The organism is Agromyces badenianii (assembly GCF_003070885.1).
GTDB lineage: Bacteria > Actinomycetota > Actinomycetes > Actinomycetales > Microbacteriaceae > Agromyces > Agromyces badenianii.
On the sequence record NZ_CP028913.1, the window covers coordinates 1191041 to 1652413 of the forward strand.

Here is a 461373-nt window from a genome sequence, read left to right on the forward strand (position 1 = left end):
CGGGCGACATCGTGCGCGAGGTGGTGACGGCGGCGCTGGCCGGAGAAGGCTCGTAAGCTGGTGCGATCATGAGCACCATCCACGACGTCTCACGCGACCAAGTCGCCGAAGCGGCAGTGCCGCCGCGTACCTACGAGGTCCGCACCTTCGGGTGCCAGATGAACGTGCACGACTCCGAGCGTCTGTCCGGTTCGCTCGAAGCCGCCGGCTACGTGCCGGCCGACGGCGCCGAGCCCGACATCGTCGTGATCAACACCTGCGCTGTGCGCGAGAACGCCGACAACAAGCTCTACGGCAACCTCGGCCACCTCGCCTCGGTCAAGCGACGCCACGCGGGCATGCAGATCGCGGTCGGCGGGTGCCTCGCCCAGAAAGACAAGAACGTCATCCTCGAGAAGGCGCCATGGGTCGATGTCGTCTTCGGCACGCACAACATGGGTGCGCTGCCGAGCCTGCTCGAGCGCGCCCGGCACAACGACGAGGCGCAACTCGAGATCCTCGACTCGCTCGAGGTCTTCCCGTCGACGCTGCCGACCAAGCGCGACTCCAGCTACAGCGGGTGGGTGTCGATCTCGGTCGGGTGCAACAACACCTGCACGTTCTGCATCGTGCCCGCGCTCCGCGGCAAAGAGAAAGACCGCCGTCCGGGTGAGATCCTCGCCGAGATCCAGACCCTCGTCGACGACGGCGTGGTCGAGATCACACTGCTCGGCCAGAACGTCAACTCCTATGGGGTCGAGTTCGGCGACCGTCAGGCGTTCGGCAAGCTGCTGCGCGCGGCGGGCCAGATCGAGGGCCTCGAGCGAATCCGGTTCACAAGCCCCCACCCTGCCGCATTCACCGATGACGTCATCGATGCGATGGCCGAGACGCCGAGCGTCATGCCTCAGCTGCACATGCCGCTGCAGTCCGGCTCCGACCGCGTGCTCAAGGCGATGCGACGCTCCTACCGCTCAGAGAAGTTCCTCGGCATTCTCGATCGGGTGCGGGCGCGAATCCCGAACGCGGCGATCTCGACCGACATCATCGTGGGTTTCCCCGGAGAGACCGAAGAGGACTTCCAAGAGACGCTCCGGGTCGTCGAGGCGGCCAGATTCGCGTCGGCCTTCACCTTCCAGTACTCCATTCGTCCTGGTACGCCCGCAGCGACGATGCCGGAGCAGGTGCCGAAGGAGGTCGTGCAGGAGCGCTACGAACGCCTCCTCGCCCTGCAGGACCGCATCTCCTGGGAGGAGAACCAGCAGCTCATCGGCCACCCCGTCGAGGTGCTCGTCGCGACCGGCGAAGGCAAGAAGAACAACGAGACCCACCGCTTGAGCGGCCGCGCCGAAGACAGCCGCCTCGTGCACTTCGAGGTGCCGACGGGCTCTGAACTGCCGCGGCCCGGCGACGTGGTCTCCGTCACGATCACGCAGGCCGCGCCGTTCCACCTCATCGCCGACTCGCTCGACGACGCTCCGCTCCGCATCCGCCGCACGCGGGCGGGCGACGCGTGGGATCGGGCCCAGGCCGAGAGCTGCGGCGTTCCGGCAGACCCCGGGGCATCCGTCGCCGGCCGTGTCTCGCTGGGGCTGCCGACGCTGCGTGCGCGCGGCACCGAGCCGCTCGTCTCGCCCGGTGTCGGAACGATGCCGATCTACGACCCCGCCGACGGCCAACGCTGACGTGACCCTCATCGCGATCGTCGGGGCGACCGGCACCGGCAAGTCCGCGTTCGCGCTCGACCTCGCCGACGCCTACGCGAGAGGCGGGCGTGCCGCCGAGGTCGTGAACGCCGATGCGATGCAGCTTTACCGCGGCATGGACATCGGCACGGCCAAGCTGTCGTTCGACGAACGACAGGGGGTGCCGCACCACCTGCTCGACGTGCTCGACGTGGTCGACGAGGCATCCGTCGCGGAGTACCAGTCGGCGGCTCGCGCCGCAGTCGACGAGGTCATCGACCGCGGATCGGTGGCACTGCTCGTGGGCGGATCGGGGTTGTACGTCTCTTCGGTCATCCACGACTTCCGGTTTCCGGGCACCGACGCCGAGGTGCGCGCGCGGCTCGAGGCCGAGCTCGCCGAACAGGGGCCGGGCATGCTCCATACGCGGCTCCGCGAGATCGACCCCGAGACGGCCGCGAGCGTCGACGCGCAGAACGGTCGCAGACTCGTGCGAGCTCTCGAGGTGATCGAGGTGACGGGCGAGTCGAAGGCCGCCCGGCTGCCCGACGAGCCCGTGCCATGGCGCCCGCACGGCATCGTGCACCTGCGCAGTGAACGGTCGACGCTTGTCGAACGACTCGACGCACGGGTCGAGGGCATGTGGCAGGGCGGTCTCGTCGACGAGGTACGCGGCCTGATTCCCAAGGGAATCGAGCGCGGCGTGACCGCGCGCAAGGCGATCGGATACGCGCAGGCGCTCGGCGAGATCGACAGACGCCTCACGCGAGCCGAGGCGATCGCAGAGACGCAGCAGCTCACGAGAACCTACGCACGCCGTCAGGTCAGCTGGTTCAAGCGCTACCGCGACGCGGTCACGATCGACGCCGACGACACCGTCGCCCGCGGCACCGAACTCGCCCGTCTCGCGGCCATAGACTGATTCGATGGCGTTCGATCTGCGGTTCACCAAGGGCCAGGGCACGGGCAATGACTTCGTGCTCTTCAGCGACCCCGAGGGCGAGTCCGAGTTGACTCCCACCCAGATCGCCGCGGTCTGCGACCGCCGCTTCGGCGTCGGAGCCGACGGCGTCATCCGCGCGGTGCGCTCGGCGAACCTCGACGACGGTGCCGCTGCCCTCGCCGAGAATCCGCAGGCAGTGTGGTTCATGGACTACTGGAACGCCGACGGCACGGTCTCCGAGATGTGCGGCAACGGCATCCGCGTCTTCACGAGCTACCTCCTCGACCAGGGTCTCGCCGATCTCGCACGCGACGCATCGATCGCGATCGGCACCCGGGCGGGCGTGCGCACCGTGCGCCGCACGGCGACGGGTTTCGAAGCTGATCTCGGCCCCTGGCGCCTCGCCGGCGGCGAACCGCTCGTTCGCGGAAAGAGCCTGCCCGTCGCGAGGCCCGGACTCGGCATCGACGTCGGCAACCCGCACATCGTCGTCGCACTGGCCGACGACGAGGAGCTCGACGGTCTCGATCTCGCCTATCAGCCCGTCGTCGAGCCCGAGCCCGAGGCCGGCGCGAACATCGAGTTCGTCGTCCCTGCCGAGCCGCTCGTCGAAGACGGCGTGGGGCGCATCCGCATGCGGGTGCACGAGCGCGGTTCGGGCGAGACCCTCTCGTGCGGCACCGGTGCGGTCGCCTCGGCCCTCGCGGTGCGGTACTGGGCAGGCGAGGCCGCACCCGACCGGTGGCGTGTGCAGGTGCCGGGCGGCGTGCTCGGAGTGCGCATGTTCCAGGCCGCCGACGGCGAGCACGTCTCGCTCTCAGGGCCTGCGGAGCTCGTCTTCGACGGCGTGCTCAGCCTCGCGTGACCGCGTAGGCGCGTGAGCGCTCTGCGCAGTGAACCGATCAGTGAGCGGATGCCGCGGTGCGCACCTCGAGCACACGGAAGCCCTTGTCTTGCGCCGCGCGGTCGACCTCGAGGCCGAGATCTTCGTCGAGCCAGCGCTGCAGCGACTCCGCTCCGAGGTGCTTGGCAACGACGAGCCACGCGCTCGCGTCGTCGTGCATGCGGGGGAGCCAACGTGTGAGGAGCGCGTGCAACTCGGCCTTGCCGACGCGAATGGGCGGGTTCGACCAGATGCCGGCGAAGCGCACCTCGGCGGGAACATCCTCGGGCAGCACCGCGTTGACGTTGGTGATGCCGAGTCGTGCCGTGTTGCGGCGCACGAGGTCGAGGGCCCGCTCGTTGACGTCGACGGACCACACCGTGGCATCTGGAGCCCGCAGGGCCAGCGAGATCGCGATCGGTCCCCATCCGCTACCGAGGTCGAGCAGATCGCCGCCGGCCGGCGGCGCCGGGGTGCGGTCGAGCAGGATGCGGGTGCCGGTGTCGAGATGCTCCGGGCTGAAGACCCCGCCGGCGGTCGCGAGCGAGAGTTCGCGCCCGGCGAGGGTGACGGTGATGGTGCGGAGAGTGGCCTCGCCGCCCGGACGAGAGGAGAAATAATGGTCGGAGGCCATACAGGGGAACCTATCGCAGCGATGGGAACTAGGGTTAACGCAATGAATGACGCCGAACGGAACTCCGCAGACGACGCCGTCGAACGGGTGCTCAGGGGCGCAGAGACGAAAGCGGGCCTCACCCGCTTCGGCTCCGACGTCGCCGAGGCGCTGATGGCGCCCGAGACGACACCCGGTGCCGATTCCGACACCGACGGCGAGCAGTACGACCGTGAGGCGCGCGCGAGCCTGCGCCGGGTGGGCGGGCTCTCGACCGAACTCGAAGACGTCACCGAGGTCGAGTACCGGCAGTTGCGCCTCGAGAACGTCGTGCTCATCGGCGTGTACTCGCAGGGTTCGCAAGACGAGGCCGAGAACTCCATGCGCGAGCTCGCCGCGCTCGCAGAGACCGCCGGCGCGCGGGTGCTCGACGGCGTGCTGCAGCGTCGGCCCCACCCCGACCCGAGCACGTACCTCGGGCGCGGCAAGGTCGAGGAGCTGCGCCACATCGTCGCTTCCCTCGGCGCCGACACAGTCGTCGCCGACACCGAACTCGCGCCGAGCCAGCGTCGTGCGCTGGAAGACGCGATCAAGGTGAAGGTCATCGATCGCACCGCGGTCATCCTCGACATCTTCAGCCAGCACGCGAAGAGCCGCGAGGGCAAGGCCCAGGTCGAGCTCGCGCAGCTCGAATACCTCCTGCCGCGACTGCGCGGCTGGGGTGAGTCGATGTCGCGCCAGGCGGGCGGCCAGGTCGGCGGCGCAGGCGCCGGCATGGGTTCGCGCGGCCCTGGTGAGACGAAGATCGAACTCGACCGTCGACGCATCCACTCGCGCATGGCGAAGCTGCGCAAGCAGATCACCGCCATGAAGCCCGCGCGTGAAGCCAAGCGCGCCAATCGCAAGCGCAACGCGGTGCCCTCTGTGGCGATCGCGGGCTACACGAACGCGGGCAAGTCGAGCCTCCTGAACCGCATCACCGGCGCCGGCGTGCTCGTCGAGAACGCCCTGTTCGCGACGCTCGACGCGACCGTGCGCCGCAACACCACCGCCGACGGCCGCGTCTACACGATCGCAGACACCGTCGGCTTCGTGCGCAACCTGCCGCACCAGCTCGTCGAGGCATTCCGTTCGACGCTCGAAGAGGTGGGCGACTCCGACCTGATCGTGCACGTCGTCGACGCCGCCCATCCCGACCCCGCCGGGCAGATCGCCACGGTGCGCGACGTCATCGGCGAGGTCGGTGCCCGCGACATCCCCGAGCTCATCGTCTTCAACAAGGCCGACCTCGTGACGCCCGAGGAACGCCTCGTGCTCCGCGGTCTCGAGCCCGGCGCGATCTTCGCCTCGGCACGCACGGGCGAAGGCATCCCCGAGGTGCTCGAGGCGATCGCACGCATGCTGCCCGACCCGGCCGTCGAGATCGACCTGCTCGTGCCCTACGACCGGGGCGACGTCGTCTCGACGCTGCACGAGACCGGTCGAGTGCTCTCGATCGAGTACGACGAAGACGGCACCCGCGTGCGCGCGCTCGCCTCACCCGAACTCGCGGGCCAGCTCGAGGAGTTCGCGGCGGCAGCGGCCAGCGCCTGACCTGATCGGCGCGGCCGACGGATGCCTCGGCGGCCGCGTCACTGTGCGTCACAGACGCGCGGCGGCCGCCCGTGCGGCGTATCGTCGCTCCTGATCGATCTGTGATCGGCCCGATGCCGATCACGTGGAGCGACCGCCGAGCCCGGCACCCGCCCGCGAGACCCACCCGCCGTTCCGGCCGGGGGACGCGGCCTGCCGCGCTCTTCCGTCGCCGCCGCCACGCAGGAGCACCATGGCACCGACCGCATCCGACGCATCGGGCGCCGACTGTCGTTCCGGGCTGCCGCTGTCGTTCGAGCTCTTCCCGCCGCGCACCGACGCCGCGGCCCTGGCCCTCGGCCGCACCATCGACCGGCTCGCCGAGGTCGATCCGGCATTCATCTCCGTTACCTTCGGTGCCGGCGGCAGTTCGCGAGCGCGCTCCCTGACGGTGCTGCGGTACATGCTCGAGCACACGCACGTCGAAGCGATGGCGCATCTCACGTGCGTCGGCTCGTCGCACGCCGAGGCGAACCGGCTCGTCCGGGAGTTCCTCGACGCCGGCATCACGAGTTTCCTCGCCCTCCGCGGCGACCCGCCCGCAGACGCCGATCCCGACGCCGGCATCGGCGACCTCGGCAGTGCGGCCGAGCTCGTGCAGCTCATCCACCGGGTGCAGGAGGAGCGCGAGCCGTTCGAGCAGGTCGGCGTGCCGGGCAATCCCGGCGCATCGCGCATCAGGGAGCGGCCCCGCCCCGAACGGGTCGCCGTCGCCGCCTTCCCCACCGGGCACCCGCGTTCGCGCGGAGTCGGGCAAGACGTCGACACCCTTCTCGCCAAGGAGATCGCCGGGGCGAACCTCGCGATCACCCAGCTCTTCTGGCGGGCCGACGACTACCTCGGCTTCGTCGATCGTGCCCGCGCCGGCGGGGTCACGATCCCGATCCTGCCGGGCATCATGCCCGTGACGACGCCTGCACGACTGTCTCGGCTCACCGAGCTGACCGGCGTCGAACCGCCCGCCGAGCTCTCGATCGACCTCGAGATCGAGCCGGATGCCTCGGCGCAGGCCGAGCTCGGCATCACCTTCGCCACCCGCCTCTCCACCGAGGTGATCGCGGGCGGCGCTCCGGGATTGCACCTCTACACCTTCAACCGCCATGAGGCCGTGCTCGACGTCGTCGAGCGGCTCGGGCTGCGCGCCGACCGGCTCGCCGACGAAAGGAACACCGCACGATGACCACCCCCGCACCCGCCTTCCCGATCGCGACGATCCTCGGCTACCCGCGCATCGGGCGCCGGCGCGAGTTGAAGCGAGCCGTCGAGTCGTTCTGGGCCGGCTCGATCACGGCCGCCGAACTCGAGCAGGCCGCCGCCGAGCTGCGCGCCGCCACCCGTGAGCGTCTCGCGTCGCTCGGGCTCGGGCGCACGGACTCGGCCATCCCCGAGACCTTCTCGTTCTACGACCAGGTGCTCGATGCCGCGGTCGCCGTCGGTGCCGTGCCCGAGCGCTTCGCCGCACTCGTCGACGAGCAGGGCGAGCTCGATCTCGCCGGGTACTTCACGATCGCCCGCGGCGTCGGCGACGATGCTCCGCTCGAGATGACCAAATGGTTCGACTCGAACTACCACTACCTCGTGCCCGAGATCGGCCCCGAGACCGCCTTCTCGCTGCACGCCGAGCGGATCCTCGCCGAGTTCGCCGAGGCGAAGGCCGCAGGCTTCGTGACCCGGCCCGTCATCGTCGGCCCCGTGACCTTCCTGCTCCTCGCGAAGGCCGCCGACGGTGCCCCGTCGGACTTCCAGCCGATCGACCGGCTCGCCGATCTCGTGCCCGTCTACGCTGCGCTGCTCGAGCGGCTCGCCGAGGCCGGCGCCGAGTGGGTGCAGCTCGACGAGCCCGCGCTCGTGAGCGAGAGCATCGACGTGCCCCGCGATCGCGTGCTCGAATCGGTCGCCGCGGCGTATGACGCGCTCGGTGCGCTCGAGCGCCGCCCGGCGATCTTCGTCGCCGCGCCGTACGGCTCGCTCGACGATGCGCTGCCGGCCCTCGCGGCCACTCCGGTGGAGGCGATCGGGCTCGACCTCGTGCGCGGCGCGCTGCCCGAGGTGCTCGACCCCGCGACCGCCGAGTCGCTCGCCGCGAAGACCCTGGTCGCCGGGGTCGTCGACGGCCACAACATCTGGCGCGGCGATCTCGCCGCAGCCTTCGACCGAGTCGAGGCCGTGCAGCACCTCTCGCCCTCGGTTGCCGTTTCCACCTCCACCTCGCTGCTGCACGTGCCGCACGATGTCGACGACGAGGATGTGCTCGACGCCCGGCTCGTGACGTGGCTCGCGTTCGCCGACCAGAAGGTCGGCCAGGTGGCGGTGCTCGGGTGCGGCCTGACCGAGGGGCGCGCGTCGATCGAGGGCGAGCTCGCTGCGGCATCCGCTGCCCTCGCCGACCGCGACGGTGCACCCGGCGTGCGGGTGCCCGCGGTGCGCGAGCGCCTCGCCGGTCTCACCGCGCGCGACTTCGACCGCGTGAGCTACGACGAGCGCGTGGCCGCGCAGGCCGCACTCGGCCTGCCGGAACTGCCGACCACCACGATCGGCTCGTTCCCGCAGACCGGCGAGATCCGTCGGGCCCGCGCCCGCCTCGTCGGCGGCTCGCTCACGAGCGAGGAGTACACGGCGCTCATGCGCGAGGAGATCGAGCGGGTCGTGCGGCTGCAGGAGGACCTCGGGCTCGACGTGCTCGTGCACGGTGAGCCCGAGCGCAACGACATGGTGCAGTACTTCGCCGAGCTGCTCGACGGGTTCGCCGTCACGAAGCACGGGTGGGTGCAGTCGTACGGCTCGCGCTGCACGCGGCCCTCGATCCTCTGGGGCGACGTGTCGCGGCCGGCGCCGATGACGGTCGAGTGGTCGAGCTACGCCCAGTCGCTCACCGAGCAGCCGATGAAGGGCATGCTCACCGGTCCCGTGACGATCCTCGCCTGGTCGTTCGTGCGCGACGACCAGCCGCTCGGCGACACCGCGCGCCAGGTGGCGCTGGCGCTCCGCGACGAGATCTCCGATCTCGAGGGCGCGGGCATCCGGGTGATCCAGGTCGACGAGCCCGCCCTGCGCGAACTGCTGCCGCTGAAGCTCGCCGACCAGCCCGCGTACCTCGACTGGTCGGTCGGCTCGTTCCGGCTCGCGACGGGCGGGGCGGTGCCCGAGACGCAGGTGCACACGCACCTCTGCTACTCGGAGTTCGGCGTGGTCATCGACGCCATCAAGAACCTCGATGCCGACGTCACATCGATCGAGGCTGCCCGCAGTCGCATGGAGGTCGTCGACGACCTCGAGACGAGCGGGTTCGATCACGGCATCGGCCCGGGGGTCTACGACATCCACTCGCCGCGCGTGCCGAGCGTCGACGAGGTGCAGGCCCTGCTCGAGCGCGCTGCCGGTGCGATCCCGGCGGCTCGGCTCTGGGTGAACCCCGACTGCGGCCTGAAGACGCGCGGCTACGACGAGACCGTGGAGTCGCTCCGCCACATCGTCGAGGCGACCCGCGCGGTGCGCGCAGGCCTCACCTCGCCGGCGCTCGCCGGGTCGTGAGCATCGTGCGGATGCCGCGGCTCGCGGCATCCGCACGGCTTGCGCCGGGGTGATGCTCAGGCGCGCCACGTACCGTCGAGCCATGCAACTCGCGGTCCACGAATCCGGCCGGGGCGCGCGAACCGCGATCCTCATCCACGGCATCATGTCGGATTCGCGCGCGTGGCATCGGGTCACCGCCGAGCTCGAGGGCCAGGGCTTCCGGGTGCTCGCGGTCGACCTCGCCGGCCACGGACGCAGTCCGCGTGCGACCGCGTACTCACCGGCCGCATGGGCGAGCGACGTCGTCGAGACGCTCGCGCCGCTCCTCGACAGCCCGCCCGACGTGGTCATGGGCCACTCGCTCGGCGGGCTCGTCGCGAGCCTCGTGGCCGATCGTCTCGCGCCGCGTGCTGCGATCTACATCGACCCGGCGTTCTCGTTCCCCAAGGGCCTCAGGGGGTGGGCGTTCAAGGCGTTCTTCGCGATGGCGCCGCGCCCGCGTCGTTCGGCGCTCGTGCGCATGAACCCGAAGTGGAGCGCGGTCGACGTCGACATCGAGCTCGCGACGCTCCGCGATTGGGACAAGCGCACGATCCTCGGCTTCTCCGATACCCGGCCGCTCGTGCCGCCGGCGCGGCTCGTCGCCCCGACGCTCGTGGTGCTCGCCGAGAAGAGCCTGCTCATCACGGCGAACGTCGCCCGGCAGCTGCGCGGTCAGGGGATGACGGTCGCGACGGTGCGGGGCACCGGCCACACCGTGTTCCGTGACGATCACGCCGGCTTCATGGACGCAGTGCTCGGCTGGCTTCGCGATCTCGCGCCCGCTGCGAGCGAGCGTGCGCCGGTCGCCGTGCGCTCAGCCTCATACGTGCGCTCAGCCTCATAGGGGAGCGTCGGGCGGCCGCCCGTCCGGCGGTCCCCGTCCGGCGGTCGCAGTCGAGCGGTGGGCGCGAGGGCGGGAGCCGGTCAGACGGTGCGCAGCACGGCGACGACCTTGCCGAGCACCTCGGCGTGGTCGCCGACGATCGGTTCGAACGCGCTGTTGCGAGGCAGCAGCCACGTGTGTCCGTCGCGCTGACGGAAGACCTTGACGGTCGCCTCGCCATCGAGCATCGCCGCGACGATCTCGCCGTTCTCGGCGGTGCGCTGCGATCGCACGACCACCCAGTCGCCGTCGCAGATCGCGGCGTCGATCATGGATTCGCCGACGACCTTCAGGATGAAGAGCTCGCCCTTGCCGACGAGCTGGCGGGGGAGCGGGAAGACCTCGTCTACCTGCTGCTCGGCGGTGATCGGCACGCCGGCCGCGATGCGGCCGACGAGCGGCACCATCGCCGCGTCGCCCACCGGAGTGGGATCGCTCGAGCCGACCGTGCGGTCGGTGACGCCCGGAAGTTCGATGAGCACCTCGAGGGCGCGGGGCCGGTTGGGGTCGCGCCGAAGGTACCCGGCGAGCTCGAGCTGATTGAGCTGGTGGGTGACGCTGGACAGCGAGGAGAGGCCGACCGCGTCGCCGATCTCGCGCATGCTCGGCGGGTAGCCCCGGCTCGAGACCGAACGCTGGATCATCTCGAGGATCGCGATCTGCTTGGCGCTCAGACTCTTGCGGCGGCGTGGCCGCCTGGCCGCCTGCACGTCGTCGATGTCGGTGCTCAACGTCTTCGCCCCTCGTAGCGGCCGTCGCGCGGCCGGATGTCGGTGGTGTCTGGTCGACTGTCTTCCGGACATTCGAAACTGTATCCGGCTCGCGAACATGCGGCAAACATTCGTTCGAGTGTGTCGGGAATTCGCTCCGCGATATCCCGGGCTTCCATCCTTGCAATGTTCGAAATTCGAAGATATATTCGGAACAGAGTTTCGCATCCGGCTCTCCCGGCCGAGAGCCGGATGCGACTCCTACAGGAGGTGTGACATGAGCGCAGTGATCGCAACGACCGGATTCCAGGCCCCAGGGGTACGGCAGGAGCCGGCTTCGGCGGCGACGCGTACCCGGCTTCGGCTGACGCGGCGCGGTCGCATCGTCTTCACCGGGCTGGCCGCGGTTCCGCTCGTGATCTGGGCGTTCGTGGTGGTCCTCGGTGCCGGCACCGCTGCTGCCGACATCGAGTCCAGTGGCGTCTCCTTCGAGTACACCACCGTGGGTGAGGGCGACTCGCTCTGGGCGATCGCCGAGTCGATCGATCCCAATGCAGACGCGCGCGACGTCATCGACGAGATCATGCGGCTCAACGGTCTCGACGACGCCGTGGTCGAGCCCGGGCAGCGCCTCGCGCTTCCGGTCGTACCGTGACGGTCGCCTGAGCCGCCCGCGCAAGCCTCGTTAGCATGGAACGGTGACGAGTCTCGAAGACCTCCCCATCCGCGACGACCTTCGTGGGCGAACCCCGTACGGGGCTCCGCAGCAGGCAGTTCCGGTCGCCCTCAACGTCAACGAGAACACGCATCCGATTCCCGAGGACGTCGCGCACGACGTGGTCGCGCGGGTCGCCGCGGCCATCCTGACGCTCAATCGCTATCCCGACCGGGAGTTCACCGAACTGCGCCGCGCACTCGCCGACTACCTCGGGCACGGTCTCGACCCGGCGCAGATCTGGGCCGCGAACGGTTCCAATGAAGTGCTGCAGCACATCCTGCAGGCCTACGGCGGCCCCGGCCGCACGGCACTCGGGTTCGCCCCGACGTACTCGATGTACGGTCTGCTCGCCTCGGGCACGGGCACCGAGTGGATCACCGCGGGCCGTGACGAGGAGTTCGAGTTGAGCGCCGCCACCGCCGTCGCCGCGGTGCGCGCGCACGACCCCGACATCGTGCTGCTCTGCGCGCCGAACAACCCGACCGGCACCCCGCTCTCACTCGAGACGATCGAGGCGGTCGCCGACGCGGCACGCGGCATCGTCGTCGTCGACGAGGCCTATTTCGAGTTCGCCGACCCGGGCAGCCAGAGTGCGCTGACCCTCTTGGCCGGGCGCCCGCGCCTGCTCGTGTCTCGCACGATGAGCAAGGCCTTCGCGTTCGCAGGAGCACGCGTCGGCTACCTCGCCGGCGATCCTGCCGCGATCGACGCGCTCCGACTCGTTCGGCTTCCCTATCACCTCTCGGCGCTCACACAGGCCGCCGCCCTCGGCGCCCTCGCGCACTCCGTCGAGATGCTCTCGATGGTCGACGAGATCCGCGCCCAGCGCGAGCGCATCTCGACGGAGCTCGGGCGGCTCGGGTTCCACCCCTACCGCAGCGGATCCAACTTCGTGCTGTTCGGCGGGGTCGACGACCCCGGCGCGGTGTTCGGGCAACTGCTCGCGCGAGGCATCCTGATCAGGGAGATCGGCATCCCCGGGCACCTGCGGGTGACGGCCGGCACCGAGGCGGAAACCACCGCCTTCCTCGAGGCGATCGCCGTTTCGGCCCCGAATAGGATGGCCTCATGACCGAATCGAGGCCGCCGCGCACCGCCAGGGTCCAGCGCGAGACGAGCGAATCCAGCATCGACCTCTCGATCGACCTCGACGGCGCAGGCACGAGCGACATCGAGACCAGGGTGCCGTTCTACGACCACCTGCTCACGGCGTTCGCGAAGCACTCGCTCACCGACCTCACCGTGCGGGCACGGGGCGACATCGAGATCGACGTGCACCACACGGTCGAAGACGTCGGCATCGTGCTCGGCCAGGCGATCAGGCAGGCGCTCGGCGACAAGCGCGGCATCTCGCGGTACGGTGACGCGCTCGTGCCCCTCGACGAGGCACTCGCGCAGGCCGTCGTCGACATCTCGGGGCGCCCGTTCCTCGTGCACGGCGGTGAACCGGCCGGCTTCGAGTACCACCTCATCGGCGGTCACTTCACCGGCTCCATGGTGCGACACGTGTTCGAGGCGATCTCGTTCAACGCCGCGCTCACGGTGCACGTCACCGTGCTCGGCGGCCGCGACCCGCACCACATCGCCGAGGCAGAGTTCAAGGCGTTCGCCCGTGCGTTCCGTCAGGCGAAGGCGTACGACCCGCTCGTCTCCGGCGTGCCGTCGACCAAGGGTGCGTTGTGAGCCGCAGCCGACGCATCGTCGTGCTCGACTACGGCTCGGGCAACGTGCACTCGGCCGCGAAGGCGCTCGAACGCGCCGGCGCCGAGGTCGCCGTCACCTCCGACCGAAGCACGGCGCTCGAGGCAGACGGCCTCGTGGTTCCGGGAGTCGGGGCGTTCAAGGCGGTCATGGACCAGCTGCACGCCGTACGGGGCGAAGAGATCATCGACCGCCGACTCGCCGGCGGGCGCCCGGTGCTGGGCATCTGCGTCGGCATGCAGGTGCTGTTCGAGCGGGGCGTCGAGCGCGGCGTCGACACCGAGGGCCTCGGCGAATGGCCGGGAACGGTCACCGAACTTCCGGCCGAGGTGCTCCCGCACATGGGCTGGAACACGGTCGAGCCGGGCGAGGGCTCGGCCCTCTTCGCGGGCATCGAAGACGAGCGGTTCTACTTCGTGCATTCCTTCGCCGCGCAGGAGTGGCTGCTCGACGTGCAGCCGCCCTTCCCGCAGCCCGCACTGACGTGGGCCGAGCACGGCGGCCGGTTCCTGGCGGCGGTCGAGAACGGGCCGCTGTCGGCGACGCAGTTCCATCCCGAGAAGTCGTCGGATGCCGGCATCCGCTTGCTCGCCAACTGGCTCGGCACGCTGCACTGAGCCGTACGGCGTCATGTGCACGCCGCTCCGACCGGGCCGGACTATGATGCTGTGACTGTGCCGACTCGCAGGCGCGACCGCGATAACGAGGACAGTGAATGAGCGAATTCAACAAGACCGCACGCCTTGTGCTGCTTCCGGCCGTCGATGTGGCCGGCGGCAAGGCGGTGCGCCTGACCAAGGGCGAGGCCGGCACCGAGACCAACTACGGCGACCCCGTGGATGCCGCGGTCGATTGGGCCGATCAGGGTGCCGAGTGGATCCACCTCGTCGACCTCGACGCCGCGTTCGGTCGCGGCTCGAACGCGGCCATCCTGAAGAAGGCGATCCGCCAGGTGCGCGGGGTCAACGTCGAACTCTCGGGCGGCATCCGTGATGACGAGTCGCTCGAGCACGCCCTCGCCATCGGCGCCAAGCGCATCAACCTCGGCACCGCGGCGCTGGAGAATCCCGAATGGGCCGCTTCGGTGATCGCGCAGTACGGCGAGGCGATCGCGGTCGGCCTCGACGTGCGCGGCACGACGCTCGCCGCGCGCGGCTGGACTCAGGACGGCGGCGACCTCTGGCAGGTCATGGACCGGCTCGAAGAGGCCGGCGCCGCCCGTTACGTCGTGACCGACGTCACGAAGGACGGCACGCTGCAGGGGCCGAACCTCGACCTGCTCCGCCAGGTGATGGACCGTACCCATCGGCCGGTCGTCGCATCGGGCGGCATCTCGAGCCTCGACGACATCGTGGCCCTTCGCGAGCTCGTTCCGCTCGGGCTCGAGGGCGCGATCGTCGGCAAGGCGCTCTACGCCGGTGCCTTCACACTGGCCGAGGCGCTGGATGTCGCCTCGCAGTGAGCCCGGTGCGCAGCCGGGGACCGAGGCGACGGATGCCGCGGCATCCGCCGACTCGGCCGGCGTACCGTGGGCCGGGCGTTCGTTCCAGCCCAACACGCACGCGGCCGACGACGGTCGCGCGCCCGAGGGGCTCGTCGCTGCGCTGACGGCCTTCCGTGCCGGGCTAGGCGGGCAAGCGCCCGTCGTGGCCGAGTTCGCCCGATCGCGGCTGCTGATCCCGCTGCTCGCCGAACTCGGTGACGGGGGTTCCGAGACCGGCGCTCACGGGCCCGCGGTCGACAAGAGCCAGGACCTCTCGATCGTCACGGTGCAGGGTCCCGACGGACGCAAGGTGCTGCCCGTGTTCGCCTCGGTCGAGGCGATGTCGCACTGGAACCCGCTCGCGCGGCCAGTGCCGGCCGACGGCGTGCGGGTCGCGCTCGCGGCCGCCGACGACGGCACCGACCTCGTCGTGCTCGACCCCGGTTCGCCGACCGAGTTCGTGCTCCGCCGCCCAGCGGTGTGGGCCGTCGCCCAGTCGCAGCCGTGGCATCCGTCATTCGACTCGAGCGAGGTGCGCGACGCGTTCGAGCGCACGATCGCGACGGAACTCGCCGTCCTCGGTGTCGAGCTGACCGCCGGTGACCCCGATGCCCGACTCGCCGGCCCCGAACTCGTCGTACGGCTCTCCCTGGTGGCGGGTCTCACGCGCGCCGAGCTCGACGCGGTCCTGCAGCGTCTCGCCGCACGATGGGCTGCCGACGACGCGATCGCGATGCTCGTCGACTCGCTGACGGTGCGGTTGATCTCGGCCTGATCCGGCGCCTCCGCATACCCCCCGAGGCGTGGGCCCGCAATGGGGGTTCGGCGCGTCGTCGCCTGTCGTATATTGCTCGGTATGGCGGATGCTGAATCGACGTCCCCGGGCGACGGCGCCGCGCGGGCCGCGTCGCGAGGGGTGGAGCCATCGGCGCCGCCCCGCCGCGCGGATGACGAGGTGCCGCCGCCGGCACGGCCTCCGATGTCCTACGCCGCAGACAGGCCACCGGTGCTGCGCAAGATTCCCATGCCCGGCGCGGTGAGGAGTGCGCGGGCGCTGTGGGTGCTCAGCTTCGTGCTCAGCGGAGGGGCGGTGCTCATCGCGTTCCTGGCGCGTGACACTCTCATCGCGGACCTCACGGAGACGCTCGGCCGACTCGCCCCGGGCTACGAGCAGACCGAGGTCGACTCGATGGTCCGACTCATCTACTGGGCGAGCATCGTCGGGCTCGCGCTGGTGGTCGCGATCGAAGCGGTGCTGCTCGGGTCGCTCCTCGGCCGCCGCGGTGGAGCGCGGTGGTGGCAGCTGCCCGTTCTGGCCCTGCACACGGGCGTCGTGCTCGTGGCATCGGCCTTCCTCGCCATCGGGGACTGGGCAGTCGCCATCCAGCTACTGATCCTGGCCGGCCTCGCGCTCGCCGTCGTCGCCTGGGTGCTGTGCGTCGTCCCGTCGGCCAACCGCTGGTTCCGGATGAAGGACGAGGCGCAGGTGGCGGCGCTCGACTGAGGACGGTGCGACGCCCATCACGAGGGCCTCGCAGGAGCGGATCACCACCTGACTCGCCTCGAGGGCCGCCCGGTCGAGCAGCGGGCTTCCGACCATCCCGCGCCACCGGCGCAGTGCGTCGGTCGCAGCCGTGCGCAGTTCGTCGGGCGAGGCGCCGTCGGGCAGTCCCAATCGGCGTGCCGAGGATGTTCCGGATCCGCCGATCAGGCGCTCCGCTTCCGCCGCGTCCGCGCGCGGAAGGGAGAGACCGACGGTGCGGGCATTCGAGAGCGCGGCCAGCTCGCGGAGCTCGTGCGCGTTCGCTTCGAGGCGTTCGACCGCGCTCGCGAGCTCGGGGCCGTGTCGTGTGGGCCGACGGTCGAGCAGCGTCCTGATGGCGGCGAGGGCGGCGCGAGCCTTCAACGCATCCGATCGCGACCGGAACTGGTCGGACACGAGCCGCAGCAGTTCCTCCATGCCGCTCCGGCGGTAGAGCTCGTCGGCCAACTCGGTCGAGTCGTCGAACCCGGAGCGAATGGCGACGGCCGACATCCGGATGCCGAACAAACCGAAGCGTTCGAGGAGCAGTTCGCGGTCCTCGGCGGAGACCTCGATGCCGGCGTCCGCCCGGACGAACCGGTCGACGGAGACGAGCAACCGCTCGCGGGCCTCGCGGCCGAGGCGCGCCACCTGCCGAAGTGCGTCGAATTCGCGTTGGCGCAGCGTCCGCGCCGATTGCCCCAGGAGGCCGGCGATCGGCACGACGTCGAGCGCGAGCGAGCGCAGGGCTCCGTCCGTGCGGTAACGCTCGGCGATCGTGCGCGCCGAGAGCAGTGCATCGATGCGTCCGGCTCCGATCTCGTCGGCCCGGGAGAGCACCGCCATGGCGTTGACGGTGCTGGACGTGCCGACCGACGTGTCGTGGAAGGCCGAGAGGAATCCGAGGTCGGCCGTGTGGAGGTGGCGCATCAGATAGATGATGGCGTCCGCCTCCGAAGGCGAATCCGCCGGGGTGAGGAACGCCGCCGACCGTGCAGAGACGGCTGCGGAGAGCGACGCGATGCCCGGGGTGTCGATGAGCGTCACGTCTTCGAGCCGCTTCGACGGCCACTCGACGTCGATCCGCTGCACCTCGTCGGCGGGCGTCGGCCCCAGGTCGATGGCCAGCTGCCCGGCGTCTCGCCGCACCGGCAGGAGCCTCGTGTCTCCTGATCGAAGGTGCATCGTGATCCGCGGCGTCGCCCCATGCCGGTACCAGGTGATGACCTTCGTGCATTCGCCCGCGTCGGTCGGGGCGATCTCCTCGCCGATGATCGCGTTGAGCAGTGTCGACTTCCCGGCCTTGACCATGCCCGCGATGGCGACCCGAAGCGGCTCGGCGAGCCGGTCGGCGTGCGCACGGAGGTGCCGCTGTGCGTCTTCATCGTCGCGATACTCCGCGGCGGCGGCATCGAGCAGTGCCCGCGTCTCGTCGAGCACGCTGAGCGTCACTTCGGCGCCGTCCCGACCGAGGGGCGCGGCGCCGCGACGGCCGACGCGGGTGGCCGGTCGGCCGGAGAAGCCGTCTGGTCGGTTCCTCCGGCCGCGCCTCCCGAGGCTCCCGTCGTGACGAGGCGTGCGCGCTTCGTGAGCGCATCGACGCGTTCGAGCTCCTTCCGCAGCGCGGTGACTCGCTGGTCGCGTTGGGTCGCGTACATCGTGGCCGCCTTCTGCGCCGCGAGCACCGAGTCCGCGAGCGAGCGGTGGTGCTCGTCGGCGATCGCGGTGAAGTGGTCGCGCGTGGTGCGCTGCACGATCCTCAGGCGATCGCGCAACTGCTTCCCGACCTGGAAGATGATCTCGTCGACCTGGCGCCGGATGAGCGTCTTCGCCTCGTTCTGCCGTCGCTGCAACCGGGCCTCGGCATCGTCCTTGTACGCCTTCCGGCCGATCACGGCGCCCGCCGCCAGTGAGAGCGGGTTGATGAGCGACATCCCGACGATGCTGGTGATGATGCCCACCATGAGGACGCCCCCGTAGGACCCCTTGAGGCCGATGTAGAACTTCTGGGCCGCACCGAGCCGGCCCGCGTCGAGCTCGGCGACCGTTCCGACGGTGTCGAGGACGTCGCGCGTGTCATCCACGTCGATGACTGGGAGGGCGACCTCGTCTTCGGTGAAGTACCGCGCCACTCGTTCCGAGAGCCAGGTGGCGCGCTCCTGCGTCCAGACGAACGTGTCGGTCACGGCCGCTGAGACGCGCTTCTCGAACCACTCGACGAACTGGTCCCAGACGGGCCCGGGGTCGCCCTCGTCGATCGAATCCTCGGCATCGCGCTGGATCGAGCGCATCCGATCGCGCAGATCGTGCTCCATGTCGGCGATGAGATCGGTCACCCCGTCGTTCAGCGAGACCTGCCAGCGTGACGAGATCCTTCGAAGCTCATCGGCGCGCCCCTTCGTGGCCTCCAGCTGCGCCACGATCTCCGGCGTGCGCTCGGGATTCTGGAGCGCGCTCAACTCGGAATCGATGGCGAGGCGCACGTGGTCGGTCGTCGACAGGAGGTCGCTCGCGGTGGATCGGCGCTGGAGGAGCTCCGCGTTGCCCACGATGTCGCGTCGGAGGTACGAGAGCAGCTCGGGGAAGCCGGACTCCTCGTTGAGCTCGGAGTCCGTGGAACCGATTGCGGTCAGCCGGAGCTGGGATGAGACGGGGAACAGCCGGATCGCCGGGTCGAGGGCGGCGAGATGGGCGCGGTTCAGCTCCTCGACCCGCCGCCACTGCGGGTACAGGTCGGTCTTGGTCAGCACGCAGGCCACGTTGGGGGAGATGCGCATCGCGTGACGGAGGAACTGGACCTCGGGCTCGGTGTACTCCTGCGACGCATCCGACACGAACAGCATGGCGTGAGCTGAGGGGAGCGCAGCGAGCGTCGTGAGTGCGTGGGCAGAGGTGAGGCCGCCGACGCCGGGTGAGTCGATCAGCGTGAGCCCGCTGCGGAGGAGCTTGCGGGGGAGCAGGACCTCCGCGCCCGTGACCTCGCGATCGGGGAGGGGAACGGCACGCTCCGAGACGAACTGCGCCAGCTCGCGGACCGCCACCTCGGTGCGCTCGACTCGCCCGCCGGACTCGATCGTCCCCGAGCTCGATCGTTGCGAGAGCACGAACGCCGCAGCGTGCTCGCCGTAGCGGACGCTCGTGGTGACCGCCGTCGCGATGTCGTCGTCGACCGGACACACCGGCGCGTTGACCAGGGCATTCACCAGTTGGCTCTTGCCCTGCTTGAACTCGCCGACGACGATGACCCGGATGCTCGGATCGAGCAGGCGGTCCTTCGTCTGCTCGAGTCGCCTCCGCAGGTCGGCCCGATCGCCGCTGCCGGCCAGAGCGATGCCCTGGTCGACGAGGCCGACGAGCTGATCCATCGATGCGTTGCCCATTCGCGTCCGCTCAGGTGCCGCAACCGGCGTGGGCTCGGCCCGGCACGGTCGGGATCCGTGCCGGGCCGAACGAGGGCCGTGGAATGTGCATCAAGGGGCGATGTCGTTGTCGGCGGCCTGGTCGCCAGGGCCGGTCTCCACGGCGTTGTCGCTGAAGTTGTCGTTCGCCTGGAACGAGTCCTCCACTTCCACGTCGACGTCGGTCTCGGTCTGGAACGAGTCGTTCACGACGACGTTGTCCTCGACCACCGTGTTGTCGTTCGCCTGGAACGAGTCCTCCACCTCGATGTCGGTGTTCGTCGAGTTGTCCTCGTTGAACGAGTCCTCGACCTCGACCTCGACCTCGGTGTTCGTCGAGTTGTCGACCGAGTTGTCCTCGTTGAACGAGTCCTCGACGTCGACGTCGAGTTCGACGTCGGTGTTCGTCGAGTTGTCGACCGAGTTGTCCTCGTTGAACGAATCCTCGATGTCCACGTCCACCTCGGTGTCGGTCTCGTTGAACGATTCCTCGATGTCGACTTCGGTCGAGTTGTCTTCGTTGAACGAGTCTTCAACGACCACGTTCGTGGAGTTGTCGGTCGAGTTGTCGGAGTTGTCGTTGAACGAGTCCTCGATCTCGACGTCGTTCTCCTCGTTGAACGAGTCCTCGATATCGACCTCGAGGTCGTACTCCGTGTTGCCGGCGATGATCGTTCCGCCTGTCGTGGCGACCATGCTGGCGTCGCCGACGTTGGTCGCGGTGTTCTCGCCTTCGTTGTGGACGCCGACGATGCTGTCCTCCGCCCAGATGGCGGTGTTGGTCGACTGGTCGTTGATCACGTCACGGTCGTCGATGTACGAGAAGTTGTTCACGACGCTGAGCAGCTTGGCCTTCGCCGCGGCGAAGTCGCTGCCGTCGTGGTGACTGCCGTCGTGGTGACCGCCGTCGTGGTGACCGCCACCGTCGTGGTGTCCGTCACCGCCGCCGCCCCAGCTGCCGCCGCCGCCACCGTGACCGCCGCCACCGTGACCGCCGCCACCGTGGCCGCCGCCACTCCAGACGGTGTTGTCGATGGAGTTGCCGCCGGTGTCGTACTCGCGGTTGCCGACCGGCGAGAAGTCGAGCGCAACAGGAAGGACCGCGTCGACGTCTGCTTCGCAGATGTCGTCGAGGCCCGCGTGGTGCAGCGCCGCGTCAGGGTCCGCTGCGAACTCCTCGCCCGCCTGCGGGCTCTGCAGCAAGCCCATCAGGAAGTCGAGCAGTGCTGTCGTGATGTTTGCCATGATCTGTGTCCCCTCATCAAGTCCGAGTTCGACGGCCGACGTCAGTGCCGGCCGTCACTATGAAGGCTCCCGCGTCTCGAACGAGTCGGCATCGGGGCGCTGCCCCCGCCTTCCGCCGTCCCATCGGGGGTTGAGCGGTCCGGGCGATAGGGGGTGCGGCATGGGAGTAGGGGTCTGCACCAGGGGGTGAGCTGCGGGGTCGGGGGTGAGGCGGGCATGACGCGACCTATCGAGCGTCGTCCTCGTCGTCGAGGACGACGCGCAGACGTGCGAGCAGATCCGATCGCGTGGTCACGCCCAGGCGCCGGCGGATGCGCGCAATGTGATGCTCGGCCGTGCGCGGCGAGATGTAGATGCTCGCGCCGATCTCCGCGTAGGTTCTGCCCTCCAGCACCAGTCGCGCCACTTCGCGCTCACGTGGGCTCAGCGTCCCGTCGTCATGGCGCGCATCCACTCCTTCGACCTGCTCGCGCTGCGCGTCGAGCATCGAGCCTTCGGGATGCAGGTGGCGCGCGACGGCGAGCAGTCGGAGCGTGTCCTGGTGGTCGGCGGCTCGGGCGGCGGCGTGGCCGGCGAGACGGCTCGCATCCCACGGATACCCGGCCAGTGCGAGGTCTCGCACCGCGTGCTCGACCGTCGGCAGGTCGACGTCGCCCGCGAGTGCGGAGGCCCACACGTCACCCGCCTCCGCGAGACGGCTCGCGACGCGATCGGCCTCGCCATGATCGCGGAGTGCCGTCGAGTGGGCGGCCAGATCGGAACCGTCGTTGCGCAGGATCGCGGCCTGCACCGCTGCCCAGTGGAGGTTCGTCGACCACGAGGCGGCCCGGCCGAGACCGTCGAGCAACGCCCATGCGCGCTCGAGAGGTTCCGCGACGAAGTGCGACTCGTGCAGCCGGGCTGCCGCGATCGCGAGCTCCGCGAGGGCGGGAAGGGCGGTGAGGTCGATCGGCATGCGCACCACCGTCTGGCGTGCGCCGTTCCACGCGCGGACGAGAGTCGCGAGGTCGTCGGTACGGCGAGCCAGCCCGATGCGCACCGAATGGGCGAGGACCTCGTCGCGGAGCCCGAGCGGACGATGCGAGGAGGTGGCTGTCTCGAGGAGTGCGCGGGCGCGCGCGGGATCGTCGGCCCGCAGTGCCACCAGTGCGTGCGTCAGGCGGAGTCGGTTCCGGAACGCAGGGCCGCCCTGTGCGGCATCCGTCGCGGAACGCAGGGCCTCGACGGCGATGCCGAGCTCGCCGGCGTTCAGCGCCACGTGCGCCGCGAGCACGGCGGGCACTTCGGGCAGGGCGACGGATTCGTCGGACTCGTTCATGAGGCTGGAAGCCTGGAGGAGTGCCGACAGGCCGCGATCGGGCGCGCCCTCGAGCGCATCGAGGATCCCCTCCGCAGTGAGGGAGACGGCAAGCTGCGATGACGTCGGGTACTCCATCTCGGGCGCCATCGCCAGGATCGACCGTGACCGCTCCGGTTCGCCGAGCATCGCCAGGGTCATCGCTGCGAGTGGCGCGGCCGTCGGGTCCGCGGTCTCGGCGAGGCCGGCGTAGGCGTCGGCGGCTCGGCGCAGCATCCCCTTCCTCGCCCAGACCGCCCCGGCGACCTTCATGACCCGAGGCAGGTCGGGGTGCTCACCGGGAGTGAGGACGCCGTCCAGCAGACGCTCGGCCGCTCGCACATCTCCGGCGGACCACGCGGCCTGAGCCCGACGTCCGGCGAGGGCGCCGACGTCCGACCCCGCCTCGATGCATGCGGCGTAGAGGTGCCACGCCTCGACGGGCTCTGTGGGCAGCGCGTCGTCGGCGTGGGAGCGGAGCGCCTCGGCGACGCGCGGGTCCCGGAATCCGTGGCGGGCGAGCTCCACCGCGGTGTCGCCGAGCGGAACGCCGGCCGCCTCGACGGCATCGACCAGTTCGCGCTGGATCGGCCACAGCTCGTGCGCCGGGGTGCTCTGCAGGACGGTGATCCGCGCGATGGGCAGCAGGGCCCCGTCCGGTGAGACGACCCCCGACGCCCGTGCGGCCGTCATCAACTCGCGGAGGTCGGATCCGGCGAATCTGGCCGACATCGCGAGGGCTGGTCCGGACGCCGAGAATCCGACTGCGAGGGCGACGATGAAGTCGCGAAGCTCCGGGTCGAGACGGTCGACTCGATGGCGGAGGCGTTCCAGCGCAGTGGCGGGAAGCGGAGTCGTCGCGCGCAGGTCCCAGCCGTCGTCGCGCAGGGCGAGGAGCACATGGTCCACGAAACGAGGACTGCCGCCCGTGAGATCGAGGACGCGCTGCACCTCCTCGTCGGGGAGCTCGTCGCCGAGCAGAACCCTGGCCCACCGACGGATGCCGCGGACGGAGAGGTACTGCAGCACGAGGTGGGGCCGCTCCCTGCCGAATCGATCCACGAGCCTGGCCACCGCATCCGAGCGAGGCCACGGCCGGAACGCGAGGACGATGTGCGGTCCGTCGGCGCGGACGAGGCTCGTGAGCGCCGACGCCTCGTCGTCGCTGAGGTGCTCCGCGTCGTCGACGAGGAGCGTCGTGCCCTGGGTGCAGTTCTCGGCGTTCGTGCGATCGTCGACGCCGGTGACCACCTCGACGCCCGCAGCGCGCAGTGCCACCGCCAGCTCATGCAGGAGCGTCGACTTGCCCGCACCTCCCGGTCCGGTGATGCCGGCGCGGATGGGCGCGCGACCGTCGATCAACTCGCGCAGAAGCGCTGCGGCGTCCTCCCCTCCGACGGTGTCCTCGATCCGACCTTCCGTCCACGAGAGCGCGGGCGTCATGGCGCGGGGGGCGGCGGCTCCGTCGGGTCCGGCGCAGGATCGGGAGCCGGATCGGTCACAGGGTCCGGTTCTGGCGGAGGATCGGACACCGGTTCGGGCTCGGGCGTTGGGTCGGGCACGGGTTGCGGCGCCGGGTCGGGCGCCGGGTCGGGGGCCGGGGCCGGGGCTGGGTCGGGGTTCGGCGCCGGGTCGGGCGCCGGGTCTGCTGGCGGATCCGCGGCTTGCTGCGGCGGAGAATCCGGCGCGGGTCCGGGGGCTCCCGGATCGGTCGCCGAGGACGGTGGGGTGGCCGCACCGGTGCCGTCGTTCGCCGGTGACAACGGCCGGTAGCTCGGGGGAGACGCATCCGCCTCCGGCGTGCCCTGACCTGGCTCCGCCGCGTCCTTCTGGAACACCGGGTCGGTCACGGCTTGGACGAGCGGCGCGGCGCCGGCCACGTATCCGCCGGCAGCTGCCGCGTTCGGGCGAGCGCTCGAACTGCCGGTCGGCTCGCCCTCCGGCTGCTCCAGGGTCCCGACGGTGAGCGGGGTGATGGGGATCACGACCGCGATGATCGCGGCGGCGACGCCCGCGAGGATGGTCGCACGGAGGCCGACCGACATCCGGGGTGCGCGCAGCTCGGCTGCAGCGGCGATCGGCGCCCCGGGAGCGGGCAGTGCTCCCGAAGCCGTCGAATCCGCGGAACCCGACGCGTCGTCGGGGACGGCCGCCGGTGCGGGCAGGGGGGCGAGTCGGCGTGAGGCGGCGACGGCCGCACCCAGGCTGATCGAGGCTTTGGGGTCGGCGTCGACGGCAACGGGCAAGCCGAGCTCGCACGAGATCAGCTCGGCCACCGCGGGGATCCGCGACGAGCCGCCGATGAGCAGAACCGTCGAGAGGTCGTCGGGTTCGAGTCCGGCATCGGCGACCGCCGACCGCAGCGATTCGAACGTGCGCCGCAGGTCGGCGTCGATCATCTGCTCGAACTCCGAACGCACGATGCGCACCCGCGCGTGAGCGGCGGGCATGAGTACCGGTACGACGGTCTCGGCGTCGAACGACAGCGCCTCCTTCGCCTCGGTGCAGTCGCGGCGGATGCGCGCGAGGGCGAGTGCATCATCGGGCCGGGCTTCGTCGATGCCGAGGATCGCCTCACCCGCGAGCGACTTCACATGCTCGAAGATGCGCTGGTCGAAGTCGGCGCCGCCGAGGTGCTCGATGCCGGTGGGAACTCCGATGAGTCGGAAGTCGTCGCCGTGCATGCGAAGGAGCGCGACGTCGAACGTGCCGCCGCCGAGGTCGTAGACGGCGACCGCCTGTCCGTCGGCGAGCTTCTCACGGTCGAGGTAGTGGAGCCCGGCCGCCTCGGGCTCGCTCACGAGCTCGATGTCGCCGAGTCCCACGCCGGCGAGCGCCGTTCGGATCAGCTGGAGTCGGTGGTCGCCCCACGCCGCGGGATGCGAGACGGCGATGGCCGCCGGTTCCGCGCCCTCATGCTGCCGGGCGCGCTCGACGACCCATTCCGCCAGCACGGCGAAGATGTCCTCTGGGGCGACCCGGAGGTCGCCGACGATGATGGGCGTCTGGTCGCCGACGCGGCGCTTGAACTCGCGCACGACCCGATCGGGTTGCTCGATGGCTCGACGCTCGGCCGCCTCGCCGACGAGGACCCCGCCATCCTCGCCGAGGAAGACGACGGTCGGCACTGCGGTGCGGCGCGAACCCAGTTCGAGCGGTTCGACCTCGACCGAGCCGTCGGGCCGACGCCGGCCGATCGCGGCAGCGGTGAAGGTCGTGCCCACGTCGATTCCGAGCACGAAAGAGGTTCCCATGGCTCGTCCCCTCAGAGTGCGGTTCGCCGGGCGCTCGGGCAGGTCCGGGGAGCACGCACTAAGTTGAGTATCCCTCGCGTCGGCGGGAATCTCAACGGGGTTGACTTCCGTCGTGGGTCGCCCGAGGATGCACCTGGGCCGAGCTGGTGCTCGCGCGCGGAGAGACTTGGGCTCTATGGAACACGCACCGAGGGTGATGCTCGCGATCGCGGCGGCGATCGCGCTCACGGCCGGGTCGGGCGGCTGCGGGATGTCGCTGTTCTTCCCTGTCGTGGACGAGTCCACGCCGGTACCGGAAGACGTCGACTCCGCGCTCGAGCCGTTCTACTCGCAGGTGCTGCGCTGGGATCCCTGCGGCGAGTTCCTCTGCTCCACGGCACGGGCGCCGCTCGACTGGGACCAGCCGTCCGCCGGCGACATCGAGCTCGCCCTCATCCGCCAGCCTGCCGAGGAGGAGAAGGCCGGGTCGCTGCTGCTCAATCCGGGCGGACCCGGAGTATCGGGGTACGACTTCGTCGCGTCATCCATCGACGTCGCCGTCACCGAGGCCGTGCAGGACCGGTACGACATCGTCGGCTTCGACCCGCGCGGCGTCGGGCGGTCCACCGCAGTGTCGTGCCTCGAGCCCGAGGAGCTCGACGACGTGCTGTACGGCGTCACGCCGGGTGCGCGGGGAAGCAACGATTGGCTGACCCGCCAGAACGAGCTCACGCACTCGCTGGGGCAGGCGTGCCTGACCGACACCGGACCGTTGCTGGCCGAAGTCGACACCGTGAGCGCCGCCCATGACCTCGACCTGTTGCGCGCCGTGCTCGGCGAGGAGCAGCTCGACTACCTGGGATACTCCTACGGCGCGTACCTGGGCACGATCTACGCGGGGATGCACGCCGACAAGGTGGGTCGACTCGTGCTCGACGGGGCGATCGACCCGAGCCTCGGCGACGCGCAGATCGCCCTCGCCCAGGCACAGGGCCTCGAGACGGCCCTCCGCGCGTACCTCGCCGCCTGCATGCCCGCGGCGACCTGCCCGTTCCAGGGCACGGTCGACGACGGGATGGCGACGGTGCGCAGCATCCTCGATGCCGTCTCGAAACAACCCATCCCGTCGACCGACGGGCGATCGGTCGGCGCGGACACCCTGCTCGTCGCCATCGCGGCCCCGCTGTACACCCCGGAGGCGTGGCCGGCGCTCGACACGCTGTTCACCGCGGTCCTCGCCGGGCAACCCGAGTTCGCACTCACCCTGGTCGACGGCTACTACGGCCGCACGCCAGACGGGGCGTACACGGGCAACCTGTTCGAGGCGTACCGTGCGGTCAGGTGCCTCGACTACCCGGCGCAGAACAGCGTGTCCGTGATGAAGGAGCAGGGCAAGGCGCTGACGGTCGCGGCGCCGTACCTCGGCCCCTACCTCGCCTATGGCGACCTCTCGTGCCTGTCGTGGCCGTTCCACTCGGCGAACGTGCCCGCTCCCGTCACCGCCACCGGCGCCGCGCCCATCCTCGTGCTCGGCACGACCAACGACCCCGCGACCCCATACCAGTGGGCCGTCGCCGTCGCCTCGCAGCTCGAGAGCGGCATCCTCGTCACCCGCCAGGGCGACGGGCACACCGCGTTCAACAAGGGCAACGCGTGTGTGGATGCGACGGTGGAGCAGTACCTGATCGACGGCGTCGTGCCGCCGGCCGACGTGCTGTGCTGAACCGCGTCCGCGTCCGCGTCGTCGTCGACGTCGTTGACCCCGTGCCGCTGCCGGAGCAGAATCGAGGAGGCGCGTCCGGACGCGCGGGAATCAGGTGTCCCATGGTGTTCTCGCACGACCGGCACCCCGATGGCGACCCGGGCTACGACGCGCCCCTCGACGTCGCCGCGCGGCAGGCCAGGGCCTGGCTGTCGGGCATCCGGGAGCGCCCCATCCCGCCGCGGATCGGATCCGACGAGGTCAAGGACCGCCTGGGGCGCTCCCTGCCGGAGTCGGGTGAGCCCGCCGCCGATGTGATCGAGCGGCTCGCCGAGGGGGTCGAGCCCGGACTGATCGCCACCGGCTCGCCGCGCTTCTACGGCTGGGTGATCGGCGGTACGCAGCCGGTCGCGCTCGCGGCCGATTGGCTCGTCTCGGCGTGGGACCAGAACACCGGGCTGCGCACGATCACGCCCGGAGCGGTCGCGGTCGAGGAGCTCGCGGGCGAGTGGCTGGTCGACCTGCTGGGGCTGCCCGCCGACAGCGAGGTCGGATTCACGACCGGCGCCACGACGGCGCAGTTCAGCTGCATGGCGGCCGCGCGCGACGAGGTGCTCCGGCGGGCCGGGTGGGACGTGGAGACCGCGGGCCTGGCCGGAGGGCCGGCCATCCGTTTCATCGTCGGCGCGGAACGCCACGGCACCGTCGATCTCGCCGGCCGCTACCTCGGACTCGGCTCGCCCACGGTGGTCGCCTCCGATGAGCAGGGATGCATCCGTGTCGACGCGTTGCGGCAGGAGCTCGCGAGCGGATCGGGCCCGGCGATCGTGCTGCTGCAGGCCGGCAACATCCACTCGGGCGCGTTCGATGATTTCGCGGCGGCCGTCGCCGTGGCGCACGAGGCCGGCGCGTGGGTGCACGTCGACGGTGCCTTCGGCCTCTGGGCGGCCGCGTCGCCCAGCCTTCGCCACCTCGTCACGGGCATGGCCGGAGCCGACTCGTGGTCGACCGACGCGCACAAGACGCTCAGCGTGCCGTACGACTGCGGCATCGCCATCGTTCGAGACGGGCGTGCCATGCACCGGGCGCTCAGCGTGCAGGCGAGCTACCTCCAGGCGACCAGGTTCGGCGCCGAACCGCACGAGAAGGTTCCCGAGCTCTCGCGTCGCGCCAGAGGCATCCCCACCTGGGCGGTGCTGCGCTCGCTCGGGCGCACGGGGGTCGCGCGTCTCGTCGACGGACTGGCGGATGCCGCGCGCGGCATCGCCGACGGCGTGGGCCGGCTGCCCGGCGTGGAGGTGCTGAACGACGTCGTCTTCACCCAGGTCTGCATCGCGCTCGACGACGATCGCGCGACGGCGGCGCTCAGCGAACGCCTCTGGAGCGACGGCGAGGTGCTCGCCATGACCTCGCGCTGGCGCGATCGGGCGGTGGTGCGCTTCTCGGTGAGCAATTGGGGCACGGATGCCTCGCAGGTCTCCCGCACGGTGGCGGCCGTCGCGCGGGCGCTCGACGAGGTGCGTTCGACCGGCTGACCCGGGTAGAGGGCGCGAGAAGGCCGCCACGTCGGTGGCATCCGCTTGAATGGAGACATGGCGCAGCCGCTCGACGCGTTCTCGCCCGCGACGCGGGCGTGGTTCACCGAGTCCTTCGCCGCGCCCACGACCGTGCAGCAGGGGGCTTGGGAGGCCATCTCGCGGGGCGATCATTCTCTCGTGGTGGCCCCTACCGGCTCGGGCAAGACCCTCGCGGCGTTCCTGTGGGCGATCGACCGCCTGCATCACGAGGGCGCCGATGCGAAGACCACGGGCACACGCGTCGTCTACCTCTCACCGCTCAAGGCGCTCGGCGTCGACGTCGAGCGCAACCTCCGCGCGCCGCTCGTCGGCATCGCCCGCACCGCGGCGGCGCACGGGCTCGAGGTGCCCGAGGTGTCGGTCGGCGTTCGCTCGGGCGACACACTGCCGTCCGAGCGTCGCTCCTTGGTCACCCGACCGCCCGAGATCCTCATCACGACGCCCGAGTCGCTCTTCCTGATGCTCACGTCGGCGGCGCGCGAGACGCTGCGGGGCGTGCAGACGGTCATCGTCGACGAGATCCACGCCCTCGCCGGCACCAAGCGCGGCTCGCATCTCGCACTCTCGCTCGAACGGCTCGACGAGCTCACAGCCCGGCCCGTGCAGCGCATCGGGCTCTCAGCCACGGTGCGACCCCATGCAGAGGTCGCCCGGTTCCTCGGCGGCACGCGGCCCGTCACCATCGTCGCTCCCGCCTCGGGCAAGCGCTTCGACCTGCGCGTCACCGTGCCGGTCGACGACCTCTCCGACCTCGCCGGCGAGACGAGCTCGGGCAGCGTCTGGCCGCATGTCGAAGAGGCGATCCTCGACGAGGTGCTCGCGCACCGCTCCACGATCGTGTTCGCGAACTCGCGCCGTCTCGCCGAACGATTGACCGCTCGGCTCAACGAACTGTGGGCCGAGCGGGAGGCGGTCGCGGCCGAGGTGCTCGCCGAGGCGGGTGCATTCGGTGCGGCGGATGCCGCGTCATCCGCCGCGCTCGATGCGGGTCTGCCCGTGCCTGCCCGCGGCGGCGCGATCGCGCGGCATTCGCCCGCTGAGGCCGTCGGCGCCTCGGGCATCACCGGCGGTGCCCCGCCGGTGATCGCGCGGTCGCATCACGGCTCGGTGAGCAAAGAGGAGCGCGCCCTCGTCGAGGCCGACCTCAAGTCGGGGCGGCTGCGCTGCGTCGTGGCGACGTCGAGCCTCGAGCTCGGCATCGACATGGGCGCGGTCGACCTCGTGATGCAGGTCGAGTCGCCGCCGTCGGTGGCGAGCGGACTTCAGCGGCTCGGTCGTGCCGGCCATCAGGTCGGCGAAGTGTCGAAGGGCCTCATCTTCCCGAAGCACCGCGCCGACGTGCTGCATTCGGCGGTCGTGGCCGAGCGGATGATCGGCGGGGCGATCGAAGAGCTGCGCATCCCCGCCAATCCGCTCGACGTGCTCGCCCAGCAGACCATCGCCGCGACGGCGCTCGACGAGTGGGACGTCGAGGCGTGGTTCGAGCTCGTGCGCCGGGCAGCGCCCTATGCCGCGCTGCCGCGCTCGGCGTTCGATGCCACGCTCGACCTGCTCGCGGGCCGGTATCCGTCCGACCGCTTCGGCGAACTGCGCGCCCGCATCGTGTGGGACCGCGATGCCGGCACCATCGTGGGTCGCCGCGGCGCCCAGCGCCTCGCGGTCACGAGCGGCGGCACCATCCCCGATCGTGGCCTGTTCGGGGTGTTCATGGTCGGTGAGGCCGGCCCGGGTCGCCGGGTCGGTGAACTCGACGAAGAGATGGTCTACGAGTCGCGGGTCGGCGACGTGTTCGCGCTCGGCGCGACGAGCTGGCGCATTCAAGAGATCACGCATGATCGGGTGCTCGTGGCGCCCGCGTTCGGCGAGCCGGGGCGCCTCCCGTTCTGGAAGGGCGACGGCATCGGCCGGCCCGCCGAGCTCGGGGCGGCGATCGGCGAGTTCATCGCCGAACTCGCCGGAGCACCCACCTCCGACGCCCTCGTTCGCAGCCGTGCCGCAGGCCTCGACGAGCGTGCGGCGACCAATCTCGTGAAGTTCATCGACGACCAGCGGGCGGCGACCCGGGTGGTTCCCGATGCCACGAACCTCGTCGTCGAGCGGTTCCGCGACGAGCTCGGCGACTGGCGCATCGTGCTCCACTCGCCCTACGGCATGCGCGTGCACGCACCGTGGGCGCTCGCCATCGGTGCGCGGGTCCGCGAGCAGAGCGGTGTCGACGCGGGCGCTGTGGCGAGCGACGACGGCGTGGTCCTGCGCATGCCCGACACCGGCGACGACCCGCCCGGAGCCGAGCTCTTCGCCTTCGAACCCGCCGAGCTCGCCGAGCTCGTCACGGCGAACGTCGGCGGCTCGGCGCTGTTCGCCGCGCGGTTCCGCGAGTGTGCGGCACGAGCCCTCATCCTGCCCCGCACGCATCCTGGCAAGCGGTCTCCGCTCTGGCAGCAGCGGCAGCGCGCCTCGCAGCTGCTCGAGGTCGCCCGCGACTTCCCCGACTTCCCGATCGTGCTCGAGGCCGTGCGCGAATGCCTGCAAGACGTGTACGACCTGCCCGCGCTCACGCGGCTGGCCGAACGCATCGAGCGCCGCGAGCTGCGCTTCGTCGAGGTCACGACCGAGTCGCCGAGTCCGTTCGCCTCGAGCCTGCTCTTCGGGTACGTCGGCGCCTTCATGTACGAGGGCGATGCCCCGCTCGCCGAGCGGCGGGCGGCCGCGCTCTCGCTCGACCCGGCGCTGCTGGCCGAACTGCTCGGCACCGTCGAGCTGCGGGAGCTTCTCGACCCCGAGGTCGTCGACGAGGTCGAGCGCATGCTCCAGCGCCTCCATCCAGACCGGGTCGCGCGCGGCGAAGAGGGCGTCGCCGACCTGCTCAGCGACCTCGGGCCGCTCACGGAGGCCGAAGTGGCTGCACGAGTCGACGACGAGACCGATGCGGCGGTCGCGCTGGCCTCGCTCGTCGAGACGCGCCGCGCTGCGCAAGTGCGCTTCGCCGGCGAGTCGTGGTTCGTCGCGGTCGAAGACGTCAGCAGGCTGCGTGACGCGCTCGGGGTGCCGATCCCGCCGGGTCTGCCCGAGGTGTTCGGCGAGCCGGTCCGCGATCCGCTCGGCGACCTCGTCGCTCGCTTCGCGCGCACCCATGGGCCGTTCACGGCGCACGCAGTGGCGGCGCGGTTCGGCATCGGTCAGGTCGTGGCATCCGCCGCCCTCGCGAGGCTCGGCGGCGAACGCCGGGTGGTCGAGGGGGAGTTCCTGCCGCACGGTTCCGGCATGGAGTGGTGCGACAGCGGTGTTCTGCGGCGCATCCGTCGGCGGTCGCTCGCGGTACTCCGCAACGAGGTCGAGCCGGTCGAGTCGCGCGAGTTCGCGCGATTCCTGCCGGCGTGGCAGCACGTCGGCGGTCGACTCACCGGGGTCGACGGCGTCGCCGCGGTGATCGAGCAGCTCGAGGGCGCGCGCGTCCCGGCATCGGCGTGGGAGGCCTACGTGCTTCCCGCACGCGTGGCCGATTACCGCCCGGGCATGCTCGACGAGCTGACCGGGGCCGGTGAGGTGCTCTGGGCCGGGTCCGGGTCGCTCGCCGGCGACGACGGGTGGATCAGCCTGCACCTGACCGAGGTCGCGGAGCTCACCCTGCCCCCGCCGGCGACCGCCCCGCTCGACCCGCTCGAGTCCGAGCTCATCGCAGTGCTCGGCGGGGGCGGAGGGTTCTTCTTCCGCCAGCTCGCCGAGGCCGTCGGGTCCGAAGACGACCGCGCGCTCGCCGACGCCCTGTGGCGCCTGGTCTGGGCCGGGCTCGTGACGAACGACACCTTCGCGCCGGTGCGCGGCATGCTCACCGGCGGCGGAGCGCACAAGACGACGGCGCCGACACCGCGGGCCCGGCTCCGCGCGGGGTCGCTGTCCCGGCGCTCGCTCGCCGCGACCGTGCAGGCCGGGCGCACCGCGGCGGCACGCGCCAACCCGCCGCGTGCCGCGGGGCGCTGGTCGGTGCTGCCGCTCGCGAGCGCCGCAGCGACCCCGCGTGCGCACGCGCTCGGCGAGGCGTTGCTCGAGCGATACGGCGTCGTCACCCGGGGTTCCGTGGTCGCCGAGGGCCACCTCGGCGGCTTCGCGCTCGCGTACCGCACACTCTCGGGGTTCGAGGACTCCGGGCGGGTGCGGCGCGGCTACTTCATCGAAGGGCAGGGCGGTGCGCAGTTCGCGACGGGTGCCGCGGTCGATCGGCTTCGCGCCGCACCCAAGGGCGAGGCCGTCGCCCTCGCAGCGACCGATCCCGCCAATCCGTTCGGCGCCGCACTCGACTGGCCCGACTCCATCGGCGACGGCACGCACCGTCCGGCGCGCAAGGCCGGGGCGTTCGTCGCGATCGTCGACGGCGAGGCGGTGCTCTACCTCGAACGCGGCGGACGCACCACGCTGGTGTTCACCGACGACGCCGAGGTCTTGGCGGCGGCGACGACGGCGCTCGCCGCGGCGCTGTCGCGTGGGCGGTCCGAGCGCCTGCGCGTCGAGACGGTGAACGGGGCGCCGGTGTTCGGGTCGCCGCTCGACCGGCCCCTGCGCAGCGCCGGGTTCCGCGAGACACCACGGGGGCTCCGCTTCGATGCCCGAGGGTGACACCGTCTTCCGCGCGGCGAGAGCGCTCGATGCCGTGCTCGCCGGGCGAACCGTGACCCGCTCCGACTTCCGCGTGCCCGCCTTCGCGACGGTCGACCTCGCCGGCGAACCGGTGCACTCGGTGGCCAGTCGCGGCAAGCACCTGCTCATGCGCATCGGTGGCCAGGTCGTGCACTCGCATCTCAAGATGGAGGGGGAGTGGCGCGTGTTCCGCCTCGGCGAGCCCTGGCGACGCCCCGCCTGGCAGGCGCGCGCGATCATCGAGGTGCCGGATGCCTCGGCCGTCGGCTTCGAGCTCGGCACCCTCGAGATCTTCCCGGCGGGCGAAGAGGCGCAGCGTCTCTCGTACCTCGGCCCCGATCTGCTCGGTGCGGAGTGGAGCGCGCTCGAGGCGGTACGCCGCCTCTCGAGCTCGCCCGAGATGCCGATCGCGGTCGCCCTCGGCGAGCAACGCCACCTCGCGGGCCTCGGAAACGTCTATGTCAACGAACTCTGCTTCCTCCGCGGCATCCTGCCGACGCGACCCGTCGCCGACGTCGATCTCGAGCCGCTCGTCGACCTCGCGAGCCGGGTCATGCGTGCGAACCGCGAGCGTGCGGTGCGCACGACGACGGGCGACACGCACCGCGGCCGTCAGCTCTGGGTGTACGGGCGCGCCAGCGAGGCCTGCCGTCGCTGCGGCACGCGCATCGAGCACGGCCGCCTCGGGCGCAACGCGCTCGAACTGCGCGAGAGCTGGTGGTGCCCGAAATGCCAGCGGTAGGGCGCGGGTCAGGTGACCGGGCCGGTCCACTTCTCGCCGGGGCCCTGTCCGATCGCGTCGGGAATGACCGACGCCTCGCGGAACGCGAGCTGCAGCGACCGCAGCCCGTCGCGCAGGCTGCGCGCGTGCATGTCGCTGATCTCGGGTGCGCCGGCGGTGATGAGCCCTGCGAGCGCGTTGATGAGCTTGCGCGCCTCGTCGAGGTCGATCTGTTCGTCGGGGTCTTCTGCGAGCCCGACCTTGACGGCCGCGGCGCTCATGAGGTGCACGGCGGCGGTCGTGATGATCTCGACCGCGGGCACCTCGGCGATGTCGCGGGTGGCGCCCTCGACGCTGGTCTCGTCTGAACTACTGTTCACGGACTTCCTCTGTTAGACTGCTTCGGGCTCCGGGGCTTCACCCCGGTACGAAAGTGGAGATTCTCCCACCCGCGCATACCGCTTCATCAAGGTTACCGGGTCGATTGCACTCCGCTCTCACGTCGCAAGACGGGGGAGTAGGCAGGGTGCCGCATGAGGTGCACGGTGGGATTCCGTGTGCGAATGCGTGGATTTCTCCTTTCGTCGTCGGGCGGCAACCGCCTCCCGGCCGAGCGAAACGCTTGAGTAGAGGAGAACACGCATCAGCGATCCCCGTACCAACGACCGTATCCGCGTCCCCGAGGTTCGTCTCGTGGGGCCAGCCGGAGAGCAGGTCGGCGTCGTGAAGATCGAGGTGGCCCTGCGGCTCGCGCAGGAGGCCGATCTCGATCTCGTCGAGGTCGCTCCGAACTCGAAGCCGCCGGTCGCGAAGATCATGGACTACGGCAAGTTCAAGTACGAGGCTGCGCAGAAGGCGAAAGAGGCCCGGCGCAACCAGGCGAACACCATCCTCAAAGAGGTGCGGTTCCGTCTCAAGATCGACAAGCACGATTACGAGACCAAGATGAAGCGCGCCATCGGCTTCCTCAAGACCGGCGACAAGGTCAAGGCGATGATCCTCTTCCGCGGTCGCGAGCAGTCGCGCCCCGAGATGGGCGTCCGCCTGTTGCAGCGCTTCGCGGAAGACGTGGCGGAGTTCGGCACGGTCGAGCACAACCCCACGATCGACGGCCGCAACATGGTCATGGTCATCGCGCCGCTGAAGAACAAGTCCGAGGCCAAGGCCGAGGCGAACGCACAGCGTGCTGCGTCGAAGTCCCGACCGGCGGCGGATGCCCCGGCCGAGGGTGACGCGCAGACGGCCGAGCCCGTAGAGGGCTGAGCCAAACACCCCCGTCCGTCACCAGCGTGACGGCAGAACCAAGGAGAAATACGAGATGCCGAAGCAGAAGACCCACTCCGGGTCCAAGAAGCGCTTCAAGATCACCGGCAGCGGCAAGATCAAGAAGCAGCAGGCCGGTATGCGCCACAACCTCGAGGTCAAGGCCTCGAAGCGCAAGGCCCGTCTGAACCAGGACAAGGTCGTGTCGGCCCCCGACGCCAAGGTCATCAAGAAGCTTCTCGGCCGCTGAGCCGCGAGACCCGTTAAGGAAGAAACAGAGTCATGGCAAGAGTGAAGCGGGCGGTCAACGCCCACAAGAAGCGCCGGGTCATCCTCGAGCGCGCCGAGGGTTACCGCGGCCAGCGTTCGCGTCTGTACCGCAAGGCGAAGGAGCAGGTCACCCACTCGCTCGTCTACGCGTACCGCGACCGCCGTCAGAAGAAGGGCGACTTCCGTCGCCTCTGGATCCAGCGCATCAACGCGGCGTCGCGTGCGAACGGCCTCACCTACAACCGTCTGATCCAGGGTCTCGGCCTGGCCGGCATCGAGGTCGACCGTCGCATCCTCGCCGACCTCGCGGTCAACGAGCCCGCGACGTTCGCCGCGCTCGTCGAGTCGGCCAAGAAGGCCCTCCCGGCCGACACCTCGGCCCCGAAGACCGCCGCGTAAGCAGCGTCCTTCCGCATTCGTTCGGCCCGGCACCCTCGTGGTGCCGGGCCGTTCCGCATCCCGGCAATAGACTGGAGCCATGCTCGAGAATCCCCGGTCGCCGCGCGTCCGCGCCGTCGCGAAGCTCGCCAAGAAGGCGGCTCGAGTCGAGAGCGGCCTGTTCCTGCTCGAGGGTCCGCAGGCGGTCGCCGAGGCGCTGACGTTCCGGCCGCAGCTCGTCATCGAGCTGTTCGCCACACCCAGTGCACTCGAGCGCTACGGCGAGATCGCCGACGCTGCCGCAGCGGCCGACGTCGAGGTCGAGTTCGTCACCGAAGAGGTGCTCGACTCGATGGCCGACACGGTGACGCCGCAGGGGTTCATCGCCGTCTGCCGGCAGTTCCCGACCGCAGTGAAAGACGTGTTCGCGGCGGGTCCGAAGCTCGTGGCCATCCTCGAAGAGGTGCGCGATCCGGGCAACGCCGGCACGATCGTGCGCGCGGCCGACGCCGCGGGCGCCGACGCGGTCATCTTCACCGGTCGCACCGTCGACCTGTACAACCCGAAGGTCGTGCGTTCCTCGACCGGCTCCATCTTCCACCTCCCGGTCGCCATCGGCGCCGAGCTCGAAGACGTGCTCGTGCGTGCCCGCGCGGCGGGGCTCACGGTGCTCGCCGCCGACGTGAAGGGCGACGATCTGCTCGCCGCGCGCAACGACGGCGTCCTCGCGGGGCCGACGGCGTGGCTGTTCGGCAACGAGGCCAGGGGCCTGCCCGCCGAGCAGCTCGAGCTCGCCGACCGTGTCGTGACGGTGCCCATCTACGGCCACGCAGAGTCGATGAATCTCGCCACCGCGGCATCCGTCTGCCTCTACGAGAGCGCCTTCGCGCAGCGCAGCGCGCATCACGGTTAGATAACCACCTGGCCGTGGCTTGATGCTGAGCCCCGGATCCCCCTAGTTTTGGGGGTATGGAGTCCACTCAGCCCGCCCCGCCGACCTCCAACATCTCGGTTCGTCGCGGCGAGCCACTCGTGGTCATCGATCACGTCGAGAAGCACTTCGGCGACCTGCATGTGCTGAACGACATCAACACGGTCGTGAACCGCGGTGAGGTCGTCGTCGTGATCGGGCCCAGCGGTTCGGGCAAGTCCACGCTCTGCCGGGCGATCAACCGGCTCGAGACCATCGACTCCGGCTCGATCGCGATCGACGGCCAGAAGCTGCCCGACGAGGGGGCCGGACTCGCGAAGCTCCGCGCCGACGTCGGCATGGTGTTCCAGTCGTTCAACCTCTTCGCCCACAAGACGGTGCTCGAGAACGTGACGCTCGCGCCGATCAAGGTCAAGCGGATGTCGCGCAAAGACGCCGAGGCGAAGGCGATGGAGCTCCTCGAGCGAGTGGGCGTGGCAAACCAGGCCAAGAAGCTCCCGGCCCAGCTCTCGGGCGGCCAGCAGCAGCGCGTGGCGATCGCCCGCTCCCTCGCGATGAACCCGAAGCTCATCCTCATGGACGAACCGACGAGCGCCCTCGATCCCGAGATGATCAACGAGGTGCTCGACGTCATGGTCGGCCTCGCCAAAGACGGCATGACCATGATCGTCGTCACGCACGAGATGGGCTTCGCCCGCAAGGCGGCCGACCGGGTGCTCTTCATGGCCGACGGCAAGATCGTCGAAGAGGCGACGCCCGCCGAGTTCTTCGACCACCCGAAGTCCGACCGGGCGAAGGACTTCCTCTCGAAGATCCTCGAACACTAGACCTGCGCTGCCACGAGCGGCGAGGAACCATCACACAGGAAGAGGCAGAGACATGAAACGCATGAGAATGGCACTCGTCGCGGCCGCCGCGGTGTCGGCGCTCGCCCTCGCCGGCTGCGCCGGCGGCGGCGACACGGCTGAGCCGTCGGCTGAGCCGGCGCCCACCTTCGAAGCCGGAACGACCATGGCGAAGCTCGCCGAGGCCGGCGAGATCACCATCGGCACGAAGTTCGACCAGCCCCTCTTCGGCCTCAAGGGCCCGTCGGGTGCCCCCGAGGGCTTCGATGTCGAGATCGCCAAGATCGTCGCATCCGAGCTCGGCATCGATGAAGAGAACATCACGTGGACCGAGACGGTCTCGGCCAACCGCGAACCCTTCATCGAGAACGGCCAGGTCGACATCGTCGTGGCGACGTACACGATCAACGACAAGCGCAAAGAGGTCGTCTCCTTCGCCGGGCCGTACTACCTGGCCGGTCAGTCGATCCTGACGCTCGCCGACAACGACGACATCAAGAGCGAAGAAGACCTCGTCGGGCAGCCCGTGTGCTCGGTCACCGGTTCCACGCCTGCCGCGAACCTGAAGGAGCTCGGCGCCGAGGTCATCGAGACCGACACGTACACCAACTGCCTCGAGCCGCTGCGCAGCGGCCAGGTGGTCGCGGTGTCGACCGACAACGTCATCCTCGCGGGCCTCGCCGCCCAGAACGAGGGCGAGTTCAAGATCGTCGGCAAGCCCTTCACCGAAGAGCCCTACGGCATCGGCCTCGCGCTCGAAGACACCGAATTCCGCAACTGGATCAACGACGTCCTCGAGGAGGCCTACGAAGACGGCCGCTACGAGGAGGCGTGGAACTCCACCGCCGGAACCGTGCTGCCCTTCGTCGAGCCGCCGGCAGTCGACCGCTACTGATCGGTGCGCGTCCCGGGCGGGCATCGCCCGGGACGCGTCCCACCCCTACTGACCGGAACGGAGACTCGTGGACGCCGTCATCGAGAACCTGCCGACCTACTTCGAGGGCTTCAGGATGACCCTGCTGCTGCTCGTCGTGAGCGGCGTCTCGGCGCTCATCCTCGGCACGATCATCGCGGCGATGCGCATTTCGCCGGTCGGGTCGCTGCGCGTGTTCGCGACCGTGTACACCGAGTTGGTGCGCAACACCCCGCTCACCCTCGTGCTCTTCTTCTGCGCGATCATCCTGCCGTACCTCGGCTCGCGTCTCGACTACGTCACGGCCGCGCTGATCGGTCTATCGGTCTACACCTCGCCCTTCGTGGCGGAGGCCCTCCGCTCCGGCATCAACGGCGTTCCGATCGGCCAGGCAGAGGCCGCTCGCAGCGTCGGGCTCGGCTTCGGCCAGACGGTCAGCCTCGTCGTGATGCCGCAGGCGTTCCGCATGACGATCCCGCCGCTCATCAACGTCTTCATCGCGCTCACGAAGAACACCTCGGTCGCCGGTGGATTCTTCGTCTTCGAGCTGTTCGCCGCGACACGTGAGCTGGCGAACGCGAACGGCAACGCCGTCATCGCCATCCTCCTCGGCGCGGCGACGCTCTACCTGGTGATCACGATCCCGCTCGGCGTGCTCGCGGCCCAACTCGAACGCAAATGGGTGGTGCAGCGATGAGCAACTCATCGGTCCTCTTCGATGCCCCTGGCCCCAAGGCGCGCCGCGTCTCGCTGACCTCCTCGATCATCGCGGGAGTGCTCATCATCGCGGGCCTCGCCTGGATGGCGTGGACCCTCGCCCAGCCCCGCGACAGCGGCGGCATCACGCTTCCCGGGTTCTTCGACCCCAGCCGGTGGGACATCTTCGCCGATCCCGAGGTCTGGCAGTTCATCATCACCGACGGAGTGCTCGGCACGTTGCGCGCGGCGCTCGTCGCCTCGGTCTTCGCGGTCGCGCTCGGCATCCTGTTCTCGCTCCTGCGCAGCTCCGAGATCGCATGGATCCGCATTCCGACCACGGTCGTGCTCGAGTTCCTGCGCGGCATGCCGGTGCTGCTCATGATGCTGTTCATCCTGCTGGTGCTGAACACCGGCGCGTACTGGGCAGTGGTCGCGGCGCTCAGCCTCTACAACGGCGCCCTCATCGGCGAGGCGCTCCGCGCCGGACTCGCCGCCCTCCCGCGCGGTCAGCGCGAGGCCGGCCTCAGCCTCGGCATGCGCCCCCTGCAGTCGAAGATGCTCGTCGAGTTCCCGCAGGCGTTCCGCCAGATGCTGCCGATCATCGTCGCCCAGCTCGTCGTGCTGCTGAAAGACACGTCGCTCGGCTACATCGTGGGCTACTCCGAGTTGCTGCGGGTCAACATGAACAACCTCGGCAGCTTCTACGGCAACCGCTACCTGTTCTCGCTCTTCGTCGTCACCCTCGTGCTGTACCTGATCATGAACCTCACGCTGTCATGGTTCGCGCGGTGGCTGTCGAAGCGCACCGCGTCGAAGTCGAGCGGCAAGCGGCTGGACCCTGAAGACCCGAACCAGGCGATGCTCGTTGCACAGGCCACTGCCGCTGCGAAGCAGTCGCATGCGCAGCCCGGCAGTTTCTGACCCGTCGGGCCGATCCACGGGCACCAAGCCCGCGACAGAGGGCGACTAGACTCGATTCTCGTGTCCGAGCCCCGTGAAATCACCGAGACCGCCGTCCAGGCGGCGGTCGACGCCGCCCTCGCGGCCATCGCCGCTGCGGGCGACTCCGCCGCGCTGAAGCAGGTCCGCACCGAGCACACCGGCGAGAAGTCGGCCCTCGCGCTGCTCAACGCCGAGCTCCGCAACGTGCCCAGCGAGCAGAAGGCCGCCCTCGGCAAGCTCGTCGGTGGTGCCCGCGGCCGGGTGAGCCAAGCGTTCGCCGCACGTGAGGCCGAGATCCTCGAGGCCGAGGCCGCCGCGCAACTCGAGGCCGAGACGGTGGATGTCACGGCGCTGGCGTCACGGTACCGGCCGGGTTCGCGGCATCCGCTCACCCTTCTTCAAGACCGGGTCTGCGACGTGTTCACCGGCATGGGCTGGGAGATCGCCGAAGGGCCCGAAGTCGAGAGCGAGTGGTTCAACTTCGACGCGCTGAACTTCGACGCCGACCACCCCGCGCGCGCGATGCAGGACACCTTCTTCGTCGACCCGCCTGAGGCGCACCTCGTGCTCCGCACGCACACGAGCCCGGTGCAGATCCGCTCGATGCTCGAGCGCGAGCTGCCGCTCTACGTGCTGGCTCCCGGCCGGGTCTACCGCACCGACGAGTTCGACGCGACGCACCTGCCCGTCTTCATGCAGTTCGAGGGCGTCGCGGTCGACAAGGGGCTGACGATGGCGCACCTCAAGGGCACCCTCGATCAATTCGTGAAGTCGATCTTCGGCGACGAGGCGAAGATCCGTCTGCGGCCGAGCTACTTCCCCTTCACCGAGCCCTCGGCCGAGCTCGACTTCTGGCACCCGACCTTCAAAGACGGGCCGCGCTGGATCGAGTGGGGCGGCTGCGGCATGATGCACCCCAACGTGCTGAAGGCGGCCGGCATCGACCCCGAGGTCTACACCGGGTTCGCGTTCGGCATGGGCATCGAGCGCGGGCTCATGCTCCGCAACGACGTGCAGGACATGCGCGAAATGGTCGAGGGAGACATTCGCTTCTCCCAGCAGTTCGGAATGGTGGTCTAGAACATGCGAGTGCCACTGAGTTGGCTCGCCGAGTACGTCGAACTCGTGCCGGGCACGACGCCCGAAGACGTGCACGCCGCCCTCGTCAAGGTCGGCCTCGAAGAGGAGGACGTGCACACGTTCGACCTCGAGGGCCCGATCGTCGTCGGCGAGGTGCTCGACTTCGTCGAGGAGGCGCAGTCCAACGGCAAGACCATCCGCTGGTGCCAGGTGCGCGTCGCCCCCGACGGCGAGACGGCGGCTGACGGCGGCCCCGCCGTGCACGGCGTCGTCTGCGGTGCCCGCAACTTCTTCGTCGGCGACAAGGTCGTCGTGACGCTGCCCGGTGCGGTGCTGCCCGGCCCGTTCCCGATCGCCGCGCGCAAGACCTACGGGCACGTCTCCGACGGCATGATCGCCTCGGCGCGCGAGCTCGGCCTCGGCGAGGACCACGACGGCATCCTGCGCCTCTCGACCCTCGGCATCGACGCGCCCGTCGGCACCGACGCGATCGCGCTGCTCGGCCTCGACGACGCCGCGATCGAGATCAACGTCACGCCCGACCGCGGCTACGCGTTCTCGATCCGCGGGGTCGCGCGCGAGTACGCGCACGCGACCGGGGCCCGGTTCCGCGACCCCGTCGAGCAGGCGGTGCCGGTGGATGTCTCGCCCGACGCCTTCTCGGTCGTCATCGACGATGTCGCGCCGATCCGCGGCAGGCTCGGCTCCTCGGTCTTCGCGACGCGCATCGTGCGCGGCGTCGACCCGACCCGCCCGACGCCGGCGTGGATGATCGCTCGGCTGAAGCTCGCCGGCATCCGCTCGATCTCGGTGCTCGTCGACATCACCAACTACGTCATGCTCGAGCTCGGCCAGCCGATCCACGGCTACGACCTCGACCAGCTGCGCGGCGGTCTCGTCGTGCGACGCGCGACGCCCGGAGAGAAGTTCACGACGCTCGACGGCAAGGAGCGCACGCTCCACGTCGAAGACCTCGTCGTCACCGACGACCGCGGCCCGATCGGCCTCGGCGGCGTCATGGGCGGCGCCGAGACCGAGATGAGCGAGGCGACGCGCAACGTGCTCGTCGAGGCGGCGAACTGGGACCCGGTGTCGATCGCCCGCACCGCGCGCCGGCATAAGCTGCCGAGCGAGGCCGCCAAGCGCTACGAGCGCGGCGTCGACCCCGAGATCGCGGCCGCGGCCGTCTCGCGCGTCGCGCAGCTCATGGTCGACCTCGCCGGCGGCACGGCCGACGACGGCGGCTCGCTGATCCAGACCACTCCGGATCGGCAGGCGATCCTCCTCCCGCACGGCTTCGTCTCGGCGATCATCGGAGTCGAGTACACCGAGGCCGAGGTGCATGACGCTCTCGCCGAGATCGGCGGCGCCATCACAGCGGTCGATGGCGGATTCTCGGTCGTGCCGCCCGCGTGGCGCCCCGACCTCACGGGCCGCGAAGAACTCGCGGAGGAGGTCGCCCGACTCATCGGCTACGACCGCATCCCCTCGGTACTGCCCGTCGCGCCCCCCGGTCGCGGCCTCACCCGGTCGCAGCGGCTTCGTCGTCGCACCGCCGACACGCTGGCCGCAGCCGGGTCGACCGAGGTGCTCTCCTTTCCGTTCGCCTCGGAATCCGAGAACGCCCTGTTCGGCAGCGCCGACGGAGCGCTAGTCGCCTCCGTGCGCATCGCGAACGCGCTCGACCAGACGGCGCCGTTCCTGCGTCGTTCCCTCGTGCCCGGACTCATCGGTGCCGCGCGTCGCAACCTCTCGCGCGGACTCACCGACCTCGATCTCTTCGAGATCGGCACGGTGTTCCTGCCCGAGCAGGGTCGCAGCTACGGCTCGGCCGAGCTTCCCGTCGGCAACGAGAAGCCCGGCGACGAGGTGCTCGCCGCGCTCGACGCCGGCATTCCGCCGCAGCCGCGTCATCTCGGTGCGCTCATCGTCGGCGATGTCGTGGCGAAGCAGCCGGGGCAGTTCGCCGTGCACGCCGGCATCGCCGACGCGCTCGACGTGGTGCGCCAGGTCGAGCTCGCGACGGGCGCCCGCATCGAGGCCGTGCAGGGCTCGCACCAGGCGATGCATCCCGGCCGCACCGCGGAGCTCCGAGTTTCGGGCACTGTCGTCGGATTCGCCGGCGAGCTGTTGCCGACGATCGCCGCCGACGCAGACCTGCCGCGCGTCGTGGCGCTCGTCGAGCTCGACCTCGATGCCGTCATCGCCCTGACCGAGCCCGCCGTCGAGGCGCACGCCATCGGCACGCTGCCCGCGGCGACGCAGGACCTCTCGCTCATCGTTCCCGTCGACGCGGCCGCCGCCGAGGTCGCGGCCGCGATCCGCGAGGGGGCCGGCGAGCTGCTCGAGCACCTCGCGGTCGTCGACGACTATCGCGGCCAGGGCGTGCCGGCCGGCGCGAAGAGCCTCACGTTCGCGCTGAGGTTCCGCGCCGCCGACCGCACGCTGACGGCCGCCGAGGCGAGCGAGGCGAAGCTCGCCGGTGCGGCGCTCGCGCACGAGCGCGTCGGGGCGACCATTCGCGAATGAGTGCCGCGCGTTTGCACTGTCCGGCGCGCGGCCGGTAAGGTCGCAGCATGTCCACCGCTCGGTTCGCAGCCCCCGCACGCGTCACGCGTGTCGTCGTGGTGCGCAGCCGACGTCGTGGCGAGCGCCGACTCTAGGCGACCCCGCATGCGGCCACGAAGCCGTCAGCAGGTGTCGCCGGAGCCATCCCTCGACCGCTTCGACCTTTAAGGTGGATTCATGACGTTCTCCGTCGCCGTCTCTGGCGCGTCCGGCTATGCCGGAGGCGAGATCCTTCGCCTCCTCGCCGACCATCCTCATTTCGACGTGCGCACCGTGACCGCGCACTCCAATGCGGGGCAGCCGCTCATCGCGGTGCAGCCGCACCTGCGCAGCTACACCCACCTCACATTGAAGGACACGACCGCCGAGAACCTCGCCGGTCACGACATCGTGTTCCTCGCCCTCCCGCACGGGGCATCCGGTGCGATCGCCGCCGAGCTCTCCGCCGAGACGCTCGTCATCGACTGCGGTGCCGACCACCGGCTCGAGAGCAAGGCCGACTGGGCGTCGTTCTACGGCGGCGAGTTCCACGAGGGGTGGACCTACGGCGTGCCCGAGCTGCCTCGCCTGTCGGGCACGCAGCGCGACCGGCTCGCGAAGACGAAGCGCATCGCCGCACCGGGCTGCAACGCATCGACGGTGGCGCTGTCGCTCGCGCCGGGCATCCGCGCCGGCGTCATCGAGGCGGCCGACCTCGTCGCCGTGCTCGCGGTCGGGCCCTCGGGTGCCGGCAAGAGCCTCAAGGCGCACCTGCTCGGGTCCGAGATCCTCGGCTCGGCGAACCCCTACTCGGTCGGCGGGGTGCACCGTCACATCCCCGAGATCCAGCAGGCGTTGCGCTGGGCCGGCGGGGCGCACCCCACGATCTCGTTCACTCCCGTCATCGTGCCGATGGCCAGGGGCATCCTCGCGACGTCCACGGCGAGAATCGTGCCGGGCACGGATGCCGCGTCGGTTCGATCGGCGTGGGAAGACGCTTACGCGGGCGAGAGCTTCGTGCAGCTGCTGCCCGAGGGCCAGTTTCCGCGCACGGCCGACGTGCTCGGTGCGAACACGGCCCTGCTCGGCCTCCAGATCGACGAGAACGCGGGCCGCGTGGTCGTCGTCGCCGCCGTCGACAACCTCGTGAAGGGCACCGCGGGTGCCGCCATCCAGTCCGCGAACATCGCGCTCGGCCTCACCGAGTCGACCGGCCTTCCCGTGAACGGAGTCGCCCCGTGACCGTCACCCATCCGCAGGGATTCGAGGCGGCCGGTGTCGCCGCCGGCATCAAGCGCACCGGGGCGCTCGACCTGGCGCTCGTCGTGAACCGCGGCCCGTCGCAGCAGGCGGCGGTCGTGTTCACCGCGAACCGCGCGCAGGCGAACCCGATCATCTGGTCCAAGCAGGTCGCCGCCGATGGCATCGTCTCGGCGATCGTGCTCAATTCGGGCGGCGCGAACTGCTTCACCGGCCCAGAGGGCTTCCAGGTCACCCACCGCACGGCGGAGGCCGTGGCCTCCGGGCTCGGGGTCGCGGCGGGTGACGTGCTCGTGTGCTCGACCGGGCTCATCGGCGACCAGCTCGACGGCGAGATCCTCGAAGAGGGCGTCGTGTCGGCGATCGCCCGGCTCTCCGCCGACGGCGGCGACGACGCGGCGCGGGCGATCATGACGACCGACACGACGCCGAAGCAGGTCGTCGTCGAGGGCGAGGGGTGGTCGATCGGCGGCATCGCCAAAGGGGCCGGCATGCTGGCACCCGGGCTCGCGACGATGCTGGTGGTCGTGACGACGGATGCAGCGCTCCCCGCGTCCGACCTCGACTCCGCGCTCCGCGCCGCGACTCGGGTGACCTTCGACCGGCTCGACTCCGACGGCTGCATGTCGACGAACGACCAGGTGTCGTTGCTCGCGTCCGGGGCATCCGGTGTCACGCCCGACGTCGCCGAGTTCACCGCTGCGCTCACCGAAGCCTGCCGCAGTCTCGCGCTGCAGCTCCAGGCCGACGCCGAGGGCGCGAGCCACGACATCGCGATCGAGGTCGTCGGGGCCGAGACCGAAGACGATGCCGTCGAGGTCGGCCGTTCGGTCGCCCGCAACAACCTCTTCAAGGCGGCGATCTTCGGCAACGACCCGAACTGGGGCCGGGTGCTCGCGGCGATCGGCACGACGAGCGCACCCTTCGACCCCTACCTCGTCGACGTCTCGATGAACGGCGTGCGCGTCTGCCACGCCGGGCGGCCCGACGCGCCCCGCGACCAGGTCGATCTCACGCCGCGAGCCACGCACGTGCTCATCGAGCTGCACGCCGGCGAGGCATCCGCCACCATCTTCACGAACGATCTCACGCACGAGTACGTGCACGAGAACAGCGCCTACGCGAGTTGAGCATGAGCGACGACACAGAATTCGATGATACGAACGACGCCCCCGCGAAAGCGCAGGTGCTGATCGATTCGCTGCCGTGGTTGAAGCGATTCCACGGCGAGACGATCGTCGTGAAGTTCGGCGGCAACGCCATGGTGAGCCCCGAACTGCAGCGGGCCTTCGCCGAAGACATGGTCTACCTGCGCTACGCGGGCATCAAGCCCGTCGTCGTGCACGGCGGCGGGCCGCAGATCTCGGCGATGCTCGAGCGGCTCGGCATCCCGAGCGAGTTCCGCGGCGGCTACCGCGTCACGACTCCAGAGACCATGGATGTCGTGCGCATGGTGCTCTCGGGGCAGGTGAATCGTGAGCTCGTCTCGCTGATCAACGAGCACGGCCCGCTCGCCTCTGGTCTCTCGGGCGAAGATGCCGGGCTCTTCACCGGTCGCCGGCGCGGTGCCGTCGTCGACGGTGAAGAGGTCGACCTCGGACTCGTCGGCGATGTCGTCGCGGTCGACCCGGCCGCGGTGCTCGCCGAACTCGATGCCGAGCGGATCCCCGTGGTCTCCTCGATCGCCCCCGACGGCGATGTGACCGGGCAGTCGCTCAACGTGAACGCCGACTCGGCGGCTGCCGCACTCGCGGTGGCGCTCGGCGCGGCGAAGCTCGTGATCCTCACCGATGTCGCCGGCCTCTACCGAGACTGGCCGAACCGCGATTCGCTCGTGTCGGTCATCGACGTCCCCGAGCTCGTCGAACTCCTGCCGAGCCTCGAATCGGGCATGATCCCGAAGATGACGGCGTGCCTCGAGGCCGTCGAGAGCGGGGTGGCGAAGGCCGCGATCATCGACGGGCGCATTCCGCACTCGATCCTGCTCGAGATCTTCACGCAGTCGGGCATCGGCACGGAGGTGGTGGCGGCATGAGTGACTGGCAGCAGCGCTTCGACGATCGCATCATGCGCTCGATCGGCAGGCCCCTCGCAAAGCTCGAGCACGGCACCGGCGCATGGGTGACGGATGCCGCGGGCACGACCTACCTCGATTTCCTCGCCGGCATCGCGGTGAACTCGCTCGGGCACGCGCACCCCGCCTTCGTGGAGGCCGTCACGGCCCAGGCCTCGAAGCTCGCGCACGTGTCGAACTACTTCACCACCGAGCCGACGCTCGAACTCGCCGAACGCATCGTGCGGCTGGCCGGCGCCGGGTCCGACGGGCGTGCCTGGTTCGGCAACTCGGGCGCCGAAGCCAATGAGGCGGCGTTCAAGCTGGCGCGGCTCAACAACTCGGGCGGCGCGCGTACGCGCATCCTCGCCCTGGTCGACGCCTTCCACGGGCGCACGATGGGTTCGCTCGCCCTGACCGGCAAGCCGCACATGCGCGCACCGTTCGAGCCGATGGCCGGGGGAGTGGAGCACATCCCGGCGACGATCGAGGCACTCGAGGCATCCATCGACGACGCCGTCGCCGCGTTGTTCGTCGAACCCATCCAGGGCGAGGCCGGTGTCGTCGAACTGCCTGCGGGGTTCCTCGAGGCGGCGCGCGCGACCACCGAGCGTCATGGCGCGCTGCTCATCGTCGACGAGATCCAGACGGGCGCCGGCCGCACCGGTGAGTGGTTCGGTTTCCAGCACGCCGGCATAATGCCCGACGCGATCACCGTCGCCAAGGGCATCGGCGGCGGCATGCCGATCGGCGGGCTCGTCACGTTCGGCCGTGCGTCCGACCTGTTCCAGAAGGGGCAGCACGGCTCGACCTTCGGCGGCAACCCGCTTGCGACCGCGGTCTCGAACGCGGTGCTCGGCGAGATCGAACGCGCCGGACTCGTCGCCAATGCCGCCGCGCGCGGCCCGCAGATCCGGGAGCGCATCGCGGCCATCGGGTCGCCGCTCGTCGGCGGTACGCGCGGCCGCGGCCTGCTCATCGGCGTCGCCCTCACCGAGCCGCTCGCCGGCGAGGTCGTGGCCCACTCGATGCGCGAAGGGTTGATCGTGAACGCCGCCAACGACCACACCATCCGCCTCGCGCCGCCGCTCATCATCGGCGATGCCGAGATCGACGAGTTTGCGGTGCGGTTCGCGCGTGCCCTCGCGGCTGCTCACGCCGACTGACCCACGCCTTTCACGAACTCACGACTTCACGACTTCACGACTTCACCAGGAAACGGACGACCGCCCATGACCCGCCACTTCCTCAGGGATGACGACCTCACCCAAGCAGAGCAGACCGAGATCCTCGACCTCGCCGAGCAGCTGAAGGCCGACCGTTGGTCGCAGACCCCGCTCGCGGGCCCGCAGACCGTCGCCGTGATCTTCGACAAGTCCTCGACCCGTACGCGGGTCTCCTTCGCGGTCGGCATCGCCGACCTCGGCGGGTCACCCCTCATCATCTCGACCGCGAACAGCCAGCTCGGTGGCAAGGAGACCCCCGCCGACACCGCACGCGTGCTCGAGCGCATGGTCTCGGCGATCGTCTGGCGCACCTATGCCCAGTCCGGACTCGAGGAGATGGCGGCCGGCACCACCGTTCCGGTCGTCAACGCCCTCTCCGACGACTTCCACCCCTGTCAGCTGCTCGCCGACCTGCTGACCATCCGCGAGCACAAGGGCCGCCTCGCGGGGCTCACGGTCACGTTCCTCGGCGACGGCCGCAGCAACATGGCCCAGTCCTACCTCCTCGCCGGTGCGACCGCCGGCATGCATGTGCGACTCGCGGCCCCCGCCGAGTTCGCGCCCGAGGCATCCGTCGTCGCCGATGCCGAGCGCATCGCCGCACGCACGGGTGGATCGATCGCAGTGCTCACCGACGCTCGCGAATCGGCCACCGGCGCCGACGTCGTCGTGACCGACACGTGGGTGTCGATGGGCAAAGAGGAGGAGAAGGCGCACCGCGTGGCGACCTTCGGCGGCTACCAGGTCGACCAGGAACTCATGTCGCTCGCGGCATCCGACGCGGTGTTCATGCACTGCCTGCCCGCCGACCGCGGCTACGAGGTGACCGCCGACGTCATCGACGGCCCGCAGTCGATCATCTGGGACGAAGCCGAGAACCGCTTGCACGCGCAGAAGGCGCTGCTCGTGTGGCTGCTCGCCAGGAAGGACGCCTGATGGCCGACGCGACCGACGCGCAGGGCGCGACCGACGCGCAGGGCTCGAGCGACGCGCACGGCTCGAGCGACGCGCACGGCACCAACGAGGGCTCGCTCTGGGGTGCGCGCTTCGCGACGGGGCCGTCGCCCGAACTGCAGCGACTCTCGAAGTCGACGCACTTCGACTGGCAACTCGCGGGCTACGACCTCGCCGGTTCCCGAGCGCACGCCCGTGCGCTCGCCGCCGCCGGCTACCTGGCACCCGACGAGCTCGACGCCATGCTCGCGGGGCTCGACTCGCTCGAGGCCCGTGTCATCTCCGGTGAGATCGTCGCCGGTGAGGCGGATGAAGACGTGCACGGCGCGCTCGAGTCCGCGCTGATCGGCATCGTTGGCTCCGAGCTCGGCGGCAAGCTCCGTGCGGGCCGCAGCCGCAACGACCAGATCGCCACCCTCGTGCGCCTCTACTTGAAAGACCACGCCGCGACGATCGGACGCGAGCTCGTGCACCTGATCGACGCTCTCGCCGCCCAGGCCGACGCTCACCGCACCGCGATCATGCCGGGGCGAACCCACCTGCAGCACGCGCAGCCGGTACTCCTCGCGCATCACCTGCTCGCTCACGCGTGGGCGCTGTCCCGTGACCTCGAGCGCCTCGTCGACTGGACGAAGCGGGCGGATGTCTCGCCCTACGGCGGGGGTGCGCTCGCCGGTTCGACGCTCGGCCTCGATGCGGCATCCGTCGCCCGCGACCTCGGCCTCGCCGGCCCCGCCGAGAACTCGATCGACGCCACGGCGAGCCGCGATGTCGTCGCCGAGTTCGCCTTCGTCGCGGCGATGATCGGCATCGATCTGTCGCGTTTCGCCGAGGAGATCATCCTCTGGAACACCCGCGAGTTCGGGTTCGTCACCCTCGACGACGGCTACTCGACGGGCTCGTCGATCATGCCGCAGAAGAAGAACCCCGACATCGCCGAGCTCGCGCGTGGCAAGTCGGGCCGCCTCATCGGCAACCTCACCGGCCTGCTCGCGACCCTCAAGGCACTGCCGCTGGCCTACAACCGCGACCTGCAAGAGGACAAGGAGCCGGTCTTCGACTCGGTCGAGACGCTCGAGGTGCTGCTGCCGGCCTTCACCGGCATGGTGGCGACGCTCACCTTCCACACCGATCGCATGGCCGAGCTTGCACCGGCCGGCTTCTCACTGGCCACGGATGTCGCCGAGTGGCTCGTGAAGCGTCGGGTGCCCTTCCGCGACGCACATGAGATCACCGGTGCGCTCGTGCGGTACGCCGAGGAGCGCTCCCTCGAGCTCGACGCCGTCGACGACGAGGCGCTTGCGGCGATCTCGCCGCACCTGACCCCCGACGTGCGCGAGGTGCTCACGGTCGAGGGCTCGGTCGCGAGTCGCGACGGCATCGGCGGCACCGCACCCGTGCGCGTCGCCGAGCAGTTCTCCCGCTTGGCCGATCGGGTGCGGCACCTCGTCGCCGGATTGCCCGAGGCACGCAGCTGATCGAACTCGTCGCCGCCGACCGGGAGTTCTTCGAACAGGACCCTGTGGCACTCGCGCCGCTTCTGCTGGGCGCGGTGCTCGCCTACGACGCGCCGGATGGCCGGGTGGCGATCCGACTCTCGGAGCTCGAGGCGTACCGCGGCGTCGGCGAAGACCCGGGTTCGCACGCGTTCAGGGGTCGCACGCCCCGAAACGAGGTCATGTTCGGCGCCCCTGCGCACCTGTACGCGTACTTCAGCTACGGCATGCACGTGTGCCTGAACATCGTGGCGCGCCCTGCGGGGAGTTCATCGGGTGTGCTCATGCGCGGCGCGACCGTGGTCGACGGCATCGAGGTCGCCAGGCTTCGTCGCCCGGGGGTGAACGATCGCGACCTCGCGCGAGGTCCGGGCCGTCTCGCGAAGGCACTCGGGGTGCCGCTCGACGCGGGCGGCAGCGACCTGCTCGCGGCGCCGTTCACGCTGCGCGTGCCGCGCGCGCCGTTGCATCACGCCAGCGGCCCGCGCACCGGTGTCGGCGGTGAGGGCGGCGGGTCACGGTACCCCTGGCGATTCTGGTTGCCGGGCGACGAAGGGGTCTCGCCCTACCGTCGGCACAAGCTCGCGGCGGAGTGAGGCTCAGCGCACCGCGAGATGCACGACGAGCGCCGCCGCGCAGGCCCAGATGAGGCTCGCGAAGGTGCCGATGATGAAGCGCTCGCGCGCCTCGGGTGCTTCGAGCTCGGTGAAGCGGCCGACACCCTTGACGGCGACGACGATCGCCAGCGCTTCGGGAAAGCCCGCGATGATCGCGCCCGCAGAGCCGATGCGCTCGAGCACGCCGATGGTGAGTCCGCCGCGCAGCACTTCGCGTCGACCGCTGGGCTGCACTCCTCGGTGCTCCTCATCGGCCGAGCGCTTCTCGGCGACGATGATGCCGCCGTGCAGGCCCGGTGCCACCGTCGTGCCCATCGCGAGATCGAGGGCGGTGGCCGCGGCGGGGCTGCCGCCGAAGATCGCGACGGTGAGCCCGAGCACCGTGATGAGCGGTGCGAGTCCGAACTGCGCCGGGCCGGTGGCCGATGCCGCGGCGAGGAGCGCGACGGCGAGGGTGCCGACGGCGAACCAGATGTACGTGCGGCGCGGCCGAAGGTATGCGAGCACCGAGAGGGCAGCGGCCGCGAGCAGTGAGACCACCAGAGCCGTCCAGGTGATGGCGTCGGCGACGACGATGAGATTCATGCGCGGGCTCCCGTGGAGGTATCGAGGTTCTCGAGCAGCCTAGCGAGCGCGGGCACGGCGTCGAGCTCCGCACGGATGTTGGCGGATTTCATGCGCGAGCTGATCGCCGGCGCGCTCACCCCGAGCTCATCGGCGATGTCCGACTGCAGTGCACCTGCGACGATGCGGTCGTACACTTCCCACCCCTGGTCGGATCGGCGCTCGCGCAGGAGGAGGGCGAGCTTGAACAGCGCCTCGACGTGCGCGGCGTCCTCGTGCGCTGCTTCGATCGCGAGCCGTGGCGAGCTCTTCTTGGCGCGCTCGACCGCGTCGCGTGCGGCGAAGAACGCCTCGCCGCTCGCCTCCCGGATGTCGGCCGGAAGGGGCGTTCGCACCTCGCCGCAGCCGATCCCGACGCTCCACGCTCCGTCGCGTGTGAGCTCGAAGACGACGTCGACCACTGTTCGCGCGTCGGAGGTGATCAGCTGGATCTCGTCGCCCGCGTTGCGGGCGACCGGCAGGAGGAGTTCGTCGCCGTGCTCGCGCTGGATTCGATCGCGCGCGGCGCCTGCGAGATCGGCATGCGTGCGGCTGGCGACCTGGTCGGCGGTGACGACGATCATTCCGGCTCCTTCAGTATGCAAGCTTTATCTCGTACAAGATAAGCATAGATCATTAATCTCGAATCGGTTAGAGGTGGAACCTAATCCATCCGCTGGTACCCTGACGGAGTGTCAGACCCCACGATCCTCAGTACCCAGCAGAACGACGCCTCCTTCGCAGACGTCTGGGAAGAGCTCGTCTGGCGCGGCCTCGTGCACGTGTCGACCGATCAGGCTGCGCTGAAGGAGCTTCTCGCGGGCGAGCCGATCACGTACTACTGCGGATTCGACCCGACGGCACCGAGCCTGCACCTCGGCAATCTCGTGCAGCTCCTCGTGATGCGGCGCCTCCAGCTCGCCGGCCACAGGCCGCTCGGCCTGGTCGGCGGTTCGACGGGCCTGATCGGTGATCCGAGGCCGACGGCCGAACGCACGCTCAACACCAAGGAGACCGTCGCCGAGTGGGTCGGGTACCTCCAGGGCCAGGTCTCGAGGTTCCTCTCCGCCGAGGGCCGCAACCCCGTGCGGCTCGTGAACAACCTCGACTGGACCGGCGGGCTCTCCGCCATCGACTTCCTGCGTGACATCGGCAAGCACTACCGAGTCGGCACGATGCTGAAGAAGGACGCGGTCGCGTCGCGGCTCAACTCCGACGCCGGCATCAGCTACACCGAGTTCAGCTACCAGATCCTGCAGGGCTTCGACTACCTCGAGCTCTACCGCCAGCACGGCTGCGTGCTGCAGACCGGCGGCAGCGACCAGTGGGGCAACCTCACGAGCGGCACCGATCTCATCCATCGGGTCGAGGGCGCGAGCGTGCACGCGATCGGCACCCCGCTCGTGACCAATGCCGACGGCACGAAGTTCGGCAAGAGCGAGGGCAATGCGATCTGGCTGGATGCCTCGATGTGCAGCCCGTACGCGTTCTACCAGTTCTGGCTGAACACCGATGATGCCGATGTCATCTCGCGGCTGAAGATCTTCACGTTCCTCAGTCGAGAGCGCATCGAGCAACTCGGAGAGCTCGTCGAGACCGAGCCCTTCAAGCGCGAGGCCCAGCGGGTGCTCGCCTCGGAAGTGACCACGCTGGTGCACGGAGCCGACGCGACCGACGCGGTCATCGCGGCGTCGCGCGCACTGTTCGGGCAGGGCGATCTCGCTGCGCTCGATCCCGCAACGCTCGAGGCGGCCCTTCGCGAACTGCCGAACACGACGAGCACTGCGGATGCCTCGATCGTGCAGCTCCTCGTCGACACCGGCCTGGTCTCGAGTCAGAGCGAGGGCCGGCGCGCGATCGCGCAAGGGGGGGTGTCGCTCGACAACGTGCGCATCGACGACGAGGCGGCGACGCTCGACGGTCGCATCACCGCCGGCGGCATGGCGGTGCTTCGTCGCGGCAAGAAGACCCTCGCGGGAATCTTCGTGAAGTAGTCGTTTCGACGCTCTTCAGGGCTCCGGTCGCGCACTTCGGTGGGCGCCCGGAGCCCTTGTTTTTCGGGCCTCAGCGCGCGACACGCCCGGGATGCAGCCGGAAGTTGCACGCCCCCCGGATTCCACGTAATGTAATCACTCGTTGCCCCACAGGAGCGGAAGAGCGGAACTGCTGAGAAGCATCCAGCTCATCCTCCTCAAGCGGCACGAAGATCCCAAACCATGAAGACATCGTCTCCATGTGTTTGAAGCTTTCGGTTCCATCCTTTCAGGATGCCCGAATGAGAACGAAAAGCTCCGGCAGTTCGATCCGATGAGGATCGAGCACCGGGTGCGTCCGTTCCTTGAGAACTCAACAGCGTGCACTATGTTCAATGCCAATTTTTGAACCCTGTCCTGGTCTTTTGGCCGGGTGGGATTCCTTTGATTGATGGACAATTTGATTCTAAGTAGTCAGTTGTTTCTCTGTCAGTGATTGATACTCTCAATGCCTTCGGGTGTTGGAACCAGTTTTTTTGGAGAGTTTGATCCTGGCTCAGGACGAACGCTGGCGGCGTGCTTAACACATGCAAGTCGAACGATGAAGCCCAGCTTGCTGGGTGGATTAGTGGCGAACGGGTGAGTAACACGTGAGTAACCTGCCCTGGACTCTGGGATAACTCCGAGAAATCGGTGCTAATACCGGATAGGACCTGGAACCGCATGGTTTTGGGTGGAAAGTTTTTCGGTCTGGGATGGACTCGCGGCCTATCAGCTTGTTGGTGAGGTAATGGCTCACCAAGGCGTCGACGGGTAGCCGGCCTGAGAGGGTGACCGGCCACACTGGGACTGAGACACGGCCCAGACTCCTACGGGAGGCAGCAGTGGGGAATATTGCACAATGGGCGCAAGCCTGATGCAGCAACGCCGCGTGAGGGATGACGGCCTTCGGGTTGTAAACCTCTTTTAGTAAGGAAGAAGGGGAGCTTGCTCCTTGACGGTACTTGCAGAAAAAGCACCGGCTAACTACGTGCCAGCAGCCGCGGTAATACGTAGGGTGCGAGCGTTGTCCGGAATTATTGGGCGTAAAGAGCTCGTAGGCGGTTTGTCACGTCTGCTGTGAAATCCCGAGGCTCAACCTCGGGCCTGCAGTGGGTACGGGCAGACTGGAGTGCGGTAGGGGAGAATGGAATTCCTGGTGTAGCGGTGGAATGCGCAGATATCAGGAGGAACACCGATGGCGAAGGCAGTTCTCTGGGCCGTAACTGACGCTGAGGAGCGAAAGCGTGGGGAGCGAACAGGATTAGATACCCTGGTAGTCCACGCCGTAAACGTTGGGCGCTAGATGTGGGGACCTTTCCACGGTTTCCGTGTCGTAGCTAACGCATTAAGCGCCCCGCCTGGGGAGTACGGCCGCAAGGCTAAAACTCAAAGGAATTGACGGGGGCCCGCACAAGCGGCGGAGCATGCGGATTAATTCGATGCAACGCGAAGAACCTTACCAAGGCTTGACATATACGAGAACGCCGCAGAAATGTGGAACTCTTTGGACACTCGTATACAGGTGGTGCATGGTTGTCGTCAGCTCGTGTCGTGAGATGTTGGGTTAAGTCCCGCAACGAGCGCAACCCTCGTCGTATGTTGCCAGCACGTAATGGTGGGAACTCATATGAGACTGCCGGGGTCAACTCGGAGGAAGGTGGGGATGACGTCAAATCATCATGCCCCTTATGTCTTGGGCTTCACGCATGCTACAATGGCCGGTACAAAGGGCTGCGATGTCGTAAGGCGGAGCGAATCCCAAAAAGCCGGTCTCAGTTCGGATTGAGGTCTGCAACTCGACCTCATGAAGTCGGAGTCGCTAGTAATCGCAGATCAGCAACGCTGCGGTGAATACGTTCCCGGGCCTTGTACACACCGCCCGTCAAGTCATGAAAGTCGGTAACACCCGAAGCCGGTGGCCTAACCCTTGTGGAGGGAGCCGTCGAAGGTGGGATCGGTGATTAGGACTAAGTCGTAACAAGGTAGCCGTACCGGAAGGTGCGGCTGGATCACCTCCTTTCTAAGGAGCAACTCGGAGTCTTCGGGCTTCGCAGTGCAGACCAGATCGGGTCCTTTGTGGCTCGCTGGTTGCTCATGGGTGGAACATTGACATAGGTGCTCGTCTGAATGGTTCAGACCTAGTACGCCGCTTCTTCGGGAGTGGTTGGAAGGGTCGGGGCCGGCCGGTCGGGCACGTGCACGCTGTTGGGTCCTGAGGGACCGGACAACTCTGCGCCCCTTTCGGGGTGTGGGGGTGATGGTTTCTTCAGGCCTTCACTGATGCCGATGGTTTTGATTCGGTAGGTGGTGGGGGTTCTGGCCGTCTGTTGAGAACTACATAGTGGACGCGAGCATCTTAGAAGCAGCCTTCGGGCTGTTTCACAAAAGGTGAGTCGCCAAGGGGCATCCTTCGGGGTGTTGTTTGGCGTATTCACTGGTCAATTTCGTAGCACTTTCGGGTGCTGCACGAATTCGATCGAAACTCATGTGATTTCAAGTTTCTAAGAGCAAACGGTGGATGCCTTGGCATCTGGAGCCGAAGAAGGACGTCGTAATCTGCGATAAGCCTCGGGGAGCTGATAAACGAGCTGTGATCCGAGGATTTCCGAATGGGGAAACCCCGCCAGGCCCTTTGGGTGACCTGGTGACTCCCGCCTGAATATATAGGGCGGGTAGAGGGAACGTGGGGAAGTGAAACATCTCAGTACCCACAGGAAGAGAAAACAACCGTGATTCCGTTAGTAGTGGCGAGCGAACGCGGAAGAGGCTAAACCGAGCCATGTGTGATACCCGGCAGGGGTTGCATGGTCGGGGTTGTGGGACCTTTCGGACTGTACTGCCGTGCAGTCACGGTGACGCGTCAGGTATAGACGAACCGGATTGAAAGCCGGACCGGAGTGGGTGTGAGTCCCGTAGTCGAAATGCCTGGCGGCCCGGAGAGGTATCCCAAGTAGCGCGGGGCCCGAGAAATCCCGCGTGAATCTGTCAGGACCACCTGATAAGCCTAAATACTCCCAGATGACCGATAGCGGACAAGTACCGTGAGGGAAAGGTGAAAAGTACCCCGGGAGGGGAGTGAAATAGTACCTGAAACCGTTTGCTTACAAACCGTTGGAGCCTCCTTGTAGGGGTGACAGCGTGCCTTTTGAAGAATGAGCCTGCGAGTTAGTGATCTGTGGCGAGGTTAACCCGTGAGGGGCAGCCGTAGCGAAAGCGAGTCTGAATAGGGCGATTCAGTCGCAGGTCCTAGACCCGAAGCGAAGTGATCTATCCATGGCCAGGTTGAAGCGACGGTAAGACGTCGTGGAGGACCGAACCCACTTCAGTTGAAAATGGAGGGGATGAGCTGTGGATAGGGGTGAAAGGCCAATCAAACTTCGTGATAGCTGGTTCTCTCCGAAATGCATTTAGGTGCAGCGTTGCGTGTTTCTTGCCGGAGGTAGAGCTACTGGATGGCCGATGGGCCCTAAAAGGTTACTGACGTCAGCCAAACTCCGAATGCCGGTAAGTGAGAGCGCAGCAGTGAGACGGTGGGGGATAAGCTTCATCGTCGAGAGGGAAACAACCCAGACCACCAACTAAGGTCCCTAAGCGCGTGCTAAGTGGGAAAGGATGTGGAGTTGCACAGACAACCAGGAGGTTGGCTTAGAAGCAGCCACCCTTGAAAGAGTGCGTAATAGCTCACTGGTCAAGTGATTCCGCGCCGACAATGTAACGGGGCTCAAGCACGCCACCGAAGTTGTGGCATTGACATTAATGGTAGGCCTTCGTGGTCCAGCCGTGTTGATGGGTAGGAGAGCGTCGTGTGGGCAGTGAAGCGGCGGTGTGAACCAGCCGTGGAGGCCACACGAGTGAGAATGCAGGCATGAGTAGCGAAAGACGGGTGAGAAACCCGTCCTCCGGAAGACCAAGGGTTCCAGGGTCAAGCTAATCTGCCCTGGGTAAGTCGGGACCTAAGGCGAGGCCGACAGGCGTAGTCGATGGACAACGGGTTGATATTCCCGTACCGGCGAAGAACCGCCCACATGAAATCAGGAGTGCTAAGCATCCCAAGCCGCACGGATCCCTTCGGGGTGATGCGCGGGGCGGCATGCGACCCCATCTGGTGGAGTGAGCGTATTAACAGGTGTGACGCAGGAAGGTAGCCCAACCCGGGCGATGGTTGACCCGGGGCAAGCGTGTAGGCCGAGCGATAGGCAAATCCGTCGCTCATGATGGCTGAGACGCGATGCGGATGAAAAGTGGGTGATCCTATGCTGCCGAGAAAAGCATCGACGCGAGGTTCAAGCCGCCCGTACCCCAAACCGACTCAGGTGGTCAGGTAGAGAATACCAAGGAGATCGAGAGAATCGTGGTTAAGGAACTCGGCAAAATGCCCCCGTAACTTCGGGAGAAGGGGGGCCTAAGGCGTGAACGGACTTGCTCCGGGAAGCGCTGCAGGGCCGCAGAGACCAGTGGGAAGCGACTGTTTACTAAAAACACAGGTCCGTGCTAAGTCGCAAGACGATGTATACGGACTGACGCCTGCCCGGTGCTGGAAGGTTAAGAGGACCGGTTAGCCGCAAGGCGAAGCTGAGAATTTAAGCCCCAGTAAACGGCGGTGGTAACTATAACCATCCTAAGGTAGCGAAATTCCTTGTCGGGTAAGTTCCGACCTGCACGAATGGCGTAACGACTTCCCAGCTGTCTCAACCGCGAACTCGGCGAAATTGCATTACGAGTAAAGATGCTCGTTACGCGCAGCAGGACGGAAAGACCCCGTGACCTTTACTACAGCTTGGTATTGGTGTTCGGTGTGGCTTGTGTAGGATAGGTGGGAGACTGTGAAGCTGGCACGCTAGTGTCGGTGGAGTCATTGTTGAAATACCACTCTGGTCACTCTGGATATCTAACTTCGAACCGTAATCCGGTTCAGGGACAGTGCCTGGTGGGTAGTTTAACTGGGGCGGTTGCCTCCCAAAAAGTAACGGAGGCGCCCAAAGGTTCCCTCAACCTGGTTGGCAATCAGGTGGCGAGTGTAAGTGCACAAGGGAGCTTGACTGTGAGACTGACAGGTCGAGCAGGGACGAAAGTCGGGACTAGTGATCCGGCAGTGGCTTGTGGAAGCGCTGTCGCTCAACGGATAAAAGGTACCTCGGGGATAACAGGCTGATCTTGCCCAAGAGTCCATATCGACGGCATGGTTTGGCACCTCGATGTCGGCTCGTCGCATCCTGGGGCTGGAGTAGGTCCCAAGGGTTGGGCTGTTCGCCCATTAAAGCGGTACGCGAGCTGGGTTTAGAACGTCGTGAGACAGTTCGGTCCCTATCCGCTGCGCGCGTAGGAAATTTGAGAGGATCTGACCCTAGTACGAGAGGACCGGGTTGGACGAACCTCTGGTGTGCCAGTTGTTCCGCCAGGAGCACCGCTGGTTAGCTACGTTCGGGATGGATAACCGCTGAAAGCATCTAAGCGGGAAGCCGGCCTCGAGATGAGATTTCCATCCCTTCGGGGGAGAGGCTCCCAGCCAGACGACTGGGTTGATAGGCCGGATGTGGAAGACAGGACTAACGACTGTCGCAGCTGACCGGTACTAATAAGCCGATAACTTGATAATCACTACACTCACACGATTTGAACTCATTCAAGTAAAGGCCGTGTGTGTGGCCCAAGATACGCTCGCGTCCACTCTGTGGTTCCCTTCAGACGGAAACCCAACACAACACAACACAGACACCTGTGCACCCCCAACCCGTGTGGTTGGTGGTGTCAGGCAACCGAGACCACACACCCACCCCACAACATGTGGCGGGCGAGGTGTGGCAAGAGTTTCGGCGGCCATAGCGCGAGGGAAACGCCCGGACACATTCCGAACCCGGAAGCTAAGACTCGCAGCGCCGATGGTACTGCAGGGGCGACCCTGTGGGAGAGTAGGACACCGCCGGACAATCATTGAGGAGAATGGCCACCCGAAGACGGGTGGCCATTCTTCGTTAACGGGGCACCTCACAGTGTGGCCCGCATTACGGTTGAGTTCCATGGGAACTCCACACACGACGGGATTATCGTGAGCGACTCCAGGCAGGACTCGGCGGATCAGGGGCGTCCTGATCGGCGCGATCAGCGAAGCCAGGGCGCTGATTCGTCGGCCCGTGGATCTGCCGCTCGCGGAGGTGCCGCCGGCGGCCGGCCCGCTTCTGGACGATCGGGATCCGGAGCTCGTGACGGTTCCGCTCCGAAACGCCCGTATGGCGACCGCGACAAGAAGCCGTATGGCGACCGTGATGCGAAGCGCCCGTACGGCGACCGCGACAAGAAGCCGTATGGCGACCGTGATGCGAAGCGTCCGTACGGCGACCGCGACAAGAAGCCCTACGGTGATCGCGACGCGAAGAAGCCGTACGGTCATCGCGATGACAAGAAGCCGTATGGCGACCGTGATGCGAAGCGTCCGTACGGCGACCGCGACAAGAAGCCCTACGGCGATCGTGACGCGAAGCGTCCCTACGGTGATCGCGATGACAAGAAGCCGTATGGCGACCGCGACAAGAAGCCGTATGGCGACCGCGACAAGAAGCCCTACGGCGACCGCGACAAGAAGCCCTACGGCGACCGCGACAAGAAGCCCTACGGCGATCGTGACGCGAAGCGTCCTTACGGTGACCGCGACAATAAGCCGTACGGCGACAAGAAGCCCTACGGTGATCGCGACGCGAAGCGTCCGTACGGGGACCGTGACAAGAAGCCGTATGGCGACCGCGACAATAAGCCGTACGGCGACAAGAAGCCCTACGGTGACCGTGACGCGAAGCGTCCCTATGGTGACCGTGACGCGAAGCGTCCCTACGGCGACCGGAAGCCCTACGGCGACGCGCCCCGGGGCGGCGGCCGTACGGGTGCACGCGACGAGCAGCGTGAGGCACCGCGCGAGAACTACGGGGCAGCCGAGCTGCAGGTGCGCCCGCGGCACGACGATCCGGAGATCGACGAGTCGATCGAAGCCCGCGATCTCGACAAGGGCGCCCGCGCCGAGCTGAAGACCCTGAGCAAGGAGAACGCGGACTGGGTCGCTCGTCACCTCGTCGCGGCATCCGAGTTGCTCGATGACGACCCCGAGCTCGCGCACCAGCACGCGCTCTCGGCTGCGCGCCGTGCCGGGCGCATCGCGGTAGTGCGCGAGACCTTGGCGATCACCGCGTACGCGACGGGCGACTTCGCGCTCGCTCTCCGCGAACTGCGCACCTATCGGCGCATCTCGGGCAGCAACGAGCAACTGCCGCTCATGGTCGACAGCGAGCGCGGGGTCGGTCGACCCGACCGTGCGCTCGAGGTGGGCCGTGCGGTCGATCGCAGCACACTGCCGGCCGCGGTGCAGGTGGGACTCGCGATCGCGATGTCGGGCGCTCGTCTCGACCTCGGCCAGCCCGAGATCGCTCTTGCCGAACTCGAGATCCCGCAGCTCGACCCCGACCGTGCGTTCTCGTACAGCCCGGCACTCTTCTCCGCGTATGCCGAGGTGCTCGAGGAGCTCGGGCGTGCGGCGGAAGCAGCGACGTGGCGCGCTCGCGCAGACCGGGCGGAGGCGGCCCTGGGCGGCCCGGCCGAGGCCGAGTCGATCGAGATCTTCGAGGTCGAGATCGACGAGCTCCCGGATGAGGCAATCTCGGATGAGGCAATCTCGGACGAGGCATCCGTCGAACCCGACGATGCGGATGTCGCGGCACCGGCCGATTCCGGCGATGCGCCGGCGCCGGCGCCGGCGCCCGAAGCGGGCGATGACTTCGACGGTGACCCCGGCGATGTGCTCGAAGACGACGTGGCGGCGGTGCTCGCCGAGGGGGCCGCGCTCGAGGCCGATGAGAACGAGGGCACGCCCGGTGGGCCTGTTCCGCGCGAAGACTGAGTCGTCCACCCCGCTCGACGGGGTGGACGCGGTGCTCGCGGATCTCGACGGCGTGGTCTACGCGGGCGCGCACGCGATTCCGCACGCCGTCGACAGCCTGAACCTCGCGAAGCAGCACCGGGCTGTCGGCTACATCACGAACAACGCGTCGCGCAGCGATGCATCCGTCGCCCGTCATCTCGCCGATCTCGGCCTCGATGTCGAGTCGAGCGATGTCGTGACGTCGCCGCAGGCGGCGATGACCCTGCTCGGCGAGCACGTGGCGCCGGGCGCCCTCGTGCTCGTCATCGGCGGCGAGGGCATCACCGCCGAGCTCGACAAGCGCGGGTATCGCATCACGCGTTCGGCCGACGACGGGCCCGACGCCGTCGTGCAGGGCTTCACTCCCGAGATCGGCTGGCGCGAACTGGCCGAGGCGTCATTCGCGCTGCGCGTCGAGGGCGGGCCGGATGCCGCGAACCCGGGCATTCCCTGGATCGCGACGAACATGGACTGGACGATCCCGGTCGCTCGCGGCATCGCGCCCGGTAACGGCACCCTCGTCTCGGCAGTGCACACCGCAGTCGGGCGGTTTCCGCTGGTCGCGGGAAAGCCCGAGACGCCGATCTTCGACGAGGCCCGACGTCGCTTCGCCGCCGAGCAGCCGCTCATGGTCGGCGACCGGCTCGACACCGACATCCTCGGGGCGAGGCGTGCCGGCATGTTGAGTGCGCTCGTGCTCACCGGCATCGACCGTGCGAAGCAGGTGCTCGCAGCGCCTGCGTCGAGTCGGCCCGACTTCATCCTCGCCGACCTCGCCGGCCTGCACGAACCGTACCCGGCGACCGAGCAGGCTCGCGGCGTGACGCGCGTCGGAGCGGCTCGCGTGCGAGTCGCGGGCAACCGCGTCGAGATCGTCGACGACGGCGGGAACCAGCTCGACCTGCTCCGCGCGGCGTGCGCGGCGATCTGGGACTCGGGGATCGGCATCCACGTGCTCGACGTTCCGGCGCGACTCTACAGCTGAGCCCTACGGGCCCTCGCGACCGTCGCCGTTTTCGTCGGATCAGTCCGTGCCCGCGGTCCGGCGTTCACCGGAGCGTCGGCAGGTCGAGGTAGCGTTGAAGGGTGAGCGCTGAAACCGGTCGACCCGCCGAGGCTGAGACGATCGCGGCAGAGCCCGACGGGGCATCCGCGTCGGTGCCCGGTGTGCTCGCCGAGATCGAAGCGCGACCGCTCGCCGAGCGCGCCGAGGGCTACCAGGCCCTCGCCGATCAGCTGCGCACCCAGCTCGAGCACTCCGATCCCTCGCTGCGCTCCTGACGCATGGTCGAACAACGACTCGACGCCGCCCTCGCGGCACGCGGACTCGCCAGGTCTCGCACGCACGCGGCCACGCTCATCGCATCGGGCGTCGTGACCGTCGACGGCCGGCCGGTCGTCAAGGCCGCGTCGAAGGTCGGCGACGAGGCTCTGCTCGAGGTCGCGTCATCCGATCACTACGTCAGTCGGGCGGCGCACAAGCTCATCGCCGGCCTCGACGGGTTCGGCGTCGAGGTGGCGGGCCGAGTCGCGCTCGATGCGGGCGCCTCGACCGGCGGGTTCAGCCAGGTGCTGCTCGAGCGGGGCGCCCGCCGGGTGCTCGCGGTCGACGTCGGGCACGATCAGCTCGCCCCCGAACTCGCGGGCACGCCCGGCCTCGTGCTCGTCGAGGGATGCAACGTGCGCCACCTCGACGCCGCGCGCCTCGCCGAACTGACGGGGGTCGCCGAGCGCCCGTCGCTCGTCGTCGCCGACCTCTCGTTCATCTCTCTCACTGTGGTGCTGCCCGCGCTGCGAGCCACGGCGACGGATGACGCGGACTTCGTGCTGCTCGTCAAGCCGCAGTTCGAGGTGGGCCGCGGGGGAGTGCGCGAGGGTGTGGTGCGCGACCCCGGTCTCCGCGCCGAGGCGGTCTCGACGGTGCTCTGGGCGGCCTTCGACGAAGGACTCGGCACCGCCGGCATCCTGTCCTCCCCAATCGCGGGCGGTCACGGAAACCTCGAATACCTCGTGCATCTGAGCGCTACGCGCGGCTCGAATCCGACAGAATGGACAGGTCTGGTCGACGAACTGACGGGGAGGGCGAAGGCGTGAGTGACGCACGGCGCTTCCTGGTGGTCTCGCACACCGGCCGACGATCCGCGCTCGAAGCGACGAGCGAGGTGTGCGCGCAGTTGCTCGCCGCCGGCGCAGTGCCGGTCATCGCCGCAGAGCACTGGGACGACGTGCACGACTTCGTGCCCGAGCTCAACGGTGCGGTCGAACGGTTCGAAGAGACCGATCCCACGCGAATCGAGCTCGTCATCGTGCTTGGCGGCGACGGCACGATCCTCCGGGCGGCCGAGATCATGCGCGATCACCCCGTGCCGCTCCTCGGCGTGAACCTCGGTCACGTCGGGTTCCTCGCCGAAAGCGAGCGCGACGACCTCGGGTACACCGTCGGCCGGGCGCTCGCACGTGACTACACGGTCGAAGAGCGCATGACGCTCTCGGTGCGCGCGAAGGTCGGCAACGACGTCGTCTACGAGAGCTGGGCGCTCAACGAGGTGACCGTCGAGAAGGCCGAGCGCGAGCGCATGCTCGAGGTCGTCATCGAGGTCGACCGCCGCCCGCTCTCCTCATTCGGCTGCGACGGCGTCGTCATGTCGACGCCGACGGGCTCGACCGCCTACTCGTTCTCGGCCGGGGGGCCGGTCGTGTGGCCGAGCCTCGAGGCGCTCCTGCTCGTGCCGCTCAGCGCCCACGCCCTCTTCGCGCGGCCGCTCGTGGTCGGTCCGGAGTCATCGCTCGCGGTCGAGATCCTGCAGCGCACCGAGGCATCCGCGGTCATCTGGTGCGACGGCCGTCGCACCTACGAGCTGCCGCCCGGTGCACGCGTGATCGTGCGCAAGTCTCCGGTGCCGGTGCGGCTCGCCCGACTGCACGAAGCGCCGTTCACCGACCGGCTCGTGAACAAGTTCCAACTCCCGGTCACCGGGTGGAGAGGGCCGGGCGTGAGCGAGGGTGGGCAATGATCGAGGGCACCAGTGATTGAGGAGCTCGGCATCCGCGACCTCGGCGTCATCGCCGAGGCGACGCTTCCGCTCGGCGCAGGCTTCACGGCGGTGACGGGTGAGACCGGTGCCGGCAAGACGATGGTGGTGACCGCACTCGGACTCCTGCTCGGCGCGCGGGCCGATGCGGGCTCGGTACGCGCCGGCGCCAAGCAGGCCTGGGTCGAAGGGCGCTGGCTCGTGCCCGGTGACGGCGCCATCGCCGAACGGGTCGCAGAGACCGGCGGCGAGGTCGAGGCCGGCGAGCTGCTGCTCGGTCGTTCCGTCTCGGCCGAGGGGCGCAGCCGTGCCGTCGTCGGCGGTCGAAGTGCTCCCGTCGGCGTGCTCTCCGAGCTCGGCGACCAACTCGTCGTCGTGCACGGTCAGGCCGACCAGCAACGACTCCGGTCTGCGGCGGCCCAGCGCGAGGCGCTCGACCGATTCGCCGGGCCCGGCCTGCAGGCGGTGCTCGATGAGTACCGCACGGCCTTCACGGCCTGGCGAACGGATGCCGCGGAGCTCGACCGCCTGCGCGCCGATCACGAGGCCAGGGCACGTGAGGCCGACGAACTGCGCGCTGCGCTCGACGAGGTCGAAGCTGCCGACCCGCAGCCCGGCGAAGACGTCGAACTCCACGAGCGGGCAGACCGGCTCTCGAACCTCGAAGAACTGCGGCTCGCCGCAGCCCAGGCGCGCGCGTTGATCTCGGCCGAAGACGTCGTCGACGATGTGCCCGACGCCGTCGCACTCGTCGACGGTGCCCGTCGCCAACTCGAGCGAGTGGCCGAGCACGACGCCGCGCTGCAACCGATCAGCGAGATGCTGACGAACGCGGGCTTCCTGCTCGCCGACGCGGCCGCCGAACTCTCGGGATACCTCGCCGGCCTCGATGCAGACGGGGCGCGCGAACTCGAGATCGTGCAGGAGCGACGCGCGTTGCTCGGTGCCCTCGTGCGCCGCCACGGAGGCGGCCTCGACGACGTGCTCGAGTTCCGGCGCAACGGCGGGTTGCGGCTCGTCGAACTCGACAGCGACGACGAGCGCATCGAGGTCCTCGAGGCATCCGTCGCCGCGCTCGAAGCGGAGGTCGACCGCCTCGCGAGCACACTGAGCGAATTGCGCACCGAGGCCGCCGGTCGGCTCGCCACCGCAGTGACCGCCGAGCTCGCGGCACTCGCGATGCCCGACGCGCAGCTCGCGGTCGTCGTCGAATCGACCGGCGACGCGACCACGCACGGGCGCGACGCCGTCTCGATCCTGTTGCGTCCGCACCCGGGCGCCGAGCCCAGGCCGGTGTCCCGCGGGGCGTCCGGCGGCGAGCTGTCTCGGGTGATGCTCGCGATCGAGGTCGTCATCGCCGGCAACGACCCGGTGCCCACCTTCGTCTTCGACGAGGTCGACGCGGGCGTCGGCGGCGGCGCGGCCATCGAGATCGGCCGACGACTGGCCCGGCTCGCCGAGCGTTCGCAGGTCATCGTCGTGACGCACCTCGCGCAGGTCGCGGCGTTCGCGACGAACCACCTGAGTGTCGTCAAGGGCACCGATGGGCAGGTCACGTCGTCGAGTGTGCGCCAACTCGTCGGTACCGAACGCGAGGCCGAGATGGCCCGGCTGTTGTCGGGTCTGACGGATTCGGCGAGCGGGCTCGCGCATGCGCGGGAGTTGTTGGAGATCGCCGCGGACCGCGCGGCGTGACGCGGCCGACGGCCGCGTGTCAGGCGGGATCGACGCGATCCCGAGACGAGATGGGGGAGCGCGTGGGGCATGTCGGGCCGAACGACCGGGAACGTGGGTTAGACTATAAGCCCGTGGTGGATGAACGCGGAACAGCTCCTTCGAGCACAGACAATTCGAACCCTGAGCCTTCAAACGGCGAGACCAAGCACATCTTCGTGACCGGTGGTGTCGTTTCTTCGTTGGGCAAGGGACTCACGGCGGCGAGCCTCGGCAATCTCTTGACTGCCAGGGGCCTCAGGGTCGTCATGCAGAAACTCGATCCCTATCTCAATGTGGATCCTGGAACGATGAACCCGTTCCAGCACGGTGAGGTCTTCGTCACCGACGACGGTGCCGAGACCGATCTCGACATCGGGCACTACGAACGATTCCTCGACATCAACCTGAGCCAGGCGGCGAACGTCACGACCGGCCAGATCTATTCGACGGTCATCGCCAAAGAGCGCAGGGGCGAATACCTCGGTGACACCGTGCAGGTCATCCCGCACATCACCGACGAGATCAAGCGGCGCATGCGGCTGCAAGCCTCCGAGACGCCGAAGCCCGACGTCATCATCACCGAGATCGGCGGCACGGTCGGCGACATCGAGTCGCAACCGTTCATCGAGTCCGCTCGCCAGGTGCGTCACGAACTCGGTCGCAAGAACGTCTTCTTCGTGCACGTCTCGCTCGTGCCGTTCATGGGCGCATCGGGCGAGCAGAAGACGAAGCCCACGCAGCACTCCGTCGCAGCGCTGCGCTCAATCGGCATCCAGCCCGACGCGCTCGTGCTCCGCAGCGACCGACCCGTCACCGAATCGAACAAGCGCAAGATCGCCCTCATGTGCGACGTCGATGAGCGGGCCGTCGTGAACGCGATCGACGTGTCGTCGATCTACGACATTCCCACGATGCTGCACGACCAGGGACTCGACGCCTACATCATCGATGCGCTCGGCCTCCACGCAGACGAGGTCGACTGGTCGGGTTGGAGGGAGCTGCTCGGTGTCGTGCACGAGCCGAAGCACGAGGTCACGATCGGTCTCGTCGGCAAGTACATCGACCTGCCCGACGCCTACCTCTCGGTCACCGAGGCGCTGCGCGCCGGCGGCTTCGCCAACGACACGAAGGTCAACATCGAGTGGATCCCGTCCGACGAGTGCCAGACGCCCGAGGGGGCGCAGAAGCACCTCGCGCACCTCGACGGCATCTGCGTGCCCGGCGGCTTCGGCGTTCGCGGCATCGAGGGCAAGCTCGGCGCGTTGCGCTTCGCCCGTGAGAACGGCCTCCCCGTGCTCGGCCTCTGCCTCGGACTGCAGTGCATGGTCATCGAGTACTCCCGCAATGTGGCCGGCCTGCCGGGCGCCTCGTCGAGCGAGTTCGACCCCGACACGACCTACCCGGTCATCGCGACGATGGAGGAGCAGGTCGAGATCATCGCTGGCGGCGACCTCGGCGGCACGATGCGACTCGGTCTCTACCCGGCCAAGCTCGCCGAGGGCTCGATCGCAGCCGAGCTCTACGGCTCGACCGAGGTCTCCGAGCGTCACCGCCACCGCTACGAGGTCAACAACGCCTACCGCGACCGCATCGCCGACGCGGGGCTGTCGTTCTCGGGCATGTCGCCCGACCGGCACCTCGTCGAGTTCGTCGAGCTGCCCCGCGACGTGCACCCGTTCTACGTCGGCACCCAGGCGCACCCCGAGCTGCGCAGCCGCCCGAACGACGCGCACCCGCTCTTCCGCGGACTCGTCGGGGCTGCGCTCGAGCGCCAGCAGGCGAGCCTGCTCTTCGACGTCAACCATGGCTGATTCCCGCGACACGGGCGTCGGCGAGCGGCTCGAGCCGCTCGCCGACGAACGGGTCGAGGTGCCCATCGTGGCGAGCGAACGGGTCTTCGACGGACGCGTGTGGGACATCCGCCGCGATGCCTTCGAGTTCGGCGGTGAGACCATCGTGCGCGAGTACATGGACCACACCGGCGCCGTCGGCGTGCTCGCCCTCGACGACGAAGACCGTGCGCTCCTGATCAAGCAGTACCGCCACCCCGTGCGCCTGCGCGATTGGGAGATTCCCGCAGGGCTCCTCGACGTCGACGGCGAGTCCCCGCTCGCGGCCGCGAAGCGCGAACTGGCCGAGGAAGCCGATCTCGAGGCATCCGAGTGGGCGGTGCTCACCGACTTCGCGACCTCGCCAGGTGGCAGCGACGAGGTGATCCGGGTCTACCTGGCCAGGGGGCTCACGGCGGCGGCCGAGGCGTTCGCCCGCGAAGGCGAAGAGGCGGACATGGAGACCCGGTGGGTCGCCCTCGACGACTGCGTCGACGCCGTGCTCGACCGGCGCATCCACAACGCACCGCTGTCGATCGCGGTGCTCGCCGCGGCCGCGGCGCGGGCGCGAGGGTGGTCGACACTCGGTGAGGCGGATGCCCCGTGGCCCGGCCGAGCCGTGGGGCGCTCGGAGCCGTCGGGCAGATGACCCGAACGCCGGTCGACGACTACCTGCGGCATCTCGCCGTGGAGCGGGGACTTGCGCAGAACACCGTCTCCTCGTATCGACGCGACCTCGTGATCTACGCCGATTGGCTGAGTTCCAACGGCATCGGCGGGCCTGCAGCCGTCACCGAGCAGGACCTCGGCGACTTCGTGCGGTTCCTCGGTGCCGAACGCGTGCCGCCGCTCGCGACCTCCTCCATCGCGCGGGTGCTCTCGACCGTGCGCGGTCTGCACCGATTCCTGGCGGATGAGGGGCTCGTGCCGGCCGACGTCTCGCGTGAGCTGCGCCCCCCGAAACTGCCGATGCGGCTGCCGAAGGCCATCCCCGTCGATGACGTCGAGGCCCTCATCACCGCGGCCGGGGGCGATGAGCCCACCGATCTGCGCGACACCGCCCTGCTCGAGCTGCTCTACGCGACCGGTGCGCGCGTCTCGGAAGCCGTCTCGCTGAACGTCGACGATCTCGTCGACCAGGAGGTGGTGCGGCTCTTCGGCAAGGGCGGCAAGCAGCGCATCGTGCCGCTCGGCAGCTACGCGCGGCGGGCCGTCGACGCCTACCTCGTGCGTGCCCGCCCTCTGCTCTCCGCGCGGGGCATCGCGACGCCCGCGCTCTTCCTCGGGGTGCGCGGCAAGCGGTTGTCGCGTCAGGCGGCGTGGGAGGCGATCCGGGATGCGGCCGAGACGGCGGGGCTCGCGACATCCGTCTCGCCGCACACCCTGCGGCACTCATTTGCAACGCATCTGCTCGAGGGCGGGGCCGATGTGCGCGTCGTTCAGGAGCTGCTCGGCCATTCTTCGGTCGCGACGACGCAGATCTACACCCTCGTCACAGCCGATACACTCCGGGAGATGTACACGGCGGCCCACCCACGTGCTCGCTAGAATCGACCAAGCACCCGACCGGTCCAGGAGAGAAGACGACACGTGACGCACCAGAAGCACGCAGCCGAGGGAGAGGCACCGCTTCCACCAGAGCTCGGTCCCACTGGTCGTCCCTACCGTGAATTCCCCGAGCCCGTGTCGCTCACCACGCACGGCCCCGCGCGCATCATCGCCCTCTGCAACCAGAAGGGCGGCGTCGGCAAGACGACCACGACGATCAACCTCGGCGCCACGCTCGCAGAATACGGCCGCCGAGTGCTCGCGATCGACTTCGACCCGCAGGGCGCGCTTTCCGCCGGACTCGGAGTGCCGACCCACGACGTGCCCACGATCTACGACCTGCTGCTCTCGCGCACCCTCGACCCCGCCGACGTGATCCAGAAGACGAGCGTCGAGGGCCTCGACGTGATCCCGGCGAACATCGATCTCTCCGCCGCCGAGGTGCACCTGGTCACCGAGGTCGCCCGCGAGCAGATCCTCGCCGGCGTGCTGCGCCGGGTGTCGGCCGACTACGACGTCATCCTCATCGACTGCCAGCCGTCGCTCGGCCTGCTCACGGTGAACGCGCTCACGGCGAGCCATGGTGTCGTGATCCCGCTCGAGTGCGAGTACTTCGCGCTTCGAGGCGTCGCCCTGCTGATCGAGACGATCGACAAGGTGCGCGACCGGCTGAACCCGACCATCCAGCTCGACGGCATTCTGGCGACGATGTACGACTCCCGCACCCTGCACTCCCGAGAGGTGCTCGAGCGCGTCGTCGACGCCTTCGGCGACAAGGTGCTCGAGACCGTCATCACGCGCACCGTGAAGTTCCCCGACGCGTCGGTCGCCGGCGCCCCCATCACCGAGTTCGCTCCCGAGCACCAGGCGTCGAAGGCGTACCGGCAGCTCGCCAGGGAGCTGGTGTTCCGTGGCGCGGTCGCCTGAGGCGGCTTCGGCCCCCGAACAGCACGCCGCTGCCGCCCAGCTCGGCGCAGAGCCGTCCGGCGCAGAGCCGGCCACCGTGGAGCCGACCGCTGTGGAGCCGGCCACCGTGGAGCCGGCCGAAGCCGCACCACATGACGAGCAGGGGTTCCGGGTCGCCCTCACGAACTTCGAGGGTCCGTTCGATCTGCTGCTCTCGCTCATCACGAAGCACGAGCTCGACATCACCGAGGTCTCGCTGTCGGCGGTCACCGACGAGTTCATCTCGTACCTGCGCGGCCTCGACTCCGAGGAGGAGCTCGACCGGGCGTCGGAGTTCCTCGTCGTCGCGGCGACACTGCTCGACTTGAAGGTCGCCGGGCTCCTCCCGCAGGGCGAGCTCGTCGACGCGGAAGACGTCGCCCTGCTCGAGGCACGCGATCTGCTGTTCGCGCGGTTGCTGCAGTACCGGGCGTTCAAAGAGGCCGCTCGCTGGTTCTCGGCGCACCTCGAGCGGGAATCCCTCCGGCACGCTCGCAATGTGCGCCTCGAGGAGAAGTTCCGTCAGCGCGCCCCCGAACTCCTGTGGACGCTCTCGGCCGAGGACTTCGCCGCGCTCGCGACGCTCGCGCTCACGCCGCGGGAGATTCCGGTCGTCGGCCTCGATCACCTGCACGCGCCGCTCGTGTCGATCCGCGAACAGGCCGCGCACGTCGTTGCGGTGCTCCGACGCGGAGACCCGGTCACCTTCCGCCAGCTCATCGCGGGCGTCGGTCAGCCCGGTGTCGTCGTCGCCAGGTTCCTCGCGGTGCTCGAGCTCTACCGCCACGCGGCGATCGGGTTCGAGCAACTGGAACCGCTCGGCGAACTGACGCTGCGATGGTCGGCCGAGACCTGGTCGGATGAGAACCTCGAGAGCCTGGGGGCTGACTATGACGAGTGAGACGGATGCATCGGCGATGACGACCGATCAAGCGCAGGGCGATGGGCCCGAACTGTCGATCTCGACGCCGCTCGACGTGCCCGGCCAGCCGCGGCTCGACCTCGACCGCGCGCTCGAGGCGATCCTCTTCATCGCCGACGAGCCGCAGAGCGTCGTCTCCCTCGCGGCCGCGGTCGCGCGCCCGGTCGCCGAGGTGCGCGCTGCGATCACGAGGCTGCGAGCCGACTACGACGGCACCGGCGGCTCGGGCGAGCCCAGAACCGATGTCGCCGAGGAGCCGGATCAGCGAAGCATCCGCCGCGGTTTCGAGCTTCGCGAGGTCGGCGGCGGCTGGCGCTTCTACGTGCGTGCCGAGTACGACACCCTCGTCGCGGACTTCGTGCTGACGCAGTCGTCGACGCGGCTCTCGCAAGCCGCGCTCGAGACGCTCTCGGTGATCGCGTACAAGCAGCCGATCTCACGATCGCAGGTGGCGTCGATCCGCGCGGTGAACGTGGATTCCGTGGTGCGCACGCTGCTCGGTCGCGGACTCGTAACCGAGGTCGACACCGACCCCGAGACCGGGGCGATCCTCTACGGCACGACGGAGCTGCTGCTCACGAACCTCGGCATCAACTCGCTCGACGAGCTGCCGCACATCTCGCCGTTGCTCGACGACGGCCAGGAAGGATTCGATTTTGACTGACGCAACCGGTTGGGGCGGCGAACCCTCCCCCGAGGGCGTACGCCTGCAGAAGGTGCTCGCCGCGGCGGGCGTCGCGAGCCGCCGGGTCTCGGAGCAGTACATCGTCGAGGGCCGCGTCGTGGTGAACGGCGAAGTGGTCACCGAGCTCGGCCGGCGCATCGACCCCGAGACCGACCTCGTGGCGGTCGACGGAGTCGCCGTGCAGCTCGACCCCGCGAAGCGGTACTACATGCTGAACAAGCCGCGCGGCGTGGTCTCGTCGATGCGCGACGAACAGGGCCGGCCCGATCTCACCCGGTTTACGGCCGAGCTCGAGGAGCGGGTCTTCAACGTCGGACGCCTCGATGCGGAGACGAGCGGGCTGCTGCTGCTCACGAACGACGGCGACCTCGCCCACGTGCTCGCACACCCCTCGTTCGGCGTCTCGAAGACGTACATCGCGAAGGTCACCGGGCGGGTGACCCCGCAGGTCGTGCAACAGCTGAAGAACGGCGTCGAACTCGAAGACGGGCCGATCAAGGCCGACCGTGCCCGCGTGCTGCAGCAGCAGGGCGACGACCGGCACTCGATGGTCGAACTGACCCTGCACTCCGGCCGCAACCGCATCGTGCGCCGAATGCTCGACGCCGTCGGGCATCCGGTCGTCGACCTGGTGCGTCGCAGCTTCGGGCCACTCAACCTCGGCACCCTCCGATCGGGTCAGATGCGCGAGTTGACTAAAGTGGAGCTCGGCCAGCTGCTCACCATCTCCCGCGCCGCGGACGCTGGCCGGGAGAGGAACGACACGTGACGGAATCACGCCTGACCGGCCCGGTTCGCGTGGTCGGTGTGGGGCTGCTCGGTGCGAGCATCGGGCTCGGGCTGCGCGCGAAGGGCATCGACGTGATCCTCGCCGACGCGTCGCCGACGCACCTGGCGATCGCGGTCGACTACGGAGCCGGCCGGCCCGCCGAGCCCGGTGATCGGCCGCAATTGATCGTCGTGTGCGTGCCGCCCGACGTCACCGCCGACGTCGTCGCTGCGGAGCTCGATGCGTACCCCGATGCGATCGTCACCGATGTCGCGAGCGTGAAGCTCGCCGTCTACGAAGAGCTCAAGGCGCGCGGCGCCGACCTCTCCCGCTACATCGGCACCCACCCCATGGCCGGGCGCGAGCGCGGCGGGCCCATGTCGGGCCGCGCCGACCTCTTCGTCGGGCGCCCGTGGGTGGTCGCAGCCCACGGCGGCATCTCGTACCAAGACGGATCGGCGATCGACGACCTCATCCTCGACCTGGGCGCCACCCTCGTGGAGCTCACGCCCGAGCAGCACGATGCCGCCGTCGCCCTCGTCTCCCACGTGCCGCAGGTCGTCTCGAGCCTCATGGCTCGGCGCCTCATCGAGGCCCCGCACGCCTCGGTGAACCTCGCCGGGCAGGGCCTCCGCGACGTCACGCGCGTCGCCGCGAGCGATCCCGAGCTCTGGGTGCAGATCCTCGGCCAGAACGCCGCACCGGTCGCCGAGATCCTCCGCGGCTACCGCGACGACCTCGACCGGTTCATCGACGCGCTCGACAACATGGATGCCCCGGGCGCTCGACGACGCGTCGCCGAGGAGCTCTTCGGCGGCAACACCGGTGTCGAGCGGTTGCCCGGCAAGCACGGCGTCGACCGACGGTACTCGAGCCTCATCGTCATGGTCGACGACAGGCCCGGCCAGCTCGCGCGTCTCTTCAACGACGTCGGCGATGCGGGCGCGAACATCGAAGACCTGCGACTCGAGCACTCGCCGGGCGCGCAGGTGGGCCTCGCCGAGATCTCGGTGCTTCCAGAGGTGCTGCAGCACCTCACCGACGAGCTGGCCGCGCGCGGCTGGCGGATTGCAGGTTGAACGTGCCACCCGTCATTCCGTTCGTCGTGGCCGTCGACGGCCCGGCCGGCAGCGGCAAGTCGAGCGTGTCGAAGGAGGTCGCGCGCCGGCTCGACTTCGCCTTCCTCGACACCGGGGCCGCCTACCGGGCGTTGGCATGGCACGTCGAGGCATCCGGTGTCGACACCGCTGATGCGGCATCCGTCGTCTCGTGCCTCGACTCCTTCGACTGCCGCATCGGCACCGACCCGAGCGGGTACGCCGTGCACGTCGGCGACGTCGACGTGACCGACGCCATTCGCGACCCGCAGATCTCCGCGGTGGTCAGCGCTGTGGCCCGCGTGCCCGAGGTGCGCCGGCACCTCATCGAACTGTTCCGCTCGATCATGGCGGCCACCGACGCACCGGGCATCATCGTCGAAGGGCGCGACATCACCACCGTGGTAGCCCCCGATGCCCCGGTTCGCATCCTCCTCACAGCATCCGAAGCGGTTAGAATGGGCAGGCGCTCCGCCGAACTCGCCGGATCCTCGGCCGAGGCAGTGGGGGAGCAGCTGCGGAAGCGCGATGCGGCCGATTCCAAAGTCGTGGACTTCATGACCGCGGCAGACGGCGTCACCACCGTCGATTCCACCGAACTCGACTTCGACCAGACGGTCGACGCGGTGATCGGCGTGATCCGCGCAGCGCAACCGGCGCTCGCACCGTAGTCGCGACGCGACCGGGCACACAGACTTCAGAGGAGACACCATGACCGACCAGAGCGAAGACTTCGACGCTCCCGACGACGACCTCGCGGAGCGTCTCGCCGACGTCGATGACGAGCTCGCCGAGCAGCGCGCTGCCGCGTTGCGCTCGGGGCTCTCCGACTACGAACTCGACGACGACGACCTCGAGGTGCTCGAGATCTCGGAGGAGGGCGAGGAGGGCATCCGCTACCTCCCCGCCTTGCCCGTCATCGCGATCGTCGGTCGCCCCAACGTCGGCAAGTCGGCCCTCGTCAACCGAATCCTGGGTCGCCGCGAAGCCGTCGTCGAAGACACGCCGGGTGTCACGCGCGACCGCGTGTCGTACAAGGGCGATTACCTCGACCGGCGGTTCACGCTCGTCGACACCGGCGGGTGGGAGCCCGACGCGAAGGGCATCGACGCCTCGGTCGCCGCGCAGGCCGAGGTCGCGATCGACCTCTGCGACGTCGTGCTCTTCGTGGTCGACGCGACTGTGGGCGCGACCTCGACCGACGAGCACGTCGTGCGGCTGCTCCGCAAGACGAACAAGCCCGTCTTCCTGCTCGCCAACAAGGTCGACGACGCCCGGCAGGAGCCCGAGGCGGCCGCGCTCTGGAACCTCGGCCTCGGCGAACCGTACCCTGTCTCCGCCCTGCACGGTCGCGGCGTCGCCGACATGCTCGAAGCCGTCTTCAAGGTGCTGCCGCAGGTCTCGGCCGTCGCGAAGGACGAGTTCGGCGGCCCGCGCCGCGTCGCGATCCTCGGCCGCCCGAACGTCGGCAAGTCGAGCCTCTTGAACAAGGCGGCCGGCGAGGAGCGGGTCGTCGTCAACGAGCTCGCGGGCACCACGCGCGACCCCGTCGACGAGCAGATCGAGCTCGGCGGCAAGATCTGGCGCTTCGTCGACACCGCCGGCATCCGTCGTCGCGTGCACCTGCAGCAGGGTGCCGACTTCTACGCCTCGCTGCGCACCCAGGCGGCGCTCGAGAAGGCCGAGGTCGCGGTCGTGCTGCTGGATGTCTCGCAGCCGATCTCCGAACAAGACGTGCGCATCATCGACCTCGTGCTCGAGTCGGGTCGCGCGCTCGTGCTCGCCTACAACAAGTGGGACCTGCTCGACGACGAACGTCGCCGCTACCTCGAGCGCGAGATCGATCAGGACCTGCACCACGTCGCCTGGGCGCCGCGCGTGAACATCTCGGCGAAGACCGGCCGTCACCTCGAGAAGCTCGTGCCGGCCCTCGAAACCGCGCTCGAATCGTGGGACACCCGCATTCCGACCGGCAAGTTCAACGCCTTCCTCACCGAGCTGACGCAGGAGCACCCGCACCCGGTGCGCGGCGGCAAACAGCCTCGAATCCTGTTCGGCACGCAGGCGGCGAGCCGCCCGCCGACATTCGTGCTGTTCACGACCGGCTTCCTCGACCCGGGTTACCGCCGGTTTATCCAGCGGCGTCTGCGCGAGATCTACGGCTTCGAGGGTTCGCCGATCGTCATCAACATGCGCGTGCGCGAGCGGCGCGAGCGCGCAAGGTAGGTCACGGATGCCGCGGCGCCCGACTCGTTCCCATGCGGGGTCGGAGCCGGGTGCCCGCGGCATCTACGTCGAGGTACTGGTGCGTGCCGAGTTCGACGAGCTGTGGCGGCTCACGCAGGATCCCGCCCTGCACCCGCGATGGGATCTTCGCTTCTCCTCGATCGTGCCGCAATCGAGTCTTCCGGGCGGTGGCCGCCGGTTCTCCTACACGCGGTCACTCGGCATGCACACCATCGAAGGCACGGGCGTCTCGCTCGGAGAACGGTCGAATGCCGACGGTGGCGCGACGTCGGCACTGCGGTTCGACACGGATGACCGGTGGTCGCCGCTGCGTGCCGGACGAGGGTACTGGCGGTACGTGCCGACGCCCGAGGGCGTGCGGTTCATCACCAGGTACGACTATGAACCGGGTTTCGGGCCAACGGCCGACCGGGTCATCCGCCCGTTCGTTCGGTGGATGACGGCGTGGAGCTTCGACCGACTTCGGATCTGGGCGGAGACCGGCGTGGAGCCCGAACGATGGCCCGTGACATCCGTCATCATGTTCTGGCGGCGTGATCGACCGTCGGCTCGGCGATGTCGCATGACGCCCCCACCGCGGGGTGTGTTCGCGCACCAGCCCGCTTCTCTCGCCGACCTGGAGGAGCCGTGACCGAGGCCTCCGAGCAGCTCGGCCTCTCGACCGTCGGCCCCGTGTTCCCGCGCGCACTCGGTGACGGGTTCGAGCGGCTTCACCCGATGATGCAGCGCCGATTCGGTGTCTCGCTCGACGCCCGGTACGCCTGCATCGGCCGTGGGGTGATGACGCGCGTGCGCCGGGGCCCGTGGTGGACGGTGCCGTTTCTGCAGGTCGGGCGGCTTCGGAACATCCTGATCCCGGATGTCGGCAGCGATGTGCCGTTCACGATCGAGAACCACGCGTACCTCGACCCATTCGGTCGGGAGACCGTGACGTTCGTGCGCGAGTACCGCGTCCCAGGGCGACGGCGCGTGAGCCGCTTCGACGCGACCATGGTGATCGACCCTCGACGCGGCACGGTGGTCGACTACCTCGGCACGCACCAGCACCTGGCCGTCGACCTGGGCCTCACGGTCGAGCCCGACGGATCGCTGTTGCTGCGCTCGGGCACGCAGCGATTCCGTGAGGGATGGATCGACTTCCGGTTTCCCATGCTGTTCTCGGGGTATGCCGAGCTGCGGGAGGGGTTCGACGAGGATTCCGGGGTCTATCGGGTGAAGCTCGAAGTGCGCAATCGCGTCTTCGGCTTCCTCTTCGGCTACGAGGGCTGGTTCACGTGCGAGTTCCCCGAGGCACCCGCGGTGCCACGGCACGTGCTGCCGAAACGACATGAGTCCCGGTACTGAGCAAAGACTGCGATCGGTCGAGGCCAACCGGCCGAAAGTCGGATTGCTGCGGCACGGACGTGCCTACGATGGCGCCATGGGCGGGGTCGATCGGGATTGCGACGCCGGCACGGCGGTGCTCGCGGCGCTGAGCGCGATCAGTCGGCGACTCGATGAACTCGAATCGCCGGCACTGGCCGACGACCCGGACGCGGTGCATCAACTGCGAACGCATGTGCGCCGGCTGCGCAGCGTGCTGGCCGCCTACGAGCCGCTGTTCGATGCGGCCGTCGTGCGCGCCCTGCGCCGCCGGTATCGGGAGCTGGGCCGTGAACTCGGCACCGTACGCGACCTTGAGGTGCGCCTGCAGGCGGCTCGGCGCAGCCTCGAGAAGGCAAGGGAGGCGGGCGACCTCGACCCTGCCGAACTCGAAGTGTCCCGGGCCAGACTCATCGATGAGGACGTCGAGGCCCACCGTCTCGCCCATGCGCGCTTCGTCGATCGGCAGCGGATGCCGCGCGCGACCGAGCGGCGCACCGCTCTCACCGAGTTCCTCACCGAGACACCGCTGATGCCGGAGGCCGATGAGCCGGCTCGACCCGTGCTCGCCCGCCTGCTCGAACGGGAGGCACGACGAGCGGTGCGCCGCGCCTCACGCGCGAGCGCGAGCAGCGACCTGGAACGCCTGCACGCCGCCCGGAAGGCCGGCCGTCGTCTTCGCTACGTCGCGGAGGCGGTCATCGACGAGCCGGTCGCCCTCTTCGGCGACGCTGCGCAAGAGCTCGCGGATGCAGGGAAGGCTCTGCACGACGTGCTCGGCGACCATCGCGACCAGATGCTCTTCGCCGAGTACATGCGCCGGGCGGCCGCCCACGCCGCGCATGCCGGCGGACCCGCGCACGCACTGGAACAGCTCGACCCCGCAGCCGACGAACCCCTCGCCGACCGACCCCCGGGATTCGACCACGCGGTGCGGGCGCTGCGTCGTGCCGCGCGCTCGTGGTCGTCGCGCTGACGCGGAATCCGTCGCGCTGACGCGGAATCCCGTCGCGCTGATGCGGAATCCCATCGCGAATCCATTGCGCGGTCAGTCGCGCAGTCGACGTTGCATGATGGCGCGATCGGCCGTGGGTCGTGCGACCTCGGTGAACCCCGCGCCCTCGAACATCGTGACGGTGCCGTGGAAGAGCGCGTCGGCCGACGTCTTCGCGCGGGCGGACGGGTCGACGGCGTAGCCCTCGAGCAGGCCGGCGCCACGACTGCGGGCGTACTCGACCGCGGCCTCGGTGAGCGCGCGGCCGACGCCGCGCCGTCGATACGCCCGCGGAACGACGAAGCACGAGACCGACCAGATGTCGGGATCGTCGAAGTCGGGGTGCGGGGTGCCGCCCGCGACGATGCGGCTGCGACGCAGGCGCACGAGAGCGCTTCGCGGTTCGACGGCACACCAGCCGACCGGGGTCTCGCCGTCGTAGGCGAGAAGGCCCGGACCCGCACCCGGAGCCTGCATCTGCAATCGAAGCCGATCATGCAGATCTTCGTCGCCGGTGGCCCGCCAGTCACTGCCCGGGATCTTGTACCACTGGCACCAGCAGTGCGCGGGGTCGCCCCGCGTGCCGAAGACGGCTTCGACCTGGGCGAACGGCACTTCACCCGCCGGAACGACCCGCAGCGGCGCGGGATCGAGATCTTCGGTGATGTCGGTCATCATCTCTCGACGCTAACGCCGACCACCGACATCCACGTAAATGTGAAGAGACGTAACAATGTAGTATCATCATGGTATGACTCCCGAGATCACCGTGCTCGACCGGCTGCTCGAGGTGAGCGAGCTCTTCCAGAAAGACATGGCCCGAGCATTCGACGGCACGCCGCTCACCCCCTCGCGCACTCGGCTGCTCTGGGAGCTCGCGGCGACCGGCCCGTCGACGCAGCACGCTCTCGCGAGCCGACTCGAGGTCAGTCCGCGCAACATCACGGGCCTCGTCGACGCCCTCGAAGCGGGCGGCTACGTCACCCGCTCGCCGCACCCGAGCGACCGCCGGGCCATCATCGTGTCGCTCACGGTCTCCGCACAGGGCATGATGCACGACATGCAGCGCGAGCATGCCGAACTCTCGGCCGAGCTGCTCGGTGCGGTCGCTCCGGCCGATCGCGCGGCGCTCCTGCGCGGCGTCGAGGCGATCAGCGGGCGGCTTCGGGAACTCATCGCGGCCGACGCCGAGCGGCAGGCTCGGAACCAGGCGGTGGGGGAGTGAGCACCGCGACCTCGGCTCGCCCCGAGACATCCGTCTGGCTGCGCATCGGCCGCTTCCTGAAGCGAGCGCTGGTCATGGAACTCAGCATCTACGCGAGCATCGGCCGGTTCATCGCGCGGCGCCCGGCGGTGCCGCGGGGTGCCGCAGGGTTCGGCTACCACAAGCCGGTGGTGACGATCCTCATGATCTTCATCGTGCTCTCGGCCGTGGAGATTCCGATCTTCGACCTCATCGTGCACCGTTGGCCGGCCGTGCGCATCACCCTCCTCGTGCTCGGCATCTGGGGGGTCACGTGGATGTTCGGCCTCCTGTGCGCGCACCTCATGCGGCCACACACGGTCGGGCCCGAGGGCATCCGGGTGCGCGCCGGCCTCGAGACCGACGTCGCGCTGAGCTGGGACGACATCGCATCGGTCGCACGCAACCTCCAGGTCGACGAGCCCAAGTCGCCCAAGATCGTCGAGACGGATGCCTCGCGCACCCTCATGCTGCGAATGAACAACGAGACCGCTCTCGAGATCGAACTCGAACGCCCCACGCTCGTGCGGCTGCCGGGGCACGGCGTGGCGGGCGGGCGGCAGCAGATCACCGGCGTGCGCATCTGGGTCGACGACCCGGTGGCGTTCATGGACGAGGTGCGGAAGTACATCTGACTCCCGCCGGCGACGTCAGAGCCCCGGCAGATGCCGGATGTTCGACCGTGCCATCGCCACGGCCTCTGCTGCACCGCCGTGCAGCACGGTCTTCGACATGGCGAGGGCGAAGCCCTTCACCTGATCGCCCGTGATCGCCGGCGGCAGCGAGAGCGCCCGCGGGTCGGTCACGATGTCGAGCAGGGCCGGACCGTCGTGCGAGAGGGCGGTCGCAACGGCGTCCTCCAGTGCCCGGGGGTGATCGACGCGTTCCGCGCGGAAGCCGATGGCCTCCGCGATGCCCGCGTAGTCGACCCCCGGCACGTCGACGCCGAACGATGGGAAGCCATCGACGAGCATCTCGAGCTTGACGAGCCCCAGCGACGAGTTGTTGAACACGAAGACCTTGATCGGCAGCTTGTACGTCGCCGCGGTGATGAGTTCACCGAGCAGCATCGAGAGACCGCCGTCACCGGCGATCGCGACGACCTGGCGATGCGGCTCGGCGAACTGAGCGCCGATCGCGTGAGGGACCGCGTTCGCCATCGAACCGTGGATGAACGAGCCGATGATGCGCCGGTCGGGCCCCGGCGTGACGTAGCGAGCCTGCCAGACGTTGCCCATGCCGGTGTCGGCCGTGAACACCGCGTCATGGGCTGCGGCCTGGTCGATGAGCGAGATCGCGTACTCGGGATGGATCGGCTCCGTCGCCGAGACATCGGCGTAGGTGCCGACGACGGAATCGAGGAGCTTGCGATGCTTCTTCAGCATGCGGTCGAGAAAGGCTCGGTCGGTCTTCGGTGCCACGAGCTCGGTGAGGCGGGCGATGGTCGCTCGCACGTCGCCGTGCACGGGATGCGCCACGCTGACGCGACGGCCGAGGTGCGCGGCATCCGCGTCGATCTGACCGATCACGACCTGCGCGGGGTCGGGCAGGAACTGCTCGTACGGGAAGTCGGTGCCGACGAGCAGCAGCAGGTCGGCGTCGTGGATGCCCGCGTGCGCCGCGCCGTAGCCGAGCAGGCCCGTCATGCCGACGTCGAAGGGGTTGTTGTATTGGATCCACTGCTTGCCCCGCAGGGTGTGACCGATGGGCGCCTTGAGCAGCTGGGCGAAGGCGACGACCTCGTCGTGGGCGCCCTCGACGCCGGCGCCCGCGAAGATCGCGACGGTCTCGGCCGCGTCGATCGCCTCGGCGAGGCGACGCACGTCGGCCTCAGCGGGAACGAGGGTCGCCGGCTCGGTGAGCACGAGTGACGGAAACGATTCGGATGCATCGAACCCCGCGACATCCCCGGGCATGATGATCACCGACACCCCGGGGCCGGTGATCGAGTGCCGCAGCGCCGAGTTGACGACCCGCGGCGACTGCGCAGCGGTCATGATCTGCTCGCAGTAGTTCGAGCACTCCACGAACAGGCGCTCGGGATGCGTCTCCTGGAAGTACCCCGAACCGATCTGCGCACTCGGGATGTGGCTCGCGATGGCGAGCACCGGTGCGCCCGAGCGGTGCGCGTCGTACAGTCCGTTGACGAGGTGCAGGTTGCCCGGACCGCAACTGCCGGCGCAGACCGCGAGCTTTCCCGTGAGCTGTGCCTCGGCAGCGGCCATGAAGGCGGCGGATTCCTCGTGTCGCACGTGGATCCAGTCGATGCCGCCCTTCGCGGCGCCCCCGGATCGACGCACGGCATCGACGATGGGATTCAGCGAATCCCCGACGATGCCGTAGATGTGATCGACCCCCGCATCGATGAGCTGGTCGACAAGTTGGTCGGCGATGGTGCGTGCCACGGTTCCCCCTAGAACTTGCGTACGTGGTTCCCAGTCTTGCCGGGAATGGGCTCGAGGTCGAGGGTTCCCAGCGGTTGAGGAGGATGCATGCGGCGCGAGTCGAAGGCGAGACCGACGGATGCCGCGGGTGCTCTCGTGTGCACGAGGACGCCCTCGGATGCCGCTATGATGGTCAAGTTGTCTTCGGAGGAATTCGATGGCATCGGGCTGTGGCGCAGCTTGGTAGCGCACTTGACTGGGGGTCAAGGGGTCGCAGGTTCAAATCCTGTCAGCCCGACCAGAAAGTCCCGGAAACTCAAGGGTTTCCGGGACTTTTGAGGTTGTGTCACTTGATTCACTCATCAACAACTCATCCCTTTGAACCCTTCGGGGCCGATTTCTCGCACCAGCCCTCCGGCAGCGAACAGTTGCTTCCGGTTGTCTCCGATCGTCGGGAAGCGCCGTGCGCACCTCGTCGGTATGGACACACACGAGAACCTGCAGATCGTCTCCGCAACGGCCCCCGCCGATGCGTGGGACCTCGAGCCACTAGAACGGCGGGACGAACGGCTGCGTGTCGAGATCGCTGTCCCAGATGAGTTGGAACTCTCTGCCGGTCAGTCCGGCGTCGAGGATCGTGTCGACCAAGCCTTCGGTATATATGTAGGGGCTGATGAAACGCTGGTTCGGCGGGAGCCGGAATACGGCGACCTCTGCGGGTATCGCTTCCTCGCGGAACGCCCACCTTCTCGGGTCGATGCTGCCCCACGATCGGTCGTGTTCGGTGTGCTCCAAGTCGATCGCGTCTATCACACGGACCACGTGCATAAACCAGATGACCTCGTCTCCGAGGCGCAGGGGAAGGAACTCGACGTCTTCACGTGCGACCGGCTCGATCACTGCGCGGGCCCGGTCGTTCAGGAACATGTCTGACGTCACTTGTGAGTGCAGGTCCGGGATGCGCAGGTTCTGCCTACCTAGGGTGGTCCTCAGAATGAAGTGAGGGGCGACCCAGTCGTCGGCGCGCCTGTTCGTATCTCCGTAGATCTGGTGGAAGTAGTCGTCGTCCTCGTCTGTGGCCGAGTTCACAAAAGCGAATCCCTCTGCGCTGTCAAGCTTGTAAAGCCTCATCGTCGCTGAATCCTCCATACCTTACTAGCGCTCATGGCGCTTCTGACGCGTCGCCTGTGTCCAGTGTGGAGGGTACGTGGCACCCGCCTTTGTCCTACTTTCGGGAAGAGCCGCCCGCTGAGCAGTGCCTCCTCTTCACCGGTGCTGTCAAAACGGCGGGACGAACGGCTGCGTGTCGAGATCGCTGTCCCAGATGAGTTGGAACTCTCTGCCGGTCAGTCCGGCGTCGAGGATCGTGTTGACCAAGCCTTCGGTATATATGTAGGGGCGGATGAAACGCTGGTTCGGCGGGAGCCGGAATACGGCGACCTCTGCGGGTATCGCTTCCTCGCGGAACGCCCACCTTCTCGGGTCGATGCTGCCCCACGATCGGTCGCGTTCGGTGTGCTCCAAGTCGATCGCGTCTATCACACGGACCACGTGCATAAACCAGATGACCTCGTCTCCGAGGCACACGGGAAGGAACTCGACGTCTTCACGTGCGACCGGCTCGATCACTGCGCGGGCCCGGTCGTTCAGGAACATGTCAGACGTCACTCGTGAGTGCAGGTCCGGGATGCGCAGGTTCTGCCTACCTAGGGTGGTCCTCAGAATGAAATGAGGGGCGACCCAGTCGTCGGCGCGCCTGCTCGCATCTCCGTAGATCTGGCGGAAGTAGTCGCTGTCCTCGTCTGTGGCCGACTCCACCCAAGCGAATTCCTCTGCGCTGTCAAGCTTGTAAAGCCTCATCGTCGCTGAATCCTCCATGCCCGACGTGGCGCCCGCCTTTGTCCTACTTTCGGGAAGAGCCGCCCGCTGAGCAGTGCCTCCTCGATCGTGGCGAGACCTTCCTGCACCGATCCGTTCAGCTCAGCCTCGACCATGATCTCGTTGACGAAGTCGATGTTGCTCTTTGTGTCGAGGCCGCGGTGGCCGGTGGGGGCCGGTCGACCTACCAGACGATGCCGCCCCCGACCGAGATGCCGCCCCACGTGAGCGCGATGAAGATCGCGGCGAACACGACGGGCGCGATGCCCTTGCCGCTGCGCGCGAGCCCCTTGAAGAGGGCGATCACGGCGAGGATTGCGGCGACGATCGAGAGGCCGCCGCCGAGGATCAGCCCGATGAACAGCGGGATGGGCATGAGCACGAGGCCGGCCAGCGCGAACCAGAACGCGGCCCAGGCAGCCGGATTGGAGCTGCGTTCGATGGAGGAGGACATGCTTCATTATCTCGTGCCCGCAGCTCGCAGCTCGCAGCACGCAGCCCGGGCGATTCGGTGCCTGGGTGGCATGAGCGATGTAGGAACTCGAAACACTGCTGGGGCTCCCGAAACGCAGACTTAACAAGAGGGCAACGGCGTCGCAACCCGTGAAGTCGACGATGAACCCATCACCTGTCAGCTGACAGGTATTGGATGTCTGTTCGCGGAAGGCCGTTCCCATGAGTGCTCAGGTGCCACCCTCGCTTCACCTCGCTCCGTCCCCATCGACCAAGCTCTACCGGCAGGAGCTCCACCGGGGAGTGGGCTCGTTCGCCTCGTTCGCGGCGAGCTTCTCCTTCGTCTCGATCCTCACCACCGTGTTCCAGCTCTTCGGGCTCGGCTTCGGAATCGGCGGGGCCGCGTTCTTCTGGACGTGGCCGATCGTCTTCGCAGGACAGCTGTTGGTGGCTCTCAACTTCGCACAGCTCGCCGCGAGCTGGCCGATCGCCGGCTCGATCTTCCAGTGGGCGAGCAGACTCGCCGGGACGACGTTCGGGTGGTTCACCGGCTGGGTGATGATCGTCGCGCAGACGCTCACCGTCGCCGTCGCAGCGATCGCCGTACAAGCTGTGCTCCCTGCCATCTGGGACGGCTTTCAGATCGTGGGCGGCCCGACGGCCGACCCGTCGCTGGCGTCCGCCACCGGGGCTCAGAACGCGGTGCTGCTCGGCGTCATTCTTCTCGTGATCACGACGGTGTTCAACATTCTGAGCGTGCGCATCATGGCCCTCACCACCAGCGTCGGCGTGCTGATCGAAATTGTCGGGGTGGTTGTGCTGGTAGCCGCGCTCATGCTGCTGCCCGCCCGAGACGCGTCGATCGTCTTCACCACTGAGGGCGCCGGCCCGACCGATGACCCCTACATCTGGGCCTTCCTCGCATCATCGCTCATGGCCGCCTACGTGCTCGTCGGCTTCGACTCGGCGGGGGAGCTCGCCGAGGAGACCCACGCCCCGCGCAAGACCATTCCCCTGGCGATCATTCGCGCGGTCGTCGTCTCCGGACTCGGCGGAGCGCTGCTGATCATCGCCGCTCTCGTCGCGGCACCGAGTCTGAGCGACGGCAACCTCGCGGGCGGCGGCATCGCCTATGTGGTCACCGAGCGCGTGGGCCCGGTCTTCGGCCGGCTCCTGCTCGTGGCCGTCGCGGTGGCGGTCTTCGCCTGCACCTTGGCGGTACAGACATCCGGTTCGCGGATGGTGTTCTCGATGGCCCGCGAACGCGCGCTGCCGTTTTGGCGCACCCTGGCCACGGTGTCGCCACGCACGGGCACTCCGATCGCCACGAGCATCGTGATCGGCGTGGGCGCGGCCCTCGCGTTGGCGGTCAACTTCGGCCAGAGCGCGATCTTCACCGCGCTGTCGAGCCTGTGCATCGCGATGCTGTACCTGGCTTATCTGGGCGTGACGGTACCGCTGCTCATGCGTCGGATCGCGCTCCGCGGCCAGACCTTCCCGCCCGGCGTCGACGAAGACGGCAAGTGTCTCTTCACCCTCGGCCGTTGGGGGATTCCGCTCAACGTGCTCGCGGTCGTCTTCCAAGTCGGCATGGTCGTGAACCTCGTCTGGCCACGCGCCGAGATCTACGACCTCACCGGCACGACATGGTGGCTGCAGTGGAGTGCGCTGCTGTTCATCGGCGCCACGCTCGCCGTCGGCTTCTTCGTGCACCGCCGCAATCACGCCCGCGATGGTGCGATCCAGCTCGGACACCTCCCGGCGACGGCGGTTCTCACCAGCGCCCCCGGCGACGCTGTCGCCGTGAACGCCTAGGCGCACCCGCACCATCTCCCGTGCCGCCACCCGTGCGAGCGGCATCCCTGACAGAAAGCGACGGCACCATGCCTTCGATAGCCGACGACCATCTCACCGACAGCGTTCTCGCTGCCCGCGCCGACGCCCGCGCGCAAGCGGAGCGCACCGCCGACTACATGCCGTACCGACCGGCGTCCACCTCCCCGTTCGCCCCTGAGGGCATCGAATCGGCCACCCTGACCTGGGCGGAGACCGTTGCCCCCGGAGGGTACACGCACAAGATCGTCGCCCGCGGCACCCGCATCCGCCTCGACGACCCGACAGGGGACGCGTGCGCCCACGTCATCCTCTTCAACGCCCTCGAGCCGAGCGAACGGTTGAACGTCGCCGACACCATCAAGATCCCTTGGCAGGCCTACCTCGGCACCGGCCACCCGCTGCTCTCCGGCGATGGTCGAGCACTGGCAACCATCACCGGAGACACCTCCGGCCGACACGACACCTTCTGCGGTACCACCACCGACGAAGCCAGTATCGCGAAATACGGATCCGCCGACCCTGAGGGGCCCGCCCCATCAGGCCGGTCCCGGTTTCTCCTCGCAGCCTCCAAACACGGACTCACCGGCCGCGATCTTCCGCCCAGCATCTCCTTCTTCCAGGGCGTCCACGTCGAACCCGACGGGACGCTCACCTTCCAGGGCAGCGCCGGCCCCGGCTCCCATGTCGAGCTCGTCGCCGAGCTCCCGCTCCTGGTGCTCATCGTCAACGTCCCTCATCCGTTGGACCCCGCCGCCGACTACCTGGTCGGCCCCCTTCGGGTGCACGCCTGGCCAGGCAAGCCCACCCTGCCCGGCGACCCCCAGTTCGCGGCGACCCCTGAAGTGAACCGCGCCTACCTCAACTCGATCGACTACGCGGAGGCCCGAGGGCTATGACGACAACGACCACCACCCATGGCAGTGGAATGCGGCGCATCCAGTCCACCGTGCCCGTGGGCGCCCAGTACACCGTCGACACCATCCTGGACCCGGCCGGGCCCCTTGCCGACGGTTCGCTGGTCAGCGATCAGACGGTGGCGCCGCTCGCGCCCTGGTCTGCCGTGCTGCGCGCCGGCCAAATCCTCACCATCGTCGATGTCGGCGGCAATCAGTCCGCCGATTTCCTCGTCTACAACGCTCATGACACCGACGAACGGTACTCGGCCACCGACACTCTTGCCTGGCAGGGCAACGCCTACCTTCGCGAAGGGTCCGTGCTCCGGTCGAACCTCGGCCTCCCGCTGATGACGGTCACCGGCAACGAGATCGACCGGCAGGACACCATCGGCGGGGCCTGTTCGAAGGAGTCCAACACCCTCCGGTACGGGTTCCACACCGAGCACCAGCATGGTTGCCGGGAGAACTTCCTCGTCGAAGCCGCGCGCCACGGACTCGGCGCTCGCGATCTCGTCTCCAACATCAACTGGTTCATGAACGTCCCCGTCGAGGCAGATGGCGCCCTCGGCATCGTCGACGGGATGTCTGCGCCCGGGAAGCGGGTCGCGCTGCGCGCCGAGATGGACGTGCTGGTGATCGTCTCCAACTGCCCCCAGATGAACAACCCCTGCAACGACTTCAACTGCACGCCCCTTCGGATGATCGTCACCGACACGCTCGCCATGACCGGACCGGAGAACGCATGAACCACGCCTTCGACACCCTCCTCATCGCCAACCGGGGGGAGATCGCACGGCGGATCATCCGCTCTGCGAGAACGTTGGGTCTGCGCACGGTCGCGGTGTATTCGGATGCCGACCGTGCGGCACCGCACGTACGCGAAGCCGACGAGGCGGTCCGCCTGGGGCCGGCGCCGGCACGCGAGTCGTACCTGGACATCGAGAAGATTCTCGAGGCGGCCAACCGTCTCGGTGTTGGTGCGATCCACCCCGGATACGGCTTTCTGTCGGAGAACCTCGACTTCGCCCGCCGGATCGAAGCCGCGGGCATCAGCTTCATCGGCCCTACCGTCGACCAGATCGCCGCATTCGGTGAGAAGCACGCTGCACGGAAGCTCGCAGCCCTCGCCGGCGTTCCCATGCTGGCCGGCACGGGCCTGCTGTCATCCGCCGAGGAAGCAGTCGCCGAAGCAGAACGCATCGGCTTGCCCGTGATGCTGAAAGCCACCGGCGGCGGCGGAGGTATCGGCATGCAGGCATGCGCCACTGTGGAGGAGGTGCGTGAGGCGTACGACCGGGTGGCCCGGCTGGGGGAGAAGAACTTCGGCTCCGCCGGCGTGTTCCTCGAGCGACTGGTGCGCACGGCCCGTCATGTCGAGGTTCAGCTGTTCGGCGCCGGCGATGGCCGTGTCGCGGTCATCGGGGACCGCGACTGCTCACTCCAGCGCCGCAACCAGAAGGTCATCGAAGAGGCCCCCGCGCCCGCCCTCCCCGACGTCGTCCGCCGACAGTTGCACGATTCCGCCCGGTCTCTCGCCTCTTCAGTGTCGTACCGCTCTGCGGGCACCGTCGAGTTCGTCTACGACCCGATACGGGAAGAGGCATCCTTCCTCGAAGTGAACACACGCCTCCAGGTCGAGCACCCGGTCACGGAGGAGGTTTACGGGGTCGACCTCGTCGCGATGATGCTGCGCCTCGCCCGCGACGGCGCCGACGGCATCGACCCGACCATCTTCACCGCCCCGTTCGAGCCCATCGGCCACGCGTTCGAGGCGCGGGTCTACGCGGAGGATTCCGCGAAGAACGGACTGCCGAGCTCCGGCCTGGTCACACAGGCGATCTTCCCGGGCTATGGCGCACCCGACCTCAGCGGGGTCCGTATCGACGGGTGGATCGAGACCGGGCTGGAGGTCTCTCCGTACTACGACCCGATGCTCGCCAAGGTCATCGCCGCAGCTCCTACCCGCGACGCGGCCCTCGACCTGCTCCGCGAAGGCCTCGACGCCAGCCGAATCGACGGGGTCGTCACCAATCTCGGACTACTCCGTTCGCTCACCGACGAGACGACCCTGCGGGTCGCCACTCACTCGACCTCCACGCTGGACGCGACAGCAGATCCGGATCCCCGCATCGACGTCCTCGACTCCGGCGCGATGACCACCGTCCAAGACCTCCCCGGTCGCATCGGGTACTGGCAGATCGGCGTCCCGCCGAGCGGACCCATGGACGCCGTCTCGTTCACCGAGGCGAACCTCGCCGTCGGCAACCCCGCAGGTGCTCCCGGACTCGAGATCACGGCAACCGGCCCCACCCTCCGGTTCAGCGCGCCCGCCTTGATAGCGCTGGCCGGGGCACCGACCTTCGCGACCCTCGACGACGAACCGGTTCCAATGTGGGAACCGGTCGAAGCCGCCGCCGGCAGCGTTCTGACGATCGGCACCCTCACCGGCCCGGGCCAGCGCGCATACCTCGCTGTTCGTGGCGGGATCGACGTCCCGCTCTATCTCGGCAGCGCGTCCACATTCACGCTGGGGGGTTTCGGCGGCCACGCCGGGCGTGCTTTGCTCCCCGGTGACGTACTGCGGCCTGGGTCACCGGACTCCGACGCGCCTCACCCGGCATTCGCCGCGGGCACCCGGCTGGGACTGATCGGCGGACCCACGCCGCCCGACCGCCGCCCGGCGATAACCTCCACCTGGCAGATCGGCGTCACCGAAGGTCCCCACGGCGCCCCCGACTTCTTCACCCGCGCCGATATGGACGTCTTCTACGCCACGGACTACGTGGTGCACTACAACTCCGCTCGCACCGGGGTCCGCCTCGACGGCCCGCGACCGGAGTGGGCCCGCGAAGACGGCGGCGAGGCCGGCCTTCACCCGTCCAACATCCATGACAACCCCTACGCGGTCGGGGCCATCGATTTCACCGGCGACACCCCGATCATCCTCGGCCCCGACGGCCCGAGCCTCGGCGGATTCGTCTGCCCCGCCGTCGTCGGCAGCGGCGAGTTGTGGAAACTCGGCCAGCTGCGACCGGGCGACACGATCCGATTCGTGCCCGTGCGGGAGGCCGACGCCGCTGACTTGGTCCACCACCGCTCATCCTTCACTGTGCGCAGCTCCGGCGGAGACGGCGACGACGGGGTCATCGACCGACTCGAGGCCGACGACAAGCGCCCCTCTGTGACGTACCGGCGTGACGGCGACGACAACCTCCTCGTCGAGTACGGGGACCTCACCCTCGATCTCGGCCTCCGCATGCGTGTGCACGCCCTGATGACGAAACTGAACGAGGAATCGCCGAAGGGAGTCGTGGAACTCACCCCCGGCATCCGCTCACTCCAGATTCACACCGATTCGCTGGAGCTGAAAGCAACAACGCTGGCGGGGATGCTGCGGGAGATCGAGGAGGACATCCCTGCTACTCACGAACTCGTCGTGCCGTCGCGCACAGTGCGCCTCCCGCTCTCGTGGGACGACCCGGCGACACACCTCGCCATCGAGCGGTACATGAACGGCGTGCGCGCCGACGCCCCGTGGACGCCCTCGAACATCGACTTCATCCGCCGCATCAACGGGCTCGACTCGGTCGCCGACGTTCTCAAGACCGTCTTCGACGCCACATACCTCGTGCTCGGCCTGGGCGACGTCTACCTGGGAGCGCCGGTCGCAACGCCGCTCGACCCGCGCCACCGCCTCGTCACCACGAAGTACAACCCGGCCCGCACCTGGACGGCCGAGAACTCGGTCGGCATCGGCGGCGCCTACATGTGCATCTACGGCATGGAAGGACCGGGCGGGTACCAGTTCGTCGGGCGTACCGTACAGGTGTGGAACCGCTTCCGCCGCGGCGGGCTGTTCGCCGAGAACCCGTGGGCGCTGCGGTTCTTCGACCGCATCGAGTGGTACCAGGTCGGAGCCGACGAACTCCTCGAGCTCCGTGCTGAGACCGACGCAGGTCGAGGCGACTTCCAGACCGAAGAAGGAACCTTCGCGATCGCGGAATATCAGCAGTTTCTCGCCGACAATTCCGAGTCGATCACCGAGTTCCGTGCCATCCAGGCACGTGCGTTCAGCGAGGAGAAAGACCGCTGGCGTGCCTCCGGCGAGTTCGACGTCCGGCCGGATGCGAAAGAGGCCCCGCCGGCTGACGCGGTTGTACTCGCCGAAGGCGCCACCGGCGTTTCCGCACCGTTCACCTCCACCGTGTGGCAGGTCGCCGTCGAACCCGGCCAGGCGGTGAGGGTGGGGGAGAAATTGATGTCGCTCGAGGCGATGAAGATGGAATCGTCTGTGCTCGCCACCTCGGATGGCGTCGTCGGCGAGATCTACGTTCGCCCCGGGGACCAGGTCACACCTGGCCAGATCCTTCTGTCGACCATCGGAGCCGCATCATGACCCACCCCACCGCCGTCGACCGCGTGCACGCCGCCTACCGCCGCCTCCGCGACATCGACCGACCGGAGATCTGGATCAGCCTCCGAGACATGGACGACGCCCTCGCCGAGGCCGCATCCATCGATGCCCGCGTCGCCGCAGGCGAGGATCTTCCTCTCGCCGGAACGGTCGCCGGCATCAAGGACAACATCGACGTCGAGGGGTTCGACACCACCGCCGCAGCCCCCAGTTTCCGCTACCGACCCGATAACGACGCCACCGCGGTGCGCCGACTGCGCGAGGCCGGGAGCGTGATCATCGGGAAGACCAACCTCGACCAGTTCGCCACCGGTCTCGTCGGCTCCCGCAGTCCCTACGGCGCCGTCCGGAATGCCTGGCATCCGGAGCGCATCTCCGGCGGATCCAGCTCCGGCTCCGCCGTCGCCGTCGCCCTGGGCATCGTCGACATCGCGCTCGGCACCGACACTGCCGGCTCCGGCCGGGTGCCCGCCGCATTGAACGGGATCATCGGCGTGAAGCTCACCCGGGGCCGAATCCCCACCACGGGCGTCGTCCCCGCCTGCCGTACCCTCGACTGCGTCACCGTCTTCGCCCGCGAACTCGGCACAGCGCGACAGGCAGCTGAGCTCCTCGCCGGTCCCGACGGTATCGACCCGCTGGCCCGCACTGCCGAGGAAGCAGCGCAGCACGCGGCTGGTGCCGCGCTGTCGGCCCGTCCTCGCGTCGGCATCCCCACGGCCGACCAGCTGGACGGCCTCGCTCCCGGCTGGGCGGACGCCTTTCACGCCGCCGCACGCCGCCTGGCCGACACCGGCGTCGAGGTCGTCGAGGTGGATGTCTCCCCACTGCTGAAGGCCGCCGAGATGCTCTACAACGGGGCGTTCGTCGCCGAGCGGTACGCCGCGGTGGGCGCCCACATAGACGGGCACCGGGAACTCATCGGTACCGACCTCGACCCGTCCGTTGCGGCGATCATTCTCGGCGGCGCCGAGAAGACCGCCGTCGAACTCTTCCTGGATCGGGAGAGACTCGACCGGCTCGGAGCTGTCGCCCGCACCGCCCTCAGCGGGTGCGACGCGCTGCTCACGCCGACCACGACGTGGCACCCGACGCTCGAGGCGCTCGCGGCCGACCCGATCGGCGGCAACAGCCGGATGGGCCGGTACACGAACTTCGCCAATCTGCTCGACTTCGCCTCCACCGCGATTCCCGCCGGAACAGTGGACGGTCTTCCGTTCGGGGTGATGATCACCGCCGCCGCCTTCCGCGACCTCGCCGTCCACCAGCTTGCCGAGCGTCTGCTCGCACCCGCCATTGAGATCCTCGTCGTCGGCGCCCATCTCACCGACCAGCCGCTCAACCACCAGCTCGTCGCCGCCGGTGGCTCCTTCGCCCGGACCGTCCAGACCAGTGCCGATTACGCCCTGTTCGCTCTCGACACGACACCCCCGAAGCCCGGCCTGCTTCGGGTCGCGACCGGCGGTGCCGCTGTCACGGGGGAGGTGTGGTCGCTGCCGGCTGCCGGATTCGGCAGCTTCGTCGCCTCACTCCCGGCGCCGATGACCATCGGGCGCGTGTCTCTCGACGACGGGCAGGCCGTCCCGGGATTTCTCTGCGAACCGGTAGCGACGGAGGGGGCGGAGAACATCAGCCGTTATGGCGGTTGGCTCGCCTGGCAGCGCGCCAGGGCCCTGTCGTAGTGCGTTTCCTGTCAAAGTGCCGCGATGTTGCCGAGAGTGAGAGCATGGAAATCATGAACTCCGCACCACCGCCCAGCAGAGCCGGCCGTCCCCGCGCCAGCGCTGAGAACCTCAACACACGGGTCTCTTCCCGGCAGCAGATCCTCGATGCCGCCGCCGCACTGTTTTCGGAGGCGGGATTCTCCGGATCATCGACGCGTGCGATCGCAGACCGGGTCGGCATTCGCCAGCAGTCGCTCTACTACCATTTCGCGGGGAAGGACGACATCCTCGCCGAACTGCTCAGCGGATCCGTACGCCCCAGCATCGATTTCGTGGAGGGAATCGAGGCGTGGGTGCCCGACGAGCTCAGCCCGGCGGGTGCGTTGTTCGCCCTCGCCAGCATCGACGCGCGCACGCTCCGCCGCACCCCGCACAACATCGGCACCCTCTATCTCATGCCCGAGATACAGGACCCACGGTATGACGCGTTCCGCAATCAGCGTCGTGAATTGCGGGCGATCTACGGACGGCTGGGGGCTGCCGCCGCCCACCCTGATGTCACCGGCACCATCACTGAGGAACGCATCGGCGCGATCCTCATCCAGCTCACCGAAGTCGTCATCCAGTTGCGGCGCGACGACCAAGGCGCAACGGGTGACGACGACGCCACGATCGCTGCGTCCTGTCTCCGCGTACTCGGGCTGTCGACAGCCGAGATCTCGGCGGCGCGCGAGGAAGCCGATCGGATCACCGCCCTCGTGCAGCGATCCGCCGCGCAACCGGCCTGACTGCCGCTGAAGGGCAGGTTGCGCGGCGAAGAGCGCCACCGAAGCGCTCGCGGCCTCGGTGAGGACCGGGGGCATCCGCTCAGCCGCCCTGCCCGGGCAAGGCGCTGACCGAAACGAGCGAGCCGGCCTCGTCGCACGCGCCCGCAACGTCGCCCACGGCGCGTTGGAACTGCGTGTTCTCGTAGCCGATGCCGCCTGAAGCGAGCGCTTGTTGCGCGTCCTTGATGGCCGGTGACACGTCGGTACCTCCGACGACCATGTACCTCCAGCCGTCCTCGATGGCCGCCACCCGTGATGAGTACTCGACATCATCGATGAGTCCCTGGTCGTGCTCCCAGTCGGAGCGATACCGGATGCCCTCGAGCGCGCTCACCTGACCGCACAGGTGGGGCGCGTCGGCGTCAGGCAGCATGAGCTCGGAGTCGGCGGGAGGCTGCGTCGTCGCCGGTGCGGACTTGGACGTCGGTGCGCTTGCTCCAGGGTTCGACGTGCAGGCGCTCAAGGCAAGCGCCAGCACGCTCAGTGTGATCACCAGCGGCGCACGTTCGATCGCGTGGATCATGCGGTCGGCTCGCTGTCGGCCGCGCGAAGGTAAGCGGTGATATCGATCGAGGTGTGCGGCGGCATGCTGATCGCGCTCGGATCCACGCGCGGCGTGTCGCGGTCGGGCAAAGCGGCGTCGTACGGTTTCACTTGATCTCGTCTCAGGTCGGTGACGGTAGGGCTACCGGAAACGTATGTCGCGGTCCGCTCGAAGGGCGATACGACCTTTGCAACATTCCGCCGCTGGGCCGTCTGTCCGATGGCCAGAATCAGTCACCACTCGAGTTCGCAGGAGCATCGTCCTCCAGGGTCGAGACGCCAGTGGGGCTCGCTCTTGATCACGGCGATTGGATCTCCCCGAGCCGTGATGCTTTCCGCACTGCGTCGGTGCGAGAGGTCGCTCCGAGCTTGCTGAAGATGTTCGTGTTGTGGCGTTTGACCGTGCCGACCGAGATCGACAACGACCGACCGATCTCGTCGTTGGACAGGCCTTGTGCGATCAACCGCATCACTTCCTTCTCGCGCAGAGACAGCACCGATGCGACGAGCTCTGGTCGGCGAATGGGGTCGGGCACGTCGATCGCAGCATGGATCGCGTCGACCAGTTCACTCGCTGGGGCCGACTTCGACACGAATCCGGCCGCGCCGGCCGCGCGCAGGTGATTCGCGAGGACCCGGTCGCGGTGCATCGTGACGATGAGGATCCGCGTCGCCGGGGCCTCGGCTCGGACCCGGCTGATCGTCGACAGCACTGGAATGCCGGGCATCTCGACGTCGAGCAGCAGCACATCGGGTCGCGTCGCGAGCACCCGCTGGTATGCCTGGTCGTGCGTCGCGGCCTCGCCGACGACCCGCACCCCATCGGCGGCCGTGAGCATCGCCCGCAGACCGTCCCGGAAGAGCTCGTGATCGTCCGCGATGACGACGGTGACGGATGCCGCGCTCGTCACGTCGTGCCACTGCCCGCGAACTGCAGGGTGAGTCGGATGCCCGCAGCACTGGGGGCGTTGAGAAACTCGATCGTGGCCCCGATCGTGCGAGCACGCTCGGCTATTCCTCGCAGCCCGAACGAGGTCGGCTTGCGAGCGGTGTCGTCGTAGCCGAGCCCGTCGTCGGTGACCGTGACCTGCAGCGCGGTCGGCGACCACTCCAGTCGCGCGTTCACCGCGGTTGCCTGCTGTGCGTGAGTGCGGGCGTTACGGGTCGCTTCAGCGATGATCGTGAACAGCTCCTCGCGGGCAAGCTCACTCAGCGGCCTGACCGTGCCGACCTGCGCGACATGGACGGGCAGCGTGCCGCGTCCTCCCGTCGCGTACGCGTATTCCTCCAGGGCCTCAGCCAGTTCACTGTCACCGACCTGCGCCCGGAGGTCGACGGCGATGTCCTGCGTGTCCAAGAGCGAACCACGGAGAATCCCGATCGCCGCAGCGACTTCCTCATCCGGTCGACGCAGCTGGGCCGCCTCCAACCGCTGCACACCGGCAGCGATGCCGTGCGCGATTCGATCATGCAACTCGCGTGCGAGACGCAACCGCGCCTCGCGGTCCGATGATCGCAGTCGATCCCGAAGCACCTCCACATAGGCGATCGCGCCGGGCGGGAACCGCCGCCAGATCGCATGATGCAACGCCCGGGCAACATCCAGATCCCGTCGCCGACCCCCAGCGACGGCGACCGCATCCGCAACGAGCGGCAGCGCCACGCCGAACAGCACTTCTGCAGCCATCAGCGGCTCCGACGGATCGATGTCCAATACCGCGGACCGCTGCCCGTGCGCACTCAACACCTCGGGATCGCTGTAGTCAACCGTGACCAGGGGTGACTCGACGTCTCCGCCGAGCACCGCGAAGGTCTCCGCGAGGATCGACCGGGCCTGAAACTCCAGCCCGCCATCGAGCACCTCGGCGGTCGCCAGCACACTCCCTCGTTCCAGTAGCCGCTCATGCAGCTCGGCGATCACCGCGCCGAAGACCGCAGGCACTTCAACCCGCATTCCGTTCCTCCACTTGCCGTTCTCCGGCATCGACCATGGGCATGCAGCGCGAGGCGCTCCCCCTGGACGGTACCCCGAAGCGGCCATCGAATCGATACGACCTCCGGCACATCACATGCCGTGCCCGATTGTGCTCGTTGAGTAAACGGAACCTCACTCTGATTCCGGCGGGGGAGCGGCTCGAGAACGAGGCGCGCTCAGCCCGCTTGCGATCGCGTCTCGGCGAGCGCTCGCTCCAGCAGAGCGCGCAGCGCGCTGCGATCCACCCCCGTCAACCGCGTGAGGTAGAGGCAGACCTTGCTCGCACGATGCTTGCCGAGCCCGGCTACGAGATCGGGCCAGCGCTCCGAGAAATTCTCCGGGAGGTAGATCGTGTGCTTCGTGGGGCCTGGCGCGAAGGCGAGGCGGGGAGAGCGGCCCCCGCGCCCGCTCTCGTAGCGGTACTCGAACTCTCCGAAACCGATGATGCGGCCCGCCCACACGACCGGCTGCTCGCCGCTGATCTCGCCGAGAATCGCGAGCAGTTCGTCGGCCTCGGCGCGCCGAGGACCCGTGGCGCGGTCGAGCACTTCCTCGACCGGCAGGTCGGATGGTGACATCGCGGGCTGCTTCGCTGCCATGGGGTCTCCTCGCGAACGTTCTGGACGATCCAGCGTACTGCGGCAGGCTCCCGCAGGCGTGTGCGTGGGTGAATCGCTGGACGCCGCACGTAAAGCGTGCTTTACTCGTGGCATGAGTAAAGCGTACTTTACCTCCACCAGCCCGAGGAGGGGCCGCGTTCCCTTCGGCCACTACGTCTTGGCGCTGGCGCTCGGCGCGGTGCTGACCATCGCCGTCGCGCTCGTCGTGGCCGCAACGAATCCAGACGATTTCTGGCTCGCCGCGGGAATCGGAGCGCTCTGTGCCGCATATCCGTCCGTGTCGCTCGGCCTGAAGGTCTTCGTCTCGAACAACACGGTCAGCCGTGACGAGCGCGGTGAGCAGAGCGTGGAACTGCTCTGGATGCGCCAAGCCGGCTCCGGTGCGTTCCTCGACGTGCTCATCGCCACGATCGTCGCCGCCGTCATCGTCATGGTGTTTCGGTTCGAGGTGGACGCGCTCCCGGTGCTCCTCGCCCTCATCGCGTTGAGCGCGGTGGATGCCGGACTGCATTACTTCGTCATCCGCCACCGAGCGCTGAAATGAAGAACGACCTCGCCGGTCGCCGCGCCGCGCGAGACTGGACGCAGGCCGACTTGGCTGCGGCACTCGGCGTGTCGAGGCAGACGGTCATCTCGATCGAGCGGGGCCGGTTCGATCCCTCATTGCCGCTGGCGTTCCTCATCGCCCAGACGTTCGATTGCGCCATCGAAGACATCTTCACGCCCGACTGATCGTCGGGATCACCGCGCTCAGAAGAGGAGCACCACCCCAGTGACCGCAAGCCAGAGCGACCAGGCGATGTAGGTGAACGGCGTGAGCATCGCGGCGAGCTTCCAGCCGTTCCGCTCGAAGGGGGCGACGAACTCGAACGAGCACACGACGAGCACCGCGCCGATCACGATGCCTGCCGCGCCGACGATCGGGTGCACCGCCCCGCTCTGCATGAGAGCGATGCCCGAGAGGATGCTCCACGCTCCGGTCAGCAGGAACCCCAGATGCTCTCCGACGGCGACGCCGAGGTAGCGGTTGAAGGACTGGAAGATCACGTCGATCGCCTCCCGGCGCGCGTCCGTCGCGTCGGGTTCGGCGTCGGCACGGGCCAGGTACGGCACGAGGAACGGCCAGCGGATGAGTCCGAGGAACTGCACGAGCGCCGCGAGCACGCCGACCGTGGCGCCGAGCACCAGAACCGTCGGGTCGGCGCCGTCGAGCCTGAACGCGAGCAGCACTGCGAGGGGCGCGAAGAGCACGGCCGTCATCGCGAAGCCCCACCAGAGCAGCACGAGGCCGGAATCGCCGGCCCGGAACCGAGCGAGGATCTCGCGGGTCGGCCGCCGCAGGATCTCGGGATAGTCGAAGGTCTTCGCCAGCGCCGCGAAGGCGGCGTTGAAGGCGATCGGAAGAACGATCAAGAGGATGCTCGTGGCCGGCGACGACGTCATCGACGACCTCCATCGCGCGCGCGCCTTTCCAAGCCGACGAGCACGGCGCTGACCCGCCACAGGCGCTCGGCATCGGCTCGATCCTCGCTGCGCTTCGACGACCTCACGCGCTTGCGGTTCGCGAAGAATCCGCCTGTGACCTGCTCGAGTTCAGGTGCCGTGGCCAGGTGCATCGAGGTCGAGGCGCCTTGAGCGGGTGACTTCATGAACGACGTGAGCAACGGCACGATGAAGCGCTGCACCGCCGCCGGATCCTTGGCACCGAACGAGGTGCGCACGACGCCGGGATGCAGCGCGTTGGAGGTGACCCTGGTGCCCTGCAGCCGCCTGGCCAGCTCGAAGGCGAACAGCACATTCGCGAGCTTCGACTGGTCGTATGCGCGCGACCCGGAGTACACCCGTTCACCCTGGAGGTCGTCGAAATCGATGCGCCCCGTGCGGTGGGCGTTCGACGACACGGTGACGACTCTGGCCGGGGCGCTCGACCTCAACCGGTCGAGGAGGAGGTTCGTCAGCAGGAAGGGGGCGAGGTGGTTGACCGCGAATGTGCGCTCGAGGCCGTCGGCCGTGACGTGGCGGGTCTGCCAGAATCCGCCCACGTTGTTGATGAGCACGTCGATGCGCGGCAGGCGCTGCAGCACCTCGGCTGCGAGCCGCCGTACTTCCGCCTGCGCTGACAGGTCGGCGATGAAGGCATCCACCTTGGCACCACCGCCCGCACGGATGTCGCGTGCCGCTGCCTCGGTGCGCTGCCGATCACGTCCGACGATCGCGACGTGCGCGCCCGAACTGGCGAGTCCGAGTGCGGTCGCCTTTCCGATGCCGCCGCTGGCGCCGGTGATGAGCACGGTTCGTGATTGCGGCGGGGGAGACTTCGGCCCCGCGGCATCCGCTTCGATCTCGGTTCGGTCGTCGCCATCGAGTCCACGCGACATGCTCGGCTCCCTCCACTGCAGCGACCGGCGTCAGGGTTCGCTGTTCTCTTCGCGCCCTTCGCACAGGAAGGCGAGGCGCTGCAGCGTCTCGCGGTTGCGAACGTACAGCATCGGCTCGGTCAGAACCCTCGGCACCCATTTCCCGGGCCCGCTCGTCGGCTCCTCCTGGATGCGGACGACGCAACCGCTCGCCGACGGGCGAACCTCGATGGTCACGCGGGCCTCGCCGAGGGGCCACCCCTTCGCGCGAAACGTCGCCCGGCGCGGCGGATGCCAGAGGAGGCTCACGGTCGCGTCGTCGATGAGGAGAGGCCACACTCCGACGGAGTGGTGGAGCGCGGCGCTCTGCGCCGGCCACGCCTTGTCGACGTTCCGCATCCTCGATGCCCCGACGACCCAGCACGGATAGAGCCAGCCGTCCGCGAGGACGTCGAACACCGTCTGCGGCGAGCAGGCCATGGCCCGAGCATTGCGCGACACGCGTACGTCCTCTCGATCGTGAGAGCCGACCCGGTCAGCCTCGTCCCACGATTATCGGAACATACGCGGTTCGCGGACAGGGGCTTGACGGACGCCCGATCGAGCGGGGTGGCGGCCGGCCGAGACCGGCTCGGGTGACGTCGAGCGGATGCCGCGGGTGATATTCCTCCCGCGGCATCCACTCGCCGTCGTCGCTCAGCCGAACGGCACCGCTTCGAGTACCGTGACCCGCACGGAGCGGTTCGGCGCCTCGTAGGTGACCGCATCGCCGACGTACCGGCCGGCGATCGCGGCCCCGAGCGGTGACGTGGGCGAGTAGACATCGAGGTCGACGCTCGTGTCGAGATCGGCGAGTTCCCGGCTGCCGAGCAGGAAGCTCGTGGCCGACTCGTCGTCGTCGAAGCGCACCGTGACCCGCATGCCGGGCTCGACCAGGCCGTCGTCGGGCTTGCGGCCGACCTCGGCATTGCGCACCATCGTGCGAAGCTCCGTGGCCCGGGCCTGTTCGATGTCGGTCAGTGTTCGTCCGGGCCGCGAGAGCTCCGCCAGTTCTGCTTCGAGCCGCTCCAGTGCGGCCGGGGTCATCCATACGGATTCCGTGTTCATCGGGGAATTCCTCCCTCTCGGCGACCCAGGGGTCGTCTGGCAAAGAACTTCCCATCCTAGCCGGGCGTGGCCGTCAGCGCCCGAGTTCCGCCAGCTCGTCGAGGCGCGGTGCGGGCACGGCCGGATCGTCGATGCCGTCGAAGATGCGAACGGTACGGCCGGCACCCCAACCGGGCCATCCCGGTTCGCCGGAGGCCGCGAAGGCGACCCAGGCATCGTGGATCGCCGAGGCGAGGACCTGCGGAGCGGATGCCCCGGCCAACGCGACCGAGTCGGGCGCGGCCAGTCCGTCGAACACGAACCCGAGCTCGACGGCGTGCGCAGCGCCGAGCCCGCGCACCGGGCTGCGCCACGCGAACTCGTAGACCCACGTCGGCGCGCCTGCGGCTGCACGCGCATCGGCCACCCGGTACTCGGAGCGTCGCAGCAGCACGTCGGTGAGGATCGCGCCGAACACCTCGCCGTGCTTCGCCCCGGGGCGGTTGGCCCGATAGCGGCGCACCGCCGCCGCGGAGATCTTCGCGGCGCGTCGGCCGATCGCAAGGTGCAGGCGCGTGATCCTGTCAACCGCGCCGCTCGGCACCAGCCAGAGACGGTATTCCTCGGTGGTCGTGCCGATGAGGAGCGGCACGTTCGACGAGGCGCCGGCCGCGAAGGCGTCGGCGGGGGAGGTGGGGACGAGGTCGCCGTCGATCGCGATCGTGAACGCGGGTCCGCCGCCGAGCGGAGAGCTGCCCGCGATCACCTTCGCCTGCGCCGCCGCGAGCCGCTCAGGCGCAACCGCCGCGAAGGCGTCGCGAGTGGCCGCGATGCCGAGTTCCCGGGCGATGAGCGCCGTGATCCTGCCCGCGTCGGCGGGAGTCTTCACCTCGAGCGGCCCACTCATGACGATGGCCCGCTGCATCACCTCGTTCGCGATGGGCGACGCGGCCAGCGCCGCGACGGTCGCTCCGCCGGCCGACTGACCGAAAACCGTGACTCGGGCTGGATCGCCGCCGAACGCGGCGATTTCGCGCTGCACCCAGCGCAGCGCCGCGAGCTGGTCGTGCAGGCCGAGGTTCAGTGGGGCGCCGTCGAGCACCGAGAAGCCCTCGGTGCCGAGCCGGTAGTTCACGGAGACGAACACGACGCCGTCGCGGGCGAACGTCGTCCCGTCGTACCCGGGCAAGGCGTTCGAGCCGTGCTTCAACGAACCGCCGTGCATCCAGACCATGACGGGCAACGGCGCGCCCGCGGCATCCGTCGGCGCCCAGATGTTGACGTTCAAAATACCCTCGCCCGGAATCGCGACCGTCGGCAGCAGTTCCCCGAGCGCACCGGCATAAGGTACCTGCGGTGCGGTCGGCCCGAAGGCTGTGGCATCGCGCACGCCCTCCCACGGCTCGACCGGTGCAGGTAGGCGGAACCGGTGCTCGCCGAATGGCGGGGATGCGTACGGCACTCCGAGGAAGCGGGCGATGCCGTCGATGGTCTCGCCGCGAAGGGCGCCGGTGGAGGTCTCGATGACACCCTCGAGGGGTGCTCGCTCGTCGCTGAGTGGCTGCACCCGCTCATCCTGCCCTTCGGGCGGCGCTTCGCGCTAGATGCGGTGGGCAGACGCAGTCGAGCCCCGGCGATCGTTCGATCGCCGGGGCTCGATGGGTGTTGCGACTACGCCGCGGGCTCGCTGTCGCGCTTTGGCAGCTTCCAACCGGGCCGCACGAAGTGGCAGGTGTAGCCGTTCGGGTACTTCTCCAGGTAGTCCTGGTGCTCGGGCTCAGCTTCCCAGAACGGGCCGGCCGGGGAGACCTCGGTCGTCGCCGGTCCGGGCCAGAGGCCCGACGCGTCGACGTCGGCGATGGTCTCGTGCGCGATGACCTCCTGCTCGTCGCTCGTCGGGAAGATCGCCGAACGGTAGCTCGTGCCGACGTCGTTGCCCTGGCGGTTCCTGGTCGACGGATCGTGGATCTGGAAGAAGAACTCCAGCAGGTCGCGGTACGACTCCGCCTCGGGGTCGAACACGATCTCGATCGCCTCGGCGTGCGTGCCGTGGTTGCGATACGTGGCGTTCGGCACGTCGCCGCCGGTGTAGCCCACGCGAGTGCTGAGCACTCCCGGGCGCTTGCGGATCAGGTCCTCCATGCCCCAGAAACACCCGCCGGCGAGGATCGCGGTCTCGGTTCGTGTGGTCATCGTGCGTTCTCCTGGTTCTCGAACAGTGCGCGGTATCGACCGTAGCCCGCCTCGTCCAGCTCGGCGAGCGGAACGAAGCGCAGGGCAGCGGAGTTCATGCAGTACCGAAGGCCACCGGCATCCACCGGGCCGTCGTCGAAGACGTGACCGAGGTGGCTGTCGGCGCCGGCCGACCGCACCTCGACGCGTTTCATGAACATCGAGCGGTCGGTCTTCTCGGTGACGGCATCGGGCTCGATCGGCTTGGTGAAGCTCGGCCAGCCCGAACGGCTGTCGTACTTGTCGGTCGAGGCGAAGAGCGGCTGCCCCGAGACGACGTCGACGTAGATGCCGGGCTCGTGGTTGTTCCAGTACTCGTTTCGGAAGGCCGGCTCGGTGCCGTCCTCCTGCGTGACCCGGTACTGATTCCGGGTGAGGCGGTCGATTGCCTCGGGAGTCTTGCGGTAGTCCTGTGACACGGTTCCTCCAAGCTCGGCGCCGCTGGCTGCGACGCCCACTGGGAAGAACACACGGGGCGCCGAAGCTGTTCCGGGAGGAATGCGCGAGCGCAAACGTGGATGACTTTCACAGGAGAACATGAGGGTCTGTCCAGAAGCTCTCGGCAGACTGGCCACTTCGCCCGGGCGCCCCCGCTCGTGGATCACCGATCAAGGACCGACCTGCGCTGTGCGCTGCGACGGCCCGCCCCGTGAAAGTCATGCAGAACCAGCCTTCTTCCACTGAACTCAGTCGTCCTGAACCCGCCGAGAGCGAAGCCCTTCGCCCTCGGCGCAGACACCGCCCCCTCTGGCGGAGCGGCCCACTTCTCGCTGCCGGCGCCGTCGCCGCGGTCGGTGCCATGGTCGGCACCGGATTCGTGGTGCAGTCCGCTGTCGCCGCGCAGAACGAGAGCGTCGCCGCCACCTCGGCCATGACGGTCGCCGCCAACCGCGACATCGAGCAGCTCGGCTCGCACGCCGGCATCCTCGAGGCCCGAGCGGTCAAGACGGCGAACGCCACCATCGCCGCCGCGAACGACACGATCTCGGCGGCGCAGGGCAAGGCGGATGCCACGGCGCTCTCCTCCTCGGTCGCTGCGCTCGGCAACTACCGGCTCCTCGCTCCCGAACGCGTCTTCGAACTCGCCGACCGCACTGAGGAGCACCTCGCCCCGGTGCAGGCCGCCGTGGCCGAGGTCGATCGCGTCGCCGCCGAGCAGGCTGCCGCCGCTGCCGCTGCGGCCGCCGCCGCCGCTGCGGCCGCTGCCGCCGCGCAGGCTGCGGCCGAGGCCGCTGAAGAGTCGTCGGCGCCCTCGACCGGCTCGCGTCCGACCGGCCCCGCGAACCCGAGCGGTGCGCAGGCGATCGCCCGCGACCTGATGGCCTCGATGTACGGCTGGGGCGATGACCAGTTCGGCTGCCTCGTCTCCCTCTGGAGCCGTGAATCCGGCTGGAACGTCTACGCCTCGAACTCCTCGAGCGGCGCTTACGGCATTCCGCAGGCCCTGCCGGGCAGCAAGATGGGTTCCGCCGGCGCTGACTGGCAGACCAACCCCGCGACCCAGATCAAGTGGGGACTCGGCTACATCGCCGGACGCTACGGCACGCCGTGCGGCGCATGGGACCACTCGGAATCCGCCGGCTGGTACTGACGTTCGACGGATCGAACGGCGGTGTCGCCGGGCTCGCGCCCGGGGCGCCGCCGTTCGGCGTTCGTCCGCGCTCTAGCTGCGGCATCCGCATCGTGTCAACCGCCTCCGTGCGGCCTCCGCTCCTCGATAACCTGACGGAATGAGCGAGCACGGGGCGGACTACGGCACCACGGCGAAGACGACGACGTCTTCGAAGGGGGGTCTCGTCGCATTCGGCAAGCGGGCGACGGCCTGGGCGCTGACGAGGAAGCCGGTTCGAGCCTTCCTCCTCTACCTGGAACATCACGGCCCCGTGCTGGCCGACAGCGTCACCTACCGCGTGCTCTTCTCAGTCTTCGCGGGGGTGTTCCTCGGATTCGCCGTCGCCGGCACCTGGCTGGCAGGCAACCCCGATGCGCTCGACGCCCTCGTCGAGACCGTCGGTGCGGCCATTCCCGGCCTCGTCGGCGAAGACGGACTGATCTCGCCCGATGACGTCGTGCAGCCGCTGACCCTCAGCATCGCCGGCATCGTCGGTCTCGTCGGTCTCGTCGGCGCGGCCATCGGCGCGATCGGATCGCTCCGCGTCGCCTTCCGCGCGATCGGCGACCAGCCCGACGACCAGACCTTCTTCCTCTGGGTGCTCCTGCGCGACCTGCTGCTGGCCATCGGGTTCGGCGCCGCGCTCGCCGCGGCCGCGGCAGTCACGTTCCTCAGCACGACCGCACTCGGCACGCTCTTCTCGTGGTTGGGCATCTCGACCCACGACGCCGTGTTCGACGCGGCCACGAGATTCGTCTCCATCGTGGTGATCTTCGTGATCGACACGCTCGTGATCGCCGTGATGTTCCGTCTGCTCTCGGGCATGCGGCCGCGAGCCCGTTCGCTCTGGACGGGTGCCGTGATCGGCGGCGTCGGGCTGACCGTGCTGCAGCTGCTCTCGAGCCTCTTCGTCGGCGGCGCCTCCAACAACCCGCTGCTCGCCTCCTTCGGCTCGCTGATCGCCCTGCTCATCTGGCTGAACCTGTCGAGCCAGGTCATCCTGATCGCGGCCGCGTACATCGTCACGGGCGTCGATGAGGAACGCGATCGCGTGCACGCGCTTCACGGCGCACCGACACTGGCGATCCGGCGCATGCAGCATGCAGAACGACGAGCAGCGGATGCCGCGGCCGAGCTCGTGACCGCGCGCGAGGCCGTCGAGCGCGAGCGCACCGGCGCGTGAGGGTGCGGCGGGAGCACACCGGCGAGCCGCAGCGAACGGTTGGCGGACCGCGGTGAACGAATACGGAGACAGCGCGAACCGGTGGCGTCAGAATGGGCAGATGCCGACCGTGCTGCAGATCGTTCGTTCCGTGGTGTCGCCGCTGACCCGCACCCGCGTCTTCCGGTGGAGTGCGCCGCGAATCCTTCCGCCGGTGGAGCGCGTGATCGCGTGGCTCACCGGCGGACGCGTGCAGCTCAGCGCCCTGCTCGTGCCGTCGCTCGTGCTGCACACGACCGGCGCGAAGTCGGGCGAGCCTCGCGATACCGCCCTCATGTACACGCCCGACGGGCAGGGGCGTGCGATCGTCGCCGGCACGAGCTTCGCGCGCGACCGGCATCCCGGGTGGACCTACAACCTGCTCGCGCATCCCGACGCGGCGATCACCGTGCGCGGTTCCCGCATGCCGGTGCGGGCGAGCCTGATCGGTGACGACGAGCGCGAGGCCGCATGGGCCCGCATCGAGGCCCAGTGGCCCGGTTATCGCGCGTACGAGCGGGAATCGGGCCGTGTGGTTCGCCTCTTCCGGCTGCAGCCCGTCGCAGACCCGCACCGCGCGTCGATGTGAAGTGGCCGACGCGGGTCGCCAGAACGGTTCACGGTGCTCCGCCTCAGTGCGCACCCAGCCCTGAGGCCTACGCTGGGGTGATGACGCGTCGTCCGAGTGAACCGATCTACAGCACGGCGATCGCGGCCGGGCGTGCGCTCTTCGGCTTCTGGGGGCTGAAACGACGGGTCAGCGGTGCTGAGCACATTCCCGCGACCGGTGGTGCGGTGCTCGCGATGACGCATTTTGGATACTTCGAGTTCGCGCTCGTCGAGTGGGCCGTGTGGCTCGAGAACCGCCGTCGCATCCGTTTCATGGCCAAGAAGGGCGCCTTCGACAAGCCGGTCGTCGGTCACCTGCTGCGCGGCATGAAGCACATCTCGGTCGACATGAAGGCGGGCGCCGCGGCGTACGCGAAGGCCGTGGAAGCGCTTCGCGACGGGGAGTTGCTGGGCGTCTTCCCCGAGGCCGGCGTCAGCGCCTCCTACACCGTGCGCGAACTCAAGACGGGCGCCGCTCGACTCGCCGCCGAAGCCCGCGTGCCGATCATCCCGGTCGCGGTGTGGGGCGGTCACCGACTGCTCACCAAGGGGCATCGGGTCGGGTTCTTCGAGCGATTCGGCGTGCCGGTGACCTTCGCCTTCGGCGCCCCGATCTCCGTCGCCGCCGATGACGACCCCCATGCGGTGACCGAACGGCTGCGCACGACGCTGCAAGGCCTCGTCGATCGGCTCCAGGCGGAGTATCCCGTCGACGGCACGGGCAAGTGGTGGCAGCCCCGAGCGCTCGGCGGCACCGCCCCCACCCCGGAAGAGGCTGCGGCCGCCGATGCGGCCCGCGATGCGGCCCGCGCTGCCCGTGCCGAATCCGATCACTGAGCCTGCATCCGGCACGACGACGATCATGACGACGATGAGCTGAGACATCCTCGGCGTTGCGAGCTAGGCTCGAGGCATGTGCAGGAACATCCACACCCTCCACAATTTCGAACCGGCGACCACCGACGACGAGGTGCACGCGGCCGCGTTGCAGTTCGTGCGCAAGGTGAGCGGGTCGACCAAGCCCTCGAAGGCCAACGCCGAGGCGTTCGATCGAGCCGTGGCCGAGATCGCGCACGTCACCCGTCACCTGCTCGACGATCTCGTGACGACCGCGCCGCCGAAGAACCGCGAGGTCGAAGCCGCCAAGGCCCGCGAGCGGTCCGCGCAACGGTACGCGTCACCGGTGGCGCAGACCGCCTGAATCCGCGAGACGACCGGGCGCGCCGCCGCCCGGGGGAGTAGCGTCGCCTCCATGGCCGATGCCGTCACACTCACCGTTCCCGGTCCGCGCGGCGATCGCTCGGTGCGGATCTCCAGTCCCACCCGCGTGATCTGGCCCGAGGCGGGCATCACGAAGCTCGAACTCGCCGAGTACTTCATCGCCGTGGGCGAGCCGTTCGTCGAGGCGAACGGCGACCGGCCGGTCTCGCTGCAGCGCTTCCCCGGCGGCGTCGACGGCGAGCAGTTCTTCTCGAAGAACCCGCCGAAGGGCGCGCCCGACTGGGTGCGCTCGGTGCCGGTGACGTATCCGAGCGGCCGCACGCATCCGCAGCTCGTGATCGACGAGCCCGCCGCCGCGGTCTGGGCGGCCCAGATGAACACGATCGTCTTCCACCCGTGGGCGTCGCGGGCCGAGCGGCCCGACTACCCCGACCAGCTGCGCATCGACCTCGATCCGCAGCCCGGCACGGGGTTCGCCGAGGCGGTGCCCGTCGCGCTGGCGCTGCGCGAGCTCCTCGGCGAGGTCGGGCTCAGCGCATTCGTGAAGAGCTCGGGCAGCCGCGGCATCCATGTCTTCGCGCCAATCGAGGCCGAGCACGAGTTCCTCGACGTGCGCCACGCGGTGATCGCGCTCGGGCGAGAGCTCGAGCGCCGGATGCCCGAGGAGGTCACCACCAACTGGTGGAAGGAGGAACGCGGCGACCGGATCTTCATCGACTTCAACCAGGCGAACCGCGACCGCACGATGGCGGGTGCGTACTGCCCCCGCCCCCTGCCGCAGGCCTCGGTGTCGTGCCCCCTCGAGTGGGACGAGCTCGAATCGACCGACCCCTCCGATCACACGGTGCGCACCGTGCCCGAGCGATTGCAGCGTCTTGGCGACCCTTGGAAGGGCATGCACGATTCATCCGGTCGCCTCGACACGCTGCTCGAGTGGTGGCAGCGCGACCTCGGCGACGGGCTCGGCGAACTGCCCTTCCCACCCGACTTCCCGAAGATGCCGGGCGAGCCGCCGCGCGTGCAGCCGAGCCGGGCCCGGCAGCAGCCCTGAAAGCAGCCCTGACTCACGCCGCGGCGACCGGCAGCGCGCGGCGGATGCATCGGGCCTGAGCCGTCGTCAGATTTCGATGCCGGGCCGGCCGTCGACCGGGTTCAGGGCCGAGCCGAGCAGCGGCCGGGGCGCCCCATGCACCTCGCGATGCAGTCGCTCCATTCGTGCGTCGAGTTCCGCGGCGGTGTGCGCGGCATCCGTCAGGCCGTCGAGCAGTTCCTGCGGCACCTGGCGCTCGTACTTGTAGTAGATCTTGTGCTCGAGGCTCGCCCAGAAGTCCATTGCGATCGTGCGGATCTGCACCTCGACGGCGACCGGGTGCGCACCCGTCGAGAGGAACACCGGAACCTCGACGATGACGTGCAGGCTCTGGTATCCGTTGGACTTCGGCTCCTTGATGTAGTCCTTGACCTGCAGCACCCGGATGTCCCGCTGCGCCGTGAGCAACTCGAAGAGTCGGTAGGCGTCCGAGACGAAGCTGCACGTGACACGCACTCCTGCGATATCGGTGATGGTGTCGCGGATCGTGTCGAACGTCGGGTCGATGCCTTTTCGCCGCATCTTCTCGATCACGCTGTCGAGGCTCTTGAGCCGGCTCGAGATGTGCTCGATGGGGTTGTAGTCGTGCGTCTGGCTGAACTCCTCGCGCAGGATCGAGAGCTTCGTGATCACCTCGTCCATGCCGAACTTGTAGCGCATCATGAAGCGCTCGGTCTCGTCGCGGAGCGCACGCATCTCGTCGAGCGTCTGACCGTCGATGGTCTCGAGCGTGCGCTGCGCACGGGCGGTGAGCATGGGGGGAGTGCCGTGCAGGGTGGGCGGAGTTCCGTCGAGCGGGGTCACGGATGCCACGCTACGTCGTGAAGCTCTGGGTTCCCTTTGATCTGCACCGGCGTTCGCCGGCGACGCATCGCTAGGCTCGAGGGATGGCAGCGTGGCTCACCGTGGCACCCGGCGTGCATCAACGCAGGTACGAACCGTTCGACATCTCGATCGTGGTGATCGAGGGTGACGACGGGCTGCTCCTCGTCGACACGCGAGCGCAGCCGAGTGAGGCCGTTGAGCTCGCCGCCGACATCGCGGCCGGATTCGACCGGCCGGTGCGCTGGGTCGTGAACACGCATGCGCATTTCGATCACACCTTCGGCAACCAGGTCTTCGGCCCCGGCACGGCGACGGATGCCGCGATCTTCGGCCACTCGGGCGTCGCCGCCCACTTCGCCGACTTCGAGGGTCCTCGCCTGGCCGCGTGGCGTGCCGATCCGACGCGTGAGCCCGATCGGCGGTGGGCCGACGTGGTGCTCACACCACCGACGCATCCGCTCGATCGGGCGCTCACGCTCGATCTCGGCGGCCGTCTCGTGGAGCTCCGGCCGCAGGCGCCGGCGCACACCGATACTGACCTCGTGCTCTTCCTGCCCGATGCGCGGGTTTGGATCCTCGGCGACCTGATCGAGGAGTCGGGCCCGGTGATGTACGGGTCCGGGAGCTACCCCCTCGGCTGGCCGGGCGTGCTCGACGCGCTCGCAGCCGAGATGCAGGCCCGCGACCTCGTCGTGCCCGGGCACGGCCGAGTCGTCGACCGTGCATTCGTGGAGCGCCAGGCGCGCGAGCTGCGGCTGATCGCCGAGCGATTCCGTGCAGCTCATGACGCCGGGCTGACCGTGGCCGAGGCCCTGGCGGCCCACGCGTCGTGGCCGATCCCCGTCGACGGGCTCGTCGGCGCGGTCGAGCGCGCCTACCTCGCGCTCGATGCGCCGAGAGAGACCCTGTCATGACGTCCGGAGACGACCCGTTCTCGGCGAATGGCGTCGGTGACGGTGCTCGCCCGCGCTTTAGAGGGCGAGCTCGAACCGGTGCGTCGGAGCAGGCGACCATCGCCGGTCGCAGCGCGATGACGACCCGCCAAGCCGGCGATCTGCCATGATGCAGAGATGACGGATGCCTCGCGCCCACCGGTCCTGCAGCTGCGAGTCGTCATCGAGGCCGAGGACTACGACCGGGCCGTGGCGTTCTATCGCGACGCGCTCGGCATGCCCGAGCTCATGGCGTACGCCGAGGGCGGCGACGACCGCGTCTCGATCCTCGACGCCGGCAGAGCGACGATCGAGATCGCGAATCCGACGCACAAGCGGGTGATCGACGAACTCGAGGCCGGCGGGCGGCCGAGTCAGCGCATCCGCCTCGCATTCGAGGTGACGGACGGCGCCGGCACCACGAGGCGACTCGCCGAGGCAGGAGCGGCGATCGTCGCCGAGCCGATCGAGACGCCGTGGCGCTCGCTCAACTCCCGGCTGGACGCGCCCGCCGGACTGCAGATCACCGTCTTCGAGGAGCTCGAGGGCTCAGACGAGCGTGCGCTTCGCGACGGGTTCGGCACAGAGTCCGATCGCGACTGAGCGGCGCTGTCGCCCCGGCGATTCCGCTCAGGCGTCGCCGTCGACGTAGAGCCAACGCCGGCCCTCGCGAGTGAAGCGACTGCGTTCGTGCAGCACGCCCCGCTCGCCATCGGCGCGATACCGCGCACGGAACTCGACGATGCCGTCGCGATCGAAGGGGCCGCCGCGCTCGGTGTCGACGATCTCCAGTCGATACCACCGCAGCTCGGATTCGAGTTCGAGCGCGCCCGGGCGGGTGTCGGGGTGCCACGTCGAGCGAAGGTACTCGGCGGCGCCGACCGCGAAGGCCGTGTAGCGGGAGCGCATCAGCTGCACGGCGGTCGGGGCATCCCTCGCGCCGGCGAGCAGGGGGCCGCAGCACTCGGCGAACACGGATCCGCTGAGGCAGGGGCACCGGTCGTCGGCGGCCGGAACAGGGGCGGGAACGGCGGTCGGCATCCTCCCAGTATCGCGGCCCGTGACGGCCGACGATCATGGGTTGCACAGGAAGAAGTGAGGAATCGTCCAGAAACTCGGGGCAGAGTGTCTGACTTGCGGCCTCGCTCGTGGGCCGCGCCCCAACAGAAACCCGATCCGAACACCCCAGAACCTATGCGCAACGACACCCCACTCACGCCCGAAACCGAAACCGCCCCCGAACAGCACCCCCGACGCAGCCTCCGCCGGCGTCGCATCGGCCGCAAGCGACTCGTCGTCGCCGGCGCGATCGTCGCGACCGGCCTCACCGTCGGCACCGGGTTCGCGGTGCAATCGGCACTCGTCACGCAGGCCGCCATCGACGCGACCGCGGCCCTCACCGATTCGACCGGACTCCGAGCCGAGCAACTCGGCGCATACAGCTCGATCGCCGAGGCCCGCACGCGCTACAGCGCGCAAGACACCATCACCGCGGCGAACGCCACCCTCGCCTCGGTCGACGGCAAGGTCGATTCCAGCGGGCTCGCCGCATCGGTCGCCTCGCTCGGTGAGTACGAGCGGCTGCCGCTCGAATCGATCGTCGACCTCACGAAGCAGACCCGCGCCGAGACGGCACGAGCAGAGGCCGCCGCGGCCGAGTTCGACCGGGTGCAGGCCGAGCAGGCCGCGGCTGCGGCTGCGGCGCTCGCGCAGGCGAACACGCCCGATGGGGCACGCGCCACCGCCCGGGCGCTCGCCGAATCGAAGTACGGCTGGGGCGAATCGCAGTTCCAGTGCCTCGACCGGCTCTGGCAGAAGGAGTCCGGCTGGTCGTACACCGCCTACAACGCCTCGAGCGGGGCCACGGGCATTCCGCAGTCGTTGCCCGGCAGCAAGATGGCCTCGGCCGGTGCCGACTGGCAGTCCAATGCCGCGACGCAGATCAGCTGGGGTCTCGACTACATCGCGCGCGGCTACGGCGCACCGTGCACCGCATGGTCGCACTCGCAGTCGGTGAACTGGTACTGAATCCCGGCGATCTCGCGTAGGGTTTCCGGCACGGGGCCGTCCAGGCCTCCGATCAAAGGGCGTCACCCATGTCAGACAAGTCGCCGAAGAAGTCGTCGTCCAAGACGGCTGCCAGCAAGACCCTCAAAGAGAAGCGCGCCGACAAGAAGGCGAAGGTCGAACACCGCGCCAGTACCGACGCGGTGAGCGAAGCGACGCACCGCAAGCGCTGAGCGCTCCGGCGTCAGACGGTGCGCGGGTCGAGCAGCCCGGCGCGGTCGGGGTGCCGGTCGAACCACTCGCCCACGTACCAGCAGCTCGGCACGATGCGGCGCGTCGAGTTCGCCTCGACATCGTCGACCGCGTACTCGACGAGCTCGCCGGCCAGACCGTTGCCGCGATACGGCGGATTCGTGAAGGTGCGCTTGAACGCGACCGAGTCGCCGAGCTCGCGGTAGTCGAGCACGCTCGCGATGTCGCCGTCGATGCGCAGCACGTAACGGCGGGCGTCGGGTTCGTGGCTGAGTTCTCTGTGCACGAGGATCAGGCTACGCCGCGTGCGCTCAGCGACCGCGAAGGCGCTCGAGGTCGCGTCGTTCGCGTTTCGTCGGCCGGCCGGTGCCGCGGTCGCGCGTCGCGACGATCGCCACGCTCTCCCGCGGAGGCGGGGGAGGCGTGCGGTCCTCGACCGCAGTGCCCGCGAGCGCGGCCGACACGCGCTTGACGAGCGTCTGTCGCACGACGAGCATTCGATCGAATCCCGCGATGCGCACCCGCACCTCGTCGCCCGGGCGCACGGCCTGGGCGGCCTTGGCGCGCTCGCCGTTGACGCGCACATGACCGGCGCGACAGGCGGCGGTCGCCGCGGACCGCGTCTTGAACTGCCGCACCGCCCACAACCAGGCGTCGACGCGCACGGGGGACTCGCCGTTCATGTCCCCAGCCTACGGGCGCGGCATGCCACGGCGGCCGGTGCGTCATGCTGGAGTCATGAGCGGAGCGAGCGGGGACGAGTGGGTGGAGGGCCCCGACGGCGCGAAGTACTGGGGGCGCTACGGCGCGGCCGGCCTGCTCGTGGTCAGCCCCGAACTCGAGGTGCTGCTGCAGCACCGGGCCGTGTGGAGTCACTTCGGGGGCACCTGGGGCATGCCCGGAGGCGCGCGGCACGAGCACGAGAGCGCCGTCGAGGCCGCCGTTCGTGAGGCGGGCGAGGAGGCGGGCGTGCCGCCGTCGCTGCTCGAGGTGCGCTTCAGCACGGTGCTCGACCTCGGCTACTGGTCGTACACGACGGTCGTCGCAGATGCCGCTGAGCGGTTCGACCCCGTGGTCAGCGACCCCGAGAGCATCGAGTTGCGCTGGATCGCGTTCGATCGGGTGACCGAGCTTCCGCTGCATCCCAGGTTCGCCGAAGCCTGGCCGGCGCTCGCCGCGAGACTCTGAACCGCTGCTCGATCTGCTCGAACCCCGCGTCGCGGCGATCGCTCAGGCGACGCGCTCGTCGATCGCGGTCTTGGCCGGTCGCGCGAACCAGGGCACGATCGCTGAGGTGCGGGCCCGATAGTCGTCGTAGTCGGGATACTTCGAGCGGGAGATCGACTCGGTGAAGATCGTCGACCCGACGAAGAGCAGGGTGAGCAGCACCGCCCCCGCGATGGTCCAGTGCAGCCAGACGCCCGTCGCGGCCACGGCGAACCCGTAGAAGACCCACCACTGCGCCTGCTCGAAGAAGAAGTTGGGATGTCTCGAGAAGCGGAACAGCCCGGTCTGCAGGAACCCGGGCGCGGGTGTGCGCCCCGCGGCGCGTTCGGCGTTCTTCCACCGGTGGAACGTCCACTGCTGCTGGTCGGCCACGGTCTCGCCGGTGAGGAGGGCGAGGAACAGGATCGCCAGCGCGACGTCCCACCCGCCGAGGGGTGAGCTCCCCGCCGCGAACACGGTGTACGCCGGAAGGCAGAAGAGCAGGATGACCGCGTTCTGGTAGATCGAGATGAACAGCAGGTTGAAGAGGGCGAACTGCGTGCGAGACATCCGGCGGCGCAGCACCGCCCAGCGGTAGTCCTCGCCGCCGGGGCGATAGCCGCCCTTCCGTGCGAAATTGAAGGTCAGGCGGATGCCCCACGCGCTGACGAGCGCCGCCATCAAGACGAGTCGTGCGTCGAATCCGCTCGCACCGGCGAAGACCCACACATAGGCGATCGGAGCGATCGACCAGATGCGGTCGACCCACGAGTACTCATGGGTGACGAGCGAAGCGAGCCACGTCGCGAGCGTGATCGCGGCGCAGATGACAAGACACACGAGCAGCGGACCCATGGCCGCATTCTACGGATCGATAGGATCGACATGTGGCTGGGGATCGCGCGGGGGCGGTGGGATCGGAGATCTGGACGATCCCGAACATCCTGAGCATGCTCCGACTCGCGCTCGTGCCGGTCTTCCTCGTGTTCATCGTGCAAGGCGACTACATCGTCTCGCTCATCGTGCTCATCGTCGCGAGCCTCACCGACCTGCTCGACGGCTACCTCGCGCGTCGCCTCGATCAGGTGACCCGGCTCGGCCAGCTCCTCGACCCGGCCGCCGACCGGCTCTACATCTTCGCCGCCCTCCTCGGCCTCGCCGCCCAGGGGCTCGTGCCCTGGTGGATCGTCGTGGTCATCGTGGCGCGCGACATCTTCCTGCTAGCGCTCGGGGTCGTGCTCGCCAACCACGGGTACGGGCCGCTGCCGGTGCACCAGCTCGGCAAGGTCGCGACGTTCGCGTTGTTCTTCGGCCTCCCCGTCATCATGCTCGGCCTCGCCTTCCCGGTGGTCGCCGTCGTCAGTCAACCGGTGGGTTGGGCGATCACCCTCTGGGGTGCGTTCCTCTATTGGTGGGCAGGCATCATCTACGCGATCGAGACCGTTCGCGTCATCCGCATTCCGCGGGTGGCGGACGAGTCTCGATCGGATACGCTTGGACAGGGAGGTTAGTGTGGCGGAATCTGACAACACTCAAGCCGGTGGTGTGAACGAACCCGGCGACGAACCGTCGACGACGACGTCGACGCATGCCGTCGACGGCTCGACCGACACGACCATCGGCTTCAGTCGAGAGACGGCCGCTCAGTTGAGCGCCCTCGACGCTGACGTCACTGCCGAAGAGCAGGAGGCGATCGCCGCGCTGCCATCGGGATCGGCGTTGCTGATCGTGCGACGCGGCCCGAACAGCGGTGCTCGTTTCCTCCTCGACACCGATGTCACGCTCGTCGGTCGGCACCCCGACGCCGACATCTTCCTCGACGACGTCACCGTTTCGCGAAAGCACGCGGAGTTCGTGCGGCATCGCTCGGCGTTCGAAGTGCGCGACCTCAGTTCGCTGAACGGCACGTACTACGACGGCGTGCGCATCGAGACCGCACTCCTCAGTGACGGCGCAGAGGTGCAGATCGGCAAGTTCCGGCTCACGTTCTACGCCTCTCGCCGCGACCTGGCGCCGGTGGCGAGCGAATAGTGTCGGCTCCCGCTGCGTCCTCGCGCGCGAGCGGCCAGGCGCCACTACTGGGCATCGGTCAGGTGCTCGCCAGGCTTCAACCGGAGTTCCCCGAACTCACGCCCTCGAAACTGCGCTTCCTCGAAGAGCAGCGGCTCGTCGCGCCGGCGAGAACCGCCGCGGGGTATCGCAAGTTCTCCGTGAGCGACGTCGAACGCATCACGGTCGTGCTCTCCATGCAGCGCGATCACTATCTGCCCCTGAAGGTCATCCGCACGCATCTCGAGGCGATCGACGCGGGCGAGACGCCGGCGCTGCCCGGGGCCACGAGCGCCGCGGCATTCCTCGCCGGTGCGCGCAGATTCCGGCGTGACGAACTCATCCGCCAGGCCGGCGCGACCGCGTCGCTGCTCGACGACGCCGTTTCGGCCTCCCTTCTGCCCGCGGCCGAGTACTACGGCGACGACGCCCTCGGTGTGCTCCGCTCCCTCGTCGCCCTCCGCGCGGTCGGCATCGAGCCGCGACACCTTCGTGGCGTGCGGGCCGCGGCCGAGCGGGAGGCGGCGCTGGTCGAGCGTGCGATCGCTCCGTCGCGACGAGCGGATGCCGCCGACAAGGCCCGTGCGCTCGAGCAGGGGCAAGAACTCGCGCGACACCTCGACGCCGTGCACGCGAGTGTCGTGCGAGCGTCGCTCGGTCGCCTCGCACGATGATGTCGCGACACGCCGTGACGTTCGGCCGGATGTGTTCGACAGAGCCGCGTGCCCTCGGTAGCGTGGAACTCGCGTCGACGAGGTGCCGGCGCGAGAGTGAGGGGCAATCGGATGAGTGAGCTCGACCGGACTCCACGCTCGCGCTACGACCTCGGCTTGCTCTTCACCGACGGCATGCCCGAGCACGACGATGCCACCGGGTATCGCGGTGCGGTCGCAGCTCGAGCTGCGGGCATCAGCTATCGACAGCTCGACTACTGGGCGCGCACGCAACTCGTCGAACCCACGGTCCGCGGCGCAGCGGGCTCCGGTTCGCAGCGGCTCTACGGATTCCGCGACATCCTCGTGCTGAAGCTCGTGAAGCGATTGCTCGACACCGGGATCTCGTTGCAGCAGATCCGCACGGCCGTCACGCAGCTCCGCGAGTCGGGCATCGACGACCTCGCGCAGACGACGCTCATGAGCGACGGTGCGAGCGTGTACCTCTGCACCTCAGACGACGAGGTCATCGACCTCGTCAACCGCGGCCAGGGCGTGTTCGGCATCGCTGTTGGCAAGGTGCTCCGTGAGGTCGAGTCCACGCTCGTCGAGCTCGACACCCAGCCGGCAGATCCGCTCGACGAACTCGCGGCGCGGCGCGGCGTGCGGTCTCGCAAGATCTCCTGAGCTCCGATCGTCGGTGAGCGTGCTGTCCGGCATGCCTGCCGAGCGCGTTCGCTCGCGCCCGCTGCGCGGGAGCCGGCTGGGCGGGAGCCGCTGCGAAGGGCGCGATCCGGCATGCCCGTCGAGTGCGATGGCCGGTGCCGAAGGTCGCGATCGGGCATGTCCGTCGAGTGCGAGCGGATCCGGCTCGGGCTCAGACCGCCGGAGTGGGGGAGTCGAGCGAGACGCCGGCGAACTCTCCGATTCGAGCGGTTCGAAGCACTCGCTCGAGCAATTGGTCGAAATGTGACGACATCTCTTCGGCACTTTCACCGGGCCACATGTGCAGTGGTTTGGCGGCACCCTGAGCCTGCTGCAGGGAGGTGCGCTCGGGCAGTTGAGGGGAGAGCACGAGCGGTCCGAACATGTCGCGCAGCTCCTTGATGCGGAACTGGTGCTCGAGCGACTGCACGCGGGCCCGGTTCACGATGATGCCGAGGGGCTGCAAGCGCGGTGAGAGGCCCCGACGGATCTCCTCGATCGCGCGGAGCGCGCGGTCGGCTGCCGCGACGGAGAAGAGGCCGGGTTCGGTCACGACGGCGACGCGGTCGCTCGCCGCCCAGGCGGTGCGAGTCAAGGCATTCAGCGACGGAGCGCAGTCGATAAGCACCAATTCGTAGTCGGCTTCGACGTTGGCGAGGGCCTCTTCGAGCTTCCAGATGTCGCGGATCGACGGGTGCGGCCCGTCGAAGTTGATGGCCGACGGGCTGCCGATCATGACGTCGATCGTCGACTGCGGGTTCGATCTCGCCCACCCGCTCGGAGCGATCGCCGAGCGCACGATCTTCTCCTTGGGAGAGGCCAGCACATCGGCGACGTTGAGGTGACCGGCCACCTGGATGTCCATGCCGGTCGAGACATCGGACTGCGGGTCGAGGTCGACCACGAGCGTGCGGACGCCGCGTGCGAAGGCCGCTGACGCCAGCCCGAGGGTGACGGTTGTCTTCCCGACACCGCCCTTGAGGGAACTGACGCTGAGTACGTGCACGAACAGATACGTTACCTTTACTACTCGGGCGATACCTAAACGTTCGCTGTGCGGAAAACCCGTCTGAAAGGTTTGCATGTTCACGAAGATCCTGGTTGCCAATCGCGGGGAGATCGCCATTCGGGCGTTCCGTGCCGCTGTCGAGCTCGGTGCGAAGACGGTCGCGGTCTACCCCTACGAAGACCGCAACTCGCTGCACCGCCTGAAGGCCGACGAGGCGTACCAGATCGGCGAGCCGGGGCATCCCGTTCGCGCGTACCTCGATGTCACCGAGATCATCCGCGTGGCGCAGCTGTCCGGTGCCGACGCGATCTACCCGGGCTACGGATTCCTCTCGGAGAACCCCGAACTCGCTCAGGCCGCAGAAGCCGCCGGCATCACCTTCATCGGGCCGCCCAAGCGCGTGCTCGAGATGGCGGGCAACAAGGTCACCGCCAAGGAGCACGCGATCGCCGCGGGCGTGCCGGTGCTGAAGTCGACGCCGCCGTCGCGTGACATCGAGACCCTCGTCGCTCAGGCCGACGAGGTCGGCTTCCCGATCTTCGCCAAGGCCGTCGCCGGCGGTGGCGGGCGCGGCATGCGCCGGGTGAGCACGAAAGACGAACTGCGGCCGGCCCTCGAAGAGGCCATGCGAGAGGCCGACAGCGCATTCGGCGACGCCACGATGTTCCTCGAGCAGGCGGTGCTGCGGCCGCGGCACATCGAGGTGCAGGTGCTGGCTGACGCCACGGGCGAGACCGTGCACCTCTTCGAACGCGACTGCTCGGTGCAGCGCCGCCACCAGAAGGTCATCGAGATCGCCCCGGCCCCGAACCTCTCCGATGAGGTGCGCCAGTCGCTGTACCGCGACGCGATCGCGTTCGCGAAGTCGATCGGCTACGTCAACGCGGGCACCGTCGAGTTCCTGCTCGACACCGCAGGCGAGCGCGCCGGACAGCACGTGTTCATCGAGATGAACCCGCGCATCCAGGTCGAGCACACCGTGACCGAAGAGGTCACCGACGTCGACCTCGTGGTCTCGCAGATCCGCATCGCGGCAGGAGAGTCCCTCACGCAGCTCGGCCTGCAGCAGGACTCGATCCGCCTCCGCGGCGCGGCACTGCAGTGCCGCATCACGACCGAGGACCCGACGGCGGGCTTCCGGCCCGACACCGGCAAGATCACGACGTACCGTTCACCCGGCGGTGCCGGCATCCGGCTCGACGGCGGCACGATCAACCCCGGCGCACAGATCAGCCCGCACTTCGACTCGATGCTCGCGAAGCTGACCTGCCGCGGGCGCGACTACCCGGCCGCCGTCGCACGTGCCAAGCGCGCCCTCGCCGAGTTCCGCATCCGAGGCGTCTCGACGAACATCCCGTTCCTGCAGGCCGTGCTCGAAGACCCGGCGTTCGTCGCCGGCGACCTCAGCACCTCCTTCATCGACGAGCGCCCGCAGCTGCTCCGCGGCCGGGTCTCGAAGGACCGCGGCACCAAGATCCTCAACTGGCTCGCGGATGTCACGGTGAACCAGCCGAACGGACCGGCCCCGACGACCGTCAGCCCTGCCGAGAAGCTGCCGGCGATCGACATCACGGCCCCGGCTCCCGCGGGTTCGCGGCAGCGCCTCCTCGAGCTCGGCCCGCTCGGCTTCGCGCAGGCCCTGCGCGCGCAGACGCCGCTCGCCGTGACCGAGACCACCTTCCGCGACGCCCACCAGTCCCTGCTCGCCACGCGAGTGCGCACGCGCGACCTCGTCGCCGTCGCACCCTACGTCGCCCGCATGACCCCCGAGCTCCTCTCGGTCGAGGCCTGGGGCGGCGCGACCTACGATGTCGCGCTCCGATTCCTCGGCGAAGACCCGTGGGAGCGTCTCGCCGCCCTGCGCGGGGCGCTGCCGAACATCAACATCCAGATGCTCCTGCGTGGCCGCAACACGGTGGGCTACACGCCGTACCCCACCGAGGTCACCGACTCGTTCGTGCGCGAAGCCGCGGCAACCGGAGTCGACATCTTCCGCATCTTCGACGCCCTCAACGACGTCTCGCAGATGCGTCCGGCGATCGACGCGGTGCTCTCGACCGGGCACGCAGTGGCCGAGGTTGCGGTGTGTTACACGGGTGATCTCCTCGATCCCGCCGAAGATCTCTACACGCTCGACTACTACCTCGCACTCGCAGAGAAGATCGTCGACGCCGGCGCGCACGTGCTCGCGATCAAGGACATGGCGGGCCTCCTGCGTCCCACTGCCGCCGAGAAGCTCGTCACGGCCCTGCGCGAGCGATTCGACCTGCCGGTGCACCTGCACACCCACGACACCGCAGGCGGCCAGCTGGCCACGCTGCTGGCGGCGAGCCGTGCCGGCGTCGACGCCGTCGATGTCGCGAGCGCTCCCATGGCGGGCACCACGAGCCAGCCGTCGGCATCCTCGCTCGTCGCTGCGCTCGCGCACACCGAGCGCGACACGGGCATCTCCCTCGATGCGGTCTCCGACCTCGAGCCCTACTGGGAGGCCGTGCGGCGCCTCTACCGCCCCTTCGAGTCGGGCCTGCCCGGTCCCACAGGCCGCGTGTACCACCACGAGATCCCGGGCGGTCAGCTGTCGAACCTCCGCCAGCAGGCGATCGCGCTGGGACTCGCCGACGACTTCGAGCTCATCGAAGACATGTACGCCGCGGCCGACCGCATCCTCGGCCGCGTGCCGAAGGTGACGCCCTCATCGAAGGTCGTCGGCGACCTCGCCCTGCACCTGGCGGCCGTCAAGGCCGACCCGGCCGACTTCGCGGCCAACCCCGAGAAGTACGATGTGCCCGACTCGGTGATCGGCTTCATGGCCGGTGAGCTGGGCGACCTGCCGGGCGGGTGGCCCGAGCCGTTCCGCACCAAGGTTCTCGCCGGCAAAGACGTTCGCATCGGCGTCACCGAGCTCACCACCGAGCAGCGCACGGCGCTCGAAGCCGACAGCACGACGCGCCGAGCGACCCTGAACACCCTGCTCTTCCCGGCGCCCACGCGCCAGTTCGAGCAGATCCGCGAGCTGTTCGGCGACCTGTCGGTCGTCGACACGGCCGACTACCTCTACGGCCTTCGTCAGGGTGCGGAGCACGTCGTCGAGATCGACCCGGGCGTCCGTCTCTACGCCGGTCTCGAGGCGATCGGCGAGGCCGATGACAAGGGCATGCGCACCGTCATGACGATTCTGAACGGCCAGCTTCGGCCGGTCTTCGTGCGCGACCGTTCGATCGACGTCGAGACGCGCGCGGCCGAGAAGGCGGATGCCTCGCAGCCCGGGCAGATCCCCGCGCCGTTCTCCGGCGTCGTGACCCTCCAGGTCGAGGTGGGCGACGAGATCGCCGCGGGCCAGAGCGTCGCCTCGATCGAGGCGATGAAGATGGAGGCCGCCATCACCTCGCCGGTCGCGGGCGTCATCGAGCGGGTCGCGATCCCCAAGACGCAGCAGGTCGAGGCCGGTGACCTGCTCGTCGTGGTGCGCCCGCGGTAGGCTGAGTACCGGTTGGCACTGATGAGGAGGGGTATCGGTGACTGAAGAACAGGCCGACGATTCGGCCGCGACACGACGTACGCCGGGCGCACGGTCGTCGGCGCTCGATCACGGCCGCAGGTCGCCGGCGTCTGGCGCGCACTCCGCGTCGGAGCTCGCAGCGAACCCCAATGTTCGCGTCGACCTGCCGCCGGCGCCTGTGCACGAGATGCCCGACGACGAGGTCGCCGTGGCGATCGACGATGTCGCCGTCAATCCCGGCAGCCTGGTCGGCGGCGGCGGCGGCAGCAGCACCACCTCGGTCGAAGTGATCACGCCCGCGCTCGCGGGGGCGGGGTACCGCGGTGGTGCGCGGCGCGAACCCTCGCCCTACAGCGCGCTGCTCGCCGCCGACGCCTCGAAGCCCCGCCGGGAGCGGGTAAGTACCGACACGGGCAGCCACGTCGCGATCGTCGATGCGTCCGGCGAGCCGTCGCTTCCGGCGGATGTGCCGGAGACCGCCGATTCGCTCACCGCCGACCGGCTCATCGACCTGAACCGCACGACCCGGCCCGCGCCGCAGGGCGGTCTCAACCGGTTCATCTACGAGGCGTCCCTCCACCTCGTCAACCTCGGCGACTCCGCGAAGGTGCAGGCGCACAAGGCCATGAGCCAGCGCATCCAGAAGCGGTTCGAGGGGGGCGCGCGCTTCGTGCCGGTGCTGACTCGCAAGGGCGGGGTGGGCAAGACCACGATCACCGCGCTCCTCGGCATGGCCCTCGCCGATGCGCGCGACGATCGCATCATCGCGATCGACGCCAATCCCGACCGCGGAACGCTCGCCGAGCGGGTCGATCGCCAGACCCGCGAGACCGTGCGCGGCGTGGTGGCGAAGGCCTCGTCCATCGGCGGCTACACCGACTTCTCCCGCTTCGTCTCGCGCGACGAGACTCGTCTCGACATCCTCGCCTCCGACACCGACCCGACGCTCTCCGAAGCCTTCGACGACAACGACTACAACGTCGTCGCCGGCCTCGCTGCGCGCTACTACTCGATCGTGCTCACCGACTGCGGCACCGGCATCGTGCACTCGGTCATGCGGGCGACCCTCCAGCGCGCCGATTCGATCGTGATCGTCTCGGGCGGCAGCGTCGACGAGGCACGCCTCGCATCCGAGACGCTGACCTGGCTCGAGGCCAATGGCTACGGCGAACTCGTGCGCAATGCGGTCGTCGCGATCAACCTCGCCACCCAGGGCACGCACCTGGTGAAGGTCGATGAGATCGAGGCGCATTTCCAGTCCAGAGTGCGCGAGATCGTACGCATCCCCTACGACCCGCAGCTCGCCGCAGGTTCCGTCGTGAACTGGCATGAGCTGCGCCCGATCACCCAGCACGCGGCTCGTGAGCTCGCGGCGCTCGTGGTGGAAGGCATGCCCGCCGAGCGCGAGCACTGAAACGGAGAACCCTTGCCCGAACGACCCATTCGCCTGTTCGGCGACCCCGTCTTGAAGACCGTCTCCGCACCAGTCGAACAGGTCGACGATCGTGTGCGCGCGCTCGTCGACGACTTGATCGACAGCGTCAAGCTCCCCGGGCGTGCCGGCGTGGCCGCTTCGCAGATCGGGGTCAACCTGCGGGCGTTCAGCTACAACGTCGACGGCGAAGTCGGCTACATCCTGAACCCCGAGATCGTCGAGACCTCGGGCGAGCAGGAACTCATCGACGAGGGATGCCTCTCGGTGCCGGGTCTCTGGCACAAGACGCCGCGGTACCCGTTCGTGCGAGTGCGTGGCATCGACCTCGACGGCAAGGAGATCGAGCTGTCTGGTACGGGACTCATGGCCCAGGCCCTGCAGCACGAGACCGATCATCTCGACGGACTCCTGTACCTCGACCGCCTCGAGCCCGCCGAGCGGCGACTCGCGATGAAGGCCGTGCGCGAGTCGGACTGGTTCTGAGGCGCTCTGCGACGACGAAGGCCCCGCGGTCACCCGCGGGGCCTTCGTCGTCGCAGATACGGCTCAGTGCACGATCGAGTGGCCCTCGGTCGCCGGCGCGCCGGTGTACATCGCCTCGATCTGAACACTGAAGTCGGCGAGGATGATGTTCCGCTTGATGCTGAGCTTGGGTGTGAGGTGTCCGCTCTCTTCGGTGAGCTCGGTCGCGAGCAGGGTGAACTTGCGGATCGACTCCGCACGCGAGACCGTCTCGTTGGCGGCGTCGATGGCGCGCTGCACCTCGGCGAGCACCGCCGGATTGACGGTGGCGTCTTCGAGCGACATGGCGGAGTCTTCACCGTTGTTGTTGAGCCACACCGGGAGCATCTCGGCGTCGAGGGTGATGAGTGCCGAGATGAACGGCTTCTTGTCGCCGACGACGACGACCTGGCCGACGAGGGGGTTGGCGCGGATCGGGTCTTCGAGCGCGGCGGGGGCGACGTTCTTGCCTCCAGCCGTGACGATGATCTCTTTCTTGCGCCCGGTGATGGTGAGGAAGCCGTCTGCGTCGAAGGAGCCGAGGTCGCCGGTCTTGAACCACTCGCCGTCGAACGATTCAGCGGTCGCCTCGGGATTCTTCCAGTATTCCTTGAAGACGTTGATGCCCTTGACCTGGATCTCGCCGTCGTCGGCCAGACGCACGGCGACGCCCGGCAGCGTCGGACCGACGCTGCCGATCTTCGACTTGCGGGGCAGGTTCACAGTGGCCGGCGCGGTCGTCTCGGTGAGGCCGTAGCCCTCGAGGATCGTGATGCCGAGCGAGTGGTAGAAGTGTCCGAGACGCGGCCCGAGCGGGGCGGAACCCGACACGGCGTACTTGACGTTGCCGCCCATGGCCGTTCGGAGCTTCGAGAAGACCAGCGCGTCGTAGAGCTTGAACTTGAGCTTCAGGCCGAGCGGCACCGAGCCCGCCTCCTTCGCCGTGGAGTAGGCCACGGCGGTGTCGGCGGCGGCGCGGAAGATCTTGCCCTTTCCGCCGGCCTCGGCCTTCTGCTCGGAGACGTTGTAGACCTTCTCGAACACTCGCGGCACTGCGAGGAGGAAGGACGGCTTGAAGCTCGCGAGCGAGGGGAGGAGCTGCTTCGTGTCGGGCTGGTGGCCCACCCGAACACCGGCGTGCACCGAGAGCACCGCGATGAAGCGGGCGAACACGTGGGCCGTGGTGATGAAGAGGAGCGTCGAGGCGCCGTCGGGGTCGAGCACGACCTCGTCGAGCGCGACCGCGGCGTTGCGGGAGAGCTCGACGAAGTTGGAGTGGGTGAGCACGCAGCCCTTGGGCTTGCCGGTCGAGCCCGAGGTGTAGATGAGCGTCGCGATGTCGGAGCCGACCGCGAGATTGCGGCGGCGCTCGATCTCGTCGTCGGTCACCTCGGCGCCGCCGGCGACGAGCTTGTCGAGGTCGCCGAGGTCGATCTGCCAGGTGTTGCGGATCAACGGAAGGTCGGGGTGCACCTCGTCGAAGCGGGTGAAGTGATCGGGCGTCTCGACGATGACCGCGATCGCGCCCGAGTCGCTGAGGTTCCAGCGCACCTGCGCGGGCGAGCTCGTCTCGTAGACGGGCACGAGCACGGCGCCGGCGAACCACGTGGCAAAGTCGATCAGGGTCCACTCGTATCGGGTCTTGCACATCAGGCCGATCTTGTCGCCGGGCTGGATGCCGGCGGCGACGAGGCCCTTCGCCAGGGCGATCACCTGGTCGTAGAACTCCTTGGTGGTGACCGGGGACCACCCGCCGTCGGCGGTGGGAAGCGAGAACAGCACGGAGTCGGGGGTCGCGGCGACGCGGTCGACGAGCAGGTCGGTGGTGTTCGCTTCGGGGTCTGCTGCGACCACGAGGGGTGTGGCGAATTCGATCACGGTAGCTCCTTTGGCACCGAGAGTGTTGCACGCGGCTCGGGCGCCGGCGCGAACCTCGGCATTGGGGTCGATTACACTCTAGTCGTTGCTCGTGCCCGCCCCAGGTCTCGGCTCCATCACGCTTGGTCCCCATCTGAAAGGCAGCCTCACGGTGCACGCGATCGGAATCGACATCGGCGGAACGAAGATCGCCGGTGCGGTCGTCGATCAGCTCGGCAGCATCGTTGCGAGCGAGCGGGTGGCCACGCCCGCCGGCGACTCGGCTCTCCTCGAAGACGCGGTCGTGCAGATGATCGACTCCCTTCGCGCGGGCGCCGACGAGGAGATCGTCGCGATCGGCGTCGCCGCCGCAGGCTTCGTCGATGCCGCACAGTCGACCGTGTACTACGCACCCAACATCGACTGGCGCAACGAACCGTTCCGCGAGAAGCTCGAAGCTCGCGTCGGCACGGCCGTGGTCGTCGACAACGACGCCAACGCCGCGGGCTGGGCCGAGTTCCGCTTCGGGGCCGGTCGCCTGGTCAGCGACATGGTGATGCTCACGATCGGCACGGGCGTCGGCGGAGCGATCGTCGCCGGCGACCGCCTCTTCCGCGGCGGGTTCGGCGCGGGCGCAGAGCTCGGACACCTTCGGGTCGTGCCCGACGGGCTGGCCTGCGGCTGCGGGCAGCGCGGATGCATCGAACAGTACGGCTCCGGCAGGGCACTGCTGCGCATGGCGAACGAGATCGCCGATGCCGGGGGCATCGGGCAGGCCCTCGCACGGGCGCGCACCGAGCACGGCGGCCTCGACGGGCGTCTCGTCGGCGGCCTCATCGAGTCCGGCGACGACGGCGCGGTCGCTGCGCTGCGCCAGCTCGGCAGCTGGCTCGGCCAGGCCGCCGCGAGTCTGTCCGCGGTGCTCGATCCGCAGCGCTTCGTTTTCGGCGGCGGCGTCGCGATCGCCGGAGAGTTGTTGCTCGAGCCGATCCGCGCGGCCTATCGCGACCACCTGCCGGCTCGCGGGTACCACCCCGAGCCCGACTTCGTGATCGCCGAACTCGTCAACGACGCCGGCGTGGTCGGCGCTGCCGATCTCGCCCGCGTGTGGGTCGCCGAGCACGCCTGAGCCCGGCGACGCTAGGCTGAATCGGTGCTGCAGAGGGAAGGAGCCGCTCGGTGTTCTACTGGATCATGAAGAACCTCGTCATCGGCCCGATCCTCCTCTCGATCTTCCGCCCGTGGGTCGTGGGTCTCGAGCACGTGCCCAAAGACGGCCCGGTCGTGCTGGCCTCGAACCACCTCTCCTTCATCGATTCGATCTTCCTGCCGCTCGTCGTCGACCGCCCGGTCGTCTTCCTCGCGAAGAGCGAGTACTTCACCGGCAAGGGTCTCAAGGGCTGGGCGACCAAGGTGTTCTTCCAGGCGGCAGGTCAGCTGCCCATCGATCGTTCCGGCGGCAAGGCCTCCGAGGCGTCGCTCGAGACCGGGCTCCGGGTCCTCGGCGACGGCAAGATCCTCGGCATCTACCCCGAGGGCACGCGCAGCCCCGACGGCAAGCTCTACCGCGGTCGCACCGGCGTCGCCCGAATGGTCATCGAGGCCGGCGTGCCGGTCATTCCGGTCGCCATGATCGGCACCGAGCACGTGATGCCCATCGGATCGCGCCTGCCGAAGGTCCGTCGCATCGGCATCATCCTCGGCGAACCGCTCGACTTCAGCCGCTTCGAGGGACTCGAGGGCGATCGCTTCGTGTTGCGTTCTGTGACCGACGAACTCGTCTACGATCTTCGCGGCCTGAGCGGCCAGGAATACGTCGACGTGTACGCCAGTTCGGTGAAGGAGAAGCGCGCCTCGCAATCGCGGTAGGCTCGTTCTGCGGCGGCGCGACGTGCGTCGCCGTTCGATTTTCCGGCGTGATCGTGCGCCCCGAAACCCCCAGGACTTCCCGTGGTACAGCTCGTCGAGCCGGTCGTGAATGCAGATCCCTCCGTGATTGCCGGCCTCGACTATTGGCGCACCCTCCCCATCAAGCAGCAGCCGGCGTGGCCCGACCCCGAATCGGCGCACGCGGCGTCCGCCGAGCTGGCGACGCTGCCGCCGCTCGTCTTCGCGGGCGAGGTCGACACGCTGCGCGACCGTCTGGCTGCGGCTTCCCGCGGCGAGGCGTTCCTGCTCCAGGGCGGCGACTGCGCCGAGACCTTCGCGGGCGCCACGGCCGACCAGATCCGCAACCGGGTCAAGACCGTGCTGCAGATGGCGGTCGTGCTCACCTACGGCGCGTCGATGCCGGTCGTGAAGATGGGCCGCATGGCGGGCCAGTTCGCCAAGCCCCGCTCGAGCGACACCGAGACCCGCGGCGACGTCACCCTGCCCGCTTACCGCGGCGACATCGTGAACGGCTACGACTTCACCCCCGAGTCCCGCGCCGCCGACCCCGCACGGCTCATCAAGGGTTACCACACGGCCGCCTCGACGTTGAACCTCATCCGTGCGTTCACGCAGGGAGGCTTCGCCGACCTGCGCCAGGTGCACTCGTGGAACCAGGGCTTCGCATCGAACCCCGCCAACGCCCGCTACGAGACGATGGCGCGAGAGATCGACCGCGCGATCAAGTTCATGGAGGCGTGCGGCGCCGACTTCGAGTCGATCAAGCACACCGAGTTCTACACCGGTCACGAAGGCCTGCTCATGGACTACGAGCGACCCATGACCCGCATCGACTCGCGTACGGGCACCCCCTACGACACGTCGAGCCACTTCATCTGGATCGGTGAGCGCACGCGAGAACTCGACGGCGCGCACGTCGACTTCCTGTCGCGGGTGCGCAACCCGATCGGCGTCAAGCTCGGCCCCACGACGACGCCCGAGACCATGCTCGAGCTCGTCGAGAAGCTCGACCCGCTGCGCGAGCCGGGGCGTCTCACGTTCATCACCCGCATGGGTGCCGGCAAGATCCGCGAGGCGCTGCCGCCGCTGCTCGAGGCCATCAAGGCGAGCGACGCCAATCCGCTGTGGGTCACCGACCCCATGCACGGCAACGGCATCACGACGCCCAACGGCTACAAGACCCGTCGTTTCGACGACGTCGTCGACGAGGTCAAGGGCTTCTTCGAGGCGCACCGCGATGCGGGCACGCACCCGGGCGGCATCCACGTCGAGTTGACCGGCGACGATGTCACCGAGTGCCTCGGCGGTTCCGAGCACATCGACGAAGAGACGCTGGCGACGCGCTACGAGTCGCTCTGCGACCCCCGTCTGAACCACATGCAGTCCCTCGAGCTCGCGTTCCTCGTCGCCGAGGAGCTCGCCGCTCGCTGATCGGCCGGCGCGGGGCATCCGGTGACGGATGCTCCGTGCCGCGCGCTCGATCGCGGTGCCCCGTGTACGTGAGTACTCCGGTCGTACGTCAGAGCGTGAGCGAGCCCACGAGACGAACCGTGCTGTCGCGCACCGCTTGGCTGTCGCCTGCCGGGTCTTGCGACTTCACGGTGGCGATCGGCAGGAAGAGGTCGGGCAGTTCGTAACTCGCCTTCAGGCCCGCCGCCTCGAGCAGGGCGATGGCCTCGGCCATCGTCTTGCCCACGACGTTCGGCACCGCGACGAGGTCTTGCCCCTTCGAGAGGGTGAGATTGATGGTGTCGCCCGGGCGAACGACCTCGGTCGTCGGCTCGGCGGCGAAGACGTGGCCGTCGGCGATCTCACCGGAGTTGTCGAAGACCGGCTCGAGATAGGCGAACTCGAGTTTGGCATTGGCGAGCGCGGCCTCTGCGTCGGCGCCGGCCATGCCGACGACGTCTGGCACAGGGCCTGCCGAGACCACGAGCGTGAGCTTGCCGAGTTCGGCGTACTCCGACCCGACGGAGTTGCCGTCGGCGTCGAGCACGTCGATGACGAGATCGGCGGCGACGTCGTTCGAGAACTGCAGCACATCGGGTTCGACGACCGTGAAGTCCTTCAGCGCCGCGCGGGCCTCTGCCGACGGCGATCCGCGAACCTCCGGCACCGCCAGGATGCTCGGACCCTTCGAGACGAAGAGCGTCACGGTCGAGCCGCGGCGCGCCTGCTCGCCGGCCTCGGGGTCGGTGCCCGACACCTGACCGGCCGGCACCACCGGGTCGTTGCGTTCACCGAGCTCGACGGCGAACCCCGCCTCTTCGAGCACGAGCGTCGCAGGCTCGGGCGCCAGCGTCGCCGTCTCGGGAATCTGGGCGAGGGCGCCGGGCCCGGCACCGAAGTACCAGCCGGTTCCGGCGGCGAGGCCGGTCAGGAGCAGCACGAGGGCGATGATCCAGTAGCCGCGCCGCTTGCGCCGGTCGGCGCTCTTCGAGAGCGCTGCGGTGCCTTCTCCTTCGGACGACTCGAGAGTGGCCGTCGATGCGACGGCCGGCGGGAGCGCCCCCGCACCGAGCACGCGGGTCTCTGCGGTCGCGGCGTCAGTCGACGCGGCATTCGTCAGAACCATCGTCGCCTGGGTCACGGCCGGTTGCTGCGAGGAGCGGATCGACGGCTCGACCTCGCGCAGTCGCTCGAGCATCTCGCGGGCGTCGTTGGGGCGTTCTTCGGGGTCGCGTGCGGTGGCCCAGAGCACGAGCTCGTCGAGTTCGACGGGAACGCCGGGGTTCTTCGAACTCGGCGTCGGCACCTGGTCGTTCGCGTGCTGGTAGGCGATCGCCATGGGCGCCTCGCCGACGTAGGGCTGCTCGCCGGTCAGCATCTCGTACATCATGATGCCGACGGCATAGATGTCGCTGCGTGCATCGGCGACACCGCGGGTGACGAGCTCGGGGGAGAGGTAGGCGATCGTGCCGAGCAGCGCCTGCCCGGTCGCCGTGTTCGCGCTGGCGGCGCGGGCGAGGCCGAAGTCGCCGAGCTTGATGCGGCCGTCATCGGCGAGCAGCACGTTCTCGGGCTTCAGATCGCGGTGCACGATGCCCGCCTTGTGCGCGGCGGCGAGCCCGGCGAGCACGGCGTCCATGATGTCGACGGTCTGCTCGGGGGTGAGCTTCTTATAGTCCTTCAGCAGGTCGCGGAGCGTGATGCCGGGCAGGTACTCCATGACGAGATAGGCCATGTCGGCGTCTTGGCCCTGATCGAAGACGTTCACGACGTTCGGGTGCGCGAGTCGCGCCGCCGAGCGTGCCTCTTGCACGAACCGGGTCTTGAATGTGTTGTCGTCGGCCAAGTGGCCGTGCATGATCTTGATCGCGACCCGTCGCTCGAGCCGCAGGTCGGTCGCGAGGTACACCGTGGCCATGCCGCCGCGGGCGATCCGGGAGCGCACCTGATAGCGGCCGTCGATGAGACGGCCGATCATGGGATCGACGGGCGCGGTGGTCACCCCACGATTCTACGAAGAGGTATATGCCTGAACCGGCGCAAACGCCGACGGCGCGCCGATCGCAATGCCATCGTGATGCACGGGCGCGAGTGTCAGCCGAGCTCGGAGAGCCAGGCGCGCGCCGACGCCTCCCACTTCGCGTAGTGGTCGGGGTAGGCGCTCAGCTGAACGCCCTGCGCGGCTTGCGTCACGGTCAACGATTCCCAGCCCGCGATGTCGAGCAGGCCCCGGGTTCGCCCGGGGTTGGGGTTCGCGGCGCCGCCGTAGAAGGCGCTCGCCGCGCGCACGGGGTCGAGGACCTCGTCGACCGTGCCCCAGCCCTGACTCGGCCGCTGCTGGAACAGCCCGAGGGAGTCGCGGTCGCCGTGGCTCACGTTCCTGAGGCCCGACTCCTGCGCCGCGGCCGCGAGCGCGACGACGATGCCGTGGTCGGACACGCCGAGCGCGCGCCCGACGTCGATGATGATCCGGGCGTTGCCGCGCATCTCCTCGGTGAGGGCGACGCTGACCGAGGCGACGGCCACGACGGGCTCGATCTGCGCAGGGGGAGCCGGCGCGGCAGTCGGTTCGGGCGGAGGCGCGGGTGCGGCCACGGCGTCCGTTGCGCCGGCGGGCGGCAGCACGATCGACTGCCCCGGGAAGATGAGGCTCTGACGACTGAGGCCGTTGGCGCTCAGCATCTGGTCGAGCGATATCCCGTAGGCGGCGGCGATGCCGCTCATCGTGTCGCCGCTGACGACCGTGTGGCGTGAGAGCTCGGCAGCGACCGGGGCCGTCACGGGTGCCGGTGCGGAGGAACCGCCGCCGGGCAGCGCGAGACGCTGGCCGGGGAAGATCAGGCTCGACCAGCTCAGGCCGTTGAGCGCCAGGATGTCGGCGGTGGGCACACCATAGCGTTCCGCGATGCCGCTGACGGTGTCGCCGTCGCCGACGGTCACTTCGGCGGGCACCGAACCGGCGTGCACCGCCGTCGATGCCGGGGGCGTGCGGGTCGCGCGGTCGTTCGAGGCCTTCGCCTTGGGGATCCGTTTCGCGGCCGGCTGCACGGCTTCGGCGGGTTGTGCGATCCCGAGGGTGATCGCGATCGTCGAGACGACGGCGAGTGGCAGCGTGATCAGCCGACGGATGCCGCGTCGCCTCGTCGGCGCGTGGCGGCGGCCCCGCCGCGAACGCTCGGCCGGATCACCCTCGGTCTCGGCTCCGTACGACATCGTTCCCCCTTCGCCGGCATGGCTCTCCCGGCCCCCACGGCAACCGTCGCAGAGGGCGATGGTGGAGTCAAACACCTCGGCGCGAGTCCGTCGAAGCCGTTCCGAACTGCTGCTCAGGGCCGCATCGGCCGTGGCCCGGTTCCGAAAGGCGGCCCCCTCATGGCAGTCTTGATCTCGTGACCGATGCTGCCGAGCCCGACTGGCTGACCGTTCCCGACCTCGTCGAGATGCTCGGGCAGAGTCCCAGCCGCATCCGTCGACTCATCGACGACAAGCACTTGCTCGCCGCGCGTGTCGATGGCGTGTTGAAGGTGCCCTCGACGTTCCTTCGTGATGGAGCGCCGCTGCCCGAACTCCACGGCACCGCCAACGTGCTCGCCGATGCCGGCTTCACCGATACCGAGGCGCTCGAGTGGATGCTCGCCGTCGACGACAGTCTCGGCACCACCCCGATCGCGGCACTCCTTGCGGGCCGCAAGGCCGAGGTGCGCCGCGTGGCGCAGGCCCTCGCCTGAGCCGACCCCGAGTTACCCGGGTCGGCCAGGGCCTCGCGGTGCGGCGGTGAGCCGTCGTCGCGGGACCGGGCCGTGATCAGCTCGTGCGGCGGGTGACCGCCTTGGCGAGCGAACCGAGTTCAGCGCGGGCGTCGCGGCTGAGCGGTGCGTCGTCGAGCGCGGACATCGCCGTTGCGACATTCGAGGCGATGAGCGCCTCGACCTCGTCGACGGCGCCGCATTCGCGAATCGTGCGCTGGAGCATCCGCACCTGTTCGGGTTCGAGCTCGGGGTCGCCCAGGAGCTCGTCGAGCAGGCGCCGTTGCCCGGGCGAGAGCCTCTCGCGGGCGATCGCGATGAGCATGGTCCGCTTGCCCTCGCGCAGGTCGTCGCCGCTCGGTTTGCCGGTGACCTCCGGGTCGCCGAACACGCCGAGCAGGTCGTCGCGCAGCTGGTAGGCGATGCCGAGCGGCAGCCCGAAGGCGCGGAGGGCATCGAACTGCGCGGTCGTCGCCCCGGCGATCGCGCCGCCGATCACGAGCGGCGCCTCGACGCTGTACTTGGCCGCCTTGAAGACGATGACCCGCTCGGCGCGCAGGCGCTGCTCTGACTCGGGCTGGCTGAGCCACGCGCGCTCTTCGAGGATGTCGAGGTACTGGCCGGCGGTCACCTCGGTTCTCATCCGCATGAACTCGGCTCGCGCGGCACGAGCAGCGTCGCGGTCGGGCAGGGCCGCGAGGCCTTCGTCGAGGAGTTCGTCGCTCCAGCCGAGCAGGAGGTCGCCGAGCAGGATCGCCGCGGCCCGGCCGAACTCGGAGCCGTCGCCGGCCCATCCCGATTCGGTGTGCAGCTGCTCGAAGAGGCGGTGCGCCGACGGTGCGCCGCGCCGGGTATCGGAGTTGTCGATGATGTCGTCGTGCAGCAGCGCCGCGGCGTGGAAGAGCTCGAGGGCGGATGCCGCGGAGACGATCGGGAATCGATCGCGCCCGCCGTCGGGGGCGAACGGGTCGAAGCCGCGCGCCCCGACGGCCTCCCAGCCCCAGTAGCAGAACAGCGCCCGGAACCGTTTGCCTCCGCTGAGAAAGCGCCTTGAGAACGCGTCGAGGGGTTCGAGGTCGGGGCTGATCTCGCGGAGAATGGAGGTGCGTTCGGCGAGGAAACCCTCGATGCGTTCGTGCACTAAATCGACCAGTCGGGAACCGTGAGCCACTCGTCTAGCCTAGCGAGGCGAGGCGGGGCTAGAATGGACTCAGATGCGTCGATCCCGAGGCTGAGGGGAATGAGATGCCGCTTTCGGAGCAGGAGCAACGTCTTCTCGAGGAGATGGAGCGGAACCTCTATCGCAATGATGCCGACTTCGTTCACGCAGTCGGCGGTGTTCGAGGTCGCCGACCGAACTATCGATCCATCGTGCTTGGCGTGCTGCTGGCCGTCGCCGGTGCCGGCGCGTTGATCGCCGGCGTCGCATCGCAGCTCCTCGTCATCGGCGTCATCGGCTTCGCGCTCATGTTCGCCGGCGTGCTCGTGGCGATCACTCCGTCAGAGCGCGGCGCAGCCGCTCCGGCCCCTGCCGAGCCCGCCGCGACCCCGCAACGTGGTCGTCGCACGACCGGTGGCGGCTTCATGGACCGCATGAACGATCGCTGGGACCGTCGCCAAGACGGCCGCGACTGATCCCTCCACTTCGCACCACCTGAACGGGTCGATCTTCGGATCGGCCCGTTTTTTTGTGCGCCCGGCGTTGTAGGCGCCTGGTGGAGCACCCCGCAGCGGGGCATCCGCCGGCGATTGCGAGCGATCGCGCCCATCGATGGCGTTGACGCGTTCATTTCCCTCCACTCCACTCCACCACGTCAATCCCAGTGTTGACGGGCAACTCACAGCCGACGACACGCGAAAACGAGCGAATGTCGTTGATCCGTGGATGAGAGTGGAGTAAAGTGGGGTTACCTGGATTCTGGCCGGAGGAAAGGGGGTGATGTGGTGTTCCTCGGTAGCTATGAACCAAAGCTCGATGAGAAAGGCCGCGTCATTCTTCCGGCGAAGTTCCGGGAGGAGCTGTCGAGCGGCCTCGTGCTCACGCGCGGGCAAGAGCACTGCATCTACGTGTTCAGCGCGCGGGAGTTCGAGAGCATGAGCGACAAGATCCGCCAAGCCCCGGTAACGAGCAAGCAGGCGCGCGACTACATGCGCGTCTTCCTCTCGGGGGCTTCCGCGGAGACCCCCGACAAGCAGCATCGCGTCACCATCCCCGCCACGCTTCGCGCGTACGCCGGCCTCGACCGCGACCTCACGGTCATCGGCACGGGCAGCCGGGTGGAGATCTGGGACGCGACGGCGTGGCAGACCTACCTCGCCGAGCAAGAGGCGGCCTTCGCGGATACGGCGGAGGAGGTGATCCCCGGGCTCTTCTGATCCTCTGGCTCCGACTCCCAGCCGGCCGCGCCTGGTGCACTTCCCCGCATCAGGACGAACGGTTGGGGATCGGAACCCGAGGCCCGGAAGGCAAGGCGGAATCATGGACATCGAACGCATTCACACCCCGGTCATGCTCGAGCGCACGCTCGAACTCCTGTCGCCGGCCATCGCAGGCGACGGCGCCGTGCTCGTCGATGCCACGCTCGGCATGGGCGGCCACACCGCGGCCTTCCTCGAGCGGTTCCAGAACCTCACGGTGATCGGGCTCGATCGCGACACCGACGCACTCGGCATCGCACGCGAACGACTCGCGAAGTTCGGCGACCGCGCGCGATTCGTGCACACGGTCTACGACGGCATCGAGCGCGCCGTGCGTTCCGAGGGGTTCCGAGAGGTGCAGGGCGTGCTCTTCGACCTCGGCGTCTCCTCCCTCCAGCTCGACCGAGCCGAGCGCGGCTTCGCCTACTCCAAAGACGCTCCGCTCGACATGCGCATGGACTTCACGAGTGGACGCACCGCGGCGGAGGTCATCGCCGAGGAGAGCGAGGAGGAGCTGCGCCGGATCTTCCTCGACTACGGCGAGGAGAAGCTCGCGGCGCGCTATGCGCGGGCGATCGTGCGGGCGAGAGCGGATGCCCCGATCACACGTTCGGCCGAGCTCGTCGCCGTCATCCAGGCCGCGACTCCGGTCGCGGTGCAGCGTCAGGGACATCCGGCCAAGCGCGTGTTCCAAGCGCTTCGCATCGAGGTCAACGAAGAGCTCTCGGTGCTCGAGCGAGCGATGCCGGCCGCGCTCGAAACGATCGCCGTCGGAGGCCGCATCGTGGTGCTGGCCTACCAGTCGCTCGAGGACCGCATCGTCAAGCGCGCGCTCAGCGCGGCATCGAGCTCCACTGCCCCCGCCGGGCTGCCGATGGAGCTGCCCGAACACCGCCCGCAGTTCAAGCTCCTCGTTCGAGGCGCAGAGCTCGCGAGCGAAGCCGAGCAAGCGGAGAACCCGCGTGCGAAACCGGTGCGACTGCGCGCCGCCGAACGAGTGAGGAAGCCGTCATGAGCGCTCTGCCCGCCCAGTCCCTTCCCGCCCCGCGCCGGGTCGGCCCCGAGCGCGCGCCGCGGCGCCTGCGGCCCGCGCCGGAACACGCAGGGCGCGCGAAACCGAAGCTCGCCTACGCGGTCATCGCGCTCGGCGGGGTCGCGGTCATCATCGTCGCGCAACTGCTGCTCTCGATCGCGGTCACCCAGGGCGCGTACGAGATCGACGGACTCCAGATGAAGCAGTCCGCGTTGACCCGTGAAGAGCAGAAACTCGCCGAAGACCTCGATCGCGTGGAGTCACCCCAGTTCCTGGCCATGAACGCCCAGGGGCTCGGCATGGTGCCGAATGCGAATCCCGTCTACCTCCGGCTCTCCGACGGCGCCGTGCTCGGCCAGCCGACCGCTGCAGAGGGCGGCCCCGGGGCATCCGAGCCGCTCGTCCCGAATGTGCTGATCGACGGCGTGCCGCCCGATGCCGGGCGGCAAGCGGGGGAGACTCCGATCGAGGGAGCACCCGGCCAGGCCGGAGGTGCGGCGGTGGAGGCGCCCGCAGCGCCGCTCGACGGCGGGCTGCCGACACCCGCCACGCACTGACCGCACGACCGAAGGCGAGGACCGACCGGATGAACCGCACCAGCCGCCACCCGATGCGGCGGATCCTGCTCTCCGCCGCCGTGCTCGTGGCGTTGGTCGGCGTCTTCGTCGTGCGGCTCGTCGACATCCAGGTGGTGCGCGCTGCAGAGCTGAACGAACAGGCGCAAGAGGCGCGTTCCGAGCCGGTCACGGTGTACGGCGCTCGCGGCGACATCGTCGATGCGAACGGCAAGGTGCTTGCCGACAGCGTCATGCGATACGACATCGCCCTCTCGCCCAAGCAGGCGGTGAAGGGCCCGGTCGCGCGGGACGAGCCCGACCCGGCCGACTCCGAGAAGACGAAGCGCGTCGACGTCCCGCTCGAGCAGGTCGCCGCCGAGCTCGGCGCCGTCGTCGGCCTCACCGGCGACCAGGTGCAGGGAATCATCAGCGCCGCCCTCGCCGAGAACCCCGACTCGGATTTCGCCTACGTCGCGAAGCTCGTCGACACCGAGACGTACGAGAAGGTGAAGGCGCTCGACATCCCGTGGGTGGAGCCGTATCAGCACCCGAGTCGGCGCTATCCGAACGGTGCGGTCGCGGGCAACCTCCTCGGCTGGGTCGGCAGTGATGGCGACCCCCTCGCCGGCGTCGAGCTGTCGGAGGACGAGTGCCTCGCGAGTGAGGACGGCGAGGCCAGCTGGCTGCACAGCCTGCAGGACTGGGTGAAGATCCCGGGCACGGAGATCGTGCACAAAGAGGCACACAACGGTGGCACGCTGAAGCTCACGATCGACACCGACCTGCAGTGGGCCGTGCAGCGCATCGCCCTCGACCGGGCCGAGGAGACCGGTGCCGACTGGGCGACCGTGACCGTCATGGAGGCCAAGACCGGGCGGCTCCTCGCGGTGGCCGACGTGCCGACGGTCGACCCGAACGACCCGGGTGCGACCGATGAGGACGACCGCGGATCTCGTTCGTTCACGGCTCCGTTCGAACCGGGATCGACCTTCAAGGCGCTCACCGCGGCATCCGTGCTCAACGCAGGCAAGGCCGATCCGCTCAGCCAGGTCGTCGCGCCGTACCGCATCATCTTCCCCAATGGTGCGAACATCAACGACAGCGCAGGGCACGATCCCTTGAACCTGACCCTCACCGGCGTGCTCATCGAGTCGTCGAACACCGGAATGTCGCTGTTCGGCGAGCGGCTCACCGACCGCGAGCGGTACGACGACATGCGCAAGTTCGGTCTCGGCGAGAAGACCGAGGTCGGGTTCCCCGCCGAGGAGCCGGGCGACCTGCACGGCGACCCCGACGTGGACTGGGACAACCAGACCAAGTACGCCACGATGTTCGGCCAGGGCCTGACCACGACCGCCGTGCAGATCGCGAGCGCGTACCAGACCATCGCGAACGCCGGGGTGCGGATGCCCGTCACCCTCGTCGACGGCTGCGCGAGCGACGACGGCACGGCGACGACGGCCCCCTCGACCGGAACGCAGGTGGTCTCCCCTGAAGCGGCGGCGCAGACCAGCCAGATGCTCGAGCGCGTCTACCAGGACGCCTGGCTCTCCGACCAGTGGAAGATTCCGGGCTACCGCGTCGCCGCGAAGACCGGCACCGCCCAGGTGCCCGACGGTGAAGGCGGCTACCTGAAGGGCTACCTCGTCTCCGTCTCCGGGTTCGCTCCGGCCGACGACCCCCAGTTCGTCGTTTCGGTGAGCATCATGAATCCCGTTAAGATGAATTCGTCCGCCGCATCCGCTCCCGTCTTCCAAGAGGTGATGAGCCAGGTGCTGAAGAAATACCGGACCGTTCCATCCGGCGCCCCGGCGCCCGAGCTGCCAGCTACCTGGTGAGAAAGTTGGGTTCGTGACCGGATCGCCTCTCACGGCTCTCCGGCCGAAGCACCCGAGTCCTCGATCGCTTCCCGGCCTCGCCGAAGCATTCGGGTTCGCCGTGCTCGGCGAGATCGACGGCATCGAGGTGACGGGCGTCGGCCTGTCGTCGAAGGCCGTCCAGCCCGGCGACCTCTACGTCGGCGTGCCCGGGCGCAACGCGCACGGTGCTTCCTTCGCAGCCGCTGCGCGAGAAGCCGGCGCCGTTGCAGTGCTCACCGATGCCGACGGCGCCGAACTGGCCGCCGAGGCCGGTCTGCCGATCCTCGTGACCGCCGACGTGCGCGCCGCCCTCGGCCAGGTCGCCGCCTGGATCCACCGCAGCGCCGAGAACCCCGCCACGCTCTTCGCGGTCACCGGCACCAATGGCAAGACGAGCGTGGTCTACCTGCTCTACGGCATGCTCCGTCAGCTCGGTGTCACGGCCGGACTCACCTCGACGGCGGAGCGACGCATCGGCGACGAGGCGGTCACGAGTTCGCTCACGACGCCCGAGGCGAGCGAACTGCACGCGCTGCTCGCCCGCATGCGCGAGGTCGACGTGCGTGCCGTGGGCGTCGAGGTCTCAGCGCAGGCCCTGTCGCGACACCGCGTCGACGGTCTCGTGTTCGACGTCGTCGGGTTCACGAACCTCACCCACGACCACCTCGACGACTACTCCTCGATGGACGAGTACTTCGAGGCGAAGCGCGAACTCTTCCAGCCCGAACGATCCCGCCGCGGCGTCGTCACGGTCGACTCCGAATGGGGTCGTCGCCTCGTCGCCGAGTCGGGCATCCCCGTGACCACGCTCACGACGGTCGACGACGTCGAGGCCGACTGGCGCGTCACCGTGCTCGACGAGTCCGCCGACCACACCTCGTTCCTGCTCGAGGGCCCCGGCGGTCGACGGCTCGAGACGCAGGTGCCGCTGCTCGGCTGGTACATGGCGGCCAACGCCGCCCTCGCGATCGTCATGCTCGCCGAGGCCGGGTACGACCTCGACCTCATCGCCACGACGCTCGAACGCGATGGCGGCGTCGACGCCTACATTCCCGGTCGTGCCGAGCGCATCTCCGGCGACCGCGGCCCCGTCGTCTACATCGACTACGGCCACAGCCCCGATGCGTTCCTGCAGACGCTCGGCGCGATCCGGCGCAGCACCGACGGTCGCATCGTGATGGTCTTCGGCGCCGACGGCGACCGCGACACCACGAAGCGCGCCGAGATGGGGGCGATCGCCGCCCGCGGCGCAGACGTCGTCGTCGTGACCGACTTCCACCCGCGGTTCGAAGACCCTGCGGCGATTCGCAGCGCACTCATCGCGGGTGCCAGGGCGGCAGTGCCCGATCGCGAGATCCACGAGATCGCCGACCCGCGCGAGGCATTCCGCGCCGCGCTCGCCCTGGCCGGCGAAGGCGATGCGATCCTCTATGCCGGGCCCGGACACGAGGACTACCACGAGGTGAAGGGTGTGAAGATCCCGTATTCGGCGCGAGACGACGCCAAGCAGGCCCTGCGAGATGCGGGGTGGCTCGAATGATCGCGCTGACCCTTGCCGAGATCACCTCGGCCGTCGGCGGCGGGCTCCGGCTCGACGGCACGCAGGCGACCCCCGACACGATCGTCGACGGCTCCGTCACGACCGACTCGCGCGAGGTCGGCGCAGGCGGGATCTTCGTCGCCAAGCGCGGCGAGTTCGACGACGGACACCGCTTCGCACCGGCCGCCGCCGCGCAGGGAGCCGCGCTGCTCATCGTGGAGCACCCGCTCGACCTGCCCGTGCCGCAGATCGTCGTCGCCGACTCGGTCGACGCCCTCGGTGCGTTCGCGACCGAGGTCGTGCGCCGGGTGCGAGCCCTCGGGCGCCTCCGCATCGTCGGCGTCACCGGCTCCAACGGCAAGACCACGACGAAGAACCTGCTGCGCACGGTGCTCGAGCGGGTCGGACCGACCGTCGCCGCGCGCGCCTCGTTCAACAACGAGGTCGGCGCACCGATCACGATGCTCGAGCTCACGAACGAGACCGAGTTCCTCGTCGCCGAGATGGGCGCCTCGGGAATCGGCGAGATCGCCCGCCTCGTGCGCATGGCCCGCCCCGACGTCGGCATCGTGCTGAAGGTCGGCCTCGCCCACGCGGGCGAGTTCGGCGGCATCGAACAGACGGTGCGCGCGAAGTCCGAGATGGTCACCGAGCTGCTCGAGACGGATGTCGCGGTGCTGAACGCCGACGACCCGCGGGTGGTGCCCATGGCGGGCCTCACCGCGGCGCGCGTCGTCTGGTTCGGATTCGGCGAGTCCGCCGACGTGCGAGCCACCGACATCCAGGCCCACGCCCGCGGCACCGAATTCACGGTGGCGGTCCGGGGCGGGGAGTCCGCGCAAGTGCGCTTCTCGGTGCTGGGGGAGCACCACGTCATGAATGCACTCGCGGCGATCGCGGCATCCCTCGAGCTCGGCGTGCCGCTGCCCGCGGTCGTCGACGCACTCGAGCAGGTGACCCTCGCCGAGCGCTGGCGCATGCAGGTCATGGGCGGCCGAGACGGCGTGACGATCATCAACGACGCCTACAACGCGAGCCCCGACTCGATGTCGGCCGCACTGAAGACGCTCGCGCAGGTCAAGAATCCGGGCTCCCGCACGATCGCCGTGCTCGGCGAGATGAGCGAGCTCGGCGAGTTCTCGGGCGAGGAGCACGATCGCATCGGGCTCCTGGCCGTGCGGCTCGGCATCTCGCAACTCGTCATCGTCGGGCAGGGCGCGCGTCGCCTGCACATCACGGCCATCAACGAGGGCTCGTGGGACGGCGAATCCGCCTTCGTCGAGTCCTCCGACGAGGCATTCGACCTCGTCACGTCCTCTGTGCGCCCCGGCGACACGGTACTCGTGAAATCGTCGAACTCGGCGGGTCTCCGCCACCTCGGCGACCGACTGGGAGAATGGTTCTCGTGAGAGCACTGCTGACCGCTGGGGCGTTGTCGCTCGCCTTCACGCTGTTTCTGACCCCCTTGTTCATCCGGCTGTTCACCCGGCTCGGCTGGGGCCAGTTCATCCGCGACGACGGGCCGAAGAGCCACCACGTCAAGCGCGGCACGCCCACCATGGGCGGCATCATCTTCATCCTCGGCACCCTGTTCGGCTACTTCGTGGCGACGCTCCTCGTGAGCGACGAGCGCCCGACGGCCTCGGGGTTGCTCGTGCTGCTCATGATGGTGGGACTCGGCGTGGTGGGCTTCGTCGACGATTTCCTGAAGACCCGCAAGAAGCAGAGCCTCGGGCTCGGCGGCTGGGCGAAGGTGGCCGGACAGGTCATCATCGCGGGCGTCTTCGCCCTGCTCGCGATCCAGTTCCCGAACGATCGCGGCGTCACGCCGGCAGACACGAAGATTTCGTTCATCCGCGACCTACCGCTCGACTTCATGGTGTTCGGCACCGTCGTCGGCGTGATCCTCTACGTCATCTGGATCTGCCTGCTCGCGGTCGGCAGCTCGAACGGCGTCAACGTCACCGACGGCCTCGACGGCCTCGCGGGCGGCGCCTCGATCCTCGCGATCGGCTCGTTCGTCATCATCGGCTTCTGGCAGTTCAACCAGTCGTGCGCCTCGATCGGCTTGAATCCCGACGACCGGTACCGCTGCTACGACGTGCGTGATCCGCTCGACATCGCGATCGTGGCCACGGCGATCGTCGGCGGGCTCATCGGCTTCCTCTGGTGGAACACGAACCCGGCGAGGATCTACATGGGCGACACGGGTTCGCTCGCACTCGGCGGCGCCCTCGCGGCACTCGCGATCGTGAGCCGCACCGAGCTCCTCCTCATCCTCATCGGCGGACTCTTCGTGATCGAGACGGGTTCCGTCATCGTGCAGCGCGCGTACTTCAAGCTCACGCACGGCAAGCGCATCTTCCTGATGAGTCCGATCCACCACCACTTCGAGCTGAAGGGGTGGGCCGAGGTCACGATCGTCGTGCGCTTCTGGATCATCGGCGGACTCCTCGTCGCGGCCGGCGTCGGCGCCTTCTACTTCGAGTGGCTTCAGAGCTGATGACGGATGCCGCTTCGCCCGTGTCCGACCGTCTCGACTCGCTGACCAGCTGGAACGCCGACTGGTCGGGCCTCCGCGTCGTCGTGCTCGGCCTCGGGGTCACGGGCTTCGCCGTCGCCGACACCCTCGCCGAGCTCGGTGCCGAGGTGCTCGTGGTGGCACCCGACGTCGACGTCGACCGCGCGAGAATCCTCGAGGTCATCGGTGCTGTGCTCGTGCGGCATCCGCTCGACACCGTGCCCGACGAGATCGTGGAGTTCGCTCCCGAGGTCATCGTCGCCTCGCCCGGGTTCCACCCCGACCATCCCGTGCTCGCGTGGGCGCAGAGCGGATCGGTCGCCGTCTGGGGCGACATCGAGCTCGCCTGGCGCGTGCGCGACAAGGTGAACGCCGCCGAGTGGATCCTCGTGACGGGCACGAACGGCAAGACCACGACCGTGCAGATGACGGCCGCGTTCCTGGCCGCCAACGGGCTGCGCGCGGCGCCGTGCGGCAACATCGGGGTGCCCGTGCTCGACGCGGTGCGCGACCCGGGCGGCTTCGACGTGCTCGTCGTCGAACTCTCGAGCTATCAGCTGCACCACCTGCCGAAGACCGGGCCGGGTGCCCTGCACCCGTGGTCGAGCGTCGTGCTGAACATCGCCGACGACCACCTCGACTGGCACGGCTCGCCCGAGGCGTACCGCGCCGCGAAGGCGACCGTCTACGAGAACACGAGAGTCGCCTGCGTGTACAACCGCGCCGACGAGGCCACCCGGCACATGGTCGAAGAGGCCGAGGTCGAGGAGGGCGCCCGCGCGATCGGGTTCGGGCTCGACGTGCCCGGGCCGAGCGATTTCGGCGTCGTCGACGGCATCCTCTGCGATCGGGCGTTCCTCGACGATCGTCGCTCGGCGGCGCTCGAGATCATCACCCTCGATGAGCTCGATCCACACGGACTCGCCGCCCCGCACGTCGTGGCGAACATCCTCGCGGCGTCGGCGCTCGCCCGCTCGTTCGGGGTGCCGGTCGGAGTGATCCACGACGCCCTCGGCGACTTCCGTCTCGACGCGCACCGCATCGAGACGGTCGCCGTCGCCCGCGGCATCCGCTGGGTCGACGACTCGAAGGCGACGAACCCGCACGCGGCCGAGGCTTCGCTGCGCGCGTTCGGCAAGGTGGTCTGGATCGTCGGCGGCCTGCTGAAGGGCGTCGACGCCGATTCGCTCGTCGCCGCGCACGTCGGTCGCCTGCGCGCCGCGATCGTGATCGGCGTCGATCGTGCCCTGCTCGTCGCGGCGTTCCGCCGACACGCCCCAGAGCTGCCGCTGTTCGAAGTGGTGACGGATGACACTGAAGCCGTGATGCCCGACGCGGTCGCCTTGGCCGCGGCGGTCGCTGAAGAGGGCGACACCGTGCTCCTCGCGCCCGCTGCGGCGTCGATGGACCAGTTCGCCGACTACGGCGATCGCGGACGGCGGTTCCACGAGGCGGTCGGATCGATGCTGGGAGGTGAGGCGGATGGCGACTCCGCCCCGCGCGAACCGCTCCCAGGAGCCTGAGCGGCCGGGCGTCTCGGCCGCCCGCATCCGCCTCGGCCGCGTCTTCCGCGTCGAGTCGGCCGACTATTTCCTGCTGCTCGGCACCACGCTCTTCCTGGTCGTCTTCGGCCTCGTCATGGTGCTGTCCGCTTCCGTCGTGCAATCGCATCTGGAAGACGAGAGCTTCTTCGCCCAGGCGCTGCGCCAGGGCCTCTTCGCCGTCTTCGGCATCCCGATCATGCTCATCGCGAGCCGCTTGCCCGAGCGGTTCTGGATGCGAGTTGCGTGGCCGACCCTCATCGTCTCGTGCGCGTTGCAGCTCCTCGTCGTGGCGACCCCGCTCGGCATCGAGGTCGGCGGCAACACGAACTGGATCCAGCTCGGCCCGCTCCAGTTCCAGCCGTCGGAGCTCATCAAGGTCGCCCTCGTCATGTGGCTCGGCTTCATCGTCACGAAGAAGGAGGCCCTGCTCGGCGACTTCGTGCACGGCATCCTCCCGATCATCCTCGTCGGCGGCGGGGCGATCGGGCTCGTGCTGCTCGGCGGCGACCTCGGTACCGTCATGATCATGGGAGCGATGCTGCTCGGCGCGCTCTTCCTCATCGGAGTGCGCCTGCGGCTGCTCCTCCCGCCGATCTTCGCCGCCATCATCATCTTCGTGCTCGTCGCGGTCTCGAGCGAGAACCGCATGCGGCGCATCACCTCGTTCCTCGACTCGAACTGCGAGAACGGCGGCACCGGCGACGCGATCAGCGAGTGCTGGCAGATCCTGCACGGTTCGTTCGCCCTCGCCAACGGCGGCATCTTCGGCGTGGGCCTCGGCAATTCGACCGCCAAGTGGTCGTGGCTGCCCGCCGCCGACAACGACTTCATCTTCGCGATCATCGGCGAGGAACTCGGGCTGATCGGCGCCATCGTCGTCATCGTCATGTTCGTGGTGCTCGCGGTCGCACTCACCCGGATCCTGCGCGGCGCGCGCACTCCGTTCGCCCGCACCGCGTCAGCCGCCGTGCTCGTGTGGGTCATCGGGCAGGCATGTGTCAATATCGGTGTCGTGCTCGGCGTCTTCCCCATTCTCGGAGTGCCGCTGCCCCTCGTCTCCGCGGGTGGCACGGCCCTGCTCACCACGCTCTTCGCGATCGGCATCGTGCTCTCGGTGGCGCGCGACCCCGACGCGCCGGAGCGCGCCGCGGCGCGCTCGGCGGGGAGCGGCGGGCGAGCGGCCTCGCCGCGGACGACACGATGACCACGTACCTGCTCGCCGGCGGCGGCACGGCCGGCCATGTGAACCCCCTGCTCGCGGTCGCCGACCGCCTGCGCGAACGCGACCCGGATGCATCGGTGCTCGTGCTCGGCACGGCCGAGGGCCTCGAGGCCCGGCTCGTGCCCGCCCGCGGCTACGAGCTGCTGACGATCGCCAAGGTTCCGTTCCCACGGCGACCCAATCGCGCGGCCCTCGCGTTCCCGGCTCGGTTCCGCGCCTCGATCGAGGCGGTCCGCCGCATCCTCGACGAGCGCGGCGTCGACGTCGTCGTGGGCTTCGGCGGCTACGTGTCGACTCCCGCCTACCTCGCCGCTCGCCGCACCGGGATCCCGGTCGCGATCCACGAGGCGAACGCGCGCCCGGGCCTCGCCAACCGGCTCGGAGCCCGGTTCGCCGCGACCGTCGGCGTCGCGTTCGAGGGAACCCCGCTGCGCGGCGCTCGACTCGTGGGCATGCCCCTCCGGCGCGAGATCGAGACGCTCGACCCGCAGGCGCTCCGCGGCGAGGCCGCAGCCACCTTCGACCTCGACCCGTCGAGGCCGGTGCTCCTCGCCACCGGCGGTTCGCTCGGCGCGCGACGCATCAACCGCGCGATCGCCGATTCGGCCGTCGCGATCACGGGTGCCGGATGGCAGGTGCTCCACGTCACCGGTGCGAAGTCCGAGATCGTCGATCCCGGCATCGCCGGCTACCGCGTGGTCGAGTACGCCGACCGCATGGACCTCGCGCTCGCGGTCGCCGACGCCGCCGTCTCCCGTGCCGGCGCGGCGACCGTGAGCGAGCTCGCGGCGCTCGGCATCCCGGCCGTCTTCGTGCCGTATCCGGTCGGCAACGGCGAGCAGCGCTTCAATGCCGCCGGCGTCGTCGCCGCAGGCGGGGCCGTGCTCGTCGACGACGCCGAGTTCGTTCCCGAGTGGGTGTCGACCGAGGTGCTGCCCCTGCTCGCCGACACCGGGCGCCTGCGCACGATGGCTGCCGCAGCGGCATCCGTCGGCTTCCGCGACGGCACCGACCGCATGGTCGCGCTCGTCGACGAGGCGCTCGGCGAGGCAGCAGGCAACCGCCCGCAAGGCGCGTAACGTGGAGTGAGCGGATGTCGCTGCATCCGCTCGCACCGATCATGCGCCGGCCGGCGCACCCGAAGCAGCCCACCGCCCGCATCTCGACCGCTCCCAGGAAGAAACGCCGCACCGTGACGATCAAGCCCGACCTCTCCGCCCAGATCCCAGCCGAGCTCGGCGCCGTGCACTTCATCGGCATCGGCGGCTCGGGCATGAGCGGCATCGCACGGCTCATGCTGGGAGCCGGGCACCGGGTGACGGGCTCCGACGTGCGCGATTCCGACAACATCGCGGCGTTGCGCGCGCTCGGCGCCGAGATCGCGATCGGACACGACGCTGCGAACCTCCCCGACGACACCGACACGGTCGTCGTCACCGGCGCCCTCTGGCAGGACAATCCCGAATACCGGCTCGCGCTCGAGCGCGGCCTTCCGGTGCTGCACCGCTCGCTCGCCCTCGCCGCGCTCATCGCCGGCCGGCGTCTCGTCTCGGTCGCCGGCGCCCACGGCAAGACCACCTCGACCGGCATGATCGTCACCGGCCTCCTCGCCCTCGGCGAAGACCCGAGCTTCGTCAACGGGGGCGTCATCGAGGAGCTCGGCGTCTCTTCCGCCTCGGGCGACGGCGAGCTCTTCGTGGTCGAAGCCGACGAATCCGACGGCTCGTTCCTGCTCTACGACACCTCGGTCGCGCTCATCACCAACGTGGACCCCGACCACCTCGACCACTACGGCTCGCGTGACGCCTTCGAGCAGGCGTTCGTGCAGTTCGCCGACCGGGCCCGCGAGCTGGTGGTCGTCTCCTCCGACGACGCGGGTGCGAAGCGGGTCACCGAGCGGCTCTCGCATCCTCGAGTCGTGACGTTCGGCGAGTCGGCCGATGCCGACGTGCGGGTGCACTCGATCGAGACCGACGGTCCGGTCTCCTTCGCCGTCGATCACGCCGGTCGCACGTTCCGCGCAACGCTGCGCGTTCCCGGCCGGCACAACGCCATCAACGCGGCGGGAGCCTTCGCGGTGCTCGTCGGGCTCGGGTTGGACCCCGAGGCATCCCTCGCCGGCATCGCCCGCTTCGCCGGCACCGGGCGCCGTTTCGAACTGCACGGCACGGTCGGCGGCGTGAGCGTCTACGACGACTACGCGCATCACCCGACCGAGGTCGCCGCCGCTCTTGCGGCCGCCCGCACCGTGGTCGGCGCGGGGCGGATCATCGCCGTGCACCAGCCGCACACGTACAGCCGCACGCAGACCTTTGCGAAGGAATTCGCCGAGGTGCTCGAGCAGTACGCCGACGAGACGATCGTGCTCGACGTCTACGGCGCCCGCGAAGATCCCGTGCCGGGAGTGACTGGTGCGCTCGTGAGCGAGCGGTTCGCCGACCCGTCGCGCGTCGCGTACGTGCCCGATTGGCAACAGGCCGCCGACTACACCGCGAGCATCGCGCGTGATGGCGACTTCGTCATCACGCTCGGCTGCGGCGACGTGTACCGCATCGTGCCGCAGCTGCTCGGCTCGCTGGAGCGGGAGCGCGGATGACGGCGGTGCCTGCGTGAAACGGCCCCAGGGGTTCGACGGGTCGGCGGCGCGCGCGCCGCGCTCGAGCCGGTCGGCGTCGAATGGGGCGACGGATGCCGCGCAGTCGCCCCGATCGCCCGGATCGACCCGGTCGGGTGCACCGGCGAGGAGCGGGGGCTCCCGTCAGGCATCGCGAAGCAGCGATCGCGGCGGGGAGGGCCCGCAGCCGTTCGACGCCGACCGCGTCTCGACGGAGCCGATCGCCGTCGTTACCCCTCGGCCGGTGGCCCCGCTCGCGCCGACGATCTCGGCGCCGTCGCGCGTGGCACGAGACGGCATCGGGCCGGCACCGGACGATCTCGTCCACGGTGGTGCGCCTGATGCTCCGCGCGACGCCCGTGCCGCCAAGCGTGCGCTCGCGGCGGCAGCGCGCGATCGGCGCCGGTACGAGCGCAACGAGGTGCGCCGGTTCACGAAGCGATCCCGGCGTCGTCGCATCACGTGGTCGGTCGTGCTCGGCTCCCTCGCCGCGCTCGTCGTCGTCGTCGTGGTCGGCGCCTACTCGCCGCTCATGGCACTGCGCGAGGTGCGCGTCGAAGGCGCCTCCCGGATTCCCGTGGCCGACGTGCAGGCGGCGTTCGCCGACACGCTCGGCACTCCGCTGCCGCTGGTCGCGAGCGCCGACGTGCTGGCCGCCCTCTCCGACTTCCCGCTCATCGAGACCTACTCGACCGAGACCATTCCGCCGGGCACGCTCGTGGTGCGCATCGTCGAGCGCGTGCCGGTCGGGGTGGTCGACACGGGTGAGGGACTCGAACTGGTCGACGCAGCAGGCGTGGTCATCGATCGTCCGGCCGAGCGGCCGGAGGGCCAGCCGCTCATCGTGACCGAGGGCGGGGTCGCCGGCGAAGGGTTCCGCGCGGCCGCCTCGGTGATCAGGAGCGTCCCGTCCGAGGTGCGCGGGCAGCTCGTCGGCGCGTCCGCGGCGACCGCCGACGATGTGCGCCTCGAGCTCTCGACGGGGGCAACGGTCGTCTGGGGGAGCTCGGAGGATTCCGTGCTCAAGGCGAACGTGCTCGGGAATCTCATGCGGGCGGCCCCGCCCGATTCCGTCGGTGAGTACGACGTCTCGTCGCCGTCGAGCCCGGTCACAAGGTGATGTGGCTCCCTGCGGCAACATTTTCTGGACGATTGGCCGAGCGGTTCACGACACGCGGGCTCGCCTTACGCAGGCAGGGGCGCCCGGCACTACCGTCAAACACAGGAATTGCATACTCAGCAAAACTTTAACCTTCGACTAGAGGTTCAGGGTTCAGAGTTCGCACGGAAGGCCGGTCATGTCGACAAACCAGAACTACCTCGCCGTCATCAAGGTCGTCGGTATCGGCGGCGGCGGTGTCAACGCCGTCAACCGAATGATCGAACTCGGCCTCCGCGGAGTCGAGTTCATCGCGATCAACACCGACGCGCAAGCGCTGCTCATGTCGGACGCCGACGTGAAGCTCGATGTCGGGCGTGACCTCACGCGCGGCCTCGGCGCCGGCGCGGATCCCGAGGTCGGCCGGCGGGCCGCCGAGGATCACGCGGAAGAGATCGAGGAGGCGCTGGCGGGCGCCGACATGGTCTTCGTCACGGCGGGCGAGGGCGGTGGCACCGGCACCGGCGGCGCGCCCGTGGTCGCCCGCATCGCGAAGTCGATCGGTGCGCTCACCATCGGTGTCGTCACGAAGCCCTTCGGCTTCGAGGGCAAGCGCCGGCAGACGCAGGCCGAGCAGGGCGTCGCGCGCCTGAAGGAAGAGGTCGACACCCTCATCGTGGTGCCGAACGACCGCCTGCTCGAGATCAGCGACCGCGGCATCTCGATGCTCGAGGCCTTCGCCACGGCCGACCAGGTGCTCCTGGCCGGTGTGCAAGGCATCACTGACCTCATCACGACCCCCGGTCTCATCAACCTCGACTTCGCCGACGTCAAGTCGGTGATGCAGGGTGCGGGCTCCGCACTCATGGGCATCGGCTCGTCGCGCGGGGCGGATCGCGCGATCAAGGCCGCCGAGCTGGCTGTCGCGAGCCCGCTGCTCGAGGCGTCGATCGACGGTGCGCACGGCGTGCTGCTCTCGATCCAGGGCGGCTCGAACCTCGGCATCTTCGAGATCAACGACGCGGCGAGACTCGTGCAGGAGGCGGTGCATCCCGAAGCCAACATCATCTTCGGCGCCGTCATCGACGACACGCTCGGCGACGAGGTGCGCGTGACGGTGATCGCGGCCGGCTTCGACGGCGGCGAGCCGAACTCGAAGCCCGTCGAGGCGCGGCGGACGAACTTCGTACCCGCCGCCGTCGGAGCGGCCGTCGGCGGCGGAGCGCTCTCGGGCGAAGCAGCCGACGTGATCGCCGAGATCGACATCGACGAGCTCGTCGAGACGGCGAACTGGGGCGAGGTCGACTCTTCGACCGCCGACCAGATCGTCTCGGACCCCGCCTTCGACACCGACGACGACGACCTCGACATCCCCGACTTCCTGAAGTGAGCGCGGCCCCCGACGCGAATGCCTCGGCGGCGCCCGGCGACCTCGCCGGGCGCCTCGCCGAGGTGACGGGGCGCATCGCCGAGGCTGCGGCCGACGCAGGCCGCGATGCCGGTGAGATCACCACCATCGTCGTCACCAAGTTCCACCCGGCCGCGCTCGTCTCCCGGCTCGCCGACCTCGGCGTGCGCGACATCGGAGAGAACCGGCATCAGGAAGCCCAGGCGAAGGCCGCCGAACTCGCCGCCCTCGACCTGCGATGGCACTTCATCGGCCAGTTGCAGAGCAAGAAGGCCAGGCAGGTGCGAGCGTACGCGTCGGCGATCCACTCGGTGGACCGCGGCGCGCTCGTCGATGCGCTGCGTTCCGACGAGGCATCCGTCGACTGCTTCGTGCAGGTGAACCTGACCGACGATCCCGGCCGCGGCGGCGTCTTGCCCGAGGGGGTGCCGGCGCTCGTCGAGCACGTGCTCGAGACGCCGGGACTCAGGCTGCGCGGGCTGATGGCGGTCGCTCCGCTCGGCGAGCCGGCGCGTCCCGCTTTCGCGCGGGTGCGCGAGCTCTCCGAGCACGTGCGGCGTCTGGAGCCCACCGCTCACGATCTGTCCATGGGGATGTCGCACGATTTTCGCGACGCGATCATGGAGGGCGCGACACACCTTCGAATCGGAACTGCAATAACCGGGAATCGGCCGGACGCCGGTTAACCTCGAAGAGACGGATCACAGACGGAGGCCGCGATGTCCAACCCGCTCAAGAAGACCATGGTCTACCTCGGACTCGCCGATGAAGAGTTCGAGGACGAGACCACGCAGGCCCACGCGCCCGCACCGGTGGCTCCGGTCGTGCACGCGGCGCCCGCACCGCGGACCGGTGCGGCGGTCACACCGCTGCGCAAGAACCATGTCCAACCGAGCACCCCGCAGGCGGAGATGAACGAGATCCTGACCGTCCACCCGCGTCAATACCGTGACGCGCAAGTGATCGCCGAGTCCTTCCGCGAGGGAGTGCCGGTCATCATCAACCTCTCGCAGATGTCGGATGCCGATGCGAGGCGTCTCATCGACTTCGCGAGCGGCCTCTCGCAGGGCCTCTACGGAAAGATCGAGCGCGTCACGAGCAAGGTGTTCCTGCTCTCGCCCGCGCACGTCGTCGTCTCGGGGGAGACCGGCGAGAGCGAAGGCGACGTCGACGCGTCGTTCTTCACGCACGCGTAGCCCGCCGTGGGCGCGCTCCTCGTCGTCTGGAACATCCTCTACGCACTGCTGCTCATCTACTTCTTCGTGATGTGGGGGCGGTTCGTGCTGGACCTCGTACGCACCTTCAACCGGTCATGGCGCCCCAGAGGGGCCTGGCTGGTGTTCGTGGAGGCCGTCTACAGCCTCACCGACCCGCTCGTGCGCTTCTTCCGGCGGCTCGTGCCGCCGATCCGCATCGGCCAGGTCGCGTTGGATCTCGGCTGGAGCCTCGCCATGCTCGTCGTGATCGTGGCGATGACGGTGGTGTCCCTGCTGGCGCAGGCTGCGGCCGTGCCGGGCTGATCATCTCCTGCGAGCGTGAGGTCGAGACGATCGGTACTCACGACTCTGAGGATGTCTTTGCTACCGTTAGCTGAACGTGATCCAACAGTTCGACAGATTTGAGGGTGGAAAGCCATGGCGCTAACTCCGGAAGATGTGGTCAACAAGCGCTTCCAGGCGACGAAATTCCGGGAAGGCTACGACCAAGACGAGGTCGACGACTTCCTCGATGAGGTCGTGGTGGAGCTTCGTCGACTGAACGGCGAGAACGAGGAGCTGCGTCAGCGGTTGTCCGCGGCCGAGGCCCGTGCCGCGGAGGTCGCCAAGGCGCCTGCCGCCGCTGCGCCGGCACCGGCCGCGGTCTACACCGAGCCGGCTTCCCCGCCGCCCACCGTCGCGGTGCCGATGCAGCAGTCGGCCGCGCCGCAGTCTGACCTCGACGAGCAGACGAGCACCACGAACCTCCTGCAGCTGGCTCGCCGCCTGCACGAGGAGCACGTGCGCGAGGGCATCGAGAAGCGCGACGCGCTCATCGCCGAGGGCCATGCCACAGCGGCGCGGGTCGTCGCCGAGGCCGAGGCCAAGCAGCGCGCCCAGATCGGCGTGCTCGATCAGGAGCGCGTGGCGCTCGAGAAGCGCGTCGACGAGCTTCGCGTCTTCGAGCGCGACTACCGGGCGAAGCTGAAGAACTACATCGAGGGCCAGCTCCGCGAACTCGACACCGCGGCCCCGGTGCAGGTGACCGGCAACCAGGGATTCTCCGCTCCGGTCGGCGCGTCGGGCCTGCCCACCGAGCAGCCCGCACCGACGTTCCAGGGCTTTGGAGGCTGAGCGGGCCGCGAAGGTCGGCTCCACCACCGCCCTCCTGGTCGTGGCCGGCGCCGCATTCGCGGCGTACGGCCTCGACCAGCTGAGCAAGTTCCTGGTCGTGGCGAACCTCAGCGAGGGCGAGATCGTCCCGGTTCTCGGTTCGCTCCTGCAGTGGCAGTTCGTGCGCAACCCCGGAGCGGCATTCTCGCTCGCGAGCGGCATGACCTGGATCTTCACGATCCTCGCGGCCGGCGTCATCACCTTCATCGTGTGGTTCGCCCGGCGCATCCGCTCGATCGCGTGGGCCATCGTGTTCGGCCTGCTGCTCGGCGGGGTGCTCGGAAACCTGACCGATCGGCTCTTCCGTGAGCCGTCGTTCGGCCTCGGGCACGTCATCGACTTCATCTCGACACCGTGGCTCATTCCGGCCATCTACAACGTCGCCGACATGGCGATCGTCTCGAGCATGGTGCTCTTCATGATCCTCACGATCCGGGGCATCGGCCTCGACGGATCCCGGCAGCCGGCCACGAGCAAGGGCGGCGATGCCGCTGCGCGGACCGAGCCGTCGAAGGCCTCGGCGACCGAGGGCGACTCGCCGCTACGCGAAGCCGCCAGCGGCGCCTGATGGAGCACCGTTCCTTCCCCGTCCCAGACGGGCTCGACGGCTCGCGCGTCGACGCCGGACTCGCGAAACTGCTCGGGTTCTCGCGCACGCTGGCGGCCGACATCGCCTCGGCCGGCGGGGTCGCCCTCGACGGTGCATCCGTCGACAAGTCCGACCGACTGCGCGCCGGTGCCTGGCTCGAGGTGAGCTGGGAGGCGCCCCGCGGCCTCACGATCGAGCCGATCGCGGTGCCCGACCTCGGCATCATCCACGACGACGACGACCTCGTGGTCGTCGACAAGCCGGCGGGCGTCGCCGCGCACCCCTCCGTCGGATGGAACGGACCGACTGTCGTCGGAGCGCTCGCGGCCGCCGGGTTCCGCATCTCGACCTCGGGCGCATCCGAGCGCCAGGGCGTCGTGCACCGGCTCGATGCCGGCACGAGCGGCCTCATGGTCGTGGCCAAGTCGGAACGCGCCTACACCGAGCTGAAGCGCCAGTTCCACGACCGCGAGGTCGAGAAGATCTACCACACGGTCGTGCAGGGGCACCCCGACCCGCTCGCGGGCACGATCGACGCGCCAGTCGGACGCCATCCCCGTTCGGAGTGGAAGTTCGCGGTGACCGCCGACGGCAAGCACGCGGTGACCCACTACGAGACGATCGAGGCGTTCCCCTACGCATCGCTGCTCGAAGTGCACCTCGAGACGGGCCGCACGCACCAGATCCGGGTGCACATGGCGGCGCAGCGGCATCCGTGCGCCGGGGACTCGATGTACGGGGCCGACCCGACGCTGTCGGCGAGGCTCGGACTCGAGCGGCAGTGGCTGCACGCGAAGCAACTCGCGTTCGCCCATCCCGCGGGCGGGGAGTGGACGACCTTCGTCTCCGACTACCCCGCCGACCTCGCGCACGCGCTCGACGTGCTGCGCGGCGACTGAACGGCAGTCGCCACCGGGCCGGGCGTCACCCGGTCACCGTAGACTTCAAAGACCCCAGAACCGCAATCGCTGTACCCGATGAGGAGCCCCGTGGCCGCCGATTCCTTCGCCCATCTGCATGTGCACAGCGAGTACTCGATGCTCGACGGTGCAGCCCGGGTGGGGGAACTCATCCAGGCGGCGAAGAGCGAGGGCATGCCCGCCGTTGCGATCACCGACCACGGCAACGTGTTCGGTGCGTACGACTTCTGGAAGCAGGCGACCGACGCCGGCATCAAGCCGATCATCGGCACCGAGGCCTACATCACTCCCGGCACGGCCCGCGGCGACAAGACGCGGGTGCGCTGGGGCAACGGCGGCGGAGACGACGTCTCGGGCTCGGGCGCCTACACCCACATGACGCTGCTCTCCGAGACGACCGAGGGCATGCACAACCTGTTCCGCCTCTCGAGCCGCGCCTCGATCGAGGGCTACTACTTCAAGCCGCGCATGGACCGCGAGCTGCTGTCGATGTACTCGAAGGGACTCATCGCGACGACGGGCTGCCCGTCGGGCGAAGTGCAGACCCGCCTCCGGCTCGGACAGTACGACGAAGCGGTGAAGGCGGCATCCGACTTCCGCGACATCTTCGGCAAGGAGAATTACTTCGCCGAGATCATGGACCACGGCCTCGGCATCGAGCGCCGCATCATGGAGGACCTGCATCGGCTCGCGAAAGATCTGGGCCTCCCGCTCGTGGCCACGAACGACCTGCACTACACGCACGCCGCCGACGCCAAGAGCCACGCGGCCCTGCTCTGCGTGCAGTCGGGCTCGACGCTCGACGACCCCAACCGCTTCAAGTTCGACGCCGACGAGTTCTACCTGAAGACCGCGGCAGAGATGCGGCACGTCTTCCGCGACTACCCCGAGGCCTGCGACAACACGCTGCTGATCGCCGAGCGCGCAGACGTGCAGTTCAACACGAACGCCAACTACATGCCGCGCTTCCCGGTGCCCGAGGGTGAGAGCGAAGACACCTGGTTCGTCAAAGAGGTCGACCGCGGTCTCGAGGTGCGCTACCCGAACGGCATCCCGGCCGACGTGCGCAAGCAGGCCGACTACGAGGTCGGCGTCATCCTGCAGATGGGCTTCCCCGGCTACTTCCTCGTGGTCGCCGACTTCATCAACTGGTCGAAGAACAACGGCATCCGGGTCGGTCCGGGGCGTGGTTCCGGTGCCGGTTCGATGGCGGCCTACGCCATGCGCATCACCGACCTCGACCCGCTGCAGCACGGCCTCATCTTCGAGCGGTTCCTGAACCCCGACCGCGTCTCGATGCCCGACTTCGACGTCGACTTCGACGAGCGTCGACGCGGCGAGGTCATCAGGTACGTGACCGAGAAGTACGGCGACGAGCGCGTCGCGCAGATCGTCACGTACGGCACGATCAAGGCCAAGCAGGCGCTCAAGGACTCGGGCCGCGTGCTCGGCTTCCCATTCTCGATGGGCGAGAAGCTCACGAAGGCGATGCCGCCCGCGGTCATGGGCAAGGACATCCCGCTCACCGGCATCTTCGACACGAAGCACCCGCGGTACAAAGAGGCCTCTGACATCCGGGCCATCGTCGAGACCGATCCCGAGGCGAAGACCGTCTTCGAGACGGCGCTCGGGCTCGAGAACCTGAAGCGCCAGTGGGGCGTGCACGCTGCCGGCGTGATCATGTCGAGTGATCCGCTCGTCGACATCATCCCGATCATGAAGCGCGAGCAAGACGGTCAGATCGTCACGCAGTTCGACTACCCGGCGTGCGAGTCGCTCGGTCTCATCAAGATGGACTTCCTGGGGCTGCGCAACCTCACCATCATCGACGACGCCCTCGACAACATCGAGGCCAACCGTGGCCACCGTCCAGTGCTCGAGGACCTCGCGCTCGACGACCAGGGCGCCTACGACCTGCTCGCGAGAGGCGACACCCTCGGCGTCTTCCAGCTCGACGGCGGGCCGATGCGATCACTGCTGCGCCAGATGAAGCCCGACAACTTCGAAGACATCTCGGCCGTCATCGCGCTGTACCGACCGGGGCCGATGGGCGCGAATTCCCACATCAACTACGCGCTGCGCAAGAACGGCCTGCAGGAGATCACCCCGATCCACCCCGAGTTCGCGGAGTCGCTCCGGGAGATCCTCGACACGAGCTACGGCCTGATCATCTATCAGGAGCAGGTCATGGCGATCGCACAGAAGGTCGCCGGGTTCTCGCTCGGCCAAGCCGACATCCTGCGCCGCGCGATGGGCAAGAAGAAGAAGTCCGAGCTCGACAAGCAGTACGAGGGCTTCTCAGGAGGCATGAAGGCCAACGGCTACTCGGATGCCGCGATCCAGAAGCTGTGGGAGATCCTGCTCCCGTTCTCGGACTACGCGTTCAACAAGGCGCACTCGGCCGCCTACGGCGTGCTGAGCTACTGGACTGCGTATCTGAAGGCGCACTACCCGGCCGAGTACATGGCTGCGCTGCTCACGAGTGTCGGCGACGCGCGTGACAAGCTCGCGCTCTACCTCAACGAGTGCCGGCGCATGGGCATCAAGGTGCTGCCGCCCGACGTGAACGAATCGATCGGCTACTTCGCCGCCGTCGGCGAAGACATACGGTTCGGACTCGGCGCGGTCCGCAACGTCGGGTTCAACGTGGTCGACGCGATCCGCAGCGCACGCGAGACGAAGGGCCGGTTCGAGTCCTTCCACGACTTCCTGAAGAAGTCGCCGCTCTCGGTGGCGAACAAGCGCACGATCGAGTCCCTCGTGAAGGCGGGCGCGTTCGACTCGCTCGGACACACGCGTCGCTCGCTCGTCGAGATCCACGAGGGCGCGGTCGAATCGATCGTGAAGGAGAAGCGGGCCGAGGAGGTCGGCGACTTCGGCTTCGACTTCGACAGCCTCTTCGACGACGACGAGCGGGATGCCGCGCCGTCGCCCGTGCCCGCGCGTCCGGAATGGCCGAAGAAGCAGAAGCTGGCCTTCGAGCGCGACATGCTGGGGCTCTACGTGTCAGACCACCCGCTTGCCGGACTCGAGGCCCCACTCGCGAAGCACGCGTCGACGACCATCACCGAGCTGATGACCTCGGATTCGACGCAGGATGCCGACACCGTCACGGTCGCGGGTCTCGTCACGAGCGTTCAGCACCGCATCGCGAAGGCCTCGGGCAACCAGTACGGCATGATCACGGTCGAGGACTTCTCGGGCGAGATCACGGTGATGTTCATGGGCAAGGCCTACCAGGAGTTCGCGCCCGGCCTGCAGGCCGATTCGATCGTGGTCGTGCGTGGGCGGGTCAGCATGCGCGACGACGGCATGAACCTGCATGCCTACAGCGTGTTCACGCCCGAAATCGGTCAGGACGAAGAGTCGGGCATCGTGAAGATCACGCTGCCCGACCAGCGGGCGACGCAGGAGACGACCGAGGCGCTCCGAGACGTGCTCGTACGTCATCGCGGGGAGACCGAGGTTCGGATCACGCTGACGAAGGGCCGCGTCGGTCGCGTCTTCGAGGTCGGGCAGTACCCGGTCACGGTGACCGCCGACCTCTACGGGGAGCTGAAGAGCCTGCTCGGCCCGAACTGCCTCGTGTGACACGCACCCCGTAGGTGCAGTGACACGTCGGTACTCTTGAGACATCATGCTGCGCACCATCGATCTCCGTGGAACCCGACCGACTCAGGCCGGGCTGCTCGCCCTCGTGCCCCGGGCCGCAACCGATGTTTCGGCCGCGCTCGACGCCGCGCGCGCGATCATCGACGAGGTTCGCCTCCACGGTGAGGCGGCCCTGCTCGACCAGGCCGAGAGATTCGACGGTGTGCGTCCGGCGGCCGTGCGCGTGCCCGCCGACGAACTCTCGGCGGCACTCGAAGGGCTGGCCCCTGAGGTGCGTTCCGCCGCGCTCGAGACCATCGAACGCGTGCGGGCGGCGAGCGAGGCCCAGGTGCCGAGCCCCCGGCTGACGAGGCTCGGTGCGGGCGCCGTCGTCGAGCAGCGCTGGCAGCCCGTCGCCCGCGTCGGCCTGTACGTGCCGGGCGGCAAGGCGGTGTACCCGTCGAGCGTGATCATGAACGTGGTGCCGGCGCAGGTCGCCGGAGTTCGCTCGATCGCGCTCGCCTCGCCCGCCCAGTCCGCCTTCGGCGGCCGCATCCACCCGACGATCGCCGGCATCGCGGCACTGCTCGGCATCACCGAGGTCTACGCCATGGGCGGCGCCGGTGCGATCGGCGCCTTCGCCCACGGCGTCGTGGGCATCGGTCTCGAACCCGTGCAACGCGTCACCGGCCCCGGCAACGTCTTCGTGGCCGCGGCGAAGCGGGTCGTGCAGGGTGTCACGGGCATCGACGCCGAGGCCGGCCCGACCGACATCCTCGTGATCGCCGACGACAGCGCCGACGCCGACTTCGTGGCGGCCGACCTCGTCAGCCAGGCCGAGCACGACGAGCTCGCGGCCGCCGTGCTGGTCACCGACTCGCCTGAACTGGCAGCGCGGGTCGCCGAACGCCTCGAGGCCCGCGTCAGCGCGACGAAGCACAGCGCACGGGTGCGCGAAGCGATCGACGGCGCGCAGTCGGCGCTCGTGCTCGTCGACGACCTCGAGCAGGCAGCCGATTTCGCGAACGCCTTCGGCCCGGAGCACCTCGAGATCCAGGTGCGCGATGCCGAGGCAACGCTCGCCCGCATCGAGAACGCCGGAGCGATCTTCGTGGGGGCGTACTCACCGGTGAGCCTCGGCGACTACGCGGCAGGCTCGAACCACGTGCTGCCGACCGGCGGTCAGGCGCGATACGCGTCGGGACTCTCAGCGGCGACATTCCTGCGACCGCAGCAGCTCGTGCGCTACGACGAGGCTGCGCTCCGCGAGGTGGCACCCGTCATCGCGGCGCTCTCGGCCGAGGAGGACCTGCCGGCACACGGCGAGGCGGTCACCGCGCGCTTCGGGGCGTGACCTGGGCAAGCCGTCGATCGCACGGCATGGCGTGGTCATCGCCCGCCCGACCACCGCCGCTAGGCTGGGAGCACCATGTACTGTCCGTTCTGCCGCCACCCCGATTCCCGCGTCATCGACTCGCGCACGAGCGATGACGGGCTCTCGATCCGGCGTCGCCGTCAGTGCCCCGAGTGCGGGCGCCGTTTCTCGACGACCGAGACCGCGAGCCTCGCCGTGATCAAGCGCTCGGGCGTGATCGAGCCGTTCAGCCGTGAGAAGGTCGTGCTCGGCGTGAAGAAGGCCTGTCAGGGGCGTCCGGTGACGGACTCCGACCTGGCGGTGCTCGCGCAGAAGGTCGAGGAGACCATTCGCTCGACCGGCGCATCGCAGATCGAGGCGAACGACATCGGCCTCGCCATCCTGCCGCCGCTGCGCGAACTCGACGAGGTCGCCTTCCTGCGGTTCGCGAGCGTCTACCAGGCGTTCGACTCGCTCGACGACTTCGAGTCGGCGATCGAGCAGCTCCGCGAGGAGCACGGCCGCCTGCCTGCGCGTCCCGTCGAGTGACGGCGGTTCGTGCGGTCTCCGCTCCGGTAACCTGAGGGCGCGATGTATCGACTTCTCTTCTCCGCAGTCCTGTCCCACCTGGATCCCGAGGATGCCCACCACCTCGCCTTCCGGGTGATCCGAGCATTGCCGACCCTGGGCTTCGGCAAGCTCGTCGAGCGGTTCACCGCGCCCGACCCGTCGCTCGCCGTCGACGCCCTCGGACTCCGGTTCCCGTCGCCGTTCGGCGTCGCGGCGGGATTCGACAAAGACGGACTCGCGGTTCGCGGCCTCGGTCACCTGGGCTTCGGTCACGTCGAGGTGGGCACCCTCACGGCGATCGCCCAGCCGGGCAACCCGCGTCCGAGGCTCTTCCGCCTCGTCGGCGATCGCGCGCTCGTGAACCGCATGGGCTTCAACAACGGCGGGGCGGATGCCGCAGCGGGTCGTCTCTCGAGGCTGTCACGGCGCCGCGACCGGCCGGTGCTCGGCGTGAACATCGGCAAGAGTCGCGTCACCGCGGTTGACGACGCCGTCGCCGACTACGAGCGGAGCGCCCGCGTGCTCGCCCCGTTCGCCGACTACCTGGTGGTCAACGTCAGTTCGCCGAACACGCCGGGCCTGCGGGGACTCCAGGAGATCGACTCGCTCGCACCGCTGCTCGAGTCGGTGCGCGCCGCCGCTGGGAGCACGCCGCTGCTCGTCAAGATCGCACCCGACCTGGCCGACTCCGAGATCGTTCGCATCTGCGAGCTCGTCGAGCGCCTCGGACTCGACGGCATCATCGCCACGAACACGACGATCTCGCGCGAGGGCCTCCGCGCAGCGGCATCCGTCGTCGAAGCCATCGGGCCGGGCGGACTCTCGGGCGCGCCGCTCGCAGCCCGGTCGCTCGAGGTGCTGCAACTCATTCGCGCGAGGGTCGGCGCCGAGCTCTGCGTCGTCTCGGTCGGCGGCGTCGAGACGGCCGCCGACGTGCAAGACCGCCTCGACGCCGGCGCCACGCTCGTGCAGGGGTACTCGGCGTTCATCTACCGGGGACCGTTCTGGGCGCGCCAGGTCAACCGGGGCCTCGCGAGGTTCGCGCGCAGCCGACGCGCGGCCGTCGCCGCCTAGCGGCCCGCTCGTCGCCCGTCGGCGATCAGAGCAGGCCGACGTCGGCCAGCCGGTCGGCGATCGTCGACCCGTCGTTGGCCGACACCCACGGAACACCGGCGACATGCTGCTCGCCCTTCGCGCGACCGCCGGCGAGCACCGCCTCGCCCTTCGAGAGCCGACGAATGGCGACGGCGGCCACCTGGCCGGGGTGCTCGGCGGCGAAGCGCTCGTAGAGCTCTTCATCGTGTTGACCGTCGTCGCCGATCAGAAGCCAGCGCATCTCGGGGAACTCCTCGGCGAGCCGCCGGAGATTGTCTTCTTTGTGCTCACGGCCGCTGCGGAACCAGCGGTCGTGCGTCGGTCCCCAGTCGGTGAGCAGGAGCGGCCCCGCCGGGTAGAGGTTGCGCGAGAGGAATCGGGTGAGGGTCGGTGCGACGTTCCATGCCCCAGTCGAGAGGTAGATCACGGGGGAGCCGGGGTGCGCCCTGACCAGGCGCTCGAAGAGCACCGCCATGCCGGGCGTCGGGATGCGCGCGTGCTCGTCGAGCACGAAGGTGTTCCAGAAGGCGACCAGCGGGCGGGGGAGCGCAGTGACCATCACGGTGTCGTCGACATCGGAGATGATGCCGAAATCGACATCGGGACCGACGATCCAGATCGGCGCCTCGACCGGCTCCGACCCTTCGGTGCGAAGCGTCACGCGGTGCCAACCCGGTTCGAGCGCGACCGGCACCTTCGTGTCGACGACGCCGCCGCGGTCGGCGAGCACTTCGATGCGCTGGCCCGCGACCTCGATGATCACCGGCACGTCGCCGACGGGAACGCTCGTGAAGCTGCGCCAACCGCGGATGCCCTGCTCACCTCGGCGACGGCGGCGTTTCGACGGCTCGTCGGGGTCGACCGGGCGGCTCAGGAGCACCCTGCAGAGCACGCGCACCCACTCGGTCGATCCGTAGCCCGTATACGGCACGACGGTCGGCACGTGGCCTCGTCGTCTCGCCCAGCGTTCGCGGATGTCGTGGGCCCAGTCTTCGAGGCGCGCAGCACGATGCCGGACCTGGCGCTCTCGTTGTCCGGCCGGAAGGGGGGAGCTCGCCGGCATCCACTCAGTCTGTCATGCGCCGGTGTCGGGCCGTGAAACGAGGGGTGGACGAGTGGTCGGATGCTGCGTGCCGCGCCCGATAGAGTAGACGGGCAACTGAGGAGGTTCCGTGCCGAATGTCGACCTGATCCTGGGGGCCGATCCGAGCCGGAGACGCTCGATCCGTACCGAGCCCACGCAGCGCCGGAGCACGCAACGGCTCGACGCGCTGCTCGACGCCGCGGCGGAGATCGTCGACGAGTCCGGGTTCGAACGGCTGACCACCCAGATGGTCGCCGAACGCGCCGGCGCCTCCATCGGCACCGTCTATCGGTACTTCCCCGACCGGGTCGCCGTGCTGCACGCCCTCCGCGAGCGTTCGGTGCGCCGCTACCGCGAGCGCGTCGCCGATGACATGGAGCGCGCCGAGCTCGACTCGTGGTGGCGCATCATCGACGTGGCACTCGATGCCTGCGCGGCCATGTACCGCGACGAGCCCGGATTCAGCGTCGTGCACGCCGCCCGACGTGAGACGCCCGACGACGACATCGAGCCCGAGCTCGCCCACCGCCTGGCACGACTCATCGACGACGAGTTCGGCGCCGACCGCGATCAGGCCGAGCTCCGATTCCGGCTCGGCATCGCGATGGAGCTCGGCGATGCGCTCATCAGCCGGGCGTTCGAACGCGACGAAGCCGGAGACGACCGCTACCTCGCCGAGACGAAGCGACTCGTGCACGACTACCTCGCCGAGTTCCTCGGCGACGCGCGCGCCACCAGCAACGCGGCCTGACGACGCGCCGAGTCGCACTCGTTGCCTCGAGGGGCGATTGGTGTTTGGCTTGAAGGCGGTTCGGCGAGTGCCGGGCGTGGGAATGAGGCAGCATGATCGAGTTCCGTGGCGTCACGAAGCAGTTCCCCGACGGCACCGTCGCGGTCGCGGGTGTCGACATCGTCATTCCGCCGCGCAAGACGACGGTCTTCGTCGGGTCTTCGGGATCGGGCAAGACCACCCTCCTGCGCATGATCAACCGCATGGTCGACCCGAGCTCGGGCCAAGTGCTCATCGACGGCACGGATGTCGCGACCCTCGAACCCGTCGCGCTGCGTCGGGGCATCGGCTACGTGATGCAGAACTCCGGCCTGCTGCCGCACCGCAAGGTGATCGACAACGTCGCGACGGTGCCGCTGCTGCGCGGCGAGAAGAAGCGCCAGGCGCACGCGCACGCGCTCGAACTGCTCGACACCGTCGGTCTCGACCGGTCGCTGGCCGACAAGTACCCCAGCCAGCTCTCCGGCGGGCAGCAGCAGCGGGTCGGCGTCGCACGCGGGCTCGCCGTCGACCCGAACATCCTGCTCATGGACGAGCCGTTCGGCGCGGTCGACCCGATCGTGCGCGCGGAGCTGCAGCAGGAGCTGCTGCGTCTCCAAGGCGAACTCGGCAAGACCGTCGTCTTCGTCACGCATGACATCGACGAGGCGTTCCTGCTCGGCGATCAGGTCGTGATCATGCAGCAGGGCGGCCAGATCTCGCAAGCGGCGTCGCCGGCCGAGATCCTCGCGAACCCTGCCGACGAGTTCGTCGCGGACTTCGTCGGGGTCGATCGCGGCAAACGGGCACTGCACGTGACGGAGGTCGACGGCCGGCGGCTCGTGGTCGATGCATCCGGCCGTCCGGCGGGAGTGCTCGCCTCGTGACGTGGCTCTGGTCGAATCTCGACCTGGTCGGCGAGCTGACACTGACGCATCTCGCGTTGTCGGTGCCCGCGATCATACTGAGCTTCGTGGTCTCTGTGCCGATCGGCTGGCTCGCCCACCGCTACCGGTGGTCGCGAGGGGTGCTGCTCGCGCTCTGCGGCCTGCTCTACGCGATCCCCTCGCTCGCGCTGCTGATCGCCCTCCCGATCGTCACCGGCCAGCGCGCCACGTCTCCGATCAACCTCGTCGTCGCCCTCACCCTGTACGGAATAGCGGTGATCGTGCGCACCGCCGCTGATGCGTTCGATGCCGTCGAACCCGACGTGCGGCAGTCTGCGACCTCACTCGGCTACTCGTCGGCCGGCCGCTTCTGGGGTGTCGAGCTGCCGCTCGCGGGCCCGGTGCTGCTCTCGGGGCTTCGAGTCGTGATCGTCAGCACGGTGAGCCTCGCGACGATCGGCGCGGTGGTCGGGGTGCAGAGCCTCGGCAGTCTCTTCACCGACGGATTGCAGCGCGACATCTACGCCGAGATCGTCACCGGCATCGTCGCGACGATGCTGCTCGCGATCGGCCTCGACTGGGCGGCCGTGGCGCTCGGCCGCCTGCTGATGCCGTGGTCGCGCCCGAACGGGTCGGCGCGGCGAATGGCGCTCGCCCGGGTAGAACGGGTGGATGCCGCATGAACCTCCTCTTCGACGGCATCGCCTGGGTGCTCGACCCCGCCAACTGGACCGGCGTCGGCAGCATTCCCGAGCGCATCGGCCAGCACCTCGCGATCTCGGCTGTCGTGCTCGCGATCGCCTCCCTCATCGCACTCCCGATCGGCGGGCTCGTCGGGCACACCGGTCGTGGCAAGGAGCTGGCGGTCATGGTCTCCGGCGGCCTCCGGGCGCTGCCGACCTTGGGCCTGCTCACACTCTTCGCGCTCTGGCTCGGCATCGGGCTGCAGGCGCCGATCGTCGCCCTCGTCATCCTCGCCTTGCCGCCCCTGCTCGCCGGGGCGTACTCGGGCCTCGAGAGCGTCGACCGTCGAACTGTCGATGCCGCCCGCTCCGTGGGCATGCGCGAGATCCAGATCATCGGCAAGGTCGAGCTTCCACTCGGCATGCCCATCGTGGTCGGCGGCATCCGCTCGGCGACATTGCAGATCATCGCGACGGCGACGCTCGCCGCCTACATCGCCGATGACGGGCTCGGCCGATTCATCTTCGCCGGACTGAAGACGCGCGACTACGCCGAGATGCTCGGCGGCTCGATCCTCGTGATCCTCCTCGCCCTCGCGGTCGATGGCCTCTTCGCGATCACGCAACGTCTCGTCGTGCCCGCCGGCGTGCGCGTCACCCGAACCAGAGAGCTCCGCTCCCGGCCGGCCCGGCCTCGAGCGGTCGTGGGGCGACCCATCACCGAAGGGAATCGAGAATGAACACAGCAGGAAAAGGCCGGCTCGCCGCGTTGGCGGCAGTCGCGGTCGGGGCGACAGTGGCCCTGGCAGGGTGCGCGTCGGGCGATCCGCTGAACAGCGGATCGGGAACCGACAACGCATCGTCTGAGACGATCGTCGTCGGTTCGCAGGCCTACTACTCGAACGAGATCATCGCCGAGATCTACGCGCAGGCCCTCGAGGAGAACGGCTACACGGTCGACCGGCAATTCCAGATCGGCCAGCGCGAGGTCTACATCCCCGAGATCGAGGGCGGCGAGATCGACGTCTTCCCCGAGTACACGGGCAATCTGCTGCAGTACTACGTGCCCGACACGACCGCGACGACGAGCGAGGATGTCTACGCCGAACTCGAGACGGCGCTGCCCGAGGGCCTTCGGGTGCTCGACCAGTCGGCGGCAACCGATCAGGACTCCTACAACGTCACGAAGGAGTTCTCCGAGGCCAACGGCGTGACGAGCCTCGCCGACCTCGCGAAGGTGACGACTCCGCTGACGCTCGGCGGCAACTCAGAGCTCGCGACCCGTCCCTACGGGCCCGACGGGCTGAAAGAGGTCTACGGCGTGGAGGTCGGCTTCACTCCGATCGAAGACAGCGGCGGCCCGCTGACCATCAAGGCGCTCGAAGACGGCCAGGTGCAGCTCGTCAACATCTACAGCGCCAACCCCGCCATCGCGACGAGCGAGCTCGTGACCCTCGAAGACCCCGACGGGCTCTTCCTGGCGTCGAACGTCGTGCCGGTCGTCAGCGAGAAGGTCACCGACGAGATCGCCGAGATCATCAACACCGTGAGCGCCGCGCTCACGGCCGAAGACCTCGTCGCGCTCAACGCGCTGAGCGTCGACGAGCAGCAGTCGGCTGAGCAGATCGCGAAGGACTGGCTCGCCGAGAAGGAACTCTTCTAGCAATTCGCGTCGAGATTCGAGGGGTCGGATGCTGCGGCATCCGGCCCTTCGTCATCGATCGGCACCGCGGAGGTCGCGCCATCCGGAACCGCGGCCGCGGGCGTCGTCGCCGACGGGGTCGTGGCATCCGGAACCGTCGCCGCGGGCGTCTCCGCTGTCTCATCGCGCACCGCGGTCGGGGTCATGTGCTTCGCCTCGGACCGGACCAGGAGCTTCTTCACGCCCCATGCCACAAGCAGGAACACGGCGATGACCCCGACGAACAGATAGCCGGCCCAGTGCAGCTCACGGCTGAGTTCGCGGTAGCTGCCGGCGGCGAGCCACCCGACGGTGACGTAGGCGAAGGCCCAGATCACGCACGCCGGAACGGTCCAGGCCATGAACCTCCGGTACCGCATCGAGCTCATGCCGACCGTGAGGGGGATGAGCGAGTGCAGCACCGGCAGGAATCGCGAAATGAAGACGGCCGGGCCGCCGCGGCGATCGAGGTAGCGCTGCGCGCGAGTCCAGTGCTCGTCGCCGATCTTGCGGCCGACCCACGAACGGTGGATGTGGGGGCCGAACCAGCGCCCGAGGGCGAAGCCGATGCTCTCGCCGATGAGGGCGCCGATGATGACCGTGATCGTGAGCGCGAAGTACTCGACGAGCCCGCCGACGGCGGTGGACGCCACGATCACGATCGTGTCGCCCGGCACGACGAGGCCGATCAGCACCGAGGTCTCGAGCATCATGCCGAGTCCGGCGAGCAGGGTGCGCGCGACCGGGTCGACGGCCTGGACGGTGTCGAGGATCCAATCGAGGATCTCGTTCATCGTTCGAGCGTAGCGAGGAGCGCTGGACCGCCACATCAGACTTCGGGGTGATTCTCGCGGGCTCGCGACGATACCGGGGTCGGGGTCGCCACCGAAGTCGGGCGACCGCTCAGGCGTGTCGTGCCGCGAGGCCTAGGCGATCGGGCCGAGCGTCGCGAGGAGCGAGACGATCGGAACCGCGACGATGAGGGCCGCCGCCCAGGCCACCATTGCCCGGTTTGCGACGTTCGGGTGATCGTCGACGTCGCCGGGCCCGCCGAGGCGAGCGAGACGGGCCTCGAGCATCGCGGCGTCGGGGATCACCCCGCCGGAATCGGCGTACGCTCCGGGCTCGCCGCCGCTGCCGACCTGGAGCATCGCCCGCCGGAGCGCATCGTCACTGGCGACGCGACGGGCCTGGTCGTCGGCGAGCATCTCGGCGAGCAGCGCAACGGAGCGCTCGGCACGGTTCGCGATCGGGAACCAGGGCAGCGCGCTGTGCCAGGCGCGGAACGCGAGGAGCACCAGATGATGGAGCTGATCGAGGTGCGCCCGCTCATGGGCGATGACGGCGCGCAGCTCGGGCTCGTCGAGCACGTCGACCAGTCCGTTGGTGAGCACGGTCGCAGTGCGGATGCCGGGCACGCAGTACGCGAGCGGGATCGGATGCGCGAGCACCCGGGTTCGCGGCTGTCCGGGCATCGGATCGCCGAGGATGGCGATGAGCTGGTGCTGGCGGCGCCGCTCGCGCTCGGCCTGCACGGCGGTGAGTGCCAGGTTGAGCGCGAGGTGGGCGGCCAGTCCGGCGGCGAGGGTGAGTGCGGCGATGTGGATCACGCCGAATGCCGGCGGGATGTCACCCTCGACGAGGTGGGGGAGCAGGGCGCGCGCGGCACCGAGGAGCGAGCCGGCCGGCGACGCGCCGAACACCAGCAGCGAGCCGATCATCGCGAGCCCGCCGCCCAGGCCGATCGCCTGCCAGAGGGCGAGCGCGATCGCCGGAGACCGTGATGGCCAGAGCGCCCGTGACAACGCCAGGGGGACCGGCCAGGCGAGCAGGAGGGCGAATCCGCCGAGCAGAGCGGCGACCGCGAGCATCGTCAAGGCCGGGAGAGCTCGTCGAGGAGGCGCCGCAGCGTCGCGGCCTCACCACTGCTCACGGTGCCGACGAAGCGTGCGAGCGCCGCATCGCGGTCGCTCGAACGGTCGAGCACCTCGTGCATGAGTTCGGCGGTGTGCTCTTCCCGCGTGAGGAGCGCTCGATAGCGATGCGGCCGAGTGTCTCGTGTCCGCGTCACGAATCCTTTGCGCTCGAGGCGCGACAGGACCGTGAGCACCGTGGTGGTGGCGACGGCGCGCCCGGGTTCGCCGTCGCTGAGTGCGAGTGCGTCGCGAAGTTCGTTCGCTGTGAGATTGGCGTCGCGCGACCAGAGCACCTCCATCACGGAGCGCTCCAGATCGCCGAGACTCGCCATGCTTCAAGACTACCGCCGATGGGCCAAATGTTCTACGCTCGGTAGAAGTAGGTTCTACCGCGTGTAGAACGAATGAAGATCACGACGCGATCGCGTGTGAAAGGGGCATCCGTGAACGAGCTGCTGGACCCGCTGCTCCTCGCCAGATGGCAGTTCGGACTCACCACCGTCTACCACTTCCTGTTCGTGCCGATCACGATCGGCCTCGCGACCTCGGCGGCCATCTTCCAGACCGCGTGGTACCGCACCGGCAAGCTCGAGTACCTGCGCATCACGCGCTTCTTCGGCACGATCTTCCTCATCAACTTCGCCATGGGCGTTGTGACGGGCATCGTCCAGGAGTTCCAGTTCGGCATGAACTGGTCGGAGTACTCGCGCTTCGTCGGCGACGTCTTCGGTGCACCGCTCGCCCTCGAAGGGCTGCTCGCGTTCTTCCTCGAGGCGACCTTCATCGGCATCTGGATCTTCGGCTGGAATCGCCTGCCGAGGGGGCTGCACCTCGCGAGCATCTGGATCGTCGCGGTCGGCACGATCCTGTCGGCGTACTTCATCATCGCCGCGAACGCGTTCATGCAGAACCCGGTCGGTTTCCAGATCAACGAGGAACGCGGGCGTGCCGAGCTGGTCGACATCTGGGCGCTCCTGACGAACCCCGTGGCGCTCGCGGCATTTCCGCACACGATCGCGGCGAGCTTCATGGTCGGCGCCGGTCTCATCATCTCGGCCGCGGCGTGGCACCTCGCTCGCAATCAGCACCTCGACACGATGCGGCCCGCCCTGAAGTTCGGCCTGTGGATGATGGTGGTGTCGGGTGTGCTCACCGTCGTCTTCGGCGACCAGCTGAGCCTCGCGATGGTCGCGACGCAGCCCATGAAGATGGCCGCTGCCGAAGCCGCCTTCGACACGGTGTGCGGCGCTGACGCCTCCTTCTCGCTCTTCACCCTCGGCACGCCAGACGGATCCAGCGAGCTCTTCTCGATTCGGGTGCCGTACCTGCTTTCGCTGCTCTCGACACACAGCTTCGACGGGTGCGTCGAGGGCATCAACGACCTCCGGGCCCAGTATCAGGAGCTCTTCGGCCCCGGTGACTACACGCCGATCCTCTGGGTGACGTACTGGTCGTTCCGCTGGATGATGGGCCTCGGGTTCCTGCACATCTTCGTGGCGCTCGTGGGCCTGTGGCTCACCCGCAAGGGTCGCATGCCGAAGCAGGCATGGGTGTGGAAGGCCGCGGTCTGGAGCTTCCCGCTCTCGCTCGCCGCGATGATCGTCGGCTGGGTGTTCACCGAGATGGGCCGGCAGCCCTGGATCGTCTTCAGCCAGCTCTTCACCGAATCCGCGGTGTCGCCGAACGTCTCGGGTCTCGATGTGCTCATCTCGCTCGTCGCCTTCACCCTGATCTACGGCGCACTGGCCGTCGTCGAGTTCAAACTCATCATCCGCGCGGTCAAGCAGGGCCCACCGGAACTCGCGGAACCCGACCCCGAGACGGGGCGCGTCGAACAACCCACCACGGTGTACTAGGAGGAATGCACACATGGATCTCTCGGTGCTCTGGTTCTGGATCGTCGCCTTCCTGTTCGTCGGCTACTTCGTGCTCGACGGGTTCGACTTCGGCGTCGGCATGTCCCTGCCGTTCCTCGGCAGGGACGAGACCGACCGTCGCGTGCTGATCAACACGATCGGCCCCGTTTGGGACCTCAACGAGACCTGGGTGATCGTCGCGGGAGCCTCTCTCTTCGCGGCGTTTCCCGAGTGGTACGCGACGCTCTTCTCGGGGTTCTATCTCGCCCTCCTCCTGATCCTGCTCGCGCTCATCGCCCGCGGCGTCTCCTTCGAGTACCGGCACCAGCGCCCTGAAGCGGCGTGGAAGCGACGCTTCGACTGGATGATCATCGTGGGCAGCGCCGTGCCGGCGCTCCTCTGGGGCGTCGCATTCGCCAACATCGTGCAGGGCGTGCCGCTCGATGCCGACTACAACTACATCGGCAGCTTCTTCGATCTGCTGAACCCGTACGCGCTGCTCGGCGGCGCCACGACGCTGCTCCTGTTCTTCACGCACGGCGTCGTGTTCGTCGCCCTGAAGACCGAGGGCGACATCCGCGATCGGGCGCGGGCGCTCGCGACCAGGGCCGGCGCCATCACCGTGGTCGTCGCGGCGTCCTTCCTCGTGTGGACCGGCTTCGCATTCGGATCGGGCTGGTTCTGGATCCTCGCCGCCGTCGCCGCGGTCGCGCTCATCGGCTCCTGGCTGGCGAACGTTCGCGGAGCGGAGGGCTGGGCGTTCGTGCTGATGGCCGTCACGATCGCGGCCGCCGTGTTCGCGCTGTTCGCCTCGCTCTTCCCCGACGTCATGCCGGCCTCGAACGATCCCGCGAACAGCCTGACGATCGCCAATGCCTCCTCGACGCCGTACACGCTCACGGTGATGACCTGGACCGCGGTGATCTTCCTCCCGCTGATCCTCGCGTACCAGGGCTGGACCTACTGGATCTTCCGCAAGCGCGTGACGCGCACGCACATCGAGGCGGCGGCGCACTGACGTGAAACCCCTCGATCCGAGGCTCGTGCGCCGTTCGCGTGCGGCTCGTCGGTTCCTGCTCGCGGGAGGTGCGCTCGCGTTCGTCCAGGCGCTCGCGATCATCGCGTTCGCCTGGGCGCTCGCGACGCTCGTCGCCGGGATCATCGACGGGATGGACTGGCCCGAGGCGACGCTGCCGCTCATCGTGCTCGCCGCCGCGGTCTCGGTTCGCGCCCTCGCCGCCTGGCTCTGGGAGTGGACCGGGTCGGCCGGTGCGATGCGCGTGAAGGGCGAGTTGCGCGCTGAACTGCTCGCCGCGATCGAGCGACGCCCCGGCGGCCTTCCCGGATTCCCGACCGCTCGGATCGCCACGCTGCTCGGTCCGGGGCTCGACGCGCTCGACGAGTACTTCGGGCGATACCTGCCGCAGCTCGTGCTCACCGTGGTCGCGACGCCGCTCCTCATCGCGGCCGCCTGGCTCTCCGACTGGCTCTCCGGGCTGATCCTCGTGATCGTGCTGCCGCTCATCCCCGTCTTCATGGCACTCATCGGCATGGCGACCGAGGTCGTGCAGCGTCGCCAGTGGTCGAGCCTGCAGTCGCTGTCACGCGGGTTCCTCGAGGTCGTCGGCGGTCTGTCGACGCTCATGCTCTACGGCCGCGCCGAGCGGCAGACCGGGCGCATCCGCCAGGTGACCGACGACTACCGCGTGCACACGATGAAGGTGCTGCGCGTCACGTTCCTCTCCGGCTTCACCCTCGAGCTCGCGGCGAGCCTCTCGGTGGCGCTCGTCGCCGTGTCGATCGGGCTGCGGCTCGTCGCCGGCGACATGACGCTCGCGGCGGGGCTCCTCGTGCTCGTTCTCGCCCCCGAGGTGTTCCTGCCGCTGCGGAACGTCGGCGCGGCGTTCCACGCGTCCGCAGAGGGCGTCGAGGCGTCCCGTGATGCCTTCGACCTGTTCGAGGCGGCGGATGCCCCGGTGAGCGAGCAGCAGACGAGGCGCGGGTCGTCCGCTCCCTCGGCGGCCGGCGCGGGCTTGCAGGTTCGGGGCCTCGGCGTGCGCCTCGACGATCGTGAGATCGTCAGGGAGCTGAGCTTCGACGCCGGGCCGGGGGAGATCCTCGCTCTCGCCGGGGAGAGCGGTGCCGGCAAGTCCAGCGTGCTCCGGGCGCTGCTCGGTTTCGTGCCGGCCTCGGGCGACGTCACGCTGGGCGGTGCGCCATTCGACGCGGCGGCGCGACCGTCGGATCGGGCCGAAGTCGCGTGGGCAGGACAATCGCCGACGCTGCTGGCGGGAACCATCGCCGCGAATGTGCGGCTCGGCGACGAGCACGCGGGTCCGGCCGTGCTCACCGAGGCGCTCCGGCTCGGCGGCGTCGACCTCGCTGCCGAGCTCGAGCTCGGCGCGGGCGGTTCAGGTCTGTCGGGAGGACAGGCGCAACGAGTTGCGACGGCCCGGGCCATCCACCGCCTGCTCGCCCGCGACGCACCGCTGCTGCTGCTCGACGAACCCAGCTCGGCACTCGACGAACGACGGGAGGCCGAACTCGTCGGGCACCTGCGTGAGCTCGCCGCTCAGGGGCGCACGATCGTCGTCGCCACCCACCGTCCGGCTCTCCTCGACGCGGCCGACCGCGTCGTGTCGCTGACGGCGGTGGCGCATGTCTGATCGCACCCGGTCGGTGATGCGGCGCGCCGTGCCGGCGCCCAGTCGACTCGCGCTGCCCGTGCTGCTCGGCGTCGCCTCCGCAGGCTCGACCATCGCACTGCTCGCCTGCTCGGCGTGGCTGATCGCGCGCGCGGCCGAGCAGCCGCCGGTGCTCTACCTCCAGCTCGGCATCGTCGGGGTGCGGGCGTTCGCGCTCGGACGCGCCGTGTTCCGGTACCTCGAGCGACTGACCGGCCATGATGCCTCGTTCCGCCAGCTGGCGAGCATCAGGGCTGGCATCTTCGAGCGGATGCTGCCGCTCGCGCCCGACGGACTCCGCACGAGCCGTCGCGGCGAACTGCTGGCACGGTTCGTCGGCGATGTCGACGAACTGCAGAACGTCACCCTTCGGGCCGTGCAGCCGGTGGTGAGCGCGGTACTCGTGCTCATCGCGGCGGTCACCGCGCTGGCGATGCTCGCGCCGGCAGCGGCCGTCGCCGTCGGCGCGGTGCTCGCCATCGGACTCCTCGTCGCACTCCTCGCCGAGCGGGCCGCCGCGGGCCGGGCCGAGCGCTCGATCGCGCCCCTCCGAGGTGCGCTGCAGGCGGCCGTCGTCGACCACGTGCAGGCGCTCGACGTGCTCGTCGCCTTCGATGCCGCGAGCGACGATCGGGCCCGCATCCGGGCGATCGGCGCGAACCTCGAGCGAGCCACCCGCACCCGCTCGGCGTCGGCCGGTGCGGCGGCGGCCGTCGTGACGGCGATCGGCGGCTTCGCCACGCTGGCGAGCCTGCTCGTGGCCTGGCCGGCCCTCGCGGCGGGCGGCATCGATGGCCCCGAGTTCGCGGTGCTCTGCCTCGTGCCGCTCGCGATCGCCGAGGTCGCCGGCGCCATCCCAATCGGGCTGGCCGCTTGGCGCGTCGCGCGCGTGAGCGCCGCACGCGTCGCCGACGCGGTGCCCGATTCGGTGCCACCCGAGATTCCCGTGGCCCCCGCGAACCCGCTCGCAGGCAGCACGGAGCGCCAGCACGACGGCCGTCCCGATTCCGATCGGTCCGGTGCGGCGCCGGGCGTTCGCGACGCCCCGCCCGCGATCACGCTCACGTCGGTCGGTGCGGCGTGGCCCGGTGGTCCCGCGGTGCTCGAGGGACTCGACCTCGAGCTCGCACCAGGGGAGCGGCTTCTCGTGCAAGGCGAGTCGGGCTCGGGCAAGACGACGCTCGCGCACGTCCTCGTGCGCTTCCTCGAGTACCGCGGCTCGTACCGGCTCGACGGCGTCGAGGCGCGCACGCTCGATCCCGCCGAAGTGCGGCGCACCGTCGGCCTCGTCGAACAGCGCCCGTGGCTCTTCGACGAGGACATCCGGCAGAACCTGCTCTTCGCGCGCCCGGCGGCGAGCGACGAGGAACTGCTCGAGGTGCTCGACCGCGTCGGCCTGGCCGACTGGGTCGCCGAGCGCGGCGGCCTCGACGCGCGGGTGGGTGAACGCGGCGCGCTCGTCTCCGGCGGACAGGCGCAACGGATCGCGCTCGCGCGGGCCATGCTCGCGCAGTTCCCGGTGCTCGTACTCGACGAGCCGACCGCGAACGTCGATCCCGACCGGGCCGACGCGCTGCTCACCGAAATGCTCGGTGCGGCGGGGCCGGAACGCAGCGTCGTGCTCATCGCCCACGCCGGCGTCGACCCGGCACTCGTCGATCGTCGTCTCGAGATCGGCGACGGGCGGGCCGTCGTCCTAGGCTGAGGGGATGCCCCGCCGCATCCGGAGCCTCGCGCTGGCGAGTTGGCGCGAACCCGCGCAGGTCTTCAGCGCGTTCGCCGCCCGAGCGGACACCGCCGTCTGGCTCGACGGCGGTCATGGCGCGGTCGCCGGATCGAGCGTCATCGCCTGGGCGCACGCCGACAGCACGGTGCTCGCGGGGGATGCCCAGCCCGACACGGTCTACGCGGAACTCGCCGATGCGCTCGGCGGTGACGTCGTCGATGCCCGGGCAGACGTCGCCTCACCGGCCCGCCTCGGCTGGATCGGATGGTTCGGCTACGAGTTCGGGACCCGCACGGCGGGCCTGCCGTTCGGTCGGGCGGAGACGCCGGATGCCGCATTCCTCTTCGCCGATCGTGCGATCGTGTTCGATCATGCCGGCGGCCGAGTGCGACTCGAGTGGCTCGAATCCGACGCCCCGGCCGCCGGCGAAACGTGGGCGCTGGAGCTCGCCGCGGCCATCGCGCTGCTGCCCGCCGAGGCGACCACGGAACCCGAATCCCCTCGGGTCGAAGCATCCACGCGCCCGGCATCGCACTGGCGCCATGCCGCGCCCGAATACACCCGCATGATCGCGGCGTGCCAGGCGGCGATCACCCGCGGCGACGCGTACCAGTTGTGCCTCACCAATCGCATCGACGTCGACGTCCGCCCCGACCCCCTCGAGACGTACCTGCGACTTCGGCGCACGAGCCCGAGCCACCACGGCGGCTACCTGCGCTTCGGCGACATCGCACTGCTCAGCGCCTCGCCGGAGCAGTTCCTGCTCGTCGAGCCCGGCGGCCTCGTCTCGACGAAGCCCATGAAGGGCACCAGGCCGCGGAGCGCGGACCCCGTCGCCGACGAGGCGCTGCGTCGTGAGCTCCTCGAGAGCGAGAAGGAGCGCGCCGAGAACCTCATGATCGTCGACCTCATGCGCAACGACCTGGGCCGGATCGCCGCGCTCGGCACCGTCGAGGTGCCGAGCCTGCTCGAGGTCGAGGAGTACGCCCACGTGCACCAGTTGGTCTCGACGGTCACTGCTCAGCTGCGGCATCCGCTCACCGCCCTCGATGTGATCGAGGCGGCGTTCCCGGCCGGCTCGATGACCGGGGCGCCCAAGCGCAGCGCGATGTCGATCCTGCACGAACTCGAACAGGGGCCTCGGGGCATCTACTCGGGCGCGTTCGGCTACCTCGGCGTCGACGGCAGCGCCGACCTCGCGATGGTGATCCGCTCGATCGTGCTCACCCCGAGGGGTGCGAGCGTCGGAACCGGGGGTGGCATCACGGCACTGTCGGTCGCGGCCGAAGAGGTCGAGGAGACCCGGGTCAAGGCGAGGGCGCTGCTCGACGTGCTCGGCGCGGAGATGCCCGCCTCGGAGTGAGTAGGCTGGAGAACCGAGTGCGCCCGGTTCCGGCGCGCCCGGAAGCTTCCCGAGCGATACACGATTGAGAGTCACGTGGCACACGACCAGGACCCCGCGCACGCCGACGCCGGCGCCTACGACTTCGCCGCCATCCAGGCGAAGTGGCTTCCCGTGTGGGACGAGTCCGAACCGTTCCGCGCCGGCCTTCCCGGTGACACCCGGCCGCGCAAGTACATCCTCGACATGTTCCCGTACCCCTCGGGCGACCTGCACATGGGCCATGCCGAGGCGTTCGGCTACGGCGACACCGTCGCCCGCTACTGGCGGCATCAGGGCTTCGACGTGCTGCACCCGGTCGGCTGGGACTCGTTCGGCCTGCCGGCCGAGAACGCCGCGATCAAGCGCGGTATCGACCCGCGTGCGTGGACCTACGCGAACATCGAGCAGCAGAAGCGCTCGTTCCGCCAGTACGCTCCGTCGTTCGACTGGTCGAGGGAGCTCCACACGAGTGATCCCGAGTACTACAAGTGGAACCAGTGGCTGTTCCTGAAGCTCTACGAGAAGGGCATCGCGTACCGCAAGGCCGGCCAGGTCAACTGGTGCCCGAACGACCAGACGGTGCTCGCCAACGAGCAGGTCGTCGACGGCCACTGCGAGCGCTGCGGCGCCGTCGTCACGAAGAAGGCGCTCACGCAGTGGTACTTCCGCGTGACCGACTACGCCGACCGCCTGCTCGACGACCTGAACCAGCTCGAGGGCGCGTGGCCGTCTAAGGTGCTCTCGATGCAGCGCAACTGGATCGGCCGCTCCTCGGGCGCTGATGTCGAGTTCGAGATCGAGGGGCGCTCTGAGCGCATCTCCGTCTTCACGACCCGTCCCGACACGCTGTACGGCGCGACGTTCATGGTCGTGGCTCCCGACTCCGATCTGGCGGCCGAACTCGCCGGCGGGGCATCCGCCGAGGTGCGCACGCGCTTCCAGGACTACCTCGATTCGGTGCGCGCCGAGAGCGACATCGACCGGCTCTCGACCGACCGGCCGAAGACCGGCGTCTTCCTCGAGCGCTACGCGATCAACCCGGTCAACGGCGAGCGCCTGCCGATCTGGGCCGCCGACTACGTGCTCGCCGACTACGGTCATGGCGCGATCATGGCGGTGCCGGCGCACGACCAGCGCGACCTCGATTTCGCCCGCGCCTTCGGGCTGCCGGTGCGGGTCGTCGTCGACACGAACGCTCCCGTCACGGGCGTGATTCCGGTGATCCAGCTCGATGAGCACGGCGACCCGGTGCTGCCCGACGACCTTCCGGCCGAAGACCCGGCGTCCACCGGCGTCGCGCTCGGGGGCGACGGCCGACTCGTGAACTCGGGCCCGCTCGACGGGCTCTCGAAGTCCAACGCGATCCGCCGGGTCATCGAACTCCTCTCCGAGCGCGGTCTCGGCCGCTCGTCGAAGAACTACCGCCTGCGCGACTGGCTGATCTCGCGCCAGCGCTACTGGGGCACCCCGATCCCGATCATCCACTGCCCATCGTGCGGCGAGGTGCCGGTTCCCGAGGCCGATCTGCCGGTGCGACTGCCGGATGCCGCGGGGCTCGACCTGAAGCCGAAGGGCTCGAGCCCGCTCGGTGCCGCCGAGGAGTGGGCCAATGTCGCGTGCCCGAGCTGCGGCGGCGCCGCGCGCCGCGACTCCGACACGATGGACACCTTCGTCGACTCCTCGTGGTACTACCTGCGCTACCTCGACCCGAACAACGACGAGCGCGCCTTCGACCCGGCCGAGGCCGAGAAGTGGCTGCCCGTCGACCAGTACGTGGGCGGCGTCGAGCACGCCATCCTGCACCTGCTCTACTCCCGCTTCATCACGAAGGTGCTCTTCGATCTCGGCTACCTGAGCTTCACCGAACCGTTCACGTCGCTGCTCAATCAGGGCATGGTCATCATGGACGGCACGAAGATGTCGAAGTCCAAGGGCAACCTGGTCGAGTTCGCGAGCGAGCTGCATGCGCACGGCGCCGATGCGCTGCGGGTCACGCTCGCGTTCGCCGGCCCGCCGGAAGACGACATCGACTGGGCCGACGTGTCCCCGGTCGGCGCTTCGAAGTTCCTGGCGCGTGCGTGGCGCATCTCGGGTGAGGTCACGTCGAGCCCCGAGATCGAGTGGAAGACGGGCGATGCTGCGCTGCGCCGCGTGACGCACCGACTGCTCGCCGACGCCCCTGGTCTCGTCGAGGCGTTCAAGTTCAACGTCGTGGTCGCGCGGCTCATGGAGCTCGTGAACGCCACACGCAAGACGATCGACTCCGGTGCGGGCGCCGGCGATGCCGCAGTGCGGGAGGCCTCGGAGGTCACTGCGATGATCCTCGACCTGTTCGCCCCGTATACCGCCGAAGACATGTGGCAGCGACTCGGCTACGAGCCGACGGTCGCCCTCGTGCCGTGGCGCAAGGCCGACCCGGCGCTGCTCGTCGAGGAGTCGGTGACGGCCATCGTGCAGGTCGACGGCAAGGTGCGCGACCGGTTCGAGGTGTCGCCGAAGATCTCGGGCGACGAGCTCGAAGTGCTGGCACGTGCGTCGGCCGCGGTGTCGCGTGTGGTTGGGGATCGCGAGATCGCCAACGTCATCGTGCGCGCACCCCGACTCGTGAACATCGCGACGAGGGGCTGACGCGGCTTCGCGACTCCTCCTCGACAGGGTGAGGAAGCCGCGACGGGTGTACTGAGGGCGCTGCTCGTCAGGTGACGCCGCGTCGGGCCGCATACCGTGCGGGTATGCCCGCGAGTGATGCCGTCGATCCGCTGGCGGCGCTCGACCCCTCTGCTCGCCGTGCCGGCCCGCGCGTGCGCGTGGCCGTCGGCGCCGCCGTGGTGCTCTTCGTACTCGCGGTGGCGGTCGCGGCGCTCATGTCGTTCGAAGCGGGTGGCGGCGGCGAGCAGGCGCGCATCGAGGCATCCGGTGCGGCGGCGGATGCCTCGGCCGACCCGTCATCGACGATCGGCGCTCCGCCGGTGCTCGTGCACGTGCTCGGCGCGGTCGCGCGGCCGGGGCTCGTCGAACTGGCGGCGGGTGCGCGGGTCGTCGACGCCGTCGCGGCCGCCGGAGGCTTCACTGCCGACGCCGATCCGGCGGGGGTGAATCTCGCGCGCCAGCTCGTCGACGGCGAACAGCTCGCCGTGCCGGTGCTGGGTCAGGCGCCGCAGCCCGCCGGCGGCGAGAGCGGCGCATCGGGCGAATCCGACGGGCTCGTGCACCTGAACAGCGCCGACGTCGCCGAGCTCGACACGCTCCCGCGCATCGGGCCAGCCCTCGCCCAGCGCATCATCGACTGGCGTGAGGCGAACGGGCCGTTCACCTCCGTCGATCAACTGCTCGATGTCGCCGGCATCGGCGACGCGGTGTTCTCGGGTCTCGAGAAGCTCGTGGCGCTCTGAGATGGTCGATGCCCGGCTGCTCGCGCCCGCGGCCGTCGCGTGGGCCGTCGCCTGGTGCGCGATCGGACTCCCCGATGCCGGGCACGGTGCGGCGACACTCGCGTGGAGCCTGTGGGCGGCGGCGGGGGTCGCCGGCAGCATCGCGATCGGCGGTGAACCGAGCGATGTCAGAGGTTGGCTCTAAGTTCAGGGATCATGGAACGACGAGGGGAAAGGAGTTCCGACGATGATCGAGCAGCAGGACGAAGTCCATGCGCTGACGTCCGCCATCCTTGCGCACGTCCCGCATGGGAGCACGATCCGCGTGAGCTTCATCACGGCGGCTCCCCGGGTGCAGCGTCGGGTCGCCGGTGCAGAGGCGAGCGAGCTCCTCATCGAGCAGGCGCGTGCCATCCGTTCGGCTGAGGGGATTCCGTTCTGGCATGCGCTGTTCATCGCCGGCGAGCTCGAGCGCGAGGGTGTGCCTGCTGACATCCTCCGTTCGGCGATGTACCACCAGGATCCAACTCGGCACGAGACGATCGAAATGGTCACGTCGGGCGAGACCCCGTCGGAGCTTGCTGAGCTGGCCTGCCGTGCCCCCTCGCATGGACGCGACTCGATCGCGCTCCAGTCGTGGATCACGCTCGTAAACGGCCAGGACCGCTACCTCCCGATGCTCGACTTCACGTCGAAAGCGACTCGACCTGGATCCGCGGCGACCGTCCGAGCCGCAGCCGAAGTGCTCGACACGGCCGGAATCCTGTGCTCGTCGGCGCGCTCGTTCCACTTCTACGGGCATCACCTGGTGACGCGCGAGGAGCAGCTCGACTTCTGGGCACGCGCCCTGCTGCTCACTCCGATCGTCGACGAGCGCTGGATCGCGCATCAGATCCGAGGTCAGGTCGGCGCGCTGCGATTCTCGGCGAACGAGCGCGGGGTGGTTCCGAAGGTGATCGGCGAGGTCGTGCCATCAGGAAGGACCGAGTCATGACGGTGACGATGAAGGAACTGGTCGCGAAGTTCGCCGAGGCCGTGGCCGTCGGGGACGCCGCGGTGTTCGTCGGCGCGGGCACGTCGATGGCTGCCGGTCTTCCTGACTGGAATGCGCTCATTGACGATGCTCGTGTCGCCGCGGACGTCCCCGCCGGGCTCGCGGACGCACCGCTGGCGGCGCAGTACATCGCGAACACCGACGGCGAGGGCGCGCTCCACGCAGCGATCAAGCGGAAGATCGACGTCGACGTCGTCCCGACGGATGTGCACGACACCTTGTCGCAGCTGCCAATCCGCGACTATTGGACGACGAACTACGACCTGCTCGTCGAGCAGTCGCTCAAGGCCCAGGACCGCGAGTACCAGTGGGTGGTGGGGGAGCAGGATTACGCGGGGAAGCCGGCGGCCGGGACCAGCACCAAGCGCGTCACCAAGATGCACGGCTCGCTCACGCGGGACGCGCAGGGCCAGCGGGGATGGCAGGTCGCTCCGGTGATCACCCGATCGGACTTCGAGAGATACGAGGAGCAGCATCCGATCACCTGGACGCGGCTGCGCGCAGCCTGGTTGACGAACAGCTTCCTCTTCCTGGGCCTGAGCTTCGACGACCCGAACCTCAACCTGCTGCTGCGACTGTCGCGGTCGTTGCCGGCGCACATTGATGCGCCGCCGCACTATGTCGTCTTCGCGGCGAAGGCCGACCCTGTTGAGCACCGCCTGCAGCAGCTCCGCGTGGCAGACTTGGAGAAAGCCGGGGTGAATGTGCACATGATCGATTCGCATGCAGATCTCTCACCGCTGCTGAGCCAGCTCGAGGTGAGGTGCCGTCCCGAGTTCCTGTTCGTGTCGGGGAGCTTCGACGCGACCGGCACGACCGATGAGGACCGGTTCTCGATGTCCGTCGCTCAGACCCTCGCGATGACGCTCGCCGGATCGAATAGATCCGCCCGGCCCACGATCGTGTCGTTCGGCGGCCCCGCCGGGCAGGTCGTCAGTCGGCACTTCCGGTATGCGCTCGCCTCGAGCGAATACCGACCGGAGTCGGTGCGCTTCTACTACCGCAAGGCGGAGACCGGCGACGAGTCCATCCCGATCGAGCACCGGGTCGGCATGGCGATCTTCACCGAGCGCACCCTCGATGAGATGCGCGACTTCGTCTTCCCGCAGGTGCGAGCGATGGTCGTCATCGGCGGCGGCTCGCGAACTGGCGAAGAGGTCGCGGCTGCGCAGACCCACGGCGTGCTCGTCATCCCCGTCGGGGCGACCGGGGGAGCGGCGAAGATCCTTTGGGATGCTATGGATCCCGCCGATCTCGGACTCGACAGCACAGACGAACTGGCGTGGTGGGATCAGCTGAAAACCGGCTCGGCCACCCTCGCCGCGCACGCCGCGGGGATGCTGATCAAGCGCCTCATGTTCGAGTAGCGTCGCGGACGTCGACCGTCCAGGTGAACGTCTCGGCGCTCTGCCTGCTGAAGACGGCTGAGCTCTGTTCGCTATAGCCCGGGTTGTACCTTCGACCGATGATGCAGAGCGCGACGATCTCGGCGCCGACGCGGCGCAGGGCGTAGGCGGCGCTCTGCGCCCGCGCGCCGGAGGTGTAGACGTCGTCGAGGAGCAGGATTCGCTTCCCCCGGAGGTCGTCCGACGCGTCGAACGCGTCCGTGTTCGGCTGGTTGTGGCCGAGGTTCGCCGATGTCCGGCTCAGCCCGTGCAGCACCTCGAATGGCAGCGACCCGCGCTCGCGCACGAGCACGGCGAGCGGGTGGGGCGGAGGCCGGAACGTCGACGGAACGATGATCGCGCCGTCGGCGCCTAGGCGAGTGACCCACGCTTCGTTCTCGGTGAAGAATCGCTCCAGCACCGTCCCGATCGCGTCCCGGGCCGACGGGTCCGCGGCGACCTCACCGTCGTCCTTGTAGAACGTCAGCCAGTCGCGCAGCGGGCTCGGCTTCGCGTACAACGAGATCGGGATGATCGGCTGGACGACGCCGTCGAGCGCGCGCGAGTTCTCGTCGCAGTTGAAGCACAGGTCGACTCGATCGGCGAGCAGCCCGTGGCACCAGACGCAGACCCCCTCCAGCGCGCCCGGGGGCAGCACGAGCGCCTGCAGCTCATCACCGATGCGGAAGGAGATCGGAGCAGCCGCAGGCTCGTGCGCAGAGGCGAGGGTTGTCGCGGCACGTCGAACTTCGTCGACCCGTGCATCAGCGGGCATGCTCACGAGTTCAGTCTGCGCCATGCCGATGGACATCCGAGTGCATCGTCGGCTTAGTGACCATCGGCGATGCGGTTCGACGGGTGCACCTGCGCGGCGGAGATCTGTGCCAGCTCATCGCCGGACAGGAGGTAGTCGTACCGATTGAATCCGCGTTTGCGACCGTCCATGATTCGACGGTACTCGGACAGCATGCGCAGGTACGTGTCGAGCATGAGGGCGTGCGAATTGCCGTTGTCGTTGCGTTCGATCTGGGGCTGGAGCTCGGTCCAGCGATCGTCGCCCATCAGGAACTTGACGTAGCCGGCCATGTGCCCCTCCAGCGCGTCGTTGTGGTCGAAGCCCTGGAACTCGAGTCGGAACGCCAGCTTCTCGTCAATGGGCGTCCCGTCCTTCGCGAGGTGGTCGATGCTGTACGTGATGATCCGGAACATCTGCAGGATGTCCGAGACGCGAGCGCAGTCGCGCTTCGACAGCTCGGTGCTGAACCCGGCGGTCTCGTACCAGTACGCGCCGGTGTAGCCCTCCTCGAGGATCTTCGCCCGCATGAGCTGGTACTCGAGGTCGCCGTCGACGTCGTTGGCATCTTCCGGCAGCACCCGGCCAAGAATCCGATGCAGCAGGGAGAGGACCTGCCGATCGACGATCCGCATGCTCTCGGCCGGCGGCTCCTCGCCGTGCTTCACCTCGCGCTCGTAGACGGGCACCACCGCCTCCATAAGGAGGTCCCTGACGAACTCGCTGAGCGTGACGCCCTCATCGTCCGACATCTCCTTGAGCTGATCGCGGATGCGATCGTCGACTCGAATGTTCAGAACTGCCATGTCAATCTCCTGGTTGCTGTATGACGCTAAGTGTAACACCGTCATACGCACGAAAGAGCTTTGCGACTCCTGAGTTCAGCCTCCTGGCGCGCCGGTGGAGAACGCGGTCAGTAAATGGCGGCGGCCGGGATCGATGACCTGTCTGGCCGGCCCATCCGTACAGTTCTGCCTTGCGAGACGGCAACGATCATCTAGTACCCGAGGGGACGCAGGTGCGACCTGACTGATATCCGTCGACCTCGCTTGTTCCGCCTGATCGCTGTGTGCGATAGCCTCATTGATATATTTTTGATGCAATGGTGAGTGGGAGAGTGGCAGTGAAGACCGAAGATCAGGTCCGAGATCAAGCACGGGATGTCCTCGGTCTTGCCGACGTCCCGAAGAACGTGGCACAGAGCGGTGTCGGACAGATCACGACCTTGATGCAGCTCGGCTTCCGTGGCGAGGGATCGCAGAACAAGCCCGACGGATGGTACCTACCGGCTGACAAGGGCACAGTGGCCCTCGTACTCGAAACCAAGGCTCCCGATGCCATGCCGATCGACGCACCCGCCCTGCGCGCGCAGGTCGAAAAGTACTGCGCGACCGTGCGGACGCAGTACGACCTCGTCGTCGGCGTCGTCTACGACGGCGACCGTACCCGGGCGTATGTCAACGGCAAGCCCTTGGAGGTGCCTGACGAACTCCAGCCGAAGGAGTACTACTTCTCGAAACTTACAGACCGGCCGATCGACAAGGCACGCATCTACGAGCTGACGCAGCGCATCAACAACTCCCTCCACGGTGACTTCGGCATCAAGAATCTGTACCACCGCATGATCTTCACGGCGTGCGCGCTCGTTGCGCGCCGGTACGAAGCGGTCCTGGTACGCGGTATGGACTACGACGCGTTCCACAACGGCATCCTCAGTGCGCTGAACAAAGCGATCCGGTCCGATGTCCAGCAGAACACCAAGCTGTCCCTCCTCGCCGAGGTGTACTCGGACATCAAGATGAACGTCTCGACCGACGAGGACGACCCGCGGGCAGTCGCTCGCCTCGCGAACCTGATCGGCGACTTCATCGACTGGGTCACCGAGATTTCCGGTCTCATCAACTCGAACGCCTGGCAGGGCGAAGACGTGATGGCGATCTTTTTCAACGAGTTCAACCGCTACAAGAAAAAGAGCGAGTCGGGCCAAGTCTTCACCCCAGACCACGTCACCGGCTTCATGTACCGCCTGCTCGGCGTCGACAAGGACGACAAGGTCCTCGACGCATGTGCCGGGTCGGGGTCTTTCCTAGTCAAGGCGATGAGCAACATGATCCGCCAGGCCGGCGGCGTGAACACGACGAAGGCGAAGCAGATCAAGGCTAGGCAGTTGTACGGCATCGAATTCGATCGCGAGATCTACGCTCTGGCGTGCGCGAACATGCTCATCCACAAGGACGGCAAGACGAACCTCGCCCACATGGACGCACGCACGGAGACGGCTCGGAGCTGGATCGAGCAGACCGGTGCCACCAAGGTGCTGATGAACCCGCCGTACGAGAACAAGTTCGGATGCATGACCATCGTCGAAAACGTCCTCGACAGCGTCGGCCGCGGTACCCTGTGCGGCTTCATCCTGCCGGACAAGAAGCTCGATAAGACGAGCAAGACCCAGACCTCGCGCATCCTGCGCCACCACCGCTTGCTGAAGGTCGTGAAGCTGCCCGAGAACCTGTTCTTCGGCGTGGGCGTCACCACGAGCGTCTTCGTCTTTGAGGCGGGCAAGCCGCAGGACGGCAAGAAGTTCTTCGCTGTCAACGTCGAGGACGACGGGCTGATCACTGTCAAGAACCAGGGCCGACACGACGTCCGTGGCAAGTGGCCCGCGCTTGAGGAGTACTGGGTCGACGCGATCGAGCGCAACGACGACAGCAAGTTCGGCACGGGCCAGTGGGTGGATCCGGCGGAAAGCCTGAGCTGGCAGGCCCCGGTGAAGCCGTTCGTGCTGACACATGAGGACCTCGCGCGCACGGCCATGGAGTACGCGATGTTCCAGCGCGGCATCGACGCGAAGGCCGTGCGCGAGCGCCTGGGCGCGATCACGATGTACTCGTCGAACGTCACTGAGACACCTACCACCGTGCAGGTGGAGGTGTCGAAGTGAAGCGCATCGATACGAGCGCGTGGGGCGAATTCCGGGTCGTGGACTTCTTCGAGCGCATGGAGCACGGCAAGTGCGGCAATGTTGGGGCGCTCACGGACGGGGACCTCCCTTACATTGCCACAAGCACAGTGAACAACGGCCATGCGCGCAGTGTCGAAGACTCCGACGGATCGCTGACCAGCGAGGGCAACTGCATCGCCCTCATCTGCGACGGAAACGGCAGCATAGGCCGGAACACGTACCAGGCGGAACCCTTCGTCGGCAGCGTGAAGCTCATGCTCGGATATCATTCTCGCCTCAACAGGTGGAACGGGCTGTTCCTCGTTGCCTGCCTCGACAAGAGCGTTGAGGTGTTCGGCTATAGCTTCGCCTGGAAACGCTCCGCCGACACGTTGAAAGCGGAGACCGTTCGACTCCCCGTCACGACCGCAGGCGAGCCCGACTGGGAATTCATGGAGTCCGTCATGCGCGCCACGATGGAGGAGCGCGAAAAGGCGCTGGAAATCCTCTTTGCCCTCCCGGACGTCCCGCGCCACGTCGTTGACATGAACGGATGGTCCGAGTTTAAGGTAGTCGACCTGTTCACCGAGATCGTGCGCGGACGAGGCACAGGGGCGGGTTCGTTTCTGGACGGGGACGTCCCCTACATTGCTGCAAGCTATGCCAACAATGGCTACGTTCGGGACGTCAAAGACGACGATGGGTCGCTGACGAGCGAAGGCAACTGCATCGCGCTGATCTGCAACGGCAATGGCGGCATCGGCCGGAACACCTACCAGGCCGAGCCGTTCGTGGGCAGCGGTGACTTGCAGCTCGCGTATCATCCGCGCTTGAACCAGTGGAACGGGTTGTTCCTCGTGGCCTGCCTCGACAAGAGCATCGAGCGCTTTAACTACAGCTTCGCGTGGAAGCGCAATGGCGCTGTGTTCGAGGACGAGACCGTACTCCTTCCGGCGACTGCCGCAGGGGTACCCGACTGGGGCTACATGGAGGCGGCGATGCTCGAGGTCATGATGGAGCGGGAGCGGGCGCTCGACGCTCTCCTGTCGCTCAAGGCGAGTTGATGAGCCGTCCGCCCGGTGAAGCACGTGGTCTTGGCAAGAGCATCCAAGCCTCTCGGTTGGAACGTGGCTGGTCACAGACAGAGCTGGCCATGAGAGCGGGCGTCTCGCGCCCGACGATCTCGCGTGTTGAGCTTGGCGAGGAAGCATCGACACGGACTCTCCATCGCCTTGTCGAAGTGCTCAACCTCGTACTGGACGTACGGAAAAATGACTCGCCGCCATGAAAGCTTGCACATCGGAACGAGCAGGACGTCACTGACCTCGCGACCTGTGCAGCGGAGATAGGCCGCGCGTTGATGAACGAGGTCGCTGATCGGGCCGCGTTGGTCGACGCGCTCCTGACCAGGAAGATTTAGATCACGACATGGCCTCGTTCGTTCTCGACGGCTGTGTGGTCATCGCGGTAGATAAGATCGCGGGATGAGCGATCGAGACCACTGTGTAGCCCCAGACGTCCTGAACTCTGACAATGGGTGACACCCTGAATCCCGTCGTCATCCTCGACTCGACCGCGGTGCATGGACGCAGACCGTTCACCCGCGCAGATAGCGCACTTCTTCTCGCGCTCGTCCGGACCGGCCGGATTCGACTGGTCATACCTGAAGTGGTGCTGTATGAGCTGTCACGGCAGTGGGCGAAGGATCTTGCGGACAGGCGTCGCGACTTCCGGAAGGCGCACGCAGCGATCAACGGTGTGCTCGCGGATGCCGACGTAGCGACCGTCACCTCGAGCGTCGCACCGTCGTTGGGGCGCTCGGTGTTCTATGACGCCGCCGCGACCATGCTTACCCGCAATGGCGTTGAGGTCCCGCGGTATCCGGAAGTTCCGCTCGGAGATCTGCTCGAGCGTGATCTCGATGAGCGCAAGCCGTTCGCATCGACGGGTAAAGGATTCCGCGACGCGCTGATCTGGGAGACGGTGAAGGTGATCTGCGCCGGTGTCGCACCCTCGACTCCAGTGCTCTTCGTGACGAACAATTCGGGCGATTTCTGCGTGAGCAAAAGGGATCGCACACTCCATCCCGATCTACGGGCGGAGATGCCCGACCTTGAGGCCTTCGAAGTCGTTCCGTTCCTGCGCGCCTCACTTGAGCACGGGGCGATCAAGCCGCTCGCCGAGGTCCTCCGCGTCGTCGAAGGGGCGTTTACCGCCCAGCACGTCGCGGATCTCGTCAAGACAGCGCTGCAGGGCCTTGAGGGCGCCGTTCCGGAGCCTGACTTTGACCTCTTCGGGGATGACGATCGATACGAACATCCATTCCGGACTTCGTTGAGCGATGCGGTGTTCGACCGGATCTTCCCGGACATGGGCACGATTGGGTACGAGGTCTACCACACCGGAGACCAAGGGGAGATGACACTCACCGTGGGCATCGAGGCCGATTGCTCGCTCGACGGGTTTATCGACCGAAACATGGGAAGTGCCGATGGCTACGCCTACTACGAGGACTGGAGCCGGGAGATGCTTCGGGTCATCGAACATCCACGTCGAGCGCGGTTCGTGCTGAGCGCGGCGTTCACAGCGGCGACAATCGACAGCGTCGAGCTCACCGTCGACGAGGTCGAGGAGATCACCCTGCTCACACCCTTGGCGACGCACGGTGGCGCACGTGAGCTGAAACGATGACTGACAGCTACACGGCGCGATGCCCAAACTGCGGTGAACCGCTGCTCGCGTACGAATCGGACGCCGGAGTATATGTCGGTTGTCCCGAGTGCCTCTGGGCCGATCAGGACCATCTCCCTGTTGCTGATCCCGCCGCTGCGAACGCATTCCTGCAGGAGCTGCCGTCAGATCCGCTGCCAGGGTGGATGATCGCCGACATCGATGAGCCGCCGACCGAATCCGAGGGCTGACTATCATCACTCGGACTGAAGGACTAGGAATGAATCCCATGGAGGGCATGAAGTGACTGAGCAGATGCCGAACTGGGAAGGCTTCATGATCCCCACGCTCCGTGTCCTTGATGACGGGATCGTGCGGCACTGGCGGGAGTTCCAGCCGCTGGTCGCCGATGCGGCGAGGCTGACGGAGACGCAAAAGCAGGAGATGCTTCCGTCGGGCAGCCAGGTCAAGTACGAGAACCGCATCGGTTGGGCGGTCTCCTTCCTCACCAACGTCGGCGCGCTCTCTCGGCCGAAGCGGGGCCACTACACGATCACCGACGCCGGCCGACAGCTCATCAGCCTGTTCCCCGGCGGTGTGCGCGAGCGCGACATCCGCCGAGCACCTGGTTGGCTTCGAGGCGTTCGATGATCAGCTCCAGCACGGATTCCTTCTTGCGCGTCGTGCGGAGGGCGTGACGATCGAGTCCCAGGGCGGCGATCAGCCGGTCGGCGTCATCGCGCACAGTTCCGCGCGACCGGCGCAGGAGCCCGACGATCTTGTTCTTCGTGAGCTCCGAATCGTGCTTCTTCAGGAGCGACTGCTTGCGAAGCAGGTCTTTCACGATGAGCTCGACGTCCCGCAGCTTCACGATGGTCCGCGTATTCACCGTGAACGTGTCCGGGGCGACGCCCTGCAGCAGCTTGTCGGCCTTGGCCTGCACCTGCGCCTGGACGAGTGACGAGGGAGCGAAGAACAGTGGGTGCGGCACCTCAGCCTTTCGCGCGAGGTCCACGAGCTCGGAGTAGACGATCTCGTTCCGCTCGAGCGCGTGCAGGTAGGGCGCGCGTGCGTTCACGACGGAGTTCTCGAGCAGTTCCATGAAGACGCCACGGTCGATCGGCACCCGATGCCCATTGAGCAGCACGTCTATCAACACGACCCCTACTTCTCCTCCGCTCGCCCCTCCGGCGATTCCCACGTCAGGTATCACCCCGTCGAGACCTGTGGCTCGGAAGGTACACGCTCGGTCAGTGGGATCGAGCCCTCCACGCCGCGCGGCATCGGAATCGATGCGAGTCCGATTGGGAATGCCAATCCGATGCGGATTCGACTCATCTGCTCCGTCATCCTTGTCATATGCACACCGATGCGATAGCCATTGCACCGTTTCGCAGTTCATTGGGAACCCGTATCGCCTCACGAATCGGGTCTGGATACGGGATGGGAAGGCAAATCGGAGTCGGGAAGCGTATTCGTGGCGCGACGAATAATGCCTCTGGAACTGGGATTTCTATTCGGGATATACGACTCATCCGTATGATCATCACCGCCCGGGGCGAACTGCGCCATCGTGACAGCCGCGGCGTTCGCGTTCGCGGCGTTGCTCGGGCTGCCTCGACTCGCACGCGTCGGCGTCGCCCTCGCCGCGCTTGCGGGATTCGTCGCTCTCGTGACCCCAGAGGCGAGCGTCGTTCGAGCGGCGACGATGGCCGTCGTCGTGCTCATCGCCGTCGCCGTCGGGCGGCCGGGCGGGGGAGTCGCCGCTCTCTCGCTCGCGGTCGTGGTGCTCCTCGCCGTCGACCCCTGGTACGCCCGCGACTACGGCTTCGCACTGTCGGTGTTCGCGACGGCGGGGCTCCTGCTCCTCGCGCGGCCGCTGACCGGCGCCCTCGCCCGGTGGATGCCGGTGCCGATCGCGGCCGTGATCGGCGTTCCGCTCGCCGCCCAGTTGGCGTGCCAGCCGGTGCTCGTGCTGCTCGACCCGGCGCTCGCGCTCTACGGCGTGCCGGCGAACCTCCTCGCGGCGCCGGCGGCGCCCGTCGGCACGGTCGTCGGCCTGATCGGCTGCCTGCTGCTCCCGGTGCTGCCATCACTCGGCTTCGCGTGCCTGCAGCTCGCGTGGTTGCCGGCATCGTGGATCGCCCTGCTCGCCCGCGCATCCTCGACGATGCCCGCTGCGCGGCTCGAGTGGCTGCCGGATGCCCCGGGCGCGCTGCTGCTGGCCGCCAGCACGGCGATCGCGCTCTGGCTCGCGCTCGGCTCGCGACGTCGGAGTCGACTCCGCGGCCTGGCCGTCGCGGTGCTGCTCCTCGCCCTCGCCGCACCGGTGGGCCTCTTCGCCGGTCGGCCGCTGATCGGCGCCACGACGCGGCCGGCCGACTGGGATGTCGCCGCGTGCGACATCGGGCAGGGTGACGCCGTGATCCTGCGTTCGGGCGGGGCGACGGCCCTTCTCGACACCGGACCCGAGCCTGCCGCACTCACTCGGTGCCTGTCGTTCCTCGACATCACGCATATCGACCTGCTCGTGCTGACCCACTGGGATGCGGATCACGTCGGAGGAGCGTCGGCCGTGGCGGGCCTCGTCGACACCGTCATCCACGGGCCGCTCGACGGTGAGCGCTCGACCCGTGCGCTGGGCCCGTTGCTTGCGGCGGGCGCCGAGTCGGTCGAAGTGGTCGCCGGGTTCGGCGGCATCCTCGGCGACGCCAGGTGGCGTGTGCTCTGGCCGCGGGCGAACGCGGTGCCCGGCAACGACGCGAGCGTCGTCCTGGATGTCTCGACTCCGCAGTATCGGGGCGTCTTCCTCGGCGATCTCGGTGAGGAGGCTCAGCATCGGATGCTGCGGTCGGCCGCCATCGGCACGGTCGACCTCGTGAAGATCGCCCACCACGGCTCGGCCGACCAGAGCGAGCGCCTGTACCGCGAGCTCGGCGCGACCGTCGGCGTGATCGGCGTCGGCGTCGACAACGGCTACGGGCATCCGACCGAACGGGTGCTCGAGCTGCTCCGGTCGGCCGGTACCGCGGTGGTGCGCACCGACCGGTCGGGCACGGCGCTGCTGACCGCCGACGGTGAGGGGTTCCGTCTCTGGAGCGAGCGCGACACCGCCGGTGTCACCGCCGGCCCGTAGACTCGACGTGACGAACGGGAGGTGCGGTGGCATCGCGCACAAGCTCAACGCGCACCAGCGCATCGCGCTCGGGGGCCTCGCCCAAGGCGAAGGTGGCCATTCCGCAGCTCGCCTGGCACGCGATCCGGCCGGCGCCGGTGGTGCTCGTCTCGGGTGCCGAAGACGTGCTCGCCGAGCGGTCGATCACGATGCTTCGCGACTTCCTGCGTGCCGAAGACCCCGCCCTCGAGGTGAGCGATCTCGAAGCCGACGGCTATCGACGCGGCGAACTCCTGACGCTCGCGAGCCCGTCGCTGTTCGGCGAGCCCCGGCTCATCCGGGTGAACGGCGTCGAGCGGGCGAGCGACGACTTCCTGCTCGACGCGCTCGACTATCTCGAGCAGACGGCCGAGTCCACGACGCTCGTGCTGCGGCACCGCAGCGGGGTGCGTGGCAAGAAGCTCCTCGACGCGGTGCGTGCCGGTGGCGGGGCCGGCGTCGAGGTCGTGTGCGCAGAGCTCAAGAAAGACGCCGAGAAGCAAGAGTTCGCGGCCGCGGAGTTCCGCGCGGCCGGGCGCAAGATCAACCCCGCTGCGCTGCGCGCGCTCGTCGGCGCATTCAGCGACGACCTTCGCGAGCTCTCGGCGGCATGCCGTCAGCTGCTCGCCGACGCGCCGTCCGACATCACCGAGGCCGTCGTCGCCCGCTACTACGGCGGCCGGGTCGAGACCAACGCGTTCGCGGTGGCCGACGCCGCCATCGCGGGTCGTCACGGCGAGGCGCTCATCGCCCTCCGGCACGCGCTCGACAGCGGCGCCGATCCCGTGCCCATGGTCGCCGCATTCGCGATGAAGGTGCGCACCATGGCCAAGGTGTCAGGCACACGGGGCGGGGGTGCGCAGCTCGCGGCATCCCTCAGCCTCGCGCCGTGGCAGGTCGATCGCGCTCGGCGTGATCTCGCGGGTTGGAGCGATGAGGGGCTCGGCCGGGCGATCGAAGCACTCGCGGCCACCGATGCCGCGGTGAAGGGCGCCGAACGCGATCCGGTCTTCGCCCTCGAGCGCCTCGTCGGGGTCATCTCCTCGCGCGGCCGCGACGGTTCATAGTCCGAGCTGGCAACACGAAGGCCCCGGCACATCCGTGCCGGGGCCTTCGTCGAGTGCGTGTCGCGTCAGAGCGCGGCGACCTGCTTCGCGAGAGCCGACTTGCGGTTCGCGGCCTGGTTCTTGTGGATGACGCCCTTGCTGGCGGCCTTGTCGAGCTTGCGGGTCGCAGCGCGGAGTGCGGTCGTCGCCTTCTCCTTGTCGCCCCCCGAGATCGCGTCCTTCGCGGTGCGGATGACGGTCTTCAGCTCGCTCTTCACGGCCTTGTTGCGCTCCTGCGCCTTGAGGTTCGTGCGGATGCGCTTGATCTGCGACTTGATGTTTGCCACGTGGAGTTCGTCTTTCGTTCTTGTGCGGGTACCGGATGTGCCGGGAGAGGTAGAGGGGCCTCACCGGCGAATCGTGCGGGGTGGGACCCACACGCAAGCCAACAGGCAACGATACCAGCTATGTGCGGGCGTGACCAACGCGCGGGTCTGCGCGGTGGTCGGCGGGCGCCGCGTCGCCGGATCCGCGACCGCTACGACGGCGAGCGGCGCGTCGTTGGAGCTCGGCGATGGCGCCGAGCACGATCGCCGCGAAGTCCTCGGGCCGGATGAGGCTCACGAGATGCGTCGCACGAGGCACGATCACGAGGCGGCCGTCGCGGGTCGCGCGCAGCATCCGGCGCTCCTCGAAGCGGAAGTGGTCGAAGCGGCCGTTCACGAGCCAGACCGGCACGTCGATCCTCGAGAGCGCTGCCTCGGGGTCGAGCCGGCCCACCGCGTCGAGCACGGGAGCCATCACGTCGAGCGCGACGCCGCCCGCGAGCACGTCGTCGGCGGCCTCTGGTGCGAGGAGGAGCCGGGCCATCGCGTCGTTGAGCCGGCGCCCGCGATCGGGCAGTCGGCCGATGATCGCGGCGAGTCGGCGGTACCCGCCCAACGATGCACCGCGCGGCCGGGTGCTGCACGCCGCCGCCACGAGTCCGTCGAGGCGGCCGGGATGGCGTGCGGCGAACTCGATCGAGAGGTACCCGCCGAGGCTGAGGCCCACCAGGAGTCGCGGCACGGCCTCGCCGGTCTCGTCGGGGTTCAGCGCCGCGTCGATCTCGCGCAGCCCCGCCTCGATCGAGAAGGGTTCGCCGATCCGGGTTCCGTGACCGGGCAGGTCGATGGCGACCACGTCGAGATCGTGTGCGCCGAGCAGGGCGAACTGCCTGCGCCACATCGTCGACGAGGTGCGGAGTCCGTGCACGAGCACGACGCGGGCGCGGGGCATCCGTCAGCCCGCCCTGATCGCGCCCAGTTCGCGTGCCCGGGCCACCGCCGCCGTGCGCGAGCCGACGTCGAGCTTGGTGAAGATGTGCACGAGATGCGACTTCACCGTCGCTTCGCTGAGGAAGAGCGCCCGGCCGATCTCCCGATTCGTGAGCCCTTCGGCGACGAGCGAGAGCACCTCAGCTTCGCGAACCGTCAGCCGTTCGCCGTTCGACAGCGAGGCGTCGAGGCGCGACGAGACGCCGGGCGCGAGCGCCGCGTCGCCGACCGCGGCGGCCTGCACTGCGGCGATGAGTTCGGCGGGCGGCGCATCCTTCAGCAGGTACCCGCTCGCCCCGGCCTCGATCGCGCCGAGGATGTCGGCGTCGGTGTCGTAGTTCGTCAGCACGAGCACGCGGGGTGAATCGGGCTGCGAACGGATGCGCCGCGTCGCCTCCGCGCCCTGCATCGCGCCGGGGTACTGCAGGTCCATGAGCACGAGATCGACATCGGATGCCGCAGCCAGCCGCACCGCGTCTTCGGCCGTCGTCGCCTCGCCGACGACCTCGAGGCCCGGTTCGTTCTCGAGCATCGCGCGGATGCCCGCGCGCACGACGGGGTGATCGTCGCTGAGCAGCAGGCGGATCACGTGGTCACCACCGGGATGCGCACGGAGATCGCGGTGCCGTCACCGGGCGAGGACTCGATGTCGACCGTGCCGCCGAGGGCTGCGGCACGCTGCCGGATCGCTCGGAGCCCGAACCCGCCGCCCGCCGCACCAGACGCCGGGCCGTCGGCGCCTTGGCCCACTCCGGCGCCCGCGCCGTCGCCGCCCTGGACTCGCGAGACGGCGAACCCGATCCCGTCGTCGACCACGTCGAGGGCGACCTCGTCGCCGAGATAGCTCAGCGTCACCGATGCCCGAGTCGCCTCCGCGTGCTGCAAGACGTTCGCGAGCGATCCCTGGGCGATGCGCAGCAGTGCCGCATCGGTCGCCATCGGCAACAGCACCGGGTCGCCGCTCGTGGTGAACTCGACCTTCAGCGGGGCACCCGCCTGCGTCGACTGCTCGGTCGTCGCCTCGGTGAGACGGCGGAGCGCCGACGGGAGCGTCTGCGCATCGAGCGACGGGGGCGCCAGCTCGCGGATGAACCGGCGCGTCTCGCCGAGGTTCTGCGCAGCCGTCTCGCGCGCGAGCCGCAGCTTCTCCTGCGTCGGCGGGTCGGTGACGTCGCGTTCCGCCGCGTGCAGCAGCATCTGGATGCTCGAGAGCCCCTGCGCGACGGTGTCGTGGATCTCCTTGGCGAGGCGTTCGCGTTCGGCGAGGGTGCCGGCCTCACGGCTCGCGGCCGCGAGCTCCTCGCGGGTCGCCATGAGGTCGAGGATCAGGGCCTGACGCTCCTGCGTCTCCTGCGCCATGGCCCGGTACCCGAGGCCGATGACGATGGCCACGCCCGCGCTGATGAGCGGGCCGAGGATCGAGCCGACCTCGAAGCCGAGGTGCGTCGCGGTGCCCCAGACCGACAGGCCGAAGGTGACGACCACGAGGGGCACGGCGATCGGCGCCGCGAGCACGTGCAGCTCGAGGAAGAACAGCGGGAAGGCGAGGAACGCGGCATCGGGCGTGAGCGCCGACATCGCGACCCACAGCACCAGGAGGCTCACGAGCCAGGCGATGCGCGCCCACGTGGGCAGGTGCCGATGCGCGGCCGCGATGCCGGCGCCGTAACAGGCGAGGAACGCGACGGCGAGCACCGTCACCGAGACCTCGTTCGGCGCGTTCGCGAGCAGGGCGCGCACCACGACGAAGAGCGTGAGGCCGACCACGAGCACATGCAGCCCGAGCCGGAGCGCCGTGAAGACCGGGAGCAGCGCCGATGGGGCCACACGTCCGCGAGGGAGTTCGATCACCGCCATAGTGCTCCGAGCGTAGCCCGGAGGCTCGCCACGGGGCATCCGTCGAAAGTCTGAACCGAAGTCATGGGAGAATCGACAGGATGTCCCCGAGAGCCACGAACCCGCCGGTGCCCGCTGCCACCGACCCCGCGCTGATCCGCAACTTCTGCATCATCGCGCACATCGACCACGGCAAGTCGACGCTGGCCGACCGCATGCTCGGCATCACGGGCGTGGTGAGCGACCGCGACATGCGCGCGCAGTACCTCGACCGCATGGACATCGAGCGCGAGCGCGGCATCACGATCAAGAGCCAGGCCGTGCGCATGCCGTGGCAGGTGGGCGACACCTCCTATGCGCTCAACATGATCGACACCCCCGGCCATGTCGACTTCAGCTATGAGGTCTCCCGCTCGCTCGCAGCCTGCGAGGGTGCGATCCTGCTCGTCGACGCGGCGCAGGGCATCGAGGCGCAGACCCTCGCGAACCTCTACCTCGCGCTCGAGAACGACCTCGAGATCATCCCCGTGCTGAACAAGATCGACCTGCCGGCCGCCGACCCCGAGAAGTACGCGAAAGAACTCGCCGACCTCATCGGCGGCTCGCCCGACGACGTGATGAAGGTCTCGGGCAAGACCGGCGTCGGCGTCGAAGACCTGCTCGACCGGGTCGTCGAGCGCATTCCGGCCCCGGTCGGCAATGCGGATGCCCCGGCGCGGGCGATGATCTTCGACTCGGTGTACGACAGCTACCGCGGCGTCGTCACCTACGTGCGCATGATCGATGGCCACCTGAACCCGCGCGAGCGCATCCAGATGCTCTCGACGAAGGCGACCCACGAGATCCTCGAGATCGGCGTGAGCTCGCCCGAGCCGACCCCGTCGAAGGGGCTCGGCGTCGGTGAGGTCGGCTACCTCATCACCGGTGTGAAAGACGTGCGCCAGTCGAAGGTCGGCGACACCGTCACGACCGCGGCGAAGCCCGCCACCGAGGCGCTGCCCGGCTACACCGAGCCGCTGCCGATGGTGTTCTCGGGTCTCTACCCGATCGACGGCAGCGACTACCCCGAGCTTCGCGAGGCGCTCGACAAGCTGAAGCTGTCGGATGCCGCGCTCGTCTACGAGCCCGAGACCTCGGTCGCGCTCGGCTTCGGCTTCCGCTGCGGATTCCTCGGCCTGCTGCACCTCGAGATCGTCACCGAGCGCCTGCAGCGCGAGTTCGGCCTCGACCTCATCGCCACCGCACCGTCGGTGGTCTACGAGGTCACGACCGAAGACAAGAAGACGGTCACGGTCACGAACCCGAGCGAGTTCCCGACCGGAGCGAAGATCGTGGAGGTGCGCGAGCCCATGGTGCGCGCGGCGATCCTCGCGCCGAAAGACTACGTCGGCACGATCATGGAGCTCTGCCAGTCGCGCCGCGGCTCGCTCATCGGCATGGAGTACCTCGGCGAAGACCGGGTCGAGATCCGCTACAACATGCCGCTCGGCGAGATCGTCTTCGACTTCTTCGACCAGCTGAAGTCGAAGACCGCAGGCTACGCCTCGCTCGACTACGAGCCCACGGGCGACCAGGCGGCCGACCTCGTCAAGGTCGACATCCTGCTGCAGGGCGAGCAGGTCGACGCGTTCAGCGCGATCGTGCACCGCGACAAGGCGTACGCCTACGGCGTGCTCATGACGGGGCGGCTCCGCGAGCTCATTCCGCGCCAGCAGTTCGAGGTGCCGATCCAGGCCGCGATCGGTGCCCGCATCATCGCGCGCGAGTCGATCCGCGCGATGCGCAAAGACGTGCTCGCCAAGTGCTACGGCGGTGACATCAGCCGCAAGCGCAAGCTCCTCGAGAAGCAGAAGGAGGGCAAGAAGCGCATGAAGATGGTGGGCCGCGTCGAGGTTCCCCAAGAGGCGTTCATCGCCGCGCTCTCGGGCGACACCGAGAAGAAAGACAAGAAGTAGCCGCACCCCGAGTCGAGGCGTCGTCACGCTCGGCACGGCGTTCCGATCGGCAGAGCGATCACAGGTGACGTCCGTAGAATCGACGGATGCCTGCCGCACGCATGACTCGCCAGAGGTGCGCGCACGGTCGGCGCAGCACCACAGGAAAGGCCCACCGATGACCCGACGCAGCACCTTCACCGATCAGTCGGTCACCTACGGCGCCATCGGGGCGACCCTCGCACCCGATCTGCTGCGCTACCCACCGGCCGGCTACCGGCCCGCCGAAGACACCGTGCGGCTCGGTTCGGGCGTCGAGCGCTTCGAGCGTGCGGCCGAATCGCTCATGACGTGGGGAATCCAGCGCGGCTCGGGCTTCGAAGTGACGGATGTCTCGGCCGGCACGGGTGCGCAGTACCCCGGCATCGTCTACGGTGCCGACGGTTCGCCGCTCACCGAGCAGCCCGCCCCCCGCACCGAAGAGCGCTTCGGCGCCGATGGCACGCCGTACATCACGGCCGGCATGACCGCGACGCTCGAGCGCAAGCGGCGCTTCGGCAGCGAGACGACGCCGGTGCTCGTCGTCTACGTCGTAGACGAACCCGATCGCATCGGATTCGCCTACGGCACGACGGCCGTCGGCCCCGAGAACGGCGAGGAGTCGTTCATCCTCGAGCGCCGCGACGATGACACGGTGTGGCTCACGATCCGATCGATCCTCGCGACGTCTGGCATCGGCGCCGGGGCACGGCGCAAGCGCCGGCGGGAGCTCACGAAGCTCGAGCTGCGTGCGTTGCACCCCGCCGGCGGCGTCTAACCGTGGCATCCGCTCTGCCGCTCGGCGACCCGGCGCCCGCCGACGGACTCCTGCCCGCCTCGGCCGCCGTCGGAGCCGAGGATCGTGCGTTCGGCGTGTACATCCACGTGCCGTTCTGCCGGGTGCGCTGCGGCTACTGCGACTTCAACACCTACACCTCCGATGAGCTCCGCGGTGCCAGGCAGGTCGACTACGCCGACCACGCGATCGCCGAGATCCGGATGTCGCGGCAGGTGCTCGAGGCATCCGCTCTGCCGGCCCGACGGGCGTCGACGGTCTTCTTCGGCGGCGGCACGCCGACCCTGCTGCCGGCCGACGACCTCGTGCGCATGCTCGGCGCCGTGCGCGACGAGTTCGGCTTCGAGCAGGGAGCCGAGGTCACGACCGAGGCGAATCCCGACTCGGTCGGGCCCGATGATCTCCTTCGCCTGGCCGCAGGCGGTTTCACCCGCGTCTCGTTCGGCATGCAGTCCGCCGTGCCGCACGTGCTCGCCGCGCTCGACCGCACGCACGACCCGGCACGGGTGCCGCTCGTCGTCGGGTGGGCGCGAGACGCGGGCCTCGACGTCAGCCTCGACCTGATCTACGGCACGCCGGGCGAGTCGCTCGTCGATTGGCGGCGGAGTCTCGACCAGGCCCTCGCGCAGGAACCCGATCACCTGAGCGCCTACGCGCTCATCGTCGAAGACGGCACCAAGCTCGCCCGGCAGATCCGGCGCGGTGAGCTCGCCGCGCCGTCAGACGACCTCGAGGCCGACATGTACGAGCTGGCCGACGAGCTGCTCGCCGCCGCGGGCTATGAATGGTACGAGGTGAGCAATTGGGCGAGGGATGCCTCGCACCGCTCGCGCCACAACCTCGGCTACTGGCGGGGCGACGACTGGTGGGGAGTGGGTCCCGGTGCACACAGCCACGTCGGCGGCGTGCGCTGGTGGAATGCGAAGCACCCCTCGGCCTACGCCGACCGGGTCACCGCGGCGGTCTCGCCGGCGGTCGGCCGCGAGGTGCTCGATGCGCCGACCCGGGAGACCGAGCGGGTGCTCCTGCTCACCCGCATCCGCGAGGGCATCGACATCGCCTCATTGCACACGGGTGGTCGCCATGCGGTGGCGGGGCTCATCGCCGACGGCCTCATCGACGCGAAAGCCGCCCTCTCGGGAGTGTTGACACTCACCAGAACAGGGCGGCTCCTCGCTGACGCCGTGGTCAGGCGTCTGCTCGACGAGTCGTCGGAACTCAGCTCACGAACTTGATCGCGAGCGGGTAGACGTAGGGCTGGCCCTGGTTGGCCTTCACCGCGGCGATGATGCTGAAGACGATGACGACGATGCCGATCGCGATGGTCAGGAGCCAACCGATGAGGACCAACCACAGGATGTAGCTGACCAGGTAGGCGATCGCCATGGTGATCTGGAAGTTCAGCGCGGTCGCGGTGTGCGCACGCACGAACGGGCCCCGGTCTTTCAGAACCAGGTAGCCGATCAGCGCGGGGATGAAGCTGAAGAAGATGCCGCCGATGTGGATGAGCGTCGCCCAGAGCTTCTCGTCGGAAGGACTGAGCTGGGCCCCCTGCTGGTAGGGGTTCGGCGGCGGGGGAGGCGGGGTGGCGTCGGACATGATGTCTCCTTGGTCGGATCGCCCGGAGGCGACTCTCGTTCTCGTCGCCCGACGGGCGAATGTTCGAACACTTTCATGCTGGCACAGCAGAGCGCGCCGGGCGCGGAAATCTCCCGGCGCGCTCCGCTCCTTGCGAATTACTTGATGAGGCGGATCGCGAACGGGTAGCGGTAGTGCTGCCCCTCCTTCGCCCGGAGGAACGCGATGATCGAGAGGACGACGCTGACGATCCAGGCCGCCCAGACGACGAACACGCCGATGAGGATGAACGTCAGGATCCAGCCCACGACGTAGGCGATCAGGATCGTGATCTGGAAGTTCAGCGCCTCTTTCGCCTCGGTGTTCGTGAACGAGCCGCGGTCTTTGAAGACGAGCCAGATGACGAGCGAGGGCAGGAAGCCCAGGATGCCGCCGAGGTGCGCGAACGAGCCCCACTGCACGTCTTGTTCGGGCGCGAGCGGTGCAGCGGCGACCGGCTGCGGTGCTGCAGGCTGCTGCGGGGGCGTCGGCGGAACGTTCTGGCCGGGTGCAGGGGCGTTCGGATCGGTCATGGTGCGTGCCTTTCGGGGTTCTCTGATGAACCGCGCTCGCGCGACAGGAAGATTCCTATCGGGGGGTGACTCGCGGGATACCCATAAGCTAGCGCCGCCGCCCCGCAGCCTGCAACGGGCAGGTGACGGGATGTCGCGATATGATTAGCACTCACTCAGATCGAGTGCTAAGTGCGAGAGGAGCGATGGACATGGTCTCCGAACGCAGCCTCGCCGTGCTCCGCGCGATCGTGCAGGACTACGTCGCGTCGCGCGAGCCCGTGGGCTCGAAGTCGATCGTCGAACGCCACGCCTTCGGCGTGTCGGCGGCGACGATCCGCAACGACATGGCCCTCCTCGAAGAGGAGGAGCTGATCGCCGCCCCGCACACCTCGTCGGGCCGCATCCCCACCGACAAGGGCTATCGCGTGTTCGTCGATCAGCTCACCGACATCCGCCCGATGAGCGCGGCGCAGCGGCAGGCCATCGAGACCTTTCTCGGCGAGTCGAGCGACCTCGACGAACTGCTCGCCCGCACCGTGCGGCTCATCGCCCAGCTCACCAATCAGCTCGCCGTCGTGCAGTACCCGAGTTTCGGCAGCGCACGCGTGCGGCACGTCGAACTCGTCTCGCTCGCCCCCGACCGAGTGCTCTGCATCCTCATCAGCGACTCCGGGCAGGTCGAGCAGCGGCTCGCCGAGCTCGAGCAGCCGGTCGACGAGCAGACGCTCGGGGCACTGCGATCGCGCCTGAACGAGATCGCCGGTGGCCGCTCGATGGCCGAGGCCGCCGAGGCGCTCTCCGGCGAGATCGATAACGTCGACCCGCACCACGCCGCGATGCTCCACACCCTCGCGGTGACGCTCGCCGAGCAGGCCAGGGTTCAGCGCCAAGACCGCCTCGTCGTGGCCGGTGCGGCGAACCTCGTGCGCACCGAGCAGGACTTCGCCGGCTCGATCCTCGGGGTCATCGAGGCGATCGAAGAGCAGGTGGTGCTGCTGAGGCTCTTCGGCGAGATGGCCACCGACGAGCACGCCGTCACCGTGCGCATCGGCCGCGAGAACGCCTCGTTCGGCCTCGGTGAGACCTCCGTCGTCTCGAGCGCCTTCGCGATCCCGGGTCGCGACATCTCGAGGCTCGGCATCGTCGGCCCCACCCGCATGGACTACTCCAACAGCATGGCGGCCGTTCGCGCCGTTGCTCGCTACCTCTCCCGCACGCTCGGCGAGAGCTGAACCCGCCGCCCGTCGCATCCGACCGGCATCCGGCAATCGAAAGGACAAGCCCTCCGTGGCCGACCACTACGAGGTCCTCGGCGTCTCCCATGACGCCACCCCCGACGAGATCAAGAAGGCCTACCGCCGTCTCGCGCGCGAACTGCACCCCGACGTCAACCCCGGCGCCGAGGCATCCGAGCGCTTCAAGGAGGTCACGCACGCCTACGACGTGCTCTCCGACCCCCGGCAGCGCGAGCAGTACGATCTCGGCGGCCAGGGCGGGTTCGGCGGTGGGCAGAACTTCGGCGGCTTCGGCGACATCTTCGAGACCTTCTTCGGTGCCGGCCAGCAGAGCCGGGGCCCGCGATCGCGTCGCGAGCGGGGCCAAGACGCGCTGATCAGGGTCGAGGTCGGCCTCGACGAGGTGATCTTCGGCACGCACCGCGACATCGAGGTCGACACCGCAGTGACGTGCGAGACCTGCCACGGATCGTGCTGCCAGCCGGGCACCTCGCCCGTCACCTGCGACATCTGCCACGGTACGGGCTCGATCCAGCGCTCGGTGCGGTCGCTGCTCGGCAACGTCATGACCTCCAGCCCGTGCGGCACCTGCCGCGGCTACGGCACGGTCATCGCGACGCCGTGCGTGACCTGCCAGGGCCAGGGCCGAGTGCGCGCCCGACGCACCGTGCCGGTCGACATCCCCGCGGGAGTCGACACGGGTGTGCGACTGCAGATGCCCGGGTCGGGCGAGGCGGGCCCCGCCGGCGGACCCAACGGCGACCTGTACCTCGAGATCAAGGTCAAGAACCACGAGGTCTTCAGCCGACACGGCGACGACCTGCTGTGCACCCTCGAGGTGTCGATGACCGACGCGATCCTCGGCACGACGGCCACCATCCCCGCACTCGACGGCGATGTCGAGCTCGAACTCAAGGCCGGACTCCAGAGCGGCGAGATCCTCACCGTGAAAGACCGGGGCGTCTCGAGACTGCGCGGCACCGGTCGCGGAGACCTCAAGGTCGGCGTGCAGGTCATCACGCCCACCAAGCTCTCGTCGAAGGAACGCGACCTCATGCACCAGTTCGCAGCCTCGAAGAAGTCGCCGGCGCCCGAGCTCAGCCACTTCCAGCAGGGCATCTTCGCCCGCCTGCGCGACCGGTTCCTCGGCTAGGTCGGAGCCCCGGTGAGCCACCTCTACCTCGACGAGTCCCTCGACCTGGCCGCAGTCGTGCCCGGCGGCACCGTCACGCTCACCGGCGACGAGGCGCGTCACGCCGTCACCGTGTCGAGGGTGCGAGCCGGCGAGCGCATCGCGATCGGCGACGGACACGGCGCGCTCGTGCACGGCGTCGTCGCCTCGACCGGAACGCGCGAACTCGAACTCACGGTCGACGAGGTGATCGTGCACGAGCAGCCGGTGCCGCGCATCACGCTCGTGCAGGCGCTCGCGAAGGGCGACCGCGACGAACTCGCGGTGCAGGCGGCCACCGAGCTCGGCGTCGATGCGATCGTGCCGTGGGCGGCGAGCCGTTCCGTCTCCCGATGGGAGGGGCCGAAGGCCGAGAAGGGCCGGCTCCGCTGGGCGAGCATCGTCCGCGAAGCGGTCAAGCAGTCCATCCGCGCGTGGCTGCCCGCCGTCGCACCGGTCACCACGACCGCACAGCTCCCAGACCGACTCGAAGGCCAGCGGATGCTGCTGCTCGAGCCGACCGCAACGGCGACGCTGACCGAGCTGCGGCCCGATGGGCGCGATCTGGCGCTCGTCGTCGGCCCCGAGGGCGGCATCTCACCGGCGGAGCTCGAGCAGCTCACCGCCGCCGGCGCCGAACCGGTGCGGCTCGGAGCATCCGTGCTGCGCACCTCGACGGCCGGCCCAGCCGCGATCGCCGTGCTGAATGCGGCACTCGGGCGGTGGTGAGGCATCCGTCGCTACGATGGAGGAATGACCGACTCCCGCGCAGAACCGACCGTCTTCGAGCGCATCGCCGCCCGTGAGATCCCCGCGCGGCTGGTCGCGGAGACCGACCGCGTCATCGCGTTCCACGACATCGCGCCGAAAGCGCCCGTGCATGTCGTCGTGACCCCGAAGTCGGGGGAGTACCGAGACGTCGTCGAACTCGCCGCCGGCGACCCCGATCTCCTCGCCGAACTCGTCGAAGTGGCGCACGACATCGCCGCAGAACTCGCCGACGGCGAGTTCCGGCTCGTCTTCAACACCGGCGCGACCGCCGGTCAGACCGTCTTCCATGTGCATGCGCACGTGCTTGCGGGCGGTCTCGAGGAGGCCACGCTTGCCGGAGAGTGACCCGATCGGCGATGGCGCGGCCGCGCAGGCCGCGCAGGCCGACGAGGTCGGCGCGTCCTCCCAGACCGCTCCAGCAGACGAGGAGCGGCTGAGCATCGACGGCATCGCCATGGTGCGGTTGCTCGGACCGCAGGATCGCCTGCTCACACAGGTGCAACGCGAATACCCGGGCGTGCAGGTGCACGTGCGCGGCAACGAGATCGCGATTCGAGGCGACGCCGACGGTCGCATGCACGTGCGACGCCTGATCGAAGAACTGCTCGAGCTCGTCCGCAGCGGGCAGGACCCCACCCCGACCGAAGTGAGGAGCTCGGCACGCATGCTCGACGCCGATCCCAATGCCAAACCGTCCGAACTGCTCGGGCAGGTCATCGTCTCGAGCCGAGGCAAGACGATCCGGCCGAAGACCGAGGGCCAGCGCCGATACGTCGACGCGATCGACGAGCACACCATCGTGTTCGGCATCGGCCCGGCCGGCACCGGCAAGACCTACCTCGCCATGGCCAAGGCCGTGCAGGCGCTGCAGCGCAAAGAGGTCAGCCGCATCATCCTGACGAGGCCGGCGGTCGAGGCGGGGGAGCGCCTCGGATTCCTGCCCGGCACGCTCACCGACAAGATCGACCCGTACCTTCGGCCGCTCTACGACGCGCTCAACGAGATGATGGACCCCGAGCTCGTGCCGAAGCTGCTCGCCTCCGGCACCGTCGAGGTCGCCCCGCTCGCCTACATGCGCGGTCGCACCCTCAACGACTCGTTCGTCGTCCTCGATGAGGCGCAGAACACGACGCCCGAGCAGATGAAGATGTTCCTCACCCGCCTCGGCTTCGGTTCGCAGATGGTCGTCACGGGTGACATCACCCAGGTCGACCTGCCCACCGGCGCGAGCGGACTCCGGCTCGTGACGCGCATCCTCGACCACGTCGACGACATCGAGTTCGTGCGCCTCACGAGCGACGACGTCGTGCGGCACACACTCGTCGGCCGCATCGTCGACGCCTACACCGAGTACGACCAGCGCCAGCAGGCGCAGCGATTCGAACGCGATCAGGCGCGCGAGTTCGCCAACCGCGCCGAACGGCGCGGCCACCAGGGCCCGCGCGACCACCTGCCGCGCAAGTCGAAGTGAACGAGACGGAGAGGTTCACGGCGTGAGCATCGAGATCAACAACGAATCGACGATCGAGGTCGATGAGGCCGCCATCCAGCGACTGGCGGTGTACGCGCTCGACGCGATGCACGTGCATCCCGACGCCGAGCTCGCGATCGTGCTCGTCGACGAAGGCGCCATGGAACAGCTGCACGTGCAGTGGATGGACGAGCCCGGCCCGACCGACGTGCTGAGCTTCCCGATGGACGAGCTGCGGCCGGGCACCGAAGAGTCACCGACATCGCCCGGCCTGCTCGGCGACATCGTGCTCTGCCCGCAGGTGGCCGAAGCGCAGGCCCGCACCGCGGGGCATCCGCTCACCGACGAACTGCTGCTCCTGACGGCCCACGGCATCCTGCACCTGCTCGGCTTCGACCACGCCGAGCCGGCGGAGGAGAAAGAGATGTTCGGCATCCAGCGCGACATCCTGGTCGGATTCTCCATGCAGGAGCGGCGCCGCTGACATGCAGCCCTGGCTCTTCCTCGGCGCGGCCTTCGTGCTCGTCGCGTTCGGCGGTCTCATGGCCGCCGTCGACTCCGCGATCGCCTCGACATCGCGCGCCGACGTGACCGAACTGGCCCTCGAGTCGCGCGCCCGGCGATCGCTGCTCGCGATCGCCGACGACACCGGCGCCCACGTCAACGCGGTCAACTTCATGCGCATCATCGCGGAGACGACCGCGGCCGTGCTCGTGACGCTCGCGTTCGTGTCCTTCCTCGACAACGTGTGGCTCGTGCTGCTCTTCTCCGCACTCATCATGACCGCCGTCTCGTTCGTGCTCGTCGGTGCGAGTCCGCGCAGCGTCGGCCGCGTCAACGCTGCCACGGTGCTGCGGTCGACCGCGCCGCTCGTGCACTTCCTGCGCGTGCTGCTCGGGCCGCTCGCCGGAGCCCTCGTCTCGCTCGGCAACCGGGTCACCCCCGGGCGCAACCGCTTCGCCGGTGTCTCGAGCGAAGAGGAGCTGCTCAGCATGGTCGACGAGGCGGCCGAATTCGACGTGCTCGAGGAGGGCGACCGCGAGCTCATCCACTCGATCTTCGAGTTCAACGACACCGTCGCGCGCGAGGTCATGGTGCCGCGCACCGACATGATCACGATCGAGTCCACGGCACATCTCTCGCACGCCATGGCGGTCTTCCTGAATGCTGGCTACTCGCGCATTCCGGTCATCGAACGCGACGCCGACGATGTCACCGGCATCCTCTATCTGCGCGATCTCGCCCGCCTCGGCTTCGAGCGCCCGCTCGACGCCGAGGGGCTCACCGTCGGCGAGCTCGTGCGCCCGGCGGTCTTCGTGCCCGACTCGATGAAGGCCGATGCGCTGCTGCGCAAGATGCAGCTCGAGTCGAATCACCTCGCGATGGTGGTCGACGAGTACGGCGGCATCGCCGGCCTGGTCACGCTCGAAGACGTCATCGAGGAACTCGTCGGCGACATCTCCGACGAGTACGACCGCGAGGCGGCGCAGGTCGAAGACCTCGGCGAGGGCCGGTACCGCGTCAACGCGCGACTGCCGATCGACGAGCTCGGCGAGCTGTTCGGCCTCGACATCGAAGACGAGGACGTCGACTCGGCCGGCGGATTGCTCGCGAAGGAACTCGGTCGCCTGGCGCAGCCCGGCGAGCGGGTCACGGTCTCGGGACTCGTGCTCGAGGCCGAGCGCACCGAAGGCCGTCGCAAGCGCATCTCGACGATCCTCGTCGAACGCGACCAGGCGCTCATCGACGTGCAGAGCGCGTTCGAGTCGAGCGACCCCGATGGAAGGAACAGCCGTGGCTGAGTACCGTGCCGGATTCGTCTCGTTCGTGGGGCGACCGAATGTCGGCAAGTCGACCCTCACAAACGCCCTCGTCGGCGAGAAGGTCGCGATCACGAGTTCGAAGCCGCAGACGACTCGCCGCGCCATCCGCGGCATCGTGCACCGTGAGCACGGCCAGTTGATCCTCGTCGACACGCCTGGATTGCACCGGCCGCGCACCCTCCTCGGCGAGCGCCTCAACTCACTCGTGCAGTCGACCCTCGGCGATGTCGACGTCATCGCCTTCTGCGTGCCGGCCAACGAGCCGATCGGCCCGGGCGACCGATACATCAACGAGCAGCTCGAGCAGTATCCGCGGGCCAAGAAGGTCGCGATCGTCACGAAGACGGATGCCACGTCGAAAGCCAAGGTGGCCGAGCAGTTGCTCGCGGTGTCCGAGCTCCGAGACTGGGCGGCGATCATCCCGGTCTCTGCACCACGCGGCGAGCAGCTCGACGTGCTCGTCGACGAATTGCTCGCGCTCGTGCCGGAGTCCGACCAGCCGCTCTACCCGGCCGAGACCCTGACCGACGAAGACACGAGCGAGCGCATCGCCGAGTTCATCCGCGAGGCTGCGCTCGAAGGCGTCTCCGACGAACTGCCGCACTCGATCGCCGTCACGGTCGACGACATGGTCGAGCGCGAAGACAAGGACCTGCTTGAGATCTACGCGAACCTCTACGTCGAGCGCGACAGCCAGAAGGGCATCATCATCGGCAAGGGCGGCTCGCGGCTGCGCGAGGTCGGCACGACCGCCCGCGCGCAGATCGAGGGCCTGCTCGGTCGCAAGGTGCACCTCGCGCTGCACGTGAAGGTCGCCAAGGAGTGGCAGCGCGACCCGAAGCAGCTCGGTCGCCTCGGATTCTGAGTCGCGCCGCCCGCCACAACGTACGACTCGAGGATGATTCCGCGCCATGACGGCGGCGGAGGCCGCCGAGAGCGCGTACGTTGGATCGGTGCCCAGGATCAGCCGCGCGAAGCTCACGACCGACATCGTGCTCGCGGCCGTCTTCGCCCTGGCCTGCGTGCCGTTCGCCGTGCTCGGCGGGTGGGCCGACCTCGTGCTGCTCGTCGTGTTCGCGGCGGCACTCGCGGTGCGGCGGTATTCGCCGGCCTGGTCGCTGGGCCTCGCCTGGGCGGCGGCGCTCGCCCAGATGCTCATGCTGCGCGACCTGCAGCTCTACGACGCCGCGGTGTTCGGGGTGCTCTACTCCACTGCGGCGCACGGCGGCCGGCTCGTGAAGTGGCTGGGGCTCGCGTCAGCGGGGGTGGGGGCACTGCTCGCCACCGGCTACCTCGCGGTCGTGAAGCCGCTCATCGACAATGCCGGGTTCACCGGGTCGCAAGACACGATCGGCATGCTCATGCTGACCCTGGTGCTGTTCGTCGCCTCGATCGCGGTGCTCGTGCTGTCGTGGACGGCCGGCCTACTCGTGCGCTCGGTGCGCGACACCCGAGAGGTGCGCCGCCGCGAGGAGGTAGCGAACCGCGAGCGTGAGCTCGTCGAGTACCGGTACGTCGTCGAGCAGGAGCGCAACCGCATCGCCCGCGACATGCACGACGTCGTCGCCCACTCGCTCGCCGTCGTCATCGCCCAGGCCGACGGTGCCCGCTTCGCGGCTTCGTCGCGGCCCGAGGCGGCGGTCGAGGCGCTCGGCACGATCGCGGGGGTCGCGCGCGGCGCGCTCGGAGACGTTCGACTGCTCCTCGCCGAACTCCGTCACGACGAGGCGGGCGCCCCGCAACCGGTGCTCGACGATCTCGACGGCCTGCTCGACCAGGTGCGCGCCGCCGGCCTCGACGTGCACTTCACCGAGACCGGGCTGCGGCTGCCGCTCGGCACCGGACACCAGATCGCGGTCTACCGCATCGTGCAGGAAGGTCTCACCAATGCGCTCCGCCACGGCGACGTCACCGAACCGGTGCGCCTCGAGTTCCGCTGGGACGCCGACGGTGTCGCGATCGCACTCGTGAACGCCAGGCGAGCGGATGCCCCCGCGCCCGAGTCGCACGCGTTCCGCCACGGAATCCCGGGCATGCGTGAGCGCGCCCAGCTCGCCGGCGGCACCCTGCAGGCCGAGGCCGGCGACGACGGGATGTTCCGGCTGGCCGCGCGCATCCCGGCGCAGGCTGGCAGGCCGGCGTGAACGGCATCCGGGTCGCTCTGGTCGACGACCAGGCGTTGTTCCGCGCCGGCGTGCGCATGCTCATCGAGTCCCAACCCGACCTCGAGGTCGTCGGCGAGGCGGGTGACGGCGCGGCCGCGGTCGACCTCGTACGCCGCGAACGGCCCGACGTCGTGCTCATGGACGTTCGGATGCCGGTGCAGGACGGCATCGCCGCGACCGAGCGGATCATCGCCGAGGCCGACCGCGACGGAGCACAGGCGCCTCGCATCATCGTGCTCACGACCTTCGACCTCGACGAGAACGCGGCGCGGGCGATCCGCGCGGGAGCGAGCGGTTTCGTGCTGAAAGACGCCGATCCCGAGTTCCTGCTCGCGGCCGTGCGCACGGTTCACCAGGGAAACCAGGTGATCGCCGCCGCTGCGACGAGGGCGCTGTTCGCGCATCTGGGCCGGGGGAGCGGCCGGCAGCCGGCGCCCGCGGCGTGGTCGGAGCTCACCCCGCGTGAGCGAGAGATCTTCGGCTTGGCCGCCCGAGGGCTCAGCAACGGAGAGATCGCCGCATCCGAGTTCCTCTCGGAGGCGACCGTGAAGACGCACGTCAGCCGTATTCTCGCGAAGCTCGGCCTGCGCGACCGGGTGCAGCTCGTCGTGTTCGCCTACGAGCACGAGCTCCCGCCGGTTCCGTGACGAGCGTCCGAGGCTGACGCGTGGTCATCCCAGAGGATGACGCCGAACCATCCATGCGCCGGATGCCCCGCCGCCCCCGCCGTCCGTAGCGTCGAAGTCATGCAGATCCAACCCTCTGACCTCGGCCTGATCGCCCGCGTCGCCGAACTCGGCAAGCGCTACGGAGACGGCTCGGGGGCCGTCACCGCCCTCGACGAAGTCTCGCTCGGTCTTCGCCGCGGCGAGTTCACCGCCATCATGGGCCCGTCGGGTTCGGGCAAGTCGACGCTCATGCACATCATGGCTGGCCTCGATGCGCCGAGCACGGGCCGGGTGTGGCTCGGCGACACCGAGATCACCGAACTGCCCGACTCGGCGCTCACCGTGCTCCGGCGACGCCGGATCGGCTTCGTCTTCCAGTCGTTCAATCTCGTGCCGACACTCGACGTGCGCGGCAACGTGATGCTGCCGTTCGATCTCGACGGGCGCCGACCGACCCGCGAGGAACAGGCCTGGATCGACGAGCTCTTCGACACGCTCGGCCTTCGATCGCGGATCGGGCACCGCCCGCACGAGCTCTCGGGCGGCCAGCAGCAGCGTGTCGCCATCGCGCGCGCACTCGCAACCCGCCCCGACCTCGTCTTCGCCGACGAGCCGACCGGCAACCTCGACTCGCGCACCGGTCGCGAGGTGCTCGCGCTCCTCGCGACCGCGAGCGCCCGCTACGGTCAGTCGATCGCGATGGTCACCCACGACCCGGTTGCCGCGAGTCACGCCGATCGCATCCTGTACCTGGCCGACGGTCGCATCGTGCGCGACTCGACGCGCTCGAGCGCCGAGGAGATCTCGTCGTTCATGCTCTCGATGGAGGCCGCGGCCTGATGGGCACCAGGCTGAAGGACCAATGGCCGACGCTGCTCGTCGCGGCGCTCGCGGGCACGTTCGGCGTGGCGCTGCTGCACATCACCGGGCTGCTCGCCGCAGCGATCGCCGCCGACGACGTCACCGGTGGCAGCGACACGGTCTCGCTCATGCTCGACATCGTCGCGATCGTCTTCATCGTGATCGCGATCTACGTGAGTGCGATCGTGACGGCGAACACCGTCGCGACCGTCGTCGCCGGCCGCACGCGCCTCATCGCGCTGCTGCGCCTCATCGGATCGAGCGCTCGAGCGCAGCGCACGCAGATCGCGAAGGAGGGGCTGCTCGTCGGAGTCGCGGGCGCGGCGATCGGCGTCGTGCTCGGCACCGGCATCGCCGCAGGGCTCGGGGGGATCGCCGTCGCGGGCGAGCTCATGCCGGCAGTCGAGTACGACTACCTCGACGCCATGGTCGTGCTGCCCGCGATCGCGGTCATCGTCACGACGTGGCTGGCATCGTGGGCCGGCTCGCGGCGGGTGCTGCGCGTTCGGCCGATCGAGGCGATCGGCAACGCGAACGAGCAGGATCGCGAGGAGCTCGGGCGCCGCCGCGGCCGCAACGTCACCGCGCTCGTGCTGTTCGTCGCCGGCGTCGGCATGCTCGCGGCGGGCGTCATCTGGGGGCTCACCGAACCCTACGGCGTACTGCTCGGCATGCTCGGCGGGATCGTCTCGTTCACCGGCATCGTGCTCGGCGCGCATGTCGTGATGCCCCCGGTGCTGCGCCTCATCGGCCGACTGCTCGGCAACTCGCCGGCGGCTCGACTCGCCGCCGAGAACGCGGTGCGCCATCCCGAGCGCAGCTCTCGCATGACGATCGGGCTCGTCATCGGCGTCACGCTCGTGACGACGTTCTCGGTGACCATGGAGTCGTACCGGGCGATGCTGCTCGCCGCTCAGCAGGCGCAACCCGAGGTGTACGCGGGCATCGAGGAGATGCTGAACGTCACGGTCGCGATCTTCACGGTGCTCATCGGCTTCAGCGCACTGATCGCGGCGATCGGCATGGTGAACACGCTCTCGCTCAGCGTGATGCAGCGCACGCGTGAGCTCGGCCTGCTGCGGGCACTCGGCTTCGACCGTCGGCAGTTGCGGCGGATGATCGTCGTCGAGAGCGCGGCGCTCACCCTCGCTGCGACCGCGACCGGCATCGTGCTGGGATTCGGCTACGGCTGGGCCGGGGCGCAGGCGCTCCTCGGGGGTGCGCAGGGCGAACCGGTCTTCGTGCTGCCCGGCATCCCGTGGGCGTTGTTCGGCGGGCTGCTCGTCGCGGCGGCGGTGCTGACCCTCGTCGCCTCGATCGCCCCGGCGCGGCGCGCGATGCGGGTCTCGCCGGTGGTCGCGCTCGCGGTCGACTAGGAATCCTCGCGGTCGACACGGGATCGGTGCCGCGAGGCGGCGAGGGGAACGGAACGAGTGGATGCCTCGCGCGGGCATCCGCTCGTTCCGTCATGTTGTGCGCCCGAGTGCGGGCGGTGTTAGCCTTGGCATGTGCTTCACGGCCTGCTTCTCCTTAGCTGCCGCAGCGAGTCCTAGTCTCAGGCCTCCCTCGCTGCGGAGTTCGTCGTCGGCTGAAACCCATCCGTAAGCGAGAAGAGCACCTCATGCAGAACACCCAGAAGCCGTCGTCGATGCCCGTGCATCGCTATCGCCCGTTCCACGAGCAGATCCGCGTCGAGCTGCCCGACCGCACGTGGCCCGACCGGCGCATCGAGCGGGCGCCGCGCTGGTGCGCCGTCGACCTGCGCGACGGCAACCAGGCCCTCATCGATCCGATGAGCCCCGAGCGCAAGCGCATCATGTTCGACCTGCTGGTCAAGATGGGCTACAAGGAGATCGAGGTCGGCTTCCCCTCGGCGAGCCAGACCGACTTCGACTTCGTGCGGAGCCTCATCGACGAGCAGGCGATCCCCGACGACGTCACCATCCAGGTGCTGACGCAGGCGCGCGACCACCTGATCGAGCGCACCTACGAGTCGATCGCGGGCGCGAAGCAGGCGATCGTGCACCTCTACAACTCGACGAGTGTGCTGCAGCGCGAGGTGGTCTTCCGCACCGACAAGCAGGGCATCATCGACATCGCGCTGCACGGGGCTCGCAAGTGCCGCGAGATGGAGGCGAGCGTTCCCGGCACGACCGTCTACTACGAGTACTCGCCCGAGAGCTACACCGGCACCGAGCTCGAGTTCGCGGTCGACGTGTGCAACCAGGTGCTCGAGGTGCTCGAGCCGACTCCCGAGCGCAAGGTCATCATCAACCTGCCGGCGACGGTCGAGATGGCGACGCCCAACGTCTACGCCGACTCGATCGAGTGGATGTCGCGGCACCTCGCGCACCGTGAGAACGTGCTGCTCTCGCTGCATCCGCACAACGACCGCGGCACCGCGGTCGCCGCCGCCGAGCTCGGCTACCTCGCGGGCGCCGACCGCATCGAGGGCTGCCTGTTCGGCAACGGCGAGCGCACCGGCAACGTCGACCTCGTCGCGCTCGGCATCAACCTCTTCACCCAGGGCATCGACCCGCAGATCGACTTCTCCGACATCGACGAGGTGAAGCGCACCGTCGAGTACTGCAACCAACTGCCGGTGCCCGAGCGCCACCCGTGGGCGGGCGACCTCGTCTACACCGCGTTCTCGGGCTCGCACCAAGACGCCATCAAGAAGGGCTTCGAGGCGATGGACGCCGAGGCCGAGCGACGTGGCGTCACCCTCGGCGAACTCGAATGGGCGGTTCCGTACTTGCCCGTCGACCCGCGCGATCTCGGCCGCAGCTACGAGGCGGTCATCCGCGTGAACTCGCAGTCGGGCAAGGGCGGAGTCGCCTACCTGTTGAAGGCCGACCACGCGCTCGACCTGCCGCGCCGCCTGCAGATCGAGTTCTCGGGCGTCGTGCAGGCCAAGACCGACGCCGAGGGCGGCGAGGTCTCGAGCGATGAGATCTGGCGCGTCTTCAACGACGAGTACCTGCCGGCGCCGCACGATCGCCCCGACGAGAAGTGGGGCCGCTTCGAGCTGCTGTCGCTGCGCACCGAGAGCGCGCTCGACGGCGTCGTGAACGTGCGGGTCGGCCTCCGCGACGGCGACGAGCGCGTCGAGGCCGACGCGAGCGGCAACGGCCCGATCTCGGCGTTCCTCGCCGTGCTCGGGGGCGAGGGCGTCGAGGTGCACCTGCGCGACTACGTCGAGCACTCCCTCGCCGCCGGCGGAAACTCGCTCGCGGCGGCGTACGTCGAGCTCGAGGTCGAAGGCCGTGTGCTCTGGGGCGTCGGCATCGACGCAGACATCTCCACGGCATCGCTCAAGGCGGTCGTGTCGGCGGTCAACCGCGCGATCCGCACCGCGGTGCCGTCCACGACCGAGCGCGAGGCCGTCGGGGTCTGACGAGGTCGGATGCCGCGTGCACGGTGTGCACGCGGCATCCGCACGTTCGCGGCTGCCGCGAACGGCGCCGGAGTTCGCTCAGGCTCGGCGCCAGACCTTCCAGCTGCCGAGGGCGCGCTGCTCGGGCAGGCTCCAGCCGAAGCGCACCGAACCGAGGCGGGTGAGGGTGGTCACGACGACGCAGGCCATCCCGGCGATGACGATGTTCACGCCGAGCGCGGCGAGCACGACGAGGAGCATCGCGCCGGCGGTCGCGGCGATGGCGTAGAGCGAGCCGACGTGCATGAGCGCGATGGGCAGGTTCAGGGCAACGTCGCGGAGGATTGATCCGCCGACAGCGGAGAGCACGCCGATGAACACCGCCGGCACCACGGGGACACCGTAGGCGAGCGCCTTCGACGTGCCGATCGCGCCGAACAGGCCGATCGTCACCGCGTCGAGCGCGATGATGAGCCCGTTGAGCTTCGTGAAGAGGCGCAGCAGGGCCATGCCGAGCAGGGCGGCGGCGGTCGCGATGGGCAGGTACCAGTTGCTCGAGATCGCGGCGGGAAGCTGGTTCAGCAGCAGGTCGCGCATGAGACCGCCGCCGAGTCCGACGATGACGCCGATGAGGGCGACGCCCAGCAGGTCGATGCGGCGTTCGGTCAGGCGTGCGGCGAACATCGCCCCCTGGATGGCTCCGATGGCCACGGCGACGAGGTCGAGCCAGAGGGGGATCGTGAAGAGTGCGGAGCTCACGGCACCAGTGAATCATGCGCGGTCCCCACCGGTCGGCATCCGCGCCGCGGCATCCGCTTCGCCCGGTTCGACAGCGGGGGGTGGGAGAATGAAGGGTGCCCGTGTACCGAGATGAAGCCGTCGTGCTGCGAACCCACAAGCTGGGCGAAGCCGACCGCATCGTCACCCTGCTGACCCGGGAGCACGGCAAGGTCCGCGCGGTCGCCAAGGGCGTGCGGCGCACCGGTTCGAAGTTCGGTTCGCGGCTCGAACCGTTCATGGTCGCCGACCTGCAGCTCTACGAGGGCCGCAGCCTCGACGTCGTCACCCAGGCCGAGTCGCTCGGCGCCTACGGTGCGCTCATCACGCAGGACTACTCCGCCTACACGGCCGCGAACGCCATGGTCGAGGCCGCCGACAAGCTCACCGAGGCCGAGGGCTCGCTGCAGCAGTACCTGCTGCTCGTCGGTGCGCTGCGCTCGCTCTCGCGACGTGAGCACGGTGCGAGCCTCACCCTCGACTCCTACCTGCTGCGGGCGCTCGCCCTCGCCGGGTGGGCGCCCAGCTTCCAGGACTGCGCCCGCTGCGGCAAGGTCGGCGAGCACACGGCGGTGGTCGTGCAGCTCGGCGGTGTCGTCTGCGACGAGTGCGCGCCGCCCGGCACGCCGCGCATCGCCGGCTCCACCGTGGCGCTCCTCGGCGCGCTGCTCGCCGGCGACTGGGCGTTCGCGAAGGCCTCGAGCGACCGCGATCGCGGCCAGGCCAGCGGCATCATCGCCGCGTACACCCAGTGGCACCTCGAGCGGGGCCTCCGCTCCCTGCCGCACGTATCCAGAGAGACGACCGCCCAGTGAGCCCGAAGCCCTTCACCCATCGCGACGCCGTTCCCTACCGGCCGCTCGACTGGACGGGCCTCTACCCGCCCGAGCTTCCGAAGGGCGCGGTGCCGGCGCACGTCGCCATCGTGATGGACGGCAACGGCCGCTGGGCCAACCGCCGCGGTCTCACCCGCATCGAGGGGCACAAGGCCGGCGAGGCGGCGCTGCTCGACGTCGTCGCGGGCGCCATCCAGGCGGGTGTGAAGCACCTCTCGGTCTACGCGTTCTCGACCGAGAACTGGAAGCGCTCGCCCGAGGAGGTGCGCTTCCTCATGGGGTACAACCGCGATGTGCTGCACCGCCGCCGCGATCAGCTCAACGAGTGGGGCGTGCGCATCCGCTGGGCCGGGCGGCGGCCGCGCCTGTGGACCTCGGTCATCAACGAGCTGCAGTACGCCGAGCAACTGACCGCCGGCAACGACACGCTGACCCTCACGATGTGCGTGAACTACGGCGGTCGCACCGAGATCGCCGACGCCGTGCGGTCGATCGCCGACGACGTGGCATCCGGTCGGCTGCGCCCGTCGGCCGTCTCCGAGAAGCTCATCGCGAAGCGGCTCTACGTGCCCGATCTGCCCGACGTCGACCTGTTCGTGCGCAGCTCCGGGGAGCAGCGCACCTCGAACTTCATGCTGTGGCAGTCGGCATACGCCGAGATGGTGTTCCTCGACACGTTGTGGCCCGATTTCTCGAGGGTCGACCTCTGGCAGGCCATCGAGCTCTACGCGGGCCGCAACCGCCGCTTCGGCGGTGCGGTCGATACGCCGACGACCGTCAGCTGACCGATCAGAAGGTGCGTGCGAGCCAGGCTTCGGCGGCATCGGTGACGAGCGGGCTCCGGCGTCCGAGCGTACTGATCCTGGAGTGTGACGCGGAGTGAGTCGGTTGCGGGAATACGGACCCCGATGCATCCGTTCGCATATTTCGTGAGTGAACCCATCAAGATCGACATCTGGTCCGACATCGCCTGCCCGTGGTGCTACATCGGCAAGCGCCACCTCGAGAGCGGCATCGCCTCGCTCGGCGACGAAGCACCGGAGGTCGAGATCACCTACCACTCCTTCGAGCTCGCGCCCGATACCCCGGTGGACTTCGAGGGCAGCGAGGTCGACTTCCTCGCCAAGCACAAGGGCCTGCCCGTCGAGCGGGTGCAGCAGATGCTGCAGCACGTCACGGGCGTCGCCGCAACGGCCGGGCTCGACTACGACTTGGATGCGCTGCAGCACACCAAGACGTTGAAGGCGCACGAACTGCTGCACTTCGCCAAGGAGCAGGGCCTGCAGCTCGAGTTGACCGAGCGGCTGCTGCGCGCCTACTTCACCGAGGGCCGCCACGTCGGCCGCATCGAGGAGCTCGTCGAGCTCGGAGCCGAGGTCGGTCTCGACCCCGAAGCCGCCCGCGAAGCGCTCGAGTCGGGCCGCTACGCAGCAGCCGTGCAGGCGGACATCGCTCAGGCGCAGGCCTACGGCATCAACGGGGTGCCGTTCTTCGTGATCGATGGCAAGTACGGCATCTCCGGCGCGCAGCCGGCCGAGGTCTTCGCCGAGGCGCTCACGCAGGTCGCCGGCGAGCGCGACGGGGCCGCGGCGTGAGCGAGATCGCACAGGCAGCGGATGCCGCTGAGCCCGCGCCCTTCGCGATGATCACGGGCGACCCGTCGGCGATGGTCTGCGAGGGCGACGTCTGCTCCGTCCCCGGCGCCGCGCCGACGGCCTGACGGCCCGGCGACCGCCGCTACTCGGGGTCGGAGATGTCGGCGACCGTCGCGTCGAACGCGGCGATGAGCCGGTCGGCGTCGACGAAGAGGCTGCGCCCGTGCTCGCCGGCGCCCATGGACACTCGGCGGCCCGGGATCGAGGCGTCGGCGACGACGGGCCACGCGGTGGTCGAGCCGAGGGGCGTGATCGTGCCGCGTTCGTACCCGGTCGCGGCGAGCGCGAGCGAGGCATCGGGCAATTGCAGCTTGTTCACCCCGAGGAGCGCTCGCAGCTTCGGCCACGAGATCTTGCGACCGCCGGGCACGAGGGCGAACACGTAGGTGTCGTCGCTGCGCTTGACGACGAGCGACTTGACGATGTCGGCCGGGGTGATGCCGAGCAGCTCCGCGGCCTCCTCGAGGCTGCGTGCGGCCGGGCGTTCGATGATCTCGACGTCGAGGCCGCGCGCGGCGGCATCCGCTCGCACTCGATCGGCGCCCGTGAGCTCTGCCATTCCGTCCTCCACAGCCTCGTCTTCCCGAGAATCCTAGGCGCGCGATGCCGGAACGGGCGAGCGCGCCCGGAACTCTGGGAGAATCGACGGTGATGTCCTCCACCACCACGCTTCCCGCGGGCCCGCTGACGATCGGCGGCATCGCCCTCGACGTGCCCGTCGTGCTCGCCCCCATGGCGGGCATCACGAACACCGCGTTCCGCCGCCTCTGCCGCGAGTTCGGCGCGGGTCTCTACGTCAGCGAGATGATCACCTCGCGCGCGCTCGTCGAGCGCACCCCCGAGTCGATGCGACTGATCACCCACCACGAGTCCGAGACGCCGCGGTCGATCCAGCTCTACGGCGTCGACCCGAAGACCGTGGCCGAGGCGGTCACCATGCTCGTCGCCGAAGACCGGGCCGACCACATCGACCTGAACTTCGGATGCCCCGTGCCGAAGGTCACCCGCAAGGGCGGGGGAGCCGCGCTGCCATGGAAGAGCGGGCTCTTCCGCGACATCGTCGAGGGTGCGGTGAAGGCCGCCGGCGACATCCCGCTCACCGTCAAGATGCGCAAGGGCATCGACGCCGACCACCTCACCTACCTCGAGGCCGGCCGCATCGCCGAGGGCGCCGGCGTCGCCGCGGTCGCGCTGCACGCCCGCACCGCCGCCGAGTTCTACTCCGGCGAGGCCGACTGGTCGGCCATCGCCAAGCTGAAAGAGACGGTCACGAGCGTGCCGGTGCTCGGCAACGGCGACATCTGGTCGGCCGACGACGCGCTCCGCATGGTCGCCGAGACCGGCTGCGACGGTGTCGTGGTGGGGCGCGGCTGCCTCGGCCGGCCGTGGCTCTTCGGCGACCTCGCGGCGGCGTTCCGCGGCGAGCACCGCACGGCCCGCCCGTCGCTCGGCGAGGTGGCGCAGACGTTCCGCCGGCATGCCGAACTGCTCACCGAGTTCTTCGACAGCGAAGAGCGCGGGTGCCGCGACATCCGCAAGCACGTCGCCTGGTACTTCAAGGGCTACCCGGTGGGCGGCGACCTGCGGGCGCGTCTCGCGACCGTCGAGTCGCTCGACCAGCTCGACGAGCTGCTGGGCACGCTCGACTGGTCGATGCCCTACCCCGGCGAGGGTGCAGAGGGTCCGCGCGGGCGCGCCGGCACGCCGAAGAGCCCGTCGCTGCCCGAGGGCTGGCTCGACTCGCAAGAGCTCGCCGGGCACGACCGGGTCACCCTCGTCGACGCCGAACTCGACACGAGCGGCGGCTGAGCGTGCGCGAACGACTCTTCGGGGGCTACGAGGCCACCGACACCGAACGCTGGCTCCCCGAAGAGCACTCCTCGAGGCGCAGCGACTTCGCGCGCGACCGCGCCCGGCTGCTGCACTCGAGCGCGCTGCGACGGCTCGCCGCGAAGACTCAGGTGCTGAGCCCCACGGCCGGCCTCGATTTCGCCCGCAACCGTCTCACGCACTCGCTCGAGGTGGCGCAGGTCGGCCGTGAGCTCGCCGCGAGCCTCGGGCTCGACCCCGACGTCGTCGACACCGCGTGCCTCGCGCACGACCTCGGGCACCCGCCCTTCGGGCACAACGGCGAGAAGGCGCTCAACAGCTGGGCCGCCGACATCGGCGGCTTCGAGGGCAACGCGCAGACGCTGCGACTGCTCACGAGGCTCGAACCGAAAGTCTTCGGGCCCGATGGGCGCAGCTACGGGCTGAACCTCACCCGCGCGAGCCTCGACGCCAGCTGCAAGTACCCGTGGCCCGAGGCGACGAGCGTGGCCGACCCCTCGGGCCGGGCCAAGTTCGGCTTCTACCAGGGCGATGTCGAGGTGTTCCGGTGGCTCCGCGCGGGCGCTCCCGAACGCCGGCTCTGCATCGAGGCGCAGGTCATGGACCTCTCCGACGACATCGCCTACTCGGTGCACGACTTCGAAGACGCCGTGGTGAACGGCTACATCGACGTGGCCGCACTCGGTGCGCGCGTCGACCACGAGAGCCTCGTCGTGTCGATGTACGAGTGGATCGGCGGTTCGATCACGCACGACGAGCTCATCGCCGCCTTCGATCGTCTCGATTCGCTCGACGGCTGGCTCGACACCTGGAGCGGCAGCCGCCGCGACCAGGGGCGGCTCAAGAACCTCACGAGCCAGCTCATCGGCCGCTTCGCACGCGCCGCGACCTCGGCCACGAGGGCGGCGTTCCCGCTCGCGAGTCTCATCCGGTTCGACGCCGACGTGATCGTGCCGCGCGAGATCCAGGCCGAGATCGCGGTGCTGAAGGGCATCGTGGCGGCGTACGTGATGTCGAAGAACACCCGGCAGCCGATCTACCACCAGCAGCGCGAGGTGCTCACGTCACTGGCGACGGTGCTCTTCGAGTCGGGCGAGCAGCATCTCGATGCCGGCTTCGCCGAAGACTGGAGCGTCGCGGCCGACGACACGGCTCGCAAGCGCGTCGTCGTCGACCAGGTCGCCAGCCTCACCGACCAGTCGGCCCTCGCCTGGTACGAGCGACTCGTGCAGCGGTGATCCCCGGCCGTCGCGCGACATCGCGTGCCCGCCTCCGGCCGTCGACCGCCTGCGGCGAACTAGGATGAGAGCCATGGCGGGCCGAATTCGACAGAGCGATGTCGATGAGGTGAAGGCCCGCACGAACATCGCCGACATCGTCGGCGAGCACGTCAGTCTCAAGTCGGCGGGCGTCGGCTCGATGAAGGGCCTCTGCCCCTTCCACGACGAACGCAGCCCGAGCTTCCACGTGCGACCCGGCCTCGGCTACTACCACTGCTTCGGCTGCGGTGAGTCGGGCGACGCCTACACGTTCCTGCAGCGCATGGATCACGTGTCGTTCACCGAGGCCGTCGAGCGGCTCGCGGGCCGCATCGGCTTCGAACTCCACTACGAAGACGGCGGCCAGGCCTCCGATCACGGCAACCGGGCCAGACTCCTCGCCGCCAACCAGGCCGCCGCCGAGTTCTTCGTCGAGCGCCTGGGCTCGCCCGAAGCCGAGGTCGGCCGCCGGTTCCTCGGCGAGCGCGGCTTCGATGCCGAAGCCGCCCGTCGCTTCGGCGTGGGCTTCGCGCCCAAGAGCTGGGACGCGCTCACCGGCCACCTCAAGGCCCGGGGGTTCACGACCGATGAGCTCGCGGCATCCGGTCTCGTCTCGCAGGGCGACCGCGGCGTCTACGACCGGTTCCGCGGCCGGCTCGTGTGGCCGATCCGCGACGTCACCGGCCAGACCGTCGGCTTCGGCGCTCGGCGACTGCTCGACGACGACAAGGGCCCCAAGTACCTGAACACCCCCGAGACGGCGATCTACCACAAATCGCAAGTGCTCTACGGGCTCGACCTCGCCAAGCGCGACATCGCGAAGACCCACCGGGTCGTCGTCGTCGAGGGCTACACCGACGTCATGGCCTGCCACCTCGCCGGGGTCACGACCGCGATCGCGACCTGCGGCACCTCGTTCGGGGTCGACCACATCAAGGTGCTGCGCCGGGTGCTCGGCGACGACTCGGGCGTCGGCGAGGTCGTGTTCACCTTCGACGGCGATGCCGCCGGCCAGCAGGCGGCGATGCGCGCCTTCGGCGAAGAACAGCGCTTCGCCGCGCAGACGTTCGTGGCGGTGGCGCCCGATGGGCTCGACCCGTGCGACCTGCGTCTGGCGCGCGGCGACGCCGCGGTGCGCACGCTCATCGACTCACGCACGCCGTTGTTCGACTTCGTGATCCGGCACACCCTCGCCCGCTACGACCTCGAGACCGTCGAAGGCCGGGTCGCTGCACTCCGGGCGGCGGCACCGGTGGTCGCCGAGATCCGCGATCCCGCGATGCGACCCGGGTACACACGCGAACTCGCCCGCATGCTCGGCGTCGAGCTCGGCGAGGTCACCCGGGCGGTGCGCTCGGCGTCGAGCCGGCCGAAGCAGGCGGGCGAGCGAGGCACCCAGCCCGCGGCATCCCGAACCGAGGCCGACCAGGCGGCGGATGCCCCCGAGCGCCCGTTCTCGATCACGCAGTTGCCGGGCGACCCCGCCACGAGGCTCGAACGCGACGCGCTCCAGGCGATGCTGCAGTACCCCGATGCCGTCGGAGACGAGTTGCTGCGGCACGCGGTCGACAGTCGCTTCGGCAATCCGTCGCTCGCCGTGATCCGTGACGGCATCGCCTCGGTGCTCGCCGCGCCCGATCCTGCCGTGCGGGTCGATCGTGTCATCGCCGAGGTGCCGGCGCCGTTCGCCGGGCTCGTGCAACAGCTCGCGGTGGCACCGGTGCCGCAGCGCGTCGAGGGCGAGCTCAGCGCCTACGTGCAGGCCGTCGTGAGCGCGCTCGTCGATCGCGAGCTGCTGCGGCAGAAGTCCGAGTTGCTCGGGCGTCTGCAGCGCACCGACCGCACCGACCTCGCCGCCTACGGCGCATTGCAGCGCGCTCTCGTCGAGATCGAGGCCGAGCGGCGCTCGCTCAGGGCTGACTGAAGCTTCTGCACGAAAAGCCCTTCTGATGCGTGTCCCTTGCGCGGAAGGTTGCAGATCAATAAACATTCGGCCGTCTTCGAGTACGACCCTGCAAGATCCTCGGCCCCGTGTGCTAGGTCTGGGGGATACGACAACACGCCGCGACCCGTCGCCGCGTGTTTCAGTCCTGACAGGAAGAGGTAGACGGATATGACATCCGCATCCACGAACCGGCGTCGCGCCCTCATTGCGGCGGCCGGTGTCTCGGTGACCGCCCTCGCACTCGCCGGTTGCACGGCGGGCGGCGGCGACCCCGAGGCGACCGGTGGCACGCTGACGATCGGCACCACCGAGCAGGTGACGGCGCTCGACCCGGCCGGCTCGTACGACAACGGCTCGTTCGCCGTGCAGAACCAGGTGTTCCCGTTCCTCCTGAACACGCCCTACGGCAGCCCCGATGTCGAGCCCGACATCGCGGAGTCCGCGGAGTTCACCGGACCGACCGAGTACACCGTGACGCTCAAGCCCGATCTCACGTTCGCCAACGGCAACGACCTCACCGCGTCCGACGTGAAGTTCACGTTCGACCGCCAGGTCGCGATCGCCGACGAGAACGGCCCGTCGTCGCTGCTGTACAACCTCGACTCGGTCGACGCCGTCGATGACACCACGGTCGTCTTCAACCTGAAGTCCGAGAACGACCAGATCTTCCCGCAGATCCTGTCGAGCCCGGTCGGTCCGATCGTCGATGAAGACGTCTTCTCGGCCGACTCGCTCACCTCTGACGACGACATCGTCGCGGGCAACGCCTTCGCCGGCCAGTACGTCATCACGAGCTACGACTTCAACAACCTGATCTCGTACAAGGCCAACGCCGACTACGACGGCCTCCTGGGCGAAGCGAAGACCGACACGGTCAACGTGAAGTACTACACGGATGCCTCGAACCTGAAGCTCGACGTGCAGGAAGGCAACGTCGACGTCGCGCACCGCACGCTGAGTGCAACCGACATCGACGACCTCCGCGGCAACGACAACGTCAAGGTCGTCGACGGCCCCGGCGGCGAGATCCGCTACCTCGTGTTCAACTTCAACACGATGCCGTTCGGCGCCACGACCGCCGAGGCCGACCCGGCCAAGGCGCTCGCGGTTCGCCAGGCGATCGCGAACCTCATCGACCGCGACGCGATCTCCGAAGACGTCTACAAGGGCACCTTCACCCCGCTGTACTCGTACGTGCCCGAGGGCCTCACGGGTGCCAACGAGGCGCTCAAGTCGCTCTACGGCGACGGCAACGGTGCTCCCGACGCCGACAAGGCGGCCGCCGTGCTCGAGGCCGCCGGCGTCACCACGCCGCTCGACATCTCGATCCAGTACGTGGCCGAGCGCTACGGACCGTCGTCGAGCGACGAGTACGCGATCATCAAGGACAACCTCGAGTCGAGCGGCCTGTTCGCCGTGAACCTGCAGTCGACCGAGTGGGTCCAGTACTCCGAGGACCGCGTGGCCGACCTCTACCCCGCGTACCAGCTGGGATGGTTCCCCGACTACTCGGATGCCGACAACTACCTCACGCCGTTCTTCCTGACGGAGAACTTCCTCGCGAACCACTACGACAACGCCGAGGTGAACGACCTGATCCTCGAGCAGGCCGTCACCGCCGACCCGGCTGCTCGCGAGGCGCTCATCGGCGAGATCCAGGACAAGGTCGCGGCCGACCTGTCGACGATCCCGTACATGCAGGGCGCGCAGGTCGCAGTCGTGGGCAGTGACGTGGAGGGCACTGAAGACACGCTCGACGCGTCGTTCAAATTCCGCTACGCGGCACTCTCGAAGGGCTGACGACGGACTAGAGTCGTTGAAGCTCGACGACGGGGGCGACCTGCTACCGCGGGTCGCCCCCGTTCCCATGTACCCCTGAGGATTCCATGAGCACTGTACAAATTGCCGACCCATCAGCGTCGGCGCCCGCTGCGAGACGGCCCAAGCCGAAGTCCCAAGGAGGCGGGTTCGGCCGCTACCTGCTCGTCCGCTTCCTGCTGATCTTCCCGACGATCTTCATCCTCGTCACCCTCGTGTTCTTCCTGATGCGCACGACGGGCGACCCGATCACAGCCGCGCAGGGAGGCCGGCTCGGACCCGAGGCGCTCGCAGAGTTGCGCGCCGCCGCCGGATACGACCGGCCGCTGTTCGTCCAGTACTTCGAGTACCTCGGTCAGCTCCTGACGTTGAACTTCGGCGAGACCCTCACCACGAACCGACCGGTCGTCGAGGTGCTCGCCACCTACGGGCCGGCCACGTTCGAGCTCGTCTTCTACTCGCTGCTCGTCGCGTTCGTCATCGGCATCCCGCTCGGCCTGCTCACGGCGTACTACCGCGACAAGCCGCAGGACGCGGTGTTCCGCGTGCTCGCCATCTACTGGTACGCCGTTCCGATCTTCTTCGCCGGACTCATCCTCAAGCTGATCTTCTCGGTGTGGCTGAAGTGGTTCCCCGTCGCCGGGCGTGCCAGCGTCAGCGCCGAACTCCAGATGCAGACCCTGTCGAACAAGACGGGCTTCTACACGATCGACGCCCTGATGACCGGCAACCCCGAGGTGCTCGGCGACGTGCTCTCCCACGCCGTGCTGCCCGCCATCGCGCTCGGACTCCTCACCGCCGGAATCTTCCTCCGGCTGGTTCGCACGAACGTGATCGGCACCTTGGCGACGGACTACGTCGATGCGGCCCGCTCGCGCGGAGTGGGCGAGCTCCGGCTGCTCCGCAAGCACGCCTACCGACCGGCGCTGATCCCGATCGTGACCGTGATCGGTCTGCAGATCGCCCTCCTGCTCTCGGGAGCGGTGCTCACCGAGACGACCTTCGAATGGAAGGGACTCGGGTTCATCCTCGTCGAGTTCATCGAGTCGCGCGACTACGTCGCCGTGCAGGGCATCGTCGTGCTGCTCGCGGTGATCGTCGCCATCACGAACTTCGTCGTCGACATCATCGCGGCGTTCATCGACCCGAGGGTGAGGTACTGACATGACCGCGGCAACCGTCACCGCCCCCGTGAAGCGACGCCTGCGCGACCGGCTCCCGGTCGTGCACCAACTCCGGCAGAGCGTGGGCCTGCAGCGCGGCATGCTCGTCGCCGGCCTCGTGATGCTAATCGTCTTCGTGCTCTCCGCGATCTTCGCGCCGCTCCTCGCGCCCTACGGGTTCGCGCAGCGGGCCGACGCCGATGGTGCGTTCGGCACGCAGCAGCCGCCGTCGGCCGAGCACCTGTTCGGCACCACGGTCGGCGGCTACGACGTGTTCTCTCGCGTGATCTGGGGCACCCAGACCGCCATCCTCGTCGTCATCGTCGCGGTGCTCCTCTCGATCTTCATCGGCATCGCGCTCGGACTCTACGCCGGCTACTTCGGCGGCTGGCTCGACCGCGTGCTCGTGGTGATCTGCGACGCCGTCTACGCCTTCCCGTCGCTGCTGCTCGCCATCGTGCTCTCGATCGTCATCTCGGGCGGTCAATCGAACCTGTGGGGCGGCATCCTCGCCGCCGCCGGCTCGATCGTGGTGGTCTTCATCCCGCAGTACTTCCGGGTGATCCGCGCAGAGACGGTGCGCATCAAGGCGGAGCCCTTCGTCGAGTCGGCGAAGGTGCTCGGCGCGTCGAACTCGCGGATCGTGTTCAAGCACGTCTTCCGCAACGCGACGCGCACGCTGCCGCTGATCATCACGCTGAACTCCGCCGAGGCCATCCTCACGCTCGCGGCGCTCGGCTACGTCGGCTTCGGCATCGAGCCGACCGCGGCGGCGGAGTGGGGCTACGACCTCAACAAGGCGCAGTCCGACGTCACGAGCGGCATCTGGTGGACCGCCCTCTTCCCGGGCCTCGCGATCGTCTTCTCGGTGCTCGGCATCATGCTCGTGGGCGAGAGCCTCAACGACCTGGCCGATCCGCGCCTGCGCGGGCGCCGACGGGTCGCCCAAGCCTCGGGCGAGGTCGCCGAGACGTCGGTCGTTCCCGGAGGCACGCTGACCGCGGGCCCGGGCGGCATCGAGGGATTGGAAGACGGAGAGACATTCGACGAACACGGAATCGAGGTCCGGCGATGAGCACGGTGGTCGACATCAAGAACCTCGGCGTGTCGTTCGCGACCGACGCCGGGGCCGTCAAGGCCGTCGACGACGTGTCGCTCTCGGTCGACCGCGGAGAGGTGCTCGCCATCGTCGGCGAGTCCGGCAGCGGCAAGACCGTCACGGCCAAGACGATCCTCGGGCTCCTGCCCGAGACCGCGACGACCCGCGGCGCCGTGGTGCTCTCGAACCGCGAGGGCACCGGCGAGCACAACATCATCGCGCTCTCGAAACAGAAGCTGCGAGAGATTCGCGGCACCGACGTGGCGATGGTCTTCCAGGAGCCCTCGACGGCACTGAACCCCGTCTACACCGTCGGCTGGCAGATCATGGAAGGGCTCCGGGCCCACGGCACGATCTCGAAGGCCGAGGCTCGGGCCAAGGCCATCGAGATGATGCGCAAGGTCGGCATCCCCGACCCCGAGGAGCGGGTCGACCACTACCCGCACCAGTTCTCGGGCGGGCAGAAGCAGCGCGTCGTGATCGCGATGGCGCTCGTGCTCGACCCCGGACTGATCGTCGCCGACGAGCCGACCACGGCGCTCGACGTCACAGTGCAGGCCGAGATCCTCGACCTGCTGCGCCGCTGCCGTGACGAGTTCGGCACGGCCATCGTGCTGATCACGCACAACATGGGCGTCGTTGCCGACCTCGCCGACCGGGTCGCGGTCATGTACCAGGGCAAGGTCGTCGAGGAGGCCGGCGTGCAGAGCCTGTTCGCGGCTCCGAAGCACGACTACACCAAGGCGCTGCTCGCCGCGGTGCCGTACGTCGGTCACGGTGTCGCCCGCGCCCTCGAGCGGGCCGCCGCCCGCCCCGAGGGCTGGGGGCAGCAGACGCCGCTCGTCGAGGCACGCGGGCTCGAGATCACATATCCTGGCCGGTTCGGCCGCACGGGCTTCACCGCCGTCGGCGGCGTCGACCTCGTGATCCGGCCGGGCGAGGTGCTCGGCCTGGTCGGCGAGTCGGGTTCGGGCAAGACCACGATCGGCCGTGCGATCGCCGGCCTCACGAAGGTGACCGGCGGCTCGTTGAAGGTGCTCGGTGCCGAGATGAACGGCATTCGCGAACGCGACTTCCGGCCGCTCCGCAGCCGCATCGGGTTCGTCTTCCAAGACCCGGCGTCGAGCTTCAACCCGTTGCTCACCATCGCCGAGTGCGTCGCCGAGCCGCTCATCATCCACAGCGGGGTGAAGGATGCCGCGTCTGCACGCGCGAAGGTCGACGAGCTCCTCGAGGCGGTGCAGCTGCCGCGATCGTACGGCGACCGCTACCCGCATGAGCTCAGCGGCGGGCAGCGTCAGCGCGCGAGCCTCGCACGGGCGCTCGCACTCGAGCCCGAGCTGCTCATCGCCGACGAGCCGACGTCTGCGCTCGACGTCTCGGTGCAGGCTCGTGTGCTCGAGCTCTTCGCGGAGCTCCAGCGCGAGTTCGGGTTCGCGGCGCTGTTCATCAGCCACGACCTCGCCGTCGTCGACCTGCTCGCCGACCGCATCGCGGTGCTCTATCACGGCCGTCTCGTCGAGGAGGGCACGGGCGCCGAGGTGCTCGGTGCGCCGAAGGACCCGTACACGCAGCGGCTGCTCGCATCGCTGCCGGTGCCCGATCCGGTCGCCCAGGCGGCTCGGCGTGAGGAACTCCGCCGACTCCGGGAGGCGGTGTGATGCGTGGCGCCGCCCATGGCTACCCCATCGTGCTGAACGACCTGTCGGTCGAGTACCCGGCGCGAGGGGCGAGCCCGGCGTACGTCGCGCTGCACGGGCTCAGCCTCACGGTCGCGCCGGGCGAGGTGCTCGGGCTGCTGGGCAGTGCGGGCAGCGGAAAGAGCACGCTCGCGAAGGTGCTCTCGGGCGTCGCCTTCGAGACGCGGGCCGCCGAGGGCCGGCCGCTCATCACGGGCGGTGATGCCATGGTGCTCGGGCAGTCGCTGCGGGGCATCCCGAAGCGGAAGGTGCCCGAGTTCCGGTTCCATGTCGGGTACCTGCCGCAGGATGCCGCGGCGGCCCTGCCCGCCGACCGCACCGTCGCCGAGATCATCGCGGAACCGATCCTCGAGCGCGACCGCCGCTACAACGGTCGGGCGCTCGCGACCCGGGTCGCGACGATGCTCGACGGTGTGCGCCTCTCGCTCGGCAAGCTCGAGAAGTATCCCTACGAGTTGTCGGGCGGGCAGCGCCAGCGCGTGGCCCTTGCGCGCGCCCTCGTGCTCGGCCCGTCGGTGCTGATCGCAGACGAGCCGACGGCCGGCATCGACCTCACGGTGCGCGACGCCGTCGCACAGCTGATCGGCGAACTCCGCGACCAGCACACCTTCTCGGCGGTCATCATCAGCCACGACCTGCCGGTGCTTCGCAGCACTGCCGACCGCATCGCGGTGCTCGACCGCGGCGAGCTCGCGGCGATCGGCACGATCGACGAGGTGCTCGACGATCCTCGCCACCCCTACGTGATGGCACTGGCCGGCGCGCTCGACGCCGGTCACGCCATCATCGACGATCTCGATCTGGGCCCCACGGCATGACGGATGCCGCGGCGCCCGCGCCGCGCGCACGCCACCGCGTCGTGCGCGGCGCCCCGGCCATCGAGGTCGCCGTGCCGGTGCCGGCCGTGTCGGTGCCGGTCGTGCCCGGGCCGATCGCGATCCTGCCGAATGCCGAGCCGGCATTCGTCGCCGCGGTCGAGCGCGCCGGCGGCACGCTCGCCCCGCTGTCGCCGGCGACTCGCGGACTGGTGTGGACCGCAGCATCCGGGGCCGACGAACTCGCGCGAGTGCTCGACGCGCACCCGTCGATCGCGTGGGTGCAGTTGCCGTGGGCGGGCGTCGACGCGTTCGCCCCGCTGATCGCGAGCGCCGCGGGCGACGGTCGCGTCTGGACGAGCGCGAAGGGGGCCTACGCGCAGCCGGTCGCCGAGCACGCGCTCATGCTCGTGCTGGCGCTGCTTCGCGAACTGCCGCGACGAGTCACGGCAACCGCCTGGTACGCCGACGAGGAGGGCCGCACCCTGTACGGCTCGCACGTGGTCATCGTGGGCGCCGGAGGCATCGCGGTGGAGTTGCTGCGCCTGCTCGAGCCGTTCGGCGTGCGCACGACCGTCGTCCGCCGAAGCGCCGGCGCCGTGCCCCGTGCGACGCGCACCGTGCAGACGGCGCAGCTCGGCGACGTGCTCGCGGATGCCGACGTCGTCGTGCTCGCGGCGGCGCTGACCGCCGGCTCCCGCGGGCTGATGGGCGCCGATCAACTGGCCCGGATGCCTCGCGGCGCCCTGCTCGTGAACGTCGCCCGCGGGGGACTCGTCGACACCGACGCGCTCGTCACCGCGCTCGAGTCGGGGCACCTCGGCGGGGCGGGGCTCGATGTCACCGACCCCGAACCGCTGCCCACGGGGCATCCGCTCTGGCAGGCGCAGAACTGCATCGTCACGCCGCACGTGGCCGACACCGAAGAGATGACGGTGCCGCTCTTCGCCGAGCGGATCTCGTCGAACGTGCGCTCGTTCCTCGGCGATGGCGACTTCGAGGGCCGGATCGACCTGCTCGCAGGCTACTGAGGCGTCGGCGCCGCCGGTGGAGTGAGCCTCCCTCGAATTGGGAGTCGGCAAATCCTTTGCTAGAGTATCGATGCTGAACAAGCGATCCTCCATAGCTCAATTGGCAGAGCAATCGGCTGTTAACCGGTAGGTTCTTGGTTCGAGTCCAAGTGGGGGAGCAGCAACCCCGTCCCTCCTCGAGGGGCGGGGTTTTCTCGTCTTCAGGGGCGGCTGCCCCGCAGAGACGCGGGAGGGTCAGTGGTTCAGGCGTCGAGGTCGTCGACTCCCGGCATCCACTGTTGCCCGGGCCTGCCCCAGCCGAGCTTCCTCGTGATCTTGGCGACGATGCGCTGGTCGCGCTCACCGAGCCGGTCGGTGTAGAGCGTGCCCTCGAGATGGTCGTACTCGTGCTGGAAGATGCGGGCGAGCCATCCCTCGGCCTCGATCTCGAAGCGCTGACCGTCGAGATCGGTCGCGCGCAGGATCGCCCGCTCCGCTCGACGAAGCCCGAATCGTTCACCGGGGAACGACAGGCAGCCCTCCGACTCCTCGTCGGGGTCGGGTTCGCCGGCGGGCGGCGGCGAGATCCACAGCTCGGGGTTGATCGCGACGCCGCGCCAGCGGGTGTCGGCCTCGTCGACCCAGCCGTAGGTGAACAGGCGCAGCCCGACGCCGACCTGCGGGCCCGCGAGCCCCACTCCCGGCGCGGCATCCATCGTCTCGAACATGTCGCGCACGAGCGTGCGGAGCCCGTCGTCGATCGTCTCGACGGGCAGGGCAGGGGAATGCAGCACCGGATCACCGGCGATTCGTATGGGGAGCACGGCCATTCGGCAAGGATATCCGGCACCGAACGGGTAGGGTCGATGCCGTGGATCCGGACCTGAGCGAGCTCTCTGAACAGATCGCGCTCGACCCCACCCAGTTCATCGGAATCCCGCTCGCCCTCGTCGGCGCGGTGTTCCTCTCGCTCGGAGCGCAGTTCCAGCACCGCGGGGTGGTCAAGGTCGAGTCGCGCACCGTCGACAGCCTCGGCAAGGGGCTGAACGGCAAGCAGCTCGCCCTCCTGCTCGCGCGGCCCTCGTGGGTGCTCGGCTCGGTCATGCTCGGGCTCGCGATCGTCTTCCAGCTGTCGAGCCTCTACTTCGCGCCGATCATCGTGGTGCAGCCGCTCGGCGCGATCGCGCTCGTCATCACCTCGATCCTCAATTCGCGGATCAATCACGTGAAGCTGAACGGCAAGTCCATCTCGGCGATCGTGATGTGCGTGGGCGGCGTGTTCCTGTTCGTCGGCGTGGCCGCCTTCACCGCCGTCGACAAGCCGGTCACCGACCGGCAGCTCGTGACGATCCTCATCATCCTCGCCGTCGTGCTCGCCCTCGCGGCAGTGGCGTTCGGGATGCTCCGCCACCGCATCCGCGCGATCTTCTACGTGATCATGGCGGGCGTGCTGTACGGCTTCGTCGCGACCCTCGCCAAGGTCGTGCTCGGCCGGCTGCAGCAGGGCGAGTTCGAGTGGCTGACGTGGCTCTGCGTGATCGGACTGCTCGGCGCGACCGCGCTCGGCGCCTACTTCGTGCAGAACGCGTACGCGTCGGGCCCGCCCGATCTCGTCATCGCCGGGCTCACGGTCGTCGACCCGATGGTGGCGGTCGCGATCGGCATCATCGTGCTCGGCGAGGCCTCGCAGGCGCCCCTCTGGGCGATCGGCGTGTTCATCCTCGCGGGGGTCATCGCCGTGTGGGGTGTCTTCCAGCTCGCCCGCAACCACCCGCAGACCCGCCTGTGAGCTGAGCTGCATCCACTCTGCCGACATGCGAGCGCAGGGAAGGTGCCGCCGCCCTGCGTAGACTATCGTCGGATTCAGTCCGCGCGCCGATCCGCCCGTCGCGGCGCCCGCCGAGGGCCGATCGCCCTCGATCCCCTGAAATGGTGAGGAACAACCCCACGTGTCTGACACTCCCGGTGCGAGTACCCCCGCCGGCACGGCCGGAACGGAAACCGAACGACCGCTCACGGTTCTGATCGGCGCCGATACCTTCGCCCCCGACGTCAACGGCGCCGCGCGCTTCGCGGAGCGGCTCGCGGCCGGCCTCGCCGAGCGCGGCCACGACGTGCACGTCATGGCCCCCGCGGCCAACCGGAAGCACGGCAGCTGGAAGGAGGTGCACGAGGGTCAGGAGATCACCGCGCACCGACTGCTGAGCTGGCGCTGGTACCCGCACGACTGGCTTCGATTCGCGCTGCCGTGGCGCATCAAGCAGAACAGCGCCCGGGTCATCGACCAGGTGAAGCCCGACGTCGTGCACTTCCAGTCGCACATCGTCACCGGCCGCGGCCTGTCGATCGAAGCCGCGAAGCGCGGCATCCGCATCGTCGGCACCAATCACTTCATGCCCGAGAACATGCTCGAGTTCACGCTGCTGCCGCACGCCTGGCAGGAGTGGGCTGTCGGCCTCGCCTGGCGGGCCGCGGGTCGCACGTTCGGCCGCGCAGAGGCCGTCACGACACCGACGCGCAAGGCCGCGCAGTTCCTCGAGAAGCACACCGGTCTCGCCGGCGTGCACGCGATCTCGTGCGGAATCGACGCGCACAAGTACTCGCCGAGCTGGGAGCCGCGCACCGAGAACCGCATCCTCTTCGTCGGCCGGGTCACCGGCGAGAAGCAGATCGACGTGCTGCTGCGGGCGCTCACCCTGCTGCCGAAGGAACTCGATGCGAAGGTCGAGATCGTCGGCGGGGGCGATCAGAAGCGGAACCTCGAGCACCTGGCGGTCGAACTCGGCATCGCCGACCGGGTCACTTTCACGGGCTACGTGACCGACGACGAGCTGCGCGAGGCGTACAACCGTGCGTCGGTGCTGGCGATGCCGTCGATCGCCGAGCTGCAGAGCATCGTCACGATGGAGGCCATGGCCTCGGCGCTGCCGGTGGTGGCGGCCAACGCGATGGCGCTCCCGCATCTCGTGCACGACGGCGAGAACGGCTACCTCTTCGAACCGGGCAATGCTGAAGACCTCGCAGCCAAGCTCCGCACCGTGCTCGAAGCCTCGCCCGACGACTACCGCGGGCTGAAAGAGGGGTCGATCCGACTCATCGCCGCGCACGACATCCAGCGCACGATCTCGACATTCGAGAGCCTGTATCGTGGGAAGCCGGTGACCGATCCGGTCACCGATGCCGCGTCGGCCGCCACCTCCGAGTGACCCGGCGCACGGGGCGGTAGCTCAGCTGGTCAGAGCAGTGGACTCATAATCCATCGGTCACGGGTTCAAGTCCCGTCCGCCCTACTGAGAAGAAATCCCGGTCAGCCGGTGTTTCGGTCGGGCTGTGGCGAATCTTTCTCTCGCCCCGATGTCACGAGATCACGGCAACGTGTCACTACAGGCCCCGTAGAGGGTTCCGAGGGCGTTGACAGCGGCCCTCGTCGCGTCGTGCTGGGCGTGGGCGTATGTGCGCATCGTCACGCTTGGATCGTGCCCGGCGATGCGTGCGACGACCGGCACCGGGACCCCTTGCTCCAGGAGGAGGGAGAGTGCAGTGTGCCGCAGATCATGGAGGCCAATCTGGGGGAGTCCTGCATCCTTCGCGTGGGCCTCGAACAGGTCGCTGTATCGATCAGGGCGCAGGGGTTCACCTGCCTCGTTGGCTACCACGACGCGATCGGACTGACCCTTCTGCCGGAGCGGGATGACCGCTGACTCGATGACGGTTCAGCGACGTGTCTCCTTCAATGCAGCGGCGAGTGCCGGGTGCATGAGGATCGTGCGTCGCCCGCGCGCGATCTTCGGCTCGTTCGTAACGATCTCGCGGCCAGCTTGAACGCGAGCCTGTCGAACCTGAATAACACCCGCCTCGAAGTCGATGTCGCGCCATCGTAGGCCGAGTACTTCACCGCGCCGCAGCCCGAGGGCTGACAGGTGCCATGCGCCGACGAGTGGCTCATCGGCGACGCGTTCGAGGAAGCGTCGCATCTCGGGTGCGCGCCAGGTCTGCATCTCGGTGTGTGTTCGGGTCGGCTTTCGAACATGCCTCGCGGGGTTTGTCGCGATGATGCATTCGGCGACGGCTTCACTCAGGCACTTCACCAGAACGGTGAGCATGAGCGCGACGGTACGCGGTGACCGCCCTTTGCCACTGCGACCGCCGACCTTCGACATGCGGGTGACCAGCGCCTCGATATCGGCGCGGCGAACGTGTTGTAGTCGCTTGGTTCCGAACGCCTCGCGGGCAGGCTTCAGCACGATGACGTAGCTGGTGCATGTGCTCGCTCTCCAGGTGCGTTCGCCTGTCGCCAGCCAGCTGTCGAACCACTCGTCGACCGTGACGCGGGAGGGTTCGGTGTAAGCGTGGGCGGCGACATCGGCTCACCGTGCTCTAGGTGTACTGCTCTCCGGCGGCCGGCGGCCGGTGTCCGGTAGGCAGGATGCTGCTCGCGGAGCACGATGTCGACAGCCATGACTAGTGAACCTGGCAGGGCCGAGATGGAGGGCACCCACCAGCTGTCTTCGAGATACTCGTCCTCCGAGGCCGGGATCGACCAGCAGTCCGTATTCGCGGCCCTACCGTGCCACGTTCGTTGCTGGGGGAACGCGCCTCACCGCTCGAGGAGGTAGAACCGGAAGGCGGCGAACCCGTCGATCGGCAGGATGCTGACTGCTGAGAAGCCTGCTTCGTGTGCGTAGCGTTCGAGGGTCGCGTGTCGCATGACGGTGCCGGTCGCGACGGAGTCCGGTGTTGACATCGAGTCAGGGAGGCAGATCAGCAGACTGTATCCGTACATCGCCCGCTCGGTGTCGTCGCCGGGGGGCGAGAACGTCTCGGCGACGGCTTCGTCCATCACTACGACGACACCGTCAGATCGGACCGCGCGCCTGATCGAGGAGAGTACGGCGACGGGGTCCGGCATGTCGTGCAGGGCTTCGAAGACGAACGCGGCGTCGTAGCGGTCTTTGCCCTCGTCGGCGAGCTGCTCTCCTCGGAGCTCGGAGAATGCCACATTCTCGAGCCCTGCGGCATGCTCGTGTGCCGCCTCGATGGCGGGGGCATCGATGTCGAACCCGTCGACGATCGCATCCGGGTACGCCCGGGCAAGACCGATCGTCGACCACCCGTGCCCACACGCGACATCGGCGATCCCGGCACCAGGTCGCGACAGCACCTCGTGCACCCGCGGGACAGATGCGAGCGCTTTCGCAAGCTCATTCTCGAACCACGGACGGTTGATATCGCCCTGACCATCGCGCACGGCAGCGCCGAACGCCGCCCACGGAACGCCTCGACCCGACCGGTAGGCGTCCGTGAGGTCGGGCATACGCAGCGCGACCGCGGCGAACATGTCCGCCAGCGGCGCGGAATACCCGAGAGATGCGCGGTCGGTGAGCACCTCAGCCTGCGCGGCTGGCAGACGGAACTTCAGGTCGTCGCCCTCGCCGTCGCCGTCGCCGTCGCCGTCGAGGATGCCCGCAGTCGCCTGCTGCTCAAGCCATTCGCGCGCGTATCGCCGATCGATGCTGGTTCGCGCGGCGAGCTCAGCCGCCGTGGCCGGCGCACCCCGGAGCGCCGCGTAGAGCCCAAGGCTGGAACCGATATGGATGGATAGCGTCTCCATCCCGCCGAGGAACCTGTCGAACACCCACCCCGCGAAATCCTCGACCACCTGCTCATCGGCCTTGTCGCCGTCGCGATCCGCCGTGTCGTCCATCGCGCACCCCCGGTTGATATGACGGCATCAACCAGCGACATGCTATAACTCGTACCCCCCATCCACCAGGCTTTCGGTGCCCACCCACGGTCCTTGGGTACGACTCCCGCTACGGTTTCGACGCTGCCGGGCGTCTGGTGTCGGCGGTGATCCCGGGCCACACGCTGGCGTACGGGTTCGCCGTGACTGGTGGCTGCGGGGTGAACGCTGGTGCGGGGTTGAACGGCAACCGCACCTCGTCCACCGACTTGCCTGATGGTGGCACCCCGGTGACGACGTCGTACTGTTACGACCAGACCGACCGCCTCACCTCCACAGCCGTGGCCGGAGCTCCGGCCGGTCCGGGCCTGTCACCGGTCGCTGCCGGCATCCCAGCCGCGCAACTCGCGTACGACGCGCACGGCAACACGACGACCCTCGCGGATCAGACCCTGGGCTATGACGTGTCCGATCAGCATGTGAAGACGGCGCTGACGGATGGCACGGTCATCGTGTACCTGCGGGATGTGACGGGCCGGATCATCCAACGCACCGAGACCCCTGCCGGGCAAGACCCGGAGGTCACGGTCGCCCGGTACGGGTTCGCCGGCGGCGGTGACAGCCCCGCCCTGCTATTGGATGGTGCGAACGGGGTGGTGCAGTCCTTCCACGGCCTCCCCGGCGGGGCGACAGTGACGAAGACAGGCGCAGCCCAGTCGTGGTCGTATCCGAACCTGCAGGGCAGCATCACCGTCACCGCCGACGGTACGGGTGTCCGGAGTGCGGGGGTGTTCCGGTACGACCCGTTCGGTCAACCCATCCACCAGGTCACTGGCCAGATCGGCACCCAGGCTGCGGATGACTCGGGGCCCGACACGCTCGCCGGTGACGCGGACTGGGGCTGGCTCGGCCAGCACCGCAAGCTCACCGAACACGCCGGATCGATCATGACGATCGAGATGGGCGCCCGCCAATACGTGCCCGCCCTCGGCAGGTTCCTCGAAGTCGACCCCGTCGAAGGAGGCGTCACCAACAACTACGACTACCCAACCGACCCCATCAACAAGCTCGACCTTTCAGGCGAGCGGGCATGCGTTGGTGCCGAGTGCAAGGGGCTGAAGATTGGCAGGAACGGGAGTGTCAGCGGTGCTCTGGCGCCACCTGCTCGGTATCCGCCGGCGCGCACGAAGTCGTACGGCGAAAAGGTCGCCGACAACTGGAATGAGACGTGGCGGACCTTCCCAATTCGCTGGGAGAGGACGTGGGCGCACTTCGTGGACAACGAGCAGGGGAGATCATGGCCAACGTTGAACCCGTCGCCGCACTAACCGGATGTGCATACTGGTGCGGCACTATCGGTAGCAGCGGTTGGGGTTTCGGGCTCGGCCCGAAGATCGGCGCGTCATTGAATGCCGGGTTCTCTGGCAAGGGACCAGACGGATGGTCTGTCGGCGGAACATGCGAGGTAGCGATTGGGCCGGTTGGAGTGTACGGTTCAGTTTCGGTCGGCGACGGCGCGACGTGGGTGACGGAAGCCGGCTGGACGTCCGGCGCCTTATTGGGGTGCAGCGGGATGCTCACTCGTACTTGGTGAATGGAATGAGATAGTGATGGCCGCGATCTGTGGAGCTCTCCTAATTGTGGTCGGTGCCCTGTTCGCCGTGTTCCGAGTACCCGTTGCCCGCTGGCATCGACGCGAGCTTCGGCGGACGTTCGGTCGACTCGCGGATAGCGCAGTGAAAAACGCGACACCAGGGAGGATCCTCTTCATCGGACTAGGTGCGGCGGGACTGGGACTCTGGCTGATCCTCGTACGACCCGGTGGTTAGCCTCGCAGAGGAAGCAAAGGAGTGGGACCGCGGCTCTTGCCAGAACCCGACGCATAACAACGCAGGCAACCCGCTTGCAGGTTGGCCCCGTGGCCACTCAGTTAGATCCGGGATACCCGGGCCATCCCCCCTCTTGATGACTGCCACCAGCCGCACTGACCGCGATCCAACCCCGACCGCCCACGATGCCGTCATGGCAGCGGGAAATGGGTCGGCGGCGTGGTCTCCGGAGAGCGGCCAGTTCTGCGTCGAGGATTTCCTGACGCCGGGTTTCATGTTCGACCTGCACGAGCGCTTGTACGGTGCGCTCTGGTCGTGGGCGGGTCGACCTCGTGTTCGGATGCTCAGGATCGGCGTCGATCCGTCCCACGTCCCTGTCGATCTGCGCTCCACGCTGGACAACCTCGCCTATCGGTGGGCCAATACCGACGACGGGGGTGCCCGTCAGCTCGCTATCGCCGTGCATGCCGAACTCGTCCGAATCCACCCGCTCGTCGACGGCAATGAACGCACGACGCGCCTCATTGGCGAACTTGTCTCTCTCGCAGCACAGGATCCGAACTCGTCGCCGGCGGTCTACGACTGGAGCATCGACAAGCGCACGTACATCGATCTGCTGCGCGTGTTCGACCAGAACCGCGACCCGATCCTGCTCGCGGCGTTCATCCCGATCACGCTCATCGAGTAGTTCGGGGCGCGTCGCGAATAGGACCATACCCATAGCCTTGAGCGACGCTCGGGTTCAAGTCTGAGCGCCTGTGTCGGGACTTGATACGTCAACGTTTATCCAACGTTTATTCGATCCGAGCCAGGTCGAGTTGCTCCGAGGCATCCCGAGTAGTCTGGAATGTGCAGTTTCAGGATCGGCGAGAAATCCCCGGTCATGTCGAGATCAGTCGAGCCGTAGCCGAGATTCGAGATCCCGGGGGAGTAGTCCCGGGAGAGTCCATCGGTCACGGGTTCAAGTCCCGTCCGCCCTACAAAAGATCGCACGATCAGGGTTTTCCTTCTGGTCTGGCCACTGTGGGCACGTCCACTCGCCTCTTGCCTCGCTGCCCGCGAGATGTTCAGAGGCGTTGGGTTCGTCCTGGAGGGGCGGGCGTCCGCCTGGCCTTGGCCATAGCCCTCGCTGGGCAGTGCGCTTAGCCCCGGTCGGCCATGCGGCGCAGACGAGCGGCGTGGTCGCGGGCGCGAGCTATACGGATGCCGCCGAAAACCAGGATGGCGGCCGCACCGAGAGCGAGCACGCCGGGCCAGAGCCATGGCGGGGCATCCGCCCGCGGCGACGCTGCGACGGCGAGTTCAGTCTCGTCCGGGCTTGTCGCGGGCACCGTGCCGGCAGGTGCGCTCGGGCTAACGCTCGCAGGAACGGCACCGGTCGACGCGTTGTCAGACGGGGCGACGGCGGGGGCGGCTTGCTCGGGAATCGGCTCGGGGGTGTTCGCGCAGACATCGGGCTGATCGGCGCACAGGACGAGCTTCCCATCCACGACCTTGGAGCCTCCCTCGATGATCCTGACGGTGTGTCCGTTGTCAACCGGCTCGGTGCGGAAGGGGAAGTTCGCGATGGGTGTGGCACCGAGGTCGCCATGAGTCGTGATGGCAAGTTTCTGCTCGGGCCCGCCAGTCAGGTCGCCCGGCACCACGAACGAGTATTCGAGTACGCCACCCTGCATCCACGGACGGTCGAGCATGCGGCCATCAGGCAGAATCTTGGCCTCCATCATCCCGCCGTGGCAGCGGTAGGCCGAATATGCCAGGTCCACCTTCACCGAGACATGTACCGTCGAGCCGGGAAGCACCACTGGGGAGGGAACGATCCCCTGGATCGAACGGCCATCACCGTCCGTCATCGTGATCGACTCGAGCCCGCAGCTCCAGGAGCCGCCCTGCGCCAAGGCAGGTGACGGGGCGAACGCGAAGGCGCCGACCCCGACGGACGCAGCGGCGCCGACAAGAGCCGCGGCGACGCCGATTCGCAGCTTGCCGTGCCGGCCCCACAGGGCGTGATGAGACATTGGCTTCTCCAGGGTCCCCAGAACGTTAGCGGCGCCGTATGAACGCTCGGTGCACGCGACCTTTCGACTGGCGACCGATTCGGCGGCGCCGCAGGTCCCGGCACGCTCGAACGGCAGAGGGGACGACCCCGTTGAGAACGCCCACGTCAGGAGCGGTTCGCGCTACTGAAATGGGCGTTGGCGGCTCACGATCGGAGGGGGGTCATGAATCGTAGTTGATGCGTTCCCACGAGAGCACGTGTTCCGCGCCCGGGCGGTTGACGGTGACCTTGAGGAAGTCGACGTTCTGCTGTTCGCCGTCCACGGTGATCCGGGTGAGGTTGTCTGCTGCACCGACGACGCCGTAGTAGTCGAGCCAGGAGGAGCCGGCAGCGACGGGCTGGTCGACGTGGTAGCGGTGGCTGTCACCGTCGATGAGGTATACCTCACCGCCGAATGATCCCGACTCGTCGACGATCACCTGGACGAGTCGGGTGAACGCAGATGTGTTCGAGGGCTTCGGTGCGACCGTCGGGTCGAACATGTCGGCTTGCTGGAAGAGCACGACGGCTCGGTCGTTGCGCCGGCGTGCGTCGGAGAAGGTGTCGCGCACGAGCGCGATGACGGCATCCATCCGTGCCTGTTCCTCGGCGAGCTGTGCCGGTTGCGGTGTGGTCAACCCGGTCCACGGGGCGAGTCCGTTGTTGCTTCCGACGACGTGCAACGCGGCGAAGGCCACACCCTGCCGACGGAGTGAGACGTTCTCGGGGATGCCGAGGTCGGCCTGCGAATCGACCCGGATCGGGTCGGCGCCGAGCGTCTGCCCGGGCGTTGCGAAGAACGCCGCGCGCACGGCGGTGAGTCGCTCGAGTGGGTCGTATCCGCCGGCCGCCGGCCGGTGGCAGTCGGTCCACTCGTTGTCGCCGGGCGTGTAGACGAGCGGTGTGTCGAATCGATCGAACTGTGCCCTGATGCTCGCGTTGTACTCGTCGGTGCACGGCGAAGACCCGGTCTTGATGTCGCCGACGTGGAACGCGAGCTCGATGCCGGGCTCGGCGTTGATGCGATCGATCATCGAGGGGAACGCGCCAACCTGGTCTGCGCCATAGGGCACGTCGCCGATGACGGCGAAGCTGTAGTGGCCGGGCTTGTTCTGCCCTGGGGCCTCGTTGGCGTTCGCGGTCGCCGGCGAGGCGATGAGCGAGGCGGAGAGGGCGGCGCCGAGCGCCGCGAGCAACGGGATGCGTCGAGTGTGCATGTCCCGACCATGACGGAGTCGGATGAACCCCGGCTCGCGTTCGCGTGAACGGACCGAACCACGTGGCGGTCGCGGAAGCACCGGTACGGCTCAGGACCCCGGGCTCACGCGGCGCTCCAGGGCTTCGATGACGGTCTCTGCGATGTCGATGTCGTAGAGCCTCTCGATGCTCTGGAAGCCGCCGGGACTCTCCGCGTTGATCTCCACCACCTGGCTGCCGATCACGTCGATGCCCACGAGGAACATGCCATCGGCGACGAGCTTGTCGCCCACCGCCTCGACGATGCCGAGCTCGGCCTCACCGACCTCGAGGGGCACCGACCGACCGCCGGTGCTGATGTTGGCGCGGGGGTCGTTGCCGGTGGGCACGCGTCGGAAGGCGGCCGGCCTGCCGTCGCACTCGAGAATGCGGCCCTCCAGCAGGAAGATCCGGGCATCGCCGTCCTTGGCTCCGTCGATGAACTCCTGGATGATGGCGTAGCCGTCCTGCAGGACCGCCTCCGTCATCTGCGCGAGGTTGGTCTCTCCCGGGCCCTCGATCATGAAGACGTTGCGGCCCTTGGCCCCGTATAGCGGTTTGACGACGCAGTGGCCGACTTCGTCGACGAACCGCTCGATCGCCTCGGGATCTCGTGTCACCAGCGACCGTGGTCGAACCTTCTCGGGGAACTCCTCCAGGTAGAGCTTGCTGGTCGCTCGATGGAGGGCGTTCGGGTCGTTGACCACCGTGACACCTCGGTCCGCGAGCATCTGTCCGAACACCACGCCCATCGGGCTGGCCCAGGGGCGGTCCTGCAGGTCGTCGATCGACTCGTTGCGCAGGACGAGCGCATCCAGGTCGTCCATGACGATCCGCTCGGCGTCGCGCGCCTTGATCCCCTCCATGAAGCTCGCGAGGGTGTCGTCGCTCTTCCACCTCGCGGCGCGAGCCATGGCCGAGAACAGCCCGTCGCTGCTGCCGCGCTCGAGGTCCCCGACGCCGACATACCAGGTCTCGTGCCCGCCCCTGGCTGCGGCCCTGGCGAGTCGGGTGGTCGTGTACTCGTCGACCTCGGTGTCGACGTCGTTGACGAGAAATGCGAGCCTCATGCCGCCACGTCTCCCTCGTAGAGGTCGGTGACCGTCGCGCCCGCGCGCAGCCGCTCCAGACGCTCGTGTGCACCGGGCACGTCCAGCCAGCGTGGCCGAACCCACGGCGCGTGGAGCACCTCGCGGTCGAGCAGGTCCTGGACCAGGGGGATGTGGTCCAACGCGAGCTTGCCGACGAGCAGGACGTCGAGGCGGCTGCCCTCGGCGAGGGCGTCGAGGATGCGCGTGATCCCGCGCAGGTAGATCGCGTCCTTCACCGAACCGCCCCCGACGACGACCCGGATGGCGATGGACCACGCGGTCCGTGCCGGTATGCGGTGGTCGGTCCGCAGCGACTCGAAGATGTCCAGGAAGCCGGCGCCGTCGAGCATCTTGCCGACCGCGACCACTCGCGCCGCGAGCACGCGCAGCCGCCGCGGGTCCAACCCGCCGGTCAGGTACTCGGCGAGCACGGCGAGGCCCTCCTGGGTCTCGTCGCAGCCGGGCAGGCCGATGGTCAGCAGCGTCAGTGGCTGCCGGGCACCGTTCTGGTAGGTGACCACGTGGGTGCCGACCTCGTGGTGCAGCAACGGCTCGATCCGGTCGGCCCGGAAGGCGGCGGACTCCGGGATGAGCAGGCGGCCGAACGACACCATCAGCTCGGAGATGTCGTCCCGTACCTCGACGCGGACCGGGAAGTCCGGGTACACGGCGCGGTAGCGCTCGAACTCCGCACGGGCCGCGTCGGCGAACGCCCCGGCCGTGACGGTCTGGGTGCTGGGCGCCTGAGGGGGGATGGTCTCGAGCAGCTCCGCCGCCGCCGCGGCCAGCGGAGGGGCTACCGTTCCGTAGAGCTGGAGTGACCCGTACAGGAACCGTGACGTGTCGCGGTCCTCCAACGCGGTGATCTGCCGGGCGATCTCGTCCCTCTTCGCCCGGAAGAGCGTGTGCAGCGCCGGGTCGCCCACGTTCTCGACCTCGAGGTCGTACAGGTCACGCTGTGCCAGGTCCGGGTCGAAGTCCAACGGCCGCAGCCGCAGTGTGGGGGCCGTGCCGAAGTCACTGCGTTCGAAGTCCGCCCACGCCTCCGCGGCGTTGAGTGGTGTGGCGTTGACAAGCAGGTTCACGCGGCGCTCGATCTCGGTGAGCCGAGCGTCTATGTCGAGTGCGGGCGACAGCTGCTCGGTGCCGGGGCTCCCGCTGGTGTCCTTCGCGCTCAACTCCTCGTCGCTGAGCCCGCCGGCGCGAAGCTCGCCCTCGCTCGTCGTGGAACTCGCTTCTCCGCTCATCGTCGATCTCCTTCTCCGTGTGATCGGCCGCCATTTATCGCCTTGAGCGCCCCTGGCAGACGCTCGGAGATGGGATGCCGCTGCAGCGCACCGACTGAGGTGCAGGTCGAGGATGCCGAGCTCACGGTCGCGCAATCGCTCGTCCACCGTGAACCGCGACCATTGCGACTCTCCATCTCGGTCCCTCTCCCAGCGAGCCACGCCGGTTCAGGCCACCGTATGCGATGTGCGAGGGTGCTTCACGGGGTTGACAAGCTCGACTCGCGCTCGCTCCCGGGCGTCGCGCTCGGGCCTGGAGCGCTCATTGCCGCAGACCGGGCCTCGGAGGCGCTCGTCGTGCACGGCTCAGCGCCCTCGCGTCGCCGGGTGGTCACGAGCGCGGCCCGGTGGGCCACGGCGTCTCGGCGGAGGTACTTGAATCGCGGCTGCGGCAGGCGCACAGTGGAAGGAGAGAGGAGGTGCCATGCGCGACTGGATGGCTCACCCGGATGTCATGCCGATCCTCTCCCCGGGCCGGCACCGCTCGCCACGACACGGGGCCTGCTTCATGGAATTCGCGTCGTACCTCGCGGGGGAGCGTTGGAGCGACCATCCCGCGTGTACCCACGGCACCCTCGCGCATCTTGCACGGATGGTGAACGACCGGACGGGCGAAGCCGGCCGCGCCCGGCTCACGCCGCTCATCCCGACGGTCGTCGGTCTGACGAGCGACGACCCGCTGCTCGACGTCCTGCTCGCGATGCGAGCTGCCAGCGCTGCCCTGCCTATCGCAGCCGAGGAGCGCCAGCGTTCGCAGGCGGTGGGGGTACGCGCCGCCCTCAGGGTTCTCGCGGAACGCAATGACGAGCTCGCCGCGGAGTCGCGCGAACTGGCGGAGGCCGCACTGCGCGCCGCCCCCGCAGCCGATGCCTGGGCCATCCAGTTCATCGAGCAAGTCGGTCGGAGCCGCGCGGGGATGACCGTGCGGCAATGCCGGGATATCGTGACCGGCGCCGTGGATGGGATTGCGCAGGCGTGCGTCGAGGATCCCGACGATCGACTCGTCGCCCTGCTCACCGCCGCGGTGTCGGACACGGAGCGCTTTGTGGTTGCGGGTCGACGTCGAACGGGCGAGAGAGTACTTTCAAGTCGCTGAGCGCTGGAAGCTCATCGTGAGCGGTCGCCATCGTCGAGAGGCTACTCGTAGGAGCCGTCCACATCGTCGTTCAGTTCGTCACGATCAACGGTGAGGTCGCTCGTGCTCACCTTCGTGGCATCCGCCAACAGCCGCACCACCTCGTCCGCGTCGGCAGGATCCACGACCAGGACTATTCCAGCACTCCCGGCGTCCAAGGGGTCGCCCACTACGCCACGGCCTTCCTTCCGCACGCGAACCGGGCTGAGATGCGGGGTCGGAATCTGATTCGCCTCGGGCTCGTGCTCATCGGCGCACTCCTCGAGCGGTTGGAGCGTCGTGAGCTTCGTCAGCCGACTCAGCCGCGGCGGCGTCGGGCCCGTGCGCCAAACGCATCCAGCGCAGCGAGGATCTCCTGTGCCTGCCAGATCCTGTTTCGCCGGCCGGCGCTGATCTTGGTGAGGACCCCTGCGTCGACGAGCCGGTCGATGGCGCCCTGCGCGGCGACTTCGCTGATCCCGAGTTCGGCGGCGACGGTCTTCGTGTTCACGACCGGCTGGCGGAGCAGGTACGCCTTCACCCGGTGCACCGAGGAGTCGCTTCGGGCGGTGACCTGGCTGTCCCACCGCTTCGCAGCAGCCTGGATGTCGCCGACCAAGGCGCGGCCGTTGCTCACGGCGGAGAACGAGGCTTCCGCCACGGCGGCGACAATGGCGTCGGGCCGCCCGGATCGGTACGCGGTGAGCGCGCTGAAGTAGCCATCCGTGTCGCGCAGGAGGCCCGCCGACACGGGCACGGTGACGTTGCGGGTCAGGCGGCCGTGGCGGAGCATGCCCTGCAGGAGCGCGCGCCCGGTCCGGCCGTTGCCGTCTGGGAACGGGTGGATGGTCTCGAACTGGGCGTGCGCGATCGCCGCCTGGATGAGCACCGGCACGTCAGTGCGCCGGGCGAATGCGACCACATCCGCCATGAGGTCGGGCACCCGGCTCTGGTGGGGCGGCACGAATGTCGCCGCGTGCGGCGAGATGCTCCCGCCGCCGATCCATACTTGCTCTTGGCGCCAGTGCCCGACGTACGCTGGTGCACTGTCGCGGAGCAGCGCGTCGTGCATCGCGAGGATCGAGGCTTCGTCCAGTTGGTCGGACAGCTCGATTGCAGCCTTCATGGCGTTGACGTTCGCGACCACCAGACGCGCGTTGTCGGATCGGGACTCGCCGATCTCGGCCAGGGCGACCTGCTTCGCGCTCGAGGTGAGGTTCTCGACCTCCGAGCTCGACGCAGACTCAGACCGCAACAGGATCGACGCGAACGGCGCGGCGATCATCCCGGCCTCAGCGTCCAACCGGGCGAGCTCCTGGCTCGCGTCGTCGGCAAGGGCAATGGTCTCAGCGGCCAGTGTCACCGGCGCTGCGGCGATGAAGGGCGGGACGGCGGCTTGATAGTCGCCGCGAGCCCGAAGCAGCGCCCGGCGGGAGGCGACCTCATCGCCGGTGCGTTCCCACGGGCGAGGCTCGTAGTCGAGCGCAGGCCAGGCGCCGGGCTTGGCCGGGCGACCTTCCATGAACCGCGGCTGATCTGACGACATGCCTCATCATACCAAAGGTTAGGAGATTAACCTTTGGTATAGGCCATGGGTCATCTCGTTGGTCAGTCGTGAGGTGGGCGACGCAGTCGCTTGACACCCGTGCACCGCTTCTTCGCTTCCGAGCGCCTTTCCTTGGCACCCCGACTCGGACGCGTCGGTCGTCGCGACGGTGACGGCGGCCGCAGAGCCTCGGCGACGACGGCGGCGAGCCGAGCGCGCGCAGCATTCCTGTTACGCAATTGCGCGCGATGCTCGGATGCGGTGATCGTCAGTACTCCGTCGACAACGCGACTGCTCAAACGCTCGAGGAGTCGCTCGCGCTGGAGCGGAGAGAGGACGGCCGAGCCTGCCAGATCCCACACGAGTTGCGCTCGGGAGTCGGCAGTGTTCACACCTTGCCCGCCGGGACCGGACGACCGCGAGAACCGCCAAGACAGCTCAGCCTCTGGGATCGTGAGTGCAGAGTCGACCCGAAGACCGGGAGGGTGGGCAGCGGGCATGGATCGATCATGCGCTGAGCCGACCCCCAGTCACCACTCCGTCCGCCCTACTCACCGGCCTGCTGCGAGGCGTACGCGTTCGCCATGCCGGCGACCTCGTTGACGTATGCCTCGACGTGGTTGTAGCTGTACACGGCTGCGCGCCATTCCTCTGCGGTCGACATCGGCCCCGAGTGGCACAGGTAGCGCGCGGTCGCGAGTGCGGCATCGTCGATCTGGTTCGGGTCGGCGGCACCGTCGGTGTTGCCGTCGGCGCCCCAGGTCTGCCACGTGTCGGGGATGAACTGCATCGGGCCGACCGCGCGGTCCCACTCGTGGTCTCCGTCCCAGACGCCGCTGTCGGTGTCGGCGATCGCGGCGAACTCGCGCCCATCGAGCGATGGACCGCGGATGGCGGGTCGCGGGTACCCGTCGGCGTCGAGCACGGCACCCGCGTGGGTTCCATGCCCCGACTCGATCGCACCGATCGCCGCGATCGTGTTCCAGCCGATCTCGCACCCGGGCTGCTCGGCCGCGACGGCGAGATCTGCCGATGCATACGCTCTGAGCGCCCGTTCGGGTATGCCGGTCGCCGCCGCGACCTCCGCGGCCCAGCCGTCGTCGATCCGGGAGGTCGGTGTCGAAGCGCCGAGGCGGTCGGGCTCCCCGCCCGGCGGGGCGGGCGCGAGCGTCGGCGCGACGGCATGCATCGTCGAGGCATCGACTGACGGGGTGCGCCCGAGGTGCACAGCGGATGCCGCGCCCACGGCGAGCGCCGCCGCCGCGACTCCGACGAGCAAGCGCATTGCGAGCACGCTCCGGGGCCGATTCGTCGGAGACGCAGCTTGCGTCGTCAGGTCATCGGTCATCGTCTGCGGGCCCCTGATCCGCCCGAAGCCGAAGCCGAAGCCGAAGCCGAAGCCGAAGCCGAACCCGAAGCCGGTGTCGGTGTCGGCGTCGGGGTCGGCTCGGCAACGACGAGGCTGACGGCGATGCCGTGCTTCAGGACGGCCCCCGACGCGGGTCTGCTTGCCGTCACCACGTCGGCCGTCGACGTCGCAGGCGGCGCGACGACGGTGAAGCCCGCGGACTCGAGGAGCGCGGTCGCGGTCGCGACGTCGAGCCCGGCGACGTGCGGCACCGTGTTGGACCCGTTCGCGATGGTGACGTCGACGCCGGAGCCGGGCGGGAGGGGCGAACCTGCGGCCGGGTGTTGCGACAGCACTCGGTCGACCCCCTCGGCGGATTCGATGCGGGTGACCTGGCCGAGCACCAGCCCGCTTTCGCGCAGCACGCGCTCGGCATCGGCCAGCGAGCCGATCAGGGCCGGCACCGACAGATCGACGATCGGAGCAATGATCGGCGGCGGCTCCGGCGTCGAGGTCGGCTCGGGAGTGGATGTCTCACTCGGCAGGGCCTCCGCCGACGGCGAGCGCTGCCCGTCGCCGGCGACGGGGGAGCTCCGGGTCACCACGCCCCACACGACCGAGCCCCCGATCAGCACCATCGCCGCGATGGCCACGAGGAGTCCGGCGCCAGAGGTGCGAGTCAGGGTCGCGGCATCCTTCGGCCCCACCTGCGGGGCATCCAGATAGTCGACGGATGTCGCGTCGCCCCGCGGCAGCAGCAGGGTCGCACCCGTCGCCGCGTCCGTTTCGTCGACCGCTGTCGGGTCGGCGGGCGGCTCGACGCGCGCCGGAATGCTCGCGGATGCCTCGATGAGTGCGAATCGGAACTCCTCGGCGTTCCGGTAGCGCCGTACCGGCGTCTTGTTCATCGCGGTGGTCACGACGCGGTCCAGCGCCCGGGGTACGGCGGCGACCGCCGACGGCACCGGCGGCGGCGCCGTCACGTGCGCTTCGAGCACCTGACGGGTCGTGGCGCGCGGGAACGGCGGTCGCCCGGTGAGGAGGAAGTACAGCACCGCTCCGGTCTGGTAGATGTCGCCCGACGCCCGAACCGCCTTGCCGAGGGCCTGCTCGGGCGACATGTACAGTGCGTTGCCGATGACGCCCAGCTCGTCGCGCTCCACGGTGTCGTCGCGCGCATCGGCGTCGTCTGCAGCGAGGAGCACATCGGTGCCGAGCGTCGGCCGCCCGGTGACATCGGCGAGGCCGAAGTCGACGAGACGCACCTGCGCCACGGTCATCTCGGTCTCGTCGGCCTCGAGCAGCACATTCGCCGGCGACACATCCCGATGCACGAGCCCTTGCGCGTGTGCAGCGGTCAGTGCGGCCAGCACGCCCGAGATCACGGTGACCGCGACGAGCGGATGCATCGGCCCGCGCGTCGCCACCCACTCCGCGGCGCTCAGCCCGCGCACGAGGTCGAACGCGATCCAGCCCATCGTCACGCCGCCGGCCTCGTGCAGGCCATGGGCCCGCACGGAGACGATGTTCGGGTGTGCGATCGACTGCGCCGCTCTGGCCTCGCGGAAGAACGCCTCCCGGCTGCGCTCGTCGATCGAGAGGTGCGGATGAAGGACCTTCACTGCGACTGACTCCGGCGCCGATCCAGTCGGCGTGAGGTCTTCGGCCTCGAACACCGAGGCCGAGCCGCCGACTCCGAGCAGTCCGCCGAGCCGGTATCGGCCGCCGAGCAGCTCGCCCGGATGCGCGGCGGTTGACGGATCGCTCATCGTTCAGCCGAACCGCCCGTTGACGTAGTCGAAGGTGCGCTCGTCTTGCGGCTCGGTGAACATCGCGTCGGTGTCGCCGTGCTCGACGATCATCCCGGGTGTGCCTTGCGAGGCGAGGAAGAACGCGCACTGCTGCGACACGCGCTGCGCCTGTTGCATGTTGTGGGTGACGATCACGATCGTCACCTCCTTCTGCAGCTCCGTCATGGTTTCTTCGATGACGCGGGTCGACGTGGGGTCGAGCGCCGAGCAGGGCTCGTCCATGAGCAGCACCTTCGGGGTGACGGCGAGTGATCTGGCGATGCACAGGCGCTGCTGCTGACCGCCGGAGAGGCCGCCGCCGGGCTGGCGCAGCCGGTCTTTCACCTCTTTCCAGAGGCCCGCCGAGGTGAGGCTGCGCTCGACGAGTTCGTCTTTCTCGTCGCGAGAGGCCTTGGTGCCGGTGAGCTTCAGGCCGGCGATGGTGTTGTCGTAGATCGACATCGCCGGGAACGGGTTCGGCTTCTGGAACACCATGCCGATGTGGCGCCGGGCGTCGATCAGCTTGCGGCCGGGGTCGTAGATGTCGTCGCCGTCGAGCAGCACCTCGCCCGCGAGGGACGCGATCGGGATGAGCTCGTGCATGCGGTTCAGGATGCGAAGGAACGTGGACTTGCCGCATCCCGACGGCCCGATGAGGGCGGTGACCTGCCCGGCGGGCATGGTGAGTGAGACCTTGTCGAGCACTTTGTGGTCGCCGAACCAGGCCGAGACCTCTCTGGCGTCGAGCGTCGACAACGCGGGCGCGGTGCCGGCGGTCGACGGTGCGCGATCGATCGTCTCGAACGAGCTCACGGGCGGGGTCGTCGGCGCGCCGTCGTCTGCGCCGCGCCCGGCGAACCTGCGGCGCTTCGGCGCCGGCAGCACGCTGGTCACTTCAGGTGCGGATGCCGCGGAGACCGGCGTGTGCGCGGTCGTGAGGTCACCCAACTCGAAGTCGGCTTTGCCGAGAGTTCGGTGCACGGTGGTGATGTCGTCGAACTCGGGTGCGGCTTGGGTGTCGGGGTCGGTGTGCTGGGTCATGGTGTCCTCGATGTCGGTCAGAGCAGGTTGGGTAGGGCGTTCATCACGATGTCGGCGCTGGTCACGCCGAGCACCAGCATCAGTGGCACCCCGACGAGCCAGGTCTGCCAGCGCCCCCACGTCTTCCACAGCCACCACAGCGTGATGCCTGCCGCGGCGAAGAAGACGAGCGAGAAGAACGCGATGAACCATGCGGTTGCGTCTTGCCCCATCGCGCGTTCCGGGATGGGCAACGCCTGGTAGGCCATCACTTTCGACGGCGTCGATTGGGCGGTGGAGGTGAGTTGCGCGTCGATGTGCAGTGCGCCCGACGAGAACAGGGCGAGCCCGTCGGCGGTGATCAACTCGAGTCGGCCGTGCTTGGGTCGGAGCGGCTCTGGCATGGGGTCGCCTGCGCGGCGCAGCCCGAGCACCTGGTAGACGTGCGTGCCTTGACCGGTTGTGACGGTGATCTCATCGCCCGGCTCGAGCCGGTTGAGCGATCCGAACGGCCCACCGTACGCGGTCTGCCGGCCCATGATCACACTGGTCCCGGCCTGACCGGGCATGACCGAGTCACGGCGGTGCCCGGCACCCGAGCGCAACACCTCGGCGGTCGTGCCCTCGGCGACGACCTCGCTGACCCCGACCGCCGGGATCTGCAGCAACGCCACAGCGGTGCCGAGCGGCACCATCTGCTCGTCGAAGTCGAGCTGTCCGACGGGAGCCTCCGCTTTCGCGAGTGAGGTGCGCAGCTCTTGGTAGCCGATCTCTTGGGCCTTGTGGTGCTGGAACGTCGAGAACACGGCGACGTGACCGACGAAGCCGAGCAACAGCAGCGACAGCGTCAAGACTGCCGCGCCCGCCCACCATCGCGTATCGCGTGGTGCGAGTTGCCGTGGTTCTGCCGACGGCAATCGGCCGAGCGTGGGGTTGCCGCCCGGCGGTTTCCCGCCGGCGGGCGGGGCGGCGCGTTTCCGCGACCTGGGGATGCGGCTCAGCACCTCGGTGACGGCGTTCCCGGCGAGCGCTGAGTTGCGGCGGGGTCCGCGGCCCGAGGCCTGGAGCTCGTCGGGTCTTCCGGGCGGGGCGAGCATGCCATCGGCTTCGGGCGCACGGGCGTCGGTGTTCACGTCGGTGCTCACGAGCGTGCGACCGCCGGGTCAGCAGCGACCGGTTCGCGCATCACGAGGATGAGCCGCCAGCCGAGGAAGAGGAGCCCCGCGAGCACGACCGCGCCGAGCGTCCACCGCGCCCACGGCGGAATGTTCATGTCGGTGCTGCTCGCGGCGCCTGTCGTCGTTCCGACGAGGATGTCGGCGATGGCGACCTTCTTGCACCAACCGGTGAATTGCACCGTGTGGGTGCCCGCGGTCGTCTTCTCCGCTACGGGGAACACCGCCTGCACCTGCCCGCCAGCGTCGGCGGTGAACGTGCCGATCAGCACCGGGTCGGAGAACAGCACGAGCTGCACCTGCTCGCCGGCGCCGTAGCCGGTCGCGGTCGCGGTGACCTGCTGACCCGGAACGTACAGGCTCTTGTCGGTGGTCGCCTTCTCTCCAGTGGTCGCCGCTTGCTTCGGCACGGCGGGCTCGGTCGGGGTGCAGCTCGCAGTGTTCGCGGCAGTGGGGGCCCCGTGGGGCGCATTCGCGGCCGGTCGGCTGGGCGACCCGCTGCCTGCGTTCCCGGTGCTCGCGACCGGCGTCTGCGGCGCTCGCGTCGGCGTCGGCGTCGGTTTTGCAGGGGGGCGGCTCGGGATCGTCACCGTGAATCCCGTCTCCTGGTCGGGGATCTCTTTCGCCGACGCGCTTGCCGCGCCGCACGATGCGGCGGCTGCCACGGCAAGAGCCGCGATGAAGCAGCGGACCGCCGCACTGGTTCGTGATCGCACGCTCATCGCATGGGCTCGCTTTCATTCGTCGGGTGAATCTGCGTGGAACGAGCCAAGGCGAGAACCTGCTCGGTGTACTCGACGAGGTCGGCCGTGAGTCGCCGCTGCGCACGACGGCGCCACCAGACGCTCGCCCAGATGGCCCCGGCGATGACCGCGAGCACGCCGAGCAACGACCACGGGATCGCCCACGCGACGGTCGAGGCTCCGATCGGCGCGGGTGCGACGTCGGCGGAGGCTGCGCCTTCGGCGGCAGCGGGCACGACGGTGAGATCGGCGAAGAGGAGGATGAGGGGCGGCACGCCGGCGAACTCGGCGGTCACGTGGGTGGTGCCGCCGGGCACGAGGTTCTTGATCGACGGCAGGGTGACGGTGCCGAGATCGATGCCGAACGGCCCCGTCAGGCGTGCGCTGGGTGTGGCCGAGAGGCGCACATTGCCGGAGTTGGCGAGGTCGAACCCGACGCGCGCGATGCCGCCTCCGATCGGGTTCCAGCTGCCGTCGTAGCCCGACACCGTGCCCCTGATGTCGAGTACGGGATTGAGCGGCCCGTCGATGCGGAGGTAGATTCGCGTGCCGACGCGTTGCGAGACGTTCACGGCCGAGCCGGTGCCGTCGACGGCGGTGGAGCGGAACGACGCGACGATACCGGCGGCATGGTCGCCCGGGGTCGCATCCTGGGGAACGGTGATCGTGAACGGCAGATCAGCCCGGCTGCCGGGCTGCAGTGTGATCTCGGTGCCGATCGCCTGGGCGCACGCCGCTTCGGCCTCGTCGTCGGTGTCGGCGCAGACCGCGGCACCGGAGTCGATGCTCGTCCAGGCTCCGGCATCGACGGATGCCTCGTCGGCGCCGACGAGCGTGAACGCTCCGGTGTCGTAGTCGGTCGTGGCATCCGCGCCGTGCACGCGGAACGTCGCGGGTTGGGCGGAGAAGTTCGACACCGATACCCAGTCGCTGATCGTGGTGCCCGGTGCGACGTGGTAGTCGAACTCGGTGCGCCCGTCGGGGCCGTCGGGTGAGGAGGGCTGCACGCTCCAGGTGACCTCACTGCCATCTTCGGCGTGCGCGGGAGTCTGGGCGAAGGTCATGGCGAGGGTCGCGAATGCGAGCGCGGCGATCATGACGAGCCGGCCGTGCGGAACGGCGGCGGTGCGAGCGGTCAACTTCGTGTCTTCCGTGAGCTGTGGATGGGTGGTGTTGCCGGGCTGGTTTCGGGTCAGATCAGCGTGATGGTGAGGGTCGAGGTGTAGTCGCCGGCGGCGGTGTCGGCCGGCGCTTTCAGGGTGATGCCGGCCTTGACCGTGGTGTTGGCGACGGTTGCGCCGGCGGCGGCCTGCGCGAGCGACTTCTGCGACGAGAGGCCGCCGTTGGCGCCTGCGGCGATCTCGGCTCCGGCAGTGCCGCCGTTGGCTGCGGCGCCCCCGATGAGCTCGGGCTTCCAGCCGAGGCTCGACGCGGCGATCTTCTTCGTGTTGTCGGTGGTGTTCACGAACTCGCTGGCCGACCCGTTCAGGGCCCACGCGGTGCGCACCTCGCGGTTGTCAGACACCTTCGCCTGCTCGAGCGTGCCGGTTGCCACGTACGACGTGCCGTTGAGGGTCGCTGCGCTGAGCGCGACCGCCCCCGGGGTGACCGTGAACTTCAGCCCGGTCGCCGATGCGGGAATCGTGACCGTGATGGCGGTGTTCTGCGGCGGCTGCGGTTCGGCGACGGTGTTCACGGTCGCCACGCCCGACTCGGAGCCGTTGTGGTCGTCGTCGCCGGCGTACACCGCTTTGAAGCTGTGCGAGGTGCCGGCCGCGAGGCCGGTCACGGTCGTCGAGGCGGAACCGGCGGTCAGGGTGCCCGTGCCGATCTCGGTGCCCGTGGCGGTGTTCACGAATGAGACCGACCCGGTGGCCGCAGCAGGAGAGACCGTCGCGGTGAGGGTGACCGAGCCGTCGTTGCCGGCGGTCGGGGTGAGTGACGCGGTGGTGTCGGCCTTCTCGACGGGTTTGGGCACGACCGTCCACGACTGCGCCGCCCGGTCGACCTGGAGGTACGCGACGAAGTACTTCGAATCGCCGATCGGGGCGTTGTTAGGGACGAACCCACCGTCCTCCGTTGGAGCATCGCATGTGACGACGAATGCATTGAGGCCGTCGGTCAGGGTGTCGTTAAACCAGTTCGAGGCGCGATTCACGACCAGTGTGATGGCGTTGCCCTGGAGGCCCCAGGCGGCCGCCGTCATGTTCGCCCGCATCACCGCACCCGCTTTTTCCGTCCCGTCGGGGTGCACGATGAAGGTGCGCGACGAGCGGCGGTAGCCCTCGGGGCAGCCGATATCGGTGGTGACCGTAGAGGGGCCCGAGACGAGCGCGGAGCTGCCTTGGCTCACCCCGGAACGGGTCGCCGGGTCAAGCGTCAGCGTGTAAGCACCGCCGTTGATCTCGTTTTCGGGAACGAGTTCGGCCGCCGAGGCGGGCGCCGCGAATGACAGTGCGGAGGCCGCGACGAAGGTTGAGAGTGCGGCCGCGAGCATCGCTGAGCGGATGCGGCGTGGGCGGGTGGTGGGCATTGGAGGGGGTCCTTTCGGGGAACGAGTCGTGCGGGTTGGTTGACGGGGCAGCGGTCCGGGGCGCGCCTGCGAGTGATGCAGACGCACCCCGGTGAGCGTCACAGCTCGCGCTGATCTGCTTCGTGTCTTCCGTGAGCTGTGGATGGGTGGTGTTGCCGGGCCGGTTTCGGGTCAGATCAGCGTGATGGTGAGGGTCGAGGTGTAGTCGCCGGCGGCGGTGTCGGCCGGCGCTTTCAGCGTGATGCCGGCCTTGACCGTGGTGTTGGCGACGGTTGCGCCGGCGGCGGCCTGCGCGAGCGACTTCTGCGACGAGAGGCCGCCGTTGGCGCCTGCGGCGACCTCGGCTCCGGCAGTGCCGCCGTTGGCTGCGGCGCCCCCGATGAGCTCGGGCTTCCAGCCGAGGCTGGACGCGGCGATCTTCTTCGTGTTGTCGGTGGTGTTCACGAACTCGCTGGCCGACCCGTTCAGGGCCCACGCGGTGCGCACCTCGCGGTTGTCAGACACCTTCGCCTGCTCGAGCGTGCCGGTTGCCACGTACGACGTGCCGTTGAGGGTCGCCGCGCTGAGCGCGACCGCCCCCGGGGTGACCGTGAACTTCAGCCCGGTCGCCGATGCGGGAATCGTGACCGTGATGGCGGTGTTCTGCGGCGGCTGCGGTTCGGCGACGGTGTTCACGGTCGCCACGCCCGACTCGGAGCCGTTGTGGTCGTCGTCCCCGGCGTACACCGCTTTGAAGCTGTGCGAGGTGCCGGCCGCGAGGCCGGTCACGGTCGTCGAGGCGGAACCGGCGGTCAGGGTGCCCGTGCCGATCTCGGTGCCCGTGGCGGTGTTCACGAATGAGACCGACCCGGTGGCCGCAGCAGGAGAGACCGTCGCGGTGAGGGTGACCGAGCCGTCGTTGCCGGCGGTCGGGGTGAGTGACGCGGTGGTGTCGGCCTTCTCGACGGGTTTGGGCACGACCGTCCACGACTGCGCCGCCCGGTCGACCTGCAGGTACGCGACGAAGTACTTCGAATCGCCGATCGGGGCCTCTAGAGCGACGAACCCACCGTCCTCATTCGGAGCATCGCATGTGACGACGAATGCATTGAGGCCGTCGGTCAGGGTGTCGTTAAACCAGTTCGAGGCGCGATTCGTGACCAGCGTGATGGCGTTGCCCTGCAGACCCCAGGCGGCCGCCGTCATGTTCGCCCGCATCACCGCACCCGCTTTTTCCGTCCCGTCGGGGTGCACGATGAAGGTGCGCGACGAGCGGCGGTAGCCCTCGGGGCAGCCGATATCGGTGGTGACCGTAGAGGGGCCCGAGACGAGCGCGGAGACGCCTCCGCTCACCCCGGAACGGCTCGCCGGGTCAAGCGTCAGCGTGTAAGCACCGCCGTTGATCTCGTTTTCGGGAACGAGTTCGGCCGCCGAGGCGGGCGCCGCGAATGACAGTGCGGAGGCCGCGACGAAGGTTGAGAGTGCGGCCGCGAGCATCGCTGAGCGGATGCGGCGTGGGCGGGTGGTGGGCATTGGAGGGGGTCCTTTCGGGGAACGGGTCGTGCGGGTTGGTAGACGGAATGGTGGTCCGGGGCGCGCCTGCGAATGATGCAGACGCACCCCGGTGAGCGTCACAGCTCGCGCTGATCTGCTCGTGTGTTCCGCTCCGCGCTAGTTGGCGCGGTAGGAGGTGGTGTCACCCGGGTTGTAGGTGACGCCGCCGATGGTCACGCCGCCCGTGAGGTCACCGAAGCCGAAGTCGGTGATCACGAGGTTCGAGGAGCCGGGGCGCGTCGCGTTGTACGCGAGCGCCGTGTCGTTCTGGAACACTGCGGCCAGCGCGGTGTTCGTCGCGAGCTCGGCGTACTTCACGACCGTGAACACCGGGCGTGCGATCGGGAACGCCGGGTTGAGCACGCCGCTGGCGAGCGGTGCCACCGCACCGACGCTGCGGAGCACGGCCCCGTTGCGACGGTCGGTCACGGTGACTCCGTAGTTCGACGCCAGTGTGGCGCTGTTGCCCTGTGCGATGTGCTGCGCGATCGAGAACGGCACGAGTGCGTTCGTGACCGCAGCGGTCACGCTGCCGTCGTGCTCCTGCACGTCGTGCGTGCCGGAACCATCGGTGTACGTCGGCGAGACGATGCTGCCGATGCTGCCGCCGACCTGGCTGATCCAGAACGAGCGGGTGCCCGAGCCGGCCTGCGGGATGAACGGAATGATGTTCGCCCCCGAGCCCTGTGCGCCGACCGTGAAGCCGACGTTGCTCGCGTTCTCGAGCGTCGTCGTGGCGCCGCGGGTGTAGATGTTGCGCAGCGTGAGGTCGAGCACGCCGTCGCTGTCGCTGTCCTGACCGGTCGACGTGCCGAGCGGGATGCCGTTCGGCACGGCGGTGGTCGAGGCGGTCGCGTAGGTCACCGCGTCGAGCGCCAACGGGATGTACGAGTACGCCCCGCTGGGCGTCCAGGCCGCAGCGCTCGACGAGCGGGCGAACTGCACGTCGGTGTCGACGAGGTTCTGACCGCCCCAAAGGGTGGTGGCGTCCTTCGCCGACTTCAGTGCCGTGACACCAGAACCCGAACCGTTCGGGCGGTTGAAGACCGTGCCGCCCGACTTGGTCTGGATCGTCGCGCTGCCGGTCGCGTCGTACGACCCGAGGGCGAGCGAACCACCGATCGCGACCACCGACGCGAGACCGTTGTTGAGGTCTTGCGTGGTGTCGGAGCCGACGCCCGCGAGGGTGCGGTACGTGGGCGCGCCCGCCGGGTCGGCATTCGCCGGAGCCGTAGCGCCGAACGCGACCGCGGCGACCGCCGTGGCGGCGAGACCTGCGAGCAGGCCGCGACGCAGCTTGGTGTTCGTTTGCATTGGATTTCTCCTTGGGATAATGTTTCCCTTCGCGCCTGGTTGCGCAGGCCCTCACCCGAGTTGCATAGCCGTGGTGGGGGCCATCTCATTCGGCCGGGAAACCGTGGCCGATCGAGACATCTCGGGAGCGCTCCGCCGACGGCGGAGCACTCGTCACGTCGGCGTCATCCTCCGGTCCTTCGTCGAAGCAGGAACGGGGAGACGAGTGCACCTGCGAGGCCGGCGACGAGCGTGCCGCCGAGGACTGCCTGCGCCGGTACACCGAAGGCGGCTGTGCGCTCTGCGCCGGCAGCCGGCGATGAACTCGTCGACATCGCCGTCGTCGGCGCGGCACCCGTCGCCGTGCTGACGCTTGCCGGCGGGGCGGGAACCTGCACCGTGGTGGTTGCGCCAGACCCGCCTGCCGCGGGCGGGTTGCGGAGCAGCTCGGCGACCGCGGCGGTGCGGGCGATCTGCGCCTCGGTCAGGGGCACGTAGCCGTCGGGCAGTTCACCGGGAGCGGCGCCGCGCACGTTGCCGGGGCCGGCGCTGTAGTCGAGGAAGCCCGCGAAGTGTTCCCTCGCTGCCGCGTCGAGCCGCTTGGAGGAGAGGTTCACCGCGGCGTACAAGGTGGTCGTCAGCGGATACGCGTCACCGCTGAGGGTCGTGAAGTCGAGTTGCGCCACCCCGGTATCCGGGTTCGCCGCCATCGCGGCGCCGGCGGCCTGCATCGTGGCGTCGGTCGGTGCGACGAAGGTGCGGGCGGTAGCGAAGTCGTCTCTGGTGGTCTCCCGGCTGAGCGGCAGGGCGAGCTGCATCGTGTCGAGCCCAAAGCGATCTGCGGACGCCGCATCGGCTGGGCCGAGAACAAACTGTCCGTTCTTCGCCATCTGCGGAGCCGCAGTCACCCAGGCTCCCTTCTCGCCTGCAGAATTCTCTTTGTTGGGGTCCCAGTCGTTGGTGACCCTCGTATCACTGCGGAAGATGCGTCTCGCGTTCGCGTCGAGGCTTCCCGAGTACGGCTGCATGGTGATCGAGTCGAGCTGCCGGCCGTTGTACTTCTCCTCGGCCTCCTCCTTAGAGGCGGGCGCCAAGGTCTGGTCTGCTTTGAGGAAGCGATCGATCGGATCAGACGTGAGGTCGAACTCGAGGCCGCCGCCGCGTGCGTTCGGATGGGTCGACGGAAGGTAGTAGGGGTTGATGGTGTTGCCCCACGGGTCGGGCCCGCCCTTCAGGAATGCGACGGCATCGGCGTCGGACAGCACATACCGCCACAGGAGCTCGATGGCGTCATCGCCCTGCGGGCCGACGACGACGAATGCACCGCTGTAGACGGAGTTGAGACGGCCCGGAGGCAAGTTGTTCAGGGCGAGCCATTCGGGGTCGCTCTGGAGTTCTTGGGCTCGATGCGGCCAGTATTCGTCGATCTGGGGTTGCGGGCCCGTTGCGTAGGGCTGCGGGACATCAGACTTGAACGACTGAGTGAGCGCTTTCGCGAGCAACCGGGGTGTCAGCTTCAAATCGGTGATTTCCGTGGCGCCGTCGGCGCTGCCGGCGACATAGGCGATGACCAGTCCCGTGTTCGCGACCGGCGCGTAGGCGATGTCCGCGCCCTCGAGCAGGGCGGGGTCGACGGTGCCGATGGTCGCTGGGGTGAGCGGATTCGACACCACACTCACTCCGACCTGGTTCGTGAGCAGCTGGCTGCGCGACAGGTCGCCGGAGTTCGTCGTGAGGCTGTACACCGTGCTCTCGGTCGAGCAGAGCCCTTGCTGCCACGATGACATCGCCCCGGCGAGCAGCTCGCTGCCGACCACCCGCACCTCGGCGCTGCCGCTCGCGCACTGCCCGCTCGGGTCGGCGAAGTCCAGCGGCACGACGATGCGGTCGTGCCAGTACGAACAGTCGGAGCCGAGCGGGGAACCGAGCTGCATGAGGGTGGCCTGACCGTGCGGCTTTCCGCCATAGCCCGACCCCATGCACGCGAGCTCGCCGCCCGGTGCGAGCTCGCCGGAGTGCGTGCCTCGCGGAACAACGACCAGCCAGCACCGGGAACCGGCGAGGCGCTCACTCCCGCAACCGAGGTAGGGCTGTGCGGCGGCGGACTGCACCTCGAACTCGGTGCTGGCGGTCTTGTTGGAGCCGATTCTCACAAAGGGCAGCTCGTTCGAGGTCGAGGCATCGAAGAACGTCGCCAGCCCGTTGAGGTTTCCGTTCACCCCCGACGGAACATTCACCTCGCCCGTGACCGAACGAAACAGAGTCTCGCCGTGTGCGCTGAACGCGCCGCGACTGCTGGCGCCCAAGCCCACGACCTGGTACATCGCTTCGCTGGCCTTGACGTTCCCGGCCTGCCCATCCCAGGCGCCGAATTGACAAGTCTCCGCAAAGTCGGGAGCCAAGGGATCCGGCCCCCAGCATTGAAAGACCTGCAGATAGTTGTTCGCGCTCCCTGAGGCGGGATATGCCTGGAACGTGCCCGCCATGCCGGTCGCGGTGATGGTGACGGCCTCGTCACCGAGCCCGCGCGTCTTCGCCACCGACACTTCGAGATCCTTGAAGTCGTTCCAGTGCCCCGAGCCGGCGTCGTTGCCGTTGCCGTCCGAGAGCAGCCGCGCGTGGTCGACCTGGAACCGCTGGAGGCTCGGATCGTTCCCCCCGGCCCACTTGACGGTGACCGCGGAGTCATCGGTCTCGGCATGTGCAGTGGTCGGCGGCGTCAGCGCCATGAGTCCCACGGTCGAGGCGGCGACGAGCGCGAGGCTCGCCCAGCGGAGCAGACGCGCCCGGGCGGCGTATCCGGGTGGCGGGGTGCGGGTCACGATCGCGATTCCTTCTCTTCGGGGCGGGCTCAACGCGGGGAGCCGCGAGTGGGGGCGGCGGGCAGCAGGCTCTTGCGTCGGCGCTTGCCGAGCAGCGGCGGAACCGTCGCGAGGGCGAGCAGCGCCGCTCCGGCGGTGAGCATCGCGACGGCGGGCAGGGCGCCGACGGCGCCGACCGGGATGACCTGCGGCGTCGCGTTCACGAGCACGGGCGCAGCGGCGGCGTCGATGGTGTCGGCGTCGCCGCTTGCGGCCGCGGCGCCACCGGCCGCGGCACCCGCCGCGGTGCCGTTCGCGTCTGCGTTCGTGGTCGCGGCGCCCGTGCCGGTCGGTGTGTCCTTCGCGCCGCCTGTGCCCGTGGCGCACTGGGTCGGGCCCTGTCGGTCGCAGTCGGGCGGGTTCGGCGCCTCGTTGGCGAGCCGGTTCGAGCCGTCGGGCGAGAACGTGGGGTTGTTGCAGTCGGTGATGCCCTTGATCGCCGGGTTGCCGCCGGGGATCTTCTTGATCTGCGTCTGCCCCGCCTCCACGAGGTTGATCGGCAGCGGCGAGTAGCCGAGGGTCTCGGCCTGCTGCTGCCCCTCGCAGAGGAAGTACGCGCCGAAGTCGGCGAGGGTGAGACCCTTGTTCTCGGTGAAGTCCGACTCGAGCGCGGTCGGCAGGATGATGTAGCTGTAGCTCGAGAGCGGGTAGGTGCGCGGATCGCCCGAGGTGTAGACGTCGCTGAGGTCTTGGGTCAGGTAGTCGGGCGAGGTCGTGTCTTCGTTGATGTGCGCGCTGAGCAGGCCGACGGCGACGTTCTGCGCCGTCGGTTCGGTGTAGTAGCCCGCGTTGTTGAGCACCTTCGCGACCGGGTAGCCGGCGTTCAGCGCGTACGAGTACTCGACGAACGTGATCGATCCGCCCGCGTGCGGCTGGGCGACGTACCCGGCGACGCCGTTCGAGCCCGACTTCGCGACGAAACCGCTGCCGGGCACAACCGGGTAGTTGCTCGTCACACCGCAGTGGCCGTTCACGAATGGGCGGCCGACCGCCGGGCAATACGCGTCCCAGAGTGCGGTGTGCTGTTGCCGCAACCAGATCGACACCTGCGCCGTCGCGCCCGAGCCGTCGGAACGCACCACCGGCACGATCGGAATCGCCGGGAGCGAGAGTGCGGGGTTGTCGGCCTTGATCTGCGCGTCATCCCATCGGGTGATGACGCCGGTGAAGATCTTCGCGATCGTGTCGCCCGAGAGGCGCAGGTTGGTGACTCGCCGGCCGCCGATCTCCAGGTTGTACATGAGCGCGGTGCCGCCCGCGACGATCGGCATGTACGCGAACTTCCTCGGCGGGCGAACGTCGGCCTCGTTGCTGTTCGCGATCTGGTAGGGGATCTCGCTGACGCCGAAGTCGGCGGTGCCCATCAGGAAGTCGTTGCGACCCTGGGTCGAGCCCGACTCGGAATAGGTGATCTTCCACTGGTAGTTCGACCAGACGTTGCGGATCCACTGCTGCAGGGCGTTGGCCGACCAGGTCGAACCCGAGCCGACGATGGGGGCGTGCACGCTGCCCACGGCCTCAGCCTTGGGGGTCGCCCCGATCGTGAGGCTTCCGGCCGTGACGAGCACCACGCCGAGCACCGCGACGACGGTGCGGGCAACGCTCCAGCGGCGGCTCATCGGGAGCTCCCGTCGGTGACGGCGCCGTGGATGGCGGCATCCCCTCGGCCTGGACTACTGGATCTTCGGAACCCCATGCCGCCGTAACCGCTCGTCTCGATCGTCGAGGCGGCCTCGCGCTCCGCGAACCGCGCGGCATCCCGCCTCGACGCCGCCTTGGCCCGCGCGAGCCCACGCGAGGAGAGCACCCCGGCGCCGCGCCCGCCGAGGATCCGAGCGAGGAGGAAGAGCACGAACACCAGCACCATCAGCACCGCGGCCGCGCCGAACCCGCGGGCGATCTGCGTGGGTTCGGGCGACTTCACGAGCGTGAACGTCGCGAACGGCAGACTCACCATCGGCCCCGAGAACGGATTGAAGTTGAAGTAGGTGGTGTAGCCGGCGGTCAGCAGCACCGGGCTCGTCTCGCCGATGCCTCGCGCGGTGCCGAGGATGATCGCGGTCATCAGCCCCGACTTGCTCGTCGGCAGGACGACGTGCCAGATCGTGCGCCACTGGCTCGTGCCCATCGCGAGCGATGCCTCTTTCAGGGTGCCGGGCACGAGGCGCAGCACGACGTCGGCGCCGCGGATGATGATCGGCAGGATCATGATCGTGATCGCGAGAGAGGCCGCGAACCCCGACTTGTCGAGGCCGAACATCAGCACGTAGGTGGCGTAGATGAACAGGCCGCACACGATCGACGGGAGCGCGGTCATCGCCTCGACGACGGTGCGCACGACGCGGCTGAACGGGCTGGGGAACTCGGAGAGGAACACCGCGCAGAGCAGGCCCAGCGGAATCGCGATCGCGAGCGCGAAGGCGATCATGATGAGCGTGCCGACCGCGGCGTGCAGCATGCCGCCGACCGTCAGCGGGTCGAGCGGGCCCGCGAGCGAGAGGTCCTGCACCCAGAAGTTCCAATTGAGGAACGCCTCCGACCCGCGGGCGAGGGTGAACGCGATCACCACAGCGAGCGCGAGCAGCAGCACGACGGCGAGCGAGTGCACGAGCACCGACATGACCCGGTCGACGATCGTGACCCGGTTGTCGTCGAAGCTGATGAGCACCACGAAGTACCCGACGAACAGCACGTAGCTGATCAGCACGAACGCCAACGGCCCCTCGAACGGCGCGATCTGGGTGAACAGCCATGCCGTCGTGGCGATGCCGGCGACGGCCGCGCCGACGATGCGGAGGATGTCGGTGCGGTGGATGCGAGAGAGGTCGCGTCGCGACTCGGGCCTGGTCGGATGCGTCACCGGCCGCTCGCGCGCGGGCAGCTCGGTGCGGTGAAGCGGCGTGGTGTCGCTCGGGCGGGCGGGGGATTCGGTGAGTGTCATGTTGTCGTCCTTGTTGCGGCTCAGCTCGCTGCGCCCGAACGGGAGCGGGCGATGATGATGCCGGCGATGAAGTTCACGATCATCGTGATGATGAAGAGCACGAGCCCCGCCGCCATCAGCGCGGAGAGCTCGAAGGGGCTCGCCTCGCCGTAGCGCAGGGCGATGAGCGAGGAGATCGAGTTGGTGCCGGTCTCGAGGATGTGGGGCTGGATGACGAAGACCGGCGAGATGACGAGGTACACCGCGATCGTCTCGCCGAGCGCGCGCCCGAGCCCGAGCATCGTGCCGCCGATCATGCCGCCGAGCCCGAACGGGTAGACGACCGAGCGGATCATCCCCCACTTCGTGGAGCCGAGCGCGAGCGCCCCTTCCCGCTCGCCGGCGGGCGCCTGCGCGAACACCTCGCGCATGATCGACGCGGCGATCGGGGCGACCATCATCGCCACGACGAGCCCGGCGAGAAAGGCGCTGGCCGTGAACACCGTCGGGGTGGCGAGCGGGTCCTTCGGGTCGAAGCCCGTGACAGCGAAGATCGGGATCCAGCCGAAGTATGTCGAGATCCACTGCGCGACCGGCAGGATCGAGCCCTCGAGCCAGAACATGCCCCAGAGCCCGTAGACCACCGAGGGGATCGCGGCCATCAGGTCCACGATGCCGGTGAGGAGCCGCTTCAGCCCGCCGGGTGCGTACTCGGAGATGTACGTGGCCGAGGCAACGGCGAGCGGCAGCGCGAACGCGATCGCGATGAGCGCGATCGTCACGGTGCCGAAGAGCACCGCGGCGATGCCGAAGCGCCCGGAATTCGGCTCCCACGCCTCGGTCGTCAGGAACGACGTGCCCGCCGACCCGATCGCCTCGGCGCCGCGGATCAGGAGGAAGAGCCCGACGAGGGTCATGAGGGCGAGCACCAGCACACCCCCGCCGTGCGCGGTGATTCTGAACAGGTTGTCCGAGAGCCCGCGCACCGCCTTGAGGGACCGGGGCTGGTCGGTGAGCGTCATCGTGATATCGCAGCTTTCAGTCCGGGCATTGGGAGGGCTCGCAAATCCCCAGCGACTGCGGTGAAGACTTCAGGCCCGTTACGTGCAAGCTCGATTCTGTCGATCAGGCGCGGCTCAATGAACTGTTGAAGCCGGAACAGTCAAGGTCACTCAATCGAGCGTCCGATGAACTCTTCGACGAGGGGTAAGGTCTGCGATTTCTCGAACAGGGGTGGGCACGGCCGCACCCGCCGATCACTCCGCTGCGGGTGTCGGGGTGCGCAATCCGAGGCCGGCGCAGAGGTCGCGATCGGTCTCCACGACCCCTGCCGCGTTCCGCGGGAATGCCGCGAGCGATCGGTCTGGGCGCATGCAGAGCGCGAGCTCGGGCGCCTCCTCGTGCGGAGCGCCGTCGACGAGGCCACGCTCCCACAGGTCCGCGCACATCGCGAGAGCGATCGCGTCGCGATCCTCGAGCGGATCGCTGTTCGAGCGGGCTGCGCCGGCATGTGCGGAGTCGAGGTCGGCCGCGGCATAGCAGTCGACCCAGCGCTCCTGCACCTCGCGGGGGGCGAGCACGATCCAGGCCGCCAGCCCGAGAGAGACGGCCCCGGCACCGACCGCACCCACGATCGCCAGGTTCCGACGACGGCGACGGCGGGCACGGATGTGCCCGGTCAGCCACTGCTCCATGTCAGCCCGGCGCTCCGGGCTCAGACGCGGTTCGCCGGTCATCGTGTCCCTCCGAACCGAACACGCAACCGCTTCCGAACGCGGTTGAGGCGTTTGCCCACTGACGCGACCGAGAGTTCGAGCTGCGCCGAAACCTCGTCGTAGCTTCGACCCTCGACGATCAGGCCTTGGTAGACCTGCTGATCGAGGAAGGGCATCTCGGCGATCTCATCCTCCACTTGCACGAGCAGCTCGCGATCGGCGGCGCGCTGCAGCATTCGTGTTTCGAGAATGCTAGCCCCGTGCTCATCAAGACTCTCTGCGACCAGCCGCCGGCGCAGCGCTCGCCGGCGGTTCGCGACCAGGTTGCGGCACGTCACCGACAACCAGGCCTCCGCCGAACCGGCGACGAGACGCACTCGCGCCGCCTTGTCCCACGCGGTGGCGAACACCTGCTGCGTGATCTGCTGCGCCTCATCGTGGTCGGCGAGCTCATCGAGCGCCGCGGCGAAGACGCGCTCGGCGTGCCGGTGGTAGAAGACGGCGAAGGCGCGGTCGTCGTTTCGAGACGCCCGCAGGAGCAACTCGCCGTCGCTCCGATCACCCTGCTCGCTCATCAAGCGCCGAGTGTAGTGTCTGAGACGGCCGCCGCACGCACTCGAGCGACATCGAGTGTCGCCCCATTTGTTCCGCCCGAGACAATCCTTACCCCGGCGCGAAACAGTCCGGAAATGGTCATCTTCGCGGCCGTCTCTTCGCCGAACCGTCGTTCGCCGGCCATTGTCGCGCCGACCCGTCGAGCGGTTGACTGTCGCCGTGAAGACCACCCACCTCGAAGCCGGCCGCCTCGCCGCACTCGCCGTCATCGCCGCAAGCGTGCTGACCTTGCTTCCCACGACACCCGCTGCCGCCACCGACTCCAGCGAGTCCTGCTGGTACGACGTCGACACCGACGAGATCGGATGCTTCGACGCTTCCCTCGACCCTCACGAGCAGATCGAACTCGCAACCGGAGCGGAGCTCGTTGCGGTTCCCACCGGCTCGAACGGCGGGCGATCGAGCGCAGACTCCTCGACCATCGCAACGGTCTACCTGCTCGCCACCGTGTGGGACTCCACGAGCTACGCCGGCCAGAGCATGAGCTACTACACCTCGAACGCGAACATCTGCGCCGGCGTCGCACACGGATTCCCAGACCTGCTCAGCTGGAAGGACCGCATCGAGTCGCTGCAGTCGTACAACGGCTGCGTCACCTGGCTCTACGACGACTTCGGGACCTTGGGACTGGAATACGGCCCGGTCTCCTCGAGCACCAACCTCGGAACATTCAACAATGAGGCGCGGTCGATGTACATCGAGTGACGGTGCGTTCGAACTCAGCGGTGCGTTCGACCTCAGCGGTCGGAGCCGACGATATCGAGCACCACGCCGGCGATCCGCACCCTGAGGATCGCATCGCCCGACGCGAAGGCCTCACCCGTCCGGCAGTAGCCATCCGCAATCTCGACCTGCCCGGCCGGCCCTGACCTGCCCATGCAGAGCACCCGCGCAGACTGACCGGCGTTGTCGGGAAGGGCGACCCACGTCCACTCACCGCGCTCCTCTGAGTACACGAGTCCGGGGAGTGTGAAATCGAGGGATGGCTGGGGAGCAGCATGCTCCGACCACGGCCCGCACGCGGCATCCGCACCCCAGACCGTGCACGCACGAAGCCGAAACACCACCGGTTCGCCGAAGACGTCACCGGTGAGCTCACGCGGCACGGCCGCGCCGCTGAACACGACGGGCTCACCGACCGGCTCGCGCTCCGTATCGAGTCGTTGCAGCTCGTACAGGGCCGCGCCGCCGGCAGGCGCGATGCGGTACTCGTATCGAGTACCGACCCACGTCATGGCGCCGCCGACGTCGGCGACGGCCGACGGCACGGGGGCGGGGAGCACCGTCACCGCCTCGCTCCCGGCGCACGCGGTCGCCGTGTACCCCCACACCATGAAGCGGTAGCCTCCGTCGGGCGGCGGCGCGCCCCCGAAGATGGCCGACCGTGCCCGCCCGACGTCGAGTACGTCACCGGTCGGCGGCGTCACCGCACCGGTCGAGGCGACACTGCACGCGGTCTGATGCTCACCCGGAGCGAGCCGCTGCGCGAAATAGCCGAGCACCGGCGCCGCACTCCCGAAATCGGGCCAGTCGAGCGAGATCGTTCCGGATGCCGCATCCACCACGACACCGACGCCACTGGGCTGCAGCGGCTCCCTCTGCGGGCCGGAGGCGACCGCGCGCGAAGGCTGCGACTCAGGGTTCTGCGCACCGCTCCCGGGTGGAGCCGGCGCATCGGGCGCGGTCGTCGACGGGGGCGCCCGCCGCGCCGGTGGTGAGTCGGGCCCGCGTTCGCTCGGCATGCCCGGCTCCAACGCGAGCGCGGCATCGTTGTTCTCGCCGAGTAGCTCTGCCCAGGAGACCGGCACAGCTCCATCTGCGGTGACGTTCCACACCTCGCCGGTCGCGGGATCGTTGAGCACGAACGCTCCGCCGTTCGCACGGAATATCGGCGCCGCACCGCGGAAACCGCCTCCGCCCTCATCACCGGAAACTCCGCGCCTCGACACGGGAGCTGCGGCGGTGCGCGGCCGGGCGTCACTTGCCACGCGATCGCCGCTCTCGGCACACTGCGACCAATCGTTGCCGTCACTCCATGCGGCGAACCCGCAGCCGCCGACCGACAGCGGCTTCGCAGGATCGCCGCTCACTCGAGCGAGTACTCGAACCTCACCCGTCGCGGTGATCGCGAGGAGCTCTGACGAGGTGGCGACAAGAACTCGACCGGGGTCTGCCGCGGCATCCGCCCTGCTGCCGACTGCGACGTGCTGAAGCGCGAGCTCAGCGCCGGCACTGACCGCATGACCGAGATCGATCATTCCTTCCGACGAGAAGAGCCGCTTGCTGCGTGGGTCGAGCACGGCCCAGCCGGCGGATGTCGCTGACACCTGCACGGGCATGGAGGCCGACCCTCGGGATGGTTCGAACCCGCCGATCCGTTCGGAATGATCGTCACCGACCCGGTATACCGACCCGTCTCGCGGCGAGGCGACGATGAGCTCGCCCGCGGCATCGACCACCATCGCAGCCCCCTCGCCGAACTCGAACGACGGCGGTGACGAATGATCGAACTTCGACAGTCGGTCAGCGGGCGTGACCCACAGTCTTCCGGTGTTCGGTGCGAGCAGGGCCACCCGCTCGGTGCCTGCGCCCGTTCCCGCGCCGCGGTGGCCCTGGTGGCCCTGGTGGCCCTTCTGCGCCGGGATCAGCGCCACCACCGTGGTTTTCGACGGCAAGCGAACGGCATCGCCGAACTCGAGGGTTGCCGGGTCGAGTGGCACGATCGAACCGATCTCACGATCGATCACCAGCACTGAAGTGGGTGATTGCGCGAGGTCGATCTTGCCGACATCCAGCGAGAGCGCCGCGTCGAATTCGCTCGTCAGCGTATTCACACGGCCGATCGCACCGTCTGCGTCGTTCGACGCCCACACGTACACCTGTGCCGCAGAGAACCGCACACCGCCGGGCTCCTGGGGTGCGACCAGGGCGGCAACGACGATGAGCAGCACCGACACGACGACGAGCGCGGCAGTCGCGCGGTTGGCGATTTGCCTGCCTCGACCTGGTGCGTCCATTCCGAACTCATCTCACTCGCCGGATCCCAACCCGAGTATCACGCCACGCGAAGGTCTCGGGGCCTGCACTGCACGGCGGCACTGTAGCCGACCAGTGCGAACAGTGCGGTTCTTTGTGACGGAATGCGGAACACCGAGTCGTGATTCGTGAGGGGCCGGCGCTCGCGCGTCGCTCCGCCGTTTTCCTCGAGCATCTCGTCGACACAGGATCACGCGGTTCACATGATGCGATGCCTCGGCGGGTGCACCACAGTGGAGCCGAAGATCGGCCGCGAGATCGGTTGCTCTCCTCTCGCTCTCGCTCCGTTCGATGCGCACGTTGTGAGGTGATCATGGCTCAGCTGCCGGTGAACCGACTGATGCGCGCCGGCGTGCGCTCAGCGGCCGGGCGACTCGTGTTGCGTTCGCTCCGGGACATCCGCGACCTCGAACTGTTCGATCGGGCGATGACGCTCGCCGCACAGGCGTTCACGTCCATCCTGCCGATCCTCATCGTCGCCGGTTCGCTGCGGGGGAGCCTGAACCCCGAGGCTGACGCGGCATTCGCTGCGAATCTCAGCCTCGATGATCGCACCGCAGAATTGGTGCAGCAGTCGATGCCGCAGCAGGTCGGGGGAGTGACGTTCACGCAAGTGGTCGGTGCGTTGCTGGTCATCATCGCCGCGACCTCATTCGCCCGCGCGCTCGAGCGTTGCATCCGTCGGATCTGGAAGACACCGAAAGTCGGCATCCGCTTCGCGTGGCGCTGGGTCGTCGCGATCGTCGCGGTCGTCGTCGGCATCATTCTCGTGGTCGCGACCCGCAACGTCGTGCGCGGCGCGGGCGCGATATCAGGGCTCGAGTTCATCATCGAGGCGGCGGTCTGGTGCGTGTTGTGGTGGATCGCGTCATGGATCGTGATCAACCGCAGCGTCAGCCTGCGAGCACTCCTCCCGGGATCGGTGCTCGCCGGGCTCGGGTTCGCCGTCGCCGCGGTGGTGGGGCGCGTGTACCTCCCGAGGGTGCTCGCCTCCTCCGCCGATCAATTCGGCGTACTCGGACTGGCCTTCTCGTACATCGGCTGGCTGTTCGTGCTGATGGCCGTCTTCCTCGTCGCGGCGACCATCGGTCGCGTCATCCACCTCGCCGTGATCGGCCGCCTGTGGAGCCACTCAGGTGAGAGCGCCGCCCGCCCGGCGACGAGCAGCCGGCACTGACACGGCCACCGCCCGCCCGACGGCGGTGAAGCGAGACTGGATGCCGCTCGAGCCGCTACTGCCTGGCCATCGTGATGCGCATCCGTTCCTCGGGGTCGATGAGGTGGTCGTGGTCGTCGTCGCCAGTGTCGATCTGCACCCAGTTGATCGTCCCGGTGAATCGGCTGCTCTGCGGGGTGTAGTCGGGGCTGACCGCGGTGCCGGATTCGTATCCGATGTCGGTGGTCTCGTCGGCCGAGAACACGAGCGGTTGCGTGGCGCCGACCCGGCCCGTGCCGACGGCGTCGCCGTCGTAGTAGAGCGTGACGTCGCCGCCCTTGCCGAGGCCGCCGCCGTCGTAGGCGAACTCGACGCGCACCTGGTGTGTTCCTGCCGGCACCAGCCGGTCGGCCTCGATGGCGAACTCTTGGATGCCGAGCACGTTGTAGACGAACTTCGCCGCGCCGCCGGTCAGGTAGACGCTCCATCCGCCGAAGCGGCCGCCCTGGGCGATGATGACGCCGTTGGCCCCGCCCTCGGGCACGTCGACTTCAGCGGTGACCGAGAACGACTTGTTCTTGATACTCACCACGCTGTTCTCGCTCAACCGTCCCATCCCGGCGTACAGCAGCTGGGTGTTCCCGCGAATGAGGGTGGGACGACCCGCGATATCCGGGTTCGCCCGTTCGATGAGCCGATCGTCGAGCGGGAGCACGTTGTACTTCGTGGCCTCGATGAGCCAGAGGCGTTGCAGGTGGTGCAGTCTGTCTGGGTGCTCTGCTGCGAGGTCGCGGGCCTGGCTGTAGTCGGCGTTGCCGTCGTAGAGCTCCCAGACGTCGTCATCGAATGCGACGAGCGTGCCGCCCACCAGCTCCCACGGTGTGCGGTGCTTGGTGACCGCGCTCCAGCCCTTGAAGTAGAGACCGCGGTTGCCGGCCATCTCGAAGTACTGCAGCTCGTGCCGTTCGGCGGCATCCGGCTCCCGGAAGCTGTAGAGCATGCTGGTGCCCTCCATCGGCGATTGCTGCACGCCGTTGACCATCGTCGGTTCGGGTATCCCGGCGGCTTCGAGGATGGTGGGGGCGACGTCGATGCAGTGCGTGAACTGGCTGCGCAGCCCGCCCTGCTCCGTGATGCCCGCAGGCCAGTGCACGATGGTGCCGTTGCGGGTGCCGCCCCAGTGCGACGCGACCTGCTTGGTCCACTGGAAGGGCGTGTCCATCGCGTGAGCCCAGCCCACCGCGTAGTGGTTGTACGAGCTCGGCGTGCCGAACTCGTCCATCTTCGAGCGCATGAACTCGGGCGTCTCGAGCGCGGCCATGCCGTTGAAGTTCGCCATCTCGTTGAACGCGCCGTTCAGGGTGCCTTCAGCGGATGCCCCGTTGTCGCCGATGATGTAGTAGATCAGGGTGTTCTCGAGCGCCCCGAGGTCGTCGATCGCGTCGATCACCCGGCCGACGTGGTGGTCGGTGTGCTCGAGGAATCCGGCGTAGATCTCCATCTCACGTTCGAGCACCGGCTTCAGGTCGTCGGGCATGTCGTCCCACGCCGGGATCTCGGCGTGCCGCGGCGTGAGCTCCGCGTCGGCGGGAATGACGCCCATCTCCTTCTGCCGGGCGAAGGTGCGCTCGCGCTGCACGTCCCAGCCGTCGGCGAACTTGCCCCGGTACTTGTCAGCCCACTCCTTCGGCACATGGTGCGGCGCGTGCGTGGCGCCGGGGGCGAAGTACACGAAGAACGGCTTGTCGGGCATCAGCGCCTTCTGGCTGCGGATCCAGCTGACCGCATGGTCGGCGAGGTCTTCGGTGAGGTGGTAGCCCTCTTCGGGCGTCGCCGGCGGCTCGACCGGAGTCGTACCGTTATAGAGCGCGGGATCCCACTGGTTGTTCTCGCCGCCGATGAAGCCGTAGAACGTCTCGAAGCCGCCGCCGCCCGACGGCCACGCGTCGAACGGACCCATGGGGGAGGACTGCCACACCGGCACCTCGTGGCACTTGCCGAACTGCGCCGTCGAGTACCCGTTGAGCTTCAACGTCATCGCGAGCGGCGCCTTGGTGTTCGGCCGCAGCGAGCTGTTGCCCGGCGCCGAGGTGGCGGTCTCGGTGATGCTGCCCATGCCGACCGAGTGGTGATTGCGCCCGGTCAGCATCGCCTGCCGGGTCGGCGCACAGAGCGCCGTCGTGTGGAAGCGGTTGTACTTCAAGCCCCCGGCCGCGAGCTTCTCGGCGTTCGGCGTCTGGCACGGGCCGCCGAACGCGCTCGACGCACCGAACCCCACGTCGTCGATCAGCACGATCAACACGTTCGGTGCGCCGTCGGGCGGCAGCAACGGCTCGATCGGCGGATACGCCGTGTCGGGATCCTTCGCGTCATAGGTCGTGAGCCCCGGCGCCGGCCGGTCCGGAATCGGCAGCATCGTGCGCGCATGGCGATCAGGATTCATGAGCTTTCCCCTCCCAAAGGGACGTCCGTGCCAGCAACGTAAGCTCCGAGGGTCACGACCGCGTCACGCGATCTGCATGAACGTCTGCGTGCCGGCGTCAGCCGCTGAGCGCTGCGCCGCTGCCTGCGCTCCTACGTCTCGTCGTCTTCTTCGAACTCGAGTTCGGCGACCTCGAGTTCCGCGAGCTGAATCTCGGCCGCGAGTGCCCTGACGATCTTGCCGGTCGCTGCCGCAATCCGCGCGGTGCCGACGATGGGCGCGATCGCCGTGAAGACGCCCCGAACCGTCTCTGCGTCGAGGCCCGCCTCACTGGCGGCCTCGAGGTTCAGCGCGTAGGACACCGCCGGCGCGTCCACCGCGACCAGCGCGGCGATTCGCACCAGGATCAGGGTTTCGATGTCGAGATCGGATGCGGCCAACGAGTCTGCAGTCATCCGTGAGAGCAGATCGAGCACCGGTGCGTCGTTCCTCGTGTCGCTCATGATGTGTCCCTTCTATTGGTGGTGTTGAAACGGTGGCCGCGTTGTCGGCCGACCTCATTGCACCCGGTGCCGTCGTTGCGCCGCATCATGGAGACCGCATGAAACCAGCGTCACGACCACACGCGCTCTTCTGCGGCATCTTCACCCAATTCATATGATGACCGGCACCCGCGTGCTCACTACGTTGCCGGGTGATGGGGACCAGCAATAGGAGGCCGCGATGCCCGGAAACGATGCAACCAGGACGCCGGTTCCCGAATCGGTGACGACTCCATCGCGCGTGGATACCGGAATCGGGAGGTTGGAGTTCACCGACGGTTACCCCACGGGGGAGACCGCGACGAAGCTCCGCGACCACCTGGATTACCTCCACGGGGTCGAGGCGTTCATGAACTCGGTTCAGGGGGTCTCGCTGGTGGCCCTTCGTGACGGCTTCCAGAACGTCGGCATCAACGATGGAGACGTCCTGCTCTACTCGAAGTTGATGGACTCGAAGTCGTTGTTTCTCACCGGCAACGCAGACACCGTCTATTTCTGGGCGTTCCTGGACCTTTCAGAGGGGCCCGTCGTGGTCGAGACGCCGTCGGAGACGCTGGGCGTCATCGACGACATGTGGTTCCGATGGATCACCGACTTCGGGCTTCCCGGTCCCGATCGAGGCGAAGGCGGCGCGTACCTGCTGGTGCCGCCCGGATATGACGGCCCGCTGCCCGAGGGGGGATGCTACGTGCGCCACTCGCGCACGAACCACGTGGTGTTCCTGGGCCGTGCGTTCATCAACGAGTACCCGGGCAACGATCCCGCTCCGGCCGCTGACCGGATCCGAGAACAGCTGAAGGTCTCTCCGTACACGCCGGGCGGTATCGGGAGCAGCATCGGAGCATTCCTGACCGGGAACGGGCCTCTGGGCCAGCTCGCGGAGTCGAAGAGTCCCCGTTTCGTGGAAGGCAGCGGCCTCGCGATGAACACCCTCCCGCCCACCGATTTCGGCCACTTCGAGATGCTCGATGCCCTCGTCCAACTCGAGCCGGCAGCGGCACTCGATCCCGACACGGCTGGCGACTTCGCTGCGATCGGGATCGTCAAGGGCGAGACATTCGCGCCGGATGCCCGGCTGCGCGCCATCCTGGACGACGCCGCGGCCGTCGCGAATGCTGCCGCGCGCACGTTGGGCATGGGTGCCCACCCGTCAGACGACTTCCGGTACTACGACGACTCCGCCTGGTGGAACATGCTCTTCGATGGAGGGTTCGAGTTCCTCAACCCGCCACCCCGCATCACCGCCGATGGAATCGAACCTTTCCCCAACAAGGGGGCACGCACGCTCCACGCGCGCACGTCGTTCTTCTACACGGCAACCGGCGTCACCCCGGCGATGTGCATGCGATTGACCAACGCCGGGTCGCAGTACCTCGTGGCCAATGTCGATCAAGATGGCGGCGCATTCGACGGCTCCAAGACGTATCGGGTGCGGCTGCCGAAGGACGTCCCCGCCGCCCGGTTCTGGTCGCTGAACGCCTACGACAACCAGACGCGTTCGCTCCTGCAGACCGATCAGATCTCTCCGCGCGCGGGCAGCCAGGAGTATCCGTCACCCGCGGCGCAGGCCGAGGCCGACGGTTCCACGGTGGTGTACTTCGCCCCGACCCAGCCCGATGGCGTCCCCCGTTCGAACTGGATCCAGACCGATCCGGAGCGAGGCTGGTTCGTGTTGCTTCGGCTGTACAGCCCGCTGCAGCCCTTCTTCGACAAGACCTGGAGGCCCGGCGAGTTCGAATTGGTGCGGTAGCAGCGGCCGACCTGTGTGCTTCGGAGGATCACGTGCGGTGGAACAGGAAGACGGTTCAGAGCGATCCCGTGACCGACGTCGATCCGCAGCCCCTGTCGCCGGCCAAGCGGCGCCGCCTCATCGCACTGGGGCTGCTGCGTGCTCTGGCATCGACCGCCGTACTGGTCGCCCTCTACTTTCTGGTGCCCTTCGATCTCATCGAGGCGGTGCCCGTCTGGGCGACGCTGACGACCGCGCTCCTGGTCTTGTTCGCGGTCACGGCATGGCAGGTGCGCGCGATCACTCGGTCCGCTCACCCGAGAGTCCGAGCGATCCAGGCTCTCGCCATCACCGCGCCGCTGTACCTCCTTCTGTTCGCAGCCATGTACTTCGTCATGGCGAATGCCGACCTCGACGCCTTCAGCGCCCAGGGGCTGACCCGCCTCGACGCCCTGTACTTCACCGTCACGGTCTTCGCCACGGTCGGCTTCGGGGATGTCTCTCCCACCAGCCAGGCCACGCGACTCCTCGTCATGGTGCAGATGATCCTGAACCTCCTCGTTCTCGGCGCGGGCATCCAGGTGCTCCTCGGCGCCGTGCAACGGAGTCGCCGAGACGAAGCGCCGGATCCGATGTCGGACCCCGAAAGAAGCTCGTGACGCCGGTTTCGGGCCCATGGTGCCCCGCGGCATGGGCGCACCACCTCAACTGAGCTCTCTTCCACCGGCGCCGGGCGCTGGCCGCTCGCGCGTCTTCGGGCGTGCCCAGCGTGCGGGCATGTTGTCGCCATCCCAGACTTGCACGACGCCCCAGGCTGCGGCAGTGAGCGGTACGGCGAGCAGGGCTCCTGTGATTCCGCCGAGGGCCGTGCCCGCGGTGATGACGACGAGCACGACGAGTGCGTGGAGGCTGACCGTCTTGCCCATCAGGAGCGGCTTCAAGACATTGCCTTCGAGCTGATTGACGATGATGACGACGACCACGACGAGTGCCGCGTTGAGCGGTCCGTTGCTGACGAGGGCGACCAGGGCGGCGACTGCACCCGCGCTCACGGCGCCGATGATCGGGATGAAGGCGAGCAGGAGCGTGAGGATCGCGAGCGGTAGCGCGAGGGGAACCTGCAGAACGAGTAGGCCGATGAAGATTCCCACGGCGTCGAACAGTGCAGCGGCGGCGGTGCTGGAAATGTAGCCACCGAAGACGTCGACGGTCTTCCGCCTGATGCGCTCCGCACGGTCGTAGGCGACGCCCTCGTGTGGTCGCACGAGGAACTCCCACATCTGCGGGCCGTCCTTGAGGAGGAAGAAGAGGATGATCGCCATCAGGCCGAGGCTCGCGCCGACTTCCGTGACGGCGCCGATTCCGCCGAGCGCCCCGGATCCGAACTCGGTGCTCGTGACGAAGGCGCTGATCTGCTCCTCGAGGTCATTCAGCTGACCCTGGTCGGGTGAGAACGGCAGGGTCTGCATCCAGGCGACGACGCGCTGGAAGCCATCCTCAGTCTTGATCGCGAGCTCGCGCCATTCGAGGCTGACCGATCCCACGACGAAGAGAAGAGTGGCGGTGATCACCGTGAGGAGGAACACGAGTGCGAGCGCCGCGCCGAGCGCGGGCTGGAGACGATGTCGTCGGCTCCATTCCATCCACGGTGCGAACGCCGCTGCGAAGATCAGCGCGAGCGCGAGAGGGATCGTGACGATCGACAGGCGGCTGAGCAGCCAGACCAGTGCCACGACGACGGCGCCGACGAGGAGTATCTGCGCGCCGCGGGTTCCGGCGCGCCCGAGACCGTCGCTCCACAATCGCGAAATGGATGTCCGGCGGGAATCGGCCGGCGCGGCGCCGGATCTCTTGGGGATCGCGCCATCCTGCCGTTCGCTTCGGGCAGTTTCGGTCGAGGGTAGGTCGAGGCGACGAGTTTGGAATCGCATGCTTCTCCTTGGTTCGCGGGATTGGGTGGGTTAGTGGACGCAGGCCTTGAGCAGGACGACTCCGCCGACGGCCGCCAGCTGGAGCAGCAGGTAGCCGGCCTTCTGCCCCTTCGTCGTGGCGCTCCCGCGCAAGCCCCAGAGCACGAGCACGAGCTGGGTGATGGTGAGAGTTGCGATCGCGAGCATCAGGCCCGTCCTCAGGCTCCAGATGCCGGTGTCGCTGAGCAGCAGGAAGACGGCGGGCACGACGGTGATTTCCAGCGCGCGGATCGAGGCTCCGAGGATGTGACGCAACGTGCTGGGCCGCGTCGCCCCTCCGCGCTCGCTGGCGTGCGCGATCGTGTCGGCGACGAGGCTCGCGGCGAACAGTCCTCCCATGGTGCCGAGGAGGCTGCTCGCTGCGGATCGTCCGGTGAACGCCTCAGACGACGGGATCATGACCAGCAGCGTGGCGACGCCGGTGATGGACGCGTACAGCGCCTCCCTTGGATGCTGCGTGAATCGCGCCGGTCGTGTGCCGCCGCTCGCGAGCACCGGTCGTTCGATCGCCATGATTTCCTGTCCCTTGCTCGTGATTTCGGTTGTCGGGAGCCGATAGGGCAGCCGTTCGCCGATGCCCTGAGGAGTCGCGGCGATCGGGGCAGCCGTGCGTGTCGGAACGCGGCACGGTGCCCCGATCGGCCCGCGACTCAGGCGGCGTCGAGCTTCTCCTTGAGGGCGGCCATGCGCTCCTCGGCGTTCTGGCGGCGCTCTGCCTTCCGCTCTTCGCGCGCTACCCGGTCGGCTTCTTTCTGCGCCTTCCCGTAGGCGTCCTCCGCGGCCTCGAGCTCGGCGAGCACCACGTCGGCGGGACGCCGATACACGGTTCCGCCCTGCTCGGCCATGAGCCTGTCCACCACCTCGGCGGCGTACTCGTTGACCTCTGCGACCACGGCCGTGCCGCCCAGCGGGATGTAACGGCTGATCTCGCCAAGCGCGCTTTCGGAGTCGCCAGCGCGGCGGATGTCGAAGGCGCCGCCGACCAGCAGGCCTCCGGTCCACCCGAAGAGCATCCCGATCGGGCCGCCGATGACGCCGATCATGAGCCCGATCAGACTGCCTCCCAAAGTGGCGGCCCCACCCAGGGTGTCGCCTCCCTCCGGGGCGTCGAGTCGGCCCTGCTCGTCACGGGTGACGATGCTCGCGGCGAGCACGTCGACCCGCCCCTCGAGCGCAGCGCCCTTGAGTTCGCTGAGCGCCTGATATGCATTGCTCCGGTCGTGGAACGAGACTGCGATGACATTGTGTTCGGACATGTTGTGACCTCCAGATCACGTTGATTTTCAATGGATTCGCGCGGCATTTCCGCGACACATCAACGTTCTCGTGGATCGGTATTCGGGTCATCGTGCGCTCTGTCGCAGCCCTCGACGAAACGATGTGCACTCTGCCCCTCCTGAGTTAAGCTGACCGCGTGTCGACAGCAGACTCGATGGCGACCGTCATCGCCACGCTCGACTGGGACGCTGACCTCGGGGCGGCCTCGCTGGCCGAACACGAGGCCGATCAAGTACGGTCCCGACTCGGAGACGGAGCAACCCGGTGGGTGACCGGGGCCGTGGAGCAATCCCTCGCCGCGCTGCACGAGCAGATTCACGACTCGCTCGCGCCGTGGCCGATCATTCGAACGTTCGCCCAGCACGTGCTCACCGCGACGCTGCTCCACCTCGCCGGCGAAGACGAGCTCCCAGCCGACACGGAGGCCATCGACCGCGATCTCGCCGAAGACATCGTTGCGCGGGACATCCCGTTGTCGGACATCACCCGAGCACTGCGGAGCATGCAGCATGAGTGGCTGTCGCTCCTGATCGATGCCGCCGTGAGCGTGGGTCCAGAGGGCATCAGGGTCGTCGCGGCCGTGGCGACATCGGTCACCGAGACGATGGATGCCTGGATCGGTGCAGCAACCGATGCGATCGTCGAGGAACGCCGGCGGGTCTACCTGGCTGAGCAGGTCCGCATCCGGAGCGCGATCGAATCGCTGGTGACGCCGGCTCCCGTGGATGTCGAAGTGGCCACCCAGGTGCTGCGGATCCCACTGATCGGCTGGCACCTCGGTTGCGCCATCGGAACACCTCCGGGAGGTGCGGTCGAACGGCGACTCCTGGACGGCATCGTGCACCTGTTCGCTCGGGGAGTCGGCAGCGAACGGATGCTGCGATACGAGACGAGCGCTGGCACGATTCACCTCTGGGTCACCACCGATCGCCCGCCGCAGACACCTCGAGTCGAGGATCTCCGGGTGCCGGCACCCCTGCTCGTCGGCATCGGCGAACCGCACCCCGGAGCCGGCGGATTCCGACGAACCTTCCTGGAGGCCTCCGACGCGCTGGGGCTGGCCGCCAGGCTGGGCGCGGGCGGCGGAATCTCCTACGGCGACGCTGCGCTGGCGATCGTCCTTCTGCGGGACGAAGAACGCGCCCGCTGGTTCGTCGAGCACGAGCTTCGCGATCTCGCCACGGACAGCCCCGAAATGGCCGAGATGCGAAACACGGTCAGGGCGTTCTTCGACACGCGGATGCGTATCGCGCCGGCAGCTGAACGTCTCTTTCTGCACCGCAACACGCTCATCAACCGGCTCGAGCGGATTCAGGCCGTTCTCGGCCACCCCGTCGCCGAGCGCACGGCCGAGACCCAGGCAGCGCTCGTGCTTGTCGAGCTTCTGAGACGGCATCCCGACGATCCATCCACCAAGTACGACGGGCCGGGTGCATGACCGACGAGATCATCGCCCGAGCTCATCGCGCACAATGGGCTGGGCATATGTGGTCGCAGGCGGTGCGACGGTATTCAGCAGACTCTGCATTGGAGACGAAGATTGACTTCAGATGGCGCGGCGAGCCAGAGCCAGGCGATGCGAGACGTCCAGCCGCCACCACGCAAGCGCCGCGCGTTGATGCGTTGGTCATCGGCTGTCGCGCTGCTATCGCTGCTGTTCTTGTTGGTTGGCAGCTTCCTCGTTTACCAGCAACCGATTGAGCCAGCAGAAGCGACTGGTGTCTGAGTCGGCGAGGACAGTCAGGGCCGGGTCTCGCTCTCTGACGACGGCGTTGCTGAACTCCAGGATGTCCACATCAGAACCCTCAAATCTGGATACATCGTTGAACGTCACGTCTCCAGCGCGCGTGGTACCTGGCGAATTGAAGGCAATGAGATCATCATCGACTTCACCAGGGATGGGGCTGCAACTGACCTCGGCGGAGTCCTTTACATGCTCTGGGAGCGTCCGCTCTTCGGTGACCTGGCTTTGATCACATCCACCAGCCCAGACTCATCAGTTGGCGAGGAGCGATTCCTCCGACGCACGTAGCGCATCTGCGAATGCTGCTCCTGTGCCGATCTGCGCAGGCACATGGAGTTCATCGATTCGGGAGCGAGAAGCTCAGCTCAGCCGTACGGATCCCATCGCCCTGGCGAGCTGTCCGTTCGGTGCGGTGACGATCAGGCCCGATGAGCTGGCCGCCGACTCTGAAAGTCGTTGCAGCCACTGCTCATCGATCGCCGGCACACGGGAGCCGGCGAACTTGAAGTACACCGGCTGCGTCGGCGTCATCCAGAGCGAGCTGCGGCCGTCACCGACGGATGCGGCGTCCAACCAGGAGATGACCAGCGATTCGTTGCGGCGAAAGCGCTGAACGATGACGATCTGCAGATGCGAGAGCAGCCGATCTTCGAAGTCCACGGAGATGTTGCCGTGTGCCATGCTTCCCATCGGATGACTCCTGACTGCTCCACGTTCGCTGCGGCACCGTCGGGTGCCGACTCTACCGCTCTCGGCGGTCAGCGGCTTTCGTGCGAGGTGCTCTCGGCATCTGTCTCCGCCGGCCCGGATCTGCGCGCGACACCGACCCCGATCGAGCTCGGCAAGCGCCGGCGTATGCGCTGACGGAGGTCGTTCACCGCTTGCTCGGCATCGAGGTCGACCGACACCGCGTCGCTGCCCATCGAGATCAGCTGACTCGCGGGTCCGATGATGAGCATGATCTCGCGAACTTTCCCGTCTTCATCGACTCCCGGAATGGTGACGACATCTGCGGAATCCACGATCGCGAGAACGCTGGCGTACTCCATCAACGCCTCCGCGATGGCATCGTCGGTGAAGAAACCGCTGCTGGCGTAGAGGATGCGCTTCATGCCTCGATTCTGACCCTCTCCATGCGCGTCTCACCAGCCCCTTGCGGAGCTGCATCCCGAGGGTGAGGCGAACGCTCATTCGGGTTCCCATACCGTATTTCCGACCTGCTGACCAGTCCCTCGGGCCGATTTGGGAGAGCGAAGGAGGCTGTCGCAAGCTTGACCGCGGTCGTTGCTCACACGACAGGGGAGGTGCGAGCAGGAGTACCGCATCGCGTCGGAGCGGCCAGTTGGGGAACATGGCCGCTCCGACGCTCTCTTCCGCCCACGCCGTCGGCGCCCTCGTGCGCGGAGGCGTTCGCCTGGGCCCTGAGCTCGATGAAGCACATTCGGCCCAATCGGTCAAGGCTCTGTCCGCGGATCCGCGACTCCGTCAGCATGGGTCAGTCCGGGCGACGTCGATGCGACGGAGGCATGAAGATCAACTTCTACAAGCAATTCCGCAGCATCAGCACCTCGCTCTGGCTGATCCCGGTGCTGTGCGTCTTGCTCGGAATCGTCGTCTCCCTCTCGACGATCGCCGTTGACCGGGCAACGGACTATGCGTTGCTGCCCGAGGATATGGTCGGAGGCCCTGAAGCGGCGCTGGAGATCCTCACGACGGTGGCGACGTCGATGGTCAACCTCGCCGTTCTGGTTCTGACGATCGTGCTCGTCGTGGTGCAGCTGGCGATGGGTCAGTTCTCGCCGCGCATCGTGCAGCGTCTGCTGCGCGACCGACAGAGTCAGTTCGCCATCGGCCTGTTCGTCGCGACGTTCGTGCACACGCTCCTGACCATTCGCGAGGTGGCGATCGGTGGGCCGGGCGAACCGGGTCAGGTGCCGGGCGTGGCGATCGTCACGACGTTCGTGCTGTCCCTTGCCAGCATCGCGGTGCTCGTGATCTACATTCACCACATCGGCCAGGCCCTGCGGGTGTCGGCTCTCGTGGAGATCGCGGGAGACAACACGCGCAAGCTCATCAACAAGGTCTACCCCGACGCGGAGCCCGCGGCCGACGTGGCCGACCCGAGCCTGGTCACCGCCGAGGAATCCGGAGTCCTCACCTGGATCGCGCACGAGAAGCTGGTCGGGCTCGCGCGCCGGGCCGACTGCACGCTGGAACTCATCCCCGCCCTCGGCGAGTTCGTTCCGGCCGGCGGCCGGCTGTTCCGCATCGACGGTGATCCCGATCGGGTGGACCACGAGCAAGTGCACTCCTGTGTCATCCTTCGCCTCGAGCGCACGTTGGAGGAGGATGTCGCCTACGGGATGCGTCTTCTCGTCGACATGGCCATTCGAGCTCTCGCCGACGCGCCCTGGCAGGATCCGACCACGGCAGTGCAATCGATCGATCGGCTGCACGACTGCTTGCGCGAGCTGGTCCGACGGCAGTTCCCCGACGGCCGGCACTACGACGAAGACGGAGAGCTGCGCCTGACCGAGGAGGTGATGTGCTGGGATGACTACGTGCGCCTGGCGTTCACCGAGATCCGGCTCGCCGGCGCCGGCTCACCCCAAGTGGCGCGTCGCATCCTCTCGGCATTGGAAGACCTGCTCACCGTGGCGCCCGAAGACCGCCGCCCGGTCCTCGAGCTGCATCGCGATCTCGTGCTCGCGACCGTCGCGCGCCGGTACGAGGACGAGCGCGACATCGAGCTGGCGTCTGGCCGCGACGCCAGCGGGATCGGCGTGTCGGCGCGGGAGCAGGCGGAGGACGTGATCGGCCAGGAACACTCGTCCAGTCCGCCCCACCGCGATGTGCCGTCCGCCCGTCAGTCCACCGGTTCGAACTCGTTCAGTCGCCGGCTCGGGTCGAAGTCGTCATGATCGGGAACGGCTGGGTCGCTGCCGGCCTCCTGGCCGCCGTCTTGGCGTTCGCGGCCGTGATGGCGTACCTCGAGACGACGGCGCAAGGCGTCGTCGGCCGCAGGCCGCATCGCGGCACCGACCCCGAGTCGAAGATCGTCGCGACACTGCAGGCCGAGGGCTTCAGCGTTGATGAGATCGCCTACGCGCTGGCCGCTGACACCGACCCGAGAATCGTGCCGGTGCTCGTCGTCGGCGGCGGGTTCGGGCGGGTTGCGAAGCTGCCGACGCTCGGAGTGCGGTTGCGGTCGCTCTCAGCTGCTGGGCTCGAGCGAGGCGCCCGGAAGGCGGCTGCACGAGAGCTTCAGGTGGACCCGGGCGAGATCATCCTCGACATCCGCGACGCCCCGTAGCGAGTAGCGACCAGGCGCGACGCAACCCGCCGCGCCCCGTGCGACGGCTCTTCAGCCGTCGGACTCCCGCTCGATCCCCGCTCGCCCCGCCTCGGCGAACCGCAGTCTGCCGTTGACCGATCGCACGAGCTCGGCTGCAACCTTGACGACGCGCCGGTCGTAGCTGAGCAGTCCGTTGCTCTCGTCTTCGACATCGCTGAGCTGCGTGTAGACGCTCGCGCCGAGTCCCTTCGCGAGCGCGGGGATGATCTCCTCCTCGTGCAGCCGCACGAACGCGGCACCGAGCTCGTCAGAGGTGCGATAGCGCTTGTAGCCGAACTCCCGCGCGGTGACGCTGTGCTCGGGCAGCCGCCGGCTGTAGCCGCCGTATTCCGAGAGCACGAGCGCCCGGTGGGCGGTCGCGGTGCGCCGACGCGGCACGCGAAAGCGGCGGAAGTACACGTGCAGGCTCGTCAGGTCGCCGGCACCCTGGTCGTGCCAGCCGCTGGCGTGGTCGATGCTGCGGCTCGGGTCGAGCGCGCGCAGCTCGGCGGTGACGTCGACGGCGTCGAACTGCCCCCACCCCTCGTTGAACGGCACCCAGACGGCGATGCTCACGACGCCGTGCAGGTGCTCGACCATCTCGCGGAGCTCGTCGCGCCAGTGCGCGCGCGCCGAGGCATCCGCTCGCCCGAATGCCCGGTACCGGCGGTCGTCGAGGCGCAGCGGAGTCAGCACCGGCGCGGTGATCACGAGCGGGTGGTAGCGGTCGCCGCCGTTGACGGCGTCCTGCCAGACGAGCATGCCGAGCCGGTCGGCGTGGTGATACCACCGCAGCGGCTCGATCTTGATGTGCTTGCGCAGCATCGTGAAGCCGAGCTCCTTCATGGTGCGGATGTCGTGCACCATCGCCTCATCGGAGGGCGCCGTGTAGAGGCCGTCGCTCCAGTAGCCCTGGTCGAGCACGCCGGCGTGGAAGTACGGCTCGCCGTTCAGCAGCAGCCGGGGCACACCGTCGGAGTCGGGCCCCACGCCGAAGCTGCGGAGCCCGGCGTAGCTCTCGACCCGGTCGTCGGCGTATTCGACCACGACGTCGTAGAGGAACGGGTCTTCGGGCGACCACGGCCTCGGCGAGGCGATCGTGAGGGCGAGCGGATGCCCCGGGGCGGCACGGCCCTCGGCGACGCCGAGCCCGCCGGCCGAGACGCGCACGGTCGCCAAGGCGTCGGCCTCGGCCTCGGGCTGCGCACTCTCGGTGTGCACCGTGATCTCGAGTTCGCCGCTCGCAGGGTCCGCCCGGTACCCGATGCGCCCGACCCACGCGGCCGGCACCGCCTCGATCCACACGGTCTGCCAGATGCCCGATTGGGCGGTGTACCAGATGCCGCCGCGGCGGAGGGTCTGCTTGCCGCGAGAGAGCGCCGAGGTGTCACTCGGGTCGGTGACCCGCACCTTCAGCTCGTGGGCCGCATCCGCCGGTCGTGCGGCGAGTGCGTCGGTGATGTCGATCGTGAACGGCAGGTATCCGCCGACGTGGTCGCCGACGACGCGTCCGTTCACCTCGACGGTGCAGCGCTGGTCGACGGCGCCGAAGTGCAGCAGCACGCGCCCGCGCTCGGGCACGAAGGCATCGTCGAGCGTGAAGGTGCGCCGGTAGTGCAGCGTCTCGTCTGGCTGGAGCTGCCGACCGACACCCGAGAGCACCGATTCGGGGGAGAACGGCACGACGATCTCGCCGTCGTACCCGGCGACGGTCGCACCGTCGGGGGTGATCGCGTACTGCCACACTCCGTTGAGGTTCAGGTACGAATCGCGAACGAGTTGCGGCCGGGGGTATTCGGCAAGCGGATGCTCGCGATCGAGGCGTTCGCCCCATTCCGTGAGGAGCGCAGACGGCAGGGGCGACGTCGAGCGCGTCATGCGTCGACGGCCGCCGTGCGCCGCTCGCGGTGCAGCAGGGCGAGCACCGGGATGACGACGACAACCGCGATGACCGCGGCGGCGACGAAGATGCCCGCGGTCGGCACTTGCTTCACGACACCGAGCTCCTCATACGTCTCGCCCGCGCCGCTGATGATCGCGGCGCCGATGAACGGGCCGATGACCATGGGAATCAGGATGGCGAAGATCATGCGCAGACCCTGCACGGAGCCGGCGCGGTCGGGCGGCGTGGCATCGCGCGATGCGGCGCCGATGGCGGCGACGACGAGCATGAACCCGCTCATCATGGCGAGACCGGCGACGATGACCCACGTGAAATCGCGCACGAACGCCATGAGCGCGAGTCCGAGGAGGTAGATCGCGAGGGCGGGCAGGATGGAGCGCACCTTGCCGAAGCGGTCGATGACCCGCCCGCCGAGAATGCTCACGACCGACGCCCCGAGCAGCACGACCCCGAGCACGAGGGCGTACCCCTCGATGCGCAGTGTGCGCTGCAGGTAGATGATGAGGTACGGCAGGAAGACCTGGGTCGAGATGCCGAACACCGCCCACGCCGAGAAGGTGATGTAGAGCGCCGGGTTCGCGCGCATCGTCGAGGGGCGCAGCCCGAACGCGATCGAGCGCCAGACCCCGTCGGGCTGTTGTTGCGGCACCGCGGCGTCGCGCATGAGGAACCACGCGACGACGCCCACGATCACGATCGCGATGCCCACGACGAGGAAGAAGGCACGCCACTCGCCCGCCCGGGTGAGGCCGTCGAGCCCGCCGAACACGAGCAGCATCGCGAGCAGCGGCATCGCGGCGAGCACCGCTTCGACGCGGCCGCGATTGGTGCTGTCGGTGACGTCGGTGACCCATGCGTTGAACGCCGCGTCGTTCGCACCCGAGCCGAGCACGCTCATGAGGCAGTCGAGCACGATCACCACGAGCACCGCGAGGGTCACCGCACCGGCGACGGATGCCGCGCCGGCGAGCCCGTCGACGGTGACGAGGCCGAACGCGGCGGTCGAGAGCCCCCAGAGCACGTAGCCGCCGGCGACGAACACCCGGCGCCGGCCGACGCGGTCGCTCCAGGCGCCGACCACGAGCGTGGTGAGGGTCGCCGCCACGGCACTCGCGGCCACCATCGCGGCGAGCACGCGAGGCTCGTCGGTGATCGTGTCGTAGACGAACACGTTGAGGTACAAGTTCTCGACCGTCCACGCGATCTGGCCGACGAGGCCGACCAGGGCGAGCACCGCCCACCGTCGACCGCCGAGCCGGCTCACCCGGCGGTCGTGGTTCGCACTCCGGTCCGTCGACGTCGTCGTCACGGATGCATCCTCTCCGTCGTCTCGGTGGGGCTCGGCGTCACTCGGCCGCGACGTCGGCCTTCGCGAGCTGGCCGCCGGCGAGCCCGGCGAGGATCGAGCTGACATCGAGTCCGGTCAGTGACTTCACGACCTCGGTGCCCTCGCCGAGCACCTGCCCGACCGTCTTGGTGACGGCACTCGCTCCATCGGTCGAGACGACGGTGAGGGTCTTGATGTTCGAGATGGGCTCCGCCGCGGCGCGCACGATCTCGGGAAGCCGCGAGATGATCTCCTGGGCGAGCGCGGCCTCACCGTACTTCTTCAGCGCCATGGCCTTCGCATCGGTCGCGGCGGCCGCGGCGAGACCCTCGGCCTGCACGGCGGCGGCGCGTGCCTCACCGTCGGCGCGGATACCCGCGGCGAGGGCGACCTGACGGTCGCGCTCGGCTTCACCAGAGAAGCGCACAGCGGTCGCCGAAGCCTCGGCGTCTTGCACCGCGGCCACCTTGTTGGCCTCGGCGATCTTGGTGCGCTTGTAGGCCTCCGCCTCGGTGCTGGCGTTGGCCGCATCGCGCTGCGCGGTGGCACGCTGCACCTCGGCGTACGCCTCGGGCTCGGCGGGCTTGCGAACCTCGATGTCGAGCCGCTCCTGGGTCACGAGCGCCTGCTCAGAGAGCGCATCCCGCTCCTGCACGGCGACGAGCTTGTCTTGCTCGGCCTTGGCCAGCTGGCCGGATGCCTCGGCTTCGGCGTTGGCCCGGTCGGTCTCGGCCTTGATCGTGGCCTGCTTCAGGCTGAGCGCCTTCTGCCGCTCGGCGATCTGCTCGGCCGCATCGATGCGGGCGAACTCGCTCGCACGGGCGGCTTCGGCCTCGGAGATCTCGGCGACCTGACGAGCACGCGCGGCTTCGGCGCGACCGAGGTTCGCGAGATAGTCGCTGCCGGGCGTCGAGATGTCGGAGATGTTCAGCAGATCGACCTGCAGGCCCTGCTCGACGAGGTCGGTCTTCGTCTCGGCGACGACCCGGTCGGAGAGGCTCTTGCGGTCGGAGATGATCTGCTCGATCGTCATGTCACCGACGATGGAGCGGAGCGATCCCTCGAGCGACTCCTTGATGATCTCGGTCAAGAGCTCCTGCTGCGAGAGGAAGCGCTGCGCCGCCCGGCGCACGCCGTCTTCGGTGCCGCTCACCTTGAAGTTGATCGAGGCCTTGATGGCGATCTTGATGCGGTTCTTGTCGACTCCCTCGACGGTGATGCCGATCTGGCGCTGCTCGAGCGAGATCGCGAAGCCCTGCTGCAGGATCGGCCAGACGAAGGTGCGCCCGCCGATGACGACGCGCTGGCCCGAAGACTGCTCGGGCGAGGTGCGGCCGGCGCCCCGCCCGACGATGACGAGCGCCTCGTTCGGCGGCACCCGCCTGATGCGACGGGCGATGAACGTGAGCAGCGCGAGCAGGGCGACGACGATGGCGACGACGGAGATGACCTGGATCAGCAGGGGGGAGAGCATCGGGTTCCTTTCGGGAGGAAGCAGAGGAAGGGATGGTGCAGGTGGTCGGGCGGAGTTCGTGCAGGAGTGCAGGGGATGTGCCGGCGTTGCAGGCGACCGGATCGGGTCAGCGTCAGGTGTTCGCCGACTCAGCCGGCGACGACCTTCACGCGACTGCCGGTGTGCTCGACGACGCGGACGCGTGCGCCCTCGGCGATCGGCGCATCGGAATAGGCGAGTCGGCGTTCGACCTCGCCAGGGCCGTCGAGGCTCACTTCACCGCCGGCGGTGGTGACATCCGACCTCGCGACGCCCCCGAGCCCGACGGCCGAAGCCGGCACGCCGTCGGAACTGCGGGTCAGGTTGCGCACGGCGAGCACGCTGAGCAGGTAGGCCACGGCGGCGAGCACGATCGAGAGCACGTACACCCACACGAGCTCGAGTCCCATGCTGGCGACGAGGGCGCCGGATGCCCCGAAGACCACGAGGCCCACCGACAACGCGGTACCGGAGATCGCGCCGTCGCCGATCTCGAAGTGGTCGAAGATGTCGCCGAGCACGAGCGAGATGAGGAGGAGCACGAGGCCGATGCCTCCGACGATGAGGAACGGAAGGAGCATCGACTGCCTCTCTGCACGCGCGAAACCCGAGCGGAGGGGGGTGCCGGGTGCACTCACCCTATCGGGCGGAGGAGCGGTGCGCAGCACCGGAATCATGCCGCACTCAGCCGATGTATGCCGCCGTGGGAATCGGCGGACTCAGACGGCGTGCTGCTGGGGGATGAGCAGCGGGTCGACGGCCGCGTCGCCACGGATGCGTCGCAGAAGCGCGATCACCTCGTCGACGGCCGCGACGGTGAGGCTCGAACAGACGATGCTGTGCGGGCCGAGCGCGTCGAGCCCGCCGGCACGGATTCTGATGACCTCCCAGCCCACTTCGCGCAGGGCCTCGTCTTTCTCGACGTCGGAGCCTGCTTTCAGGCCGCGATGCGCGCGCCTCGAGCGGCCGGGATCGTCGTATTCGACCGCGACGCGCAGCTGCGGAATGAGGATGTCGGGCCAGACTTCCTGCTTGCCGTAGAACATGCGGGCGATTCGCACCGCGTTGACGCGATGATGCAGCCGGATGCGCTGGCCGAGCAGCATTCGCAGGCGTTGCTCGACCTGCGAGGTGCCGACGCGAAGACCGGGCTTCATGAAGGCGACACCGGCCTCGCGGCGCGCGCCCGGCCCGGCGGCGTTCGCGCGGCACTTCGCGCAACTCGGCCCGGTGAGCACCTGGCCGACCGTGGCGGAGTACCGGTCATGGCCTCGCCGGCATCGCCACTCGTAGCTCGCGCCGATGCGCGTCTCACCGGCCAGTGCAGCGCGCTGCGGCGGTGCGACGCGGGCGAGCAGCTCGGCGCGGGAGCGCTGGGTCTCGTGCAGCAGCATGCAGAGCGGGCACACTCGCGAGAGCGCGACCGAATCGGGCGACGACGCGTCGGCGCCGTGACCGCAGCGGAAACTCACCGCGACCATCGGCGCCGCACCATCTCATCCATACGGCGATCTTCGCCGTCACCACCGACATCGCACTGTCGCAGGCGATGCTTCAGCCCCCGGGGCGAGCGACCACGGATGTCGGCTGCACGGGCGAGAATGAGACCATGCGGATCGTGGTCGGTGCGATGGGGCCCGGCCGGGTCGCGCTGGTCGACCCATCCGTTTCGCTCGAGCCGTTCGAGACGGTCACGATGCAGGAGTTCCCGGCCGTCGTGCGGGCACTCGAGTCGCGCCATCCGCGCTGGGTCTGGGCCGACACACGACGGTGGTATCCGCGCCTCCTCGCCGAGGGCGTGCGGGTCGACCGCTGCCATGACCTGGTGCTCGCGGCGGCGCTGATCGATCACTCGACGACCACGGCATCGGCTCGCGACGGCGGCGCGCACCCGAGACCCGCGTGGCTGCCCGCCGGCCCCGCCGAAGCCGGGCAGGCGGGCGCCGTCGTGCCGGTGGCATCCGCCGCCCATGCCGCACTGTTCGACCTCGGCGACTTCGACGGCGAGACGCAGGCTCCCGAGGCGGCGGTGACCGACCGGCCACGCGATGTGCGCAGCGTGCCGATCGATGCCGTGCTCGCTGAACACGCCCGACAGCTCGCCCTCGTGACGGCATCCGAGCGACCCGGCGCCCTTCGTCTCCTGGTCGCGGCAGAATCCGCGGGCGCGCTCATCGGCGCCGAGCTGCACGCGGCGGGGCTGCCGTGGCACCGCGGAGTGCATGAGCGGGTGCTCGAGGGCGAACTCGGCCCGAAGCCGTCGCCCGGGCGCAAGCCCGCTCGCATGGAGGAGTTCGCCGCCGAGGTGCGTGCGCTGCTCGGCGCGCCAGCGGTGAACCTCGACTCGCAGGTCGACCTGCTGAAAGCGCTCCGGCGAGCGGGCATCCAGGTCGAGTCGACGAGCCGTTGGGAGCTGCGCGAACACGAGCACCCGGCGATCGAGCCGCTCGTCGCCTACAAGAAGCTGGCTCGCCTGTTCAGCGCGAACGCGTGGTCGTGGCTCGACGAATGGGTCGTCGACGGGCGATTCCGCCCCGATTACGTTCCCGGCGGCACCGCGACCGGGCGGTGGGCGACCTCGGGCGGCGGGGCGCTGCAGCTGCCGAAGAACGTGCGCAGCGCCGTCGTCGCCGACCCCGGGTGGTCGCTCGTGGTCGCCGACGCGGCCCAGCTCGAGCCTCGTGTGCTCGCCGGACTCGCGCGCGACGAGGCGATGGCCGAGGCCGGCCGCGGCCGCGACTTCTACGGCGGCATCGTGGGCGCCGGTGTCGTCGAAACGCGAGACCAGGCCAAGGTCGCCATCCTCGGCGCCATGTACGGCGCCACCACCGGCGAGAGCGGCCGGCTCGTGCCGCGCCTCGCCCGGGCGTATCCCAGCGCGATGGCGCTCGTCGATCGGGCCGCCGCCGACGGTGAACGCGGGGCCAGCGTCACCACCCTGCTCGGCCGTTCGTCACCGCCGCCCGGGGTGGAGTGGCGCGCGGCGCAGTCCCGGGCGAGCCAGCCCGAGGCGACCGCCGCCGATGAACGGCGCGCTCGCTCCGGAGCCCGCGACTGGGGCCGGTTCACCCGCAACTTCGTGGTGCAGGGCACGGCGGCCGAGTGGGCACTCTGCTGGATGGCCGGGCTGCGGTCGAGGCTCATGGCGATCGCCGGTGATGCGGCCGTTCCCGAGCAGCTCGCGCATCGATCGGGCCCGGTGTTCGAACGAATTCCCCATCTCGTGTACTACCTGCACGACGAGATCATCGTGCACACGCCGCGCGAGCGGGCCGACGAGGTCGCCGCGGCCGTCGCCGACGCCGCGAACGAGGCCGGCCGGCTCCTCTACGGTGCGTTCCCCGTCGAGTTTCCGCTCGACCTGGCGATCGTCGAGAGCTACGCGCTGGCCGACGCCTGAGCCTCGACAGGAGTCGCCGGCACGTCGGGCCGGGCCGACGGCCGGCGTCCTCGTCGGGGTCGTTCGAGGCGCGGTGCGAACGAGAGCTCGTGTGCGGCGAGCACCGCCTCGACCTCGTCGAGCCAGCTGAGTGCCGCCCTCGCCCGGGCGGACTCCGCGGCTGCGGCGAGGGCGGCCACTCGTGCGGAGGCGGTCACCTCGGTGGCACCTGGCACGCGACCGGCGCCGTCGAGCGTCGAGCGAGCGGATGCCTCGGCGCCGCGCTCCTGCCAACGCCGTCGTTCTGCAGCGACGATCGTGCCGGCGTCGACCCCCGGCAACGAGGCCGCGACGAGCACCCGGTCGACGGTTTCGTCCCACGGGTCGCTGCCCGCGGCATCCGTGCCGTCGAACCAGAGCGACGAGGCAGCGGTACCGGCCGTCGTGGCCCGGTACAACGGGAGCCCGTCGTCGGTGGCGCCCGCCGATTCCACGAGGCCCTGCTTGCCGAGGCGCTCGAGCGTGGCGTAGCTCTGTCCGACGTTGACGCTGCGCCGCCCTCCGGTGCGCTCGGCCAGATCGCCGTGCAGCTGGAACCCGTAACCGGGGCCTGCGGTGAGAAGGGCGAGCAGCGCGTCGCGCACGGCCATGTGAACTCCGATCGAAGTGAACGTTCACCGAGTATATGGTTTCGGCCTTGTCACTGAGCCTGATGCGGGGCATAATCGGCGATGACGGCTCGCTCGTCGACAATCGAATACCGGTCATCCGTCCGTCAGAGGTCGTTGGGGAAGACGCACCTCAAGAACGGAGATCGAGATGACGAAGAATGCCACGCGGGCAGTGCGCACCGCGCGAGGCGTGCTGTTCGTGCATTCCTCGCCGAGGGCGGTGTGTCCGCATGTCGAATGGGCTGCGGGCAGCGCTCTGGGCGTGGCCGTGAATTTCGACTGGAGCGAGCAACCGGTGCTTCGTGGTGCCATGCGCACGGAGTTCTACTGGGAGGGCGAAGCCGGCAGCGGCGCGAAGCTCGCTTCCGCATTGCGCGGCTGGGAGCACCTTCGGTTCGAGGTGAGCGAAGACCCCACGCCCGGCTCCGACGGCGCGAGGTGGATGCACACGCCTGAACTCGGAGTCTTCTTCGCTCAGACCGATACGGCCGGAAACACCGTCGTGCCCGAAGACCGGATCCGCTATGCGATGGCGGTCGGGGGGAACGACCCGATCGAGCTGCACCGCGAGCTCCGCCTCGCGCTCGGGCAAGCGTGGGACGACGAGCTCGAGCCGTTCCGCCACGCGAGCGACTTCGCTCCGGTCGTCTGGTTGCACCAGGTGGGCTGAGCGAGCACCGGTCCGCCGGCGGCGTGACGCGAGGTCGGATGACTCTTCCCGGCGGCGCACGAGCGAAGCCCTCGGACCGTGCAGCAGAAGGCCCCGGCGCTGATGCGACCGGGGCCTTCTCCTGTGCGGCGCGTGCCGCGGTGCTGCTACGGCGTGCGGATCGCGACGACGGCGTTGTGGCCGCCGAAGCCGAACGAGTTGCTGATCGCGAGCTGCGGGCCGTCACCGAGGGGCTGCGGCTCACCCGAGACGAGCAGCGGGATCTCGGGATCCTGCGTGCTGAGGTTGATCGTCGGCGGTGCGAGGCGGCTCTGGAGCGCGAGGATCGTGAAGACCGCCTCGAGTGCGCCGGTGCCGCCGAGCAGGTGCCCGGTCGAGGCCTTGGTCGCAGAGACGGGGATCTCGTGCACGCGGTCGCCGAAGACGCTGCGGAGTGCCGTGTACTCGGCGATGTCGCCGACCGGGGTGCTCGTCGCGTGCGCGTTGATGTGCGTGACCTCGTCGGGCGTTGCGCCGGCCTGCGCGAGTGCGTCGAGCACGGCTCGGCTCGCCCCGCGCCCCTCGGGGTCGTTCGCCGTGATGTGGTACGAATCGGCGCTGACCGCACCGCCCGCGAGTTCGGCGTAGATGCGTGCGCCGCGCGCGAGCGCGTGCTCTTCGGTCTCGAGCACGAGGCTCGCGGCACCTTCGCCCATGACGAAGCCGTCGCGATCGACGCTGTACGGGCGCGACGCGTGCGCCGGGTCGTCGTTGCGACGGGAGAGCGCCTGCATCGACGAGAACGACGCGAGCGTGATGGGATGCACCGCGGATTCCGAACCGCCGGCGATGACGACGTCGGCGAGCCCCAGCTGCAGGTGCTCGTAGGCGTTGGCGAGCGACTCGGTGCTCGAGGCGCAGGCCGAGGCGACGGTGCGCGCGAAGGCGCGGGCCTCGAAGTGCATCGAGATCGCCGCGGCCGCGGCGTTGGGCATGAGCATCGGCACGGTCATCGGCAGCACGCGACGGGGCCCGCGTTCGCGCAGGGTGTCCCACGCGTCGAGCAGCGTCCAGATGCCGCCGATGCCGGTGGCGTAGTCGACCCCGAGACGCTCGGGGGCGACGTCGGGCGCCCCGGCGTCGGCCCACGCCTCTTTCGCCGAGATCAGGGCGAACTGGCTGGAGGGGTCGAGTCGCTTCGCGACGGGGCGCTCGAGCACTTCCTCCGGTCGGACCTTCGCCTCTGCGGCGAAGGTGACGGGCAGCTCGTACTCGGCCACCCATTCGTGCTCGAGCGTGCGCGCGCCGGATTCGCCGGCGAGCAGGGCGCTCCAGCTCTCGGGGGCGGTGCCGCCGAGCGGTGAGCTTGCACCGATACCGGTGATGACGATCTTCTTGGTCATTCGAGAAACACTCCGATGGAGGGAACGGTCACACTGATCGAGCGGGCCGGGCAGAGGCGCCGGCCCGCTCCACGCAGCTGCTAGGCCTGGGCCTTGACGATGAAGTCGACGGCGTTGCCGACGGTCTTCAGGTTCTTGACCTCTTCGTCGGGGATCTTCACGTCGAACTTCTCTTCGGCGTTGACGACGATCGTCATCATGGAGATCGAGTCGATGTCGAGGTCGTCGGTGAACGACTTGTCCAGCTCAACCGTGTCGGTCGCAATGCCGGTCTCGTCGTTGATGAGCTCGGCCAGGCCGGCAAGCACTTCTTCGGTGGACAATGCCATTGTTCTTCTCCTTGGGGGTGTCTCGTTTGACCGAGAGACAGTCTAGATGGACAGGGGCAGGCGGTTCAGGGAAGAACCACCACTTGGGCGCCGAACACGAGTCCGGCGCCGAAGCCGATCTGGAGGGCGAGCCCTCCTGAGAGTTCTGGGTGCTCCTCGAGCAGGCGATGCGTCGCGAGCGGGATCGAAGCGGCCGAGGTGTTGCCCGTCGTCTCGATATCGCGGGCGATGACGACCGTCTCGGGGAGCTTCAGCTGCTTGGCGAACTCGTCGATGATGCGCATGTTCGCCTGGTGGGGGATGAATGCGGCCAGGTCGGCCGAGGTCACGCCCGCGGCATCCAGTGCCTGCTTCGCGACCTTCGCCATGTCCCACACGGCCCAGCGGAAGACCGTCTGGCCCTCCTGCCGGAGGGTCGGCCACTCGGCGGCCCCGTCGCGGAACTCGGTGAGGGTGGAGTTCATGCCGACCGCGCCCGCCTTCGAGCCGTCGGAACCCCAGACGGTCGGTGCGATGCCGGGCGTGTCGCTCGGGCCGATGACGACCGCGCCGGCGCCGTCGCCGAGCAGGAACGAGATGCTGCGATCGGTCGGATCGACGACATCGGAGAGCTTCTCGGCGCCGATCACGAGTGCATAGTGCGCCGCCCCGGTGCGGATGAGCGCATCGGCCTGCGCGACCGCGTAGGCGTAACCGGCGCACGCCGCGTTCGTGTCGTACGCCGCAGCGGGGTTGGACCCGACTCGATCGGCGACGACGGCCGCCATCGACGGCGTCTGCTGCACGTTCGAGATCGTCGCCACGATCACGAGGTCGATGAGCTCGGGCGAGATGCCCGAGCGCTCGATCGCCTCGCGAGCGGCGTCCGTCGCGAGGTCGATGGCCTGCACGTCGGCGCCGGCCCGGGCTCGGGTCACGATGCCCGTGCGCTGCTGGATCCACTCATCAGACGAGTTGATCGGACCGACGAGGTCGTCGTTCGGCACAGCATTCTCGCCGCGGGCGGCACCGATGGAGTAGATGCGGGTGTACGCGGGCCCGTGGGATTGCTGCAGGGTCGGTCGTGTCATGTTCGGCTTTCTCGTGTCGTTCGTCGGCTCAGGCGTGCTGCTCGATGAGCTCGATCGCCGCTGACAGGTCGTCGGGAGTCTTCACTGCGGCGGCAGGCACGCCCTTGAGGGCTCGCTTCGCCAGACCGACGAGGGCACCGGCCGGGGCCACCTCGATGATGCCCGAGACGCCGGCCGCCTGGAAGGACTCCATGCAGCGATCCCAGCGTACGGGGGAGGAGACCTGTCCGACGAGCAGCTCGAGAAATGCTGTACCGGATGTCACGGGGCCGCCGTCGCGGTTCGTCCAGAGCGGCAGTGCCGGGTCGGCGGGGGCGAGGCCGTCGGCGACCTCGGCGAGGCGATCGACGGCCGGGCGCATGTACCGGGTGTGGAAGGCCCCGGCGACCTGCAGCGGAATCACCCGGGCACCGGCCGGCGGTTCTTCTTTCAACGCACCGAGTGCGTCGAGCGCGCCGGCGACGACGATCTGCCCGCCGCCGTTGAAGTTCGCCGGCTCGAGGCCGAGCTCGTCGAGGCGGGGGAGCAGCGCTGCTTCGTCGGCGCCGATGACCGCGCTCATTCCGGTGGGCACGAGCGCCGCGGCATCCGCCATCGCCCGGCCTCGTTCCGCCACGAAGCGGATCGCGTCGGCCTCGCTGAGCACTCCGGCGCCGGCCGCGGCGGTGATCTCGCCCACCGAGTGACCGGCGATGCCCCCGATGCGGGCTGCGCGCCCGTCGGCGAGGAGCGTGCCGAGCGTGAGGATGCCCGCTGCGACGATGAGCGGCTGCGCGATCGCGGTGTCGCGGATCGTGTCGGCATCGGCCTCAGTGCCGTAATGCGCGAGATCGACCCCGGCGGCGTCCGACAGCGCCGACAGCCGATCGGCATAGGCCGACTCGGCGAGCCAGGGGGCGAGGAATCCGGGGGTCTGAGAGCCCTGTCCAGGGCAGACGACGACGATCACCAGTCCAGTCTGCCAACCGCGTCGGGGCCTGGGGTGTGCACACGCCACAAGCTCTCGGCGAAAGCCTTGTACAGACGGTACAGAGGTCGCGTCAGCTGGGCGGCCGTCGGCGCGGGGCGGGCTCGTGGTCGCTCATCGAACCGATGATGAGTGCCGATTGCAAAATCAGCGCCTCTCGCGCCCCTGTCGCGTCCCACCCGATGACATCGGAGACGCGCTTCAGGCGGTACCGCACCGTGTTGGGGTGCACGAAGAGCTCGCGCGCGGTGGCCTCGAGCGAGCGACCGTTGTCGAGGTAGCTCCAGAGCGTCGTCAGCAGCTCGGTGGAATGCGCCTGCAGCGGACGGTAGATGCGGTGCACGAGCGTCGCCCGGGCGAGCGGGTCGCCCGCCAGCGCCCGCTCGGGAAGGAGGTCGTCGGCATGCACCGGGCGCGGAGCATTGCGCCACGAGCGGGCGACCGCGAAGCCCGCGAGCGCGGCCTTGGCGCTCTTCGACGCATCGACGAGATTCGGCACGGCATGCCCGAGCACGAGATGGCCGGGGCCGAAATGCGGTTCGAGCTGGTCGGCGATCTCCATGAACGTGAGCGCAGGAGCGGTGCCGATCGCGTCGTCGGATTCGCGCGCGAGTGGATCGGCGCGGCCGATCACGAGCACGAGCCGATTGCCCTGCACGCCGATGAGCACATCGGCGCGCATGTGCCGGGCAGCCCTGCGCACGTGGTCGACGTCGAGCTGCTTCGGCGCCGTGCCGACGAGCACCGACACCTCGCCGTGCCCGTGCCAGCCGAGGGCCGCGATGCGGCTCGGCAGCTCGTCGTCGGCCTCACCGGAGAGGATCGAGTCGACCACGAGTGCTTCGAGCCGCGCATCCCAGAGCCCGCGCGCCTCGGCAGCCCGCGCGTAGACATCGGCCGCCGCGAAGGCGATCTCGCGTGAATACAGCAGGATCGCCTCGCGCAGCAGCTCGCCGCCGTCGGTGACCCGGTCTTCGACGACCTCCACCGTCACCCGGATGAGTTGCAGCGTCTGCTGCAGGCTCACCGAGCGCAGCAGTTCGCGCGGGGCTGCGCCGAAGACGTCCGCGGCGATCCATGGGGTGGAACGCGGGTCATCGAACCAGGCGATGAACGAGGAGATGCCGGCCTGGGCGACGAGGCCCACCGCGGAGCGGCGGCTCGGCGGCATGTCGCCGTACCACGGCAACGTGTCTTCGAGACGCTTGAGCGTCGCGGTGGCGAGCTCGCCCGCGATGGTGCGCAACCATGCGAGCGTCTCCGCCTTCGTCTTGGGCTTCGTCGCCACCTCGTCGCCTGCTAGCTCTCTCCGCCGGCCGATCCGGTGGTGCCGGCATTCACGTCGTGCAGGCGGTACTTCGCGATCGCCTGGGCCGGAAGCGAGCGGTCGACCTCCCCGCGTTCGGCGAGGAGTTCGAGCGTGCGCACGACGACCGACGGACCGTCGATCTTGAAGAAGCGACGCGCGGCAGGACGCGTGTCGGAGAACCCGAAGTCATCGGCGCCGAGCGTCGCGAACGGACCCGGCACGTACGCGCGGATCTGGTCGGGCACCGCGTGCATGAAGTCGGAGACCGCGACGAACGGCCCGCGCGCCTCGGCCAGCTTCTGCGTGAGGTACGGGACCTTGCGGTCGCCGTCGGGGTTCAGGAAGTTGTGCTCGTCGGCGGCGAGGCCGTCGCGGCGCAGCTCGGACCAGCTCGTGACCGACCACACGTCGGCCGAGACGCCCCAGTCCTCGGCGAGGAGCTGCTGCGCCTCGAGGATCCACGGCACTGAGACGCCGGAGGCGAGCAACTGCGCCTTCGGCCCGGCGACGCCCGACTCGCTCAGGCGGTGGATGCCGCGAACGATGCCGTCGACGTCGACCCCCTCGGGCTCGACCGGCTGCACGATCGGCTCGTTGTAGACGGTGACGTAGTACATCACGTTCGGGTCGGCGTGGGTGCCGCCGTACATGCGCTCGAGGCCCGAGCGCATGATGTGCCCGATCTCGTAGCCGTAGGCCGGGTCGTACGAGACGACTGCCGGATTCGTCGACGCGAGCAGCGGCGAGTGGCCGTCGGCGTGCTGCAGCCCCTCACCGGTGAGCGTCGTGCGACCTGCGGTGGCGCCGATGATGAATCCGCGGGCCATCTGGTCGCCGGCGGCCCACATGGCGTCGCCCGTGCGCTGGAAGCCGAACATCGAGTAGAAGACGTAGACCGGGATCAGCGGCTCGCCCTGCGTCGAGTACGACGTGCCGACGTTCGTGAACGCCGCCATGGCGCCCGCCTCGTTGATGCCGACGTGCAGGATCTGGCCCTGCGGGCTCTCTTTGTAGGCGAGCAGGAGCTCGCGGTCGACCGAGGTGTAGTGCTGACCGTTCGGGTTGTAGATCTTCGCGGTCGGGAAGAACGCGTCGATGCCGAAGGTGCGGGCCTCGTCGGGGATGATCGGCACGATGCGGTGGCCGAAGTCCTTCGAGCGGATGAGGTCTTTCAGCAGACGGACGAACGCCATCGTGGTGGCGATCTCCTGCGTGCCCGACCCCTTCTTCGCGATCGCGTACGCCGAGTCGTCGGGCAGCGAGATCGCCGTGTGGTTCGTGCGTCGCTCGGGCAGGTAGCCGCCGAGCTCACGGCGGCGTTCGTGCAGGTACTGGATCGCTTCGTCTTGATCGCCCGGCGTGTAGTACGGCGGGAGGTAGGGGTTCTCCTCGAGCTGCGCGTCCGTGATCGGGATGCGCATCTGGTCGCGGAAGGTCTTCAGATTGTCGAGGGTCATCTTCTTCATCTGGTGCGTCGCGTTGCGACCCTCGAAGGCCGGACCCAGGCCGTAGCCCTTGATCGTCTTCGCCAGGATGACCGTCGGCTGGCCCTTGTGCTCGCTCGCGGCCTTGAACGCGGCGTAGACCTTGCGGTAGTCGTGACCGCCCCGCTTCAGACCCCACACCTCGTCGTCGGAGAGGTGCGAGACGAGTTCGAGGGCGCGGGGGTCGCGGCCGAAGAAGTTCTCGCGAACGTAGGCGCCCGACTCGGCCTTGTAGGTCTGGTAGTCGCCGTCGGGGGTGACGTTCATGAGGTTGCGGAGCGCGCCGTCGTCGTCGCGGGCGAGCAGGTCGTCCCACTCGCGACCCCAGACGACCTTGATGACGTTCCAGCCGGCCCCGCGGAAGAAGCTCTCGAGCTCCTGGATGATCTTGCCGTTGCCGCGCACCGGGCCGTCGAGGCGCTGCAGGTTGCAGTTGACGATGAAGTTCAGGTTGTCGAGGCCCTCGTTCGCTGCGACCTGGAGCTGGCCGCGGCTCTCGACCTCGTCCATCTCGCCGTCGCCGAGGAACGCCCAGACCTGCTGGTCGCTCGCGTCTTTGATGCCGCGGTTCGTCAGGTACTTGTTGAGCTGCGCCTGGTAGATCGCGTTGATCGGACCGAGGCCCATCGACACGGTCGGGAACTGCCAGAACTCGGGCATGAGCCGCGGGTGCGGATACGACGAGATGCCGTTGGGCGCGTGCGACTTCTCTTGACGGAATCCGTCGAGCTGATCGGTCGAGAGGCGCCCTTCGAGGAACGCGCGGGCGTAGGTTCCGGGGGAGGCATGGCCCTGAACGAAGACCTGGTCGCCGCCTCCGGGGTGGTCCTGACCGCGGAAGAAGTGGTTGAAGCCCACCTCGTAGAGGGCGGCAGACGAGGCATAGGTCGAGATGTGACCGCCCACGGCGATGCCCGGGCGCTGCGCACGGTGCACGAGCACGGCGGCGTTCCACCGGATCCAGGCGCGGTACCGACGCTCGATCTCCTCATCGCCCGGGAAGTCGGGCTCGTTCTCGGGAGCGATCGTGTTCAAGTAGTCGGTCGTCGGAACCATCGGCACGCCGAGGTGCAGTTCCTTCGAGCGCTTGAGGAGGCTCAGCATGATCTCTCGGGCACGCTGGTGTCCCTTCGCTGCGACGAGCGCATCGAGGGATTCGGCCCATTCGGAGGTTTCGTCCGGATCGGCGTCCGTCGCCTCGACCGAGTAGGGATCCTGGTCGTTGACAGTCACACTCGACCTCTCTCTTCAGCAGATCATGCCTGCGGGGGTAGGGGGCGTGCGCACGCAGAAGGGGCCGGTTCGCGGCCTGTGGCACCACGCCATCCTAGTGATTCTATGCCCGCTGCGTCGGGGTTAGGCTGGGGCGTCGATTCGACCGAACCTCCTCCGGAAGGAGCCCGTCTCGTGATCCTCGCTCCCGGGGCGCCAGCGCCGGATTTCGGCCTCTCGAACCAATTCGGTCAGCCCGTGCAGCTCCGTGACTTTCGAGGTCACACGGTCGTCGTGGTGTTCTTTCCGCTCGCCTACTCGGGCATCTGCCACGGCGAGCTCGGCGAACTGCGCGACAACATCGCCCTGTTCGAAGCCGCCGGCGCCGAGCTCCTCGCGGTCTCGGTGGATTCGAAGCACACGCTCCGCTCCTGGGCCGAGCTCGAGGGCTTCGAGTTCCCGCTGCTGTCGGACTTCTGGCCGCATGGGGCGGTCGCGGACTCGTTCGGCGCCTTCGACGAACGCACCGGCCTTGCGCAGCGCGCGACATTCGTGATCGATGCCGATGGTGTCGTCGCGTCGAGTTTCGCGACACCACGGGGTGAGGCGCGGTCGCTCGATCAGTACCGAACGGCGCTCTCGGCGCTCTGACGCCGGCTCGCGGCATCCATCGCCTCGTTCGTGCCCGTCAGGCGAGGATGTTCACCGATCTCGCGATGACGAGCGCGAGGATCAGGAAGCCGCCGAAGGCCTGGAGTGCCATCAGGAGCTTGAACCGCGACGACAGCGGCATCGCATCGGTCGCGCTGAACGCCATCGAGTTCGACAGCGCCGAGTAGAAGTAGTCGACGAACCGCGGCATCCAGTCCTGTACGGCCGAGGAACGGGTGGCGACCTCGGTCACCGCGTCGTCGTCTTCGTCTTGCGGAAACCGGAAGTCGGCGGGCGGAAGGTCGGCGCGCGCCGCCATGGTGCGCAGAACCGGCCCGCCGCGGTCGAGTTCCCAGTAGAGCGTCGTGAACCCGATGACGTTCGCGACCCACACCTGCGCCGCAGCGATGAGCAGGCCGTGCGCATCATCGGCCCTCCCGCTCGCGAGGCGGATGAGCAGCACGACGAGGGTGAACTGGTTCGCGATGACGAGACCGCCGGCGAGCGCGATCGAAAGCCACTTCGTGACGGTCGAGCGACGGGTGATGCGGTGCGGGTTCTCGATGACGAGCGGAACGAGGAGCGCGAGGCCGACGAAGACGACGAAGAACCGTTGCGCCCCGAGGATGTCATTCGGCAGCGCTGCGTAGATGGCCAGGGCGGCGAGGAGCGCCACGACCGACGGCCAGCGGTGCTCAGACGGCGTGCTCCGACTCGGATGCTGCTGCATCGGCTCCATGGCCGTGAGTCTAGGCAGCCCGCGATAGCATGGGCGTGCGCCGCGCGCGGCTGCGGGCCTTTAGCTCAGTTGGTAGAGCGCCACGTTTACACCGTGGATGTCGTCGGTTCGAGCCCGGCAGGGCCCACCGTCGAATCGCTGGTCCCGGCGATGAGCCGCACGCAGCAGTACCCGTCGCGAGGTTCGAGGACCACTGTTCGCTCGTGTTCGCCGCTGCCCTCTGCGGCGCCGTGCAGCAGCGCGACGTTCGCGCCGCAGATCGTCTCGGTGTGGCGCTGTGCGACCCGATGGAACGGGCAGTTCGTGAGCAGCATTCCGTCGGCGCCGTCGTCGACGGGTTCGTACCCGAGTCGCTCGAGCACCTCGGTCATCGAGTCGGCGGACGCTCCCAGCGACCGGCCGAGGTCGGCGGCGACGCGTTCGAGCGTGGGACGGATGGGGTCGCCGGTGCGGTCGGATTCTTCGACGGCGCGGCTGAGGATCTCGGCGGCGACATCGTAGTGACGCTCAGGCACCGAGGCCGCGACCTCACCTTGGGCCACGCGGTAGAGCTTGGCCGGGCGACCCGCCCCGGGTCCCGTCTTTCCGTTGCGCCGTTGGAACTCGGCGGTCAGGAGCCCGGCGTCGACGAGTCGATCGAGGTGGAAGGCGGCCGTGCCGCGTGGGATGCCGAGGGCTGCGGCGGTCTCGTCCCGGCCGACCGGCTCGTGCTGCCGGGTGACGAACTCGAACAGCGCGCGCCGCTGCGGGTCGGCGATCGAGGCGATCGCCGCCAGGGCGTCATGCCGTGCGAAGCCGTCCATGCGGGACATCCTATCTCTAAAACAAGGAATGGTGACAAAAGACGAAATCTAAAACGAGTGATCTTGACGTAAGAAATTCAGCCTCCTAGAGTCGGGATGAGAGGTGCGTTCGACCCGCACCGAGAGGGATGATCGTGACCAAGGCACCGAACTTCGTGATCGTCGGCGGTGGCCTCGCCGGAGCCACCGCGGCGAAGACCCTGCGAGAAGAGGGGTTCGAGGGGCGCATCCGTCTGATCGGCGCCGAGCCGCACCACCCGTACATCCGGCCTCCGCTGTCGAAGGACTTCCTCTCCGGTGCCGCTCCGCGCGATTCGGTGTTCGTCGAATCACCCGAGTGGTACGGGCGACACGACGTCGACGTGCATCTCGGCACCTCGGCCGTCTCGCTCGATGCCTCGGCTCAGCGAGTGCAGCTCGATTCCGGAGACGCACTCGACTACGACGCCGTGCTGCTCGCGACCGGCTCCTCCGCCCGCCGTCTCGACATTCCCGGGGCCGGGCTGCAGGGTGTGCGTAGGCTGCGCACGCTCGACGACTCCGAGGCGTTGCAAGCCGAACTCGCCGGGGGCGGCCGCCGACTCGTGCTGATCGGCTCGGGCTGGATCGGCATGGAGGTCGCGGCGACCGCACGCACCCTCGGCAACGAGGTGACGGTGCTCGAGCGCGACCCGATTCCCCTCGCGAACGCCCTCGGCGACGAACTCGGCACGATGTTCGCCGACCTGCACGCCGAGCACGGGGTCGAGCTGAGGCCGTCTGTCGCCGTGGCCGAGATCACCGGCGAGGGCGGCCGCGCGACGGGCGTACGACTCGACAGCGGCGAGCTGATCGCCGCTGATCTCGTGCTGGTCGGCGTGGGCGCTGTTCCGAACCTCGAGCTCGCACGCCAAGCGGGGGCCGCGATCGGCTCGGGCGTGCTCACCGATGCGGCGCTGCGCACCGGGTTGCCGAACGTCTACGCCGCGGGCGACATCGCCGAGGCCTACCATCCGCTCGCCGGCATGCGCCTGCGGAGCGAGCACTGGGCCAACGCGCTGCACGGCGGTGCGGCCGCAGCCCGCTCGATGCTCGGCCGACCCGTCTCATACGGCGACATCCCGTACTTCTACACCGATCAGTACGACCTCGGCATGGAGTACTCGGGGTTCGGTCCGCTGGCTCGCGGTGCCGACCTCGTCTACCGGGGTGATCGCTCAGGCCGGGAGTTCATCGTCTTCTGGGTCGCAGCCAGCCGGGTCGTGGCCGGCATGAACGTCAACGTCTGGGATGTGAACGAGGCGGTGCAGGGCATCATCCGGCGCGGCGAGCCGGTCGATGCTCGGCGTCTCGCCGACGAGCGGGTTCCCCTGGAGGAGCTGTGAGCACCGCGCTCGAACAGGAGCCCCTCGACGTCGCCGCACGGGTGGCGTTCGAAGTGGAGACAGACATCCCGACGAGGCACGGGCTCTTCCGGTTCCGCGCGTACCGCGACCTCGTCACGGGAAGCGAGCATCTCGCGATCGTCTCACCCGCGCCGCTGAGCCAGGGAGCGCTCGTGCGGGTTCACTCGGAATGTCTGACCGGTGAGGCGTTCGCGTCGGAGAAGTGCGAGTGCGGGCCGCAGCTCGACCTCGCCTCGAGCGGATCGCCGACGGCGGCGTCGTCGTCTACCTGCGCGGGCACGAGGGCCGGGGCATCGGCCTCATCGCCAAGCTCAAGGCCTATCGCCTGCAGCAGGACGGCCTCGACACGCTCGACGCGAACACGGCGCTCGGACTGCCCGCCGACGGTCGCGACTACGCGGCCGCCGCCGCGATCCTCGATGAGCTCGGCGTGAGATCGGTGCGGCTCCTCACGAACAATCCCGACAAGATCGCACAACTCGGCGCCCATGGCATCGAGGTCGTCGAACGGGTACCGCTCGTGACCGGTGCCGCCCCCGCGAATCTGGCGTACCTCCGCGCGAAGCGCGACCGCATGGGGCACCTGATTCCGGAAGAGACCTGATTCCCGCCCGAACGCCCGTCGCGCCGGGGACTCCTGCGCTGCCCCGCCGGTGGCGGCGAAGGTAGGCTGAGCGAGTGACCGCCCGCCTCGCCGACCTCCTGACGACCATCGATCGTCTCTGGCCGATCGCGGGCGCCGAGCCGTGGGATGCGCCCGGACTCGTGACCGGCGACCCCGACGCCCCGGTGCACCGAGCACTGCTGACGGTCGACGCCGTCGCTGAAACGGTCGATGAGGCGATCGCCGAGCGAGCCGATCTGGTCATCGCCCACCATCCGCTGCTCCTGCGCGGCGTGACCTCGGTCGCCGAAGACCGATACAAGGGCGCCCTCGTCGCGCGCCTGATCCGCGCCGAGTGCGCGCTGGTGACCGCGCACACCAACGCCGACGTCGTCGAGGCGGGCACCTCTGCGGTGCTCGCCGATCGCCTCGGCCTCCTCGACACGGCCGCCATCGTGCCGTCGAGCGCAGGCGACCTCGGCCTCGGTCTCGGCCGCGTCGGGCGCCTGCCCGAGCCCACCACCGTCGGCCGCCTCGCCCGCATGCTCGCTGAGATACTGCCGCCCACGGCGACCGGAGTGCGGGTCTCCGGCGGCTTCGACGATCGTGTCGAGACGGTCGCGCTCTGCGGCGGCGCCGGCGACTCGCTGCTCGCGGAGCCGGTCGTGCGCGCGGCCGATGCGTACATCACCTCCGACCTGCGTCACCATCCGGCCTCCGAAGCCCGAGAGCAGGCGAGACTGTCGGGCGGCCCCGCGCTGCTCGACGTCTCGCACTGGGCGAGCGAGTGGCTCTGGCTCGACACCGCGGCCGAGCAGTTGCGCGCGGCGCATCCCGAGCTCACCGTCATCGTCTCCGAGCTCCGCACCGACCCCTGGGACTTCCAGATCGTGCAGTGAGCCCGCACCACCGACCACCGTCCTCACCGACACCCGATCCCACGAGGAGCACCACGTGAAGGCCAGCCCCGCCGAACAAGAACAGTTGTTGCGGCTCCAATCGCTCGACACCCGCCTCGCGCAGCTCGCGCACCGACTCGGCTCGCTGCCGCAGGCCGGCCCGCTCGCCGAACTCGCCGCGCGCGACCAGGCCGTGCGCGGAACCCGCGCCGTGGCACTCGGCGCGCTCGAAGACGCGCGGGTCGAACTGAAGCGCCTCGAATCCGACGTGGCCGTCGTCGAGGCCCGCATCTCGCGCGACGGCGAGCGACTCCAGCACACCTCCTCGGTGAAAGACGTCTCGGCGCTCGAGGCCGAGCTCGTGTCGCTGCGCCGGCGCCTCGGCGACCTCGAGGAGCAGGAGCTCGTCGTCATGGAGCGCGTCGAAGAGGCCGAAGTGGCCGTCTCGAGCATCGACCTGCAGCGGGCGGCGATCGTCACCGACGTCGCGGCGCTCGAAGCGGAGCGCGACGCGGCCGCGGGCGGTCTCGGTGTCGAACGCGAGCAGACCGAGCGCGATCGCGCGGTCGTCGCCGAGGGTGTCGCCGAGCCGCTGCTCGCCTTCTACGAGCAGCGTCGGGTGCGCGGCGGGGGAGTCGGGGCGGCACTGCTGCGCGCTCGCACGTGCGGGGGCTGCGGAATCACCCTCACCGGCTCAGACCTCGAATCGGTGCGGCGGGCCGCGCCCGACGATGTCGTGCAGTGCCCCGAGTGCGACCGCATCCTCGTGCGCACCGACGAGTCGGGTCTCTGAGCGCACGCACGCGCATCCGTCGTGCCAGGCGCGCTTCGATGCCGCGGCGGCCGGAGCGCACCGGCGACGGTAGACTCGGGGTGCGAGTGGGTCGGCAAGACGGTCGCGTCGCACGGTTTCGATCGTGCGCCGAGGAACGTCCGGGCTCCGCAGGGCAGGACGGTGGGTAACTCCCACCCGGGGCAACCCGCGAGACAGTGCCACAGAAAGCAGACCGCCGGGAGCGCGAGCTCCCGGTAAGGGTGAAACGGTGGGGTAAGAGCCCACCAGCGGCCGCGGTGACGCGGCCGGCTCGGTAAACCTCGTCCGGAGCAAGGTCAGACAGGGAACGATGGGGCTGCCCGTCCCGTTTCCGGGTAGACCGCTGGAGGGCTGCGGCAACGTAGTCCCGAGAGAGATGGCCGTCCAGCCGGTGTCGCGCAAGCGCCCGGTGAACAGAACCCGGCGTATCAGCCGGCCCATTCGCACCACGAGGCGTGGCGGCCTGGGGCGATCGCGCGGCGATCGCGCCAGCGATCGCCGGCGGTGAGCCGGTCGCGCGACTAGTGCGCCGCCAGCGAAGCCGCCCCCAGGATGCCCGCGTTGTTCCGGTGCACCGCGGGCACGATCGGCGTCTGCAGCTCGAGCAGGGGCAGGAACTGCGTGTGGTGCTTCGAGACGCCGCCGCCCACGACGAACAGGTCGGGCGAGAACAGGAACTCGACGGCGGCGTAGAACCGCTGCAACCGAGCCGCCCACTCCTTCCAGTCGAGCGATTCCCGCTCCTTCGCCGAGTACGCCGCCCGCTTCTCGGCCTGCACGCCGTCGACCTCCATGTGGCCGAGTTCGGTGTTCGGCACGAGCACGCCGTCGTAGAGGAACGCGGAGCCGATGCCGGTGCCGAGCGTCGTGAGGATCACAAGCCCTTCGGTGCCGACGGCGGTGCCGTAGCGTGACTCGGCGTACCCCGCGGCATCCGCGTCGTTGATGAAGTGGATCTCGCGGCCGAAGGCGTCTTCGAAGAGCTGCTCGGCCGGCAGCCCGATCCACTCGTGCGAGATGTTCGCCGCCGACAACGTGCGCCCGTGCTTGACGACCGACGGGAAGCAGACGCCGAGGGGGAGCGCGTCGCCGAAGGAATCCGAGAGTCCTGCGAGCAGTTCTCCGGTCGCCATCAGGATGTCTGCGGGTCGCCCGCCCTCGGGGGTCGGCACCTTTCGGCGGTCGGAGACGAGCTGCCCCGTGCCGAGGTCGACGACCGCGCCTTTGATGCCCGTTCCGCCGATGTCGATGCCGATCGCGTGCTCAGTCGCCATGACCGCCAGACTATCGCGAGTGGCTCGGGCGGCGTTCAGGGCAGGGTCAGGATGTCGGCACCGCGCTCGGTGACGACGAGCGTGTGCTCGAACTGCGCCGTGAGCGAGCGGTCGCGTGTCACGACCGTCCAGTCGTCGGCCCACACCTCGCATTCGATGCCGCCGAGGGTGAGCATCGGCTCGATCGTGAACACCATGCCCGGCTCCATGACCGTGTCGTACTCGGGCGCGTCGTAGTGGGGGATGATGAGCCCCGAGTGGAACGCACGGCCGACACCGTGACCGGTGTACTCGCGCACCACTCCGGAGCCGAATCGCTTCGCGTACGCCTCGATCGCGCGGCCGATCACGTTCACCTGCCGGCCGGGGGCCACGGCACGGATGCCTCGTCGGAGCGCCTCTCGAGTGCGGTCGACGAGCTGCGCGGCCTCAGGGCTCGCCGTTCCCACGAGGAAGGTGTGGTTCAGGTCGCCGTGGAACCCGTCGAGGTACGCCGTGACGTCGATGTTCACGAGGTCGCCGTCGACGAGCGCGGTGTCGTCGGGGATGCCGTGGCAGACGACCTCGTTCACCGAGGTGCACGAGGACTTGGGGAAACCTCGGTAGCCGAGCGTCGACGGGTAGGCGCCGTGGGCGATGACGTACTCGTGCACGATGCGATCGAGCTCGTCGGTCGTGACTCCGGGCCGGATGGCGGCCGATGCCGCCTCGATGGCTCCGGCCGCGACGCGCCCTGCTGCGCGGATGCGTTCGACGTCTTCGGGCGAATAGCGGTCGCCGCCCGAGTAGGCGGCGGGTGCGCGCTTGCCGACGTACTCGGGTCTGGCGATGGCAGCGGGTACCGCGCGCACCGGCGACAGGCGGCCGGGAATCAGATGGCCGGAGGCGTCCTTGGGCATAGGATCAGCCTATGGCCGAGGATGTCGAACACATGTTCTGGTACAACCTGCGCACCGGTGAGGTGGAGCAGGGATTCGAGTCGCCCTCGACCGATCGGGTGGGTCCCTTCGAGACCCGCGCCGAGGCCGAGCACGCGCTCGACATTCTGCGCGCGAACAGTGCGAAGTGGGCTGAGGAAGACGCCGCCGAAGACTGAGCCGGCGCAGCTCGCCTCGGGAGTCGCTGCACCGGCAGGCGAGGGCTCGTTCGCCGGCCCGACCCGGTGTCGCGCGGCTGCTACTCGTAGGAGTGCTCGGAGTTCGGGTACACACCCGACTCCACGTCGGTGCGCCACTCCTTCGCCGCCGCGCTGAGGATGCCCGAGAGGTCGGCGTACTGCTTCACGAACTTCGGCACGCGGCCGATCGTGAGGCCGGCCCAGTCGGTCCAGACGAGCAGCTGTCCGTCGGTGTGCGGCCCCGCCCCGACGCTGATGGTCGGGATCTCGAGGAGCTCGGTGACCTGCCGCGCGGCATCCGCCGGCACCATCTCGAGCACGACCGCGAAGGCGCCGGCGTCCTGCACGGCCTTCGCGTCGGCGAGGAGCTGCTTGACCTCGTCGCCTCGGCCCTGGATGACGTGACCGCCGAGGCCGTGCTCGCTCTGCGGCGTGTAGCCGATGTGCGCCATGACGGGGATGCCGGCTCCGACGATGCGTCGGATCTGCTTCTGGCTGCGCTCCCCGCCCTCGAGCTTCACCGCGTGGGCGCCGGTCTCCTTCATGAAGCGCACCGCCGTGTGCAGGGCGTCTTCCGGCCCGTTCTCGTACGACCCGAACGGCATGTCGGCGACGACGAACGCGCGCTTGACCGCACCCGCGACCGCCCTCGTGAGGGGGATGAGCTCGTCGACCGTGACCGGCAGCGTCGTCTCGTAGCCGAAGACGTTGTTGCCGGCCGAATCGCCGACGAGCAGGAAGTCGATGCCGGCCTCGTCGAAGATGCGCGCCGTGAGCTGGTCGTAGCTCGTGAGACCCGTGATCTTGATGCCGTCGCGCTTCGCATTCTGGAAGTGCCGGGTGCGCACGCGCTTCGGCCCCCCGGATGCGGCGGCACCACCGTACGGGTTCTGCTCGGTGCCGGCCGACGTGTCGGATGCTGCGGTCTGGGGCTCGCCTGACATAGGGGTCAGTCTGGCACACGCGGCATCGCACTCGACCTCGCGAGCGTGCCCGAGCCAGTACGCTGGGAGGTGCGAGAGAGGGTGTGGATGGATAAGCAACGCGACTTCGTTCTTCGCACGATCGAGGAGCGAGGGGTCAAGTTCGTCAGGCTCTGGTTCACCGACGTCGTCGGCACCCTGAAATCGGTGGCCATCGCGCCGGCCGAGGTCGAGGGGGCCTTCACCGAGGGCATCGGCTTCGACGGTTCGGCGATCGAGGGGCTCAGCCGCACCTTCGAGTCCGATCTGCTCGCCTACCCCGACCCCACGACGTTCCAGACGCTCCCGTGGCGCGGCGACATCGACCCGACCGCGCGCATGTTCTGCGACATCACGACGCCAGACGGCGAGCCGGCGGTCTCCGACCCGCGAAACGTGCTGAAGCGCACACTGGCGCGGGCAGCCGATCGCGGGTTCACCTTCTACACGCACCCCGAGATCGAGTTCTACCTGCTCAAGTCGTCGAAGTACGGCGAGGTCGGCCCCGAGCCGGTCGATTCCGCGGGCTACTTCGACAATGTTCCCGGCGGCACGGCCCACGACTTCCGGCGCCGCTCGGTGCGCATGCTCGAAGACCTCGGCATCTCGGTCGAGTTCAGCCATCACGAGGCCGGGCCCGGGCAGAACGAGATCGACCTGCGGTACGCCGACGCATTGACGACCGCCGACAACATCATGACGTTCCGCACCGTCATCAAAGAGGTCGCGATCGAGCAGGGCGTCTACGCGACGTTCATGCCGAAGCCGTTCTCGCAGTTCCCGGGCTCCGGCATGCACACGCACCTCTCGCTCTTCGAGGGCGACGCAAACGCCTTCTACGAACCCGGCGCCCAGTACCAGCTCTCGAAGATCGGCCGGCAGTTCATCGCGGGCCTTCTTCGCCACGCGTCCGAGATCTCGGCCGTCACGAACCAGTTCGTGAACTCCTACAAGCGTCTCTGGGGCGGCGACGAGGCTCCGAGCTTCGTCTGCTGGGGGCACAACAACCGCTCGGCACTCGTGCGGGTGCCGCTCTACAAGCCTAACAAGGGCCAGAGCGCGCGGGTCGAGTACCGTGCCATCGATTCGGCGGCCAACCCCTACCTCGCCTTCTCGCTGCTCCTGGCCGCGGGAATGAAGGGCATCGAAGAGGGGTACGAGCTTCCGCCCGAGGCGGAAGACGACGTGTGGGCCCTGACCGACCGTGAGCGGCGAGCGCTCGGCTACGATCCGCTGCCCGCGAGCCTCGATCACGCGATCCAGCACATGGAGGATTCCGAACTCGTCGCCGAGACGCTCGGCGAGCAGGTCTTCAACTACGTGCTGGCGAACAAGCGCGCCGAATGGCGCGACTACCGCTCGCAGGTCACTCCGTTCGAGTTGCAGCGCAACCTCGAGATCCTCTGACCCCGCTGCGGATGTCTCGGCAGGCCCCCACGCTCGGCAGAGTCGCACGTGCGGGCTTCGCCGATCTCGAGGCCGCCTCCGCGGCCCTCGGATCACTGTCGACGCAGACCGACATCGACGTCGAGCGCTTGCTCGACGTCTTCGCGCAGTCGGCGGATCCCGACGAAGCGCTGGCGGTCGTGCATCGCCTTCACGAGCGGGCACCGACCGAACTCGCCGCGGTGCTCGCCCATGACAGTGCCGCAGCGCGGCTGGCGCGGCTCGTCGGTGCATCGCGCGGATTCGCCGACTTCCTGCTGCGCCATCCGCCCGAGCTCGCGATGTTCGGCCAGGTTCCGGTCGCCCCGCCGAGCGGCGGCGAAGCACGGGCGTCGTTGCTCGCCGCACTCGACGACGTCGTCGCGGCGCCCGCCGAACTGACCGAGCACGCTGCACGCGCCATCCGCGTCCGATATCGCCGGCTGCTCGCAGACATCGCCGTGTTCGACCTCACGCGCGGCGATGCGGTCGACGTCGTCGATGTCGTCGCCGCCGGCCTCGCCGATCTCGCGGGGGCGACGCTCGACGCAGCGCTCGAGGCCGCACGGCGCGTGGTCGCGCGTCCACCCGAAGCGACATCATCGCCCGGGCGGTATCCGGCCGCCGAAGTCGACGCGACGCGTCTCGCGATCATCGGCATGGGCAAGGCCGGCGCCCGCGAGCTCAACTACGTGAGCGACGTCGACGTGATCTTCGTCGCCGAGTCCGCAGACGAGACGGTCGTCTCGACTCCCAGGGCACTCGAGATCGCGACGCGGCTCGCGATGCTGACGATGCGCATCATCGGCGAGCCGGGCATCGAGCCGCCGCTCTGGGAGGTCGACCCGAACCTCCGCCCCGAGGGCAAAGACGGAGCGCTCGTGCGCACCCTCGAGTCGCACCTGCAGTACTACGATCGCTGGGCGAAGAGCTGGGAGTTCCAGGCGCTGCTGAAGGCCCGGCCGCTCGCCGGCGACCTCGCGCTCGGCGGCCGGTACACCGACGGAGTGTCGCCGAAGGTGTGGACGAGCTCCAGCCGCGACGGATTCGTCGAGTCCGTCCAGGCGATGCGCGAACGCGTCACCCAGCACATCCCGGCCGATGAGGTCGACGTGCAGATCAAGCTCGGGCCGGGCGGCATCCGCGACATCGAGTTCACCGTGCAGTTGCTGCAGCTCGTGCACGGCGCCACCGACGAGGGCATCCGTCAGCGCGGCACCCTTCCCGCCCTCGCAGCGCTCGCCGAGCTCGGCTACGTCGGCCGTGACGAGGCCGCCGAGTTCGCCCGCGACTACCGGGTGCTGCGCGTGCTCGAGCATCGCGTGCAGCTCGAGCGGTTGCGCCGCACGCATCTGATGCCCCGCGACGAGCACCGACTCCGGGTGCTCGCACGGGCCTCCGGCCTCGGTCGCACCGCCGGCGAGCTCCTGGCCGTGTGGCAGGGCACGCGCCAGCGGGTGCGCGGCCTGCACGAACGCCTCTTCTACCGCCCTCTGCTGTCGGCCGTCGCCGCGCTGCCGGCGTCGGGTCTCGAGCTCACGAGCGCGCAGGCGGAGGCCCGCCTGGCCGCGATCGGCTTCCGCGATCCGCGGGGAGCCCTCGCGCACATCGCCGCCCTCACCGCCGGGGTGTCCCGGCGCGCGCAGATCCAGCGCCACCTGATGCCGGTGCTGATCTCGTGGTTCGCCGACGGCACCGACCCCGATTTCGGTCTGCTCTCATTCCGGCGCCTGAGCGACACCCTCGGCACCACGCACTGGTACCTGCGGCTGCTGCGCGACTCATCCGATGCCGCGCTGCGACTGACGAGGGTGCTCTCCGGCTCTCGATTCGCGGCTGAGCTGCTGGAACGCAGCCCCGAGGCCGTCGTCTGGCTCGAAGACGTCGACGAACTGCGCCCGCGACCGCGTGCCGCGCTCGAAGACGAGACCCGGGCGGTGCTCGGCCGCCATGAGGAGCCCGAGGTGGCCGCGAAGATATTCCGCGCCATCCGTCGCCGGGAGGTGCTGCGGCTGGCGCTCTCCGCGATCCTCGACGTCTGCACCGTCGAGGAGCTCGGGCACGCCCTCAGCGACGTCACCGAGAACCACATCGCCGCCCTCGTCGCGGCGATCCGCGGAGGCGAGCCCGACGGCATCGAGTTCGCCGTCATCGGCATGGGGCGGTTCGGCGGCCGAGAACTCGGCCTCGGTTCCGACGCCGACATCATCTACGTCTACCGGGCGACGGATGCCGCAGCCGATGCCGCTCACTCGCGGGCGCTGCGCATCGTCGCCGAGCTCGTGCGCCTCAGTGAAGACGCGCGCCTGCCGTTCGAGCTCGACGCCGACCTCCGCCCCGAGGGTAGAAACGGTGTCGTCGCCCGCTCGCTCGACGCGTACCGGGCCTACTATGCGCGGTGGTCGCTGACGTGGGAGGCGCAGGCGCTGCTCCGGGCCCGCGGCGTCGCCGGCGACCGCGGCCTGATCGCCGAGTTCACGGAGCTCGCCGACACGGTGCGCTACCCGGCGGCCATCAGTGAACGCGACGTGCGCGAGGTGAAGCGCATCAAGGCTCGCGTCGAGAACGAACGCCTGCCGCAGGGCGCCGACCCGACGCGGCATCTGAAGCTCGGCCGGGGCTCGCTCTCCGACGTGGAATGGTTCGTGCAGCTCGTGCAACTGCAGCACGCCGCCACGGTGCCGGCGCTGCGCACCACCTCGACGCTCGATGCGCTGGCCGCTGCGGTCGAGCACGGTCTGGTCGAGTCATCCGACGCCGAGACGCTCCGCGCAGCGTGGGTGTTCGCCTCGCGAGCCCGTTCAGCGCTCACGCTGTGGCTCGATCGCACGACCGACGTTCTACCCGTAGAGCGGTCGCAGCTCGAGGGCGTCGCACGCATCATGGGGTATCCGCCCGGGTCTGCCACCCGACTCGAGCACGACTACCTGCACGTCACCCGTCGTGCGCGTGCGGTCTTCGACCGGGAGTTCTACGGGGTCGAGCCACGTCGCGAACCCACTTCGGGCTGATCGAATCGCCGCGATGCCCCAGCGGCGGCCGTGCACGACGGGCGTGATCGACCCGCCGGAACGACGGATGGGCCCGCCCCGCCGAAGCGGTGCGGGCCCATCCGGTTCGGATCCGCCTGCAAGGAGGTGCAGGTCCGGATCCTTGACTGCAGAGGGGGCTGCAGTGATCAGACGCCGTAGTAGAGCTCGAACTCGAACGGGTGCGGACGCTGGGCCAGGGGCTTCAGCTCCTTCTCGCGCTTGTAGTCGATCCAGGTCTCGATGAGTTCCTTGGTGAACACGCCGCCCTCGAGGAGGAAGTCGTGGTCGGCCTCGAGCGCCAGGAGGGCCTCGCCGAGCGAACCCGGAACCTGCGGGATCGACTTGGCCTCCTCGGGGGGAAGCTCGTAGAGGTCCTTGTCGACGGGCTCGTGCGGCTCGATGCGGTTCTTGATGCCGTCGAGGCCGGCCATGAGCTGCGCGGCGAAGGCGAGGTACGGGTTCCCCGAGGCATCCGGCGCGCGGAACTCGATGCGCTTGGCCTTCGGGTTCGTGCCGGTGATCGGGATGCGGATCGAGGCCGAGCGGTTGCCGGCCGAGTAGACCAGGTTCACGGGAGCTTCGAAGCCCGGCACCAGGCGGTGGTAGGAGTTCACCGTCGGGTTCGTGAAGGCGAGCACGGCGGGGGCGTGCTTCAGCAGGCCGCCGATGTACCAGCGGGCGAGGTCGGAGAGCCCGCCGTAGCCGGCCTCGTCGTAGAACAGCGGCTTGCCGTCGTTCCAGAGCGACTGGTGGGTGTGCATGCCCGAGCCGTTGTCGCCGAAGAGCGGCTTCGGCATGAAGGTCGCCGTCTTGCCCCACTGCTCAGCGGTGTTCTTGACGATGTACTTGAACTTCAGGATGTCGTCGGCCGCGTGCACCATCGTGTCGAAGCGGTAGTTGATCTCGGCCTGGCCGCCGGTGCCCACCTCGTGGTGGCTGCGCTCCAGGATGAGTCCGGCATCGATGAGCTTCAAGCAGATGTCGTCGCGCAGGTCGGCCTGCTTGTCGACGGGGGAGACCGGGAAGTAGCCGCCCTTGTAGGGGGTCTTGTTCGCCAGGTTGCCGCCCTCTTCGGTGCGGCCCGAGTTCCAGGCGCCCTCTTCGGAGTCGACCGAGTAGAAGCTCGAGTGCTGGTTCACTTCGTAACGCACGTCGTCGAAGATGTAGAACTCCGCCTCGGGAGCGAAGAACGCGGTGTCGGCGATGCCGGTCGAGGCGAGGTACTTCTCGGCCTTCTTCGCAACCTGGCGCGGGTCCTTGGCGTAGATCTCGCCGTTGCGCGGGTTGTAGATGTCGAACACCATGACGAGCGTGCGCTCGGCGCGGAACGCGTCGATGTACGCGGTCGTCACGTCGGGGATGAGCTGCATGTCGGACTCGTGGATGTTCGCGAACCCGCGGATGGAGGAGCCGTCGAAGAGCTGGCCGACGGTGAAGAACTCCTCGTCGACAGTGGAGGCCGGGATGTTGAAGTGCTGCTGCACGCCCGGAAGATCGGTGAAGCGGATGTCGAGGAACTTGACATCCGTCTCTTTGATGAACTTGAGAACTTCGGACGAATCACTGAACATGCGACGGAATCTCCAAGAGGGCGGGCGGACCGGAGTGGACCGGACGGACTTTCACAGCCGGTACAGACGTTAGCCTTGCGCCATTTCCCTGCCGTGACCGGAATGTTTCAGCCATGTTACGCCGCCCCTGGCTGGGTAGACTCTTCGGGTGCCTGACGCGAAACCCCAGACCTTCGGAGACCTCGAGCCGAGCAACTGGCCCGGCGAGCGACTCGGCCTCCCGAGCGAAGGCCGCGGTTCGATCGCCCGCGCGGGCCGCCGTCTTGCGGCGCTCCTGGTGGACTGGGCCAGCGCGATGCTCATCGCCCTGCTCTTCACGCCGTACGAGTCGGTGGCCTACACCTGGGTCACTCCGCTGGTGTTCGCGGTACTCCAGATCGTCTTCATTCCCACCATCGGCGGCAGCCTCGGCCACCGGCTGTTCGGCATGCGCGTCGTCCCGCTCGCCGGCGGATGGATCGGCGTGTGGCGTCCGATCGTGCGAACCGCGTTGCTCGTGATCGTCGTACCGGCGCTCGTCTGGGATTCGGACCAGCGCGGGTTCCACGACAAGGTCGCGGGCACCGTGCTCATCCGCTACTGAGCCGAAGACGAGAAATGCGGCATCCGCCGATGACGGATGCCGCATGGTCGACGCGCGTGATCAGCGCATCTTGCCGCGCTGGGGCCGAGCCTTCATCGGGTCGATGCCCTTCGGGATCGGCAGGGAGCTCTGGAGCGAGTTCAAACGGTTCGACACCGCCAGCACCTCCGGCTTGGTGAGCGCGCGCTTCGACTTGCGCAGCGTCGCGGGAAGTTTGTGGAGTTTGATCGAGCCCTCGTCGGTGCCGACCGAGATGAGCATGACCGGAACGTTGGGCAGGATGCGGGCGACCTTGCGCTGCTCGTCGTCGAGCATGCGCTTCGTGCGCGATGCCGGGCCCTCGCTGATGAGCGCCACCCCGCCACGGCCCACGGCGCGGTAGACCGCGTCTTGTGTCTTGCCGTTGACGGCCACGGGCATCTCGTTGCCCACCCAGCCCCCGCGAAGGCCGCTGCGCAGCACTGCGCCGACGGCACCCGGCTGGTCTTCGATCTGCGAATAGGCGGCGCGCTCGGCTCGGCGCCCGAGGATGACGAGTGCGATGAGCAGACCGGCCAGCACCCCGGCGACGACCCACAGGGCGATCGTGAACCCGTTGCCCTCGCTGAACCAGATCGCCAGGCCGAGGCTGACGACCACCGGGGCGAGGAAGCCGAGGAGCATGAGCCACTGCGCGGTGGAATCGTAGCGGCGGGTCATCTGGAAGACCTGCCACATCTGCTTCATGCGGCCTGGCTCCTTCTGAGCCTTCGATGCGTCCTTGGTACGTGCCATGGTGTCAAGGATACCGGCGTAGCGGGTGGTCTCGGACCGCGATGTGCGAGCGGTCCGAGACGCGAGATCCCGCTACCCGACCGCCTGGGCGAAGCCGAGCGATGCATCGGCCAGGTGGGACAGCTCGGGAGGGAGCTGACGGCCCTTGGCCTGCATAGATTGCGCCCAGAGCCGCCCCGCCCGATACGAGGAACGCACCAGCGGGCCGGCGAGCACGCCGAGGAATCCGATCTCCTCGGCCTCCTCCTTGAGCTCGACGAACTCCTCGGGACGCACCCAGCGGGCGACCGGAAGGTGCCTCGGACTCGGCCGCAGGTACTGGGTCACCGTGATGATATCGGTGCCGGCGTCGTACAGGTCGCGGAGGGCCTGGGAGATCTCCGCGCGCTCCTCGCCCATGCCGAGGATGAGATTCGATTTCGTGATGAGGCCGGCGTCGCGGCCCTGCGTGATCACGTCGAGCGATCGCTCGTAGCGGAAGGCCGGCCTGATGCGTTTGAAGATGCGCGGCACCGTCTCGACGTTGTGCGCGAACACCTCGGGCCGTGCCGAGAAGACCTCGGCGAGGTGCACCGGGTTGCCCGAGAAGTCGGGCACGAGGATCTCGACGCCGGTTCCCGGCGACTGGCGGTGGATCTCGCGGATCGTCTCGGCGTAGAGCCACGCGCCCTCGTCGGGCAGGTCGTCGCGCGCCACGCCCGTGACGGTGGAGTAGCGCAGCTGCATCCGCACCACCGATTCGGCGACCCGGCGGGGTTCGTCGACGTCGTAGTCGGCCGGCTTGCCGGTGTCGATCTGGCAGAAGTCGCATCGACGCGTGCACTGCGAACCGCCGATGAGGAACGTCGCCTCGCGATCTTCCCAGCACTCGTAGATGTTGGGGCAGCCGGCCTCCTGGCACACGGTGTGCAGGTCTTCGCTCTTGACCAGCGACTGGAGCGCCCGGTACTCGGGACCCATCTTCGCGCGGGTCTTGATCCACTCGGGCTTGCGCTCGATGGGCGTCTCGGCATTGCGGACTTCCAGGCGCAGCATCCTGCGCCCATCTGGTGCGGTGCTCATGCGTTGACCGCCGCCTCGGCACGGAATCGTTCGCTGATCGGCTCGATGAGATCGGCCGGGGTCACGGTGCGACCCAGTTCGCGGCTGATCGTGGTCACGCCGGCATCGCGGATGCCGCACGCGACGATCTTGTCGTAGGCGTCGAGCGTGTTGCTGGCGTTCAGGGCGAAGCCGTGCATCGTGACGCCGCTCTCGACCCGGATGCCGATGGCCGCGATCTTGTTCTCCGCCCCGGCAGGGCCGACCCAGACGCCCGACCTGCCCTCGACGCGGCGGGTCTGCAGCCCGATTCCGGCGAGCACGTCGATGAGGATGCTCTCGAGCCGACGAACGTAGCCGACGACGTCGATGGGTTCGGGCAGGCGCAGGATCGGGTATCCGATGAGTTGGCCCGGGCCATGCCAGGTGATCTTGCCGCCGCGATCGACGTCGATGACCGGCGTGCCGTCGGTCGGGCGTTCCTCGGGCGAGGTCCGCTTGCCGGCGGTGTAGACGGACGGGTGCTCCAGGAGGAGTACGGTGTCGGGGCGTTCGCCCCTGACGACCGCGCGATGGACGGCGCGCTGAAGGTCGAGACCCTCGATGTACGGCACGGAGTTGGCGCTTAGCCCCGCGACGACGAAGTCGAGCATGGCAATCAGCTTAGGTCACTCGTCCTCGACATCCGTCGGCTGGGCCTGTGAGTCCACATCGACGTGGTCGCCGCGGTGTCTGCGCGCGGGAGCACGACACGCTGTTCGTATGGTGCGACATGGCAGAAGAGCTCACGACACCGACGTGGTGGCCGAAGGGCCGGCCCCGGCTGAGCCGACGCTCGCCGGCTATCGCCTGTTGCGGCGCATCGCGTCGGGGGAGCGGGCCGAGGTGTTTCTCGCGTCGGTCGATCGCACGACCGACGCCGCTCCAGACGAGCCCGCTCCGCTCGTGGTCGTGCGGGTCTACGACACGGCGGCGGCGGGTGAGGCGATCGCCGTCGAGGTCGAGGCGATGTCGACGGATGCCTCGGGCTCGCTGCCTGAGCTCTTCGACATCGCAACCTTCGACGACGGGCGCTGCGTGCTCGCGGTCGAACGTCTCACCGGACCCTCGGTCGCGCGCATCATCGCCGAGCGAACGCTGACGCCCGGCGAGGCGGTCACCATCCTCGCTCCGATCGTGGTCGCGGTCGCCGAGCTCGCGCGATCGGGGTTCGCGCACACGAGGCTCTCGCCCGGCGATGTGCTGCTCGACGGTCAGGGGCGCCCGCGTCTCGTCGGGCTGGGCGGTCTCCAGCGGCTTCCGACCACGGTGCACGCCCGCACTCCGCTGCTTCGCGCGGGCCACGTCGCACTCGCCGACCTCATCGACGACGTGCTGGCCGCCACTCGGCCGGCAGAGCCGCTCGCACCGGTCGCCGAGCTCCTGCACGACCGTCTGGCGACCCGTCCGTTCACCCCGTGCGAGGCCGAGCTCGAGCGCGCGTTGTTCGCTGCGGCGGCACCGACCGCGGTGGGAGGTATCACCGTGACGGCACGCCGCTCCGCACTCCCGACCCGCATGTCACCGCCGCTCGACGATGCATCTGGTGTCGGGGTCTCGGGCGACGACCCAGAAGTCTCAGCACCCAGCAGAGAGCGCCGGAACGGCATGCAGACGCTCCTCGCGCTTGCGCAATGGCCGGCTTTTCTCGCTTGCGCGCGCGCGTCCATACCCGCGACCAGCGCCGAGCGGCCAGCTGCCGGGGTTCGATCACGGCTGCAGTCGGCCGTGCGTCGCCGGCGACCGACGCTCATCGTCGGGGGCTTGGTCGGCGGGGGAGTGCTCGTGCTGCTGCTGACCCTCGTGCCGCCCGCGACAGCCCGGGTCGAGCCGGCGGCCGGCAGCACGGGCGCGATCCTGACGGAGGCCGAAGCGCCGGCCGAGCAGCCCTCCGTCGAGGCATCCGTCGTCGCCGGGCCCGACGGTGCTGACGCGGCAGACGGTGCAAACGCGGCCGACGGTGGTGACGCGGCGGTGCCGTCGGGCGCGACGAGCTCGGAGGAGATCGTTGCTGCGGTCGCGGCGCTCCTGGCTCGCCGAGCGGAGTGCTTCGAGTCGCTCGATCTCGAGTGCCTGTCGGAGGTGCTGCAGCCGGGGTCGGCGAGCGAGTCCGACGATGTCGCCGCCATGGCGACCGCACGCGACGGAGGCGAATCGATGCCTGCGTTCGACACGACACGCGTCGCGGTCACCGCGCAGATGGGCGCAGCGGCGCTCGTGAGCGTCCCCTACGCGGCTGGAGAACGAGAACCGGCCTCGCTCCTCGTGATGAGGGGCGAGACCGGTTGGCGACTTCGAGAGATCTTCGACTAGATGCCGAGGTCAGCCTCGAATGCACCCTCCTCGAGCCGCTCCTTGATGGCGGTGAGGAAACGGGCCGCGTCGGCGCCGTCGATGATGCGGTGGTCGTAGGAGAGGGCCAGGTAGACCATCGAACGGACGGCGATCGCATCGGCGCCATCGGTCGAGACGACCACGGGACGCTTGACGACGGTGCCGGTGCCGAGGATCGCCGACTGGGGAAGGAACACGACGGGAGTGTCGAAGAGCGCCCCGCGCGAACCCGTGTTCGTCAGGGTGAACGTGCCACCCGAGAGCTCGTCGGGCTTCAGCTGGTTGTTGCGCGTGCGCTCGGCGAGGTCGGCGATCTGACCGGCGAGGCCGGCCAGGTCGAGCTCCGCGGAGTCGCGGATGACCGGGGTCAGCAGGCCGCGCTCGGTGTCTACCGCGATGCTCATGTTCTCGTGCGCCGGGTAGACGATGCTGTCGCCGTCGACGGTGGAGTTGATGATCGGGTACGCACGGAGCGCCTCGGCGGCGGCCATCGCGAAGAACGGCAGGAAGGAGAGCTTGTTGCCGGTCTTGGCGAGGAAGTCGCCCTTGACCTTGTCGCGCAGGCGCGCGACGCGGGTCACATCGACCTCGACGACGGTCGTGAGCTGTGCGGTCGAGGTCATGGAGACCACCGCGCGTTCGGCGACGACCTTGCGCAGGCGCGTCATCGGCACGGTGGTGCCGCGCAGCGGCGAGATCTCGAGCGGCTGACGCGCCGGTGCCGGCGCAGCGGAGGCTGCGGGCGCGGCGTTGGCCGAGATGATGTCCTGCTTGCGGATGCGTCCGCCCACTCCGGTGCCGGTGACGCTCGCGAGGTCGACGCCCTGCTCGTTCGCCAGCTTGCGCACGATCGGCGTCACGTAGCCGGCGGGGCCGGCGTGCGAGCCTCCGGAGGGAGCTGCGGGAGCTGCGGGTGCGGTGGGCTCGGCGACCGGTGCTGCGGGCTCCGCGACCGGTGCTGCCGGGGCGACGGGCTGGGCTGCCGGGGCGACGGGCTGGGCTGCAGGCTCGGCGACCGGTGCTGCGGGTGCGGCAGGCTCGGCGACCGGTGCTGCCGGCGCGACGGGCTCGGCGACCGGTGCTGCCGGTGCGGCAGGCTCCGCTGCCGGTGCGGCAGGCTCTGCGGCGGGTGCCGCTGCCTCGGGAGCAGCGGGGGCCGCTCCAGCGCCCGAGCCGTCGCCGATGGTCACGAGTGCGGTGCCGACCTCGACGGTTTCATCCTCTTGGACGAGGATCGCCTCGATGACACCGGCGACTGGCGACGGAATCTCGGTGTCGACCTTGTCGGTCGAGACCTCGAGCAGCGGCTCGTCGACCTCGACACGGTCGCCGACATTCTTCAGCCAGCGGGTGACCGTGCCCTCAGTGACACTCTCTCCGAGTGCCGGGAGGCTGACGGATTCGCTCATTCGCTTGTCTCCTTCACAGCGTGGGAACGCTTTCTAGCTTATTGCAGTAGTGGATTCGAACGCCGGGTTCAGATGGCGTGCAAGGGCTTGCCGGCCAACTTCAGCACGGCTTCGCCGAACGCCTCGCCCTGAGTCGGGTGGGCGTGGATGAACGGGGCGATGTCTTCGGGGTACGCCTCCCAGTTCACCGCGAGCTGGGCCTCGGCGATCAGTTCGCCGACGCGGCCGCCGATCATGTGCACGCCGACGATCGGGCCCTCGTTGACTCGGACGACCTTGATCGAACCGGAGGTGCCGAGGATGCTGCTCTTGCCGTTGCCGGCGAGGTTGTACTCGAACGACGACACCTGCTCGGCGCCGAACTTCTCGGCAGCCTTCGCTTCGGTGTAGCCGACGGAGGCGACCTCGGGCTCGCAGTAGGTGATCTTCGGGATGTTGACGTCTTCGACGACGATGGGAGCGAGGCCGGCGATCTCCTCGGCGATGAAGATGCCCTGCTGGTAGCTGCGGTGCGCGAGCTGCAGACCGGGCACGATGTCGCCCGCCGCGTAGATGCCCGGGACGCTCGTCTCGAGGCGGTCGTTCGTGATGACGAAGCCGCGGTCGATCGTGATGCCGGCCTCTTCGTAGCCGAGGTTCTGGGTGACCGGTCCGCGACCGACGGCGACGAGCAGCAGCTCGGCCTCGTAGGTGGTGCCGTTCTCGAGCGTCACGACGACGCCGGCGTCATTCTGAGTCACATTCTGGAACCGGACTCCGAGCGAGTACTCGATGCCGCGCTTGCGGAATGCGCGCTCGAGCTGCTTGGAGATCGTCTCTTCTTCGTTGGGCACCAGGTGGGGCAGTGCCTCGATGATGGTGACCTCTGCGCCGAACGAGTTCCACACGCTGGCGAACTCGACGCCGATGACGCCGCCGCCGAGCACAGCGACCTTCTTCGGGATGAAGTCGAGTTCGAGCGCCTGTTCGCTCGTGATCACGCGGCCGCCGATCTCGAGGCCGGGAAGCGAACGGGAGTAGGAACCGGTCGCGAGCACGACGTTCTTGCCGGTGTAGCGGTCGTCGCCGACGGCCACGGTGTTCGCGCCGACGAGACGCCCCTGACCGGCGACGACGGTGATGCCGCGAGCCTTCAGCAGGCCCTGCAGGCCCTTCCATTTGCTGGAGACGATGCCCTCGCGGTACGCCGAGACGGCCGCGATGTCGATGCCGTCGAACGTGGTCTTCACGCCGTACTTCGCAGATTCGCGTGCGACCTCGGCGACCTCGGCCGAGTGGAGCAGGGCCTTCGTCGGGATGCAGCCGCGGTGCAGACATGTGCCGCCGAGCTTGTCCTTCTCGATCACCACGGCCGTCAGGCCGAGCTCGACGGCGCGGATCGCAGCGGCGTAACCGGCGCTGCCTCCGCCCAGGACGACAATGTCAAAGTTCTGCTCGGACAACCGCTATCTCCCTTGCGCACCAGATCTGCGACACGGACTGTCTCCGGTTCGTTCCCGGGACAGGCTGTATGGGCGACGTTGTCGCCCATACGACCTTACTACTCGGCGGCGAGGTGCTCGGCCAGCCGTACGAGGGTGCGCACGGCGACGCCGGTCGCCCCCGAGCCGGTGAATCCGAACGCGCCGCCCGTGTTGTTCGAGGGCCCGGCGATGTCGAGATGCGCCCACGGAATGCGCGCTTCCGTGCCCTCGCGAACGCCGACGAACTCCTGCAGGAACACCCCGGCGAGGAGCATCCCGGGCACCGTCATGCCGAGCTTGGTGTTCGTGAGATCGGCGACATCCGACTTCAGGTACTGCATGAGGTCGCGGGGGAGCGGCATCGGCCAGGTGCGCTCGTCGACCGAATCGGCCGCATCGCGCACTCGCTCGACGAGTGCGTCGTCGCCCATGACCCCCGCGATGCGGTGACCGAGGGCGACCACCTGCGCCCCGGTGAGGGTCGCCACGTCGACGATCGCGTCGGGCTGCTCCTCGCTCGCGGCGACGAGGCCGTCTGCGAGCACGAGCCGGCCCTCGGCGTCGGTGTTCAGCACCTCGACGGTCTTGCCGCCGCGGATGCGCAGCACGTCGTTCGGCCGCATAGCGGTCGACGAGGGAAGGTTCTCGGCGAGGCACAGCCAACCGGTCACCCGGATCGGCGCCTCGAGTTCGGCGAGCGCGACCATCGCCGAGAGGATGGCGGCGGCGCCGGCCATGTCGGTCTTCATGCCGACGAGCGATCCCATCGGCTTCAGCGAGAGGCCGCCCGAATCGTAGGTGATGCCCTTGCCGACGAGGGCGAGGTGAGCGGATGCCCCGGCCGGCGCGTACTCGAGGCGCACGAGTCGCGGACCACGACTCGACCCCTTGCCGACCGCGAGGATGCCGCCGAACCCGTCGGCGGCGAGGGCCTCTTCGTCCCACACCCTGGCGGTGATGCCCACTGCGCCGGCCGCGTCCACCGCGATCTCGGCAAGCCGTGCCGGGAAGAGGTCGGCGGGTGGCATGTTGACGAGGTCTTTGGTGCGAGCCACTGCCGCGACGACCGAACGCACGCGCTCGATGCCGATCGCCGACTCGGCGAAGGCGGAGTGCAGGGTGATCCGCGCCGGTCGCGGCTTCGGCTCCGAACGGTACTCGTCGTAGCCGTAGGCGCCGAGTGCCGCGCCCTCGAGGAGGGCGGCCGCCGATGCCGCGTCGTCGGTCGGAATGGCGATCGCCACTGTGATCGCGCCCTTGAGCTGGCGCAGCGCGCTGCCCGCGGCGAGACGGAGGCTCGCGGCATCCGCTCGATCGCCGATGCCGGCCACTGCGACGACGCGTGCGCCGCCCTCGGGCGCCGGGATGCGGACGAGTTCCTCCGGGCTGCCGCTCACCTCGAGCACCGCGAGGAGCGGGGCCACCCACTCGAAACCGGGCTCGGAGAGGAGTTCTGGACCCGCCGGGCCCTTGCGGGAGGCGAGCACGACGACGTCGGCGTCGGAGACGGATGCGGGGGAGTCGGTCACGGAGAGGATGGGTACTGCCATGCAGCGATCGTATGTGTTCGCTCTGGGCATCACGGCGCCGCCGGGCTATCCGGAGGAGGTGTCCGTCGACGTCAGTAGGCTGAGAGCATGCGCGATCCCCGCTCCCTGTACGAGCTGAATGCCGACGTGGCAGTGCCCGCCGGACTGCCGCTCGTCGCGGGCCTCACGGGGTTCGCCGATGCCGGCGCCGCCGTCGCGCAGACCACGGAGTACCTGCTCGCGACCCTCGACAGCACGGTCGTCGCATCCTTCGACGCCGACGAGCTGCTCGACTACCGTGCGCGCCGGCCGGTCATCCTCTTCGAGGCAGATCACCTCGCCGACTACACGCCGCCGCGGCTGAGCCTCGACTTGGCCGTCGACGAGCTGGGCCAGCAGTTCCTGCTCCTCACCGGCTACGAGCCCGACTTCCAATGGCAGCGATTCAGTTCGGCCGTGCTCGGGCTCATCGAACAGTTCGAGGTGTCGTCGACGACCTGGATCAACTCGATCCCCATGCCGGTCCCGCACACGCGCCCGATCGGCGTCACGGTGAGCGGCAACCGCGCCGAACTGATCGAGGCGATGTCGATCTGGCGCCCCACCACGCAGGTGCCCGCGAATGCGCTGCACCTCGTCGAGTACCGCCTGCAAGAGCTCGACCACCCGACCTCTGGATTCGTGCTGCTCGTTCCGCACTACCTCGCCGACGCCGAGTACCCGTCGGCTGCGATCGCCGCGCTCGAGGCGATCAGCGCGTCGACCGGTCGCATCTTCCCGACCGACGCCCTTCGCGAACAGGGGCGCGACTTCATCGCACGCATCGACGAGCAGGTGTCTGACAATGCCGAACTCGCGAAGCTCGTCGGCACGCTCGAACAGCGCCATGACGCCTACATGGAGGGCACGACACTCCGCTCCCCGCTCACCGACGAAGACGGTGAGCTGCCCTCCGCCGACGAGATCGCCGCAGAGCTCGAGAAGTTCCTCGCGTTCCGCCGCGGCAGCGACGACGACACGCCGCGCAGCGTCTGAGCCGCTCGGGAATGCCCGCACGGGCGCTGTTGTTCAGGTCAGAGAGGCCGGAATCCGCCGCGATCAGGCGTGATGCGGTGCGTCGGTCTGTATAATGGTGGCAGGACCCGTTCTGGTCCGCTCGTGCGACGAACATCGCGCCGAAGCAGCGGACTTGACATGGGTCCTCATAGTGTCCGAAAACAACCGGACCGAGTGCATGAGCCGCGCCGTCCCGAGGCACGCGGCACCACGGTAGGAGAGGTTCAACGAATGGCAACGACGAAAGCCGCGACGAAGGCTGCGAGCGAGGCTGAGAAGCCCGCCGCGAAGCGCACGACCGCCGCGAAGTCGACCGCCGCCAAGACGACGGCGAAGGCTGCGGCCACGCCAGCGACGAAGACGCCGCGCACCACCACCGCGAAGACCGCAGCCAAGCCGCGAGGCAAGGCCAAGGCGACGAGCGGTGACGACGAAGAAGAAGCCGGGGAGCTCGAGACGGTCGAGGTCGAGGTCGAGACCACCGAGGGCGACGACACGGCATCCGACACCGACTCCGACGACGACGACGCGAAGCCCGTTGCGGTCGAGCCGCACCCCACGGGTGCGCTGGTGCTGCGTGCGGTCGACGACGAAGACGAGGTTCCGGTCTACTCGAGCGCCATCACCGGCGCGACGGCCGACCCCGTCAAGGACTACCTGAAGCAGATCGGAAAGGTCGCGTTGCTGAACGCGGCCGAAGAGGTCGAGCTCGCGATGCGCATCGAGGCGGGCCTGTTCGCCGAAGAGAAGCTCTCGCACATGACCGACGCCGAGAAGCGTTCGCAGCTCGGTCGCGAGCTGCAGTGGGTCGCGAAAGACGGTCAGCGCGCCAAGAGCCACCTGCTCGGCGCGAACCTGCGTCTCGTGGTCTCGCTGGCCAAGCGCTACACGGGTCGCGGCATGCAGTTCCTCGACCTCATCCAAGAGGGAAACCTCGGCCTCATCCGTGCCGTCGAGAAGTTCGACTACACCAAGGGCTTCAAGTTCTCGACGTATGCGACGTGGTGGATCCGTCAGGCGATCACGCGCGCCATGGCCGACCAGGCGCGCACCATCCGCATCCCGGTGCACATGGTCGAGGTCATCAACAAGCTCGCCCGTGTGCAGCGACAGATGCTGCAAGACCTGGGCCGCGAGCCCACGCCCGAAGAGCTCAGCCGCGAACTCGACATGACCCCCGAGAAGGTCATCGAGGTGCAGAAGTACGGGCGTGAGCCCATCTCGCTGCACACCCCGCTCGGTGAAGACGGCGACAGCGAGTTCGGCGACCTGATCGAAGACACCGAGGCGGTCGTCCCGGCCGACGCCGTGGGCTTCACGATGCTGCAGAAGCAGCTCGAATCGCTCCTCGACTCGCTCTCCGAGCGCGAGGCCGGCGTCATCCGCATGCGCTTCGGCCTCGGCGACGGCATGCCGAAGACCCTCGACCAGATCGGCGACACGTTCGGCGTCACCCGTGAGCGGATCCGTCAGATCGAATCGAAGACGATGGCCAAGCTCCGGCACCCGTCGCGCTCGCAGTCGCTTCGCGACTACCTCGAGTAGGCCGCGAGTGCGCTACGCGCCGGCGATCCTCGTCGGCAGGCTCACCCGATTCGCCGCCCGGCTGCGCAAGCCCGGCGGCGGATCGGCTGTTCCGGGCCTCGTCGTCAACCGCATCGCCCCGAACTACCTGAAGCGCACGCTCTCGGGCTTCCCGCAAGGGCTCGTGGTCGTCTCAGGTTCGAGTGGCAAGTCGACGACCACGAAGATGCTCGTCGCGATCCTTCGCGCCCACGGTGTCGACGTTTTCACCAACCCGTCGACGGCCAACATCAGTCAGGGGCTGACCTCCGCGCTGCTCGAGCGGGCCGATTGGCAGGGCCGGGTGCCGGGTGACGTCGCGGTGCTCGAGATGGACGAGGGGCACGGTGCGCTCGTCATGCAGGGCGTCGACGCCCGCGTCGTCTGCCTCACGAACGTGATGGTCGACCAGATCGACCGATTCCACGACTCCGAGATGGTCGCGGCGATGCTCGGGCGCATCGCCGCCAGGGCCGGCGAGTCGATCGTCGTGAATGCCGACGACGCCCACCTCGAGCGGCTCGCGGCGCGGGTGCGCGCCGAGGTGGCCGTTCACCGCTTCGGTGTGACCGCCGAGGTGCTCGCCGCGTCGCCCCGCGGTCTCGGCTACACCGACACCAGTACAGAGCGGCTGGCGAGCGGCGCCGGAGTGCTCGTCGAGGGGGTCGACGGTACCGCTGCGGTGCTCGACGACGCCGGTGCACCCGTCGAGATCGGCCTTCCGGCCCGCGGCGTGCACTACGCCGTCGACGCGGCCGCCGCGCACGCCACGGCGAAGGCGGTGCTCGGCGACCGGTTCTCGAGATCGGTCGCGGCCGAGGCGCTGAGCGCGATCCCTGCGGTCTTCGGGCGGGGCGAACGCACGACCGTGCGCGGGCAGCCCGTCGAGTTCGTGCTCGTGCAGAACCCGGCGAGCTACCAGCTGAACATCGACAGCATCGCGCCGGGCACCGAGCAGGTGCTCTTCGCGATCGGCTCCGATGTTCGCGATCCGTCGTACTTCTGGCCGGCGGATGCCTCGTCGCTCGGCCGTGTCTCGGTGGTGACCGGGTCGAAGGCGGCCGAGGCGGCGTTGATGCTCGCGTACGACGGGGTCGAGATCGACCGGGTGGAGCCCGAACTCGCCCGGGCACTCGACGACTTCCTGGCGATGCCCGCGCCGGCCACCGGGGTGAAGACGATCGTCTTCACCGCCGACGCCATGCGCCGCACCCGCGCCCACCTCGGACTCGCTGGAGCAGAATGACCCTCACGATCGTCTCATTGCTGCCCAAGCTGCAGAACACCAACGGCGACGCCGAGAACGCCCGCGTGCTCGCCGCGCGCGCCGGTTGGGCCGGCCTCGACGCGACGGTCGTCGAGGTCGAGTCCGCCGCCTCGATTCCCGATCGGGTCGACGCGATCGTGCTGGGGTCCGGGAGCGATTCGTCGCTCGAAGAGAGCCGTGCCGCGCTGCTCACGATGCATGACGAGTTCCGGCGCTGGGGCACCGAGGGGGTTCCGATCCTCTCGGTGGGCACCGGGTGGGAGCTGCTCAGCTGGGGCATCGAGCTCACGAGCGGTCATGCCGTCGAAGGACTCGGCATCCTCCCGGGACGCGCTGTGCCCGGGCAGAATCGTGCGACGGGCGATCTCATCCTCAAGAGCCCGCGGTTCGGCATGCTCGTCGGCTTCGAGAACCGCGCCCGCGACTACGTCGGCGCAGAGGCGTCGCCGCTCGGGCGGGTGCGCGCCGGTCGCGGCAACGGGCGTGATTCGGGCCAGGAGGGCGCGGTCATGGGCAACGTCTACGGCACCCACCTGCACGGTCCGGTGCTCGCCAAGAACCCGGCATTCGCCGATCACCTGCTCGAGGTGATGGCCACGCGCGCTGGTCTCGAGTACGTGCCCGGGGAGCACACGCGAACCGTCGACTCCTACGCCGCGGCGGCCCGGGCGTCGCAACTCGTCGCGGCCGGTGTGACCGTCTCCGCCTGATCGCGCGGTCGTTCAGTCCCGAAACGACGAACGCCCCGGACGAGCCGGGGCGTTCGCGAGTCGGTTCGGTGATTCAGCTTCGGTCGTCGGCGAGCAGCTTGCTCGACTCGTCGTGCCAGCTGTGCGCGATCTGCGAGAGCTTCTCCTGGTGCTTGCGACCGTGATGGGCGCAGAACAGCAGTTCGCCACTGGCGACGACGACGCGGATGTACGCCTGCGCGCCGCACGCGTCGCATCGGTCGAGGGCGGTGAGCTCGTAAGGGGTCTCGAGTTCATCGACCGCACCGGTGGTCTCGGTGTACTGGGTCATGGCTCCTCCTTCGTGGCTCATGCTCGTTGTGCCGTTCATCAATGAAAACACGACGGAGGGTCGGTTCCTTCCGTTGGGCCGGGCATTTCGCTCAGCGCGTAGTGCCTGACCGGAACTGTCGGTGCGGCTCAGTAGGCTTGGCCGACGTGAGCTCCGACTATTCCGCCCGCCATCTCTCCGTGCTCGAGGGCCTCGAAGCCGTGCGCAAGCGACCCGGCATGTACATCGGCTCGACCGACTCGCGCGGCCTCATGCACTGCCTCTGGGAGATCATCGACAACTCCGTCGACGAGTCGCTCGCGGGCCACGGCACCGAGATCGGCGTGACCCTGCACCCCGATGGCAGCGTCGAAGTGCGCGACCGGGCTCGCGGCATCCCCGTCGACATCGAACCGAAGACGGGGCTCTCCGGAGTCGAGGTCGTGTTCACGAAGCTGCATGCCGGCGGCAAGTTCGGTTCGGGCTCCTACGCGGCCTCCGGCGGATTGCACGGCGTCGGGGCATCCGTCGTGAACGCCCTTTCCGAGCGGCTCGACGTCGAGGTCGATCGCGACGGCAAGACGTGGGCGATGTCGTTCCACCGCGGCGAGCCCGGCAACTTCGCCGACTCCGGTGCGCCGTCGCCCGACGCCCCGTTCACGCCCTTCGAACAGCGCAGCGAACTGCGCGTGGTCGGCAAGGTGGCCAAGGGCGTCACCGGCACGCGCATCCGGTACTGGGCCGACCGGCAGATCTTCACGAAGGGGGCCGAGTTCCAGACCGACGAGCTGCTCGGCCGTGCGCGGCAGACCGCCTTCCTCGTGCCCGGACTCGCCATCGACGTCACCGACGAGCGCGGCGAGGTGCCCCACACGAACTCGTTCCAGTTCGAGGGCGGCATCTCCGAGTTCGCCGAGCACCTGGCGACGGATGCCCCGATCACCGATGTGTGGCGCCTGACCGGCACCGGCGAGTTCACCGAGACCGTGCCGGTGCTCACCGACGGCGGCGCGATGGTGCCGACCGAGCTGAGGCGCGAGTGCGTGGTCGACATCGCGCTGCGCTGGGGCACCGGCTATGACACGGTCGTGCGATCGTTCGTGAACATCATCGCGACGCCCAAGGGCGGCACGCACCAGACGGGTTTCGAACAGGGGCTCCTGAAGTTCCTGCGGCAGCAGGTCGAGTCGAACGCCCGCCGACTGAAGGCGGGCAACGACAAGCTCGAGAAAGACGACGTGCTCGCGGGCCTCACCGCGGTCGTCACGGTGCGCCTGCCCGAGCCGCAGTTCGAGGGCCAGACGAAAGAGGTGCTCGGAACGCCGGCCGTGCGTGCGATCGTCTCGAACGTGCTGACGAAGGAGCTCGGTGCGCGCTTCTCCTCGACGAAGCGCGACGACAAGACGCAGGCGGCGCTGCTGCTCGACAAGGTCGTCGCCGAGATGAAGTCGCGCATCTCGGCGCGAGCGCACAAAGAGACGCAACGCCGCAAGAACGCGCTCGAGAGCTCGTCGCTGCCGGCGAAACTCGTCGATTGTCGATCGAACGACGTCTCGCAGAGCGAGTTGTTCATCGTCGAGGGCGACTCCGCGCTCGGCACGGCGAAGCTCGCCCGTGACAGCGAGCACCAGGCGCTCCTGCCGATCCGCGGCAAGATCCTCAACGTGCAGAAGGCGAGCGTCGCCGACATGCTCGGCAATGCCGAGTGCGCCTCGATCATCCAGGTGATCGGCGCCGGCTCGGGCCGGAGCTTCGACCTCGAGACCGCGCGCTACGGCAAGGTGATCCTCATGGCCGACGCCGACGTCGACGGCGCGCACATCCGCACGCTGCTGCTCACGCTGTTCTTCCGGTACATGCGACCGATGATCGAGCACGGTCGCGTCTTCGCTGCCGTGCCCCCTCTGCACCGCGTTGTGGTGATGAACCCCGGGTCCAAGCCCAACGAGACCGTGTACACCTATTCGGAGGCCGAGCTGCAGGGCGTTCTCGCGACGCTCGACCGGCAGAAGAAGCGGTATCAAGACCCGATCCAGCGGTACAAGGGCCTCGGTGAGATGGACGCCGATCAGCTCGCGACCACCACGATGGACCGTCGCCACCGCACGCTCCGCCGGGTCGGCATCGGCGACGCCGAGAACGCCGGACGGGTGTTCGAGCTGCTCATGGGCAACGACGTCGCACCGCGCAAGGAGTTCATCATCGAGAGTTCCGACACGCTCGAGCGCGCCCGCATCGACGCATAGAAGTCGTCGATGCCGTCGAACGGGCCGCACCGCCAAGCGGCCCGGGAGCGATCAGCCGATGCGCTCGCCGATCGCGCCCACCACGGCCTCGAGCGGCTGACCCGAGGCGTCGCGCTTGGCACCGCCGTCTGGCAGCGTTCGCGCCGAGCCGTCGGGCCCGACGGCCAGTGCGGGCGCACGGCCGACCCAGGCGAGATGCAGCGCGTCTTCGCCCTTCAGGAATCGCTGAGCGCGCACGCCGCCCGTCGCTCGCCCTTTCGCCGGGAATTCCGAGAAGTCGCTGACCTTCGCACTGCCCGGGTCGGTGCCGAGCAAGGTGTCGGTCGCGGCGGCGATCGTGACGACGACCGTGTCTGCCGTGGTATCCGCTGCGATGCTCGTGAAATGGATGACGTGCGCTGCGCTGCCGAGATTGATGCCGGCCATGCCGCCGGCCGGGCAGCCCTGCGGCCGCACCGCGGCCGCGGGGAACCGAAGCAGCTGCGCGTCTGATGCCACGAACACGAGCTCGTCGCTCTCGTCGCCCTGCACGGCACCGACGACCTCGTCGCCGGCCTTGAGGCCGATCACCTCGAACTCGGGCTTGTTGGGGTAGGCGCCCGTTGCGACGCGCTTGACGACGCCCTGCTTCGTGCCGACGGCGATGCACCGGTCGGCGTCGAGCGACACGATCGCGAGCACCTTCTCGTCGCGGTTGGGCAATGCGAGGTAGTCGCCGATCTTGACGCCCGCACCGAGCTGCACCGAGGTCGGCGGCAGCATCGGGAGGTCGACGGGAGTGAAGCGGATGAGTCGCCCGAGGCTCGTCACCGCGCCGATCTCGGCACGACTCGTCGTGTCGAGCGTCGAGCGGATGGCGTCGTGCTTGCTGCGCCGCGCGGGCACGGTGATCACGGGCGCGCCGTCCTCGCCGACGGGCAGATCGACGCGCGCGATGCGACCCGTGGCCGAGAGGAAGACCCGGCACGGGACATCCGCGACCTCGAGCACGGCGGCGGCTCGCTTGGCGGCCGCGCCCGCGATGCTCGGCCGGGCGTCGGTCAACAGGGTGCGTCGGGGCGTTCCGAAGCGTTCGGAGATCTCGGCGAGCTCGTCGGAGACGAGGGCTTCGATGCGGTGCCGGCTCGCGAGGAGCGCCTCGAGCTCGGCGATCTCGGCGCGGAGCTTGTCGCGCTCGGCCTCGAGTTCGATGCGCGAGAACTTCGTGAGCCGGCGCAACTGCAGTTCGAGGATGTAGTCGGCCTGCACCTGGCTGAGGTCGAACACCTCGATCAGTCGCGCCCGTGCGGCGGCGGTGTCGTCGCTCGAACGGATCAGCTGGATGACCTCGTCGATGTCGAGGATCGCGATGAGGAGGCCGTCGACCAGGTGCAGGCGCTCGCGCCGGCGGGCGAGACGATACTCGGACCGGCGAGTGACGACGGAGATGCGGTGCGCGACGTAGACCTGCAGCAGCTCGCGAAGGCCGAGGGTCTGCGGGCCGCCGTCGACGAGCGCGACGTTGTTGATGTTGAAGGAGTCTTCGAGCGGCGTCAACCGGTAGAGCTGCTCGAGCACGGCGTCGGGGCTGAAACCCGTCTTGATGCCGATGACGAGTCGGAGCCCGTTCGTGCGGTCGGTGAGGTCGGTGACGTCGGAGATGCCGTTGATCTTCTTGGCGTTGACGCCGTCTTTGATCTTCTCGATGACCTTCTCGGGGCCGACGAGGTACGGCAGTTCGGTGACGACGAGGCCCGTCTTCCGGGCGGTGATCGATTCGACGCTGACCTTGGCTCGGGTCTTGAAGCTGCCGCGACCGGTGGCGTACGCGTCTTTGATGCCCGAGAGGCCGACGATCGTGCCGCCCGTGGGCAGGTCGGGGCCGGGCACGTACTCCATCAGCTCGTCGAGCGTCGCGTTGGGGTGCGCGATCAGGTGCCGAGCAGCGCCGATGACCTCGATGAGGTTGTGCGGGGCCATGTTGGTCGCCATGCCGACTGCGATGCCGCTCGCCCCGTTGACGAGCAGGTTGGGATAGGCCGCGGGCAGCACCTCGGGCTGCGTGAGCTGGTTGTCGTAGTTCGGCACGAAGTCGACGACGTTCTCGTCGAGCCCCTCGGTCATCGCGAGTGCCGGCGATGCCAGGCGCGCCTCGGTGTAGCGGGGTGCCGCCGGGCCGTCGTCGAGCGAACCGAAGTTTCCGTGCCCGTCGACGAGGGGCACGCGCAGGGTGAAGGCCTGAGCCATGCGCACGAGCGCGTCGTAGATCGCCGTGTCGCCGTGCGGGTGCAGCTTGCCCATGACCTCGCCGACGACACGCGCCGACTTCACGTGACCGCGATCGGGCCGCAGTCCCATCTCGGTCATCTGGTAGAGGATGCGTCGCTGCACCGGCTTCAGACCGTCTCGGGCATCGGGCAGCGCACGGGAGTAGATGACCGAGTACGCGTACTCGAGGAACGAACCCTGCATCTCTGTGGCGACGTCGACGTCTTCGATGCGCTCGACGATCGGGTCTTCAGCGGGCTGATTCTTGGCTCGGGTCATCCGTCGTCTCTACAGCGGGGCATGCGGTGCACGCAGGGAACAGGGGCGCGCCCGGCCTGTGCCAGACTGGGCGCGATGTCTGCCATGCTACCCGTGCCCGCCGACACCGCCCCGCGCCTTGCCGCGGTGCTCGGCAGTTCAATGGCGAGCATCCAGGGCGCCGAGAACGCCCTCGGACTTCCGCCGGCCTCGGCCGCGGTCGTCGTGCTCGTCGACGGGCTCGGAGCCTCGAACATCCAGGCCAGATCCGGTCACGCCCGGTTCCTCGCAGCTCGAATGGCCAAGCGCGACGTCATCCGCACGGTCTTCCCGTCGACGACCGCGGCCGCGATCGCGACCTTCGCCACCGGACGAGCGCCGGGCGAGCACGGCCTCGTCGGCTACCGCGTGCTCGACGCCGCGCACGACCGCCTCGTGAACCAGCTGAACGGATGGGACGCCGGCATGCGTCCCGAGACCTGGCAACGGGTGCCGACGCTGTTCGAGACGATGGGCGAAGCCGGCATCCGGGGCTATGCGATCGGCTCGTCGCGATATGCGGACTCGGGTTTCACGCACGCGGTACTGCGGGGCGCGGAGTACCGCCCCGCGGCATCCATCGCCGACCGCTTCGCGGAAGCCGAGCGCATCGTCGCCTCGGGTGAGCGGGCGGTCGTCTACCTCTACATACCGGAACTCGACCAGGCCGCGCACGCCCACGGTTGGGAATCCGACCGGTGGCTCGCCCTCCTCGAAGGAGTCGATGCCGAACTCGCCGCATTCGAGCGCCGGATGCCGCGGGGCGCGGGGCTCATCGTCACGGCCGATCACGGGGTCATCGACGTGCCGGCGCACCGCCACGTGTTCATCGACGCGAAGCCTGAACTGCTCGACGGTGTGCGTCACGTCGGTGGCGAACCGCGCTGCCTCTCGCTCTACCTCGAGCCTGGTCTCGACTCATCCGCCCGGGTCGAACTCGTCGAACGTTGGCGAAGCGCCGAAGGGCACCGGGCCTGGGTGCTGAGCCGCGACGAGGCGATCGACGCCGGACTCTACGGTCCGGTCGACACCGAGGTGCGCTCCCGTATCGGCGACATCATCATCGCCGCGCGGGCCGGCATCGCCTACTACGACCGCCGCGAGGCCAACCGCCAGGCCGAGGCGATGATCGGACAGCACGGCTCGCTCAGCGACGAGGAGACGCGCGTGCCGCTCATCCGCGGGGGAGTGTTCAGCCGCAACTGACGCGGTGCCGTACGCATGGTCGCCGCGTCGGCGCGGTCGATCGAACGCACCGCCGCGGCATCCAGGTCAAGAGGGGTACTGGCCGCGCTTCACCTGGGGCTTCGGCAGGCGAAGCGGACGAAGCTGCAGCGCGCGCATCGCGGCGTACCAGCGCACCCGCTCGACCTTGTCGGCGCCGAACTTCGCAGCGAGCTTCTTCGTGAGGATGAAGCCGAGCACGACGGAGTCGATCACCGCGACGAGGAAGAACGCCCAGAGCGAGAGGATGCCGATGGACTGCACCTCGGGGCTCGGCACGAACGTCAGCAGGATCACCGCGAACATCACTGGGATGAGGATCTCCCCGATGCTGAAGCGCGCATCGACGTAGTCGCGCACGTATTTCTTCTGGGGGCCGCGGTCGCGCGCCGGCAGGTAGCGCTCGTCGCCGACGGCCATGCCGACGCGGGCGCGCTCGCGCGATTCGGCGGCCTTGGCGCGGGCTTGCTTCGCCGCCTCTTTGCGGTCGTTCGGCACGAGGGGGCGCTTGCGTGCTGCCTCCTGCTGCGCGCGGCTCGGCGTGGGCGCGCCCTTGCCGGCGTTCAGGCGAGCCTGGGTCTCTTCGAGCGTCTCTGCGCTCGGTTCATCGGTGTTGTTCGGCTGATTGGCCACGGGAGTCCTCGAATCGTTCCCCTTAAGATTACCGGCATGAACGAGTCTCACACCGCCGCCGGCGGAACCTCCGACCTCCTGTCGACGAGTGATGCCCTGCGCGGCGCCGTCGAAGCCGCCTTCCCCTCGACGATCGCCGATCTCACGCACCTGGTGAAGATCCCCTCGGTGTCGTGGGCAGCCTTCGACCCGGCCCAGGTCGAGGCGAGCGCCGAAGCGGTGGCGGAGCTCGTGCGCGGACTCGGGGTCTTCGATCTCGTCGAGATCCGTCGCGCGGCGATCGGCGATGCGGAGGGTGCCGACGCACCGCTCGGCAAGCCCGCGGTCGTGGCCCGCCGGTCGGCGCGCAACGGGCGGCCCACGGTGCTGCTCTATGCGCACCACGATGTGCAGCCGCCGGGGGACGATGAGGACTGGGAGTCGACGCCCTTCGAGCCCACCATGCGCGGCGACCGCCTCTACGGCCGCGGTGCGGCCGACGACAAAGCCGGCGTGATGGCCCACATCGGTGCCATCCGTGCGCTGACCGAGGTGCTCGGTGCGGACTTCGACCTCGGCATCGCCCTCTTCATCGAGGGGGAGGAGGAATCGGGCTCGCTCTCGTTCGCCAACTTCCTCCGCGAGAACCGCGATCTGCTCGAAGCCGACGCGATCGTCGTCGCCGACTCGAACAACTGGGACATCGAGACGCCCGCGCTCACGGTCGCCCTGCGCGGCGCCGTCGCCTTCCGGCTCCGCATCTCGACGCTCGCGCACGCATCCCACTCGGGCATGTTCGGCGGCGCGGTGCCCGATGCCATGCTCGCGGCCGTGCGGCTGCTCGCGACGCTGCACGACGACGACGGATCCGTCGCGGTCGACGGCCTCACCTCAGCCGATCTCGAGATGCCCGCCTACGACGAGGCGCAGCTGCGCACCGAGACCGGCCTGCTCGACGGTGTCACGCCGATCGGGCGCGGCGAGATCCTCTCGCGCATCTGGGCGCAGCCGTCGATCACGATCACCGGCATCGATGCCCCGACGGTGGCGAATGCGTCGAACACGCTCGTGCCGAGCGTCGCCGTGCGGGTGAGCGCACGCGTCGCTCCCGGCCAGCGCGACGTCGATGCGCTCGCGGCGATCCGTTCGCACCTCGAACAGCACGCCCCCTTCGGGGCGAAGCTCGAGTTCGATGCCGTCGAGCTGGGCAACCCGTTCCTGGTCGACACCTCGGGCTGGGCCGTCGCCGAGTCCAACGCGGCAATGGCCGAGGCATGGGGGAGGGAGCCCGTCGAGATCGGTGTCGGCGGTTCCATCCCGTTCATCGCCGAGCTCGTCGAGGAGTTCCCGTCTGCACAGATCCTCGTGACGGGCGTCGAAGACCCCGAATCGCGTGCGCACAGCCCCAATGAGTCGTTGCATCTCGGCGTCTTCCAGAAGGCGCTGCTCAGCGAGGCGCTGTTCCTCGCCCGGCTCGACGCGCGCAACGGAGATTCCTGAGAGCGTGCCGGACGCCGCCACCGTTTCGGCGGCTAGCATAGAAGCAGGTTCCGCGTTCCCTGACGCACCGAGGAGAGACATGAGCGACACGATCACCGAGACCGCGCACGGCGTGAAGCTGAGCGACCCCGCCGCCGACAAGGTGCGCAGCCTCCTCGAACAGGAGGGTCGCGACGACCTGCGACTCCGGGTCGCAGTGCAGCCCGGCGGCTGCTCCGGGCTCATCTACCAGCTCTATTTCGACGAGCGTCTGCTCGACGGCGACGCGGTCGTCGACTTCGAGGGTGTCGAGGTCGTCGTCGACAAGATGAGCGTTCCCTACCTCGACGGGGCGTCCATCGACTTCGAAGACACCATCCAGAAGCAGGGATTCACGATCGACAACCCCAACGCGCAGGGCAGCTGCGCATGCGGCGACTCGTTCCACTGAGTCGTCGAAGTCATACTCCGAGGGGAGGCCGCTGAAGCGGCCTCCCCTCGCTGTTTTCGCCGGTGGAACCGGAAATCAACCGCCCGGAGCACGGGACAACGCCGTTGCGTGCACACCCCGGGCGTCGAGTCGGAGTAGGCTAGGCAGCGATCACCGCGCTTCACTGTGAAGCGCCTTCGAGTCTCCCGAAAGGTCACCGGTGCGCAACAATCGCCGTCTCCGATGGGCTGCAATCCCGATCGCAGCGTCGCTCAGTCTCGTCCTCGCAGGGTGCACGCAGGCTCAGTTGAATGGATTCCTCCCCGGATTCGTCGAGGGGGAGGCACCGGTCACGAACCACACCGAGCGCGTCTCCGGGCTCTGGGTCACCTCGTGGATCGTGCTGCTCGTCGTGGGTGTCATCACCTGGGGCCTCACGATCTGGGCCGTCATCGCCTACCGTCGCCGCAAGGGCCAGACCGGCCTTCCGGTGCAGTTGCGATACAACATGCCGATCGAGGTCTTCTACACGATCATCCCGCTGATCCTCGTGCTGGGCTTCTTCGCCTTCACGGCGCGCGACCAGGCGGCGATCGAGCAGCGCTTCGCCGAAGACGACGTCGACGTCAAGGTCGAGGTCATCGCCAAGCAGTGGGCCTGGGACTTCAACTACGTCAACGAAGACGTGTACTCGCCCGGCATCCAGGGTCAGCTCGCCGACGAGGGCCCCAAGGGTTCGCTCGTGCAGTCCGAACTCCCGACGCTCGTCCTGCCGGTCGGGGCGAACGTCGAGATCGAGCTCGAATCGCGCGACGTCATCCACTCGTTCTGGGTCGTGGACTTCCTGTACAAGAAAGACATGTTCCCGGGCAAGACCAACTACATGTCGTTCGTGCCCGAGCGCGAGGGCACCTATGCCGGCAAGTGCGCCGAGCTCTGCGGTGAGTACCACTCGCTCATGCTCTTCAACGTCGAAGTCGTCTCTCAGGGCGAGTACGACGACTACATCGAGTCGCTCCGCGATGCCGGCCAGGAGGGCCAGCTGTCGAACGAGTACGACCGCAACCAGAACCTGCCCGGAACGGGCGAGCCCGAACTGAAAGAGGAGCACTAAGCCGCGATGAGCACCACGACCGCACCGGCTCGCCCCTCCGCGAGCACGCTTCCGTTCGGCGCTTCCAAGGTCGAACGCAAGGGCAACGTCCTCGTCAAGTGGATCACGTCCACCGACCACAAGGTCATCGGGTACATGTACCTGATCACCGCGTTCATCTACTTCTGCATCGGCGGCGTGATGGCGCTGATCATCAGGGCGCAGCTCTTCGAGCCGGGTCTCGAGATCATCCAGACGCGTGAGCAGTACAACCAGCTCTTCACGATGCACGGCACGATCATGCTGCTCATGTTCGCCACCCCGCTCTTCGCGGGCTTCGCCAACGTGCTCATGCCGCTCCAGATCGGCGCGCCCGACGTCGCGTTCCCGCGTCTGAACGCCTTCGCGTACTGGCTCTTCAACTTCGGTTCGCTGATCGCGGTCGCCGGCTTCTTCACCCCGCAGGGTGCCGCCTCGTTCGGATGGTTCGCCTATCAGCCACTCGCGTCGACGACGTTCTCACCAGGCGTCGGTGGCAACCTCTGGATGGTCGGCCTCGGCCTCTCGGGCTTCGGCACGATCCTCGGCGCGGTGAACTTCATCACCACGATCATCACGATGCGCGCGCCCGGCATGACGATGTTCCGCATGCCGATCTTCACGTGGAACACCCTCGTGACCTCGATCCTCGTGCTCATGGCCTTCCCGGTGCTGGCTGCCGCGATCCTGGCCGCTGCTGCCGACCGAATCTTCGGCGCACACGTGTTCGACCCCGCCAACGGCGGCGTCATCCTCTGGCAGCACCTCTTCTGGTTCTTCGGCCACCCCGAGGTCTACATCATCGCTCTGCCGTTCTTCGGCATCGTGTCCGAGATCTTCCCGGTCTTCAGCCGCAAGCCGATCTTCGGTTACAAGACCCTGATCTACGCGACGATCGCGATCGCCGCCCTGTCGGTCACCGTGTGGGCGCACCACATGTACGTCACCGGATCGGTGCTGCTGCCGTTCTTCGCCCTGATGACGATGCTCATCGCGGTGCCGACGGGCGTGAAGATCTTCAACTGGATCGGCACGATGTGGCGAGGATCGATCACCTTCGAGACTCCGCTCATCTGGTCGCTCGGCTTCCTCATCACCTTCGTCTTCGGTGGTCTCACCGGCGTGATCCTCGCGTCTCCGCCGCTCGACTTCCACGTGTCCGACACGTACTTCGTCGTCGCCCACTTCCACTACGTCGTCTTCGGCACCGTCGTGTTCGCGATGTTCGCCGGCTTCTACTTCTGGTGGCCCAAGTGGACCGGCAAGATGCTGAACGAGACGCTCGGAAAGTGGCACTTCTGGCTGCTGTTCATCGGCTTCCACACCACCTTCCTCATCCAGCACTGGCTCGGTGTGGTCGCGATGCCTCGCCGGTACTACTCGTACCTGCCTGAAGACAACATCACCTGGATGAACCAGCTGTCGACGATCGGTGCCGGCATCCTGGCAGTCTCGATGATCCCGTTCTTCCTGAACGTGTACATCACGGCTCGTCGCGCGCCGAAGGTCACGGTCAACGACCCCTGGGGTTACGGCGGATCGCTCGAGTGGGCGACCAGCTGCCCGCCGCCGCGCCACAACTTCACGTCGATCCCGCGCATCCGCTCGGAGCGCCCTGCGTTCGACCTGAACCACCCCGAGGCCGGCATCCCGGTCGGCATCGGACCGGCGAAGGACGCCCCGCAAGCGCCCACGTATGACGCCGCGACGGAGGAGATCAAGTAATGCGCGCCAACGTCAACCTCTTCTGGATCCTGACGGTCTTCCTGGCGATCGTCGCTACGGTCTACGGCTTCTGGTCGGCGGCCGAGTCCCCGATCGGGCAGCCCGAGTGGGCCGGCATGATCTCGATCTCGCTCACGGCCGTGCTCAGCGCCTTCATCGCGTTCTACCTCGGTCGAGTGCACAAGGCTCAGGGTGCAGAGCTGCCCGAAGACCGCCTCGATGCGAACATCGACGACGGTGACGCCGAGCTCGGCTTCTTCAGCCCGTGGAGCTGGTGGCCGATCATGCTGGCCGGCGCGGCTGCACTGATGTTCCTCGGTCTCGCGATCGGAGTCTGGATCTGCTTCATCGCCGTCGGGCTCGGACTCATCAGTCTCGTCGGCTGGGTGTACGAGTACTACCGCGGAAACTTCGCCCGCTGATCTCAGCTGGCTGATCGAACGGCCCCGTGCGCATCGCGCACGGGGCCGTTTCTGCACGTCTCCGCCACTGGTGCTCCGAGTGCGCGCCGACCACCGCCGCCGACGACATCACCCGCCCGCTACTCAAGACTCGCTAGTATGGGCACCCCAGAGCAGAGGAGAGCCCCGTGGGCAAGGTGGTCATGTACAGCTCGGTGTCGGTAGACGGCTTCGTCGCGGACGAGAACGACCAGCCCGGACCGCTGTTCGACTGGTTGCTCAGCGGTGACGTCCCGTTGGACGAGAGCGGCGAAGTGAAGGTGTCGCAGACGTCCTACGACTACACCCGGCCGTACTGGGATCAGATCGGGGCGACAATCGTCGGCCGCCACGTCTTCGACATGACGGACGGCTGGGACGGGAAGCCTCCGGGCGGGGTCGACCACGTGGTCGTCGTGACGCACCGGCCGAAGCCCGAAGGCTGGGACCCAGAGGCGCCGTTTCACTTCGTCGACGGCGTCGAGGCAGCGGTGGCCAAGGCGCAGGAGCTCGCGGGTGACCGCATCGTCGAGGTCGCCGCTGGCGACGTCGGTGGCCAGGTGCTTGCCGCGGGCCTGGTCGACGAGGTGCGGATGGACGTCGTACCCGTCGTCTTCGGGTCCGGCAAGCGCTACTTCGGGTCAGTCCACGCACAGCACTTCTTGGAGGATCCCGACGTGGTGATTCAGGGCAGCCGGGTGCTTCACCTGCGCTATCAGGTTCGCCGTTGACTGTGAAGAGCCAACCTATACTCGCGTGAACGCGACGACGTCCACCGAGACGGTGACGGCGAGCTCGCCGTCGGGGGCGTCACCCTCCCTGCGATGATGCGCGGCCGGTCCCATGTCGACCAGAAGCTCCCGCATGCCGAGGTCGGTGATGAGTTCGTACTCGACTCTCGTCGTCTGCAGCGGGGTGAAGCCGGCTCCGGTGAACTGCTCGGTCACGAGATCGGCTTTGCCGTCGGGGATGTCGAGCGCTGCGCCGAGCCGTCGCAACTCCGTGAAGTGCGTCGCAGTCGGCACGACGACGAGAAGAAGACCGTGGGGACGCACGATGCGCGCGAACTCGGGCGGATTGCGCGGCGCGAAGACGTTGACGGCGACATCGGCAACGGCGTCCCGCACAGGGAGTGGCCGCCAGAGGTCGAGCACGACTCCCGTCGAGCCGGGTGCGGCTCGCATGGCCATGCGTACAGCGGTGGGGGAGCGATCGGTGAGCAGCACGGATGCGCCTGGCGTGGCACGCTCCAGCTCACCCGCGTAGTAGCCCGTGCCGCAACCGAGATCGACGACTCTCGTCGCATCCGCCGAGCCGTGCGCCGCCCTGCGGGAGCTAGGAGAAGTCGAACCTCGCAGCCCTTCGCCCATCCCATCGACAAGAGCGTCGGCGATCGGTGCGTAGGCGCCGGAATCCAGAAGTCTCGCTCGTGCCTCGAGCATCTGGCGATCATCGCCGATCGTGCGCGGCGCTCGTGGCGGGAGCAGTGTCACGCTCTGGTGCTTGGACACGTCGAAGCGGTGCCCGAGTGAGCATCCGAGCACGCGGTCGGTGAGCGGCTCGAGGTCGTGAAAGCAGTTCGGGCACCGCAACCAGGTCGAATCGATCGACATGGCGCGGTGCCCGAATTCGTCTGACGAGATCGTCAGTGGTGGGTGCCGTGACTGGACTCGAGTTCGCCCCGCGTGACCGGCGCGATGCGGTCCTCGAAGAACCAACGCGAGAGCGAGGCGCGCAGCCGCTGGCCGAAGGTGATCTTGCCGCGAGCATTGGGGCGCAGCATCAACGGCTGGTAGCTCTCGAAGCTCACGAGCCTCCAACGGTCGTACTCGTCGAGGGGCTGGTGCACCTCGACGAACTCGCCGCCGGGCAGCTTCACGATTCGTCCGGACTCGAAGCCGTGCAGCACGATCTCGCGGTCCTTCTTCTGCAGCGCGATGCAGACGCGCTTCGCGATGAAGTACGCGATGAACGGGCCGATGATCACGGTCGCCTGCAGTGCGTGGATCACGCCCTCCATGGTGAGCGAGAAGTGCGTGGCCAGGATGTCGGAGCTCGCAGCCGCCCAGAGGCCCGCGTAGAACGTGACTCCGGCCGCGCCGATCGCCGTGCGGGTCGGGGCATTGCGCGGGCGGTCGGCGATGTGGTGTTCGCGCTTGTCGCCCTTCACCCATGCCTCGATGAACGGGTAGATCAACACCGTCACGATGAACCCGCCGAGCACGACGAGGGGCACGATGATGTTGAACGACCAGGTGCGGTCGAGCCAGACGAACTCCCAGCCCGGCGGAATCAATCGCAGGGCGCCGTCGGCGAAGCCGATGTACCAGTCGGGCTGGGTACCGGCCGAGACCGGCGACGGGTCGTACGGACCGTAGTTCCAGATCGGGTTGATCGTGAACATCGACGCGATGAGCGCGAGCACACCGAACACGATGAAGAAGAACCCGCCGGCCTTTGCGGCGTAGATCGGGAGGATGGGCGGACCGACCGCGTTCTGCTGCGTCTTGCCGGGACCGGCGTACTGCGTGTGCTTGTGCACGACGACGAACACGAGGTGGAGCGCGACGAGGGCGACCACGAGTGCCGGGAGCAGCAGGATGTGCAGCGTGTAGAGGCGACCCACGATCTGGGTTCCGGGGAACTCGCCGCCGAAGAGCAGGAACGACGTCCAGGTGCCGATCAGCGGGATGCCCTTGACCATGCCGTCGATGATGCGGAGGCCGTTGCCGGAGAGCAGGTCGTCAGGAAGCGAGTACCCGGTGAAGCCCTCGGCCATCGCGAGGATGAAGAGGATGAATCCGATCACCCAGTTCAACTCGCGGGGCTTGCGGAACGCACCCGTGAAGAAGATGCGGAGCATGTGCAGACCGATGGCCGCGACGAAGAGCAGTGCGGCCCAGTGGTGCATCTGGCGCACGAACAGCCCGCCGCGGATGTCGAAGGAGATGTCGAGCGTCGACGCCATGGCGACCGACATCTCGACGCCCTTGAGCGGCACGTACGAGCCGTCGTAGTGCACCTCGGCCATCGAGGCCTGGAAGAAGAACGTCAGGAAGGTGCCCGAGATGAGCACGACGACGAAGCTGAAGAGGGCGACCTCGCCGAGCAGGAAAGACCAGTGGTCGGGGAACGCCTTACGCCCGAGCTCCTTGACGAAGCCGGCGACGCTCGTGCGCTCGTTGACGTAGACGGAGGCAGCCGCGGTGAACGACCGTTTCTGCGGCGCGGTTGCGGACGGTGCGGTGCTCAATTGCGCTCCCAGAAGCTCGGGCCGACGGGTTCGGTGAAGTCGCTCTGCGCGATGAGGTATCCCTCGTCGTCGACGGCGATCGGAAGCTGGGGCAACGGGCGGGCCGCGGGTCCGAAGATGACCTCGCAGTGGTTCGCAACGTCGAACTGCGACTGGTGGCACGGGCACAGCAGGTGGTGCGTGTGCTGCTCGTAGAGCGCGACGGGGCATCCGACGTGCGTGCAGATCTTCGAGTACGCGACGATGCCCTCGTACGACCACGACTCACGGTCGGGCGCCTGGTGGAGCTCGCTCGGCTCGAGGCGCATGAGCAGCACCGCGGCCTTCGCCTTCTCTTCGAGCTTGCCGTGCTCGAGGTCTTGCAGACCCTCGGGGATCACGTGCACGGCGCTGCCGATGGTGACGTCAGCAGCCTTGATGGGAACGCCCGACGGGTCGAGCGCGAGGCGCGTGCCCTTCTTCCACATGGTGTGGCTGAGGAGCTCGACCGGGATCTGATCTTGCGGGGCGAAGCCTCGGAAGAGCACGACAGCGGGCAGCGGGAAGACGAGCAGGGCGCCGATGAGGCTGTTGCGGATCGCTGCTCGGCGGGTGAAGCCGGATTCACGGTCGGCGTCGGCGAACACCTTTACCGCGGCGGCCTGCGTCTCGGGCGAGCCGCCGATCGTGTGCCGCTCGTCAGCGAGTTCGACGTCGGCCATGATCGCCTTGCCCCAGTGCACCACGCCGAAGCCGATGGCGAGCAGGGCGAGCGTCGCGCCGAGGCCGAAGAACATGTTGTTCAGCCGAACCGCACCGACGTCGTTGGACTCGATCGGGAAGAGCATGTACGCGGCGATGGCCCAGACGCTGCCGAGGATCGACAGGTAGAAGAGCGTGTAGACGGTGCGCTGGGCGCGCTGCTCACGCTTGGGGTTCTCGTCGGTGACTCGGGGTCGGTGCGGCGGGAAGCCGGGATTCTCGAACGAGTCGGCGGCGATCACCGCGGTACCCGGCGAGACGGCAATGTCGTGCGCGGCGTGCGACGAGTCGGCAGCGGCGAGCTCTGCGCCGCTGTGGTCGTCCTGTGCCATGGTTCTCCTTCTTCAGCTACTTCAGTGCCGGGCGTGCGCTAGTTGGATTTCGCCGTGATCCACACGGTGATCGCGACGATCGCGCCGAGACCGAAGATCCAGATGAACAGGCCCTCTGCGACCGGCCCGAGGGAGCCGAGTTCGATGCCGCCGGGCGAGCGGTTGTCTTGCACGTACTTGAGGTACGTGATGATGTCGCGCTTGTTCTCGGGCGAGATGTTCAGGTCGTTGAAGACCGGCATGTTCTGCGGGCCGGTGACCATGGCTTCGTAGATGTGCACGCCCGAGACATCCGTCAGCGGGGGAGCGAACTTGCCCTCGGTGAGGGCGCCGCCGGCGCCGGCCACGTTGTGGCACATCGCGCAGTTGATGCGGAAGAGTTCGGCGCCGTTGGCCGCGTCGCCGCCGCCATTGCTGAGGTGGTCGCTGGGGATCTCGGGGCCGGGGCCCAAGGAGGCGACGTAATAGGCGAGCTGCTTGACCTGCTCGTCGGTGAACTGCACGGGCTTCTGCTGCGCCTGCGGACCCTGCATCTGCATGGGCATGCGACCGGTACCGACCTGGAAGTCGACCGACGCGGCTCCGACGCCGATGAGGCTCGGGCCGTTGTCGGTGCCCTGGGCGGAGAGGCCGTGGCACGTGGCGCAGTTGGCCTGGAAGAGCTTCTTGCCCTCGTCGATGGTCTGCTGCGACTTCGGGTCGACTTCGGCCTGGGCGGTGGTGCCGCTGCTGACCGCAGCGTATGCACCGCCGGTGAAGACGAGGCCGAGCGCGAGCAGCGCGACGGTGGCGAGCGGGTGCCGGCGTCCGGTGCGTCGCTTCTGGCGAGTCATGGGTATCTTCCTGTTCACGGGCATGCTGTGCTGACGCTCCTGATGCGGCTTACTTGAGGACGTAGATGACGAGGAACAGCCCGATCCAGACGACGTCGACGAAGTGCCAGTAGTACGAGACGACGATCGCGCTCGTCGCCTCGCGGTGTCCGAAGTTCTTGACCGCGAAGACGCGGCCGATGACGAACAGGAAGGCGAGCAGACCGCCCGTGACGTGGAGGCCGTGGAAGCCGGTGGTCAGGTAGAACGCGGACCCGTAGGCGTTGGAATCGAGCGCGATGCCCTCGGAGACGAGCGTGGCGTACTCCCAGACCTGGCCGGCGACGAAGATCGCTCCCATGGCGTAGGTGAGGAAGAACCACTCGACCATGCCCCACTGGGTCGGCTTCCAGCCGGTCGCGTACGGCTGCAGGCGCTCTGCGGCGAAGACGCCGAACTGGCAGGTGAACGAGGAGAGCACGAGGATGATCGTGTTCGTCAGCGAGAACGGGAAGTTCAGCCGATCGGCCTCGAATGCCCACAGCTCCGGAGATGTCGACCGCAGCGTGAAGTAGATCGCGAAGAGTCCCGCGAAGAACATGACCTCGCTGCCGAGCCAGACGATCGTACCCACCGCTACGGTGTTCGGTCGTTTGATCAGGGGCGCGCTCGCCTGATAAGTGATTGAGGTGCTCGTCACCCTCCCATTATGGCTGAAACGAGGCGTGAGTTTTCGTCATCAGGGGGAGTCGTGTCGGGCATCGTGGGTAAGGCGACCCTAAATCCTCTGGGTGAAGGCCGCGAATCCACCCTGAATCACGCCGATATGATCGACGCATGCCCGCACGTCAGAACTGGCCAGAGATCCTGAATTCCCTCCTCGAGGGCACCGATCTGAGCGTTTCGGATGCCGCGTGGTGCATGGAGCAGGTCATGACGGGTGCTGCCAGCGACGCGCAGCTGGCCGCCTTCCTCATCGCACTGCGGGTGAAGGGGGAGACCGTCGATGAGATCCTGGGCTTCCGCGACGCGATCCTCGATCATGCCGTGCCCTTGCCCGTCGACCCGATGGCGCTCGACATCGTCGGCACCGGCGGTGACCGGTTCGGCACCGTCAACGTCTCCACGATGGCCTCCATCGTCGCCGCGGCGTCAGGCGTGCCGGTCATCAAGCACGGCAACCGGGCGGCGAGCTCCTCGTCCGGAGCATCCGATGTGCTGGCTGCGCTCGGCCTCGATCTCGAGCTCTCAGCCGATCGCGTCGCCGATGTGTTCGGGAAGGCCGGCATCACCTTCGCGTATGCGGCCGCGTTCCATCCCGGTTTCCGTCACGCGGGCCGGGTGCGCACGGACCTCGGCGTTTCGACGGTCTTCAACTCCCTCGGGCCGCTCGTCAATCCGGCACGGCCAGAGGCCTCGGCCGTCGGCGTTGCACAACTCGACCGGGTGCCGCTCATCGTAGGGGTTTTCCAGACTCGTGGGGCGACGGCCGTCGTCTTCCGCGGCGACGACGGACTCGACGAGCTGACGACCACGGGGCACAGCCACATGTGGGAGGTCTCGCGCGGCACCGTCAAGGAGCACGACCTCGACCCCCGTGACCTCGGCATCGCGCGTGCCACGATCGACCAGCTCAAGGGCGGCGACGCCCAGCACAACGCCGCCATCGTGCGCGACGTGCTCGCGGGAGCTCGCGGCCCGGTTCGGGACATCGTGGTGCTGAACGCGGCGGCCGGACTCGTCTCCTTCGAGCTGGCGAAGGATCCGGCCCAGGTCCAGCGGGCCATCCTCGACCGGTTCGCAGAGAAGATCGCGGTCGCCGAGCACACGATCGACAGCGGCGCGGGCGCGCGCAAGCTCCAGGAGTGGATCGCGGCGACGAAGGACTGAATCGGCCCCCGTCGCCGCGTCCGCTCAACTCACGTCGTCGTCGACCCAGTCGAACGTCTTCGTGACGGCCTTCTTCCAGAGGCGGATCTGACGGTCTCGCTCGTCGGAGTCCATCTTCGGCTCCCAGCGGGAGTCCTCCTGCCAGTTTGCGCGGAGTTCGTCGAGGCTCGACCAGAAGCCGACCGCGAGGCCGGCCGCGTAGGCGGCGCCGAGCGCGGTCGTCTCGGCCACGACCGGGCGCACCACGGGCACGCCCAGGATGTCGGCCTGGAACTGCATGAGCGTGTTGTTGGCGATCATGCCGCCGTCGACCTTGAGCTCAGTCAGGTCGACGCCCGAGTCCGCGTTCACCGCCTCGAGCACTTCGCGGGTCTGGAACGCGGTCGCCTCGAGTGCTGCGCGCGCGATGTGGCCCTTGTTCACGAAGCGGGTGAGGCCGACGAGCGCGCCACGGGCATCGGGGCGCCAGTACGGCGCGAACAGGCCCGAGAACGCCGGCACGAAGTACGCACCGCCGTTGTCGTCGACGGTGTTCGCGAGCTGTTCCACTTCGGGAGCGCTCGAGATCAGTCCCAGGTTGTCGCGCAGCCACTGGATGAGGGAACCAGTCACCGCGATCGCACCCTCCAGTGCGTAGTGCGGGGCCGCGTCACCGAGCTTGTAGCCCAGAGTCGTCAGGAGGCCGTTCTTGGAGTGGACGATCTCCTCACCGGTGTTGAAGATGAGGAAGTTGCCGGTGCCGTAGGTGTTCTTGGATTCACCGGTATCGAACGCCGCCTGGCCAAACGTCGCGGCCTGCTGGTCACCGAGGATGCCGGCGACGGGCACTTCGCGGAGCAGACTCGAGGGTTCGACCGTGCCGTAGACCTCGGAGGAGCTCTTGATCTCGGGCAGCATCGAGCGCGGCACGCCGAACGCGGCGAGGATCTCGTCGTCCCACGCGAGGGTCTCGAGGTCCATGAACATGGTGCGCGACGCATTCGTGACGTCGGTCGCGTGCACGCCGCCGTCCGGTCCGCCGGTCAGGTTCCAGAGCACCCACGTGTCGGTCGTGCCGAACAGCAGGTCGCCGGCCTCAGCCTTCTCCCGGGCGCCGGGCACGTTCTCGAGGATCCACACGATCTTCGTGCCCGAGAAGTACGTCGCGAGCGGCAGGCCGACCTGCTGCTTGAACCGCTCGACGCCGCCGTCGGCCGCGAGCCGGTCGACGATCGGCTGGGTGCGGGTGTCCTGCCACACGATCGCGTTGTACACAGGTTCGCCGGTGTTCTTGTCCCACACCACCGCGGTCTCGCGCTGGTTCGTGATGCCCACCGCCGCGATGTCGTGCCGGGTGAGGTCGGCCTTGCCGAGGGCCTGGCCGACCACTTCACGTGTGTTGCGCCAGATCTCGGCGGGGTCGTGCTCGACCCAGCCCGCCTTGGGGAAGATCTGCTCGTGCTCGAGCTGCCCGGTCGAAACAATCGATCCGGCCTTGTCGAAGATGATCGCGCGCGACGAGGTGGTGCCCTGGTCGATCGCGAGAATGTAGTCGGCCATTCCGTGCTCTCAATCTGCTCGGCCGGCCGGAGCCGGCGCTGGTTTCGGAGACGAAGTGAAGGGGCCGGCCCGGGCGGGCCGGCCCCTTGCTTCGTCAGGTGATGAGGGGAAGCAGCGGGATCGCCGCCCACCCGGCGATCAGTCCGCCGATGATCGGGCCGACGACGGGCACCCACGAGTACGACCAGTCGCTGTCGCCCTTGCCCTTGATGGGCAGGACCGCGTGGGCGATGCGGGGCCCGAGGTCACGTGCGGGGTTGATCGCATACCCGGTCGGACCACCGAGGGAGACGCCGATACCGATCACGAGCAGCGCCACCGGCAGAGCGCCGAGCGCGGCGAGCCCGCCGTCGCCCTGACGACCGCCGCCGAAGCCGATCACGACGAACACCAGCACGAAGGTGCCGATGATCTCGGTCACGAGGTTCCAGGCGTAGTTGCGAATGCCTGGGCCCGTCGAGAACACGCCGAGCTTCGGGGCCGCCTGAGGCTCCTCGTCGAAGTGCTGCTTGTAGGCGAGCCAGACGATCACCGCGCCGATGATCGCACCGATCAACTGCGCACCGATGTAGGCGATCACCGAGAGGAAGTCGACCGGGACGGTGATGCCGAGCCCCGCATTGCCGAACTCGGTTGCGCCGTTTGCGACGAGTCCGAGGGTGACGGCCGGGTTGATGTGCGCGCCGGACGCGTAGGCGACGATGACACCGGCGAAGACCGCGAAGCCCCAGCCGAACGTCACCATGAGGAATCCGCCGTTGAAGCCCTTCGTCTTGGCGAGGGCCACGTTGGCGACCACACCACAGCCGAGGAGCACGAGCATCGCCGTTCCGACGAGCTCGCTCAGGAACAACACTCCGAGATTGTCCACCTTGACCATCCATCCTTTTCGCTGAGCCCGATGGGCTTCGCCCAGGGGCGGAACAGTGCCCACCATACTCAGACCTGCCGCGCCACGGAATGGGGTACGGGATTTCGCACTGCCTCTTACGGTCGACGGCGTCGCGGGCGTAGGTTGGCGGGAAGTGCTGCGTCGGCGTCGATGCACGGCTGCACGGCGTCCGGCAGCTCAAGGGGAAGGGATGTCCGTGAAGAAGATCATCAACGACCCGAAGCGGGTCGTCGACGAGTCGGTCGCAGGGTTCGGGCTCGCCCACGCCGATCTCGTGCGAGTCGAACTGGATCCGATCCGTATCGTGCGCGCCGATGCCCCGGTCGCCGGCAAGGTCGGCATCGTCAGCGGTGGCGGCAGCGGGCACGAGCCACTGCACGCAGGCTATGTCGGGTTCGGCATGCTCGACGCCGCCGTGCCGGGTGCGGTGTTCACCTCGCCCACGCCCGATCCGATCCTCGCCGCGACCAAAGCGGTCGACGGCGGGGCCGGGGTGCTCCACATCGTGAAGAACTACACGGGCGACGTGCTGAACTTCGAGACGGCGGCGGACCTGGCATCCGTCGACGGCATCGAGGTGCGCGCCGTCATCACGAACGACGACGTCGCCGTCAAGGACTCGCTCTACACGGCCGGACGGCGGGGTGTCGCCGGCACGGTGCTGGTCGAGAAGATCGCCGGCGCAGCGGCCGAGCGAGGCGACTCACTCGACCAGGTCGTCGCCGTCGCCGAGCGGGTCAACGCCAACGCGCGATCGATGGGGCTCGCGTTGACGCCCTGCATCGTGCCCCATGCCGGTGAGCCGAGCTTCACACTCGCAGAGGACGAGATCGAGATCGGCATCGGTATCCACGGTGAGCCCGGCCGGGAACGCATCCAGCTCGAATCGGCCGATCGGCTGGTCGATCGACTGCTCGCGCCGATCCTCGAAGATCTGCCCTACGAGCGCGGCGAACGCACGTTGCTGTTCGTCAACGGAATGGGCGGCACTCCGCAGATCGAGCTCTACGTGGCGTACCGTCGTGCAGCGGAGGTGCTCGAGGAACGGGGCATCGAGATCGCCCGTTCGCTCGTCGGCAACTTCATCACGGCGCTCGAGATGCAGGGCATGTCGATCACGCTGTTGAAGCTCGATGACGAGATGGTCGAATTGTGGGACGCCCCGGTGCAGACGGCTGCACTGCGGTGGGGAAGATAGTGGATCGAAGGGGGAATCTCGGTGGGATTGGACATCACGTGGGCCGTGGACTGGGTCAGACGGAGCGCACAGGTCATCTCGGAGCACCGCGTCGAGTTGATCACGCTCGATCGTGAGATCGGCGACGGCGATCATGGCGAGAACATGGATCGTGGTTTCCAGGCCGTGCTGCCGAAGCTCGACGACCTCGCGGCAGGCTCCACGCCCGGTGATGTGCTGAAGTTGGTGGCGACGACGCTCATCTCGACCGTCGGGGGAGCGGCCGGTCCGCTGTACGGCACCGCCTATCTGAAGGCCGCTGCAGCGGCCGGCAGTGCCGTCTCCCTCGATGGACCGGCGATCGCCGCCATCCTGACCGCCGCCCGTGACGGCATCGTCGCGCGCGGCAAGGCGGAGCCCGGCGACAAGACGATGATCGACGCCTGGACTCCGGCCGTCGATGCAGCGGATGCCGCGGCGGCAGCGGGAACCGATCCCACAGGTGTCTTCGCCGCCGCGGCAGACGCCGCCGAGGCCGGCGCAGTGGCGACCGAACCGCTCGTCGCGAGAAAAGGACGTGCGAGCTACCTCGGCGAACGCTCCGCCGGCCATCGCGACCCCGGCGCCGAGTCGAGCGCCCTCCTCCTCCGGGCCGCGGCCGACGCGGCGGCCGCGTCTGCGGGAGCGTGAGGTGAGCACCCCCGGCAAGGTCGGTCTCGTCTTCGTCTCGCATTCCGCCGGCATCGCCGACGGCCTGGTCGCCCTCGCTCGTCAGATGGCGCCTACCGCGACGCTCGTCGCCGCGGGCGGCACCGACGACGGCCGCATCGGCACGAGCTTCGACCTCGTGACCGCGGGCATCGCCGAAGCCGATGCGGGCGCGGGCGTCGCAGTGCTGTGCGATCTCGGCTCGGCGATCCTCACGGCCGAGACCGCTCTCGACTTCCTCGACGACGAAGCTCGCGCTCGAGTGCGAATCGTCGACGCCCCGCTCGTCGAGGGCGGGGTGGCTGCGGCGGTCGCCGCCGAGTCGGGGGAGTCGTTGGAGCAGGTCGTCGCCGCGGCCCGATCGGCCTGGAACAGGGCGAGCGAGGATGACTCGGCGTCGGGCGGATCCGACGCGACGGGCGACTCCGAACCCACGGGCGGTGCAGAAGCCCGAGCAGCGGATGCCGCGGCCGGCGCCGGCCACGCGGCATCCGGCTATTCGCGAAGCATCCGACTCGTGAACGCCGATGGTCTGCACGCGCGACCCGCCGCCGAGCTCGTCAAGCTCGCCGGCACGTTTCCGCAGAAGGTCACCATCAACGGCACCGACGCGAAGAGCCTGCTCGGCATCATGTCGCTCGGCCTCACGAAGGGCGCCCCGGTCGATATCGCGAGCGATGACGCCGAAGGGCGGGCGGCCGTCGATGCGATCGCCGAACTGGCCGAGTCGGGGTTCGGCGAGGCTTGAGCCGCTCGAGTCCGGTCAGTTGCCGCCGGCGACCCTGATGTCTGCTCCGGAGGTGTAGACGGCATCTGCCGAGAACAGGTAGGCGACGGCGCCGGCGATCTCGTGCGGTTCGCCGGCGCGCCGCATCGGAATGTTCGGGGCGCGTTCCTCAGGCGCGTTCGGACGGCCTGCCGCGGCGTGGATCTCGGTGCGGGTGGTGCCGGGGGAGACCGTGTTGACCCTCACCCCCACGGGACCGAACTCCTTCGCTGCGCCGGTCGTCAGCGCGTTGAGCGCTGCCTTGCTCATGGCGTACGGGATGTAGGTGTTCGGTGCGCCCGACCTCGCCGCGCCCGATGAGATGTTCACGATGCATCCGCCCGCCCCGCCGCGGTCGGTCGCCATGTGCGCGATCGCCGCACGCGTGAGCAGGAGCGGAGCGAGCACGTTGACCCGGAACACGAGCTCGCTCTCGTCGATCGTCGTGTCGAGGAACCCGCCGATGCGGCCCGTGATGCCGGCATTGTTGACGAGGCCGCTCACTCGGCCGAACTCGGCGATGGTCGCCGGCACGATCGTCGCGGCGGCCTCGAGGTCGGCCAGATCGACCTGCAGCAGCAGCACCCGTGCACCGGATGCCGCACAGCGACGAGCGATCGTGTCGGCGTCGTCGCGCCGCTCACGGTAGGTCAGCACGAGGTCGTGGCCGTCGGCGGCGAGGCGTTCGGCGATCGCAGCGCCGATACCGCGGCTCGCGCCGGTGACGATCGTGACCGGGCGTGTGGCTGTGGCATCCGTCATGGTTTCAGCCTATTCCGGCTGCTCGGGCATGCGAGCGAGTGGCTGAGATGATGCTGGCGCTGGAATGCACTCCGGGCGTACCATCGGGCGCATGGCACGCGACACAGCGAGCCGCGAAGACGGCAATGCGTTCACGCACTTCTTCGACCGGATCGACCGGGCGTTGCTGCCCGTGTTCGGCCCTCCGCCGGTGACGGCGGACGAAGCGGCGCAGGCGCCGAATGACGAGAAGGCATGCCCCATCTGCGGGCATGCCATGCTCGAGCACGTCATCGACCACTCGACTCCCAACACGGTGCTGGTCTGTCCGACGGACGAGCGGCTGCCGGAGCGCGAAGTCGCGGGGCCCTACAACGAGCTCGGAATGCCGGCCACAGGCCGGCGCCTCGTCAAGTACACCGGCCGCGGCGTATCCCGTTGAGCGATGAGCACGCCGGTCGCCCGAGGGCGACCGGCGCTCACACATGTCGTGGCTGCAGGGCCATTTCGAGGGGCTCTCGTACTCGCCGACCTGGGCCGCTACTCGGGCGTCGCTCTCTGCTCCCGTTGGGCGAGCCGCTCGAGTTGCCACCTGTGCACGTCGGGCAGCCAATCCAGCGGGGCTGATGGACCGACCCGCGGGTCGTCGGGAACTTCGCCGTCTCGCAGTGCCTGCACGTACACGCGATCCTGTTCGATTCGTGCGCGCAGCTGCTCGGCTCCACCGACTGAACCGTGACCGGGGACGACGGCATCGATGCCGTCGGCGACACTCGCGAACAACCGGAGCGCGGCGAGGTAGTCCTCGATCGGGTCGGCGGCCTCCAGGTCGAGGAACGGCATCAGGATGTCGGAGAGCATGTCGCCGGCGACGAGGACGCCGCGCTCCTCGATCAACAGCGCCGCGTGGCCCGGTGCATGGGCCTGATGCTCGATGATCCGGACTCTGGGGCCATCCCAAGGAACCTGCGCGGCTTCGGCGGGCAGACCGGTGATGAGGCCGAGCAGATCCATTGGGATCTCCTCGGCGTACTCCGGCGGCAATCCCTCGGCTATCTGGGCCTCCCAGTCCGCCTGAGACAGCAGATCTCCTAGAGAAGCCGCGCAGCGGGCTGTGCCGTAACGGGGCGCGTCGCCGAAGTCCGCGTGCCAGAGCACATGGTCCCAATCTGGATGCGTCGAGAAGCCTGCCACGACGGGCTGGCCCAACTCGCGAAGGTCGTTCGCGAGGGCCGCCATTTCGTTGCTCGTGATACCGGGGTCGATGAGCAGCACGCCGGCCCGGCCCTGCACGACAACGGAATTGCTCTGGATGAACTCGCTCTCGTGAACGAGAACGCCCTCAGCGACTTGCTTCAGCATGAGACGCCTTCCGCTTGTGTTTGCAACCGCTCGTCGAAACGGTATTACCCCACGTTGGGGGAGTTGTCTACGATCGGCGCCCTCAGGCTCGAGAAACGGATTGCGGGTTTTGCACGCCATCAGACGAGTTTCCTGTTCGAATGGTCCGAACACTACGAAGATCTATGGCGCAGTCGAATCGATCAACTGAGGCTACAAGCGAGCGACGGGGCGTAATCTCCTATGGTGATCCAGCGCTATCTTCAGCACTTCTGGGACCGGGGCCTTGGGTATGGCCTGGCCGCAGCGCTGGTTTTGCTGATCTTCGCGCCGGGTGATGATTTCGCGCTGAAGGCTGCTGTGTTCGCAGGAACGACCGTGCTTGCCCTGCTGGGCGCGGGGTTCACGTTCTGGCGGGCCCAGGGGCGGGTTCCGCCGAGGGTGTCGCGCGGAAGAACGCTGGAGCGTTCTTCCGCCGTACTTCGTCCCGCGAAGAAATTGAAGCAGCAGAATGTCGTCGTCGGAATCCTCACACGCGGCCACAATCGCGGTCGGCACATCATGGTCGGCTTCTCGCCCGAATCCCGCTTCTGGCACGTCGTCGCAGGCCGAGTCCACGGCGGTTCAGAGGGGCTCACGTATGAAGAGCTCCGCATGATCCTTACCAGCGAAGGCGCGAGGTACCTGGAGCCCGGCGAATACGCTAACGCAGTCATAGCGAAGCACTTCAGTCTGTAGGGTCCGGATAATGCCGCTCAGCGGGCGGCCAGGGCTCTCGACCCGGGACTGTGACGTCCGCGCGAATCTTGTCGATGGTTTCACTCGCGAGGTGCGCCATTTCTGCTCAGCCAGCAAAGTGCAGAATCTGACCTTTGTCGCTTTCCTGATGGTGAAGTCTCTTAACCGAATTTCCACAAAGCTCGCTCAGGCTTGAGACGTTTAGGCCGCCCCGGCAATCACCGCGGGCGGGTCATACGCGAATGTCGGCGGCCCGGTTGTCCCTGAGCGCTCCACCTCGAACGCGAGCACCGGTGGGGGACCGGCATTCGCGCAATCGTGTCGCGCCTTCGAGCGGTGTGACACTATCGCTGAGAGCCCTGCGGAAGGCTTCAGCGTTCGATCGAAAGGTGGCCGACAGTGACGTCTGTTACGCCGACCACTGCCGGCAAGCGCCCGTACGAGGCCTCCGTCTGGCGCGTGAGAACGTTGATCCGGGTCGGCGCAGTAACGCAGGCTCTCGGTTGGATCGCGCTTGTCCTCGTGCTGGGCGTCCGCGGTGACGAGACCCTGTTCTCCTGGGCCGCGTTAGTGGGCTTCGTCGTGGTCGTACCGTTCCTGGCATTGTGGCCGCGAATCCGGCTGCGCGCAGACGGGTCGGTGACGTTTTGGGGCTGGACGCGCGTGCTGACCGCGAACGTGGACGAGATCGTTCGTCTCTCCATGTCTCCGTACGGATTGCGTTGCGAGTTCGCTGATGGGTCGACGTTCACGAGTGTGATCTTTCAGGCGACGGGACATATCCGGTACCCGCGTGTCTTCGATTTTGTCGAGGCAGCCACGGGTGAGAGACCAGTCCTCGAGAGTTGGCGTGTCTGGGACGCGGCGACGGATCATGGGATCCAGCTTTTCCCACCGGTGACCGCCGGCAACGCGGCGACCACCACTTTCTTTGCCGGTGCCACCCCACGCAACCCGGATGAAGCGCGGTTCCTGACACGGCTTGCAGAGTTTGCTCGCGGCTGGCGCGGTCCGATAGCCCCTTCCGACACGCAGTCGATCGAACTGGTTCCGTTGGTCATCGGAATCCGAGTGCTGGACCTCTCGACCCCGCTGACTCTGTGGCTGGCGTACCACCCCGCGGAGCATTCCCTGATTGGCTGCTGGGGCGACGACTATGTGCTCGACGACTACGACCCGTCGGATGCGGAACAGCTGACCATTACCGGCGAAAACGAGTCCGCAGAGTTTTTCGCGGAACGCGCATCAGAGTGGATCAGCCACCAGCTCGCTCGGCCGGTCTCCCGCGAGTGGTGGGGCGGGAAGCAGTCCCGGTGGGTGTTCGAAGACTCGGGTTCCACATTCTGGGGATATGTGTCTCGTCGTCGGCTCGCGCGCGGTGCGCCAACACGTCGAGTCGTCGAGCGCTTTGAATGAATTCCCGGCGTTTTCTCCGCGGAACGCACGGCACGCTCACGCGCCACCGAGCGGCGCGTTGGACGACCGGCTTGCGGAATCAGGACGGCACAGCCGCCGTCGGTCTGATATCGCTCCATGATGGCGGAAGGAAGGAGCAATCGGAAGAGATTCTCCTGATCAGAGGCATTTCGGTGTACCACTGCAGTCGTTAGCCAACTTCCCCTAACTGCAATTTCTGCAGATAGGGGATTTACGATCCGACATAATGTGCATTATCGGCGATAACGAAGGTCGCGAGTTTCACTGTCTGATGAAGACGGTGGAAATGACCATCACCCCGATTGCGGCGATACCCAGGTAGAGACGCCAGGGCGCCCACGTGCCGCGAGATGCTGGCGGCAGCGGCTGGGCAGCGGTCATGCGGCGATGCTACTCGTGCTCTCGAAGTTCAGCAGGCATGCAGTCCGTCTTGGCCTCTTCGAACTCTTGTAGCGACGCGCCGTCGTTCGCGTACTGCGTCGCCACGACGGCGCCATCGACTACCTCAGCACGCACACCCCGGTCATTGAGGCATTTGACTGCTTCCTCCAGCGGTGAGGTCAGCTGGGTGCAAGCCGTAAGTGCAACGAGTGAGACGACCAACGCTGGGAACGCACCGAGCCGGGCATTTGACGACATACCGGGACGCTACACGCTGCGGGTGAACGGCCGACGAACGGACGAGCGAAGAACTGAGCGATCAGCGGGGCGCGCCAGACGTTCGGCTGAGACCCGCCGACACGTAGGTGCAGACCCCGCTCGCTTCGCGAACCTGACCGGTCGCCGCTCGGTCTCGATGAACCTGAGCTTGGCGTAGAGCTCGAGTGCGGGAACGTTCGTGTCCTTGATATCGCGAAGCACGAACTCGTCGTACGGCAGTTCCATGAGCTGCTGCATGAGCGCGGTGGCCACTCCCCTGCCCGGATACTGAGGCGCTGTCGTCACGAATCCGATCTCCGCGAGACCTTCACGAGCCCCGTCATCGACGCCCATGAACTGGCTTCGGATGAGGCGGTGGGTAGGCGCCGTGCATTCTGCCGAGGTAGTACGCGGTCACCTGGGCGGATCACTCGGCGAACTGTCCCCCGAGCTGACCTCGGCGAACGAGTGCGCCGAACGCTCGCCACAAAGACTGTTGCGTCGCCGCGAGCCGCTACCGGAGTTCGCGGAAGAATGCGCGCACGTCGGCGACGAGGAGATCCGGAACCTCCATTGCCGGGAAGTGGCCGCCGCGGTCGAACTCCGACCAGTGGACGACGTTGTCGTCGCGTTCGGCGATCGCCCGAATGCCGAAATCGCCGGGGAACACCGCAACGCCGGACGGCACTTCGGATCGTTGCGCCGCTTGGCCCCAGCTGGCTTGTCCCTCCTTGTAGAGTCGCGCAGCCGACGTGGCGGTTTTGGTGAGCCAGTAGACGCTGATGTTGGTGAGCATCTGGTCACGATCGACCGCGTCCTCAGGGAGCTCGGCCGCGGGATCGGTCCACTCCTTGAACCTCTCTACGATCCAGGCGAGCTGCCCGGCCGGCGAGTCCGCGAGTCCCACGCCGACTGTCTGCGGCCTCGTCGATTGGATGACGGCGTACCCCGTGCCATCCGCCATCTGCCGTTGCATCGCGGCGAGCCGCGCCTGCTCCGCCTCGGTCAGGTCGGCGAGCTCGGCCGGATCGCCCGATGGGAATCCGAGGCTCCCGTTCACATGAACGCCGACGACATGCCCGGAGTCGATGCGCCCGAGCATCGGCGAGATCACCGCGCCGGTGTCGCCGCCCTGGGCGCCGTAGCGCTCGTAGCCGAGCCGGCTCATCAGCTCGGCCCAGGCGCGGGCGATTCGCGCCATGTCCCATCCGGTCTCTCGCGTCGGCCCCGAGAAGCCGAATCCGGGCATCGAGGGGGCGATGACGTGGAACGCGTCGGCCGGGTCTCCCCCGTGGGCGCGAGGGTCGGTGAGCGGCCCGATGATGTTCATGAACTCCACGATCGATCCGGGCCAGCCGTGGGTGATGATGAGCGGCATCGCGTGCGGCTCGGGTGAGCGCACGTGCAGGAAGTGAACGTTCTGCCCGTCGATCGTGGTCGTGAACTGCGGGAAATCGTTCAGCTTCGCCTCGTGCTCGCGCCAGTCGTAGGAGGTTCGCCAGTGCTCGGCGAGCTCCTTCAGATAGCTCACCGGAGTGCCGTACGTCCACCCCACGTCGGGCAGCTCGTCCGCCCAGCGCGTGGCGGAGAGCCGGGCATTCAGATCGTCGAGTTGGGCCTGAGGAATCTCGATGCGGAACGGCCGGATGGCGGTGGTGTTGATCTCCATGTCTGCGACGCTACTCACAGATCCGGCCAGTTCCTCTCCTAATACGCGTCATCCCGCGGTACGACAGCGACGAAACCATGCTCATCCCCCAGGTCGATGTGCGAGCGATCCCCAGACGGCCAGAATCATGAATCATGAGCCGTTTCACCCCGCCCATTGATGATCAGCACTACGACGTCGAGCCGGTTCCCGCTCGACCTGACCGGGGGCGCCGCCTGCTTCGGCGCACGCTCATCGTGATCGGCGCGTTCATCGGGGTGATCGTCGTCGCGATCGGGGGCGTGAAACTCGCCGATGTCGCGCTCACCGCGCGGGAACGCGCCGAGCACGCGGCGCCCGGTTCGCTCGTCGACGTGGACGGCCATTCCATGCACGTCGTCGTCGAGGGCGACGGTGACCACACGATCGTGCTGGTTCCGGGGCTCGGCACCTCCTCCCCCGTCTTCGATTTCGAGCCGCTGACCGAGGCGCTCAGCGAACACTCGCGTGTCGCCGTCGTCGAACCGTTCGGCTACGGATGGAGCGACAGCACGGATCGCGAGATGACCGCCGTGAACGTCGCCCACGACATCCACGCTGCGCTGGTGGGTGCCGATGTGCCCGGCCCGTATGTCATCGCGGCGCACTCGATCGGCGGCCTCTATGCGCAGCAGTTCGCTGACCTCTATCCAGAGGACACCGCCGCCGTCGTCGGCATCGATCCCACGATGCCGCGCACGTTCGACTTCGCTCCGGCGACCGAAGGCGGTGTCGATCCCTTCGCCGCCCCGATTCCCGAGTACTTCGGCTGGGCGACCGCCATGGGATGGACCCGGATCCTCCAAGGCGTGGTCGGGGATGATCCGCAACTGACGTCTGGGGCGTCGTCAGCCGACGGGTACTCCCGCGCGAACCTCGAGATGCAGCGCACGCTCACCAACTGGAGCGCGATGAGCTCGAATGTCATGGACCAGGCGGGCCGCCTGGCCGAGACGATCGGCGAGGTCGAGAACCTGAGGTTCTCCGAGCGCACGCCCGTGCTGCTCTTCACCGCGCAGAGCGAGCATGGCGACGACGCCGAGTGGCTGACCCGGGCTCGTGACGACTATCTCGCGAGCTCGGGATGCGCGGCCACGGTGGGAGTCGACGCGGGGCACTACCTCCACCACACCGCGTCATCGACGCTCGCCACGGAGATCCAGCACTTCTTGGACCGCTGCGTCGCACCGGCCTGACCCGCGTCCCGCGGTCAGCGCAGTTCCTGAATACGGATCATGTTGCCCGCCGGGTCGCGCACGGCGCAGTCGCGCACGCCGTAGCTCTGGTCGGTCGGGTCCTGCACGATCTCGGCGCCGCTCGCCTGCACACGCGCGAAGGCGGCGTCGAGGTCATGCGTCGCGAGCAGGATGCCGGAATAGGTTCCCTTCGCCATCATCTCGACGATGGCTCGGCGCTCGTCATCGGTGACGCCGGGGTCGGCGCCCGGCGGCTCCAACACGATCGACGTGCCGGGCTGATCGTGCGGGCCGACGGTGATCCAGCGCATCCCGTCGTATCCGACATCGCTGCGAACCTCGAATCCGAGTGCATCACGGTAGAACGCCAGTGAGGCATCCGGGTCACTGTGCGGCAGGAAGCTCGCGTGAATGGTGATGTCCATGACGTCACGCTAGTAGCGGCTCGGTCGGCGAGCTTCTCGATTCGTGATCGATCCGACCGGGCATGCGCGCTCCGGCGCGGTGAAGCGCGCCGCTCTGGTCTTCGACGAGCCGTCCCCATATCCTGTGCACACAGGGGGAAATCTTCTGAGCAATAGGGGGAAGGACGCTCATGACTACATCTGCGCACGAAAACATCACCGTCGATCCGGCACTCGCCGATCTCTACAAGGATCTCCACAGCCATCCAGAGCTCGGGTTCCAAGAGCATCGCACGGCCGAGATCGTGGCGAAACGGCTGACGGAACTCGGGTTCGACGTCACCACAGGGATCGGTAAGACGGGGGTCGCCGGTGTCTTGAAGAACGGCGCGGGTCCGACTGCGCTGCTGCGTGCCGACATGGACGCGCTGCCGGTGAAGGAGGACACCGGGCTCGACTACGCCAGCACCGTGACCGCGACCGACGAGAACGGCAAAGTCGTTCCCGTCGACCACGCCTGCGGACACGACCTGCACACGACGTGCCTGCTCGGGGCCGCCGAGATCCTCTCGTCCGACACGTCCAGCTGGTCGGGCACGTTGGTCGTGGTATTCCAGCCCGCCGAAGAACTCGGTGCGGGCGCACAGGCGATGGTCGACGACGGACTGTACAACAAGGTTCCGAAGCCCGACATCGTGCTCGGTCAGCACGTGGCGCCGCTGCCCGCCGGCAAGATCGCCGGACATGCCGGTGCCTCGTATGCGGGTTCGGACTCGTTGCGGGTGCGACTCGTCGGCAAGGGAGCACACGGTTCGATGCCGCAGAACTCGATCGATCCGGTGGTGATGGCGGCCTCGACCGTGCTGCGCCTCCAGACCATCGTCTCGCGAGAGATCCCGAGCACCGACGTCGCGGTGCTCACGGTCGGATCGATCCACTCAGGGGATGCCGCCAACGTCATCCCGGGCGAGGCCGAGTTGCAGCTGAACATCCGCAGCTACAGCGACCGTGTGCGTCAGCACATCCTCGACAGCGTCGACCGCATCGCCAAGGGCGAGGCCGCGGCGGCGGGCGCACCCGAGGAGCCGACGATCACGGAGATCGAGCGGTTCCCCATCGTGGTGAACGATGCGGAGGCGCTGGGCAAGACGCTGCACGCCTTCGCCGAATGGCTCGGGGCCGACAAGATCCTCGACCCGGGTGCCGGCGCCGGCAGCGAAGACGTCGGAATCCTCGCGACCAGCGCGGGCGCACCGCTCTCATACTGGCTGCTCGGCGGCACCGATCCGTCGCTGTTCACGACGGGTGACATGACCGACCCCGCCTTGGCCACCGTTCCGTCGAACCACTCGCCGCACTACGCTCCCGTCATCGAGCCGACCCTCACGATCGGCGTGACGGCGCTCGTGACCGCCGCGCGCACCTGGATGCCGCCGGCTTGAGCCTGTCGTCTTCGGATGCCTCGGGGAATCGACACCCCGAGGTATCCGAAGACGCGCGCAGCCGCATCCGACACGCGGAGCGGCTCGGCAATAGCCTCCCATTCACGGCAACCACAGCCAGAAAGGACACCAACATGTCAACCTCTCAGCCCACTGGGGTCTTCGCGTCGTTCACGCTCGACGCCTCGTCGCTCACCAAGTCCGCAATCAACACCATCCGTGCGACCCTCGGCATCAGCGGGGCCGTCGCACTCATCTTCGGCCTGCTGATCACCTTCTGGCCGAAGAACTCCGCCGTGGTGATCACGGTGCTGTTCGGAATCTACTTCCTGATCGCCGGCATCGCGTATCTCGGGCTCGGCATCTTCTCGAAGGGCATTTCGGGCGGTGCGAGAACGCTCGACATCATCCTCGGTCTGCTCTTCGTGATCGCCGGCATCGTCGTGCTGGCGAATCCGAACGAGTCGGCGGTGTTCCTCGGGATCTTCCTCGGAATCCTGGTCGGCATCCTCTGGATCGTCGAGGGTGTCGTCGCGCTCGCCCAGTCCGGTGACGCGGCCTCGCGAGGCTGGGCGATCTTCTTCGGCATCATCAGCATCATCGCGGGCATCGTGCTGCTGTTCTCGCCGCTCTGGGGCGCCATGGTGCTCTTCATCGTCGCAGGCATCAGCCTCATCGTGCTCGGCATCGTGCAGATCGTGCGTGCGTTCACGTTCGGGCGCGGCGTCACCACCGCCGCGTAGCATCTGAACACACGAAGGGCCGGACGAAGCGAGTGCTTCGTCCGGCCCTTCGCCGTCTCACGCGGTGGTGCAGCCCAGTCGGTGCTCAGGCGCCCGACTCGCGAGCGAACCCCGTGGTGTCGCCCACGTACCGCGTGTTGTCGGCGGGCACCGGGTCGACGGCCGCCGCGGCGACCTCCGCGGCGAACTCGGCCACGTTGAACAGCCGGCCGGCTTCGTGCTTGCGGGCTTCGATCGCGCCGGGGTTCGCGCGCTCGAGCAGCGTCGCGGTGATCGTGCCCTCGATCATGTCGCCGGAGACGACGACGAACTCGAACCCGGCTGCCGTCAGCTCGGGCAGCTTCGCACGCAGCGCGTCTTCGCCGGCCCGCTTCGAGAGCGCGACCGCCTCGTACTCGGGCATGGTGGCAGTGGTGCGGATGAAGTGCGCCTGATGGCTGGTGACGAACACGAGACGTGCGCCCGGGGCGAGGTGCGGAAGCGCACCCTCGACGACGTTGACCTGGGCGTCGCGGTTCAACCGCATGGCGTAGTCCTCGCCCATGCCGGTCTCCATGCCGCCTGAGGCGTTCAGCACGAGGATGTCGATGGGGCCGAGCTCTTCGACCACTCGTTCGAACATCGAAGCGACGGAGGCCGCGTCGGTGAGATCGGCCGCGATCGCGATGGCCGTTCCGCCCGCCGCAGTGATCTCTGCGACGACCTTCTCTGCGCGGGGCGCCTTGCTGCGGTAGTTCACGACGACGGATGCCCCGGCGGCCGCGAGGTACCGGGCGGTGTCCGCGCCGATGCCACGCGAGGAACCGGTGACGAGGGCGACCCGGCCGTCGAGCGAACCGGGGGCGAGCGGATTGGTCACAGTGGGACTCCTCGAGGCTGGACGGACGACGGTCCGCACGGAACAGGCGAACCGAGACTATCAACTCTCCGCCGGCTCCCCCGCAGGCTCGGGCGCACTGGTAGTTTCGGTACAAGCCGTGCGAAGGAGACCGAATTGGATGTGCTGACCCAGTACGCGTGGATCGTCTGGCTCGTGTTGATCCTGGCGTTCGCGACCATCGAGGTCTTCACCCTGGAGATGACGTTCCTCATGCTCGCGCTCGGCAGCGTCGCCGGACTGCTCTCGGGCCTCTTCGGCATTCCCTGGTGGGCGCAGTTCATCATCGCCGCACTCGTGGCGGTCGCGCTGATCCTGACGCTGCGACCATCGCTGCTGCGCATCCTTCGCCGCGGCGGCGATCCGACGCGCAGCAACATCGACGCGCTCATCGGGGCCGACGGGCAGGTCGTTCGCACCGTGACCCCGGCCGGCGGTCAGGTGCGACTCCAGAACGGCGACGTGTGGACGGCTCGGCTGTCGCCCATCACCGAGCAGGCGGATGTCGCGGTGGGCGAGCGTGTGCTCGTCACCGGTATTGACGGGGCGACGGCCGTCGTCGTCCCGGTTGAGAGGAGCACTGGGGCTTGATGGACATCTCCACCATCGTCGTGACGGTCGTCATCGTCGCGATCGTCATCTTCGTGATCGTCGTTCTGGCGAAGTCGATCCGCATCATCCCGCAGGCGTACTCGGGCGTGGTCGAGCGACTCGGTCGCTACCACAAGACCCTCAGTCCCGGACTGAACATCCTCGTGCCGTTCATCGACCGGCTCCGACCGCTCGTCGACATGCGCGAGACGGTGGTGTCGTTCCCGCCCCAGCCGGTCATCACCGAAGACAACCTCGTGGTCTCGATCGACACCGTGGTCTACTTCCAGGTGACCGACGCCCGGGCGGCGACCTACGAGATCGCGAACTACCTCGGCGCGGTCGAGCAGCTGACGACGACCACGCTCCGAAACGTCGTCGGCGGGCTGAACCTCGAAGAGGCGCTCACCTCTCGCGACAACATCAACGGCCAGCTCCGCATCGTGCTCGACGAGGCGACCGGCAAGTGGGGCATCCGTGTCGGCCGTGTCGAGCTCAAGGCGATCGACCCGCCCCACTCCATCCAGGACTCGATGGAGAAGCAGATGCGCGCCGAACGTGACCGCCGCGCGCTCATCCTCACCGCGGAGGGCACGAAGCAATCGGCGATCCTCACGGCCGAAGGTGCGCGGCAGGCCGCCATCCTCGAGGCCGAAGGCGACGCCAAGGCCGCGGTGCTCCGAGCCCAGGGCGAGGCCGAGGCGATCCTCACGGTCTTCGACGCCATCCACAAGGGCGACCCCGACCCGAAGCTGCTGGGGTATCAGTACCTGCAGATGCTCCCCCAGATCGCGCAGGGCGAGTCGAACAAACTCTGGATCGTGCCGAGCGAGCTCACCGAGGCGCTGAAGGGCATCGGCAAGGCGTTCACACCGGCCCCGCCCGCCGCGCCGGGTCAGGCGGCCCCGGATGCCTCGGGGGCGACCGGCCCGCGTCTCTGATCCCACGCTCGGTGGTCTCCGCATACTTCGCGCCGGCGAGGCCGCGTGTGCTCGCACACCGCGGTCTCGCCGTCGACGCACCCGAGAACACCCTGCTCGCGTTCGCCAGAGCCGTCGCGATCGGATGCGCGTTCATCGAGACCGACGTTCACCTGAGCCATGACGGCACGGCCGTCGTGGCGCACGATCCGACATTGGAGCGGGTCGCAGGGCGGCAGGTCGAAGTGGCGAAGCTCACGATGGCCGAACTGCGCCGCGTCGACCTCGGTCACGGCCAGGGGTTCTGCTCCCTCGCCGAAGCGCTCGACGCCTTCCCCGAGACGCGGTTCAACATCGACGTGAAGGTCGAGGAGGCCGTCGCGCCCACGATCGAGGCCATCGCGGGCGTGCACGCCGAAGCTCGCGTGCTGCTCACGAGCTTCTCGGAACGACGACGTCGCCGCCTCGCCGCCCTCGTACCGGGCGCGGTCACCTCGGTCGGCGCCGCCGGGGTCATCCGGGCGCGTCTTGCCTCGCTCACCGGCTCGACGCGGGTGCTCTCCCATGCGCTCCGCGGCGCGCGTGCACTGCAGGTGCCCGAACGGGCCGGGCCGCTGCGGCTCGTGACCGAACGATTCGTCGCCGCCGCGCACCGCGCCGGCGCAGAGGTGCACGTGTGGACCGTCAACGAGGAATCCGACATGACTCGACTGCTCGACCTCGGAGTCGACGGTCTCGTGACCGACCGCGCCGACGTCGCACTGTCGCTCATCGCCGATCGAAACTGAGAATTCCCCGCGAAACATCAGCCTGCGGAAAGGGAATGCCCAGCTTGATCGTTTAGACATGTAGGCGAGCGAGAGGAGTACGCCATGGCGGACAGGAGCCTTCGAGGCATGCGCATCGGCGCCCAGAGCCTGCAGAGTGAAGACGGCGTGGTGTTCGCCGACCGTGCCGAGTACACCTATCGCTGCGAGACCTGCGGTCATGAGACCGTGATGACGTTCTCCACCGAGGCCGAGCTGCCCGAGTCGTGGGAGTGCAAGCACTGCGGAGCATCCGCCACGCTGCTCGTCGACTCGAAGCCGGTCGAGATCGACCGTTCGGGCGAGAAGGTCGCCCGCACCCACTGGGACATGCTGCTCGAGCGACGCACGCGCGCCGAGCTCGAGGAGTTGCTCGAAGAGCGTCTCAGCTACCTGCGCGCCCGTCGCGGTCAGCAGAAGATCGGCGCTTAGGCCGCACTCGACACATCGGGCTCATCGTCGCCGCGGTCGCGAGACCGGCGGCGGGCGATGAGTCCGGCGGCCACCAGCGCCGCCAGCGAGCCGATCGAGATCACGAGAGGCACGCTCGCGCCGAGCACCACCGACGGCGTCAGGCCATCGCGCAACTCGACGTCGGTGACCATGGCGCCCGGCTCATAGGCCGGGAGCGAATCGATGGTGCGACCCGCCGGGTCGATGACCTGACTCGTGCCCACCGTCGAGATGTTCACGACCGAGCGACCGGTCTCGACGGCCCGCAGTCGCGCGATCGCGAGCTGTTGCTCGTTCTCGTCGGTGCCGCGGAAGTCGGCGTTGTTCGTCTGGAGCATGTAGAGCTGCGCGCCGTCGCGCGCCCCCTCCCACATGACCTCGTCGTAGATGACGTCGAAACAGATCGCGAGCCCCGTGACCGCATCGCCGAGGTCGAACACCGGTGCGTTCGTGCCCGCGGTGTAGCCCCGCTGGATGAGTCCGGTGAGGTCTCCGGCGATCGCGTCGAAGAACCAGCGGTCGGGGATGTATTCGCCGAACGGCACCGGATTGCGCTTGTCGAAGCGGTCGACGGCTCCCTCGCCGGCACGCCAGAGCAACGACGAGTTGAAGTAGAGATCGTCTTCGGTCGTCACGGTGTTCAGCACGATCGGTGCGTCGAGCGTCTCGCCGAGGCGGTCGAAGACGCTCGCGGCCCACTCGTTCCGCGTCGGGTCGATGTCGGAGCCGCCTTCGGGCCAGAGCAGCACGTCGATGCCCGGCACGTCGAGAATCGGCTCGGTCGCCGCGAGCTGCGCGGCCAGCACGTCGCCCGGCTCGCGTTCGTCGAAGTAGCCCGCCGGTCCGTCGCCCTGCACGCTCGCCACCCGGAGTTCCCCGGCCGGGGTCGTCTGCCATGCCGGCACGAGCGCGGTCGCCGCGATGAGCAGCACGGCCGGCACGGCCGTGACCGGTCGGCGCCATCCCGCGAGCCGGATCCACTCGATGATGCCCGCGACGATGGCGACCATCACGAAGCCGAGTCCCGTCGAGCCGATCCACGAGACGACCTCGGCGAACGGGCTCTCCGACTGGCTGAGCGCGGCACGCCCCCAGGGAAAACCGCCGTAGGGGATGCTGCCGGTCGCCGCCTCGCGCACGCACCAGAGCCCGGCCACGACGAGCGGCAGCGCGATGAGCCGTACCCACTGCGAGCCGCCGACCTGCGGGAGCCATCGGTAGGCGAGAGCGATGAGCACGCCGCCGCCCGCGACGAAGAGCGACTCGAGCACCGAGAGGGCGATCCACGGCACCGGTCCGAGGTAGAGCGAGGTCCACGACACCTGGAACAGGTAGAACGAGAGGCCGAAGGCGAACCCGACGAGGGCTGCGCCCCACGACGATCGGCCGATCAGGCTGATCAGGGCGAGGGCGATGCCGAGGAACGCGGCCGGCCACATACCGGCACCCGGAAAGCCCAGGTCGTAGACGACACCGCCGGCCACCGCGACGAGCACCGCGGCCCAGAGGGGCAACAGCGGTCGTTCGGCGTTCTCGGGCACCAGATCAGCCTAAGCGACCGCGCCGACGGTTCAGGCGACCGTGCCGTAGGCGACGACGCCCCGGCGAACTGCGTCGATGGCGGCACGCGCGGTCGCCCCGAGCTCTGAATCGGCGACGATCGAGACCTGGTCGAGCAGGTCGACCACCTGCTTCGTGAGACGCACGAAGTCACCGGCTGCGAGTTCGGTGTCGGCGAGCACCGTGCCGAGCCCGGTGCCACGCGCCCACGCGTGCATCGCCGAGGCGAGCGCGGGCGAGGGCACGTCGCTGCCCGGCAGGCGATGCTCGCGCTCCAGGTCGTCGAGCACGCTCCACGTGTCGCTCGTGCGCTCGAACGCCTCGCGGAACCGGCCGCGCGGCAACCGGTACTCGACACCGCTGTCGTCGCGTCGAGGCTCGTAGACGAGCGCGGCGGCCATCGCGGCGAGACCCGGCTCGTCGAGGCCGTCCCAGAGACCGCGCCGCAAGCACTCCGCCACGAGCAGGTCGCGCTCACCGTAGATGCGCTTGAGAATGCGCCCCGACGCGGTCGAAACGAGCGAGCCGGATGCATCGCGATCGAGATAGCCGAGGGACTCGAGCACCTCGGTCACCCGGTCGAACCGCTTCGCCACTTGCCCGGTGCGGGTGCGGATCTGGCGCGAGAGCTGCTCGTGCTCCTGCTTGAGGCGCCACCACCGCTCGGCCCAGCGGGCGTGCGACTCGCGTTCGGCGCAACCGTGGCACGGGTGCGCGCGCATCGCCTTGCGCGCCGCAGCGAGTTCGCGTTGCATCCGCTCACGCTGGCCGTGCGTCGGGTTTCCGCGCGACGACTGCCGCTCGATCTCGCCGATGCGGCGTCGGAGCGCGGCGTATTCGCCGAAGTCACCGAGATGGCACTGCATCGCCTGCTCGAAGCCCGCCATCGACTCCTCCTGCTTGCGGAGCGTGCGTGCGAGGTCGACGACGGCCCGATCGGCCTGGAACTGAGCGAAGGAGAGTTCGAGGATCTGCCGGGTGCGCTCCCGACCGAACTGGTCGATGAGGTTCACGGCCATGTTGTAGGTCGGGCGGAAGCTCGAGTTGAGCGGGTAGCTGCGGCGCGACGCCAGTGAGGCGACCGCCTCGGGGTCGAGGCCGTCGACCCATTGGATGACCGAGTGGCCCTCGACGTCGATGCCGCGGCGACCCGCCCGCCCCGTCAGCTGGGTGTACTCCCCCGGCGTGATCGGCACCCGGGCCTCGCCGTTGAACTTCTCGAGCTTCTCGAGCACGACGGAGCGCGCCGGCATGTTGACGCCGAGGGCGAGCGTCTCGGTCGCGAACACGACCTTCAGCAGCTTCAACTGGAAGAGCTCTTCGACGATCTCCTTGAACGCCGGGAGCATGCCCGCGTGGTGGGCGGCGACGCCGCGCTCGAGGCCCTCGAGCCATTCCCAGTAGCCGAGCACCGCCAGGTCTTCATCGCGCAGCATGCGGGCGCGCGCTTCGACGATCTGCCGGATCTCGGCTCGCTCCGCGGATTCGGTGAGTCGGATGCCGCTGCGCAGCACCTGCCGCACCGCCTGGTCGCACCCGGCGCGCGAGAAGATGAACACGATCGCCGGCAGCAGGTTCTTACCCTGCAGCATCGCGACGACCTCCGGGCGGTCCGCCCGCCCGTTGCCGCGTGCATCGCGGTGGTAGCGGCCGCGATCGCCTCCGCGTTGGCCGCGGGTGGAACGCCCCGAGATCGATCGGCCGCCGGCTCTCGCGAGCTGCTTGAGCTCGGGGTTCACCCGGTGGGTCGCCGCCTGGCCGGAGGAGTCGAAGAGGTCGAGCATCTTGGACTTCACGAGCACGTGCTGCTCGAGCGGCACCGGTCGCTCTTCGGAGACGATGACGTCGGTGTCGCCGCGCACGGCCTGCAGCCAGTCTCCGAACTCCTCGGCGTTGGAGACGGTGGCCGAGAGCGAGACGAGGCGCACCTCCTCGGGCAGGTGGATGATGACCTCCTCCCACACCGCACCGCGGAACCGGTCGGCGAGGTAGTGCACCTCGTCCATGACCACGTACGCGAGGCGGTCGAGCAGCGGCGAATCGGCGTAGAGCATGTTGCGCAGCACCTCGGTCGTCATCACGACGATGCGCGCGCCCGAGTTGACGTTCGTGTCGCCCGTGAGCAGGCCGACCGAATCGGCGCCCCACGTGTCGACGAACTCCTGGTACTTCTGATTCGAGAGCGCCTTGATCGGAGTCGTGTAGAAGACCTTCGCCCCGGGTTCCTGCATGGCGAGGAACACCGCGAACTCGGCCACGACCGTCTTGCCCGCACCGGTCGGTGCCGCGACCAGCACGCTGCGACCCTCATCGAGCGCCGCACACGACGCGAGCTGGAACGGGTCGAGGTCGAATCGCTGCCCTGCGGCGAACTCGGCAAGACGCGGCTGGCGGCGTTGCCGGCGAGAGAGCGCATAACGCTCGGCCGGCGAGAGGCTCATCACCTCTCCAGCCTAGACAGGCTCCCCGAATTCGAGCGCGTTCCGGCGTGCGACACGACGATCATGGAGGTGGGTGATGAACCAGGCCAGGAAGTACAGGCCGATCATCGGGATCGCGAGCATGAACATCGACACGACATCGGCCGACGGCGTCGCGACAGCGGTGAACAGCACGATCACGAGGATCGCGACCCGCCACGACTTGATGATCGCCGCGGCGCTGATGACGCCCGCGAAGTTCAGCAGCACGACGAAGACGGGCACCACGAAGGCGATGCCGATGGCCACGACGAGCTTCAGCACGAAGTCGATGTACTCCTTAGCGGTCAGGAGCGTCTCACCGCCCTCGGGCACGAAGCTCGTCATGAGCTTCACGATGTTCGGCAGCACGAACCAGCCTGCGGCGCACCCCGCGAAGAACAGCGGGATCGCCGTCGCGAAGAATGCGAGGGTGAATCTACGCTCGCGTTTGTTCAGCCCGGGCACGAGGAACGCGAAGATCTGGTAGAGCCACACGGGGCTCGAGATCACGATGCCGATCGTGAAGGCGATCTGGAGCATCAGGTCGAACGAGCTCGAGATCGTCTGGAAGATGATGGCGGTGTCGTCGCCCCGTGCCTCGGCCACCCGGGCCACCGGCTCTTGGAGGGCATCCCAGATGAACGCATCGGTGAGCCACCAGCCGAGGCCGGTGCCCACCACGATCGCGATCGCCGCGAAGAACAGGCGCTTGCGGAGCTCGATCAGGTGCTGACCGAGCGACATCCGCTTCTCGCGGTCCTTCTCGCCGCGATCTTTCACCGCGGTCACCGGAGTCAGGAGTTCTTGCCGGAATCCGGACCGTCGGACTTCGGCGTCTCGTCGACGGGCGCGTCAGAGTCGGTCTTGTCGGAGCGCACCTCGCTCTTGAGGATCTTCATCGACTGGCCGAGACTGCGGGCGAGCGCGGGGAGCTTGGGAGCTCCGAAGAGCAGCAGGATGACCACGAGGATGATCAGTGCATGCCAACCGGTGAAGCCTTGCCACATGGGGGTTCGTCCATTCGTCGATGCGGGTGACGACAGTCTACCTGTCGTCGATGGCGGGGTGGTGCGGCCCGGCATCGGGTGCTCGGGATGCATCGGATGCCGCCGGATCTGCGTAGCCCGCGAGCCCTGCGGCAGCCCATTCGGCCACGACGGCGCGCGCCTCTGCCGGCGCTACCACGGTCACGAGCCCCGGCAGACCCGCCACGAGGCGCTTGAGCCCGTGCACGTGAGCGAGTCGCAGGGTCACCCGCAGGCGTCCATCGACCGACTCGGTCCGGGAGTCGGCGAGGTAGTCGGCGAGCAGCGGCAGCGTCTCGGGCGCGACATCGACGACGACGTCGAGGTCGGTCTCCGAGCCCTGGAAGAGCGTGTCAGGAACGATGCGATCGGAGTGGTCGCCGATCGGCGCGTCGGAGACGAGCAGCTCGCTCATGCGATCGACCCTGAAGTTGCGCACGTCTTCGCGCGTGTGGCAGTAGGCCTGGAGGTACCAGTCGGCGTCTTGCGACAGGATGCGCAACGGGTCGACGCGGCGCCTGCCCGCAACGCCGAGCGCATTCCGGTACTCGAACTCGAGCTGCCGGCCGCCGGTCACCGCCTCGCGGATGAGCGCCAGCGAGGCATCCGCTTCGGACTCGGCGACCGCCAGTCGACTGGGCGCCGCCGAAGCGCCGGCGGTGAGCTTGGCCATGAGCGAGGCGAGCGAGGCTCGGCCGGCGTTCTCGGGCGATGCCGAGAGGTACTGCAGCCCGGCGATGAGCGCGGCGGCCTCGCGGGCCGAGAGCCTCGGGGCGTCGTCGATCGCGACGTGATGCACGATGACGATCACATCGTCGTCTTCGAACGCGTCCCAATCGATGTCGAAGAGGTCGTTGGGCTGGTACGTGCCGGTCTCGCCGGGCAGTCCCGAGGTGGCGATGAGGCGCACCGCGTGGCGGATCTCGTCTTCGGAGAGGCCGAAGTGGGCCGCGGCCTCGGCCACGTCGACGACGCGCTGCTCGAGCAGGTACGGCACGAACGAGAGCAGGAACACGAGCTTGTCGGGCGCCCTCAGGGGCTTCGGTCGCTTGGCCATCACGGTGTCCCCTCCCCTGGTTCCCGATGCGCGGCGGCGACGGCGCGGAGCCGGTCGCACACGGCGGCCCGCAGCGACGCCGGCGAGAGCACGCGCACCTCGGGGCCGTAGGCGGCGAGCTCGTCGGCGAACACCGCGGCATCCGTGTAGTGCAGGCGGATCACGCCGGCGTCTTCGTCACCCTCGATCGCGCGCTTGCCGAGCCGAACCTCGGCATCGCTGCCGCCGGTCACCGCGAGGTCTGCGACATTGCGCAGGTGCAGCTCCTGCAACTCCGCGATGATGCGGTCTTGCACGCCGAGCGGCGGCGCCTCGAAGGTCGAGCCCGGCACCGGCGCGACGTCGCCGATGATGCGCGACAGGAGGAACGTGCGGGATTCACCGGCATCGTGGTCGAAGGCGTGCAGATGCCAGCGGCCGTCGTGCAGCACCACGGCGAGCGGATCGACGGTGCGCGGCCGCGGCTCGGCCTCGCCCGGTTTGAAGTACCTGAACCGCACCGTCTGACGCCGATCGAGCGCCTGGCGCAGCGGTTCGAACGCCGTGTCGCGCACGCGCAGGCGCGGGGCGTAGCCGATCACCGGCTCACGCGGTTCGATGCCGAGCGATCGGAGCTTCGTGAGCGCACGTTGCGAGTCTGCCGAGAGCGAGGCTTCACGCCAGACCTCGGCGGCGAGGCCGAGCAGGGCGAGCTCGTCGGGGGTGAACCGAACCTCGTCGGGCAGGTCGTACTGTCCCTTCGGGATGCGGTAGCGCAATGCCTGGTTGTCGCCCGGGCGATCGGGCGACTCGACGGTCTCGAGCGGGATGCCGAGCTCGCGGATGTCGTCTTTGTCGCGCTCGAACTGCCGCTCGAGATTCGCATTCTGACCTGCGCTGTCGAAGCGCTCGGCGTAGCCTCGCACGGTCGACAGGATCTCGGACTTGAGGAGCCCCGTCTCGGTCGCGAGGAGCGCCAGCACGAGGCTGAAGAGGCGATCCTCGACGGGGACCCTCGACTCGCCCTTGACCTCTCCGCCGCTTGCCACAGGTGCGATCATACTGAACCGCGGTTACGGCGAGGGACGCCCGAAGCGACTCAGACGACGCCGAGGATGTCGATCACGAAGAACAGGGTCGAGTTTCCGGGAACCGCTCCATTGCCCTGCTCGCCATACGCCTCGCTCGGCGGGATCACGACTCCGACCTGCGAACCGACCTTCTGGCCGATGACCGCCGTCGAGAATCCGGGAATGACCTGGCTCCCCTCGTCGTCGGCGACGACCAGGCTGATCGGGACGCCCTTCTCCCAACTGGAGTCGAAGACCTCGCCGTCGGCCCAGTTGACGCCCGTGTAGTGCACCACGACGGTGTCGCCGGACTCGACGACCTCGCCCGAGCCCTCCTTCAGCACCTCGACCTCGGTGGTCTCGAAGGGGTCGGCGCCCTTCGGCACGGTGATGCCGGGGCGGCCGTCGGGTGCGAGCACCACGGCGGGGAACCCGTCGCGGCTGAGCCGCACCGCGCCGTCGGCACGGGGCATGAACGCACGGATCACGTCGAAGACCGCCACGAGGCTGTCGCCGCCCTCGGCGCCGGTCGGGTCGTCAGAGGGGCGGATGGCTTCCTGAGACGGCGCGACGACGACGACCCGCGATCCTTCTCGGGCGCAGCTGAGGCCCTTCGTGAACGCGATCAACGTGTCGTCGCCGATCGCGAGCGGTGCCGGATCCTCGTCGTAGCCGACGACCTGCACCTCCTCGCCGGTCGTTCCGTTGAAGAGCGACGCCCCGAGAAGGACGAACTGACCCTCTTCGATCAGCTCGCCGTCGCCCGCGATGATCTCCGTGCACTGCGTCTCTTCAGGTGCGAGCGGTGCCGGGAACTCGACCTTCGGCTTCTCGCCGAAGTCTCCCGTGACCGAGACCGCATCGGAGGAATCGCCTGAAACCGCCTCGGGAGCGGGCGCCGAAGCGCAGCCCGACAGCGTCAGGGCGATGATGCCGGCCGTGGCGAAGAGCGCGAATGACGAGCGCACTGATCCTCGATTCTTGGGTGATCGGTGAGGGCGTTGAAAGCCTACTCGGCTTCGCCTCGGGGGTCGGTGTCGGTCACGCGCTCGGTGTCGGTCACGCGCGAACGGGATGCCGCGGCATCCGCCTGCCTGACGCGCTTGCGGAGGCTCTTGTCGCTGACCGAGCGCTCACCGAGCGCGCCGGGTGTCCAGGCCTCGACGTCTTCGTCGCTGAACTCCGTCTTCGACGGGCGACGCTTGAGCTCGGGCAGCACCGTGTCGGGCGCGAGCCGGCGCGCGGTGATGAGGAAGCCCGTGTGCGCGATCATGCGGTGATCGGGGCGCACCGCGAGACCCTGCACGTGCCAGCCGCGCACCATCGTCTCGCTCGAGGCCGGCTCGGTGTACTCCCCCGTGGCGCGGATCGCCTCGGCGACCCGAGAGAGCTGCGTGGCGGTCGCGATGTAGCAGAGCAGCACACCGCCGGGCTTCAGGGCGACCGAGACGGCGTCGAGGCACTCCCACGGCGCGAGCATGTCGAGCACGACCCGGTCGACGGATGCCTCGGCGACCGTGTCGGGCAGCATCTCGGCCAGATCGCCGAGCGTGACCGACCAGTTCTCGGGGTCGGCGCCGTGGAACGTCGCCACGTTGCCTCGGGCGACGCTCGCGAAGTCCTCACGTCGTTCGAACGAGTACAGGTGCCCCTCGGCACCGATCGCGCGGAGCAGCCAGAGCGAGAGCGCCCCCGAGCCGACACCCGCCTCGACGACGCGGGCGCCCGGGAAGATGTCGGCCTGCGCGAGGATCTGCGCGGCGTCTTTCGGGTAGACGATCGCGGCGCCTCGCGGCATCGACATGACGAAGTCGGTGAGCAGCGGGCGCAGCGCGAGGTATTCGATGCCCGCCTGGTTCGCGACGACCGAGCCGTCGGGGCGGCCGATCAGGTCGTCGTGCGCGAGCAGCCCCTTGTGCGAGTGGAAGTGCGCCCCCGGTTGCAGCGTGATCGTGTGCAGGCGGCCCTTCGGGCCCGTCAGCTGCACCCGGTCGCCGACCCGGAACGGGCCGCTCTGCTCGCCCCTGCTCGCGGTCACGCGGTGACCTCGCGAGCGGTGAGGAGGGCGGCGACATCGGCGACCGTAGTGCCGTCGAGCGTCGGCCACAGCGCCCCGGCGGGAAGGTCGTCGAGCGCGATGAAGTTCGGCACCGCGATCGCGAACGCGCCGGAGGCGTGCGCCGAGGCGAGCCCGGTCGGCGAATCCTCGATGGCGACGCACTCGGCGATGTCGACGCCGAGGAGCGCGGCCGCGGTCAGATAGGGCTCGGGGTGCGGCTTGGCGTTCTCGACGGCGTCACCGGTGACGATCACGTCGAAGGCGTGGAAGGGGATCGCGGCGACGATGTCATCGGCCATGGAGCGGATCGACATGGTCACGAGGGCGGTCGGCACGGAGGCCTCCCGCAGCGCCTGCAGCAACTCGCGGGCGCCGGGTCGCCACGGCACTCCGTGCTCGGCCAACTGCTCGCGCACCCGCTCGGTGAGCCGTGCGACGATGGCGTCGGCGTCGAGGGTGACGCCCTTCGCCTGGAAGTAGGCCGCCGCCTCCCAGAGTCCGCTGCCGACGAGGGCGAGTGCGTCGTCGGGCCCCCACGAGCCGCCGAACGCCTCGATGAGCTCCTCTTCTGCGGCCATCCAGTAGTGCTCGGTGTCGACAAGGGTGCCGTCCATGTCCCAGAGGACTGCGGCGGGGAGGCGAGTGGTCACAACCGACAAGTCTACGGGCACGGCCTATTGTGGAGGTGAACCCCGAGAACCGGGGCGGGAAGCGGGGCACCAGGAGTGAATCAGCCGGCCGGTTTCGAGGGCGGAAGGCTGCTCGTCGTCGCATTCGAAGGATGGAACGACGCCGGAGAGGCGGCGACCGGGGCAGCGAAGCTGCTCGTCGAGCGACTCGGCCTCATCGAGGTCTCCGCGGTCGACCCCGAGCTCTACTTCGACTACCAGTTCACCCGCCCGACGATCTCCGTCGGCGACGACGGCGTGCGCCGGCTCGAGTGGCCGGGCGCTGCGATCATGGGACCGGGCGGTGAGGCCAGCGATGACGACGACCGGGTCACCGGCCCGGGCGCCGAGAACCTGCACGTGCTGATCGGCGCCGAGCCCGCTCGCAGCTGGAAGGGGTTCGCCGCCGAACTCATCGACGCGGCGCTCGCCGCCGACATCGAGTGCATCGTGCTGCTCGGGGCGATGCTCGCCGATGCGCCGCACACCCGACCGCTCGCGGTCTTCGCCTCGAGCGAGAACCCCGAGGTGCGGTCTGCGCTCGGCGTGGAGCGCTCGAGCTACGAGGGCCCGGTCGGCATCCTCAGCGTCATCGCCGACCAGGCCGAGCGCGGGGGCATCCCCACGGTCTCGCTCTGGGCATCGGTGCCGCACTACGTGCACAACGCGCCGTCGCCGAAGGCGGTGCTCGCGCTGCTCGGCAAGGTCGAGGAGCTCACCGGCCTCTCGATCCCCCGCGGCAGCCTCGAGGTCGACGCGAAGGCGTGGGAGGCGGGCGTCGACGCGCTCGCCGCCGACGACGACGAGATGGCCGGCTACATCACGCAGCTCGAGCAGGCGCGCGACGCGGTCGACGCGCCCGAGGCGAGCGGCGAGGCGATCGCCCAGGAGTTCGAGCGGTACCTGCGCCGCCGCGGCGAGGAGCCCGGTGGGCGCGCCGACGGTCGAGGCGACGGCCCGCGCTGAGCCCGCACCGAGTTCGCACGGGCGGTTCGGCCCGCGCCGAACCCTCGGCTCAGGCCGTGAGCACCCCCGTGCCGAGCAGCACCAAGATCGTCGTGCCGAGCAGCACGCGGTAGATCACGAACGGCAGGAAGCTGCGCTTCGAGATGTAGCTCATGAAGAACGCGATGACGAGGAGCGCGACGACGAACGCAACGAGCGTCGCCGCAGCCGTCTCGATCGGGCCGTACACGGCGGGCTCGCCGAAGCTCTTCACGAGCTGGAAGAACCCGCTGCCGAAGACGGCCGGGATCGCGAGCAGGAACGCATATCGGGCCGCTGCCGCACGCTCGTACCCGAGGAAGAGCCCCATCGTGATGGTGCCGCCGGAACGCGAGACGCCCGGGATGAGCGCCAGCGCCTGCGCGAGTCCGAAGAAGATGCCGTGCGGCACGGTCAGGTCGTCGAGCCCCCGCCGCTTCGCTCCCGCCCAGTCGGCGAGTCCGAGGATGAGGCCGAACACGATGAGCATCGTCGCGACGATCCAGAGCGATCGGAGGCTCGTCTCGATCTCATCCTGGAACAGGATGCCGAGCACCACGATCGGCACGGAGCCGATGATGATGAGCCAGCCCATGCGGGCGTCGGGATCGTTCCTCGGAACCCGGCCCGTGAACGAGCCGAACCAGTGCGAGATGATGCGCACGATGTCACGCCAGAAGAACACCACGACGGCGGCCTCTGTGCCGAGTTGCGTGATCGCGGTGAAGGCCGCACCGGGGTCTTGGGCGCCGGGCAGGAACTCCCCCAGGATGCGCAGGTGAGCGCTCGAGGAGATCGGGAGGAATTCGGTGAGTCCCTGCACGAGGCCGAGGATGAGCGCTTCGATCACGTGGGGCATCCGCCTTCCGCCTCCGCGGAAGTCGGAGGGCTGTGCTGATCTGGACTGAGTTCGGTCAGTAGTCGAGGAGGAGGTCGCGCAAGACCTGCCTACCGAAGACTAGTGCGTCGAGCGGCACCCGCTCGTCAACCCCGTGGAACATGGCCGGGAAGTCCAAGCCTTCTGGCAGCTTCAGCGGCGCGAAGCCGTAGCCGGCGATGCCGAGCCGGCTGAGCGCCTTGTTGTCGGTGCCGCCCGAGAGCAGGTACGGGAAGACCGGGGTGCCCGGGTCGTGCACGCCGAGCGAGCGCTTCACCGCATCGACCAGGGCACCGGATGTCGCGGCCTCGAGTCCGACGTCGCGGTGCACGATCTCGACCTCGACGTCGTCGCCGACGAGCGCGCGCACCTCGGCGAGCACGGCGTCCTCCTCGCCGGGCAGCGTGCGGATGTCGATGAGGGCCTCGGCGCGGTCGGGGATCACGTTGTGCTTGTAGCCCGCGGTCAGGAGCGTGGGGTTGCTCGTGGTGCGCAGGGTCGCGGTGATGAAGCCCGAGGCCGATCCCGTTGCGAGGGCGAGTTCGTCGGGCGAGACCTGCTCGGGGTCGACGCCGAGCACGCCCGCGATCTCGGCGAGCAGCTCGCGGGTGGTGTCGGTGAGGCGGATCGGCCACTCCGTGCGGCCGAGCGTCGCCACGGCACCCGCGAGCTTCGTGATCGCGTTGTCGCGGATGAGCCGGGAGCCGTGGGCCGCGACGCCGTTCGCGACGAGTCGGATCCAGAGCAGCGACTTCTCGCCGGTCTGCAGCAGGTAGGCGCGCGTGCCGCCGACGGTGATCGAATAGCCGCCGACCTCGCTGATCGCCTCGGTGGCTCCGTCGAAGAGCTCGGGATGGTGATCGACGAGCCAGCCGGAGCCGAGACCGCCGCCGGCCTCCTCGTCGGCGAAGAAGGCGACGATGAGGTCGCGTGCAGGCTGGGAGCCCGAGGCGATGATGTCGCCGACGGCGGTCAGCATCATCGCGTCCATGTCTTTCATGTCGACCGCCCCGCGGCCCCAGAGCATGCCGTCGCGCACCTCGCCCGCGAACGGGTCGACGCTCCAGTTTCGGGCGTCTGCGGGCACGACGTCGAGATGACCGTGCATGACGAGGGCCGGCTTCGAGGAGTCGCGCCCGGGCACTCGTGCGACGACGCTCGTTCGCCTCGGTGCCGGCTCGAAGAGCTGCGGCGCGAGTCCGAGCGCCACCAGTCGCGCTTCGACGTATTCGGCGGCCTCGCGCTCGCCGTTGGCCGTGCCACCGCCGTAGTTCGAGGTGTCGAAGCGGATCAGGTCACGTGCGACGATCGCCGTCTCGTCGAGTTCATCGGCAGGGGGGATGTCGGTGGGTGACGGGGCCATGCCTTCACGCTAGCCGGGGCATCCGCCGATGGCCACCGTGTCGGGGGCGCCTCGGAATCCGTGCTAATGTCTTCTCTCGGGCCACTGAGGAATCGGAACGGCCTGACACGAGCGCGGGTGGCGGAAATGGCAGACGCGCTAGCTTGAGGTGCTAGTGCCCTAACGGGCGTGGGGGTTCAAGTCCCCCCTCGCGCACGCTTGTGTCGAGAAGGCCGGATCAGTTTTCTGATCCGGCCTTCTCGCATTTCCGGGGCTTCTCGCGCTTCGGGTCGGTTCCGGACAGTCGGCATGATGGACTTGCTGTATTCGAACATGTGTTCGAAACTGTGAGGGTGACCATGACCGCTCCCCTCGCCCCGGCCGATGTGCCCTCGCGCGTCGAGGAGCTGCAGGCCCGCATCCGCGGGATGCAGGCGACACGGCTCGAGTCGAAGACGGTGCCCACGCATCCGGCCCTCGAGCAGGTGCTGCCCGGGGGCAGCCTCCGCGAGGGCACGGTCGTCTCGGTCGAAGGCTCGACGACCCTGCTCATGGCGCTCCTCGCCGGCCCCTCTGCGAGCGGGAGCTGGGTCGCGGTCGCCGGCATGCCCGAGTTCGGCGTCGAGGCGGCTGCACGGTTCGGCATCGAGCTCGAGCGCCTCGTGCTCGTGCCCGATCCCGGGCGGCAGTGGCTCACGGTGGTCGCGGCGCTCGCCGACGTGATTCCCGTGGTCGCCGTGCGACCGGTCGGCCGGGTCGCTCCCGCCGAGGCATCGCGGTTGACCGCCAGGCTCAGGCAGCGCGGCACCGTGCTGCTCGTCGCCGGCGAGTGGCCGGGCAGCGACGCGAGCCTCGGCGTCGAGGCGAGCGAGTGGCACGGGCTCGAGCTCGGGCACGGGCACCTCAGCGACCGCGACGTCGTCGTCTCGGCAGGCGGGCGCGGCGAGTTCGGGCGGCGAGCACGCTCCCGGCTGCAACTGCCGGGGCGCTCCCTCGACTTCCGGGCCGCCGTCGACGAGACGCCTCGAGCGCCGGTGCGGCTCGACGACCCGGCGCGGCGCGACGAGCCGGTGCCCCTGGGCGACCCCGTGCGACTCGACGACTACGTGCGGCGGGCCGTCTGATGATCGTCGACCCGACCCGCACGATCGTGCTCTGGTGCCCCGATTGGCCCGTCTTCGCAGCCTGCCGCGAAGCCGGGCTCGACCCGGCCGCGCCCATCGCCCTCACCGACGGCGGCCAGATCTTCGCCTGCTCGGCGGCGGCCCGGCGCGACGGCGTCGTGCGCGGCCTGAAGCTCCGCGAGGCGCAATACCGCTCCCCCGGGCTCACCCTGCTCGACTACGACGCCTCACTCGACGTGCGCGTCTTCGAACCCGTCGTGCGACGGGTCGAAGAGACGGTGCCCGGGGTGCAGCTCATCCGCCCCGGCACGCTCGCCATGCGCGCCCGCGGCCCAGCCCGCTACTACGGCGGCGAGGATGCCGCGGCGCGGGCGCTGCTCGACACCGTCGCCGCACTCGGGGTGGTGGGCGCACGGGTCGGGGTCGCCGACGGGCCCTTCGCAGCCGAGCAGGCGGCCCGGGCGGCGAGTCCGACGGGTGAGGCGCCCGTGGGCATCGTCGCGCCCGGGGCATCCGCTGCGTTCATCGCCCCGTTGCCGGTGGGGCTCGTCGTCGATGCCCGCACCGGGGTCCTGCTGAACCGGCTCGGGGTGCGCAGCCTCGGCGAGTTCGCGGCCCTGCCCGAGGCCGATGTGCGGCGGCGCTTCGGCGCGGCCGGTGCGTTCGCACACGACCGGGCATCGGGTCGTGAGCAGGCGAGGGTGCTCGCCCGCACGCCGCCGCCCGAGTTCGAGGTCGCGCAGGAGTTCGAGCCGCCGCTCGACCGCATCGACCAGCTCGCCTTCGCCTTCCGCGTGCGCGCCGACGAGTTCATCGGGCGCATGCGGGCGAAGCGACTCGTGTGCACCGGCATCCGCGTCGAGATCGACGACGAAGCCGGCGGGCACTCCAGTCGCAGCTGGCTGCACCCGCGCTGGTTCACACCCGCCGACGTCGTCGACCGCGTGCGCTGGCAGCTGCAGGGCGCGGGCACCGCCGACAGCGCGCTCACCTCGCCCATCGTGCGGCTGCGGGTCGTGCCAGAACGCATCGACTCCACCGGCAACCACGAAGAGGGGCTCTGGGGCGGCGGTCCCGACGAGCGCGTGCATCACGGGCTCACTCGAGTGCAGAGCATGCTCGGCCACGACGCGGTCGTCACCGCCGAGATCGGCGGCGGCCGCATGCTCGCCGACCGGCAGGTGCTCGTGCCCTGGGGCGACCGGGCTCCCGAGCGCGGCGGCGAGGGGGCGCCGTGGCCCGGCAGCCTGCCCGCCCTGGCGCCCGCGAGCGTGTTCCGCGAGCGGCTGCCGATCGGGCTGCTCGACGCCGGGGGGTCCGTCGTCACCATCGATGCCCGGGGGGTGATCTCGGCGAACCCCGAACGCTTCGCGCTCGCCGGTGGCGTCGCCGCGCCCGTTCGGGCCTGGGCGGGCCCCTGGCCGGTCGTCGAGCGCTGGTGGGACGCCGAGCACGCGAGGCGCGTGCACCGGTTCCAGATCGTCGACGACGACGGGTGCGCGTGGCTCCTCGTGCGCGACGACGAGGGCTGGTGGGCCGAAGCGAGGTACGACTGAGCCCGGCTGATGGTGTGGAACGACTGGCTGGATCGATGGGCGATGGGCGGTACTGATGGGCTGGAACAATCCCGGCATCCCCTGGTCGGAGCTCGAGCGCAAGCTCTCCGACGTGCGCCGGCCCGGTGCCCCGAAGCTCATCGGCGACGGCGGCGACTCCCCCGCGTGGAGTCGCAAACGGCATCCGTACCGCCCGTCAGCGGGGCTCGAGGCGCCGACCGGGCCGATCGTGCCCTACGCCGAGCTGCACGCGCACTCGAACTTCAGCTTCCTCGACGGCGCCTCCTCTCCCGAGCAGCTGGTCGAAGAGGCGCAGCGTCTGGGGCTCACCGGCCTCGCCGTCACCGACCACGACGGCTTCTACGGCATCGTGCACTTCGCCGAGGCCGCCGAGAGCTTTCCCGAACTGCAGACGGTCTTCGGCGCCGAACTCTCGCTCGGCCTGCAGGGCCCGCAGAAGGGCTTCGCCGACCCCGAGGGCGAGCACCTGCTCGTGCTCGCCCGGCGAGAGGCCGGCTACCACCGGCTCGCCGGAGCGATCACCGGCGGGCAGCTCGCCGGCGGCGAGAAGGGGCGACCGGTGTACTCCCTCGAAGAGCTCGCCGAGCGGGCGGGCGGCGAGTGGGTCGTGCCGACCGGATGCCGGAAGGGCGCCGTGCGCCGTGCGCTCGCCGACGGCGGGGCGGATGCCGCGGCGCGCGAGCTCGATCGTCTCACCGCGCTGTTCGGCCGTGAGAACGTCGTCGTCGAGCTCTTCGACCACGGGCATCCGTTCGACCAGCAGGCCAACGACGCCCTCGCCGGGCTCGCCGAGCGGGCGGGCCTGCCGCTCCTCGCGACGAACGCCGTGCACTACGCGACCCCGCCCGAGCATCGCCTCGCGGCGGCCCTCGCCGCGGTGCGGGCGCGTCGCAGCCTCGACGAGCTCGACGGGTGGCTGCCGGCATCCGATCAATTGCACTTGCGCAGCGGCGCCGAGATGGCGGCGCGATTCGCCCGGTACCCCGGCGCGGTCGCCCATTCGGTGACCCTCGCCGACGAGCTCGGGTTCACGCTGCGCAGCGCCCGGCCGAAGCTGCCGAGGCAAGAGGTGCCCGAGGGGCACACGCCGATGAGCTGGCTGCGGGTGCTCGTCTGGCAGGGCGCCGAAGAGCTCTACCCCGGTGTGCCGCCGCACGTGCGCGAGCGACTCGAACGCGAGCTCGACGTCATCGAGCTGAAAGGCTTCTCCGGCTACTTCCTCATCGTGCACGACATCGTCGCCGAGGCGAGGCGGCGCGGCATCCTCTGCCAGGGTCGGGGTTCGGCGGCGAATTCGGCCGTCTGCTACGCCCTGCGCATCACCGCGGTCGACTCGATCGGGTACCGGCTGCCCTTCGAGCGCTTCCTCTCGGCGCTGCGCGATGAAGAGCCAGACATCGACGTCGACTTCGACTCCGACCGTCGTGAGGAGATCATCCAGTACGTCTACGCGAAGTACGGCCGCCAGAACGCGGCGCAGGTCGCGAACGTCATCAGCTACCGGCCGAAGGTCGCGGTGCGCGACATGGCGAAGGCGCTCGGCTACTCCACCGGCCAGCAAGACGCCTGGTCGCGGCAGGTCGAGCGGTGGGGCGCCGTGGTCGAGACCGACGACCACGACATCCCCGACGCCGTCGTCGAGCTCGCCGGGCAGGTGCTCACCTTTCCACGCCACCTCGGCATCCACTCGGGCGGCATGGTGCTCACCGACCGGCCCGTCGGCGAGGTGTGCCCCATCGAGCACGCCCGCAAAGAGCACCGCACCGTGCTGCAGTGGGACAAAGACGACTGCGCCTGGATGGGCCTCGTGAAGTTCGACCTGCTGGGCCTCGGCATGCTCGCGGCCCTGCAGTACACCTTCGACCTCGTGCGGGAGTCGACGGGCGAGGTGTGGGAGCTCTCGAGCCTGCCGAAAGAAGAGGAGGCGGTCTACGACATGCTCTGCCGCGCCGACTCGATCGGCGTGTTCCAGGTCGAGAGCCGGGCGCAGATGGGCACGCTCCCCCGGCTGAAGCCCCGATGCTTCTACGACCTCGTCGTCGAGATCGCGCTCATCCGCCCCGGTCCGGTGCAGGGCGGCGCGGTGCATCCGTACATCCGGCGTCGCACCGGTGAAGAAGCGGTCAGCTACCTGCATCCGAAGCTCGAACCCGTGCTCGAACGCACGCTGGGCGTTCCGCTCTTCCAGGAGCAGCTCATGCAGATGGCGGTCGCGGTCGGCAACTGCAGCGCCGCCGACGCCGATCTGCTGCGGCGGGCCATGGGCTCGAAGCGCGGTGTCGAGAAGATCGAACGCCTGAAGGCGAAGCTCTACGCGGGCATGGCCGAGAACGGCATCGAGGGCGAGGTGGCCGATTCGATCTACGCCAAGATCGAGGCCTTCGCGAACTTCGGCTTCGCCGAGAGCCACGCCCTGAGCTTCGGGCTGCTCGTCTACGCGAGCTCGTGGCTGAAGCTGCACTATCCGGCGGCGTTCCTCGCCGCGCTGCTCCGCGCGCAGCCGATGGGGTTCTACTCGCCGCAGACGCTCACCGCCGATGCGCGGCGTCACGGGGTCGAAGTGCTGCGACCAGACATCCTGCGGTCGGGGGTGCACGCGGGGCTCGAGGCGACGAGCGGCGATCCTGTCGGCGCAGACGCCACCGGCACCACCGGCTCCGGGCTCGGCGACGGATGCCGCGCGCCGACCGGTCTCGAGGCGTGCGCCGAGCCCGTGCAGGCCCCGGTCGGAGACTTCGACCGCAGCGCTCCCGATCGCGGAGCCGAGCACCGCCGTGACGGCGACTTCGCGGTGCGGCTCGGCCTGGCCGATGTCTCCTCCATCGGCCAGGCCGTCGCCGAACGCCTCATTGCCGAACGCGAGGCCCACGGCCCCTACCGCGACATGGCCGACGTCTCGCGTCGCGCTGCGCTCGACGCCGCCCAGCTCGAAGCGCTCGCCGCGGCGGGCGCGTTCGACGGGTTCGGGCTTCAGCGACGCGAGGCGCTCTGGCTCGCGGGCGAGGCGGCCCTCGACCGCGAGGAGTACCTCGCGGGCTCGGTCGTCGTCGTGCAGCCGCCGCTGCTGCCGATGCTGAGTCCGGCCGAACAGGTCGTCTACGACCTCTGGGCCACGGGCATCTCCCCCGACGACCACCCCATCCGGCATGTGCGCGAGCGCCTCGACGAGCGCGGGGTCATCCGCATCGACCTGCTGCAGCTGGCCGAGACGGGCCGGCGCATCGAGGTGGGCGGTGTGGTCACGCACCGGCAGCGGCCGGCGACGGCGAGCGGCATCACCTTCCTCAACCTCGAAGACGAGTCCGGCACGTTGAACGTCATCGCCGGGGTCGGGGTCTGGAACCGGTACCGCCGCATCGCGCGTGAGGCGCCGGCGATGATCGTGCGCGGCATGCTCGAGCGCTCTCGCGAGGGCGTCACGAACCTCATCGCCGATCGATTCGAACCACTCACCGTGTCGGCGCCGCACCGGTCACGCGACTTCCGTTAGCCTCGACCGGTGCCCGCGACACCCCCTGACGATTTCCGCAACGACCCCCACGATCGCTACGGCGGCGATGTGCTCGCCGGCGACTGGAAGGCGCGCGGCCGCCGGGTGATTTCCACGGTCGAGGCCGAACGCGACCTCGTCGTCGAACTCGCCGACAGCGGCTTCTGCGGCGCCGTCGTCGGCATCGAAAAGAACATCGTGGTGCTCGAAGACCGCTTCGGCGCCAAGCGCATGTTCCCCCTCGGTCACGGCTTCCTCGTCGACGGAGAGGCAGTGCAACTCGTCCGGCCGAAGCCGAAGGCCCCGGCCGGGCGGCTGCGCACGGCCTCGGGTTCGTTCGCCGTCGAGTCCGCGCCAGCGCGGACAGCCCTGCCGAGCCGCATCTTCGTCGAGGGGCGTCACGACGCCGAGCTCGTCGAGAAGGTCTGGGGCGCCGACCTCCGCATCGAGGGCGTCGTCGTCGAGTACCTCCAGGGCGTCGACGTGCTGGCCGACGTGCTCGCCGAGTTCCGCCCCGCGGCCGGCCGCAGGGCGGGTGTGCTCGTCGACCACCTCGTGGCGGGATCGAAGGAGCAGCGCATCGCCGACGCCGTCATGCGCGGCCCGTACGCGGCGAACGTGCTCGTCGTGGGGCATCCCTTCATCGACATCTGGCAGGGCGTGAAGCCGGCCCGTCTCGGCAAGGCGGCCTGGCCTGTGATTCCGCGGGGCACCGAGTGGAAGCACGGCGTGTGCGACGCGTTCGGCTGGCCGCACGCCGAGCAGGCCGACATCGCACGCGCTTGGCAGCACATCCTCGGTCGGGTGCGCGGCTACGGCGACCTCGAACCGGCCCTGCTCGGCCGGGTCGAGGAGCTCATCGACTTCGTGACCGCACCGGCCGGCTGACGACGCGGCCGGTCGTCGAACGGTCGCGGCGGATCAGATCGAGAAGCCGCCGTCGCTCATGATCAGCTGTCCCGTGATCCACCGGGCGTCGTTTGAGACGAGGAATCGCACCAGACGTGCGGCATCGTCGGGGGTGCCGAGCCGGCCGCCCGGCTGCGCGGCGGTGAGCGCGGCGCGTGTCTCGTCATCCATCCATCCGGTGTCGACCGGCCCCGGGTTCACGAGGTTCGCGGTGATACCGAGCGGTGCGAGCTCGCGAGCGGCCGCGATGATGATGCGATCGAGCGCGCCCTTGCTCGCACCGTAGGGCATGTTGCCGACGACGTGGTCGCTCGTGAGGGCGACCACACGGCCTCCGCCGCTCGGCACCTGGCCCGCGAAGGCTTGCAGCAGGAGCCACGATGCCCGGGTGTTCACCGCGAAGTGACGGTCGAAGCTCTCGACCGACGTGTCGAGGATGCCGGAGTCCACGCTCTCTGCGTGCGAGAGCACGAGCGCGCGGACCGGTCCGAGCGCAGCGGATGCCTCGGCGACGAGCCGGCCCGGCACGGCAGGGTCGGCGAGGTCGGCGTCGACGGCGATGCTGCGGGCCCCGAGTGCCCGAAGTTCGGCAACGAGGGCGGCGGGATCGCGATCGGGGTCGCCGCCGAGCGACATCCGCCGATCGTAGTCGCCGAGGTGACTGAACACGATGTCCCAGCCGTCAGCGGCGAGGGTGGTGGCGATCGACCAGGCGATGCCGTTGCGGCGGCCGGCGCCGGTGAGCAGGGCGACGGGTCGTGACATGGGAGCTCCTAGACGATCGTCGTGCCGAAGGCGAGGCCGAGCAGGTAGGTGACCGCGGCGGCGCCGAGGCCGATGCCGAGCTGGCGAAGTGCCCGCTTCAGCGGCGACGCACCCGACAGGAGACCGACGATCGCACCGGTGGCGAGAAGCGCGACGCCCACGAGCACCGTCGCCGTGATGATCGCCGCGAGCCCGGTCATGCCGAAGAGGTACGGCAGCACGGGGATCAGGGCGCCCGAGGCGAAGAAGCAGAAGCTCGAGATCGCCGCCGAGAGCCCGGTGCCGACGGCCTCGTCATCGTGCTCGATGATGTTCAGCGCATCGGTCGGCGTCTGCGCCTGCTCGGCGGCGTGCACCCGGGCGACGACGAGCGCGGCGTGCTCGACGGCATCGCGCTCGTCCATGCCGCGGGCCCGGTAGACGAGTGCGAGCTCATTGGCGTCGATGTCGAGGTCGGGCAGTGCGTCGCGCGCCGAGGGGTCTGGGGCGGATGCCTCGAGCAGCTCGCGCTGCGACCGAACCGAGACGTACTCCCCCGCCCCCATCGACAGGGCGCCGGCCAGGAGGCCGGCGATGCCCGTGAAGAGCACGACCGCGGCGGGTACGCCGGTGGCGCCGATGCCGAGCACGAGCGCGAGGTTCGAGACGAGTCCGTCGTTGGCTCCGAACACCGCGGCGCGGAAGGTGCCCGCGAGCCTTCGGCGGCCGCGTGCCGCGAGCCCGCGCACCACCTCGCCGTGGATGCGCTCGTCGGCGGCCATGGCGGCCGTGGCGTCGGGGTCGCTCGCATACGGCGATCGTGCTTCTGCGCGCTGCGCGAGCGCGAGCACGAAGATCGAGCCGAACCGCCGGGCGAGCGCGCCGAGCACTCGGGTGCGCACGTCGGCGCGGGGAACTCCGCGGTCGTCGCCGCCGAGCAGCGCGAGCCAGTGCGCCTCGTGGCGCCCCTCCGCCGCCGCGAGGGCGAGCAGGATGCCGCGCTCCTCACCGTCGCGACGTGCCGCGAGCTCACGGTAGACGGCGGCCTCGGCCCGTTCATCGGCGAGGTAGCGTCGCCACCTCGCTCGGTCGGCGGCCGTGCCGGCCGGCGGTCGGTCGTTCATCGTGCTCCCGTCCATCGCGGGCGCCCGGCTGTCGCGGCCTGGGCTCGTCCCGCGTCATCGCATGCGGCCGCTCGCACGACCTCAGTCACGCTATCGGCCGGACACGATTCGAGACCCCGGTTCGCGCGGATTGGCAGGATTTCGGAGAACCGAACCGCCGTCTCGGGAGTCGTCTCGATGGAGCAGGAACTCAGCCGACCAGCCGGTTCCAGCCGTCTCCGTCGACGTGTTCGAAGATCAGGTTCGTCTCGGTGTGCGCGACGGCCGGATGCCCCGTGAGGTACGCGAGCACGAACTCGCGCAGCTCTACGGCGTCGCGTGCGGCGACGTGGATCAGATAGTCCTCGGCCCCGGCCATGTGGAACACGCCGATCACGCCGGGCAGATGCGGCACGGCTTGCCGGAACGCATCGATCTCGCTCCGATCGTGCTTGACGAGCCGGATGGCGATGAGCGCCTGGAGCGAGACCCCGAGCGACGCCAGGTCGACGTCGACACGGTACCCGCGCACGGTGCCGAGACTCTGCAGACGGCGCAGTCGGAGCGATACAGTCGACTCGGCGACTCCGACCTCAGCGGCGAGAGCGGCACCCGAGGCGCGCGCGTTCATCGAGAGTGCTTGGAGCAACGCACGGTCGACGCGGTCGAGTTCTGGTTTCTGCGCCACGTGCGGTCTCCTCAGGAGTTTGGGAATGCAGAACATTCGAGATTTCGAGTGTATCGCATGGATGCTTCATGAAGAGTTGCCGAACGTCACAGATTCTGCTTTGGTTCGACCCATGCAGACATCGTCGTCACATCTCGAGACCCGCGCCGTCCACGGCGGCATGACGGGTGTGCGGGAGAGCGGTTCCCACGTGCCCGTCATCGACTTCTCCACCACGAACCCGCTGGGCGACGTCGAGACCGGAGGCGCCTCGTACGAAGAGCTCGCGACGGGGCACGATCTCGGCGAGGGCCGCTCGGCGGTCTACCAGCGACTCTGGCAGCCCGGCGTGGCGAGATTCGAGGAGTCGCTCGCCGGCCTCGAGGGCACCGAGGGTGCCGTCGCGTTCGCGAGCGGCATGGCGGCGCTGGCCGCCACGCTGATCGCCTCGGCCTCCGCCGGCCGCCCGCACGTTGTCGCCGTACGACCGCTCTACGGCGGCACCGACCATGTGCTCGCGAGTGGGCTGCTCGGCACGGAGGTGACGTGGGTGGGCCCCGCGGACATCACTGCCGCGATTCGGCCCGACACCGGGCTCGTGATCGTGGAGACCCCCGCGAACCCGACGCTCGAACTCCTCGACATCCGGGCGGTGGCGGATGCGGCGGGCGAAGTGCCGTTGCTCGTCGACAACACCTTCGCGACGCCCGTGCTGCAACGCCCGGTCGAGCACGGAGCGACCCTCGTGCTGCACAGCGCCACCAAGTATCTGGGCGGTCACGGCGACGTGATGGGCGGCGTCGTGGCGGGTGACCAGGAGTGGGTCGAGCGGTTGCGACAGGTGCGTGCGCTCACCGGCGGACTCCTCCACCCGATGGCCGCGTACCTGCTGCACCGCGGACTCCGCACCCTTCCGCTGCGGGTACGCGCGCAGCAGGAGACCGCTGCCGTACTCGCCGAGCGGTTGCTCGCGCATCCGGCGGTGGCGCGCGTGCACTACCCCGGCCTCCCCGGCCAGGATCCCGCCGGCCTCCTCGGCACCCAGCTCGAGGGGCCCGGATCGGTGATCGCGCTCGACATGGTGGGCGGGTACGAGGCGGCCGCGCGCTTCACGGAATCGTGCGAGCTCATCACCCATGCCGTGTCGCTCGGCGGCGTCGACTCGCTCGTGCAGCATCCCGCCTCGCTCACGCACCGCCCCGTCGCAGGTGAGGCCAAGCCGGGCGCAGGCATCGTGCGCCTCGCGATCGGTCTCGAACACGTCGACGACCTCACGAGCGACCTCATGGCCGCCCTCGATCGGGCGGCCGAAATCGGCGGTCTGCACGACGTCGCCGCCGCAGGGGTCGCAGCGGAGCAGGCCGCCGAGGTGCGCTGACCGAACGCGCCGGGCGCAACGAACGCAGACGAACGTGCCGAACCGAACGGGACTCTCGGGCCCGTCGGAGGCGGCCCGAGCGAAGTGCGGGGGCCCTCAGTCGCGCGCCGGCGCCGCCTCGGAGGGCATCGGCGCCCGGGCGGGATTCCGGATGCCGATCCACGACACGACGCCGCCGATCACGAGGAATGCCGCCGTGGCGATCGCCGCCCGGTGGAAGCCCTCGACATCGAGCCTGGTGCCGACGATGACGCCGATCGAGGCGATCGCGACGAGCCCGGCGATGCGCGCGACGGCATTGTTGACCGCCGAACCGATGCCGGCCCGCGCCGGGTCGACCGCGCCGAGGATCGCCGACGTGAGCGGCGCCACCGTCATCGCCATACCGAGTCCCATGACCACGATGCCCGGCAGGAGCTGGGTCCAGTACGCCACGTCGTCGGTGACGGTGAGCGTGAGCAGGTAGCCGATCGCAGCGGTGAGCGGGCCGAACGTCATGAAGATGCGCGGACCGAATCGCGACGAGAGCCCGCCGAACCAGGAGCCGAGGAAGACGATCATGATGGTCGGCGGCAGCGTCGCGAGCCCAGCGAGGGTCGCTGAGAACCCGGCGAACTCCTGCAGGAAGATCGCGATCGCGAACGTGCCGAGCGAGAGGGCGGCATAGATGAAGAGCGTCGCGAGGTTGCCCGCCGCGAAGTTTCGGGCGCGGAACAGGCTCAGCGGCAGCATCGGCTGCGGGGCGCGTCGCTCCCACCACAGGAACACGGCGAACGCGACGATGCCGACGACGAGCGGCACGAAGACCACCGGCGACGACCAGCCGAAGCGGCCCTGCTCGATGAGGGCGAAGACCGTGCCGCCGAGACCGACGACGCCGAGGCCCGCGCCGAGCCAGTCGATGCGCTCCCGGGCGGGGTTCGGCTCATCGCGGCCGAGCGCGCGCATGAAAACGAGGGCGAAGGCGATCGGCACGAGGTTGATCCAGAAGACGAGTCGCCACGAGACGAGGTCGACGAGCGCCCCGCCGAGAAGCGGACCGATGAGGAACGCGGCGGTCGTCCACGCCGTCCAGCGCCCGATCGCCTTGCCCTGCGCCGCCGCCGGGAACGTCGCGATGATGAGCGCGAGCGAGCTCGGCACGAGCAGGGCGCCGGCCGCACCCTGCAGGGCACGGCCGATGACGAACACGAGGCCGTCGGGTGCCATCGCGCAGAGCACCGAGGTGGCGGCGAAGCCGTAGAGCCCGATGCGGATGATGCGCAGCCGCCCGAACGAGTCCGACAGCGACCCCGCGAGCAGGATCAGCGAGCCGAGCGTCAGGAGGTAGGCATCGACCGCCCACTGCTGCAGGGCCAGGCCGCCGCCGAGCTCGGCTTCGATCGACGGCAGTGCCACGTTGATGACCGCACCATCGAGGAACGCGATGAAGGAGACGACGATGGCGACGACGAGCACCCGCGTACGACGTTCCATACGGGTCATGCTATCCCCGCACCGCCGACCTGATCAGCGACTGCCGAGTCGCTTGCGCAGGAACTCGATGCGCGCCTGCAGCTGCGTCACGGTGGCCTGCGCGACAGCCGGGCCGCCGCACACGCGGCGCAGCTCGGCGTGCACCTGCGAGTGGGCTTCACCCGTGTGACGCGCCCACAGCCCGACGAGGCTGTTGAGCAGCGAGCGCTGCTCTTTCAGCGTGCGGTACAGCGCGACCGGTTCGGGGTTCTCCTCTGCGACGACGTGCTTGCGCCGCTCCCCTGCCCGCCGCGCCTGACGCGCCTGACGGTGCCGCAGCAGCTCGGAGACCTGCTCGGGTTCGAGGATGCCGGGGATGCCGATGAAGTCGTACTCCTCGTCGCTGCCGGGCTCGGCGAGGGTGCCGAACTCGGTGCCGTCGTAGAGCACGCGATCGAACGAGGCATCCGAGCCGATCGCCTCCCAGGTGCCGAGACCCGCCTCTTCGGAGGCGCGCTCCTCGCGGTTGGCCGACTCGAGCAGGCTGTCGTCGAGGCCGTCGTCGTCGCCCTCGCCGCTGCGCCGGTCGAGCGCGTGATCGCGTTCGAGTTCGAGCTGCGAGGCGAGCGCCATGAGGCCCGGCACATTGGGCAGGAAGACCGATGCCGTCTCACCGCGGCGCCGTGCCCGCACGAAGCGGCCGATGGCCTGGGCGAAGAAGAGCGGCGTCGACGCACTCGTGGCGTAGACGCCCACCGCGAGCCGCGGCACGTCGACGCCCTCGGAGACCATGCGCACCGCGACCATCCACCGGCTCGTGTTCGCCGAGAACTCCTCGATGCGCGCGCTCGCCTCCTTCTCGTCGGAGAGCACGATCGTGACCTTCTCGCCGCAGATCTGCTCGAGGATCTGGGCATACGCCCGTGCGACGGTCTGGTCGGTGGCGATGACGAGCCCGCCGGCGTCGGGGATGCCGTGGCGCACCTCGGTGAGCCGGCGATCGGCAGCGGCGAGCACCGCCGGGATCCACTCGCCGCTCGGCTCGAGGGCCGTGCGCCAGGCCGAGGAGGTGATGTCTTTCGTGTTGTCTTCGCCGAGCTTGGCCTCCATCTCGTCGCCGGCCTTCGTGCGCCAGCGCATGTGGCCCGCGTAGACCATGAAGAGCACCGGGCGCACGACGCCGTCGGCGAGAGCTCGGCCGTAGCCGTAGTCGTAGTCGGTCTTCGACAACCGCACGCCGTGCGCGTCGGGCTCGTACTGCACGAACGGGATGGGCGCGGTGTCGGACCGGAACGGCGTGCCGGTGAGCGAGAGCCGCTTCTCGGCGCGATCGAACGCCTCGCGGATCGCATCGCCCCACGAGAGGGCGTCACCGCCGTGGTGCACCTCGTCGAGGATCACGAGCGTCTTGCCCGAGAGGGTCAGCTCGCGGTGCAGCGCCGGGCGCATGGCCACCTGCGCGTAGGTGACCGCAACGCCGTGGAAGTGCCGCGAGCTGCTGCCGTGGGCGTTGCGGAACCCCGGATCGAGACGGATGCCGGCGCGCGCCGCGGCATCGGCCCATTGCCGCTTGAGGTGGTCGGTGGGTGCCACCACCGTGATGCGGTCGATGATGCGCCGCGCCCGCAACTCGGCTGCGAGCCGCAGGGCGAACGTCGTCTTGCCGGCGCCGGGCGTGGCGGCCGCGAGGAAGTCGCGCGGCAACTCGTCGAGGTATTGCTCGAGGGCCTCGGCCTGCCAGGCGCGCAGCTTCGAAGCCGTGCCCCACGCTGCACGCTCCGGGAACGACGGTGAGAGGTGCTCGGCGGCCGACGTGCCCGGTTGGGGGCCGAAAGGGATCGCAGTGCTCACTGAATCCGAGCGTAGCGGAGGGGCCCGACATCCTCGAACCCATGGAGCCTGCACAATGGAGGAATGGTCACGCAGCAGCATCCCTGGTCGCGCTACGTCGCCCTCGGCGACTCGTTCACGGAAGGCATCGGCGATCCCGAGCCGTCCGCGCCCGGCGGGCACCGCGGCTGGGCCGACCGTGTGGCCGAGGTGCTCGCCCAGGGCACCGAAGACTTGGCGTACGCGAACCTCGCGGTGCGCGGCAAGCTCATCCAGCAGATCATCGACGAGCAGGTCGAGCCTGCGCTCGCCCTGCGGCCCGACCTCATCACCATCTCGGCCGGCGGCAACGACGTGATCCGCCCGCGCACCGACCCCGACGAGATCGCCTCGCGCTTCGAGTACGCCGTCGAGCGGCTCTCCCGTGATCACGCGACGATCGTGATCTTCACCGGCGTCGATGTCGGCTTCTCGCCGGTCTTCCGCGGCATCCGGGGCAAGGTGGCGATCTACAACGAGAACCTTCGCGCGATCGCCGCGAAGTACGACTGCATCGTCGCCGACCAGTGGGCGCTCACCGCGATCCAGGACCAGCGCATGTGGGCGCCCGACCGGCTGCACCTGAACGCGCTCGGCCACCACACCGTCGCCCGCATGGTGCTGAGCGCCCTGAACGTCGAGAACACCCTCGAGCCCCTGAAGCCTGAGCCGCTGCATTCTGGCACCTGGCGCCAGGCCCGGGTCGAAGACTTCTCGTGGGCTCGCGAGTACCTCGTGCCGTGGGTGGTGCGCCGCATCCGGCATCAGTCCTCAGGAGACCTCATCAGCGCCAAGCGGCCGGATGCCGGGCCGTACGCCCTGCCCGACTGAACCGCGCCTCGCGTGCGATCCGGCGTCCGCAGCAGCCCTGCCGGGTCAGCCGAGCGCGCCCGGATTCGAGAGCCGCCACCACGCGCCCGGGTCCTCGATCGCCCTGTCGAGCACGAGCGGCACACTGATCTCCTGGGCGCCGACGTGCACGACGGCGGTGCCGACCTCCTCGCCGCGAGCCGCGAGCGTCACGGGCTCCGCCCGCACCTCGACATCCACGGGGGTATCGCTCCAGACGACGACGGATGCCCCGTCGGCGGCCCGTGCCCGTGCGGATTCGCCCCACGGGGTCGTGTACTCGGCGAGCACCTGGTTCGCCTCGAGCGGCACGACCTCGTGGAATCCCGGCGCGATCGAGTCGAGCAGTGCCGCGATCGCCTCGTTGAGCACGGCATGGGTCTCGCCGCCGAGCAGCACACCGACGAGCGTGACGCTCGAACCGCCGACCGGCACGTCGGCCGAGAAGAGCAGGTTCGCGGCGTCGTCGGTCGTGCCGGTCTTGATGCCGTCGACACCGTGGGTGCCGAGCAGCTTGTTCGAGTTCTTGACCGTGCCGACCTCGGGGAGGTCTGCGGTGGGCTTCGCGACGATCTCGGCGACCGTCGGATCTGCGAGGGCGATTTGGCCGAGCCGCACGAGGTCGGTCGCGGTGCTCACGTTGTCGAGCGAGAGTCCGCTGGTATCGGCGAGCTGCGTCTCTGCGAGCCCCTGTTCGGCGGCCCAGGCCCGGGCACGCTCGAGATACGCGTCGACCGAACCGAACGCCCAGTTCGCGATGGAGATCGAGTAGTTGCCGCCCGACGGCAGCAGCATGGCCTCGAGGCTCTCCCGCAGGGTCAGCGTGCTGCCGGCGGCCACCGGCGCCACTGACGAGTTCTGGGCGACCTGGTCCCAGTAGATGTCGACGTCGGCCTCGGTGTACTCGATCCCGGGTCCGCCCTCGCCCGCGGCGATCGGATGCGCCTCGAGCACGACGAGCGCTGTGACGACCTTGGTCAGGCTCGCCATCGCCATGGGCGCAGACTCGTTGCCGGCGGCGACGAGCCCGTCGAACCCGACCGCGCCCACGGCGTAGCTGCCGAAGCCGGGCAGCGCGAGCGGCTGCGGGGCCGCCGCAACCGGCTCGGGGTCGATGACCTGCGGCGCGGCGGCCGGCACCGCGGCGCCGAGCGCGTTCGCGGTGTAGACGCCGCCCGTCGTGACGAGGGCGATCACGACCGCGAGGGCGCTGAAGACGACGATGCGCCGGCGCCGGTACACCCGCGCCCTCGCCTGGCTCGCATCGACGTCAGTCACCGGCGACCTCCTCGTCGAGTGCGACCGCGTAGAGCACGACTGCGGCGGCCGCGGCGACGTTCAGCGAGTCGACCCCGTGCCGCATCGGAATCGTCACGACGCGGTCGGCGGATTCGAGCGCACTGCGACTGAGCCCGTCGCCCTCCGCGCCGAAGACGAGTGCCAGGCGCTCGGGCGGGTCGGCCGCCAGGGCGGGCAGCGAGATCGCGTCGTCGGCGAGGGCGAGCGCCGCGATCGTGAAGTCGTGGGCGCGGAGCATCCGGGCCGCCTCCGGCCACTCGGGCAGGCGGGTCCACGGCACCTGGAACACCGTGCCCATGCTCACGCGCACGCTGCGGCGGTAGAGCGGGTCGGCGCAGCGCGGGCTCACGAGCACCGCGTCGGCGCCGAGCGCGGCGACGCTTCGGAAGATCGCCCCGACGTTCGTGTGGTCGACGATGTCCTCGAGCACGACGACGCGTCGTGCATGTGAGAGGAGGTCGGCGGGGTCGGCGAGCACTGGGCGCTCGAACGCCGCGAGCGCGCCGCGATGCACGCGGTACCCGGTGATCTCCTCGAGTTGATCGGGGTCGGCGAGGTGCACCGGGATGTCGAACGGCGCGAGCACCGGCTCGAGCCCCGCGAGCCACTTCTCCTCCATGAGCACCGAGCGCGGGCGATGGCCCGCGCCGATGGCCCGGCGGATGACCTTGGCGGACTCGGCGATGTAGAGGCCCTGCTCGGGCTCGTTGGCGCTGCGCAGCGCGACGTCGGTGAGCCGTGCGTAGTCGGCCACCGCATCGGATGCCGCGTCGCGGACTCGTTCGATGTGCATTCGTCTCCTCACCCTCCAGCCTGCCAGTGCCGGAAACATTCCGGAAAACGGACACGTCTAGACTCGGACGCACGTCGAAGGGAAGGGGCATGGTGAGCACAGGCATCGAAGCTCCGTCGGCAGCCGATGAGCGGGTCGCCGAGGCGATCGAACTGCTCCGCGGTGCTCGCGTGGCCGTGCTCACGGGCGCCGGCGTCAGCACCGATTCCGGGATCCCCGACTACCGCGGCGAGGGTGCTCCGGTGCGCACGCCGATGACCGTGCAGACCTTCCTAGCCTCCGAGCGTGCGCGGAAGCGCTACTGGGCGGGCAGCCACCTCGGCTGGCGCAGCTTCGGCAGCGCTGTGCCGAACCGGGGGCACCTCGCCCTCGCCGAACTCGAGGCCCGAGGCATCGTCGACGGCGTGATCACGCAGAACGTCGACGGCCTGCATCGCCGGGCCGGCAATCAGCACGTCATCGAACTGCACGGCAGCATGGACCGCGTGCTGTGCATCACGTGCGGTCAGCACTACGCACGCCAGTCGATCGCCGAGCGGCTCGAAGCCCTGAACCCCGAGATCGACCTGGAGACGGCGATCCGGCCGGCTCCCGACGGCGATGTCGTGGTCGACGACGTCGACGCGATGGTGATCCCGTCGTGCACCGTCTGCGGCGGCATCCTGAAACCCGATGTCGTCTTCTTCGGCGAGTTCGTGCCCGCAGACACCTTCCAGGCCGCCGCGTCGCTCGTGCGCGGCGCCGACGTGCTGCTCGTGGCCGGTTCCTCGCTCGTGGTGAACTCCGGCATGCGCCTCATCGAGCAGGCCCGCCGAAAGCGCCTGCCGATCGTCGTCGTGAACCGCGGCATCACGAAGGGCGACAGCCGGGCAGCGGTCAAGATCGACGCGGGCACCAGCGAGACGCTCACCGCCTTCGCGGCCGCGCTCGATTCGTGACGACCGCCGTCGATCTGTGAGAGTTGACGAATGACGGATGCCCCGACCGACGCCACTCCCACCGCACCGGTGCTCATCGCCCTCGTGCGGCACGGCGAGACCGACTGGAACCGCGAACGACGCATCCAGGGCGCGACCGACATCCCGCTGAACGAAACCGGGCGTCGGCAGGCCGAGCTGACGGCCGCGCGCCTCGGCACTGAGCGCTGGGACGCCGTCTACGGCACGCCCCTCTCGCGTGCCTCGGAGACCGCGCAGATCATCGCCCGGCACCTCGAGCTGCCCGAGCCGCAGCTCGTCGCCGCGCTCGCCGAGCGCCGCCACGGCGTGCTCGAGGGCCACGACCACGCCGGACGCGCTGCCCTCGAGGCGCGAGCCGCGACCATCGAGGGGCTGGAGCCCCGATCGGCCGTCATCGAACGGGCGACCGCCGCGCTCGCGGAGATCGCCGGCGCGCATCCCGGCGGCTCCGTCATCGTCGTCTCGCACGGCGGCGTCATCCACTCGCTCATGCTCCACCTGAGCGGCTGGACGCTGCCCGGCGCCGGCTACGCGATCGCCAACGGCTCGGTGCACCTCGTGCGATTCGCGGCCGGCGTGCTCGAACTCGTCGAGCCCGAGGCGCTCACGGGTACCGAAGCCTGATCGCCAGGCCCTGCTCTCGTCAGCGGCCGCGACGACGGCGGCGGCGCCCCTCGCCGGCGACCGTCGCCCGCATGAGCGTCAGGAGACGCTCGGCCGACGCCGCCCAGTTGTAGCGGGCGGTGACGCCGACGGAGAGCTCCGAACGACGCTCCCACTCCCCCGCTCGCTCGAGCGACCACAGCGCCGCGACGAGCGACTCGGGATTCTCCGGGTCGAAGTAGACCGCGGCCTCGCCGCCGATCTCGCGGAAGATCGGGATGTCGCTGACGACGACCGGTGTGCCGAGCCGCATGGCCTCGACGAGCGGGATGCCGAAGCCCTCGGCCTTCGAGGCGTGCACGAGCGCGGTCGCCCCTGAGAGCAACTCGGCGTACGCGGCATCCGTTGCGCCGTCGTGGAAGACGAGTCGCGCCTGCGGGGCGAGCCGCGTGAGCCGCGCCCGCTCGTCTCGGCTGATGCGGCTCATGAGATGCAGCTCGTGGTCGGGCAGTGCTGCGACCGCTCGCACGAGCGTGTCGACGTTCTTGTACGGCATGTAGGAGCCCATGTAGACGAGCCGGTGCCCCTCGGGCCGCACCCGGGGCAGCGACGGCGCACCGAGATCGTCGGCGGCGTTCGGCACGACCGTGACCGGCCGGTCGGTGAGGTGATGCTCGTGGATGAGCCCCGCAGTGGTCTCGGAGACGGTGACCACCTGGTCGGCGCGGTTCAGCAGCAGGCGCTGGGGCCACCAGGCGAGGTGGAAGAGCCGCCAGAGCAGGCGCACGGGCGCCGGCAGGTCGCGCGGCGGCGTGCGGTTCTCGTAGTAGATGAGGTCGTGCACCGTGAGCAGCAGCTTGTAGTCGCGGCCCCAGGAGCCCATCGTCTGCATGGGCGTGAAGACGACGTCGGGTCGCAGCCGCTTGACCTGCAGCGCCACGAGGGGCTCACGGATGCTCGTGGGCGAACTCACGAGCTGCCACGGCAGGTCGGGCAGCATGTCGAGCTGGCGATGGTCGCTGACCAGCATGGTGAGCGGATGCCGCTTGCCGAGTTCGGTGACGATGCCCGCGGTGAATCGGCTGATGCCGTCGTGCTGCCCGATGCGGGTGTACCGGCAATCGACGATGATCCTCACGCGCGCGCTCCGGCGCGGAGGAACCGCAGGATGCGCGCCGCGGCATCGCCCGGGGTCTCGTAGTGGATGAGGTGGCCGACCTCTGGGATCACCTCGAGCGTCGCGTCGGGGAACAGCGTGACGAGCCGGTGCTGCGCCGCGAGCGGGGTGACGTCGTCGCGCTCGGCGGCGACGAGCAGCGTCGGCACGGCGATGTCGGCGGCGTACTGGCTCACGTCGTTGCTCACGGAGGCGCGGAACGCCTCGAGCACCGCGTCTCGGTCGCCGAATGCGGAGAAGTACCGGTCGTGCTGGTCGTGGATGAACCGGCGGAGCGACTTCGACCGCGTCTTCGCCATGGTCACGCTCATGACGCGCACGATGGCGCCGTTCCGGAGCAGGGCGAAGCCGGCACGCTCGGGAAGGGCCGCTGCGGCGCGGTAGTAGAGCACGGCGAGGCGGGTCATGATGCCGCGTGGCCCCTCGAGCGCCGGAGCGCCGATGGGATTGACGAGCACGAGGCGCTCGGGGGCGAGCCCGCCGGCGACGGCCGCTGCAGACACGATCGACCCGAACGAGTGGCCGAGCAGCGAGTACGGCCCCGTGATGCCGACGGCGTCGATGAACCCGCCGAGCCACTCGGCGTACGCCGCGATGTCGTGCGGGCGGTCGGCGAACGTCGCCGACTCGCCGAAGCCCGGAAGGTCGGGCGAGACGATGCGGAACCCGGGCAGCTGGGCGACGACGGGCTCGAGGCCGTGGTGGTCGCCGCGGAAGCCGTGCACGAGCACCAGCACCGGGGCATCCGCTTCGCCGTACTCCCACCAGGCGGTCTGGGTGCCGGCGACGTCGACGCGGTGCGCCCGCACCGGGATGCGAGCGAGCTGCTCGGCGTACGGGGAGGTGATCATCATCGACATTCTATGGCGCGGCGCCGGGCGCCGACTGAGGGCTGTGCAGAGCGGCCGGACCACGGATGCCGCCGACACGCGCCGGTCCGGCGCGATGATGACGGTGGCCGACCATAGCCTGACGCCATGGATCTCACGGGAGCCCACTGGGCCGACACACTCGCCGTCTTCGACCTCGAGACCACCGGCATCGACGTCGACACGTGTCGCATCGTCACCGCCCACGTCGGCGTGCTCGGTGCGTCGGGAGAAGTGCTCGAGCGACGTGAATGGCTCGTCGACCCCGGCGTCGAGATCCCCACGGCTGCCTCACTCATCCACGGGGTCACCACCGAGCGCGCGCGTGCCGAGGGTCAGTCGGCGCCGGCCGCGGTCGTCGAGATCATCACTGCACTGACGGATGCCGCGGCGCGCGGCCTGCCGATCGTCGCCTACAACGCCGCCTACGACCTCACCATCCTCGATCGCGAGGCAGGCCGCTACGGCCTCGCTCCCCTGCCCGTGCCCGGTGCGGTCATCGACCCGCTCGTCATCGACAAGGCCGTCGATCGCTACCGCCGCGGCAAGCGCACCCTCTCCGCCACCGCCGAGCACTACGGGGTGACGCTCGAAGACGCCCACGACGCCGGCGCCGACGCTGTGGCCGCCGGGCGCGTCGCCCAGGCGATCGCCCGTGCCCACCCCGAACTCGCCACGATCGCCGTCGCCGAACTGCATGCCCGCCAGGTCGATTGGTGCCGGGAGCAGGCCGAGAGCTACCAGGCCTGGCGACGGGCCAACGGCGACGCCGAATTCACGACGTCGGGCGCCTGGCCGGTTCGCTGAGCCGGGCCCCGCGCCCGCTGCACCCGGCGAGGCGGATGCTACCGTGGAATCATGACTCCGCAGGAGCTCGAGAGCCTCGTTCTGCTGCGTCGCGCCCGCGACCTGATCGATCGCGAGTACGCGAAACCGCTCGACGTTCCGACCATGGCCGAGCGGGCGTTCATGTCACCGGCGCACTTCTCGCGCCAGTTCCGCGCCGCCTACGGCGAGACCCCCTACAGCTACCTGATGACCCGCCGCATCGAGCGGGCGATGGCCCTGCTGCGAGCCGGCGTGAGTGTGACCGAGGCATGCATGACCGTCGGTTGTACGTCGCTGGGCTCGTTCAGCTCGCGGTTCTCCGAGATCGTCGGGGAGACGCCGACCGCGTACCGCAGCCGCGCGCACGATGCGGTCAACGCGATGCCCGCCTGCGTCGCGAAGACGTACACCCGACCGGTTCGGGGCGCTTCGAGCAGGATCGAAGAAGCGGGCGCGGTGGCGGCGGCGTAGCGTCACTGCCATGACCATCGCACTCCAGTACACCAACATCACCGTCAACGACGTCGACGAGTCGCTCGCGTTCTACCGGGACGCGCTCGGCCTCGCGGTGCAGAACGACGTGGCATCCGGCGAGTTCCGCTGGGTCACCCTCGGCAGCGATGCCCAGCCCGGACTCGGCATCGTGCTCTCGGAGCCGCACGCCGGCCGTTCGAAGGCCGACGGCGACGCCATGCAGGAACTCCTCGCCAAGGGCGTCCTGCCGATGCTCGTGTTCCGCTCCGACGACGTCGATGCGACGTTCGAGACCGTGCGCGCATCGGGCGCCGAGGTGCTCCAGGAACCCATCGATCAGGGCTGGGGTCCGCGGGACTGCGCCTTCCGCGACCCGTCGGGCAACACCGTGCGCATCTCGCAGGCGCCCGACGCCTGAGCGATCCGTCGCTCCTCGAATACGAAGAGGACCCCGTCGATTCCGACGGGGTCCTCTTCGGAGATTCGAACTACTTGCCGAAGTTCTTGAAGCGCTGGTTGAACTTCTCGACGCGGCCGGCCGAGTCCATGATGCGCTGCTTGCCCGTGTAGAACGGGTGCGACTCCGACGAGATCTCGACGTCGATGACCGGGTAGGTCTCACCGTCGAGCTCGATCGTCTTGTCGCTCGTCGCCGTCGAACGGGTGAGGAACGTGGCGCCCGAAGCGAGGTCGCGGAAGACGATGGCGTTGTACTCGGGGTGGATGTCGGTCTTCATGGAGACTTCCTTGGTTGTTCGGATGGTGGATTCGAAGCCTGCGTGCACGCAGGAAAGAGGTCGGCCCACGGGCCAGCTATCGAGTCTAGCAGAACCGACGGCGGTGGACGATCACACGGCGCGTGCCGCGTACCGGCCGTCGGTCTCGGTGAGTTCGATCGTCATGCCGAACGTCTCGGAGAGGTTCTCTGCCGTGAGCGCCTCGGCGAGAGGGCCCGCCGTGACGATGGCGCCCTTCCTGAGCAGCATGGCGTGGGTGAAGCCGACCGGAATCTCTTCGACGTGATGGGTGACCATGACGATCGCCGGCGATGCCGTCGACGCCGCATAGCCGCCGAGGAGGCCGACGAGTTCTTCGCGCGCCCCGAGGTCGAGGCTCGCAGCCGGTTCGTCGAGCAGCAGGAGTTCGGGGTCGGTCATGACCGATCGAGCGATCTGCACCCGCTTCTGCTCTCCGTCGGAGAGGCTGCCGAAGCGGCGGTCGGCGAAGCCTTCGAGGCCCCACTCCGAGAGCACCCGCTGCGCACGGCGCAGGTCGATGCTCTCGTACTCCTCGTTCCAGCGCCCGGTCACCGAGTACGCCGCGGTGAGCACGACGTCGAGCACGGTCTCGTTGCGCGGAATCTTGCGCGCCATCGCCGTCGAGGCGAAGCCGATCATGGGGCGCAGTTCGAAGACGTCGACCTTGCCGAGTGCCTCCTGCAGCACATCGGCGGTGCCAGAGGTGGGGTGCATCGCCGCGGCGGCGATCTGCAGCAGCGTGGTCTTGCCCGCACCGTTCGGCCCGAGGATGACCCAGCGTTCGTCGGAGGCGACGCTCCAATCGACCGAGTCGAGGATCGTGTTGCCGTCGCGGACCACCGACACATCGTGGAACTGCAGAACCGTACTCGCCATGGTTCCCATGCTATCGGCAGCGCGGAGGTCGCTCCGCCCACGCGACGCGCTGTGCGTGCCGCCCGCCGGTCAACGGGCGAGCACTCGACCGTAGAGATCGAGCGTGCGTTCGGCGATCGCCGCCCACCCGAAATCGGCCTCTGCCCGGCGCCGTCCGGCCGCGCCCATCGCGGCCGCCCGCTGCGGATCCGCCACGACGGCGGTCAGGGCCGCCGCGAGATCGGCGACGAAACGGTCGGGGTCGACGGGCGTTCCGGTGCCGTCGTCGAGCTGCTCGATCGGCACGAGCACCCCCGTGACGCCGTCGGCGACGACCTCGGGGATGCCGCCCGTCGCCGTGCCCACGACGGGCGCACCGCAGGCCATCGCCTCGAGGTTCACGATGCCGAGCGGCTCGTAGACCGAGGGGCAGACGAAGGTCGTCGCGGCGGACAGGAGCGCGGTGAGCTCACCCCTGGGCAAGTGCCGGTCGATCCAGACCACGCCCTCCCGTTCGGCGCGCAGCGCCTCGACGAGCGCCGTGACCTCGGCCATGATCTCCTCGGTGTCCGGCGCACCGGCGCACAGCACGAGCTGCACGTCATCGGGCAGCAGTCGTGCGGCTCGAAGCAGGTAGGGCAGGCCCTTCTGCCTGGTGATCCGGCCCACGAAGACGATCGACGGCCGTTCGGGATCGACGCCGAGCGCGCGAACGGCATCCGGGTCGCGCCGCGGGGCCCAGTCGTCGAGATCGATGCCGTTGTAGACCACCTCGACCCGGGCGGGATCGATCGAGGGATACGCGCGGAGGATGTCACGCCGCATGCCCTCGCTGACGGCGATCACCGCGTCGGCGTCTTCGAAGGCGTTTCGCTCGACCCACGACGACAGGCGATAGCCGCCACCGAGTTGCTCGGCCTTCCACGGGCGCAAGGGCTCGAGGCTGTGCGCCGTCACGACGTGCGGCACGCCGTGCAGGCGCTTCGCCGTGAACCCGGCGAAGTTCGCGTACCAGGTGTGCGAGTGCACGAGATCGGCGCCCGCGGTGTCGCCTGCCATGAGCAGGTCGACGCCCATGGTGCCGAGAGCCGGGTTCGCCGCCGAGAATTCCGCCGGTGTCGCGTACCCGAAGGTGCCGGGATCGGAGCGAGGCGAACCGAAGCACCTCACCTGCACGTCGATGCTCGTGCGGAGGGCGCGGACGAGTTCGGCCACGTGCACGCCGGCACCGCCGTAGACCTCGGGTGGGTATTCGCGGGTGAGCAGGTCGACGCGCATGCAGCAAACGTAGCGCAGCGGCATCCGTCACGCCCTGACTTCGCCACCCGCCGACCCGCCTCGCTGACTACAGTTGTGCCATGGCCACGCGAAAGGTATTCGGCATCGTCCTCGCCGGCGGCGAGGGCAAACGACTCATGCCCCTCACAGCAGACCGCGCGAAGCCCGCAGTACCGTTCGGCGGTCAGTACCGCCTGATCGACTTCGCGCTGTCGAATCTGCTGAACTCGGGTCTGCGTCAGATCGTCGTGCTCACCCAGTACAAATCGCACAGCCTCGACCGGCACGTCTCGCAGACCTGGCGCATGAGCGGCCTGCTCAACTCCTACGTCGCCTCCGTGCCTGCACAGCAGCGTCTCGGCAAGCGGTGGTTCTCGGGCTCCGCCGACGCGATCCTGCAGAGCCTCAACCTCATCTACGACGAACAGCCCGACATCATCGTCGTCGTGGGCGCCGACCACGTGTACCGCATGGATTTCGGCCAGATGATCGATGCGCACGTCGAATCCGGGGCGGCTGCGACCGTCGCCGCGATCCGGCAGCCGATCGGACTCGCCGACCAGTTCGGCGTCATCGAGGTCGACCCGGCCCGCCCCGACAAGATCCACCGATTCCTCGAGAAGCCCACCGACCCGGTCGGCCTGCCCGACTCGCCGCGCGAAGTGCTCGCCTCGATGGGCAACTACGTCTTCGACGCGAGCGCCCTGATCGACGCGGTGCTCAGCGACGGTGAGCGCACGGACTCGAGTCACGACATGGGCGGCGACATCATCCCGGCATTCGTGGCGCAGGGCGCGGCCGGCGTCTACGACCTGCAGCGAAACGAAGTACCGGGCTCCACCGTTCGCGACCGGTACTACTGGCGCGACGTCGGCACCATCGACTCCTTCTTCGAAGCCCACCAAGACCTCATCTCGGTGCTGCCGGTCTTCAACCTCTACAACCGCCAGTGGCCGATCTTCAGCCAGCAGTTGAACTCGCCCCCGGCGAAGTTCACCCGCGACGCCCGCGGCACGCTCGGCACCGTGATCGACTCGATCGTCTCGCTCGGCTCGGTCATCTCGGGCGCGCACGTCGAACGCAGCGTGATCGGGCCGTGGGCCGTCGTCGGCTCAGGAGCCCACGTCGCCGACTCGATCCTCTTCGACCGGGCGCGCATCGATGCCGGTGCCACCGTGCGGCGGGCCATCCTCGACAAGGAGGTCGTCGTCGACGCCGGCGCAAGAATCGGCGTCGACCGGGCCGAAGACCTCGCCCGAGGATTCATCGTGACCGACTCCGGCATCACCGTCGTGGGCAAGGGCTCGCGCGTCCGGGCGATCGCGTGAGCACCGGCGCCACCGGCCGCGCGAGCGGCCCGCTCGTCGTGCTCGACGCCGACTCCACGCTGATCCGCGAGGAGGCGATCGAGCTCCTCGCGGAGGCGGCCGGCAGCCTCGAGCACGTCGCGGCGGTCACCGAGCGCGCGATGCGCGGTGAACTCGATTTCGCCGAGAGCCTTCGGGAACGCGTCGCGACGCTCGCCGGGCTCGAGGTCTCCGCGCTCGCCGTGGCACGCGAACGCATGACGCCCACGCCCGGCGTGCGCGAACTCATTGCGGGCGTGCACGCGGCGGGCGGATGCGTCGGCGTGGTCTCCGGCGGCTTCCACGAGATGCTCGACCCCCTCGCCGCTCGCCTCGGGCTCGACTTCTGCCGGGCGAACCGGCTCGAGGTCGAAGCGGGCCTTCTCACCGGGCGTGTCGACGGACCGATCATCGACGCCGCCGCGAAGGCCGCAGCGCTCGAGGAGTGGGCGCGGGAGCGGGGCATCCCGCTGCACCGCACGGTCGCGGTCGGCGATGGGGCGAACGACCTGCAGATGCTCGATCGCGCGGCGCTCGGCGTCGCGTTCTGCGCGAAGCCCGTCGTGCGCGCCCGTGCAGACGTCTCGATCGACCGGCCCGACCTCGCGCCGGTGCTCGCGCTGCTGGGCCTGCGGCGCAGCGGTCGTCGTTGACCGTTCCCGGGTGCCCGCGTAGCATCGCGACCAAGGCTGAACGGGGCGAAGGCCGTACTATGCACTCTGTCGTGGTGGGCGTCACGCCCGGGCAACCACCGGTCGTCGTGCTGCACGCGGCGGCCTTCGCCGCCAGGTTTCAGACCGATCTGGTGTGCGCCCACGTCAACCCGGGCCGATTCGTGACGGCGGAGGCCGCCGATGGTTCGGTCTCGAGTTCGTCGATCGACCCCGATTTCGGCGACGAGCGCGAGGGCGAGTTCGATGCCGAGCTCGCTGCCGCCCTGGGCGAGATCCTCGCCCCGACGGGTGCGGCCTGGCGCCCGCTCGCACTCGCGGGCGATGTCGCGCGCGCCCTCGGCCATCTGGCCGACACCCTCGACGCGTCGATGATCGTCGTGGGCGCCCACGAGCACTCGGTCAGCGGAAGCATCCAGGAGTTCTTCAATCGTTCGATCGGTGTGCAGCTCGCCCATCAGCAGTCGCGTCCGGTCGTCATCATCCCCGCTCGAGCACCGGGGGTCCGGTCGTACCTCCCGGGGAAGGAGTGAAGCCCGCGGCACGCCCGCCCCACCTCAGGTGGGCGCCGATCGGACTCGTCGCGGTAGGCGGCGCGCTCGGGACGGCCTCACGCGGGGGCCTCTCGCTCGTGATCCCGAACCTCGCCGATGTGCCGCTCTCCATTGCGATCATCAATGTCGTGGGTGCGTTCGTACTCGGCTACCTCTCCTCCTCGGTGACCTTCCTGGGTGCAGACAGCTCGACGGCGAAGAACCTCAAGCTGCTCCTCGGCACCGGCTTCTGCGGCGGCTTCACGACCTACAGTTCGTTGGCGATCGATACCGCGGTGCTCATCATGCGCGGTTCGGTGGGCGTGTCGGTGCTGTACTCGCTCGGCACCGTGACCGTCGGCGGGCTGGCGACTTGGCTCGGCCTCGTGGCAGGCTCGAGCGTCAGCGACCGGAAGGCGCGAACGACGAACGCGGAGGCCGCATCATGACACTGCCGGTCCTGCTCCTCCTGGCCGTCGCCGGCGGCGTCGGCGCCGGCGTGCGCCTCGTCGTCGACGGGGTCGTCCGCTCTCGCCTTCGCACCGCGTTCCCATGGGCGACGACCATCGTCAACGTGTCGGGATCGCTCGTGCTCGGCATCATCACCGGATTGACCCTCTCCCACCTGCTGCCGAGCGACCTCGGCGTCGTGATCGGCACGGGCTTCCTCGGCGGCTACACGACGTTCAGCACCGCGAGCTACGAGACGGTGCAGCTGCTCAAGCAGCGACGCTATGCGGCGTCGTTCACCAGCGGCGTGCTCATGCTCGTCTTCTGCGTCGCCGCTGCGGCGATCGGCCTCTGGATCGGGCGCGCCCTCTGATCGCTCACGTGCGCTCGGCCTGAGCGATCGAGTAGGCCTTCAGCTCCGGGGTGCTTCCTGCAGCGTCACGGTCGTGGTCGCCGTCATTCCGTCGCGCAGGTACCCGATCTCGACCTCGTCCCCCGGTTGGGCTTCGAGGGTGATCGCCGTCAAGGTCTCCGGACTGGTCGCCGGCTCACCGTCGACGGTGAGGATGATGTCCCCGGCCTGGATCCCGGCTTCAGCGGCGGGTCCCCCGGCGACGACCGAGGCGACGTAGAGGCCGGCCTCGACGCCGAAGTCGGCGGCGGAGTTCGCCGAGATCGCGGCGACGGCCACACCGAAGTACGGATAGCTCGCGCTGCCGGTCTCGATGATCTGGTCGACGATCGAGATCGCACGATCGACGGGAACCGCGAAACCGATTCCCACGCTGCCGCCGCCCGATTCGCCCGAGGAGGTGGGCACCGTGGCGATCGCCGTGTTGATGCCGATCAGCCTGCCGTCGCAGTCGACGAGGGGGCCACCGGAGTTGCCGGGGTTGATCGCGGCATCCGTCTGGATCGCCCCAGCGAGCAGCGTGGTCTGGTCGTCGTCGCTCGGAACGGTCACGTCTCGCCCCACAGCGCTGACGATGCCGGCGGTCACGGTGCCCGAGAGCCCGAGCGGGGCGCCGAGGGCGACGACCGGTTGTCCGACCTGAACCTGCTCCGAACTGCCGAGCTCGATCGTCGGCAACGGGCTCGAGTGGTCGACCTTGAGTACGGCGAGGTCGGCACGGGGGTCGCGCCCGACGAGCGTCGCGGGAGCCGTCTCGCCGCTGCTGTAGAGCACGGTGATCTCGCCGCCGTTCGCCGCGACCGAGATCACGTGGTTGTTCGTGACGATGTAGCCGTCATCGCGGATGATCTCGCCGGTTCCGACACCCCCCTCGGCGCCGTTCGTCGCAGAGATCGTCACGACCGCCGGCAGCACCTCGTTCGAGACCGTCGTCGCGTCGCACACGGCGCCGGCCGAGGAGACGGCTGCAGGAGTCGGCGATGCGGACGGAGCCGGCGCGCCGATATTCCGCCCCAGCAGACCGCCGATGAATCCCGCGATCAGGCCGAGCACGACCGCGATCGCGACGACGATCCAGACCCATCCACGACTCGGCCGCTCACGGGTGCGCTCTTCACCGATTTCCGACATGGTTCCCCCTTGCCATGCTCACCGCTGCAGGACCGGGCATGCCTGCATCGCCCGATTCGTCAGTTCCCCCGAACTGAAGCTGCATCGCACGTCGAACTCCGACCCGCGTGCCCCAGTCTGGCCTTCGATGATCCGCAAGGTCAACAACCCGTCCGATCGTGTCGGCGAGGCAGTGCTCGGGCGGCCCCGATGAGTCCGAACGGGAAACGGGGCGCGCCGGCGACGGCCGTGCTGGGATCTAGTGACCCATGCCGAGTCCGCCATCGACCGGAATGACGGCTCCCGAGATGTAGCCGGCGTCGTCGCCGGCGACCCAGGCGACGACCTTCGCGACCTCGTCGGGCGTCGCGAACCGGGCGAGCGGAATGCTCTTCCGGTATTCCGCCTGCTGCGCCTCGGGCAGTGCGTCGGTCATGTCGGTCTCGATGAAGCCCGGTGCCACGACGTTCGCAGTGATGTTTCGGGCACCGAGCTCGCGGGTGAGCGATCGGGCCATGCCGACGAGCCCCGCCTTCGACGCCGAGTAGTTCACCTGGCCGGCGGAGCCGTAGAGGCCGACGACGCTCGAGATCAGCACGATCCGGCCGAATCGGGCCTTCAGCATGCCCTTCGACGCACGCTTGACGACCCGGAACGCACCGGTGAGGTTCGTGTCGATGACACTCGTGAACTCGTCTTCGCTCATGCGCAGCAGCAGGGTGTCACGGGTGATGCCGGCGTTGGCGACGACGACCTCGACGGGGCCGAGTGCGGCCTCGATCTCGGTGAACGCCGCGTCGACGGATGCCGCATCGGTGACGTCGGCGCGTACGGTGAGCGAGCCCTCCGGCCCTTCACCCGAGCGCGCGGTGACGGCGACCCGGTGCCCTTGCGCGATGAACTCGCTGGCGATCGCGAAGCCGATGCCTCGATTGCCACCGGTCACGAGAACGGTGCGGCTCGTCGTCATGCGTGCATCTCCTTCTGGGGTCGGGCCGATCGGCCCGTTTCAGCATAGAGGCTCGGACATTCGGGGCATCCGCCGCCCGTCGATGGACGTAGGCTTAACCAAGAGGAGCGCCGCAGACCCACGGCGACCAGCCATGAAGCAGCAGCAGGCGATCACGACGCTGCCTCCCTCGCCCGAAGCGGAGCGGCGGTCGCGCATGATCAAGTACACGATCGCGATGTCGATTCGTGTGCTCTGCATCTTCGCGCTGCTCTTCGCGAAGGGCTGGTGGCTCGCGGTGTTCGCCGCGGGAGCCATCCTCCTCCCGTACTTCGCCGTCGTGCTCGCGAACGTGAGCGGACCCACCAGGCAGCCGCGGGTGCTGCGCCCCGGCGGGCTCGTGCGGAGCACTCCCCCGCAGATGCCGCAACCGACGGAGTCCCCGATCGACGATACGAAGTTTCCGTTGCCCGATGACGGCGCGACGAACCCGAGCGACGCGGGTGGGCCGACGCCGACGCCGACGAGCGATTCCCGCGACGACGAACGCGGTGCCGCATGATCGGTGGCCTGGGCGCATCGCCCGACCACGGCGCCTGCTCGCGCGCGGAATGCCGCAAGCCCGCGACGTGGCGCATCGACTGGCGCAATCCGCGCATCCACACCGCTGACCGCGGCAAGACCTGGCTCGCGTGCGACGAGCACGTCGACTACCTGCGCGGGTTCCTCGAGGCGCGGTCGTTCCCGGTCGCGGTCGCGGCATTCGACGTCATCGACGAGGCCCGATCGGATGCCGCGGACGGAGGCCGGCCGTGAACGACTGGCGCTTCCTCCTGCACCGCCGATGGGCGGGCTACCTCGTGCTCACGATCATCTTCGCGATCGTGAGCTCGGCGCTCGGCACCTGGCAGCTCAATCGGCGCGCAGAGGCGCTCGCCGAGGTCGCCCGTATCGATGCGAACTACGACGCCGAGGCCGTTCCCGTCGCCGAGGCGCTGCCCGATCCCGCCTCGTTCGACATCGACCAGCGGTGGCAGGTCGTCTCCCTGTCGGGTGAGTACCTCGTCGATGAGGAGGTGGTGGTGCGAAACCGGCCGTTCGAGGGGAGCTCGGGCTTCCAGGTCGTCACCCCGTTCCGGCTCGACGACGGCACCGTGTTCATGATCGATCGCGGATGGATCGCCCAGAACTCCGCCGGGCGGCCGAGCGATGTGCCGGCCCCGCCGGCCGGGCACGTCGAGGTCGAGGCGCGGCTGAAGGCGGGCGAGGGCCGCATCGAAGGCCGAACGTCGACGGGTGTCGAGTTCGCCACGATCGACCTCGAAGAGCTCTCCGAGCGCGTCGGCGAGCCGAGCTACACCGCGGCGTACGGCGTGCTCGTGCAATCCGGCGCCGATGCCGACGAGCCCCCGCTGGCCGCGGCGCGACCCGAGCGCGACGAGGGGCCGCACCTCTCCTATGCGCTGCAGTGGTTCGTCTTCGCGTTGATGGCCTTCATCGGCCTCGCGTGGGCGGCCAATCAGGAGCGCAAGGCCATCGCCGAGGCATCCGGTTCGATGGATGCCTCGACGCGCGCGCCGCGCAAACCGAGACAGCCGAAACGCGACGTCGACGCCGATCTCGAAGACGGCGTGCTCGACCGGCGCTGAACTCAGGCCAGTTCGATGAGCTCCTGGTACTCGCGGCTCCAGTGGTCTTCGGTGCCGTCGGGCATGATGAGCACACGCTCGGGGTTCAGCGCCTCGACCGCTCCGGGGTCGTGCGAGACGAGCACGACGGAGCCCTCGTAGTGCGCGAGTGCGTCGAGGATCTCGGCACGGCTCGCCGGGTCGAGGTTGTTGGTCGGTTCGTCGAGGAGCAGCACGTTCGCACCTGAGACGACGATCATCGCGAGTGCGAGACGCGTCTTCTCGCCGCCCGACAGCACTCCGGCGGGCTTGTGCACGTCGTCGCCCGTGAAGAGGAACGAGCCGAGCACCTTGCGCGCCTCGGTCTCGGTGAGGTTCGGCGAGGCGCTGACCATGTTCTGGAGCACCGAACGCTTGACGTCGATGGTCTCGTGCTCCTGGGCGTAGTAGCCGACGCGCAAGCCGTGACCGGCCTCGACGACGCCGGTGTCGGGTGCGTCGACGCCCGCGAGGATGCGCAGGAGCGTCGTCTTGCCGGCACCGTTCAGGCCGATGATGACGACCTTCGATCCGCGGTCGATCGCGAGATCGACCGCGGTGAAGATCTCGAGCGAGCCGTAGCTCTTCGAGAGGTCGGATGCGGTGATCGGCGTGCGGCCGCACGGGGCCGGCGTCGGGAAACGCAGCTTCGCGACGCGGTCGACGGCGCGCACCTCCTCGAGGCCCGCGAGGAGCTTCTCGGCGCGAGCGACCATCTGGTGCGCCGCCGCGGCCTTCGAGGCCTTCGCTCCGAACTTCGCGGCCTGCAGTTGCAGGACTCCCGCCTTCTTCTCGGCGTTCATCCGCTCCTTCTTGCGACGCTCCTCGTCGGCGGCGCGCTGACGCTGATAGTGCTTCCAGCCCATGTTGTAGATGTCGATCGCCGAACGGTTCGCATCGAGGTAGAAGACGCGATTCACGACCTCGCCGACGAGCACGACGTCGTGCGAGATCACGATGACGCCGCCCCGGTAGTTCTTCAGGAACTCGCGAAGCCAGACGACGGAGTCGGCGTCGAGGTGGTTCGTCGGTTCGTCGAGGATCATCGTCTCGGCATCGGAGAAGAGGATGCGGGCGAGCTCGATGCGGCGTCGCTGGCCGCCGGAGAGGGTCTTCAGCGGCTGGTCGAGGATGCGGTCGGGCAGGTTCAGGTTCGATGCGATCGAAGCCGCCTCGGCTTCGGCGGCGTACCCGCCGAGCGCGTTGAAGCGGTCGGTGAGGTTGCCGTACTTCTTCATCGCGCGCTCGGCGACCGCGGGGTCGTCGCTGCCCATCTGCATGGATGCCTCGTGCATGCCGAGCGCGATCTGCCCGAGCCCGCGCGCATCGAGGATGCGGGTGCGGGCGAGCATCTCGGGATCGCCTGAGCGCGGGTCTTGAGGCAGGTAGCCGATCTCGCCGCTGCGGTCGATGCGACCTGCGGTGGGCAGCGTCTCGCCGGCGAGCGTCTTCGTGAGAGTGGTCTTGCCGGCGCCGTTCCGGCCGACGAGGCCGATCTTGTCACCGTCGGAGACGCGGAAGTCGACGTGCTCCATCAGCACGCGCGCACCGATGCGGATCTCGAGATCATGGACGGCGAGCACGGGTTTCCTCCGAAGGAGCAGGGGCGGGATGGCGTGCCGAGTGGCACAGCCTCCCAGTCTATCCCGCTCGGGTGACCGGGAGGCGGCATATGCGGCGGGTGAGCGGATGTCTCAGGCATCCGCCAGACTCTGAGCATGCCGGATCTCGCCAGCGACGCCCGCGTTCGCGCCGCGCGACTCGAATCGCACGGGCTCTCGCACGGCCTGCCGTCGGTCGCTGCGGCGGTGCGACGTCTCGGCGCCGTGCAGGCGCAAGACTTCGCCGCGTCGAAATGGGTCGTCGGCTCGCGCGTGCGCGGTTCGGTCGCCGCCGACGTCGATGCCGCGATCGAGTCGCGCGAGGTGCTCCGCTCGTGGCCGATGCGAGGCACCCTGCACCTCGTGCCCGCCGAGTCGTTGCGCGACATCCTCGCGATCACCGGCCCGCGCATCCTGCAGCGCGCCACCGCCACGCACCGCGAGCTCGGGCTCGATGCCGGGGTGTACGCGACCGCGCGGCGCGTCGCCGAGCGCGAGCTCGAGGGCGGTCGTTCGCTCTCTCGCGACGAACTGCAGGCGGCGTGGCAGTCCGCCGGAATCGAGACCACCGGTCAGCGGGGGTACCACCTGATCTGGTGGCTCGCCCAAGACGCCGTGCTGTGCTGCGGGCCCGTCGAGGGTTCCGGCCAACGGTTCGTGCTCCTCGACGAGTGGTCGCCGCGGGCCGCACCGATGTCGACCCGCGACGAGACCCTGGCGCGGCTGTTCATCTCGTATGTCACCGGGCACGGTCCTGCCACGGTGCACGACTTCGCCTGGTGGGCGGCACTGACGCTCACCGATGCCCGCGCGGCCCTCGCCGGCGCGGGCGATGCGGTCGCCGCGTTCGACGGCGAGCGATTCGTCGGCGCCGACCATGGCCGCTCGTCGGGCCACGCGGGGTCAGACGTGTCGTCGACGCCCCTGCCCACGAGATCCGGGGGTCAGCATGTGCTCGCCGCCTTCGACGAGTACTACCTCGGCTATCGAGACCGGGGCCCGGTCTGCCACCCCGACCACGCTCGACGGGTGGTGCCGGGGGCGAACGGCGTCTTCCAGCCGACCCTCGTGCAGAACGGCCGAGTCGTCGGACTCTGGCGACCGCTCAAGCGTGCGCGCGCGACATCCGTGACGCTCGACGGCTTCGATGGCCCGCTGAACCCGGCCCGGTTCACTCCGAGACTGCGCGAGTGGGCGAGGTTCTGGGGACGAGAGCTCGGTGAGGTCTCCGTACTCACGTGACCGGTGCGCACACGAACGGCGGCCGTGCGCTCGGCACGACCGCCGTTCGACCTGCTGCCGGGACTACTGCTCGAGCGCGGCCTGCAGCTCGAGCGTGATGGTGACCTGCTCGCCGAGGAGCACACCGCCGGTCTCGAGGGCGGCGTTGTAGTGCAGCCCGAAGTCCTCGCGGTTGATCACGGTCTTCGCCGTGGCGCCGCCCTTGTAGTTGCCGTAGGGGTCGCCGCCGAAGCCGCCGAAGTCGAAGTCGAAGGTGACGGGCTTCGTGATGCCGCGGATGGTGAGATCGCCGTCGACCTTGAAGTCGCCCTTCTCGACGCGAACACCGGTGGAGACGAAGTCGATGGTCGGATAGGTCTCGGCCTCGAAGAAGTCGCCGGTGCGCAGGTGCGCGTCACGGTTCGGCTCGTTGGTCGTGATCGAGGCGACCTCGACCGACGCGGTCACGCTCGAGTCGAGCGGGTTCTCCGCGGTGACGAACGTCGCGTCGAAGCGCTCGAACTTGCCCTTGACCTTGCTGATCATGAGATGGCGGATGCTGAAGCCGACCTCGCTGTGGGCGGTGTCGATCTTCCAGGTGCCGGCGCGGTATCCGGGAATCTCGATCGTCGAGGCAGTGGTCGTCATGGTGGGCAATCTCCCGTGTTCGATGTCATGGTGACCGTTCGGCCACACGTATGCAAACGCATATAGCGCCGGGGTATTCCCACTCACCGAAACGCGTCGCGCGATCGGGGATCAGCCCGCGAGGCTGCGGCGCAGGCTCAGCACACGCTCGACCGCCGCATCGAGACGGGCCTCCCCGATGCGACCCGACTGCACCGCAACGACGATCGCCGCGACGAGGCCGTCGATCGAGATGCCCATCGTCGACGGATCCGCCGGGAGCACGTAGAGGAGCAGGTCGGCGCCCGCGGCGACCGCCCGCACGGCGTTCTCACCCGGGTCGGCGAACTCCGGCAGCCCGTTGTGCTGCAGCATCAGCATGTCGTCGGTGACGACGACGCCGGCGAACCCGAGCTCCTCGCGGAGGATGCGGTGCCACTCGGGCGAGAGCGACGCCGGCGCCGTGTCGACCGCGGGGTAGCTCAGGTGTCCGGTCATCACGAGTTCGGCACCCGAATCGATGCCGCTCGCGAACGGCAGCGCCGGTCCGGCGTGCCATTCGTCGAGGCCGAGCGGTGCCGTCGGGATGCTCGAATGCGAGTCACCGGGCGCCGCCCCGTGTCCTGGGAAGTGCTTGAGCGTGCTCGCGACGATCCCCTGCTCCCCCGCGACCGCACCGGCGACGCGGTCGGCGGAGCCGACCGGGTCGGTTCCGAGCACGCGTCCGAAGAGGAACGACTCCGGATCGGCCGTGACATCGGCCACGACGCCGAAGTTCACCGTGACACCGCTCGCTGCGAGCACGGCAGCGCGGGCGGCGAACGCCGCCTCCGCTGCATCCGGAGCCTCGGCACGCAAGGTATCGGCGGCGGCCGCGACGTCCCACGGCAACCGCTGCACCTCGCCGCCCTCTTCATCGATGCCGATGAGCACGGGCGCCTCGGGGTCGACCTGCAACGCCGTCGTGAGTGCGCCGAGCTCGGCCGGCCCGGCGGGCACATTGTCACCCATGAGGATGAGACCCGACACGCCCGCGTCCACGAGTGCCCGCAGCGGCGCCGGATCCGTGCCCGGGGCGTGCAGCATGAACAGCGAAGCCGCCTTCTGCTCGATCGTGAGCTGCGACATCCGCTCGTCGACCCACGCGGCGACGGGATCCACCCGCTCGACTGTGGGCGTCGGTTCGGCGGGGCGGGTGGGCACGGCATCGAGCGGGGCAGCGGCGCACGCCGTCGATGACAGCAGGGCCGCCGCCAGCATGAGCGGTAGGAACGCCCGTGGCTTCACTCGCATTCGAACGACTGTACGGTGCGTGTCCGAACGACCGCCGAGAGAGCTCGTGGGTAGACTCGCCGCCTCGAAGGGGGTGTGCGTGCGGCAGAGGTCGAGGTTCGCAGCAGTCGCGGCGGCGATCGTCGCTGCGGCCATGATCCTGCCCATCGCCCCGGCGTTCGGCGAGGACTACCCGAGCTGGGACGAGGTCGCCGCCGCCAAGCAGAACGTCGCATCGCGGGAGACGGAGGCCGCGCGGATCACGGGTCTCGTCGCCTCGCTCGAGACGGCGGCCGCGAAACTCGGCGATGCCGCAGTGGAAGCGGCGGGTGCGTCGGCCGCTGCCGCGTCCGCCCACGTCGCGGCCGAGGAACGCTCGGCGAAGCTCGACGCGGCCTTCGACGTTGCCGACGCCGAAGCGCGTGCGTCGGGCGAGCAGCTCGGACGAGTCGGCGCCGTCCTCGCCCGCACCGGCGGGGCGGATGTCAGCCTGCGGCTGCTGCTCGCCGAGGACGGCTCGAGCGAGCTGCTGCAGGGGCTGGCCCGTGCGGCGCAGCTCACGAAGCTGTACGGCGCCGTCGCCGACCGAGCGCAGGCCGCCGAGTCGCAATCGGCCGCGCTGTCGGCACAGGCCGAGGTCGCGGAACGAGAACGAGCCCGCCTCGCCGATCGCGCGGCCGCTGCGGCTGCGGCGGCGGAGACCGCGCACGAGGCGGCCGAGGTGGAACTCGCCGCGCAGCGCACCGTGGTCGACACGTTGTACGCTCAGCTCGCGAGCCTTCGTGACAGCACGGCCGGGCTCGAACGCCAGTATCAGGCCGGCGAGCAACTGCGGAAGGAAGCCGCGGAGCGAGAGCGGGCAGCCGCAGAAGCGAACAGCGGCAGCGATGCCGGGAGCGGTGCCGGGAGCGGAGTCGGCAGCGCCCCGCCGCCGGGGGTCGTCGTCGACACCGCTGGCGCGAAGGCCTACGCGGCCGGCGCGGTTGCGCGATACGGCTGGGGCGGCGGCGAATACCAGTGTCTCGTGCGACTCTGGACGCGGGAGTCGAGTTGGCGTGCCGATGCCTACAACGCGTCGAGCGGCGCCTACGGCATTCCGCAGTCGTTGCCGGGCAGCAAGATGGCCAGTGCGGGCGCGGACTGGCGCACCAACGCCGCGACCCAGATCGAGTGGGGCCTGTCGTACATCGCCGGTCGCTACGGTGCGCCGTGCGGCGCCTGGGCGCATTCGGAGCGGTTCAACTGGTACTAGCGGTACAACTGGTCTGATGCACGAAGCGACGCACGACGATCACGAACGCGCGGTGTTCCGCCGGCACGGCGCCGAGGGCGTGCTGCTGCTCGGCGGCGGCGCCGCGATTCTGCTGCAGCTGGCCGATCCGCGGGTGGCGCGCGGCGTCGCCCGGCACAGCGCGTTCCGTGAGCGCCCGCTCGACCGCCTGATCGGCACCCTCGACTACGTCTACGCGATCGGCTTCGGAAGTGAGCACGTCGCCGCCGAGGCGGTGCGCACCGTCAATCGTCGCCACGCCCCCGTGCGCGGTGACGCCGACGACGAGCACCCGGCATACACCGCGTTCGACGCCGATGCCCAACGATGGGTCGCCTCGACGCTGCTCGCGGTCGCCCTCGAGTTGCACGAGCGCATCGACGGGCCGCTGCCCGAGGAGACCGCCGACACGATCGTCCGCGGCTACGCTCCGCTCGGCTCCCGGCTCCAGGCGTCGGGTGAAGCGTGGCCGGCGACGAGGGCCGAGTTCGACGCCTGGTGGAACGAACGACTCGCGGCTCTCGCCGTCGGCGACGATGCGCGCACCGTCGCGCGGAGCCTGCTCTCCGAGACCTCCGGCCTGCCGGTCGGCGCCGGCCTGCTGCTGCCGCTCGTGCGCCTCGTGACGGCCGCCCTGCTGCCTGAACCGGTGCGCGCGGCCTACGGCTTCCGGTGGACCCCGCGGGTCGAGCGGGTGGCGAACGGATGGCTCGACGCGATCGGCGTCGTCTGGCCGCTCCTTCCCCGCGTGATCAGGCACGCGCCGATGCGAATATCGCTTCGACGCGCCGAGCGCCAAAGCCGCTACTCTGGGAATGGACCACGAGGACGTTGAAAGATGCAGCAGGTACCGCACCGCAATGACGCGCTCGACAGCATCGACCGTCGCATCGTCGCCGAGCTGAGTCGCGACGGGAGGCTCTCGGTGCGCACGCTCGCCGAGCGGGTGCACATCTCACGCACCGCGGCGCACAATCGAGTGCAGCAACTCCAGCAGCGCGGCGTCATCACCGGTTTCGGCGCCCACATCGACCGCAAGGCGATCGGCCTCGACATCTCAGCGCTCGTCGTCGTGCGCATCGGCGAGGTCTCGTGGGAGTCGATCGCAGAGAAGCTCGCGACCCTGCCCTTCGTCGAGAAGGTGCAGGCCGTCTCGGGCGACATCGACATCATCCTCACGGTGAGTGCACCCGATCACGAGCAGCTGAGCCAGGCGATCCTCCGCGACATCCACGACATGCCCGGCGTCGTGTCGACGCGATCGCACCTGATCCTCGCCGAGATCGAGGGTCATCCGCCCGCGCAGACGCTGGACATCTGGCACACCTGACTCGCCGGAAGCGGACGATCGGTCGCAGTTCCATGCCCGACCGGCCGTTCGTTCACGGTTGATCGACACCCGGTTCGTGCGGCCGGAGTCTGGCGCACGATGAGGTCATGAGCCTCAATGTCGAGCACGCGCCCGTTCGCACCCTTCCGTCGGAGAAGCCGCTGCGGCTGCTCGACAACGCCGGCCATGCGATCACGGGTGCGGCGACCGGTGGCTTCGAGCTTCCCGACACCGACACACTGCTCGAGCTCTACCGCAAGATGGTCGTCGCCCGCCGCTTCGATGTGCAAGTCACCGCCCTCACGAAGCAGGGCCGCCTCGCCACCTACCCCTCGGCCTACGGTCAGGAGGCCTGCGAGATCGGTGCCGTGTCGGCGCTCACCGCCGACGACTGGCTGTTCCCGACCTACCGCGACAGCATCGCGCTGCTCACCCGCGGCATCGAGCCCGCCGACATCCTCACCTCGTTCCGCGGCGACTGGCACAACGGCTACGACCAGCACGTGCATCGCACCGCCGCACAGGCGACGCCGCTCGCGACACAGGCGCTGCACGCGGTCGGGCTCTCGCACGCGGCACGGCTGCGCCGCGACCCGATCGTCGCCCTGAGCTTCCTCGGCGACGGTGCCACGAGCGAGGGCGATGCGCACGAGGCGTTCAACTTCGCCGCGGTCTGGCAGACGCCGACCGTCTTCGTCGTGCAGAACAACCAGTTCGCGATCAGCGTGCCGCTCGAACGCCAGACGCGGGCTGCGACGCTCGCCGACAAGGCCGTCGGCTACGGCATGCCCGGCTTCCACGTCGACGGCAACGACATCGCCGCGATGTACGCCGTCACGCGAGCAGCCGTCGACCGCGCCCGCGACGGCGGCGGTCCCACCCTCATCGAAGGCGTCACCTACCGCATCGAGGCGCACACCAACTCCGACGACCCGACCCGCTACCGCACCGCGCGCGACGTCGAGCACTGGAAGCGCCGTGACCCCATCGAACGCCTCGAGAAGTACCTCGTCTCCGAGGGCGCGCTCACCGAGGCGATGCGCACCGAGATCGCGGATGCCGCGGAACAACTCGCGGCCCGCACGCGCGACGTCATGACGAGCGAGGCCGAACTCGACCCGCTCGAGCTCTTCGATCACGTCTACGGGCGGCAGCGCCCCGCCCTCCTCGAGCAGCGCGCAGCCCTCGAGGCCGAGATCGCCGCCGGCGCCTTCGCGAGCCACCAGGGAGCCGCACGATGACCGCGACCGCGACGAGCACGCCGCCCGCCGAGGCATCCGCCCCGACGCAGCTCACGATGGCCGGCGCGCTGAACGCGGCCTTGCGCGACGCCATGTCGGTCGACGACCGGGTCGTCGTCTACGGCGAAGACGTCGGGCCGCTCGGCGGCGTGTTCCGGGTCACCGACGGTCTGCATGCCGCCTTCGGCGACGATCGCATCTGGGATTCGCCGCTCGCCGAGTCAGGCATCATCGGCACCGCGATCGGCATGGCGATGTACGGCATGCGACCCGTCGTCGAGATGCAGTTCGACGCGTTCAGCTACCCGGCGTTCGAGCAGATGGTCTCGCACGTCGCGAAGATGCGGAACCGCACGAAGGGCCGCGTCACGTTGCCCATGGTCGTGCGCATCCCCTGCGCCGGCGCGATCGGCGGCGTCGAGCACCACTCCGACTCCTCCGAGTCGTACTGGGCTTCGACGCCCGGCCTGACGGTCGTGATGCCGTCGAACCCGGCCGACGCGTACTCGATGCTCCGCGAGGCGATCGACAGCGACGACCCCGTGGTCTTCATGGAACCGAAGAGCCGCTACTGGTCGAAGGCACCGCTCGCGCTGCCGGTGACGACCGCTCCGATGGACCGTGCGGAGGTCGTGCGCGAGGGCACCGACGTCACGCTCATCGGCTACGGCCCGACGGTGCGCACCGCGCTCGAGGCGGCCGAGGCGGCAGCCGCCGAGGGACTCTCGATCGAGGTCGTCGACCTGCGCAGCCTCTCCCCGTTCGACGACGCCACCGTCGGGGCCTCGGTGCGCAAGACCTCGCGCGCCGCCGTCATCCACGAGGCCGCGCAGTTCGGCGGCTACGGCGCCGAGGTCGCCGCTCGCGTCACCGAGCGCAACTTCCATCACCTCGCGGCACCGGTGCTGCGCATCGCCGGCTTCGACATCCCGTACCCCTCTCCGAAACTCGAGGAGTACCACCTGCCGACCGCCGACCGGGTGCTCGCCGCGCTCGACACCTGGGAGTGGGACGCATGAGCCGCGAGTTCATCCTGCCCGACCTCGGCGAGGGCCTCACCGAGGCCGAGATCGTCGCGTGGCTCGTCGCCCCGGGCGACGAGGTGACGATCGACCAGGTCGTCGTCGAGCTCGAGTCGGCGAAATCCGTCGTGCAATTGCCGACGCCGTTCGCGGGCGTCGTGGAATCGCTCGGCGGCGAGGTCGGCCAGGTGCTCCACGCGGGCACCGTGCTCATGACGCTCGCGGGCGAGGCCTCGGCGGCGGAAGTCGCGGAGCCGGCCGAACCCGGCATCGTCACGAGCGACTCCGCGCTCGCCGAGGAGTCCGGCGCGGTGCTGATCGGCTACGGCACCCGGCAATCGACGGTCACCAAGCGAGCCGCGTCGGCGCCCGCGCGCTTCGGCCGGCGCGGCGGCGGCACGTCGACGGCGCCGCGTTCGAGCGGCACCGCCCGACTCGACACCGCACGGCGCTCCCCCGTCGTCTCGCCGATCGTGCGGCGTCTCGCCCGTGAGCACGGCTTCGACGCCAGCCACCTGGTGGGATCTGGGCATGACCATCTCGTGATGCGGCGCGACGTGGAGTCGTTCATCGCCGAGCAGGGCGAACCGGCGACGACGGAGGCTCTCGAGGCATCCGCTGCCCCCTCGCGCTCAGCGACGCCCGCCGCGGGTGCCCCCGACCGCGACCGCGACGGCGACCGCCGTGTGCCGCTCGACCGCATGGCACGTGCCGCGGCCGCCCACTTCTCCCGGTCACGCCGCGAGATCCCCGAGGCGACCGTGTGGATGGACGTCGACGCCACGGAGCTGCTGGCCGCACGCGGGCAGCTGCAGGAGGCGACCGGTGAACGCTTCGGCATCACCGCGCTGATCGCGCGATTCGTCGTCGCCGGGCTCGCGAAGCATCCCGCACTGAATGCGAGCTTCGATGCCGAGCGCGAAGAACTCGTCTACCACTCGGCCGTGAACCTCGGGCTCGCCGCGCAGACCCCGCGCGGCCTGCTCGTGCCGGTCGTGCACGGGGCCGAGCGGATGCCGCTGCGCGCGATTCGCGACGCGATCGCCGCACGCACCGACGAGGCCGGCACCGGGGTCTTCCCGCCCTCGGCGCTCACCGGCGGAACCTTCACCCTGAACAACTACGGCACGCTCGGCGTCGACGGCTCGGCGGCGATCATCAACCATCCCGAGGCGGCCATGCTCGGTGTCGGCAGGTTCGTCGAACGCCCGTGGGTCGTCGACGGACAGATCGCGGTTCGCACGGTGACGGAACTCACGATCTCGTTCGATCACCGCGTCTGCGACGGAGCGGAGGCCGCGGCGTTCCTGACCTTCGTGGCGCGCTGCATCGAACGCCCGGTGTCGGTGCTCGCAGAGCTCTGAGCCTGGCGAAGTCCGATCAGAAGAACTCGTCGGGCGTACCCGCCGCGCGCTCGACGTCGCGGGTGTCTTGCGAGACCGCCTTGAGCTTCGCAACCGCGACCCGCAGTCCCGACTCCATCTGGGCGGCCCACGCGTCGGACTCGCGGGCGCTCACCTCTGCGGCGCGGGCCCGGGCCTCGCTCGCCTCTGCGGCGTTGCGAGCGTCGCGCACCTGGCGAAGCGCGAGCGAGATGCCGTAGTACGCGGCGACCATGGTGGCGATCGGCGCGGCGATGATCGCGAGCGCACTGATCGCGGGCCCGGTGGGACTGAAGGCGATCAGCAGCGCGAAGGCGAGGAACAGCGCGACGATGGCCGCCAGCACGACCAGCATGAACCGAAGGTCGCTGCTCCACTTGCGTCGCTCGACGGGATCGGTCGATGGCGTGGCCGCCTCACGTGGAACCTGGCCGGGCGGGGCCGGCGCGAAGTTCGGCAATGCCGTAGTGGTGGCGGCGTCATCGCCGGTCGGACGGGCGTACGCGTCGGACATCCGTTCCTCGTTCCCCTTGCAATCGGATCGACCCCCCAATTGTGGGCCGCGTCCATCGACGGGTCAAGGCGCCGCGCTGCGTCGCGCGAGCCCGACGCCGAGATGCTCAGGCGGCCTTCGCCTGGGCGAGGCCTTCTTCGATCGCGGCGATCACGGCCGGATCGTCGGGCAGCGTGGTCGGGCGGAATCGCACCACCTGCCCACCCGGTTGCACGACGAACTTCTCGAAGTTCCACTTCACGCGACCGGCCTTGCCGTCGGCGTCGGTCACCGTGGTGAGTTCGGCGTAGAGCGGATGCCGGTGACGCCCGTTGACCTTGGCCTTCTCCATGAGCGGGAAGGTCACGCCATACGTCATCGAGCAGAACTCCTTGATGTCGTCGCCGTCACCCGGCTCCTGCCCTGCGAACTGGTTGCACGGGAAGCCGAGCACCGTGAACCCGCGGTCGCCGTACTCGCGCTGCAGCTCCTCGAGCTTCTCGTACTGCGGCGTGAGGCCGCACCTCGACGCGACGTTCACGATCATCACGACCTGGTCGGCGTAATCGCCGAGGGAGGTCGCATCGCCGTCGATCGTCGTCAGGGGGATCTCTCTGATGTCCACTCCCCGAGCTTACGTGTCGCAACGGCACACGCGGGTGGATTCACATCGAGCTCGGAGAACGCGGCTTCCGCCCGGTGTCGCACCGTCACGCTACGGTCGAGTGAACCGATCGCAGACCCCACGGGTCACGGCCCGCTGGAAGGAACGCGCCACCGCCATGATGGGCGTCAACCATGCCACCAGCGGGGCCGCCGCCTGGATCGCCGCGACCGGAGCGGTTCCGTACCTCACGAGCGGCGCCTACCCGCTCGACCCGGTCGCCGTCGTCACTGGATCCGTCATCTGCGCCGGGGCGGCATTGCTGCCCGACGCGGATCACCACAACGCGACGATCGCCCATTCGGTTCCGATCGTCGGCCGCCTCGCTGCGGGCGCGGTCGGTGCGATCTCCGGCGGGCACCGGCACGGCGCTCATTCGCTGGTCGCCGCGGCGATCGTCGGCCTCGGCGCGTGGGCGCTGACGTTCCTGACGCTCACCACCGACCGTCTCGGCACCTTCTCCATCGGCACCGCGATCGGTTCGACGGCACTCGTCTGCTTCGCCGTGAAGGCCCGCGACATGGTGGATTCCTGGCTGAAGGCCTGGATGCTCGGCGCGGCATTCGGGTTGATCCTGGTGTTCCTCGTTCCCAGCAGCGTCGAGTGGTTCCCACTCGCAGTCGTCGTCGGATTCGTCGCCCACCTCGCGGGCGACTTCCTCACGACCGGCGGCCTGCCCGGCCCCCTGTGGCCGATCAGACTGCGCCCGCCTGCAGGGTTGAGGCGGATTCCGATCATCAGCGGCGTCTGGATGCCGAGCGGCCACGTCGCCCTGCCGGTGCTCGGCAACACCGGCTCGGCACGTGAACTGGCACTCGGGCTCGCGCTCGCGCTGTACGTGCTTCTCGGCGTCGCGCACGAGACGCTCCGCGGGTTCGGCATCGACCTGTTCACGCTGATCTAGCTGTCGTACGCCGTCGCATCGCTTGAGCGGACGGCGCGAGGAGGGCGGCACCGCATGCCCCGAGTTGGGGGCAGTCAGAGCCTTGCCAAGTTCCGAGACGTACCCAAGACTGCGATCAGCACAACCGACGGGGGTTCGCATGGGTTTCGATGCCAGGGTTTCGTCCGCAATGCTCTCGCTCGGCTACGACGTGTTCCCGTTCGAAGCGTTCGACCCGTCAGGGCGAGTGAAGATCCCCGAGATGGTTCAGCTTCCGACCCACGTTCGGGACGGCATCGGCCGCGTCGCGGTCGCGCCGGCGTGGGCGGAGATCTATCGAACCCTTTCAGTGCTCGACGACCCGCAGTGGCGCTGTTTCATGGTCGGCGTGGGGTATCAATCCGGCACGCTCAATGTGGCGATCTTCAAACCCTCGAACTCCGTTGGCGGGCCGGACCAAGCGCACGAATGGTCGCGCTCCTACCAATCGACGGTCGCAACGACCCTCAAGAGTTTCAGCGGCACCCGCCACGTCGTCGATCCGGCGTGGTTCGAAGTTCTCGACGATGCGATCGACAAGGTGAAGCAGTACCGGGAGGACCGGAAGAACCCGGCGACGGATCCGGCCTCGGGCACAGCCACCGACGACGCTGGAATCGATCCGCCGAAGGGCGAACTCGGCACGGACGCGCTCGGCACCTTCGATGTCGTGCTGATGGGCCTGAGCTTCATGAGCAAGTTCCTCCGCACGTTGAAGGTGAGCACCGAGATCCGCACGACCGTGTACTGGTACGCGGTCTCCGGCACCGACATGGACCTCGACTTCGCACGCCGCTGGCGTCCGATCCACACCGACTATCGACTCGACGGAACCATCAGAGCGGTCCATGGGCTGTGGGATCCAGAGCCGGCACCGGGTTCACCGCGATTCTGGAAGGGAAGCGAGGTCGACTGGAAGGCGTGGCTGTGGAAGATGCCGCACGAATCCTGGCAATGGTGCATGGCGTTCTATCCGACCCTCAACTGCGGCGGCCCTCAGCTGCTCGCCGGCGACGAAGTGCTGGAGTTCCGCGCAGTCGACCGCGCGGACGAACTCTCACGACTGCCGGTGATCGATCCGCTCCCACCGGCCGGCGAATCGGCACTGTCCGTCGCCGGACTCGAAGTGTGGAACGAGGACGAGCTCGACGAGAATGAGCTCGACGACGACGGGGCCTGGATCGCCGAGGGAGAGCTGGCCAGCCTCGACCTCGACGGCACGCATCCGACGTGCCCGAGCCCGACCAAATGGAAGCTCGTCGGCACCTCTCCGTTCAAGGGGACGATGCGACCTGTGTCGTCGGCCGTGACTGCGAGGATCGGCCCCATCCGGTACACCTTCCGGGTGGAACGTGCGCTGACCTTCTCCGCCACCGTCACCGGCGGGGTCAAGGTCGCGATTCCGACCATCGAACTCGAGACCGGTCTGTCGCTCACCACGAGCGTCACCATCACCAGCCGAGAATCAGTGACCTACGACATCCCGAAGGGTGCCACCGTCGCTCTCTTCGGCGGTTGCGGATACTACGTTCGGACCTTTCGACGGACCGTCTACGGATCGGCCATGTGCAACCCGGTCGTCCAGGAAACGAAGATCGCTTCGCCCTACATGAAATACCTCGAACCTCGGAGGGTCTGAAAGGCCGCGTGTTCAGTCGCCGTCGTAAGGCCGACCGGCCGAACACCGCGCCCCCTGAGCGACGAGGAGTGCATCTCACCAGCCACCGAATTGGTGGATCTGATGGGACTCGACCCCTGACCCCCTGAGTGGACGGCAGGTGGTTTCGGGCACCGGCGTCCCTGCGCGATCGTCTGCGTTTGTCGGCCTGACCGGTATTTCCTCTACCGGCGAAGGGATTCGCGTGAGCGATGATCGGCGTTCCATGGCGTCGCTCTGCGTTCATTGAGGGCCGCAACGGCCCACTATCGGCCACGTTCCGCGGGCCGGTTCTAAATCTATCCAATTGGGCCGTTGGAATGTCGGCCCAAGTCAGCGCACTCTTGAACGTATCATCTGGGTGTGTGCTGTGATGAAGCCCGCCGGGCCCATGGCGTAGAATTCCCCGCGGAACTGCGAGTTCCTGCACGCGATATGGACTGCGAACCATGCTCGTAAGGGCATCCTCGACCGCGAAATCACCGGTTCCGCGCTAGGTGTCCCCTGTCTCCGCTCGCATCGATACCCTCACGGGCAGACGCGAACCCTGCGTCCATCGAAGCTGATGATGTCGCCAAGCTGTAGCTGCCGACCGCGTCGGCGATCAACCTCGCCGTTCACGACCACATAGCCGTTGATGATGGCCTCTTTCACGTGTCCACCGGAGTCGAGGAGCCCAGCGAACTTCAGGAACTGCCCGAGGCGAATGACCTCACCGCCGATCGGGACGTCTTCGATCGGAGCCGGGTTCGTCATCCCCGAATGTTAGTCGACCCGGTGCCGGCCCCCAAGCCGGTCCTCCCAGTGCTCCTCGAAGTTCCGGACGTCCTTGTCGATAGCCCATCTGGCTGTCGTAATTAGCGGTCCGCGCCGGGATCCCCACGTCTTTCTTCACGTCGTGCTCACGCCTGCTAACGTCCGACCCGGAGGTCCACGTGCTGAACAATCGCGAGATCGCGACATTCATTCTCATCGGAGCAGGCATAGTCCTCGCCCTTGCAATTCCATCGGTCCGCAGATCCGGGTTCCATTTTGCTGCGTGGCATTGCAATCCCCTCTGTCTTCACAGAGGAGAAGGCCATCGCCGTTGTCACCGTCGGTCCGTCCGGGCCCTCAGCCAAGCCAAAACGTTCTCGCGGCTGTATCGCAGATGCTCGCCGAGCTTGGTGGCCTTCGGGCCGGTTCCTTCGAGGCGCCAGTGCGCCAGCTTGTCGACGCTCAGGTAGTCCCCGAGCTCGTCGACGAACCGGGATGCCGGAACGGTGGGTTGGGTTGATGTGCTCATGCTCCTCAGGAGTGCGCATCAAGCCGAAATGCTTGCCGTCTCAGGACTTCGCATGTGGATGACTGTGGCGGCCCGTCATCGATTTGATAAAGGCCCCAAAACAGCCCCCACGGCCTGTTCTCGGCCGTATTCAACGCGAAAAACCCCTGTGAATCTTGCGATTCATCAGGGGTTCTTGGTGGATCTGAGGGGACTCGAACCCCTGACCCCCTGCATGCCATGCAGGTGCGCTACCAGCTGCGCCACAGACCCGTACGCCCCGTGCGGGGCAACGAATTGAGCTTACACCAGCCCCGGCCCGCGAAGAAATCGAGGGACCCTCGACCCGCGCAGCCCTCGCTGATCAGCTGCTCGCCGCGAGCAGAGGCGCCACGGGCAGCGCCGGGCAGTCGGCCCAGAGCCGCTCGAGGCCGTAGTACAGCCGCTCCTCCTGGTGGAAGACGTGTACGACGAGGTCTCCGAAGTCGAGGAGGATCCAGCGCCCGGTCTGGTGGCCCTCGCGGCGCTTCGTCGGCGATCCGCCCCGGCCGAGCACGTCTTCGATCTCGTCGGCGATCGCGATGACGTTGCGTTCGGAGTTGCCGGTGACGATGAGGAACACGTCGGCGAACGGGAGCGGGGTCGACACGTCGAGGGCGACGAGATCGTCGCCGCCCTTCGAGTCGGCCGCCCGCGCCGCCAGCGCGAGCGATTCGAGTGCCTGGTCGGATGCGGTCATGCGCTCACTTCCGGTACGTGATGGTTGGAACAGATCAGAACAGCCCCGCGACCGCGCCGATGACGAGGGTCGCGACGACGCCGAGTGCGAGCACACCGGCGGTCACGGCGAGCACGAGCGGAACGTTCATGCCCTCCTTCTTCGGCGGGGCGATCATGGCGCGAGCCGCGCCCTGCGTGCTGATGGCGCGGGTCGCGGCGACGGGCGCCGCGCCGCTGCCGACGTCTTCGACCTGGTCGAAGAGCCGGTCGACGTCGGAGGAGTCGATACGACTCGGGTGAACGCCTGACGCGCCGTAAGAGCGAGGCAGGTCGATGGAGCCGGTGGCGATGATCTCACCGCTCGAGGCGAGCTGGTTGCCGATGGAACCGTGATCGGGCAGGTTCGGGAGGATCAACGCGTTGGTCGTGGTCGGAACACCGTGGCTGACTCCGCCGCGTGACAACAGCTGATCGAACGGCTCGACCGACTCGTCTGGGGCGTTCAACTGCGAGGCCCAGTGACCGGCCGCAGCCGGGGCCGCCTGGTCGACTGCGGGCGCCGGATGCATCGGTCGCCCGGTGCCTGAAAGCGAGGTCGCCGAATCGGGCTGATGCCCGGCAGGATCGTCGATCTCGTCGTCGTCGAAATCGAACTCATCGAGCTGGTGGCCGTCGAGCATGGCGCGCAGCTCGCGCCGAGTGAGCGTGCGCTCGGGCGTGGTCGCCTCGTCAGCGCCCGAGAATCGTGGTTGGTGCTGTTGTGGGGCCTTAGCACGGGCCGGCACCGGGCCGGACTGATCGTGAGGCGTCGGCGGCATCACCGGGGCCGGTGCCGGTGGGGCCACGGGACGCGGTGCGAACGGGCTCTGCTGCTGCGGCGCAGCCGGCGGCGCGCCGAACGGTGAAATCGATTCGCCGAAGGCGCCTGCAGGCCGAGGCGCCGCATAGGCGGGACTCGCGGTCGACACGGGCAGCGACGGGGCGGGAACGGCCTGCGCGGGAGTGGCCGGTACCGGCTGCGGCGGAGCCGGCGCAGGTGCGGGAACCGGCGCGGGCAGCTGCGACGAGGCATCCGGGGTCGCCGAAGGCTCCTGCTGCTCCAGCAATCGCTCGCGTTCACGCATTTCGCGGCGCGTCAGCGGCGGATCCTGCGACGTCATACGACACTCCGGTAGAGATGGTGCTTGGAGATGTACTGGACGACCCCATCGGGCACCAAGTACCACACCGGGAATCCCCGGCGCACCCTGCTCCGACAATCAGTCGACGAGATCGCAAGTGCCGGAACTTCCAGCAAGCTTACGTCTTGCTCGGGCAATCCAGAAACAGACAGCACATGTCCCGGACGACTCACAGCAACGAAGTGTGCGAGATCCCAGAGTTCCTGCACGTCTTTCCAGGAGAGGATCTGCGCGATGGCGTCGGCGCCGGTGATGAAGTAGAGATCGGCGTCAGGCCGTTCGCGGCGGATGTCGCGCAACGTGTCGATCGTGAACGTCGGCTTCGCCCGGTCGATGTCGACGCGGCTCACAGTGAATCGCGGGTTCGAGGCCGTGGCGATGACCGTCATCAGGTAGCGGTGCTCGGCTTGCGTGACGTTCGACTTGTAGCTCGGCTGGCCGGTCGGCACGAACATGACCTCGTCGAGCTCGAGCGACTGCGCGACCTCGCTCGCCGCGACCAGGTGGCCGTGGTGGATCGGGTCGAACGTGCCACCCATCACTCCGATTCGGGGCCGGCGTTCCGCGACCGTCATCGCGTACTCGCCCGCCTCAGTGGCCGCCGTGCTCGTCTCCGGAGTGGCGAGCGGCGTACGCCGCGGCCTTCGCTGCGTGGCGGTTCGCCACGTCGCGGTACGACGCGACGACGAAGCCGAGTGCCGCGAAGATGAGGAGCGCGATGAGACCGAAGACCCAGGACTCCATCGGCAGTTCCCTCGCGTGCACCGTCTCGGTCAACACCGTCGCGGTCTGCACTGCGGTGACTAGGCTCATTCGCCGTTCCTTTCGAATCCTGCGGGTCGTGCTCCAGACAGTCTAGCGAGGTCAGCCGCGCACATGCCCGGCGCCGCGCACGATCCACTTCGTGCTCGTCAGTTCGGGCAGGCCCATGGGCCCGCGCGCATGCAGCTTCTGCGTCGAGATGCCGACTTCGGCGCCGAATCCGAACTCGGCTCCGTCGGTGAACCGCGTGGAGGCGTTCACCATGACGGCCGCGGCATCCACCTCGTTCAGGAAGCGCTCGGCGTTGCCGAGGTCGTTCGTGACGATCGACTCCGTGTGCTTCGTCGAGTAGCGGCGGATGTGCCCGAGGGCCTCGTCGAGCGTGTCGACGACACCGACCGAGATGTCGAGCGACATGTGCTCGGTCGCCCAGTCCTCGTCGGTGACGGCCTGCACTTCGGGACGGATCGCGCGAACGCGCTCGTCGCCGTGCACGGTGACACCGGATGCCTCGAGGCGGGCGAGCACCGGAGGCAGCAGTCGTTCGGCCGCGGCCGCGTGCACGAGCAACGTCTCGAGGGCGTTGCAGACGCTCGGCCGCTGCGTCTTCGCGTTGTGCACGAGCTCGACTGCCCAGTCTTCGCGGGCGCTCTCGTCGAGGAACATGTGCACCACGCCGGCACCCGTCTCGATCACGGGCACCTTGGCCTCGTCGACGACGGCGCGGATGAGTCCGGCGCTGCCGCGCGGGATCAGCACGTCGACGTAGTCGCGCGCTTGCATGAGATGCCGGGCACCTGCGCGCCCGAAGTCGTCGACCGTCTGCACGGCATCGGCGGGCAACCCGACCGCATCGAGCGCATCACGAAGCACGCCGAGCAGCACGCGGTTGGTCTGCTCGGCAGCCGTGCCGCCGCGCAGCACCACGGCGTTGCCGCTCTTGAGGGCGAGCACGGCGATGTCGATCGTGACGTTGGGCCGGGCTTCGTAGATGGCGCCGATGACGCCGAGCGGCACCCGGATCTGGTCGATGCGCACACCGTTGGGCAGTGACCGCCCGCTGACGGTGTCGCCGACGGGATCGGTGAGGGCGATCACCTCTCGCACGGCGGCGGAGAGTGCGGCGACACGTCGCTCGTCGAGGGTGAGCCGGTCGAGCAGCCCTGAGCCGAGGCCGGCCGCGCGACCGGCTTCGAGGTCGGCGGCGTTGGCCTCGATGATGGCCGCCGAGCGTGCGGCGAGGAGCACCGCGACCTGCTCGAGCGCATCGTCTTTTTCGGCGGTCGTCGCTCGGGCGAGCCGCCGCGACGCGTCTTTCGCGGCCGCGAGACGCGAGTCGATCACGGAGGTGTCGAGGTCGGGCTGCTCCATGCGACCAGCCTAGGCGAGCGGGATGTCGCTCCCGCTCGTGTGACGCTCGGGGGCCGCATCGAACCAGGTGCCGATGTCGTCTCCCGAGAGCGCCTCGGTGACGAGCTGGGTGGCGGTGATGAGCACGGCGGCACCGGCCTCTGCGGCGATCCGGGCCGCGGAGACCTTGGTCTCCGCTCCCCCGGTGCCGACTCCGGCGCGTCCGGCCGCGCCGATCTCGACTCCCGCGAGGGGATCGCCGTACGGCACGTGCTCGATGCGGCGCGCGCCATCGAGGTGCGGCGGCTTCGTGTACAGCGCGTCGACGTCGGAGAGCAGCACGAGCAGATCCGCGCCGATGAGTTCGGAGACCAGGGCTGCGAGCCGGTCGTTGTCGCCGAACCTGATCTCGTGCGTCGCCACAGTGTCGTTCTCGTTGACGATCGGCAGGATGCGCAGGGCGAGCAAGCGGTCCATCGCGCGCTGCGCGTTCGAGCGCGGCGTGGCGTTCTCGAGGTCGCCGGCGGTGAGCAGGACCTGCCCTGCGAGCACGCCGTACCGGTCGAGGCTCGTCTGGTAGCGCCACATGAGCACGTTCTGGCCGACGGCTGCCGCGGCCTGCTGCGTGGCGAGGTCGGTGGGCCGGCCGTCGAGGTTGAGGAACGGGATCGCCGTGGCGATCGCGCCGGACGAGACGAGCACGATCTCAGCTCCCCGCGCGTGCGCCGCCGCAAGCGCGTCGACCAGCGGTCCGATCTGCTCGGCGTTCTCGCCGCTGATCGACGACGAGCCGACCTTCACGACGATGCGAGTCGCTGACGTGATCTCCGAGCGGCTGTTCGGGGTCATGCCCGATCCTCGCCGATCGAGTCCTCCCCGTCAGTGGGCACGGTCGCCGGCGCGGGGCCGTCGATATCGTCGCCCTCGGCAGCCTCAGCCGCAGCCTGCTTGTCGAGCTCCGACCACATGCCGGCGCCGCGCTCGCGCTCGAGCTCGGCGCGCGCCTCGGCCTTCGCGTCCATGCGCTCGTAGTACTCGCTCCGCCGTTCGGCACGGGTGGCACGCCGGTTCTCGTCGAGTCGTGCGTCGGTTCCGCGCGGCGCGGTGATGAGCTCGGCCGTGGAGGTGAGCGTCGGCTCCCAGTCGAACACCACGCCCGCGCCCTTGCCGATGACGACGGTCGATCCGGCGTCGGCGCCGGCGCGGACGAGCGCGTCTTCGACGCCGAGCTTCGCGAGGCGGTCGGCGAGGAATCCGACGGCCTCGTCGTTCGTGAAGTCGGTCTGCTGCACCCAGCGCTCGGGCTTCTGACCGAGTACTCGGTAGATCGTGCCGTAGCTGCCGCCTTCGGCACGCACGGTGTAGCCGGGGTCGTCGGAGGCCTTCGGTCGCAACACGATGCGCTCGGGCACCGGTGTCGCCGCCACTTCGGCGCGAGCGGCGTCGACGAGCTCGCCGAGCGCGAAGCCCAGCTGCCGAAGGCCTTCGTGGCTCACGGTGGAGATCTCGAACACGCGGTATCCGCGGGACTCGAGCTCAGCGCGCACGAAGGCGGCGAGCTCGCGCGCCTCGGGAACGTCGATCTTGTTGAGCGCCACGAGCTGCGGGCGTTCGAGCAGCGGCACCTGCCCCTCGGGCACCGGGTAGGCGGCGAGCTCGGCGAGGATCACTTCGAGATCGGTGATCGGGTCGCGCCCGGGCTCGAGCGTCGCGCAGTCGAGCACATGCAGGAGCGCCGAGCATCGTTCGACGTGGCGGAGGAACTCGAGTCCGAGACCCTTGCCCTCGCTCGCACCCTCGATGAGGCCGGGCACATCGGCCACGGTGAACCGGTGGTCGCCGGCCTGGACGACGCCGAGGTTCGGGTGCAGGGTCGTGAAGGGATAGTCGGCGATCTTCGGGCGCGCAGCGGACATGGCGGCAATCAGGCTCGACTTGCCGGCGGACGGATAACCGACGAGTGCGACATCCGCGATGGTCTTGAGTTCGAGCGTGATCTCGACCTCGTCGCCGAGCGTGCCGAGCAGGGCGAAGCCCGGGGCCTTTCGCTTCGTGGTCGACAGCGCCGCGTTGCCGAGACCGCCGAGTCCGCCCGCGGCGGCCACGAACCGGGTGCCGGGTTCGGTCAGGTCGGCGAGTTCCACGCCGTTCTCGTCTTTGACGACCGTGCCGACGGGCACCGGCAGCTCGAGGGTCTCGCCGACGGCACCGGAGCGGTTGTCGCCCATGCCGGGCTGCCCGTTCGCGGAGGTGCGGTGGGGGCGACCGTGGTAGCCGAGCAGTGTCGTCACCTGCGGGTCGGCGACGAGCACGATGTCGCCGCCGTGACCGCCGTTGCCGCCGTCTGGGCCGGCGAGCGGCTTGAACTTCTCACGGCGAACGGAGACGCAGCCGTTCCCGCCATGACCGGCACGCAGGAACAGCGTCACCTCGTCGACGAAGCTGACCATGCTGCATTCTCCAAACCGTTGAAACACGTGAGGGCGGGCCGAAGCCCGCCCTCACGATGACCGTCGGTCGACTATTCGCCGACCGCCACGATGTTGACGACCTTGCGGCCGCCCTTGTGGCCGAACTGCACTGCACCGGCCTCGAGCGCGAAGAGGGTATCGTCGCCACCGCGACCGACGCCCGCGCCCGGGTGGAAGTGGGTGCCGCGCTGGCGGACGATGATCTCGCCGGCGCCGACGACCTGACCGCCGAAGCGCTTCACGCCGAGGCGCTGCGCGTTGGAGTCACGACCGTTGCGAGTAGAGCTCGCTCCCTTTTTGTGTGCCATTAGCTGCTCTCCTCAGGCTCTACTTGATTCCGGTGACCTTGACGCGCGTGAGGTCCTGACGGTGCCCCTGGCGCTTCTTGTAGCCGGTCTTGTTCTTGAACTTCTGGATCACGATCTTCGGGCCGCGAAGGTCGTTCAGAACCTCGGCCGTGACCGTGACCTTCTCGAGCGCCTTGGCGTCGGAGGTGATCTTGTCGCCGTCGACGAGGAGCACCGCGGCGAGCGTGACGTTGCCGTCTTTGTCTGCCTTGATGCGGTCCATCGTCACGATGGTGCCGACTTCGACCTTCTCCTGCCGACCGCCGGCGCGCACTACTGCGTAAACCACTACTCGTACCTATCTCTGGGGAACCCGAGGGCTCCGACTGTCTGATGGGGTGTCACTGCGCGGGACCCCAGCGGGAAGGAGGGTCGTCACTGCCAGAAAACTGTGTGCGGGTGATTCTGAACGACAGAGATCTGCAATTCAGAAGCCCGCGGATGGGCACACCGGGATAAGCGGCGGCACCAACGGTCGAGTTTACCGGATGCCGGGGGGCCGGTCAAACGCGCGCCCACCGGCGAGTCGCGAGGGCTGCGAGTAGGATCACCCCATGACCGTGCTGATCGACACGCCGCTCAGTACCGAGTACGCATCCAAGACATCGTGGCGCTTGATCCCCTATCGCGGCGGCTCGCCATCCGCGATCCGACGGATGTCATCCATCCGAAGGCCCCGCTCACCCCGAGCCTTCATCCTCACGACTGAGCGTTTCGTCTGTCGATAGACGCGGACGGTATCTGCGACTCCGAGCACTACCACCCCGCTCACTATGACCGCGAGAACCCATCCCTCGCGAACGCCGACTGCATACAGAACGAACGCACCCGCGATGGCGAGTAGCACCACGCCGAGTAGCGCAAGCTGGCGCAGTGCGCGGCGTCCCTCAGGGTGCATCTCGAAATCGTACCCGCAAGGATGGAGTTCTCCAGCCGCACGGTTGGATCGAGGTCGCCGACCTCGTCCGGGCGCGGCGGGGAGTCGCCGCCCTCGCACTCCGCGGGCGTATCGTGTGCCCATGATGCGCGACACACCGCGAGTGCTCAATTGATACTCATCGACACGCCGCTCTGGCCGAAGCACGGCACCGTCTGGGCGCACCTCGTCAGCGACGAGTCGATCGAGGAACTCCGCGCTTTCGCCGATCGCGCCGGACTGCCCGCGCGATCGTTCGATCTCGACCACTACGACGTGCCGGTCGACCGCTACGACGACTTGGTCGCGGCGGGCGCCGTGGCCGTGTCTCCGAGGGAACTCGTCGAGCGGCTGCGCCGAAGCGGGCTGCGCGTCACGCCGCGTGAACGGCGGGAGCGCGCAGCCCGACCATCACTCGGTTGAGGCGGATGCCGCGTCGTCGCCCGAGCCGTCGGCTCGGGTGATCACGGGCACGGCGCCAGCCGTGCTGAGCGCCGCCGTCGAGACGCGGCGGCTGCGTCCGCGACCCTCGCCCGCCTTCTTGGGGGCCGGCAGTGCGTCGAGCACCGAATCGAGGAGCACCTCGGCCTCGGCGACGCGCACCGGGCGCTTGCGCGGAGCCGGGGGCACGGGCAGGTCGAGGATCTGCGTGACCTCGGCTGCCGGAGCTGACGTGTCGTCGTCGGAGCCGACCGGGCCGGCCGGCGCACCGGCGGAGGATGCCGGCGCGGCGGCGCCCTGCTCCTGGGATACGCGGCGGTGACGGCCGCGACGACGACCGTTCGAGCCCTCGACGGGCTTCTCGGCGGTCTCGGCCTTCGGCGCGCGAGCCGTCTCGGCCTGCTCGGCCTGCGGCGTCTCCCCGGCGGCATCCGTCGCGTGCTCGTCGGCCTTCTGCTCGGCGTGCGGAATCGTCGACGCTGCGATCTGGGCGAGCGCGTTCTTCACGTCGTCGGTGATCGCGTGGGTGCCGGTGTGCGCCGCAGGCGCGGCGGGCGCCTGTGCCTGCTGCTGGTTTCCGCCTCGTCCGCGACGGCGCTCGGGCTGCTGCTGGGCCGTGCGGTGCTTGACCACCGGCTCGTGGTGCACGATGATGCCGCGCCCGGCGCAGACGTCGCACGGCTCGCTGAAGGACTCCAGCAGGCCGAGGCCGAGCTTCTTGCGCGTCATCTGCACGAGGCCGAGCGAGGTCACCTCGGCGACCTGGTGCTTCGTGCGGTCGCGGGAGAGGCACTCGACGAGCCGGCGCAGCACGAGGTCGCGGTTGCTCTCGAGCACCATGTCGATGAAGTCGACGACGATGATGCCGCCGATGTCGCGGAGCCTGAGCTGACGCACGATCTCTTCGGCCGCCTCGAGGTTGTTCTTCGTGACGGTCTCTTCGAGGTTGCCGCCCGAACCGACGAACTTGCCGGTGTTGACGTCGACCACGGTCATCGCCTCGGTGCGGTCGATCACGAGGGAGCCGCCCGAGGGAAGCCACACCTTGCGATCGAGCGCCTTCTCGATCTGCTCGCTGATGCGGAACTCGTCGAAGGAGTCGCGTTCGCCGGCGTACGCCTCGACGCGCTCGAGCAGATCGGGAGCGACCGCGCGCAGGTAGCGCTCGATGGTCTGGCGCGCTTCGTCGCCCTCGATGACCATCTTCTGGAAGTCCTCGTTGAAGACGTCGCGCACGATCTTGATGAGCAGGTCGGGCTCGGAGTGCAGCAGCGCGGGCGCCTGCACCTTCTCGAGCTGCTTCTCGATGTCGGCCCACTGGGCGATCAGGCGGTTCACGTCGAGCGTGAGCTGCTCTTCGGTCGCCCCCTCGGCGGCGGTGCGCACGATGACGCCCTGGTTGTCGGGCAGCACCTCTTTGAGGATCTTCTTCAGACGCGCCCGCTCGGTGTCGGGGAGTTTGCGGCTGATGCCGTTCATCGAGCCATTGGGCACGTAGACGAGGTAGCGGCCGGGTAGTGACACCTGGCTCGTGAGTCGGGCGCCCTTGTGCCCCACGGGGTCTTTCGTGACCTGCACGAGCACCCGGTCGCCGGGCTTCAGCGCGAGCTCGATGCGGCGGGGCTGGTTCTTCTCGCCGTTCTCGGCGGCGGCCTCCCAGTCGACCTCGCCCGAGTAGAGCACGGCGTTGCGTCCGCGGCCGATGTCGACGAAGGCCGCCTCCATGCTCGGCAGCACGTTCTGCACACGACCGAGGTAGACGTTGCCGATGAGCGAGGCGTCTTGGTTGCGAGCGACGTAGTGCTCGACGAGCACGCCGTCTTCGAGCACGCCGATCTGGATGCGGCCGCCCTTCTCGCGCACGACCATCGAGCGGTCGACGGACTCACGACGGGCGAGGAACTCCGCCTCGGTGATCACGGCACGGCGACGACCGGCGTCGCGCCCGTCGCGGCGGCGCTGCTTCTTCGCCTCGAGACGCGTGGAGCCCTTGACCTTCTGCGGCTCGGTGATGAGCTCGGGCTCGCGCGGCGTTCGCACCTTGACGACGGTGTTGGCGGGCTCGTGCGAGTTCGAACGGCCCTCTTCGCCGCTGCGGCGACGGGTGCGCCGGCGAATCGTCGAGCTCTCCTCGTCGTCGCGCTCACGGCCGTCTCGGTCGCGAGCGTCGCGCTCACGGCCGTCTCGCTCACGAGGCGCGCGATCGTCGCGCTCACGAACGCCGCGATCTTCGCGCTCGGGGCGATCGAAGGTCGGGAGCACGGGCGGCGCGTGGAAGATCAGCGACGTCGTGGTGAGCGTCGTCGGGATCGGGGAGACGATCGCCGGCTCGGGCTCGACGGCCGGTTCGGGCGTCACGGCAGCATCGCCAGGGGCGACGGATGCCTCGGGGCCGGACTCGACCGCGTCGTTCGCGTCACCCGCGGCAGCCGTCTCCGGTCGCGCGGTGGCGTCCTCGACGCTCGCCGCATCGTTCGACTCGAGCGACGGCACCTGCGCGGGCTCCGTCACCGGGGCGCGTTCGGCCTCGGGTTCGACCGGTGCAGCGTCGACCGCCTTGGAGCGGCCTCCGCGCCGGGAGCCGAAGAGGCCGCCGCGCCGACGGGTCGATGCATTGCCGACCTCGGGTTCGTTCGTGTTCTTCTCGTTGCCTTCCACCATCTCTGGTGCACTCCTACGCCGGTTCCGACGGCCGCGCCGTCGTACCGTACTCGTCTGGAGCGGCTCCGCTTCACGCAGAGCCGCCGAATCCTTCACTACTGCGACCGGCAGGTTGCCTGTGTCGCCACGTCTTGCGGTGTGTTCACCGCCTACTCGGATGCGCTGCATCCTCAAGCCCTCATTGGCGTCGTGCCGGGCGCGGCCCGGACGACTCCCTCGATTATCGCATGCTCTCGCAGTCAGGGGTGGAATCGGCGTGCCATAATCCGAGCATGCCGGACTCCACCCGACGGTCCAGACCCGTTGCCCTCGCCGTGTTCTTCGTCATCGCCGGGGCGCTCGGCCTCTACGCGGCGTTCGAACTCACGATCGAGAAACTGCTCACGCTCAGCGATCCGTCGCACGTCCCGGCGTGCAACGTCGGCGTGCTCGTCGGCTGCAGCACGAACCTCGCGTCGTGGCAGGGCTCGCTCTTCGGCTTCCCCAACCCGTTCATCGGCCTGATGGCCTGGCCCGTGGTGATCGTCATCGGCATGGCGATCCTCGCCGGCGCGACGTTCGCCCGCTGGTTCTGGGTGCTCTTCAATGTCGGCGTCGCCGGCGCGATCGTGTTCGTCGGCTGGCTGATCTTCCAGAGCATCTACGTGCTCGACGTGCTCTGCCCGTGGTGCATGCTCACCTGGGCGGTGACGATTCCGATTTTCTGGGCACTCACCCTGTACAACCTGCGCGAGGGACATATTCCGGTACCGGCACGCGTCCGTCGGCTCGCCGGCGCCTGGTTCTCCTGGGTGCCGCTCATCACGGTCGTCTCCTACGCCGTCGTGATCCTGCTCGCCCAGGTGCAGATGAACGCGATCCCGCGGGTCATGATCGACCTGCAGAACCTCTTCGGCTGAGACTTGGATGCCGCGGCGAGCGGTCACCCGATCGCCGCGACATCCGCCGAGCCGTCAGAACCAGAGAGCCAGCTCGCGTTCGGCCGACTCGACCGAGTCGGAACCGTGCACGAGGTTCTGCTGCACCTTCAGGCCCCAGTCGCGGCCGTAGTCGCCGCGAACGGTGCCGGGCGCCGCGGTCGTGGGGTCGGTGGTGCCCGCGAGCACGCGGAAGCCCTCGATCACGCGGTTGCCGGCGACCCGCATCGCGACGATGGGTCCGGACTGCATGAACTCGATGAGCGGTTCGTAGAACGGCTTGCCCTCGTGCTCCTCGTAGTGGCGGGTGAGCAGCTCGCGGTCGGCCTGCACGAGGCGGATGTCGACGAGCGAGTAGCCCTTGGCTTCGATGCGGCGCAGGATCTCGCCGGTGAGGTTGCGTGCGACGCCGTCGGGCTTGACGAGCACGAGGGTCTCTTCGATCGGGGTGGTCATTCCTGTTCCTTCCATTGAGCGGCCGCGGCCGCTCGTTCTCGGTCGATTCGTGCACCGGCCACCATGCAGTACCACCACATGCCGCCGAAGAGCGCGCCCACGACGAACATCGCGGGGTTGAGGAATCCCGACGCGACGATGAGCACCTGGATGACCCAGCCGAGCGGATACGCCCAGCTGAAACGCAGGAGCCCGATCGTCGCGACCAGGCCGACGATGATGATGCCGCCGGCCGCCAGGGCGACCCATGACGGCATCGAGCCTTCGACGCCGCCCTGCGCGAGCCCCCAGATGACGAGGGCGGCGAGGAAGACCACGATGACCTCGAAGCCGAGCACGATGGCGGCGAGGCTCCGGCGAATGGAGCGGGGTGCGGCGACCGCCGCACCGGCGGAGTCGTTCGAGGTGTCGTCGGGTTCGTGAGCCGGCATCGCGTCGCTCATGCGCGACCCCAATCGCGGTCGGCGGCGATGCCGATCGCCTCACCGACCAGCACGATCGAACCGGCGACGATCACCGCGCGCTTCGCCGCGGCCGCCGCCCAGGCACGAGCCTCGCCGAGAGCGTCGTCGAGCCGTGCGGCGACCTCGACCCGTTCGGGTCCGACGACACGCGCGACGGATGCCGCGAGCTCGTCGGCGCCGACCGCGCGATCGGAGTCGGGCGCGGTGACGATGAACCGGGACCCGCCCCCGGCGAGTGCGCCGACGATGCCGGCGACGTCTTTGCCGGCGAGCACGCCGAGCACGAACACGACCTCGTCGAAGTCGAAGTACTCCTCGAGCGCGGCCGCGAGCGACGCGGCGCCGTGCGGATTGTGCGCGGCGTCGACGAGCATCGAGGGTTCGGTGCCGACGATCTGCAGGCGGCCCGGTGAGGTCACCGAGCCGAGCCCCTGCTGCAGCACCTCGTCGGCGAGACGCATCGTGCCGGCCCCGAGGAACGACTCGACGGCGGCGATCGCCACCGCGGCGTTCTCGGCCTGGTGACGTCCGAAGAGCGGCAGCGCGAGGTCGCGGTACTCCCCCGCGAGCCCCTTCACCGAGATGAGCTGACCGCCGACGGCGACGCGCGAGTCGAGCACCGCGAAGGCGCCGCCCTCGACGGCGAACGAGCCGCCCTGCTCGGCGGTCACGTCGCGCAGCACGGTGAGCGCCTCGGGTGCCTGGAAGGCCGTGACGACGGATGCCTCGGGCTTGATGATGCCCGCCTTGGTGCGCGCGATCTGCTCGATCGAGGTGCCGAGCGCCGCCTGGTGGTCGAGGTCGATCGGCGTGAACACGGCGACCTGGCCGTCGGCCACGTTCGTCGAGTCCCATTCGCCGCCCATGCCCACCTCGAGCACCACCACGTCGACCGGCGCGTCGGCGAAGCACGCGAACGCGAGCACGGTCAACGCCTCGAAGAAGGTGAGCCGCGGCTCGCCGGCCGCGTCGAGCTCGTGGTCGACCATCACGACGTACGGCGCGATCTCCTCCCAGTTGCGGGCGATCGCCTCGTCTGTGACCGGCTCGCCGTCGATGAGGATGCGCTCGGTGAAGCGCTCGAGGTGCGGGCTCGTCATGAGGCCGGTGCGCAGCCCGCCTGCGCGAAGGATGGACTCGATCATGCGGCTCGTCGACGTCTTGCCGTTGGTGCCGGTGATGTGGATGACCGGCGCCGCGCGATGCGGGTCGCCGAGCAGTTCCACCGCCCGGCGGGTGGCGTCGAGGCGCGGCTCGGGGGCCGCTTCGCCCACCCGGTCGAGCAGCGACCGGTAGACCGCGTCTGCGGCGTCGGCGTAGTCGAGTTCGTCGGTCATGCCTTCGTCACCTCCACGGTCAGGCGAGACGATTCGCCGACCGCCTTCGCGTCCATGCCGGGCGACCCGGCGATCACGGCGAGCTCGGTCGCGAGCGTCTCTCCCGCGATGAGCGCGCGGTGCCGCTCGGCTGCCGCCGCGCCCGACTCGTCGAGGGTGAGCGCGAGCCGGATGCGGTCGCCGACGTCGAGGCCGGCGGCCTTGCGCGACTCCTGCACGGCGCGCACGATGTCGCGGGCGAGCCCTTCGGCTTCGAGCTCGGGAGTCGTCGCGGTGTCGAGGATCACGAAACCGCCGTCGGCGAGCAGGGCGAGGGCGCTCGACCCGTCGTCGGTGCCGCCTGCCTCGAGCACGAGTTCGTACTCTCCCGACTCGAGCGCGATGCCGCCGGCGACCACCGCGTCGCCGTCGACGCTCCAGTCGCCCGAGCGAGCGGCCTGGATCGCCTGCTGCACGGTCTTGCCGAGCCGAGGCCCGGCGGCACGCGCGTTGACGGTGAGTCGTTTGGTGACTCCGAATCGCTCGGCGCTCGAGGCGTCGAGGGTCACGAGGTCGACGGTCTTCACGTTGAGCTCGTCGCGCACGATCGCCTCGAATGGCGCGAGCGCCGAGGCATCCCTCGCCACGACCGTGAGCCTGGCGAGCGGCAGCCGCACCCGACGCCCCGACTGCTTGCGCAGCGAGAGCGCCGCAGAGCTGATCTCGCGCACCGAGTCCATCGCGGCGACGAGCTCGTGGTCGACCGGGAACCCGGCGGCGTCGGGCCAGTCGGCCAGGTGCACGCTGCGACCGCCCGTGAGGCCCCGCCAGATCTGCTCGGAGAGGAGCGGCAGCAGCGGGGCGGAGAGGCGGGTGAGCGTCTCGAGCACGGTGTAGAGGGTGTCGAACGCCTCACGACCCGAGCCGTCGGCGTCGACGCCCGCCCAGAACCGGTCGCGCGAACGACGCACGTACCAGTTGGTCAGCACGTCGCCGAAGTCCCGGAGCTTCGCCGCAGCGAGCGGCGAGTCGAACTCTTCGAGGTCGGCGGTGACGTCGGTCACGAGCTCACCGAGCTTGGCGAGCAGGTACCGGTCGAGCACGTCGGTCGAGTCCGCGCGAGCGGATGCCTCGTAGCCGCCGCCCTGCGCCGAGTTCGCGTACAGCGAGAAGAAGTACCAGGTGCTCCAGAGCGGCAGCATGAACTGCCGCACGCCCTCGCGGATGCCCTCTTCGGTGACGATGAGGTTGCCGCCGCGCAGCACCGAGCTCGACATCAGGAACCAGCGCATCGCGTCGGAGCCGTCGCGTTCGAACACCTCGGAGACGTCGGGGTAGTTGCGCAACGACTTCGACATCTTCTGCCCGTCGCTGCCGAGCACGATGCCGTGGCTCACGACGTTCGAGAACGCGCGCCGGTCGAACAGCGCGGTCGAGAGCACGTGCATGACGTAGAACCAGCCGCGGGTCTGGCCGATGTACTCGACGATGAAGTCGGCCGGGTTGTGGCTGTCGAACCACTCCTGGTTCTCGAACGGGTAGTGCACCTGCGCGAACGGCATCGAGCCCGAGTCGAACCACACGTCGAAGATGTCGGGGATGCGCCGCATCGTCGAGCGGCCCGTCGGGTCGTCGGGGTTCGGGCGCACGAGCTCGTCGATGTAGGGGCGGTGCAGGTCGGGCTCGCCCTCGGGGTTGACCGGCAGCCGGCCGAAGTCGCGCTCGAGCTCTTCGAGCGACCCGTAGACGTCGATGCGGGGGTACTCGGGGTCGTCGCTCTTCCACACCGGGATCGGCGAACCCCAGTAGCGGTTGCGGCTGATCGACCAGTCGCGGGCGCCGGCGACCCACTTGCCGAACTGCCCGTCTTTCACGTTGTCGGGCACCCAGTTGATGTCGTGATTGAGCTCGCCCATGCGGTCGCGGAACTCGGGCACGCGGATGAACCAGCTCGAGACCGCCTTGTAGATGAGCGGGTTGCGGCAGCGCCAGCAGTGCGGGTACGAGTGCTCGTAGCTCGCCTGGCGGAGCAGTCGACCCTCGGCCTTGATGAGCTGGGTGAGCGGCTTGTTCGCGTCGCTCCAGAGCTGCCCCGCGACATCCGTCACCGCCGGCAGGAACCGGCCGCCCTCGTCGAGCGAGATGATTACCGGGATGCCGGCCGCTTCGGAGATCTTCTGGTCCTCCTCGCCGTAGGCGGGAGCCTGGTGCACGATGCCCGTGCCGTCTTCGGTCGTGACGTAGTCGGCGACGAGGATGCGCCAGGCGTTCTGCAAGCCGTACGCCTCGACATCGGCGTAGTAGTCGAAGAGCCGGTCGTACGCGACGCCCTCGAGCTCGGCTCCGCGCACGGTGCGCGAGATCGCGGCCCGTGCCTCATCGACGGAGTCGTAGCCGAGCTCCTTCGCGTAGTTGCCGACGAGGTCGACGGCCAGCAGGTACTCGCCGCCGAGCACCTCGGTGTCGGATGCCGCGCCGCCGGCCTTCTCGCGCAGCACGGTGGCATCGGGCGTGCCGTGCGGCCCGGCGGGCACGACGGCGTACTCGATGTCGGGCCCCACCGCGAGCGCGAAGTTCGTGGGCAGGGTCCACGGAGTGGTCGTCCACGCGAGCGCGCGCACGGCCGTGAGGCCGAGCGACTCCGCCTTCGGTCCGACGAGCGGAAAGGTCACGGTGACCGTCTGGTCTTGACGCATCTTGTAGACGTCGTCGTCCATGCGCAGTTCGTGGTTGGAGAGCGGCGTCTGGTCGCGCCAGCAGTAGGGCAGCACGCGGTAGCCCTCGTAGGCGAGGCCCTTCTCGTGCAGGGTCTTGAACGCCCAGATCACGCTCTCCATGAAGGTCACGTCGAGGGTCTTGTAATCGTGCTCGAAGTCGACCCAGCGCGCCTGGCGGGTGACGTACTCCTGCCACTCCGTCGTGTACCGGAGCACGGCGTCGCGGGCGGCCTGGTTGAAGGCCGCGATGCCCATCTCCTCGATCTCGCTCTTGTCGGTGATGCCGAGCTGGCGCTCGGCCTCGAGTTCGGCGGGCAGGCCGTGGGTGTCCCAGCCGAAGCGGCGGTGCACCTGCTTGCCGCGCATCGTCTGGAAGCGCGGGAAGAGGTCTTTCGCGTAGCCGGTGAGGAGGTGGCCGTAGTGCGGAAGGCCGTTGGCGAAGGGCGGGCCGTCGTAGAACACCCACTCCGGTGCGCCCTCGCGCTGGTCGATCGAGGCCTGGAACGTGCCGTCGGCCTTCCAGAAGGCGAGCACGTCGCGCTCGACGGCGGGGAACTCGGGTGAGGGGGCGACACCGTGGTCGTCTGGGGTACGGGGGTACACGCTCGCTCCTTGCGGGGACGGATGCTCTCACGAGGACGCCGGTGCTCGATCGAGCGCCGCCGCGGTACCACCTCGCTTGCGAGTCGCGCCTTGCGACCGACTCGCCCCTCGTTGCCGGCTGTGACGGGCCGCACCGTTCGGTTCTACTGCCGAGCGGATGCCGCGAGGCGCCCGCCCGGGTTCTTCCGAAGACTCCCCGGTGATGGCCGGATCGATGTCGTTGTTACGTTCACGTTGCTACATTCACGACTGCTGCGCCGGCCCATGGCCGGATCGAAGTCGTTGCCGTCAAGACTACCGTCTCGGGGCGGCGCGAAGCACGCCCGAGGCCCTGGGTGCCGAGCGGTACGCCTCGCTGACGAGGGCGAGGAGCGCGGCCTCGGGCAGTTCGTGGTTCTTCGCCTCGTCGACGAGGTCATGAACGGCTCCGGCGAGCGCACTGTGGCCGCCGATGCGAACGGCCACGACGGCGCCCCTGCCGCGGTGGAGCTCGATGAGCCGCTCGTCGCGGAGCCGATGGTAGGCCCGGAGCACGGTGTGCACGTTCACCTTCAGGGAGGCGGCGAGCTCTCTGGACGCCGGCAGGCGTTCGCCGCCGGCGAGGCGCCCGTCGATGATCGAGGCGCGCAGGCCGGCGGCGAGCTGCTCGAAGAGCGGTGCTTCGAGGGCGGGGTCGAGGCGGATGAGCACGTCATGAGCCTATTGTTCTAGTTGAACGCGAACAAGTCGCTTGTCGCCGCACCGGGGCGCTGTCAGGATGAGGGCGGTCCTCACGACCACCCGCTCTCCCGCCGCTTCGACGGCGCGCTCCCAAGGAATGACTGTGACCGCCACCACCCACGCCGAATCCGCCGCCTCCGCCAGCCCCACCCGCAGGGTCGCCTGGGCCTCGATGATCGGCACGTCGCTCGAATCGTTCGACTTCTACGTCTTCGCGTACTTCTCGGCGTACTTCATCGGTCCGCTCTTCTTCGACCCGCTCGGCGACTTCGGCGGCACGCTCGCTGGGTTCTCGACCATCGCCGTGGCCTTCATCGTGCGACCGCTCGGCGCGGCGCTGTTCGGGCACATGGGCGACCGGCTCGGCCGCCGGGCGACGCTGCTCTGGACCGTCGGCGTCATGGGCGTCGCGACGGGCCTGATCGGGCTGCTGCCCACCTACGCGCAGGCCGGATGGCTCGGCGCCATCCTGCTCGTGGTGCTGCGCGTCGTGCAGGGACTCTCGCTGGGTGGTGAGTGGGGCGGCTCGATCCTGCTCGCGACCGAGCACTCCGGCCCGGTGAAGCGAGCGTTCTACGCCGCCATCCCCCAGCTCGGCTCCCCCGTCGGATCGATCCTCTCGGCCGCACTCTTCATCGTCATGACGCTCGCACTCCCCGCGGAGGAGCTCGCCGCCTGGGGCTGGCGCATCCCGTTCCTCCTGGCCCTGCCGCTGCTGCTCGTCTCGCTCTACCTCCGCTGGTCGATCGACGAGACCCCGGTGTTCCGCGAGGTCGTCGCCGAGGGCCGCCGCGACCGCGTTCCCTTCCTCGCGATGTTCGCCCGGCGCCCGGTCGCGATCGTCGTGGCGATCGGTGCCGCGCTCCTCGGAATCGGCTCGTACTCGCTCATGAACACCTACACGATCAACTACGGTGCCGAGCAGCTCGGGTTCAGCTTCCAGGACCTGCTCGTGGCGACGACGATCGGCGGTCTCCTCCAGCTCGTCACCATCCCGCTCTTCGGATCGTTGGCGACTCGCATCGGCTCGGCCCGGGTGGTGGCCTGGGGCGCCCTCGGCACGCTGCTCATCACCTTCCCGATGTACTACCTGCTGCAGTTCGCGACGTTCCCGATCCTCGTCGGCACCATGATCATCGGCGGCATCCTGCCCACGATGTCGTGGGCGGCGCTCGGCGGCCTCATGAACGACCTGTTCCCAGATCACTTCCGGTACTCGGCGCTCTCGGTGTCGTACGCCATCGCCGCGACCGTCGGCGGCTTCGTTCCCCTCGTCACCATCGCGATCGGCGAGGCCAGCGGCTACGCGTGGTGGCACCCCGGCATCGTGCTCGGCATCCTCTCGCTGCTGACGCTCGTCGCGGCCTTCGTCGCCGCACGCATGCGGAAGGCGCCCGAGGTCGGCGAGTTCGACGATGCGCGGGAGCACGCCACGGTCTGATCGGCGGCCCGCCGAGGCATCCGCCCCGCTGACGGGCGGGCGCCCCGGCTGCCCTGCGGCTCTCGGGTAGGCTGGACTGTCGCACATTCAGGCACCTCACGACCGACTCGGTGCCGCCGATATCGAACCGGAGCATCATGACCGACACCGCGCGCATTCCCGACAAGCCCGCCCTCGAAGGCCTCGAATCGGTCTGGGGAGGCGCTTGGGAGCGCGAGGGCACCTACCGGTTCGACCGCGCATCGGCGACCCGCGAGTGCATCTACTCGATCGACACCCCGCCGCCGACCGCCTCGGGTTCGCTCCACATCGGCCACGTGTTCTCGTACACGCACACCGACGTCGTGGCGCGCTTCCAGCGCATGCGCGGCAAGAGCGTCTTCTATCCCATGGGCTGGGACGACAACGGCCTGCCGACCGAGCGCCGCGTGCAGAACTACTACGGCGTGCGCTGCGACCCGACGCTCGCCTACGTCGAGGGCTTCGTGCCGCCGTTCGAGGGCGGCGACGGCAAGTCGACGAAGGCGGCCGACCAGCTGCCGATCAGCCGTCGCAACTTCATCGAGCTCTGCGAACGCCTGACCATCGAAGACGAGCAGCAGTTCGAGGCGCTGTGGCGCCAGCTCGGCCTCTCCGTCGACTGGACGCAGACGTACCGCACGATCGGCGAGGAGTCGCTGTTCGCCTCGCAGCTCGCCTTCGTGCGCAACGTCGAACGAGGCGAGGCCTATCAGGCGCTCGCGCCGACACTGTGGGATGTCACGTTCCGCACGGCCGTCGCGCAGGCCGAGCTCGAAGACCGCGAGCAGCAGGGCCACTACCACCGCGTCTCCTTCCACGCGCCCGACGGCGGCGTCGTCGAGATCGAGACGAGTCGCCCCGAACTGATCCCCGCGTGCGTGGCCCTCGTCGCCCACCCCGACGACGAGCGCTACCAGCCGCTCTTCGGCACCACGGTGACGACCCCGGTCTTCGGCGTCGAGGTGCCCGTGCTCGCGCACCACCTCGCCCAGAAAGACAAGGGCACCGGCATCGCCATGATCTGCACCTTCGGTGACATCACCGACGTGGTGTGGTGGCGCGAACTCGACCTGCCCAACCGCGCGATCATCGGCTTCGACGGCCGTGTCATCGCAGACGCGCCCGAGGCGATCACCTCCGAGGCGGGGCAGGCCGCGTTCGCCGAGCTCGCCGGCAAGACGAGCTTCTCGGCGAAGCAGGCCGTCGTGCAGCTGCTCCGCGACTCCGGCGACCTGCTCGCCGACCCGAAGGCGATCACCCACCCGGTGAAGTTCTTCGAGAAGGGCGACAAGCCCCTCGAGATCGTCTCGACCCGCCAGTGGTACATCAAGAACGGCGCCCGAGACGAGGCACTGCGCGAGCGCCTGCTCGCCCACGGCCGCGAGATCGACTGGCACCCCGACTTCATGCGGGTTCGGTACGACAACTGGGTCGGCGGCCTCTCGGGCGACTGGCTCGTGTCGCGCCAGCGCTTCTTCGGCGTGCCCATCCCGGTCTGGTACCCGCTCGATGCGTCCGGCGACCCGAAATTCGACGAGCCGATCGTCGCGACCCGGGAGATGCTGCCGGTCGACCCATCGTCGGCGGCCGCACCCGGCTTCGACGAGTCGCAGCGCGGCGTGGCCGGCGGGTTCATCGGCGAGCACGACGTCATGGACACCTGGGCGACCTCCTCCCTCACCCCCCAGCTCGCGGGCGGTTGGGAGCGCGACCCCGAGCTCTTCGAACTCGTCTTCCCGTACTCCCTACGCCCGCAGGGCCAAGACATCATCCGCACCTGGCTCTTCTCGACGACCCTCCGGGCCGAGCTCGAGCACGGTGTGACACCGTGGGCGAACGCCGCGATCTCGGGCTTCATCGTCGACCCCGACCGCAAGAAGATGTCGAAGTCCAAGGGCAACGTCGTGACCCCGGCAGGCCTCCTCGACCAGCACGGCTCCGACGCGGTGCGCTACTGGGCGGCATCCTCGCGCCTCGGCACCGACGCGGCGTTCGATCCGCAGAATCCCACGCAGGTCAAGATCGGCCGCCGCCTCGCCATCAAGGTGCTGAACGCCGCGAAGTTCATCCTCGGCTTCGAGGGGCGAGCGGATGCCCCGGTGACCGTGCCCGTCGACCGCAGCATGCTCGCCGAACTCGCCGTGGTCGTCGACCGGGCGACTCGCGCACTCGAGGCCTACGACCACGCGCGTGCCCTCGAGCTGAGCGAGACCTTCTTCTGGACCTTCTGCGACGACTACCTCGAACTCGTGAAGGAGCGCGCCTACGGCGCCGCGAGCCGCGAGCAGGCCTCGGCTGTCGCCGCCCTCAAGACCGCGCTCGACGTGCTGCTGCGGCTCTTCGCGCCGGTCATCCCGTTCGCCACGGAAGAGGCGTGGCGCTGGTCGCACGACGGTTCCGTGCACCGCGCGGCGTGGCCGACGGTCGACGACCTCGCGGCCCGCGGCGAGGCCGGCGTCGAGCTCCTCGAGCTGGCCGGCCTCGCGCTGACCGGCATCCGGCGCGCGAAGACCGACGTCAAGGCATCGCAGAAGACGCCGGTCTCGAGCGCCGCGATCGCGGCGCCGGCCGCGACGATCGCCCTGCTGGAGTCGGTCGCATCAGATCTGCGTGCGGTGGGGCGCATCGCCGAGCTCGGCTTCGTCGAAGCCGAGTCGTTCGAAGTCCGCGACGTCGTCTTCGAGGCGACATCGGAATAGGGGGAACCATGAGCTACGAGATCCGATCGGCCGGTGACGACGACTTCTTCGGATGGCTGCCGCTCTTCGAGGCGTACTGCCGCTTCTACGAGACCGAGCTCGACGACGCCAAGGCGCTGATCGTCTGGAACTGGATCCGTGACGAGGCCGAGCCGCTTCAGGCCGCACTGGCGGTCGACGACGACGGCCGCCCGGTGGGGCTCGCGCACTTCCGCCCCGTGCCGCACTCGCTGACCGCGACCCGCGGCATGCACCTCGACGACCTGTACGTCGACGAGGGCGTGCGCGGTTCCGGAGTCGGGCGGGCGCTCATCGAGTACGTGCACGCACGCGCGGCCGAGATCGGCCACGGCGGCGTCAGCTGGATCACCGCCGACGACAACACCGGGGCGCAGCAGTTGTACGACCGGCTCGCGCAACGCACCAGCTGGGTGACGTACGAGATGGACGCCTGATGCGGCTCGGCACCCGCTGGGCGTTCGGCTCGGTGCCGCCGGCATCCGTTCCGGCCGAGTTGCGCGAGCGCATCGCTGCCGCCGAGGCGTCGTTCGCCGGCGAGGGCGCCGACCGCCACTGGACCCTCACCTGGCTCGAGGGCCGGCCGATCGTCGAACTCGACGACGGCACGGTCGTGCGCGACACGATCATCGACGCGCACGACGCCGACGAGGACTGGTAGGCCCGGGCGCACCGCGACCGGGCCACCGCGGCCCGTTAGGCGCGCGCGGCTCACTTGGCGCGCACGGCTCACTAGGCGCGAGCGATGATCTCGCCGTGCGGCATCAGCAACCAGCCGTCTGCGTCGGCCGCCCACGCGCGCCACGCCTCGGCGACGCGGCGCAGTTCCTCCACGTTCGAGTGACCGGATTCGATCGCGTGCGCGGCGAACTGCGACTCGGTCGCACGTTCGGCCCATGATCCGCCCCACCACTCGCGTTCGAGGTCGGTTGCGAACACCCAGGCGGTGCCGGTCGCGGCGATGTCGGTGAATCCGGCCTCGCGTGCCCATCCCTTCAGCCGGCGTCCGGCGTCGGCCTCGCCGCCGTTCCACTCGTGCACCGAGTGGTACAGCTCGAGCCAGCGCGTGAGTCCCGGCGAAGGCGGGTTCCAGATCACGCCGCCGTAATCGACGTCGCGAGCCGCGACGACCCCGCCGCGTTTCGTCACCCGGCGGAACTCGCGGAGCGCCTCGACCGGCCGGCTCAGGTGCTGCAGCACCTGGTGGGCGTGCACGACATCGAAGGTGTCGTCATCGAAGTCGAGCGCGTACGCGTCGCCCACCGCGAACTCGACGTTCGCCACGCCCTCGCTCCGGGCGAGCCCCGCAGCCCGGGCGACCACCTCGGCCGACGCGTCGATGCCGATGACCCCGCCGGGGCGCACCCGGCGGGCGAGGTCGAGGGTGATGGTGCCGGGACCGCTGCCCACGTCGAGCACTCGTGCGCCCTCGCGCAGGTGCGGAGCGAGATACGCCGCCGAGTTCTCGACGGTGCGCCACGAGTGCATCCGCAGCACGCTCTCGTGATGGCCGTGCGTGTACTCGTCTCGCGGGGCTTCGGGCCGATCCGTGCTCATGCACCGAGCCTAGGCTCCTTCAGCGCTCGGCGACACGAACTACGGTGGATGGATGAACGACCCGTCCAACCCGTTCCTCGAGCCGAGCCCGCTGCCGTACCGGCTCCCGCTCTTCGCCCTCATCCGGCCCCAGCACTACCGGGAGGCGATCGAGCTCGGCATGCAGCAGCAGCGCGTCGCGGTCGAGGCGATCGCCACGGATGCCGCGCCGGCGACGTTCGCGAACACGATCGTCGCGCTCGAACGCTCGGGTGAGCTGCTCCGGCGGGTGCTGCCCGTCTTCGCGAATGCGAGCTCGGCCGACAGCGACGCCGCGATCGATGCCCTCGAGGTCGAGTTCGCGCCGGTGCTCGCCGCCCACCGGGACGCGATCCGGCTCGACCCGCGCCTCTACGCGCGGCTCGTCGCCCTGCACGCCTCGCGGGACGGGCTCGAGCTCGATGCCGAATCGGTTCGGCTGCTCGAGCAGTACCACCGGAGGGCGACCCTCGCCGGTGCAGCACTGAACGACGCCGAACGCGCCGAGCTCACGGCGCTGAACACCCGCGTCTCCGAGCTCACGACCGACTTCCAGCAGCGCCTGCTCGCCGACAGCAACGCCCTCGCGGTGCACCTCACCGACGCCGACGAGCTCGCAGGACTCGACGAGGGGCGACGCTCGGCCGCACGCGAGGCCGCAGCCGTGCGCGGTCTCGACGGCTGGCTCATCACGCTCGTGCTGCCGACCGGGCAGCCGGCTCTCGCGGCGCTCGAGCGCGACGAGGTGCGCGATCGGCTGTTCCAGGCATCACGGTCCCGCGGATGCCGCGGCGGCGACCACGACACCCGGGCGACACTCCTCGAACTCGTGCGCCTCCGCGCGGATCGTGCACGCCTGCTCGGCTTCGACGATCATGCCGCCGCGGTCACCGTCGACGAGACCGCGGGCACTCCCGAGGCCGTCGCCGGGCTCCTCGGCCGGCTCGTGCCGGCCGCGACCGCGAACGCCAGGCGCGAGGCGCAGGCCCTCGCCGAGCAGGCGACGGCGCTCGGGCGGCGACCGGTCGAGGCATCCGACTGGGCGCTGCTCAGCGAGTCTGTGCGGCGCGAGCGCTTCGACGTGGACCTGCGGTCGATGCGCCCGTACTTCGAGTTCGACCGTGTGCTCACCCGCGGCGTCTTCCACGCCGCGACGCTGCTCTACGGGCTGCGGTTCACCGAGCGCACCGATCTCGTCGGGTACCACCCCGAGACCCGCGTCTTCGAGGTCTTCGAGGAGGACGGCTCGCCCGTCGGTCTCTACCTGCTCGACCTGTACACGCGCGACTCGAAGCGCGGCGGCGCCTGGATGAGCTCCCTCGTCGAGCAATCCGCCCTCGAGGACGCCCTGCCCGTCGTCGTGAACAACCTGAACGTGCCGCGTCCCGCCGCGGGCGAGCCGACGCTGCTCACGCTCGACGAGACCGAGACGCTCTTCCACGAGTTCGGCCATGCCCTGCACGGACTGCTCTCACGCGTCGTGCATCCGTCGCTCTCGGGCACGAACGTGTACCGCGACTTCGTCGAGCTGCCAAGCCAGGTCAACGAGCTCTGGGTGCTGCGACCCGAAGTGCTCGGTGAGTACGCGATCCATCACGAGACCGGCGAGCGGATGCCGCAGCAGCTCGTCGACCGACTCCTGGCGTCGCGCACGTTCGACGAGGGCTTCGCCACCACCGAGTACCTCGCCGCCGCAGTGCTCGACCAGGCCTGGTACGGGCTCTCCCCTGATGAGGCGGCCGCCGTCACCGACGTGGCCGAGTTCGAGCGCACGGCTCTCGCCGCCGCCGGCCTCGACGACCGGCTCGTGCCGCCGCGGTACTCGAGCACCTACTTCGCCCACGTCTTCGCTGGCGGCTACGACGCCGGATACTACTCCTACATCTGGAGCGAGGTGCCGGGCGCCGACATCATGGCGTGGTTCGAGGCGAACGGCGGCGCCACGCGCGCGAACGGCGCGCGATTCCGCGAGGAGATCCTCGCTCCCGGAGGCTCGCGCGACCCGCGCGAGTCGATCCGCCTGCTGCTCGGGCGCGAGCCCGAGATCGCCGCGCTCCTCGAGCGGCGCGGTCTCTCCTGAGACGACGGATGCCCCGTGCAGCATGCTGCACGGGGCATCCGTCGATGTCGAGGGGACTGCTCAGATCGCGAAGCCGAGCGCCCGCATCATGTCGCGGCCGTCGTCGGTGATGCGCTCGGGACCCCACGGCGGCATCCACACCCAGTTGATGCGGAACGCGTCGACCGTGCCGTCGAGCGCCTCTGCGGTCTGCTCCTCGATGACGTCGGTGAGGGGGCACCCGGCGCTCGTGAGCGTCATGTGGATGACCAGTGCGTCGTTCTCGTCGTCCCAGCCGAGGTCGTAGATGAGGCCGAGGTCGACGATGTTGACCCCGAGCTCGGGGTCCATGACGTCTTTGAGCGCTTCGGTGACCTGGTCGAAGCGCTCGGGCGCGAGGGAGGTGACCATGATGCGATTCTACCCTCGGCCTATTCGGCCGGCACCGCTTCGGCCGCGGACTCTGCGACCTGGTACCGGTCGTAGCCCTCTTCTTCGAGACGGTCGGCGAGCTCGGCACCGCCCTGCTCGGCGATCTTGCCCGCGACGAAGACGTGCACGAAGTCGGGCTCGATGTAGCGCAGGATGCGCGTGTAGTGCGTGATGAGGAGGATTCCGAGCCCGGTCTTGGCGTGGGCTCGGTTGACCCCCTCGGAGACGATCTTCAGCGCGTCGACGTCGAGACCCGAGTCGGTCTCGTCGAGCACGGCGAACTTCGGCTTCAGCAGCTCGAGCTGCAGGATCTCGTTGCGCTTCTTCTCGCCGCCCGAGAAGCCCTCGTTGACGTTGCGCTCGGCGAATGCCGAGTCCATCTTGAGGTTCGACATCGACTCGCGCACGTCCTTGATCCAGCCGCGGATCGAGGGCGCCTCGCCGTCGATGGCGGTCTTCGCGGTGCGCAGGAAGTTCGTGACGGTCACGCCCGGGATCTCGACGGGGTACTGCATCGCGAGGAAGAGTCCGGCGCGAGCGCGGGCGTCGACCGACATCTCGAGCACGTTCTCGCCATCGAGGAGGATCTCGCCCTCGACGACCTGGTACTTGGGGTGGCCTGCGATCGTGTAGGCGAGGGTGGACTTGCCCGAGCCGTTGGGGCCCATGATCGCGTGGATCTCGCCCTCGTTGATGACGAGGTCGACGCCGCGGAGGATCTCGCGGGTGCCCTGGTCGGTCTCGACGTTGACGTGGAGGTTCTTGATCTCGAGAACGGACATGTGCGTAGTGGTCTCTTTCGGTTGCCGGCCGTTCCGGGCCGGAGGAGGTGTGTCAGACGGTCAGGGTGACCGCGGGGTCGATGTGGACGTCGCCGTCTTTGAGCTCGACCTGGTAGACCGGGACGGGCTCGTATGCGGGCAGCGTCAGGGGCTTGCCCGTCTTGAGTGAGAACTGCGAACCGTGCGCCCAGCATTCGAGGGTGTCGTCTTCGACGAACCCCTCGGCGAGCGAGATGTCACCGTGGGTGCAGGTGTCGCCGATGGCGTAGACCTCCCCGGCGGCGTCTTTGACGACGGCGATGGGCACGCCGTCGAGCACGAACCGGGAGGCCTCATTCACCGCGAGGTCGTCGACGGTGCAGACACGAACCGATGCCACGTCAGCGACCCTCCAGTTCGGCCTCGATCGCCGCCGTGAGGCGCGCTTCGAGGTCGGCCGAGCCGATCTTCTGCACGATGTCGGTGAGGAAGCCGCGCACGACGAGGCGACGGGCCTCGTCTTCGCGGATGCCACGGGCCATGAGGTAGAACAACTGCTCGTCGTCGAACCTGCCGGTGGCACTCGCGTGGCCGGCGCCTTCGATGTCGCCGGTCTCGATCTCGAGGTTCGGCACGGAGTCGGCACGGGTGCCGTCGGTGAGCACGAGGTTGCGGTTCTGCTCGTAGCTGTCGGTGCCGGTCGCGGCGTTGCCGATGAGCACGTCGCCGATCCAGACGCTGCGTGCGCCCGCGCCCTGCAGCGCACCCTTGTAGGTGACGCGGCTCTTGGTGTGCGGCGCGTCGTGGTGCACGTACACCTGCTGCTCGAGGTGCTGTCCGGCGTCGGCGAAGTAGAGGCCGAGGGCCTCGATGTCGGCGCCCTGCTCTGCGAGGTGGGTCGACGGGTTCACTCGCACGACCTTGCCGCCGAGCGAGACCACGATGTGCTTCAGGAAGGCGTCGCGGCCGAGGCGCGCGAAGTGGCTGGAGAGGTGCACCGCCTCGTCGTCCCACTCCTGCAACGAGACCACGGTGAGGGATGCCCCGTCGCCGACGAGGATCTCGACGTTCTCGCTGAGCCTGGCCTCGCCGGTGCCGGCGAGCACGACGAGCCCGCGGCTGTTCGGGGCGGCCTCGATCACGGTGTGCGCGGCGCGCGGCACGTTGCCGAGCCCGGTGCGGGTGACCGCGGCGACCTTCTCGTCTTCGCCGCTGACGGAGATGAGGAGTGCCTCGCCGAAGTTCGACCACGCGTTGGCGCTCGCGCGCTCTTCGGGGGTGCCCGCCGTGCCGATGCGGGCGTCGTCGCGCGGGATGTAGGAGACCGCGATGCCCGGGGCATCCGTCGTCTCGATCGTCGGTCGCGAGCCGTCGAGCTCACCGCCGGTGAGGTCGGCGAACGCGGCGACCGGGGAGAGCTTCCACTCGCGTTCGCGGCCGTTGACCGGGGCGAAGTCCTCGACGTCGACCGAACGGAACCGCTCCGACCGGGTCTGCACGGGCACGAAAGCGCCGTCGGAATGTGCGACGAGGCCGTGCTGTTCGGCCGTGGGCATGGCTGTGCTGGTCATCTGGGCGGTCACTGCTAGCCCACCGATCCTTCCATGCCCATCTCGATGAGCTTGTTGAGTTCCATCGCGTACTCCATGGGCAGTTCACGGGCGATCGGCTCGATGAAGCCGCGCACGATCATGGCCATGGCCTCGTCTTCGGGGATGCCCCGTGCCATGAGATAGAAGAGCTGCTCTTCGCTGACCTTCGAGACGGTCGCCTCGTGGCCGAGCTGCACGTCGTCGACGCGGATGTCGATGGCCGGGTAGGTGTCGGAGCGCGAGATCGTGTCGACGAGCAGCGCGTCGCATCGCACCGTGTTCGCCGAGTGGTGCGCGTTCGCGTCGATGCGCACCTCGCCGCGGTAGCCGGCGCGGCCGCCGCCGCGGGCGATCGACTTCGACACGATCGACGACTGCGTGTACGGCGCCATGTGGATCATCTTGGCGCCGGCGTCTTGGTGCTGGCCGGGGCCCGCGAACGCGACCGAGAGCGTCTCGCCCTTCGCGTGCTCGCCCATGAGGAAGATCGAGGGGTACTTCATCGTGACCTTCGAGCCGATGTTGCCGTCGATCCACTCCATGGTGGCGCCTTCGGCAGCGGTCGCGCGCTTGGTGACGAGGTTGTAGACGTTGTTCGACCAGTTCTGGATCGTCGTGTACCGAACGCGGGCGTTCTTCTTCACGATGATCTCGACGACGGCCGAGTGCAGCGAGTCGCTCTTGTAGATCGGCGCCGTGCAGCCCTCGATGTAGTGCACGTAGCTGTCTTCATCGGCGATGATCAGCGTGCGCTCGAACTGGCCCATGTTCTCGGTGTTGATGCGGAAGTAGGCCTGCAGCGGAATCTCGACGTGCACGCCCTTCGGCACGTAGACGAACGAGCCGCCCGACCAGACGGCCGTGTTGAGCGCTGCGAACTTGTTGTCGCCGGCAGGGATCACCGTGCCGAAGTACTCTTCGAAGAACTCGGGGTGCTCGCGGAGCGCCGTGTCGGTGTCCATGAAGATGACGCCCTGGCGCTCGAGCTCTTCATTGATCTGGTGGTAGACCACCTCGGACTCGTACTGGGCGGCGACGCCAGCGACGAGACGCTGGCGCTCGGCCTCGGGGATGCCGAGTCGCTCGTAGGTGTTCTTGATGTCGTCGGGCAGGTCTTCCCAAGTCTGGGCCTGCTTCTCGGTCGAACGGACGAAGTACTTGATGTTGTCGAAGTCGATCTCCGACAGGTCGGCGCCCCACGTGGGCATCGGCTTGCGCTCGAAGAGCTGGAGTGCGCGCTGGCGGCGCTGCAGCATCCACTCGGGCTCCTGCTTCAGCGCTGAGATGTCGGCCACCACCTCCGGCGAGATACCGCGTCGGGCAGAGGCCCCGGCGCTGTCGGAGTCGGACCAGCCGAACTCGTAGGTGCCGAGCCCTTCGAGTTCCGGTCGGTCGATCAGTACGTCCGTCATGCTCTCCCTCTTCTCCTCCCGTGCAACCGGCTATCAGGCCGGCTCATTCCCCTCGTGAGTCGAGGTGCTCGTTGAGTGGGTGATGATGTGCCCGGTGGCGCTAGTGCCAACCATAAGATGGTGTATGGCCCGTAGCGCGCATACTCGCGCGGTCGGCGGGCCTGCCAACCCATCAAGTCTATAGGGTCGCGGGGGCGCCGGGCAGGACTCCCAGCGCCGTCACAGCGCGATCCGGATCAGGAACGAACCCGCGTGACCCGCACTCTCCGCACCTTCGCCTGGGCCTCGTTCGTCGCCCAGGTCATGATCATCGCGACGGGTGGCGCGGTGCGTCTGACCGGCTCCGGCCTCGGATGCCCCACCTGGCCGACCTGCACGGCCGGATCCCTCGTGCCGACCGAGGAACTCAGCTACCACTCGCTCATCGAGTTCGGCAACCGCCTGATGACCGGCGTCGTCGGCATCATCGCCCTCATCGTCTTCCTCCTGGTGCTGCGCATCCGTCGCGAACGCCGCGACCTCTTCGTGCTCTCGTTCATCGTCGGCGTCGGCATCGTCGCCCAGGCCATCGTCGGCGGCATCACCGTCTGGACCGGCCTGAACCCCTTCATCGTCGGGTTCCACTACCTCTCCTCCCTCGCCCTGGTCTGCGTCACCGCGGCGTTCCTCGCTCGCATGGACTCCCCGACGGGTCCCCGCGAACGAGCGGTGCCCGCCTGGTATGCGGCCCTCACGCACGCGACCAGCGCGGTGCTGCTCATCTCGATCGTCTTCGGCGTGCTGACGACCGGATCCGGGCCGCACTCCGGTGACGCAGAGGCCGGTCGCACCGGCTTCGACTCCGAGCTCCTCGAGCACGTGCACGCCTGGCCGGGCTACGCGCTGCTCGTCATGACGCTCGTGCTCGTCATCGCGGCCGGGAGCCTGCGCCTGCCGACGCTCGGCTGGTCGATCGCGCTGCTCGTGGTCGAGCTCGTGCAGGTCGGCGTCGGCCTCTATCAGGCGCGCAACGGACTCCCCACGCTCGCTGTGGGGGTGCACATGGTGCTCGCGGCCCTGACCGCCGCCGCCATGACACTCGTCATCATGCGACTCAAGCGCCCGGTGGCCGCCACGGCCGACTCCGAGGTCGGCGCTTCCGCCGCGGCATCCGCTCGCTGAGTCGAACGCCCGCGTCAGAAGGGCAGCAGCGGATCGATGCCGATGGCGAGGAAGAGCAGCGAGAGGTATGCGATCGAGCCGTGGAACACGCGCATCGGCGACACCTTCTCGTGGCGGATCGCGAGGTTGTAGAGGCGGTGCGTCTCGTAGATGAACCAGACGCCGGTGACGAGCGCGACGGTGGAGTACACGAGGCCCATGCCCGCGACCGGGATGAGCAGCAGCGAGCTGGCCACAGTCGCCCATGCGTAGAGGATGACCTGCAGCCCGACCTGGGCACGGCCGCGCACGACCGCGAGCATCGGCACACCGGCGGCCGCATAGTCGTCTTTGTACTTCATCGAGAGCGGCCAGTAGTGCGGCGGCGTCCACAGGAAGATGATGAGGAACAGGATGAACGGCGTCCACGAGAGGCTGCCGGTCACGGCCGCCCAGCCGATGAGCACGGGCATGCAGCCGGCGACGCCGCCCCAGACGATGTTCTGTGCAGTGCGGCGCTTCAGGATCAGGCTGTAGAAGACGACGTAGAGCAGGATCGCGCCGAGCGAGAGCGCAGCGGCCAGCCAGTTGGTGAAGATCCAGAGCCACGCGATCGACGCGATGCCGAGACCGTAGGCGAACACGAGCGCCTCGCGGTCGGTGAGCTCCCCGGTGACGAGCGGACGGCCCTGCGTGCGCTTCATGACGCGGTCGATGTCGCGGTCGATGTAGCAGTTGAACGCCCCGGCCGCGCCTGCACTCATGGCGCCGCCGATGAGCGTCGCGACGAGCAGCCAGAGGTTCGGCAGACCCTGTTGGGCGAGGATCATCGTCGGCGCGGTCACGACGAGCAGCAGTTCGATCACCCGCGGCTTCGTCAGCGCGACGTAGGCGGAGAGCTTGCGCCGTACGGTCGTCGCCGGTCGGGTGTCTCGGGTCTGTACGGCTGCCTGCATCGTTCCTCTTCCGGCGCGCGGGCGTGCGTGTGCCGCCACGCCCGTTCTCGATTCTATGACATCATGTGTCTCAGCATCGGGTAAGCGCTTTCCCCAATAACCGGGCCTCGCATCCTTCCGGAGGCCCAGTGGTCCTCTCGCGCCCTTCGCGAAACGTGAGGAGTCCATATACTTGGCAGTGCGCGCCCGACGGCGCGGATTCGAATTGCCGTCCGGTGCGACGACCAACGGGTCATCCGCCGGGGAACTCGCGCCGTAGCGATTCCGCGGTGACGGGGACATCGGTTCCCCGGCACCGTCCATTGACCGGAAGGAACGTACACCTCGTGGCAACTCTGCAGTGGGAACCCATCGACGATCAGGCGGTCGACACGGCACGCGTGCTCGCGGCCGACGCCGTCGAGAAGGTCGGCAACGGGCATCCCGGCACAGCGATGAGTCTCGCACCCGCCGCCTACCTCCTCTTCCAGAAGGTCATGCGCCGCGACCCCGCAGACCACGACTGGCTCGGCCGCGACCGGTTCATCCTCTCCGCCGGACACTCCTCGCTCACGCAGTACGTGCAGCTCTACCTCG

At 68.8% G+C, this 461373-nt stretch carries 431 protein-coding genes, 6 tRNA genes, 3 rRNA genes, 1 other RNA gene and 3 pseudogenes (2 of these 444 only partly in view); 262 read left to right on the top strand and 182 right to left on the bottom strand.

Annotated elements, in window-relative coordinates; genetic code table 11:
* The 4 genes in view from DCE93_RS05700 to dapF are tightly spaced (at most 12 nt apart) and all read left to right on the top strand, a layout consistent with a single transcriptional unit that may run on beyond the window.
* Window positions 1-56 carry the end of a regulatory protein RecX gene (locus DCE93_RS05700; RefSeq protein WP_108595029.1) on the top strand. Its footprint begins 646 nt before the window's first position, so only the last 56 of its 702 coding nucleotides appear in the window; the start codon falls outside the window, past its left edge; it ends in the stop codon at window positions 54-56.
* A gap of 12 nt (window positions 57-68) precedes the next feature.
* Window positions 69-1664 (top strand): tRNA (N6-isopentenyl adenosine(37)-C2)-methylthiotransferase MiaB, encoded by a 1596-nt coding sequence (gene miaB / locus DCE93_RS05705; protein WP_108595030.1) that lies wholly within the window; start codon window positions 69-71, stop codon window positions 1662-1664.
* 1 nt (window position 1665) lies between these two features.
* The gene (gene miaA, locus DCE93_RS05710; RefSeq protein ID WP_108595031.1) at window positions 1666-2586 is read left to right on the top strand and encodes a tRNA (adenosine(37)-N6)-dimethylallyltransferase MiaA; all 921 of its coding nucleotides are present in this window, start codon (window positions 1666-1668) and stop codon (window positions 2584-2586) included.
* 4 nt (window positions 2587-2590) lie between these two features.
* Entirely contained in the window at window positions 2591-3472 is an 882-nt protein-coding gene (dapF, locus tag DCE93_RS05715; RefSeq protein WP_108595032.1) for a diaminopimelate epimerase, read from the top strand.
* A gap of 37 nt (window positions 3473-3509) precedes the next feature.
* On the opposite strand, the gene DCE93_RS05720 is transcribed toward dapF, so the two are convergent.
* The gene (locus DCE93_RS05720; protein WP_108595033.1) at window positions 3510-4124 is read right to left on the bottom strand and encodes a class I SAM-dependent methyltransferase; all 615 of its coding nucleotides are present in this window, start codon (window positions 4122-4124) and stop codon (window positions 3510-3512) included.
* Window positions 4125-4166: 42 nt separating this feature from the next.
* Between DCE93_RS05720 and hflX the strand changes: the two genes are divergently transcribed.
* From hflX to DCE93_RS05740, 4 genes are all read left to right on the top strand, one after another.
* Window positions 4167-5696, top strand: a complete 1530-nt coding sequence (gene hflX / locus DCE93_RS05725; RefSeq protein WP_108595034.1) for a GTPase HflX — start codon at window positions 4167-4169, stop codon at window positions 5694-5696.
* A gap of 232 nt (window positions 5697-5928) precedes the next feature.
* On the top strand, window positions 5929-6915 hold the full coding sequence (locus DCE93_RS05730; protein ID WP_108595035.1) for a methylenetetrahydrofolate reductase: 987 nt from the start codon (window positions 5929-5931) through the stop codon (window positions 6913-6915).
* The gene (gene metE / locus DCE93_RS05735; RefSeq protein ID WP_108595036.1) at window positions 6912-9266 is read left to right on the top strand and encodes a 5-methyltetrahydropteroyltriglutamate--homocysteine S-methyltransferase; all 2355 of its coding nucleotides are present in this window, start codon (window positions 6912-6914) and stop codon (window positions 9264-9266) included. The genes DCE93_RS05730 and metE overlap by 4 nt, the downstream gene beginning before the upstream one ends.
* An 82-nt stretch (window positions 9267-9348) precedes the next feature.
* Complete coding sequence (locus DCE93_RS05740) at window positions 9349-10134, top strand: alpha/beta fold hydrolase (protein WP_168186171.1); 786 nt, start codon at window positions 9349-9351, stop codon at window positions 10132-10134.
* Window positions 10135-10214: 80 nt separating this feature from the next.
* Here the strand turns inward: DCE93_RS05740 and lexA are convergent, their stop codons facing one another.
* Window positions 10215-10892, bottom strand: coding sequence for a transcriptional repressor LexA (gene lexA, locus DCE93_RS05745; RefSeq protein WP_268876781.1), 678 nt, complete (start codon window positions 10890-10892; stop codon window positions 10215-10217).
* Window positions 10893-11160: 268 nt separating this feature from the next.
* Here lexA and DCE93_RS05750 point away from each other — a divergent pair, with 268 nt between their 5' ends.
* The 7 genes from DCE93_RS05750 (at window position 11161) to DCE93_RS14410 (ending at window position 16289) form a co-directional block, all read left to right on the top strand.
* Window positions 11161-11538 carry a LysM peptidoglycan-binding domain-containing protein gene (locus DCE93_RS05750; RefSeq protein WP_108595039.1) on the top strand — a complete coding sequence of 126 codons (378 nt, stop codon included), beginning with the start codon at window positions 11161-11163 and terminating at the stop codon, window positions 11536-11538.
* A 43-nt stretch (window positions 11539-11581) separates the two neighbouring features.
* Window positions 11582-12673 (top strand): histidinol-phosphate transaminase, encoded by a 1092-nt coding sequence (locus tag DCE93_RS05755; protein WP_108595040.1) that lies wholly within the window; start codon window positions 11582-11584, stop codon window positions 12671-12673.
* A complete protein-coding gene (gene hisB, locus DCE93_RS05760) occupies window positions 12670-13284 on the top strand; it encodes an imidazoleglycerol-phosphate dehydratase HisB (protein WP_108595041.1) in 615 nt (204 codons plus the stop codon). Before DCE93_RS05755 ends, hisB begins: the two co-directional genes overlap by 4 nt.
* Entirely contained in the window at window positions 13281-13919 is a 639-nt protein-coding gene (gene hisH, locus DCE93_RS05765; protein WP_108595042.1) for an imidazole glycerol phosphate synthase subunit HisH, read from the top strand. The genes hisB and hisH overlap by 4 nt, the downstream gene beginning before the upstream one ends.
* 98 nt (window positions 13920-14017) lie before the next feature.
* Complete coding sequence (gene priA / locus DCE93_RS05770; protein ID WP_108595043.1) at window positions 14018-14764, top strand: bifunctional 1-(5-phosphoribosyl)-5-((5-phosphoribosylamino)methylideneamino)imidazole-4-carboxamide isomerase/phosphoribosylanthranilate isomerase PriA; 747 nt, start codon at window positions 14018-14020, stop codon at window positions 14762-14764.
* Window positions 14748-15560 (top strand): SseB family protein, encoded by an 813-nt coding sequence (locus tag DCE93_RS05775; protein ID WP_108595044.1) that lies wholly within the window; start codon window positions 14748-14750, stop codon window positions 15558-15560. Before priA ends, DCE93_RS05775 begins: the two co-directional genes overlap by 17 nt.
* A gap of 249 nt (window positions 15561-15809) precedes the next feature.
* Complete coding sequence (locus DCE93_RS14410; RefSeq protein ID WP_146184945.1) at window positions 15810-16289, top strand: hypothetical protein; 480 nt, start codon at window positions 15810-15812, stop codon at window positions 16287-16289.
* Here the strand turns inward: DCE93_RS14410 and DCE93_RS05780 are convergent.
* The 5 genes from DCE93_RS05780 to DCE93_RS05800 all read right to left on the bottom strand — a co-directional run bounded on the left by DCE93_RS05780 (window position 16173) and on the right by DCE93_RS05800 (window position 25540).
* A complete protein-coding gene (locus tag DCE93_RS05780; RefSeq protein WP_108595045.1) occupies window positions 16173-17759 on the bottom strand; it encodes a dynamin family protein in 1587 nt (528 codons plus the stop codon). The genes DCE93_RS14410 and DCE93_RS05780 overlap by 117 nt on opposite strands.
* Window positions 17756-19687, bottom strand: coding sequence for a dynamin family protein (locus DCE93_RS05785; RefSeq protein WP_244284247.1), 1932 nt, complete (start codon window positions 19685-19687; stop codon window positions 17756-17758). The genes DCE93_RS05780 and DCE93_RS05785 overlap by 4 nt, the downstream gene beginning before the upstream one ends.
* Before the next feature lie 90 nt (window positions 19688-19777).
* Complete coding sequence (locus DCE93_RS05790; RefSeq protein WP_108595046.1) at window positions 19778-20950, bottom strand: IniB N-terminal domain-containing protein; 1173 nt, start codon at window positions 20948-20950, stop codon at window positions 19778-19780.
* A 226-nt stretch (window positions 20951-21176) separates the two neighbouring features.
* Window positions 21177-23729 carry a helix-turn-helix domain-containing protein gene (locus tag DCE93_RS05795; RefSeq protein WP_108595047.1) on the bottom strand — a complete coding sequence of 851 codons (2553 nt, stop codon included), beginning with the start codon at window positions 23727-23729 and terminating at the stop codon, window positions 21177-21179.
* On the bottom strand, window positions 23726-25540 hold the full coding sequence (locus DCE93_RS05800) for an Hsp70 family protein (RefSeq protein ID WP_108595048.1): 1815 nt from the start codon (window positions 25538-25540) through the stop codon (window positions 23726-23728). The genes DCE93_RS05795 and DCE93_RS05800 overlap by 4 nt, the downstream gene beginning before the upstream one ends.
* Window positions 25541-25715: 175 nt before the next feature.
* Here DCE93_RS05800 and DCE93_RS05805 point away from each other — a divergent pair, with 175 nt between their 5' ends.
* The 4 genes from DCE93_RS05805 (at window position 25716) to DCE93_RS05820 (ending at window position 34175) form a co-directional block, all read left to right on the top strand.
* Window positions 25716-27242, top strand: coding sequence for an alpha/beta hydrolase (locus tag DCE93_RS05805; RefSeq protein ID WP_108595049.1), 1527 nt, complete (start codon window positions 25716-25718; stop codon window positions 27240-27242).
* Between the two features lie 101 nt (window positions 27243-27343).
* The gene (locus DCE93_RS05810; RefSeq protein ID WP_108595050.1) at window positions 27344-28756 is read left to right on the top strand and encodes a pyridoxal phosphate-dependent decarboxylase family protein; all 1413 of its coding nucleotides are present in this window, start codon (window positions 27344-27346) and stop codon (window positions 28754-28756) included.
* 57 nt (window positions 28757-28813) lie between these two features.
* Complete coding sequence (locus DCE93_RS05815; RefSeq protein WP_108595051.1) at window positions 28814-33412, top strand: ATP-dependent helicase; 4599 nt, start codon at window positions 28814-28816, stop codon at window positions 33410-33412.
* Window positions 33399-34175 (top strand): DNA-formamidopyrimidine glycosylase family protein, encoded by a 777-nt coding sequence (locus tag DCE93_RS05820; protein ID WP_108595052.1) that lies wholly within the window; start codon window positions 33399-33401, stop codon window positions 34173-34175. The genes DCE93_RS05815 and DCE93_RS05820 overlap by 14 nt, the downstream gene beginning before the upstream one ends.
* Window positions 34176-34183: 8 nt before the next feature.
* Here the strand turns inward: DCE93_RS05820 and DCE93_RS05825 are convergent, their stop codons facing one another.
* Window positions 34184-34534 (bottom strand): DUF1844 domain-containing protein, encoded by a 351-nt coding sequence (locus tag DCE93_RS05825; RefSeq protein ID WP_108595053.1) that lies wholly within the window; start codon window positions 34532-34534, stop codon window positions 34184-34186.
* A gap of 262 nt (window positions 34535-34796) precedes the next feature.
* Here DCE93_RS05825 and infC point away from each other — a divergent pair, with 262 nt between their 5' ends.
* From infC to DCE93_RS05910, 17 genes are all read left to right on the top strand, one after another.
* The gene (gene infC / locus DCE93_RS05830; protein WP_108595054.1) at window positions 34797-35417 is read left to right on the top strand and encodes a translation initiation factor IF-3; all 621 of its coding nucleotides are present in this window, start codon (window positions 34797-34799) and stop codon (window positions 35415-35417) included.
* Window positions 35418-35472: 55 nt separating this feature from the next.
* The gene (gene rpmI, locus DCE93_RS05835) at window positions 35473-35667 is read left to right on the top strand and encodes a 50S ribosomal protein L35 (protein WP_055858832.1); all 195 of its coding nucleotides are present in this window, start codon (window positions 35473-35475) and stop codon (window positions 35665-35667) included.
* A 32-nt stretch (window positions 35668-35699) separates the two neighbouring features.
* Window positions 35700-36086 carry a 50S ribosomal protein L20 gene (gene rplT, locus DCE93_RS05840; RefSeq protein WP_056657885.1) on the top strand — a complete coding sequence of 129 codons (387 nt, stop codon included), beginning with the start codon at window positions 35700-35702 and terminating at the stop codon, window positions 36084-36086.
* A gap of 79 nt (window positions 36087-36165) precedes the next feature.
* Window positions 36166-36978 (top strand): TrmH family RNA methyltransferase, encoded by an 813-nt coding sequence (locus DCE93_RS05845; RefSeq protein ID WP_108595055.1) that lies wholly within the window; start codon window positions 36166-36168, stop codon window positions 36976-36978.
* Between the two features lie 56 nt (window positions 36979-37034).
* Window positions 37035-37823 (top strand): amino acid ABC transporter ATP-binding protein, encoded by a 789-nt coding sequence (locus DCE93_RS05850; protein ID WP_108595056.1) that lies wholly within the window; start codon window positions 37035-37037, stop codon window positions 37821-37823.
* 52 nt (window positions 37824-37875) lie between these two features.
* Complete coding sequence (locus DCE93_RS05855; protein ID WP_108595057.1) at window positions 37876-38736, top strand: glutamate ABC transporter substrate-binding protein; 861 nt, start codon at window positions 37876-37878, stop codon at window positions 38734-38736.
* 67 nt (window positions 38737-38803) lie between these two features.
* Window positions 38804-39451, top strand: coding sequence for an amino acid ABC transporter permease (locus DCE93_RS05860; RefSeq protein WP_108595058.1), 648 nt, complete (start codon window positions 38804-38806; stop codon window positions 39449-39451).
* Window positions 39448-40374, top strand: a complete 927-nt coding sequence (locus tag DCE93_RS05865; protein ID WP_108595059.1) for an amino acid ABC transporter permease — start codon at window positions 39448-39450, stop codon at window positions 40372-40374. The genes DCE93_RS05860 and DCE93_RS05865 overlap by 4 nt, the downstream gene beginning before the upstream one ends.
* 60 nt (window positions 40375-40434) lie before the next feature.
* The gene (pheS, locus tag DCE93_RS05870; RefSeq protein WP_108595060.1) at window positions 40435-41475 is read left to right on the top strand and encodes a phenylalanine--tRNA ligase subunit alpha; all 1041 of its coding nucleotides are present in this window, start codon (window positions 40435-40437) and stop codon (window positions 41473-41475) included.
* A 3-nt stretch (window positions 41476-41478) separates the two neighbouring features.
* Complete coding sequence (gene pheT / locus DCE93_RS05875; protein ID WP_108595061.1) at window positions 41479-44004, top strand: phenylalanine--tRNA ligase subunit beta; 2526 nt, start codon at window positions 41479-41481, stop codon at window positions 44002-44004.
* Between the two features lie 216 nt (window positions 44005-44220).
* On the top strand, window positions 44221-45264 hold the full coding sequence (argC, locus tag DCE93_RS05880) for an N-acetyl-gamma-glutamyl-phosphate reductase (RefSeq protein WP_108595062.1): 1044 nt from the start codon (window positions 44221-44223) through the stop codon (window positions 45262-45264).
* Window positions 45261-46412, top strand: a complete 1152-nt coding sequence (gene argJ / locus DCE93_RS05885) for a bifunctional glutamate N-acetyltransferase/amino-acid acetyltransferase ArgJ (RefSeq protein ID WP_108595063.1) — start codon at window positions 45261-45263, stop codon at window positions 46410-46412. Before argC ends, argJ begins: the two co-directional genes overlap by 4 nt.
* Before the next feature lie 2 nt (window positions 46413-46414).
* Entirely contained in the window at window positions 46415-47317 is a 903-nt protein-coding gene (gene argB, locus DCE93_RS05890) for an acetylglutamate kinase (protein ID WP_108595064.1), read from the top strand.
* Window positions 47314-48501, top strand: coding sequence for an acetylornithine transaminase (locus tag DCE93_RS05895; protein WP_108595065.1), 1188 nt, complete (start codon window positions 47314-47316; stop codon window positions 48499-48501). Before argB ends, DCE93_RS05895 begins: the two co-directional genes overlap by 4 nt.
* Before the next feature lie 66 nt (window positions 48502-48567).
* Window positions 48568-49497 (top strand): ornithine carbamoyltransferase, encoded by a 930-nt coding sequence (argF, locus tag DCE93_RS05900; protein ID WP_108595066.1) that lies wholly within the window; start codon window positions 48568-48570, stop codon window positions 49495-49497.
* Complete coding sequence (gene argH / locus DCE93_RS05905) at window positions 49497-50993, top strand: argininosuccinate lyase (RefSeq protein ID WP_108595067.1); 1497 nt, start codon at window positions 49497-49499, stop codon at window positions 50991-50993. Before argF ends, argH begins: the two co-directional genes overlap by 1 nt.
* Complete coding sequence (locus DCE93_RS05910; RefSeq protein WP_108595068.1) at window positions 50993-51607, top strand: DNA-3-methyladenine glycosylase; 615 nt, start codon at window positions 50993-50995, stop codon at window positions 51605-51607. Before argH ends, DCE93_RS05910 begins: the two co-directional genes overlap by 1 nt.
* Window positions 51608-51610: 3 nt before the next feature.
* On the opposite strand, the gene DCE93_RS05915 is transcribed toward DCE93_RS05910, so the two are convergent.
* Together DCE93_RS05915 and DCE93_RS05920 are read right to left on the bottom strand one after the other, a co-directional pair.
* Entirely contained in the window at window positions 51611-52213 is a 603-nt protein-coding gene (locus DCE93_RS05915) for a hypothetical protein (protein WP_108595069.1), read from the bottom strand.
* Window positions 52210-52815: a DNA-binding protein gene (locus tag DCE93_RS05920; protein ID WP_108595070.1), complete on the bottom strand. Its 606-nt coding sequence runs from the start codon at window positions 52813-52815 to the stop codon at window positions 52210-52212. Before DCE93_RS05920 ends, DCE93_RS05915 begins: the two co-directional genes overlap by 4 nt.
* 108 nt (window positions 52816-52923) lie before the next feature.
* On the opposite strand from DCE93_RS05920, the gene tyrS reads away from it, so the two are divergent.
* The 23 genes from tyrS (at window position 52924) to DCE93_RS06040 (ending at window position 79277) form a co-directional block, all read left to right on the top strand.
* Window positions 52924-54225: a tyrosine--tRNA ligase gene (gene tyrS, locus DCE93_RS05925; protein WP_168186172.1), complete on the top strand. Its 1302-nt coding sequence runs from the start codon at window positions 52924-52926 to the stop codon at window positions 54223-54225.
* 512 nt (window positions 54226-54737) lie between these two features.
* Window positions 54738-56266: ribosomal RNA gene (locus tag DCE93_RS05930) — 16S ribosomal RNA — on the top strand.
* Window positions 56267-56737: 471 nt separating this feature from the next.
* Window positions 56738-59842 (top strand): 23S ribosomal RNA (locus DCE93_RS05935).
* A gap of 213 nt (window positions 59843-60055) precedes the next feature.
* A 5S ribosomal RNA gene (gene rrf, locus DCE93_RS05940) occupies window positions 60056-60172 on the top strand.
* The 16S, 23S and 5S rRNA genes sit together here, the layout of an rRNA operon.
* Before the next feature lie 120 nt (window positions 60173-60292).
* Window positions 60293-62128, top strand: coding sequence for a primosomal protein (locus tag DCE93_RS14765; protein ID WP_244284249.1), 1836 nt, complete (start codon window positions 60293-60295; stop codon window positions 62126-62128).
* Window positions 62103-63134 (top strand): HAD-IIA family hydrolase, encoded by a 1032-nt coding sequence (locus DCE93_RS05955; RefSeq protein ID WP_420836967.1) that lies wholly within the window; start codon window positions 62103-62105, stop codon window positions 63132-63134. The genes DCE93_RS14765 and DCE93_RS05955 overlap by 26 nt, the downstream gene beginning before the upstream one ends.
* Window positions 63135-63235: 101 nt before the next feature.
* Window positions 63236-63430 carry a hypothetical protein gene (locus tag DCE93_RS05960; protein ID WP_108595075.1) on the top strand — a complete coding sequence of 65 codons (195 nt, stop codon included), beginning with the start codon at window positions 63236-63238 and terminating at the stop codon, window positions 63428-63430.
* 3 nt (window positions 63431-63433) lie between these two features.
* Window positions 63434-64243 (top strand): TlyA family RNA methyltransferase, encoded by an 810-nt coding sequence (locus DCE93_RS05965; protein WP_108595076.1) that lies wholly within the window; start codon window positions 63434-63436, stop codon window positions 64241-64243.
* Window positions 64198-65163: an NAD kinase gene (locus DCE93_RS05970; protein ID WP_165906161.1), complete on the top strand. Its 966-nt coding sequence runs from the start codon at window positions 64198-64200 to the stop codon at window positions 65161-65163. The genes DCE93_RS05965 and DCE93_RS05970 overlap by 46 nt, the downstream gene beginning before the upstream one ends.
* Window positions 65164-65175: 12 nt before the next feature.
* Complete coding sequence (gene recN / locus DCE93_RS05975; protein WP_108595078.1) at window positions 65176-66876, top strand: DNA repair protein RecN; 1701 nt, start codon at window positions 65176-65178, stop codon at window positions 66874-66876.
* A 50-nt stretch (window positions 66877-66926) separates the two neighbouring features.
* A complete protein-coding gene (locus tag DCE93_RS05980; protein ID WP_108595079.1) occupies window positions 66927-68708 on the top strand; it encodes a CTP synthase in 1782 nt (593 codons plus the stop codon).
* Window positions 68701-69375: an NUDIX domain-containing protein gene (locus tag DCE93_RS05985; RefSeq protein ID WP_108595080.1), complete on the top strand. Its 675-nt coding sequence runs from the start codon at window positions 68701-68703 to the stop codon at window positions 69373-69375. Before DCE93_RS05980 ends, DCE93_RS05985 begins: the two co-directional genes overlap by 8 nt.
* Window positions 69372-70274, top strand: coding sequence for a site-specific tyrosine recombinase XerD (xerD, locus tag DCE93_RS05990; protein ID WP_108596619.1), 903 nt, complete (start codon window positions 69372-69374; stop codon window positions 70272-70274). Before DCE93_RS05985 ends, xerD begins: the two co-directional genes overlap by 4 nt.
* Before the next feature lie 42 nt (window positions 70275-70316).
* The gene (locus DCE93_RS05995) at window positions 70317-71201 is read left to right on the top strand and encodes a ParA family protein (protein WP_108595081.1); all 885 of its coding nucleotides are present in this window, start codon (window positions 70317-70319) and stop codon (window positions 71199-71201) included.
* A 91-nt stretch (window positions 71202-71292) separates the two neighbouring features.
* Window positions 71293-72120 (top strand): segregation and condensation protein A, encoded by an 828-nt coding sequence (locus tag DCE93_RS06000; RefSeq protein ID WP_244284278.1) that lies wholly within the window; start codon window positions 71293-71295, stop codon window positions 72118-72120.
* 16 nt (window positions 72121-72136) lie between these two features.
* Window positions 72137-72805: an SMC-Scp complex subunit ScpB gene (gene scpB / locus DCE93_RS06005; protein WP_205647486.1), complete on the top strand. Its 669-nt coding sequence runs from the start codon at window positions 72137-72139 to the stop codon at window positions 72803-72805.
* On the top strand, window positions 72798-73595 hold the full coding sequence (locus DCE93_RS06010) for a pseudouridine synthase (protein ID WP_108595083.1): 798 nt from the start codon (window positions 72798-72800) through the stop codon (window positions 73593-73595). The genes scpB and DCE93_RS06010 overlap by 8 nt, the downstream gene beginning before the upstream one ends.
* On the top strand, window positions 73592-74674 hold the full coding sequence (locus DCE93_RS06015) for a prephenate dehydrogenase (protein WP_108595084.1): 1083 nt from the start codon (window positions 73592-73594) through the stop codon (window positions 74672-74674). Before DCE93_RS06010 ends, DCE93_RS06015 begins: the two co-directional genes overlap by 4 nt.
* On the top strand, window positions 74671-75363 hold the full coding sequence (cmk, locus tag DCE93_RS06020; protein ID WP_420836968.1) for a (d)CMP kinase: 693 nt from the start codon (window positions 74671-74673) through the stop codon (window positions 75361-75363). The genes DCE93_RS06015 and cmk overlap by 4 nt, the downstream gene beginning before the upstream one ends.
* Before the next feature lie 40 nt (window positions 75364-75403).
* The gene (gene der / locus DCE93_RS06025) at window positions 75404-76918 is read left to right on the top strand and encodes a ribosome biogenesis GTPase Der (protein WP_108595085.1); all 1515 of its coding nucleotides are present in this window, start codon (window positions 75404-75406) and stop codon (window positions 76916-76918) included.
* Window positions 76919-76925: 7 nt separating this feature from the next.
* Window positions 76926-77570 (top strand): SRPBCC family protein, encoded by a 645-nt coding sequence (locus tag DCE93_RS06030; protein ID WP_146184946.1) that lies wholly within the window; start codon window positions 76926-76928, stop codon window positions 77568-77570.
* Entirely contained in the window at window positions 77567-78283 is a 717-nt protein-coding gene (locus DCE93_RS06035; RefSeq protein WP_244284250.1) for a DUF4166 domain-containing protein, read from the top strand. Before DCE93_RS06030 ends, DCE93_RS06035 begins: the two co-directional genes overlap by 4 nt.
* 76 nt (window positions 78284-78359) lie before the next feature.
* Window positions 78360-79277, top strand: coding sequence for a CHAD domain-containing protein (locus tag DCE93_RS06040; protein WP_168186173.1), 918 nt, complete (start codon window positions 78360-78362; stop codon window positions 79275-79277).
* A 72-nt stretch (window positions 79278-79349) separates the two neighbouring features.
* On the opposite strand, the gene DCE93_RS06045 is transcribed toward DCE93_RS06040, so the two are convergent.
* On the bottom strand, window positions 79350-79973 hold the full coding sequence (locus tag DCE93_RS06045) for a GNAT family N-acetyltransferase (RefSeq protein WP_244284251.1): 624 nt from the start codon (window positions 79971-79973) through the stop codon (window positions 79350-79352).
* 73 nt (window positions 79974-80046) lie between these two features.
* On the opposite strand from DCE93_RS06045, the gene DCE93_RS06050 reads away from it, so the two are divergent.
* Window positions 80047-80520 (top strand): MarR family winged helix-turn-helix transcriptional regulator, encoded by a 474-nt coding sequence (locus DCE93_RS06050; protein WP_108595089.1) that lies wholly within the window; start codon window positions 80047-80049, stop codon window positions 80518-80520.
* Window positions 80517-81173 carry a hypothetical protein gene (locus DCE93_RS06055; protein WP_108595090.1) on the top strand — a complete coding sequence of 219 codons (657 nt, stop codon included), beginning with the start codon at window positions 80517-80519 and terminating at the stop codon, window positions 81171-81173. The genes DCE93_RS06050 and DCE93_RS06055 overlap by 4 nt, the downstream gene beginning before the upstream one ends.
* Window positions 81174-81188: 15 nt before the next feature.
* On the opposite strand, the gene DCE93_RS06060 is transcribed toward DCE93_RS06055, so the two are convergent.
* Window positions 81189-82943 carry a pyruvate dehydrogenase gene (locus DCE93_RS06060; RefSeq protein ID WP_108595091.1) on the bottom strand — a complete coding sequence of 585 codons (1755 nt, stop codon included), beginning with the start codon at window positions 82941-82943 and terminating at the stop codon, window positions 81189-81191.
* Window positions 82944-82951: 8 nt separating this feature from the next.
* Entirely contained in the window at window positions 82952-83119 is a 168-nt protein-coding gene (locus DCE93_RS14555) for a hypothetical protein (RefSeq protein WP_168186174.1), read from the bottom strand.
* A 27-nt stretch (window positions 83120-83146) separates the two neighbouring features.
* Between DCE93_RS14555 and DCE93_RS06065 the strand changes: the two genes are divergently transcribed.
* Window positions 83147-83223, top strand: a tRNA-Pro gene (locus DCE93_RS06065).
* A 248-nt stretch (window positions 83224-83471) separates the two neighbouring features.
* On the opposite strand, the gene DCE93_RS06070 is transcribed toward DCE93_RS06065, so the two are convergent.
* From DCE93_RS06070 to DCE93_RS06080, 3 genes are all read right to left on the bottom strand, one after another.
* The gene (locus tag DCE93_RS06070; RefSeq protein WP_146184947.1) at window positions 83472-84053 is read right to left on the bottom strand and encodes an imm11 family protein; all 582 of its coding nucleotides are present in this window, start codon (window positions 84051-84053) and stop codon (window positions 83472-83474) included.
* 147 nt (window positions 84054-84200) lie between these two features.
* Window positions 84201-84782, bottom strand: coding sequence for an imm11 family protein (locus DCE93_RS06075; protein WP_146184948.1), 582 nt, complete (start codon window positions 84780-84782; stop codon window positions 84201-84203).
* Window positions 84783-84984: 202 nt separating this feature from the next.
* A complete protein-coding gene (locus DCE93_RS06080) occupies window positions 84985-85254 on the bottom strand; it encodes a hypothetical protein (protein ID WP_108595094.1) in 270 nt (89 codons plus the stop codon).
* Window positions 85255-85487: 233 nt separating this feature from the next.
* Here DCE93_RS06080 and DCE93_RS06085 point away from each other — a divergent pair, with 233 nt between their 5' ends.
* From DCE93_RS06085 to DCE93_RS06110, 6 genes are read left to right on the top strand one after another with little or no spacing between them, the layout of a single operon-like run.
* Window positions 85488-87068 (top strand): APC family permease, encoded by a 1581-nt coding sequence (locus DCE93_RS06085; protein ID WP_420836969.1) that lies wholly within the window; start codon window positions 85488-85490, stop codon window positions 87066-87068.
* 32 nt (window positions 87069-87100) lie between these two features.
* Window positions 87101-87985, top strand: a complete 885-nt coding sequence (locus DCE93_RS06090) for an urea amidolyase associated protein UAAP1 (RefSeq protein WP_244284252.1) — start codon at window positions 87101-87103, stop codon at window positions 87983-87985.
* Window positions 87982-88731, top strand: coding sequence for an urea amidolyase associated protein UAAP2 (locus tag DCE93_RS06095; RefSeq protein WP_108595097.1), 750 nt, complete (start codon window positions 87982-87984; stop codon window positions 88729-88731). The genes DCE93_RS06090 and DCE93_RS06095 overlap by 4 nt, the downstream gene beginning before the upstream one ends.
* Window positions 88728-92381, top strand: a complete 3654-nt coding sequence (uca, locus tag DCE93_RS06100; protein WP_108595098.1) for an urea carboxylase — start codon at window positions 88728-88730, stop codon at window positions 92379-92381. The genes DCE93_RS06095 and uca overlap by 4 nt, the downstream gene beginning before the upstream one ends.
* Window positions 92378-94081 (top strand): allophanate hydrolase, encoded by a 1704-nt coding sequence (locus DCE93_RS06105; RefSeq protein ID WP_108595099.1) that lies wholly within the window; start codon window positions 92378-92380, stop codon window positions 94079-94081. The genes uca and DCE93_RS06105 overlap by 4 nt, the downstream gene beginning before the upstream one ends.
* Before the next feature lie 44 nt (window positions 94082-94125).
* Window positions 94126-94851, top strand: a complete 726-nt coding sequence (locus tag DCE93_RS06110; protein WP_244284253.1) for a TetR/AcrR family transcriptional regulator — start codon at window positions 94126-94128, stop codon at window positions 94849-94851.
* A gap of 79 nt (window positions 94852-94930) precedes the next feature.
* Here DCE93_RS06110 and DCE93_RS06115 read toward each other — a convergent pair whose 3' ends face one another.
* From DCE93_RS06115 to DCE93_RS06130, 5 genes are all read right to left on the bottom strand, one after another.
* Window positions 94931-95413, bottom strand: coding sequence for a hypothetical protein (locus DCE93_RS06115; RefSeq protein ID WP_108595101.1), 483 nt, complete (start codon window positions 95411-95413; stop codon window positions 94931-94933).
* Window positions 95410-95544 (bottom strand): hypothetical protein, encoded by a 135-nt coding sequence (locus DCE93_RS14880; RefSeq protein ID WP_268876775.1) that lies wholly within the window; start codon window positions 95542-95544, stop codon window positions 95410-95412. The genes DCE93_RS06115 and DCE93_RS14880 overlap by 4 nt, the downstream gene beginning before the upstream one ends.
* Before the next feature lie 188 nt (window positions 95545-95732).
* Window positions 95733-96344, bottom strand: a complete 612-nt coding sequence (locus DCE93_RS06120; protein ID WP_168186175.1) for a response regulator transcription factor — start codon at window positions 96342-96344, stop codon at window positions 95733-95735.
* On the bottom strand, window positions 96341-97417 hold the full coding sequence (locus tag DCE93_RS06125) for a sensor histidine kinase (RefSeq protein ID WP_165906109.1): 1077 nt from the start codon (window positions 97415-97417) through the stop codon (window positions 96341-96343). Before DCE93_RS06125 ends, DCE93_RS06120 begins: the two co-directional genes overlap by 4 nt.
* Window positions 97418-97584: 167 nt before the next feature.
* Entirely contained in the window at window positions 97585-98007 is a 423-nt protein-coding gene (locus tag DCE93_RS06130; protein ID WP_108595104.1) for a DUF1801 domain-containing protein, read from the bottom strand.
* Window positions 98008-98071: 64 nt separating this feature from the next.
* Here DCE93_RS06130 and DCE93_RS06135 point away from each other — a divergent pair, with 64 nt between their 5' ends.
* Both DCE93_RS06135 and DCE93_RS06140 read left to right on the top strand, forming a co-directional pair.
* Window positions 98072-98572 (top strand): hypothetical protein, encoded by a 501-nt coding sequence (locus DCE93_RS06135; RefSeq protein WP_244284254.1) that lies wholly within the window; start codon window positions 98072-98074, stop codon window positions 98570-98572.
* Window positions 98569-98760, top strand: a complete 192-nt coding sequence (locus DCE93_RS06140; protein WP_108595106.1) for a helix-turn-helix transcriptional regulator — start codon at window positions 98569-98571, stop codon at window positions 98758-98760. Before DCE93_RS06135 ends, DCE93_RS06140 begins: the two co-directional genes overlap by 4 nt.
* Before the next feature lie 18 nt (window positions 98761-98778).
* Here DCE93_RS06140 and DCE93_RS06145 read toward each other — a convergent pair whose 3' ends face one another.
* From DCE93_RS06145 to msrB, 7 genes are all read right to left on the bottom strand, one after another.
* The gene (locus DCE93_RS06145) at window positions 98779-99471 is read right to left on the bottom strand and encodes a DUF4386 domain-containing protein (protein WP_108595107.1); all 693 of its coding nucleotides are present in this window, start codon (window positions 99469-99471) and stop codon (window positions 98779-98781) included.
* The gene (locus DCE93_RS06150; protein WP_108595108.1) at window positions 99468-100406 is read right to left on the bottom strand and encodes an SDR family oxidoreductase; all 939 of its coding nucleotides are present in this window, start codon (window positions 100404-100406) and stop codon (window positions 99468-99470) included. Before DCE93_RS06150 ends, DCE93_RS06145 begins: the two co-directional genes overlap by 4 nt.
* Window positions 100407-100436: 30 nt before the next feature.
* On the bottom strand, window positions 100437-100886 hold the full coding sequence (locus tag DCE93_RS06155; RefSeq protein ID WP_108595109.1) for an SRPBCC family protein: 450 nt from the start codon (window positions 100884-100886) through the stop codon (window positions 100437-100439).
* 195 nt (window positions 100887-101081) lie between these two features.
* The gene (locus DCE93_RS06160; RefSeq protein ID WP_108595110.1) at window positions 101082-101492 is read right to left on the bottom strand and encodes a GreA/GreB family elongation factor; all 411 of its coding nucleotides are present in this window, start codon (window positions 101490-101492) and stop codon (window positions 101082-101084) included.
* 73 nt (window positions 101493-101565) lie between these two features.
* Complete coding sequence (locus DCE93_RS06165) at window positions 101566-103038, bottom strand: carboxylesterase/lipase family protein (protein WP_244284255.1); 1473 nt, start codon at window positions 103036-103038, stop codon at window positions 101566-101568.
* Window positions 103039-103142: 104 nt separating this feature from the next.
* Window positions 103143-103664, bottom strand: a complete 522-nt coding sequence (gene msrA / locus DCE93_RS06170; RefSeq protein WP_108595111.1) for a peptide-methionine (S)-S-oxide reductase MsrA — start codon at window positions 103662-103664, stop codon at window positions 103143-103145.
* Window positions 103661-104122 carry a peptide-methionine (R)-S-oxide reductase MsrB gene (msrB, locus tag DCE93_RS06175; RefSeq protein WP_205647487.1) on the bottom strand — a complete coding sequence of 154 codons (462 nt, stop codon included), beginning with the start codon at window positions 104120-104122 and terminating at the stop codon, window positions 103661-103663. The genes msrA and msrB overlap by 4 nt, the downstream gene beginning before the upstream one ends.
* Window positions 104123-104502: 380 nt before the next feature.
* Here msrB and DCE93_RS14770 point away from each other — a divergent pair, with 380 nt between their 5' ends.
* From DCE93_RS14770 to ligD, 6 genes are all read left to right on the top strand, one after another.
* Entirely contained in the window at window positions 104503-105294 is a 792-nt protein-coding gene (locus tag DCE93_RS14770) for an aggregation-promoting factor C-terminal-like domain-containing protein (RefSeq protein ID WP_244284256.1), read from the top strand.
* 139 nt (window positions 105295-105433) lie between these two features.
* Window positions 105434-106498: a YihY/virulence factor BrkB family protein gene (locus DCE93_RS06185; protein WP_108595113.1), complete on the top strand. Its 1065-nt coding sequence runs from the start codon at window positions 105434-105436 to the stop codon at window positions 106496-106498.
* Window positions 106499-106598: 100 nt separating this feature from the next.
* On the top strand, window positions 106599-107105 hold the full coding sequence (locus tag DCE93_RS06190; protein WP_108596624.1) for a nitroreductase family deazaflavin-dependent oxidoreductase: 507 nt from the start codon (window positions 106599-106601) through the stop codon (window positions 107103-107105).
* An 80-nt stretch (window positions 107106-107185) separates the two neighbouring features.
* Complete coding sequence (locus DCE93_RS06195; protein WP_108595114.1) at window positions 107186-107962, top strand: lysophospholipid acyltransferase family protein; 777 nt, start codon at window positions 107186-107188, stop codon at window positions 107960-107962.
* Window positions 107963-108038: 76 nt separating this feature from the next.
* Window positions 108039-108326 carry a DUF2277 domain-containing protein gene (locus DCE93_RS06200; RefSeq protein ID WP_108595115.1) on the top strand — a complete coding sequence of 96 codons (288 nt, stop codon included), beginning with the start codon at window positions 108039-108041 and terminating at the stop codon, window positions 108324-108326.
* Between the two features lie 51 nt (window positions 108327-108377).
* The gene (ligD, locus tag DCE93_RS06205) at window positions 108378-109397 is read left to right on the top strand and encodes a non-homologous end-joining DNA ligase (RefSeq protein ID WP_205647488.1); all 1020 of its coding nucleotides are present in this window, start codon (window positions 108378-108380) and stop codon (window positions 109395-109397) included.
* Window positions 109398-109463: 66 nt separating this feature from the next.
* Here the strand turns inward: ligD and DCE93_RS06210 are convergent, their stop codons facing one another.
* Window positions 109464-110192 (bottom strand): GTP pyrophosphokinase, encoded by a 729-nt coding sequence (locus DCE93_RS06210; RefSeq protein WP_108595116.1) that lies wholly within the window; start codon window positions 110190-110192, stop codon window positions 109464-109466.
* 131 nt (window positions 110193-110323) lie between these two features.
* Between DCE93_RS06210 and DCE93_RS06215 the strand changes: the two genes are divergently transcribed.
* Together DCE93_RS06215 and DCE93_RS06220 are read left to right on the top strand one after the other, a co-directional pair.
* Window positions 110324-111175 (top strand): MBL fold metallo-hydrolase, encoded by an 852-nt coding sequence (locus DCE93_RS06215; RefSeq protein ID WP_108595117.1) that lies wholly within the window; start codon window positions 110324-110326, stop codon window positions 111173-111175.
* 156 nt (window positions 111176-111331) lie between these two features.
* Complete coding sequence (locus tag DCE93_RS06220; protein WP_108595118.1) at window positions 111332-111796, top strand: VOC family protein; 465 nt, start codon at window positions 111332-111334, stop codon at window positions 111794-111796.
* Between the two features lie 27 nt (window positions 111797-111823).
* Here the strand turns inward: DCE93_RS06220 and DCE93_RS06225 are convergent, their stop codons facing one another.
* The gene (locus DCE93_RS06225) at window positions 111824-112234 is read right to left on the bottom strand and encodes a YchJ family protein (protein ID WP_108595119.1); all 411 of its coding nucleotides are present in this window, start codon (window positions 112232-112234) and stop codon (window positions 111824-111826) included.
* A gap of 153 nt (window positions 112235-112387) precedes the next feature.
* On the opposite strand from DCE93_RS06225, the gene DCE93_RS06230 reads away from it, so the two are divergent.
* Window positions 112388-113221, top strand: coding sequence for an aggregation-promoting factor C-terminal-like domain-containing protein (locus DCE93_RS06230; RefSeq protein ID WP_108595120.1), 834 nt, complete (start codon window positions 112388-112390; stop codon window positions 113219-113221).
* Between the two features lie 68 nt (window positions 113222-113289).
* Window positions 113290-113433, top strand: coding sequence for a hypothetical protein (locus tag DCE93_RS14560; RefSeq protein WP_168186176.1), 144 nt, complete (start codon window positions 113290-113292; stop codon window positions 113431-113433).
* Window positions 113434-113444: 11 nt separating this feature from the next.
* On the opposite strand, the gene DCE93_RS06235 is transcribed toward DCE93_RS14560, so the two are convergent.
* Window positions 113445-113738 (bottom strand): GNAT family N-acetyltransferase, encoded by a 294-nt coding sequence (locus tag DCE93_RS06235; RefSeq protein WP_108595121.1) that lies wholly within the window; start codon window positions 113736-113738, stop codon window positions 113445-113447.
* Window positions 113739-113763: 25 nt separating this feature from the next.
* Window positions 113764-114135: an RNA-binding S4 domain-containing protein gene (locus tag DCE93_RS06240; RefSeq protein ID WP_108595122.1), complete on the bottom strand. Its 372-nt coding sequence runs from the start codon at window positions 114133-114135 to the stop codon at window positions 113764-113766.
* A gap of 55 nt (window positions 114136-114190) precedes the next feature.
* On the opposite strand from DCE93_RS06240, the gene DCE93_RS06245 reads away from it, so the two are divergent.
* Window positions 114191-114640, top strand: coding sequence for an NUDIX domain-containing protein (locus DCE93_RS06245; protein WP_235825275.1), 450 nt, complete (start codon window positions 114191-114193; stop codon window positions 114638-114640).
* A 42-nt stretch (window positions 114641-114682) separates the two neighbouring features.
* Here DCE93_RS06245 and DCE93_RS06250 read toward each other — a convergent pair whose 3' ends face one another.
* A complete protein-coding gene (locus tag DCE93_RS06250; protein WP_108595123.1) occupies window positions 114683-115513 on the bottom strand; it encodes a DUF1295 domain-containing protein in 831 nt (276 codons plus the stop codon).
* Between the two features lie 32 nt (window positions 115514-115545).
* On the opposite strand from DCE93_RS06250, the gene DCE93_RS06255 reads away from it, so the two are divergent.
* The 4 genes from DCE93_RS06255 to DCE93_RS06270 all read left to right on the top strand — a co-directional run bounded on the left by DCE93_RS06255 (window position 115546) and on the right by DCE93_RS06270 (window position 118047).
* Window positions 115546-116169: a CDP-alcohol phosphatidyltransferase family protein gene (locus DCE93_RS06255; protein ID WP_108595124.1), complete on the top strand. Its 624-nt coding sequence runs from the start codon at window positions 115546-115548 to the stop codon at window positions 116167-116169.
* Window positions 116170-116203: 34 nt separating this feature from the next.
* Window positions 116204-116689 (top strand): FHA domain-containing protein, encoded by a 486-nt coding sequence (locus DCE93_RS06260; protein ID WP_108595125.1) that lies wholly within the window; start codon window positions 116204-116206, stop codon window positions 116687-116689.
* Complete coding sequence (gene ftsR / locus DCE93_RS06265) at window positions 116689-117381, top strand: transcriptional regulator FtsR (protein ID WP_420836970.1); 693 nt, start codon at window positions 116689-116691, stop codon at window positions 117379-117381. The genes DCE93_RS06260 and ftsR overlap by 1 nt, the downstream gene beginning before the upstream one ends.
* Window positions 117382-117492: 111 nt before the next feature.
* The gene (locus tag DCE93_RS06270; RefSeq protein ID WP_108595127.1) at window positions 117493-118047 is read left to right on the top strand and encodes a MerR family transcriptional regulator; all 555 of its coding nucleotides are present in this window, start codon (window positions 117493-117495) and stop codon (window positions 118045-118047) included.
* A 190-nt stretch (window positions 118048-118237) separates the two neighbouring features.
* Here the strand turns inward: DCE93_RS06270 and DCE93_RS06275 are convergent, their stop codons facing one another.
* Entirely contained in the window at window positions 118238-119071 is an 834-nt protein-coding gene (locus tag DCE93_RS06275; RefSeq protein WP_108595128.1) for a ParA family protein, read from the bottom strand.
* A gap of 76 nt (window positions 119072-119147) precedes the next feature.
* Here DCE93_RS06275 and DCE93_RS06280 point away from each other — a divergent pair, with 76 nt between their 5' ends.
* The 3 genes from DCE93_RS06280 to def (DCE93_RS06290) are packed head-to-tail and all read left to right on the top strand — an operon-like array spanning window position 119148 to window position 124491.
* Window positions 119148-122552, top strand: a complete 3405-nt coding sequence (locus tag DCE93_RS06280) for a pyruvate carboxylase (protein ID WP_108595129.1) — start codon at window positions 119148-119150, stop codon at window positions 122550-122552.
* Between the two features lie 37 nt (window positions 122553-122589).
* Entirely contained in the window at window positions 122590-123987 is a 1398-nt protein-coding gene (locus DCE93_RS06285) for a MinD/ParA family ATP-binding protein (protein WP_244284257.1), read from the top strand.
* Window positions 123988-123999: 12 nt separating this feature from the next.
* Window positions 124000-124491 (top strand): peptide deformylase, encoded by a 492-nt coding sequence (gene def / locus DCE93_RS06290; RefSeq protein ID WP_108595130.1) that lies wholly within the window; start codon window positions 124000-124002, stop codon window positions 124489-124491.
* A 63-nt stretch (window positions 124492-124554) separates the two neighbouring features.
* Here the strand turns inward: def (DCE93_RS06290) and DCE93_RS06295 are convergent, their stop codons facing one another.
* Window positions 124555-126387 carry an AMP-dependent synthetase/ligase gene (locus DCE93_RS06295; protein ID WP_108595131.1) on the bottom strand — a complete coding sequence of 611 codons (1833 nt, stop codon included), beginning with the start codon at window positions 126385-126387 and terminating at the stop codon, window positions 124555-124557.
* 151 nt (window positions 126388-126538) lie between these two features.
* Here DCE93_RS06295 and DCE93_RS06300 point away from each other — a divergent pair, with 151 nt between their 5' ends.
* The 3 genes from DCE93_RS06300 to DCE93_RS06310 all read left to right on the top strand — a co-directional run bounded on the left by DCE93_RS06300 (window position 126539) and on the right by DCE93_RS06310 (window position 129687).
* On the top strand, window positions 126539-127495 hold the full coding sequence (locus DCE93_RS06300; protein WP_108595132.1) for an ROK family glucokinase: 957 nt from the start codon (window positions 126539-126541) through the stop codon (window positions 127493-127495).
* Between the two features lie 50 nt (window positions 127496-127545).
* Window positions 127546-128235, top strand: coding sequence for a lysophospholipid acyltransferase family protein (locus DCE93_RS06305; protein ID WP_108595133.1), 690 nt, complete (start codon window positions 127546-127548; stop codon window positions 128233-128235).
* Window positions 128236-128316: 81 nt separating this feature from the next.
* A complete protein-coding gene (locus DCE93_RS06310) occupies window positions 128317-129687 on the top strand; it encodes a class II 3-deoxy-7-phosphoheptulonate synthase (RefSeq protein ID WP_420836971.1) in 1371 nt (456 codons plus the stop codon).
* A gap of 88 nt (window positions 129688-129775) precedes the next feature.
* Here DCE93_RS06310 and pknB read toward each other — a convergent pair whose 3' ends face one another.
* Window positions 129776-131707, bottom strand: a complete 1932-nt coding sequence (gene pknB / locus DCE93_RS06315; protein WP_108595134.1) for a Stk1 family PASTA domain-containing Ser/Thr kinase — start codon at window positions 131705-131707, stop codon at window positions 129776-129778.
* 92 nt (window positions 131708-131799) lie between these two features.
* Window positions 131800-132918 carry a LysM peptidoglycan-binding domain-containing protein gene (locus tag DCE93_RS06320; RefSeq protein ID WP_108595135.1) on the bottom strand — a complete coding sequence of 373 codons (1119 nt, stop codon included), beginning with the start codon at window positions 132916-132918 and terminating at the stop codon, window positions 131800-131802.
* Window positions 132919-133094: 176 nt separating this feature from the next.
* Between DCE93_RS06320 and DCE93_RS06325 the strand changes: the two genes are divergently transcribed.
* The gene (locus DCE93_RS06325) at window positions 133095-133433 is read left to right on the top strand and encodes an Rv2175c family DNA-binding protein (RefSeq protein WP_338027622.1); all 339 of its coding nucleotides are present in this window, start codon (window positions 133095-133097) and stop codon (window positions 133431-133433) included.
* Window positions 133434-133509: 76 nt separating this feature from the next.
* On the opposite strand, the gene DCE93_RS06330 is transcribed toward DCE93_RS06325, so the two are convergent.
* Entirely contained in the window at window positions 133510-134622 is a 1113-nt protein-coding gene (locus DCE93_RS06330) for a polyprenyl synthetase family protein (RefSeq protein ID WP_108595136.1), read from the bottom strand.
* A 74-nt stretch (window positions 134623-134696) separates the two neighbouring features.
* On the opposite strand from DCE93_RS06330, the gene DCE93_RS06335 reads away from it, so the two are divergent.
* From DCE93_RS06335 to DCE93_RS06450, 24 genes are all read left to right on the top strand, one after another.
* Window positions 134697-135086 carry a DUF3040 domain-containing protein gene (locus DCE93_RS06335; RefSeq protein WP_108595137.1) on the top strand — a complete coding sequence of 130 codons (390 nt, stop codon included), beginning with the start codon at window positions 134697-134699 and terminating at the stop codon, window positions 135084-135086.
* A 309-nt stretch (window positions 135087-135395) separates the two neighbouring features.
* Entirely contained in the window at window positions 135396-135827 is a 432-nt protein-coding gene (gene mraZ / locus DCE93_RS06340) for a division/cell wall cluster transcriptional repressor MraZ (RefSeq protein ID WP_108596630.1), read from the top strand.
* A gap of 103 nt (window positions 135828-135930) precedes the next feature.
* Entirely contained in the window at window positions 135931-136884 is a 954-nt protein-coding gene (rsmH, locus tag DCE93_RS06345) for a 16S rRNA (cytosine(1402)-N(4))-methyltransferase RsmH (protein ID WP_108595138.1), read from the top strand.
* A complete protein-coding gene (gene ftsL, locus DCE93_RS06350; RefSeq protein WP_108595139.1) occupies window positions 136881-137459 on the top strand; it encodes a cell division protein FtsL in 579 nt (192 codons plus the stop codon). Before rsmH ends, ftsL begins: the two co-directional genes overlap by 4 nt.
* Before the next feature lie 29 nt (window positions 137460-137488).
* A complete protein-coding gene (locus tag DCE93_RS06355) occupies window positions 137489-139297 on the top strand; it encodes a peptidoglycan D,D-transpeptidase FtsI family protein (protein ID WP_108595140.1) in 1809 nt (602 codons plus the stop codon).
* A 13-nt stretch (window positions 139298-139310) separates the two neighbouring features.
* A complete protein-coding gene (locus tag DCE93_RS06360; RefSeq protein ID WP_108595141.1) occupies window positions 139311-140858 on the top strand; it encodes a Mur ligase family protein in 1548 nt (515 codons plus the stop codon).
* The gene (locus tag DCE93_RS06365) at window positions 140855-142267 is read left to right on the top strand and encodes a UDP-N-acetylmuramoyl-tripeptide--D-alanyl-D-alanine ligase (protein ID WP_108595142.1); all 1413 of its coding nucleotides are present in this window, start codon (window positions 140855-140857) and stop codon (window positions 142265-142267) included. Before DCE93_RS06360 ends, DCE93_RS06365 begins: the two co-directional genes overlap by 4 nt.
* Complete coding sequence (gene mraY / locus DCE93_RS06370; RefSeq protein WP_108596631.1) at window positions 142264-143361, top strand: phospho-N-acetylmuramoyl-pentapeptide-transferase; 1098 nt, start codon at window positions 142264-142266, stop codon at window positions 143359-143361. Before DCE93_RS06365 ends, mraY begins: the two co-directional genes overlap by 4 nt.
* Window positions 143361-144902 carry a UDP-N-acetylmuramoyl-L-alanine--D-glutamate ligase gene (gene murD, locus DCE93_RS06375; protein WP_108595143.1) on the top strand — a complete coding sequence of 514 codons (1542 nt, stop codon included), beginning with the start codon at window positions 143361-143363 and terminating at the stop codon, window positions 144900-144902. Before mraY ends, murD begins: the two co-directional genes overlap by 1 nt.
* Window positions 144862-146127 carry a putative lipid II flippase FtsW gene (ftsW, locus tag DCE93_RS06380; protein WP_108595144.1) on the top strand — a complete coding sequence of 422 codons (1266 nt, stop codon included), beginning with the start codon at window positions 144862-144864 and terminating at the stop codon, window positions 146125-146127. The genes murD and ftsW overlap by 41 nt, the downstream gene beginning before the upstream one ends.
* Window positions 146124-147224: an undecaprenyldiphospho-muramoylpentapeptide beta-N-acetylglucosaminyltransferase gene (gene murG, locus DCE93_RS06385; protein ID WP_108595145.1), complete on the top strand. Its 1101-nt coding sequence runs from the start codon at window positions 146124-146126 to the stop codon at window positions 147222-147224. The genes ftsW and murG overlap by 4 nt, the downstream gene beginning before the upstream one ends.
* Before the next feature lie 113 nt (window positions 147225-147337).
* Window positions 147338-148741 carry a UDP-N-acetylmuramate--L-alanine ligase gene (gene murC, locus DCE93_RS06390; RefSeq protein WP_235825295.1) on the top strand — a complete coding sequence of 468 codons (1404 nt, stop codon included), beginning with the start codon at window positions 147338-147340 and terminating at the stop codon, window positions 148739-148741.
* A gap of 262 nt (window positions 148742-149003) precedes the next feature.
* On the top strand, window positions 149004-149879 hold the full coding sequence (locus DCE93_RS06395; protein ID WP_168186177.1) for a cell division protein FtsQ/DivIB: 876 nt from the start codon (window positions 149004-149006) through the stop codon (window positions 149877-149879).
* 178 nt (window positions 149880-150057) lie between these two features.
* Window positions 150058-151248 (top strand): cell division protein FtsZ, encoded by a 1191-nt coding sequence (gene ftsZ / locus DCE93_RS06400; RefSeq protein ID WP_108595147.1) that lies wholly within the window; start codon window positions 150058-150060, stop codon window positions 151246-151248.
* Window positions 151245-151952 (top strand): YggS family pyridoxal phosphate-dependent enzyme, encoded by a 708-nt coding sequence (locus tag DCE93_RS06405; RefSeq protein WP_244284258.1) that lies wholly within the window; start codon window positions 151245-151247, stop codon window positions 151950-151952. Before ftsZ ends, DCE93_RS06405 begins: the two co-directional genes overlap by 4 nt.
* Window positions 151953-151985: 33 nt before the next feature.
* Entirely contained in the window at window positions 151986-152462 is a 477-nt protein-coding gene (locus tag DCE93_RS06410) for a cell division protein SepF (RefSeq protein ID WP_108595148.1), read from the top strand.
* Window positions 152463-152468: 6 nt separating this feature from the next.
* Complete coding sequence (locus tag DCE93_RS06415) at window positions 152469-152786, top strand: YggT family protein (protein ID WP_108595149.1); 318 nt, start codon at window positions 152469-152471, stop codon at window positions 152784-152786.
* A gap of 114 nt (window positions 152787-152900) precedes the next feature.
* Window positions 152901-153596 (top strand): DivIVA domain-containing protein, encoded by a 696-nt coding sequence (locus DCE93_RS06420; protein ID WP_108595150.1) that lies wholly within the window; start codon window positions 152901-152903, stop codon window positions 153594-153596.
* On the top strand, window positions 153586-154203 hold the full coding sequence (gene lspA, locus DCE93_RS06425; protein ID WP_338027623.1) for a signal peptidase II: 618 nt from the start codon (window positions 153586-153588) through the stop codon (window positions 154201-154203). Before DCE93_RS06420 ends, lspA begins: the two co-directional genes overlap by 11 nt.
* Window positions 154203-155123 carry an RluA family pseudouridine synthase gene (locus DCE93_RS06430; protein WP_108595151.1) on the top strand — a complete coding sequence of 307 codons (921 nt, stop codon included), beginning with the start codon at window positions 154203-154205 and terminating at the stop codon, window positions 155121-155123. The genes lspA and DCE93_RS06430 overlap by 1 nt, the downstream gene beginning before the upstream one ends.
* Before the next feature lie 78 nt (window positions 155124-155201).
* Window positions 155202-158735 (top strand): DNA polymerase III subunit alpha, encoded by a 3534-nt coding sequence (dnaE, locus tag DCE93_RS06435; RefSeq protein WP_108595152.1) that lies wholly within the window; start codon window positions 155202-155204, stop codon window positions 158733-158735.
* A gap of 46 nt (window positions 158736-158781) precedes the next feature.
* Window positions 158782-160089, top strand: a complete 1308-nt coding sequence (hisD, locus tag DCE93_RS06440; protein ID WP_108595153.1) for a histidinol dehydrogenase — start codon at window positions 158782-158784, stop codon at window positions 160087-160089.
* Between the two features lie 75 nt (window positions 160090-160164).
* On the top strand, window positions 160165-160638 hold the full coding sequence (gene nrdR / locus DCE93_RS06445) for a transcriptional regulator NrdR (protein ID WP_108595154.1): 474 nt from the start codon (window positions 160165-160167) through the stop codon (window positions 160636-160638).
* Window positions 160639-160680: 42 nt separating this feature from the next.
* Complete coding sequence (locus DCE93_RS06450) at window positions 160681-161733, top strand: quinone-dependent dihydroorotate dehydrogenase (protein ID WP_108595155.1); 1053 nt, start codon at window positions 160681-160683, stop codon at window positions 161731-161733.
* A 25-nt stretch (window positions 161734-161758) separates the two neighbouring features.
* On the opposite strand, the gene DCE93_RS06455 is transcribed toward DCE93_RS06450, so the two are convergent.
* Window positions 161759-162817, bottom strand: coding sequence for an App1 family protein (locus DCE93_RS06455; protein ID WP_108595156.1), 1059 nt, complete (start codon window positions 162815-162817; stop codon window positions 161759-161761).
* Between the two features lie 109 nt (window positions 162818-162926).
* Between DCE93_RS06455 and DCE93_RS06460 the strand changes: the two genes are divergently transcribed.
* The 5 genes from DCE93_RS06460 to DCE93_RS06480 all read left to right on the top strand — a co-directional run bounded on the left by DCE93_RS06460 (window position 162927) and on the right by DCE93_RS06480 (window position 166840).
* Window positions 162927-163589 carry a TetR/AcrR family transcriptional regulator gene (locus DCE93_RS06460; RefSeq protein ID WP_108595157.1) on the top strand — a complete coding sequence of 221 codons (663 nt, stop codon included), beginning with the start codon at window positions 162927-162929 and terminating at the stop codon, window positions 163587-163589.
* Between the two features lie 92 nt (window positions 163590-163681).
* A complete protein-coding gene (locus DCE93_RS06465; protein WP_108595158.1) occupies window positions 163682-164494 on the top strand; it encodes an ABC transporter ATP-binding protein in 813 nt (270 codons plus the stop codon).
* Complete coding sequence (locus tag DCE93_RS06470; RefSeq protein WP_108595159.1) at window positions 164491-165177, top strand: ABC transporter permease; 687 nt, start codon at window positions 164491-164493, stop codon at window positions 165175-165177. The genes DCE93_RS06465 and DCE93_RS06470 overlap by 4 nt, the downstream gene beginning before the upstream one ends.
* Window positions 165174-165917, top strand: a complete 744-nt coding sequence (locus DCE93_RS06475; RefSeq protein ID WP_108595160.1) for an ABC transporter permease — start codon at window positions 165174-165176, stop codon at window positions 165915-165917. The genes DCE93_RS06470 and DCE93_RS06475 overlap by 4 nt, the downstream gene beginning before the upstream one ends.
* Entirely contained in the window at window positions 165914-166840 is a 927-nt protein-coding gene (locus tag DCE93_RS06480) for an ABC transporter substrate-binding protein (RefSeq protein ID WP_108595161.1), read from the top strand. Before DCE93_RS06475 ends, DCE93_RS06480 begins: the two co-directional genes overlap by 4 nt.
* 182 nt (window positions 166841-167022) lie before the next feature.
* Here DCE93_RS06480 and DCE93_RS06485 read toward each other — a convergent pair.
* The 3 genes and pseudogenes from DCE93_RS06485 to DCE93_RS06495 form a co-directional block, all read right to left on the bottom strand.
* A pseudogene (locus tag DCE93_RS06485) lies at window positions 167023-167652 on the bottom strand (DedA family protein); the annotation flags it as partial.
* A 132-nt stretch (window positions 167653-167784) separates the two neighbouring features.
* Window positions 167785-168729 carry a M56 family metallopeptidase gene (locus tag DCE93_RS06490; RefSeq protein ID WP_108595162.1) on the bottom strand — a complete coding sequence of 315 codons (945 nt, stop codon included), beginning with the start codon at window positions 168727-168729 and terminating at the stop codon, window positions 167785-167787.
* A 2-nt stretch (window positions 168730-168731) separates the two neighbouring features.
* Window positions 168732-169106, bottom strand: a complete 375-nt coding sequence (locus DCE93_RS06495; protein WP_108595163.1) for a BlaI/MecI/CopY family transcriptional regulator — start codon at window positions 169104-169106, stop codon at window positions 168732-168734.
* Between the two features lie 111 nt (window positions 169107-169217).
* On the opposite strand from DCE93_RS06495, the gene DCE93_RS06500 reads away from it, so the two are divergent.
* The 10 genes from DCE93_RS06500 (at window position 169218) to DCE93_RS06545 (ending at window position 182216) form a co-directional block, all read left to right on the top strand.
* A complete protein-coding gene (locus DCE93_RS06500) occupies window positions 169218-170630 on the top strand; it encodes a cytochrome ubiquinol oxidase subunit I (protein WP_108596635.1) in 1413 nt (470 codons plus the stop codon).
* Window positions 170631-170643: 13 nt separating this feature from the next.
* Window positions 170644-171648 carry a cytochrome d ubiquinol oxidase subunit II gene (gene cydB, locus DCE93_RS06505; protein ID WP_108595164.1) on the top strand — a complete coding sequence of 335 codons (1005 nt, stop codon included), beginning with the start codon at window positions 170644-170646 and terminating at the stop codon, window positions 171646-171648.
* A gap of 1 nt (window position 171649) precedes the next feature.
* Window positions 171650-173296 (top strand): thiol reductant ABC exporter subunit CydD, encoded by a 1647-nt coding sequence (gene cydD, locus DCE93_RS06510; RefSeq protein WP_108595165.1) that lies wholly within the window; start codon window positions 171650-171652, stop codon window positions 173294-173296.
* Window positions 173289-175019, top strand: coding sequence for a thiol reductant ABC exporter subunit CydC (cydC, locus tag DCE93_RS06515; protein WP_108595166.1), 1731 nt, complete (start codon window positions 173289-173291; stop codon window positions 175017-175019). Before cydD ends, cydC begins: the two co-directional genes overlap by 8 nt.
* Before the next feature lie 4 nt (window positions 175020-175023).
* The gene (gene pabB / locus DCE93_RS06520) at window positions 175024-176403 is read left to right on the top strand and encodes an aminodeoxychorismate synthase component I (RefSeq protein WP_108595167.1); all 1380 of its coding nucleotides are present in this window, start codon (window positions 175024-175026) and stop codon (window positions 176401-176403) included.
* A 75-nt stretch (window positions 176404-176478) separates the two neighbouring features.
* Complete coding sequence (gene leuS, locus DCE93_RS06525; protein WP_108595168.1) at window positions 176479-179052, top strand: leucine--tRNA ligase; 2574 nt, start codon at window positions 176479-176481, stop codon at window positions 179050-179052.
* A 104-nt stretch (window positions 179053-179156) separates the two neighbouring features.
* On the top strand, window positions 179157-179816 hold the full coding sequence (locus DCE93_RS06530) for a ComEA family DNA-binding protein (RefSeq protein WP_108595169.1): 660 nt from the start codon (window positions 179157-179159) through the stop codon (window positions 179814-179816).
* A gap of 1 nt (window position 179817) precedes the next feature.
* Window positions 179818-180000 carry a hypothetical protein gene (locus tag DCE93_RS06535; RefSeq protein WP_108595170.1) on the top strand — a complete coding sequence of 61 codons (183 nt, stop codon included), beginning with the start codon at window positions 179818-179820 and terminating at the stop codon, window positions 179998-180000.
* 42 nt (window positions 180001-180042) lie between these two features.
* Complete coding sequence (locus DCE93_RS06540) at window positions 180043-180789, top strand: primase 1D-like protein (RefSeq protein WP_108595171.1); 747 nt, start codon at window positions 180043-180045, stop codon at window positions 180787-180789.
* A complete protein-coding gene (locus DCE93_RS06545; RefSeq protein WP_108595172.1) occupies window positions 180786-182216 on the top strand; it encodes an SIR2 family protein in 1431 nt (476 codons plus the stop codon). The genes DCE93_RS06540 and DCE93_RS06545 overlap by 4 nt, the downstream gene beginning before the upstream one ends.
* On the opposite strand, the gene DCE93_RS06550 is transcribed toward DCE93_RS06545, so the two are convergent.
* Both DCE93_RS06550 and DCE93_RS06555 read right to left on the bottom strand, forming a co-directional pair.
* Window positions 182203-183009 carry a ComF family protein gene (locus tag DCE93_RS06550; protein ID WP_108596636.1) on the bottom strand — a complete coding sequence of 269 codons (807 nt, stop codon included), beginning with the start codon at window positions 183007-183009 and terminating at the stop codon, window positions 182203-182205. The genes DCE93_RS06545 and DCE93_RS06550 overlap by 14 nt on opposite strands.
* A gap of 53 nt (window positions 183010-183062) precedes the next feature.
* The gene (locus DCE93_RS06555) at window positions 183063-183833 is read right to left on the bottom strand and encodes a YfbU family protein (RefSeq protein WP_108595173.1); all 771 of its coding nucleotides are present in this window, start codon (window positions 183831-183833) and stop codon (window positions 183063-183065) included.
* Between the two features lie 317 nt (window positions 183834-184150).
* On the opposite strand from DCE93_RS06555, the gene DCE93_RS06560 reads away from it, so the two are divergent.
* The 6 genes from DCE93_RS06560 (at window position 184151) to DCE93_RS06580 (ending at window position 189289) form a co-directional block, all read left to right on the top strand.
* Entirely contained in the window at window positions 184151-185968 is a 1818-nt protein-coding gene (locus DCE93_RS06560) for an HsdM family class I SAM-dependent methyltransferase (RefSeq protein WP_205647491.1), read from the top strand.
* Window positions 185965-187032: a restriction endonuclease subunit S gene (locus DCE93_RS06565; protein WP_108595175.1), complete on the top strand. Its 1068-nt coding sequence runs from the start codon at window positions 185965-185967 to the stop codon at window positions 187030-187032. Before DCE93_RS06560 ends, DCE93_RS06565 begins: the two co-directional genes overlap by 4 nt.
* Window positions 187032-187256, top strand: coding sequence for a helix-turn-helix transcriptional regulator (locus DCE93_RS14885; RefSeq protein WP_108595176.1), 225 nt, complete (start codon window positions 187032-187034; stop codon window positions 187254-187256). Before DCE93_RS06565 ends, DCE93_RS14885 begins: the two co-directional genes overlap by 1 nt.
* 245 nt (window positions 187257-187501) lie before the next feature.
* On the top strand, window positions 187502-188659 hold the full coding sequence (locus DCE93_RS06575) for a PIN domain-containing protein (protein WP_108595177.1): 1158 nt from the start codon (window positions 187502-187504) through the stop codon (window positions 188657-188659).
* Window positions 188656-188889: a hypothetical protein gene (locus DCE93_RS14415; RefSeq protein WP_146184950.1), complete on the top strand. Its 234-nt coding sequence runs from the start codon at window positions 188656-188658 to the stop codon at window positions 188887-188889. The genes DCE93_RS06575 and DCE93_RS14415 overlap by 4 nt, the downstream gene beginning before the upstream one ends.
* Before the next feature lie 64 nt (window positions 188890-188953).
* The gene (locus DCE93_RS06580; RefSeq protein WP_244284259.1) at window positions 188954-189289 is read left to right on the top strand and encodes a winged helix-turn-helix domain-containing protein; all 336 of its coding nucleotides are present in this window, start codon (window positions 188954-188956) and stop codon (window positions 189287-189289) included.
* On the opposite strand, the gene DCE93_RS06585 is transcribed toward DCE93_RS06580, so the two are convergent.
* Window positions 189216-189839 carry a hypothetical protein gene (locus tag DCE93_RS06585; protein ID WP_146184951.1) on the bottom strand — a complete coding sequence of 208 codons (624 nt, stop codon included), beginning with the start codon at window positions 189837-189839 and terminating at the stop codon, window positions 189216-189218. The two genes, DCE93_RS06580 and DCE93_RS06585, sit on opposite strands and share 74 nt — an antisense overlap.
* A gap of 366 nt (window positions 189840-190205) precedes the next feature.
* Here DCE93_RS06585 and DCE93_RS14890 point away from each other — a divergent pair.
* The 3 genes and pseudogenes from DCE93_RS14890 to holA form a co-directional block, all read left to right on the top strand.
* A pseudogene (locus DCE93_RS14890) lies at window positions 190206-190886 on the top strand (ComEC/Rec2 family competence protein); the annotation flags it as partial.
* A gap of 81 nt (window positions 190887-190967) precedes the next feature.
* Complete coding sequence (locus DCE93_RS14895) at window positions 190968-191774, top strand: ComEC/Rec2 family competence protein (protein ID WP_276329515.1); 807 nt, start codon at window positions 190968-190970, stop codon at window positions 191772-191774.
* 26 nt (window positions 191775-191800) lie between these two features.
* Complete coding sequence (gene holA, locus DCE93_RS06595; RefSeq protein ID WP_108595180.1) at window positions 191801-192859, top strand: DNA polymerase III subunit delta; 1059 nt, start codon at window positions 191801-191803, stop codon at window positions 192857-192859.
* Window positions 192860-192924: 65 nt separating this feature from the next.
* Here the strand turns inward: holA and rpsT are convergent, their stop codons facing one another.
* The 4 genes from rpsT to DCE93_RS06615 form a co-directional block, all read right to left on the bottom strand.
* Window positions 192925-193185: a 30S ribosomal protein S20 gene (gene rpsT, locus DCE93_RS06600; RefSeq protein ID WP_108595181.1), complete on the bottom strand. Its 261-nt coding sequence runs from the start codon at window positions 193183-193185 to the stop codon at window positions 192925-192927.
* Between the two features lie 118 nt (window positions 193186-193303).
* Entirely contained in the window at window positions 193304-194116 is an 813-nt protein-coding gene (locus DCE93_RS06605; protein ID WP_108595182.1) for an alpha/beta fold hydrolase, read from the bottom strand.
* Between the two features lie 3 nt (window positions 194117-194119).
* The gene (locus tag DCE93_RS06610) at window positions 194120-194743 is read right to left on the bottom strand and encodes a response regulator (protein ID WP_108595183.1); all 624 of its coding nucleotides are present in this window, start codon (window positions 194741-194743) and stop codon (window positions 194120-194122) included.
* Window positions 194740-196011 (bottom strand): sensor histidine kinase, encoded by a 1272-nt coding sequence (locus DCE93_RS06615; protein ID WP_108595184.1) that lies wholly within the window; start codon window positions 196009-196011, stop codon window positions 194740-194742. The genes DCE93_RS06610 and DCE93_RS06615 overlap by 4 nt, the downstream gene beginning before the upstream one ends.
* 80 nt (window positions 196012-196091) lie before the next feature.
* On the opposite strand from DCE93_RS06615, the gene lepA reads away from it, so the two are divergent.
* The 3 genes from lepA (at window position 196092) to hemW (ending at window position 199994) form a co-directional block, all read left to right on the top strand.
* Window positions 196092-197945, top strand: a complete 1854-nt coding sequence (lepA, locus tag DCE93_RS06620; protein WP_108595185.1) for a translation elongation factor 4 — start codon at window positions 196092-196094, stop codon at window positions 197943-197945.
* A gap of 157 nt (window positions 197946-198102) precedes the next feature.
* Window positions 198103-198741, top strand: a complete 639-nt coding sequence (locus tag DCE93_RS06625) for a DUF1990 family protein (RefSeq protein ID WP_108595186.1) — start codon at window positions 198103-198105, stop codon at window positions 198739-198741.
* 2 nt (window positions 198742-198743) lie between these two features.
* Complete coding sequence (gene hemW, locus DCE93_RS06630; protein ID WP_108595187.1) at window positions 198744-199994, top strand: radical SAM family heme chaperone HemW; 1251 nt, start codon at window positions 198744-198746, stop codon at window positions 199992-199994.
* Here hemW and DCE93_RS06635 read toward each other — a convergent pair.
* Together DCE93_RS06635 and DCE93_RS06640 are read right to left on the bottom strand one after the other, a co-directional pair.
* Window positions 199978-200358: a DUF4870 domain-containing protein gene (locus DCE93_RS06635; protein WP_108595188.1), complete on the bottom strand. Its 381-nt coding sequence runs from the start codon at window positions 200356-200358 to the stop codon at window positions 199978-199980. The two genes, hemW and DCE93_RS06635, sit on opposite strands and share 17 nt — an antisense overlap.
* Window positions 200359-200495: 137 nt before the next feature.
* Window positions 200496-200909 (bottom strand): DUF4870 domain-containing protein, encoded by a 414-nt coding sequence (locus DCE93_RS06640; protein ID WP_108595189.1) that lies wholly within the window; start codon window positions 200907-200909, stop codon window positions 200496-200498.
* 191 nt (window positions 200910-201100) lie between these two features.
* Between DCE93_RS06640 and hrcA the strand changes: the two genes are divergently transcribed.
* The 13 genes from hrcA to leuA all read left to right on the top strand — a co-directional run bounded on the left by hrcA (window position 201101) and on the right by leuA (window position 214453).
* On the top strand, window positions 201101-202123 hold the full coding sequence (gene hrcA, locus DCE93_RS06645) for a heat-inducible transcriptional repressor HrcA (protein ID WP_108596637.1): 1023 nt from the start codon (window positions 201101-201103) through the stop codon (window positions 202121-202123).
* 55 nt (window positions 202124-202178) lie between these two features.
* Window positions 202179-203279 carry a molecular chaperone DnaJ gene (gene dnaJ, locus DCE93_RS06650; RefSeq protein ID WP_108595190.1) on the top strand — a complete coding sequence of 367 codons (1101 nt, stop codon included), beginning with the start codon at window positions 202179-202181 and terminating at the stop codon, window positions 203277-203279.
* Window positions 203280-203291: 12 nt separating this feature from the next.
* On the top strand, window positions 203292-204026 hold the full coding sequence (locus DCE93_RS06655) for a 16S rRNA (uracil(1498)-N(3))-methyltransferase (RefSeq protein ID WP_108595191.1): 735 nt from the start codon (window positions 203292-203294) through the stop codon (window positions 204024-204026).
* A 24-nt stretch (window positions 204027-204050) separates the two neighbouring features.
* Window positions 204051-204413 carry an HIT domain-containing protein gene (locus DCE93_RS06660; RefSeq protein ID WP_108595192.1) on the top strand — a complete coding sequence of 121 codons (363 nt, stop codon included), beginning with the start codon at window positions 204051-204053 and terminating at the stop codon, window positions 204411-204413.
* A gap of 109 nt (window positions 204414-204522) precedes the next feature.
* Window positions 204523-205539 (top strand): PhoH family protein, encoded by a 1017-nt coding sequence (locus DCE93_RS06665; RefSeq protein WP_235825293.1) that lies wholly within the window; start codon window positions 204523-204525, stop codon window positions 205537-205539.
* A gap of 22 nt (window positions 205540-205561) precedes the next feature.
* Window positions 205562-206023 carry an rRNA maturation RNase YbeY gene (gene ybeY, locus DCE93_RS06670; RefSeq protein WP_108595194.1) on the top strand — a complete coding sequence of 154 codons (462 nt, stop codon included), beginning with the start codon at window positions 205562-205564 and terminating at the stop codon, window positions 206021-206023.
* Between the two features lies 1 nt (window position 206024).
* On the top strand, window positions 206025-207341 hold the full coding sequence (locus DCE93_RS06675) for a hemolysin family protein (protein ID WP_108595195.1): 1317 nt from the start codon (window positions 206025-206027) through the stop codon (window positions 207339-207341).
* Window positions 207319-208227 (top strand): GTPase Era, encoded by a 909-nt coding sequence (gene era, locus DCE93_RS06680; protein ID WP_108595196.1) that lies wholly within the window; start codon window positions 207319-207321, stop codon window positions 208225-208227. Before DCE93_RS06675 ends, era begins: the two co-directional genes overlap by 23 nt.
* Before the next feature lie 88 nt (window positions 208228-208315).
* Complete coding sequence (locus tag DCE93_RS06685) at window positions 208316-209506, top strand: sensor histidine kinase (RefSeq protein ID WP_244284260.1); 1191 nt, start codon at window positions 208316-208318, stop codon at window positions 209504-209506.
* A complete protein-coding gene (locus DCE93_RS06690) occupies window positions 209503-210174 on the top strand; it encodes a response regulator (RefSeq protein WP_108595198.1) in 672 nt (223 codons plus the stop codon). The genes DCE93_RS06685 and DCE93_RS06690 overlap by 4 nt, the downstream gene beginning before the upstream one ends.
* A 99-nt stretch (window positions 210175-210273) precedes the next feature.
* A complete protein-coding gene (locus DCE93_RS06695) occupies window positions 210274-211035 on the top strand; it encodes an ABC transporter ATP-binding protein (RefSeq protein ID WP_108595199.1) in 762 nt (253 codons plus the stop codon).
* A complete protein-coding gene (locus DCE93_RS06700; protein WP_108595200.1) occupies window positions 211035-212432 on the top strand; it encodes an ABC transporter permease in 1398 nt (465 codons plus the stop codon). The genes DCE93_RS06695 and DCE93_RS06700 overlap by 1 nt, the downstream gene beginning before the upstream one ends.
* A gap of 245 nt (window positions 212433-212677) precedes the next feature.
* The gene (gene leuA, locus DCE93_RS06705; protein WP_108595201.1) at window positions 212678-214453 is read left to right on the top strand and encodes a 2-isopropylmalate synthase; all 1776 of its coding nucleotides are present in this window, start codon (window positions 212678-212680) and stop codon (window positions 214451-214453) included.
* A gap of 78 nt (window positions 214454-214531) precedes the next feature.
* On the opposite strand, the gene DCE93_RS06710 is transcribed toward leuA, so the two are convergent.
* The gene (locus DCE93_RS06710) at window positions 214532-215191 is read right to left on the bottom strand and encodes a trimeric intracellular cation channel family protein (RefSeq protein ID WP_108595202.1); all 660 of its coding nucleotides are present in this window, start codon (window positions 215189-215191) and stop codon (window positions 214532-214534) included.
* A gap of 95 nt (window positions 215192-215286) precedes the next feature.
* On the opposite strand from DCE93_RS06710, the gene recO reads away from it, so the two are divergent.
* The 4 genes from recO (at window position 215287) to DCE93_RS14900 (ending at window position 217765) form a co-directional block, all read left to right on the top strand.
* Window positions 215287-216024 carry a DNA repair protein RecO gene (gene recO, locus DCE93_RS06715; RefSeq protein ID WP_108595203.1) on the top strand — a complete coding sequence of 246 codons (738 nt, stop codon included), beginning with the start codon at window positions 215287-215289 and terminating at the stop codon, window positions 216022-216024.
* Entirely contained in the window at window positions 216021-216830 is an 810-nt protein-coding gene (locus DCE93_RS06720; protein ID WP_108595204.1) for an isoprenyl transferase, read from the top strand. Before recO ends, DCE93_RS06720 begins: the two co-directional genes overlap by 4 nt.
* Window positions 216831-216974: 144 nt before the next feature.
* The gene (locus DCE93_RS06725) at window positions 216975-217640 is read left to right on the top strand and encodes a DsbA family oxidoreductase (RefSeq protein WP_108596638.1); all 666 of its coding nucleotides are present in this window, start codon (window positions 216975-216977) and stop codon (window positions 217638-217640) included.
* Window positions 217637-217765 (top strand): hypothetical protein, encoded by a 129-nt coding sequence (locus DCE93_RS14900; protein ID WP_268876772.1) that lies wholly within the window; start codon window positions 217637-217639, stop codon window positions 217763-217765. The genes DCE93_RS06725 and DCE93_RS14900 overlap by 4 nt, the downstream gene beginning before the upstream one ends.
* Window positions 217766-217782: 17 nt before the next feature.
* On the opposite strand, the gene DCE93_RS06730 is transcribed toward DCE93_RS14900, so the two are convergent.
* A complete protein-coding gene (locus tag DCE93_RS06730) occupies window positions 217783-218259 on the bottom strand; it encodes an aminoacyl-tRNA deacylase (protein ID WP_108595205.1) in 477 nt (158 codons plus the stop codon).
* Between the two features lie 92 nt (window positions 218260-218351).
* Here DCE93_RS06730 and dusB point away from each other — a divergent pair, with 92 nt between their 5' ends.
* The 10 genes from dusB to DCE93_RS06780 all read left to right on the top strand — a co-directional run bounded on the left by dusB (window position 218352) and on the right by DCE93_RS06780 (window position 230518).
* On the top strand, window positions 218352-219509 hold the full coding sequence (gene dusB, locus DCE93_RS06735; protein WP_108595206.1) for a tRNA dihydrouridine synthase DusB: 1158 nt from the start codon (window positions 218352-218354) through the stop codon (window positions 219507-219509).
* Window positions 219510-219511: 2 nt separating this feature from the next.
* Window positions 219512-220768 (top strand): deoxyguanosinetriphosphate triphosphohydrolase, encoded by a 1257-nt coding sequence (locus DCE93_RS06740; RefSeq protein WP_108595207.1) that lies wholly within the window; start codon window positions 219512-219514, stop codon window positions 220766-220768.
* Between the two features lie 73 nt (window positions 220769-220841).
* Entirely contained in the window at window positions 220842-222713 is a 1872-nt protein-coding gene (dnaG, locus tag DCE93_RS06745; protein ID WP_108595208.1) for a DNA primase, read from the top strand.
* A 189-nt stretch (window positions 222714-222902) separates the two neighbouring features.
* A complete protein-coding gene (locus DCE93_RS06750) occupies window positions 222903-224534 on the top strand; it encodes an ABC transporter substrate-binding protein (RefSeq protein ID WP_108595209.1) in 1632 nt (543 codons plus the stop codon).
* An 86-nt stretch (window positions 224535-224620) separates the two neighbouring features.
* Window positions 224621-225715, top strand: coding sequence for an ABC transporter permease (locus DCE93_RS06755; RefSeq protein WP_108595210.1), 1095 nt, complete (start codon window positions 224621-224623; stop codon window positions 225713-225715).
* A 1-nt stretch (window position 225716) separates the two neighbouring features.
* A complete protein-coding gene (locus DCE93_RS06760; RefSeq protein ID WP_108595211.1) occupies window positions 225717-226790 on the top strand; it encodes an ABC transporter permease in 1074 nt (357 codons plus the stop codon).
* The gene (locus tag DCE93_RS06765; protein ID WP_108595212.1) at window positions 226787-228475 is read left to right on the top strand and encodes an ABC transporter ATP-binding protein; all 1689 of its coding nucleotides are present in this window, start codon (window positions 226787-226789) and stop codon (window positions 228473-228475) included. Before DCE93_RS06760 ends, DCE93_RS06765 begins: the two co-directional genes overlap by 4 nt.
* Window positions 228475-229332, top strand: a complete 858-nt coding sequence (locus DCE93_RS06770) for an ATP-binding cassette domain-containing protein (protein ID WP_108595213.1) — start codon at window positions 228475-228477, stop codon at window positions 229330-229332. The genes DCE93_RS06765 and DCE93_RS06770 overlap by 1 nt, the downstream gene beginning before the upstream one ends.
* The gene (locus DCE93_RS06775; RefSeq protein ID WP_108595214.1) at window positions 229329-230360 is read left to right on the top strand and encodes a D-isomer specific 2-hydroxyacid dehydrogenase family protein; all 1032 of its coding nucleotides are present in this window, start codon (window positions 229329-229331) and stop codon (window positions 230358-230360) included. The genes DCE93_RS06770 and DCE93_RS06775 overlap by 4 nt, the downstream gene beginning before the upstream one ends.
* Before the next feature lie 85 nt (window positions 230361-230445).
* A tRNA-Asn gene (locus DCE93_RS06780) sits at window positions 230446-230518 on the top strand.
* A gap of 84 nt (window positions 230519-230602) precedes the next feature.
* Here DCE93_RS06780 and def (DCE93_RS06785) read toward each other — a convergent pair.
* Complete coding sequence (gene def / locus DCE93_RS06785) at window positions 230603-231169, bottom strand: peptide deformylase (RefSeq protein WP_108595215.1); 567 nt, start codon at window positions 231167-231169, stop codon at window positions 230603-230605.
* Between the two features lie 41 nt (window positions 231170-231210).
* Between def (DCE93_RS06785) and DCE93_RS06790 the strand changes: the two genes are divergently transcribed.
* The 3 genes from DCE93_RS06790 to DCE93_RS06800 all read left to right on the top strand — a co-directional run bounded on the left by DCE93_RS06790 (window position 231211) and on the right by DCE93_RS06800 (window position 233629).
* Complete coding sequence (locus tag DCE93_RS06790) at window positions 231211-232128, top strand: DMT family transporter (RefSeq protein WP_108595216.1); 918 nt, start codon at window positions 231211-231213, stop codon at window positions 232126-232128.
* A 160-nt stretch (window positions 232129-232288) separates the two neighbouring features.
* Complete coding sequence (locus DCE93_RS06795) at window positions 232289-233545, top strand: glycosyltransferase (protein ID WP_244284261.1); 1257 nt, start codon at window positions 232289-232291, stop codon at window positions 233543-233545.
* Between the two features lie 10 nt (window positions 233546-233555).
* Window positions 233556-233629, top strand: a tRNA-Ile gene (locus DCE93_RS06800).
* 75 nt (window positions 233630-233704) lie between these two features.
* Here the strand turns inward: DCE93_RS06800 and DCE93_RS14990 are convergent.
* The 3 genes from DCE93_RS14990 to DCE93_RS06815 all read right to left on the bottom strand — a co-directional run bounded on the left by DCE93_RS14990 (window position 233705) and on the right by DCE93_RS06815 (window position 236043).
* Window positions 233705-233995, bottom strand: coding sequence for a tyrosine-type recombinase/integrase (locus DCE93_RS14990; RefSeq protein ID WP_168186178.1), 291 nt, complete (start codon window positions 233993-233995; stop codon window positions 233705-233707).
* Between the two features lie 57 nt (window positions 233996-234052).
* On the bottom strand, window positions 234053-234583 hold the full coding sequence (locus DCE93_RS06810) for a tyrosine-type recombinase/integrase (protein WP_146184952.1): 531 nt from the start codon (window positions 234581-234583) through the stop codon (window positions 234053-234055).
* A 353-nt stretch (window positions 234584-234936) separates the two neighbouring features.
* Window positions 234937-236043, bottom strand: coding sequence for a class I SAM-dependent methyltransferase (locus DCE93_RS06815; RefSeq protein WP_108595219.1), 1107 nt, complete (start codon window positions 236041-236043; stop codon window positions 234937-234939).
* A gap of 137 nt (window positions 236044-236180) precedes the next feature.
* Between DCE93_RS06815 and DCE93_RS06820 the strand changes: the two genes are divergently transcribed.
* The gene (locus tag DCE93_RS06820) at window positions 236181-237350 is read left to right on the top strand and encodes an RHS repeat-associated core domain-containing protein (protein ID WP_168186179.1); all 1170 of its coding nucleotides are present in this window, start codon (window positions 236181-236183) and stop codon (window positions 237348-237350) included.
* A gap of 637 nt (window positions 237351-237987) precedes the next feature.
* Complete coding sequence (locus DCE93_RS06825) at window positions 237988-238539, top strand: Fic family protein (protein WP_108595221.1); 552 nt, start codon at window positions 237988-237990, stop codon at window positions 238537-238539.
* 454 nt (window positions 238540-238993) lie between these two features.
* Here DCE93_RS06825 and DCE93_RS06830 read toward each other — a convergent pair whose 3' ends face one another.
* The 4 genes from DCE93_RS06830 to DCE93_RS06845 form a co-directional block, all read right to left on the bottom strand.
* The gene (locus DCE93_RS06830) at window positions 238994-239869 is read right to left on the bottom strand and encodes a RodZ family helix-turn-helix domain-containing protein (protein WP_108595222.1); all 876 of its coding nucleotides are present in this window, start codon (window positions 239867-239869) and stop codon (window positions 238994-238996) included.
* A gap of 202 nt (window positions 239870-240071) precedes the next feature.
* Window positions 240072-241106, bottom strand: coding sequence for a hypothetical protein (locus DCE93_RS06835; RefSeq protein WP_108595223.1), 1035 nt, complete (start codon window positions 241104-241106; stop codon window positions 240072-240074).
* 90 nt (window positions 241107-241196) lie between these two features.
* Window positions 241197-242195 (bottom strand): ATP-grasp domain-containing protein, encoded by a 999-nt coding sequence (locus tag DCE93_RS06840; RefSeq protein WP_108595224.1) that lies wholly within the window; start codon window positions 242193-242195, stop codon window positions 241197-241199.
* Window positions 242192-243463 carry a peptidase MATCAP family protein gene (locus tag DCE93_RS06845; RefSeq protein ID WP_108595225.1) on the bottom strand — a complete coding sequence of 424 codons (1272 nt, stop codon included), beginning with the start codon at window positions 243461-243463 and terminating at the stop codon, window positions 242192-242194. The genes DCE93_RS06840 and DCE93_RS06845 overlap by 4 nt, the downstream gene beginning before the upstream one ends.
* Before the next feature lie 463 nt (window positions 243464-243926).
* Between DCE93_RS06845 and DCE93_RS06850 the strand changes: the two genes are divergently transcribed.
* Window positions 243927-244598 carry a hypothetical protein gene (locus tag DCE93_RS06850; RefSeq protein WP_205647492.1) on the top strand — a complete coding sequence of 224 codons (672 nt, stop codon included), beginning with the start codon at window positions 243927-243929 and terminating at the stop codon, window positions 244596-244598.
* 41 nt (window positions 244599-244639) lie between these two features.
* On the opposite strand, the gene DCE93_RS14905 is transcribed toward DCE93_RS06850, so the two are convergent.
* The 18 genes from DCE93_RS14905 to DCE93_RS06935 all read right to left on the bottom strand — a co-directional run bounded on the left by DCE93_RS14905 (window position 244640) and on the right by DCE93_RS06935 (window position 265668).
* Window positions 244640-244762 carry a hypothetical protein gene (locus DCE93_RS14905; protein ID WP_276329514.1) on the bottom strand — a complete coding sequence of 41 codons (123 nt, stop codon included), beginning with the start codon at window positions 244760-244762 and terminating at the stop codon, window positions 244640-244642.
* A 173-nt stretch (window positions 244763-244935) separates the two neighbouring features.
* Window positions 244936-246162 (bottom strand): Fic family protein, encoded by a 1227-nt coding sequence (locus DCE93_RS06855; protein WP_244284263.1) that lies wholly within the window; start codon window positions 246160-246162, stop codon window positions 244936-244938.
* A gap of 62 nt (window positions 246163-246224) precedes the next feature.
* Window positions 246225-246662 carry an alternative ribosome rescue aminoacyl-tRNA hydrolase ArfB gene (arfB, locus tag DCE93_RS06860; RefSeq protein WP_108595227.1) on the bottom strand — a complete coding sequence of 146 codons (438 nt, stop codon included), beginning with the start codon at window positions 246660-246662 and terminating at the stop codon, window positions 246225-246227.
* 47 nt (window positions 246663-246709) lie between these two features.
* The gene (locus tag DCE93_RS06865; RefSeq protein ID WP_205647493.1) at window positions 246710-247447 is read right to left on the bottom strand and encodes a lytic transglycosylase domain-containing protein; all 738 of its coding nucleotides are present in this window, start codon (window positions 247445-247447) and stop codon (window positions 246710-246712) included.
* 59 nt (window positions 247448-247506) lie between these two features.
* On the bottom strand, window positions 247507-249279 hold the full coding sequence (locus DCE93_RS06870; RefSeq protein WP_108595229.1) for a protein kinase domain-containing protein: 1773 nt from the start codon (window positions 249277-249279) through the stop codon (window positions 247507-247509).
* Between the two features lie 3 nt (window positions 249280-249282).
* Entirely contained in the window at window positions 249283-250056 is a 774-nt protein-coding gene (locus DCE93_RS06875) for a phosphate ABC transporter ATP-binding protein (protein ID WP_235825290.1), read from the bottom strand.
* 302 nt (window positions 250057-250358) lie between these two features.
* Complete coding sequence (locus DCE93_RS06880; RefSeq protein ID WP_108595230.1) at window positions 250359-251465, bottom strand: sortase; 1107 nt, start codon at window positions 251463-251465, stop codon at window positions 250359-250361.
* On the bottom strand, window positions 251462-251905 hold the full coding sequence (locus DCE93_RS14420; RefSeq protein ID WP_146184953.1) for a hypothetical protein: 444 nt from the start codon (window positions 251903-251905) through the stop codon (window positions 251462-251464). Before DCE93_RS14420 ends, DCE93_RS06880 begins: the two co-directional genes overlap by 4 nt.
* 308 nt (window positions 251906-252213) lie before the next feature.
* On the bottom strand, window positions 252214-253377 hold the full coding sequence (locus DCE93_RS06890) for a WxL protein peptidoglycan domain-containing protein (RefSeq protein ID WP_108595232.1): 1164 nt from the start codon (window positions 253375-253377) through the stop codon (window positions 252214-252216).
* Window positions 253378-253430: 53 nt separating this feature from the next.
* Complete coding sequence (locus DCE93_RS06895; protein WP_108595233.1) at window positions 253431-254771, bottom strand: Ig-like domain-containing protein; 1341 nt, start codon at window positions 254769-254771, stop codon at window positions 253431-253433.
* A 171-nt stretch (window positions 254772-254942) separates the two neighbouring features.
* On the bottom strand, window positions 254943-256283 hold the full coding sequence (locus DCE93_RS06900; protein ID WP_108595234.1) for an Ig-like domain-containing protein: 1341 nt from the start codon (window positions 256281-256283) through the stop codon (window positions 254943-254945).
* A 138-nt stretch (window positions 256284-256421) separates the two neighbouring features.
* Window positions 256422-257618, bottom strand: coding sequence for a hypothetical protein (locus DCE93_RS06905; protein WP_108595235.1), 1197 nt, complete (start codon window positions 257616-257618; stop codon window positions 256422-256424).
* 164 nt (window positions 257619-257782) lie between these two features.
* Window positions 257783-260419, bottom strand: a complete 2637-nt coding sequence (locus DCE93_RS06910; protein ID WP_108595236.1) for a hypothetical protein — start codon at window positions 260417-260419, stop codon at window positions 257783-257785.
* Window positions 260420-260448: 29 nt separating this feature from the next.
* Complete coding sequence (locus tag DCE93_RS06915) at window positions 260449-262077, bottom strand: phosphate ABC transporter substrate-binding protein PstS (protein ID WP_108595237.1); 1629 nt, start codon at window positions 262075-262077, stop codon at window positions 260449-260451.
* Entirely contained in the window at window positions 262074-263399 is a 1326-nt protein-coding gene (pstA, locus tag DCE93_RS06920) for a phosphate ABC transporter permease PstA (RefSeq protein WP_108595238.1), read from the bottom strand. Before pstA ends, DCE93_RS06915 begins: the two co-directional genes overlap by 4 nt.
* A gap of 20 nt (window positions 263400-263419) precedes the next feature.
* A complete protein-coding gene (pstC, locus tag DCE93_RS06925) occupies window positions 263420-264400 on the bottom strand; it encodes a phosphate ABC transporter permease subunit PstC (RefSeq protein ID WP_108595239.1) in 981 nt (326 codons plus the stop codon).
* A 234-nt stretch (window positions 264401-264634) separates the two neighbouring features.
* Window positions 264635-265114: a hypothetical protein gene (locus DCE93_RS06930; protein WP_146184954.1), complete on the bottom strand. Its 480-nt coding sequence runs from the start codon at window positions 265112-265114 to the stop codon at window positions 264635-264637.
* Entirely contained in the window at window positions 265111-265668 is a 558-nt protein-coding gene (locus DCE93_RS06935) for an RNA polymerase sigma factor (RefSeq protein ID WP_168186180.1), read from the bottom strand. Before DCE93_RS06935 ends, DCE93_RS06930 begins: the two co-directional genes overlap by 4 nt.
* 199 nt (window positions 265669-265867) lie before the next feature.
* Between DCE93_RS06935 and DCE93_RS06940 the strand changes: the two genes are divergently transcribed.
* Window positions 265868-266413, top strand: a complete 546-nt coding sequence (locus DCE93_RS06940; RefSeq protein ID WP_146184956.1) for a hypothetical protein — start codon at window positions 265868-265870, stop codon at window positions 266411-266413.
* Window positions 266414-266445: 32 nt separating this feature from the next.
* Here DCE93_RS06940 and DCE93_RS06945 read toward each other — a convergent pair whose 3' ends face one another.
* Window positions 266446-268725, bottom strand: coding sequence for a hypothetical protein (locus DCE93_RS06945; protein WP_108595243.1), 2280 nt, complete (start codon window positions 268723-268725; stop codon window positions 266446-266448).
* A 332-nt stretch (window positions 268726-269057) separates the two neighbouring features.
* Between DCE93_RS06945 and DCE93_RS06950 the strand changes: the two genes are divergently transcribed.
* Window positions 269058-269921: a YhjD/YihY/BrkB family envelope integrity protein gene (locus DCE93_RS06950; RefSeq protein WP_168186181.1), complete on the top strand. Its 864-nt coding sequence runs from the start codon at window positions 269058-269060 to the stop codon at window positions 269919-269921.
* 55 nt (window positions 269922-269976) lie between these two features.
* Here DCE93_RS06950 and DCE93_RS06955 read toward each other — a convergent pair whose 3' ends face one another.
* Entirely contained in the window at window positions 269977-272343 is a 2367-nt protein-coding gene (locus tag DCE93_RS06955) for an arylsulfatase (RefSeq protein WP_108595245.1), read from the bottom strand.
* Between the two features lie 131 nt (window positions 272344-272474).
* A complete protein-coding gene (locus tag DCE93_RS06960) occupies window positions 272475-272825 on the bottom strand; it encodes a carboxymuconolactone decarboxylase (protein ID WP_108595246.1) in 351 nt (116 codons plus the stop codon).
* Window positions 272826-273045: 220 nt separating this feature from the next.
* Here DCE93_RS06960 and DCE93_RS06965 point away from each other — a divergent pair, with 220 nt between their 5' ends.
* The gene (locus DCE93_RS06965) at window positions 273046-274614 is read left to right on the top strand and encodes a DUF1254 domain-containing protein (RefSeq protein ID WP_108595247.1); all 1569 of its coding nucleotides are present in this window, start codon (window positions 273046-273048) and stop codon (window positions 274612-274614) included.
* Between the two features lie 68 nt (window positions 274615-274682).
* Window positions 274683-275252: a potassium channel family protein gene (locus DCE93_RS06970; RefSeq protein WP_168186182.1), complete on the top strand. Its 570-nt coding sequence runs from the start codon at window positions 274683-274685 to the stop codon at window positions 275250-275252.
* Window positions 275253-275297: 45 nt separating this feature from the next.
* Here the strand turns inward: DCE93_RS06970 and DCE93_RS06975 are convergent, their stop codons facing one another.
* From DCE93_RS06975 to DCE93_RS06985, 3 genes are all read right to left on the bottom strand, one after another.
* Window positions 275298-276395 (bottom strand): AI-2E family transporter, encoded by a 1098-nt coding sequence (locus tag DCE93_RS06975; protein ID WP_244284264.1) that lies wholly within the window; start codon window positions 276393-276395, stop codon window positions 275298-275300.
* 159 nt (window positions 276396-276554) lie between these two features.
* Entirely contained in the window at window positions 276555-277076 is a 522-nt protein-coding gene (locus DCE93_RS06980) for a hypothetical protein (protein WP_108595249.1), read from the bottom strand.
* A 137-nt stretch (window positions 277077-277213) separates the two neighbouring features.
* The gene (locus DCE93_RS06985; RefSeq protein ID WP_146184957.1) at window positions 277214-277717 is read right to left on the bottom strand and encodes a DUF1269 domain-containing protein; all 504 of its coding nucleotides are present in this window, start codon (window positions 277715-277717) and stop codon (window positions 277214-277216) included.
* Window positions 277718-277995: 278 nt separating this feature from the next.
* On the opposite strand from DCE93_RS06985, the gene DCE93_RS06990 reads away from it, so the two are divergent.
* Window positions 277996-279279: a PucR family transcriptional regulator gene (locus DCE93_RS06990; protein ID WP_108595251.1), complete on the top strand. Its 1284-nt coding sequence runs from the start codon at window positions 277996-277998 to the stop codon at window positions 279277-279279.
* Window positions 279280-279945: 666 nt separating this feature from the next.
* On the opposite strand, the gene DCE93_RS06995 is transcribed toward DCE93_RS06990, so the two are convergent.
* Both DCE93_RS06995 and DCE93_RS07000 read right to left on the bottom strand, forming a co-directional pair.
* The gene (locus DCE93_RS06995) at window positions 279946-280275 is read right to left on the bottom strand and encodes a DUF7882 family protein (protein ID WP_108595252.1); all 330 of its coding nucleotides are present in this window, start codon (window positions 280273-280275) and stop codon (window positions 279946-279948) included.
* A 68-nt stretch (window positions 280276-280343) separates the two neighbouring features.
* A complete protein-coding gene (locus DCE93_RS07000; protein WP_108595253.1) occupies window positions 280344-280697 on the bottom strand; it encodes a hypothetical protein in 354 nt (117 codons plus the stop codon).
* A 414-nt stretch (window positions 280698-281111) separates the two neighbouring features.
* Here DCE93_RS07000 and DCE93_RS07005 point away from each other — a divergent pair, with 414 nt between their 5' ends.
* Window positions 281112-282506 (top strand): DUF2254 domain-containing protein, encoded by a 1395-nt coding sequence (locus tag DCE93_RS07005; protein ID WP_168186183.1) that lies wholly within the window; start codon window positions 281112-281114, stop codon window positions 282504-282506.
* Complete coding sequence (locus DCE93_RS07010; protein WP_108595255.1) at window positions 282503-282898, top strand: hypothetical protein; 396 nt, start codon at window positions 282503-282505, stop codon at window positions 282896-282898. The genes DCE93_RS07005 and DCE93_RS07010 overlap by 4 nt, the downstream gene beginning before the upstream one ends.
* 51 nt (window positions 282899-282949) lie before the next feature.
* On the opposite strand, the gene DCE93_RS07015 is transcribed toward DCE93_RS07010, so the two are convergent.
* The 5 genes from DCE93_RS07015 to DCE93_RS07035 all read right to left on the bottom strand — a co-directional run bounded on the left by DCE93_RS07015 (window position 282950) and on the right by DCE93_RS07035 (window position 289122).
* Entirely contained in the window at window positions 282950-284797 is a 1848-nt protein-coding gene (locus tag DCE93_RS07015; RefSeq protein ID WP_108595256.1) for a glycoside hydrolase family 2 protein, read from the bottom strand.
* On the bottom strand, window positions 284794-286131 hold the full coding sequence (locus DCE93_RS07020) for an MFS transporter (RefSeq protein ID WP_244284265.1): 1338 nt from the start codon (window positions 286129-286131) through the stop codon (window positions 284794-284796). The genes DCE93_RS07015 and DCE93_RS07020 overlap by 4 nt, the downstream gene beginning before the upstream one ends.
* Window positions 286132-286168: 37 nt before the next feature.
* Window positions 286169-287623: a flotillin family protein gene (locus DCE93_RS07025; protein ID WP_108595258.1), complete on the bottom strand. Its 1455-nt coding sequence runs from the start codon at window positions 287621-287623 to the stop codon at window positions 286169-286171.
* Between the two features lie 128 nt (window positions 287624-287751).
* Window positions 287752-288222 (bottom strand): NfeD family protein, encoded by a 471-nt coding sequence (locus DCE93_RS07030; protein ID WP_108596643.1) that lies wholly within the window; start codon window positions 288220-288222, stop codon window positions 287752-287754.
* Between the two features lie 138 nt (window positions 288223-288360).
* Window positions 288361-289122 (bottom strand): hypothetical protein, encoded by a 762-nt coding sequence (locus DCE93_RS07035; protein ID WP_108595259.1) that lies wholly within the window; start codon window positions 289120-289122, stop codon window positions 288361-288363.
* A 128-nt stretch (window positions 289123-289250) separates the two neighbouring features.
* On the opposite strand from DCE93_RS07035, the gene DCE93_RS07040 reads away from it, so the two are divergent.
* Window positions 289251-291041, top strand: a complete 1791-nt coding sequence (locus tag DCE93_RS07040; RefSeq protein ID WP_108595260.1) for a bifunctional 3'-5' exonuclease/DNA polymerase — start codon at window positions 289251-289253, stop codon at window positions 291039-291041.
* Here DCE93_RS07040 and DCE93_RS07045 read toward each other — a convergent pair.
* The gene (locus DCE93_RS07045; RefSeq protein ID WP_108595261.1) at window positions 291020-291670 is read right to left on the bottom strand and encodes a PadR family transcriptional regulator; all 651 of its coding nucleotides are present in this window, start codon (window positions 291668-291670) and stop codon (window positions 291020-291022) included. The genes DCE93_RS07040 and DCE93_RS07045 overlap by 22 nt on opposite strands.
* Window positions 291671-291839: 169 nt before the next feature.
* Between DCE93_RS07045 and DCE93_RS07050 the strand changes: the two genes are divergently transcribed.
* On the top strand, window positions 291840-292361 hold the full coding sequence (locus DCE93_RS07050) for a DUF3145 domain-containing protein (protein WP_108595262.1): 522 nt from the start codon (window positions 291840-291842) through the stop codon (window positions 292359-292361).
* A 146-nt stretch (window positions 292362-292507) separates the two neighbouring features.
* Here the strand turns inward: DCE93_RS07050 and DCE93_RS07055 are convergent, their stop codons facing one another.
* From DCE93_RS07055 to aceE, 6 genes are all read right to left on the bottom strand, one after another.
* The gene (locus DCE93_RS07055; protein ID WP_108595263.1) at window positions 292508-293743 is read right to left on the bottom strand and encodes a beta-ketoacyl-[acyl-carrier-protein] synthase family protein; all 1236 of its coding nucleotides are present in this window, start codon (window positions 293741-293743) and stop codon (window positions 292508-292510) included.
* An 80-nt stretch (window positions 293744-293823) separates the two neighbouring features.
* Entirely contained in the window at window positions 293824-294072 is a 249-nt protein-coding gene (locus tag DCE93_RS07060; protein ID WP_022894469.1) for an acyl carrier protein, read from the bottom strand.
* A 65-nt stretch (window positions 294073-294137) separates the two neighbouring features.
* Window positions 294138-295142, bottom strand: coding sequence for a beta-ketoacyl-ACP synthase III (locus DCE93_RS07065; protein ID WP_108595264.1), 1005 nt, complete (start codon window positions 295140-295142; stop codon window positions 294138-294140).
* A 28-nt stretch (window positions 295143-295170) separates the two neighbouring features.
* Entirely contained in the window at window positions 295171-296091 is a 921-nt protein-coding gene (locus tag DCE93_RS07070) for an ACP S-malonyltransferase (protein WP_108595265.1), read from the bottom strand.
* 91 nt (window positions 296092-296182) lie between these two features.
* Window positions 296183-297397: a PucR family transcriptional regulator gene (locus DCE93_RS07075; protein ID WP_108595266.1), complete on the bottom strand. Its 1215-nt coding sequence runs from the start codon at window positions 297395-297397 to the stop codon at window positions 296183-296185.
* A gap of 11 nt (window positions 297398-297408) precedes the next feature.
* Entirely contained in the window at window positions 297409-300135 is a 2727-nt protein-coding gene (aceE, locus tag DCE93_RS07080) for a pyruvate dehydrogenase (acetyl-transferring), homodimeric type (protein WP_108595267.1), read from the bottom strand.
* A gap of 105 nt (window positions 300136-300240) precedes the next feature.
* Between aceE and DCE93_RS07085 the strand changes: the two genes are divergently transcribed.
* Window positions 300241-300765 (top strand): peroxiredoxin, encoded by a 525-nt coding sequence (locus DCE93_RS07085; protein ID WP_108595268.1) that lies wholly within the window; start codon window positions 300241-300243, stop codon window positions 300763-300765.
* 37 nt (window positions 300766-300802) lie between these two features.
* On the opposite strand, the gene DCE93_RS07090 is transcribed toward DCE93_RS07085, so the two are convergent.
* Window positions 300803-301504: a hypothetical protein gene (locus DCE93_RS07090; protein WP_244284266.1), complete on the bottom strand. Its 702-nt coding sequence runs from the start codon at window positions 301502-301504 to the stop codon at window positions 300803-300805.
* A gap of 54 nt (window positions 301505-301558) precedes the next feature.
* Between DCE93_RS07090 and DCE93_RS07095 the strand changes: the two genes are divergently transcribed.
* Window positions 301559-301631: transfer RNA gene (locus tag DCE93_RS07095), tRNA-Val, on the top strand.
* Here the strand turns inward: DCE93_RS07095 and DCE93_RS14995 are convergent.
* Window positions 301591-302316, bottom strand: a complete 726-nt coding sequence (locus DCE93_RS14995) for a helix-turn-helix transcriptional regulator (RefSeq protein ID WP_420836975.1) — start codon at window positions 302314-302316, stop codon at window positions 301591-301593. The two genes, DCE93_RS07095 and DCE93_RS14995, sit on opposite strands and share 41 nt — an antisense overlap.
* Before the next feature lie 119 nt (window positions 302317-302435).
* Here DCE93_RS14995 and DCE93_RS07105 point away from each other — a divergent pair, with 119 nt between their 5' ends.
* The 5 genes and pseudogenes from DCE93_RS07105 to rnpB all read left to right on the top strand — a co-directional run bounded on the left by DCE93_RS07105 (window position 302436) and on the right by rnpB (window position 306453).
* The gene (locus DCE93_RS07105; protein ID WP_108595269.1) at window positions 302436-303671 is read left to right on the top strand and encodes an NAD(P)/FAD-dependent oxidoreductase; all 1236 of its coding nucleotides are present in this window, start codon (window positions 302436-302438) and stop codon (window positions 303669-303671) included.
* 38 nt (window positions 303672-303709) lie between these two features.
* Window positions 303710-304296, top strand: a pseudogene (ribA, locus tag DCE93_RS07110) (GTP cyclohydrolase II); the annotation flags it as partial.
* 74 nt (window positions 304297-304370) lie between these two features.
* Window positions 304371-305195, top strand: a complete 825-nt coding sequence (locus tag DCE93_RS07115) for a Nif3-like dinuclear metal center hexameric protein (protein WP_108595270.1) — start codon at window positions 304371-304373, stop codon at window positions 305193-305195.
* A gap of 55 nt (window positions 305196-305250) precedes the next feature.
* Entirely contained in the window at window positions 305251-305988 is a 738-nt protein-coding gene (locus tag DCE93_RS07120) for a zinc ribbon domain-containing protein (RefSeq protein WP_108595271.1), read from the top strand.
* Between the two features lie 87 nt (window positions 305989-306075).
* Window positions 306076-306453: RNase P RNA component class A (gene rnpB, locus DCE93_RS07125), an RNA gene on the top strand.
* A 77-nt stretch (window positions 306454-306530) separates the two neighbouring features.
* On the opposite strand, the gene ppgK is transcribed toward rnpB, so the two are convergent.
* Together ppgK and map are read right to left on the bottom strand one after the other, a co-directional pair.
* Window positions 306531-307283, bottom strand: coding sequence for a polyphosphate--glucose phosphotransferase (ppgK, locus tag DCE93_RS07130; RefSeq protein ID WP_108595272.1), 753 nt, complete (start codon window positions 307281-307283; stop codon window positions 306531-306533).
* A gap of 35 nt (window positions 307284-307318) precedes the next feature.
* Window positions 307319-308182, bottom strand: a complete 864-nt coding sequence (map, locus tag DCE93_RS07135) for a type I methionyl aminopeptidase (RefSeq protein WP_108595273.1) — start codon at window positions 308180-308182, stop codon at window positions 307319-307321.
* Window positions 308183-308193: 11 nt separating this feature from the next.
* On the opposite strand from map, the gene DCE93_RS07140 reads away from it, so the two are divergent.
* Entirely contained in the window at window positions 308194-308379 is a 186-nt protein-coding gene (locus tag DCE93_RS07140) for a hypothetical protein (RefSeq protein WP_108595274.1), read from the top strand.
* A gap of 80 nt (window positions 308380-308459) precedes the next feature.
* Here the strand turns inward: DCE93_RS07140 and panB are convergent, their stop codons facing one another.
* The gene (panB, locus tag DCE93_RS07145) at window positions 308460-309344 is read right to left on the bottom strand and encodes a 3-methyl-2-oxobutanoate hydroxymethyltransferase (RefSeq protein WP_108595275.1); all 885 of its coding nucleotides are present in this window, start codon (window positions 309342-309344) and stop codon (window positions 308460-308462) included.
* Window positions 309345-309431: 87 nt separating this feature from the next.
* On the opposite strand from panB, the gene DCE93_RS07150 reads away from it, so the two are divergent.
* Together DCE93_RS07150 and DCE93_RS07155 are read left to right on the top strand one after the other, a co-directional pair.
* Complete coding sequence (locus tag DCE93_RS07150) at window positions 309432-310769, top strand: glutamine synthetase family protein (RefSeq protein WP_108595276.1); 1338 nt, start codon at window positions 309432-309434, stop codon at window positions 310767-310769.
* Window positions 310770-310780: 11 nt separating this feature from the next.
* The gene (locus DCE93_RS07155) at window positions 310781-313798 is read left to right on the top strand and encodes a bifunctional [glutamine synthetase] adenylyltransferase/[glutamine synthetase]-adenylyl-L-tyrosine phosphorylase (RefSeq protein ID WP_108595277.1); all 3018 of its coding nucleotides are present in this window, start codon (window positions 310781-310783) and stop codon (window positions 313796-313798) included.
* A gap of 167 nt (window positions 313799-313965) precedes the next feature.
* Here the strand turns inward: DCE93_RS07155 and glnA are convergent, their stop codons facing one another.
* Window positions 313966-315390, bottom strand: a complete 1425-nt coding sequence (gene glnA, locus DCE93_RS07160) for a type I glutamate--ammonia ligase (RefSeq protein ID WP_108595278.1) — start codon at window positions 315388-315390, stop codon at window positions 313966-313968.
* Window positions 315391-315538: 148 nt separating this feature from the next.
* Here glnA and DCE93_RS07165 point away from each other — a divergent pair, with 148 nt between their 5' ends.
* Complete coding sequence (locus tag DCE93_RS07165; RefSeq protein WP_108595279.1) at window positions 315539-315973, top strand: RDD family protein; 435 nt, start codon at window positions 315539-315541, stop codon at window positions 315971-315973.
* Window positions 315974-316033: 60 nt separating this feature from the next.
* Here DCE93_RS07165 and DCE93_RS07170 read toward each other — a convergent pair whose 3' ends face one another.
* From DCE93_RS07170 to lipB, 3 genes are all read right to left on the bottom strand, one after another.
* Window positions 316034-316747, bottom strand: a complete 714-nt coding sequence (locus tag DCE93_RS07170; protein WP_108595280.1) for a DUF4191 domain-containing protein — start codon at window positions 316745-316747, stop codon at window positions 316034-316036.
* Between the two features lie 72 nt (window positions 316748-316819).
* Window positions 316820-317809, bottom strand: coding sequence for a lipoyl synthase (gene lipA, locus DCE93_RS07175; protein ID WP_108595281.1), 990 nt, complete (start codon window positions 317807-317809; stop codon window positions 316820-316822).
* A complete protein-coding gene (gene lipB, locus DCE93_RS07180; RefSeq protein WP_108595282.1) occupies window positions 317806-318441 on the bottom strand; it encodes a lipoyl(octanoyl) transferase LipB in 636 nt (211 codons plus the stop codon). The genes lipA and lipB overlap by 4 nt, the downstream gene beginning before the upstream one ends.
* A gap of 148 nt (window positions 318442-318589) precedes the next feature.
* Between lipB and DCE93_RS07185 the strand changes: the two genes are divergently transcribed.
* Window positions 318590-320140: a serine/threonine-protein kinase gene (locus DCE93_RS07185; protein WP_146184958.1), complete on the top strand. Its 1551-nt coding sequence runs from the start codon at window positions 318590-318592 to the stop codon at window positions 320138-320140.
* Here the strand turns inward: DCE93_RS07185 and sucB are convergent.
* The 3 genes from sucB to DCE93_RS07200 form a co-directional block, all read right to left on the bottom strand.
* Window positions 320137-321570, bottom strand: coding sequence for a 2-oxoglutarate dehydrogenase, E2 component, dihydrolipoamide succinyltransferase (sucB, locus tag DCE93_RS07190; RefSeq protein ID WP_108595284.1), 1434 nt, complete (start codon window positions 321568-321570; stop codon window positions 320137-320139). The two genes, DCE93_RS07185 and sucB, sit on opposite strands and share 4 nt — an antisense overlap.
* 68 nt (window positions 321571-321638) lie before the next feature.
* The gene (lpdA, locus tag DCE93_RS07195) at window positions 321639-323012 is read right to left on the bottom strand and encodes a dihydrolipoyl dehydrogenase (RefSeq protein WP_108595285.1); all 1374 of its coding nucleotides are present in this window, start codon (window positions 323010-323012) and stop codon (window positions 321639-321641) included.
* A gap of 98 nt (window positions 323013-323110) precedes the next feature.
* A complete protein-coding gene (locus DCE93_RS07200) occupies window positions 323111-324583 on the bottom strand; it encodes a leucyl aminopeptidase (protein WP_108595286.1) in 1473 nt (490 codons plus the stop codon).
* Window positions 324584-324670: 87 nt separating this feature from the next.
* Between DCE93_RS07200 and DCE93_RS07205 the strand changes: the two genes are divergently transcribed.
* The 4 genes from DCE93_RS07205 to DCE93_RS07220 all read left to right on the top strand — a co-directional run bounded on the left by DCE93_RS07205 (window position 324671) and on the right by DCE93_RS07220 (window position 329158).
* A complete protein-coding gene (locus DCE93_RS07205) occupies window positions 324671-325597 on the top strand; it encodes a proteasome assembly chaperone family protein (protein WP_108595287.1) in 927 nt (308 codons plus the stop codon).
* A 252-nt stretch (window positions 325598-325849) separates the two neighbouring features.
* The gene (locus DCE93_RS07210) at window positions 325850-327163 is read left to right on the top strand and encodes an RNA polymerase sigma factor (RefSeq protein WP_108595288.1); all 1314 of its coding nucleotides are present in this window, start codon (window positions 325850-325852) and stop codon (window positions 327161-327163) included.
* 7 nt (window positions 327164-327170) lie between these two features.
* Window positions 327171-328427, top strand: a complete 1257-nt coding sequence (locus tag DCE93_RS07215; protein WP_108595289.1) for a Mur ligase family protein — start codon at window positions 327171-327173, stop codon at window positions 328425-328427.
* The gene (locus DCE93_RS07220) at window positions 328424-329158 is read left to right on the top strand and encodes a type 1 glutamine amidotransferase (protein ID WP_108595290.1); all 735 of its coding nucleotides are present in this window, start codon (window positions 328424-328426) and stop codon (window positions 329156-329158) included. Before DCE93_RS07215 ends, DCE93_RS07220 begins: the two co-directional genes overlap by 4 nt.
* A 73-nt stretch (window positions 329159-329231) precedes the next feature.
* Here the strand turns inward: DCE93_RS07220 and DCE93_RS07225 are convergent, their stop codons facing one another.
* Window positions 329232-329468, bottom strand: coding sequence for a DUF7455 domain-containing protein (locus DCE93_RS07225; protein ID WP_108595291.1), 237 nt, complete (start codon window positions 329466-329468; stop codon window positions 329232-329234).
* A 146-nt stretch (window positions 329469-329614) separates the two neighbouring features.
* On the opposite strand from DCE93_RS07225, the gene DCE93_RS07230 reads away from it, so the two are divergent.
* Window positions 329615-331693, top strand: coding sequence for a DNA gyrase/topoisomerase IV subunit B (locus DCE93_RS07230; RefSeq protein ID WP_235825263.1), 2079 nt, complete (start codon window positions 329615-329617; stop codon window positions 331691-331693).
* A gap of 51 nt (window positions 331694-331744) precedes the next feature.
* On the opposite strand, the gene DCE93_RS07235 is transcribed toward DCE93_RS07230, so the two are convergent.
* Window positions 331745-334219, bottom strand: a complete 2475-nt coding sequence (locus DCE93_RS07235) for a DNA gyrase/topoisomerase IV subunit A (RefSeq protein WP_108595293.1) — start codon at window positions 334217-334219, stop codon at window positions 331745-331747.
* A gap of 75 nt (window positions 334220-334294) precedes the next feature.
* Between DCE93_RS07235 and DCE93_RS07240 the strand changes: the two genes are divergently transcribed.
* The gene (locus tag DCE93_RS07240) at window positions 334295-335443 is read left to right on the top strand and encodes an alkaline phosphatase family protein (RefSeq protein WP_108595294.1); all 1149 of its coding nucleotides are present in this window, start codon (window positions 334295-334297) and stop codon (window positions 335441-335443) included.
* Between the two features lie 66 nt (window positions 335444-335509).
* Here the strand turns inward: DCE93_RS07240 and DCE93_RS07245 are convergent, their stop codons facing one another.
* On the bottom strand, window positions 335510-336094 hold the full coding sequence (locus tag DCE93_RS07245) for a DUF3043 domain-containing protein (RefSeq protein ID WP_108595295.1): 585 nt from the start codon (window positions 336092-336094) through the stop codon (window positions 335510-335512).
* 36 nt (window positions 336095-336130) lie between these two features.
* Here DCE93_RS07245 and DCE93_RS07250 point away from each other — a divergent pair, with 36 nt between their 5' ends.
* The 6 genes from DCE93_RS07250 to DCE93_RS07275 all read left to right on the top strand — a co-directional run bounded on the left by DCE93_RS07250 (window position 336131) and on the right by DCE93_RS07275 (window position 342010).
* Window positions 336131-337573, top strand: a complete 1443-nt coding sequence (locus DCE93_RS07250) for a dipeptidase (RefSeq protein ID WP_108595296.1) — start codon at window positions 336131-336133, stop codon at window positions 337571-337573.
* Window positions 337574-337652: 79 nt separating this feature from the next.
* Window positions 337653-338003 carry an iron-sulfur cluster insertion protein ErpA gene (gene erpA / locus DCE93_RS07255; RefSeq protein WP_108595297.1) on the top strand — a complete coding sequence of 117 codons (351 nt, stop codon included), beginning with the start codon at window positions 337653-337655 and terminating at the stop codon, window positions 338001-338003.
* Between the two features lie 199 nt (window positions 338004-338202).
* On the top strand, window positions 338203-339096 hold the full coding sequence (ctaC, locus tag DCE93_RS07260) for an aa3-type cytochrome oxidase subunit II (RefSeq protein WP_108595298.1): 894 nt from the start codon (window positions 338203-338205) through the stop codon (window positions 339094-339096).
* Window positions 339097-339102: 6 nt separating this feature from the next.
* A complete protein-coding gene (gene ctaD, locus DCE93_RS07265; RefSeq protein WP_108595299.1) occupies window positions 339103-340839 on the top strand; it encodes an aa3-type cytochrome oxidase subunit I in 1737 nt (578 codons plus the stop codon).
* Window positions 340839-341261 (top strand): cytochrome c oxidase subunit 4, encoded by a 423-nt coding sequence (locus DCE93_RS07270; protein WP_108595300.1) that lies wholly within the window; start codon window positions 340839-340841, stop codon window positions 341259-341261. Before ctaD ends, DCE93_RS07270 begins: the two co-directional genes overlap by 1 nt.
* A 167-nt stretch (window positions 341262-341428) precedes the next feature.
* The gene (locus tag DCE93_RS07275; RefSeq protein WP_108595301.1) at window positions 341429-342010 is read left to right on the top strand and encodes a dihydrofolate reductase family protein; all 582 of its coding nucleotides are present in this window, start codon (window positions 341429-341431) and stop codon (window positions 342008-342010) included.
* A gap of 15 nt (window positions 342011-342025) precedes the next feature.
* On the opposite strand, the gene DCE93_RS07280 is transcribed toward DCE93_RS07275, so the two are convergent.
* From DCE93_RS07280 to ctaE, 5 genes are read right to left on the bottom strand one after another with little or no spacing between them, the layout of a single operon-like run.
* Window positions 342026-342892, bottom strand: coding sequence for a methyltransferase domain-containing protein (locus DCE93_RS07280; RefSeq protein WP_108595302.1), 867 nt, complete (start codon window positions 342890-342892; stop codon window positions 342026-342028).
* 32 nt (window positions 342893-342924) lie between these two features.
* On the bottom strand, window positions 342925-344532 hold the full coding sequence (gene qcrB, locus DCE93_RS07285) for a cytochrome bc1 complex cytochrome b subunit (RefSeq protein ID WP_108595303.1): 1608 nt from the start codon (window positions 344530-344532) through the stop codon (window positions 342925-342927).
* Window positions 344529-345605, bottom strand: coding sequence for a cytochrome bc1 complex Rieske iron-sulfur subunit (gene qcrA / locus DCE93_RS07290; RefSeq protein ID WP_108595304.1), 1077 nt, complete (start codon window positions 345603-345605; stop codon window positions 344529-344531). Before qcrA ends, qcrB begins: the two co-directional genes overlap by 4 nt.
* A 38-nt stretch (window positions 345606-345643) precedes the next feature.
* Window positions 345644-346438: a cytochrome bc1 complex diheme cytochrome c subunit gene (qcrC, locus tag DCE93_RS07295; RefSeq protein WP_108595305.1), complete on the bottom strand. Its 795-nt coding sequence runs from the start codon at window positions 346436-346438 to the stop codon at window positions 345644-345646.
* A gap of 49 nt (window positions 346439-346487) precedes the next feature.
* Complete coding sequence (ctaE, locus tag DCE93_RS07300; protein ID WP_420836953.1) at window positions 346488-347117, bottom strand: aa3-type cytochrome oxidase subunit III; 630 nt, start codon at window positions 347115-347117, stop codon at window positions 346488-346490.
* Between the two features lie 137 nt (window positions 347118-347254).
* Here ctaE and trpD point away from each other — a divergent pair, with 137 nt between their 5' ends.
* Entirely contained in the window at window positions 347255-348307 is a 1053-nt protein-coding gene (trpD, locus tag DCE93_RS07305) for an anthranilate phosphoribosyltransferase (protein ID WP_108595306.1), read from the top strand.
* A 24-nt stretch (window positions 348308-348331) separates the two neighbouring features.
* Here the strand turns inward: trpD and glpK are convergent, their stop codons facing one another.
* Together glpK and DCE93_RS07315 are read right to left on the bottom strand one after the other, a co-directional pair.
* The gene (gene glpK / locus DCE93_RS07310) at window positions 348332-349846 is read right to left on the bottom strand and encodes a glycerol kinase GlpK (RefSeq protein ID WP_108595307.1); all 1515 of its coding nucleotides are present in this window, start codon (window positions 349844-349846) and stop codon (window positions 348332-348334) included.
* Window positions 349847-349940: 94 nt separating this feature from the next.
* Window positions 349941-350717, bottom strand: a complete 777-nt coding sequence (locus DCE93_RS07315; protein ID WP_268876771.1) for an MIP/aquaporin family protein — start codon at window positions 350715-350717, stop codon at window positions 349941-349943.
* A 217-nt stretch (window positions 350718-350934) separates the two neighbouring features.
* Here DCE93_RS07315 and dhaK point away from each other — a divergent pair, with 217 nt between their 5' ends.
* Genes dhaK through dhaM form a run of 3 tightly spaced genes read left to right on the top strand, consistent with a single transcriptional unit; the run spans window position 350935 to window position 353371 of the window.
* Window positions 350935-351936, top strand: a complete 1002-nt coding sequence (gene dhaK, locus DCE93_RS07320; protein ID WP_108596646.1) for a dihydroxyacetone kinase subunit DhaK — start codon at window positions 350935-350937, stop codon at window positions 351934-351936.
* Between the two features lie 21 nt (window positions 351937-351957).
* The gene (dhaL, locus tag DCE93_RS14690) at window positions 351958-352605 is read left to right on the top strand and encodes a dihydroxyacetone kinase subunit DhaL (RefSeq protein ID WP_108595309.1); all 648 of its coding nucleotides are present in this window, start codon (window positions 351958-351960) and stop codon (window positions 352603-352605) included.
* 1 nt (window position 352606) lies between these two features.
* Window positions 352607-353371: a dihydroxyacetone kinase phosphoryl donor subunit DhaM gene (gene dhaM / locus DCE93_RS07330; RefSeq protein WP_244284112.1), complete on the top strand. Its 765-nt coding sequence runs from the start codon at window positions 352607-352609 to the stop codon at window positions 353369-353371.
* Window positions 353372-353386: 15 nt separating this feature from the next.
* Here the strand turns inward: dhaM and DCE93_RS07335 are convergent, their stop codons facing one another.
* Entirely contained in the window at window positions 353387-354151 is a 765-nt protein-coding gene (locus DCE93_RS07335) for an SDR family NAD(P)-dependent oxidoreductase (protein ID WP_108595310.1), read from the bottom strand.
* A gap of 91 nt (window positions 354152-354242) precedes the next feature.
* Here DCE93_RS07335 and DCE93_RS07340 point away from each other — a divergent pair, with 91 nt between their 5' ends.
* Window positions 354243-354572, top strand: coding sequence for a hypothetical protein (locus DCE93_RS07340; RefSeq protein ID WP_108595311.1), 330 nt, complete (start codon window positions 354243-354245; stop codon window positions 354570-354572).
* A gap of 98 nt (window positions 354573-354670) precedes the next feature.
* Here the strand turns inward: DCE93_RS07340 and DCE93_RS07345 are convergent, their stop codons facing one another.
* Window positions 354671-355645, bottom strand: a complete 975-nt coding sequence (locus tag DCE93_RS07345) for an MBL fold metallo-hydrolase (protein ID WP_244284113.1) — start codon at window positions 355643-355645, stop codon at window positions 354671-354673.
* A 72-nt stretch (window positions 355646-355717) separates the two neighbouring features.
* Here DCE93_RS07345 and DCE93_RS07350 point away from each other — a divergent pair, with 72 nt between their 5' ends.
* Together DCE93_RS07350 and DCE93_RS07355 are read left to right on the top strand one after the other, a co-directional pair.
* The gene (locus tag DCE93_RS07350) at window positions 355718-356209 is read left to right on the top strand and encodes a hypothetical protein (protein ID WP_146184959.1); all 492 of its coding nucleotides are present in this window, start codon (window positions 355718-355720) and stop codon (window positions 356207-356209) included.
* A gap of 399 nt (window positions 356210-356608) precedes the next feature.
* Window positions 356609-357625 carry a hypothetical protein gene (locus DCE93_RS07355; protein ID WP_108595314.1) on the top strand — a complete coding sequence of 339 codons (1017 nt, stop codon included), beginning with the start codon at window positions 356609-356611 and terminating at the stop codon, window positions 357623-357625.
* A gap of 669 nt (window positions 357626-358294) precedes the next feature.
* Here DCE93_RS07355 and DCE93_RS07360 read toward each other — a convergent pair.
* Complete coding sequence (locus DCE93_RS07360; RefSeq protein WP_244284114.1) at window positions 358295-358639, bottom strand: GNAT family N-acetyltransferase; 345 nt, start codon at window positions 358637-358639, stop codon at window positions 358295-358297.
* 160 nt (window positions 358640-358799) lie between these two features.
* Complete coding sequence (locus DCE93_RS07365) at window positions 358800-359954, bottom strand: epoxide hydrolase family protein (protein ID WP_108595315.1); 1155 nt, start codon at window positions 359952-359954, stop codon at window positions 358800-358802.
* Window positions 359955-360088: 134 nt separating this feature from the next.
* Here DCE93_RS07365 and DCE93_RS07370 point away from each other — a divergent pair, with 134 nt between their 5' ends.
* Entirely contained in the window at window positions 360089-361168 is a 1080-nt protein-coding gene (locus DCE93_RS07370; RefSeq protein ID WP_108595316.1) for an alpha/beta fold hydrolase, read from the top strand.
* Window positions 361169-361182: 14 nt separating this feature from the next.
* Here the strand turns inward: DCE93_RS07370 and DCE93_RS07375 are convergent, their stop codons facing one another.
* A complete protein-coding gene (locus DCE93_RS07375; protein ID WP_108595317.1) occupies window positions 361183-361593 on the bottom strand; it encodes a VOC family protein in 411 nt (136 codons plus the stop codon).
* Between the two features lie 170 nt (window positions 361594-361763).
* Here DCE93_RS07375 and DCE93_RS07380 point away from each other — a divergent pair, with 170 nt between their 5' ends.
* Complete coding sequence (locus DCE93_RS07380; RefSeq protein WP_108595318.1) at window positions 361764-363014, top strand: amidohydrolase; 1251 nt, start codon at window positions 361764-361766, stop codon at window positions 363012-363014.
* A 134-nt stretch (window positions 363015-363148) separates the two neighbouring features.
* On the top strand, window positions 363149-363757 hold the full coding sequence (locus DCE93_RS07385; RefSeq protein WP_108595319.1) for an HdeD family acid-resistance protein: 609 nt from the start codon (window positions 363149-363151) through the stop codon (window positions 363755-363757).
* An 85-nt stretch (window positions 363758-363842) separates the two neighbouring features.
* Here the strand turns inward: DCE93_RS07385 and DCE93_RS07390 are convergent, their stop codons facing one another.
* Window positions 363843-364616, bottom strand: coding sequence for an SDR family oxidoreductase (locus DCE93_RS07390; RefSeq protein ID WP_108595320.1), 774 nt, complete (start codon window positions 364614-364616; stop codon window positions 363843-363845).
* A gap of 141 nt (window positions 364617-364757) precedes the next feature.
* Here DCE93_RS07390 and DCE93_RS07395 point away from each other — a divergent pair, with 141 nt between their 5' ends.
* The 4 genes from DCE93_RS07395 (at window position 364758) to DCE93_RS07410 (ending at window position 367383) form a co-directional block, all read left to right on the top strand.
* A complete protein-coding gene (locus DCE93_RS07395) occupies window positions 364758-365225 on the top strand; it encodes an NfeD family protein (RefSeq protein WP_235825287.1) in 468 nt (155 codons plus the stop codon).
* Entirely contained in the window at window positions 365225-366166 is a 942-nt protein-coding gene (locus DCE93_RS07400; protein WP_108595322.1) for an SPFH domain-containing protein, read from the top strand. Before DCE93_RS07395 ends, DCE93_RS07400 begins: the two co-directional genes overlap by 1 nt.
* 47 nt (window positions 366167-366213) lie before the next feature.
* Entirely contained in the window at window positions 366214-366933 is a 720-nt protein-coding gene (locus tag DCE93_RS07405) for a glycerophosphodiester phosphodiesterase family protein (protein ID WP_244284115.1), read from the top strand.
* Between the two features lie 84 nt (window positions 366934-367017).
* Window positions 367018-367383 (top strand): RNA polymerase-binding protein RbpA, encoded by a 366-nt coding sequence (locus tag DCE93_RS07410; RefSeq protein WP_108595324.1) that lies wholly within the window; start codon window positions 367018-367020, stop codon window positions 367381-367383.
* Here the strand turns inward: DCE93_RS07410 and lnt are convergent.
* From lnt to DCE93_RS07455, 9 genes are read right to left on the bottom strand one after another with little or no spacing between them, the layout of a single operon-like run.
* Window positions 367380-368945: an apolipoprotein N-acyltransferase gene (gene lnt, locus DCE93_RS07415; RefSeq protein ID WP_244284116.1), complete on the bottom strand. Its 1566-nt coding sequence runs from the start codon at window positions 368943-368945 to the stop codon at window positions 367380-367382. The genes DCE93_RS07410 and lnt overlap by 4 nt on opposite strands.
* A gap of 30 nt (window positions 368946-368975) precedes the next feature.
* Complete coding sequence (locus DCE93_RS07420) at window positions 368976-371405, bottom strand: DEAD/DEAH box helicase (RefSeq protein ID WP_108595325.1); 2430 nt, start codon at window positions 371403-371405, stop codon at window positions 368976-368978.
* A 12-nt stretch (window positions 371406-371417) separates the two neighbouring features.
* On the bottom strand, window positions 371418-372215 hold the full coding sequence (gene tatC / locus DCE93_RS07425; RefSeq protein WP_338027554.1) for a twin-arginine translocase subunit TatC: 798 nt from the start codon (window positions 372213-372215) through the stop codon (window positions 371418-371420).
* 5 nt (window positions 372216-372220) lie between these two features.
* Entirely contained in the window at window positions 372221-372433 is a 213-nt protein-coding gene (gene tatA, locus DCE93_RS07430; RefSeq protein WP_108595326.1) for a twin-arginine translocase TatA/TatE family subunit, read from the bottom strand.
* Window positions 372434-372470: 37 nt separating this feature from the next.
* Entirely contained in the window at window positions 372471-373508 is a 1038-nt protein-coding gene (locus DCE93_RS07435; RefSeq protein WP_108595327.1) for a helix-turn-helix transcriptional regulator, read from the bottom strand.
* Complete coding sequence (locus tag DCE93_RS07440) at window positions 373508-374536, bottom strand: helix-turn-helix transcriptional regulator (RefSeq protein ID WP_235825256.1); 1029 nt, start codon at window positions 374534-374536, stop codon at window positions 373508-373510. Before DCE93_RS07440 ends, DCE93_RS07435 begins: the two co-directional genes overlap by 1 nt.
* A 50-nt stretch (window positions 374537-374586) precedes the next feature.
* The gene (locus tag DCE93_RS07445) at window positions 374587-375525 is read right to left on the bottom strand and encodes an FKBP-type peptidyl-prolyl cis-trans isomerase (protein WP_108595329.1); all 939 of its coding nucleotides are present in this window, start codon (window positions 375523-375525) and stop codon (window positions 374587-374589) included.
* A 41-nt stretch (window positions 375526-375566) separates the two neighbouring features.
* On the bottom strand, window positions 375567-376595 hold the full coding sequence (locus DCE93_RS07450) for a tRNA (adenine-N1)-methyltransferase (RefSeq protein WP_108595330.1): 1029 nt from the start codon (window positions 376593-376595) through the stop codon (window positions 375567-375569).
* Window positions 376592-377266 carry an HAD family hydrolase gene (locus tag DCE93_RS07455; RefSeq protein WP_235825255.1) on the bottom strand — a complete coding sequence of 225 codons (675 nt, stop codon included), beginning with the start codon at window positions 377264-377266 and terminating at the stop codon, window positions 376592-376594. The genes DCE93_RS07450 and DCE93_RS07455 overlap by 4 nt, the downstream gene beginning before the upstream one ends.
* Window positions 377267-377341: 75 nt before the next feature.
* Here DCE93_RS07455 and DCE93_RS07460 point away from each other — a divergent pair, with 75 nt between their 5' ends.
* Window positions 377342-378250 carry a PAC2 family protein gene (locus DCE93_RS07460; RefSeq protein ID WP_244284117.1) on the top strand — a complete coding sequence of 303 codons (909 nt, stop codon included), beginning with the start codon at window positions 377342-377344 and terminating at the stop codon, window positions 378248-378250.
* 49 nt (window positions 378251-378299) lie between these two features.
* On the opposite strand, the gene DCE93_RS07465 is transcribed toward DCE93_RS07460, so the two are convergent.
* Window positions 378300-379127 carry an undecaprenyl-diphosphate phosphatase gene (locus DCE93_RS07465; protein ID WP_108595332.1) on the bottom strand — a complete coding sequence of 276 codons (828 nt, stop codon included), beginning with the start codon at window positions 379125-379127 and terminating at the stop codon, window positions 378300-378302.
* A 55-nt stretch (window positions 379128-379182) separates the two neighbouring features.
* On the bottom strand, window positions 379183-380508 hold the full coding sequence (locus DCE93_RS07470) for a M20/M25/M40 family metallo-hydrolase (RefSeq protein ID WP_108595333.1): 1326 nt from the start codon (window positions 380506-380508) through the stop codon (window positions 379183-379185).
* A 111-nt stretch (window positions 380509-380619) separates the two neighbouring features.
* Between DCE93_RS07470 and DCE93_RS07475 the strand changes: the two genes are divergently transcribed.
* The 5 genes from DCE93_RS07475 to DCE93_RS07495 all read left to right on the top strand — a co-directional run bounded on the left by DCE93_RS07475 (window position 380620) and on the right by DCE93_RS07495 (window position 387566).
* Window positions 380620-380703: transfer RNA gene (locus DCE93_RS07475), tRNA-Leu, on the top strand.
* Between the two features lie 143 nt (window positions 380704-380846).
* Window positions 380847-381611, top strand: coding sequence for a hypothetical protein (locus DCE93_RS07480; protein ID WP_205647409.1), 765 nt, complete (start codon window positions 380847-380849; stop codon window positions 381609-381611).
* On the top strand, window positions 381611-383167 hold the full coding sequence (locus tag DCE93_RS07485) for a DNA polymerase Y family protein (RefSeq protein ID WP_108595334.1): 1557 nt from the start codon (window positions 381611-381613) through the stop codon (window positions 383165-383167). The genes DCE93_RS07480 and DCE93_RS07485 overlap by 1 nt, the downstream gene beginning before the upstream one ends.
* Window positions 383168-383222: 55 nt before the next feature.
* Window positions 383223-386678 (top strand): error-prone DNA polymerase, encoded by a 3456-nt coding sequence (locus DCE93_RS07490; RefSeq protein WP_108595335.1) that lies wholly within the window; start codon window positions 383223-383225, stop codon window positions 386676-386678.
* Window positions 386679-386687: 9 nt separating this feature from the next.
* Complete coding sequence (locus DCE93_RS07495; protein ID WP_108595336.1) at window positions 386688-387566, top strand: DUF3097 domain-containing protein; 879 nt, start codon at window positions 386688-386690, stop codon at window positions 387564-387566.
* 33 nt (window positions 387567-387599) lie between these two features.
* Here DCE93_RS07495 and DCE93_RS07500 read toward each other — a convergent pair whose 3' ends face one another.
* The 3 genes from DCE93_RS07500 to DCE93_RS07510 form a co-directional block, all read right to left on the bottom strand.
* Entirely contained in the window at window positions 387600-388352 is a 753-nt protein-coding gene (locus DCE93_RS07500; RefSeq protein ID WP_108595337.1) for an SDR family oxidoreductase, read from the bottom strand.
* An 8-nt stretch (window positions 388353-388360) separates the two neighbouring features.
* Window positions 388361-389455: a VIT1/CCC1 transporter family protein gene (locus DCE93_RS07505; protein WP_108596650.1), complete on the bottom strand. Its 1095-nt coding sequence runs from the start codon at window positions 389453-389455 to the stop codon at window positions 388361-388363.
* 190 nt (window positions 389456-389645) lie between these two features.
* Entirely contained in the window at window positions 389646-390122 is a 477-nt protein-coding gene (locus tag DCE93_RS07510; RefSeq protein ID WP_235825252.1) for an Lrp/AsnC family transcriptional regulator, read from the bottom strand.
* A 112-nt stretch (window positions 390123-390234) separates the two neighbouring features.
* On the opposite strand from DCE93_RS07510, the gene DCE93_RS07515 reads away from it, so the two are divergent.
* Window positions 390235-391479 (top strand): trans-sulfuration enzyme family protein, encoded by a 1245-nt coding sequence (locus DCE93_RS07515; RefSeq protein WP_108595339.1) that lies wholly within the window; start codon window positions 390235-390237, stop codon window positions 391477-391479.
* A 96-nt stretch (window positions 391480-391575) separates the two neighbouring features.
* Here DCE93_RS07515 and DCE93_RS07520 read toward each other — a convergent pair whose 3' ends face one another.
* Window positions 391576-392955 (bottom strand): MFS transporter, encoded by a 1380-nt coding sequence (locus DCE93_RS07520; protein ID WP_244284118.1) that lies wholly within the window; start codon window positions 392953-392955, stop codon window positions 391576-391578.
* 33 nt (window positions 392956-392988) lie between these two features.
* The gene (locus tag DCE93_RS07525) at window positions 392989-394785 is read right to left on the bottom strand and encodes a DEAD/DEAH box helicase (protein WP_235825251.1); all 1797 of its coding nucleotides are present in this window, start codon (window positions 394783-394785) and stop codon (window positions 392989-392991) included.
* 63 nt (window positions 394786-394848) lie between these two features.
* Here DCE93_RS07525 and DCE93_RS07530 point away from each other — a divergent pair, with 63 nt between their 5' ends.
* A complete protein-coding gene (locus DCE93_RS07530) occupies window positions 394849-395634 on the top strand; it encodes an SGNH/GDSL hydrolase family protein (protein ID WP_108596652.1) in 786 nt (261 codons plus the stop codon).
* A 45-nt stretch (window positions 395635-395679) separates the two neighbouring features.
* On the opposite strand, the gene DCE93_RS07535 is transcribed toward DCE93_RS07530, so the two are convergent.
* Both DCE93_RS07535 and DCE93_RS07540 read right to left on the bottom strand, forming a co-directional pair.
* Complete coding sequence (locus DCE93_RS07535) at window positions 395680-396930, bottom strand: D-alanyl-D-alanine carboxypeptidase family protein (protein WP_108595341.1); 1251 nt, start codon at window positions 396928-396930, stop codon at window positions 395680-395682.
* A complete protein-coding gene (locus tag DCE93_RS07540; protein ID WP_108595342.1) occupies window positions 396923-397744 on the bottom strand; it encodes a TrmH family RNA methyltransferase in 822 nt (273 codons plus the stop codon). Before DCE93_RS07540 ends, DCE93_RS07535 begins: the two co-directional genes overlap by 8 nt.
* An 89-nt stretch (window positions 397745-397833) precedes the next feature.
* On the opposite strand from DCE93_RS07540, the gene DCE93_RS07545 reads away from it, so the two are divergent.
* Together DCE93_RS07545 and DCE93_RS07550 are read left to right on the top strand one after the other, a co-directional pair.
* On the top strand, window positions 397834-398682 hold the full coding sequence (locus tag DCE93_RS07545; protein ID WP_108595343.1) for an NAD-dependent protein deacetylase: 849 nt from the start codon (window positions 397834-397836) through the stop codon (window positions 398680-398682).
* A 30-nt stretch (window positions 398683-398712) separates the two neighbouring features.
* Window positions 398713-399327: a histidine phosphatase family protein gene (locus tag DCE93_RS07550; protein ID WP_108595344.1), complete on the top strand. Its 615-nt coding sequence runs from the start codon at window positions 398713-398715 to the stop codon at window positions 399325-399327.
* Between the two features lie 19 nt (window positions 399328-399346).
* On the opposite strand, the gene DCE93_RS07555 is transcribed toward DCE93_RS07550, so the two are convergent.
* Together DCE93_RS07555 and DCE93_RS07560 are read right to left on the bottom strand one after the other, a co-directional pair.
* Window positions 399347-400444, bottom strand: coding sequence for a glycosyltransferase family 4 protein (locus DCE93_RS07555; protein WP_108595345.1), 1098 nt, complete (start codon window positions 400442-400444; stop codon window positions 399347-399349).
* Window positions 400441-401337 (bottom strand): alpha/beta fold hydrolase, encoded by an 897-nt coding sequence (locus DCE93_RS07560; protein ID WP_108595346.1) that lies wholly within the window; start codon window positions 401335-401337, stop codon window positions 400441-400443. The genes DCE93_RS07555 and DCE93_RS07560 overlap by 4 nt, the downstream gene beginning before the upstream one ends.
* Window positions 401338-401460: 123 nt before the next feature.
* On the opposite strand from DCE93_RS07560, the gene DCE93_RS07565 reads away from it, so the two are divergent.
* The 3 genes from DCE93_RS07565 to DCE93_RS07575 are packed head-to-tail and all read left to right on the top strand — an operon-like array spanning window position 401461 to window position 403072.
* Entirely contained in the window at window positions 401461-402159 is a 699-nt protein-coding gene (locus DCE93_RS07565; protein WP_108595347.1) for an exonuclease domain-containing protein, read from the top strand.
* Window positions 402160-402210: 51 nt separating this feature from the next.
* The gene (locus DCE93_RS07570; protein ID WP_108595348.1) at window positions 402211-402651 is read left to right on the top strand and encodes a helix-turn-helix transcriptional regulator; all 441 of its coding nucleotides are present in this window, start codon (window positions 402211-402213) and stop codon (window positions 402649-402651) included.
* Window positions 402652-402661: 10 nt separating this feature from the next.
* Entirely contained in the window at window positions 402662-403072 is a 411-nt protein-coding gene (locus DCE93_RS07575; RefSeq protein ID WP_108595349.1) for a VOC family protein, read from the top strand.
* A 70-nt stretch (window positions 403073-403142) separates the two neighbouring features.
* Here the strand turns inward: DCE93_RS07575 and DCE93_RS07580 are convergent, their stop codons facing one another.
* The 3 genes from DCE93_RS07580 to glgA form a co-directional block, all read right to left on the bottom strand.
* The gene (locus DCE93_RS07580) at window positions 403143-403391 is read right to left on the bottom strand and encodes a type B 50S ribosomal protein L31 (protein WP_108595350.1); all 249 of its coding nucleotides are present in this window, start codon (window positions 403389-403391) and stop codon (window positions 403143-403145) included.
* 111 nt (window positions 403392-403502) lie between these two features.
* Window positions 403503-404288, bottom strand: a complete 786-nt coding sequence (locus DCE93_RS07585) for an ABC transporter ATP-binding protein (RefSeq protein WP_108595351.1) — start codon at window positions 404286-404288, stop codon at window positions 403503-403505.
* Window positions 404289-404357: 69 nt separating this feature from the next.
* Complete coding sequence (glgA, locus tag DCE93_RS07590; protein WP_108595352.1) at window positions 404358-405545, bottom strand: glycogen synthase; 1188 nt, start codon at window positions 405543-405545, stop codon at window positions 404358-404360.
* An 80-nt stretch (window positions 405546-405625) separates the two neighbouring features.
* Between glgA and DCE93_RS07595 the strand changes: the two genes are divergently transcribed.
* Genes DCE93_RS07595 through crcB form a run of 5 tightly spaced genes read left to right on the top strand, consistent with a single transcriptional unit; the run spans window position 405626 to window position 408918 of the window.
* Window positions 405626-406873, top strand: coding sequence for a glucose-1-phosphate adenylyltransferase (locus DCE93_RS07595; protein WP_108595353.1), 1248 nt, complete (start codon window positions 405626-405628; stop codon window positions 406871-406873).
* Window positions 406870-407544: a phosphoserine phosphatase SerB gene (gene serB / locus DCE93_RS07600; protein WP_244284119.1), complete on the top strand. Its 675-nt coding sequence runs from the start codon at window positions 406870-406872 to the stop codon at window positions 407542-407544. Before DCE93_RS07595 ends, serB begins: the two co-directional genes overlap by 4 nt.
* A 59-nt stretch (window positions 407545-407603) precedes the next feature.
* The gene (locus DCE93_RS07605) at window positions 407604-408095 is read left to right on the top strand and encodes a universal stress protein (protein WP_108595354.1); all 492 of its coding nucleotides are present in this window, start codon (window positions 407604-407606) and stop codon (window positions 408093-408095) included.
* Window positions 408092-408544: a fluoride efflux transporter FluC gene (locus DCE93_RS07610; protein WP_108595355.1), complete on the top strand. Its 453-nt coding sequence runs from the start codon at window positions 408092-408094 to the stop codon at window positions 408542-408544. The genes DCE93_RS07605 and DCE93_RS07610 overlap by 4 nt, the downstream gene beginning before the upstream one ends.
* Entirely contained in the window at window positions 408541-408918 is a 378-nt protein-coding gene (crcB, locus tag DCE93_RS07615) for a fluoride efflux transporter CrcB (protein ID WP_108595356.1), read from the top strand. Before DCE93_RS07610 ends, crcB begins: the two co-directional genes overlap by 4 nt.
* 39 nt (window positions 408919-408957) lie before the next feature.
* On the opposite strand, the gene DCE93_RS07620 is transcribed toward crcB, so the two are convergent.
* Both DCE93_RS07620 and DCE93_RS07625 read right to left on the bottom strand, forming a co-directional pair.
* Entirely contained in the window at window positions 408958-410088 is a 1131-nt protein-coding gene (locus DCE93_RS07620; RefSeq protein ID WP_108595357.1) for a S1C family serine protease, read from the bottom strand.
* A 238-nt stretch (window positions 410089-410326) separates the two neighbouring features.
* Window positions 410327-411037 (bottom strand): beta-ketoacyl-ACP reductase, encoded by a 711-nt coding sequence (locus DCE93_RS07625; RefSeq protein ID WP_108595358.1) that lies wholly within the window; start codon window positions 411035-411037, stop codon window positions 410327-410329.
* Between the two features lie 133 nt (window positions 411038-411170).
* Here DCE93_RS07625 and DCE93_RS07630 point away from each other — a divergent pair, with 133 nt between their 5' ends.
* The 3 genes from DCE93_RS07630 to DCE93_RS07640 are packed head-to-tail and all read left to right on the top strand — an operon-like array spanning window position 411171 to window position 412665.
* Window positions 411171-411578 (top strand): DUF3099 domain-containing protein, encoded by a 408-nt coding sequence (locus DCE93_RS07630; RefSeq protein WP_108595359.1) that lies wholly within the window; start codon window positions 411171-411173, stop codon window positions 411576-411578.
* Window positions 411575-411832 carry a hypothetical protein gene (locus DCE93_RS07635; protein WP_108595360.1) on the top strand — a complete coding sequence of 86 codons (258 nt, stop codon included), beginning with the start codon at window positions 411575-411577 and terminating at the stop codon, window positions 411830-411832. The genes DCE93_RS07630 and DCE93_RS07635 overlap by 4 nt, the downstream gene beginning before the upstream one ends.
* Window positions 411829-412665, top strand: coding sequence for an SURF1 family cytochrome oxidase biogenesis protein (locus DCE93_RS07640; protein WP_165906096.1), 837 nt, complete (start codon window positions 411829-411831; stop codon window positions 412663-412665). The genes DCE93_RS07635 and DCE93_RS07640 overlap by 4 nt, the downstream gene beginning before the upstream one ends.
* 2 nt (window positions 412666-412667) lie before the next feature.
* On the opposite strand, the gene DCE93_RS07645 is transcribed toward DCE93_RS07640, so the two are convergent.
* Window positions 412668-414266, bottom strand: coding sequence for an ABC-F family ATP-binding cassette domain-containing protein (locus tag DCE93_RS07645; RefSeq protein ID WP_108595362.1), 1599 nt, complete (start codon window positions 414264-414266; stop codon window positions 412668-412670).
* A gap of 135 nt (window positions 414267-414401) precedes the next feature.
* Between DCE93_RS07645 and DCE93_RS07650 the strand changes: the two genes are divergently transcribed.
* Window positions 414402-415526, top strand: coding sequence for a winged helix DNA-binding domain-containing protein (locus tag DCE93_RS07650; protein ID WP_108595363.1), 1125 nt, complete (start codon window positions 414402-414404; stop codon window positions 415524-415526).
* Window positions 415527-415589: 63 nt separating this feature from the next.
* Here the strand turns inward: DCE93_RS07650 and DCE93_RS07655 are convergent, their stop codons facing one another.
* Both DCE93_RS07655 and DCE93_RS07660 read right to left on the bottom strand, forming a co-directional pair.
* On the bottom strand, window positions 415590-416153 hold the full coding sequence (locus DCE93_RS07655; protein ID WP_108595364.1) for a YceI family protein: 564 nt from the start codon (window positions 416151-416153) through the stop codon (window positions 415590-415592).
* 111 nt (window positions 416154-416264) lie between these two features.
* Window positions 416265-417425: a glycoside hydrolase family 3 N-terminal domain-containing protein gene (locus tag DCE93_RS07660; RefSeq protein ID WP_108596654.1), complete on the bottom strand. Its 1161-nt coding sequence runs from the start codon at window positions 417423-417425 to the stop codon at window positions 416265-416267.
* A 79-nt stretch (window positions 417426-417504) separates the two neighbouring features.
* Here DCE93_RS07660 and DCE93_RS07665 point away from each other — a divergent pair, with 79 nt between their 5' ends.
* The 6 genes from DCE93_RS07665 to DCE93_RS07690 all read left to right on the top strand — a co-directional run bounded on the left by DCE93_RS07665 (window position 417505) and on the right by DCE93_RS07690 (window position 423631).
* Window positions 417505-418656, top strand: a complete 1152-nt coding sequence (locus tag DCE93_RS07665; RefSeq protein WP_244284121.1) for an aggregation-promoting factor C-terminal-like domain-containing protein — start codon at window positions 417505-417507, stop codon at window positions 418654-418656.
* Between the two features lie 16 nt (window positions 418657-418672).
* Window positions 418673-419509, top strand: a complete 837-nt coding sequence (locus DCE93_RS07670; RefSeq protein WP_108595366.1) for an oxygenase MpaB family protein — start codon at window positions 418673-418675, stop codon at window positions 419507-419509.
* Window positions 419510-419512: 3 nt separating this feature from the next.
* Window positions 419513-420004 (top strand): Lrp/AsnC family transcriptional regulator, encoded by a 492-nt coding sequence (locus tag DCE93_RS07675; RefSeq protein WP_108595367.1) that lies wholly within the window; start codon window positions 419513-419515, stop codon window positions 420002-420004.
* A 107-nt stretch (window positions 420005-420111) separates the two neighbouring features.
* Window positions 420112-421245: a pyruvate dehydrogenase (acetyl-transferring) E1 component subunit alpha gene (gene pdhA, locus DCE93_RS07680; RefSeq protein WP_108595368.1), complete on the top strand. Its 1134-nt coding sequence runs from the start codon at window positions 420112-420114 to the stop codon at window positions 421243-421245.
* Complete coding sequence (locus tag DCE93_RS07685) at window positions 421242-422264, top strand: alpha-ketoacid dehydrogenase subunit beta (RefSeq protein WP_108595369.1); 1023 nt, start codon at window positions 421242-421244, stop codon at window positions 422262-422264. Before pdhA ends, DCE93_RS07685 begins: the two co-directional genes overlap by 4 nt.
* Entirely contained in the window at window positions 422261-423631 is a 1371-nt protein-coding gene (locus tag DCE93_RS07690) for a dihydrolipoamide acetyltransferase family protein (RefSeq protein WP_108595370.1), read from the top strand. The genes DCE93_RS07685 and DCE93_RS07690 overlap by 4 nt, the downstream gene beginning before the upstream one ends.
* Before the next feature lie 16 nt (window positions 423632-423647).
* Here DCE93_RS07690 and DCE93_RS07695 read toward each other — a convergent pair whose 3' ends face one another.
* A complete protein-coding gene (locus tag DCE93_RS07695; RefSeq protein WP_108595371.1) occupies window positions 423648-424163 on the bottom strand; it encodes a hypothetical protein in 516 nt (171 codons plus the stop codon).
* Window positions 424164-424269: 106 nt separating this feature from the next.
* Entirely contained in the window at window positions 424270-424767 is a 498-nt protein-coding gene (locus DCE93_RS07700; protein WP_108595372.1) for a glutathione peroxidase, read from the bottom strand.
* Between the two features lie 100 nt (window positions 424768-424867).
* Between DCE93_RS07700 and DCE93_RS07705 the strand changes: the two genes are divergently transcribed.
* Window positions 424868-425710 carry a metal-dependent hydrolase gene (locus DCE93_RS07705; RefSeq protein ID WP_168186186.1) on the top strand — a complete coding sequence of 281 codons (843 nt, stop codon included), beginning with the start codon at window positions 424868-424870 and terminating at the stop codon, window positions 425708-425710.
* 139 nt (window positions 425711-425849) lie between these two features.
* A complete protein-coding gene (locus DCE93_RS07710; RefSeq protein WP_146184960.1) occupies window positions 425850-427367 on the top strand; it encodes a hypothetical protein in 1518 nt (505 codons plus the stop codon).
* A gap of 546 nt (window positions 427368-427913) precedes the next feature.
* Here DCE93_RS07710 and DCE93_RS07715 read toward each other — a convergent pair.
* The 12 genes from DCE93_RS07715 to rplU all read right to left on the bottom strand — a co-directional run bounded on the left by DCE93_RS07715 (window position 427914) and on the right by rplU (window position 435769).
* On the bottom strand, window positions 427914-428141 hold the full coding sequence (locus tag DCE93_RS07715; protein ID WP_108595375.1) for an RNA-binding S4 domain-containing protein: 228 nt from the start codon (window positions 428139-428141) through the stop codon (window positions 427914-427916).
* Between the two features lie 334 nt (window positions 428142-428475).
* On the bottom strand, window positions 428476-428670 hold the full coding sequence (locus DCE93_RS07720) for a MerR family transcriptional regulator (protein ID WP_108595376.1): 195 nt from the start codon (window positions 428668-428670) through the stop codon (window positions 428476-428478).
* A 176-nt stretch (window positions 428671-428846) separates the two neighbouring features.
* Window positions 428847-428922 (bottom strand) — tRNA-Ala (locus DCE93_RS07725).
* A 91-nt stretch (window positions 428923-429013) separates the two neighbouring features.
* Entirely contained in the window at window positions 429014-429388 is a 375-nt protein-coding gene (gene rsfS / locus DCE93_RS07730) for a ribosome silencing factor (RefSeq protein ID WP_108595377.1), read from the bottom strand.
* Window positions 429389-429422: 34 nt separating this feature from the next.
* Window positions 429423-430154: a hypothetical protein gene (locus DCE93_RS07735; protein ID WP_146184961.1), complete on the bottom strand. Its 732-nt coding sequence runs from the start codon at window positions 430152-430154 to the stop codon at window positions 429423-429425.
* Between the two features lie 371 nt (window positions 430155-430525).
* Window positions 430526-431125, bottom strand: a complete 600-nt coding sequence (gene nadD / locus DCE93_RS07740; RefSeq protein WP_108595379.1) for a nicotinate-nucleotide adenylyltransferase — start codon at window positions 431123-431125, stop codon at window positions 430526-430528.
* Window positions 431126-431141: 16 nt separating this feature from the next.
* Window positions 431142-431363, bottom strand: a complete 222-nt coding sequence (locus DCE93_RS07745) for a hypothetical protein (RefSeq protein ID WP_108595380.1) — start codon at window positions 431361-431363, stop codon at window positions 431142-431144.
* 51 nt (window positions 431364-431414) lie between these two features.
* On the bottom strand, window positions 431415-432683 hold the full coding sequence (locus tag DCE93_RS07750; RefSeq protein ID WP_108595381.1) for a glutamate-5-semialdehyde dehydrogenase: 1269 nt from the start codon (window positions 432681-432683) through the stop codon (window positions 431415-431417).
* 9 nt (window positions 432684-432692) lie between these two features.
* Window positions 432693-433511, bottom strand: a complete 819-nt coding sequence (gene proB / locus DCE93_RS07755; protein WP_108595382.1) for a glutamate 5-kinase — start codon at window positions 433509-433511, stop codon at window positions 432693-432695.
* A complete protein-coding gene (gene obgE / locus DCE93_RS07760) occupies window positions 433508-435112 on the bottom strand; it encodes a GTPase ObgE (protein ID WP_108595383.1) in 1605 nt (534 codons plus the stop codon). Before obgE ends, proB begins: the two co-directional genes overlap by 4 nt.
* Window positions 435113-435183: 71 nt before the next feature.
* Entirely contained in the window at window positions 435184-435441 is a 258-nt protein-coding gene (gene rpmA / locus DCE93_RS07765; protein WP_108595384.1) for a 50S ribosomal protein L27, read from the bottom strand.
* A gap of 19 nt (window positions 435442-435460) precedes the next feature.
* Window positions 435461-435769, bottom strand: coding sequence for a 50S ribosomal protein L21 (rplU, locus tag DCE93_RS07770; RefSeq protein ID WP_082600020.1), 309 nt, complete (start codon window positions 435767-435769; stop codon window positions 435461-435463).
* A gap of 759 nt (window positions 435770-436528) precedes the next feature.
* Between rplU and DCE93_RS07775 the strand changes: the two genes are divergently transcribed.
* Window positions 436529-436819: a DUF4031 domain-containing protein gene (locus DCE93_RS07775; protein WP_244284122.1), complete on the top strand. Its 291-nt coding sequence runs from the start codon at window positions 436529-436531 to the stop codon at window positions 436817-436819.
* Here DCE93_RS07775 and DCE93_RS07780 read toward each other — a convergent pair.
* A complete protein-coding gene (locus DCE93_RS07780; RefSeq protein ID WP_108595386.1) occupies window positions 436808-439498 on the bottom strand; it encodes an Rne/Rng family ribonuclease in 2691 nt (896 codons plus the stop codon). The two genes, DCE93_RS07775 and DCE93_RS07780, sit on opposite strands and share 12 nt — an antisense overlap.
* A gap of 272 nt (window positions 439499-439770) precedes the next feature.
* On the opposite strand from DCE93_RS07780, the gene DCE93_RS07785 reads away from it, so the two are divergent.
* Window positions 439771-440397 (top strand): vitamin K epoxide reductase family protein, encoded by a 627-nt coding sequence (locus tag DCE93_RS07785; protein WP_108595387.1) that lies wholly within the window; start codon window positions 439771-439773, stop codon window positions 440395-440397.
* A gap of 54 nt (window positions 440398-440451) precedes the next feature.
* Here the strand turns inward: DCE93_RS07785 and ndk are convergent, their stop codons facing one another.
* The 5 genes from ndk to DCE93_RS07810 all read right to left on the bottom strand — a co-directional run bounded on the left by ndk (window position 440452) and on the right by DCE93_RS07810 (window position 446661).
* Complete coding sequence (gene ndk / locus DCE93_RS07790; protein WP_108595388.1) at window positions 440452-440871, bottom strand: nucleoside-diphosphate kinase; 420 nt, start codon at window positions 440869-440871, stop codon at window positions 440452-440454.
* Entirely contained in the window at window positions 440868-441314 is a 447-nt protein-coding gene (locus tag DCE93_RS07795) for a DUF4233 domain-containing protein (RefSeq protein ID WP_108595389.1), read from the bottom strand. The genes ndk and DCE93_RS07795 overlap by 4 nt, the downstream gene beginning before the upstream one ends.
* On the bottom strand, window positions 441311-442672 hold the full coding sequence (locus DCE93_RS07800) for a bifunctional folylpolyglutamate synthase/dihydrofolate synthase (protein ID WP_108595390.1): 1362 nt from the start codon (window positions 442670-442672) through the stop codon (window positions 441311-441313). Before DCE93_RS07800 ends, DCE93_RS07795 begins: the two co-directional genes overlap by 4 nt.
* Complete coding sequence (gene ileS / locus DCE93_RS07805; protein WP_108595391.1) at window positions 442669-445971, bottom strand: isoleucine--tRNA ligase; 3303 nt, start codon at window positions 445969-445971, stop codon at window positions 442669-442671. The genes DCE93_RS07800 and ileS overlap by 4 nt, the downstream gene beginning before the upstream one ends.
* Before the next feature lie 294 nt (window positions 445972-446265).
* Window positions 446266-446661 carry a GntR family transcriptional regulator gene (locus DCE93_RS07810; RefSeq protein WP_108595392.1) on the bottom strand — a complete coding sequence of 132 codons (396 nt, stop codon included), beginning with the start codon at window positions 446659-446661 and terminating at the stop codon, window positions 446266-446268.
* Between the two features lie 127 nt (window positions 446662-446788).
* Here DCE93_RS07810 and DCE93_RS07815 point away from each other — a divergent pair, with 127 nt between their 5' ends.
* The 4 genes from DCE93_RS07815 (at window position 446789) to DCE93_RS07830 (ending at window position 451531) form a co-directional block, all read left to right on the top strand.
* Complete coding sequence (locus DCE93_RS07815) at window positions 446789-448132, top strand: MFS transporter (RefSeq protein ID WP_108595393.1); 1344 nt, start codon at window positions 446789-446791, stop codon at window positions 448130-448132.
* Window positions 448133-448269: 137 nt separating this feature from the next.
* Window positions 448270-450852 carry a valine--tRNA ligase gene (gene valS / locus DCE93_RS07820; RefSeq protein WP_108595394.1) on the top strand — a complete coding sequence of 861 codons (2583 nt, stop codon included), beginning with the start codon at window positions 448270-448272 and terminating at the stop codon, window positions 450850-450852.
* A gap of 8 nt (window positions 450853-450860) precedes the next feature.
* Entirely contained in the window at window positions 450861-451307 is a 447-nt protein-coding gene (locus tag DCE93_RS07825) for a GNAT family N-acetyltransferase (RefSeq protein ID WP_108595395.1), read from the top strand.
* Window positions 451307-451531: a hypothetical protein gene (locus DCE93_RS07830; RefSeq protein WP_108595396.1), complete on the top strand. Its 225-nt coding sequence runs from the start codon at window positions 451307-451309 to the stop codon at window positions 451529-451531. Before DCE93_RS07825 ends, DCE93_RS07830 begins: the two co-directional genes overlap by 1 nt.
* Before the next feature lie 71 nt (window positions 451532-451602).
* On the opposite strand, the gene DCE93_RS07835 is transcribed toward DCE93_RS07830, so the two are convergent.
* Window positions 451603-452427, bottom strand: a complete 825-nt coding sequence (locus DCE93_RS07835) for a methyltransferase domain-containing protein (protein ID WP_108595397.1) — start codon at window positions 452425-452427, stop codon at window positions 451603-451605.
* A 52-nt stretch (window positions 452428-452479) separates the two neighbouring features.
* Here DCE93_RS07835 and DCE93_RS07840 point away from each other — a divergent pair, with 52 nt between their 5' ends.
* Complete coding sequence (locus DCE93_RS07840; protein ID WP_108595398.1) at window positions 452480-454525, top strand: M3 family metallopeptidase; 2046 nt, start codon at window positions 452480-452482, stop codon at window positions 454523-454525.
* Window positions 454526-454585: 60 nt separating this feature from the next.
* On the opposite strand, the gene DCE93_RS07845 is transcribed toward DCE93_RS07840, so the two are convergent.
* From DCE93_RS07845 to sufB, 5 genes are read right to left on the bottom strand one after another with little or no spacing between them, the layout of a single operon-like run.
* Window positions 454586-454915 (bottom strand): metal-sulfur cluster assembly factor, encoded by a 330-nt coding sequence (locus DCE93_RS07845; RefSeq protein WP_056650581.1) that lies wholly within the window; start codon window positions 454913-454915, stop codon window positions 454586-454588.
* Window positions 454916-454935: 20 nt separating this feature from the next.
* A complete protein-coding gene (sufC, locus tag DCE93_RS07850; protein WP_108595399.1) occupies window positions 454936-455718 on the bottom strand; it encodes a Fe-S cluster assembly ATPase SufC in 783 nt (260 codons plus the stop codon).
* A 52-nt stretch (window positions 455719-455770) separates the two neighbouring features.
* Window positions 455771-456097, bottom strand: coding sequence for a non-heme iron oxygenase ferredoxin subunit (locus tag DCE93_RS07855; protein WP_108595400.1), 327 nt, complete (start codon window positions 456095-456097; stop codon window positions 455771-455773).
* 1 nt (window position 456098) lies between these two features.
* Complete coding sequence (sufD, locus tag DCE93_RS07860) at window positions 456099-457268, bottom strand: Fe-S cluster assembly protein SufD (protein ID WP_244284123.1); 1170 nt, start codon at window positions 457266-457268, stop codon at window positions 456099-456101.
* 14 nt (window positions 457269-457282) lie between these two features.
* Window positions 457283-458701: a Fe-S cluster assembly protein SufB gene (gene sufB / locus DCE93_RS07865; protein ID WP_108595401.1), complete on the bottom strand. Its 1419-nt coding sequence runs from the start codon at window positions 458699-458701 to the stop codon at window positions 457283-457285.
* A 252-nt stretch (window positions 458702-458953) separates the two neighbouring features.
* Here sufB and DCE93_RS07870 point away from each other — a divergent pair, with 252 nt between their 5' ends.
* Window positions 458954-459862, top strand: coding sequence for a COX15/CtaA family protein (locus DCE93_RS07870; RefSeq protein ID WP_276329498.1), 909 nt, complete (start codon window positions 458954-458956; stop codon window positions 459860-459862).
* Window positions 459863-459876: 14 nt separating this feature from the next.
* Here DCE93_RS07870 and DCE93_RS07875 read toward each other — a convergent pair whose 3' ends face one another.
* Window positions 459877-460797: a heme o synthase gene (locus tag DCE93_RS07875; RefSeq protein WP_108595402.1), complete on the bottom strand. Its 921-nt coding sequence runs from the start codon at window positions 460795-460797 to the stop codon at window positions 459877-459879.
* 326 nt (window positions 460798-461123) lie between these two features.
* Between DCE93_RS07875 and tkt the strand changes: the two genes are divergently transcribed.
* On the top strand, window positions 461124-461373 hold the 5' end (the start) of the coding sequence (gene tkt / locus DCE93_RS07880; RefSeq protein WP_108595403.1) for a transketolase. The gene runs 1844 nt beyond the window's last position; 250 of the gene's 2094 nt are visible here — the first part of the coding sequence; its start codon is at window positions 461124-461126; its stop codon lies beyond the right edge, outside the window.

Bases quoted from the DNA above. Each gene is read 5' to 3' on its own strand.
- miaB (WP_108595030.1), top strand. From the start codon at position 69: ATGAGCACCATCCACGACGTCTCACGCGACCAAGTCGCCGAAGCGGCA.
- dapF (WP_108595032.1), top strand. From the start codon at position 2,591: ATGGCGTTCGATCTGCGGTTCACCAAGGGCCAGGGCACGGGCAATGAC.
- DCE93_RS05720 (WP_108595033.1), bottom strand. From the start codon at position 4,124: ATGGCCTCCGACCATTATTTCTCCTCTCGTCCGGGCGGCGAGGCCACT.
- hflX (WP_108595034.1), top strand. From the start codon at position 4,167: ATGAATGACGCCGAACGGAACTCCGCAGACGACGCCGTCGAACGGGTG.
- DCE93_RS05730 (WP_108595035.1), top strand. From the start codon at position 5,929: ATGGCACCGACCGCATCCGACGCATCGGGCGCCGACTGTCGTTCCGGG.
- metE (WP_108595036.1), top strand. From the start codon at position 6,912: ATGACCACCCCCGCACCCGCCTTCCCGATCGCGACGATCCTCGGCTAC.
- DCE93_RS05740 (WP_168186171.1), top strand. From the start codon at position 9,349: ATGCAACTCGCGGTCCACGAATCCGGCCGGGGCGCGCGAACCGCGATC.
- DCE93_RS05750 (WP_108595039.1), top strand. From the start codon at position 11,161: ATGAGCGCAGTGATCGCAACGACCGGATTCCAGGCCCCAGGGGTACGG.
- hisB (WP_108595041.1), top strand. From the start codon at position 12,670: ATGACCGAATCGAGGCCGCCGCGCACCGCCAGGGTCCAGCGCGAGACG.
- priA (WP_108595043.1), top strand. From the start codon at position 14,018: ATGAGCGAATTCAACAAGACCGCACGCCTTGTGCTGCTTCCGGCCGTC.
- DCE93_RS05775 (WP_108595044.1), top strand. From the start codon at position 14,748: ATGTCGCCTCGCAGTGAGCCCGGTGCGCAGCCGGGGACCGAGGCGACG.
- DCE93_RS14410 (WP_146184945.1), top strand. From the start codon at position 15,810: ATGCCCGGCGCGGTGAGGAGTGCGCGGGCGCTGTGGGTGCTCAGCTTC.
- DCE93_RS05785 (WP_244284247.1), bottom strand. From the start codon at position 19,687: ATGGGCAACGCATCGATGGATCAGCTCGTCGGCCTCGTCGACCAGGGC.
- DCE93_RS05790 (WP_108595046.1), bottom strand. From the start codon at position 20,950: ATGGCAAACATCACGACAGCACTGCTCGACTTCCTGATGGGCTTGCTG.
- DCE93_RS05795 (WP_108595047.1), bottom strand. From the start codon at position 23,729: ATGACGCCCGCGCTCTCGTGGACGGAAGGTCGGATCGAGGACACCGTC.
- DCE93_RS05800 (WP_108595048.1), bottom strand. From the start codon at position 25,540: ATGGGAACCTCTTTCGTGCTCGGAATCGACGTGGGCACGACCTTCACC.
- DCE93_RS05805 (WP_108595049.1), top strand. From the start codon at position 25,716: ATGGAACACGCACCGAGGGTGATGCTCGCGATCGCGGCGGCGATCGCG.
- DCE93_RS05810 (WP_108595050.1), top strand. From the start codon at position 27,344: ATGGTGTTCTCGCACGACCGGCACCCCGATGGCGACCCGGGCTACGAC.
- DCE93_RS05815 (WP_108595051.1), top strand. From the start codon at position 28,814: ATGGCGCAGCCGCTCGACGCGTTCTCGCCCGCGACGCGGGCGTGGTTC.
- DCE93_RS05820 (WP_108595052.1), top strand. From the start codon at position 33,399: ATGCCCGAGGGTGACACCGTCTTCCGCGCGGCGAGAGCGCTCGATGCC.
- rpmI (WP_055858832.1), top strand. From the start codon at position 35,473: ATGCCGAAGCAGAAGACCCACTCCGGGTCCAAGAAGCGCTTCAAGATC.
- rplT (WP_056657885.1), top strand. From the start codon at position 35,700: ATGGCAAGAGTGAAGCGGGCGGTCAACGCCCACAAGAAGCGCCGGGTC.
- DCE93_RS05845 (WP_108595055.1), top strand. From the start codon at position 36,166: ATGCTCGAGAATCCCCGGTCGCCGCGCGTCCGCGCCGTCGCGAAGCTC.
- DCE93_RS05850 (WP_108595056.1), top strand. From the start codon at position 37,035: ATGGAGTCCACTCAGCCCGCCCCGCCGACCTCCAACATCTCGGTTCGT.
- DCE93_RS05855 (WP_108595057.1), top strand. From the start codon at position 37,876: ATGAAACGCATGAGAATGGCACTCGTCGCGGCCGCCGCGGTGTCGGCG.
- DCE93_RS05865 (WP_108595059.1), top strand. From the start codon at position 39,448: ATGAGCAACTCATCGGTCCTCTTCGATGCCCCTGGCCCCAAGGCGCGC.
- pheT (WP_108595061.1), top strand. From the start codon at position 41,479: ATGCGAGTGCCACTGAGTTGGCTCGCCGAGTACGTCGAACTCGTGCCG.
- argC (WP_108595062.1), top strand. From the start codon at position 44,221: ATGACGTTCTCCGTCGCCGTCTCTGGCGCGTCCGGCTATGCCGGAGGC.
- argB (WP_108595064.1), top strand. From the start codon at position 46,415: ATGAGCGACGACACAGAATTCGATGATACGAACGACGCCCCCGCGAAA.
- DCE93_RS05895 (WP_108595065.1), top strand. From the start codon at position 47,314: ATGAGTGACTGGCAGCAGCGCTTCGACGATCGCATCATGCGCTCGATC.
- argF (WP_108595066.1), top strand. From the start codon at position 48,568: ATGACCCGCCACTTCCTCAGGGATGACGACCTCACCCAAGCAGAGCAG.
- argH (WP_108595067.1), top strand. From the start codon at position 49,497: ATGGCCGACGCGACCGACGCGCAGGGCGCGACCGACGCGCAGGGCTCG.
- DCE93_RS05915 (WP_108595069.1), bottom strand. From the start codon at position 52,213: ATGAATCTCATCGTCGTCGCCGACGCCATCACCTGGACGGCTCTGGTG.
- DCE93_RS05920 (WP_108595070.1), bottom strand. From the start codon at position 52,815: ATGATCGTCGTCACCGCCGACCAGGTCGCCAGCCGCACGCATGCCGAT.
- DCE93_RS05965 (WP_108595076.1), top strand. From the start codon at position 63,434: ATGGTCGAACAACGACTCGACGCCGCCCTCGCGGCACGCGGACTCGCC.
- DCE93_RS05970 (WP_165906161.1), top strand. From the start codon at position 64,198: ATGGACAGGTCTGGTCGACGAACTGACGGGGAGGGCGAAGGCGTGAGT.
- DCE93_RS05980 (WP_108595079.1), top strand. From the start codon at position 66,927: ATGGGGGAGCGCGTGGGGCATGTCGGGCCGAACGACCGGGAACGTGGG.
- DCE93_RS05985 (WP_108595080.1), top strand. From the start codon at position 68,701: ATGGCTGATTCCCGCGACACGGGCGTCGGCGAGCGGCTCGAGCCGCTC.
- xerD (WP_108596619.1), top strand. From the start codon at position 69,372: ATGACCCGAACGCCGGTCGACGACTACCTGCGGCATCTCGCCGTGGAG.
- scpB (WP_205647486.1), top strand. From the start codon at position 72,137: ATGACGACCGATCAAGCGCAGGGCGATGGGCCCGAACTGTCGATCTCG.
- der (WP_108595085.1), top strand. From the start codon at position 75,404: ATGACCGACCAGAGCGAAGACTTCGACGCTCCCGACGACGACCTCGCG.
- DCE93_RS06030 (WP_146184946.1), top strand. From the start codon at position 76,926: ATGCCGCGGCGCCCGACTCGTTCCCATGCGGGGTCGGAGCCGGGTGCC.
- DCE93_RS06040 (WP_168186173.1), top strand. From the start codon at position 78,360: ATGGGCGGGGTCGATCGGGATTGCGACGCCGGCACGGCGGTGCTCGCG.
- DCE93_RS06045 (WP_244284251.1), bottom strand. From the start codon at position 79,973: ATGATGACCGACATCACCGAAGATCTCGATCCCGCGCCGCTGCGGGTC.
- DCE93_RS06050 (WP_108595089.1), top strand. From the start codon at position 80,047: ATGACTCCCGAGATCACCGTGCTCGACCGGCTGCTCGAGGTGAGCGAG.
- DCE93_RS06070 (WP_146184947.1), bottom strand. From the start codon at position 84,053: ATGAGGCTTTACAAGCTTGACAGCGCAGAGGGATTCGCTTTTGTGAAC.
- DCE93_RS06075 (WP_146184948.1), bottom strand. From the start codon at position 84,782: ATGAGGCTTTACAAGCTTGACAGCGCAGAGGAATTCGCTTGGGTGGAG.
- DCE93_RS06080 (WP_108595094.1), bottom strand. From the start codon at position 85,254: ATGTCCTCCTCCATCGAACGCAGCTCCAATCCGGCTGCCTGGGCCGCG.
- DCE93_RS06095 (WP_108595097.1), top strand. From the start codon at position 87,982: ATGACGACAACGACCACCACCCATGGCAGTGGAATGCGGCGCATCCAG.
- uca (WP_108595098.1), top strand. From the start codon at position 88,728: ATGAACCACGCCTTCGACACCCTCCTCATCGCCAACCGGGGGGAGATC.
- DCE93_RS06105 (WP_108595099.1), top strand. From the start codon at position 92,378: ATGACCCACCCCACCGCCGTCGACCGCGTGCACGCCGCCTACCGCCGC.
- DCE93_RS06110 (WP_244284253.1), top strand. From the start codon at position 94,126: ATGGAAATCATGAACTCCGCACCACCGCCCAGCAGAGCCGGCCGTCCC.
- DCE93_RS06115 (WP_108595101.1), bottom strand. From the start codon at position 95,413: ATGATCCACGCGATCGAACGTGCGCCGCTGGTGATCACACTGAGCGTG.
- DCE93_RS06125 (WP_165906109.1), bottom strand. From the start codon at position 97,417: ATGCCGGAGAACGGCAAGTGGAGGAACGGAATGCGGGTTGAAGTGCCT.
- DCE93_RS06130 (WP_108595104.1), bottom strand. From the start codon at position 98,007: ATGGCAGCGAAGCAGCCCGCGATGTCACCATCCGACCTGCCGGTCGAG.
- DCE93_RS06140 (WP_108595106.1), top strand. From the start codon at position 98,569: ATGAAGAACGACCTCGCCGGTCGCCGCGCCGCGCGAGACTGGACGCAG.
- DCE93_RS06145 (WP_108595107.1), bottom strand. From the start codon at position 99,471: ATGACGTCGTCGCCGGCCACGAGCATCCTCTTGATCGTTCTTCCGATC.
- DCE93_RS06150 (WP_108595108.1), bottom strand. From the start codon at position 100,406: ATGTCGCGTGGACTCGATGGCGACGACCGAACCGAGATCGAAGCGGAT.
- DCE93_RS06160 (WP_108595110.1), bottom strand. From the start codon at position 101,492: ATGAACACGGAATCCGTATGGATGACCCCGGCCGCACTGGAGCGGCTC.
- msrA (WP_108595111.1), bottom strand. From the start codon at position 103,664: ATGACCACACGAACCGAGACCGCGATCCTCGCCGGCGGGTGTTTCTGG.
- DCE93_RS14770 (WP_244284256.1), top strand. From the start codon at position 104,503: ATGGTCGGCACCGGATTCGTGGTGCAGTCCGCTGTCGCCGCGCAGAAC.
- DCE93_RS06185 (WP_108595113.1), top strand. From the start codon at position 105,434: ATGAGCGAGCACGGGGCGGACTACGGCACCACGGCGAAGACGACGACG.
- DCE93_RS06190 (WP_108596624.1), top strand. From the start codon at position 106,599: ATGCCGACCGTGCTGCAGATCGTTCGTTCCGTGGTGTCGCCGCTGACC.
- DCE93_RS06195 (WP_108595114.1), top strand. From the start codon at position 107,186: ATGACGCGTCGTCCGAGTGAACCGATCTACAGCACGGCGATCGCGGCC.
- DCE93_RS06200 (WP_108595115.1), top strand. From the start codon at position 108,039: ATGTGCAGGAACATCCACACCCTCCACAATTTCGAACCGGCGACCACC.
- ligD (WP_205647488.1), top strand. From the start codon at position 108,378: ATGGCCGATGCCGTCACACTCACCGTTCCCGGTCCGCGCGGCGATCGC.
- DCE93_RS06210 (WP_108595116.1), bottom strand. From the start codon at position 110,192: ATGCTCACCGCCCGTGCGCAGCGCACGCTCGAGACCATCGACGGTCAG.
- DCE93_RS06215 (WP_108595117.1), top strand. From the start codon at position 110,324: ATGGCAGCGTGGCTCACCGTGGCACCCGGCGTGCATCAACGCAGGTAC.
- DCE93_RS06220 (WP_108595118.1), top strand. From the start codon at position 111,332: ATGACGGATGCCTCGCGCCCACCGGTCCTGCAGCTGCGAGTCGTCATC.
- DCE93_RS06225 (WP_108595119.1), bottom strand. From the start codon at position 112,234: ATGCCGACCGCCGTTCCCGCCCCTGTTCCGGCCGCCGACGACCGGTGC.
- DCE93_RS06230 (WP_108595120.1), top strand. From the start codon at position 112,388: ATGCGCAACGACACCCCACTCACGCCCGAAACCGAAACCGCCCCCGAA.
- DCE93_RS14560 (WP_168186176.1), top strand. From the start codon at position 113,290: ATGTCAGACAAGTCGCCGAAGAAGTCGTCGTCCAAGACGGCTGCCAGC.
- DCE93_RS06240 (WP_108595122.1), bottom strand. From the start codon at position 114,135: ATGAACGGCGAGTCCCCCGTGCGCGTCGACGCCTGGTTGTGGGCGGTG.
- DCE93_RS06245 (WP_235825275.1), top strand. From the start codon at position 114,191: ATGAGCGGAGCGAGCGGGGACGAGTGGGTGGAGGGCCCCGACGGCGCG.
- DCE93_RS06250 (WP_108595123.1), bottom strand. From the start codon at position 115,513: ATGGGTCCGCTGCTCGTGTGTCTTGTCATCTGCGCCGCGATCACGCTC.
- DCE93_RS06270 (WP_108595127.1), top strand. From the start codon at position 117,493: ATGAGTGAGCTCGACCGGACTCCACGCTCGCGCTACGACCTCGGCTTG.
- DCE93_RS06280 (WP_108595129.1), top strand. From the start codon at position 119,148: ATGTTCACGAAGATCCTGGTTGCCAATCGCGGGGAGATCGCCATTCGG.
- DCE93_RS06320 (WP_108595135.1), bottom strand. From the start codon at position 132,918: ATGTCGTACGGAGCCGAGACCGAGGGTGATCCGGCCGAGCGTTCGCGG.
- DCE93_RS06335 (WP_108595137.1), top strand. From the start codon at position 134,697: ATGCCGCTTTCGGAGCAGGAGCAACGTCTTCTCGAGGAGATGGAGCGG.
- rsmH (WP_108595138.1), top strand. From the start codon at position 135,931: ATGGACATCGAACGCATTCACACCCCGGTCATGCTCGAGCGCACGCTC.
- ftsL (WP_108595139.1), top strand. From the start codon at position 136,881: ATGAGCGCTCTGCCCGCCCAGTCCCTTCCCGCCCCGCGCCGGGTCGGC.
- DCE93_RS06355 (WP_108595140.1), top strand. From the start codon at position 137,489: ATGAACCGCACCAGCCGCCACCCGATGCGGCGGATCCTGCTCTCCGCC.
- DCE93_RS06365 (WP_108595142.1), top strand. From the start codon at position 140,855: ATGATCGCGCTGACCCTTGCCGAGATCACCTCGGCCGTCGGCGGCGGG.
- murD (WP_108595143.1), top strand. From the start codon at position 143,361: ATGACGGATGCCGCTTCGCCCGTGTCCGACCGTCTCGACTCGCTGACC.
- ftsW (WP_108595144.1), top strand. From the start codon at position 144,862: ATGGCGACTCCGCCCCGCGCGAACCGCTCCCAGGAGCCTGAGCGGCCG.
- murG (WP_108595145.1), top strand. From the start codon at position 146,124: ATGACCACGTACCTGCTCGCCGGCGGCGGCACGGCCGGCCATGTGAAC.
- ftsZ (WP_108595147.1), top strand. From the start codon at position 150,058: ATGTCGACAAACCAGAACTACCTCGCCGTCATCAAGGTCGTCGGTATC.
- DCE93_RS06410 (WP_108595148.1), top strand. From the start codon at position 151,986: ATGTCCAACCCGCTCAAGAAGACCATGGTCTACCTCGGACTCGCCGAT.
- DCE93_RS06420 (WP_108595150.1), top strand. From the start codon at position 152,901: ATGGCGCTAACTCCGGAAGATGTGGTCAACAAGCGCTTCCAGGCGACG.
- DCE93_RS06430 (WP_108595151.1), top strand. From the start codon at position 154,203: ATGGAGCACCGTTCCTTCCCCGTCCCAGACGGGCTCGACGGCTCGCGC.
- dnaE (WP_108595152.1), top strand. From the start codon at position 155,202: ATGAGGAGCCCCGTGGCCGCCGATTCCTTCGCCCATCTGCATGTGCAC.
- hisD (WP_108595153.1), top strand. From the start codon at position 158,782: ATGCTGCGCACCATCGATCTCCGTGGAACCCGACCGACTCAGGCCGGG.
- nrdR (WP_108595154.1), top strand. From the start codon at position 160,165: ATGTACTGTCCGTTCTGCCGCCACCCCGATTCCCGCGTCATCGACTCG.
- DCE93_RS06450 (WP_108595155.1), top strand. From the start codon at position 160,681: ATGTATCGACTTCTCTTCTCCGCAGTCCTGTCCCACCTGGATCCCGAG.
- DCE93_RS06455 (WP_108595156.1), bottom strand. From the start codon at position 162,817: ATGCCGGCGAGCTCCCCCCTTCCGGCCGGACAACGAGAGCGCCAGGTC.
- DCE93_RS06465 (WP_108595158.1), top strand. From the start codon at position 163,682: ATGATCGAGTTCCGTGGCGTCACGAAGCAGTTCCCCGACGGCACCGTC.
- DCE93_RS06475 (WP_108595160.1), top strand. From the start codon at position 165,174: ATGAACCTCCTCTTCGACGGCATCGCCTGGGTGCTCGACCCCGCCAAC.
- DCE93_RS06480 (WP_108595161.1), top strand. From the start codon at position 165,914: ATGAACACAGCAGGAAAAGGCCGGCTCGCCGCGTTGGCGGCAGTCGCG.
- DCE93_RS06490 (WP_108595162.1), bottom strand. From the start codon at position 168,729: ATGCTCGCGGTCGCCGCTCTGCTCGGCGGATTCGCCCTCCTGCTCGCC.
- DCE93_RS06495 (WP_108595163.1), bottom strand. From the start codon at position 169,106: ATGGCGAGTCTCGGCGATCTGGAGCGCTCCGTGATGGAGGTGCTCTGG.
- cydB (WP_108595164.1), top strand. From the start codon at position 170,644: ATGGATCTCTCGGTGCTCTGGTTCTGGATCGTCGCCTTCCTGTTCGTC.
- cydC (WP_108595166.1), top strand. From the start codon at position 173,289: ATGTCTGATCGCACCCGGTCGGTGATGCGGCGCGCCGTGCCGGCGCCC.
- pabB (WP_108595167.1), top strand. From the start codon at position 175,024: ATGCCCCGCCGCATCCGGAGCCTCGCGCTGGCGAGTTGGCGCGAACCC.
- DCE93_RS06530 (WP_108595169.1), top strand. From the start codon at position 179,157: ATGCCCGCGAGTGATGCCGTCGATCCGCTGGCGGCGCTCGACCCCTCT.
- DCE93_RS06535 (WP_108595170.1), top strand. From the start codon at position 179,818: ATGGTCGATGCCCGGCTGCTCGCGCCCGCGGCCGTCGCGTGGGCCGTC.
- DCE93_RS06540 (WP_108595171.1), top strand. From the start codon at position 180,043: ATGATCGAGCAGCAGGACGAAGTCCATGCGCTGACGTCCGCCATCCTT.
- DCE93_RS06545 (WP_108595172.1), top strand. From the start codon at position 180,786: ATGACGGTGACGATGAAGGAACTGGTCGCGAAGTTCGCCGAGGCCGTG.
- DCE93_RS06550 (WP_108596636.1), bottom strand. From the start codon at position 183,009: ATGCCCGCTGATGCACGGGTCGACGAAGTTCGACGTGCCGCGACAACC.
- DCE93_RS06555 (WP_108595173.1), bottom strand. From the start codon at position 183,833: ATGGCAGTTCTGAACATTCGAGTCGACGATCGCATCCGCGATCAGCTC.
- DCE93_RS14885 (WP_108595176.1), top strand. From the start codon at position 187,032: ATGAGCCGTCCGCCCGGTGAAGCACGTGGTCTTGGCAAGAGCATCCAA.
- DCE93_RS06575 (WP_108595177.1), top strand. From the start codon at position 187,502: ATGGGTGACACCCTGAATCCCGTCGTCATCCTCGACTCGACCGCGGTG.
- DCE93_RS14415 (WP_146184950.1), top strand. From the start codon at position 188,656: ATGACTGACAGCTACACGGCGCGATGCCCAAACTGCGGTGAACCGCTG.
- DCE93_RS06580 (WP_244284259.1), top strand. From the start codon at position 188,954: ATGCCGAACTGGGAAGGCTTCATGATCCCCACGCTCCGTGTCCTTGAT.
- DCE93_RS06605 (WP_108595182.1), bottom strand. From the start codon at position 194,116: ATGCCCCGCGCCCGCGTCGTGCTCGTGCACGGACTCCGCACCTCGTCG.
- DCE93_RS06615 (WP_108595184.1), bottom strand. From the start codon at position 196,011: ATGGCGGTGATCGAACTCCCTCGCGGACGTGTGGCCCCATCGGCGCTG.
- lepA (WP_108595185.1), top strand. From the start codon at position 196,092: ATGTCCCCGAGAGCCACGAACCCGCCGGTGCCCGCTGCCACCGACCCC.
- DCE93_RS06625 (WP_108595186.1), top strand. From the start codon at position 198,103: ATGACCCGACGCAGCACCTTCACCGATCAGTCGGTCACCTACGGCGCC.
- DCE93_RS06635 (WP_108595188.1), bottom strand. From the start codon at position 200,358: ATGTCCGACGCCACCCCGCCTCCCCCGCCGCCGAACCCCTACCAGCAG.
- DCE93_RS06640 (WP_108595189.1), bottom strand. From the start codon at position 200,909: ATGACCGATCCGAACGCCCCTGCACCCGGCCAGAACGTTCCGCCGACG.
- hrcA (WP_108596637.1), top strand. From the start codon at position 201,101: ATGGTCTCCGAACGCAGCCTCGCCGTGCTCCGCGCGATCGTGCAGGAC.
- DCE93_RS06660 (WP_108595192.1), top strand. From the start codon at position 204,051: ATGACCGACTCCCGCGCAGAACCGACCGTCTTCGAGCGCATCGCCGCC.
- DCE93_RS06665 (WP_235825293.1), top strand. From the start codon at position 204,523: ATGGTGCGGTTGCTCGGACCGCAGGATCGCCTGCTCACACAGGTGCAA.
- DCE93_RS06675 (WP_108595195.1), top strand. From the start codon at position 206,025: ATGCAGCCCTGGCTCTTCCTCGGCGCGGCCTTCGTGCTCGTCGCGTTC.
- era (WP_108595196.1), top strand. From the start codon at position 207,319: ATGGAAGGAACAGCCGTGGCTGAGTACCGTGCCGGATTCGTCTCGTTC.
- DCE93_RS06695 (WP_108595199.1), top strand. From the start codon at position 210,274: ATGCAGATCCAACCCTCTGACCTCGGCCTGATCGCCCGCGTCGCCGAA.
- DCE93_RS06700 (WP_108595200.1), top strand. From the start codon at position 211,035: ATGGGCACCAGGCTGAAGGACCAATGGCCGACGCTGCTCGTCGCGGCG.
- leuA (WP_108595201.1), top strand. From the start codon at position 212,678: ATGCAGAACACCCAGAAGCCGTCGTCGATGCCCGTGCATCGCTATCGC.
- DCE93_RS06730 (WP_108595205.1), bottom strand. From the start codon at position 218,259: ATGGCAGAGCTCACGGGCGCCGATCGAGTGCGAGCGGATGCCGCCGCG.
- dusB (WP_108595206.1), top strand. From the start codon at position 218,352: ATGTCCTCCACCACCACGCTTCCCGCGGGCCCGCTGACGATCGGCGGC.
- dnaG (WP_108595208.1), top strand. From the start codon at position 220,842: ATGGCGGGCCGAATTCGACAGAGCGATGTCGATGAGGTGAAGGCCCGC.
- DCE93_RS06750 (WP_108595209.1), top strand. From the start codon at position 222,903: ATGACATCCGCATCCACGAACCGGCGTCGCGCCCTCATTGCGGCGGCC.
- DCE93_RS06755 (WP_108595210.1), top strand. From the start codon at position 224,621: ATGAGCACTGTACAAATTGCCGACCCATCAGCGTCGGCGCCCGCTGCG.
- DCE93_RS06760 (WP_108595211.1), top strand. From the start codon at position 225,717: ATGACCGCGGCAACCGTCACCGCCCCCGTGAAGCGACGCCTGCGCGAC.
- DCE93_RS06765 (WP_108595212.1), top strand. From the start codon at position 226,787: ATGAGCACGGTGGTCGACATCAAGAACCTCGGCGTGTCGTTCGCGACC.
- DCE93_RS06770 (WP_108595213.1), top strand. From the start codon at position 228,475: ATGCGTGGCGCCGCCCATGGCTACCCCATCGTGCTGAACGACCTGTCG.
- DCE93_RS06775 (WP_108595214.1), top strand. From the start codon at position 229,329: ATGACGGATGCCGCGGCGCCCGCGCCGCGCGCACGCCACCGCGTCGTG.
- def (WP_108595215.1), bottom strand. From the start codon at position 231,169: ATGGCCGTGCTCCCCATACGAATCGCCGGTGATCCGGTGCTGCATTCC.
- DCE93_RS06815 (WP_108595219.1), bottom strand. From the start codon at position 236,043: ATGGACGACACGGCGGATCGCGACGGCGACAAGGCCGATGAGCAGGTG.
- DCE93_RS06825 (WP_108595221.1), top strand. From the start codon at position 237,988: ATGACTGCCACCAGCCGCACTGACCGCGATCCAACCCCGACCGCCCAC.
- DCE93_RS06830 (WP_108595222.1), bottom strand. From the start codon at position 239,869: ATGTCTCATCACGCCCTGTGGGGCCGGCACGGCAAGCTGCGAATCGGC.
- DCE93_RS06835 (WP_108595223.1), bottom strand. From the start codon at position 241,106: ATGCACACTCGACGCATCCCGTTGCTCGCGGCGCTCGGCGCCGCCCTC.
- DCE93_RS06840 (WP_108595224.1), bottom strand. From the start codon at position 242,195: ATGAGGCTCGCATTTCTCGTCAACGACGTCGACACCGAGGTCGACGAG.
- DCE93_RS06845 (WP_108595225.1), bottom strand. From the start codon at position 243,463: ATGAGCGGAGAAGCGAGTTCCACGACGAGCGAGGGCGAGCTTCGCGCC.
- DCE93_RS06850 (WP_205647492.1), top strand. From the start codon at position 243,927: ATGCGCGACTGGATGGCTCACCCGGATGTCATGCCGATCCTCTCCCCG.
- DCE93_RS06855 (WP_244284263.1), bottom strand. From the start codon at position 246,162: ATGTCGTCAGATCAGCCGCGGTTCATGGAAGGTCGCCCGGCCAAGCCC.
- arfB (WP_108595227.1), bottom strand. From the start codon at position 246,662: ATGCCCGCTGCCCACCCTCCCGGTCTTCGGGTCGACTCTGCACTCACG.
- DCE93_RS06865 (WP_205647493.1), bottom strand. From the start codon at position 247,447: ATGCGCTTGCTCGTCGGAGTCGCGGCGGCGGCGCTCGCCGTGGGCGCG.
- DCE93_RS06870 (WP_108595229.1), bottom strand. From the start codon at position 249,279: ATGAGCGATCCGTCAACCGCCGCGCATCCGGGCGAGCTGCTCGGCGGC.
- DCE93_RS06895 (WP_108595233.1), bottom strand. From the start codon at position 254,771: ATGCCCACCACCCGCCCACGCCGCATCCGCTCAGCGATGCTCGCGGCC.
- DCE93_RS06900 (WP_108595234.1), bottom strand. From the start codon at position 256,283: ATGCCCACCACCCGCCCACGCCGCATCCGCTCAGCGATGCTCGCGGCC.
- DCE93_RS06905 (WP_108595235.1), bottom strand. From the start codon at position 257,618: ATGCAAACGAACACCAAGCTGCGTCGCGGCCTGCTCGCAGGTCTCGCC.
- DCE93_RS06915 (WP_108595237.1), bottom strand. From the start codon at position 262,077: ATGAGCCGCCGCTGGAGCGTTGCCCGCACCGTCGTCGCGGTGCTCGGC.
- pstA (WP_108595238.1), bottom strand. From the start codon at position 263,399: ATGACACTCACCGAATCCCCCGCCCGCCCGAGCGACACCACGCCGCTT.
- pstC (WP_108595239.1), bottom strand. From the start codon at position 264,400: ATGACGCTCACCGACCAGCCCCGGTCCCTCAAGGCGGTGCGCGGGCTC.
- DCE93_RS06930 (WP_146184954.1), bottom strand. From the start codon at position 265,114: ATGACCGGCGAACCGCGTCTGAGCCCGGAGCGCCGGGCTGACATGGAG.
- DCE93_RS06935 (WP_168186180.1), bottom strand. From the start codon at position 265,668: ATGAGCGAGCAGGGTGATCGGAGCGACGGCGAGTTGCTCCTGCGGGCG.
- DCE93_RS06945 (WP_108595243.1), bottom strand. From the start codon at position 268,725: ATGGACGCACCAGGTCGAGGCAGGCAAATCGCCAACCGCGCGACTGCC.
- DCE93_RS06950 (WP_168186181.1), top strand. From the start codon at position 269,058: ATGGCTCAGCTGCCGGTGAACCGACTGATGCGCGCCGGCGTGCGCTCA.
- DCE93_RS06955 (WP_108595245.1), bottom strand. From the start codon at position 272,343: ATGAATCCTGATCGCCATGCGCGCACGATGCTGCCGATTCCGGACCGG.
- DCE93_RS06960 (WP_108595246.1), bottom strand. From the start codon at position 272,825: ATGAGCGACACGAGGAACGACGCACCGGTGCTCGATCTGCTCTCACGG.
- DCE93_RS06965 (WP_108595247.1), top strand. From the start codon at position 273,046: ATGCCCGGAAACGATGCAACCAGGACGCCGGTTCCCGAATCGGTGACG.
- DCE93_RS06980 (WP_108595249.1), bottom strand. From the start codon at position 277,076: ATGGCGATCGAACGACCGGTGCTCGCGAGCGGCGGCACACGACCGGCG.
- DCE93_RS06990 (WP_108595251.1), top strand. From the start codon at position 277,996: ATGGCGACCGTCATCGCCACGCTCGACTGGGACGCTGACCTCGGGGCG.
- DCE93_RS06995 (WP_108595252.1), bottom strand. From the start codon at position 280,275: ATGGGAAGCATGGCACACGGCAACATCTCCGTGGACTTCGAAGATCGG.
- DCE93_RS07000 (WP_108595253.1), bottom strand. From the start codon at position 280,697: ATGAAGCGCATCCTCTACGCCAGCAGCGGTTTCTTCACCGACGATGCC.
- DCE93_RS07005 (WP_168186183.1), top strand. From the start codon at position 281,112: ATGAAGATCAACTTCTACAAGCAATTCCGCAGCATCAGCACCTCGCTC.
- DCE93_RS07010 (WP_108595255.1), top strand. From the start codon at position 282,503: ATGATCGGGAACGGCTGGGTCGCTGCCGGCCTCCTGGCCGCCGTCTTG.
- DCE93_RS07015 (WP_108595256.1), bottom strand. From the start codon at position 284,797: ATGACGCGCTCGACGTCGCCCCTGCCGTCTGCGCTCCTCACGGAATGG.
- DCE93_RS07025 (WP_108595258.1), bottom strand. From the start codon at position 287,623: ATGCTCTCCCCCCTGCTGATCCAGGTCATCTCCGTCGTCGCCATCGTC.
- DCE93_RS07030 (WP_108596643.1), bottom strand. From the start codon at position 288,222: ATGCTCCTTCCGTTCCTCATCGTCGGAGGCATCGGCCTCGTGCTCCTC.
- DCE93_RS07035 (WP_108595259.1), bottom strand. From the start codon at position 289,122: ATGGTCGCGGTGAGTTTCCGCTGCGGTCACGGCGCCGACGCGTCGTCG.
- DCE93_RS07040 (WP_108595260.1), top strand. From the start codon at position 289,251: ATGCGGATCGTGGTCGGTGCGATGGGGCCCGGCCGGGTCGCGCTGGTC.
- DCE93_RS07045 (WP_108595261.1), bottom strand. From the start codon at position 291,670: ATGGCCGTGCGCGACGCGCTGCTCGCCCTTCTCACCGCAGGCCCCGGT.
- DCE93_RS07050 (WP_108595262.1), top strand. From the start codon at position 291,840: ATGACGAAGAATGCCACGCGGGCAGTGCGCACCGCGCGAGGCGTGCTG.
- DCE93_RS07055 (WP_108595263.1), bottom strand. From the start codon at position 293,743: ATGACCAAGAAGATCGTCATCACCGGTATCGGTGCAAGCTCACCGCTC.
- DCE93_RS07060 (WP_022894469.1), bottom strand. From the start codon at position 294,072: ATGGCATTGTCCACCGAAGAAGTGCTTGCCGGCCTGGCCGAGCTCATC.
- DCE93_RS07065 (WP_108595264.1), bottom strand. From the start codon at position 295,142: ATGACACGACCGACCCTGCAGCAATCCCACGGGCCCGCGTACACCCGC.
- DCE93_RS07085 (WP_108595268.1), top strand. From the start codon at position 300,241: ATGCCCGCTGCGTCGGGGTTAGGCTGGGGCGTCGATTCGACCGAACCT.
- DCE93_RS07090 (WP_244284266.1), bottom strand. From the start codon at position 301,504: ATGGAGCCGATGCAGCAGCATCCGAGTCGGAGCACGCCGTCTGAGCAC.
- DCE93_RS14995 (WP_420836975.1), bottom strand. From the start codon at position 302,316: ATGTCCCGCATGGACGGCTTCGCACGGCATGACGCCCTGGCGGCGATC.
- DCE93_RS07105 (WP_108595269.1), top strand. From the start codon at position 302,436: ATGATCGTGACCAAGGCACCGAACTTCGTGATCGTCGGCGGTGGCCTC.
- ppgK (WP_108595272.1), bottom strand. From the start codon at position 307,283: ATGGCGACTGAGCACGCGATCGGCATCGACATCGGCGGAACGGGCATC.
- map (WP_108595273.1), bottom strand. From the start codon at position 308,182: ATGCCCAAGGACGCCTCCGGCCATCTGATTCCCGGCCGCCTGTCGCCG.
- DCE93_RS07140 (WP_108595274.1), top strand. From the start codon at position 308,194: ATGGCCGAGGATGTCGAACACATGTTCTGGTACAACCTGCGCACCGGT.
- panB (WP_108595275.1), bottom strand. From the start codon at position 309,344: ATGTCAGGCGAGCCCCAGACCGCAGCATCCGACACGTCGGCCGGCACC.
- DCE93_RS07150 (WP_108595276.1), top strand. From the start codon at position 309,432: ATGGATAAGCAACGCGACTTCGTTCTTCGCACGATCGAGGAGCGAGGG.
- DCE93_RS07155 (WP_108595277.1), top strand. From the start codon at position 310,781: ATGTCTCGGCAGGCCCCCACGCTCGGCAGAGTCGCACGTGCGGGCTTC.
- glnA (WP_108595278.1), bottom strand. From the start codon at position 315,390: ATGTTCAGTGATTCGTCCGAAGTTCTCAAGTTCATCAAAGAGACGGAT.
- DCE93_RS07170 (WP_108595280.1), bottom strand. From the start codon at position 316,747: ATGGCACGTACCAAGGACGCATCGAAGGCTCAGAAGGAGCCAGGCCGC.
- lipA (WP_108595281.1), bottom strand. From the start codon at position 317,809: ATGAGCACCGCACCAGATGGGCGCAGGATGCTGCGCCTGGAAGTCCGC.
- lipB (WP_108595282.1), bottom strand. From the start codon at position 318,441: ATGCTCGACTTCGTCGTCGCGGGGCTAAGCGCCAACTCCGTGCCGTAC.
- sucB (WP_108595284.1), bottom strand. From the start codon at position 321,570: ATGAGCGAATCCGTCAGCCTCCCGGCACTCGGAGAGAGTGTCACTGAG.
- DCE93_RS07200 (WP_108595286.1), bottom strand. From the start codon at position 324,583: ATGGCAGTACCCATCCTCTCCGTGACCGACTCCCCCGCATCCGTCTCC.
- DCE93_RS07205 (WP_108595287.1), top strand. From the start codon at position 324,671: ATGCGCGATCCCCGCTCCCTGTACGAGCTGAATGCCGACGTGGCAGTG.
- DCE93_RS07210 (WP_108595288.1), top strand. From the start codon at position 325,850: ATGGCAACGACGAAAGCCGCGACGAAGGCTGCGAGCGAGGCTGAGAAG.
- DCE93_RS07220 (WP_108595290.1), top strand. From the start codon at position 328,424: ATGACCCTCACGATCGTCTCATTGCTGCCCAAGCTGCAGAACACCAAC.
- DCE93_RS07225 (WP_108595291.1), bottom strand. From the start codon at position 329,468: ATGACCCAGTACACCGAGACCACCGGTGCGGTCGATGAACTCGAGACC.
- DCE93_RS07235 (WP_108595293.1), bottom strand. From the start codon at position 334,219: ATGACCCGAGCCAAGAATCAGCCCGCTGAAGACCCGATCGTCGAGCGC.
- DCE93_RS07240 (WP_108595294.1), top strand. From the start codon at position 334,295: ATGTCTGCCATGCTACCCGTGCCCGCCGACACCGCCCCGCGCCTTGCC.
- DCE93_RS07250 (WP_108595296.1), top strand. From the start codon at position 336,131: ATGAACGAGTCTCACACCGCCGCCGGCGGAACCTCCGACCTCCTGTCG.
- erpA (WP_108595297.1), top strand. From the start codon at position 337,653: ATGAGCGACACGATCACCGAGACCGCGCACGGCGTGAAGCTGAGCGAC.
- ctaD (WP_108595299.1), top strand. From the start codon at position 339,103: ATGAGCACCACGACCGCACCGGCTCGCCCCTCCGCGAGCACGCTTCCG.
- DCE93_RS07270 (WP_108595300.1), top strand. From the start codon at position 340,839: ATGCGCGCCAACGTCAACCTCTTCTGGATCCTGACGGTCTTCCTGGCG.
- DCE93_RS07280 (WP_108595302.1), bottom strand. From the start codon at position 342,892: ATGTCGATCGATTCGACCTGGTTGCGGTGCCCGAACTGCTTTCACGAC.
- qcrA (WP_108595304.1), bottom strand. From the start codon at position 345,605: ATGGCACAGGACGACCACAGCGGCGCAGAGCTCGCCGCTGCCGACTCG.
- qcrC (WP_108595305.1), bottom strand. From the start codon at position 346,438: ATGACTCGCCAGAAGCGACGCACCGGACGCCGGCACCCGCTCGCCACC.
- trpD (WP_108595306.1), top strand. From the start codon at position 347,255: ATGCCCGCACGTCAGAACTGGCCAGAGATCCTGAATTCCCTCCTCGAG.
- glpK (WP_108595307.1), bottom strand. From the start codon at position 349,846: ATGGCCGACTACATTCTCGCGATCGACCAGGGCACCACCTCGTCGCGC.
- DCE93_RS07335 (WP_108595310.1), bottom strand. From the start codon at position 354,151: ATGACGGATGCCACAGCCACACGCCCGGTCACGATCGTCACCGGCGCG.
- DCE93_RS07340 (WP_108595311.1), top strand. From the start codon at position 354,243: ATGGCACGCGACACAGCGAGCCGCGAAGACGGCAATGCGTTCACGCAC.
- DCE93_RS07360 (WP_244284114.1), bottom strand. From the start codon at position 358,639: ATGGGCGTCGATGACGGGGCTCGTGAAGGTCTCGCGGAGATCGGATTC.
- DCE93_RS07365 (WP_108595315.1), bottom strand. From the start codon at position 359,954: ATGGAGATCAACACCACCGCCATCCGGCCGTTCCGCATCGAGATTCCT.
- DCE93_RS07370 (WP_108595316.1), top strand. From the start codon at position 360,089: ATGAGCCGTTTCACCCCGCCCATTGATGATCAGCACTACGACGTCGAG.
- DCE93_RS07375 (WP_108595317.1), bottom strand. From the start codon at position 361,593: ATGGACATCACCATTCACGCGAGCTTCCTGCCGCACAGTGACCCGGAT.
- DCE93_RS07380 (WP_108595318.1), top strand. From the start codon at position 361,764: ATGACTACATCTGCGCACGAAAACATCACCGTCGATCCGGCACTCGCC.
- DCE93_RS07385 (WP_108595319.1), top strand. From the start codon at position 363,149: ATGTCAACCTCTCAGCCCACTGGGGTCTTCGCGTCGTTCACGCTCGAC.
- DCE93_RS07400 (WP_108595322.1), top strand. From the start codon at position 365,225: ATGGACATCTCCACCATCGTCGTGACGGTCGTCATCGTCGCGATCGTC.
- DCE93_RS07410 (WP_108595324.1), top strand. From the start codon at position 367,018: ATGGCGGACAGGAGCCTTCGAGGCATGCGCATCGGCGCCCAGAGCCTG.
- DCE93_RS07420 (WP_108595325.1), bottom strand. From the start codon at position 371,405: ATGAGCCTCTCGCCGGCCGAGCGTTATGCGCTCTCTCGCCGGCAACGC.
- tatA (WP_108595326.1), bottom strand. From the start codon at position 372,433: ATGTGGCAAGGCTTCACCGGTTGGCATGCACTGATCATCCTCGTGGTC.
- DCE93_RS07435 (WP_108595327.1), bottom strand. From the start codon at position 373,508: ATGGCCAAGCGACCGAAGCCCCTGAGGGCGCCCGACAAGCTCGTGTTC.
- DCE93_RS07465 (WP_108595332.1), bottom strand. From the start codon at position 379,127: ATGCCCCACGTGATCGAAGCGCTCATCCTCGGCCTCGTGCAGGGACTC.
- DCE93_RS07470 (WP_108595333.1), bottom strand. From the start codon at position 380,508: ATGGCCCCGTCACCCACCGACATCCCCCCTGCCGATGAACTCGACGAG.
- DCE93_RS07480 (WP_205647409.1), top strand. From the start codon at position 380,847: ATGACCGCTCCCCTCGCCCCGGCCGATGTGCCCTCGCGCGTCGAGGAG.
- DCE93_RS07485 (WP_108595334.1), top strand. From the start codon at position 381,611: ATGATCGTCGACCCGACCCGCACGATCGTGCTCTGGTGCCCCGATTGG.
- DCE93_RS07490 (WP_108595335.1), top strand. From the start codon at position 383,223: ATGGGCTGGAACAATCCCGGCATCCCCTGGTCGGAGCTCGAGCGCAAG.
- DCE93_RS07500 (WP_108595337.1), bottom strand. From the start codon at position 388,352: ATGTCACGACCCGTCGCCCTGCTCACCGGCGCCGGCCGCCGCAACGGC.
- DCE93_RS07505 (WP_108596650.1), bottom strand. From the start codon at position 389,455: ATGAACGACCGACCGCCGGCCGGCACGGCCGCCGACCGAGCGAGGTGG.
- DCE93_RS07515 (WP_108595339.1), top strand. From the start codon at position 390,235: ATGCAGACATCGTCGTCACATCTCGAGACCCGCGCCGTCCACGGCGGC.
- DCE93_RS07520 (WP_244284118.1), bottom strand. From the start codon at position 392,955: ATGGAACGTCGTACGCGGGTGCTCGTCGTCGCCATCGTCGTCTCCTTC.
- DCE93_RS07530 (WP_108596652.1), top strand. From the start codon at position 394,849: ATGGTCACGCAGCAGCATCCCTGGTCGCGCTACGTCGCCCTCGGCGAC.
- DCE93_RS07540 (WP_108595342.1), bottom strand. From the start codon at position 397,744: ATGCACATCGAACGAGTCCGCGACGCGGCATCCGATGCGGTGGCCGAC.
- DCE93_RS07545 (WP_108595343.1), top strand. From the start codon at position 397,834: ATGGTGAGCACAGGCATCGAAGCTCCGTCGGCAGCCGATGAGCGGGTC.
- DCE93_RS07550 (WP_108595344.1), top strand. From the start codon at position 398,713: ATGACGGATGCCCCGACCGACGCCACTCCCACCGCACCGGTGCTCATC.
- DCE93_RS07560 (WP_108595346.1), bottom strand. From the start codon at position 401,337: ATGATGATCACCTCCCCGTACGCCGAGCAGCTCGCTCGCATCCCGGTG.
- DCE93_RS07565 (WP_108595347.1), top strand. From the start codon at position 401,461: ATGGATCTCACGGGAGCCCACTGGGCCGACACACTCGCCGTCTTCGAC.
- DCE93_RS07570 (WP_108595348.1), top strand. From the start codon at position 402,211: ATGACTCCGCAGGAGCTCGAGAGCCTCGTTCTGCTGCGTCGCGCCCGC.
- DCE93_RS07575 (WP_108595349.1), top strand. From the start codon at position 402,662: ATGACCATCGCACTCCAGTACACCAACATCACCGTCAACGACGTCGAC.
- DCE93_RS07580 (WP_108595350.1), bottom strand. From the start codon at position 403,391: ATGAAGACCGACATCCACCCCGAGTACAACGCCATCGTCTTCCGCGAC.
- DCE93_RS07585 (WP_108595351.1), bottom strand. From the start codon at position 404,288: ATGGCGAGTACGGTTCTGCAGTTCCACGATGTGTCGGTGGTCCGCGAC.
- glgA (WP_108595352.1), bottom strand. From the start codon at position 405,545: ATGCGCGTCGACCTGCTCACCCGCGAATACCCACCCGAGGTCTACGGC.
- DCE93_RS07595 (WP_108595353.1), top strand. From the start codon at position 405,626: ATGGCCACGCGAAAGGTATTCGGCATCGTCCTCGCCGGCGGCGAGGGC.
- DCE93_RS07605 (WP_108595354.1), top strand. From the start codon at position 407,604: ATGCACTCTGTCGTGGTGGGCGTCACGCCCGGGCAACCACCGGTCGTC.
- crcB (WP_108595356.1), top strand. From the start codon at position 408,541: ATGACACTGCCGGTCCTGCTCCTCCTGGCCGTCGCCGGCGGCGTCGGC.
- DCE93_RS07620 (WP_108595357.1), bottom strand. From the start codon at position 410,088: ATGTCGGAAATCGGTGAAGAGCGCACCCGTGAGCGGCCGAGTCGTGGA.
- DCE93_RS07625 (WP_108595358.1), bottom strand. From the start codon at position 411,037: ATGACGACGAGCCGCACCGTTCTCGTGACCGGTGGCAATCGAGGCATC.
- DCE93_RS07630 (WP_108595359.1), top strand. From the start codon at position 411,171: ATGAAGCAGCAGCAGGCGATCACGACGCTGCCTCCCTCGCCCGAAGCG.
- DCE93_RS07635 (WP_108595360.1), top strand. From the start codon at position 411,575: ATGATCGGTGGCCTGGGCGCATCGCCCGACCACGGCGCCTGCTCGCGC.
- DCE93_RS07650 (WP_108595363.1), top strand. From the start codon at position 414,402: ATGCCGGATCTCGCCAGCGACGCCCGCGTTCGCGCCGCGCGACTCGAA.
- DCE93_RS07655 (WP_108595364.1), bottom strand. From the start codon at position 416,153: ATGACGACCACTGCCTCGACGATCGAGATTCCCGGATACCGCGCCGGC.
- DCE93_RS07660 (WP_108596654.1), bottom strand. From the start codon at position 417,425: ATGCGAGTGAAGCCACGGGCGTTCCTACCGCTCATGCTGGCGGCGGCC.
- DCE93_RS07670 (WP_108595366.1), top strand. From the start codon at position 418,673: ATGCACGAAGCGACGCACGACGATCACGAACGCGCGGTGTTCCGCCGG.
- DCE93_RS07675 (WP_108595367.1), top strand. From the start codon at position 419,513: ATGCAGCAGGTACCGCACCGCAATGACGCGCTCGACAGCATCGACCGT.
- pdhA (WP_108595368.1), top strand. From the start codon at position 420,112: ATGAGCCTCAATGTCGAGCACGCGCCCGTTCGCACCCTTCCGTCGGAG.
- DCE93_RS07685 (WP_108595369.1), top strand. From the start codon at position 421,242: ATGACCGCGACCGCGACGAGCACGCCGCCCGCCGAGGCATCCGCCCCG.
- DCE93_RS07690 (WP_108595370.1), top strand. From the start codon at position 422,261: ATGAGCCGCGAGTTCATCCTGCCCGACCTCGGCGAGGGCCTCACCGAG.
- DCE93_RS07695 (WP_108595371.1), bottom strand. From the start codon at position 424,163: ATGTCCGACGCGTACGCCCGTCCGACCGGCGATGACGCCGCCACCACT.
- DCE93_RS07710 (WP_146184960.1), top strand. From the start codon at position 425,850: ATGGGTTTCGATGCCAGGGTTTCGTCCGCAATGCTCTCGCTCGGCTAC.
- DCE93_RS07715 (WP_108595375.1), bottom strand. From the start codon at position 428,141: ATGACGAACCCGGCTCCGATCGAAGACGTCCCGATCGGCGGTGAGGTC.
- DCE93_RS07720 (WP_108595376.1), bottom strand. From the start codon at position 428,670: ATGAGCACATCAACCCAACCCACCGTTCCGGCATCCCGGTTCGTCGAC.
- rsfS (WP_108595377.1), bottom strand. From the start codon at position 429,388: ATGACCGCATCCGACCAGGCACTCGAATCGCTCGCGCTGGCGGCGCGG.
- nadD (WP_108595379.1), bottom strand. From the start codon at position 431,125: ATGACGGTCGCGGAACGCCGGCCCCGAATCGGAGTGATGGGTGGCACG.
- DCE93_RS07745 (WP_108595380.1), bottom strand. From the start codon at position 431,363: ATGAGCCTAGTCACCGCAGTGCAGACCGCGACGGTGTTGACCGAGACG.
- DCE93_RS07750 (WP_108595381.1), bottom strand. From the start codon at position 432,683: ATGGAGCAGCCCGACCTCGACACCTCCGTGATCGACTCGCGTCTCGCG.
- proB (WP_108595382.1), bottom strand. From the start codon at position 433,511: ATGACCCCGAACAGCCGCTCGGAGATCACGTCAGCGACTCGCATCGTC.
- obgE (WP_108595383.1), bottom strand. From the start codon at position 435,112: ATGGTCAGCTTCGTCGACGAGGTGACGCTGTTCCTGCGTGCCGGTCAT.
- rpmA (WP_108595384.1), bottom strand. From the start codon at position 435,441: ATGGCACACAAAAAGGGAGCGAGCTCTACTCGCAACGGTCGTGACTCC.
- DCE93_RS07780 (WP_108595386.1), bottom strand. From the start codon at position 439,498: ATGGTGGAAGGCAACGAGAAGAACACGAACGAACCCGAGGTCGGCAAT.
- DCE93_RS07785 (WP_108595387.1), top strand. From the start codon at position 439,771: ATGCCGGACTCCACCCGACGGTCCAGACCCGTTGCCCTCGCCGTGTTC.
- ndk (WP_108595388.1), bottom strand. From the start codon at position 440,871: ATGACCACCCCGATCGAAGAGACCCTCGTGCTCGTCAAGCCCGACGGC.
- DCE93_RS07795 (WP_108595389.1), bottom strand. From the start codon at position 441,314: ATGAGCGACGCGATGCCGGCTCACGAACCCGACGACACCTCGAACGAC.
- DCE93_RS07800 (WP_108595390.1), bottom strand. From the start codon at position 442,672: ATGACCGACGAACTCGACTACGCCGACGCCGCAGACGCGGTCTACCGG.
- DCE93_RS07815 (WP_108595393.1), top strand. From the start codon at position 446,789: ATGACTGTGACCGCCACCACCCACGCCGAATCCGCCGCCTCCGCCAGC.
- valS (WP_108595394.1), top strand. From the start codon at position 448,270: ATGACCGACACCGCGCGCATTCCCGACAAGCCCGCCCTCGAAGGCCTC.
- DCE93_RS07825 (WP_108595395.1), top strand. From the start codon at position 450,861: ATGAGCTACGAGATCCGATCGGCCGGTGACGACGACTTCTTCGGATGG.
- DCE93_RS07830 (WP_108595396.1), top strand. From the start codon at position 451,307: ATGCGGCTCGGCACCCGCTGGGCGTTCGGCTCGGTGCCGCCGGCATCC.
- DCE93_RS07835 (WP_108595397.1), bottom strand. From the start codon at position 452,427: ATGAGCACGGATCGGCCCGAAGCCCCGCGAGACGAGTACACGCACGGC.
- DCE93_RS07840 (WP_108595398.1), top strand. From the start codon at position 452,480: ATGAACGACCCGTCCAACCCGTTCCTCGAGCCGAGCCCGCTGCCGTAC.
- DCE93_RS07845 (WP_056650581.1), bottom strand. From the start codon at position 454,915: ATGGTCACCTCCCTCGCGCCCGAGCGCTTCGACCAGGTCACCGAAGCG.
- sufC (WP_108595399.1), bottom strand. From the start codon at position 455,718: ATGTCCGTTCTCGAGATCAAGAACCTCCACGTCAACGTCGAGACCGAC.
- sufD (WP_244284123.1), bottom strand. From the start codon at position 457,268: ATGACCAGCACAGCCATGCCCACGGCCGAACAGCACGGCCTCGTCGCA.
- sufB (WP_108595401.1), bottom strand. From the start codon at position 458,701: ATGACGGACGTACTGATCGACCGACCGGAACTCGAAGGGCTCGGCACC.
- DCE93_RS07875 (WP_108595402.1), bottom strand. From the start codon at position 460,797: ATGCAGGCAGCCGTACAGACCCGAGACACCCGACCGGCGACGACCGTA.